This window comes from Pedobacter sp. GSP4 (assembly GCF_051857575.1).
Classification (GTDB): Bacteria; Bacteroidota; Bacteroidia; order Sphingobacteriales; family Sphingobacteriaceae; genus Pedobacter.
The window spans coordinates 1-461,373 of the sequence record NZ_JBPZIR010000004.1 but is presented as its reverse complement, the minus strand read 5'-3'; the positions used below and the strand labels follow the sequence as shown (position 1 = coordinate 461,373).

At 40.9% G+C, this 461,373-nt stretch carries 397 protein-coding genes, 3 tRNA genes, 1 rRNA gene, 2 pseudogenes and 1 riboswitch (1 of these 404 only partly in view); of the genes and pseudogenes, 158 read left to right on the top strand and 245 right to left on the bottom strand.

What is annotated here, in order from left to right:
• Window positions 1-156, bottom strand: the 5' portion of a protein-coding gene (rsmH, locus tag ACS5PU_RS12850; RefSeq protein ID WP_439459574.1) for a 16S rRNA (cytosine(1402)-N(4))-methyltransferase RsmH. It extends 747 nt beyond the left edge of the window; only the first 156 of its 903 coding nucleotides appear in the window; its start codon is at window positions 154-156; its stop codon lies off the left edge, out of view.
• The gene (gene mraZ / locus ACS5PU_RS12845; RefSeq protein WP_439459573.1) at window positions 149-613 is read right to left on the bottom strand and encodes a division/cell wall cluster transcriptional repressor MraZ; all 465 of its coding nucleotides are present in this window, start codon (window positions 611-613) and stop codon (window positions 149-151) included. Before mraZ ends, rsmH begins: the two co-directional genes overlap by 8 nt.
• Window positions 614-1,155: 542 nt before the next feature.
• Here mraZ and ACS5PU_RS12840 point away from each other — a divergent pair.
• Complete coding sequence (locus ACS5PU_RS12840; RefSeq protein ID WP_439459572.1) at window positions 1,156-1,962, top strand: PKD domain-containing protein; 807 nt, start codon at window positions 1,156-1,158, stop codon at window positions 1,960-1,962.
• A gap of 198 nt (window positions 1,963-2,160) precedes the next feature.
• A complete protein-coding gene (locus tag ACS5PU_RS12835; RefSeq protein WP_439459571.1) occupies window positions 2,161-3,732 on the top strand; it encodes a PepSY-associated TM helix domain-containing protein in 1,572 nt (523 codons plus the stop codon).
• Between the two features lie 55 nt (window positions 3,733-3,787).
• Here ACS5PU_RS12835 and ACS5PU_RS12830 read toward each other — a convergent pair whose 3' ends face one another.
• The 7 genes from ACS5PU_RS12830 to ACS5PU_RS12800 form a co-directional block, all read right to left on the bottom strand.
• Complete coding sequence (locus ACS5PU_RS12830; RefSeq protein WP_439459570.1) at window positions 3,788-5,584, bottom strand: M61 family metallopeptidase; 1,797 nt, start codon at window positions 5,582-5,584, stop codon at window positions 3,788-3,790.
• 251 nt (window positions 5,585-5,835) lie between these two features.
• A complete protein-coding gene (locus tag ACS5PU_RS12825) occupies window positions 5,836-6,813 on the bottom strand; it encodes a 3-keto-disaccharide hydrolase (RefSeq protein WP_439459569.1) in 978 nt (325 codons plus the stop codon).
• 176 nt (window positions 6,814-6,989) lie between these two features.
• Window positions 6,990-8,183, bottom strand: a complete 1,194-nt coding sequence (locus ACS5PU_RS12820) for a phosphoglycerate kinase (protein WP_439459568.1) — start codon at window positions 8,181-8,183, stop codon at window positions 6,990-6,992.
• 2 nt (window positions 8,184-8,185) lie between these two features.
• Window positions 8,186-8,626 carry a GNAT family N-acetyltransferase gene (locus tag ACS5PU_RS12815; RefSeq protein WP_439459567.1) on the bottom strand — a complete coding sequence of 147 codons (441 nt, stop codon included), beginning with the start codon at window positions 8,624-8,626 and terminating at the stop codon, window positions 8,186-8,188.
• Window positions 8,627-8,827: 201 nt separating this feature from the next.
• The gene (locus ACS5PU_RS12810; RefSeq protein WP_439459566.1) at window positions 8,828-10,162 is read right to left on the bottom strand and encodes a paraquat-inducible protein A; all 1,335 of its coding nucleotides are present in this window, start codon (window positions 10,160-10,162) and stop codon (window positions 8,828-8,830) included.
• Between the two features lie 28 nt (window positions 10,163-10,190).
• The gene (locus tag ACS5PU_RS12805) at window positions 10,191-11,516 is read right to left on the bottom strand and encodes a paraquat-inducible protein A (protein WP_439459565.1); all 1,326 of its coding nucleotides are present in this window, start codon (window positions 11,514-11,516) and stop codon (window positions 10,191-10,193) included.
• A gap of 196 nt (window positions 11,517-11,712) precedes the next feature.
• Window positions 11,713-13,116 (bottom strand): sulfatase-like hydrolase/transferase, encoded by a 1,404-nt coding sequence (locus ACS5PU_RS12800; protein WP_439459564.1) that lies wholly within the window; start codon window positions 13,114-13,116, stop codon window positions 11,713-11,715.
• Window positions 13,117-13,305: 189 nt separating this feature from the next.
• On the opposite strand from ACS5PU_RS12800, the gene ACS5PU_RS12795 reads away from it, so the two are divergent.
• On the top strand, window positions 13,306-13,692 hold the full coding sequence (locus ACS5PU_RS12795; RefSeq protein ID WP_439459563.1) for a DoxX family protein: 387 nt from the start codon (window positions 13,306-13,308) through the stop codon (window positions 13,690-13,692).
• A gap of 151 nt (window positions 13,693-13,843) precedes the next feature.
• On the opposite strand, the gene gap is transcribed toward ACS5PU_RS12795, so the two are convergent.
• The 7 genes from gap to ACS5PU_RS12760 all read right to left on the bottom strand — a co-directional run bounded on the left by gap (window position 13,844) and on the right by ACS5PU_RS12760 (window position 19,820).
• A complete protein-coding gene (gap, locus tag ACS5PU_RS12790) occupies window positions 13,844-14,839 on the bottom strand; it encodes a type I glyceraldehyde-3-phosphate dehydrogenase (RefSeq protein WP_439459562.1) in 996 nt (331 codons plus the stop codon).
• Window positions 14,840-14,976: 137 nt separating this feature from the next.
• Window positions 14,977-16,059, bottom strand: a complete 1,083-nt coding sequence (locus ACS5PU_RS12785) for an MraY family glycosyltransferase (RefSeq protein WP_439459561.1) — start codon at window positions 16,057-16,059, stop codon at window positions 14,977-14,979.
• Between the two features lie 120 nt (window positions 16,060-16,179).
• Window positions 16,180-16,920, bottom strand: coding sequence for a glycosyltransferase family 2 protein (locus tag ACS5PU_RS12780; protein ID WP_439459560.1), 741 nt, complete (start codon window positions 16,918-16,920; stop codon window positions 16,180-16,182).
• 640 nt (window positions 16,921-17,560) lie between these two features.
• A complete protein-coding gene (locus tag ACS5PU_RS12775; RefSeq protein ID WP_439459559.1) occupies window positions 17,561-17,932 on the bottom strand; it encodes a hypothetical protein in 372 nt (123 codons plus the stop codon).
• Window positions 17,933-18,368: 436 nt separating this feature from the next.
• Window positions 18,369-18,758 carry a hypothetical protein gene (locus tag ACS5PU_RS12770; RefSeq protein WP_439459558.1) on the bottom strand — a complete coding sequence of 130 codons (390 nt, stop codon included), beginning with the start codon at window positions 18,756-18,758 and terminating at the stop codon, window positions 18,369-18,371.
• 266 nt (window positions 18,759-19,024) lie between these two features.
• Entirely contained in the window at window positions 19,025-19,408 is a 384-nt protein-coding gene (locus ACS5PU_RS12765) for a hypothetical protein (protein ID WP_439459557.1), read from the bottom strand.
• A 97-nt stretch (window positions 19,409-19,505) separates the two neighbouring features.
• Window positions 19,506-19,820: a hypothetical protein gene (locus ACS5PU_RS12760; RefSeq protein ID WP_439459556.1), complete on the bottom strand. Its 315-nt coding sequence runs from the start codon at window positions 19,818-19,820 to the stop codon at window positions 19,506-19,508.
• A 380-nt stretch (window positions 19,821-20,200) separates the two neighbouring features.
• Here ACS5PU_RS12760 and ACS5PU_RS12755 point away from each other — a divergent pair, with 380 nt between their 5' ends.
• The 36 genes from ACS5PU_RS12755 to ACS5PU_RS12580 all read left to right on the top strand — a co-directional run bounded on the left by ACS5PU_RS12755 (window position 20,201) and on the right by ACS5PU_RS12580 (window position 57,778).
• On the top strand, window positions 20,201-21,019 hold the full coding sequence (locus tag ACS5PU_RS12755) for a polysaccharide biosynthesis/export family protein (protein WP_439459555.1): 819 nt from the start codon (window positions 20,201-20,203) through the stop codon (window positions 21,017-21,019).
• Complete coding sequence (locus ACS5PU_RS12750; RefSeq protein WP_439459554.1) at window positions 21,019-23,424, top strand: GumC family protein; 2,406 nt, start codon at window positions 21,019-21,021, stop codon at window positions 23,422-23,424. The genes ACS5PU_RS12755 and ACS5PU_RS12750 overlap by 1 nt, the downstream gene beginning before the upstream one ends.
• 119 nt (window positions 23,425-23,543) lie before the next feature.
• Entirely contained in the window at window positions 23,544-24,047 is a 504-nt protein-coding gene (locus tag ACS5PU_RS12745; protein WP_439459553.1) for a UpxY family transcription antiterminator, read from the top strand.
• 192 nt (window positions 24,048-24,239) lie between these two features.
• Entirely contained in the window at window positions 24,240-26,027 is a 1,788-nt protein-coding gene (gene asnB / locus ACS5PU_RS12740; protein WP_439459552.1) for an asparagine synthase (glutamine-hydrolyzing), read from the top strand.
• Window positions 26,017-27,168: a glycosyltransferase family 4 protein gene (locus tag ACS5PU_RS12735; RefSeq protein WP_439459551.1), complete on the top strand. Its 1,152-nt coding sequence runs from the start codon at window positions 26,017-26,019 to the stop codon at window positions 27,166-27,168. The genes asnB and ACS5PU_RS12735 overlap by 11 nt, the downstream gene beginning before the upstream one ends.
• Window positions 27,158-28,015, top strand: coding sequence for an ABC transporter permease (locus ACS5PU_RS12730; protein ID WP_439459550.1), 858 nt, complete (start codon window positions 27,158-27,160; stop codon window positions 28,013-28,015). Before ACS5PU_RS12735 ends, ACS5PU_RS12730 begins: the two co-directional genes overlap by 11 nt.
• Window positions 28,016-28,042: 27 nt before the next feature.
• The gene (locus ACS5PU_RS12725; protein WP_439459549.1) at window positions 28,043-29,293 is read left to right on the top strand and encodes an ABC transporter ATP-binding protein; all 1,251 of its coding nucleotides are present in this window, start codon (window positions 28,043-28,045) and stop codon (window positions 29,291-29,293) included.
• Entirely contained in the window at window positions 29,247-30,320 is a 1,074-nt protein-coding gene (locus ACS5PU_RS12720; RefSeq protein WP_439459548.1) for a glycosyltransferase family 2 protein, read from the top strand. The genes ACS5PU_RS12725 and ACS5PU_RS12720 overlap by 47 nt, the downstream gene beginning before the upstream one ends.
• Window positions 30,293-31,270 carry a hypothetical protein gene (locus ACS5PU_RS12715; protein ID WP_439459547.1) on the top strand — a complete coding sequence of 326 codons (978 nt, stop codon included), beginning with the start codon at window positions 30,293-30,295 and terminating at the stop codon, window positions 31,268-31,270. The genes ACS5PU_RS12720 and ACS5PU_RS12715 overlap by 28 nt, the downstream gene beginning before the upstream one ends.
• A 9-nt stretch (window positions 31,271-31,279) precedes the next feature.
• Window positions 31,280-31,945 (top strand): class I SAM-dependent methyltransferase, encoded by a 666-nt coding sequence (locus ACS5PU_RS12710; protein WP_439459546.1) that lies wholly within the window; start codon window positions 31,280-31,282, stop codon window positions 31,943-31,945.
• 10 nt (window positions 31,946-31,955) lie between these two features.
• On the top strand, window positions 31,956-32,384 hold the full coding sequence (locus ACS5PU_RS12705) for a cupin domain-containing protein (RefSeq protein WP_439459545.1): 429 nt from the start codon (window positions 31,956-31,958) through the stop codon (window positions 32,382-32,384).
• A 4-nt stretch (window positions 32,385-32,388) separates the two neighbouring features.
• Complete coding sequence (locus ACS5PU_RS12700; RefSeq protein ID WP_439459544.1) at window positions 32,389-33,141, top strand: class I SAM-dependent DNA methyltransferase; 753 nt, start codon at window positions 32,389-32,391, stop codon at window positions 33,139-33,141.
• A 3-nt stretch (window positions 33,142-33,144) separates the two neighbouring features.
• Window positions 33,145-34,263 carry a DegT/DnrJ/EryC1/StrS family aminotransferase gene (locus ACS5PU_RS12695; protein ID WP_439459543.1) on the top strand — a complete coding sequence of 373 codons (1,119 nt, stop codon included), beginning with the start codon at window positions 33,145-33,147 and terminating at the stop codon, window positions 34,261-34,263.
• A 91-nt stretch (window positions 34,264-34,354) separates the two neighbouring features.
• Complete coding sequence (locus tag ACS5PU_RS12690; RefSeq protein WP_439459542.1) at window positions 34,355-35,680, top strand: MBOAT family O-acyltransferase; 1,326 nt, start codon at window positions 34,355-34,357, stop codon at window positions 35,678-35,680.
• Between the two features lie 26 nt (window positions 35,681-35,706).
• Window positions 35,707-36,534 carry a hypothetical protein gene (locus tag ACS5PU_RS12685; RefSeq protein WP_439459541.1) on the top strand — a complete coding sequence of 276 codons (828 nt, stop codon included), beginning with the start codon at window positions 35,707-35,709 and terminating at the stop codon, window positions 36,532-36,534.
• Window positions 36,512-37,675, top strand: coding sequence for a hypothetical protein (locus ACS5PU_RS12680; protein WP_439459540.1), 1,164 nt, complete (start codon window positions 36,512-36,514; stop codon window positions 37,673-37,675). Before ACS5PU_RS12685 ends, ACS5PU_RS12680 begins: the two co-directional genes overlap by 23 nt.
• The gene (locus tag ACS5PU_RS12675; RefSeq protein ID WP_439459539.1) at window positions 37,676-38,692 is read left to right on the top strand and encodes a glycosyltransferase family 2 protein; all 1,017 of its coding nucleotides are present in this window, start codon (window positions 37,676-37,678) and stop codon (window positions 38,690-38,692) included.
• Between the two features lie 101 nt (window positions 38,693-38,793).
• Window positions 38,794-39,630, top strand: a complete 837-nt coding sequence (locus tag ACS5PU_RS12670; RefSeq protein ID WP_439459538.1) for a hypothetical protein — start codon at window positions 38,794-38,796, stop codon at window positions 39,628-39,630.
• The gene (locus ACS5PU_RS12665) at window positions 39,627-40,607 is read left to right on the top strand and encodes a glycosyltransferase family 2 protein (RefSeq protein ID WP_439459537.1); all 981 of its coding nucleotides are present in this window, start codon (window positions 39,627-39,629) and stop codon (window positions 40,605-40,607) included. The genes ACS5PU_RS12670 and ACS5PU_RS12665 overlap by 4 nt, the downstream gene beginning before the upstream one ends.
• Window positions 40,604-41,308 carry a hypothetical protein gene (locus tag ACS5PU_RS12660; RefSeq protein ID WP_439459536.1) on the top strand — a complete coding sequence of 235 codons (705 nt, stop codon included), beginning with the start codon at window positions 40,604-40,606 and terminating at the stop codon, window positions 41,306-41,308. Before ACS5PU_RS12665 ends, ACS5PU_RS12660 begins: the two co-directional genes overlap by 4 nt.
• Entirely contained in the window at window positions 41,305-42,447 is a 1,143-nt protein-coding gene (locus ACS5PU_RS12655) for a glycosyltransferase family protein (protein WP_439459535.1), read from the top strand. The genes ACS5PU_RS12660 and ACS5PU_RS12655 overlap by 4 nt, the downstream gene beginning before the upstream one ends.
• The gene (locus ACS5PU_RS12650; protein WP_439459534.1) at window positions 42,444-43,436 is read left to right on the top strand and encodes a glycosyltransferase; all 993 of its coding nucleotides are present in this window, start codon (window positions 42,444-42,446) and stop codon (window positions 43,434-43,436) included. Before ACS5PU_RS12655 ends, ACS5PU_RS12650 begins: the two co-directional genes overlap by 4 nt.
• Window positions 43,437-43,470: 34 nt before the next feature.
• Window positions 43,471-44,205, top strand: coding sequence for an FkbM family methyltransferase (locus ACS5PU_RS12645; protein ID WP_439459533.1), 735 nt, complete (start codon window positions 43,471-43,473; stop codon window positions 44,203-44,205).
• Complete coding sequence (locus tag ACS5PU_RS12640) at window positions 44,202-45,209, top strand: glycosyltransferase (protein WP_439459532.1); 1,008 nt, start codon at window positions 44,202-44,204, stop codon at window positions 45,207-45,209. Before ACS5PU_RS12645 ends, ACS5PU_RS12640 begins: the two co-directional genes overlap by 4 nt.
• Window positions 45,210-45,262: 53 nt before the next feature.
• A complete protein-coding gene (locus tag ACS5PU_RS12635; protein WP_439459531.1) occupies window positions 45,263-46,471 on the top strand; it encodes a glycosyltransferase family 4 protein in 1,209 nt (402 codons plus the stop codon).
• Window positions 46,438-47,652 carry a hypothetical protein gene (locus tag ACS5PU_RS12630; protein WP_439459530.1) on the top strand — a complete coding sequence of 405 codons (1,215 nt, stop codon included), beginning with the start codon at window positions 46,438-46,440 and terminating at the stop codon, window positions 47,650-47,652. The genes ACS5PU_RS12635 and ACS5PU_RS12630 overlap by 34 nt, the downstream gene beginning before the upstream one ends.
• Window positions 47,645-48,661 (top strand): acyltransferase family protein, encoded by a 1,017-nt coding sequence (locus ACS5PU_RS12625; protein ID WP_439459529.1) that lies wholly within the window; start codon window positions 47,645-47,647, stop codon window positions 48,659-48,661. Before ACS5PU_RS12630 ends, ACS5PU_RS12625 begins: the two co-directional genes overlap by 8 nt.
• 52 nt (window positions 48,662-48,713) lie before the next feature.
• On the top strand, window positions 48,714-49,787 hold the full coding sequence (locus ACS5PU_RS12620; RefSeq protein WP_439459528.1) for an acyltransferase family protein: 1,074 nt from the start codon (window positions 48,714-48,716) through the stop codon (window positions 49,785-49,787).
• Window positions 49,788-49,791: 4 nt separating this feature from the next.
• Complete coding sequence (locus ACS5PU_RS12615) at window positions 49,792-51,099, top strand: glycosyltransferase (RefSeq protein WP_439459527.1); 1,308 nt, start codon at window positions 49,792-49,794, stop codon at window positions 51,097-51,099.
• The gene (locus tag ACS5PU_RS12610) at window positions 51,096-52,340 is read left to right on the top strand and encodes a glycosyltransferase family 4 protein (protein WP_439459526.1); all 1,245 of its coding nucleotides are present in this window, start codon (window positions 51,096-51,098) and stop codon (window positions 52,338-52,340) included. The genes ACS5PU_RS12615 and ACS5PU_RS12610 overlap by 4 nt, the downstream gene beginning before the upstream one ends.
• On the top strand, window positions 52,330-53,742 hold the full coding sequence (locus ACS5PU_RS12605) for an exosortase Y-associated Wzy-like protein (protein ID WP_439459525.1): 1,413 nt from the start codon (window positions 52,330-52,332) through the stop codon (window positions 53,740-53,742). Before ACS5PU_RS12610 ends, ACS5PU_RS12605 begins: the two co-directional genes overlap by 11 nt.
• A 13-nt stretch (window positions 53,743-53,755) precedes the next feature.
• A complete protein-coding gene (locus tag ACS5PU_RS12600) occupies window positions 53,756-55,159 on the top strand; it encodes an XrtY-associated glycosyltransferase XYAG1 (RefSeq protein ID WP_439459524.1) in 1,404 nt (467 codons plus the stop codon).
• Complete coding sequence (locus ACS5PU_RS12595) at window positions 55,156-56,016, top strand: glycosyltransferase family 2 protein (protein ID WP_439459523.1); 861 nt, start codon at window positions 55,156-55,158, stop codon at window positions 56,014-56,016. The genes ACS5PU_RS12600 and ACS5PU_RS12595 overlap by 4 nt, the downstream gene beginning before the upstream one ends.
• Window positions 56,017-56,034: 18 nt before the next feature.
• Window positions 56,035-56,610 (top strand): exosortase Y, encoded by a 576-nt coding sequence (gene xrtY / locus ACS5PU_RS12590; protein ID WP_439459522.1) that lies wholly within the window; start codon window positions 56,035-56,037, stop codon window positions 56,608-56,610.
• A gap of 31 nt (window positions 56,611-56,641) precedes the next feature.
• Complete coding sequence (locus ACS5PU_RS12585) at window positions 56,642-57,196, top strand: WcaF family extracellular polysaccharide biosynthesis acetyltransferase (protein WP_439459521.1); 555 nt, start codon at window positions 56,642-56,644, stop codon at window positions 57,194-57,196.
• A gap of 168 nt (window positions 57,197-57,364) precedes the next feature.
• On the top strand, window positions 57,365-57,778 hold the full coding sequence (locus tag ACS5PU_RS12580; protein ID WP_439459520.1) for a hypothetical protein: 414 nt from the start codon (window positions 57,365-57,367) through the stop codon (window positions 57,776-57,778).
• A gap of 25 nt (window positions 57,779-57,803) precedes the next feature.
• Here the strand turns inward: ACS5PU_RS12580 and ACS5PU_RS12575 are convergent, their stop codons facing one another.
• Window positions 57,804-58,703: a glycerophosphodiester phosphodiesterase family protein gene (locus ACS5PU_RS12575; RefSeq protein WP_439459519.1), complete on the bottom strand. Its 900-nt coding sequence runs from the start codon at window positions 58,701-58,703 to the stop codon at window positions 57,804-57,806.
• 265 nt (window positions 58,704-58,968) lie between these two features.
• Here ACS5PU_RS12575 and ACS5PU_RS12570 point away from each other — a divergent pair, with 265 nt between their 5' ends.
• Window positions 58,969-59,565, top strand: coding sequence for a GIN domain-containing protein (locus ACS5PU_RS12570; RefSeq protein ID WP_439459518.1), 597 nt, complete (start codon window positions 58,969-58,971; stop codon window positions 59,563-59,565).
• A 70-nt stretch (window positions 59,566-59,635) separates the two neighbouring features.
• Here the strand turns inward: ACS5PU_RS12570 and ACS5PU_RS12565 are convergent, their stop codons facing one another.
• From ACS5PU_RS12565 to ACS5PU_RS12510, 12 genes are all read right to left on the bottom strand, one after another.
• Complete coding sequence (locus ACS5PU_RS12565) at window positions 59,636-60,712, bottom strand: phytase (protein ID WP_439459517.1); 1,077 nt, start codon at window positions 60,710-60,712, stop codon at window positions 59,636-59,638.
• 1 nt (window position 60,713) lies between these two features.
• Window positions 60,714-61,973: a right-handed parallel beta-helix repeat-containing protein gene (locus tag ACS5PU_RS12560; RefSeq protein WP_439459516.1), complete on the bottom strand. Its 1,260-nt coding sequence runs from the start codon at window positions 61,971-61,973 to the stop codon at window positions 60,714-60,716.
• Window positions 61,974-61,996: 23 nt separating this feature from the next.
• On the bottom strand, window positions 61,997-64,774 hold the full coding sequence (locus ACS5PU_RS12555; protein ID WP_439459515.1) for a TonB-dependent receptor domain-containing protein: 2,778 nt from the start codon (window positions 64,772-64,774) through the stop codon (window positions 61,997-61,999).
• Window positions 64,775-65,036: 262 nt separating this feature from the next.
• The gene (locus tag ACS5PU_RS12550) at window positions 65,037-66,641 is read right to left on the bottom strand and encodes a tetratricopeptide repeat protein (protein ID WP_439459514.1); all 1,605 of its coding nucleotides are present in this window, start codon (window positions 66,639-66,641) and stop codon (window positions 65,037-65,039) included.
• A gap of 199 nt (window positions 66,642-66,840) precedes the next feature.
• A complete protein-coding gene (locus ACS5PU_RS12545; RefSeq protein ID WP_439459513.1) occupies window positions 66,841-67,446 on the bottom strand; it encodes a zeta toxin family protein in 606 nt (201 codons plus the stop codon).
• Window positions 67,446-67,691: a hypothetical protein gene (locus ACS5PU_RS12540; RefSeq protein WP_439459512.1), complete on the bottom strand. Its 246-nt coding sequence runs from the start codon at window positions 67,689-67,691 to the stop codon at window positions 67,446-67,448. The genes ACS5PU_RS12545 and ACS5PU_RS12540 overlap by 1 nt, the downstream gene beginning before the upstream one ends.
• Before the next feature lie 73 nt (window positions 67,692-67,764).
• Window positions 67,765-69,072, bottom strand: a complete 1,308-nt coding sequence (locus ACS5PU_RS12535) for an HlyD family secretion protein (protein WP_439459511.1) — start codon at window positions 69,070-69,072, stop codon at window positions 67,765-67,767.
• On the bottom strand, window positions 69,062-71,254 hold the full coding sequence (locus tag ACS5PU_RS12530; protein WP_439459510.1) for a peptidase domain-containing ABC transporter: 2,193 nt from the start codon (window positions 71,252-71,254) through the stop codon (window positions 69,062-69,064). The genes ACS5PU_RS12535 and ACS5PU_RS12530 overlap by 11 nt, the downstream gene beginning before the upstream one ends.
• Before the next feature lies 1 nt (window position 71,255).
• A complete protein-coding gene (locus ACS5PU_RS12525; protein WP_439459509.1) occupies window positions 71,256-72,341 on the bottom strand; it encodes a hypothetical protein in 1,086 nt (361 codons plus the stop codon).
• A gap of 159 nt (window positions 72,342-72,500) precedes the next feature.
• Complete coding sequence (gwsG, locus tag ACS5PU_RS12520) at window positions 72,501-73,433, bottom strand: grasp-with-spasm system ATP-grasp peptide maturase (protein WP_439459508.1); 933 nt, start codon at window positions 73,431-73,433, stop codon at window positions 72,501-72,503.
• Window positions 73,434-73,526: 93 nt separating this feature from the next.
• On the bottom strand, window positions 73,527-73,715 hold the full coding sequence (locus ACS5PU_RS12515; protein WP_439459507.1) for a hypothetical protein: 189 nt from the start codon (window positions 73,713-73,715) through the stop codon (window positions 73,527-73,529).
• Window positions 73,716-73,748: 33 nt separating this feature from the next.
• Window positions 73,749-73,940, bottom strand: coding sequence for a hypothetical protein (locus tag ACS5PU_RS12510; RefSeq protein WP_439459506.1), 192 nt, complete (start codon window positions 73,938-73,940; stop codon window positions 73,749-73,751).
• 376 nt (window positions 73,941-74,316) lie between these two features.
• Between ACS5PU_RS12510 and ACS5PU_RS12505 the strand changes: the two genes are divergently transcribed.
• From ACS5PU_RS12505 to ACS5PU_RS12480, 6 genes are all read left to right on the top strand, one after another.
• Window positions 74,317-76,257 (top strand): histidine kinase, encoded by a 1,941-nt coding sequence (locus tag ACS5PU_RS12505; protein ID WP_439459505.1) that lies wholly within the window; start codon window positions 74,317-74,319, stop codon window positions 76,255-76,257.
• Between the two features lie 11 nt (window positions 76,258-76,268).
• Entirely contained in the window at window positions 76,269-77,015 is a 747-nt protein-coding gene (locus tag ACS5PU_RS12500; protein WP_439459504.1) for a LytR/AlgR family response regulator transcription factor, read from the top strand.
• Window positions 77,016-77,237: 222 nt separating this feature from the next.
• A complete protein-coding gene (locus ACS5PU_RS12495) occupies window positions 77,238-78,488 on the top strand; it encodes a 6-bladed beta-propeller (RefSeq protein ID WP_439459503.1) in 1,251 nt (416 codons plus the stop codon).
• Window positions 78,489-78,492: 4 nt separating this feature from the next.
• Window positions 78,493-81,315 carry a carboxypeptidase regulatory-like domain-containing protein gene (locus tag ACS5PU_RS12490; protein WP_439459502.1) on the top strand — a complete coding sequence of 941 codons (2,823 nt, stop codon included), beginning with the start codon at window positions 78,493-78,495 and terminating at the stop codon, window positions 81,313-81,315.
• A 192-nt stretch (window positions 81,316-81,507) separates the two neighbouring features.
• Window positions 81,508-83,868 carry a mechanosensitive ion channel family protein gene (locus ACS5PU_RS12485; RefSeq protein WP_439459501.1) on the top strand — a complete coding sequence of 787 codons (2,361 nt, stop codon included), beginning with the start codon at window positions 81,508-81,510 and terminating at the stop codon, window positions 83,866-83,868.
• A gap of 16 nt (window positions 83,869-83,884) precedes the next feature.
• Window positions 83,885-84,706, top strand: a complete 822-nt coding sequence (locus ACS5PU_RS12480; protein ID WP_439459500.1) for an MOSC domain-containing protein — start codon at window positions 83,885-83,887, stop codon at window positions 84,704-84,706.
• 52 nt (window positions 84,707-84,758) lie between these two features.
• On the opposite strand, the gene ACS5PU_RS12475 is transcribed toward ACS5PU_RS12480, so the two are convergent.
• The 5 genes from ACS5PU_RS12475 to ACS5PU_RS12455 form a co-directional block, all read right to left on the bottom strand.
• On the bottom strand, window positions 84,759-86,222 hold the full coding sequence (locus ACS5PU_RS12475; RefSeq protein WP_439459499.1) for a WG repeat-containing protein: 1,464 nt from the start codon (window positions 86,220-86,222) through the stop codon (window positions 84,759-84,761).
• Window positions 86,223-86,416: 194 nt separating this feature from the next.
• A complete protein-coding gene (locus ACS5PU_RS12470) occupies window positions 86,417-88,267 on the bottom strand; it encodes a glycoside hydrolase family 2 protein (protein WP_439459498.1) in 1,851 nt (616 codons plus the stop codon).
• A gap of 296 nt (window positions 88,268-88,563) precedes the next feature.
• Window positions 88,564-89,643, bottom strand: a complete 1,080-nt coding sequence (locus ACS5PU_RS12465) for a 1,4-beta-xylanase (RefSeq protein ID WP_439459497.1) — start codon at window positions 89,641-89,643, stop codon at window positions 88,564-88,566.
• A gap of 13 nt (window positions 89,644-89,656) precedes the next feature.
• Window positions 89,657-90,688, bottom strand: coding sequence for a glycoside hydrolase family 43 protein (locus tag ACS5PU_RS12460; protein ID WP_439459496.1), 1,032 nt, complete (start codon window positions 90,686-90,688; stop codon window positions 89,657-89,659).
• A gap of 13 nt (window positions 90,689-90,701) precedes the next feature.
• Window positions 90,702-91,667 (bottom strand): glycoside hydrolase family 43 protein, encoded by a 966-nt coding sequence (locus tag ACS5PU_RS12455; RefSeq protein ID WP_439459495.1) that lies wholly within the window; start codon window positions 91,665-91,667, stop codon window positions 90,702-90,704.
• A 398-nt stretch (window positions 91,668-92,065) separates the two neighbouring features.
• On the opposite strand from ACS5PU_RS12455, the gene ACS5PU_RS12450 reads away from it, so the two are divergent.
• From ACS5PU_RS12450 to ACS5PU_RS12425, 6 genes are all read left to right on the top strand, one after another.
• A complete protein-coding gene (locus tag ACS5PU_RS12450) occupies window positions 92,066-95,239 on the top strand; it encodes a ligand-binding sensor domain-containing protein (protein ID WP_439459494.1) in 3,174 nt (1,057 codons plus the stop codon).
• Entirely contained in the window at window positions 95,224-96,048 is an 825-nt protein-coding gene (locus tag ACS5PU_RS12445; RefSeq protein WP_439459493.1) for a response regulator transcription factor, read from the top strand. The genes ACS5PU_RS12450 and ACS5PU_RS12445 overlap by 16 nt, the downstream gene beginning before the upstream one ends.
• Window positions 96,049-96,344: 296 nt before the next feature.
• Complete coding sequence (locus tag ACS5PU_RS12440; RefSeq protein ID WP_439459492.1) at window positions 96,345-96,791, top strand: DoxX family protein; 447 nt, start codon at window positions 96,345-96,347, stop codon at window positions 96,789-96,791.
• A 172-nt stretch (window positions 96,792-96,963) separates the two neighbouring features.
• Window positions 96,964-97,051 (top strand) — tRNA-Ser (locus ACS5PU_RS12435).
• A gap of 275 nt (window positions 97,052-97,326) precedes the next feature.
• Window positions 97,327-98,571 (top strand): site-specific integrase, encoded by a 1,245-nt coding sequence (locus ACS5PU_RS12430; RefSeq protein ID WP_439459491.1) that lies wholly within the window; start codon window positions 97,327-97,329, stop codon window positions 98,569-98,571.
• A complete protein-coding gene (locus ACS5PU_RS12425) occupies window positions 98,558-99,100 on the top strand; it encodes an ORF6N domain-containing protein (protein WP_439459490.1) in 543 nt (180 codons plus the stop codon). The genes ACS5PU_RS12430 and ACS5PU_RS12425 overlap by 14 nt, the downstream gene beginning before the upstream one ends.
• Window positions 99,101-99,551: 451 nt before the next feature.
• Here the strand turns inward: ACS5PU_RS12425 and ACS5PU_RS12420 are convergent, their stop codons facing one another.
• From ACS5PU_RS12420 to ACS5PU_RS12290, 27 genes are all read right to left on the bottom strand, one after another.
• Complete coding sequence (locus ACS5PU_RS12420) at window positions 99,552-100,265, bottom strand: zeta toxin family protein (protein WP_439459489.1); 714 nt, start codon at window positions 100,263-100,265, stop codon at window positions 99,552-99,554.
• Window positions 100,266-100,664 (bottom strand): hypothetical protein, encoded by a 399-nt coding sequence (locus ACS5PU_RS12415; RefSeq protein WP_439459488.1) that lies wholly within the window; start codon window positions 100,662-100,664, stop codon window positions 100,266-100,268.
• Window positions 100,665-100,689: 25 nt separating this feature from the next.
• Window positions 100,690-101,052, bottom strand: a complete 363-nt coding sequence (locus ACS5PU_RS12410) for a hypothetical protein (RefSeq protein ID WP_439459487.1) — start codon at window positions 101,050-101,052, stop codon at window positions 100,690-100,692.
• A gap of 23 nt (window positions 101,053-101,075) precedes the next feature.
• The gene (locus ACS5PU_RS12405; RefSeq protein WP_439459486.1) at window positions 101,076-102,053 is read right to left on the bottom strand and encodes a DUF5712 family protein; all 978 of its coding nucleotides are present in this window, start codon (window positions 102,051-102,053) and stop codon (window positions 101,076-101,078) included.
• A 3-nt stretch (window positions 102,054-102,056) separates the two neighbouring features.
• Complete coding sequence (locus tag ACS5PU_RS12400; RefSeq protein WP_439459485.1) at window positions 102,057-102,638, bottom strand: BfmA/BtgA family mobilization protein; 582 nt, start codon at window positions 102,636-102,638, stop codon at window positions 102,057-102,059.
• Between the two features lie 665 nt (window positions 102,639-103,303).
• On the bottom strand, window positions 103,304-103,576 hold the full coding sequence (locus tag ACS5PU_RS12395) for a helix-turn-helix domain-containing protein (RefSeq protein ID WP_439459484.1): 273 nt from the start codon (window positions 103,574-103,576) through the stop codon (window positions 103,304-103,306).
• Between the two features lie 112 nt (window positions 103,577-103,688).
• Complete coding sequence (locus tag ACS5PU_RS12390; RefSeq protein WP_439459483.1) at window positions 103,689-104,435, bottom strand: hypothetical protein; 747 nt, start codon at window positions 104,433-104,435, stop codon at window positions 103,689-103,691.
• 949 nt (window positions 104,436-105,384) lie between these two features.
• Window positions 105,385-105,912 (bottom strand): sigma-70 family RNA polymerase sigma factor, encoded by a 528-nt coding sequence (locus ACS5PU_RS12385; protein WP_439459482.1) that lies wholly within the window; start codon window positions 105,910-105,912, stop codon window positions 105,385-105,387.
• Window positions 105,913-106,121: 209 nt separating this feature from the next.
• A complete protein-coding gene (locus ACS5PU_RS12380; RefSeq protein WP_439459481.1) occupies window positions 106,122-107,576 on the bottom strand; it encodes a L,D-transpeptidase family protein in 1,455 nt (484 codons plus the stop codon).
• A 277-nt stretch (window positions 107,577-107,853) separates the two neighbouring features.
• Window positions 107,854-108,261 (bottom strand): Hsp20/alpha crystallin family protein, encoded by a 408-nt coding sequence (locus tag ACS5PU_RS12375; RefSeq protein ID WP_439459480.1) that lies wholly within the window; start codon window positions 108,259-108,261, stop codon window positions 107,854-107,856.
• A gap of 303 nt (window positions 108,262-108,564) precedes the next feature.
• Window positions 108,565-109,266, bottom strand: coding sequence for a sulfite exporter TauE/SafE family protein (locus tag ACS5PU_RS12370; protein WP_439459479.1), 702 nt, complete (start codon window positions 109,264-109,266; stop codon window positions 108,565-108,567).
• Window positions 109,263-109,691, bottom strand: a complete 429-nt coding sequence (locus ACS5PU_RS12365; protein WP_439459478.1) for a FixH family protein — start codon at window positions 109,689-109,691, stop codon at window positions 109,263-109,265. Before ACS5PU_RS12365 ends, ACS5PU_RS12370 begins: the two co-directional genes overlap by 4 nt.
• Window positions 109,692-109,792: 101 nt before the next feature.
• Window positions 109,793-111,166, bottom strand: coding sequence for a cytochrome c oxidase accessory protein CcoG (ccoG, locus tag ACS5PU_RS12360; RefSeq protein WP_439459477.1), 1,374 nt, complete (start codon window positions 111,164-111,166; stop codon window positions 109,793-109,795).
• Entirely contained in the window at window positions 111,150-112,118 is a 969-nt protein-coding gene (locus ACS5PU_RS12355) for a cbb3-type cytochrome c oxidase N-terminal domain-containing protein (RefSeq protein ID WP_439459476.1), read from the bottom strand. The genes ccoG and ACS5PU_RS12355 overlap by 17 nt, the downstream gene beginning before the upstream one ends.
• Window positions 112,105-112,287 (bottom strand): hypothetical protein, encoded by a 183-nt coding sequence (locus ACS5PU_RS12350; protein ID WP_439459475.1) that lies wholly within the window; start codon window positions 112,285-112,287, stop codon window positions 112,105-112,107. The genes ACS5PU_RS12355 and ACS5PU_RS12350 overlap by 14 nt, the downstream gene beginning before the upstream one ends.
• Window positions 112,288-112,290: 3 nt before the next feature.
• The gene (gene ccoN / locus ACS5PU_RS12345) at window positions 112,291-114,432 is read right to left on the bottom strand and encodes a cytochrome-c oxidase, cbb3-type subunit I (protein WP_439459474.1); all 2,142 of its coding nucleotides are present in this window, start codon (window positions 114,430-114,432) and stop codon (window positions 112,291-112,293) included.
• A 71-nt stretch (window positions 114,433-114,503) separates the two neighbouring features.
• On the bottom strand, window positions 114,504-114,683 hold the full coding sequence (ccoS, locus tag ACS5PU_RS12340; protein ID WP_439459473.1) for a cbb3-type cytochrome oxidase assembly protein CcoS: 180 nt from the start codon (window positions 114,681-114,683) through the stop codon (window positions 114,504-114,506).
• Window positions 114,680-117,064 (bottom strand): heavy metal translocating P-type ATPase, encoded by a 2,385-nt coding sequence (locus ACS5PU_RS12335; RefSeq protein WP_439459472.1) that lies wholly within the window; start codon window positions 117,062-117,064, stop codon window positions 114,680-114,682. The genes ccoS and ACS5PU_RS12335 overlap by 4 nt, the downstream gene beginning before the upstream one ends.
• Window positions 117,065-117,076: 12 nt before the next feature.
• Window positions 117,077-118,423, bottom strand: a complete 1,347-nt coding sequence (gene hemN / locus ACS5PU_RS12330; protein WP_439459471.1) for an oxygen-independent coproporphyrinogen III oxidase — start codon at window positions 118,421-118,423, stop codon at window positions 117,077-117,079.
• Window positions 118,423-118,851, bottom strand: coding sequence for a lactate dehydrogenase (locus ACS5PU_RS12325; protein WP_439459470.1), 429 nt, complete (start codon window positions 118,849-118,851; stop codon window positions 118,423-118,425). The genes hemN and ACS5PU_RS12325 overlap by 1 nt, the downstream gene beginning before the upstream one ends.
• A 293-nt stretch (window positions 118,852-119,144) precedes the next feature.
• Window positions 119,145-120,176 carry a response regulator gene (locus tag ACS5PU_RS12320; protein WP_439459469.1) on the bottom strand — a complete coding sequence of 344 codons (1,032 nt, stop codon included), beginning with the start codon at window positions 120,174-120,176 and terminating at the stop codon, window positions 119,145-119,147.
• A 23-nt stretch (window positions 120,177-120,199) separates the two neighbouring features.
• Window positions 120,200-121,390 (bottom strand): PAS domain-containing sensor histidine kinase, encoded by a 1,191-nt coding sequence (locus tag ACS5PU_RS12315; protein WP_439459468.1) that lies wholly within the window; start codon window positions 121,388-121,390, stop codon window positions 120,200-120,202.
• Window positions 121,391-121,445: 55 nt separating this feature from the next.
• Entirely contained in the window at window positions 121,446-123,227 is a 1,782-nt protein-coding gene (locus ACS5PU_RS12310; RefSeq protein ID WP_439459467.1) for a hypothetical protein, read from the bottom strand.
• Between the two features lie 175 nt (window positions 123,228-123,402).
• Window positions 123,403-123,546 carry a hypothetical protein gene (locus ACS5PU_RS12305; protein ID WP_439459466.1) on the bottom strand — a complete coding sequence of 48 codons (144 nt, stop codon included), beginning with the start codon at window positions 123,544-123,546 and terminating at the stop codon, window positions 123,403-123,405.
• Complete coding sequence (locus tag ACS5PU_RS12300) at window positions 123,543-123,857, bottom strand: pyridoxamine 5'-phosphate oxidase family protein (RefSeq protein WP_439459465.1); 315 nt, start codon at window positions 123,855-123,857, stop codon at window positions 123,543-123,545. The genes ACS5PU_RS12305 and ACS5PU_RS12300 overlap by 4 nt, the downstream gene beginning before the upstream one ends.
• Window positions 123,858-123,888: 31 nt before the next feature.
• On the bottom strand, window positions 123,889-124,908 hold the full coding sequence (adhP, locus tag ACS5PU_RS12295; protein WP_439459464.1) for an alcohol dehydrogenase AdhP: 1,020 nt from the start codon (window positions 124,906-124,908) through the stop codon (window positions 123,889-123,891).
• Window positions 124,909-124,965: 57 nt separating this feature from the next.
• On the bottom strand, window positions 124,966-125,829 hold the full coding sequence (locus ACS5PU_RS12290; RefSeq protein WP_439459463.1) for a universal stress protein: 864 nt from the start codon (window positions 125,827-125,829) through the stop codon (window positions 124,966-124,968).
• A 225-nt stretch (window positions 125,830-126,054) separates the two neighbouring features.
• Here ACS5PU_RS12290 and ACS5PU_RS12285 point away from each other — a divergent pair, with 225 nt between their 5' ends.
• Window positions 126,055-126,420: a helix-turn-helix domain-containing protein gene (locus tag ACS5PU_RS12285; protein WP_439459462.1), complete on the top strand. Its 366-nt coding sequence runs from the start codon at window positions 126,055-126,057 to the stop codon at window positions 126,418-126,420.
• 63 nt (window positions 126,421-126,483) lie between these two features.
• On the opposite strand, the gene ACS5PU_RS12280 is transcribed toward ACS5PU_RS12285, so the two are convergent.
• From ACS5PU_RS12280 to ACS5PU_RS12240, 9 genes are all read right to left on the bottom strand, one after another.
• Window positions 126,484-127,695 (bottom strand): DUF3570 domain-containing protein, encoded by a 1,212-nt coding sequence (locus ACS5PU_RS12280; RefSeq protein WP_439459461.1) that lies wholly within the window; start codon window positions 127,693-127,695, stop codon window positions 126,484-126,486.
• Between the two features lie 13 nt (window positions 127,696-127,708).
• Window positions 127,709-127,939, bottom strand: a complete 231-nt coding sequence (locus ACS5PU_RS12275) for a DUF4266 domain-containing protein (protein ID WP_439459460.1) — start codon at window positions 127,937-127,939, stop codon at window positions 127,709-127,711.
• A 2-nt stretch (window positions 127,940-127,941) separates the two neighbouring features.
• Window positions 127,942-128,874, bottom strand: coding sequence for an FAD:protein FMN transferase (locus ACS5PU_RS12270; protein ID WP_439459459.1), 933 nt, complete (start codon window positions 128,872-128,874; stop codon window positions 127,942-127,944).
• A 7-nt stretch (window positions 128,875-128,881) separates the two neighbouring features.
• Window positions 128,882-129,307, bottom strand: a complete 426-nt coding sequence (locus ACS5PU_RS12265; protein ID WP_439459458.1) for a thioredoxin family protein — start codon at window positions 129,305-129,307, stop codon at window positions 128,882-128,884.
• Window positions 129,308-129,313: 6 nt separating this feature from the next.
• Window positions 129,314-129,739, bottom strand: coding sequence for a ubiquinol-cytochrome c reductase iron-sulfur subunit (locus tag ACS5PU_RS12260; protein ID WP_439459457.1), 426 nt, complete (start codon window positions 129,737-129,739; stop codon window positions 129,314-129,316).
• A 288-nt stretch (window positions 129,740-130,027) separates the two neighbouring features.
• The gene (locus ACS5PU_RS12255; protein WP_439459456.1) at window positions 130,028-130,720 is read right to left on the bottom strand and encodes a VIT1/CCC1 transporter family protein; all 693 of its coding nucleotides are present in this window, start codon (window positions 130,718-130,720) and stop codon (window positions 130,028-130,030) included.
• 32 nt (window positions 130,721-130,752) lie between these two features.
• Window positions 130,753-131,421, bottom strand: a complete 669-nt coding sequence (locus ACS5PU_RS12250; RefSeq protein ID WP_439459455.1) for a cytochrome b/b6 domain-containing protein — start codon at window positions 131,419-131,421, stop codon at window positions 130,753-130,755.
• 8 nt (window positions 131,422-131,429) lie between these two features.
• Window positions 131,430-132,686 (bottom strand): sensor histidine kinase, encoded by a 1,257-nt coding sequence (locus ACS5PU_RS12245; protein WP_439459454.1) that lies wholly within the window; start codon window positions 132,684-132,686, stop codon window positions 131,430-131,432.
• Window positions 132,683-133,360 (bottom strand): response regulator transcription factor, encoded by a 678-nt coding sequence (locus ACS5PU_RS12240; RefSeq protein WP_439459453.1) that lies wholly within the window; start codon window positions 133,358-133,360, stop codon window positions 132,683-132,685. The genes ACS5PU_RS12245 and ACS5PU_RS12240 overlap by 4 nt, the downstream gene beginning before the upstream one ends.
• Window positions 133,361-133,895: 535 nt before the next feature.
• On the opposite strand from ACS5PU_RS12240, the gene ACS5PU_RS12235 reads away from it, so the two are divergent.
• The 5 genes from ACS5PU_RS12235 (at window position 133,896) to ACS5PU_RS12215 (ending at window position 141,023) form a co-directional block, all read left to right on the top strand.
• A complete protein-coding gene (locus ACS5PU_RS12235; RefSeq protein WP_439459452.1) occupies window positions 133,896-135,359 on the top strand; it encodes a hypothetical protein in 1,464 nt (487 codons plus the stop codon).
• Complete coding sequence (locus ACS5PU_RS12230; protein ID WP_439459451.1) at window positions 135,346-136,941, top strand: hypothetical protein; 1,596 nt, start codon at window positions 135,346-135,348, stop codon at window positions 136,939-136,941. Before ACS5PU_RS12235 ends, ACS5PU_RS12230 begins: the two co-directional genes overlap by 14 nt.
• Entirely contained in the window at window positions 136,913-137,323 is a 411-nt protein-coding gene (locus tag ACS5PU_RS12225) for a hypothetical protein (protein WP_439459450.1), read from the top strand. Before ACS5PU_RS12230 ends, ACS5PU_RS12225 begins: the two co-directional genes overlap by 29 nt.
• A 9-nt stretch (window positions 137,324-137,332) precedes the next feature.
• Window positions 137,333-139,294, top strand: a complete 1,962-nt coding sequence (locus ACS5PU_RS12220; RefSeq protein WP_439459449.1) for a leucine-rich repeat domain-containing protein — start codon at window positions 137,333-137,335, stop codon at window positions 139,292-139,294.
• 229 nt (window positions 139,295-139,523) lie between these two features.
• The gene (locus ACS5PU_RS12215) at window positions 139,524-141,023 is read left to right on the top strand and encodes a PAS domain-containing sensor histidine kinase (protein WP_439459448.1); all 1,500 of its coding nucleotides are present in this window, start codon (window positions 139,524-139,526) and stop codon (window positions 141,021-141,023) included.
• Here the strand turns inward: ACS5PU_RS12215 and ACS5PU_RS12210 are convergent.
• Entirely contained in the window at window positions 141,012-141,926 is a 915-nt protein-coding gene (locus ACS5PU_RS12210) for a DsbA family protein (protein ID WP_439459447.1), read from the bottom strand. The two genes, ACS5PU_RS12215 and ACS5PU_RS12210, sit on opposite strands and share 12 nt — an antisense overlap.
• A gap of 94 nt (window positions 141,927-142,020) precedes the next feature.
• Here ACS5PU_RS12210 and ACS5PU_RS12205 point away from each other — a divergent pair, with 94 nt between their 5' ends.
• Window positions 142,021-142,338: a winged helix-turn-helix transcriptional regulator gene (locus tag ACS5PU_RS12205; RefSeq protein WP_439459446.1), complete on the top strand. Its 318-nt coding sequence runs from the start codon at window positions 142,021-142,023 to the stop codon at window positions 142,336-142,338.
• Window positions 142,339-142,386: 48 nt separating this feature from the next.
• Here the strand turns inward: ACS5PU_RS12205 and ACS5PU_RS12200 are convergent, their stop codons facing one another.
• From ACS5PU_RS12200 to ACS5PU_RS12180, 5 genes are all read right to left on the bottom strand, one after another.
• Window positions 142,387-142,866: a cupin domain-containing protein gene (locus ACS5PU_RS12200; RefSeq protein WP_439459445.1), complete on the bottom strand. Its 480-nt coding sequence runs from the start codon at window positions 142,864-142,866 to the stop codon at window positions 142,387-142,389.
• 10 nt (window positions 142,867-142,876) lie between these two features.
• Window positions 142,877-143,938 carry an alpha/beta hydrolase gene (locus ACS5PU_RS12195; protein WP_439459444.1) on the bottom strand — a complete coding sequence of 354 codons (1,062 nt, stop codon included), beginning with the start codon at window positions 143,936-143,938 and terminating at the stop codon, window positions 142,877-142,879.
• A gap of 1 nt (window position 143,939) precedes the next feature.
• On the bottom strand, window positions 143,940-144,677 hold the full coding sequence (locus ACS5PU_RS12190; RefSeq protein WP_439459443.1) for a carboxymuconolactone decarboxylase family protein: 738 nt from the start codon (window positions 144,675-144,677) through the stop codon (window positions 143,940-143,942).
• Window positions 144,678-144,790: 113 nt separating this feature from the next.
• On the bottom strand, window positions 144,791-145,663 hold the full coding sequence (locus tag ACS5PU_RS12185) for an alpha/beta hydrolase (RefSeq protein WP_439459442.1): 873 nt from the start codon (window positions 145,661-145,663) through the stop codon (window positions 144,791-144,793).
• Between the two features lie 252 nt (window positions 145,664-145,915).
• Complete coding sequence (locus tag ACS5PU_RS12180) at window positions 145,916-146,377, bottom strand: nuclear transport factor 2 family protein (protein WP_439459441.1); 462 nt, start codon at window positions 146,375-146,377, stop codon at window positions 145,916-145,918.
• Window positions 146,378-146,530: 153 nt separating this feature from the next.
• On the opposite strand from ACS5PU_RS12180, the gene ACS5PU_RS12175 reads away from it, so the two are divergent.
• Window positions 146,531-147,427, top strand: a complete 897-nt coding sequence (locus ACS5PU_RS12175; protein ID WP_439459440.1) for a helix-turn-helix domain-containing protein — start codon at window positions 146,531-146,533, stop codon at window positions 147,425-147,427.
• 432 nt (window positions 147,428-147,859) lie between these two features.
• Here ACS5PU_RS12175 and ACS5PU_RS12170 read toward each other — a convergent pair whose 3' ends face one another.
• Window positions 147,860-148,498, bottom strand: coding sequence for an NAD(P)H-binding protein (locus ACS5PU_RS12170; protein WP_439459439.1), 639 nt, complete (start codon window positions 148,496-148,498; stop codon window positions 147,860-147,862).
• Between the two features lie 288 nt (window positions 148,499-148,786).
• Here ACS5PU_RS12170 and ACS5PU_RS12165 point away from each other — a divergent pair, with 288 nt between their 5' ends.
• On the top strand, window positions 148,787-151,852 hold the full coding sequence (locus ACS5PU_RS12165) for a beta-L-arabinofuranosidase domain-containing protein (RefSeq protein ID WP_439459438.1): 3,066 nt from the start codon (window positions 148,787-148,789) through the stop codon (window positions 151,850-151,852).
• A gap of 463 nt (window positions 151,853-152,315) precedes the next feature.
• On the opposite strand, the gene ACS5PU_RS12160 is transcribed toward ACS5PU_RS12165, so the two are convergent.
• The 4 genes from ACS5PU_RS12160 to ACS5PU_RS12145 all read right to left on the bottom strand — a co-directional run bounded on the left by ACS5PU_RS12160 (window position 152,316) and on the right by ACS5PU_RS12145 (window position 155,396).
• Window positions 152,316-152,714, bottom strand: a complete 399-nt coding sequence (locus ACS5PU_RS12160; protein ID WP_439459437.1) for a hypothetical protein — start codon at window positions 152,712-152,714, stop codon at window positions 152,316-152,318.
• A gap of 181 nt (window positions 152,715-152,895) precedes the next feature.
• The gene (locus ACS5PU_RS12155) at window positions 152,896-154,116 is read right to left on the bottom strand and encodes a hypothetical protein (protein WP_439459436.1); all 1,221 of its coding nucleotides are present in this window, start codon (window positions 154,114-154,116) and stop codon (window positions 152,896-152,898) included.
• 370 nt (window positions 154,117-154,486) lie between these two features.
• Window positions 154,487-155,137 carry a response regulator gene (locus ACS5PU_RS12150; RefSeq protein WP_439459435.1) on the bottom strand — a complete coding sequence of 217 codons (651 nt, stop codon included), beginning with the start codon at window positions 155,135-155,137 and terminating at the stop codon, window positions 154,487-154,489.
• 118 nt (window positions 155,138-155,255) lie between these two features.
• Window positions 155,256-155,396, bottom strand: coding sequence for a hypothetical protein (locus ACS5PU_RS12145; RefSeq protein WP_439459434.1), 141 nt, complete (start codon window positions 155,394-155,396; stop codon window positions 155,256-155,258).
• A gap of 406 nt (window positions 155,397-155,802) precedes the next feature.
• Here ACS5PU_RS12145 and ACS5PU_RS12140 point away from each other — a divergent pair, with 406 nt between their 5' ends.
• The 3 genes from ACS5PU_RS12140 (at window position 155,803) to ACS5PU_RS12130 (ending at window position 159,446) form a co-directional block, all read left to right on the top strand.
• Entirely contained in the window at window positions 155,803-155,949 is a 147-nt protein-coding gene (locus ACS5PU_RS12140; protein WP_439459433.1) for a hypothetical protein, read from the top strand.
• A 136-nt stretch (window positions 155,950-156,085) separates the two neighbouring features.
• A complete protein-coding gene (locus tag ACS5PU_RS12135) occupies window positions 156,086-157,576 on the top strand; it encodes a hypothetical protein (protein WP_439459432.1) in 1,491 nt (496 codons plus the stop codon).
• Window positions 157,577-157,652: 76 nt separating this feature from the next.
• Window positions 157,653-159,446 (top strand): cytochrome-c peroxidase, encoded by a 1,794-nt coding sequence (locus ACS5PU_RS12130; RefSeq protein ID WP_439459431.1) that lies wholly within the window; start codon window positions 157,653-157,655, stop codon window positions 159,444-159,446.
• A 206-nt stretch (window positions 159,447-159,652) separates the two neighbouring features.
• On the opposite strand, the gene ACS5PU_RS12125 is transcribed toward ACS5PU_RS12130, so the two are convergent.
• Entirely contained in the window at window positions 159,653-160,336 is a 684-nt protein-coding gene (locus ACS5PU_RS12125; protein ID WP_439459430.1) for an arylesterase, read from the bottom strand.
• 101 nt (window positions 160,337-160,437) lie between these two features.
• Between ACS5PU_RS12125 and ACS5PU_RS12120 the strand changes: the two genes are divergently transcribed.
• The 4 genes from ACS5PU_RS12120 to ACS5PU_RS12105 all read left to right on the top strand — a co-directional run bounded on the left by ACS5PU_RS12120 (window position 160,438) and on the right by ACS5PU_RS12105 (window position 165,378).
• Window positions 160,438-161,127 (top strand): ABC transporter ATP-binding protein, encoded by a 690-nt coding sequence (locus tag ACS5PU_RS12120; RefSeq protein ID WP_439459429.1) that lies wholly within the window; start codon window positions 160,438-160,440, stop codon window positions 161,125-161,127.
• Window positions 161,120-163,654 carry an ABC transporter permease gene (locus tag ACS5PU_RS12115; protein ID WP_439459428.1) on the top strand — a complete coding sequence of 845 codons (2,535 nt, stop codon included), beginning with the start codon at window positions 161,120-161,122 and terminating at the stop codon, window positions 163,652-163,654. Before ACS5PU_RS12120 ends, ACS5PU_RS12115 begins: the two co-directional genes overlap by 8 nt.
• Window positions 163,655-163,885: 231 nt before the next feature.
• The gene (locus ACS5PU_RS12110; protein WP_439459427.1) at window positions 163,886-164,068 is read left to right on the top strand and encodes a hypothetical protein; all 183 of its coding nucleotides are present in this window, start codon (window positions 163,886-163,888) and stop codon (window positions 164,066-164,068) included.
• A 20-nt stretch (window positions 164,069-164,088) separates the two neighbouring features.
• Window positions 164,089-165,378: a GntT/GntP/DsdX family permease gene (locus ACS5PU_RS12105; RefSeq protein WP_439459426.1), complete on the top strand. Its 1,290-nt coding sequence runs from the start codon at window positions 164,089-164,091 to the stop codon at window positions 165,376-165,378.
• A 62-nt stretch (window positions 165,379-165,440) separates the two neighbouring features.
• Here the strand turns inward: ACS5PU_RS12105 and ACS5PU_RS12100 are convergent, their stop codons facing one another.
• Genes ACS5PU_RS12100 through ACS5PU_RS12090 form a run of 3 tightly spaced genes read right to left on the bottom strand, consistent with a single transcriptional unit; the run spans window position 165,441 to window position 170,296 of the window.
• The gene (locus ACS5PU_RS12100) at window positions 165,441-167,888 is read right to left on the bottom strand and encodes an outer membrane beta-barrel protein (protein ID WP_439459425.1); all 2,448 of its coding nucleotides are present in this window, start codon (window positions 167,886-167,888) and stop codon (window positions 165,441-165,443) included.
• Between the two features lie 23 nt (window positions 167,889-167,911).
• Window positions 167,912-169,873 carry a M56 family metallopeptidase gene (locus ACS5PU_RS12095; protein ID WP_439459424.1) on the bottom strand — a complete coding sequence of 654 codons (1,962 nt, stop codon included), beginning with the start codon at window positions 169,871-169,873 and terminating at the stop codon, window positions 167,912-167,914.
• Window positions 169,874-169,906: 33 nt separating this feature from the next.
• Window positions 169,907-170,296 carry a BlaI/MecI/CopY family transcriptional regulator gene (locus ACS5PU_RS12090; protein WP_439459423.1) on the bottom strand — a complete coding sequence of 130 codons (390 nt, stop codon included), beginning with the start codon at window positions 170,294-170,296 and terminating at the stop codon, window positions 169,907-169,909.
• 207 nt (window positions 170,297-170,503) lie between these two features.
• Here ACS5PU_RS12090 and ACS5PU_RS12085 point away from each other — a divergent pair, with 207 nt between their 5' ends.
• Window positions 170,504-171,871, top strand: coding sequence for a hypothetical protein (locus tag ACS5PU_RS12085; protein WP_439459422.1), 1,368 nt, complete (start codon window positions 170,504-170,506; stop codon window positions 171,869-171,871).
• Between the two features lie 76 nt (window positions 171,872-171,947).
• On the opposite strand, the gene ACS5PU_RS12080 is transcribed toward ACS5PU_RS12085, so the two are convergent.
• Window positions 171,948-172,802, bottom strand: coding sequence for an NAD(P)-dependent oxidoreductase (locus ACS5PU_RS12080; protein ID WP_439459421.1), 855 nt, complete (start codon window positions 172,800-172,802; stop codon window positions 171,948-171,950).
• A gap of 133 nt (window positions 172,803-172,935) precedes the next feature.
• Here ACS5PU_RS12080 and ACS5PU_RS12075 point away from each other — a divergent pair, with 133 nt between their 5' ends.
• Window positions 172,936-174,039, top strand: coding sequence for a DNA alkylation repair protein (locus ACS5PU_RS12075; RefSeq protein WP_439459420.1), 1,104 nt, complete (start codon window positions 172,936-172,938; stop codon window positions 174,037-174,039).
• On the opposite strand, the gene ACS5PU_RS12070 is transcribed toward ACS5PU_RS12075, so the two are convergent.
• From ACS5PU_RS12070 to ACS5PU_RS12035, 8 genes are all read right to left on the bottom strand, one after another.
• Window positions 174,028-174,486, bottom strand: coding sequence for an NUDIX domain-containing protein (locus ACS5PU_RS12070; protein ID WP_439459419.1), 459 nt, complete (start codon window positions 174,484-174,486; stop codon window positions 174,028-174,030). The two genes, ACS5PU_RS12075 and ACS5PU_RS12070, sit on opposite strands and share 12 nt — an antisense overlap.
• Before the next feature lie 143 nt (window positions 174,487-174,629).
• A complete protein-coding gene (locus tag ACS5PU_RS12065) occupies window positions 174,630-174,824 on the bottom strand; it encodes a hypothetical protein (RefSeq protein WP_439459418.1) in 195 nt (64 codons plus the stop codon).
• Between the two features lie 71 nt (window positions 174,825-174,895).
• Complete coding sequence (locus ACS5PU_RS12060; RefSeq protein ID WP_439459417.1) at window positions 174,896-176,980, bottom strand: glycoside hydrolase domain-containing protein; 2,085 nt, start codon at window positions 176,978-176,980, stop codon at window positions 174,896-174,898.
• Between the two features lie 149 nt (window positions 176,981-177,129).
• Window positions 177,130-177,639 carry a DUF2911 domain-containing protein gene (locus ACS5PU_RS12055; protein ID WP_439459416.1) on the bottom strand — a complete coding sequence of 170 codons (510 nt, stop codon included), beginning with the start codon at window positions 177,637-177,639 and terminating at the stop codon, window positions 177,130-177,132.
• A gap of 293 nt (window positions 177,640-177,932) precedes the next feature.
• A complete protein-coding gene (locus ACS5PU_RS12050; protein ID WP_439459415.1) occupies window positions 177,933-179,630 on the bottom strand; it encodes a sodium:solute symporter in 1,698 nt (565 codons plus the stop codon).
• 101 nt (window positions 179,631-179,731) lie between these two features.
• Window positions 179,732-182,203, bottom strand: a complete 2,472-nt coding sequence (locus ACS5PU_RS12045) for a PIG-L family deacetylase (protein ID WP_439459414.1) — start codon at window positions 182,201-182,203, stop codon at window positions 179,732-179,734.
• 78 nt (window positions 182,204-182,281) lie between these two features.
• On the bottom strand, window positions 182,282-183,394 hold the full coding sequence (locus tag ACS5PU_RS12040; RefSeq protein ID WP_439459413.1) for a M20/M25/M40 family metallo-hydrolase: 1,113 nt from the start codon (window positions 183,392-183,394) through the stop codon (window positions 182,282-182,284).
• A 9-nt stretch (window positions 183,395-183,403) separates the two neighbouring features.
• Window positions 183,404-184,015: an N-acetyltransferase gene (locus ACS5PU_RS12035; RefSeq protein WP_439459412.1), complete on the bottom strand. Its 612-nt coding sequence runs from the start codon at window positions 184,013-184,015 to the stop codon at window positions 183,404-183,406.
• 284 nt (window positions 184,016-184,299) lie between these two features.
• On the opposite strand from ACS5PU_RS12035, the gene ACS5PU_RS12030 reads away from it, so the two are divergent.
• Window positions 184,300-185,637 carry a sigma-54-dependent transcriptional regulator gene (locus ACS5PU_RS12030; RefSeq protein ID WP_439459411.1) on the top strand — a complete coding sequence of 446 codons (1,338 nt, stop codon included), beginning with the start codon at window positions 184,300-184,302 and terminating at the stop codon, window positions 185,635-185,637.
• A gap of 168 nt (window positions 185,638-185,805) precedes the next feature.
• Here the strand turns inward: ACS5PU_RS12030 and ACS5PU_RS12025 are convergent, their stop codons facing one another.
• Window positions 185,806-186,258, bottom strand: a complete 453-nt coding sequence (locus ACS5PU_RS12025; RefSeq protein ID WP_439459410.1) for a hypothetical protein — start codon at window positions 186,256-186,258, stop codon at window positions 185,806-185,808.
• Window positions 186,259-186,277: 19 nt separating this feature from the next.
• Here ACS5PU_RS12025 and ACS5PU_RS12020 point away from each other — a divergent pair, with 19 nt between their 5' ends.
• Window positions 186,278-187,939, top strand: coding sequence for an ABC transporter substrate-binding protein (locus ACS5PU_RS12020; RefSeq protein WP_439459409.1), 1,662 nt, complete (start codon window positions 186,278-186,280; stop codon window positions 187,937-187,939).
• A 90-nt stretch (window positions 187,940-188,029) separates the two neighbouring features.
• Here the strand turns inward: ACS5PU_RS12020 and ACS5PU_RS12015 are convergent, their stop codons facing one another.
• The 10 genes from ACS5PU_RS12015 to ACS5PU_RS11970 all read right to left on the bottom strand — a co-directional run bounded on the left by ACS5PU_RS12015 (window position 188,030) and on the right by ACS5PU_RS11970 (window position 199,725).
• Complete coding sequence (locus tag ACS5PU_RS12015; protein ID WP_439459408.1) at window positions 188,030-190,492, bottom strand: TonB-dependent receptor domain-containing protein; 2,463 nt, start codon at window positions 190,490-190,492, stop codon at window positions 188,030-188,032.
• Window positions 190,493-190,892: 400 nt separating this feature from the next.
• Window positions 190,893-192,131: a class I SAM-dependent methyltransferase gene (locus ACS5PU_RS12010; protein WP_439459407.1), complete on the bottom strand. Its 1,239-nt coding sequence runs from the start codon at window positions 192,129-192,131 to the stop codon at window positions 190,893-190,895.
• Window positions 192,132-192,142: 11 nt separating this feature from the next.
• On the bottom strand, window positions 192,143-192,976 hold the full coding sequence (locus ACS5PU_RS12005; RefSeq protein WP_439459406.1) for a DUF1365 domain-containing protein: 834 nt from the start codon (window positions 192,974-192,976) through the stop codon (window positions 192,143-192,145).
• Between the two features lie 52 nt (window positions 192,977-193,028).
• Window positions 193,029-193,595, bottom strand: coding sequence for a four helix bundle protein (locus ACS5PU_RS12000; RefSeq protein WP_439459405.1), 567 nt, complete (start codon window positions 193,593-193,595; stop codon window positions 193,029-193,031).
• 42 nt (window positions 193,596-193,637) lie between these two features.
• Complete coding sequence (locus tag ACS5PU_RS11995) at window positions 193,638-194,882, bottom strand: NAD(P)/FAD-dependent oxidoreductase (RefSeq protein WP_439459404.1); 1,245 nt, start codon at window positions 194,880-194,882, stop codon at window positions 193,638-193,640.
• A 106-nt stretch (window positions 194,883-194,988) separates the two neighbouring features.
• Window positions 194,989-196,017, bottom strand: a complete 1,029-nt coding sequence (locus tag ACS5PU_RS11990; protein ID WP_439459403.1) for an SAM-dependent methyltransferase — start codon at window positions 196,015-196,017, stop codon at window positions 194,989-194,991.
• Window positions 196,018-196,130: 113 nt separating this feature from the next.
• A complete protein-coding gene (locus ACS5PU_RS11985; RefSeq protein WP_439459402.1) occupies window positions 196,131-196,865 on the bottom strand; it encodes a DUF1295 domain-containing protein in 735 nt (244 codons plus the stop codon).
• Between the two features lie 160 nt (window positions 196,866-197,025).
• Window positions 197,026-197,355 carry a DUF1475 family protein gene (locus ACS5PU_RS11980; protein ID WP_439459401.1) on the bottom strand — a complete coding sequence of 110 codons (330 nt, stop codon included), beginning with the start codon at window positions 197,353-197,355 and terminating at the stop codon, window positions 197,026-197,028.
• Window positions 197,356-198,372: 1,017 nt separating this feature from the next.
• Window positions 198,373-199,101, bottom strand: coding sequence for an acyl-CoA desaturase (locus ACS5PU_RS11975; RefSeq protein WP_439459400.1), 729 nt, complete (start codon window positions 199,099-199,101; stop codon window positions 198,373-198,375).
• Between the two features lie 126 nt (window positions 199,102-199,227).
• Window positions 199,228-199,725: a phosphoheptose isomerase gene (locus tag ACS5PU_RS11970; RefSeq protein WP_025142534.1), complete on the bottom strand. Its 498-nt coding sequence runs from the start codon at window positions 199,723-199,725 to the stop codon at window positions 199,228-199,230.
• A 267-nt stretch (window positions 199,726-199,992) separates the two neighbouring features.
• Between ACS5PU_RS11970 and ACS5PU_RS11965 the strand changes: the two genes are divergently transcribed.
• On the top strand, window positions 199,993-201,180 hold the full coding sequence (locus ACS5PU_RS11965; protein WP_439459399.1) for a chondroitinase-B domain-containing protein: 1,188 nt from the start codon (window positions 199,993-199,995) through the stop codon (window positions 201,178-201,180).
• Between the two features lie 388 nt (window positions 201,181-201,568).
• Here ACS5PU_RS11965 and ACS5PU_RS11960 read toward each other — a convergent pair whose 3' ends face one another.
• The 6 genes from ACS5PU_RS11960 to ACS5PU_RS11935 all read right to left on the bottom strand — a co-directional run bounded on the left by ACS5PU_RS11960 (window position 201,569) and on the right by ACS5PU_RS11935 (window position 214,220).
• Window positions 201,569-202,429 (bottom strand): polysaccharide lyase, encoded by an 861-nt coding sequence (locus tag ACS5PU_RS11960; RefSeq protein ID WP_439459398.1) that lies wholly within the window; start codon window positions 202,427-202,429, stop codon window positions 201,569-201,571.
• A gap of 246 nt (window positions 202,430-202,675) precedes the next feature.
• Entirely contained in the window at window positions 202,676-203,725 is a 1,050-nt protein-coding gene (locus tag ACS5PU_RS11955; protein WP_439459397.1) for a LacI family DNA-binding transcriptional regulator, read from the bottom strand.
• A gap of 292 nt (window positions 203,726-204,017) precedes the next feature.
• Window positions 204,018-205,901, bottom strand: a complete 1,884-nt coding sequence (locus ACS5PU_RS11950; RefSeq protein WP_439459396.1) for a RagB/SusD family nutrient uptake outer membrane protein — start codon at window positions 205,899-205,901, stop codon at window positions 204,018-204,020.
• An 11-nt stretch (window positions 205,902-205,912) separates the two neighbouring features.
• Window positions 205,913-209,056: a SusC/RagA family TonB-linked outer membrane protein gene (locus ACS5PU_RS11945; RefSeq protein ID WP_439459395.1), complete on the bottom strand. Its 3,144-nt coding sequence runs from the start codon at window positions 209,054-209,056 to the stop codon at window positions 205,913-205,915.
• Window positions 209,057-209,436: 380 nt separating this feature from the next.
• Window positions 209,437-210,993, bottom strand: a complete 1,557-nt coding sequence (locus tag ACS5PU_RS11940; RefSeq protein ID WP_439459394.1) for a RagB/SusD family nutrient uptake outer membrane protein — start codon at window positions 210,991-210,993, stop codon at window positions 209,437-209,439.
• Between the two features lie 26 nt (window positions 210,994-211,019).
• Window positions 211,020-214,220 (bottom strand): SusC/RagA family TonB-linked outer membrane protein, encoded by a 3,201-nt coding sequence (locus ACS5PU_RS11935; RefSeq protein ID WP_439459393.1) that lies wholly within the window; start codon window positions 214,218-214,220, stop codon window positions 211,020-211,022.
• A 545-nt stretch (window positions 214,221-214,765) separates the two neighbouring features.
• Between ACS5PU_RS11935 and ACS5PU_RS11930 the strand changes: the two genes are divergently transcribed.
• Complete coding sequence (locus ACS5PU_RS11930; RefSeq protein ID WP_439459392.1) at window positions 214,766-215,095, top strand: hypothetical protein; 330 nt, start codon at window positions 214,766-214,768, stop codon at window positions 215,093-215,095.
• A 91-nt stretch (window positions 215,096-215,186) separates the two neighbouring features.
• Here the strand turns inward: ACS5PU_RS11930 and ACS5PU_RS11925 are convergent, their stop codons facing one another.
• Complete coding sequence (locus tag ACS5PU_RS11925) at window positions 215,187-215,567, bottom strand: winged helix-turn-helix transcriptional regulator (RefSeq protein WP_439459391.1); 381 nt, start codon at window positions 215,565-215,567, stop codon at window positions 215,187-215,189.
• Window positions 215,568-215,646: 79 nt separating this feature from the next.
• Between ACS5PU_RS11925 and ACS5PU_RS11920 the strand changes: the two genes are divergently transcribed.
• The 3 genes from ACS5PU_RS11920 to ACS5PU_RS11910 all read left to right on the top strand — a co-directional run bounded on the left by ACS5PU_RS11920 (window position 215,647) and on the right by ACS5PU_RS11910 (window position 218,019).
• Window positions 215,647-216,384 carry an SDR family oxidoreductase gene (locus tag ACS5PU_RS11920; RefSeq protein ID WP_439459390.1) on the top strand — a complete coding sequence of 246 codons (738 nt, stop codon included), beginning with the start codon at window positions 215,647-215,649 and terminating at the stop codon, window positions 216,382-216,384.
• Between the two features lie 622 nt (window positions 216,385-217,006).
• Window positions 217,007-217,558 (top strand): hypothetical protein, encoded by a 552-nt coding sequence (locus tag ACS5PU_RS11915; protein WP_439459389.1) that lies wholly within the window; start codon window positions 217,007-217,009, stop codon window positions 217,556-217,558.
• Between the two features lie 65 nt (window positions 217,559-217,623).
• The gene (locus tag ACS5PU_RS11910) at window positions 217,624-218,019 is read left to right on the top strand and encodes a VOC family protein (RefSeq protein ID WP_439459388.1); all 396 of its coding nucleotides are present in this window, start codon (window positions 217,624-217,626) and stop codon (window positions 218,017-218,019) included.
• 30 nt (window positions 218,020-218,049) lie between these two features.
• Here the strand turns inward: ACS5PU_RS11910 and ACS5PU_RS11905 are convergent, their stop codons facing one another.
• Together ACS5PU_RS11905 and katG are read right to left on the bottom strand one after the other, a co-directional pair.
• Window positions 218,050-218,919 carry a sugar phosphate isomerase/epimerase family protein gene (locus ACS5PU_RS11905; protein ID WP_439459387.1) on the bottom strand — a complete coding sequence of 290 codons (870 nt, stop codon included), beginning with the start codon at window positions 218,917-218,919 and terminating at the stop codon, window positions 218,050-218,052.
• 430 nt (window positions 218,920-219,349) lie between these two features.
• Window positions 219,350-221,626 carry a catalase/peroxidase HPI gene (gene katG, locus ACS5PU_RS11900; RefSeq protein WP_439459386.1) on the bottom strand — a complete coding sequence of 759 codons (2,277 nt, stop codon included), beginning with the start codon at window positions 221,624-221,626 and terminating at the stop codon, window positions 219,350-219,352.
• A 406-nt stretch (window positions 221,627-222,032) separates the two neighbouring features.
• Here katG and ACS5PU_RS11895 point away from each other — a divergent pair, with 406 nt between their 5' ends.
• Window positions 222,033-223,169: a helix-turn-helix domain-containing protein gene (locus ACS5PU_RS11895; protein ID WP_439459385.1), complete on the top strand. Its 1,137-nt coding sequence runs from the start codon at window positions 222,033-222,035 to the stop codon at window positions 223,167-223,169.
• Window positions 223,170-223,355: 186 nt separating this feature from the next.
• Entirely contained in the window at window positions 223,356-223,991 is a 636-nt protein-coding gene (locus tag ACS5PU_RS11890) for a Crp/Fnr family transcriptional regulator (protein WP_439459384.1), read from the top strand.
• Window positions 223,992-224,051: 60 nt separating this feature from the next.
• On the opposite strand, the gene ACS5PU_RS11885 is transcribed toward ACS5PU_RS11890, so the two are convergent.
• The 4 genes from ACS5PU_RS11885 to ACS5PU_RS11870 form a co-directional block, all read right to left on the bottom strand.
• Window positions 224,052-224,128: transfer RNA gene (locus tag ACS5PU_RS11885), tRNA-Ala, on the bottom strand.
• 59 nt (window positions 224,129-224,187) lie between these two features.
• Window positions 224,188-224,394: a hypothetical protein gene (locus ACS5PU_RS11880; protein ID WP_439459383.1), complete on the bottom strand. Its 207-nt coding sequence runs from the start codon at window positions 224,392-224,394 to the stop codon at window positions 224,188-224,190.
• A gap of 64 nt (window positions 224,395-224,458) precedes the next feature.
• Window positions 224,459-225,109, bottom strand: a complete 651-nt coding sequence (locus ACS5PU_RS11875; protein WP_439459382.1) for a CatA-like O-acetyltransferase — start codon at window positions 225,107-225,109, stop codon at window positions 224,459-224,461.
• 149 nt (window positions 225,110-225,258) lie between these two features.
• Window positions 225,259-225,801, bottom strand: coding sequence for an HAD family hydrolase (locus ACS5PU_RS11870; protein ID WP_439459381.1), 543 nt, complete (start codon window positions 225,799-225,801; stop codon window positions 225,259-225,261).
• 79 nt (window positions 225,802-225,880) lie between these two features.
• On the opposite strand from ACS5PU_RS11870, the gene ACS5PU_RS11865 reads away from it, so the two are divergent.
• The 3 genes from ACS5PU_RS11865 to ACS5PU_RS11855 all read left to right on the top strand — a co-directional run bounded on the left by ACS5PU_RS11865 (window position 225,881) and on the right by ACS5PU_RS11855 (window position 228,308).
• Window positions 225,881-226,513 carry a Crp/Fnr family transcriptional regulator gene (locus ACS5PU_RS11865; RefSeq protein ID WP_439459380.1) on the top strand — a complete coding sequence of 211 codons (633 nt, stop codon included), beginning with the start codon at window positions 225,881-225,883 and terminating at the stop codon, window positions 226,511-226,513.
• 317 nt (window positions 226,514-226,830) lie between these two features.
• Window positions 226,831-227,439, top strand: a complete 609-nt coding sequence (locus ACS5PU_RS11860) for a hypothetical protein (protein WP_439459379.1) — start codon at window positions 226,831-226,833, stop codon at window positions 227,437-227,439.
• Window positions 227,440-227,681: 242 nt separating this feature from the next.
• Window positions 227,682-228,308 carry a carbonic anhydrase gene (locus ACS5PU_RS11855; protein WP_439459378.1) on the top strand — a complete coding sequence of 209 codons (627 nt, stop codon included), beginning with the start codon at window positions 227,682-227,684 and terminating at the stop codon, window positions 228,306-228,308.
• A gap of 134 nt (window positions 228,309-228,442) precedes the next feature.
• Here ACS5PU_RS11855 and ACS5PU_RS11850 read toward each other — a convergent pair whose 3' ends face one another.
• The 10 genes from ACS5PU_RS11850 to ACS5PU_RS11805 form a co-directional block, all read right to left on the bottom strand.
• On the bottom strand, window positions 228,443-229,207 hold the full coding sequence (locus ACS5PU_RS11850) for an SDR family NAD(P)-dependent oxidoreductase (RefSeq protein ID WP_439459377.1): 765 nt from the start codon (window positions 229,205-229,207) through the stop codon (window positions 228,443-228,445).
• Window positions 229,208-229,277: 70 nt separating this feature from the next.
• Window positions 229,278-230,117: a 5-dehydro-4-deoxy-D-glucuronate isomerase gene (kduI, locus tag ACS5PU_RS11845; protein ID WP_439459376.1), complete on the bottom strand. Its 840-nt coding sequence runs from the start codon at window positions 230,115-230,117 to the stop codon at window positions 229,278-229,280.
• An 86-nt stretch (window positions 230,118-230,203) separates the two neighbouring features.
• Entirely contained in the window at window positions 230,204-231,427 is a 1,224-nt protein-coding gene (locus ACS5PU_RS11840; RefSeq protein WP_439459375.1) for a DUF2264 domain-containing protein, read from the bottom strand.
• Between the two features lie 432 nt (window positions 231,428-231,859).
• Complete coding sequence (locus ACS5PU_RS11835; protein WP_439459374.1) at window positions 231,860-233,044, bottom strand: glycoside hydrolase family 88 protein; 1,185 nt, start codon at window positions 233,042-233,044, stop codon at window positions 231,860-231,862.
• A gap of 85 nt (window positions 233,045-233,129) precedes the next feature.
• A complete protein-coding gene (locus ACS5PU_RS11830; protein WP_439459373.1) occupies window positions 233,130-235,157 on the bottom strand; it encodes a polysaccharide lyase family 8 super-sandwich domain-containing protein in 2,028 nt (675 codons plus the stop codon).
• Window positions 235,158-235,244: 87 nt separating this feature from the next.
• Complete coding sequence (locus ACS5PU_RS11825) at window positions 235,245-237,542, bottom strand: glycosyl hydrolase family 95 catalytic domain-containing protein (RefSeq protein ID WP_439459372.1); 2,298 nt, start codon at window positions 237,540-237,542, stop codon at window positions 235,245-235,247.
• 251 nt (window positions 237,543-237,793) lie between these two features.
• Entirely contained in the window at window positions 237,794-239,524 is a 1,731-nt protein-coding gene (locus ACS5PU_RS11820) for a RagB/SusD family nutrient uptake outer membrane protein (RefSeq protein ID WP_439459371.1), read from the bottom strand.
• An 11-nt stretch (window positions 239,525-239,535) separates the two neighbouring features.
• On the bottom strand, window positions 239,536-242,646 hold the full coding sequence (locus ACS5PU_RS11815; protein ID WP_439459370.1) for a SusC/RagA family TonB-linked outer membrane protein: 3,111 nt from the start codon (window positions 242,644-242,646) through the stop codon (window positions 239,536-239,538).
• Between the two features lie 41 nt (window positions 242,647-242,687).
• Window positions 242,688-244,391, bottom strand: coding sequence for a RagB/SusD family nutrient uptake outer membrane protein (locus ACS5PU_RS11810; protein ID WP_439459369.1), 1,704 nt, complete (start codon window positions 244,389-244,391; stop codon window positions 242,688-242,690).
• 11 nt (window positions 244,392-244,402) lie between these two features.
• Window positions 244,403-247,462: a SusC/RagA family TonB-linked outer membrane protein gene (locus ACS5PU_RS11805; protein WP_439459368.1), complete on the bottom strand. Its 3,060-nt coding sequence runs from the start codon at window positions 247,460-247,462 to the stop codon at window positions 244,403-244,405.
• A gap of 343 nt (window positions 247,463-247,805) precedes the next feature.
• Here ACS5PU_RS11805 and ACS5PU_RS11800 point away from each other — a divergent pair, with 343 nt between their 5' ends.
• Window positions 247,806-251,843: a two-component regulator propeller domain-containing protein gene (locus tag ACS5PU_RS11800; protein WP_439459367.1), complete on the top strand. Its 4,038-nt coding sequence runs from the start codon at window positions 247,806-247,808 to the stop codon at window positions 251,841-251,843.
• Here the strand turns inward: ACS5PU_RS11800 and ACS5PU_RS11795 are convergent.
• Complete coding sequence (locus ACS5PU_RS11795; RefSeq protein ID WP_439459366.1) at window positions 251,840-252,673, bottom strand: hypothetical protein; 834 nt, start codon at window positions 252,671-252,673, stop codon at window positions 251,840-251,842. The two genes, ACS5PU_RS11800 and ACS5PU_RS11795, sit on opposite strands and share 4 nt — an antisense overlap.
• Window positions 252,666-253,853, bottom strand: a complete 1,188-nt coding sequence (locus ACS5PU_RS11790; protein ID WP_439459365.1) for a hypothetical protein — start codon at window positions 253,851-253,853, stop codon at window positions 252,666-252,668. The genes ACS5PU_RS11795 and ACS5PU_RS11790 overlap by 8 nt, the downstream gene beginning before the upstream one ends.
• A gap of 130 nt (window positions 253,854-253,983) precedes the next feature.
• Here ACS5PU_RS11790 and ACS5PU_RS11785 point away from each other — a divergent pair, with 130 nt between their 5' ends.
• A complete protein-coding gene (locus ACS5PU_RS11785; RefSeq protein ID WP_439459364.1) occupies window positions 253,984-254,601 on the top strand; it encodes a LexA family transcriptional regulator in 618 nt (205 codons plus the stop codon).
• Window positions 254,602-254,935: 334 nt separating this feature from the next.
• Here the strand turns inward: ACS5PU_RS11785 and ACS5PU_RS11780 are convergent, their stop codons facing one another.
• Entirely contained in the window at window positions 254,936-256,465 is a 1,530-nt protein-coding gene (locus ACS5PU_RS11780; RefSeq protein WP_439459363.1) for a RagB/SusD family nutrient uptake outer membrane protein, read from the bottom strand.
• Window positions 256,466-256,475: 10 nt separating this feature from the next.
• Window positions 256,476-259,718 (bottom strand): SusC/RagA family TonB-linked outer membrane protein, encoded by a 3,243-nt coding sequence (locus tag ACS5PU_RS11775; RefSeq protein ID WP_439459362.1) that lies wholly within the window; start codon window positions 259,716-259,718, stop codon window positions 256,476-256,478.
• A 349-nt stretch (window positions 259,719-260,067) separates the two neighbouring features.
• Between ACS5PU_RS11775 and ACS5PU_RS11770 the strand changes: the two genes are divergently transcribed.
• Both ACS5PU_RS11770 and msrA read left to right on the top strand, forming a co-directional pair.
• Entirely contained in the window at window positions 260,068-260,943 is an 876-nt protein-coding gene (locus ACS5PU_RS11770; protein ID WP_439459361.1) for a hypothetical protein, read from the top strand.
• Window positions 260,944-261,062: 119 nt separating this feature from the next.
• Window positions 261,063-261,554 carry a peptide-methionine (S)-S-oxide reductase MsrA gene (msrA, locus tag ACS5PU_RS11765; protein WP_439459360.1) on the top strand — a complete coding sequence of 164 codons (492 nt, stop codon included), beginning with the start codon at window positions 261,063-261,065 and terminating at the stop codon, window positions 261,552-261,554.
• A 163-nt stretch (window positions 261,555-261,717) separates the two neighbouring features.
• On the opposite strand, the gene ACS5PU_RS11760 is transcribed toward msrA, so the two are convergent.
• From ACS5PU_RS11760 to uvrA, 5 genes are all read right to left on the bottom strand, one after another.
• The gene (locus tag ACS5PU_RS11760; RefSeq protein WP_439459359.1) at window positions 261,718-264,159 is read right to left on the bottom strand and encodes a bifunctional YncE family protein/alkaline phosphatase family protein; all 2,442 of its coding nucleotides are present in this window, start codon (window positions 264,157-264,159) and stop codon (window positions 261,718-261,720) included.
• Between the two features lie 23 nt (window positions 264,160-264,182).
• Window positions 264,183-265,022 (bottom strand): hypothetical protein, encoded by an 840-nt coding sequence (locus tag ACS5PU_RS11755; protein ID WP_439459358.1) that lies wholly within the window; start codon window positions 265,020-265,022, stop codon window positions 264,183-264,185.
• A 3-nt stretch (window positions 265,023-265,025) separates the two neighbouring features.
• Window positions 265,026-265,868 (bottom strand): metallophosphoesterase family protein, encoded by an 843-nt coding sequence (locus ACS5PU_RS11750; RefSeq protein WP_439459357.1) that lies wholly within the window; start codon window positions 265,866-265,868, stop codon window positions 265,026-265,028.
• Between the two features lie 616 nt (window positions 265,869-266,484).
• Window positions 266,485-267,096, bottom strand: coding sequence for a LysE family transporter (locus ACS5PU_RS11745; RefSeq protein WP_439459356.1), 612 nt, complete (start codon window positions 267,094-267,096; stop codon window positions 266,485-266,487).
• A 50-nt stretch (window positions 267,097-267,146) separates the two neighbouring features.
• Window positions 267,147-269,960, bottom strand: a complete 2,814-nt coding sequence (gene uvrA, locus ACS5PU_RS11740; RefSeq protein ID WP_439459355.1) for an excinuclease ABC subunit UvrA — start codon at window positions 269,958-269,960, stop codon at window positions 267,147-267,149.
• Window positions 269,961-270,219: 259 nt separating this feature from the next.
• Here uvrA and ACS5PU_RS11735 point away from each other — a divergent pair, with 259 nt between their 5' ends.
• The 5 genes from ACS5PU_RS11735 (at window position 270,220) to recA (ending at window position 275,374) form a co-directional block, all read left to right on the top strand.
• Window positions 270,220-270,804: an RNA polymerase sigma factor gene (locus ACS5PU_RS11735; protein ID WP_439459354.1), complete on the top strand. Its 585-nt coding sequence runs from the start codon at window positions 270,220-270,222 to the stop codon at window positions 270,802-270,804.
• A gap of 88 nt (window positions 270,805-270,892) precedes the next feature.
• Complete coding sequence (locus tag ACS5PU_RS11730; protein ID WP_439459353.1) at window positions 270,893-271,087, top strand: hypothetical protein; 195 nt, start codon at window positions 270,893-270,895, stop codon at window positions 271,085-271,087.
• Between the two features lie 884 nt (window positions 271,088-271,971).
• Window positions 271,972-273,156 (top strand): MFS transporter, encoded by a 1,185-nt coding sequence (locus ACS5PU_RS11725; protein WP_439459352.1) that lies wholly within the window; start codon window positions 271,972-271,974, stop codon window positions 273,154-273,156.
• Window positions 273,157-273,560: 404 nt separating this feature from the next.
• The gene (nth, locus tag ACS5PU_RS11720) at window positions 273,561-274,226 is read left to right on the top strand and encodes an endonuclease III (RefSeq protein WP_439459351.1); all 666 of its coding nucleotides are present in this window, start codon (window positions 273,561-273,563) and stop codon (window positions 274,224-274,226) included.
• A gap of 134 nt (window positions 274,227-274,360) precedes the next feature.
• Window positions 274,361-275,374, top strand: coding sequence for a recombinase RecA (recA, locus tag ACS5PU_RS11715; protein ID WP_439459798.1), 1,014 nt, complete (start codon window positions 274,361-274,363; stop codon window positions 275,372-275,374).
• An 87-nt stretch (window positions 275,375-275,461) separates the two neighbouring features.
• On the opposite strand, the gene ACS5PU_RS11710 is transcribed toward recA, so the two are convergent.
• The gene (locus ACS5PU_RS11710; protein WP_439459350.1) at window positions 275,462-275,659 is read right to left on the bottom strand and encodes a hypothetical protein; all 198 of its coding nucleotides are present in this window, start codon (window positions 275,657-275,659) and stop codon (window positions 275,462-275,464) included.
• Window positions 275,660-275,831: 172 nt separating this feature from the next.
• Complete coding sequence (gene tsaD, locus ACS5PU_RS11705; protein ID WP_439459349.1) at window positions 275,832-276,833, bottom strand: tRNA (adenosine(37)-N6)-threonylcarbamoyltransferase complex transferase subunit TsaD; 1,002 nt, start codon at window positions 276,831-276,833, stop codon at window positions 275,832-275,834.
• Between the two features lie 74 nt (window positions 276,834-276,907).
• Here tsaD and ACS5PU_RS11700 point away from each other — a divergent pair, with 74 nt between their 5' ends.
• Complete coding sequence (locus ACS5PU_RS11700; protein ID WP_439459348.1) at window positions 276,908-281,338, top strand: translocation/assembly module TamB domain-containing protein; 4,431 nt, start codon at window positions 276,908-276,910, stop codon at window positions 281,336-281,338.
• A gap of 369 nt (window positions 281,339-281,707) precedes the next feature.
• Here the strand turns inward: ACS5PU_RS11700 and ACS5PU_RS11695 are convergent, their stop codons facing one another.
• From ACS5PU_RS11695 to ACS5PU_RS11685, 3 genes are all read right to left on the bottom strand, one after another.
• A complete protein-coding gene (locus ACS5PU_RS11695; protein ID WP_439459347.1) occupies window positions 281,708-282,919 on the bottom strand; it encodes a bifunctional 3,4-dihydroxy-2-butanone-4-phosphate synthase/GTP cyclohydrolase II in 1,212 nt (403 codons plus the stop codon).
• A gap of 140 nt (window positions 282,920-283,059) precedes the next feature.
• Window positions 283,060-284,484 carry an LptF/LptG family permease gene (locus ACS5PU_RS11690; RefSeq protein WP_439459346.1) on the bottom strand — a complete coding sequence of 475 codons (1,425 nt, stop codon included), beginning with the start codon at window positions 284,482-284,484 and terminating at the stop codon, window positions 283,060-283,062.
• Window positions 284,485-284,514: 30 nt separating this feature from the next.
• On the bottom strand, window positions 284,515-284,895 hold the full coding sequence (locus ACS5PU_RS11685; protein ID WP_147226470.1) for an START-like domain-containing protein: 381 nt from the start codon (window positions 284,893-284,895) through the stop codon (window positions 284,515-284,517).
• An 852-nt stretch (window positions 284,896-285,747) separates the two neighbouring features.
• Between ACS5PU_RS11685 and ACS5PU_RS11680 the strand changes: the two genes are divergently transcribed.
• Window positions 285,748-285,821 (top strand) — tRNA-Met (locus tag ACS5PU_RS11680).
• Here the strand turns inward: ACS5PU_RS11680 and ACS5PU_RS11675 are convergent.
• From ACS5PU_RS11675 to ACS5PU_RS11535, 29 genes are all read right to left on the bottom strand, one after another.
• Window positions 285,781-287,394 carry a recombinase family protein gene (locus ACS5PU_RS11675; protein WP_369817107.1) on the bottom strand — a complete coding sequence of 538 codons (1,614 nt, stop codon included), beginning with the start codon at window positions 287,392-287,394 and terminating at the stop codon, window positions 285,781-285,783. The genes ACS5PU_RS11680 and ACS5PU_RS11675 overlap by 41 nt on opposite strands.
• 52 nt (window positions 287,395-287,446) lie before the next feature.
• Window positions 287,447-287,629 carry a hypothetical protein gene (locus ACS5PU_RS11670; protein WP_147273612.1) on the bottom strand — a complete coding sequence of 61 codons (183 nt, stop codon included), beginning with the start codon at window positions 287,627-287,629 and terminating at the stop codon, window positions 287,447-287,449.
• Window positions 287,630-287,813: 184 nt separating this feature from the next.
• A complete protein-coding gene (locus ACS5PU_RS11665) occupies window positions 287,814-288,488 on the bottom strand; it encodes a hypothetical protein (protein WP_056095002.1) in 675 nt (224 codons plus the stop codon).
• On the bottom strand, window positions 288,485-289,309 hold the full coding sequence (locus tag ACS5PU_RS11660) for a DNA adenine methylase (RefSeq protein WP_056095006.1): 825 nt from the start codon (window positions 289,307-289,309) through the stop codon (window positions 288,485-288,487). The genes ACS5PU_RS11665 and ACS5PU_RS11660 overlap by 4 nt, the downstream gene beginning before the upstream one ends.
• Before the next feature lie 5 nt (window positions 289,310-289,314).
• A complete protein-coding gene (locus ACS5PU_RS11655) occupies window positions 289,315-289,515 on the bottom strand; it encodes a hypothetical protein (protein ID WP_056095008.1) in 201 nt (66 codons plus the stop codon).
• Window positions 289,516-289,538: 23 nt separating this feature from the next.
• Entirely contained in the window at window positions 289,539-290,402 is an 864-nt protein-coding gene (locus ACS5PU_RS11650) for a hypothetical protein (RefSeq protein WP_056095011.1), read from the bottom strand.
• A gap of 20 nt (window positions 290,403-290,422) precedes the next feature.
• Window positions 290,423-290,740, bottom strand: a complete 318-nt coding sequence (locus tag ACS5PU_RS11645) for a hypothetical protein (protein WP_056095014.1) — start codon at window positions 290,738-290,740, stop codon at window positions 290,423-290,425.
• A gap of 463 nt (window positions 290,741-291,203) precedes the next feature.
• Complete coding sequence (locus ACS5PU_RS11640) at window positions 291,204-292,004, bottom strand: DUF4099 domain-containing protein (protein ID WP_056095020.1); 801 nt, start codon at window positions 292,002-292,004, stop codon at window positions 291,204-291,206.
• 9 nt (window positions 292,005-292,013) lie between these two features.
• The gene (locus tag ACS5PU_RS11635; protein WP_439459345.1) at window positions 292,014-293,228 is read right to left on the bottom strand and encodes an ArdC family protein; all 1,215 of its coding nucleotides are present in this window, start codon (window positions 293,226-293,228) and stop codon (window positions 292,014-292,016) included.
• Window positions 293,221-293,757 (bottom strand): M23 family metallopeptidase, encoded by a 537-nt coding sequence (locus ACS5PU_RS11630; protein WP_197413307.1) that lies wholly within the window; start codon window positions 293,755-293,757, stop codon window positions 293,221-293,223. The genes ACS5PU_RS11635 and ACS5PU_RS11630 overlap by 8 nt, the downstream gene beginning before the upstream one ends.
• Before the next feature lie 70 nt (window positions 293,758-293,827).
• Window positions 293,828-294,250, bottom strand: coding sequence for a hypothetical protein (locus ACS5PU_RS11625; protein ID WP_056095029.1), 423 nt, complete (start codon window positions 294,248-294,250; stop codon window positions 293,828-293,830).
• A gap of 36 nt (window positions 294,251-294,286) precedes the next feature.
• Window positions 294,287-296,329 (bottom strand): type IV secretion system DNA-binding domain-containing protein, encoded by a 2,043-nt coding sequence (locus ACS5PU_RS11620; RefSeq protein ID WP_056095033.1) that lies wholly within the window; start codon window positions 296,327-296,329, stop codon window positions 294,287-294,289.
• Window positions 296,330-296,338: 9 nt separating this feature from the next.
• Window positions 296,339-297,178 carry a DUF4138 domain-containing protein gene (locus ACS5PU_RS11615; RefSeq protein WP_056095036.1) on the bottom strand — a complete coding sequence of 280 codons (840 nt, stop codon included), beginning with the start codon at window positions 297,176-297,178 and terminating at the stop codon, window positions 296,339-296,341.
• Between the two features lie 6 nt (window positions 297,179-297,184).
• Window positions 297,185-298,411, bottom strand: a complete 1,227-nt coding sequence (traM, locus tag ACS5PU_RS11610) for a conjugative transposon protein TraM (RefSeq protein WP_056095039.1) — start codon at window positions 298,409-298,411, stop codon at window positions 297,185-297,187.
• A gap of 9 nt (window positions 298,412-298,420) precedes the next feature.
• Window positions 298,421-298,807, bottom strand: coding sequence for a hypothetical protein (locus ACS5PU_RS11605; protein ID WP_056095041.1), 387 nt, complete (start codon window positions 298,805-298,807; stop codon window positions 298,421-298,423).
• Complete coding sequence (gene traK, locus ACS5PU_RS11600) at window positions 298,804-299,427, bottom strand: conjugative transposon protein TraK (RefSeq protein ID WP_056095045.1); 624 nt, start codon at window positions 299,425-299,427, stop codon at window positions 298,804-298,806. The genes ACS5PU_RS11605 and traK overlap by 4 nt, the downstream gene beginning before the upstream one ends.
• Window positions 299,428-299,431: 4 nt before the next feature.
• Window positions 299,432-300,559 carry a hypothetical protein gene (locus tag ACS5PU_RS11595; RefSeq protein ID WP_056095048.1) on the bottom strand — a complete coding sequence of 376 codons (1,128 nt, stop codon included), beginning with the start codon at window positions 300,557-300,559 and terminating at the stop codon, window positions 299,432-299,434.
• A gap of 3 nt (window positions 300,560-300,562) precedes the next feature.
• Window positions 300,563-301,336, bottom strand: a complete 774-nt coding sequence (locus tag ACS5PU_RS11590) for a hypothetical protein (RefSeq protein WP_056095051.1) — start codon at window positions 301,334-301,336, stop codon at window positions 300,563-300,565.
• Window positions 301,333-301,998 (bottom strand): hypothetical protein, encoded by a 666-nt coding sequence (locus ACS5PU_RS11585; protein WP_056095054.1) that lies wholly within the window; start codon window positions 301,996-301,998, stop codon window positions 301,333-301,335. The genes ACS5PU_RS11590 and ACS5PU_RS11585 overlap by 4 nt, the downstream gene beginning before the upstream one ends.
• A gap of 4 nt (window positions 301,999-302,002) precedes the next feature.
• The gene (locus ACS5PU_RS11580) at window positions 302,003-302,632 is read right to left on the bottom strand and encodes a hypothetical protein (protein WP_439459344.1); all 630 of its coding nucleotides are present in this window, start codon (window positions 302,630-302,632) and stop codon (window positions 302,003-302,005) included.
• Window positions 302,633-302,655: 23 nt separating this feature from the next.
• On the bottom strand, window positions 302,656-303,318 hold the full coding sequence (locus ACS5PU_RS11575) for a hypothetical protein (protein ID WP_056095060.1): 663 nt from the start codon (window positions 303,316-303,318) through the stop codon (window positions 302,656-302,658).
• Window positions 303,319-303,329: 11 nt separating this feature from the next.
• A complete protein-coding gene (locus ACS5PU_RS11570; protein WP_056095063.1) occupies window positions 303,330-305,768 on the bottom strand; it encodes a TraG family conjugative transposon ATPase in 2,439 nt (812 codons plus the stop codon).
• 278 nt (window positions 305,769-306,046) lie between these two features.
• A complete protein-coding gene (locus ACS5PU_RS11565; protein WP_056095071.1) occupies window positions 306,047-306,358 on the bottom strand; it encodes a DUF4134 domain-containing protein in 312 nt (103 codons plus the stop codon).
• A gap of 33 nt (window positions 306,359-306,391) precedes the next feature.
• Window positions 306,392-306,703: a DUF4134 family protein gene (locus tag ACS5PU_RS11560; RefSeq protein ID WP_056095073.1), complete on the bottom strand. Its 312-nt coding sequence runs from the start codon at window positions 306,701-306,703 to the stop codon at window positions 306,392-306,394.
• A 5-nt stretch (window positions 306,704-306,708) separates the two neighbouring features.
• Window positions 306,709-307,041 carry a hypothetical protein gene (locus ACS5PU_RS11555; protein ID WP_147273667.1) on the bottom strand — a complete coding sequence of 111 codons (333 nt, stop codon included), beginning with the start codon at window positions 307,039-307,041 and terminating at the stop codon, window positions 306,709-306,711.
• Window positions 307,028-307,408, bottom strand: coding sequence for a hypothetical protein (locus tag ACS5PU_RS11550; RefSeq protein WP_056095077.1), 381 nt, complete (start codon window positions 307,406-307,408; stop codon window positions 307,028-307,030). The genes ACS5PU_RS11555 and ACS5PU_RS11550 overlap by 14 nt, the downstream gene beginning before the upstream one ends.
• Complete coding sequence (locus ACS5PU_RS11545) at window positions 307,405-308,040, bottom strand: ParA family protein (RefSeq protein WP_115404612.1); 636 nt, start codon at window positions 308,038-308,040, stop codon at window positions 307,405-307,407. Before ACS5PU_RS11545 ends, ACS5PU_RS11550 begins: the two co-directional genes overlap by 4 nt.
• Before the next feature lie 12 nt (window positions 308,041-308,052).
• Window positions 308,053-309,243, bottom strand: a complete 1,191-nt coding sequence (locus ACS5PU_RS11540) for a relaxase/mobilization nuclease domain-containing protein (protein WP_056095080.1) — start codon at window positions 309,241-309,243, stop codon at window positions 308,053-308,055.
• Window positions 309,244-309,246: 3 nt separating this feature from the next.
• Window positions 309,247-309,654 carry a plasmid mobilization protein gene (locus tag ACS5PU_RS11535; protein WP_056095082.1) on the bottom strand — a complete coding sequence of 136 codons (408 nt, stop codon included), beginning with the start codon at window positions 309,652-309,654 and terminating at the stop codon, window positions 309,247-309,249.
• Between the two features lie 258 nt (window positions 309,655-309,912).
• On the opposite strand from ACS5PU_RS11535, the gene ACS5PU_RS11530 reads away from it, so the two are divergent.
• Entirely contained in the window at window positions 309,913-310,119 is a 207-nt protein-coding gene (locus ACS5PU_RS11530) for a DUF6965 family protein (protein WP_056095085.1), read from the top strand.
• Between the two features lie 129 nt (window positions 310,120-310,248).
• On the opposite strand, the gene ACS5PU_RS11525 is transcribed toward ACS5PU_RS11530, so the two are convergent.
• Together ACS5PU_RS11525 and ACS5PU_RS11520 are read right to left on the bottom strand one after the other, a co-directional pair.
• Entirely contained in the window at window positions 310,249-311,220 is a 972-nt protein-coding gene (locus ACS5PU_RS11525; protein WP_082489583.1) for a toprim domain-containing protein, read from the bottom strand.
• Window positions 311,221-311,787: 567 nt separating this feature from the next.
• Complete coding sequence (locus ACS5PU_RS11520) at window positions 311,788-312,630, bottom strand: RteC domain-containing protein (protein ID WP_056095091.1); 843 nt, start codon at window positions 312,628-312,630, stop codon at window positions 311,788-311,790.
• 295 nt (window positions 312,631-312,925) lie between these two features.
• Between ACS5PU_RS11520 and ACS5PU_RS11515 the strand changes: the two genes are divergently transcribed.
• The 5 genes from ACS5PU_RS11515 (at window position 312,926) to ACS5PU_RS11495 (ending at window position 316,357) form a co-directional block, all read left to right on the top strand.
• Entirely contained in the window at window positions 312,926-314,065 is a 1,140-nt protein-coding gene (locus ACS5PU_RS11515) for a hypothetical protein (RefSeq protein WP_056095094.1), read from the top strand.
• Between the two features lie 109 nt (window positions 314,066-314,174).
• Window positions 314,175-314,642, top strand: coding sequence for a hypothetical protein (locus ACS5PU_RS11510; RefSeq protein WP_056095096.1), 468 nt, complete (start codon window positions 314,175-314,177; stop codon window positions 314,640-314,642).
• A gap of 33 nt (window positions 314,643-314,675) precedes the next feature.
• Window positions 314,676-315,242: a Crp/Fnr family transcriptional regulator gene (locus ACS5PU_RS11505; RefSeq protein WP_056095098.1), complete on the top strand. Its 567-nt coding sequence runs from the start codon at window positions 314,676-314,678 to the stop codon at window positions 315,240-315,242.
• Window positions 315,243-315,400: 158 nt separating this feature from the next.
• Window positions 315,401-315,877: a MauE/DoxX family redox-associated membrane protein gene (locus ACS5PU_RS11500; protein ID WP_056095101.1), complete on the top strand. Its 477-nt coding sequence runs from the start codon at window positions 315,401-315,403 to the stop codon at window positions 315,875-315,877.
• Between the two features lie 102 nt (window positions 315,878-315,979).
• Window positions 315,980-316,357 carry a hypothetical protein gene (locus ACS5PU_RS11495; RefSeq protein ID WP_056095103.1) on the top strand — a complete coding sequence of 126 codons (378 nt, stop codon included), beginning with the start codon at window positions 315,980-315,982 and terminating at the stop codon, window positions 316,355-316,357.
• A gap of 44 nt (window positions 316,358-316,401) precedes the next feature.
• Here the strand turns inward: ACS5PU_RS11495 and ACS5PU_RS11490 are convergent, their stop codons facing one another.
• The 3 genes from ACS5PU_RS11490 to ACS5PU_RS11480 are packed head-to-tail and all read right to left on the bottom strand — an operon-like array spanning window position 316,402 to window position 321,773.
• Entirely contained in the window at window positions 316,402-317,790 is a 1,389-nt protein-coding gene (locus ACS5PU_RS11490) for a RagB/SusD family nutrient uptake outer membrane protein (protein ID WP_115404613.1), read from the bottom strand.
• Window positions 317,791-317,794: 4 nt separating this feature from the next.
• Window positions 317,795-321,025 (bottom strand): SusC/RagA family TonB-linked outer membrane protein, encoded by a 3,231-nt coding sequence (locus ACS5PU_RS11485; protein WP_082489584.1) that lies wholly within the window; start codon window positions 321,023-321,025, stop codon window positions 317,795-317,797.
• Between the two features lies 1 nt (window position 321,026).
• Window positions 321,027-321,773 carry a TlpA family protein disulfide reductase gene (locus ACS5PU_RS11480; protein WP_056095111.1) on the bottom strand — a complete coding sequence of 249 codons (747 nt, stop codon included), beginning with the start codon at window positions 321,771-321,773 and terminating at the stop codon, window positions 321,027-321,029.
• A 643-nt stretch (window positions 321,774-322,416) separates the two neighbouring features.
• On the opposite strand from ACS5PU_RS11480, the gene ACS5PU_RS11475 reads away from it, so the two are divergent.
• The 3 genes from ACS5PU_RS11475 (at window position 322,417) to ACS5PU_RS11465 (ending at window position 324,928) form a co-directional block, all read left to right on the top strand.
• A complete protein-coding gene (locus tag ACS5PU_RS11475) occupies window positions 322,417-322,791 on the top strand; it encodes a helix-turn-helix domain-containing protein (RefSeq protein WP_115404615.1) in 375 nt (124 codons plus the stop codon).
• Window positions 322,792-322,848: 57 nt separating this feature from the next.
• Entirely contained in the window at window positions 322,849-323,586 is a 738-nt protein-coding gene (locus ACS5PU_RS11470) for a LytR/AlgR family response regulator transcription factor (protein ID WP_056095117.1), read from the top strand.
• A gap of 253 nt (window positions 323,587-323,839) precedes the next feature.
• Window positions 323,840-324,928: a sensor histidine kinase gene (locus ACS5PU_RS11465; RefSeq protein ID WP_056095120.1), complete on the top strand. Its 1,089-nt coding sequence runs from the start codon at window positions 323,840-323,842 to the stop codon at window positions 324,926-324,928.
• A gap of 17 nt (window positions 324,929-324,945) precedes the next feature.
• Here the strand turns inward: ACS5PU_RS11465 and xth are convergent, their stop codons facing one another.
• The 8 genes from xth to ACS5PU_RS11425 form a co-directional block, all read right to left on the bottom strand.
• Window positions 324,946-325,722 carry an exodeoxyribonuclease III gene (gene xth, locus ACS5PU_RS11460; protein WP_056095123.1) on the bottom strand — a complete coding sequence of 259 codons (777 nt, stop codon included), beginning with the start codon at window positions 325,720-325,722 and terminating at the stop codon, window positions 324,946-324,948.
• Window positions 325,719-326,492, bottom strand: coding sequence for a DNA-formamidopyrimidine glycosylase family protein (locus ACS5PU_RS11455; protein WP_056095127.1), 774 nt, complete (start codon window positions 326,490-326,492; stop codon window positions 325,719-325,721). The genes xth and ACS5PU_RS11455 overlap by 4 nt, the downstream gene beginning before the upstream one ends.
• Before the next feature lie 4 nt (window positions 326,493-326,496).
• The gene (locus tag ACS5PU_RS11450; protein ID WP_056095131.1) at window positions 326,497-326,790 is read right to left on the bottom strand and encodes a DUF3606 domain-containing protein; all 294 of its coding nucleotides are present in this window, start codon (window positions 326,788-326,790) and stop codon (window positions 326,497-326,499) included.
• A 13-nt stretch (window positions 326,791-326,803) separates the two neighbouring features.
• Window positions 326,804-327,112, bottom strand: coding sequence for a hypothetical protein (locus ACS5PU_RS11445; protein ID WP_056095133.1), 309 nt, complete (start codon window positions 327,110-327,112; stop codon window positions 326,804-326,806).
• Window positions 327,099-327,290, bottom strand: a complete 192-nt coding sequence (locus ACS5PU_RS11440) for a DUF3606 domain-containing protein (RefSeq protein ID WP_056095135.1) — start codon at window positions 327,288-327,290, stop codon at window positions 327,099-327,101. The genes ACS5PU_RS11445 and ACS5PU_RS11440 overlap by 14 nt, the downstream gene beginning before the upstream one ends.
• Window positions 327,291-327,388: 98 nt before the next feature.
• On the bottom strand, window positions 327,389-328,210 hold the full coding sequence (locus ACS5PU_RS11435; protein ID WP_056095137.1) for an SOS response-associated peptidase: 822 nt from the start codon (window positions 328,208-328,210) through the stop codon (window positions 327,389-327,391).
• 2 nt (window positions 328,211-328,212) lie between these two features.
• Complete coding sequence (locus ACS5PU_RS11430) at window positions 328,213-328,449, bottom strand: hypothetical protein (protein WP_147273668.1); 237 nt, start codon at window positions 328,447-328,449, stop codon at window positions 328,213-328,215.
• 37 nt (window positions 328,450-328,486) lie between these two features.
• Window positions 328,487-329,119 (bottom strand): hypothetical protein, encoded by a 633-nt coding sequence (locus ACS5PU_RS11425; RefSeq protein ID WP_056095141.1) that lies wholly within the window; start codon window positions 329,117-329,119, stop codon window positions 328,487-328,489.
• Between the two features lie 252 nt (window positions 329,120-329,371).
• Here ACS5PU_RS11425 and ACS5PU_RS11420 point away from each other — a divergent pair, with 252 nt between their 5' ends.
• The 7 genes from ACS5PU_RS11420 (at window position 329,372) to ACS5PU_RS11390 (ending at window position 340,581) form a co-directional block, all read left to right on the top strand.
• Complete coding sequence (locus tag ACS5PU_RS11420; RefSeq protein WP_056095144.1) at window positions 329,372-330,109, top strand: ImuA family protein; 738 nt, start codon at window positions 329,372-329,374, stop codon at window positions 330,107-330,109.
• 5 nt (window positions 330,110-330,114) lie between these two features.
• Complete coding sequence (locus tag ACS5PU_RS11415) at window positions 330,115-331,623, top strand: Y-family DNA polymerase (RefSeq protein WP_056095147.1); 1,509 nt, start codon at window positions 330,115-330,117, stop codon at window positions 331,621-331,623.
• A gap of 12 nt (window positions 331,624-331,635) precedes the next feature.
• Window positions 331,636-334,866: an error-prone DNA polymerase gene (locus ACS5PU_RS11410; protein ID WP_056095149.1), complete on the top strand. Its 3,231-nt coding sequence runs from the start codon at window positions 331,636-331,638 to the stop codon at window positions 334,864-334,866.
• A 148-nt stretch (window positions 334,867-335,014) separates the two neighbouring features.
• Window positions 335,015-335,980 carry a restriction endonuclease gene (locus ACS5PU_RS11405; RefSeq protein WP_115404617.1) on the top strand — a complete coding sequence of 322 codons (966 nt, stop codon included), beginning with the start codon at window positions 335,015-335,017 and terminating at the stop codon, window positions 335,978-335,980.
• Window positions 335,967-336,572, top strand: a complete 606-nt coding sequence (locus ACS5PU_RS11400; protein WP_056095155.1) for a hypothetical protein — start codon at window positions 335,967-335,969, stop codon at window positions 336,570-336,572. Before ACS5PU_RS11405 ends, ACS5PU_RS11400 begins: the two co-directional genes overlap by 14 nt.
• Window positions 336,550-338,550 (top strand): AAA family ATPase, encoded by a 2,001-nt coding sequence (locus ACS5PU_RS11395; RefSeq protein ID WP_056095160.1) that lies wholly within the window; start codon window positions 336,550-336,552, stop codon window positions 338,548-338,550. The genes ACS5PU_RS11400 and ACS5PU_RS11395 overlap by 23 nt, the downstream gene beginning before the upstream one ends.
• Before the next feature lie 345 nt (window positions 338,551-338,895).
• The gene (locus ACS5PU_RS11390; RefSeq protein WP_056095163.1) at window positions 338,896-340,581 is read left to right on the top strand and encodes a hypothetical protein; all 1,686 of its coding nucleotides are present in this window, start codon (window positions 338,896-338,898) and stop codon (window positions 340,579-340,581) included.
• Between the two features lie 125 nt (window positions 340,582-340,706).
• On the opposite strand, the gene ACS5PU_RS11385 is transcribed toward ACS5PU_RS11390, so the two are convergent.
• The gene (locus ACS5PU_RS11385) at window positions 340,707-342,767 is read right to left on the bottom strand and encodes a DUF262 domain-containing protein (protein ID WP_056095166.1); all 2,061 of its coding nucleotides are present in this window, start codon (window positions 342,765-342,767) and stop codon (window positions 340,707-340,709) included.
• Between the two features lie 938 nt (window positions 342,768-343,705).
• Window positions 343,706-344,512, bottom strand: coding sequence for a phospholipase D-like domain-containing protein (locus ACS5PU_RS11380; RefSeq protein WP_056095173.1), 807 nt, complete (start codon window positions 344,510-344,512; stop codon window positions 343,706-343,708).
• A 532-nt stretch (window positions 344,513-345,044) separates the two neighbouring features.
• On the opposite strand from ACS5PU_RS11380, the gene ACS5PU_RS11375 reads away from it, so the two are divergent.
• From ACS5PU_RS11375 to ACS5PU_RS11355, 5 genes are all read left to right on the top strand, one after another.
• Window positions 345,045-346,136, top strand: coding sequence for a hypothetical protein (locus tag ACS5PU_RS11375; RefSeq protein WP_056095176.1), 1,092 nt, complete (start codon window positions 345,045-345,047; stop codon window positions 346,134-346,136).
• A 33-nt stretch (window positions 346,137-346,169) separates the two neighbouring features.
• Entirely contained in the window at window positions 346,170-346,889 is a 720-nt protein-coding gene (locus ACS5PU_RS11370) for an FRG domain-containing protein (RefSeq protein WP_056095179.1), read from the top strand.
• A 65-nt stretch (window positions 346,890-346,954) separates the two neighbouring features.
• Window positions 346,955-347,419, top strand: a complete 465-nt coding sequence (locus ACS5PU_RS11365; RefSeq protein WP_056095182.1) for a hypothetical protein — start codon at window positions 346,955-346,957, stop codon at window positions 347,417-347,419.
• Between the two features lie 5 nt (window positions 347,420-347,424).
• Entirely contained in the window at window positions 347,425-347,613 is a 189-nt protein-coding gene (locus tag ACS5PU_RS11360) for a hypothetical protein (RefSeq protein ID WP_056095184.1), read from the top strand.
• The gene (locus tag ACS5PU_RS11355) at window positions 347,597-350,023 is read left to right on the top strand and encodes an AAA family ATPase (RefSeq protein ID WP_439459343.1); all 2,427 of its coding nucleotides are present in this window, start codon (window positions 347,597-347,599) and stop codon (window positions 350,021-350,023) included. Before ACS5PU_RS11360 ends, ACS5PU_RS11355 begins: the two co-directional genes overlap by 17 nt.
• A gap of 57 nt (window positions 350,024-350,080) precedes the next feature.
• On the opposite strand, the gene ACS5PU_RS11350 is transcribed toward ACS5PU_RS11355, so the two are convergent.
• Together ACS5PU_RS11350 and ACS5PU_RS11345 are read right to left on the bottom strand one after the other, a co-directional pair.
• Window positions 350,081-353,059: a type ISP restriction/modification enzyme gene (locus ACS5PU_RS11350; RefSeq protein ID WP_056095192.1), complete on the bottom strand. Its 2,979-nt coding sequence runs from the start codon at window positions 353,057-353,059 to the stop codon at window positions 350,081-350,083.
• A gap of 438 nt (window positions 353,060-353,497) precedes the next feature.
• Window positions 353,498-353,908 (bottom strand): response regulator, encoded by a 411-nt coding sequence (locus tag ACS5PU_RS11345; RefSeq protein WP_056095195.1) that lies wholly within the window; start codon window positions 353,906-353,908, stop codon window positions 353,498-353,500.
• A gap of 1,036 nt (window positions 353,909-354,944) precedes the next feature.
• Between ACS5PU_RS11345 and ACS5PU_RS11340 the strand changes: the two genes are divergently transcribed.
• The 3 genes from ACS5PU_RS11340 to ACS5PU_RS11330 are packed head-to-tail and all read left to right on the top strand — an operon-like array spanning window position 354,945 to window position 357,819.
• Window positions 354,945-356,147, top strand: coding sequence for a di-heme oxidoredictase family protein (locus ACS5PU_RS11340; RefSeq protein WP_056095197.1), 1,203 nt, complete (start codon window positions 354,945-354,947; stop codon window positions 356,145-356,147).
• A gap of 2 nt (window positions 356,148-356,149) precedes the next feature.
• Window positions 356,150-356,596, top strand: coding sequence for a ubiquinol-cytochrome c reductase iron-sulfur subunit (locus ACS5PU_RS11335; protein ID WP_056095200.1), 447 nt, complete (start codon window positions 356,150-356,152; stop codon window positions 356,594-356,596).
• Window positions 356,593-357,819: a hypothetical protein gene (locus ACS5PU_RS11330; RefSeq protein ID WP_056095202.1), complete on the top strand. Its 1,227-nt coding sequence runs from the start codon at window positions 356,593-356,595 to the stop codon at window positions 357,817-357,819. Before ACS5PU_RS11335 ends, ACS5PU_RS11330 begins: the two co-directional genes overlap by 4 nt.
• A 66-nt stretch (window positions 357,820-357,885) precedes the next feature.
• Here the strand turns inward: ACS5PU_RS11330 and ACS5PU_RS11325 are convergent, their stop codons facing one another.
• From ACS5PU_RS11325 to ACS5PU_RS11220, 22 genes and pseudogenes are all read right to left on the bottom strand, one after another.
• Window positions 357,886-358,587: an HD domain-containing protein gene (locus ACS5PU_RS11325; protein WP_146202961.1), complete on the bottom strand. Its 702-nt coding sequence runs from the start codon at window positions 358,585-358,587 to the stop codon at window positions 357,886-357,888.
• A gap of 7 nt (window positions 358,588-358,594) precedes the next feature.
• Window positions 358,595-360,544 carry an LTA synthase family protein gene (locus ACS5PU_RS11320; RefSeq protein WP_056095210.1) on the bottom strand — a complete coding sequence of 650 codons (1,950 nt, stop codon included), beginning with the start codon at window positions 360,542-360,544 and terminating at the stop codon, window positions 358,595-358,597.
• A gap of 3 nt (window positions 360,545-360,547) precedes the next feature.
• Window positions 360,548-360,796, bottom strand: a complete 249-nt coding sequence (locus tag ACS5PU_RS11315; RefSeq protein WP_147273669.1) for a hypothetical protein — start codon at window positions 360,794-360,796, stop codon at window positions 360,548-360,550.
• Window positions 360,797-360,894: 98 nt separating this feature from the next.
• Window positions 360,895-361,071 (bottom strand): hypothetical protein, encoded by a 177-nt coding sequence (locus ACS5PU_RS11310; RefSeq protein ID WP_167398035.1) that lies wholly within the window; start codon window positions 361,069-361,071, stop codon window positions 360,895-360,897.
• Between the two features lie 22 nt (window positions 361,072-361,093).
• Entirely contained in the window at window positions 361,094-361,780 is a 687-nt protein-coding gene (locus ACS5PU_RS11305; protein ID WP_056095215.1) for a DUF1345 domain-containing protein, read from the bottom strand.
• A 9-nt stretch (window positions 361,781-361,789) separates the two neighbouring features.
• Window positions 361,790-362,533 carry a ZIP family metal transporter gene (locus ACS5PU_RS11300; protein WP_056095217.1) on the bottom strand — a complete coding sequence of 248 codons (744 nt, stop codon included), beginning with the start codon at window positions 362,531-362,533 and terminating at the stop codon, window positions 361,790-361,792.
• A complete protein-coding gene (locus ACS5PU_RS11295; RefSeq protein WP_197413309.1) occupies window positions 362,523-363,056 on the bottom strand; it encodes a divalent metal cation transporter in 534 nt (177 codons plus the stop codon). The genes ACS5PU_RS11300 and ACS5PU_RS11295 overlap by 11 nt, the downstream gene beginning before the upstream one ends.
• A gap of 3 nt (window positions 363,057-363,059) precedes the next feature.
• Window positions 363,060-365,252, bottom strand: coding sequence for a heavy metal translocating P-type ATPase (locus ACS5PU_RS11290; RefSeq protein WP_056095221.1), 2,193 nt, complete (start codon window positions 365,250-365,252; stop codon window positions 363,060-363,062).
• A gap of 148 nt (window positions 365,253-365,400) precedes the next feature.
• Window positions 365,401-366,633 (bottom strand): efflux RND transporter periplasmic adaptor subunit, encoded by a 1,233-nt coding sequence (locus ACS5PU_RS11285; RefSeq protein ID WP_056095224.1) that lies wholly within the window; start codon window positions 366,631-366,633, stop codon window positions 365,401-365,403.
• Window positions 366,634-366,643: 10 nt separating this feature from the next.
• Entirely contained in the window at window positions 366,644-371,026 is a 4,383-nt protein-coding gene (locus tag ACS5PU_RS11280) for a CusA/CzcA family heavy metal efflux RND transporter (protein ID WP_109932806.1), read from the bottom strand.
• 104 nt (window positions 371,027-371,130) lie between these two features.
• The gene (locus ACS5PU_RS11275) at window positions 371,131-371,451 is read right to left on the bottom strand and encodes a DUF6660 family protein (RefSeq protein WP_146202963.1); all 321 of its coding nucleotides are present in this window, start codon (window positions 371,449-371,451) and stop codon (window positions 371,131-371,133) included.
• A 419-nt stretch (window positions 371,452-371,870) separates the two neighbouring features.
• A complete protein-coding gene (locus ACS5PU_RS11270) occupies window positions 371,871-374,051 on the bottom strand; it encodes a TonB-dependent receptor (protein ID WP_056095233.1) in 2,181 nt (726 codons plus the stop codon).
• Window positions 374,052-374,767: 716 nt separating this feature from the next.
• Entirely contained in the window at window positions 374,768-375,004 is a 237-nt protein-coding gene (locus ACS5PU_RS11265) for a hypothetical protein (RefSeq protein ID WP_139222307.1), read from the bottom strand.
• A gap of 70 nt (window positions 375,005-375,074) precedes the next feature.
• Entirely contained in the window at window positions 375,075-377,612 is a 2,538-nt protein-coding gene (locus ACS5PU_RS11260) for a heavy metal translocating P-type ATPase (RefSeq protein WP_090985884.1), read from the bottom strand.
• A 12-nt stretch (window positions 377,613-377,624) separates the two neighbouring features.
• Entirely contained in the window at window positions 377,625-380,018 is a 2,394-nt protein-coding gene (locus ACS5PU_RS11255; protein WP_439459797.1) for a multicopper oxidase domain-containing protein, read from the bottom strand.
• A 21-nt stretch (window positions 380,019-380,039) separates the two neighbouring features.
• Window positions 380,040-380,282, bottom strand: a pseudogene (locus tag ACS5PU_RS11250) (heavy metal-binding domain-containing protein); the annotation flags it as partial.
• A 138-nt stretch (window positions 380,283-380,420) separates the two neighbouring features.
• A complete protein-coding gene (locus tag ACS5PU_RS11245; RefSeq protein ID WP_056095245.1) occupies window positions 380,421-380,897 on the bottom strand; it encodes a heme-binding domain-containing protein in 477 nt (158 codons plus the stop codon).
• Window positions 380,898-380,904: 7 nt separating this feature from the next.
• Complete coding sequence (locus tag ACS5PU_RS11240; RefSeq protein WP_056095249.1) at window positions 380,905-381,477, bottom strand: DUF3347 domain-containing protein; 573 nt, start codon at window positions 381,475-381,477, stop codon at window positions 380,905-380,907.
• 117 nt (window positions 381,478-381,594) lie between these two features.
• A complete protein-coding gene (locus ACS5PU_RS11235; RefSeq protein WP_056095252.1) occupies window positions 381,595-382,083 on the bottom strand; it encodes a DUF3347 domain-containing protein in 489 nt (162 codons plus the stop codon).
• 108 nt (window positions 382,084-382,191) lie between these two features.
• Window positions 382,192-382,629, bottom strand: coding sequence for a hypothetical protein (locus ACS5PU_RS11230; RefSeq protein ID WP_056095255.1), 438 nt, complete (start codon window positions 382,627-382,629; stop codon window positions 382,192-382,194).
• Window positions 382,630-382,914: 285 nt separating this feature from the next.
• Window positions 382,915-384,129, bottom strand: a complete 1,215-nt coding sequence (locus ACS5PU_RS11225; protein WP_056095258.1) for an efflux RND transporter periplasmic adaptor subunit — start codon at window positions 384,127-384,129, stop codon at window positions 382,915-382,917.
• Complete coding sequence (locus ACS5PU_RS11220; RefSeq protein WP_056095261.1) at window positions 384,122-385,102, bottom strand: efflux RND transporter periplasmic adaptor subunit; 981 nt, start codon at window positions 385,100-385,102, stop codon at window positions 384,122-384,124. The genes ACS5PU_RS11225 and ACS5PU_RS11220 overlap by 8 nt, the downstream gene beginning before the upstream one ends.
• Before the next feature lie 505 nt (window positions 385,103-385,607).
• Here ACS5PU_RS11220 and ACS5PU_RS11215 point away from each other — a divergent pair.
• The 12 genes from ACS5PU_RS11215 (at window position 385,608) to ACS5PU_RS11160 (ending at window position 394,941) form a co-directional block, all read left to right on the top strand.
• Window positions 385,608-386,249: a Crp/Fnr family transcriptional regulator gene (locus ACS5PU_RS11215; protein ID WP_090985886.1), complete on the top strand. Its 642-nt coding sequence runs from the start codon at window positions 385,608-385,610 to the stop codon at window positions 386,247-386,249.
• Between the two features lie 124 nt (window positions 386,250-386,373).
• Complete coding sequence (locus ACS5PU_RS11210; protein ID WP_056095265.1) at window positions 386,374-387,171, top strand: sulfite exporter TauE/SafE family protein; 798 nt, start codon at window positions 386,374-386,376, stop codon at window positions 387,169-387,171.
• An 85-nt stretch (window positions 387,172-387,256) separates the two neighbouring features.
• On the top strand, window positions 387,257-388,675 hold the full coding sequence (locus ACS5PU_RS11205) for an MBL fold metallo-hydrolase (RefSeq protein ID WP_439459342.1): 1,419 nt from the start codon (window positions 387,257-387,259) through the stop codon (window positions 388,673-388,675).
• Window positions 388,676-388,682: 7 nt separating this feature from the next.
• Window positions 388,683-389,303, top strand: a complete 621-nt coding sequence (locus ACS5PU_RS11200; RefSeq protein WP_056095270.1) for a class I SAM-dependent methyltransferase — start codon at window positions 388,683-388,685, stop codon at window positions 389,301-389,303.
• Window positions 389,304-389,319: 16 nt separating this feature from the next.
• Window positions 389,320-389,658, top strand: a complete 339-nt coding sequence (locus tag ACS5PU_RS11195) for a rhodanese-like domain-containing protein (protein WP_197413310.1) — start codon at window positions 389,320-389,322, stop codon at window positions 389,656-389,658.
• Between the two features lie 163 nt (window positions 389,659-389,821).
• Window positions 389,822-390,379 carry a YeeE/YedE family protein gene (locus tag ACS5PU_RS11190; protein WP_056095272.1) on the top strand — a complete coding sequence of 186 codons (558 nt, stop codon included), beginning with the start codon at window positions 389,822-389,824 and terminating at the stop codon, window positions 390,377-390,379.
• 11 nt (window positions 390,380-390,390) lie between these two features.
• Window positions 390,391-390,804, top strand: coding sequence for a DUF6691 family protein (locus tag ACS5PU_RS11185; protein WP_056095276.1), 414 nt, complete (start codon window positions 390,391-390,393; stop codon window positions 390,802-390,804).
• A gap of 110 nt (window positions 390,805-390,914) precedes the next feature.
• Window positions 390,915-391,196 (top strand): hypothetical protein, encoded by a 282-nt coding sequence (locus ACS5PU_RS11180; RefSeq protein ID WP_146202964.1) that lies wholly within the window; start codon window positions 390,915-390,917, stop codon window positions 391,194-391,196.
• A gap of 122 nt (window positions 391,197-391,318) precedes the next feature.
• Window positions 391,319-392,659 (top strand): MBL fold metallo-hydrolase, encoded by a 1,341-nt coding sequence (locus ACS5PU_RS11175; protein WP_056095282.1) that lies wholly within the window; start codon window positions 391,319-391,321, stop codon window positions 392,657-392,659.
• Between the two features lie 12 nt (window positions 392,660-392,671).
• Window positions 392,672-393,751 carry a c-type cytochrome gene (locus tag ACS5PU_RS11170; RefSeq protein ID WP_199562757.1) on the top strand — a complete coding sequence of 360 codons (1,080 nt, stop codon included), beginning with the start codon at window positions 392,672-392,674 and terminating at the stop codon, window positions 393,749-393,751.
• 4 nt (window positions 393,752-393,755) lie between these two features.
• Complete coding sequence (locus tag ACS5PU_RS11165; RefSeq protein WP_056095285.1) at window positions 393,756-394,211, top strand: DsrE family protein; 456 nt, start codon at window positions 393,756-393,758, stop codon at window positions 394,209-394,211.
• Window positions 394,212-394,551: 340 nt separating this feature from the next.
• Entirely contained in the window at window positions 394,552-394,941 is a 390-nt protein-coding gene (locus tag ACS5PU_RS11160; RefSeq protein ID WP_056095288.1) for a YidH family protein, read from the top strand.
• A 73-nt stretch (window positions 394,942-395,014) separates the two neighbouring features.
• Here ACS5PU_RS11160 and ACS5PU_RS11155 read toward each other — a convergent pair whose 3' ends face one another.
• From ACS5PU_RS11155 to ACS5PU_RS11120, 8 genes are all read right to left on the bottom strand, one after another.
• Complete coding sequence (locus ACS5PU_RS11155) at window positions 395,015-395,371, bottom strand: response regulator (RefSeq protein ID WP_439459341.1); 357 nt, start codon at window positions 395,369-395,371, stop codon at window positions 395,015-395,017.
• Window positions 395,372-395,458: 87 nt separating this feature from the next.
• Complete coding sequence (locus ACS5PU_RS11150; protein ID WP_056095295.1) at window positions 395,459-395,641, bottom strand: hypothetical protein; 183 nt, start codon at window positions 395,639-395,641, stop codon at window positions 395,459-395,461.
• Window positions 395,642-395,672: 31 nt separating this feature from the next.
• On the bottom strand, window positions 395,673-396,239 hold the full coding sequence (locus tag ACS5PU_RS11145) for a hypothetical protein (protein ID WP_056095298.1): 567 nt from the start codon (window positions 396,237-396,239) through the stop codon (window positions 395,673-395,675).
• The gene (locus tag ACS5PU_RS11140; RefSeq protein ID WP_056095301.1) at window positions 396,236-396,466 is read right to left on the bottom strand and encodes a hypothetical protein; all 231 of its coding nucleotides are present in this window, start codon (window positions 396,464-396,466) and stop codon (window positions 396,236-396,238) included. The genes ACS5PU_RS11145 and ACS5PU_RS11140 overlap by 4 nt, the downstream gene beginning before the upstream one ends.
• Window positions 396,467-396,534: 68 nt before the next feature.
• On the bottom strand, window positions 396,535-397,614 hold the full coding sequence (locus ACS5PU_RS11135; protein ID WP_056095304.1) for an efflux RND transporter periplasmic adaptor subunit: 1,080 nt from the start codon (window positions 397,612-397,614) through the stop codon (window positions 396,535-396,537).
• Window positions 397,615-397,626: 12 nt separating this feature from the next.
• A complete protein-coding gene (locus ACS5PU_RS11130; protein WP_056095306.1) occupies window positions 397,627-400,848 on the bottom strand; it encodes an efflux RND transporter permease subunit in 3,222 nt (1,073 codons plus the stop codon).
• A gap of 7 nt (window positions 400,849-400,855) precedes the next feature.
• Window positions 400,856-402,247, bottom strand: coding sequence for a TolC family protein (locus ACS5PU_RS11125; protein WP_056095310.1), 1,392 nt, complete (start codon window positions 402,245-402,247; stop codon window positions 400,856-400,858).
• Window positions 402,248-403,791: 1,544 nt separating this feature from the next.
• Complete coding sequence (locus tag ACS5PU_RS11120) at window positions 403,792-403,956, bottom strand: four-helix bundle copper-binding protein (RefSeq protein ID WP_235526111.1); 165 nt, start codon at window positions 403,954-403,956, stop codon at window positions 403,792-403,794.
• Window positions 403,957-404,357: 401 nt separating this feature from the next.
• Window positions 404,358-404,426: riboswitch (Fluoride riboswitch) on the top strand.
• 42 nt (window positions 404,427-404,468) lie between these two features.
• Between ACS5PU_RS11120 and ACS5PU_RS11115 the strand changes: the two genes are divergently transcribed.
• Genes ACS5PU_RS11115 through ACS5PU_RS11100 form a run of 4 tightly spaced genes read left to right on the top strand, consistent with a single transcriptional unit; the run spans window position 404,469 to window position 408,091 of the window.
• On the top strand, window positions 404,469-405,023 hold the full coding sequence (locus ACS5PU_RS11115; protein ID WP_124910972.1) for a hypothetical protein: 555 nt from the start codon (window positions 404,469-404,471) through the stop codon (window positions 405,021-405,023).
• A 4-nt stretch (window positions 405,024-405,027) separates the two neighbouring features.
• A complete protein-coding gene (locus ACS5PU_RS11110) occupies window positions 405,028-405,441 on the top strand; it encodes an EamA family transporter (RefSeq protein WP_008245453.1) in 414 nt (137 codons plus the stop codon).
• A 58-nt stretch (window positions 405,442-405,499) separates the two neighbouring features.
• Window positions 405,500-406,780, top strand: a complete 1,281-nt coding sequence (gene eno / locus ACS5PU_RS11105) for a phosphopyruvate hydratase (protein WP_008245454.1) — start codon at window positions 405,500-405,502, stop codon at window positions 406,778-406,780.
• 18 nt (window positions 406,781-406,798) lie between these two features.
• A complete protein-coding gene (locus ACS5PU_RS11100) occupies window positions 406,799-408,091 on the top strand; it encodes a voltage-gated chloride channel family protein (RefSeq protein WP_008245455.1) in 1,293 nt (430 codons plus the stop codon).
• 160 nt (window positions 408,092-408,251) lie between these two features.
• Here the strand turns inward: ACS5PU_RS11100 and ACS5PU_RS11095 are convergent, their stop codons facing one another.
• From ACS5PU_RS11095 to ACS5PU_RS11085, 3 genes are all read right to left on the bottom strand, one after another.
• Window positions 408,252-408,641 (bottom strand): YidH family protein, encoded by a 390-nt coding sequence (locus tag ACS5PU_RS11095; protein WP_439459340.1) that lies wholly within the window; start codon window positions 408,639-408,641, stop codon window positions 408,252-408,254.
• 40 nt (window positions 408,642-408,681) lie between these two features.
• A complete protein-coding gene (locus ACS5PU_RS11090) occupies window positions 408,682-408,849 on the bottom strand; it encodes a hypothetical protein (RefSeq protein WP_246101505.1) in 168 nt (55 codons plus the stop codon).
• A 331-nt stretch (window positions 408,850-409,180) separates the two neighbouring features.
• Window positions 409,181-410,080 (bottom strand): LysR family transcriptional regulator, encoded by a 900-nt coding sequence (locus ACS5PU_RS11085; protein ID WP_056095397.1) that lies wholly within the window; start codon window positions 410,078-410,080, stop codon window positions 409,181-409,183.
• 144 nt (window positions 410,081-410,224) lie between these two features.
• On the opposite strand from ACS5PU_RS11085, the gene ACS5PU_RS11080 reads away from it, so the two are divergent.
• The 5 genes from ACS5PU_RS11080 to ACS5PU_RS11060 all read left to right on the top strand — a co-directional run bounded on the left by ACS5PU_RS11080 (window position 410,225) and on the right by ACS5PU_RS11060 (window position 414,590).
• Window positions 410,225-411,310, top strand: coding sequence for a c-type cytochrome (locus ACS5PU_RS11080; protein WP_082491480.1), 1,086 nt, complete (start codon window positions 410,225-410,227; stop codon window positions 411,308-411,310).
• 19 nt (window positions 411,311-411,329) lie between these two features.
• Window positions 411,330-411,785, top strand: coding sequence for a DsrE family protein (locus tag ACS5PU_RS11075; protein ID WP_008245470.1), 456 nt, complete (start codon window positions 411,330-411,332; stop codon window positions 411,783-411,785).
• 19 nt (window positions 411,786-411,804) lie between these two features.
• Entirely contained in the window at window positions 411,805-412,725 is a 921-nt protein-coding gene (locus ACS5PU_RS11070) for a molybdate ABC transporter substrate-binding protein (protein WP_439459339.1), read from the top strand.
• Window positions 412,726-412,736: 11 nt separating this feature from the next.
• Window positions 412,737-413,486, top strand: a complete 750-nt coding sequence (locus ACS5PU_RS11065) for a substrate-binding domain-containing protein (protein ID WP_008245473.1) — start codon at window positions 412,737-412,739, stop codon at window positions 413,484-413,486.
• A gap of 117 nt (window positions 413,487-413,603) precedes the next feature.
• Entirely contained in the window at window positions 413,604-414,590 is a 987-nt protein-coding gene (locus tag ACS5PU_RS11060; protein ID WP_008245480.1) for a YeiH family protein, read from the top strand.
• Window positions 414,591-414,596: 6 nt separating this feature from the next.
• Here ACS5PU_RS11060 and ACS5PU_RS11055 read toward each other — a convergent pair whose 3' ends face one another.
• The 4 genes from ACS5PU_RS11055 to ACS5PU_RS11040 form a co-directional block, all read right to left on the bottom strand.
• Complete coding sequence (locus ACS5PU_RS11055) at window positions 414,597-415,988, bottom strand: beta-propeller fold lactonase family protein (protein ID WP_056095402.1); 1,392 nt, start codon at window positions 415,986-415,988, stop codon at window positions 414,597-414,599.
• Between the two features lie 3 nt (window positions 415,989-415,991).
• Window positions 415,992-416,522: a DUF305 domain-containing protein gene (locus ACS5PU_RS11050; protein ID WP_056095405.1), complete on the bottom strand. Its 531-nt coding sequence runs from the start codon at window positions 416,520-416,522 to the stop codon at window positions 415,992-415,994.
• Window positions 416,523-416,680: 158 nt separating this feature from the next.
• Entirely contained in the window at window positions 416,681-417,877 is a 1,197-nt protein-coding gene (locus ACS5PU_RS11045) for a sulfite oxidase (RefSeq protein WP_008245487.1), read from the bottom strand.
• A gap of 295 nt (window positions 417,878-418,172) precedes the next feature.
• Window positions 418,173-419,711 (bottom strand): SulP family inorganic anion transporter, encoded by a 1,539-nt coding sequence (locus ACS5PU_RS11040; RefSeq protein ID WP_088300340.1) that lies wholly within the window; start codon window positions 419,709-419,711, stop codon window positions 418,173-418,175.
• 240 nt (window positions 419,712-419,951) lie between these two features.
• Here ACS5PU_RS11040 and nhaA point away from each other — a divergent pair.
• From nhaA to ACS5PU_RS11005, 7 genes and pseudogenes are all read left to right on the top strand, one after another.
• Window positions 419,952-421,155, top strand: a pseudogene (nhaA, locus tag ACS5PU_RS11035) (Na+/H+ antiporter NhaA).
• A gap of 58 nt (window positions 421,156-421,213) precedes the next feature.
• A complete protein-coding gene (locus tag ACS5PU_RS11030; RefSeq protein ID WP_088300341.1) occupies window positions 421,214-421,543 on the top strand; it encodes an ArsR/SmtB family transcription factor in 330 nt (109 codons plus the stop codon).
• A 58-nt stretch (window positions 421,544-421,601) separates the two neighbouring features.
• Window positions 421,602-422,072 (top strand): DUF6428 family protein, encoded by a 471-nt coding sequence (locus ACS5PU_RS11025; RefSeq protein WP_088300342.1) that lies wholly within the window; start codon window positions 421,602-421,604, stop codon window positions 422,070-422,072.
• A gap of 17 nt (window positions 422,073-422,089) precedes the next feature.
• Complete coding sequence (gene arsB, locus ACS5PU_RS11020) at window positions 422,090-423,175, top strand: ACR3 family arsenite efflux transporter (RefSeq protein ID WP_088300343.1); 1,086 nt, start codon at window positions 422,090-422,092, stop codon at window positions 423,173-423,175.
• Window positions 423,175-423,945: a metallophosphoesterase family protein gene (locus ACS5PU_RS11015; protein WP_088300344.1), complete on the top strand. Its 771-nt coding sequence runs from the start codon at window positions 423,175-423,177 to the stop codon at window positions 423,943-423,945. The genes arsB and ACS5PU_RS11015 overlap by 1 nt, the downstream gene beginning before the upstream one ends.
• Before the next feature lie 3 nt (window positions 423,946-423,948).
• The gene (locus ACS5PU_RS11010; RefSeq protein WP_088300345.1) at window positions 423,949-424,686 is read left to right on the top strand and encodes a metallophosphoesterase family protein; all 738 of its coding nucleotides are present in this window, start codon (window positions 423,949-423,951) and stop codon (window positions 424,684-424,686) included.
• 10 nt (window positions 424,687-424,696) lie between these two features.
• Window positions 424,697-424,999: an ArsR/SmtB family transcription factor gene (locus ACS5PU_RS11005; RefSeq protein WP_088300346.1), complete on the top strand. Its 303-nt coding sequence runs from the start codon at window positions 424,697-424,699 to the stop codon at window positions 424,997-424,999.
• Between the two features lie 545 nt (window positions 425,000-425,544).
• Here ACS5PU_RS11005 and hxlA read toward each other — a convergent pair.
• The gene (hxlA, locus tag ACS5PU_RS11000) at window positions 425,545-426,177 is read right to left on the bottom strand and encodes a 3-hexulose-6-phosphate synthase (RefSeq protein ID WP_439459338.1); all 633 of its coding nucleotides are present in this window, start codon (window positions 426,175-426,177) and stop codon (window positions 425,545-425,547) included.
• Between the two features lie 36 nt (window positions 426,178-426,213).
• Entirely contained in the window at window positions 426,214-426,819 is a 606-nt protein-coding gene (gene hxlB, locus ACS5PU_RS10995; protein ID WP_439459337.1) for a 6-phospho-3-hexuloisomerase, read from the bottom strand.
• Between the two features lie 200 nt (window positions 426,820-427,019).
• Between hxlB and ACS5PU_RS10990 the strand changes: the two genes are divergently transcribed.
• On the top strand, window positions 427,020-427,877 hold the full coding sequence (locus ACS5PU_RS10990) for a helix-turn-helix domain-containing protein (protein WP_439459336.1): 858 nt from the start codon (window positions 427,020-427,022) through the stop codon (window positions 427,875-427,877).
• Window positions 427,878-427,974: 97 nt separating this feature from the next.
• Window positions 427,975-428,775: a hypothetical protein gene (locus ACS5PU_RS10985; RefSeq protein ID WP_439459335.1), complete on the top strand. Its 801-nt coding sequence runs from the start codon at window positions 427,975-427,977 to the stop codon at window positions 428,773-428,775.
• Window positions 428,776-428,797: 22 nt separating this feature from the next.
• On the opposite strand, the gene ACS5PU_RS10980 is transcribed toward ACS5PU_RS10985, so the two are convergent.
• The 6 genes from ACS5PU_RS10980 to ACS5PU_RS10955 all read right to left on the bottom strand — a co-directional run bounded on the left by ACS5PU_RS10980 (window position 428,798) and on the right by ACS5PU_RS10955 (window position 433,813).
• Window positions 428,798-429,205, bottom strand: a complete 408-nt coding sequence (locus tag ACS5PU_RS10980; protein ID WP_439459334.1) for a hypothetical protein — start codon at window positions 429,203-429,205, stop codon at window positions 428,798-428,800.
• 17 nt (window positions 429,206-429,222) lie between these two features.
• The gene (locus ACS5PU_RS10975; RefSeq protein WP_439459333.1) at window positions 429,223-430,095 is read right to left on the bottom strand and encodes a hypothetical protein; all 873 of its coding nucleotides are present in this window, start codon (window positions 430,093-430,095) and stop codon (window positions 429,223-429,225) included.
• A gap of 6 nt (window positions 430,096-430,101) precedes the next feature.
• On the bottom strand, window positions 430,102-430,914 hold the full coding sequence (locus tag ACS5PU_RS10970; protein WP_439459332.1) for a hypothetical protein: 813 nt from the start codon (window positions 430,912-430,914) through the stop codon (window positions 430,102-430,104).
• Window positions 430,915-431,354: 440 nt separating this feature from the next.
• Window positions 431,355-432,197 carry a helix-turn-helix transcriptional regulator gene (locus tag ACS5PU_RS10965; RefSeq protein ID WP_439459331.1) on the bottom strand — a complete coding sequence of 281 codons (843 nt, stop codon included), beginning with the start codon at window positions 432,195-432,197 and terminating at the stop codon, window positions 431,355-431,357.
• Window positions 432,198-432,315: 118 nt separating this feature from the next.
• The gene (locus ACS5PU_RS10960; RefSeq protein WP_439459330.1) at window positions 432,316-432,804 is read right to left on the bottom strand and encodes a hypothetical protein; all 489 of its coding nucleotides are present in this window, start codon (window positions 432,802-432,804) and stop codon (window positions 432,316-432,318) included.
• A 427-nt stretch (window positions 432,805-433,231) separates the two neighbouring features.
• Window positions 433,232-433,813 (bottom strand): Crp/Fnr family transcriptional regulator, encoded by a 582-nt coding sequence (locus tag ACS5PU_RS10955; RefSeq protein WP_439459329.1) that lies wholly within the window; start codon window positions 433,811-433,813, stop codon window positions 433,232-433,234.
• Window positions 433,814-433,996: 183 nt separating this feature from the next.
• On the opposite strand from ACS5PU_RS10955, the gene ACS5PU_RS10950 reads away from it, so the two are divergent.
• Window positions 433,997-434,854 (top strand): SDR family oxidoreductase, encoded by an 858-nt coding sequence (locus ACS5PU_RS10950; protein WP_439459328.1) that lies wholly within the window; start codon window positions 433,997-433,999, stop codon window positions 434,852-434,854.
• A 454-nt stretch (window positions 434,855-435,308) separates the two neighbouring features.
• Here ACS5PU_RS10950 and ACS5PU_RS10945 read toward each other — a convergent pair whose 3' ends face one another.
• Entirely contained in the window at window positions 435,309-435,989 is a 681-nt protein-coding gene (locus ACS5PU_RS10945) for a phosphonatase-like hydrolase (protein WP_439459327.1), read from the bottom strand.
• Between the two features lie 334 nt (window positions 435,990-436,323).
• On the opposite strand from ACS5PU_RS10945, the gene ACS5PU_RS10940 reads away from it, so the two are divergent.
• Window positions 436,324-436,809: a GNAT family N-acetyltransferase gene (locus ACS5PU_RS10940; protein ID WP_439459326.1), complete on the top strand. Its 486-nt coding sequence runs from the start codon at window positions 436,324-436,326 to the stop codon at window positions 436,807-436,809.
• 47 nt (window positions 436,810-436,856) lie between these two features.
• Window positions 436,857-437,672 carry a helix-turn-helix domain-containing protein gene (locus ACS5PU_RS10935; protein ID WP_439459325.1) on the top strand — a complete coding sequence of 272 codons (816 nt, stop codon included), beginning with the start codon at window positions 436,857-436,859 and terminating at the stop codon, window positions 437,670-437,672.
• Between the two features lie 30 nt (window positions 437,673-437,702).
• Here the strand turns inward: ACS5PU_RS10935 and ACS5PU_RS10930 are convergent, their stop codons facing one another.
• Window positions 437,703-438,086, bottom strand: coding sequence for a VOC family protein (locus tag ACS5PU_RS10930; protein WP_439459324.1), 384 nt, complete (start codon window positions 438,084-438,086; stop codon window positions 437,703-437,705).
• 201 nt (window positions 438,087-438,287) lie between these two features.
• Between ACS5PU_RS10930 and ACS5PU_RS10925 the strand changes: the two genes are divergently transcribed.
• Window positions 438,288-439,844 (top strand): FAD-dependent monooxygenase, encoded by a 1,557-nt coding sequence (locus ACS5PU_RS10925; RefSeq protein WP_439459323.1) that lies wholly within the window; start codon window positions 438,288-438,290, stop codon window positions 439,842-439,844.
• 80 nt (window positions 439,845-439,924) lie between these two features.
• Here ACS5PU_RS10925 and ACS5PU_RS10920 read toward each other — a convergent pair whose 3' ends face one another.
• Entirely contained in the window at window positions 439,925-440,653 is a 729-nt protein-coding gene (locus ACS5PU_RS10920; protein ID WP_439459322.1) for a DUF3667 domain-containing protein, read from the bottom strand.
• A complete protein-coding gene (locus ACS5PU_RS10915; protein ID WP_439459321.1) occupies window positions 440,653-440,898 on the bottom strand; it encodes a hypothetical protein in 246 nt (81 codons plus the stop codon). Before ACS5PU_RS10915 ends, ACS5PU_RS10920 begins: the two co-directional genes overlap by 1 nt.
• Window positions 440,899-440,989: 91 nt before the next feature.
• Between ACS5PU_RS10915 and ACS5PU_RS10910 the strand changes: the two genes are divergently transcribed.
• Both ACS5PU_RS10910 and ACS5PU_RS10905 read left to right on the top strand, forming a co-directional pair.
• Window positions 440,990-441,748, top strand: coding sequence for a response regulator transcription factor (locus ACS5PU_RS10910; RefSeq protein ID WP_439459320.1), 759 nt, complete (start codon window positions 440,990-440,992; stop codon window positions 441,746-441,748).
• 187 nt (window positions 441,749-441,935) lie between these two features.
• On the top strand, window positions 441,936-442,274 hold the full coding sequence (locus tag ACS5PU_RS10905) for a hypothetical protein (RefSeq protein WP_439459319.1): 339 nt from the start codon (window positions 441,936-441,938) through the stop codon (window positions 442,272-442,274).
• Between the two features lie 55 nt (window positions 442,275-442,329).
• Here the strand turns inward: ACS5PU_RS10905 and ACS5PU_RS10900 are convergent, their stop codons facing one another.
• The 4 genes from ACS5PU_RS10900 to ACS5PU_RS10885 are packed head-to-tail and all read right to left on the bottom strand — an operon-like array spanning window position 442,330 to window position 449,619.
• Window positions 442,330-443,409 carry a Gfo/Idh/MocA family protein gene (locus ACS5PU_RS10900; protein ID WP_439459318.1) on the bottom strand — a complete coding sequence of 360 codons (1,080 nt, stop codon included), beginning with the start codon at window positions 443,407-443,409 and terminating at the stop codon, window positions 442,330-442,332.
• Window positions 443,410-443,419: 10 nt separating this feature from the next.
• Entirely contained in the window at window positions 443,420-444,874 is a 1,455-nt protein-coding gene (locus ACS5PU_RS10895; protein ID WP_439459317.1) for a Gfo/Idh/MocA family protein, read from the bottom strand.
• A 14-nt stretch (window positions 444,875-444,888) separates the two neighbouring features.
• Complete coding sequence (locus ACS5PU_RS10890; RefSeq protein WP_439459316.1) at window positions 444,889-448,290, bottom strand: family 16 glycoside hydrolase; 3,402 nt, start codon at window positions 448,288-448,290, stop codon at window positions 444,889-444,891.
• Between the two features lie 42 nt (window positions 448,291-448,332).
• Window positions 448,333-449,619: a Gfo/Idh/MocA family oxidoreductase gene (locus ACS5PU_RS10885; protein WP_439459315.1), complete on the bottom strand. Its 1,287-nt coding sequence runs from the start codon at window positions 449,617-449,619 to the stop codon at window positions 448,333-448,335.
• Between the two features lie 225 nt (window positions 449,620-449,844).
• Between ACS5PU_RS10885 and ACS5PU_RS10880 the strand changes: the two genes are divergently transcribed.
• Window positions 449,845-451,110: an ROK family protein gene (locus tag ACS5PU_RS10880; protein WP_439459314.1), complete on the top strand. Its 1,266-nt coding sequence runs from the start codon at window positions 449,845-449,847 to the stop codon at window positions 451,108-451,110.
• Between the two features lie 174 nt (window positions 451,111-451,284).
• Window positions 451,285-451,923, top strand: coding sequence for a Crp/Fnr family transcriptional regulator (locus ACS5PU_RS10875; RefSeq protein ID WP_439459313.1), 639 nt, complete (start codon window positions 451,285-451,287; stop codon window positions 451,921-451,923).
• Window positions 451,924-451,987: 64 nt separating this feature from the next.
• Here ACS5PU_RS10875 and ACS5PU_RS10870 read toward each other — a convergent pair whose 3' ends face one another.
• Window positions 451,988-453,907, bottom strand: a complete 1,920-nt coding sequence (locus ACS5PU_RS10870) for an FG-GAP-like repeat-containing protein (protein ID WP_439459312.1) — start codon at window positions 453,905-453,907, stop codon at window positions 451,988-451,990.
• A gap of 276 nt (window positions 453,908-454,183) precedes the next feature.
• The gene (locus tag ACS5PU_RS10865) at window positions 454,184-455,152 is read right to left on the bottom strand and encodes a phosphatidylinositol-specific phospholipase C (protein ID WP_439459311.1); all 969 of its coding nucleotides are present in this window, start codon (window positions 455,150-455,152) and stop codon (window positions 454,184-454,186) included.
• Between the two features lie 737 nt (window positions 455,153-455,889).
• Between ACS5PU_RS10865 and ACS5PU_RS10860 the strand changes: the two genes are divergently transcribed.
• The 3 genes from ACS5PU_RS10860 to ACS5PU_RS10850 are packed head-to-tail and all read left to right on the top strand — an operon-like array spanning window position 455,890 to window position 458,788.
• The gene (locus tag ACS5PU_RS10860) at window positions 455,890-457,077 is read left to right on the top strand and encodes a glycosyltransferase family 87 protein (RefSeq protein WP_439459310.1); all 1,188 of its coding nucleotides are present in this window, start codon (window positions 455,890-455,892) and stop codon (window positions 457,075-457,077) included.
• Window positions 457,070-458,002: a glycosyltransferase family 2 protein gene (locus ACS5PU_RS10855; protein WP_439459309.1), complete on the top strand. Its 933-nt coding sequence runs from the start codon at window positions 457,070-457,072 to the stop codon at window positions 458,000-458,002. The genes ACS5PU_RS10860 and ACS5PU_RS10855 overlap by 8 nt, the downstream gene beginning before the upstream one ends.
• On the top strand, window positions 458,003-458,788 hold the full coding sequence (locus ACS5PU_RS10850) for a polysaccharide deacetylase family protein (protein WP_439459308.1): 786 nt from the start codon (window positions 458,003-458,005) through the stop codon (window positions 458,786-458,788). It abuts the gene before it with no gap.
• Window positions 458,789-458,802: 14 nt separating this feature from the next.
• On the opposite strand, the gene ACS5PU_RS10845 is transcribed toward ACS5PU_RS10850, so the two are convergent.
• Window positions 458,803-460,569 carry a S8 family peptidase gene (locus tag ACS5PU_RS10845; RefSeq protein ID WP_439459796.1) on the bottom strand — a complete coding sequence of 589 codons (1,767 nt, stop codon included), beginning with the start codon at window positions 460,567-460,569 and terminating at the stop codon, window positions 458,803-458,805.
• A gap of 728 nt (window positions 460,570-461,297) precedes the next feature.
• Window positions 461,298-461,373 (bottom strand): 5S ribosomal RNA (gene rrf, locus ACS5PU_RS10840); the annotation flags it as partial.

The following is a 461,373-nucleotide window of genomic DNA, read 5'->3' as shown; positions in this document are numbered from 1 at the left end:
AAAAGCAACCAAAACCCCTTTCGGACCCAAATGCTTTAAAATCTCGCGCGAATGCCCGCCACCACCAAAAGTAACATCAACATAAACGCCATCAGGTTTGATATTCAAACCATCAATGCAAGGCTGCAACATTACAGGAACATGATAATTACTCATCAGCACCTCCTTTCTTATCGCCCATTACTTTTTGCGCCAGACTTGCAAAATTGGCCGGCACATCATCAAAAATATCTTCGTATGATTTTTTATCCCACACTTCGATACGATCCAATTGACAGGCCAGTACAAGATCGCTACCGATACCGGCATACTCTACCAAAGATTTAGGCAAAAGCACACGGCCAGCAGCATCAAGCGAAAGCTCTGTTGCCCCGCGGGTAAAGGCCCTAACGAAAGCACGGTTTTCCTGATCGTAGATATTAAGCTTGGCCAGATCGGCCACCACCGCATCCCAAACATTTTTGGGATAGATTACCAGATTTTTCTCAAAACCACGGTTAATAATGAGTCCATCGCTCTCAGCAGCAGGCAATTGTTTCTTAAGCGCAGCAGGAACCATAAGGCGGCCCTTTGCGTCAAGTTTACAATCAAATTCTCCTAAAAGTTGGGTCATAGTGGTATCTACACTTTTTATCTAGTGTAAAAGTAAATAGTTCTACCACTTTTTACCACTTTTTACCACAAAAAAGTTTTCCACATCCTTTTTGTTACAATTTGGGTGCTGCAATATACCTACAATAAGGCTATTGGCACAACTAAAAAACCATTAACAACTGATAATAAGAAGGTTAAAAACAAAACCCAAAGAAGTGTCACATCCGCCCAGTTTTTCCCAAAAAACTATAATCCGGCTAAAAATGAGCGTCTTAATAACTTATAAAAGTCTGTTATCGCATACATTTTGAATGATCATAAACCCTATTTATCCCAGAAAAATTGAGCTGTCCTGGAATGCCCCAAAATATACGCGTTCAGCTTAAAATCATCCAAAGCTTGAGGGTTGTTTGGATTTTCTTAGTCACTCGTTAATGAATATGGCTGAGCCTGTAAATAAGTGCTGTAACACATCCATTTAAATTAACAATTACATAATATACAATACTTGAGGGGCCTACCTGTTTTTCATAATTTAGCACTACACCTTATGAAACACAAATGAAAGTAAATTACGTTGCGGCAGTTTTATTAGCTGCCCTAAGCCTCAGTGCCTGTAAAAAGGATAAGATAACACCTGTATTGCCATCCGTTAACTTTGGGATCTATCATATAGTAGACATTTATAATAGAGCGGCGGTAGACAGTGCAGACGTAATCAAGATATCGACTTATGAAAAGCTGGCGTTATCCAGTCTCGCCAAAAACAGCAGCAGTTTAAAATGGGACCTTGGAGATGGCACTGTTACTTCAAAAGATTCTCCAGAGCTGTATTTCACCAAATCGGGAACATATACGGTTAGTTTAACCGCCACCTCAAGCACCGGAGCGACATTAACCAAATCAAAAAAAATTTTGGTGCTAGACCGGGTGCTGAAACTAGTAAGGATCACAAATCTTTATTTTAATGGCAATTTCGTTACTTCTCCGAACTGGCCTTTAAACCAGGTTGCCAATGTGCAAGCGGTTATAAAAAAGATAGGCATAAACGATTATCCTATATTTAGCAATGGCGATTACCAAGGAGAAAATGTGTATCAATCTGCCCCGGTACAAACCACTGCCAATATGAGCACGCCTATTGAAATACCGGTAAAAGAGAAAGTAATTTTAGACATGGAAGCGTTACAAAAAGGCAAATATGGTTTTCATATTTACGCTTCTGCGAATGAGGAAAGATACCTGCTTACCTCCAACTGGGGCTCGGGTGTGGGGATTTCTTATACTGGAAATATGATATCCAATTATTTTAACATTAGCTCTGGATTTAACGGCAATGGAATAGAACTTATTTTTGCCTTTGAATAATGGAATAGCTTGTTGCCAGCTTTAGCTAGTTACCGGCCTGAATAATTTGCCCAATTTTTCTGTCTGCATAAGCACTATCCATCAGTGCTTAACTATCTTATTTAGACTCATTAAAAATAATTTGGACAAACGCTGATAAAAGTATTTCTTTGTACTGTTAATATCCACAGCATTATACAGATCAAGAAATACGCTCAAATGAAATCAAAAGGCAATTCAAAAAGTTTAAAGTGGGCAAAACACCAGAAACGGTGGTTTGGCAAATGGCACCTTTATTTGGGTATTATTGCTGGGGCAATTGTGGCTTTTGTAGGTGTTACGGGCAGTATTTTAGTTTTTCAGGATGAGATAGACCATGCACTAAATCCTAATCTTTTTGAGGTAATTGCGCAAAAGCAAAAAATGCCGGTTGAAGAGATTGTGCCTTTAATCAAGAAGAATTATCCCAGCCTCAAGGTGGATTACCTGATGCTGAATAACTTCAAAAACCCGAATGAAGCGTATAGTGTTCTGAATTTAAAGAGTGGCGAAGAAACTTTCATTAATCCATATACCGGGAAAACAAGTGGCAAAAGGATACACACGGGTTCTTTTATACATGTGGTTACCGAGCTACACCGAACCTTGCTGATCCCGGTTGCAGGCCGTTATATTTGCGGTTTGGCTTCGCTCTGTCTTTTGATATTAACTATTTCGGGATTGCGGTTATGGATACCAAAAAAATGGAAACAACTAAAATCGGTACTTACGGTTAGGTTTAGCGCTTCGTTTAAGCGCCAAAATTACGACTGGCACAATTCACTGGGCTTTTACTCCTCGCCGATTGTGGCCATACTGAGTTTAACCGGTTTCTGCATTACTTTTTCTACCCTGGTTATCCCATTCCTTTTTTTATTAAGTGGGAAATCGCCGCAGGGTGCTGCGCAATTATTGGGAGCTAAATCGGCCTGGCATGTACAGGCTGTGCCGCTTCCGCTCAAGGAGATTACTGCCGCAGCGAAAGCAAAAATGCCGAATGCTTACATCGGGGGCATTGCTTTCCCTGCTGATAAAACCGGCACTTACCGCCTTGATATGCTAAGCGGAAACCTGCCCAAGGTTGGAAAAAGAGAAATGTTGATTGTTGATCAGTACACTGCCAAAATTTTATTGAACAGCCGGAAAGATTTCCCTAATGTTGGCAACGCTTATTTAAGCTGGTTAACGCCGATCCATTATGGCAGTTTTGGTGGCAGGCCTACCCAGGTAATCGCTATTATAGCCGGCCTTATTCCGCTGGCCCTTTTCATTACTGGTTTTATCATTTGGTGGCCACGTTATCAAAAACAGAAGAAAGGCAAAAAACATAAAATAAAAGGAGCTGTATTAAATGAACAGGCCAATGCCCAGGTAATTGAAAAAGAGGCAAAACCTAAAGCAGTACCGGTAGCTCTACCCAAATTAGGGAAATACTTTCTGATCAATTTTAAATCGGGATTAAAATATGCCCTGATTATTTTGCCGATTAGTTTTTTAATGGGCGCGCTTTATGGTTTACCTTCGGGCATTGTTATCCAGCCGGCCGCATTTGTTGTTGCCTTTAGCTGCGTAATGGTGTGCCTAAATTTTATCTGTGCCCTGTTATCCGAAATCTTCAACATTTTATTTCTATGGCCTTTTAAGAAAGGAAGCCATAAAATAACACGTTATTTTGCCTTATCAACGGCATTTCTGGTTTGCTATGTTGTGGTTTATATGGCCCTGTTTAACACCGGATTTGAAATTTTTTAAGCCAAATATGGCAAAATGCCTAGGAGAAAACTTAATGAAGTGATTGTGCATTTTACTATTGGCGCAACCAGTCTTTCAAAATCGATTTCTGAAGGGTATCCATTTGTTGCATTTGGCTAATTTTGAACGATGCTTCTTTTTTTGTACCCAAAATTACCGGACAATCTAATTCGCTACCTTCTTTAAGTATAGTGAGCCTCAAAATTGCCCCGGGTTGGTAAGCAGGGCCGATGGCATTAAAAGCAGCTATGGTAGCTGTTTCTCCATTAATTTTTGTGATGATCTGTTTTCTTCTCATGCGTTCTTTCCATGCCGGAGATTCCCAGTCTACATCGGTAATTTCCAAACCATTGTTTACCTTTCTAACTTTCGCCCCAAGCCAGGCTCCGGCTACAGCGTTTGGAGAAAGATTAATTTCCAATCCGGCATAGGCAAGATACTTGCTGTAATCGGGTGTATGTAGTGTATAAACGTAGTTAAAAAACTCATCCAGTTTTCCGCCGGCTATCTTTTCACAAACCGCCTGGAATTCTTCATCGGTATATCCCCTTCCCAGTTTTTTATAATAACTGTAATAAAGTGCACGCATCACATCATCGAGAGATTTTTTGTTTCCGGTTTCATGCCTGATTTTGAAATCGAGCATCATGGCAAGCACCGGCCCTTTTTGATAGTAGGAGATGGTTTTGTTCAGCTCATCGCCCACTCTTCCAAAGGGACCATCAGACCAGGTATCGTAACTCGCCTGGCTTACGGTTTGAAAATACCTACCTGGACTGTTCTCATAAGCCCGGATTGAACTTTCAAAATCATTCAATATGCCTTCAACGCTTTCTAAGCCTGCCCTGCGCAACAACATTTTGTCGTAATAACTGGTTACGCCTTCAGCCACCCAGAGCATATTTGTGCGGCTCCCGTTATCGTAATCGAAAGGCCCCAGGGCTATTGGACGGATGCGTTTGGCATTGTAATGATGAAAGTATTCGTGCCCCAAAAAGCTGAGCATTCCTTTTCTTCCTTCGGGGGTATTGAGTTCACTCCCACCCGAAAATGCCACGGCTGTTGAGTTGAGGTGTTCAATTCCGCCTCCTCCCTGGCCAATACCGATAAAAGTATAATCTTTAAAGGGAACCTCTCCTATCACTTCTACTGCTGCTGTTATCACTTTTTGCAGGTCGTTTATAAAATCCTGTTTTTTAAATTCGCCCAATTGGTAGCCAATAAAGTAATGCGGAATTCCTTTAACCTCAAAAGTGGGCAATTCATCCAGCATCCCAATCAAAATCGGACTATCATAAAGTGTATCAAAATCTGGTGCAGTGTAAGTAAATGCCTTTCCTTTTATTGGCGTTAAGCCTGTAGCTACTTTTGTCCATTGTTTAGGTGGCTTAAGTGAAAGGGTAATGGGTGTATTGAGCTGAGCATCGATATGCAGGAAAAGACCTGTTGGTGCTATAAAACCGCGATCTGCCGCGAGGTAATTGGTAGCTACGAACGACCTTTTGGTTTTGACTTTGTAATTCAGGATCAGCTCAGTTACTTTCCCATTGTAAACCCGCCAGGTATTGTGGTTGGCTTTTTCCCACTTGATTAATGTGCCCTTGGCATCGGAAACGGATAAACCGGTGATGTCATCTGCATAATCCATGATCTGATAATAACCTGGCATCCATACTGGAATCTTGAAATCGTTATAGCCGGGCTTTACACTTGAACAGCTGAGTAACACCTGGTAAGTGCCAAGCGATGGATTGTCCATTGCAACCTGGAAGTCCATTTTTAGGCCATCTGCTGCATAAAGTGTGAATGGCGCCGTTAAAAAGAATATTAGGGTGATTATTGAGAAACGCATATCGGCTTTATTTTGGTTATAAAATGATGTTCGCCGGCCAGTGATCAAGTTAAGCACAAAATGTATATGCGCAAGCAGCAAACATGGCCTTAAAATAAAGCTAATATCCCAAATTCAATATTGCGGGAGGGCAAAGATCCTTCTTTGGTTCAGAATAAGTAAACATCAGTTAAGATATGGCCAAAACAAAGGCCCCATTAACCATTTCCGATCATTGGGGCCTTTAATGTATGCGTACATTTAATTATTGATTATTTTGCTGGTGTAATCACGATTTTCCTATACTCGATAGGGGTATGATCGCCCTGCAGATAAATGGGACCTGGCTCGCCCTCATTACTGTCTAATGCGCCTCCGGTAATGCCCGGAATTTCTTGGTTAGCAATAATCGTTTTGCCATTGGCTACCACAGTAACCAAGCGGCCTACCAGGGTAATATCATAAGTTTGCCATTGATCGGGGCCCAGGGTAGCCATTTCGTTGGCTGTTAAAAAGCCATAAACACCACCAAAAAGTACGCTGTTAGGGTGTGCGTCTTTCTTGCTGTCTTCTATCTGTACTTCATAACGGCCTCTAAGGTAAACGCCGCTGTTTCCTTCTGTTTTGTACCTAAACTCAACATGAAGTTTGAAATCGTTGTATTTTTGTTCTGTAATTAAGTTTGAACCTGCTTTCGGGCTGGTTAATATGCCATTTTGCACCATCCATTGGTTGTTTTGACCGCTAGGTTTCCAGCCAGTAAGATCCTTACCGTTAAACAGGTTGATGGGCTTTCCCCAAGCTGGTGCAGCAGTTCTTTTAAGATAAGGTGCCTTTACACCTTTCCAGTTGTACTGTTTACCATTACAGTTGATCAGTGTGCCTTCCATTCCGTTGGCCGTAAGTTGTCCGTCTATTTTTAAATTGGCGTTACCACTTTCCCACTGTGGCGGAATTTCAAAACTGAACTTACCATCTGCAAACTTTACTTCGGCTACAGGGCGTGCGCTACCTGCAGTAGATACAAAGTAGCCCACAAGCGTTTTAAGACCTGATAGTTTTACTTCTAACCAGGCTGGTGCTGGTTTCCCGTTCATGTCAACAGTAATATCCCACCTACCGATCAGCTCTTTAGGCTCGGCCATTGGCTTCATTTCAGCAGCAGTAGAAATTGCCGCAGCAGCTGTTTTTTCGGATAAACCGGCCAGTAGCATACAACTGATACTGAACAATAAGATCTTTTTTCTCATGGATAAGTTTAATTTATAGTTATAGTGTTTATAGTAAAGTGCCAAGGCCATAGCGGCTAAGCCAATTGCCCGGTAGGGTAAAAATATTTTTATTGGGTGCAATATGCAAATTGTTACTGCCAAACAAAAGCCCCTGTAAGTGTTTACAAGGGCTCCGTTGGTATTAAAATCAGGTTCTATCCATTAATGGCTTTAACACCTGGCAATTCTTTGCCTTCCATATATTCTAACAAAGCACCGCCACCTGTAGATACGTAACTCACTTCGTCTTCTAAACCGAATTTAGCAATCGCAGCGGCCGAATCGCCACCACCGATTAGTGAAAATGCGCCGTTATCTTTTGTAGCTGCCACTACTGCATCTGCTACAGCTTTTGTTCCTACCTGGAAGCTTTCCATTTCGAAAACACCCATTGGGCCATTCCATAATAAAGTTTTAGAATTCTTGATTACTTCTTGAAATAATGCAGCAGATTTAGGGCCGATATCCAATCCCATCCAATCAGCTGGTATTTCGCCTGATGTTACATCTTTTTTATCGGCGTCGTTAGCAAAGCGATCAGCAATTACGGTATCAACCGGTAAAATCAGGTTTACGCCTTTGGCTTTTGCTTTTTCAATTAGTTCTAAAGAAAGTTCTTGTTTATCGGCCTCTAATAATGAGGTACCAATTTCGCCTCCCTGTGCTTTTGCAAAGGTATAAGCCATACCTCCGCCAATAATCAGGTTATCTACTTTCTCCAATAATTTTTCGATCAGCAAAATCTTATCAGATACTTTAGCTCCACCCATAATGGCGGTGAAAGGTCTTTCTGCATGGTTTAAAATTTTCTCTGCATTTTCAACTTCTGATGCCATTAAATACCCAAAGTATTTGGCATCGGGAAAAAACTGGGCAATAATTGATGTTGAAGCGTGTGCACGGTGCGCCGTACCAAAAGCATCGTTAACGTATACATCGCCTAATTTTGATAATTTTTCGGCAAATGCTACATCACCTTTTTCTTCTTCTTTGTAAAAACGAAGGTTTTCTAGCAATAAAATTTCGCCTGGTTTTAATGCAGCTGCTTGTGTGGCAGCGCTTTCGCCAATACAATCATCAGCAAACTTTACTTCAACACCTGTTAGTGCTGAAAGATCTGCAAGAATATGTTTTAAAGAATATTTATCAGTTGGGCCATCTTTAGGGCGGCCTAAGTGAGACATTAAAATAACAGCGCCACCATCTTTTAATATTTTGGAAATGGTTGGCAATGCCGCCCTGATCCTTTTATCATCTGTAATTTTAAATTCATCATCTAAAGGCACATTAAAATCTACCCTGATTAAAGCTTTTTTATCTTTAAAGTTAAGCTGGTCAATTGTATTCATTTTTAATTATTTTGATTTAAGTTTAATTTCATTTCGTAATGGAAACCGATACCGGGAATATCGAATTCGGGCGATTCGGTGGTGAAACCGATCTTTTTGTAAAATGCGGCTGCCGTTGAACGGGCATTGCACCATAAATAATCTGTGTTATATTCTTTGAGGTATTCGATGGCAAATTTTACGAGTGCTGCACCGTATCCATTTCCACCGGCATCGGGATGGGTAGCCATGCCGCGCAGCTGATAGCCCTCCCCCTCTTCGGGGAAAAAGTCGTTGCGCATAAAGGTTGCTATGGATTTTATCTGGCCATCCTGTAAGAAACCAAGATGAAAGGTATCGTAGGCCAGATCTCCTTCAAAAACACATTCTTCGAAGGGCTTGCCGTTACGCAAAACCAGACTTCTTAAAGGCAGAACTTCTTCTGGAAGAATAAATTTGACCATAATTTTAATATCAAGTAGCTTGTATCGAATATCAAAACCGCTATAGGATGCACCGCAAACGTTTGCAAAGTTAATAAAGCAATTGAAACTCGATCATAATATTGGCCATAAAGTTTTAACATTTTAACTACGTTGCCGGGAGTTGGCTGTAGCGAAAGTCACCCCGTAGTTAGCGATTATCAATTAAGCCTAAAGATACAGCTATTGGCATGGGCCGTTTTTCTCGTCAATCCTTTTAAGTATTAGGGAAAGTGCCATGGCATAAATAACATAGGCCACAAATACAAAAAAGCCGAGCTGAAGGGCTGAGTTATTGGCCGTTACTGTACGCAAAGTTCCGCTCTCGATATTGAGGCCGGAAAGCTGGCTCTTTAATATGCCATTTAAACCGATATAGGTCATGGCGATACCAATCACCATCACATCTGCCATGTCCCATTTGCCTAAATCGAAGGCAAGAAAACGCAGTACCTTTTGTCCGCCGAAAATATGCCCGCAGGAAACATGGATACCTCTGGCTATAATACGCAGCAAAGGCAAAACCACTACAAAAACCAGGAGCAGGATGCCTATTAATACCGCATCGGGCTTAGGCTGCTCTACCAGTGTGCCTATAATGCCCAATATGCTTTTGCTCTGAAAAAACAAAACCTGATTGGTAAAGGCAATTTTATCGCCTAGCAGACCAAATTCTAATGATTGGAGACGCGCATCTACTTCAATAATTGGAGCAGTAACGCCTACAACCAGCAATACAAAGGCAAACAACAGCGACATAACAAAGAACGGCACATAAAGCTGGGCCCTTTTTCTTAAAAACAGCCACATCAACAGTGCAATTGCTACACAGGCCAACATACCAAGGGCGTTTTGCTGGCTGTCTTTTTTAATCTGTGCAAGTTTGGCATTTACTAAACGATCTAATGCTGGTGCGCTGTTAACATGGTACTTACGGTATATATTCCGCTCTACGGTAGTAATGGTGGTATCGGTACGGTCGTAAGTTTGCTCTTCGAGCTCGTCCATTTTACTGGTAGCCACATTTTTTAGCCGCTTTAAGCTGGTAGGACTGGTGAGTTTCAGCACAATGGTACGGGCAAAAGAGGGTACCTGAGCGTGGAGTTCATCTACATCTACGAAACTGTTAAAGGCGAGTTTTTTAAGCTTTCCACCCAAACTTTTTTGTGGCTTGGTTACTTCGGATACGGCTTTGTTTACCAAACCATGCAACTCTTTTTCGACCTCTTTCCGCATTTCTGTTTTTTGCTGGGCCGTGAGGTTGAAGCCTTTTACCCTCCGATCTACAACAGCTGAAATTTTCTCGCCCCACCTATCAACCGAAAATATGCCAAAGGTAATGTTGTTGGATAGGCTATAATCTTCTTTGATTGCTTTCTGTTGTACGGCAAGCTGCCTAAAGTGATAGCCAAACCAAGCTGCAGCCATTAACAGGATGCTGAGGCCAACAATAAGGGCTACCGAACCGATCCAGTTCTTTTCTCCTTGAATATTTTGTGGTGTTTGTGTAGTTGCCATAAAAGTTAATCAGATCAGCGGTAAAAATTTAGTGCGCATCGTGTGGGGTAATAAATTTCAATATTGTGGAAAGAATGAGTCCGTAAAGCACAAAACTGATAAATATGATGTACCCGGGCTGAAGCGCCGTGTTGTTGGTGGTTAAAATGGTTAGCGAATCATTCTTGATATTGAGTGCCTGAAGCTGTCCTTCCAATAGTCCATTTAGGCCAATGTAGGCCATCAAAATTGCAATTACAATTACATCGGCCATGCTCCATTTGCCGGATTGGAAAGCAAAATATTTGATGATGCCATTTTCGGCCAAACGTTTGCCGCCCAGCAAGTGTATTCCGGTTGAACTGAGCTTAACTACCGGAAAAAGGATACTGAAGGCCAGTATTAGCACACCTACCAGAATTGAATCGATACCAGGCTGACTGATAAGCACTTTTACTACATCCATGATACTTTTACTCTGGAAAAACAACACCTGATCTTTGAACACCACATGTTCTCCAAGCAATACGAAATCGAGTGAGCGGATGCGGGCATCTACTTCTATCATGGAAGCCGTGAGGCCAACGCCCAAAAGTATAAAAGCAAATAGCAGCGACATTACAAAAAGTACCACATGCAGGTCGGTACGTTTCCGGAGTGCCCACCAAAAGCCTAATACGATGGCCACACAGGCAAGCATGGCATAAGAGTAGCCATAGGTTTTTGTGCGGATATCGGCAAGTGACTGGTTTAGCTTTTTATTGAGCAGTGGTGTTGAAGTGACCTTGTATTTTTGATACATGGCCCTTACTGATGCGCCATTGGCCACAAAGGCACTATCCAGCTTTTCTTCGTTGGCCAGCTCATTAAATTCGCCCATGGCCATTTTGCTCAGTTGCCGTTTATTTTTAGGATTATCGACCTCGGCAATAATTTTACGTGCAAAACCGGGTACCTGGGCACGGATACTATCGCTGTTTACAAAATTGCGTATGGCAAATTTCTGAATTTTGCCACTTATGGTTTTTTTCGGTTTGTTAACCAATGCTTCGGCCTTGTTGATGAGCGCAAGCAATACCTGCTCCACCTCGGTTTGCAATATTTTTTTCTGATTTTTGGTCATTTTCAGGTTGCGTACCTGATGATGTACAATCCTGGAAACGTTATCTTTCCACTGCTGCACAGAAAACAGTCCGTAGGTAATGTTGTTGATGTTGGAATAATCTTCTTTAATCTGCTCCTGTTGATCGGAAAGTTGGTGAAGCCTTAAACCAAAATAACCTTCGGCACCAAGCAACAGCGCAAGTGCCAGGATAAGTAGAAATTTGGGAAGAAACGACTTCCGCCCTGCGATATGTTCCTTTTTTGTTTCCAAGCCGATCAGTTTACGTTAATTGTGCCTTTATAACCAGTTCAGAAGAATAAAATATCCGAGTGGTATTGGCAAATTAAACCAACAACTTAAAAAAAGGTTTTTGGCGATAATCAGAAATATATTCGCCTAGGCTATAAAATTAAATGGTGCTTTTTATAAAACGTACGATAAAGACATCGGATCAGCCTCGGAATATTTATTTTGTCCCCAATTTTGGAAGCGATTTCCACCAGACCATAAGCTTATCTTTCAAACTATTGGTAATCTGTGGCTGATCTGTTGCCAGATTTATGCTTTCCTTTTGATCTTTAATAATGTTGTACAGCTGGATGTCGGTGCCATCGCTGTTCATCAACAACTTCCATTCGCCTGAGCGGACTGCGAGATTTGGACTCTTATCTATTGCCCTTGGATATTTGAAAGCAATATCATTACGGCCATACTCCCAAAACATCTCTTTTTTCCTTGCCGAAGGATGTCCGGCGAAAACAGTGCTTCTATCCAGTCCATCTCCATGGTAATTGGCTGGTAAGGCCACACCTGCCATTTTAGCCAATGTAGGTAGCAGGTCTGTTGAGTTCACTTCTGAATACCCGTCTGTTTTGCCTTTTGGAATGCGGCCCGGCCAACTGATGATAAAGGGCATGCGCGTACCACCTTCGTAAAGGGAGAGTTTTGAACCCCTTAAACCTGCTGCCCTGCTGCCCTTAAAACTTGGCAAGGGGCCATTATCGCTGGTAAAAATAATGATGGTGTTCTCCTCTTCGCCAATCTGTTTTAGGCCATCCAATAACCGGCCGATCTGTAGGTCGTATTCTTTGAGTACGAGTTTAAATGCAGCTTCTTCCTGCGGGTTCATGGGGTATTGGCCTGTATTTTCGGTTTCTTTGCGCGGCACCCAAGGGGTGTGCACATCATCAGGCCATAGGTTTACAAAACAAGGCTGATCTTTGTGCTCAGCGATAAAACTGAGTGTTTTATCGACAAAATATTTGGTCCTGTCCCAGCGTTTAATGCTATCCTTGTCAGACCATATCCAGTCGGTTGCGGTAATGGCTGGATCTGGATCGGGGCTTTCGTAGGTACTGGCATGTGCATCAAAACCATATTCTTCAAAACCGGGAGCATCTTTAACATCACGGCCTCCACCCATATGCCATTTACCAAAATGCCCGGTAGCATAGCCGGCCGTTTTAAAAACCTTTGCTATCGTAGGTGCTTTTGGATCGAGAAAATCGGCCTGCTGAGCCTGTTGGTTGTGTTTTTTATTATCTAGGTAGGTACTAAAGTTCCATTTTCCGGGATACATGCCTGTGAGCAGGCTTACTCTGGATGGGGAGCAGATTGGGGCCGCACTGTAGTATTGGTTAAGCTTTAGGCCATTTTTGGCCAAGCGGTCTATATTGGGTGTGGCCACAAATTTACCACCAAATGTTCCCACATCGCTAAAGCCCATGTCGTCGGTTAAGATTACGATGATGTTGGGCCGTTTTGCATTCTTCTGCCCTTTTTGCTGGGCATGTGCAGTTAAAGCTGAGGCCAGCCATACAAAACTTAAAGTAATGGTGCATATCAAAAATCTATTCAGGTATGGTATCATGGATCAAGAATTATTGGCAGCAATATTTAACAAATGTCTTTAAACTACCAAATCTATAGATTTAACCTGAAGAGAACTGTAATTAATTGGATATAAAGATTGAAGCTAAAGTCGATCCTACTATTTAAATCAAACAGATTGCCTTTGCTATTGTTGGTTATATATCAAGTTTAATTAATCTATTGCGTGGTGAAAGAAGAACAGATCAAAAAAGCGGCAAGACTATTATTGGGTGCTGGTTTACTAACGGCCGGCATTGGCCATTTAACCTTCGCGCGGAAAGCCTTCCAAGCGCAGGTACCAGATTGGGTACCTTTAAAAAAAGATGATACTGTAGTTTACTCAGGCCTGGCTGAAATTGGATTGGGCGCTGCACTGTTGCTGGCACCAAAAAAGTACCAAAACAATATTGGCAAAATCGCAGCGGGTTTGTTTACAGCCGTTTTTCCGGGAAATATTTCGCAGTTTACGCATGGCCGAAGTGCCTTTGGACTGAATACTGACGCGAAAAGATTTTCGCGGCTATTTTTTCAGCCTGTTTTGGTATACTGGGCATTAAAATCGACGGCCAAGTAATTTCAGCTGAAAAATTGTAAAATACCGTTTGTGTTTTCAAGCGGTATTTGCGGGATATTGATTATGCTTTATAACGCTATTACTACGCTTTATCTACGCTTCATATACGCTTCATCTATACTTGAAGCTGCCTTTACTGCACTGTAAACCATCAGGCTTTTGGCAATAGGCTTATTTTCTTTACTACATCAATCAAACGGCTGCTGTAGCCATATTCATTATCGTACCAGCCTACTACTTTTACCAGATCGCCAACTATAGAGGTGAGTAAGGCATCAAAAATACATGAATGCGGGTTATCGATAATATCAATCGAAACAATTGGGTCTTCTGTGTATTCGATCAGTGCTTTCATCTCATTTTCTGCAGCATGTTTAAAAGCGGCATTAATTTCTTCGATGGTTGTTTTTTTCTTCAGCAGGCAGGTAAAATCGGTAAGCGAACCGTTTAATACCGGCACTCTTATACCTGCACCGCCCAAACGGCCATCTAGCTCGGGAAAAATATGGGTAATGGCCTTGGCCGCTCCTGTAGTGGTTGGAATAATTGATGATGATGCAGCCCTTGCCCTACGCAGATCTTTATGGTTGGCATCGTGCAGGTTCTGATCGCCCGTCATGGAGTGAATGGTAGTGATATATCCTTCTTCTACCCCCCAGTTATCGTTCAGGATTTTGATCATCGGGGCAATATTATTGGTGGTGCAGCTTGCATTTGATAGTATTGGGCTAGTCAGATCGATCTGATCGTCGTTTACCCCGAGCACCACCATCGGAATATCATCGGCAGCTGGTGCCGAAATCAACACCTGTTTAGCTCCTGAGGCAATGTGTTTTTCTGCCAGTGCCCTGGTGAGGTTTTTACCGGTACAATCAATCACCAGATCGACCCTAAGCGCCGACCATGGCAGCTCATCGGCCTCTTTGATGGCAAAAACTGGAATTAAGAGCTGATCGATTACTAGGGCATCGGGCTTGGCGGCTACATTGCCGGCAAAAACACCATGTACGGTATCGTACTTAAACAGGTGTGCCATTGTTTTGGCCTCTGCCAAATCGTTTATTGCCACCACTTCAAACCCCTCAGCCAATGCTAAGCGTAAAAATGTTCTTCCTATTCTACCAAAACCATTTATTGCCAGCCTCATTATATCAAAAAAATTAGAGCGCAAAATTAGTATTTAATTTATGGAAACGAAAGGCCTGTTGTGCTAAGATGGAAATGAGATGATGAAAGCTGCGCTGAGCCCAAATAGCTTGGGCAAATTGGATAATATGAACGGGATTATCCTTTTTTCTCCTTTTTATAAAGGGCCAAGGTAAGCAAACTGTTAAATACCACGCATATGCTGATGATGAGGATGATCAGCATAAAATTCCCCAGCCGCTGTAATAAAATTGTGGCTATCATGATGGTGATGTTTAGGCCCAAGCTTGCCAATACAATTGAGTTTGGCTTAAGGCCGAGCCTTTCTAAGCGGTGGTGAATGTGGTTGCGGTCTCCTTTAAAAGGCGAACTTCTTTTTAAGATCCGGATACAGAATACCCGTAGCGAATCGAAAATTGGCACAACGAGCACCGCCACGGCAATAGCTGGCGCGGAATAAAAATCGGGTTTATTTACACCGGTAAATTTATTAAGTTCAATAAACTTAATGGCCAGCGCTGCAGAAATTAATCCAATAATGAGTGCACCGGTATCGCCCATAAATATTTTAGCCGGAAACCAGTTGTATTTTAAAAATCCGCCTATGCCCCCTGCCAGTGCGAAGGCGATAAAGGCATAAGGTATCTGGTTCATCACGGCGAACAGCACACCAAATGTTAGGCTGGTTAATATGCCTATGCCGGCAGCAAGCCCATCTATCCCATCTATAAGGTTAAATGCATTATTTAAAAATATAATCAGTGCGATTGAAAATAGGCTTCCCCATATCAGCGGCATATCTCCAATATTGAGCACACCATATAAACTGCTCAACCGAAATGCCCCAAAAAATACGAGGATAAATGCCACAACTATCTGCAAAATAAATTTAGTGCTGGTATTGGTTCCGTATACATCGTCTTTTAAACCGAGTGCGGAAAGGATAATACAGGAAGCAATTAAAAAGTTGGCTTCTTTGAAATTGATAACCGATGAAAACAGTAAGATGCTCACGGTAAAGCTGCCAACAATTGCCAGTCCGCCCAAGCGTGAAATGTTGCGTTTATGGTTTTTGCGGTACAGGTCGTTTTTATCAAACAGTCCGTATTTTAATGAAGTATAAATAATGCTGGGGATACTTAGTATCACAACAGAAAAGGCCAATAGGAAAATGGCCACATAGAAATAGCTGGGATGTGAATACAGTAAATCGTTAAACAAAATCGGGATGATTGATTAGCAAATATAACTATACGTACATTAAATTATACAAACAGCACAATGTTTAACATGATATAAATCAACTGCTTTCTCTTTAACTCAACAGCGAGGTGCTAAACCCTAAAACTGACCGAGCTTGCTCATCTTTTTCCTGAGTAACGCTATAAGCGGGTTCGGTACTTTGTTCCGTTTTAGTGATTTATAATCGTTTAACAGCGCGGAGTATCTTGCTGCTATTGATCTGTTGCTTAAGCCACCCATGCGCATGTTTACCATTAAAATGGGCAGATAAAGGGCGTTGATTTTATGGGCGTATAAATACCTGAGCATTAAATCGTAATCGGCTGTTGTGCCCAGATCCAAGGCATAAGTACCCAATTTTCCGAATAATCCTTTTCTCAAATAAAGCGTTGGGTGAGCGGGCATCCATCCGCATTCAAGATCTTCAGCATTGGCCTGTTTTGATTTCCACTTCCTGATAATTTTACCTGTTTGTGGATCGATGTAATTTAAATCGCCATATAGTCCTTCTATTTCAGGCCGCATTATAAAAGCTTGAGCTATGGCATCAAGCACATTGGGGTTATCAAATAAATCGTCGGCATTTAAGATCCCGATAACATCGCCCGTTGCCTGCTCAATCCCTTTATTGATGGCATCGTATAAACCTCGGTCTGCTTCGGAAACGAAGTAATCAATATTAGACCTGTATTTTTGGATAATGCTTAGTGTTTTATCTGTTGAACCGCCATCTATTACCAAATATTCGATATCGGGATAGGTTTGTGCGATGACCGAATCGAAACATTGCTGTAAAAATTTTTCACCGTTGTACACAACTGTGATGAGGGATATTTTCATTTTAAAACAGGGATGTGGGTTTTTCTGGTCATGGCGCAGAAAACGAGGTAAATATAGAAATAACCGAAGGATAATGGGGATGGGTTATTTATTTTTCCGCTTGCGGATTACCAGTAAGCCAAATAGGCCGGCCGCTGCACCAAAAAGCCAGGAATGATCGTCCAAATCACATTGTACCATCGTAAATGTTCCTTCTGAACCATACCTAAATGTACCAAATAGACATATCTTAATACCAACTAAATCTACTCCCAAGGTTCCGTCGCAAACTACACATGAAGCAGCTGTACTACTAGGGGTCCAGCTACAATAATCAGTGGATAGCGGCGTATAAGGAGAATTATTATATAATTGTGATGTACCTAATATTTCGAGAGCATTTGAAGTATAAACTCTGTTATTGAATGGGATTAGACATCCTGTTGCGGTTCCCTGGCCGTAGCAAGAGATTATGGATAGAAATATCAAAAGAAAAAAACAAAAAACCCTCATGTCCAGTTAAACTGTACACGAAGTTAGTTGCTCTATGAACTATAAACTACGTTCGTTTTGTTCAATATTCTCGTGGCATTTAGGGCTTCTTGTATTTGGAAGGCTGGGTTTCCGATTACCCGAAGATTTTTAGGGTAAAAATAAAGCACTACTTAATGACTAATAATGAAGTTCTTTTTAATAAGCCAACTGCTGCTGCCGCAGTTATCACCATCAAGTAAGGTATATAATCATCAATCGGCAGACTGCATGTATCTGAGCTAATGCGACGGGCTAAACCTCCTGAGTTTACACCATCCACTGTACAACCACCCCCATACGGGGTATTATAGTCTACTAAGATCCCACAATTTGGATCCAGCGATCCATAACGAACATAATATGTTTGTGCAGGATTATTATTGTAATGCCTAGAAGAGTTTCCATCAGTGCTTGTGTAATCGGTAAACAAACGGCTAGCACCGTTGTAAAATACTATACACCCATAAGGATCCTGAGCAGCTGCTGGATAATTAATCATTACTATGGATAATAGTATGACAAACCTAAAAAACTTCATAAAATAGACAACTTCAATTTTATCCTGTAATATATATAATACAGAATATGCAAATATTGCAAAGTAAAAGTTATTAATTACGAGAAGAAACAGAATCTGGTTTTTCTATGACGATAATCTTTTTGAATAATAGAATAACAAATGAACTATTTTAACAATAAATATTGATCAACTATTAAATGAAATATGCTTCTAAATGCTTAAAAAGCTAACAATTAGATTATGAAATATCATTAGGAGCTCCTTTTTATCCTAAGAAACAGGAAACGAAAGCATTGACAAATATCATGAACAAAATGAACAATATATTTAATTAAATAATATTCAACCTATCTAAAACATACAACGTATTTCCAAATAGTTTAACATTACACTTAATTAACTTTAATATTGGAAACTAAGTGATAACCGAGAGTTGCCTTTTTATTAAGCAATACCCTACCAATGAAGAAATTACAAATAATAAAACAACATAATCATCTAGCGGTATACCGCAGGGTGCAGTAAATGTCCCAGAGATAGCATAAATCTGCCCAGTTTTTGGCGAACCGTTCAGGGTACAGGCCCCTAAGGGTGGGCCAGCGGTTGCAATGTAAGTGTGTGGCCCGCACACCCCTTCCCACCAAACAAAGTTGTTTCCATTACCAGTGTAAAACTGTGTTGCTGTTTCATGGTTATTAAAAACTTTATTATAGGCGTCGAAATTTAGCACCAAACAACCCGTTTGCGCAAAAGCAATACCTGACATAAAGAGCGTAATAAAAAGGGAGAACAATACCTTAGCCATCTTAACCACCTATCTTTAATAACACTAAAAAAAAGACATTGTTAAATTACTTGCACATAAACATACCGTTACATAAAAGATATTCTTATCCTCAGATCTGAGTATTGGCAATACATTAACAACACTAAAACAACAACAATAAAAGGCTAATAATGTTTACAAAAACGTAGTATTACAATTATTTCAAAATGAAAATGAAGCTTGGTTCGGAAAAGTAAGCACTCTTTCAGAATATGTTTAGATTAACGAAAGATAAACTGAGCAGGTTACGAATGCGAAAACCGCAACTTTCTGTTGATTTGATAAAACCCTATAATACCTGCAGCAATTAACATTAATGGGATATAATCATCAATAGGGCAAGGCAGCCCTGAATAGGTTACCGAAGTACCATATGATGACGAATAATTAGTGGTGTAACTATTTACATAACAACTATTAGCAGCTCCGTAAGAAACACAATATGAAGCGGTTAACACTCCATAGCTCGTAATCGGATCATTAACCCTATAGGCTGGCACACCTGAGAAAGTACCGTCGGGAACATTATAGATGTATGTACCTCCAACCACACAACCTGTTTGCGCTTTAACTGCGCCAAAGAAAAATAAGCTACAAATTAATATACAGAAAGAAAGTACTTTTTTCATATAAAAAGGGAAATGGGATAGATATTCAAATATAAAAAAATATGCTTAAAGCCGTGCTGTAGTGCCAATCATTTAACATAAAGATGATACCGTATTATTAAACATACCAACTCACCCTGCTTCTCAGCATAAAACAGCCCAGAATACCCGAACATACCAAAAGCACTAAACTTCCATTATCAATCGGACAGTTAAGCGTACTGTAATCACTTTTTACACCTGAATAATAATCATTAACTCCGAACCAATAATAAACCCTACAGGGAATTTGGGTAGCAGACGGGCATTTGGTACCTAAGGGTGTATCGCCAGAATAATAGCCATAATTATCTACCCCCGGATTAGAGGTACTTGCTCCTGTGTAAATATCTCCGTTATACAAACAACCCGTTTGTGCCAAGGATTTGCTCATTGCAAAGAAAAAAAACCATAATAATATAAAACAGAACTTTGCCATACAGATTTGAATATGAACAAAATTAACTTATACACGTAGCTCTACGAATACAAAAAACAATTTTATGTTGATTTTTATCAATGTAAAAACAATCCTTTTAACTTGTTCAACACGAGGAATCTCAAGTTTCTCTAAACTATAAGTTAAGTAAAACCGTTGTTTATGAGGTAGGTTAAACAGCAGTTACCAGACGCTGATTAAAAAGACAAAAAGTTTTTGCAAATGCATTATAGAGAAATAAGCCTAGTTGACTTTCCAATTTAATTTTTTTTTAAGCATCTTTAACCCATATTTGTTAATCACCATGGTGATATTCAGATTACATCCCGACAATCATGATCCCGACAAAAGCAATTTTAAAATTTCTGTGTATTTTTCTAATTAGTATCACTTTTATAGGGTGTGCTGCCCGAAAGGAACATAGTTTATTCAATGCGCCAAGCGATATTGTTACCGATACAATTAAGCAAGTGTATGTTGTAAATGACCAAGGGATCAGTGATGCCTATTACAAAATTAGGGTAAATGACCAGTTGGCGGTCCGAAATGTGCAGAACAAGGAGTTTGGAGCATTACCAAGCGCAGGCAATACTTCCAGTAATGTCCAAAATACAGTTAGTGGGAATATCAACAATGTTCTTTCTTATCCTGTAGATATTGATGGAAAAGTAAATCTGCCTGCCATTGGTAAAGTAGAGGTATTGGGTTTAAGCAGACGTGAAGCTGCCTTAAAAATACAGGATTTGTATGCTAAACAATTGCTCCGCGACCCCATTATTGAGTTAAGTGTAGTAAACCTAAAAGTTACCTTACTGGGTGAATTTAGCAAACAGGGCAACTTTTTATTAGAGCGCGAAAACACCACCCTTATTGACATTATTGGCGAAGCAGGTGGCATCAATAAAACAGCTGATCCGAAAACGCTCAAAATTATCCGCGGCGACAGAAGCCATCCAGAGATCATTTACGTTAATTTAAATGATATCAACAGTTTGGCCAGCAAAAAATTAACTCTTCAGAACAACGACCTGATTGTACTTCAACAGACCAAAAGCTCGGCCATTACCGAAAAGTTAGCCAGTGTTAACAATATTGTACAGCCAATTCTTGTTGTGGTCAACTTGGCTGTCTTAATCCTTTCATTTACGCGCTAATGGATAATACAGCATCAACCGAAAATAGAAAGTTAGCCAGCCAATCCATTAATTACTGGAAAATTGCGCTGATTTTTCTCAGCAGGTGGTACTGGGTGGCTGCAACCGTACTGATCAGCTTTGTAATGGCCTGGCTATATGTTAGGAGCATCACCCCTATTTATATTACTTCTGCTTCGTTAAAATTAGATAGCGATCAACAGCAGCAGTTCAACTCCCTGCCTGGTTCGCCTGTAAATTATCGGCCATTTAATCAAAATCAAATCCAGACCGAAGGCATTATCATGCGATCGGAAGATGTCATCCTGAATGCGTTGAAGAATCTTGATTATAAAATCAGTTATTATTTGGAAGGAAGGGTGAGGGTAACAGAGCTTTATCCTAAGCAACCTTTTCAGATAGATATCTTAACCCAGGATTCGGTTAACTTCAGTAGAGCCACTTACTCGGTTAAACCCATTGATAACCGGACATTTGAACTGTCTTCTAGCGATGATAGTAAAAGCACTAAAAAATATCAATATGGCCAGGCCATAAGTGCCGGCAATATGGTATTTACAGTCAAAACAGAAATCCCGGCAACTGGGAACTATAGCTTTAAATTTAACGGTATTAGAGATCTTTACGGAAGGGCTGCGGGTGGTTTGAATGTATTTGAACAGGAGAAGAACACCAACATTATGGGCGTAACCCATACCGATAGTAATCCTGTTTTCTCGGCCAATATACTGAATGAAATTATTAAACAGTATGTCAAAAATGATGCACAGCTTAAAAAACGATCAGCCAAGCAAACAATTGATTACTTAGATAGCCAGATTGCATTTCTTGATGAACAGGTTAACAAATCAGGCAACAAGCTTTCCAGTTTTCAAAGTAGCAATAAATTAATTGATCCAACTACCGACAGGCAGCTTGGGAATTCGAGATTAGGCAATCTTCAAAATCAAATTGCAGAGCTACAATTGCAGGAATTGGCTATCCAGCAATTAGAAAATCAAGTAAAAAACAATAAAGAAAAGATTCAGCTTAACCTTAACCTAGAAGGCACCAATAGCACGCTTTTGGCCGGCCTAATTACCCAACTTAATGGGTTAATTATTACCCGGGAAAATAAATTACAAAATTTCAATGCTGATGCACAACCAATCCAAGAAATTAACAAACAAATTAATGAAGTAAAACAGGCTATTGTAACCAATATCCGCTTACTACACGAGCGTAATCAAAAAACGATTGATTACATTAATGGGCAAATCGGTCAGGCGAACCAAGCGCTTGGTAATATACCCGCTAAACAAAATGATTTTGCCAAGCTACAGAGTAATTTCGATATTAACCAGCGGATGTTTTCGATGCTGTTTGAACGTAAACTTTCTGCACAGATCAGCTCGGCAGCAGTGATTTCGGGCGCCAACATCATCAGTGTTGCCCAGCCCTCATTTTCTCCGATTTCGCCAGTGCCGAACAAAATTTATTCTTCTTATTTATTTATGGGCTTGTTTTCAGGACTTGGCTTAATCCTACTGGTTAGAATACTTAACCCATATCTATATGATATTGAAACGATTGAAGGCTTAACCGCTACCCCAATTATTGGCGTAATTTTGAAGTATCCTAAAAAAGTAGAGCTTGGAGAAAGTGTGTTATCCATAGAAAGACCAAAATCCATATTTGCTGAATCAGTCCGATCGGTGAGAACCAACTTGAGTTTTATGGCCAGCGATAAAGATACTAAGGTAATCTGTATCACTTCGGAAGTGTCTGGAGAGGGCAAATCATTTGTGAGTTTAAACCTTGCCGGAACTTTGTCCATTATTGAAAAAAAAGTAATCCTCATTGCAGCGGATTTACGTAAATCGAAACTGCACCATGCTTTTGGTTCAGAAAACCGTATTGGTTTGAGTAATTACTTATCTAATCAGGCTGCTTTATCCGATATCATTTTTACAGATGAAAGACACCATATCGATTATATTACTTCGGGGCCCGTACCTCCAAACCCATCAGAACTGTTGCACAATAAAGCGATGGCCACATTGATTGAAAAACTTAGGGAAAGCTACGAATATATCATTATCGATACTGCTCCTGTAGGATTGGTTTCTGATTCGGTTCCATTAATCAGAAACGCAGATATCAATCTGTTTATCATCCGTTCTGGCGTATCTAAATTCAGGGCCGCTACCATTCCTGATCGGTTATCAAAAGAGTACGGACTGAACAACATTGCCATCATTTTAAATTCGTTTGGCGATGAGAAACTACATGCCAACATTTACACTACCAATTATGCCCATAGCAATACCGGAACTTATTATTATTCTAATTACACGGGCTATGGCAAAAGTGGTTACTATGATGATGAGAAAAATTGGTGGGAGTTTTGGAAGAAAAAGGGCTAGAGGGTTAACTATTTAATTGTTTAAACTGGTTAACTGTAAAGAGGATGAAAATGGAAGAGGTAAAATGGATGATGGTACTTGATGGTTTTCACAGTTTTGGTAATAATGGCTAAGGGTAAATGATAGATCAAAATTACAGGTGGTATCCGGTTTATACGCGTTCGAGGGCAGAGAAAAAAGCTGACGATGAACTGAACAGAAAAGGGATTTCAACTTATCTACCTCTTAAAAAGACGGTTAAGCAGTGGAGCGACCGCAAAAAAATCGTTGAGGAGCCTTTGATTAAATCTTATCTATTTGTGTATATTTCGGCTAAAGAATATGCAGAAGTTTTAATGACAAACGGCATTGCAAGGTTTGTTTACTTCTCCGGAAAAGTAGCCTCCATACCCGACCAGCAAATCCATGATCTTAAACTCCTGCTTGCCACAGATGCCGATTTAGCGGTAATTGATTACGACATTAAAACTGGTGAAAGGGTATTGATTAAAGCTGGTCCTTTTAAGGGGATGATTGCAGAGCTGGTATCGGTACAAAATAAACAGCGTATTATTTTACGTTTACAAAATATGGGTTATTCCATTAACATTAACACATCGATAGCGTTTATAGAACCGATTTAGATATGGGAGACGTATAATGAAAGATGTGAGATGGGGAACAAACAATATTTAGCAAAAAAGCGCTGAGGCTTTATCTTCAGCATTATTCATAAAATCAAATAAACAGTCATTTTTTAAATAAAAATGTGACTGAGGGGGCGAAGCTGTATCCGGTGCAGAGTAAACAGGCCAGCAACAATCTAAAAAAACCTGATGTGTAGAATAGCAGGCATTATAAATAGTCGAGATTCTTTATCGGAAGTTCATCAGCAAGTAAAGGCGATGTGCGATAGTATGCAGCATGGCGGCCCTGATGATCAAGGCATTTACCTTGCAGATCAAGATCCTGTATGCCTCGGCAACCGCAGGTTAGCGATATTAGATCTTAGCTCGAGCGGTCATCAACCTATGATTAGCCATAAAGAAGACCTGATCATTACCTATAATGGCGAAGTATATAATTACAGGCAATTAAGAACTGAACTCATTAACTTCGGTTATATATTTAAAACACAAACCGATACTGAAGTAATACTTTATGCCTACCAACATTGGGGAGAAAAGGCCTTTGAAAAGCTTGACGGGATTTTTGCCTTCTGTATTTTTGATAAGCGGCAACAATGTATATATCTTGTTCGGGACCAAAATGGCATTAAACCGCTCTATTTCCATTTTGATCGCGAAACCTTAACCTTCTCTTCGGAAGTAAAAGCTTTTAAATATGCAGGCCCCACACAGGAAGATGAAAATTGGCGGATTTATTACCTCGCATTTGGCCATATACCTGAGCCTTATACTACCTTAAAAAATGTTTATAGCCTAGGTAAAGGCTGCTTTCTCAAATATCATATCAGGAATGGATCGCATTCCGTACACTCTTACCATGAGTTTGAGAGCAGCGCGCAGATATATGACGAGCACTACGCCATACAGCTTATCCGCGAGCAGCTTGGCAGCTCCATTAAACAACAGATGGTTTCTGATGTGGCTATCGGTGTGTTATTTAGCGGCGGCCTTGATTCGAGTATTATTACCATATTGGCCAATCAGCATAATGGCAAGCAGCTTTCCAGCATTTCTGCCAATTTTAACGAAATAGATTTTTCTGAACAGAAGCAGCGCAACAGCCTTTTGCAAAAAATAGATATCCAAAAAATTGAACACCTGATTACCTATCGCGATTTTGTGCGGAATTTTGAAAGCGTTTTAGCAGATATGGATCAGCCCACAAACGATGGTATCAATACCTGGTTTGTATGTAAAACCGCTAAAGAACAGGGCATAAAAGTGGTACTATCGGGATTAGGGGCCGACGAGCTTTTTGGTGGCTATCCATCGTTTGACCGGATACACAAAATACAAAACCTGAGCTGGTTAAGTAAAAGCGCGATCAGAAGCATGCGTTTCTCCAACAACACCAAATTTAAGCGTTTATACTACTTAAGTTTAAATTCGCCTATTGGCGAGTATCTTTGCTTAAGGGGGGTATATTCTCCAGATGTTATTGCCGAACTGTTAGACATAGATATGAAAACCGTAATTGATTGTTTGGAAGAAATACCGCTACACCCCAGCATACAAAAAACGAGTAACGAAACCCGTGCGAGCTGGTTTGAATTTAACATGTACATGCAAAATCAGTTGCTTAAAGATACCGATTTTATGAGCATGAGCCACGGCGTTGAAGTTAGGGTCCCTTTCTTGGACCGTAATTTTGTTAACCTGGTACTTTCGATCTCCAATGAAATCAAATTCAGTTACGAACAGAAAAAGAAACTGCTGGTAGAAGCTTACAAAGAAGACTTACCGGTAGAAACCTGGAAGAGATCCAAAATGGGCTTTACTTTCCCTTTCCAAGAATGGATGAGAAAGAACAACGATATTACCGATCCTTCTAGATACAATAACAAAAGGGCTAAATCGCTCATACAGAACTTTACGGCCAATAAGCTCCATTGGAGTTCGGCCTTAGCCTTATACCGGATTTATCATGCCAGTTAAAGTACTTTTTTTAACGCTTAAAACCTTTAGTTTTACTGGAGGGATAGAAAAAGTTTGCAGGAGTTTATGCCGCGTACTATACGATTTAAGTGAAGAAGACCTTATTCAATCTACCGTGTTTTCTATGTATGATAAAAACACAGACCGCGATTCGAGGTATTTGAGCAAACAACAGTTTCATGGTTATGGAGGCAGGAAAGAGCTTTTTGTTGTTCAATCTTTTTTACATGGCCTTAAAGCAGATGTAATTTTACTGAGCCATATCCACTTAATCAACATTGTCTATTTCATCAAAAAAATACATCCCCATAAAAAAATATACCTGTTGGCACATGGCATTGAGATATGGAAAAAATTATCTGATCCAAAGCTAAAAATGTTGAACCAGCTGGATAAGATTATCTGTGTTAGCGAATTTACGGCACAGAAAATCAGGAAAATGCACCGTATCCCGGCAGAGCGGCTACAGGTGTTGAACAATTGCCTCGATCCTTTTTATCACCTTTCTACAGCTTTTGAAAAACCTAAAGTTTTATTGGATAGGTACTGTTTAAATAAAGAAAATTTAATTCTCTTCTCTCTTTCCCGCTTATCCTCTTCTGAAAAATATAAGGGCTACGACCATACGATTGAATTGTTACCCAGTTTACTTAAAATCTATCCAAACCTAGTTTATCTATTAGGTGGCAAGTGGGACGCAGTGGAAAAAAAACGGCTGGATGATTTAATCGAAAAAAACAATCTTCAAAACCACATCCGGATGGTTGGCTTTATTGATGAGACAGAGCTTACGGAACATTTTCTGCTATCTGATCTTTTTATTTTACCTAGCAAAAAGGAAGGCTTCGGCATAGTGTTTATCGAAGCGCTTGCCAGTGGCCTTAGGGTAATTGCTGGCAACAAAGATGGTAGTGTAGATGCCCTGCGCAACGGATCACTGGGTGTACTGGTAGATCCTGATGATCCACAGGGTATTCTAACCAACATTTGCAGTCTTTTAAAGCATAGCCAAACGGAAGCAGAGAAAAAGAACCTACAGGAGAAATGTTTACAGGCTTTTGGATACCACAGTTACCTTAAATCAGTAAGGAATCTGCTTTTAGGTGAGCAACAATACAACCAACTTCAGTATGAACCATAAAGAAGAACAGCGATGGATTATTGAGTCGAAATCATCTTTGTTTGACCTTAAACTAAACGAGGTTTGGGACTATAGGGATCTGCTTGTCTTATTGGTTAGAAGAGATTTTGTTTCTTTTTATAAGCAGACGATCTTAGGACCACTCTGGTTTTTTATTCAACCGTTGTTTACCACTATCATATTTACCTTCGTTTTTGGAAATCTGGCGGGTATCTCTACAGATGGGTTACCAAAGCCTCTTTTTTATATGGCAGGTATAACAGCATGGAACTATTTTGCTGATTGTTTGACCAAAACCTCGTCTGTATTTAAAGATAATGCCTCTATTTTTGGTAAGGTTTACTTTCCTAGGCTGGTTATGCCATTGAGCATAGTAGTAAGTAGTTTGGTGCGCTTTGGTGTACAACTGATCCTGTTTTTTTTATTCATGGGTTACTATGCCATTAACGGAGCCCATTTTGAACCGAATTGGGCCATATTGCTGTTCCCTTTGGTAGTAGTTTTAATGGCGTTATTGGGTTTGGGCTTAGGCATGATCATTTCGGCTATGACCACCAAATACCGCGACCTTTCGTTTCTGATCGGTTTTGGCGTGCAGCTATTGATGTATGCCACCACGGTAATCTACCCCCTCTCCACTGCGATTGAAAAATACCCAAAATACAGTTGGATCATCGAGTTTAACCCTATGACATGCCTAATCGAAACATTTCGATATGGTTTTTTGGGAAATGGCTCTTTTAGCTGGAGCTATCTCGGCTACACTTCGGCGTTAACTTTTATCATCCTTCTTTTCGGGATCGTTATCTTCAACCGGGTGGAAAAGAATTTTGTAGACACGGTTTAGCAGTTAAAATGGATTACGGACAATAATATGTCGAACATTGCAATTAAAGTAGAAAATTTAAGTAAAGCCTATCAACTTGGCCAAATCGGTACAGGTACCATTAGTCGCGATTTAGCGCGGTGGTATGCACGTATACGGGACAGAGAAGATCCCTTTCTACGCATAGGGGAATCGAATAATCAAAATACCAAAAGTGAAAGTGATGTGGTATGGAGTTTAAAAGACATTAACTTCGAAATTGAACAGGGCGATGCAGTTGGCATTATTGGGCGGAACGGTGCAGGTAAGAGCACTTTACTTAAAATTTTAAGCAAGGTTACAGCCCCAACAACCGGAAAAATATCAGGCAAAGGAAGGATTGCAAGTTTATTAGAAGTAGGCACCGGATTTCATCCGGAGCTTAGCGGTCGTGAAAATATTTTTTTAAACGGTGCCATTTTGGGTATGCGTAAAAAAGAAATCCAACGTAAACTCGAAGAAATTGTTGACTTCGCGGGAATTGAACGATATTTAGATACACCAGTAAAACGCTATAGTTCTGGCATGTATGTTAGATTAGCTTTTGCTGTTGCCGCCCATTTAGAAAGTGAAATCTTAATTATTGATGAAGTATTGGCCGTAGGTGACGCAGAATTCCAGAAAAAATGCCTGGGCAAAATGGGTGAAGTAAGTAAGGGAGAAGGACGAACAGTATTGTTTGTTAGCCACAATATGGATGCGGTTTCCGCTCTCTGCCAAAAAGGAATTGTACTGCAAAATGGCAGAAAACAAATCAGCTCGGGTGTAGAAGAAGCCATTAATATTTATCAAGAATTTAACCAATATGAGGTTTTGCTTTGGGAAAACGTCAACGAAAACCATTCGCCAAGATTTGAATCCGTTGCTATTGATATTACCGGAGATCAACCATATTTAACACTTAATATTAATGCATGCCTTTTTTCAGATCAAAAATATGCCCCTGCATTTATTACTTTCGACATTAAGGATGACCGTGGCAAGACCATTATTCAATCGATGCCATCAGCTGCTCCTTTTATACAAATAAACCAAGGCACAGCTAATCTCAACTTAAAAGTTGAACTCACTGGCCTTGTTCCGGGGTTTTACAGTGTAAGTCCTTGGATAGGTCCACAAAATACCGTTACATATAACAGACAAGAAGATATTTTAGTATTTGAAATCGCCCAAAATCCAACCAAAAACCGCGTGTTCCCGTACCACAAAAGCGATGGTTTTATTTCGGCGCCCACTTCTGTCCAGATCAGCTATAGCTAAATCAGTGCAATTGATCATCTCCATCATTATCCCTACATTTAATAGGGGAAACCAATTAACAGCAACATTGGCCAGCTTGGCTAAGCAAGACTGGAATATACCTGCTGAAGTAATTGTTGTAGACAATGGTTCGACCGATGATACAAAAACAGTTGTTGAACGATTTGAGACGCAAATTCCAAACCTGATTTATCGATACGATGCAATGCCTGGTTTACTTACAGGCCGGCACCATGGAGCCGCTGTAGCAAGAGGCGAAATATTGTGTTTTTTAGATGATGATGTAATACTCAATCAGGAATACCTAAAAAATCTTGCCGAAACTTTTTTGAACGACAAGAATCTGCATCTGGCAACTGGTCCTTGCTTACCAAATTACGAAGTTGAACCGCCACAATGGCTTGCTCATTTTTGGCAGCATAGCCATACAGGGCAATATTGTGGTTGGCTAAGCCTGCTCGATTTTGGCCATAGTGAAATAGAGATAGATCCAAACTTTGTTTGGGGGCTTAATTTCTGTATCCGTAAAAAGACCCTTATCGATTTAGGTGGCTTTCATCCAGATTGTATACCCGATCGGCTTCAGCAATATCAAGGCGATGGAGAAACTGGGCTAACCTTAAAGGCCATTGAAAAAGGGTTAAAAGCAAAATACATCCCTGGCCTAATGCTTTACCACTATGTTTCTAAGCAAAGGTTAACTATCGAATATTTTAAAAAAAGAGCCTTTTACCAAGGTGTATGTAATTCTTATACCGATTTAAGAAAGCAACCTTCAAAAACTTCAACAAAACCGACAGGCTTTAAAAACCGCATTCATCCATACTACCGATGGATAAAACGTTTATTTGTTGCCCAGCCTACGAAAAAAAATATTTCTCCAGAAATAGAAGCTCTTATAAATAATTTAGCAACAGCAGAAAAATCAGGCTATCATTTTCATCAGACTCATTTTAGCCGGGAAGCTGAAGTAAGAGATTGGGTATTAAAAAACGATTATTGGAATTATCAATTGCCATCTACATGATGAAATCGCCACAGATAACTTTTTTTATGCTTGTTACCGATAGAGACTGTATCATTGCAGATTTTGCGATCAAAAGTTACAACAAAATTTACCATCGGAACCAAGACTTTGGAGGAGAAGATTTCGTTTTATACATTTATTTGAATAACCTCTCTGAAGAAAATAAAGGCTATTATTTAGAAAAATGGGCAAGTTATCCTTACACAACCTTATACGATAACACAGAAAAGCTGAATAGTTTGGCTGAAAAACCTTATCCCGGACAGATCGTTACTTCTCCAGAGGGTGTTAGCCGGCAGGTTGAAGGTTATAACGAGCTTTATGATGAACTTTGGACCACAGAACTAAAAAAAATAGACACACCATATATTGCCACTGTAGATGCTGATTTTGAAATATTGAATGCAGACTTTTACTTCTATCTTATCAGCGAGTTATCTAAAAACCCATCATTAATTGGAGCTAGCACTTGCTACAGTGCAACAAGCCCACAGCCTATTTATGATAGTTACAGTAACAGAAATATAATATTACAAGAGCGGAATCATACTTGGTTCTGTATTTACAAACGGGAAGCATTTAACCGCTGTAATATTTCTCATTATTATTATGAAGAAATAGACAGCAGTAATCAAATAGTAGCCTACGATTCTGCATCCTATTTTCAGCAACACTTGCGACAAAAGGGCTTCAATTTTATCCACTGCCCTATATCATATTACAACTCATACGTACATTATGGGGCGGCATCGAAGAACAAAACGCTTAATAGAACCAATATAAATTATTACAGAAATGCATTTCTTTTAACTTCCAGGGGCATACTCAGAGGGAAAAACGCCTTATTTTCAAAAGCGATAAACAAGTTGGTCAGAACGATAGCAAAGCCTTTTTTCAAAAACTATCTGAACAGGAAAAAACACGAAAGAAGTACTTACATTACAGCTTAAAAACAGCCCATGTTCGGTATCAAAAAAGTATTAAAAAGATTCAAAAAAGTTAGGGCATTACCTCGTTTAACCCAGTGCAAGAGCTTAAATGATGTAGCTTTTTATCTTGTTAACAAATACAAAATAGATAGCTTCAGCTTTTTAGAGATAGGCGTATTTAAGGGAGATAATGCCATTGCACTAATTAGCTGGCTTAAATCCTTTTTTAGCCTGAACATCAATTATGTAGGTTTTGATCTATTTGATGAAATAACATACTTGGAAGAAAACTATCCTGAAGATTATAAAGCATACAATCTGGCTGATTTTCCTTACTGGGAATTTGAATCGGGTGGGCATACCTTTGCCAAGGTAAATGAGAAACTAAGCCAGGTTATTCCACAACAAACCTATGAGCTTGTTAAAGGTGATACGACCATTACACTTCCTGCTTATATTAAAATAAATTCAAAAAAAATAGACTTGATTTATGTTGATGGCTGTCACGATTACTTAGTTGTAAAAGAAGATTGGAAAAATTGCGAAACCTTCTTCGCGGCCAACCCAAAACTCGTAATTGCTTTTGATGATTTTAGCTATCCTGGTGTAAAAACCGTTTATGAAACAATTATTTCATCTGGTCAATACAATGTGCACGTATTAAACGAAAATCAGTTTATTGTATATATAAAATGAAAATTTAGAAATGATAGACCAAGTATACCACCAATCTAAACTACTAGCTGTCATTGTGAGGGCACAATTTAAAAAAGACGGTATCGAATTTTTTACCCCTGGAGATTTTTCCCAGCAATTAGGTTATATGAATAGGCCTAAAGGATATATTATCGACCCACATGTTCATAATTTGGTAGAACGGAAAGTTACCTTAACGCAAGAGGTACTCTATATCAAATCGGGTAAAGTCCGCGTTGATTTTTATGATGATGAACGCAATTATCTCGAAAGCAGAATAGTGAACACCGGAGACGTAATTTTATTGGCTGCTGGAGGGCATGGTTTTGAAATGCTGGAAAGCTCAGAAATGATCGAAATTAAACAGGGTCCGTATTGTGGCGATGAAGACAAGGTAAGGTTTGACCATAAACCCAATAACATTAATATTACCCCTTAAAATAATGGCACAAAATTTTAAGCTCTACAGTCAGTATTACGATCTTTTATATCAAGATAAAGATTATGCTCTTGAAACCGATTACATAGATCAGCTCATCAAACAATATAAGCCGCAAAGCCAAAATGTAATTGAACTGGGTTCCGGAACCGGAAAGCATGCTAATCTCTTTTTCCAAAAAGGGTATCACATTTACGGAATCGAACGCAGCGCCGAAATGGTTAATATTGCCAATCAAAATAAGCGCGAAAATATTGAATTTCAGGTTGCAGACATCAGCACTTTTGAAGTGGATAAGCAATTCGATATCGCATTGTCATTATTTCATGTAATCAGTTATTTAAATCGTAACCAAGATCTAATTCATACCTTTCAAAATGTGCATAGGCACTTAAATCAGGGCGGTTTATTTATTTTTGATGTTTGGCACAGTGCCGCTGTACACGCTTTAGTTCCTGAAAAACGGACAAAACAGCTTAGCAATGAGAAGATCAGTGTAATTAGAAATGCAAAGCCAAAAATTTATCCAGAGCAGAATGTTGTAGAGGTAAATTACGATATAGAAGTTACTGACTTAGAATCAGGAGCCAAAACCGTCTTTTCCGAAAAACACCCCATGCGCCATTTTAGCAAACCAGAAATAGAACTTCTGGCTTTCGCTACACAGTTCGAAATTTTACATTCGGAAGAATTTTTAACGCAAGCGGCTCCTTCAGGAGATACTTGGGGCGTATGCTACATTTTTAAAAAAATTTAATACATGAATCCAATTCCCGTTAACACTCCCCTACTTAATGGCAACGAGTTAAAATATTTGACTGAATGTATCGAGACCGGATGGATTAGTAGTGAAGGACCATTCATCGCTAAGTTTGAAAAGGAATTTAGCCAGTATATTGGGCCAAAATATGGTGTAGCTGTGAGCAATGGATCTGCTGCATTGGATATTGCTGTAAAGGCTTTAAACATTGGCGTTGGAGATGAAGTAATTATGCCAACTTTTACAATTATTTCACCAGCTCAATCAGTTGTTACTGCCGGTGCAGTACCTGTTTTAGTGGATAGCGATCCCGTTACCTGGAATATGGATGCATTGCAGATTGAAGCTAAAATTACCCCGAGAACAAAAGCCATTTTAGTTGTACACATATATGGGCTTCCGGTTGATATGGACCCCATACTCCAACTGGCTAAAAAATACCAGCTAAAAATTATTGAGGATGCGGCAGAAATGCATGGGCAAACCTACAACGGGAAAAAATGCGGCAGTTTTGGCGATCTGAGTATTTTTAGTTTTTATCCGAATAAACACATTACCACCGGAGAAGGTGGCATGATTATGACCAATGATTTGGCACTGGCTGAAAGATGCAGAAAACTGAGGAATCTTTGCTTTGAACCCAACGGACCTAGATTTGTTCACCACGAACTGGGATGGAACTACAGAATGACCAATTTGCAGGCCGCACTTGGTTTAGCACAATTAGAACAGATTGAGCACTTTTTAACAATAAAAAAAGATATTAGCAACACCTATCAAACCCAGCTTTCTTTTTTAACCGAGTTAGGTTTTCGTCTACCAAAACCAAGCACAGCATTTGCACACAACATTAATTGGGTTTTCGGTATTGTGGCTCCAGGTATTAAAATTAAAGAAAAAATTGTTGAGGGGCTGGCCAAAGAAAAAATTGGTACTAGGCCATTCTTTTGGTGCATGCACCAACAACCTGTTTTTCAGAACATGGGCTTATTTAAAAATGAATCGTACCCTATTGCCGAAGAATTGGCCAATAACGGATTTTATTTACCAAGTGGACTTGGCCTGAAGCAAGAAGAATTAATTAGGGTAACAGAAATATTAAAAGCAATAATTTCATAAACTAGTTTTGCTCTTCAACTCGCTCTCTTTCGTTTTTTTCTTTGTTGCGGTATTTACAATCTATTATTTGCCATTTGTTAAAAAATGGCAAATGCCATTCCTGGTTATTGTAAGTACCTATTTCTATGGAACAGCTTATTGGAAAGCTACCGCAATACTGTTAATTTCTATTTTGTTCAATACCATTATCAGTTATAAAGTAAGTACCGATAAAAAGCAAAATGTAAAGGCCTGGCTTTTTATGGGTATTGCTTTTAATTTAGCTACCCTATTCTTTTTCAAATATATCAAGCTATTTACCTTAACTTTTGTCGATAGTAGCTTACACGCACAACCTTTTTTCCATTTTTTAGTATTAGTCCCACTGCCAATCGGCGTTTCATTCTTCACCTTTGAAGGGATTAGCTTATTGGTCGATTCTTATAAGCAAAAAGAAGTACAAGGCATTATCAAAAACCAAAGCTTTTATAGCCATTTTATACGCTCCAGCTTATTTATTTCTTTTTTTCCACATTTAATAGCCGGCCCTATCTTAAAGGCGGATCAGTTTATTCCCCAAATCGGGATTAAATACTTTAAAAATATCAACTGGGAAAAAGTATTTAAACAACTCATATTGGGGTATTTTCTAAAAATGGTTGTTGCCGACAATTTAAAGGATATTACAGCAGACCTGATTTATCCTTTCGAAATTTATCATCCCATAACTTTAATTACCCTGCTATTTGGTTATTCATTTCAAATCTTTGCCGATTTTGCTGGCTATTCGTTAATAGCCCTAGGTTTGGCCAGCCTACTAGGTTACGATCTCATTAACAATTTTAACTTCCCCTATATCTCGAAAAGTTTTTCCGAATTTTGGACAAGGTGGCATATTTCGCTTTCCAGATGGTTAAAAGAATATTTATATATTCCACTGGGAGGCAATAGAAAAGGTGTACTCAGAACCTATTTTAACTTATTTATTGTTATGTTTTTAGGTGGCCTGTGGCATGGTGCAACGTGGAATTTTGCTTTATGGGGCACAGTTCATGGATTAGCGCTTGCTATAGAAAGGCTCATCAGCAACTATTTTAAACCAAATAATACCACTTGGTATAAGACTTTAAAGGTAATTTTGGTTTTTACGGTTGTATCGTTTGCCTGGCTGTTTTTTAAACTCTTAACCATTCATGAAGTCGTTAATTTTTATAAAGCCTTGGCCCCTGCTTATTGGCATGGTTTTACCCTGAGCAATAGAGAGTGGTACGTTTTATTTTATTGTTTGCCTGTTTTATTTTATTACATTCTTTACTTATTAAGAAACAGGTACACATTAACAATAAATAAGTTAGAGCCATTTTTATACGCCGTATTGTTATTTTTGATCCTATCAAATGCAGGCTTTAGTGGCAACTTTATCTATTTCAGGTTTTAATGCGCTTTATTTTAAAGGTTACTATCTTGTTTATTATCATTGTTCTGGCTTATACCCTATTTTTAAAGGTATATCCAGTTAAAGCCAGTTATTACAGCTATTTACAGGAAAACCAGATCCGCGCTGAAGATTTTCATTTCGGTAGCCAAGCTTATGATGTAATAATAGTCGGCAGTTCAATGTCTGAGGGTTTAACCCTTCCGGGCTTAAATGAACGTAGCACTACTTTAAATTTTATTGGTGGTGGAAGTCTTACCGGCTTAGCTTTGATACAGCAGAAAAAAAAATTACCGAAAGCCATTATACTGGAAACAAATTGGTTAGAACGCCCCCTTGACGAAAACCTGATTAGACCAGCATTAAACCCACTTTACAGCAGTTTGTTAAACTATTTACCTTTTTTACAGGAAAAAAATCATCCAATAAATGTGTTAACAGGGCAAGTATCATCAACAACACATGCAATTAACTTTAACGAGGCCATGCAGTATGTTTCATATAACATGGGCAGGAACATGGAGTTTGAAAACAAATATGTAGATACTTTACAGATTAAAGAATCGGCTAAAAAAATTAAAAAGTATGTTGATTATTTTGAACAACATGGGGTTAAAATCTATATGATGGAATTGCCTGCCCATCCCAAAATGTGGAGTACGAAACGTAATATCGAAACCAAACGTTTTGTTGAGCTGTATTTTAAAAAGGCATCAAGAATTCCTCCTTACCCAAATTTAAATGCACTGCAAACTTACGATGGGAACCACCTGGTAGAAAGCAGCCGAGAAAAATACAGTACCTTTTTGGCCAATTTTTTAATAAAGAATAAAAATGATTGGGATCGTAACCTTTAATCGCGATACTTTTACCAATCCCACTTTGTATGGAATAATTGAAGCACTCGGTAAAAAAGGTGTACAGGTAATGTTGTTCAACAACAATAGAGATAGTAAAATCCCTGCTGAATTTAAGCATGTCTCTTATGCTGATGCGCCCAAAGGCCTAATCTTTCCCAGAAGGCCCAACAAACTCTTGCATTACCTCAGGGTTTTTTGGAACATGTTCTTTGTTATCAAAAAAAACAAAATCAAACATCTAATCGCAGTTGATCCTGCTGGTTTGGTACTCACCGGCCGGATTAGGATGTTCAATAAAAATTTAAATATCCACTACTGCTCTTTTGAAATCTTTTTTCAAAGTGAAATTGCAGCAGATGCAGCCTTGGTTAAATTAAAAAAGGAAGAATCGAAATACAATAAAATAATCTCTTCAATTATCATACAAGACGAGATCAGGAAAGAGCTTTTAATAAAAGAAAACGGAATTAAACACTTTAACAATTGGTTCCTTATTCCCGTATATCCCATCATCAATAAAAATTATCAGGGCAAAAAGTATAAAAAAACCGACTTTGGCCTTCAACAGAGCGATACCGTTTATGTACACACGGGTAGTGTGGCAGAATGGTCGGGCATTAATCAGATTATCGATACTATTGAAAACGGGCTGCCCCCAAATCAATATATACTTATTCACAGCAAAACAAAATTCCCTTCCGAAAACCCAGTTTTCATCAAATTAAATGCGCTTAAAGCCCAAGGGAAAAACGTAATTGTACATGATGATGTTTTTGAAGATTATAACGATTATTTAAGCTTTTTAAGCTGTTTTGATTATGGAATTGTAATGTATGTTCCGGATAATGGTATTTTTACAGGGATGAACATTAAAGAAATAGGTTTATCATCGGGTAAATTCTCCGCTTTTTTATCTCAAAACATGCCTGTTTTATTATCCCCATGCCGCAGTTATCAATCTATATTAGCGGATTACAAAATTGGCGAATTAATTACGCCAGAAAAAAACCTGGCCTTTCATATTTTAAACGGAAGCCTAAAAAAGATTGATGCTGCTAACTGCACTAAGTTTTTCGAGGAGCGCCTAATGGCAAGCCATATTGTTGATCAATTTTTATCTCAACTGTTAAACCATTAGATGGAAAATCTTATTACCGAAAATAATGGTTTGTTAAGCAAATTACCACAAAATAAAAATTTGAAGGCTTGGCCATGGGATCTAGAGGTAGATCCTAAAATTTACAGCATTAAAAAAAACTGGCCAAAAATATCGATTATTACACCAAGCTATAATCAGGGTGTATATTTGGAGCAGACCATCAGATCAATTCTCCTTCAAAACTATCCTAACCTCGAATACATCGTTATAGATGGAGGAAGTACTGATAATAGTAAAGAAATTATTGAAAAATACAGTCAGTTTATCAACTATTGGGTATCAGAAAAAGATAATGGACAGGCAAACGCCATTAACAAGGGTTTGCATTTGGTTAGCGGCGATTTATTTAATTGGATAAATAGCGACGATTTTCTTGAACATGGGGCCTTATTTGAGCTGGGAGTATGCTTTAAGGACACTGATCAGATTATTGCAGGATCGGTAAATAATTTTAAAGAAGATGAGGATAGTAAGAATGTTGACGATAGTTACTATGGCTTGATCAAAAACACGGGACTGAATATAGATAATTATTTTGCACAGAACGGAAGTTTTAACTTTCATCAGCCTGGGGTATGGCTAGGAACAGCACTGATCCAAAACCAAACGATAGATGAAGATTTACATTTTGGATTTGATGCTAAATTCATCTTAACCATACTGGAAAATTATCCAATGGTTAATTATACTGCCGGTACCTTAGTTAATTTTAGGCTACATGAGTTGTCTAAGACTTTAAAAGATCAGGATAAATTTGGAGAAGAAATCTATAAGATTTATCAATACTATATTGAACATGGAAGTTTAAAAATTTCGCGGTTAGCAAAAACTGGCCTCGACCGAATGAGGTGGATGGCCCATATAAATACCATTGCCTCAAGTTTGTATCCAAAACAGCAAAAACTTGGCTTAATACTTAAGGGAATTTGGGAAAAGCCAACAAAAAGACTTAACAGATTTAGTTTAGGGTGTATCAAAAATATTTTAATTTCCTGAAGCAAAAGCAAATACAGCTGATTATTGATGAGCTGTACAGAAAGCCAAAATCGTATTTACGGTTAGTGAAACGATTTGGTGGGCATATACAATACAGGAAAATGATTAATGGATCTAAACAGATGAAAGCCGAAGCGTACAGATTACCCCCTGTTTACTCTTACCCCGATGGCCTTCCTGTTTATTTCCTTACCGGAAAGCAGTTCTTATTTCAAACCCTTTTCTGTATCAGGTCCTTAACCCAGCACACCAACGAAAAATTTAAGTTTGTTTTGATGGATGATGGTACTTTTGATGCAGAACTTAATGAAATAGCGGCAAAACTTTTGCCAGGGGCAGAATTAGTTACCCTACAGCAAATTAACCAAAACCTCGATGCCATTCTTCCGCTAAATAAGTATCCCATAATCAGGCAGAAAAGAAAAATTTACAACCATTTAAAAAAACTAACCGATATCCACACCTATCATCCTAACAGTAACAAATTGGTACTGGATTCGGATATGTTATTCTGGAAAGAACCCTTAGCCGTAATAGATTGGCTTAAAAAGCCGAAAAATATCATCAATATTGAAGATAGTACGCAATCTTATGGTTATTCTATTTCATTAATGGAGCAACTTTGTGCTTCGCCAATCACCAAAAAACTCAATGTTGGCCTTATCGGGTTTAATTCTTCAATAATCGATTGGGATAAAATAGAACATTGGATACACGCATTAGAAAATGAAGAAGGAACCTCTTATTTTTTAGAACAGGCCTTAACAGCTATGATTGTTTCATCTGAAGGGAACGAAAAACGTTTGCCAAAGGAAGAATATATTGTAAACCCGAGCAACCAACAGACCGAAAAACAAGAAGGAACTCTTCATCACTACGTGGATTTATCAAAAAAACCGTATTTCATTTCGGCCTGGAAAAGTTTAAAAACTAAATGATTAAACAAGATCTGGTTACTGTAGTTATTCCATTTTATAATGCATCTATTTACTTAAATAAATGCATTGAATCTGTTATTGCACAAAGCTGGCCAAGAATAGAAATTATTTTAGTAGATGATGCCTCTACAGATGGTTCTTTAGCGTTGGCCAGTGCCTACAGCGCAGAAAACATCAGGCTATTCTCGTTAAAAAAAGGTGGAGCAGCAAGGGCAAGAAATAAAGGTGTGTTGGAAGCAAAGGGCAGCTATATTCAGTTCTTGGATGCAGATGATTTTATTTCAGTAGATAAAATTGAGCAACAGATGCTAGTTGCCGCTCAAAACCCTGATAAACTAATGGTTTGCAGCACCATTCATTTTCAAAAAGAAGATCAGCTTTCGATATTGTTGCCTTCTGCATATGAAGAAAGGTTTATCAAAAGTACGGATGATCCTGTTTATTTTTTAACCCGGCTATGGGGCGGTTTAGATAATAAAGGGGCTATGGTACAGCCCAATGCCTGGCTTACCCCAAAAAAGATTATTGATAAAGCTGGTTTTTGGAACGAAAACCTGACACTGGATGACGATGGCGAATTTTTCTCAAGAGTTATTCTCCAATCAAAAGGAATAGTAAAAACTGGAGGATATAATTATTATAGAAAATCTACAGGCGCTAAAAACCTTTCTGCCAGTCAAACTAAATCCGCCTATCAAAGCCTACTTGAGTCTGCATTATCTAAAAAAGAACAGTTATTAAGTAGAACAGGTTCGCACGATGCAAACTTTGCCATTTACAGGCTTTTGCACAATGTAGCGGTTTTAAGTTACCCCAATTACCCCACAATTTCGGCCAAAGCATTAGCAGAATTACCCCCCATAGATCGTAAGTTTAGCGTAGATGTAGGAGCTGGTAAACTCGCCAAAATACTTAATTACCTACTGGGTTGGAAGGTTACAAGAAAATTAATGGCGTTTAAAACTAAACTTGCATGATAGCAATTGTATCCTCATGCTTATATCCGGAGGAAAAAAAGGGGGAATCAAAACGGAGCCATTTTACCCACGAAGAGCGGGAAAGGCAAACCATTTCGACCTTAAAGGCGCTTGAAAACTTTAATTTTAGCCAGATTATCTTGGTTGATAATTCTGTCTCTGCTAATCTGGATGTAATTAAATCAGCCTGCAAAGCTGTTCAGGTGATACACATTAAACAGTATCAATTTATCAATAAAGGCATAAACGAATTTTTGATGCTTTTGGCCACATTGGATATTTTACCTGAGAACGAACCCATTTTTAAAATCAGTGCACGCTATTTACCCAACGAAAATTTCAATACCAATTTTGATGAAGCATATGATTTTAAAGTTAGGGCATACCACTTAGGCACTAAAAGGTCATCCATTTCTACAAGGGGTTATTTTGTAAGAAATAAGCAAATTTATGAAGCCTTTTTACTTAAAACCCTGAATGAAACTTTCGCCTATGAACGAAGGGTGGTTGGTATACGGAGCTTAATCCACTTTGTAAAACAGTTTATAAATCCGGTTTTTAATATCCCCCGCGGTGCTGCTGTCGAATTTGCAGGCGCTAGAATATTGAAATATGCTGGCTACCACACCGAGTATGTTGACAAAATAGGTATTAGTGGCTCTATTGCCGGATTCGAAAACAAGAGCATCATTAAAGAATGAAAATTTTTCTTTCCTTCTTACAATCAAAAATCCAACATCCCATACCTGCATACAACTTTTGGGAATACTATATTAAAAACGGTATTACTGAAACCGGATTCCAATATATTGAATGTGATGATGTTGATTGGGCGCAGGGCCTCGTTCAGCAATCTGATCAGGAATTTCAGGATTGGAAAAGTTTTACCTGGAGTAGGGTACTGAAACAGATTAAAGAGCAGGGTGCTGATTTATTTTTAAGCTATTTATACCCGCAACAAATAGACGAAAGTGCTGTTCGCGAACTAAAAAAAATGGGTGTGTTTTGTGTCAATTTTTTTTGTGACCATGTTCGGCTTTACCGCTCGGTGCCTAAAGCATTTCATGTTTTCGATCTGAACTGGGTACCAGAATATAAAGCCATAAAATTTTATCAAAAAGCCCGGTTAAACTACCTTAACCTGCCCATGCCCATGTGGGTTGAGCCAAAATATAGGTCATTTAACAACATTGAAAATAATCAGGTTTCTTTTATCGGATCAAAAGACATTCAACGGCATTTATTATTCTACACCTTAATTAAGCATAATCCTGAACGGATAATTAACATTTACGGAAAGGATTGGCTAAATAACGATCGGCTTTCAAGTATACCTGCAAGTTCAGCCAGGCAAAAAATTTTAAATCAGTTAGCTTTTATAGGGCAAAATGGGTTTTATGCTTTTGCCAATAAAATCAGATCCCGTTCTTACAAAGCGCCATCATCATTGGCACTGAACAGTTTTTTTAAAGGTAAACCAGATTTTGAAAACTATATCAAAATCACCAAAGAAAGCAATATTACCATCGGGGTTAACCGGTATCCCAGCTTTAATTATCCTTTGCAAAAACCAAATACTTACTCGCGCTTAAGGGATATTGAAGCACCAATGCTCGGGGCCTGTTATTTAACCGAATGGACCGAAGGCATTGATGAACTATACGAAACCGGAAAAGAGATTGTAACGTATACCAGTGCCGAAGAACTGGACGAACAATGCAGCAGGCTCTTGGCTGATGAAAAAATGAGGATGCAATTAAGAGAAGCTGGGCAGAAAAGAGCACTATCCGATCATTCGATCAGCGCTTCAATCCAAAAAATTATTGAGCATATAACTTGAGTAGCACACGTTTAATTATTTATTTTGTAAAACCACCAATAAAAGACCGTTTCTTTTGGGGAGACCGGTATATTTTGCCCACGATTAGAAAACTAATAAGAGGCGAAAGAATAAGTAGTTTAGAACTGGTTTTTAAAAACCTTTGCAAAGCTTTCGATCTTGTAAAACAACCTTATTTAACCAATATCCCTTTCGATCAAATTACCGAGCGTGACCACATTATTGTACTTGGTTTGGGATTACAGGCTTTGAATGGATACCACCAAACAAATAAGCTCGTTGCTGGCATTGGCTTAATGACACACCCATCAAACTGGCCAACCTTATTTGTGGATTACCCTGTTGCTACTTACTTACAGCATTCTAAATGGACTGCCGACATCTATAATAAATGGTTTGGTAAAAATAAATGCAGCATATGGCCTGCCGGAATTGATACAGAATTTTGGAAGCCGAAACCGAGTGGACCAAAAACAGATATTTTGATATATGTTAAGTTTTTATGGGATCAGGAACAAAACCGTTTAAATCTACTTAAGCCGATTATAGCTTTTTTGGAAAAAGAACAGATCTCCCATCAGCTAATCGTTTATGGAGCATACGATGTAAAAACCTATAAGGGATTATTGGCCAGCAGTAAAGGAATGATTTTTTTGTGCGAACACGAAAGCCAAGGTTTAGCTTATCAAGAAGCATTATCCATGAACGTGCCAATACTGGCCTGGGACCAAGGTTTATGGCTGGATCCTAGTCGGTTTGAATGGGGCGAAACAGCGCCGGTAAAAGCAACATCAGTACCCTATTTTGATGAACGTTGTGGCGATAAATTTAAAAACCTCAACGAGTTTTACCACAAATTTCCGATGTACTACGCGGCCTTGAACCATTCTAAATTCTCGCCACGGGATTACATACTTGAAAACCTATCTCTAGAAAAAAGTGCAGAAAAAATGAGCTCAATCCTGAATAAAGTATATAGTTTAACCTAAACCTGATTATTTAAATGAATAACCCACAAAATTTATGAACTGGAAATACTTAACAGGCAAAACATTTTCAAGTTTGGAAAAAGGTTTATTAAAACTACAGCTTAATTTCATCTCCAAAAATTACCCTTATGGTAGAAATTGGATATTCGATGCAAAAAGAATTTTAGTCAGGGAACCTTCAGTTATTATTGATGCAGGCGCAAATATCGGATCCATCAGTAGAGAGTTGAGCTATTGGTTTCCTACGGCCAAAATAATGGCTTTTGAGCCGGTTAAGCATACTTTCGATCAATTGTTGAAACATTTGAGAAATTATCCCAATATCATTTTTTTCCAAAAAGCACTTGGCGCTGCCCCAGGTAAAATTACCATTGATATCAATAGAGAAAATACAATTAATTCTATCAAAGCTACCTATAACAGCGAAAACATAATCGGTAAAGAGGAAATTGAGGTGGTAAGGTTGGAAGAGGTATTGCTTGAACAGCACATTGATCAGATCGATATCATCAAAATTGATGTAGAAGGTTTTGAATTTGAAGTTTTGGAAGGCCAGGGCAGCTTGATTAACCAAACAAAAATGATATTATTGGAGGTTGGCTATGAAAGGGAGATTACAAAAGTTCATTTTTCAGATGTGGAAGCATTTATGGAGCAAAAAGGTTTTATGTTATGCGGCATATACGAAACGCGGAGAAATTTACTGGATAAACGTAAACTGTGGTATTCCAATAACCTTTACGTTAAAAAGGAACTCTTAAACACATGAAAATAGGTATTACCGCAGATCCAGAAATTGCTGTTCCGCCACTGCTTTACGGCGGTATTGAACGCATTATTGATATGATAGTGGTTGAACTGTTAAGCCTAGGACATGAGGTTACTTTATTCGCCAATAGCGAATCTAGTGTAAACAGCCAACTCATCTCCTACCAAAGTAGCGGCAATTCGATAAAGGATGTGTTCGACAATAGTTTATTAATAAAAAAAACCATTAACAGCCAAAAGTTCGATATGGTGCACAGTTTTGGCAGGTTGGCTTATTTGCTGCCAATTATGCCAACAAAAATACCAAAACTGATGAGTTATCAACGGGAACCCACCATTAAACAAATTAAAAGGGGCCACTTACTTTCGCGCAAAAACTCATTGCATTTTACCGGCTGCAGCAATTACATTACCAACCAAATTAAGCCACATGCCAGTGCCGAAACCGTTTATAATGGCGTTAATTTTGACAAATATGCTTTTTCTGAAGCGGTGGAGGGAGACGCACCCCTTGTTTTTTTAGGACGTATAGAGCCTATCAAGGGCGTTCACCTGGCGGTTGAAATGGCCATAAAAACTGGTAAAAAACTGGTTATTGCCGGTAATATACCTGAGTTTTATACACCTTATTTCAATGAAAAAATCAAACCATTTTTAAGCGACCAGATCCAATATGTGGGTGCTGTTAACGATATTCAAAAAAGCGAAATCTTAAGCAAGGCCGCAGCTTTGCTCATGCCGATATTATGGGATGAGCCGTTTGGGATCGTGATGGTAGAAGCAATGGCCTGTGGCACTCCGGTATTGGGTTTAAACAGGGGCGCTGTACCTGAGGTAGTAGTTAATGGGGTTACCGGATTTTTCTGTAATACTGTTAACGAGTTAACAGAAAGGGTGGCCGAAATTAAATCCATAAATAGGTTTTCAGTTTTGGAAATGGCCAAATCGAAGTTTTCGGCACAGGTAATTACCCAACAATATTTACAGCAGTACCAACAGTTTTAATGAAAGTTATCGTTTCACATCCATCCATTGCACCGCATGTTAAACAAACAGTAATGGCCTACCAAGAAGCGGCTTACCTTAAATATTTTTACACCTCATTTTTTGAACATCCAGAAAACAGCTTATCAAACAAACTTTCGGCTTTCAGCTATCTCAAAAACTTAATCAAAAGAAGACAGTTTAATGAGCTTCCTATTCATAAATTTATTAGCAGACCTTTGCCTGAATTAATGCGGACTTTTTTTTCGAGGCTAGGTTATCCCCTAATTACTGACAGGATTTGGGAATGGAGCGAGCTCAGTTTTGATAATTGGGTAGCTAAAGCCTTAACACACGACCAAACTGATGTAGTGCATACTTATGAGCACTGCGCATTAAAAACTTTGGTTAAGGCGAAAGCCATGAATATATTGTCTGTTTATGAGCAGCCCAGTCAGCACCATCTCTTTTTTACAAAAGTAGTTCAGAAACAGTTTGAGCTTTATCCTGAATTAATAACAGAAGATACAGATCTATTAGTTAATTCTAAAGCCGTTAGAAGAAACAAAAGACGTGATGAGGAACTTAAAATAGCTGATTTGATTATATGCAACTCTTCATTTACGAAAAAAACACTTATTGAAGGCGGTATTGATGCTGCAAAAATTGAAGTTATTCCATTGGCATTTCCTGTGGACCAGCCCCCTATTATTCAAGAAAAAACTTCAACCGGTCCAGTTAAATTTTTGTATGCGGGCAACCAATCTATAAGAAAAGGTTCACACCTTCTTTATGAAGCCTGGAATCAATGCAATTTTAACGAACAAGATGCAGAACTTTATCTGATCGGTAAAATGACCCTGCCCGAAAAGATCAGAAGAAACCTGCCGGGCAAAGTAATCATTAAAGAAAATATTCCTCATGAGGAACTGATGGATCTATATAGGGAGGTTGATGTATTTGTACTCCCAACATTGGCTGATGGTTTTGGGATGGTTGTTACTGAAGCCATGGCAAATGGAATTCCGGTTATTGCAACCGATGCATGCTGTGGGCCAGATTTGATATCGCCCATGGAGAATGGCTGGATTATTCCGGCCGGCGATTTGGAAGCGCTCATAAACCAACTAAAATGGTGTACAGCAAATAAAATTGAATTGCCAAAATTTGGTGCCGCAGCATTAAGAAAGGCACAAACCTGGACATGGCATCAATACCGGGAAAAATTAAGCGAAATTATTTTCAATAAATGGACGGAGCGCAAAACAAAACCATCTGCTTAATTACGCCTGGGCACATCTCATCAAACCCCAGATTGGTTAAAGAAGCCACATCATTATCCAAAGCAGGCTATAACGTGCACCTAATATTTACACAATACGTTGGTTCGCTGGTTAAGTATGATCAAGAAATCCTTGAAGCTAATCCATCATGGACTTTTGATGCACTCAACTGGACACCGCAAAATTTATTAACCACATTTTCTAAAATTAAATCAGGTTTAAGATTAAAGACACTTAACCTATTTCCAAACAACAACTTACACTACACTTTAAATAGAAATTACGGCTGGCAATTGGCCAAAGCTATTAAAGTTAAAGCAGCATTATATATTGGCCATAATCTTGGGGCACTGCCTGTAGCAGTAAATGCAGCAACAGCCAACCAGGTTAAGAGCGGTTTTGATGCCGAAGATTTTCACCGGCAGGAATTAACCGACGATCAGCACAGTAGCGACTACAAACTTAAAGAGGAAACTGAGAATCACTATATACCTAAATTAGATTACTTTACCACTGCCAGCCCATTAATCGCTAATCTTTACAAATCGTTATATAATATTAAGGTACAGAACATTAACAATGTTTTTCCTAAAATAGCGGATGCTTCTGTCATCAATACCCAAAAGCCTATTAAACTTTTTTGGTTTTCGCAAACCGTTGGCCCAAACCGGGGCATTGAAACCATAATTAACGCCATAAATAGCATAAGCACACCCCTTGAATTACATTTATTGGGGAAGTTTGATCCTAACTATCAAGAACAATTAAATCAACTGGCTGCAATAGAAAGGCGAAAAGATTTATTCTTTCACCATACGGTAAGTCCAGAACAATTATTAAAAATGGCGGGCAGTTATGATATTGGCATAGCATCTGAAAAAACTACCCCCCTTAACCGTAATATATGCTTAACCAATAAGCTCTTCACCTATATCCAAAGCGGATTGGCGGTTGTAGCCAGTAATACTATAGCCCAAAGTGCCTTTATGAGTAGTTATAACTATACCGGCAAAATTTACCATGATGCTTCAGGTCTGGCCACTATAATTAATCATTACCATGAAAACAGAAGATTGTTAAACGCTACCAAAAAGGCCTGCTATGAACTTGGACAAAAAAGTTTAAACTGGGAAAATGAAAGTCAAAAGTTTTTAATTTTAGTTAAAGAAACAATTGGATAAAAAAGTACAATCCATTCAATGGCTTAAGGGGTTAGACAGTTTACGGTTTATATTAGCTCTTGTAGTATTGTTATCTCATATTTTTACGCATCCTGATTTTCAGCTTGTCCCTAATACAGAAATCAGCAGCATAATTTACACGTTCATAAGATTAATCTCTAACGGTACTGCTGCAGTTATAGGTTTCTTTATCTTATCTGGTTTTATTATCCATTATACCTCAAAACTTCAGGTAACCCAGTTAAAAAAATTCTATGCCCGGAGGTTTATCCGCATTTTAGGACCATTAGCTGTGGTTTTCTTATTGGGATATAGATTTGGACATCCTGAAAAAGGTGTAGTTTGGAGCCTGCTCTGTGAGCTTATTTTTTATGCACTATATCCATTTACACAGAAAATTAAATTAAACTGGAACAGCAAACTATTAATTAGCTTCTTGGGATCATTAATTGCCATTTACTTTTTCGCTTATCACGATATTTTGGCAATGGTTAATCAATCCGCAAATCATTATCATGGTTATTATTGGCAAGCTGGCCCATTATACACTTGGATTATTGGCTTGCCGTGTTGGCTTTTTGGGGTAAAAATTGCAGAAGATATCCATAGTGATAACCAAACATCATTTAAAGTGGTTTACCTTTACAGAATAAGCGTTTTGATATGTTCGGTTTTACTTCATTTTCTGAAAGAAGAATATTTCGTTAGTTATATCCTCTCGATGAATTTTTTTGCCATACTAAGTTATTATTGGTTAAAAAATGAAATCATCTATTCAAAGTATAATAAAACAATGCGCTTTATGGAGCAATTGGGGAAATCGTCTTACTCATTATATATTTTTCACCCCTTAATTATTCTACTAATTCACAAGCTTATACAAATCAACAATTTAACAAGCATGTTAATGGTTATTACTGCAATAATACTATCCTACATTTTCTATCTTTTAATAGAAAAGCCATTCCATCATTTTGCCAGGTTTATAGGCAATAAGTTTAACCAGTAGCTGTGAAAGTTGAAAGCTTTTATCAAAAATACGTTATCAAGATTTGAACCGGTTGAAAAATAATTTAAAAGTACTAGATGGCCTAAGGGGCTTATCGGCTATATATGTACTCATCCATCATGCACGTTTAACCCTGACCCAACCTTATTTTAACGGTTTATCCAAACATCCCGAACAATATCAATGGTACGATAAGTTAATGGTCTATTTCTTTTCTTTGTTCAAATTTGGGCACGAAGCGGTTATCATTTTCTTTGTACTCTCCGGTTTTTTAATCCATTTTAGATATGCCGGTGCACAGTATAGTTTTTCAGAATTTAAATTAAAACAATACCTAAAAAAACGGATAATCAGGATTTACCCAACGTTAATCTTTTCATTTATAGTTTGTTTTTTAACAGATTATATCATTCGCATAACCACTGGCGATTCTTATCCGCTCAGTCAATATTCGCTGAGCAGATTTTTGTATAATTTCTTTTTAGTACCCGAAAGTCCGCTTTGGGGTTCCAACTATCCTGTTTGGTCTTTAAAGTATGAATGGTTCTTTTATCTCATGTACCCATTGCTATTGTGGAGCTATCATCAACAAAGAATTGTGCCATTACTGTTAAGTATAGCTCTTTTTGCTGCATACCTATTCGGCTACAAAATCGATTATATTGGTGCGGCTGCTTATACCCTATCTATCTGGCTTTTGGGTGCCGTAATGGCAACTGTTTATCAGCAAAATGAAAGACTTTTCAACTACATACCAATATTGATTGTTTTTTGTGTGGCATACCCTTTCATTGCCAGGATAAACAGTAATTACCCTTGGCTAGACCTTTGTTTTGGATTAATTACCACTGGCTTTATTGCTTTAATGATCAAAAGAAATAAATCACTATTGGCCAAAGCATTATCTTCTTTAGCCTGGCTTGGTACTTTTTCCTATTCGCTTTATTTATTGCACTTCCCAATACTCCTGTTGTTTAAGGCCTTGGCTATTCACTATGCCGAGAATAAGGAACTGCCTTACCACTTGTGGTATGTAACAGGATCAATAATGATCATAATCCCAATAGCATATTTAATTTATTATTACACGGAGCGTATTGCCCTTAATTATAAAAAAAGAATTTAGTTCTTTGAAAAAAGTATTAATTATTTCTCCTTATTTTCCTCCGGCTAATACTGCAGATTCGCAGCGTGTACGCATGAGCTTGCCTTACTTCGAAAAATTTGGTTGGGAAGCAGAAGTTGTGGCAGTTGGTGAAGAATACATTGATGCGGTAAAAGATCCACTCCTTTTGCAATCCATCCCTGCTTCAACTAAAATCCACCGCATACAGGCTTTTTCGAAAAAATTGACATCCAAATTTGGACTGGGAAGTGTGGCACTCCGCTCGCTTTGGTATTACCGAAAGAAAGTAAACCAACTGCTTAAAACAGCACATTTTGATTTAATATATTTTTCCACTACCCAATTTCCTGTTTGCATTTTGGGCGCCTATTGGAAAAGAAAATTCAATATACCTTATGTTATTGATATGCAAGACCCCTGGCATACCGATTATTATCAGGATAAACCAAAATCGCAAAGGCCAAAAAAATATTGGTTTTCTTATCGGCTAAACAAACATCTAGAACCTATAGCTCTAAAAAGCGCAGACGGCCTGATCAGCGTTTCGAAAGCCTATATTGATACACTTCATCAACGTTATCCACAATTAATCGACAAACCTCATCAAGTGATCACTTTTGGGGCCTTTGAACTAGATTTCGCCATTGCCCAAAAAACATATGCAGAATCGAAACTAGTTTTTCCACAGACAGAAAACAAGCTCAACCTGGTATATATTGGACGTGGCGGTGAAGATATGAGAAGCAGCCTTCAACTTCTTTTTGGCGCATTAAAACAGGGAATAGGTAGCTTGCCACAGTTGTTTGAAAATATTAAATTATATTTTATTGGCACCAGTTATGCCCCAGCCGGACAGGGTACGCCAACGATAGCTCCAGTTGCAGAAGAATTTGGCATTTCTGCCTACGTTACCGAATATACAGATCGAATAGGTTTCTATGAGAGTATAAATAACCTTCAGCATGCAGATGGTTTAATTATTATTGGATCAGACCAGGCTGCTTATACAGCCTCTAAGGCATACCCATATATGCTTTCGCAAAAAAACCTACTTGGTATCTTTAATTCCCAAAGTAGTGCGGGCAAAGTGATCCAACAGTGCAATGCAGGCCACTTAATTACCTTAAACCAAAGCCCAACAGAAGCCTTTGAAGTGCTTAAAAACTTTATTAAAGATATTTTGTCGCATAGGACACCTCAAACCAATTGGAGCGCATTTGCACAATATACTGCTAATTATTTGACCCAAAAACAGGTTGATGTGTTTGAACAGGTAACCCAACAATTTGGCAAAGCCGTAAATCAAAAATGAAGAAGCTAGCCATTATTACCACACACCCTATTCAATATTATGCTCCAGTGTTTCAATTATTGGCTAAACATTTGGAGCTAAAAGTTTTTTATACGCGGGGCGAGCAATCAAGGGCTAAATATGATCAGGGTTTTCGTCAACAAATTGAATGGGACATACCACTTTTGAATGGTTATGCCTATCAGTTTTTAGAAAACTCATCAAAAGATCCCGGAACACATCATTTTAATGGCATTATTAATCCGGGGCTACTAAAAGCAGTACAAGATTTTAAGCCGGATGCGGTTTTAATTTATGGTTGGGCCTGGAACAGCCACTTAAAAGCACTCCGCTTTTTTAAAAATAAAACACCAATTTATTTTAGGGGAGATTCTACCTTAATTGATCAACAAGGCGGCTATAAAAGATTGTTCAGAAAAATTTTCCTCAAATGGGTTTATAAACATGTTGATACTGCATTTTATGTTGGTAAAGCGAATAGAGCTTACTATAAATATTTTGGACTTAAGGGTAAGCAGTTAGTTTTTGCTCCACATGCTATAGATAATAACAGATTTGAGATTAAAAAAAATGAAGAAGCAACCGCAATAAGACAAAAATTTGGAATTGGAGCAGCAGACATCTTAATATTATTTGCGGGAAAATTTGAGCCGAAAAAAAATCCTGAACTTTTGTTGGATGCTTTTATCAATCTTGAATTGAAAAGCACACATGTACTTTTTGTTGGAAATGGAATGTTAGAGGAGAATTTAAAGCAGAAAGTTAAAGGTTTAGCGGAGTTAAGATCCTTCAACTACGCCCAGGATGACAACGAAGGGAGTTGGGAGTTGGGAGTTGGCAGTTGGGCGGAGATGATAAAAAGCCGAATCCATTTTATGGATTTTCAGAATCAGAGCAAAATGCCACTTGTATATCAGGCATGCGATTTATTCTGTCTACCTTCGCAGGGACCTGGCGAAACTTGGGGGCTTGCGGTTAATGAAGCCATGGCTGCAGGAAAGGCTATACTGGCTTCTACAAGAGTTGGCTGTGCGGAAGATCTTATACAACCAAACAAAAATGGAGAAATATTTAAATCAGGTGATTTAGCTGATCTTAAAAAAAAACTTAATGCACTCACTGAAAATAAAGATAAATTAGTGCAAATGGGATTGGCATCGCAAGGAATTATCCAAGATTGGTCGTTCGAAAAACAGGTAAAAGTGATTGTTGATACTATCCAGAATAACCATGCAGAATAATAATCCTACTAAACTGATATTAACTTTATATCTCCCGGTTCTAATCTGCTATGTGTTGGTCAATAGTCCAATTGTATCATATTTTGTAGCTTGGTTCGGTTCGCTTTTTATCTTTTATACCACCATACTATCTCCTGCGGCAATCATAAAGCAGGATTTACCCATCCATAAACAGATTATGCGCCCCATATTTCTTACGCAGCTTATTTTTGCTGGGTTTATGTGCGTTACCTCTTTATTTTATTTTTTAGATCATTTAGGCTATCGGTATTTAACAGAAGTTAACTATGGTGCACAGTTTAAAGAAAGCGAGCAAACTGCCTTAATCGCCAGCTGTCAACGCATGAGCTTATTGGCACATGCCGCATTGGTTACAGGTATCCTACTGGTTCAAAAAAATAAACTAAGCATTAAAACTGAAAAAACTTTTGATAACGATGACTTTTTAATCTGGCTCAGTATCATCGTGTTTGGCATCGGCTCATTGGCCCAAAGGGTATCGGGGCTAAGCCAGATTTCCCTTCCGCTTACCCTTATCGGGATATCATGTGCGGCAGTATTGTTTGTTAAAGGATTTAATTCAAAAAACATCAAATACCTAGGTATTGGTGCCACCATTTTTATCATAAACTTTTTGCATGCCTCGTTATCGGGCTATAAAGAGCCCATCATTATTAATATTATTGTAATTGCCTGTGTGTTTTTTCCCTATTATAAAAAACTGATACTTTATTTAGCTATCCCAGTTGCTTATGTGCTTCTTTATTTTCTGCCTACGTACAACAATACCGTAAGGCAGAGCTGGAGCGGTGAAGTAAGTGCTGAGGAAGCACAAACTCAGGCCTTTGAAAACTTGAATTCGAAGAATGAAGAACAAATTGAAGAAACAAATTGGGGCTTTTTAACCAGAAGACTGAGTGAAATAGAAATGTTTACCCAATTTGTAGACTATGTGCCCAGCCATCACCCTTTTTATGAATGGGAAATAATAGGAAATTCTCTTGATGGACTTATTCCAAGGGTATTATGGCCAAGTAAACCTAACATGGAAACCCTTTCTATGGAACGTGTTTATGATGCGGGTGTTGCTAGCAAAATGTCTGCAGTTTCGGCTAAAACGCGCCCTATTGTAGATGCGTATTTGAGTTTTGGTATTACCGGTGTTTTCTTTTTTATGCTGCTTTATGGTATGTTGGTCCAGCACCTATCTGATAAGGCTGAGGAAATATTTGGCGGCTACGAACTTGGTTGTGTGATTATGTTCAACAGTATTTTTCAGGGCATGTGGCGGGGTAATAATTTTGAATTTATGTTCAATAATATTTTTTGGGGATATGTAATTATGTGGATCCTTTTTTCCCTGCTCAGAACCATAAAGGTATTAAAACCCACTTTTGATTAACCTTAAAGTCAAATTGAAAGTCATTCACATCACTGCTTCTTATAAACCAGCTTATATTTATGGTGGACCTATACAAAGTGTGGCGAAACTATGCGAAGTGCTGTCGGGCGATAAGCGTGTGGCGGTTTTAAAGGAAGAGATCCTTCGTTACACTCAGGATGACAAGCCCGGTAATCAGGATGACAAAACAAGTGAACTGGATAACAAATGCCTCGAAGTAGAGGTATTGACTACAACTGCAAATGGTAAAACTGAACTGAAGATACCAATTGGTGTTCCGGTTTTAGTTGAAGGAGTGCCTGTTACGTATTTTAAAAGGTGGACTAAAGATCATAGTCATTTTTCGCCGGGGTTGTTGTGGGGATTGAGAAAGACCCTTCGACAGGCTCAGGGTGACAAGCTTAGCATTCAAGGTGACCAATTAAGCACAGCTAACCAAATACTTAAAGGACCACCCCGCCTTAAAGGTACCCCGCGGAAGGAGGAGAATGTGATCCATATCCATGCCTGGTGGAATTTGGTTTCGGTACTGAGTTGCCTGGTTGCAAAATGGTATAAGATTCCGGTGGTGCTATCTCCCCGTGGAATGCTTACCTCTTACACGCTTGGTAGCCGCAATTCTTTATCAAAGAAACTGATCCATACGTTGCTAGGTAAAAACCTGCTACAATACTGCCACATCCATGCTACCAGTGAACAAGAGCAAGCTGATATTTTAAAAATTGTTAAGCCGAAAAGTATCAGGGTGATTCCGAATCTGGTGAGTTTGCCGGCACAAGTATCAAGTAGTGGGTATGAAGTATTTGGTAGCAATTATCGGGTAGCGAATGAGGAGGATCAAGCTGAAGGTCGTTTTAAACTCATTTTCCTATCACGTGTTGAAGAAAAAAAGGGACTGGAGCTTTTATTTAATGCCCTTGCACTTGTAGATATCTGCTGGCATTTAACGCTTGCGGGCTCTGGTGAGGAGGTGTATGTACAAAGCCTAAAACTTTTGGCTAAGGAACTGAAAATTAACGACAAAATTGATTGGGTTGGGCAGGTTAGCAACCAAGATAAGTATAGCATGATAGCTGCACATGATTTGCTTCTGCTTACTTCTTATAATGAAAACTTTGCCAATGTTGTGGTAGAAAGCCTTAGTGTTGGTACTCCAGTACTGATTAGCGAAAAAGTAGGCCTGGCCGATTATGTTAAAGATAAAGGGCTGGGCTGGGTAACGGGGCTGGAAACTGATGAGATTAGCCGCAACATTACCTCGGCCTGTTTAAATACCGAAAAAAGACAGCTTATCAGAGATACTGCCCCACTAGCTATCCGCGCAGATTTTAGCGATAATACCTTAATTAAACAGTATCTCGAATACTATAAAAGCATATATACCATTTTAATCGTGATTGAAATCGCTCGTATATGAACAACAACTTTAGTTTTATAATACTCACCTTTAATGAGGAAATTCATCTTCCGAGGTTATTGGAATCTATCCAAAAACTGAATGCCAAAATCTTTATCCTGGATAGTGGAAGTACCGATAAGACTTTGGAAATTGCCAAGGTTTATGGGGCCGAGGTAAAACAAAACCTTTTTGAAAACCACCCCAAACAATGGGATTATGCTTTAAAAAACTTTAATGTAACAACTCCTTGGACTATAGGCTTGGATGCCGACCAGATGGTTACCCCAGCGCTTTTGGATAGACTTGAAAAATTTAATGATAGGGATTTCGAAGGTGTAAATGGAGTTTATTTTAACCGTAAAAACTTCTTTCAAGGCCATTGGATCAGGTTTGGGACCTACTACCCTTTCTATCTTTTAAAGATGTTTAGAACAGGAGTTGGTTATTCGGACCTGAATGAGAATATGGATCATCGGTTTATTGTGCGGGGCAAAACAGTAATCTGGAAAAAAGGCTGGATTTTAGAAGAAAACCTAAAAGAAAACGACATTGATTTTTGGAAAGCTAAACATGAACGCTATAGTGACCTTGTTGCGCAGGAAGAAATAGAAAGAATGCAAAAATTAAGGTTACAGCACCTTAAACCCAATTTGTGGGGCAGCCCCGATGAAAAGCGGGCATGGCTAAAGCAACTGTGGTGGAAACTGCCCCTAGGCATTCGCCCCTACCTTTATTTTGGTTACCGAATGTTTTTTAAACTGGGTATATTTGAAGGGACAACAGGCATTAAATTTCATTATCTTCAGGGTTTGTGGTTTAGGAAACTGGTTGACAAGAAAATTAAGGCTTTACAAAGGATAAATAGATCATCGTAATTATAAATGCCGATAAATATGACACAAGAAGAAGCAAAAAAACAGGCCAATAAAAAAGCATTAAAATTTGTAGTGGCGTTATTTCTACTTTATATATTTTTTAGTCAGGGAAACCTGTTTATGAACAGCGTAATGAGCCCCGATTCCAGGTTTTACAATGCTTATATTGCCAATCACCTCAACTACATACAGGGACTAAAAACTGCATTGATTGTACCAGCCGTTTGGCTTATTAAACTTTTTGGCTTTTATGCCATTTATAATGCTTCGGATGTAATGGTGGTGGCAGGTCCGTACCTTCGGGTAAACTACTCGTGCCTTGGCTTAGGTGTAATGAGTTTTTTAGCGGCATTTGTACTTGCCTTTCCAGCTTCATGGAAATCTACCATCAAAATGTTGATCATAGGCTTTGTTGCAATCTATGTATTAAACGTATGTCGTATTGCTGGATTGGGTATCTTATTGGGCTTCTTTAAATCGCAACGCAATAACTTTACCTACCACCACGAGGTTTTTAACATTATTGTTTACGTGTGCATTTTCACCATTTTGTACATCTGGATTAAAAAAAGCAATAAATTAGTGGCTGTTTAACCTAATTGCCACCATTAACTAAAGATAAATTTTGCTAAAAACGCAGTTACGTAAAGATTTTGACACTGGTAGTTTCAGTGTTGGTGCGGGTATTGTTAAACAGTTTCTGTGGTACTTTACGGATGTATTCTTTTTTAAAAGCCGCATTATGCCTATAAGCGCTGTGCTGGTTTTTCTGTTAAGATTATTCGGTGCGAAAATTGGCCGCGAAGTGCGTTTAAAACCTGGCATCCATGTTAAATATCCATGGAAGCTGGAAATAGGTAATTATAGTTGGTTAGCGGAATGTTATATTGATAACCTAGATTGGGTAAAAGTTGGTGAGCACTGTTGTATTTCGCAACAGGCCATCCTCATTACCGGTAACCACAATTATAAACTTTCGGGTTTCGACCTGATAACAGCACCAATTGTTCTCGAAGATGGCGCTTGGGTAGGCGCAGGTGCCCAAGTTGGGCCGGGCGTAACTTTGCATAGTCATAGCGTATTAACCATAGGCAGCGTTGCCACCAAAAATCTATTGGCTTATGGCATTTATCAGGGCCATCCGGCAGCAAAGATTAAAGAACGGGTATTGGACGCCTGATACAGTCAGTAATTTTTAGTGATATTTCAAAAACGAGCGGTTAATAGCCTCTCGTTTTTAATTTATGTTGATTATTGTCAAAATATTTACTATTCTGTTAAATAATAAATCACCTCATTTTAAAAAATATCAGGATATTTGTATGTCTATCGAGTAAAGCTATTTAAGTTGGTAAATTTTAAATTTGGGAAGAATAAGTATTCACTTTCTTCCAACCTTATTTTCATTACTTTTTTAATCGGGATAATCAATCTGTTTTTCTACGATTACGAGAGCGTGCAAGAATTTGTAGTACTCTTGTTTATCCTGTTGTTGCGCTATCTACTCTTTGTTATGATTAAGCGTAGGTTTTCGTGGAGCAAATATTTATTGATTTTGATTATTGCCAGAAGTGCTTACCGCCTTTATGAAGTTGCAGGCCAGGCAGATGCCAGTGCGGTAACCAAAGTAAACCTGGTTTTACAGCTCATCATTTCTATACTCGCGTTTGCCATTCTTTTTATCTTCCCAAAACTGAAAGAATGGATGAGTGAAAAACGTAAATACATTTCGGCAAATGGTATTCCAAACTCCTCTACTTAATTTAAGAAGGACTACATGTTAGTTGTTATGGATGTAGCTTCCTTTTTTTAAGATAACCGGTTAGTTCGACAGGCCTATCGGTTTGCAATATTACCGGGTTAAAGCCGATCAGCCAGCCCCAACTCTCTTCTTTTTGACCCATTTCTACTGCCCTATCATCATCGTGCCCTCCATTTAATGATGGCCATAGGCTATTTAACCACAGTAGCGATTTCTGCTTATTAACTTTTAACAATTTTAGGGACGACAAGGTATCGGTATCGAAAATAGGCTGGATTATCGTTTTGTGATGGACAGCATAAGAGCTGATGATTTCATCTACATTATTGTTTTTCATATTTACCACAACCATTAAATAAGCATCACGTGGTAAGGTGTTTTCGGCTGTAAGTTTTCCGTAAAGCATATTGTCGCCAACATTTACAATGGCCTGATCGGTGGTGGCGGTTTCTTTCAACACCTTAAAAACCAGATCAAGGTGATCATTTCCTTTATCTACATTGATGAGTATTCTGCCTTTTGCTGCTAACATCATTTCGCGCAATGTGGGAATCGGATGTGGGGTTAACCTGCCCAATCCATTTTTTAACCTGAACCTGCTGAGCTCCTCCAAGGTATAATCGCCTACTTTGCCTTTGCCATTTGTTGTACGGTCGATCGTATTATCGTGCATGATGACCATTTGGCTGTCTTTGCTCATTTTTACATCGAGCTCCATCAGGTCGAATTTCTTTTCAATACAGTTTTTAAGTGCCTGCAATGAATTTTCGGGTGCATTTCTCCAATCGCCACGATGTGCAGCCACCAATATTCCCTTGCTCCTGCCTTTTACAACTGCATCAAGTTTTTCTGCCGGACTTTGCGCCAAAGCACCGAAAGCAGTAACAACAAGTAAAATTACACTGGTCAGCAAATCACGTTTCATACTTTTTTGGGTTAAAATTTTAGCGCAAAGCTATTAACAAGTGGTTAAGGGCATATTTAGCCAAGGTTAACTTTAATATCAAGGCGGCCAAATGATTTAAACCGATAAAAAATGAACTGGTTTTCGCCCGATTTAAATCGGTGTTCGTCGAGAACTTACAGCCGTTGGTATAATACAGACCAAACCCGTGAAACGTTTGTGGTGGATCGTCGTCTTATTATTAAACAATCACAAAATATTATATAAAACTATAAATAAAAACATTATGAAAACTTCAATCTCAACCCTAACAAAATCATTAGTAGCAGCTATCGTTTTAAGCACAACTTTATTTACTGCTCAGGTATCAGCCAACGAAAAAACTCCGGTAAAAGTTTCGGCACCAAAAAATTTCACTAAAGTGATGGTAAGTGGCAATGTAGAGGTTACGCTTATCCAACGCGAAACAGAAGGCATTAGCTATGCAGACGACAATACCGGAAAGGTAAAAGTGATGCAGGATGGTTACGATCTAAAAATCACCGCTGAAGATAACGCACCAGCTAAAATTGTTGTGTACGTTAACCATATTACCAGGGTTCAGGCATCGGGCGATGCTGTAGTAAAAACAGCCGGACAGTTAGATACCCAATATCTTCAGGTATTTTTAAAAGGAAACGCAGCTGCCGAAATCAACTCGGACACAGAGAGTTTATACACTGTTATTGAAGGCAATGCAGATTTAAAATTAACTGGAGCAACTAAAAAACACACTTTGGTAATGGGCAATACCCAAAAACTTAACCTCGATAAATTTGCTTCATTGCAAACAGAAATGAGCAGCCCTGAAACAACAGTGCAAACTGCAGCGCTTGCAAAATAAACACCAGCATTTTAACAAAAAAAAGCGGCCCAATGAGCCGCTTTTTTTTGTGATGTATCTTCAAAACAAATTAGGGATTGATAGTCAGGTTTTTCCCTGCGATATCTTCCCAACGGTAGAAATGGAAAGTTTTATCATCGCTCATGGCTACGAGTAAGCCATGTTTAAAATCGGCATTTAAAGGTACTGATACCACATCAATTCCATCGGTTTGGTTAGCCGAGTATTTGATTGTAGCCAATAGCGGGTGCTGATTAGGCGCCCCTGTTTTACCTTCCCTAGCATAAACCTTTAACTGTCTGGCGCCTTGGTCGGATACCAGAACATAACCTTTGTTGCCTGCCGTTTTATAAATGGCAATGCCTTCGTTATCTACAGCAAAATCTCCCTGGCCAAATAGCGAAAGTTCTTTATTGCCTTTGGCCGGATCTGCATAATATTTGCGTACGCCAAACTGTTCATCGCAATAGTAAACGAAACCCAGTTCATTATCAACGGCAATGGCTTCGATTTCTTTTTTACCGCTATAATTGCCAAATTTCCGCACTAAATCGGCTTTAACATGGCCGTTTCCATCGTCACTTAACAGGTATTGCCACAGGTAACCACCTTCTTTTGGGCCGGTTTTACGGCCAACAATAGCGTAAATTTTCCCTTGAGGATCGGTATACATCGAAATGCCCATTAAATCGCGATATTCATTAGCTGTTTCGCCTACAAATACCGGAATCCCGCCATTATCTACCGGTTTCATGTCTGGCAGGGAATAAATCCTGAGTTTATGGCTCAATCTTTCGGTTGTTATGGCGATATCTGTTTTTTTCCCTCCCAGGTCTAATCCATAAGCAATATCAACATTATCGGGCCTTTGCAAACCTTTAACTGTTTTGGATTTAATGATTTTTCCTTTCAGGTCGAAAACATACAGACCTCCTTTTGCATCTTTATCGGTACCGATTACCAACGATTGTGATGGATCAACCGGGTTAACCCAAATGGCAGGATCATCGGTATCAAAATCAACGGGTTCTGAAACATAAAGCGGCTTTACGGCAGTACTATCTGCTTTTTGTGCAATTCCATTACAGGAAAAGCACAGTGTTAAAATTGCAATTGCTGCAATGGGGATAATAATTCTATTCTTCATTTTAAATTTTAGTACCGTAAGCACCTACAAAAGTAGATGGCGCCGGTGAAATATAAGTAATACCATTTTTCATTACGATGCCAGCGGCATGGTGGCGGGTAAAATTGGTGATCCCCTTGCCCAAGGCAGGAGAATTTCCCTGTAAATGAAAATCCCAGGCGGTGTTAAAATCGGCATTGCCAACAGCTGTATTTACCGGATAATTAACAAATTTTGGGTCGTTAGCACCTGCAGCGGTACCAATTACATCATTTTTGCCGCCAATAATATCGCCTACCGGTTGAAACTGGTTAACTGTAGCCTGGTCGTATCCGTAGTACCAGTTGTTGCTGTAGGCAGAACGGGCATCTTCTGGTTTCTTTGGATCTCTTTTTATACCGAAACGGGTATTGGCGAACAGGTTATTGAACAGATCGGCACGGACCGTACTTTCCAACCAAACTGAACCTCCTTTAGCCGTTGGTCTTCTCCAGCCGGTATTTACCATGGTATTGTTATAGGCTATAATATAAGTTTGTGGTGTTTTATCGCCACTGTTTGATAATTTTAGCGCATTGGTATTGGTGCTGTAAACCAAGTTGTAGGCTATATCTGCCAAACATCCCGACTTAAAATTCATGGCCTCTCCACCTGTTACCCCTGTGGTGTAAAATACATTATTGGCAAAAATTATTCTTCCACCCTCAATGTAGGTGCAGTCTTCCTGCAGGTTTCTGAATATGCTGTTTTGCACTACCAATCTGCCTTTTGCATTGGAGAACCAAAGTGCCGGAAGATTTTCGCCAGCTACAGCTTTGTAAAGGCCCATTTTAACCGAAGTTGAAGCATCGGAAGTGGTAGCGCCGCCATATTCGATAATGGCATGATCCAAAACCAGCTCTTCGCAGGTTGGCCCAGCTAAAATACCGCCCCAAAGTTTACCAAATTTCTTTTGGGCTGTTTTGTAAAATTCGTTAACGGTAAATTTAATCGGGTTCTCTGCCGTTCCTAAGGCATATAGATTTCCTTTTACAATAATTTCGGGCTTGGCCACCGTATCCATTAATACGGTAACGCCTTCTTCGATGGTTAGCGATTTGCCCTCGGGAATAATGATATCCCCTTTGATGACCTGGGTACTCCCTCTTGCCCAAACGCCAGAAACTTCTCCAATAGCCGAGCCATCTACCGCGGTGGTATCTACATCAATGTTGGCTTTTTCGCACCCTGCCAGCGCCAGCAAGGCCAATATAAGCAGTTTAAAAATCTGATTTGATTTCATGTCTTTATCTTTTTAAAATTCAATTAATTAAACTTATATCTGAAGCCAACTAAATAGTTCTGGCCATAATAATCGCTTCTGATCAGGGTATTTCCATCCTTTACCAAATCTTCGTTGATTTTGTTGTTCTCAGGGTTGGTACCTTTGATGAATAATTTTGCAGGTGTATTTAAAATGTTATTGGCTTTAACAAAAACGCTTATTCCACCTTTAAATCTTTTCTCTGCTGATGCATCCATCTGGATGAAACCTTTCTGCCATAAATCGTTATTTAGGAACTGAGAAACCGTGTTGATACGCGAGCCGGTGTAGGCAGCAGCAAGCTGTGCATCCCAGCCTTTTTTCGTATCCTTAAACAATAGGGATACGTTGGCAATATGCTCAGACTGACCGTAAAGCGGGCGTTCCTGCTCAACCGAAAGTGCCTGGATATCGCCAGTTGTAGGGTTAATGGTGCGGGTTGTTTTAGGTGTTACAATACGGGAGTGGGTATAGGTATAATTTGCCTTGATACCGATTTTGTTGAAATATTTGATATAATCTACTTCTGCGCCATAGTTATTGGCTGTACCAAAATTGCCAGGCGTGTAGTATATATCCTGTCCGCGAACGGCATCGGCCTGGAAAGTATATTCGATCGGGTTTTTGATTCGCTTGTAGAACGTACCAATCAACAACTGTTCTGATGCACCTGGAAAAAGCTCGTAACGTAAATCGAAGTTATCGGCCAGGGCGCGTTGCAGGTTTGGATTGCCACGCTCCTGAAATTCCTCGTTAACCACTTTACCGGGAACAATTTCGTAAAATCCAGGGCGGTTTAGCGCTTTGTAGTAAGAGGCATGCAATTGTGCTTTTTCTGTTAAGAAATACTTGGCTGTTAGGCTTGGCAGAACGTCGGTATATACCTGATTTCCTTTCGGATAAGTTTCTCCTGCCGGGAAAAGCAGGTTGTAGCCCTGATTGGTATGTTCTACACGGGCACCTCCAATCAGTTCGAGTTTAGCCGAGCTGTATTTAAACATACCATAACCTGCAGCAATTTTTTCTGATGCATCATAAGTAAGCGAATTGGCCACGGCCCCTGTTGGATTGCTCACTACCAGGTTTAAATCGGTATAATTCTGAAAATCTACACCATATAATTTCTTGGCATCGTTAGCGCTTGGTGCCAGGTTATAATTGTTAAAAAAACTGCTTCTCTGTTTATCGCGATATAAACCACCGGCCATGATATCGAGTTTATTTTCGCCCAAGGTAAAGCGATAAGTAAGATCCAAGTAACCCGCCAAATCCTCGTCAGTGTTACGTTCCCACCTACGGGTAACGGGATTGGTGTTTACCAAACTGGTACGCCTGCTTTGGAAATTTTGTTCCACGCCATTTAAGCTGATACTGGTGTTTTCGGGTACATCGTTTTTAGCTGAAGAATAAACCGCCGACCACTGCAGCTTGAATTTATCGTCAAAGAATTTATGGTCGCCGTGCAAAGTACTGTTGTAAATCTGCTGCTCAGTTAAACGGCTACGGGTATCGTAAACCAGTTCTGCATTGCCTGCTGTTGGGTTATAAACGCCATTGTAGGTGGTACTTACAGCATCTCTCAACTGTTGGTTTTTTAAATTAACATATACGTTGTAAAGGCTTAACTGGTGGTTTTTGTTAAACGAATAATCAACCTTACCATGCAAACCGGTACGCTGTTGCTGCTCTGAAAATTCGCGGTAGCTTTTGCTGGTAATTACGGCATAGGCATCGGTACCCGCAACTGCATTATTGTAGAAAGTACTGTTGCTGCCGCGGTAAGTATTTTGATAGCTTCCGGCCAACACAACACCGAGTTTATTGTTTAAAAACCTTTGGCTGATGGATAAACTACCGATTAAATTAGGTGCTGGGCTTTTATATTTATAATCAAGCGTTCCTTTAGTGAAATCGTTTTGCGTGGCATTATAATTTTTGCCGTTTAGCTCGTAAGGCGATTTATACTGAATATCAGCCGAATTGAAACTGGCAAATTTACGGTCGATAAACAATTGGCTGTAACCAGATGAAAGGTTGGCGTTTACCTGAAACTTACCGGGTGCGTTTTTCATTACCATGTTAATGGCCCCACCAATGGCATCGCCCTCTAGGTTTGGCGTAAGCGTTTTATATACTTCTAAACGTTCCAGTAAGTCGGCTGGGAATAAATCGAGTGGTACGTAACGGTATTTGTTATCGGGACTTGGAATCTTTACCCCATTAACGAGGGTGTAATTGTACCTTTTATCCATGCCCCGTAGTATGGCGTACTGACCATCGCCGTTGCTGTTGCGCTCAATAGAAACGCCAGAAACACGCTGGGTGATATTGGCCACGGTTAAATCGGGAGAAATTTCGATTGCCCTGCCTGATACGATGTTCATGATCTGTGTTGCATTTTTCTCCAAACGGCGCGCACCCTGATCTGTAGCGGCTACGGCATTGGTTTTAATGGTAACATCATCCAGGCTTTTTGAATCACTTTCCATATAAAACTTTAAGTGTTCATTGTCTTCTTTTTCAACTGTAAAAGTTTTGGTAATGGTTTTATACGTAATGTAACTTACGCTGATTTTGGCAGAACCTGTTGATACTCCTTTGAACTCAAAAGTACCATCGAGGCCGGTGTTGGTTACCCGTTTAGGGTTTTCGAGCACCACTGTGGCCCCAACTATGGCCTCACCGGTTTGCTTATCGTAAACGTGCCCTTTTATTTTTGTAGCGTTGGCTGTGCCCGCACAAAAAACAAGAAAAAACAGAATTTGTAAAAGTTTGTTCATTTTGTTTGGTAATGTCTTTTTATTTATTGACGGGGCAAAGATGTATACGCCAGTTTATACCCCAAAATTATGAGGGTTACATAAAGGCAACAGCGTTACAACTGGCATATATGAAAAAGCAACAATAAAACATAACAAACTAATAATGAATAGATTAAACATTAACAGAAACGCCGTTATGCTTTTATTACCGTTACATTAACAAATTGTTAAGCAGATCAATACAGGCTAAAATTTGATTTTTTGCTTTGAAATGTAACGCTTAAAGGGCCTGTATAAATGCGGATAAATTATCGCCCTGGGCTAAGTTCAACTTCTTTCTTAACCGGTACCTGGAAACCCTAAGGCTATCGGTAGAAATTCCAAGCAAGGTGGCAATATCGGCGGAGTCGAGATTCATTTTAAGCAAAGCGATTAAGCGCATATCTGCCGAAGTTAGCTCGTTGCTGAATTTTTTAAGCTGCTCAAGAAACTGATGGTGCACCTGCTCAAAAGCCTGCGTAAATTCTTTCCAGTTGCGCTCGTGGTTAAAGCTTTGGTTAATTTCGGTCAGGATCTGGTTCATCTGCCTTTTCTGATCGCGTTTATCGTCTTTTACCATCGCCTGCAAGGTATTGCGCAGGTTTTCGAGGAACTGGTTGTGTTTAATCAGGTTTAAGGTATGTGTAGAAAGCTCGCGGCTTTTCACTTCGAGCTGCTGCTTCAGCTGTTGTTCTTCGAGCTGCAGGTTTTTAAGTTCCAAACTGGTTAAATCGTGCTGGATATCTTTTTGTTTGGTCAGCATTTGCTGATCTTTTAATTTTAAACGCTGCCTGCTAAATATAACAAAACCTAAAACAACGGTTAAAAGTACCACAATGGTGGCCGAAAATGCAATAATCCGGTTGATCTTTTTATCATTCTGTAGCCTGGTAATTTCATCCGATTTTTTATTGATATCGTACAACACCTGTAAAAAAGCAACCTGACGCGCACCATCTTCTGAATATAAATCGATGGTATATTTATAACCCAGTTTAACATAATAGTAGGCACTGTCCATTTGGTGCATTAATTCGTAGGCCTTGCCCAAATCCCTGCAACACGATGCCAGCTGATAGATATTGCCCAGTTTATCGGCGAGTTTCATTGCCTTTTGTGTTTCTGCAACGCTTTCCTGATATTTGCCTGTTTTACGTAAAATATCGCCCAGGTTATTAATTACCTCTATGCTGCCCAGTTCGTTATGGTCTTTTTGGTATAAATCGAGCGATTTTTTAAAATGCTGGTAAGCCAGGTCATATTTCTCTAAGTCTTCATATATACTGCCCAGGTTTTCGTAAATCTTTGCCGCACCACTGACATCGCTCGTCTGCTCATTGGCCTTTAAAGCCAGGTTCTGATAATAAAAGGCACTATCGTAACGGGTACGTTTTTCGTAAAGCTGGCCAATCTGACCAAAAATAGCCGCCTGCCCTTTTACATTGTGCTCCTTTTTATAAATGTTCAAAGCCATCAAATAATTCTTCATGGCTTTATCTGGCTGCTTAAGGTAGTAATATAAGATACCAATATCGCTTAGGTTTGCGGCCAGCAATAAAGGCTTATCGTTACTGTTAAATATTTTTTCGGCCTTTAAAAAAAAGTCGAGCGCCTGCCTAAAATGCCCCTGACGGTAACATACCTTGCCCATTTGCTGTAAGCATTTGCCTTCTAAAATCGCATCGTTGTTCTCGATAGATTGGGCATATATCCTTTTCAGTTCAATAAGCGATTCGATTGGCTTTTTCGATTGATGGTCGAAAAAAAGCTCCAGTTCTTTTTCCTGCGCAGAGGCAGTAAAACACAATTGGAAGAATATCAGGAATGCGCAAACGTATTTCATCATGCTGAAAGATAATTTTCAACAAAGAAAGAACGCAGAGGTTAAGTTAATGTTAAGGAAGGAGCTTGTAGGGAAAAAATCACAGCATTTAAGTTTTTCTTGCTCTTTTCTGTTGAAGAAACATTTTAGCTGTTTTTCAACAGATGCATATTGCATTGTATATTTTTATTAAATATTAAATCAACTTTTAAAACCGCACGGATTATTTTATTTCTGAGACAAGTTTTTGCGCCCATTCAGGCAAATTTTCTTGAGAAATGTATACGTCTCCTTCACTAATAAATAATAATTCTCTTGGAGCTTGAGAATGCCCTTTTTCTACAATTGAATTGTCGAATAGTGTAACCGAATCAAATTGAAAATAATGCTTGTATAAATTTTTAAAGCCGTGTTCGAAATTATACTTTATAGATTCTTCACTCACTTTATGTCCTCCTGTTCTAACCCGATGGGCAACCCTTTCAATTGATTCTTCAAGAGAATTTAAGCCCATAAAGATCAAGTGTAGTTCATAACCGTTTTTTTGAAATTCCAATGCGGTTGACATAGGGTTCTCCGAGCGAAAATTTGTCTCGTAAGCATAATTCAATTTTTTCATCATTGCTTCAGCCTTTTCACGCGAAAAAATTTCTTCATCAATATAGTTCCACAGTGCATCACTTCCTATATCTGAAAATTTCGTGGAAAGTTGAGCCATATGCTTATCTCCATCGAAAACTTCGTAATCAGATTGACTAAGGGCTTTAGAGAATAGACTCTTTCCAGATCCATTAGGACCTGCAATAATAAAAAGCCTTGGTTTACTCATTAAACAAGTACTTTTATGGCTTTCTCTTCAGAGTTTTCTGTGTTAATTTCAATCAATACCTGGCGACCATTAGGATAACTGTGAATAAATAATGCTGGTTCGGCATATTCACGGCTTCTAAAAACCTGAGGCTGTCCTAAGCTGGCATTACGTTCTAAGACTTCTGCAAGAATTGAGTTAAACCGGCGTTGCTTGGTAGCCTTGCTTAGCTGGAAAATCATTTTTTTTTGCTTTGATGCTGGCATATTCTTATAAACTACTATCTACAAAGATAATCATTTCAATTTAAAATAATTCCAGCTCAAACTGCTGTTTGCTTTAATCCCCTTGGTATCTTAAAAGCTTTCGCATTTGGTAAAAAACCCTTTCTATCAACCTTAAATCCTGCGTTACAATTTCGGCATTGCCTTTAAGTTCTTTATCAAAAACAAGGTTCTGGTGGTAAGAAGTTTTTAAACCATTGGGCAGCGTCACATCTACATAATAATTGCCCTTGTCATCGGGTGCGAAAGCTATATTTTGCACCCTTCCTTCTACAATTCCATATTCTTGGTAACGGTAATTATCCAGTTTGATCAAAACCTTTTCGCCGGGACTAATTTTTCCGGAATTGCCAGCCGGGACCGACATCCGGCCAACCAGTGCCTGCTTGTTATCGGGCAAAATGGATAAAACCGCATCACCTTTTTTGATAAACTGGTTTTCGCCCCAGAACTGTTGAAAGCTAACCATGCCATCGGTAGCAGAAATAATGAGGTAATCTTGCTCCCATTGCCGCAGCGATTTTCTTAACTGCTCAAATAACTGTAAGGTTTGCGAAGCAAAATTAATTTTGTCTTTTTCGGCATTAATTGTGGCTCCGCTTTTTGTTTTGTTAAGGTTTGCAATGCCCTCCTGGGTTTGAGAAAGTGTAATGTTTATGGTTTCTAAGCTTTGCTGTGCCTGTAAGAATTTTATTTTTTCGGTTTCGAGCTCAGTTGCTGAAATTACGCTCAGGCTAAAAAGTTTCTGTGCGCGCTGATGGCTTTTCTTTACCAGCTCGTATTTGGCCAGCTCGAGCTCTTTTTGTTGCTTTAAGTTGGTTATCCTACTCTTGTAGGCCGAAATATTCTGATCGGTAGCGATGTTTTCGGGCGCGTAGGGCTGCAACCGGCTAAATAATTGTTCGTCTTGAAAGGCTTTGGCAAAAGCATTATAATCGGCCTGGAGTTCGCCCAATTTCAATTTTGAGATTTTATGGATCGGGAAAGATGACAATTCATCCTGCGAAATGGAATCGGCTATTTTTTTAAGTTCGAGCAAATCGAGGTAGTTTGCAGTAGACTGCAAAACCAGCAGCACTTCGCCTTTCTTTACCTTTTGATGGTTGCCAACAAATACTTTCTCGATTTTAGCATCGGTTCTGGCCTGCAGTTTTTCGGGCGGGTTTTGCGAAGTGACCACAATGGGCGCCGGTACAAATTCGGGATACTTAATAAAATAGCTCATCAATACTCCCATTAAAATTGCCGCCAAAATAATGGCGTTCCCCCAACGGAACATCCAATGGGGCGGCTGCGATAGAACATCCTGCACACTTTCTGAGCGCAGCTCTATGTTATCCAATATATCTTTCTTAGTTTCCAAGTTCGAGCTGGTTTTTAATTAGCCTGTAATATTCTCCTTTTTGGGCCACCAGCTGGGCATGGTTACCTTCTTCAACAACCCTTCCTTTATCCAGCACCACAATTTTATCGGCATGTTTTACCGTCGATAAACGGTGTGCAATAACGATTGCTGTTTTCCCCGTAAAAAACTGTTCCAGGTTTTCGATAATGATTTTTTCATTGTTGGCATCGAGTGCGCTGGTTGCTTCATCGAAGAAAATAAATTCGGGCGATTTATAAACGGCCCTTGCAATAAACAGCCTTTGTTTCTGTCCACCACTAATGCCCAGGCCCTCATTACCGATTTTGGTATTGTAGCTCAATGGAAGGCTTTCAATAAAATCTTTAATGTTGGCAATTTCGATGGCCTTCCTTAGTTTTTGCTTATCAACCATTTCTTCACCAATAGCAATGTTATTGGCAATTGTATCGTTAAATACATAACCCTCTTGCATTACTACGCCGCAGTGGTTGCGCCAAAGCCTTGATGAGATATTTTTCATGTCGGTATTGCCGATTTTCACCTCCCCGGCATTTGGATCATAAAACTTCATCAATAATTTTAGGAGCGTAGTTTTTCCACTCCCACTGGCGCCTACTATGGCCGTTGTTTTCTGATACGGAATGGTGAGGTTCAGGTTTTCGAACACGAAAGCATCAGAACCGGTGTACCGGAATGATACATCGCTGAGCGCAATATCGTTCTGCGGAATTTCAGCCACGTATTGTTCTTCATGGCTATCCTCATCTTCTTTATCGTGGATTTCGCCCAATCTTTCTAAAGAAATTTTGGCATCCTGGCTCTGTTTAATAAAATCAATGAGCTGCATGAGCGGACTGTTCAGCTGTCCGATAATGTATTGAACCGAAAGCATCATCCCCAGGGTGAGGTTGCCGCTTAACACCAGTTTTGCGGCCAGAAAGCTCACCAGGATATCTTTCATCTGGTTGATGAAATTTCCGCCTACCGATTGCCATTGTTCTAAGGAAAGCGATTTAATCTGCACTTTGAACAGCTTTACCTGCAAAAATTCCCAGCCCCAGCGTTTTTGCCTCTCGGCATTGTGCATTTTAATTTCCTGCATGCCGTTAATGAGCTCAATTACCTTGCTCTGCTCCTGCGATATCTGCGAAAACCTTTTGTAATCGAGTTCTTTTCTTTTCTTCAGGAAAAAACTGATCCACACTACATACACAATTGCGCCAATTAAGTAAACCAAAAACAAACGGTAATCGTAGCACAACAATACAATGCTAAAAATGATTAAATTAACCAGCGAGAAGAGGGTATTGAGCGATGAATTGGTTAGCAGTTGCTCTATCCGGTGGTGGTCGTTAATGCGCTGCATAATATCACCGGTCATTCTGGTATCAAAGAAACTGATCGGCAGTTTCATCAGCTTGATAAAAAAATCGGAGATAATTGAAATGTTTATCCGGGTAGAAAGATGCAATAAAATCCAACTGCGGATAACTTCAATGCCGGTTTTGCCAATAAAGAGCATTACCTGCGCCAGTAAAATCAGGTAAATAAAATTGAGGTCCTGGTTTTGGATACCCACATCTACAATGCTCTGGGTAAGAAAGGGGAAAACGAGCGACAATAAACTGCCAGCCAGCAAGCCTATGGCGAGTTGAAAAACCAGCGATTTATACTTAATCAGGTATTTTGAAAGGAAAGAAAAACTGGTTTTCTTTTCTGTTTCGTTAAATTCGTCTTTAAAAAAAGTAGGGCTGGTTTCTAAAATCAAAGCAATGCCTTCTTCTGTGTCTTCACGTGCATTTTCGCCTATCCAGCTTTTAATAAATTCTGATTTGCTGTAAGTAATCAGCCCATGGCCAGGGTCGGATACATAAACCTTTCCTGATTTATCGATTTTATATACGACAACATAATGGTTTTTGTTCCAGTGTACCAGGCAGGGCAAAGGAACTTCGGCGGCCAAGGTGTTAAAATCGATCTGTACCCCTAATGTTCGGAAGCCTAAATTTTCTGCAGCATTGCTTAAGCCCAGCAAGCCACTTCCTTCCCGCGTGGTTTCAGCAAGATCGCGAATCTGCTGCAATGGAATATTCTGTCCGTAGTATTTAGAAATAATACGCAGACAGGTTGGCCCACAGTCTTTAGAATCGGGTTGTTTATAAAAGGGGAAAGATTTCATGTTAAATAGACCAGGCTTTTTTGAATTCCCTTGTTAATTTCTTTTTGTTGATCACGCTTCCGGAAGCTGAAATTGTAATCCCCGAATCGCTTAAACTAAGATAGCCCGGTTCATCATCCCACTTAGACATGAATGGATTATAGCGGCATTCGGTTTCATGATACCACTTTTCCTTTCCTTTTATGGGTACGCGGCTATCTACGCACATGTACCTGAATTCGCAATCCTGACATACCAGCGTATCCGTTTTTTTGATATTTCCCAGCTCCAGAAATGCATTTGAAGAGATGGTATTCAAAAATTGAGCTTTGGTAATGGACTGTATATTGCCAAAACCTGCCAGATTGTTTAAGCCGTTTTTAATCTGGCCAGCCACATCAATGTATATTTTTCCTAAATAATAGGAGTGGTAATTGTAAGCTTCAAAAAAATGCTCCCCATTAATATCTAATTTATCAACGGTTAGTTTGCTCTTGTAATCAGTAAAGCTCTCTTCAAAAAAATTATAGTAAATGTTGCTGATCAACTTTGTTTTCTCGGCGGTAATGGTGCTGAAAAAATTAACTGAAAAAACCAATTGTTGGGTGCTAAAAGCCTCGCAATATTCTTCAAAAAGTTCGGCGTTAAAATTTTCAATGTATAAATAGATGCCATCTATCTCCAAGGTATTTATTTGTTCGACAAGCATTAGCAGATTAGCATCTAATTCGGGCGCTATGATCGAGATATTCATCAAATATTGTTCTGCAATAAAACCGAAGAAACTGTGATCGATATTAGCATGAACAACCAGGTTGCTAAACTGGTTAGGCGTGTGTAAATTTCTATCTAAGGGGATAAACCTTTTGCGTTGATCAGGATCTGAAAGTTCGAATATGATTTCCTCCTGCATCAAAAAATCTACCAGTTCCTGCCTTTCCTCTGCATTCTTAATTTTAAAAAAGGGAATAAAACCGTTGGTGTTTAAAACCGCGTAGTACTCGTTCGGGATAAAAAAATAATCTTTTCTGAGTATATCGTAAATAATGGCCCTATTGTAACCTTTAACGGGCACACACAGCTGGTTTCTTAAAAATAATTGCTTCATATTGGTGATTTATAGAAAAGATCTAACTGTAAATTACTGGTGTTAAATATTTTTGAGCCCCGGGTTTTAACCAAATATTTAGGCTTATCTTTTTTTAGCAAAGATTTTAGGTGCACAGGTGCGGTTCCTTCTTGAATTTCGAGTTTTATCTTGTCCATGTTATAGCGCTAATGCAAGCTCCTTTTCAAGGTTATAATTGCAGGGGTTAGATACCATTCCAAATTGACCAATGGGGTTGAGATCTAAAAAATAGTATTGCTGATCTTCTTTCGCATAGATAACATCAAACGAAGCGCAGTTGAGTCCAATCCCATCTAATAATTTTTTTATTTTACGCTCGTAAGCTTTAGGCAACTGATATGGATTTAACCGGTTGGGTTTCACCTGGTCGTAGTTTCTAAAATCTACGTTAGTATTTTTGTTGTTCTGAGAAAAAATAGCCATCGCGTAAAAATTTCCGTTCAGGTAAAAAACCCTGATCTCGTAGGCTTTAATGATATTTTTCTGGAAAAATGTAGGGACAAATTTGTCAGGTAAATGATTGATGTCATCCAAAGTAATTTCAGCAGTGTAGGATAAATGCGCGAAATCATCAGCATCAACGATATTAAACGGAATGCTTAAGGGTTTTGAGATTAGCTTTTTCTCCTGATGATAGAAACTCAATAAAGTATTTTTACAACTTGTGACGAGAAAATTGGGTGCCAGAACATCAAATTTCTTGCACAAATCCATCAGATAAAGCTTGTTGATATCCCTTGTCCTAAAATTATTTATACCCGGTTTCTGATCCAGCACATAGTAGAAATACTGCACTAAAGTTGCAATTTCGGTAGGCAGATAATCTTTTAACAGCTCACTGCTGAGGTTTTTTAACAAGTATACTCCTCCCCTGCGGTACCATATTTTTGTGATTTGAGCACTGTTAACTGTTTTACCATCGATTTTTATCGTAAAATCATCTTTCGTAAGCGCTATGATTTCTACATCAGAATTTTCATTCAGCCGAATAAATGGCTTTTTCATGTTTATTAACCAGTTAATTACCTTACTGGTCGAATAATCATCATGGATGGAGAAAATTAATATCATAATTACGGCTGATTATTGGCTAATGTTTTCAGTTTAATTTTTACTAAAATGGAGGATACTGATCCTCCATTTTAGGTTGAGAAACCTGAATTTTTACCAGGTACTTGTAGTCTGGCTTATTACCGTACCTTCATCGTTGGTCATTGTAGTTACACTATCACGACAACCAGAGCTTCCGGTATAAGTAGAACATGAACTAAAAGTCCTTGCTAACTTTCCACCATTGATTTGAGCATTTTTTAAATCAATTTTTTTTGCAAATAATCCTTTGTTGATTTTCATAAGTCTAATTATTAGTTTTCTTTTAATTTTCTATTACTTACAAACGTAATCTGTGCAGGCCGTGATAGGTTCTCCGCAATCGTTTTTGGTTACATACTGCGTATCGGTACAACCACCGCCACTAGTCGCAGTTGCTGTTGTAGTGCTACATTCGGCAAGTCTGCCACCATTGATTTGACATTTTTTTAAGTCAATTCTTTTTTCGAATAAACTTGTGTTTTTCATAATAAATGAAGTTTTAAAATTTGATAAATATTTCGCCATCTCACCCTGACGATTTGGGGTTTATAGTTGGTCGTTGTTAAACCCGAAGAAACCATTAGGCTTACTCCTGTCAAATAAAATTAGGGGGAAGCGATAATTCTCACAAGCGAGAGTTTATATTTGAGGTATGATTCCAAATATTCGTTGCGTTTGCGCTGATATCTGTTAAAAACGCTTATTTACAGGCTCAATTTCAAATATGAAGCTAAATGCTACGGATATAGAACGGAAACAGGTGAATATGCATTAGCTGTTTTTGGCAAGAAAGCTTTGGCTATATTTAAAAAAACCAGACCAGGGTAACGCAAAAAACGACTAAATAATTGTCCCCATACTTATGCTTTTTCAATTGGTGCAAACATTTAAATCCATAAAGATCAAATCCATTCTGCCTGTTTTTATCAGTTTATCCCTCTTGTGTACCAGTGCCTGCAAACAGGAAAAAAAACTGCAAAACCAGGATAATGCACAGGCTCAAAACAGGAGCAATACCGATTACCGTGAGCAAATTATTGCGATGGATACACTGCCTCCAAACGAGTATAAAAAAGCTGTTTACAGGGCAGACAGCCTTCTAAATCTTTCAGCAAATAAAACAGATGCTCCATTCGGGTATTATTTCAGGGCGAGAAGATTGGCCTTGGAAAAGCAGTCTGACACCGCCAGGGCTATTTATAAATTAATGGACAGCAAGGGCAAAAACACTGAAACTGACCTGTTAATGGATTATAGCATTTTAAGCAGCCAAACCAACGGCGGCGCAGCAGTAGGTGCCACGTTAATGAAGCAAACCTTGGCCAAAATAGAAAAGGCAGAACAGTTAAAAAGCAAAACCACTTACCTGTTTTACGATCTGCTGGCCAAAGTTTATTATCAAAACGATAATCCAAAAGATGCCTTGAGCTATGCCACCCGTTATTACAATAGCCATCCTTATCAAAAGCACAGGGTAATTAAGCAAAGGTATTTCGACATTTCATTTTTGCTGGCCACTAAGATGGGCGATTTTAACAAGATGATATTTTATAACAACAAGGCGCGTACACTGGCAACAAGCATTAACGATAGCCTTGCACTGGCCCGCACTTACGATAACGAAGCACAGATTTACGACCGCCAGGGCCAATTTGGTAAATCGCTTGCCTGCAGCAAAATATATTTTGAATACCTCAAAAAAACGAACAACCTGAATGATATTGCTTATAATAACCTGGCTACCAGTTTTGAGCATAACCAGATGCCCGATTCGGCCATTTACTATTACCGACAGGGAATTGCGTTCGAAAAAAAGAACCCTACGGGAAGAAGAAAGAACATGTTTTATAATGGGCTTATTAGTGCCTATAAAAGCAAAAGAGCCTATGCCGAAGCATTGGAAGCAGCAGATTCTGCCTATAGCATGGAAATCCGCGATATTGCGGCCATTGATGCCGTAAAAATTGCCGAGCTGCATGAGAAATATCAGGCTGAAAAAAAGGACCGGAACATTACCGAACTGAACAGCCGGAACGACTTGTACCAAAAAATCATCACCCAGCAGCGGTGGACCTTAGCTTTGGCCTTTTTTGTTTTTTTAGGTGTACTTTCTTTTCTGTTTATTATTTACCGTCAACAAAGGTTAAAAGGAAGAAATATTCTGCTGGCCTCAGAAAACAAGCGGTTAAATATTGAACAGAAATTATTGCAGGTACAGCTTAACCCACATTTTATTTTTAATGCCATTGCCAACCTGCAGGGGCTCATATCTTCCGGCGATTCGAAAGAAGCGGTGCGCTACCTCAGTACTTTTTCTAAATTATTACGGAATGTGCTAGAGCAGAATACAAAAGAGTTTATTGAATTGGATGAAGAAATCGCTTCCCTGCACAATTACCTACAACTGCAACAAATGCGCTTTGCGGGCCTGTTCGATTACCAGATTACGGCCAACCACCTTCAGCTGGAAAACGTGCTGATTCCGCCTATGCTGATACAGCCTTTTGTAGAAAACGCAATTGAACATGGTTTCAGGAATATTGCTTATCATGGTAGTTTGGCCATTACTTTTGCTACGGCACACAATCAGTTACTGATTACCGTAGATGACAACGGATGTGGGGTAAGCGCCAAGGCAGCAGTACAAACCAAAAAATCGCTGGCACAGGTTATTTTAAAAGAAAGGCTGGATGTACTTTTCAATTCGGCAAGCCAACAGGCAGGTTTCGAACTGGAAGATAAAAGTGATCAGGGCGGCCGTGGTGTAAGGATAATAATTAACATCCCATTGGTTAAAGATTAGATCAAGAACATATGAAAATCTATATACTTGAAGATGAGGCGCACATTATGCAGCACATTTTACAGATTGTGAACAAGCTCAGTGCTTTTCAGGTTGTTGGCCATTCGGGCGAAGTAGCCAGGGCAGCCACAGAAATACCTTTACTTAAGCCAGAGCTGATTTTGGCCGATATCAGGCTGAAAGATGGCGATAGTTTCAGTTTGTTTAACGACATCGGAATGGAAGATTTCCAGGTTATTTTTCTTACTGCTTACGATCAGTACGCCATACAGGCACTGAACCTGGGCGCTTTTGCCTACCTTTTAAAACCAGTTGATGAAGTATCGCTTGGCGAAGTATTGGGCAAATACCTGCGCCACCGCGAGCAGGAACAGTTTGACAAACAACAGCTGGAAATTGCCCGCGATCATTACTTGACCCAAGGCATTAAGGGCATTAAACGGATTGCGCTAAAAAGCCTCGAATATATTGAGATTGTAGACCTGGATGATATTATTTACTGCAAAAGCGACAAAGGCTATACTACATTTTGCTTAAAAAATAAGCGCGAAGTACTGGTTTCGAAAGGACTGAAAGAATATGAAAATATGCTGGCCTTTTCGGGTTTTCTGCGCTGCCACCAATCTTACCTGATTAACTTCAAATATGTAAAAAAATATTACCGGGAAGGATTGCTGCTCATGGAGAACGGCGAAAAAATACCGGTTTCGAGCCGGAAAAAAGAAGAAGTATACCGTTACCTGCAAAACATTGCCTAGCAGATCAGCTTTTTATCTTTTAGCTAATGTTTGCACCTTGATAATCAGTCAATAAAATAAGTGCCATTCCATAATTTCAAAGCAATTGGTTTCATCAGTTAATTCCAAACCTTAAAAAATGTTAAATCGACAATTAAAGTTTTCATATTAACTTATTTTATAGTTATTATTGTTATCTGTTTCAATAACAGCACATAAATTAACCGATCAACCTATAAACCTATGAAACGCTTAAAGCATAACTTATGCTTGCTGGCATGTATATGCCTCTCTCACCTCTCCGCCTTTTCGCAAGAAGGAAAAATAGACAGTTCGCATGTTGTAACCTTAAGAATCGACCCGCAGAGTGCACGCGGTGCCGCAGTTTCGCAGATTTTTGATGAGGTTAAATTTGTTCCTTTGGAAACGACCAAAGAAAGTTTGTTCGGAAATATTGCTGAACTCAGGATTGCAAAAAACAACTTTCTGATCTACGATTATGATACGAAAGCTGTACTGCTTTTTGACGCCTCTGGAAAGTACATTACAAAAATTGATGCCACCAAACTCGAAACGGATAAGGCCGATAAACAGAAAGCGGTAAGCCGTGGCTTCACACTGACCAAAGAAGGCGATACCGATTATATTGTGGTATATACGCCCAATAATGCCCAATACTTTACTTTTGAAGGCAAATTTGTAAAAAAGGTTAAAAAGTTCGATTACTTCTCGAAACTCTCATTCGGTAATGGCGACGTTGAAATAAAGCCCTACCTGAATGTTAAAAAAGGGAAAGACAGTACACTATACTCGATAGCCACCATTAACAAAAAAACCAAGGATACACTGGCCTATTTTAAGCTGGGCGATAAGTTTTTTGAAAAAGACGATTGGTATGGTGATAACCCGATAACGAAATACGCAGATAATGAAGCTTTTTATACCAATTTCTACGATTACCGGCTTTATAAGCTTACCGACAATAAATTGGAAATGGCTTACAAATTTATATTCCCGGCACTCAATTCACTTCCCAAAGATTTTATCAGCAACCCGCTGTACATTAAAAAGAGGTTTGAGTATTTCGAGAAAAACAAAAAAGTTTTCCACGGTATTGGCAGCAGTTACTTAATTGGCGATAACCTTTACCTCAAACTATCGAACATTTTTTGGGATAAGGACCAGAAAAAAAGCCTGATTTACAATACCAAAACTACCGAGCTCCTATCTTTTCAGGATTTGGAACCTGATAGCCTGTCGAGCTTTTTGCCGATAACCGATTCGGGCTTTGGCTATGATTTCGAAAACCGTGGCTTTCTGGCCTACGAAGACAAGAAATTTTACACCAGTTATTCGGCTTTGGCCATGTTTACCTTTAAAGAGCGCAGTGCGGGCAAAACTACCACCTACCCAGCTTTGCTTGAAAACTATTTTAAAACCGGCAACAGAAAAAGCAATCCCGTAATCGTTATCCTAAAACCAAAGCAAAACTAAAATTATGCGCGCTCATTTTTTACTCCTACTCAGCATTTTTTGCTTGGGAATAGGGCATTCTATTGCCCAAACTGCAACTGCTCCCCCACCTTCTGGTACCGTAAAAGGTATTGTTAGGGATACGGTCCATAATTATGTGCTTAAAGCAGCTACCGTTTCTATCTACAAAGCCGATAATACGGTAATCAACTATCAGCTGAGCAACAATTACGGCGAATTTAAATTCAGCAACCTGCCCATTGGACAGCCATTACGTCTGGATATCAGCAATGTAGGTTATCAAACCATTCAAAAAAACATTACCATCCCAAAAGGCCAAACCCTGCTCGACCTCAAAACGGTTATCATCAATCCGCAGGATGTGAACCTGAAAGAGGTTACCATTACGGTTCCGCCCATTAGCTACAATAACGATACCTTAGAAATTAATGCTATTGCGTTTAAGCTCGATACGAATGCAACTGTTGAAGACCTGTTAAAAAAAGTACCGAACATTACCGTATGGGGCGATGGCATTATAACCGTAAACGGCAGGGAGGTAAAACAGCTTACGGTTAATGGCAAGCAGTTTTTTGGGGGCGATAATAAAGTGGCCCTGCAAAACATACCTAAAAATGCCTTAGAGAAAATCCAGATATTTAACACTGCCGACCGCAATAAACCTTTAGATAGCAACCTGGTAGCCAATTTAAAATTGAAAAAAGGCAAAGACCGATCTTATTTTGGTAAAATAAGTGCAGGTTATGGTACCGATAAGCATTACCAATTTGATGGCAACCTGAATTTTAGCACACCCAAGCTCCAGCTTTCGGTTATCGGCGCTTCTAACGATGTAAACAAAATACCCAACGATATTAATACGCTGATCCGCAACAGTACCTATAAGGGCGTTGGAACATCGGTTGAGTACCAATCAGATTTCAGGCAACCGGGGCTGAACAAGGGAAATGTGGCGGGAGCACAGATGATCTATAATTTTACGCCCGACAGTAAGGAATGGAACAATAAAAGTTCGCTTACGGCCGATTATTATTTTAAGAACCTCGAATCTTCCAATATTGGCGATCAGCAGACCATTACCACCATTAACGATCAGAACCAGCTATACTCCAACAGCAGCACCACTTCTTTTAACACCAGCGATAGGCACCGCTTTAATTCGATTTACAACTATTATAAAAAAAGCCATAGACTTGATCTGAGCGAATCGTTTAATACAGAAAAGGGCGAAAACACCAGTGCGAGTATCAGAAGTGCCGAAAATAATGCACGCCAGCTTACCAGTACCAACAATGGCATGAGCCAGAACAACTTTACCAGCAACGATTTCTCGCTGAGGGCAAATTATAGTTATAACAATTACAACAACTGGAAACAGCGCTTTAAAAACTTTAATGTAAGCTACGACCTGACCACAGCTAACCGCGATAATTACAAAACAGAAATAACCGCTTTTAGGGATATATTAAACAGTGCGAATAACCAGGATTTTAACAGAAGGTACCAAACCAAAAACAAAAATTTATCGCAGAACATCAATGTAGGGATCCCGAATTTAAAATCCGTGTTTTTCGGAACGAAAAACCTGAGCGGTTTTGATGCTGAAATTAACGGAAAACTTAACCTTGCCACTAACCAGGAACGCAATTTTATTGAAGATTTTGTAAACAACCGCTATCAACAGAACGCTTATCTATCTAACGACTTAAAAACCAATGTAACCGATTTTACCCCGGGAATTACTTTAAGCAAATCGTTCTACAAAAACTTAAGCAACCGTTATTATAAGAACCTTACAATCAATATTACTGCTGCGCAACAGTACATTAACCAAAACAACAAATCAGACCGTTCTTTTCAGAACCTAAAACGCAGTTATACCAATTTTGTTCCGAGCGTATCTATTAATGCTTTGAACATGCAAACGGGCAGTTATCAGGAAAGCGTAAATTTAAATTACCGCACTACGGTGCGCATCCCTACCATTTACCAACTTGCCCCATTAACTGACAGCACTAACCTGTATAACCTGCAAAGGGGTAATATTAACCTAAAAGAAGAACTGGACCGCTCTATCAACATCAGCTTTAACCATTACGACCAGAAAAGTAAGAACACTTTAAATTTTGGTTTTTATGGCTCTGCCGGTATTGTAGACAATGATATTGTGGACAGTACTTTTATCGATCAGCAAAACAGAAGAACGGTATACTTAACCAATGCAAACGGTAATAAATATGCCAACATTAGTGGAAACATCCGTAAATCGATAAAATTCAAAACCAGCGAGCTGCAACTGTCTTACTCTACTGCTTTTAACTTTAACAAAAACCCAACTTTTACCAATACGCTGTTTAATTTTTCGAACAACTTTTCTACCAACAACACCATATCTACCAATTTTACGTATAAAGATAAATTGGGCATTGAGGCTTCGCAGGGCATTAATACCAGCCAATCTAAACAAACTGCTTTAGGTACAAAATATAAAAACCTTAACCTAACCACTGCCATCAGCAGCAACTATAATTTTACCAAAAAGTTGTCGTTGAGCAGCAACGTCAACTTCAACAACAACAATCCTTCGGTAGGCGAAAGCATTAATTTCATTATCTGGAATGCGAACGCAACCTACCGTTTTACGAAAGGCAACAATGCCGAGGTTAAATTTTCGGCTCTGGATTTATTGCGCCAAAACCAGAGCATACTTAATTTTGCCGGTGTAAACAGCTTTACCACAAGCTCCAAAAATGTACTACAGCAATATTTTATGGTTACCCTCTCTTACTACCCCCGTAAGTTTGGCAATAATGCAGCAAAGAAATAAGCATTTTAGAAATGAGGTAAGCTAAATTCTACCTCATTTTTTTTGCTAATAAAATTCATTCCATCGTATTCGGAAAAGCGCTGTTTCTTCATTTATCCATAAATTGCTTTATCACAATTCTATTACTTATTTTTGGGCAGCCCGAAAGCGCCGATGCTTTAGGTACGAAACGATATCTTCCGATTACAGAAAATGACAACAAAAAGTTTTTGCCGCATAAGTGCCCGTCTTACCATCATTGCATGCTTAACCTTTTACTGTTTAGCGCCCACTTTTGCACAAAGCCAGAAACCTGCCGGCAATGGCCAGGACGTAGCCATCCTGAGCGATTCTGCAACCCTCACCAAGGGCGATTATCTGGCACATTTAGAAAAAGTATTTGAAACAGTCAATAAAGTTCCGGTAACGGTATCTTCTTTTAAAAAGCTTAAACCCATAGCCGGGCATTTAACCCAGGATGAGGCCGCACTTGCGCTGCTAAAGAGCCGGTTAACACGAGCCGACCGCAGCACCAACCTGCAAAACCTGCAGATGGACCAAACCCTTTTGGAAGAATTACAGAGCAATAACAAAGATTGCTTATTGGACCTGGAGGCCTATGAAAAAGAATTAAGGGCACTCAAAACAGAGCTGCTTAACCTGCGGAAAGATACCGTATTGGTTAAAATGTTTACCCAACCTGCCCTGCGCATGGTTTTTAAAGATCAGTTTGCCGAACTGAAGAAAAAGCGTGTGGTGATGGATAGTTTACTCAAAACAACTACTTTATCCATTAATAACCTACAGGCGAGAACTTCTACAAACCTGATCAATATTAAAGAATTGATGTACCTCACCGATAATCAGTTGGATGCGGTGAGCATCAAGGCCTTTGGCAAAGAACGCCGCTATCTTTGGGAATCGGTAAACCGCTCGGCAAACAAAAGCATGGGCTTTAGAAGGTTTATCAACGGCGAACGCGAAATTTCGGGTTACTATTTTGTGTATACCAGGAGCAGCCGTTTGTTATTGCTCTTTACCTGCGCCTTATTTTTCTTTTGGGTATTTTTTAATTTCAGAAGTGTTAAACAGCGCGGCCGGTTAGAAACCCTGGATGGCTTTTCGCTGATCAGTCCACAGCCCTACCTCATTGCCTTTATTACGCTTTTTACACTGGCCCCTATTTTTGACCTCAGGGCGCCGGCACTTTACATAGAATCGGTGCAGATTATCCTGGCCATTTTACTTACGGCATTTTTCCGCAAAAAATTAAGTAAGCAGTTGTTTTTTTACTGGTGCATATTTGTTGTACTGCTACTTGCGCCTGTTTTTCTGCGGTTATTGGGTATGCCACCAAGGTACCAGCGCTGGCTTCTGCTTTTTTTAACGGTAAGTTCGGTAGTGTATGGCCTAATGGTTTGGAAAATGCTTGATGAAAAGACAAAACGCTACCGGATGATTGTGGCTACAGGTTTTATTTATACCGCATTTGCCATTATTGCTACGTTTTGTAACTTGTTTGGCCGTTTTACACTGACACAGATTTTCTACTCAACAGGGGTAAGTTCACTTTTAAATGCCATATCGTTAACCATTTTGGCCAAGGTACTGGTAGAGGCTTTCTTGTTGCAGATGAAAAGCAGCAGGATACGCAAGGGTTTTCCTGAGTATTTTGACTGGCAACCCGTTATTACCGGACTTAAAAGGCTAACCGGAATTGGCGCCACCATAATCTGGTTTGTGATATTTACCACCAACCTGAATATTTTTAATGGCCTTTACGAATCGGTTATGGAAATCCTTACCGAAAAAAGGATCATTGGCAGTTTCTCTTTTACTTTTGGCGGCATTGTACTCTTTCTGGGCATTATCTGGATTGCCAACTTTTTACAGAAATACATTGCTTACTTTTTTGGCGATACAGGCGATGATAGTTTTGACGATAACAAAGGCGAACGCTCTAAACTATTGGTAACCAGATTAATTTTATTGATCGGCGGTTTTTTACTGGCGGTTGCCGCATCTGGTCTTCCGATTGATAAGATTACCGTTATTTTAGGTGCACTTGGGGTTGGAATTGGATTGGGGCTTCAGAACATTGTGAGCAACTTTGTTTCTGGTATTATCCTGATTTTTGATAAGACAATCAGAATAGGTGATATAGTGGAGCTGAGCAATAAAAAAGGCCGTGTAAAAGAAATCGGTGTGCGTTCGAGCACTTTGTTAAGCGATGAGGGCGCAGAAATTATTATCCCAAATGGCTCTATTTTATCGAACAACATCATCAACTGGACACTGAGCAATAACCAGATGCGTGTGGATATTACTTTATCTATTGCCAAACCTTTCAATTCTACAGAAGTTGTGAGCCTCATCCACGAGATTATTGTAGCCAATACCAATGTGTTTACCAGTAAAGATCCAATCATTATGATTAGTCCGGTAAGCAAGCTGAACAGCACCATTAACATTTACTTTTGGTGTAAAGATATTTCGAAGGCCGAGCTTACCCGAAGTTTGGTTAATGCGCAGATATTTGAGGCATTTGAGCAAAAGAATATTGAAATTTTATAATAGAACGAGTTATAACATGGATCAGTTTTTTCTTTCAGAGATCAACATCTACCCCATCAAATCACTTGGTGGCTTTAGTGTTAAACAGGCACAGTTAGAAGAACGGGGCCTGCAATACGATAGAAGATGGATGCTTGTAGATGAAACGGGCATTTTTATTACCCAACGAAAACATTTTGAACTGGCACTCTTGCAGGTAGCCGTTGTGGATGAACGATTGGTGGTTTCACATAAAAAACAGCCAGAGAAGCAGATATCTTTTGGATTGGAAGAAAATACCGGCACAACTTTTCCTGTTGTAATCTGGAATGATAGCGCCACTGGCCTCGAAGTAAGTGAAACGGTGAGCGCATGGTTTTCTGATTTTTTAAAGTTTAAGGTCAGGTTGGTCAAAATGCCGCAGAGCGAAAAACGGATGGTTGATCAGGAATATGCTTCGGCGGGCGAAATTGTAAGTTTTGCCGATGGTTACCCTTGCCTGCTTATCGGGCAGTCATCACTTAACGGCCTGAATGAAAAATTAGCAGAAGAGATACGTATGGACCGTTTTCGGCCAAACCTGGTGTTTACTGGAGGTACAGCACACATAGAAGACCGCTTTAAACAGTTTTACATTGGCCACACCTTGTTTTCGGCCGTAAAACCCTGTGCCCGGTGCGTACTGATTACCATTGACCAGCAAAGCGGCGAGAAAGGGCAAGAACCATTGCGCACATTGGCTGCCTACCGCACCATTGGAAAGAAAATTATGTTTGGGCAAAACCTGCTGCACCACCAGTTAGGTATACTCCGAGTTGGCGACGAATTAAGGGTTGAAACCTGGAAAGATAGCCCATAAGGCTTTTTCCCAAAATGGCTATTTGTGATTTTTGGGTTTAAATATGATTGGCTTAGTTTTCTACTTTCTTCCCGTTTTTATCAATTTTGATTTTTTTACCATCGAGTATTACCATAGCTGTTCCCTCGTCAAAATCCTCGACTTCGGCATAGAGGTTTTGAACCACCAATTTCCCCGTCTCGTCTAAAAAGCCCCATTTCCCATCTATTTTAACCTTTACCCTTCCTGCTGAAAAGAAACCGAGATCGCTGTAAATCGGTTCGATAACCACTTTGCCCTTATCGTTTATCATTCCCCACTTTTCACCTACCCTGATTTTCGCATGGTACAGGATAAATCCGGTAACAAAGGTATATTGGAGAGGAATTACCACCTTTTCGCTCTTATCGATAAAACCCCACAGGTTATTTAATTTAACCCTCGCCATTCCGTAATAAAAATCGCCCACAAATTGATATTTTGGCGCAATGGCTTCCTTCCCTTCCCCATTGAGAAAACCATATTTGCCATTGCTTACCATCTGATAGAGCCCTTCGTAATCATAACCAATTTTTTCGTAGCTGTTCGGCGAAACCTGGTTTCCAAGTGTATCCAGAATTATGCTTTTACCATCTAAAGTAGCCTGATAGCTAGCCTTTCCGAAAGAAAAAAGTTCATCGTAGGCCGCAGGGATTAATATTTTACCGTTAGAATCAATCAGCCCTTTCTTTTTGTTGGCTGTAAAAGTAGCCTGTCCTTTAAAATTAAACCTTCCAATCCCATCGTACACAGTCGGAATAATTTCTTTCCCCCAGGCATTCAATCTTCCGGTTTTTCCATTTAATTTAACATTTACAAAACTGTGGTTGCTAAAGCCCAATTTATCGTAAGGTAGGTTTTTAACGGTATTGCCTTTAACATCTATCATATAGATTTTGCCTTCTTTCTCCACAAATGCATTTGGGCCCAAAAAATTGGTTGCATCATCATAAACTGCCGGGATAACGACCTTACCCGATTTATCCATAAAACCTATCTTTTTATCTTTAATGATCATGGCAAGGCCATTTGCGAAGCCATAAATACGATCATATGAACTTATAAACAGTTCTTTACCGTTTTTATCCATTAAGCCAAACTTTTTATTCAGCTCAAAAACCCTTACACCATCAAAAAGCTCACCTATCTGATCGTATTTTATAGAAACAATTTCATTTCCCTTTGTATCGATAACGCCAAATTTAAGCGGGGAAATATAAACTACGGCCTGTCCATCCTGAAAATTATATGCTCCTGAATATTTACGTTTGATTACTTCCTGGCCCTTGCCGTTAATGTATCCCCGAAGGTTATTTAGCTCTACAGCGGCCAGGCCTTCGCTAAAATCGGAAACGCTATCGTATTTAGGTGCAACAACTACACGGCCGCTTATATCTTTAAAGCCGATTAAACCTTTATCGCTAAAAGCTGTAAGTTGTGCCTGCGCAGAAAAGGAAGTAACCATAATAAAAAGGAAAGCATAAATTATATTTTTCATAAAAGAGCGCAATATATCGCGGGATGGGTTTAGTTATTTTAAAATTACCCAAAAATACTGCGGTATTTTTAAATCGCATATCCCCTTTAACGGGTATTTGTAAAGTTTTTTACTATTAAAAAATACTTTAAACAAAATGAGCCCGATAAAAATACCGGGCTCATCAAATTTATTATTTAAGCTAAAAAGGCGGGTTATTTTACCGGCACCTTAATCTGGTACAATTTATCGTGCAGCGCTTTCATCTGTGCTTCCGAAAACTTAACATCTTTCCTGTCGTAAGTCATCAATCCGTTGGTTTCTACTTCCACATCGGTTGTTTGTGTGTACACACCGGCCGAAAGCCCTAGCGGGATTAGCTGCTCTAAACGTTTGGTAAACTCGGCATACTTGTTAAACAGATCGGTTTTGTTTTTAAAGCTCTGGTAACCCCAGTTGTTTTTCTGTTGCCACACATGGCCATCAATAGGCAGACCAAGTCCACCAAACTCGCCCAAAACCAGTGCGTATTCTTTTCCAAAATAATCGGGACTAGGCATGGCCGGGTGTGGATAATTATGCAGATCGATAATATCGCCTACGGGATGAAAATTACCTCCACTGGCTGTGTTCACCAATCGTGATGGATCTTTTTCTTTGGTCCATTTGGCAATTTCAACTGTTTTAAACTGGCCCCAAGCTTCGTTAAAAGGTGTCCAAACTATGATAGAAGGTACATTGTAAAGGGCTTCGATAATGGCATTCCATTCTTTTTTGTAATAACCTTCTGATGCTGCACTTCTGTTTTTATCTGATCCGTGATCTAAAATACCCGGACGGTTTTCCCAACCGTTGCCCAGATCGCCACTCGGCATATCCTGCCAAACCAGCATACCTGCTTTATCGCAATAGTAATACCAACGTGCAGGCTCTACCTTAATGTGCTTTCTGATCATATTGAAGCCCATTTCTTTGGTTTTATCCACATCGAACTTCAAAGCAGCATCAGTTGGTGCGGTATATAATCCATCAGGCCACCAACCCTGATCTAAAGGACCGTACTGAAAAACAAACTCATTGTTGAGCAGCATGCGCTGAATACCGTTCTGATCTTTGCCGATGGAAGTTTTGCGCATTGCAAAATAACTTTTAACCTCATCTACCTTTTTGTTTTTGGCAATCAGCTCTACTTTAAGATCGTACAGAAATGGATTTTTTGGGCTCCAAAGTTTAGGGTTTGCAATTTTTAAACTGATGGTACCATTGGCTTCGGCAGTTTGCTCGGCAACTTTTGTAGTTCCATCCCATGCCGAAACTTTAACCTGATCGCCTGCCGCAGCACCTGTTAAAAACGGGGTAACGGCTAAAGTCTGCTGGTCGATATCGGGTGTTACTTTGATGTGGTCGATATGCGATTTGTTTACCGCTTCAATCCACACGGTTTGCCAGATACCGGTTACGGGGGTGTACCAGATCCCTTCGGGTCTTTTTACCTGCTTTCCTCTTGGTTGAGGGCCTTCATCTGTCGGGTCCCAAACTTCTACAGTTAAGGTCTGGCTACCGCCTTTGCCCAAAAATGGGGTAATGTTAAAACTAAAAGGATCGAAACCGCCCTCGTGTGTACCAACCGCCTTACCGTTAAGGCTTACGGTTGCACGCCAATCTACCGCACCGAAATGCAATAAAATGTCTTTCCCCTTCATGTTAGCAGGAACGGTAAAAGTAGTTTTGTACCAAAGCAAACTATCTTTACCAACGGTTTTACCTACACCCGAAAGTGAGGCTTCGACCGCAAAAGGCACCAATATTTTACCTTGGTTAATGGCCGGGCGCTGCGATTTTTCGGCAATGGAATAATCCCATAGGCCGTTAAGGTTTTTCCAGTTTCCGGTACGCTCAAACTGCGGACGAGGATATTCGGGAAGAACGGCTTTCGGGTTTACCTCATCGGCCCAGGTGGATGATATTTTGCCTTTTACAGCCGACCAGGGTTTACCGGTCTGCTGTTGCGCAGAAAGCGAGAGCGAAAGCCCCAGCAATGCGAATAAAATAGACGTTTTTTTCATTATCAGTTCAATTTGTGTTTCATTCCGATCAATAGATTCTCAGCCCTGGATGATCGGTTTTATTGGTTATTTAATCAGGTTTTTATTTGTGTTTTTTTAGACTGATGGTGGTGTTGGCCTAAGGTTAATTAGTGGCAAAAAATCACTATAAATGACAGCCCTTAAGCGGTCGTCATTTCGAGCGAGGTGTAACTTAGTCGAGGAATCTGTTCAAATAGATTTCTCCATTTCGCAACCGCTAAAAACCGGCAGACTCCATCCGATAGCTATCGGATCGAAATGACGACTATCTCGGCTTACTTATTGTTTAATTTTTTAATCAGGTTTACTTCATCCAAACGGTATGGTGTACCATCTGGCTGGAAAATTTCGTGGAACCACTCAATCGGGTCAGAACCATCGGCAAGTGGGGTATCCCAGGCATATTTTGTATTGGTTTTACCTGCTGCAAAACCCCAGTTAATGGCGCCAACATTTTCATTTTTAAGCATCGGCAGGATGTTCGAAAAACGGCTATTGCGCGAGCGTGCCATGTATTCGGTACAGATTAACGGTCTGCCGCTTGCTTTGAGCAGATCGATAGTGCGTTGGTGCCAGTCTGGCGCTTCGTAATTGTGGTAGGTAACAATATCCGAATTGGCCAATTGTATTTCGTTCAGTTTTTCGAAACCCCAGCTCCACAGGCCGATAGAAATTGGCTGATCGGGATTTACGGCCCTTGCCCAGCTGATGGTTTTGGTTAACAATGGTATGGTGGCATCCAATTTACCACTGTTTCCGGGTTCATTGTATAAATCCCAAAGTAAAATCCTTTTGTCGTGCGCAAAAGTGGTAAGTACATCTTTTACGTATTTCTCCAGCTCTGCAAAATTGGCTTCTTCTTTAAAAGCGGGGTCGCCCGGATCTTGTAACCAGCCCGAATTGTGTATGCCTGTTTTGGGCTCGGGCTGCTTGCCAATAGCCGATGTTTTATTCCAGCAATCGTCGAAAAACACGAACATTGGCTTAATGCCATGCTTTGCCGAGATGGTTAAAAACTGATCCATCCGTTTTTTAAAGCCTGCTTGATCTTGGCTCCAGGCCTTACTGAACAAAAATACGCGCAGGGTGTTAAAGCCTATCCCCTCGGCCCAGCCCAGTTCTTTATCAATCAGATCGGGCGAAAAGGTATCGGCCTGCCACATTTCGAGTTGGTTAATGGCATTAGATGGGATGTAGTTGGCGCCGGTTAACCATTTATGCTCCTTATACCAGGCATTTGCTTTTTCTACCGACCATACTTTTGCCGGTTGGGCTGCCTTTTTGTTTTTCTGCGCAAAGCCTGGCACTAAGCCAAAGGCGAAAGCAAAAAGTAGAAGATAGTTTTTAAAGTTCATCTGTATTATCTGTTTATTTTTTCTTTTGATTTGAAGGTGCTGCCAGCAATGAGCCTGTTTTTAGCGGCGGGCCAAAGTTTGGTGTACCATCGGCATTCCAGGTAAACTGTTGTGCCCTTGGCGAGCGGAAACCACCACAGCCCTGGCCCGGTTTATCGTTGGCATGGTACAATATCCAATCTTGTGTACCATCTGGCGATTTAAAAAAGGAATTATGTCCGGGCGCGTAAACCCCATTCTCTACCGATTTTTGAAATACAGCCTGGTCTGATTTTTTCCAGGATGCGGGATTGAGCAAATTACTTTTGGCACCAGCAGTAAGCAGGCCCAATGCATAAAAATCTGTCCAGCAACCACTGGCCGAGTAGGTAATAAATAGTTTATCGCCATGGGGTAGAAACTGTGGCCCTTCGTTAACATCTACATGTTGACCGCCGCCTAGATCGCCGTTTTTTTCCCAATCGAATTTTGGTGTCGAAATCTTTACGCGTTCGCCATCTACTGTCAAGGGGTTTTTAAGTTTGGCGATAAATATTTCCTGCTTGCCATTGCTATCGCCTTCCCAGCCCGACCACACCATGTACAATTGGCCTTTGTAGTCGATCACATCTCCATCAATCGCCCATTTATCGGTCGGATCGGAAATTTTACCTTTAAATACCCACTCTCCCTGCATCGGATCGGCTGAAGCATTTTCGAGCACATACATGCGGTGGTTTTCGTTCTTTCCATCATCAGCTGCAAAGTAAGCATACCACTTGCCCCTTAAAAACATCACCTCTGGTGCCCATATTTCTTTGCTGTACATCTTTGCTGCAGGGGCTTTCCAAATGGTTTTGTGCTCGGCATCTTTCAATCCGGCCAGGGAGCTTGTTTTCCAAAGCTCAATGCGGTTTCCACTGGTATGGGTATAGTAATAGTAGCCATCTTTAAAATAGCTGTAGGGATCGGCTCCAGCGGGCAGCAAGGGGTTGGAAAAATCTTGTGCCTTCAATGCCAGCGAAAACAACATGCACATGTAAATTACCCAGAATCTTTTTTTCATTGTACGCATTGGTTTATTTACTTTTTAAAATGCTAAATGTTGCAGGCTCAACCTCCATGCGGTAACTACCGCTGTCATTTTTCACAAATTTAGCTGCGATAATAGCCGTTGCCCTGGGCGAAACTTTTTTATCGGAGTAATGGGTATGGAACACATACTGCAGCTGCCCCTTTTTATCTGTAAAAAAATCGCCATGCCCAGTACCGTTCTGTTTTATAAGCGCTTTGCTGATAATGGGATTGACCTTGTATTTTACCCATGGCCCAAAGGGAGATGATGAAGTGGCATAGCCAACAGCATAATCGGGATTCCTAAAATCGTTTACCGAATAAAACAGGTAATATAAATTGTCCTTTTTTAGCACCGTTGGCCCTTCGGTAACAGGCCAATCTGTTTTAGCCGTATTTTCCCAGTTCTCCTTACCCGATAGGCATTCTTTTTCGGTTTGTGGGATAATATCGGAAAGATCGCTATTCATTTGGGCCACAAAAATACGGTTACCTTTTTCCAGCCGTACATGATAAAGATAGTTTTTCCCATCGCTATCGGTGAACACAAAAGGATCGATCTGCTTTGTACTGCCCGAAATTGCTTTTAGAACATCCTGTTTAAAGGGACCCAAAGGGTTATCGCTTTTGGCAATTGCAATCTGCTCGTTGGCGGTATAAGCCATAAAGTAAGTTTTTCCGCGTTTAAATACCTGCGGAGCCCAAAAACCTGTACTGCCAAAGGAATCTCCTTTTTTTAATGCGAAGCCATCTTTTTTACCCACCGGCGCCGACCAATTTTTAAGATTGGTTGATGAATAGACCAAAAAGCCCTCATTACTACTGGTTCCATACAGGTAATAGGTGCCATTATCTAAAATGATGGTTGGATCGGCCAGGTAAATGGTGCTATCGTCCTCTGTTTTCATTTGGGCTGTTGCTGCGGTTGGATATACAATGGTGCATATGAGCAGGCAGAGTAAAAGTTTCAAATGATGTACAATTTGGTTGGGTTAATGTTCATGAAGGTTATAGATTTGGTTAGTTCTATTTATTTCTTATCCAAAGATTCGGTTTTTAGCTTCTCGGAGGGTTATGGATTTGTATCAATCTTTCCTCATTTTGTATCAATTTGTATGGAGATAAGGAATTATTGTCATCGTTTAAACAGCGGACATAAGAGGCCTATTTTGCAATATGAAACTATAATAAATCAATTATGGCGATACAATCGCCCTGCTCTAACATCCTCCTTGCAACATGCAAATACGATTTAGCTGAGGAGTGCAAAACCAGTCTGGCTCGATCTTTCTACTGATCTTCTCAAATTCAATTTTGGATAAAAGCAAAGCATATCTTTAATATATTTGAAACCGCTGACCAAAATCCATTGAAAAAACTCTTTATCCTTTTCATCCTCGTGTTTTCGGCTAATCTGCTTTTGGCCCAGCCCTATTATTTCAGGCGCTACCAGGTAGAGAACGGCCTATCAAACAATACTGCTTTTTGCAGTGTGCAGGATCAGAATGGCTTTATGTGGTTTGGAACCAAAGATGGTTTAAACCGGTTCGATGGCTATGCTTTTAAAACCTACCGCCACGATGCCGATCAGCCGGGCAGCCTGGGCAACGACCTGATTTATGCCCTGCACCATGATGGAAACCAAACCTTGTGGGTAGGTACCAACGATGGTGTTTATCAATATCATCCGGCTACAGAGCATTTTACTCCCATTGCCTCTACCAAGGGGATGCGTATTATCGACCTAGGAAGTGATGACAAAGGGAATTTATGGATTCTCTCTTCGTTTAAAATATACCTGTACCATAAAAGCACAAAAAAGACCTATGCTTTTACCAGTAACGCTCCTTTTGATGCCTCATCCGTTGCAAAATTGAAAAACGGAAGTATCTGGATCAGCACAGGAAGGGGAACGGTAGAAAAATATAATGCCAAATACCATAATTTTCAGAGTTTCAACATCAATGGGAAGGATAAAAAAGCCCAATATGGCTGGGTAGCTAAAATTGCCGAAACCAGCAAAGGTGAGCTACTGATCGGGACAACCAACCAAGGGGTTAAACTTTTTAATCCGGCTACCTTGCAGTCAAAAAACATTGTAACCCTAAATAGCGACCAAACGCCCATTTTTGTAAGGGACATAAAACAAACAGCTGCCCACGAATTCTGGATAGGGACCGAATCTGGCATTTACGTGTACAACGATGAAACAGAACAGGTTACTCATATCACAAAACAGTATAACAACGATTATTCTTTAAGCGATAATGCCATTTATACGATTTGTACCGACCGTGAAGGCGGTGTATGGACGGGCTCGTATTTTGGCGGCCTGAACTATTATTCGAGCCACACCTCGCTGTTTACCAAATATTTCCCTCAAAAAGGCAGCAATGCCATTAGTGGAAATGATGTTAGGGAAATTACGAGGGATAATGCCGGAAATTTCTGGATTGGAACGGAAGATGCCGGCTTAAACAAACTGGATATAAATACCGGACTTTTTAAGCATTTCCTTCCCGATGGGAAAAAAGGAAGCATTTCTTATTCCAACATACACGGGCTTTTGGTTGATGGCGATAAACTTTGGATCGGTACTTTTGAGCATGGACTGGATCTTTTTGATCTTAAAAGCGAAAAAGTGATCAGGCATTACCAGGCAGGGATAGGCAATTCGCTGCGCACCAATTTTATTGTTACTTTTTGCAAAACGCGAGCGGGCGAAATCATTGTAGCCACCATAAACGGCATTTACCGCTATAACAGACAGCGCGATGATTTTGATGCGATTGCAGGCCTGCCCTTTATTTTTTACGATTCGGTAACCGAAGATAGTGAGGGCAACATCTGGGCAGGGAGTTTTAACGATGGCCTGTTCCGTTTTAGTTTATCAAAACCGGGCTTCAAAAATTACCGCAATAACCCTGTCCATACCAAAAGCCTGGGCCATAATACGGTAAACAGCATTTTTGAAGACAGTGGAAAAAACATCTGGATTACAACCGATGGCGGCGGACTTTGCAGGTACAATAAAAAAACGGATGATTTTACCAGGTTTGGGGTAAAAAATGGTTTCCCCAGCAATTACCTGTTTAGGGTTGAAGAAGATGCTGCACATAAATTCTGGATCAGCAGTACCAGAGGGCTTATCCATTTCGATCCTTCAACCGGTTCTAGCAAAACCTATACCCGGGCAAATGGCCTGCTTACCGATCAGTTTAATTACAGTTCGGCCTATAAGGATAAAGACGGGCGCATGTATTTTGGCAGTGTAAAAGGACTTATCAGCTTTAATCCGAAAAGTTTTAAAACCAGCAGTTACGAAACGCGTGTTTTTTTAACCGGCTTTCAGCTCAACAGTTCGGAAACGGGTGGAAAAAGCGCAGGTTTTAAGCTAGATAAATCTATTGCTTACATCGACACTATCGATCTTAACTACAATCAGTCATCTTTCAGTATTGATTTTGCCGCTTTGAGCTACCTCTCTCCCGAAATGACAGAGTATGCTTATAAAATGACCGGCTTATACAAAAACTGGGAGTATTTAAAAACAAACCGGAAGATTTACTTTACCAAACTTGCACCGGGCAAATATACTTTCGAGGTTAAAGCACTGGTTGAGGGAAGCAATGCCTGGAGCACTAAAAATGCCAAGCTGTTGATTAGGATTAGTCCGCCATTTTATCTTAGCTCATATGCCTATCTCCTTTATCTGCTTGCCGCAGGAAGTTTGATTTTCTTTCTGGTACAGCGCTACCACCGTAAAACTGCACTGAAAAACAGCAGGCGGATGGAAGTTTTTGAACACGAAAAGCAAAAAGAGGTATACCAGGCCAAAATAGAATTCTTTACCAATGTAGCACACGAAATCAGAACACCCCTTACCCTGATTATCGGCCCCATGGAAAAACTGCTCAAACAGGCTAACGCAGTGCCCGCTATTGAAAAAAGTCTGCGGATAATGGGCCGCAATACAGATAGGTTGTTGAAACTGACCAATCAGCTGCTTGATTTTAGAAAAACAGAAACCAGCGATTTCTCCCTCAACTTTGTAAAAGCAGATATATCAGAAATTTTGAAAGATGTGTATCTGCAGTTTCAGCCTGCTGCCGAGGAGAAAAATATCGAATACAGGATTGAACTGCCCGAAGAACAACTGCACGCTTATATTGATGTAGAGGCATTTTATAAAATAATCAGTAACCTTACCGATAATGCGATTAAATACGGAAAAACAACGGTGGTATTGCGCTTAGAAAATGTTGCTGCTGAAGGTAAGTTTAAGATATTGGTTAAAAACGACGGCAACCGGATTCCGGCAGAACTTAAAGACAAAATTTTTGAGCCCTTTTTTAGGGCGAAAGAAACTGAAATACAAACAGGTACCGGTATTGGCCTATCAATCTCAAAATCGTTAGCACAGCTGCACAGTGGTGAACTTTATGTAGATTTTAATCACCATGATTTTAATATATTTGTATTGGAACTGCCAGTCCATCAACTCATTGAATTTAACCTGAACGGAAAATGGAAGAAACTGTAAGTACGCTCGCGATAAAAGGCAGCAAGGAAGTAGAACGATCTGTGGTATTGCTCGTAGATGATAATGAAGATATACTTGATTTCATATCTGATGACCTGGAAGAAAAATACCATGTTCTACAGGCCAGAAACGGGATAGAAGCTTTAGCAATTTTACACCGGGAAATTGTCCAGCTCGTCATCAGTGATGTAATGATGCCAGAAATGGATGGTTTTGAACTTTGCGCAAAAATAAAATCTACGCTGGAGTTTAGCCATATCCCGGTAATTCTGCTTACGGCCAAAAACTCTTTACAATCCAAGATAGAAGGCTTGGAACTTGGCGCCGATGCCTATGTAGAAAAACCCTTTTCGCCGGAGTTTTTACAGGTACAGATTTCGAGTTTGATCAAAAACAGGAACAAGATTAAAGAATATTTTTCGAGCTCGCCATTGCTCCACATTAAAAGCATGGCCTATTCAAAAGCGGATGAGCATTTTCTGGAAAAACTTCAGGATACCATTAATAAAAACATCAGTAACCCCGATCTGGATGTAGAACAGGTGGCAGAAAAAATGAACATGAGCCGTCCCACCCTTTACCGGAAAATTAAATCCATCTCCAACCTCAGTCCGAATGAGCTGATTAACCTGGCCCGGTTAAAAAAGGCTGCTGAATTTTTAAGTGAGGGGATGTTAAAGATTTATGAAATTTCGGAAATGGTTGGCTACAGCTCGCAATCGCATTTTGGCCGCAATTTCGCCAAGCAGTTCGGCATGTCGCCCAGCGATTACCTAAACAGTAAGGCCGCAGAGAAAATGAAAGGCTAATATTACTCAGTTGGGCATTGAAACACAAAGAAAACGGGAGGTAATTTACCATGCTCAAGGGCAACATTCATTTTACCATATAAGGCACATAAGCGCATTTAAGCTTATATCTAGATTCGTTTAGCATATAAATATAAGGGCATATAGGCATACGTTCAACTTACATTACTTGTATGGTTAATTGTGCTAAACCTGAATAAAAAATTTAATAAATCTCCCTCAAATTCAACACTTTATGTAAGCATTGTTATTATCCTTTATTATATGTAAATTGTTCTAACCAAAATATAGAAGTTATGAACTTGCTAAAGAAAATCCAAAACTGGGGTGATCATCATCATCCAAAATGGTTAGACTATTTTAGAATCTTATTGGGCCTCATTTTAATCTGGAAGGGGATTGATTTTTACGTTAACATGCAGGCTTTTAGCAACCTGATGAGGGGTGCCTTTTTAGGTACTGCTGTAAGCATTAGTATACTGGCCCATTTAATTATAGTAATGCACATAATTGGCGGTTTTTGCATTGCACTGGGCACACATACCCGTTTATTCTGCATCATTAATTTGCCCATACTTATAGGCGCTGTATTTTTCATCAATAGTTCCGCCGGCATTTTTAAACCTTATGCAGAATTTTGGTTTTCGGTTTCGGTACTGATCGGATTGGTTTGTTTTGCAATAGAAGGAAATGGAATTTTATCGGTAGAGCGGGAGAAAATTTACCCTAAACAAGCGGTTTAGCTGATTATACACCTATTGAAAAGCATCAAAATAGGGCTATCTTGAGCTAAATATTGATGCTTTTTGTTTTTTTAGCTCGGCTAACTAAATGATTAGCAAGGCATAAAATATTAATTAAAATATTTGATTGGAAAAGGTTTGCAGATATGCTTCAAGTTCGTACTTTTGCAGCGGAGAGCTGGCAGAGTGGTCGAATGCGGCAGTCTTGAAAACTGTTGACTGTAACAGGTCCGGGGGTTCGAATCCCTCGCTCTCCGCCAAAAATGGTTCAAAACCTTACAAAAGCCCGCAAATCGTATGATAGCGGGCTTTTTTAATTTTCGGAAGCACCAAAATATGCATAAAATAGCATACTTGAGGTGAGCAATTCGGTGAGTAAATTCAATTTTGAAAAGTGCGCACTCGAAACGACATAAAACGCTAATCATCAGCATGTTCCGAAGATATACATCTTGATTTTTAATGACTGCAAAGCTAGATTTGTTACACTTTAAGGTGAGTCATTATGAAAATTAATTTGAGTTTACTCTTTTACTTGAAGAAGAGAAAAAGTTACAAAAACGGCCCTGTAGACATCTACATGCGGATTACGGTGGACGGAAGGCGTTCTGAAATTACTACAGGACGCTCCTGCGAACCGGAGAAATGGAGTATTTCGGCAGGTAGATCGTCCGGAAAAACGGAAGAGTCCCGAACCCTAAACGCATATCTGACCGATCTAAAATCCAAGGTTTACGAAATCCATCGTCAGCTTGTCCAGAAAGATGAAATTATCACAGCCGATATCATCCGCGACAGGTTTTTGGGAAAAGAAGAAACACCAATTACACTGGTTAGTGTTTTTGAGGAACACAACCGCAAAGTTGAAATTCTGGTAGGTAGTGAATATACCCCTGGAACAGCTGAAAGATACCGCACATCCCTCAAGCACACAATTAATTTTCTACAATGGAAATATAAAGTGAGTGATGTACCCTTAAAGAAAATCAACCATCAATTTATAAGTGAGTATGATTTTTATTTGAGAGCAGTACGCAAATGCAACAATAACTCAGCTGTAAAGTATTTAAAAAATTTTGGAAAAATTATCAGGATTTGCCTTGCCAACGAATGGATGTCTGTTAATCCGTTTTTAAATTATAAATATAAAGTTAAACCAGTTGAAAGGGAATATCTTACCGAAAACGAGATCAGTATTATAGCCAGCAAAGCAATGGTCAGTGATCGACTGGAACAGATACGGGATATTTTCCTCTTCTCCTGCTTTACAGGGCTTGCCTATATTGACGTGAAACAGCTCAAGCATGATGATATTATCCAGGGGATTGATGGAGAAAAATGGATTTCGATAAAAAGACAAAAAACAAATATTCCCTCACGCATCCCACTTCTACCTACGGCGATCACGTTGATTGAGCGGTACAGGAACAATCAAATTTGCGAAATAACGGGAGTAATTTTTCCAGTCTGCAGTAATCAGAAGATGAATAGCTATCTCAAGGAAATAGCCGATATCTGCGGTATCAAGAAGCAAATCACCTTCCATATCGCCAGGCATACTTTCGCAACAACGGTGACAATGCTGAATGGGGTACCAATAGAAAGTATATCGAAAATGTTGGGGCATACCAATATCAAAACTACACAGCACTATGCAAAAATGCTGGATATTAAAGTAAGTGCAGATATGGCCAAATTGAAAGCAAAGTCCAGCTATGAGCCTATTAACTTCAACCAAAAGGTTTTATGTACTAAATTAACTGAGCATGGGAGAAAGTAATAAAATGGCCAACGTAGCTGATGAACTAATTATCAACCGGATCTACATAATCAGGGGACAGAAGGTGATGCTGGATGAAGACCTTGCAGAACTTTACATGGTAACAACAGGAAATTTAAATAAGGCAGTGTCCAGAAACATAAAAAGGTTCCCGGAGGATTTTATGTTTAGGTTAAATGATGATGAATTCAAGAACTTGCTCTTCCAAAATGGAACAGCAAGCTGGGGAGGAAGGCGCCAGGCACCCAATGTATTTACCGAAGCGGGCGTAGCGATGCTTTCCGGCATCCTTTCCAGCGATCGGGCAATTAGTGTGAACATTCAGATCATGCGAATTTTCACCAAAATGCGACTTTTGCTTTCTGACAATATGGAGTTCCGAATAGAGCTCGAAAAAATCAAGAAAAAATTGACCAACCAAGATAAAAACATGGAAATCGTATTCCGTTACCTCGACGAATTGTTGGAGAGCAAAGAAAAACCCAATCCCCCGAGAAAGCGTATTGGATTTAAGCCAGACGATCTTTAAGATGTTTCTTTGAAAAATTCAAGGGGCCGTTATGGCACCTTGAATTCTTAAGTAAACAGGATATTCAATCTCTGCAAACAAACTCAAGGTTATTACAACGTACAGTTGCTGTATATTGACAATATGGTATCAGGAAAATTTCTCCGTATATGCGAAAAAGCGGGAACAGCGGGGGATTGAGCTTAAGGGTTCCGCAGGCCGCAATGTGCGGTGGGCTTATACTCAAACAAAAGATTTTGGGTAGAAAGGATGAACAGTGAAAACAGACAGAGGAACCAAGCTTTAAAGATCAAAAAGCAAAGGATAAATTAACGATCTCAAAAAAAGAATTAGAAATTCGATCGGAAAATTGGTAAAAACTGCCAACCTTCAGATCTGGTAACGACTATCACATTTGATGCCTTTCAAATCGTTATTTGAAAGACGCTATAGCAGATTGCATTCTGCATGACTACATACCCCTGCCAGGCCCCAAATTATTTCCTCGTTCCTGAGCCTTCCTTAATTCTTCCTGTTTTTCCCGTTGTAAATTAAGCTCGGCCTGTATCTTCTGCTGGTGTTTGAGCTCTATTGTTTCCGGAATCTTATTCACCCAGTCAGGTAAATCCTGTGCCCTTGCGGTAATAATACCCTGTTTTATCGTCATTAAAGAAGATATTTTAAAGGATTCATTTTCACCGATATTACTTTGCATGATATCCACGGTATCAAACCTGTCGTAGAATTTGATCAGGTTTTCCAGTCCCCTGGCATAATTTTTATTGACGTTTTCTGCATCCACAAAGTGTCCACCAGCCTTAACCCTCATATCAACCCTGTTTATTGATGCCTGTACCGATGGCAACCCAATAAAAATTAGGTTGATCTGATATCCCCTCTCTTTAAACTGGGCAACAGTTTTCATTACTCCTTCGGTCCTGAAATTGGTTTCAAATGCAAAATCCGTTCCGGCAGTGATCGCCCTGTTTTTTCTTGCCTGAAACACATATTCATTTGCCGACTCATACAATGTTCCGCTATCTGTCATTGGATATTTGTGTTTCAAAATAGCAAGTTCCTTATCCCCATCAAATATATCTGTACCCGGTGGTACAAAAGTTTCAGACAGGGTTGATTTGCCGGCTCCATTGGGGCCGCTCAAAACATACAACTGTAAAGGCTTCATTTAGTCCAGTTTAGCAATCACCTTTATAATGCCTGTTTTGGCATCCACACTGACAAGCTCTCTGCGATCCGAATATTCATTTACGAACAGATCAGGACTTGTACACAGTTCATTTTGATAGGTGATGAAAGAACCCTTTTCCAGATTGGCCTTCTCCACTTCACGTATACGGGCATCGAGGAATTCTGATTTTTCCTGCAATGTGCGCTCGTGAAAGGGTACAAATGTTAATTTGGCCATAAGTTTATAAAAAGGACTGTTGGGGTCTATTGCAGATTTGAGCTTTGGCCAGTCACTGAGTAATACAAGTACACCCTGTGGGGTTTCCATTGCATCAACATAGATGCTTAACGCTAACGGCTGAAAATCTGGGACATTCAAATTTACGGAATTTCTCATATTTTATCAAGTTTAGAATAATGGGTCAGTGTTTATAAAAATAATAAGCCAACCAAATTGTAAATGCAAGGCAGGTAACAAGAACCAGAAAAGCTATCACAACCCGTTTAGTCGCTTTAGCGAAATGATGGTGGTTCTTTACGTTTATCGTATTTGGAATGCGTGATACTATCCCTCTGATCTGCAACACGATGTCATCCATATTTTTCTGATGGTTACTTGCCAGAAAGCGGTCAATACTTTCCCTGACCATTTGCAGGTCATGTGTATAATCCGGCACCCTTAATGTCGGGTACTCCGGTACTCTAGATTCAAGAAGTTTTATTCTTTCTGCCTGTATCTCTTGCGTCTTAAAGATCTTTTCGATCTGCTGCTGTTCTGTGCTCATATTGTCTGATTAAAGGTTAATTATTACATGCTTTGGCCATGGGATTGATCCTGGGTCTGGCCTTTCTTTTTCTTCCTTTTTTTGCGCATACTCCCAACGGGATTAGATTCGGCAGGCACAAATGTGGGTTCAAGCAATATTTCCAGAAAATTACCTACGGTTTTGCCAACAGTGCCGAGCATATCGGTAGTAGTTTGAAACATACCTTCAACCACATCTTTGATCAGTTCCCTGGCAATGGACCGGGACTGGTAATTTGTGGCTGATCCTTGCCGGAGCATATCCAGTTGTTCGCGCTGGTTCAGGTTCCCGTTCTTTTCTGCCACCGCGTAGGCCATTGTTTCGTTCAGGTTCCTTTCATATTTAAAAAACTGATCAAACAGGCGCTCACCGGATTGGATAAACGCAGTACGTTTAAATTGTCCTACTTTTTTGGAATGCTGCTCATTCTTGCCCTGTGAGTTGTTCATCGGACTGAGTTTAATCTTATTGGTCAGGTCTTTTCGGCTTACAATCACTTGCACGTGAACCTGATTGCCCGTTTTGAGTTCGCCCCGACGCTTGGTTCCGTCTTTTATTTCCTTATCCTTATGCCCGTAATATCTATGGTTTTCCAGTTTAGCAAACCATACCAGGTCTTTGCTACTATTAATCCCATGACGTTTAAAGTTACGGGCATATTCATCCATCACCTTAACTGCATAGTCTTTTAACTTGTCCCTGAAATTATTTTCCCCATGTCTGTCTATCAGGTGTTTGATTTCCTTCTGGCTTGGACTAATATTGATCAGGAAAAATTTGGGATCTTTTTTACTAAGTTTGGCAACATTACCGTCAATGGTTCGCCTGACCTCGAAAGGTTCAAAATCTTTTCCATGGTGGTTAAACCAGCGTTCTTCCTGTTTATTATATATCCTGTTTTCCTTTTCCAGATAATTGACCAAGGCTCCACTACTTCCCCTATTATCGGCTGTTATGGTATCTGTAATATTAATAAACATATTCTACAGCTTTCTAATCTGTGCTTTACAGGTGTCCACAAGCTCCTGCCTCTTGATTCCCGGCGTAGTGATTCCGAAGGTATCCCTGATCTGAATGTAGTTATCCAGTATATGAAGGAATTTGGCTTTCAGTTCATCCTTTGTATCCAGTTTGAGCTCAACAGTCTTCATTAGAGAATCAATCTTTACAAACTTCTGTACCTGTAAGTCCTGTTTGTTCTCAATAAGCTTTAGACCCTGGATCTGCAACTCATTATGCCTGAGCACTTCGGTATTGAATGCGTCAAGCACCTTACCTAAAGCGGTGACCACGCGTCCAATTTCTCTTTTTGTAGGGATTAAGAGGTCAGCTTCCTGGCTCTTGATAAAACTGATATAACTATTATGATTTTTCAGGAGAGTATTTTTTAAAAGCTCATCATTCAGGTCTAAAGGGTCTTTTTTACTCTTGTAGAAATAATCTACCATCTGTTCAAACACAGTTCGTTTATCCCGGCCTAATTTTAAAGCTAGCGTGTTGAATTTAGTATTTGTAGTTTCGGTGAACCTGACCGTTTTGGTAAAGGTTTTGGTCTGCGCTGTCATCGTTATTATTCTTTATATCCTAAAATATAGCCTGTTATTCGTGAAACCCATCTGCTTACTCGGAGACTACTTTCCTTTATCCTTACAGGAGATCTGCTATTCTCCCATAATCCTGTCTTAAATAGCCCTCAATGGGGCAAGTTCTCCCCGGAGGAGAACCAAAACCCTATTTGCGACGCAAATGGGCAAGGAAAGTAGGGCTTTGCCCCACTTCGGCTTGCTCCTTTTTCTGAAAATGAAAAAGGACTTTTCAGCGTAATGTATAACCTTTCTATAGCTATACAGAAAACAAAACTATAGGTATGCGAGAGAAATGATTCTCCCAATCCCAGTATTGCATATTCACATGAAAGGCTATGCACCTAACACCTATTTCGGCACAACACTGTTAAAGCTGATTTGGCTAGCTGTAATCGTATTGTAGCTTGGATTATAGTCTATCCATCCCTGGTTGACCAGTTCCCTGAGACATTTATGATAGGTATTAAATGAGCGGATAGCAGAAAGTGACATCAACTCTCTACGCGTAATTCTAAATGGACTCTTCTGCCCCTGTTTTTGGCAGCAAATCACCATTGCAGTGAAGAGACTGATATGGCTCGGCAGGATACTTCTCTTAGCTTCCGACTGTTTTATAAAGTCAAGATGAATTTTTGAGGTATCAATCATATTTCCCCTCCCTTTCCCATAAGTTTTTCGATATCTGCGTAAGCATAATAACAGATACTGCCAACTTTTTTAAATGGCAGTGTACGGTTGATACGTAGGTTTTGTAGCGTACCTGCGGAGATTTTTAATAATTGCCGAACCTCTGCACTCCGTAGCCATTTCCTTTGATCAGATGCTACGTAAATACCCGCATTCATTTTTTTTAGCTCATCAAAAAGTTCAATTTTAAACTTTTGGAGATCAGCTTCTGTTAAGATTTCTAATTGCATAAATTACCTCCTTACTAATTAATTCTTTAGCAAAGATCTGATGGTAATAGGCAGATACCATGACCAGTGCATTGTGCTGGTCATGTCTAAAATGTATACTGGATACTGTTTTCTATTTGATGCTTACAATTTTAAACAATTGCTGGTCCGGATAAATAAAAGTTCCTTTAGATGGAATATCTCCCGCCTTTTCAACAAAGTAATTCCTGGCGGTTTCTACCGGAATGTCTTTTTCGCCATGGCTGAAGTATTTGGCAATGATTTTGGCGTAAGTTATCTTGTGATCGCATCTAAGCAATAGTCTATCCGACGGTAACTTTAAATTACGCATCTGTTGCAGGAGATCGATCAAAGTTGGCAGATGTTCATCTTCAATACTGATTTTTTGTTTTACTTCGTATTGGGTCAACTCGGCAACCTGTTGTTTTAATTTACCTATCTCATTAAGATGTTTTTGGATAATCAGGTCTTTCTCTTCAATCACAAGCGCCGCCGGCCTGGCGTTCCATTTATCGATTCCATTTAGAAATCCTTGAAATTGTTTTAATTTCCCTATTCTAATTAAATTTTGCTCGTGGTCACTGCCATGAGGATTCTTACTCTGCAAATAGTTGATTCTGGTTTCTGTTAGGTGCCATAACTGCCTGAAAAACTCTTCCTCCCCGGCAACGCGGTTTTTTATGGTATGATTAAGGTGATATGCATAATATTCGGCATACTTGCCCGCGTCTAACTTATAAAGCTTTAACAGAAAATGACTATCAGCATTTCGCTTCCAGGGACCGAACAGATTGCCAATATCATAGGGATGAGGAAAAAAATCAAAGCGTTCACGTGTTTTAAAAAAATCAACTCTCATCAGCATATTATTAAATGAATCTTCAGGACTTTAGATAAATTTAACTTAAAAAAATTACAAGCGATGGTTTATTTTTCACGGATTAATAGTCTCTACTAAATTGATTATCCATCAACTGTAAATAGTCAACGCGGAGACAACAAACACATAGTGTCGATTCATCATTGCAGGATAAACATCTTAAGTATTTCAATAAAATACTTACTCCTGTTTCATATCAAGACCTTCTAGTTGTCTAGCTTGCATTATTTAGTGTTGCCTAAATCGAATATCAGCTTTTTTAGACCTTTTTTATTCAATTCCTTTACAAGATCTAAGTAAGAAACCGAAAGCAACTATATTTCGCTACAAATTTACCTCGCCTACTTAATAATAAACAGCTGAATTCATTACTATATATGATATATAACAAATCCATTTCCTTACGGCTCTTCGATTTAATCCATTTCATTGTAGGATTTAGATCACTTGAAGCCAACGAAGACGTTATCCATCTTGAACTTAGTTGTGTTTTTGAAAGTTACATCCGTAGTGTAGAAGTTCAAAGATTTACTGCTCGAAGCTGCCAAAAAAAAATCTAAAAATGGAATACACGAAGATGGTTAAGTTTCGCTTCCCAAGCCAAAACCTTAAAATTGCTTTCAGAAGGCTACATTTTTATTCGGCTGCACTCGTGTGCATCATAAACGATTTCTCATTTACATGCGTGCTTAAGGCATCTTTAAGATTTCTAGTTTACAATATTTGCCTTTTTCTTTGTTGCTTTTTTTAACTTTTATTACCAACGGATAAGAAACTCTAATATTTTCACTCAAACGCCAACAAATAGATGGATAGACTTTAAAATTTGAATCTACCGACCTTATATGATTGTATTTTAAATCCAGCTATCAGGAAATATTTGAAATCATTTTATTTTAGTTACCCCAACCAAAAAGACGCATCAATATCAATCTGATGAGGCCAAGAATATTCGTTCTAGGAAAATCCTAGCTGTCCTAATCCTTGTTTTTACCGTGCCAATGGGCAAAGCTCTTGCCTCCGCAATCTCCCGGTATTTATATCCAGCATTGAACATCCTTATTGGCTCTCGAACTGCTGGTGCCAGTCTCCTTATAGCGTCTTCGATATCATTCTCGGTGAGGTTAAAAAAAACCATATTTTCAGCATATTTTCCCTTCATTTCACTCTGTAACGCGAGATCAATGTTCCGCCCCCTTGAAGCCCTGTTTACCAAATTAATAAATATATTTCTCATGATGGTAAACAGCCATTTGCGGATGCAGGTATCCATATCAAATTTTTCGTAAAAACGTAGTGCCTTGAGCAGTGTATCCTGGCAAAGATCTTCGATTTCCTGCTGATCCCGGACAAAATGCACTGCCATTTCTTTCAGTACTTCCAATTGGGACACGAGTAGCTCTTCGAAAGCTAGGCGTTGAAGATTTCCATTGGTTGGGCTTTGCAAAATTTCCATTTTTTATCTAAATATTACTTTTTGTCCTGCTAGCCAGCATCAGTCAGCGTTAGAATCTATCCTCTATACCCCAAGCATAATCAACATTCACTATCCCCATTTAGGAAAGCATGGACAAACAATAATAGGCTGAAAGGGCAGAAAATGGCAACAGATGTGAATTTTCAGGTCAGGTTAAAAACTTAAATTAGCATCCGGGTGTAATGCCTTCACTGGCGCGGCATCAGTGGAGAATCGTGCGGAAACATCTGCCTTTCCAGCGCGGGATCCAGGTTATAAATGTCGGGGTAAACCTTGAGCAGGCCATCCAGGATTTCTGTGGTAAAATAGGTAATCTTAATGGGTATGGCCTTCCGGAGAAAAAAGTCTTCCGTTTGGAGGCCAAGAAGAGCTTTTTCCATTTCGGCAGACCTGATATAACCACCATCATGGACCAAAAGCATCGATGCAAGTCTTTCTGCTCTCTCTACCCTTATGCACCCGTGGCTCAAGGCCCGGTCGTCTATACTGAAGAGCTTTTGCTCAGGCGTATCGTGCAGATAAATATCAAAACGATTGGAAAACCGAAAGACAATCTTACCCATAGCATTGCCGCATCCAGCTGCTTGCCTCATGGAGTAGCCAGCAGGTTTCGCCCTGATAGACTTTAGGTTTACCGGGCTTGGAACGATATAGTTTCCTTTCTGATCATAAATGTAATACCGATTCGCCTCCAAAAAACCCGGATCACTAACTGCTTTGGGCAAAAGCTCTTTTACAAAAATTTTTGGCGGAACCTTCCAGCCAGGGGTCGTAGTGAGATATTCTATTTTACTTTCAAGTTGTGGGGATGGTGTCTTTGGCTGGCCAACAATAACCTTAAAAAACTTCGTGGAATCACCATTATGAACCGTCAGCTGAAAAGAAGGGATGTTAATCATCAGGTAATAACTGCTATCAATACCAGTCCAACGCATCCTCTCCAGGTTGATTGCCATTTTTCGGGCCTCTCCCTCGGGAAATTCATAACAGTCATCAATGTACTGCCCCTTTACAAGATGGAGGTAACTCTGGAGATCCTTATAACTTTTTAGATCAGGCTGTGCTGTGCCTATACACACCATAAAATCAGGTGCCGTAAGCGAGGCGGTCAACAGGCTCAGGGCATAATTCTCCCCGGCCCTGTTTAGGATATATTTTGTTTTTACCGGGTTAAACTTTCCATAATGCATGTGATTGATCAGGGTTAGCACCGCATCGGTCATATAAACATCGAAAACCTCCCTATCCATACTGTAGCTCACCCAAGTACCGGACACTAGCGGTTTAAGTTTGTTGTAGGTCAGTTCACTGGGATGAAAATCCTGACGGTTAAGCCCGAACTGTAACACACAGTCCAAGAGGAGCATGGCTTGATACACTGGTGTACGCACTGTATCAGAATAAACCCACACTCGTTGAAAGCTCTTTTGTTTATAAAACCTAGCCACTGTTTCGGGATAGTTCAAACGCTGCTCGAGCGCGATAAGCTGCTTTTTGATCAGCATGGAATCTGACTGTTGGACCATATGACCAGGAACCGATGCATATACGTTGAGAGATATGGACGGCAGAGATGCAAAAACCATGCATATCAGCGAAATAAATAGAATGTTTCGTAAAGAAGATTTCTGATTTGTTTTCATGATCGGAATATTAATTATCATAAATTTGTTAATACCACCGGAAACATTGATGGTCACGATAATTTTGGGAAAGGGTATCGGTCAGAAATGCGATGTGATTTACAGGAACAAATAATTTCCAATAAGCAATGTCCCTTTTTGATAATTTAACAGGCATTTAATAATCTTAAAGAAGTACAAAAAGATCCGTAACCGGATAATATTTACTCGGTTTAAAATGGAGAAATCCTGCCATCATCGCTTTTTGTCATGATTGCCAAAAGACTATAATCACCGGTTAAGCTACTTTAACTTTCTTTTTAATTACTCTTGATCTTGCTAACTTTCGTAAGGTAAGTATCAGAACTCCTCCATGATAATTTGCAGTTATATGATCAGGCGACACATTTTCGGGCAATGTGAAGGTTCCAGAAAAAGACGACCGAGAAAATTCTTTGCGGAGATAGCCTTCATCCTTTTCAGATTCATGCTCTGCCAGAATATTAAGTTGGCCGTTATCCACGCTGATGCTAAAATCCCTTTTTTTAAAACCTGGTGCGGAAACTTCAAGTTTAAACTTATTTTCCTTTTCCTTGATGTTTACGGGCATTTTTGGCTGGCTAGGGTGGTCAGAGAATTCGGGATCCCAAAAATCTTCAGTCATTTTGCATCCTTTTTCGGTAATTGTGTTTTCTAAAAGTGACATATTGTTTAGTTTAGAGTGGTAAAATTAGTTTGTTGAAATGTATCATTACATGATCGGGGTTATTGAATTAAATGATTGCAATCACAATGAATCTAGCTGTTTATCAACACTTTTCCACAACCACACATAATAGTTTCGACCTTTTGAAACGAGCGTTTAAGAAATGACCAAAGCTTTTTACCAAAGGATCAACAAACCATGTCACAAGTAATTTTCCCAGCACGATTGAGAATAAAGTCAGGCATTCGAAAAAAGGAATAATCGGTCACCAAACACTGACTTTCGCCTGTTTAAGGAATATTTTTATCTGCAGTCTATTACATGACCATAGGTGCCCGTATTTTTTGGAGATATAAAAGGTATACCTAAGTCTGCTGAACGCAATATGAGCAATGTACCCATAAAAAACATAAACCAGGGGAAAAGTTTGTTAGTATTAAAGTGGATGTATTTCTTCAGATAAATACCTCCTAGCGAAATGATAAGCATAAGCGGTATTGTGCCCAAACCAAAAAGAAACATAAATGTGGCACCAGATTTAGCGCCACCAGTGTTTAAAGCAGTTGCAAGCGCCAGATAAACCATTCCACAGGGAATAATACCATTAAGCATACCGGCAAAGAATCCCCAAAATGGCAAATTGAATACTTTTCCCATCAACCTGCTTAAGGGATTAAGTATCCGTGACTGAAGCGCGGAAAACCGATTTCTATAAGCGGTATTAAACTGTAGTACAGTAAATAAAACCAAAACAAAACCGATTAACATGCTCAGCGTTTTCTGATCGCTAAATACGCGGATACTGCTACCCAAAGTACCCACCAAGCATCCTAAAAAAGTATATATCAAAATCCTGCCCAATTGGTAGAGCAAAAGTTGAATTCCGCTTTGCAGAAAATCCTGTTTTCTGAATGGCATACCTAACATTATCGGACCGCACATTACAGCGCAGTGAAGACTCCCGAAAAGGCCCATTAAAAATGCCAGTGGCAATAAGGTGATCATAGGACGACGGTATTTTTAAACAAATAATCTTTGCCTGAAGCGCGCCATTGCAAATTAAAAAACCACATTCCCCTGGCCAATTTTGTTTTATCTACCAGAATAAGATTTGAAGTTCCTGAAGTGTTCCCTTTTAATTTAACATCATCATCACTATTCGCAGCACGCATTAAAATGAGACTGTAAGCAGCACTATCTTTAATTTCGATAATAATCTGAGTTTCTGTAACAGTAATCCTGGGTCTGGCATTATCATCTAAAACATTCTGTTTGGCATCATATTCTGTATTATAATTGATCCCCTTTTCATAATAATTTTCTTCTATCAGAGCATCACGACCATGTACATAGAACATATAAGCCACCATACACACAATAAATATCATGAATGTAAGCATACCCAACACTATCTTTGTTCCCCAATTCATATCTTTAGTTTTTAATTGTGAATAAGTGAATTTTGAAAGACTTAATGTTAACAACAATTCCGGGGTTCACTCATCTCTCATTCAATTATTCACAGTTCCAATCATTCAATCCCTTCCGGTTGAGCAAAAAAACTTGTTGTCGCGGTACTTAAAATTTCGCCATTTACCACGATTTCGAAAACCGCAGCAGTTTTGTATTTTGTGATAGATTTATTCTTCCTGATCAAAAAGAATGTCAGATGTACTGAGCCTTCTTTTGGCAAAACATCAGCTTTTTGGATAAAATTAACTTCGTCTCCTCTATCTTTCGATCTGAAAGTAAATTTTATCGTCTTATTGGTTTTATTGATCAGTTCCGCATTATAAAGATTGCTCGTTTTGTCTGCGCCCCTGCTTTGGTACAATGTACCGCTTGCCCTAAGAACTGTGGTTTGAATATCTTCTCTTTTGTAGATCAGTGAAGAAAAAACCAGCATTATCATTACCAGCACCGCCGCATAACCGTAAGATTTTAAGCCGATTTTATAGGCCTTGCGATCATTGATAAAATCCTGATTAAAAAAACCAATCAGATTTTTGGGTTTATTAATTTTAAACATCACTTCATTGCACGAATCGATACATGCGGTACAATTTACGCACTCTAGCTGTGTACCTTCGCGGATATCGATATTGGTAGGACAAACCTGCACGCAAAGGCCACAATCGATGCAGTCGCCGGTGTTTAATGTTGCTGCGCTTTTCTGAATACGCCCCCGTGGTTCCCCCCGTGTAAAATCATAAGCTACCACCAAGCTTTGGTTATCCAATAATACACCCTGAAGCCGACCGTAAGGACAGATCACCGTGCATACCACTTCGCGTGCATAGGCAAATACCCCATAGAAAATAAATGTAAACAGCCAAATGGCTATAAAACCAGATATATGGCCAGCAATTGGTTCTGTGATAATTTTATAAAGTACTGCCGACCCAATCATATAAGCCAGGAAGGTATTCGCAATTGCAAAAGAAATTGCCAGAAAAATGAAATGTTTGCTGGTTTTTTTGAAGATTTTCTCTGTATTCCAGCCGCCCTGATCCAATTTTTTTTGTTTACTGGCATCGCCTTCAACCCAGTATTCAATCCTGCGGAAAACCATTTCCATAAAGATCGTTTGCGGGCAAGCCCATCCGCACCATAACCTGCCCAACACTACGGTAAAACACACAATAAACATGATAAAAATGAGCATCGCAAGGGCAAACAGGTAAAAATCCTGTGGAGTAAAAATCAGTCCAAAAAAGACAAATTTCCTTTCTATAAAATTGAGCAACACCAATTGCTCGTCATTAAGTTTTAAAAACGGACAGGAGAATAAAAACAATAGCAGCACATAGCTTACCCATTTCCGGTAATTATATAGCCTGCCTGATGGCTGTTTAGGATAGATAAAGTTTCTACCCTTAATTCCTGTTTTACTTTTTTGTAACATTGGCTTTGCTCGCACTGTCTTTAGGCGCCTTCATTTCACTGTCTTTTACATCTTTCGCTTCGTATTTTTCACCCTGGGGCGCTTTAGCACCTGCAGGATTTGTCCCTTTTAACGACATGATAAAATTAGCAACCGCACTGAGTTGTTTGGGATTCAGGTTTTTCTCCCAACTGATCATCCCTTTTTCCTGAACACCATATTTAATGGTTTTGAATACATTGTTGATGCCTCCGCCATGTAGCCAGTATTCATCAGTTAAATTTGGTCCGATAATCCCCTGGCCTTTATCGCCGTGGCATACCACACAGTTAGCCGTAAAAATAGTCTTCCCGTCTGCCAGCAGTGCGGGTGTATTATCGAACTTCACCGAGTTTTCATCAATGGTATTGGCCGATTTTTCGAGATAGGCTGCTTTTTCAACCTTGGCTTTTGCCATCTCTTTTTCGTATTCAGTATCCTGCAGATCGCCGTAGCCACCGATGTGGTAATAAAAAAGATAAGTAGCCGCAAAAATCATCGTCCCGAAAAAGAGGAAATTGAACCATGCAGGAACAGGATTATTCAGTTCTTTAATACCATCGTACGCATGATCGATGACCAGGTTTTTCTCTTCTTCAATTGGCCTTAAACTTAAAAGTTTAATCCAGATGGATCGTTTAACAGGTTGCTGTTTTAACCAGTCATCATAATCTAAAACAGGCTCCTTTACCGGTTCGGTATATGGAGTTGGATTTAACTGCTCCTGATACATTACCTTAAATGCTTTAAGCAACGTTAAGGAAGCAAAAAGGAGTATAGTTACAAAAAGTAACAGCAGCACAATAAGCAGTTCCGACTGGCTAAGGCCCAACCCTGGCTGGGAAGGTGATACTGCAGTTGGGGGTTTCTCATCCACAGCATATGCTGTAATTGATAAAAGCAAAGACAATAGCAATAGTTTAATCTTCTTCATAAACATTAGGTTGATTTTCTTGTAATGGAATTTCGCCCATCGCTTCAATATGCTTTTTACTTAATTTGAACAGGTAAATACCCACAATTACGAAAAATGCCATAAACATGAGCAGAGAGGTGATGAGGTATAATTCACCCCCGGCTAAATCTTTAATCTGGTTGAACATATATTATTGATTTGAAGGAACGGTTTCTTTATTTGCTTTTATATCGCTACCCAAACGTTGCAGGTAAGCAATGATGGCAACTATTTCTCTGTCGCTCCTAACCCTGATGTTGTTCTGTTTCAGCTCGAAGACAATCTTTTCTGCCTGGATCTTCAAGTCTTCATATGCCCGTTTATCATAACCTTCGGGATAAGGAACGCCCAGGGTTTGCATGGCCCTGATCTTGCTGGCTGTAGTTGTAATATCCAGTTTCTGCCCAATAAGCCATGGGTATGGGGGCATAATGCTCCCGGGCGACATAGAAGTCGGATCAACCAGGTGATTATAGTGCCAGGCATCAGAATATTTTCCGCCTATGCGGTGAAGATCGGGTCCAGTACGTTTGCTCCCCCATAAAAACGGGTGATCGTATACAAATTCTCCGGCTTTACTGTATTCTCCGTAACGCTCCGTTTCTGAACGGAAAGGCCGTACTGTTTGCGAATGGCAGTTTACACAACCCTCTCTGATGTATAGGTCTCTCCCCTGAAGTTCTAGTGCCGAATAAGGTTTTACACTGGCAATGGTTGGCACATTAGATTGTATGGTAAAGGTTGGCATCATTTCTACCATACCGCCAATAAGGATAATGATGAGTGACAGCACCATAAATTTCATTGGTTTGCGTTCCAGAACCCTGTGCCAGGCTTTATCCGCAGGAGATGTTTCTACAATAATTTTAGCTAAAGGCATAGCCTCGGCTGGTTCGTTGGCGACCAGTTTAGCCCCCACCATTGTTTTAGCCAGGTTATAAGTCATGGCAATAACCCCTGTTAAATAAAGTGCCCCACCGATTGAACGTAAAATGTGCATCGGGATAATCTGTAGCGTGGTGGCCAAAAAATTTGGGTATTTCAATAATCCTTCAGGCGTAAATTCTTTCCACATCAGTCCCTGGGTAAAACCTGCCCAATACATAGGTACAGCATAAAAGAGTATTCCTAAAGTACCTACCCAAAAATGGAAACCAGCCAGTTTTTTAGAATATAATTCTGTTTTGTAAATGCGGGGAATTAACCAGTACAGTATCCCAAAAGTTAAAAATCCGTTCCAGCCCAAAGCACCAACATGTACGTGTGCAACAATCCAATCGGTAAAGTGGGCTACACCGTTAATCTGTTTTAGCGATAATAACGGTCCTTCGAAAGTGGCCATACCATAAGCGGTAAGGGCAACCACCATAAATTTCAGGGTTACATCTTCTCTTACTTTATCCCAGACGCCACGCAAGGTTAACAAACCGTTGATCATACCGCCCCAGCTTGGTGCGATCAGCATGATCGAAAAGGCAACGCCTAATGATTGGGCCCAGCCTGGTAGCGAAGTGTACAATAAATGGTGAGGGCCTGCCCAGATGTAAATAAAAATAAGCGACCAAAAATGAAGGATACTTAGTTTATAGGAGTAAACAGGCCTTCCGGCCATTTTGGGCAAGAAATAATACATCATGCCCAGGTAAGGTGTGGTGAGGAAAAATGCCACCGCATTATGCCCATACCACCATTGTACAAGCGCATCCTGAACACCAGCATACACATAGTAACTTTTCATGAAAGAAATAGGAAGTTCGAAAGAGTTTACGATGTGCAATACGGCAATGGTAACAAAAGTTGCAATGTAAAACCAGATGGCTACATATAAATGGCGTTCTCTTCTTTTAAATATGGTACCGAACATATTTACGCCAAAAACCATCCAGATAACGGTGATGGCAATATCAATCGGCCATTCGAGCTCAGCATACTCATGTGAGGTAGTAAAACCCAGCGGAAGCGTGATTACGGCCGATAAAATAATCAGCTGCCAGCCCCAGAAGTGTATTTTGCTCAGCACATCGCTAAACATCCGTGCTTTTAGCAAACGCTGAAGCGAATAATATACGCCCATAAAAATGGCATTGCCCACAAATGCAAAGATTACGGCATTGGTATGCAATGGTCTGATCCTGCCAAATGTGGTATACTGACTGCCCATGTTCATAGCCGGCTTGAACAATTGCATGGCTGCGAGCAAGCCAACCGTCATACCGATAATTCCCCAAACCAGGGTGGCAATCCCAAAGTTTCTGACAATCTTGTTATCGTAAGTAAATTTTTCTAACTGCATAATAGAAGTTGAATTTTGTTTGTTTGTGCACCAAAGATATTCTGCACGACACTGGCAAAGGATGATGGCCGTTAGGTGGAAAAGTGATCTTCTTCACTTCTTTCGTTAATAACCTCATCATCGAAAAGTATGCGGATGCCTGGAGTATATACATCATCGTTCTGACCGGTTTTATATGCCCAGAAAAATGCAGCCAGAAAAATGAGGGCCATTAAAACACTGCAGCCAACCAGGAAGTAAAGGATGTTCATATCAGTTTATTTTTACGGGCAAACCATTTGGTAGCCAGGGTAGTAAAGGAAATAATGGTAATGGTGCTGATTGGCATCAGTACGGCCGCCACCAAAGGATAAAGTGTACCCTGCACGGCAAAATAAATACCAATGCAATTATAGGCAATAGCTATAGCGAAACTTGTTTTAACGATCTTCAGCCCGTCCTTACTTAATTTGATAAAATCAGGCAGAAAATTCAGGGCATCTCCTTTCAGGATGGCATCGCAGCCCGGCGTAAAATTATTGATGTTATCGGTTATTGCGATTCCAAAATTACTTTGTTTTAATGCACCAGCATCGTTTAAACCATCCCCCAGCATCATTACCTTATTTCCTTGCTGTTGAAGTTGTAGAACAGCATCCAGTTTTTGATGCGGACTCTGGCGGAACCTGATGCTTGTATTCTTGGCAAAAATGGTATCCAGCATCCACCGGTCTTTATCAATATCGCCAGATAAAACCAGCAGCTTGAATTTCAAAATTTTTAAAATCAACTGTGCCAATCCTTTACGCCACTGCTGTTTGATTTCGAAATATCCTTTATAAACATGGTCGATTACAATATGTACTCCCGTTTCGCCGGCAGCGTTTATGGCAGTAGGTAGCATAGATAAATGCCCGGCATAAATGCTTTTGCTATTTACTGTAGCCGTTAAACCTTTACCTACTACTTCTTTATAACCGCAGATTGTACAAAACCGATCAACATTTAAGGCCTTCAAGATATGACGGCTTAAGGGATGGATAGAATTTCTCAGCAATGATGCAATCATAACCTTCTCCTCGTCGGTTAGAACTCCGCTAAAGCTAATCGTTGCATTTTCATTGCTGGTTAGCGTACCTGTCTTATCGAAAATCAGCGTATCGCATTTGGCAAGCTCTTCAACAGCATCGGTATTTTTCACATAAAACCCCTTCTTATCAAAAACCGATAAAATTGCAGATAGGGTAAATGGTGTACTTAAAGCCAGTACGCACGGACAGGCCACAATAATCACAGCAGTAAATGCAGACCATGCTTTGTGGCTGTCATTTTGGAGCAACCAATACCCGGTTGCAAAAAAAGCAATCAGGAAAACACCAAGGCTGAAATATTTGGCTACAGTATCGTTAAAATTCTGTTTTTCGGTATCATTTTTATAATGATCATGGTTCCATAAACCTGTTAAATAACTCTGCGAAACAGGTTTGATTACTTCGAGCTCAATGGCCTCACTGGTTTGTCTGCCACCTGCATAAATAATCTCACCTAAAACTTTGTGTACGGGTTCCGATTCACCGGTAACAAAACTCATGTCCACCCAGGCCTCACCTTTCATCAGAATGGCATCAGCTGGAACCAGCTCTCCGTTCCTGATCCATAGCCTGTCACCAATCTTGATTTCGTTTATCGGTACTGGCTTTTCTTTTCCGTTTGACAACCTAGTTACTGCAATCGGGAAGTAAGAACGGTAATCACGATCGAAAGAAATGTGATGGTAAGTACGTTGTTTGAGCCATCTTCCCATCAAGAGTAAAAATACCAATCCGGTTAAGGTATCGGCAAAACCCGGTCCAAAGCTGAAAATGACCTCAAAAGCAGTCCGTAAAAACAATACCGCAATAATCAGTGCCAATGGGGTATCCAGATTGATGTGTTTGTGTTTGATGCTCGTGATGGCTGAGATAAAATAATCGCGGCCACAATAAAAGGCGGCAGGAATGGAAAAAGCTAAGTTTAGCCAGCCAAAAAGGGATTGAAACTGTTTCTCAAAGCCTGAAAGACCAAAATACTCGGGAAAACTAAAGAGCATGACATTACCCATTAGAAATCCGGCGACAGCAATTTTCAACACTAAAGCCTTATCTACCGAGCTGCTATGTGCTTTTACTACATCCTGCAAACTGATCAGGGGTTCGTAGCCAATATGGTTTAAAGTTTCTACCAGATGCCTCAGAGAAATTTCAGTGTGGTTAAAACTAATGGTCACCTGTTTCTTAAGGAAATCGATCCTCGAACTGAATATGGCTGCATTGATTTTGTATAAATGCTCTAACAGCCAGATACAGGAACTACAGTGGATTGCGGGAACGTAAAAGGTAATAATGCTCGAATGCTCATGCCGGTAATCCAGCAGCTGATCAATAATCTTCGGTTCGTCGAGGTATTCTAAATGATCATCATTTTTAAAGCGTTGGCCCGGGTTATTGTTGTACACATAATAGTTGCAAAGGTTGTTTTCAGATAAGATCTTGAAAACCGCCATACAACCCAGGCAACAAAAATCTTTATCATCGAGCTGGTATTTTACCTTGGGCAGATCTTCGCCACAGTGGTAGCACACCGCCTGGGTGAGAGTTTTCTTTTGATCTTCCATTGTAATCCTTTTTTAGATTGATGAACTAAATAATTGAGTTTTGGGCTGTTTAAGCCACAGTTTCTCGTCAAAGGCCATACATACATTCCGGAGAAAAGATTTACCTTTAGTGGTGATCCTGATTTCCTTTTCCGTTACCCAAATAAGTTTATCACGTAATAAAGGCAAGAGTCTGCCATATACCCCTTCAGGAATCCCTTCGTCGTAAAAGGTATTTTCCCTGCACATAATGTTGAGGATATGTTTTCTAACTTCAATATCTTCACCGCTAAGGAAATGTCCTTTTTCTACCGGCAAGATTCCCTGTTTTATCTTATCCAGATAAGCCTCTACTGTTTTTGGGTTTTGTGCAAAAGCTGTCCAGCTATCGCTGATGGAGGACACCCCTAAACCTATAAGTAAATGGGTATGTTGCCTGGTATAGCCCATAAAATTGCGATGCAGCTTCTGTTCGGTCATTGCCTTATATAAAGAATCACTTTTTAGCGCAAAATGATCCATACCAACGTCGCTATACCCAGCTCTGTCAAGCAATTGCCTGCCAAGCTCGTAAAGAATAAACTTTTCATCACCATTGGGTATATCTTTTTCGGAGTAATGCCTCTGTCCGGGCTTTGACCATGGCACATGCGCATAGCTGTAAAAGGCAATGCGGTCTGGCTGCATTGCGATCACTTCATTCATAGTTTCTGTTAGTCCGGCGATAGTTTGTCCCGGCAGGCCATAAATTAGATCAAAATTAACAGAAGTATAGCCGATTTGTCTTGCCGTTGCGGTAATTTCAGCTACCTGCCCGGGCGTTTGATAACGGTTGATCAGAAACTGTACTTCAGGATCAAAATCCTGGATACCTAAACTTAACCTCCTAAAACCAAGATTATATAGTGTAGTTAAGTGTATACTGGTTGTATTGGCGGGGTGAGCCTCAAAAGAAAGTTCTGTTGCGGGTGTTATGGTTACACTTTCCATAATGCCATTCAAGAGCAATTCGAGATTTTCTGCACTAAAAAAAGTAGGTGTTCCTCCGCCAAGGTGCAATTCTTTTAATCTGGGTTTATCCCTTAAAATTTCTACATACATTTTCCATTCCGCAAGTACAGCGTTAATATAGGGCAGCTCTATGTCATGATTTTTAGTAATCCTAGTATTGCAAGCACAATAGGTGCACAGGCTTTCGCAAAATGGAAGATGGATATATAAACTAATTCCTTCATCCTTATGGTTTGCATAGATATTGGCAACATTGGCCAACCAGCCATTTACATTAAAACTTTCAATATCCCAGTAAGGTACGGTTGGATAACTGGTGTATCTTGGTGTGGCTACATTGTATTTTTGCAGGAGTGCAGAAGTTTCCATTATTTAAGCGCTTTTACTGTCGAACATTCATTTTGACAGCAGCATGCACTACCAACGCATTTACCCGCAGCCCACTGGTCGAGGTTTTTGATCACCTGTTCCATCCGTTCTCTAGCACCTGAATCGCCGGATGCCAAAGGAACATTTGCAACTTTAATTCCGGCAGAACCGGCAGCTTTTAAATCAAGATGGTCTGTTTGGAATGATGCAGTAGCGATATATTTTATACCGAGGGCTTTCAGGCCCGAGATCATTATTTCGCTAAGCTCATCATTATTAAAAACCAATAGTGCTTCCTTTCCTGTTGCAAATGAAAGTGTATCGGCTGTTAAACTATTTGCAATTATGGTAATGTCATGTTTTTTATAATTGGCCAGTACCAACCATTCCTTTTCATCGGGCTTGATGTTATAAGCTATAGCTTTCATATATAGAGTTTATATATGCAAAACTATGGCGCACGGCAGATGTAAAAGGTGAGAATTCTTAGTAAAAAAAGTGATTTTTTTTACTTTTGGTAGTTTTTCACTCAGAGAAAGGCGTATGTCATCGATTAACCGGTTAGCTGTCCACAGTCTAGTTCTTCAGTTTGAAATCGATTGATCTTGATTTTGAAATTTGGGGCCTTTAATCTTTCAGTCTGAAAATTGAAGTTATGCGTCCGGAGTTATTTAGCAGATTTAAACAATTAACCTTCTAATTTACAGGCAATCAAGCAAAATTATTGTTTAATATTCCGTAGTTTTTCTAAAGAAAGAATGTTAATGGCATTACCTGTTTTATCAATGAGCTTTTCATCTTTAAAATCAGCCAGCATTCTGCTTACGGTTTCGCTGGCAGTACCTACTAATGCAGCAAGGTCATCACGAGAAATCCTGATAGTACAGCTATCTTCCTTACCGTCACCAAATTTGGCAGCCACTTGCAGCAAGGCTTCTGCTACACGTTTTCTTACTGATGAATAAGCCAGTTGAAGCATTTGCCTTCCTTTATCACTTATATTGCCCGATAACAAACCGATAAAAGTTTTTGAAACGGTTTGGTGATTGAGAAGATACTCCATAAAATCTACTTTTGGGATGTGGATAATATCCGACTCAATCAATGTTGCCGCATTGTCAGTATAAACCCCGCCATTGCAGAGACTTTCGTATCCAAAAAAATCGCCATCCCTATAAAGATTGGATGAAAGTTCCCTCCCGTCTTTAAAACGCTTGTAGGTTTTAACCTGGCCCTTAACCAAATAATAAAGGTGAGTTGGCTCATCCCCTTCTACATAAATAATCTGTTTATTCACTATTGGTTTAGATTTTCCCTTCTTACGAAGTTCTTCTATCACCGTTTCGCTATTGCCTGATGTAGCGTTAAAACCTGCCGATTGCTGCTTTTTCTTAAACCTGCTTTCTATCGCCCTGAAAAGTTCGATATCATCAAATGGCTTAGTCAGATAATCATCAGCTCCCATTTCCATACCTTTTCGCATATCTGCACGCTCGGTTTTGGCGGTGATAAAAATGAATGGAATATTGGCCGTTTTTTGGTTTTTGTTCAACAGGTACAGTACACCATAACCATCCAGTTCCGGCATCATGATATCGCAGAGGATCACATCAGGCAAATTGTTTAATGCTATTTCTACCCCGAGTTTACCGTGCTTAGCAGTAAAGGTTTCATAACCAGCCAGATCGAGTACTTCGGCCGTACTTTCCCTGATGTCGTCATTATCTTCAATAATCAAAACTTTCTTGTTCATGGGAATGTGTATTAAACTGTAAATTATTTATGGAAATTAAAGCTCAGTGTAAAGACCGTACCTGAATTTTGTTCACTCTGGCAGCTTACCGTGCCATCCATCAGGCCAACATATCTTTTTACAATGTTGAGGCCTAAACCTGTTCCCGGGATATCGCCGGTATTGTGCGCCCTGAAAAACGGCTCGAAAAGATTACTTTGGTCAACCAGCGGAATTCCAATACCGTTATCTTTCACCTCCAGGATAAGTTTATCGTTTTTTAAAATGGAATTGAACTGGATCAGCGTATCTTCGCCAGAGTATTTTATTGAATTGGAAATCAGATTAATCACGCAGTTTTTCAACAGATTCTGATCGAGATGAACTTGGGCGGTTGTACCGGTATGTTCGTAAATAATGTGCTGGTTCTGTTTGGTCATCATCTGCATTTCTTCAGCTATTTCCTCAGCGAAGCTAATGATGTTGAAAGATTGGGCAGATACTTCTACTTTTCCTGCTTCAAGTTTTTCCAATGACAGGAAATCGTTCAGGATGGTGGTAAGGTTATTGATTGAATTTTTGATTTTCAGCGTATGTTTCTCTACACTGGCTACATCCTGTTTGATAGTATATTTATCGATTAAAGAAGCCGATAACTGAATGGAGCTTAATGGTGTCCTAAACTCGTGTGAGGCCATAGAAACAAACCTGGTTTTGAGCTGATTGAGTTCCTTTTCCTTATGAAAGAGTGCCTGCATATTCTCTTTGGCCATCTCCAGTTCCGACACAAGTTTCACCAGATCCTGCGTGCGTTCCTTGATTTTGACCTCCAGTTTTTCGGTATAACTTTTAATCTGCTCTTCATTGGCTTTTTCTTTACTCAGATCATGGATAAAACCGGTATAAATTTTACGGTCGCTAAATTTGATTTCACTAACGCCCAGTCTAAAGGGGAAAACCGAGCCGTCTTTACGTTTCCCCGAAACTTCTCTTCCAACACCTATAATGTGTTTCTGTCCGGTATGTTCATATCTGGACAAGTAGCCATCATGGCGCGAATGATCGGGTTCCGGCATTAACACCGAAACATTTTTTCCTACAAGTTCTGCTCTGTCATAACCAAAAAGTTCGAGCGCGGCCGGGTTTAAATGTTCAATAATTCCTTTATCATCTATGGTAATAATCCCATCAATGGCATTTTCAATTATTGCATCTAAAAATTTTGATCTATCCATTTCGCATCCAGTATATCATTGTAAATATAGAAAAGTTATTCCCGATCTTTTTTCCTTATTCAACAATCAATCCATCGAGTTTGTCTTTCGACTTCGCTAGTTGCTCACATAATCCTTTTAATTCACCGGATGCCTGATCTGCAACCTCGGCAAAAAGTTTTTTATAATAATTAATCCCTTCAGTTAGCTGAAGTTTGAACGCATTTAACTGCTTTTTTTTCTTACCGCTAAAATTTTGAAACTGCTGTTTAATATCTTCCTGGAGATAGTCAATATAGAGATTAAGCTCTTTAATAAAAACATGTGGCCTTTCTACTCTCGCCAACAGGTTAATTTTTCCATAAATATGCCCAACCATCTCATCAAATGAATAGACATCATAAAAATAAGCGAGATTTGGCCCCGGGCAAATGGCTACCGCCAAACTTTCTTTTGGTTTGGAGATGTTATATTTTAAATAGGTGGAGGCACATAATCCCTCGCATAGACAAACCTTTTCGGTTATCAATTTAAACTGCTTTTGGTATTCATCGGCAGGTAAGCCTGCTATTTTTAAACTTTTAATCTTTAAGTGCTGGTACTCGCGGGATGCAGTACAGATGGCCTGCTCAGTAAATTCGGTATTGTTGCAGAGGTATTTCTTGGTACACGGGCTTCCCGGACGGCCCTTTTCTATCCGCTCTGTACGCTGGATATCTATGGTACTGTTTTTAAAATTATTAAACCGGATACCCAGCGGAGATGCTCCGCTCAGATAAAAATCACTCTCCCTCGAACCGGCCAATTGTTCCAATGTTCGGGCATCTACATTGGTTACTTCGGGTACGAGCAGAAAAGGGCTTCCCCATCCTGTGGCATCCAAATTATAGTATTGAAGTAGGAAGTTATGTTCTGCCGCAGTACCTATACCGCCCTGAACACTGATCCGTTGTTTGGGCTGTTTTTCTGCTTGCATTCCCTTTTGTGTCAAAGCAGACTCGAATATTTTAAAAAGCTCCAGAAGCATGTCATTTTTCTTTTGCTTAAATTCTTCCAAAATCGGCCCCAATAAATATCCTTCTGTAGCAAACGCATGGCCACCGCAATTCAGCCCGGATTCTATCCTGAATTCTGAAACCCACAAACCCTTTTTTGCCAAAAATTTAGCCTGGATCAGTGCCGACCTGAAATCGCTTACTTTTAATATGATTTTCTTTTTAAGCTTTCCATTTTCATCCGGAAAAAAGTCTTCAAAATTTTCTATATAGCTGTATAATTTCGGATTCATCCCTGCAGACAGCACAACTGAAGCGCTCAGTTTACTTTCGGCAAAACCGCGTAGTGCTGTTAATGCATCGGAATGAGTATCGCCGGAATATTCGCCATCTACATCATTCATTTTATCTACCTTGGCCATAATGTTCACATCAATTGCTCCCATCCTCATCGCATTTTTTAAAAGTGACTGAAAAGTCTTTTTGGTTTCACCTTCCGGATATTCCAGCATCAGATCGTAACCATGTTTTAATTTAGCAGAATCAGATAAAAGCTCAAAATAACGGCAAATATCATTTCCAACGGCGAAATCCTGTTGTTTTAAGGCTTTAAAATCGTCAGTTATAGTATCCGACAAAAAGTTGAGGTATGCGGTGATACGTTTGCTCCGGCTGTCAGTTACTCCTTTTGGAATCGCTTCGAAAGAATTGAAACGGTTTTTTGAATGATAGGCACGCATACGCTCGATGAGTTCGTCATCAACTATAGATAGCACGGAAGAGATGCCGTATTTGGCAACTTTTAAAGGGGTATCGATAGAATAGCCTAAGCCCAATACGGGAATATGGAATGAATGTGGCATCGTATTTCGTTATATATGGGTATGACCCTTCTTAACGAAAGGCCGGATGATTTCGAAAGCAAAACTATCGAAGCTGAGGGAACCGGTGGATGATACCTGTCAACTCAAAAAATGATCAAGCTCATTTTTTTGAGTAGAAATTGCGGATTGGAATATTAGAAGCAAGATAAAATTATCAGTTATTGTTATCATTTATTTCAAATCTTCCGGTTTTAAGGTGCAGGATAATTTTAAATACAATAATTTCTTTATCGTAAGCATCGGATTTTCCTGTGCCATGTGAGGGCTGCTCTGAAGGTGTATTGGTTAAGGGCATCATCCGGTGGATAATGCCCTGGAGTGCCCTTTGTTTTCGCCAGCATTGGTAATTTCCTCAAATTTGCCCCAGCATACCGCACTTCTCCAGTTGTAAGTATCGCGGATCTGATCAGTCTGGAAGCACACCTGTGGATTACTTTTCATCATCCTGATTTTTTGCCCGGGAGCGGAATGGGCGTAAACGGTGCCGCTGTTGTACACATAATTAATGGGTACAATGTAACTTATGCCGTGGGCATGGCAGGCCAAACGGCCAATATATTGTTCTTTAAGGAGGTTTTCGATCTCCACTTCTTCTAATTTCCCTAACATTTTTTTATCCTTAGATATCTGTTTATAAATACTAACTGCCCGAAATTTCCAGCACAATCCTTGCCTCTATTTCCCCCTTTGTCATCTTTCCGAATAATTCGTTAATATCTTCCAGTTTTGCCGGTGTAACCTGTGCCCTTACCTTTCCTTCTACAGCAAATTCGATGGCTTCCTGCATATCCTTTCTTGTGCCTACAATAGAGCCTCTAACTGTTATCCGGTTTAAGACGGTATCGAATATGGGAAGGTCAAAACTACCGGGAGGCAATCCGTTTAGCGATAATGTTCCTTTTCTGCGTAATGCCGAAAGCCCCTGACTGAAAGCCACCGGTGTTACCGCAGTAACCAAAACACCGTGCATACCACCAGTCTGTTTTTTAAGAAAATCACCAGGATCGTGTTCAAGCGCGTTCACTATAATGTCGGCACCAAGTTTTCTGGCCATCTCCAGTTTTTCGTTCGATATATCAATTGCCGCTACCTGAAAGCCCATGGCCTTTGCATACTGAACACCAAGATGCCCAAGTCCGCCTATGCCCGATATGGCCACCCATTCTCCTGCGCTAACCTCGGTTTCTTTTAAGCCTTTATAAACGGTAACGCCGGCACAGATAATCGGAGCCATTTCTGAGAAGTTAACATGTGAAGGAAAGTGGGCAACATATCTCGAATCGGCAATTACATATTCTGCGAAGCCTCCGTTAACACTATAACCGCCATTTTGTTGTTCGTAGCACAATGTTTCCCAGCCTGTTAAACAGAATTCGCAACAGCCACAGGCACTGTATAGCCAGGGCACACCAACCACATCCCCTTCCTTAACACTTTTAACATCATCCCCCATTGCGGCAACCAGCCCGATGGCTTCGTGACCAGGTATCAGAGGCATTTTCGATTTTACGGGCCAGTCGCCATTGCAGGCATGTAAATCGGTATGGCATACACCACATGAAATTACTTTTACCAGGATCTCATATTGATCGAGCGGTCTAACCGGAAGTTCTTCTATGGCCAGGGGTCCTCCATATTCATGGATAACTGCAGCTTTCATTGTTTTAGGATACATCTTTTTGTGTTTGGGATTTGAATTTTGCTTATTTACTGACTACTACATCGGAACCTTATGTTCGGGCGGTAAAGCCAAAAGCGGAATCGGAATGTGATCAGACATGTTCATTGTATAGCTGCCATTAAACAGACGATAAAAAAAATCGTGTTTGCGGTGAACCATGGCCAGGATATCAATTTGCCCGTTCTCTACGATCCAGTCCAAACCTTCTTTAATTCCCTGGCTATTTACATACCTGTGATAGATATGCCTATAGTTAACCCTGTCTGCAATCCTGTTTAAAAAATCTGCGCTTTGGTTTAAATCCGATGCTGAATGACCAGTATGCATGATCAGTATATCAGCACTAAAGGGTTTTGCAAATTCGGCAAGTGCACATAGAACGGGGACATCGCTATGGCTAAAATCTGTGGCAAAAGCTATTTTTTTAGGCTTCTTAAACCGATAACCCGCAGGCACAAGCAAAACGGGTATTTCCTGTCCGATGATCTTCCTGGCCGCACTGCCCATGAACATTTTAGTTAAATTATCCGCATGGTTTAAACCGGTTACAACGAGGTTCATTTTACCCTCAGTAAAATATTTACCTACCTCTTCGCCTACTTCACCACGAATCAATCGTCCGAATACTTCCGCTTTAAAACCAGGCTCATGATGGGCCTTTTTATATTTTTCTTCAACCCTTTCTACCATCTTGCCGAGGGCTTTTTTAGCATTATCCTCTATAAGCTTATATTCTTCGATTGGCCATACCAGTGAGGCAGCAACAGGAGAAAACTCGGGAACCTGAAAAATATTTAGCAGTTCTACCCTGGCACCAATACCATGGGCAAGATCGGTAGCATAATCGGCTGCATTTTCAGCTGTTGCAGAGAAATCAACAGGTACCAATATTTTTTTCATATTGAGCTCTTTTTTGTTATGCATAAAGTTTGGAAAAACCTCATGATAAAAATATGAGCCGCATCAGTTATTAAAATGATCGTCATCTGGTATAACACAAATAAGGGAAATCTATCTAAAACCTTATCCAAGGGATATTTAGACTAATTATCATTACCACAAAAAAGATTAAATTTATTATCCTTTGTGTAATTTCAGTATTTTAACATTACCCCCCAATAGAAAATGAGTGTTCATATAGGCTTAATGATCTGGAAAGAAATGAAACAGAGAGATATCTCTGTTTCAGACATTGCCGCAGCGCTTGAGATTAGTAAAACAAAAGCACAGGAAATACTGAATACCGCAACCATCGATATCCTTACACTAGTGCGCGTCAGCGAAATCCTGAATTATAATTTTTTCAGCTATTACGAGAGCGGAAAGGTATTCTCAAAGATTGAGTTGCAAGAGAAACATAAGCTCACGGCAGAAGTAAACCGTTTGAAGGCTTTGCTCACTGAGAAGAACAAAGCATTGGAACTTCAGGAAAGGTTAAACAAGATTCAGCTCAATACCATTTCGTTATTGGAAAAAGGACAATTTAGATAAACCGGCCCGATCAATTATTGATCATCACCGATTTATCTATCTGCAATCACTATTTACAAAGTTTTATTTAAACTTGAGGTTTAACGATACAATGTTCGAAACTAAACTTGTTGAGCGCGAATAGTGCCCGTAACGCAGCTCCAGCATATTCAGCCTTTGCCAGCCAAAAACACCCTTCGGCGGAGCAAACCGGATGCCCGCGCCATAAAAATCACTGCTGAGTGTCGATAGGTCATAATCGCTGGTAAAATACTGTTCCGATGGCGAATGCTGGCCATAAGGCGCGAAATATTTGGTTCCAACCTGATTGTTATAACGGTAGAAAGGGCTTATAGAGAAGAACGAATTGATCTTCACCGGTATTTCAAGCTCTGCAGTATGTGCCCTAATGCCCCAGTTATCCATGTAATAACGGTAGAAAGTGCGAATTACAAAGTGGTCGTCCAAAAAGTAGTTCATGCGTAATCCGATAGGAAGTTTGTAACGCTTATCGGGCAGGGTTTCTGAACGAAGCGAACCATCGGTAAAATAATCGCGCTGGTATTTGGTTGCAAGCAAGCCCTTCTGATATGATGGTTCCAGGATCAATGAGGCCTGAAATTTCTGCGAAATTACCTGCGAGAGCGAAAATGATGCACTGAATGAATTCCTCGGTGCGGTATCGTACTGCTCACCACCCCTGCCGGTATTGCCCGTTCGCAGTTCAATGGGCAGGATAACGGTCCATTGGTCCAAAAATGCCTGGAGCTTGAAGTCAAACTGGGTATTTTTATCTTTTGATAAACGGGTTAAGTTAAAGGCTGCTCCCAGTGACTGATAATCGAATTCTGTTGAATATGATCCGGTGAATCCAAAAGAATTACCGGTTTCTTCATTGGAGTGTGTCCAGTTTAAAGATGGATAAATCCGGGTATCAGCAGAAGAGGCTGAAGAAATGGTACTTGGATCGATCTTATCAGAAGAAGCCGAAGTATAATGATCAACACCAAGTTCGAAAAGGAAAGTATTTTTCCTGCCCCTTTTATTGAACCTGGACATTTGGAGGTCGATGGTATTGGCAAAATCACTCAGTTTCTCGGTACCTATACCTCCTGTAACGGCAGAATTATTTCCATTTTGGTGGTAATATGCTGAAACCAGGTTAATCTCATCGATTTTGAGTTTGCGCGATTGGTATTTACTGCTGTCTGCTTTTGCAGGCTCAGGCCTGGTTTGGGCATAAGTGCCCAATATACCGAAGTACATAAAAAGCACATGAAGATATATTTTTTTCATTTTTTGATCCTATTTAGTTACAGCCACAACCACCACCGCTCTTGCCTCCATTGGCACCTGAGGCGCCTTCTCGGTAAAGCTGAAAACTCTGTTCAAATTTCTGGGCCTTTCGGGCCGAAAGGATCATGTCGGCATCGTTGAGTTTACTTTTCTGATAAGGCTTTACGCTGCTACAGGCACTAAGCATGCTGCCCAGCGAAATTGCGGTAACCATCGAAAGGAAAAATGTTCTTGAAATTTTCATATTTATATCACATTAATATTGTTTGAGGTAAAAACCCTGTCATTGTCATCGATAACAATACAGGCCACTTGTTTAATCTGGTTGATCAGCTCCAGCCCTATTTTTACCCCCATTACCACAACCGGTGTAGCAAGTGCATCAGCAAGCTCTGCACTTGGGCAGATAATACTCACACTTTTTACACCGCTTACCGGTAGCCCGGTTTTAGGATCGATGGTATGGGAATAGCGTTTGCCATTAATCGTCACAAATTTTTCGTAACTGCCCGAAGTGGCAATCGCCATATCGCTGATTTTGAGTGCAGAAAACGGCCTGTTGGTTTGTTCAGGATCTGCAATACCTACCGTCCATGGATGGCCGCTGGCTTGAGTACCCCAGGTAATCAGGTCTCCTGCCGCATTTACAATTCCACTTTTAATACCCAGCTTTTGCAGTACTAACTTTGCCCTATCGGCTGCGTAACCCTTTCCTATTCCGCCAAAACCGATACGCATGCCCTTACTTTTTAGAAACACAGTCGATTTATCCCTGTTCAGGACCACATTTCGGTAATCGATGAGCCCAACAGATTTTAGGGCGGTAGCTTCATCAGGAAGACTGGTCATATTCTGATCAAAATTCCAGAGCCTCTTATCGATCGATCCGTAGGTAATATCGAAAGCACCATCGGTAATTTCTGATATCCTGATAGACCGCTCTAAAAGATTGATTACTTCCTCGTCTACTTTTACCGGGCTTAAACCGGCATGCTCATTTATCAGGCTGGTTTGGCTGAGATCGCTGAAAGTGGTGAGGAGGTATTCTATCCTTCGCACTTCATCTATTGCGGCATCTATGGCCACATTGCCCTCCTGCTCGTGCTCAGCGATCACAGTAAACTCAAACCGGTTTCCCATGAGTTTTAGCATCCGGTTTACAGAAACAGGTTTAGCCATGATGAAATTATTTTAGTTTATCAATTTCGGAAACAAAAGCCTGCGGACTTTCATCAGGAAATCCGTCCCAGGTTTTGAGCACCTTTCCATTTTCATCTACCAGAACCGTGTAGGGAAACTTACCGTCCTTATTGTACAACTCGGCCAGTGATTCGTTTAACTTAACCTGCTCTTTTGGAAGCTGATTTTTCTTTTGTCTTGGAAAATCTGCTCTCACAAGCAGCAGATTGGCAGCCGCATATTGTTCAAAGCTTTCGGATTCCAAAATCTCTTTGCGCAGGCGGATACATGGACCGCACCAATCGGATCCAGAAAAATTAATCAGGATCTGTTTATGTGTGGCCTTAGCCTGTTTCTGAGCTTCTGTAAAGTTTACCATCCATGATGCTGGAATAGTAAATAGCCCCAATAGGGCAACAAAAAGTAGTTTCATAAAATTTTAAGAATAAACTTTTAAAGTAGTACCCGTAAGCAGGGTATTATAAACGGTTAAGGAGCGTGAAGCCGGGCCATTGGTTACAGCTCCGTTTTCAGAAAAGGTTGCGCCATGGTTAGGACAGTAAAAACGGCTGTTTGCCGATTGATAGGTAAGCGTATAACTTTCGTGGGTGCACGATCGCTGTACGGCAATATAAGCCCCTGCTTTTGTTTTGGCCACGATAACCCCGTTTGACACCAATGCCCCACCGTTGCTTAGCAATGCTGCATTGGCAGCCAGGCTCAAATCGAGCGTAAAGTTTACGCCGGTAGGACCTGTAGTATCCGTAGAACTGCTGCCATCCGTTTTTTTGCAACCGATACAGCCCATCAGGGCGAAAGCCGCGGCGCTCATCCCAATGCTGTTAAGAAAATCTTTCCTGTCCATATTCTTTTTATAGTTAAAATGAGCAATGCAATGAAATATTCGGACAATGTCCCGATGGATAACCATTTAGTATCGATGGGAATATGCTGAATAAAATCTGTGTAGAATTCTATCTATAAAAAGGCTTTAGGTTCCGTTGGCTTTAGCGATCCTTTTATCCTGGAATAGGGATAAAAACGATTGCTTGTAACAAAACTATAGACAAAGTCTGAAGACATTCTGAAGTTTAGATTAAAATCTATTAATATTTGTTAATAATGAATTTAAGGTTTCAAAACATGGAACGTTTTAAGTAATCAGTCTTGCGATCAGAAATGCCGCCCCGGCAGCTATCAGACCGATTGCAGTAACTTTTAAAGCACCCTTTATTGGCGGCTGGCCGGTTACACGGCTTTTGAAATAGCCAAACACAAACAGACAAATGGTGGTGAGCACGGCAGAAAGTATGAGCCCATCCTGCGGTTTTGAGGTAAAAAAATAGGCTGATAAAGGTAACATGCCACCAACACAGTATGAAAATCCTATCGTAAGAGCACTATTTCGTGCCCTGTTGACGTCTGGTTTTTCCAGGCCCAGCTCAAACTTCATCATAAAATCTACCCAATGGTCTTTATTCTTAATCAATTGATCCACAATCAAATCCTGTGCCTTTTCGTCCAGCCCATATTCAGCAAAGATTTCCTTCACCTCTTCTTTTTCCTTTCCGGGCACATTTTCTACTTCGAGGTATTCCCTTTTTAGCTCACTTTCATAATGCTCCTGCTCTGTTTTACCGGCCAGGTAGCCGCCCAGCCCCATAGCGATGCAACCGGCAATGATCTCGGCAATACCGGCGGTTATGATAATTGAATTGCTGCTTACTGCAGCGCTCAGACCAGCGGCAAGTGCAAATGGAACGGTAAGCCCGTCGCTCATCCCAATAACAATATCAGATATAAATGCTGAGCTTTTTAGGTGCTCTTCCTTATGAAGCTTGCTCATACGCTTTCATGTTAGAATGATTAACCGTTACCTTAATTTTCTCCCCCGTTTATCATATCAGAAACAATTCCCTTTCCATTCGCTCTTTCAGCCAGAAAAACCCCTGCCAGGTGAAGGACAATAAAAGCCAGTATCAGGTACATGCAGAAGCCATGGAATTCTTTTATGCTGTGGTTGATATTTTCCCGGATGCCGGTATAGTCTTCGAAAGCCAGCAGCAGGCCGGTAATAACCATAATCAGAAGCAAGAGATAAAAAATGAGATAAAGTCCCTTTACCACCAGTTCGTGTTTCGCCGCTTCACGTTCTTTTTTTAAGATAAAATAAGCTTGGTAAGCTTTTTTGAGCTTGGGCAGGAGCCTTTGCGCGGAAGGCAGAAAAAACTCGGCAATTAATCTTAAAAGAAAAAGCGCAGCGAGGGCATAACCAAAATTGATGTGTATGCCCCATACCTGATCTTCAAGGCCATGTGTTACTGCACCGGCCTGCTTGTCACTTACTGATGCGCCGGCATTGATCAATTCATTTTTCACCAAGCTGCGCTCAGCACGGTCAAAAAGTGTAGAGTTGATTAGCACAGTGAGCAGTGACCCGGAGATGATGATAAAATTTATCCAATGCCAGAAACGTATGGAAGAAGCATATTTCTTTCCTTTTCTGTTCTCTCCGATTTCTTTATTAGCAGGTTCGATAATAGCCATATATGATCTTATTGAGGGTTAAATATTATTGTGAATGAATGCAAATCGTGATGATAAGTATAGTTCAGCAGGTAGTGCTGACGGTTACAGATTTGTTTGAGTATGGCAAGCCCTAAACCGGTACCCTCAGAAGCGTTATCCTTATAAAAACGATCAAATATTTTTTCATCATCGAGCGCTTTGTTGTGTCCGGTGTTGGCAAATACTATTTTATCTTTATCAAGACTGATCTCAATTTTTCCATCATCATAATTATGCCTGATCACGTTGCTGAAAAGATTATTAATCAATATTTCAAGCAGGCTTCGGCTTGCAGAAATCGTTACATCGGTCAATATGGTTTCAACAATAATATTCCGCTCGGTGATAAGTTCCTGGAAGTATACCTGCTTTTCTTCGATAAGTGATTTCAAGTTAACCTTTTCCTCATCCTGCAATAAATTATTATCAATCTTAACTAAAAGAAGTAGCGATTGGTTTAGCTTGGTTAGACGCGAAGTTGCTTTATACAGTTCAAAGAGCGTTTCGCCATCTTCTTTACCCAGAACATTTGACTGGAGCATATTATCAAGCTTTGAGTTGATCACCGCGAGGGGCGTCATCATTTCGTGTGATGCATTTTCTGTAAATAGTTTGATTTCATTGTAATCCGACTTCACCTTGCCAGAAAGTTCGACCAATACCTTATTTAATTGCCTGAATTCTTCCACCGGCATCTCTACAGGCTCATATGGCTGATCGCGGTTGATATTGAATGCAGTAATATTTTTTAAAAGTTGCTCAAACGGTCCCCATATTTTTTTTAGTAAAATCCGGTTAATTAATAGCACCAAAGCAAAAAGCAGCATTACCGGAACCAGGATAATCATGCAGATGTTCCTAATCTGCTCCTGCCGTTCAAATTTAGAAGCGATAACCAAAATCTGGTAAGGCTGCCCGATGAGTTCGAGTTCAGTCTTAAGGTATCTTGCAGTCTCGTTGCGGTGCTTTACCGGATTGTAAAAGACCGTATCGGCATAGCTGCTTGAAGGATTGGCTTTTGGTATTTTTTTGTATTGGACAACGAGATCCTCAAATTCATGCGGTTGATAAAAATTTCCTTTTTCTGAATACTCCTTTACCTCCATAATCTCTTCTACCAGGTCATGGTCAATCTGTTCATCGAGATAATAGGTCAGCATCCGGTAGAAAAGAAAACCGATCAGTAGCAGTCCGAAAAGACTGATGATCACAAGTATCCTGTTATATCTGGTAAATAGCTTCATAGCTCGGTGAATTTATATCCAATGCCATATACGGATTGAAAGTAATCACTGCTTCCTCCATCTGTTAGCTTTTTCCTGATGTTCTTGATGTGGGTATAAATGAAATCAAAACTGTCGGCCATATCCGAATCATCTCCCCAGATGTGCTCTACGGCAGCAGATTTAGAGATTACTTTACCTTTATTGGAAATAAAATAAAGCAGAAGATCAAATTCTTTTTTGGTCATGTAAACCACTTTTCCACTTACAAGCACCTCTTTCGCGTCAAGATCTATCCTGATTTCGTTAAATTCAATATGACGTTCCCCATGAGCGCTTTTGCGGCGAACAACTGCCAATATTCTAGCATTGAGTTCTGAGAGATGAAAGGGCTTGATCAGGTAATCATCGGCACCAAGGCTTAAACCTTCTATCTTTTGGTCTATAGAATTTCTCGCCGATATAATAATCACCCCTTCTGTCCGGTTCATTCGTTTAAGGTAGTTCAGTATCTGAAGTCCCTCTCCATCTGGAAGTGTGAGATCCAGCAAAATGCAGTCATATTCATATGCCGCGAGTCTATCCTGTGCCTGGGCATAGGTTGAGGCCATACTGCACAGATTACCTTCCGACATGAGGTATTGTGCTATACTGCGCTGCAGGGAAAGTTCGTCTTCAACAATTAGAATCTTCATGGTATGCAAATATGGTATAAGATACTGAAGACAAATTGAAGTTTATTTAAAAGGAATCGAGGTTTAGGATATAATATAGATTTTTTTTCTCAATTAGGAATATTGAGGATATCGTGTGATCACAACTCAAATATTATTCCGATAGAGACCTCTTGGCATGAATGAATAATATACCTATCTTTGGATATTAGCATTTGCAGTAAAAAATCAAGGTGAGCAATTCGGTGAGTCACTTATCGAATATATCTTTTAAACCATATTAAAGCAGGATTTCAGCCCCGGGTTCGGGAGCCTCGCTCTCCGCAGAAAAAATTAAAGCCTGAAATTTAGATTTCAGGCTTTTTTCGTTTTAGTGGTCTAGCGTAAGTATACCTTCTACGGGCTTTGCAAACACGGCACGCTTGCGCCAATAGGCGTTTTAATAATATTTCTTTAAATATTTTCTTGTATATAGATATTTCATTGCTATTTTTTTGTTTTGTCTTAATTTTATCTAATTTTATAGTTGTTAACAATCTAAAAATTAATGCTCTATATGCCTCTTCTTTGCAGAAAAGCCTTGTTTGGCTTTTTTCTATTGTTTTTATTTGCCTGCAAAAAGGATAATCTAGCTCAGATAACAGATAATCTTATCGAACAGCCTGAGCAGTTATCGGAATTAAAAGCTGAAGTTTCAGCAGCTGGATATAAATTTATAGAAATACAGTGGAATGCTGTCAACAATACACATTTCAAAGCTGTTACTTACTCCGTATACCTTAACGACCAAAAAGTTATTGATGGTTTAACCACAACAAAATACAGTTTAATTAACCTTACTCAATCACAAAAATATACCATTAAGGTTATTGCTTCAACTAAGGAAGGTAAACAGGTTGAACAATCTATAGCAGCTACTACGTTAGGAAATACAACTGAAAATGAGCAGATTTTCTATCAAGAATACAGAATACATAGTTACTCTCGGTTAACAGGAACCACAGGTTTACAAAAACTGCCAGATGGTGGACATCTTTTTGTGAGGTTATTACAGCATGATGGCTTTTTTGACAATGAAACCTTTAAAATCATTTTCTTCAAAATCGATAGGTTTGGAAAAATGTTATGGTACCGATTATTATCCACCAAAAGTTTTAACCTTTCGGTATATGGGGAGGTACTTTTAACTTCACACAAAGCAGGCGAAGAAGGTATATTGTTTATGCAAAATTCTGCAGTAAAATTCGCATCAGGTAATGGTGAAATATTGGCTATCAAAAATTATGGCGACCGAATAGGTTCACAAATTTTCCAATCGAGTTTTTACTCTTCTCCACAACAGATAATCTTGGGTACTCAACAAGGAAATCTTCTGGCAATTAATCCCGATGATCTGAGTATTATCTGGCACAAAACAAATACCGACCGTTTAGGTTGGATCGTCGCCATTAACGCTGATTCCAAAAAAAACATCTACTATATATTTAGGGATCAAAGTGATAGTTATACCAAGATCAGGGTGCATAAGTGTAGCCCTAATGGAGACTTTATAAAAGATTTTCTTTTTGATGGCACATTACCAAACGAATACAACTTGGGATTTTGGATGACCTCATTATTGGTAGATGAACAGGATAACCTGTATTTATTTGGTCGCAATTCCTCCTACAGTTACTTAAGATACTTTAAATTTAGTACAGATGGTACCCTGATCAAAAAAAATCAAACTTCGGATTACTTAAATGCTGATAAGGCTTTTTTTAATGCCAAAGGTGAGATTATTGTAGTAGGACAGGTTGATGGCGGTGGGCTCAATACTTATGCCGGGCTTTACACTTTCGACAAGGATATGAATATTAAATCGAAACGTTATTACCAAGATATTAAGCCGCATATATTAAAGGGTATTACCGGAAATGCAGATGGTTCGTATAATATCTTTTTAAACTACATGCAAACTTATACCTATGACAATCCAAATTTCGTATATATTAAAACAGATACAGATGGAAAAATGTAAATGGTTCTTTCTTCTGCTGTTTTTCTGTGGTATCTGTTCGTGTAAAAAAGGAATGGATCTTCAGAACGTCATCTCTGTTGAAAATGTTTATATAGAGTTTGTAACGTCAAACCAGGTTAATATTAATTATAAGCTTTCGCAACTTGGCTATGAGGAAACTGGAGTTGTATTTTATAAAAAAAATGATCCAGTAGCCACCAACACTGTAAAAGCCATCAGAGAGAATGGCCTGTTAAAGTTATCTCTTCAAAAACTGGAACCTGGTACCGAATACGCTTTTAAAGTTTTTTACAAACTTAATGGAGAGCAGAAAGTGGCTGCCAAAGAATATACGGTTAAAACATTATCGGAGGAATTGTCCAAATTTGCCTTACAAATCAAAAGCACCAGTATTGATTACGATGATCAGGGAAATTTTACCATTGATATAGAGGGAGAAAATCTGCAAAACCTTAATCTGTCTCAACTGGAAATCAAAGTAAACCTTAACCCTGTAACCATAGCTTATCCAGTACTTATCGCAGGCAGCAGATATAAATTGACCATTAAAGGAATTGTAAGGACTGTAAATGCAAACTATGCGGTACAGGGGCTTTATCAAGGGAAGGAAATCTTTTTCCAATCAATTCCATTTGCATTTCATGGCGACCGATATTGGATCAGTTTTCAGCCTACCAATTTACGTGGTTATTTTGCTTCTGTTTTCGAAAATGAACTTTACTACTTTTTCGACAAACAGGTTTCTAAGTGGAACGATGCGGCACAACGTTTTACTGTTTTAGGTGCTATACCAGATAATACCATCAATACCTTAAACAGCAACGCCACTGGCACTTCGTTTGATGGACAGTTGTTTTTCCCTCCTACAGATAAAACCTACTTTCCCAATCCAGCTGATTTTTCAGTTGCCTATAAATACCCTGAGGCTTATTCTTATAATCCTGGAACTTCCAAGTGGACAAGCTATTCGTTTAAAGCACAAAATTCTTCCGGAAGCAGCCGTATAGTAAAAAACAGCCATTATCTGATCCATAATGGAGATCTTTATATGGCCTTCAGTTTGGTCGACGAACAGACTTCCAATCCTAATCTGGTGATTAAGACCGACAATTTTATCTACCGGTACAACAGGCAGAGCAAACAATTTGAATCTGCCACGAACCTGGATATCAAAATTTTATATTTTAATTTTATTTCCGTTAACAATAAAATGTATTTAACTGGTTTGGTACCTGTAAGCGATAATGGTTTTAATCTGAGTGCAACTTTTGCTGTATTTAAAGTTGAAGACAATTTCGCACTCAAAGAAATTTACTGGGGTGGTACAGTTGCACAACCACTTACATTTATCCCCAAAAATGTAGTAGTTTATGATCAGAAAATCTTAGTTACAGCTTCTCTTGATGATTTTAAACTATTCGATCCTATAGATCAGAAACTTTATCAGGTGTATTTGAAAAGCAATTTGCCGAATGTTTACCTCAACGGCTTTTTTAATTACAATAATAAACTACATATCAACACCGATCTGGGTTTTACAAGCAGCAAGATTTATGAAGTATCAATTGCCAAAGGCCGTTAAAAGTTTATCGGTTTTATTACTAACCATCTTTATCATCCTAACAGGAGCCTGTAAAAAGCAGATTATAGAAGTACCTGTTGATGCTTTTGACCAGGTTAATCCCGAATTGAAATATGTACAAGGTGCATATAAGATAGAGTTTTCGCTGCACCAATATCCTTATAAAGAAGTGGGTATAAAATTAACCACGAATAAAAGCTCCTTATACCAAAATAAAGATATAGTGCGATATACTGCCAATGAGGTTAGTTTAAACAGATATGGTGTGTTTTTAAATAACATGGCTGCATCTAAAACCTATTATTACCAGATATATGTAAAAGACGCTGCATCATCAAAAGAGGTATACTCCGATGTTTACTCATTTATTACCACGCCTTAACTGCTCTTTATGCTTAAAAACTACCGTTACTTATTGCTTATTGCGATACTATTTAGCCTAAATTCCTGTAAGAAAAAAGAATATGTTGATATACTTCAGGATAAATACGAACCTAAAATCAATGAAGCAGAATCGGCGAGCGAAGATTTTACGGTTAGTTTAAATGCAAGCACTTTACAAAGTGGGGAGCGTGGAGAATGGCGGATATTGGCAGGGAATATTGTTGACAACTATGTTTCCCTGGAGGATAAAAATAACCCGTTTAGTAAATTTAAAGGGTTACCGGGTGAAGAATATACCCTTGAATGGAAGCGTATAGATAAAGATGGAAGTATAGGCACTGTGCAGGTTAAGATAAAAATCCCCTTACCAGCAATAGAGATCACGGATATTTCTTCATCAAAATTTGAAACCATCCGTACCTTATCGGTAAACCCTAAATATAGGGGAAGCTGGAGCATTGATGGCGCATACGGACAGCTTTCTTCTAAATATTTTGATGGTAATGCCGAAAGTCCTGACAAAAAACCCAGCATAGAGCTACATGGCTATGCAAACACCAATTATACGGCCACTTACAATTATACATATGCGGGTAAGGTTTTTCAATATAAGAAAACCTTTAAAACCGGAAATTACACCCAAGATGAGGGACTGTATGAGCTACAGTTATCGCGTGGTGATGGCCGAATCATTGAAGATAACCAAGGAAATATATTAGAGCTTAACCTACAAGCCTCGGGGATTGCCTGGATATTTGGAGAACCTAAAACCTATCCAGCACTATCGGCATTTAAATACCTGCGTCGGCTTATTTTAGGGGGCTCAAGCTTGAGGGAAATATCGCCTATATTTGGCGATCATTACCTCAATTTGGAAGAATTGAATATTGATGGAGCAGGTTATAATACCAATATACCAGACAATATTGGAAACCTTACCAAATTAAAGATTTTCCTTTTTGCTCCTAGAAATTCTGCACCTTCATCTAACGAAGTACTGCTCCCGAAATCTTTTGCCAACTTAAAGGCTTTGGAATTGTTTAGCGTAAGATATTCGGGCTATGTAAACTTTAATGGGACTTTAGGCGGCCTTACCAATTTAAAAAAGATCACCACCACTATTTTTAGTTTAACTGATGATATTGGAGAGTTAAAAGAGCTGGAACATGTAGAGCTTAACTGCAAATATGCCTATTTCCCTCAAAGGTTTAGCGAGTGTAAATCTTTAAAATTCCTCCGTTTAATTTTTGATGACAATGCAAATGGTGAAATGACGCTTTCATCAAAAATGGGAGACCTTAGAAATCTCGAAACCCTTGAAATTACCAGTAATAAACTTAGGGCGTTACCTGAATCTTTCTCGGCATTACCAACATTAAAATCACTAAAAATCAGCGGACTGAACTTGCAATCTATTCCCGAAAATTTTGGAAACCTTCAAAGTCTCGAGTCGTTAACTCTTTATGGAAGCTTTACCAAGCTTCCCAACAGCTTTGGAAACCTCAGTAAACTATCAACTTTATTTTTAGGGGGCAAGGCAGAAACATTGCCTGAAAGTTTTGGTGATCTTACATCCTTAACTTATTTTAATGGAGAATCATCTGGCATAAAGTCATTGCCAAACAGCTTTGGAAAGCTTAAAAAGCTAAAAGAGATTAATTTACAATTCAGTAAAGTAGAGAGCCTACCAACTTCATTTGGTGAGCTTGATGCCTTAGAACGGCTCAACCTGAATTCGACACAGTTGAAAACTTTTCCAAAAGCAATAATTCCATTAAAAAGCATTAATAACATTTCATTTAATAATACGGATATAGACGATATACCAGATGATGTAGCCAAAATGAAACAAGGTATTATTTTTAACCTGTACTCGATACCAAATCTTACCTTAGAACGCTTAAAATATATTATAAGCATTAGTAAAGGAAAAGTTTATGCCAGCAATTTTGGGTACTTTTCTACGTAATCCCATTCTGGCGCAAGTCTTAGCGCCCCTGCCCTAAGCAGCGGCCCGACTTGTGCCGTGGTTAAACCAATAGATCAATTCCAATCAATCCTTTCCCTCCTTCGTAATCTATAGCACTACAGTATAAATAGTCTGAGGCATTTGCCACCAACCCAGCCTCAACTGGATTATTAGGCAGATAATTAATCCGTTCTTCGAACATATTCGAATAAGCATCTAATTCGATGGGATGATTATCCTGCCTATTGAGCGTAAAAGAGTAGACCGGGCCAACGAAATACTGGAAATAGAGCGCAATAAGCTTAACGAGTTTTTTATGAAAGCGCCTGCTGGCATATGTCTTTGGACAGGACCTGAGCTTACCTACGAAATGGTTAACCCCGCTTACCAAAAAATCCTTGCCGGAAGAAACCTGCTCGGGCGTCCGATACTAGAGGCTGTACCCGAGCTGAAGGGTGCTCCGTTAATAGATTCGATGCTGGAAACCTATCACCATGGTACCCCATTCGAAGTACACGAACTGCACGTGCCCATTTCTGATTATGAGGGCGGACCAACCACCGACCGTTATTTTACCTTTAACTATGTACCAAGGCGAAATATACATAACCAAATTGATGGTGTGTTTAATTTTGTGTTTGAGGTAACCGAACAGGTTGTGGCCAGAAAAAAGATTGAAGAGAGCGAGCTGCATTTCCGCCATTTGGCCGATTTGGTACCTGCCAAAATCTCTTACGCGCTCCCATCAGGAGAGGTTACCTTTTTTAACCAGCATTGGCTGGATTTTGCCGGAATGGGTTTTGAAGACCTCAGAGATTTCGGCTACCACCAGATGATGCACCCTGATGAAATTGCCGCTTTCCAGTTAGGGCTTGCTCAAGCGGCCCATACAGGTTTGCCACATGTATCGGAAATGCGTTTCAAAAACACCTCAGGCCAATACATATGGCATTTAAATATTGCCTCGCCCATCCTGGATGAAAATGGACAGATTAAAATGTGGGTCGGATCGACCACCGACATACAGAAATTTAAGGAAGAAGAGCAGCGGAAAGCAGATTTTGTAAGTATGCTCTCGCACGAGCTTAAAACACCGGTAACTTCTATCAAAGGTTACATCCAATTGATGCAGCGGGAAATTAAAAAGAACGATATTGAAAAAGAAAAGATTGCAGGAGGCCTTGACCGTGTTGGCCGCCTGGTAATGCAGCTCACCAGTGTAGTATCGGATATGCTTGATTTATCGCGCATTGAAAGCGGCCGGCTGGACCTGAACAAGAGGCCAATAAACCTGAATGCCCTGATAGCCGAAATGGTTGAGGATTTCCGGATGACCAACCCTGATAGGGACATTACCTTAAAACAGAATGGTGAGTTTACTGCAGAATTAGACCGCGATAAAATTGCACAGGTAATTATCAACCTGATTGCCAATGCCATCAAATATTCGCCAGCAAAAACTCCGGTAAACATTTCAATAACTCAAGAAGAAGATCAGGTGAGTGTTAGCATCACCGATCATGGTATTGGCATCAGTGAAAAAGACCACCTAAAAATCTTTGAGCGTTTTTACCGGGTAGAAGGCAAAGATGAGCAGCATTTCTCGGGATTTGGCATAGGCCTCTACCTTGCCCACTCCATTATTGAGCGCCACAACGGCACGCTCACTGTTAAAAGCGAACCCAAAAAGGGCTCCACTTTTACGTTTAGCCTGCCTTTAAATTCTTGACCAGATATTCCCGTTTTTAGTAACCAGCACCGAGAGCTTTTTTTCTGCCACCAATTTACTTAGCAGTAACTGTGCATCTGCTGTAGAAATATGGGCAAGTTCTGAAAACTCCCGGGCCATGAGCGATGGAAATTGACCAAACAACGCCTCCCATGTTTTGGGATAATCTTTTTTAACGATGCCCGGTGCAATTTTATTAAGCGCCTCTTTGTATACCTGATAAGGTTTGAAACCGTACACTTTTTCGGTAACGCCGCTGCTATTGATGAAATACATGGTCGGAAAGCCCCTTACGCCCATCTCCCTGGCAAGTTCGAGATCTTTGCGGAACAAAATCCTCGCCTGTCCATCAAAGTTTATTTTCAGCCGGTTGCCGTCCAAACCTGCTGCAACAGCTGCAGATTCGATATTCTCCCACTTTGCAATGTTCTTTTTCTTTAAAAACACCATTTCCCTCAAAATCCGCAGAAAGGCCTGTGCCTTCTCTGACCCCTGTAATTCGGCCGCCTTGTAGGCTATTGAAGGTGGGTAAGAAGAATCGAGCGGATCGCTTAACCATACATCGCCATCAATAGGTACCTGATAATACGCACTTACTTCATCCCAATGCGCTGCCACATCTGATGGTTTACTTATCCCACCGCTGTTATAGCTCCAATCCGGAAGCAATCCGCCCATGCGGTAATCGATATCCAGCGCATCGCCATATTCCAGCTTCAATCTCCTTAACTGCGGTTCAATTCCCCAGCAGGTAGAGCATATCGGATCGGTGAAATAAATAATGCTGAGTTTTTTATGGTTAACTGCTGCTGGTTTTTCTCCTTCCAATACTGATTCATGGGGCAGTTCGCATATCCCCAATTCGGGATCGCACAGCAGGGGATTATTATTTTTTCCGTTCATTGTTTTTTAACGATTGGCCTGTTTTCTGTATCTTATCTTTACTTTTGTGCAAATCTCCAAAAGATTAATATCACCGTCAATAAGTCAAAAAAACATGACTACAAAAGCCAATGATGAACATGCAGAACCCTGCAAAGCGCAGGCACTGTTAAAACTGCTTTCAGGAAAGTTTAGGCCCGCAATTTTTCGGCTTTCCTTAGATGCACCTTTACGCTTCAGTAGCCTGTTACGTGATATTCCTGGGGCAAACAAACAATCGCTCAGCACTGCCCTACGCGAACTGGAAGAGGTTGGGCTTTTGGAAAGAAAAGTTGTGCGGCTAAAACCATTGCATGTTGAATATTACCTAACCACAAAAGGAAGATCGCTAGTGCCTTTTTTTGAGCAACTGGAATTGCTTGGAGAAAACTAAGCGCCGGAGCCCGATTAAACAAAGTGGCCTTAAATCAATGCTGAGTGTTTAATTGCCCTTGTATTGTGCATCTGTAACGGGCTCTAGCCAAAGCGTAGGTCCTTTTTCGCGGCTGGTTATCGCAATTTGCACAAAGGCTGTATCAATGCTTGCACCGTGCCAGTGGGCCACATTGGGCGGGCATTTAATTACATCGCCTTTACGGAGGATAAGCTTTGGTTTCCCTTGTTCCTGATAATAACCTACACCATCGGTTGCCAGCAAAATCTGACCTGCAGGATGCACATGCCACTTGCTCCGGGCCTTTGCTTCGAAGGTTACATTGCCTACGCTGTTCTGGTTTAGGCTATCGCCTTCAATCATATTATGCAGGTAAACTGTGCCTGTAAAGTTATTATTGGTCACTTTTTTACCCTGCGGAAAAACAAGCGCCGTTTTTGGTTTCCCTACCGCTGCTTTTTGATTATTGGAACAGGCCATAAGCACACAAAGCAGTGCGGGTATTATGATGTTAAAATGGTATTTCATAATCTTTTTATTATAGGTTGACCTGATAAAAATTAACCAGTTTATTTACGGCCTGGGCTACATACACCGGTTTCCAATAGGTTTGTATATGCGTTGCCCCATCAAGCAGGAACAATTCTTTATTTCTGGTATTTGTTGCTTTTTCAAAGGCTTCATCAGTCATGTATTTGGTATCGGCTTTGCTGCCTGCAATCATCAACAAAGGCTGATTGATCAGATCCATGTTGGTATTGGCATCAAAAGTCATCAGATCCATCAAACTGCTCATGGTATACTTAAAAGTCGAATTCGGATGCGCATAAGACCGGTAATAATATATGTATCCTTCCCGGTATAAATCGGTTGGTATTTTGGCAATTTCTTCATCGGTTGGACTGGCTGTTCCCACGTAAACAATTTCTCCACCCGCTGCTTCCTGCGCCCTTGCATCCGAGGCCTGTTTTAAACGCTGCTGGATGGTTGCAACCTGGCTATTCAAAAATCCGTTACGCCTTACCTCACCCGAATTGAACATACTTAATGTTGCAACAGCCTTAAAGCGTTTATCAGCCTGGGCAGCCTTTAAGGCATAACCGCCACCGCCACAAATTCCAAGCAAGGCAAGTTTTGCAGTATCTGTACCTTTAAAACCCGAAATATAATCGGCCATGGCATGTATATCGGCTATGCGGTTGGCCGGTTTATCTGTATTCCTTGGTGTTCCACCGCTGGCGCCCTGATAGGCCGCATCGGCAACAATGGTAATGTAGCCTTCTTCGGCCAAGCGCTGTGCATATAAGCCGGCAACCTGTTCTTTTACCCCTCCATTGGGGTGGGCAACTGCAACTGTTGGATATTTTTTCGCCGGATTGAAACCAGCTGGTGTATAAATATTTGCGGCAATTTTGACGCCCCCAATATCGTAACTAACAGGATGGATGTTTACTTTTCCCTTTTCATTTTTGATAATGGCCCCATCATATACCAAAGTAAATGGATTTTTACCCTGTTCTTTTAAGGCCGATTGTGCCTGTGTATTTTCGGTAGCGCCTATTGATATGGCCAGGGCAATTATTGATGTCAATTTTTTCATGTTATTTTCTGTTTTTTAACAGTTCATCTAAAACTGTTTGTGCGCTGTTTGCTTCTTTTGCGCCCAGGGTAGATCTGATAATTTCTACAAACTCCTTCAATTGTATTGGCGATAGGCCAAGGTTGAGGCAAATGGTTAGGTGCGACCGCAGCATGGGTTCTACTCCTCCAATACTGCTCAGTACCGATATGGTAACCAGTTCCCTTTCAGTATAGGTAAGCACATCACGCTCAAATAGATCGGCGAAAAGATGCTCTTTTAAAAAGACTTCTATTTCTGGTGCAAATGCGGCATAGCCCGTTTTTGCCCCCGCCTCTTTTACCCCTGTTAATTCTTCTAAAGTAGCCTTACCCCTTTCGTACCTGCTGCGCTGATCTTTAATGGGCGTTGCGGTTTTACCGATCCGATCGTGGATGCCTTTTGCTTTACGTTCATCTAAAACGGTCATAAAGGTCTGCAGGGCCCGTAAGCTCCTCGGAAACCCACAATAGGCATACAGGTGAACCAACGATTCTTTGATCTGGTTAACGGTTAATCCGGCATCAAGGCCTTTGTTTAAGTTTTCTTTTAAACCACTTAAATCGCCTTTACCCGCAGCGGCCGAAATGGCAATAATACTTTGCTGTTGGGTACTTAACCTGTTTGCTGTTGCTGGTTTAGTTTGTGCCGTCAGTTTATTGAACATACCGCCCGCAAGGGATAGCAAAACCGCTACCGATAGGATATTTAGTAATTTCATTTATTTTAAATTTTATTTCCTGTCGTTTTTTTTAACTGCTTTCTTATTTCGATACAAAGATCAGTTTAGCTGGCAGTATTAGAGTAGATGTATTACAGGGATTACAACCTTAATTACTTATCCAAGCCCTTTTGCCTGAGCCATGCAGATAGCTGATCTGCCACCTGGAGGTTATTTAGATCGGAAAAGGGGAAATGCGTATTGCCTGTAATTCCAACTTCGGGCAGGTGGATTACGGTGGCATCGCCTCCGTGTTTATTGATGGTAGCCGCCCAGTGCCTGGCCATTTCGAGGCCCGAGCGCCAATGGTCTTTGTTCCAGATCTTGGTTGGCTCCTTGGCTATATTATCGCCGTAATAAATAACAATCGGGATTTTAAGCAGCTTGTTAAAATCTGAAACCGGTATTTCCAGGCCTTTCAATTCACCGAATAATCCGTTGGATGGAATGGGTGCAGGCAGCTCGCCTTTTGGAAAAACAAAACCGCTGTAAGGCTCGTAAGCAACAATGGCGTTCACTTTTTCATTCTTAATGGCAGCAAGCCATCCGGGTCCGCCGCCCTGCGAATGGGTAACCAATATGCCACCTCCTATTTTATCCACCAGGGCAGAAATGGCATCGGCAACCAAATGGCCATCAAAAGCTCCGGTATTGGGTGTCATCTGCCGGTAGAACTGTTCGAGCGATGCCGCATCTTTTGGAAACTGTACACCCGGAAAATAATCGGGATAATTGCCGATACGGAACTGTGTAAACCAGAACTGCTCATCGGCAGTTGGGTTAATGGTTGCGGCAACAGTGCTTTTTCCAGCTTCTCCGCGCCGTGGTTGATCGACAAGGTAAACCGGAAAATTCCGTCTTAAAAAAATATTCTGAAAGCCTTCTCTCCCATCAGGGGTAGTTTCCCATGTTTTTTTTGACTGCCCTGCACCATGTAGAAAAACAAGGGGCAGCCTGTGCGCTTTCTGCGGAACCTGATAAAACACATAAGCATGGTCGCCATGAAAACTTTGCCCCTGCGGCTTCAGTGCATTTTCCAGATCGAACTGCCCCGGCGCGGCACTAGCCGTACCGCCTATGGCAAAACTGCCCTGGGCTACGATACTTAAAGGTTTTTTGGGACCTTAAATTTTGAGCCTTTACCTGCATGGCAGCCGAAAGGATTAAACCCATGAGTAAAAATGGCCGGAGCATTTTAGTGTTCTTCATCATTTTTCGGTTTTACTGATTGGGGACTGCTAACGTTGCGCCCCGGGTGTGTTTACTTTGGTAAAAGAAAGCGATCCGAGGTTCCATTTGTTTTTTTCCTTAACATAAACCTCTGTTACAATAAAAGGGTTGGTCACTTCATTTCCACCAACAACTGCCAGTAAGGTAATGTTGCTTAACAGAATAGCGGTATTGCCAATGAGGTTAACCGATACGGAATGGATATCCGCCTTTTTGTAATGGATCCCGCCACTTTTGATCACATTGATTTCCTGCGTTTTACCCCAGCTTCCGCCCATATGTACGAATACTGATTTTTCATCAAAAAGCAAACTTAAAGAATCTACCTGCTTTTCAGCCATCCAATCCCATTTAAGCTTAGATAGGTTAATTACTTCCTGCTGTGCAGGGCTTGGTTGATTGGCCGTTTGCGCTTTGGTTTGCAAACCAGCAAGGAGTACGGATACGCCTATAAGAAAAGTTTTCATCATGAGGTTATTTTTATCTGATTACAAATATCCACTCAATTACTAAGAACGCAGTAGATAGATTCCTGCTTTTACTACCAATATTACTGATGGCCTACTGGATAAGATGATAACCGTAGCGAATTGATTAAGTTTGTGTAAGCAAAGCACAGCGCTATGGAAAAGGAATTTAATTTTGAGACAGTTAATGCATACAATGAGTTTAATAACCACGAAACCCATCACCCCTTGGTGAGCGTTATCGATTTCTCAAAAGCGAAAGAAAGAACTGGTACCAAAATGAATTTTGAGTTATACTGTATCTTTTTGAAAGATGTAAAATGTGGCGATCTGAAATACGGCCGTCATTATTACGACTACCAGGCCGGAACATTGGTTTTTATTTCGCCCGGGCAGACTATAGATGTTGAAAATAAAGTGGATTATTACCAGCCTGCAGGGCATGGCCTGGTTTTCCACCCCGATCTGATCAGGGGAACCTCGCTTGGCAAAACCTTAAGTGAATACAATTTCTTTAGTTACCACACCAGCGAAGCACTGCATTTATCGGGCAAAGAAAGGCAACTGGTATTGGATCTTTTCGAAAAAATTGATACTGAATTACAGCAATCAATTGATAAACACAGCAAAAAACTCATTGCTTCTAATATTGAACTGCTGTTGAATTACTGCGACCGGTTTTACGACCGTCAGTTTATTACCCGCGATACGGTTAACAAAGGGGTACTCGAAAATTTTGAAGAACTGCTAAATGGTTATTTCAAATCTGAAAAGCCTTATTCAATCGGTTTGCCCGCTGTGGCCTATTGTGCGGAGGAACTGCATTTCTCGCCCAATTATTTTGGCGATTTAATTAAAAAGGAAACCGGTAAATCTGCCCAGGAATTTATTCAGGCAAAAATTATTGATGTGGCCAAAAACAAGATATTTGACAGCAGCAAAACCGTAAACGAGATTGCTTACGAGCTGGGCTTTAAGTACCCACAGCATTTTATTAGGCTATTTAAAAAACGCGTTGGGGCTACACCTAACGAATACCGCAGCATGAGTTAAAAGGCAATCGTTATTTGCGTGCAGGCGTGAATCGCAATGCAATTCGCTGTGAGATTAAGGTCAATAAGACCTATTTGTTATGGAAAACAATAACACCGCTTTTCGGTCTCTGCAGTCCCGCCCTGCGCTTCAAATCCTCGCCCTGGTACCTCGGGCTTTGGGTTTTACGCTATGGTTTTGGTGGCAAGCCCTGTGATACTATTTAAGCCTTTTTAGCACTTACCAAAACAAACCTTTGTTCATAAACCCGACAAAGCGGTTAGCCCACAGTGGAGCGCAGCGAAACGAGGACTATAAGCGATGGCGGGACGGCAGCAGCCATGAAACACAGAACCGTACATTTCCAAATAAAAGGCATCACATCTATTCGATGCCATTAAAAGTCCCCATAGAGTAGATCGTTATTGCAATGACGATTTTTATTCAACGAAGCTAAAAATCAAAGATTTTATTCAATTCTACAATATGCTTTCCTGCGGGTAAACTGCTTGGGGCTTTAGCTAGCTTTTCGGCAAGTACCTCGGTTGGCATGGGTTTGAATTTTCTCATCAGCCCCAAACCATTTAGAAACGACAGCAGGCCTGCACTTATCTTTTCGCCCAGCCTGTCGGTTTCCTTGCGGAGCAGTAATCCAGGTCTAAATATGATGTACTGGCTAAAGGCCAAACTGGCGATCTTATCTTCTAGCTTACCTTTTACCTGCGAATAAAATACATTACTTGTTGCTGAAGCACCATAAGCCGATAACAAAACTACGCTGCCCAGGCCATTCGCTTTGGCCAGCCCGGCAAATTTTACCGGAATTTCGTAGTCAATATGCCATTGTCTTTCTTTAGATCCTGCTGCTTTTAAGGTGGTACCAAGGCATAAAAACGCTACATCTCCCTTAATAGCAGATGATACAGTCTCCAATTGATCAAAATCTGTGTGTACCTCTGTAAGCTTAGCATGGGCAAGCCCACTTGGCCTACGCACAAAGGTAACAACAGCTGTATATCGGGCATCGGCTAATAGCAATTCTACTAGGTCTTTTCCGGTAGCCCCTGTTGCTCCAATTACCAGTGCTTTCATATCCGTATAATTTATATGTTAAATATCGCAATTGATCTTGACAAATAGACGAAAGATAGGACAACGCCCCTTGTTAATGTATTTATGGCACATACCTATTATTTTTATTAAAGATAAAATATAGCCAATATTTGCCAAATATGGCACTTTATTACCAATTCCATTTGCCTAATTTTAGGCTGATTTTTTCAAAGCCTGAATGCTTGGCACAATATAATTGATAAAGCCCGTTGAAATGTATTCCGCTTGCGTTGAATAGATATGCTTATAGATGATAATGTTTAAAATATGAAATTATACAAAGTATGCTTACGTAGCATTTTGATGGTTACGCTTTTTACCCATGTTTTTGGTACGGTGCAGGCACAAAATGGCGATCAGATATTGGATGGGATCGGTGAAACCGGAATGAGTGCACGCTATATTTTTAATGGGGATGCTAAAGATTGGTCTAGAAATAATTTCCATGCCAAATTGGAAGGTATGGGGGCCAAGTTTACTACTGAAAACCGATTTGGCAAGGTTTTATCGCTTTCTGGAGATAACGGTTCGTTTGTTGCCATTCCTGCAGAAGTACTAACCGATGTGGAATCAATCAGTATTTCAAGCTGGATATTATTGCGCTCAAAACAGCCAGGACAACGGTTTTTTGATTTTGGAAAGGATGCCACCAAGCATTTTTTTGCAGCCCCAGTGGGTACCAGCAGGCAGGCAGGCTTTCAGGCACTGATTACAACCAAAGAAGCAGATAAAAACGGAGCCGTTTCTGCAGCTATCGAAATAAATAAATGGGTGTATTTAACAGTTGTGATAGATATCCCATCAAAAGCCATGGTTACTTATGTAGATGGCAAACCTGTAGGCCAAACCAAAGATATACCGCTAGAATTAACGGCTGTATTTAACCAACAGCCGGGAGAAAAAAACCTGCTATACATCGGAAAATCGTTAACTCCAAGCGATCCGTACCTTAACGCTTTGGTGCACGATTTCCGCATTTACCGTGTACCGCTAAGCGCAAGGCAGGTTGCCGGAATTTACCGCAACGCCATGAGGGGCAGCCAAGAAAGTGCTGTGAATGTGGGTAAGCGTGAAGATGATCTTCCAAAATTTGCTACCGGCACAGCACAGCTTTACAATGCCTACTTAACACAGGTAGCCGATGTAACGGTAGAAACAGCTGTTGGCAACTTACCAAGATTACCCAGCTACGTAACGGGTACCTATCAAAATAACATGAACGGTCCGAAAGTGCGGGTGTTATGGCCTGCGCCAACCGATAACGTTACGGTTTTGAAACCTGGAACATACACAGTTACCGGGCGGGTTGCCGGAACAAATTTTGAGCCTAAAGCCGTTGTAACGGTAACAGCACCTAAAAAATCGACTCCTCCGGCATTAAAATTAGCCACTTTCCCTTTAAATCAGGTTACACTACATGCCGATGCGCATGGCCAGGCCAGCAAGTTCATCGAAAACCGTGATAAATTTATCAGCACTTTGGCCAAAACCGATCCGAATTCGTTCCTCTATATGTTCCGCAATGCTTTTGGGCAAAAACAACCTGAGGGTGCAAAAGCATTAGGGGTGTGGGACAGTGAAGATACCAAGTTAAGGGGGCATGCTACCGGCCATTACCTTTCGGCCATTGCACAGGCCTATGCCGGAACCGCCTACGATAAACAGCTGCAGGCCAACTTCTCCAAAAAAATGGAGTATATGATCAATACGCTGTACGGGTTATCACAACTATCAGGCAAGGCAAAAACTGCCGGTGGTGATTATGTTGCTGATCCGAGAGCTGTGCCACATGGTCCGGGCAAATCAGATTACGATTCGGACCTGAGTGAAAAGGGTATCCGCACCGATTACTGGAACTGGGGAAAAGGCTTTATCAGCGCATATCCGCCCGATCAGTTTATCATGTTAGAAAATGGAGCCAAATACGGCGGACAGAAAAACCAGGTTTGGGCACCATATTATACGCTGCACAAAATTTTAGCGGGTTTAATTGATGTGTATGAAGTGAGCGGAAACAAAAAAGCCCTCGAAATTGCGAGCAATATGGGCGATTGGGTTTACGCCCGGTTAAGCCAACTGCCTCAGGAAACGCTTATTAAAATGTGGAACACTTACATTGCCGGCGAATTTGGCGGCATGAACGAATCGATGGCCAGGCTGTACCACATTACCGGCAAACCTAACTATTTAAAAACAGCACAGTTATTCGATAACATCAAGGTATTTTACGGCGATACCGAGCATTCAAACGGGCTGGCCAAAAACGTAGATCTTTTCAGGGGATTACATGCCAACCAGCATATTCCGCAAATTGTGGGCAGCATAGAAATGTACCGGGTATCGCATAATCCCGAATATTACAGCATAGCCGATAATTTCTGGAACAAAATGGTAAACGATTATATGTACAGTATCGGTGGCGTGGCAGGAGCAAGAAATCCGGCCAATGCAGAGTGTTTTGTTGCACAGCCGGCAACCCTGTACGAGAATGGTTTCTCTGAAGGCGGGCAAAATGAAACCTGTGCCACCTACAACATGCTAAAATTAACTGGCGATCTGTTTCTTTTCGATCAGCGCGGCGAACTGATGGATTATTACGAACGTGGTTTGTATAACCATATCCTGGCCTCAGTTGCCGAAAACAGCCCTGCCAATACCTATCATGTACCGCTTAGACCCGGCTCTATTAAACAATTTGGCAATGCAGATATGACCGGTTTTACCTGCTGCAACGGTACCGCCATTGAAAGCAGTACCAAGCTGCAAAATTCAATTTATTTTAAAAGTAAAGATAACCAGGCACTTTATGTCAATTTATATGTTCCATCAACACTAAACTGGAAAGAACGTGGGATTACCATAGAGCAGACCACCAATTTCCCTAAAGAAGACCATACCCGCCTGACCATTAAGGGCAGCGGAAAATTTGATGTACATGTACGTGTACCCGGCTGGGCAACCAATGGCTTTTTAGTTAAAATAAATGGCAAAGCCGAAAAGGTTCAGGCTACTCCTGGCAGTTACCTTAAAATAAGCCGCAGCTGGAAAAATGGCGATGTGATTGAATTAAAAATGCCTTTCCAATTTCACTTAGATCCGGTAATGGACCAGCAGAATATAGCCAGTTTGTTTTATGGCCCATTACTCCTGGCGGCCCAAGAACCTGAAGCCAGAAAAGATTGGCGCAAGGTAACTTTGGATGCAAACGATATCAGCAAATCGATTAAAGGCGACCCGGAACAGCTAAAGTTTACCATCGACAATGTGGTTTTTAAACCATTTTACGATACCTACGGCCGCCATTCGGTGTATCTGGATGTAACGCTGAAATAAACCTTTAATTTACAGCAAAAAGGGGCTACTTAACACACAAGGAGCCCCTTTTTAGCTTATTTCAAATTCAAGTTCTTAAATTTTTTTTAACTGGATCATTACCTTTTTGTTTTTCCGGTCTATCTCCAGCTTCAGGTTATTTTTAGCCAGTCTCCTTAACTGCTGTGTAAATCTGATCAACCGAGGCTGGATTAATCTCATTGCTTGCAATCAATGCATCTCCTGCCCTCAGGCCCGATTGATAAGCAAGGCTTTTTGATCTAATTAACCACAAAGGCGCGAAAGCACAAAGTATTTTTGAAAGTTATATGATGCCTTTGCCGTATTGTTATTTATATTAGTAATTGAAGGGTTATAAATCCTTAATTCATCAAATGTGATTACAAATCCCGACTAATTGAAGCGTCATTTGGACCGTAGTGGAGAAATCTAAAAAACAATTCTAAATCCTGACCAACTGGAGTTATTTACTGTTTTCGGTAGAAAGATAAATCAATTTGGTTTCCTTATCAGTATCTCTTAAAAGCAAATCTCTTTTAACAATACCATATTTTGGCACACGCTGAAACTTGCTGCCCGAAAAATTATCTATAAGGAAAGGTTGTTTGGAAAAGGATTTATCATATTGATAGGCATAATTACTGCTGTCGCGCAGAAGCAGATCTGTTTTTAAAGTAACCGTTGGTTTAATCAGCTGAAACTTCGTTATAGCACCATGTTGATGAAACAAAGAATCAGTAAAGGTTGGCTTATTATAAAAACCGCTCACCAAAGGATCTGTTGTTTTAGGCTGAACAGAAATTTGTGCTTTACTGTTTAACACACAAATTGCAAATAGTGTAATGAAGCAGGCTGTTTTCATCTTTTCATCCGTTTGATGTAAATATAGCATTTATGGCTTTCGAAAACAAGCTAAGTTGATTGCTTCCCAAGCACTGAAAGGATTATAAATGCCAAGAAACGGGCTATAACAAATCCCGGCTAACTAAATAATCCAGACATGGTTTTACTCAACCACATCCGTATAATCAAAATCTATTGAACTAAAATGTTTCGCCGGTCTTTAAATCACGTAACGAAAAGGCGTGGACCTCGCCCAAGCCAGAAAAAAGTATTTTAACACCCGAAACCTTACCAAGTTTATTATTGTATTTAGTAACATAAGCCAGCTTACCATTGATGTAAAACCGCACCTTCTTATTTTCGACACGAAGTTTAACATTCCCACCATTGCTAAAATCTGTACCTAAAGATCTAAGGTCTTTCCAAAGACCTGTAACTACCTGTTCCGAAAATTTGGCATCTGCCCAAGCTACACACTCAGGGTTGGCTACACCAACGTAATCGCTTTCAACATCACCATAAATATTAAAATGAATATCACTACATCGGCCTCTTTTTACATTATCAGACATTTTCACAGTGGCAAGCATCTCAAAATTATCGCCATCGATATTTGTTTTCTTGATGTTTACAAAGTTTAAGAAAAAAGGTTTAATCGTATCCCGGCCTGCCTTGGCTGCATCCGCCCAACTAAAACCTTTCATTCCCGCTATGGTGCCATCAAATTGCTTCAGCACATTCCTTCCATAAACATTATAGGGACCGTTAAGATATGATTTCCATCCTTTTGATTTTATGTAAACGATGCTGGTATCTATGGCCACTCCCTTGTGCCTCAAAATAGTCCGGTACCAGCCTGGCCCTTCAAAATGATGTATAACATTTGGTTCTTTTAAAGTTATCGGCATTTTGAACCTGTCGTCAAAATCAAGCATCAATGTACTGGTATCCTGATTTTCTTTATTGCCTTCCAATTTAAAAATTGCAGAATGCGCATTTGCTCCTTCCGGATTAACACATACTAAATTAAAATCGGATGGACTTGGTTTACTACTTTTAAAAAAGAACATAAACACCATAAAAATGATCATGATGGTTGCCAATACAGAAAATATAAAGCCCTCGCTCATGATAAACCTTTTTTTCCCGAACGCTTCATCAGCTGGAGTGTAAGCTTCCTTTTCTGGGTTATTGGCCTGCTCTTTTGATGATCTGAAGTGGTCCCAATCCTGATAACCAATAAAAATGGCAAGTGCATCTAAAGTGGCCCGTTGGGGATAATAAGAATCTTCAGTTTTCAGCTTGCCAAAAATTCTTTTTAAGGTATTCTTACTGATATAAACTTTAGTTTCCCTCGCTATGGCAGCAGATAACTTGATATAATTTGCATTGGGCCACTCGCATATTTGCGGGAGGCTCATTTTTTGACTGATTAAATTGCTACAAATGTTTAGATATGGATTTAAATTATTCGCTTGCCTATACATGCACAGGGATGTTGTAATTAGTTTATTTAGCAAATGAGGCGAACAATAAAGCCTCATTTAATTTAAACATACAAATACAATAACTGAACCAACATCCAAATAGCAACATTTACCACCAAACACAAACAGCTGTATACCAATATTTTACCTAAAATAAACCTAGATTTACAGCCCTATTTTAAAGCTTGGAATAGGTTTTTAAACAACGTAGACTGGGGAATAAACCAAAAACCGGGGAAATTTTTCCCCAAATTTCCACACCAAATTTAAAATTTCCCCTGTTTTAATAAAGCATATTATACAGTTAATAACTATTATTTATTTTTTCGGCCAGTTCGATTACATTTTTAATATTCAGTTTATTAAAAATCCTAATCTTATAAGTGCTAATGGTTCCCATCTGAAGATTTAAACGCCTGGATATTTCCAATACCCCTAAACCCTGCTTAAGGAAACCTGCTATCTCCAATTCACGGTTTGAGAGTACAACATGGGGATTATCTGGTTTATTGTCTAATACCTTGTTGATTACATTTTCCTTTACCAGCCGGCTTAAGTATTTACCCCCAGCTAAAATTGCTGAAACTGCGGTTACAATTTCCGATTCTTCTGCCTTTTTGGGCAGGAACCCATGGGCACCACACTTTATAAGCGGAAGCGCATAAATCTCTTCATTTAAAGAAGAGAATATGAGTATTTTAACATCTGGATGCACAATTTTAATCTGATTGATTAATTTTTGGTTACTCTCACCCTCCAGGCAAAGATCGAAGATGATCAAATTTATAGTTTGCTTGTTTTTAACCAAGGCTTCACTTAAATTGTGTGCCACAAATACCTTTGCATTTGGCCAGCAGCTTAACATCAGATCCCGTAAACCACGTCGTAAAATTTCCTGCCCATCGGCTATAAGCACATTAAAGCTGTCGGAACTGTATTTTTTTTTCTTTTTCATTTTCTGTAGTTATCAACCCCAACAGCTTGCTGCATTAACAGAAATTACTTCCGAATAGCAGTTTGGCCAAAACTACATATTGCGGTATTTTATTACACATTCTGACTTGTCCATTTGCTTACCCAAAAACCACACCTCTTATGTACAACACTTTATCGGGTGCATCAATAAGGTAAATCCAAAAACTAAAAGACACAGGCCCATCGGGCTGAGGACTATCGTGAACGCTTGCCGAAATATTGTCCAAATTTCTGGGCATTTAATGGGTAAGGCATTAAAAAACTGGAAGTTGATTTTATAATATTTTTGTTCCAGTAAATACCATAAGCCATTTAATGTACCTAATCGGTTCTTTAAAAAAACAGCTTAAATGTGGTAAATGAATTGAAATTAAATGTTTAACGTGCTTTCATTTAGCGGTGGCATTCATTAAATAAAGAGTCTTCATGCGGAAGACGCTTACTTAGGGATGGGTAAGCGCTGGGGTAACGGATGTTATACCCAATAAAGCTTCTAATAGCTATGGGTGCAGCTCAACGCTGCACCCTTTCTTTTTAACCCTCGCAAATGGATAAAAATATAGGATGATTACCAATAGTTCTATAAAAACGGAACATTCGGCTGGCAATCAATTTCCTCGGCATCTTTTTTGTTACATGAGGGATATGAAAAATAAAGATATAATCAGTGCGCTCTTAGGGATATTGATTATGGCCTTAACTTATTGGCTGCTGTTTTACCAATTTTCTCCCATAGAACATAAACAGGTTAAAACATTGTCTTCGCTGCCCCATACCAAGAGCATGGAATAAAACATTTTTTTTCTGTAGAAGGATGCAGCTGTACATAGAAGAATTCTAAATAACAGCTGGTACTTTAGCTTAACATATATTTAAATTTTCCGCAACATGGTTCATTTAATTTTGCGCCAAACGGAAAACAAAACTTATGAACAAAGCGCTATTAAAGCAAAAGGCATTAGCCCTTGCAATCGCCGCATTCGTTACTTCTGCAGCTGTTATCAGTGCCTGCAAAAAGAACAATGAAGCAGAAAATCCAGAAACCACCTCACCGGTTACTTTAAAAGACTATTCAGTAAACCCTTCGCTCTTAAAAGCAATGCCCGGTTTTGAAAGCCTGAATATTACGACCTTAATTAGCTCGGATGATGTGCTGCCACAATCACCTGATTTTGTTTTTGGTGCACAGCCGGATGGTGCAGGCATCATCAAAAATCCTACGGGCGAAGGCTTTATCATGATCAATAACCATGAAATTCTTCAGTCGGTATCGAGGGTATATTTGGATAAAAATTTCAAACCGGTAAAGGGAGAGTATATCGTAGATTCTGATGGCGGAATGACACGTCTTTGTTCTGCTACACTAGCAACTCCAGAAGAACACGGCTTTTCTAAACCTGTGTTTTTAACTGCCGGAGAAAGTGGTGCTGAATCTATGATCCATGCTATTGATCCACTTGCAGCTGCAGATAAGAAAAATAAACAAAGAACAGTTAGTGCGTTGGGCAGATGGAGCGCCGAAAATGCTGTTCCGCTACCTAAAGCCTCATATGCCGGCAAAACGGTTATCATGATCGGTGAAGATGAAACCGATGGACAGTTGGCCATGTACGTATCTAATACACAAGGAGATTTAGAAAACGGAAAGTTGTATGTGATGAAACGCAGTAACAACGATCCGGTAGAAACCAACATGGATAAAGGCCAAACTTATGATGTTGAATTTGTAGAGCTCGATAATGTGAAAAGCAGCACCGGTGCGCAGTTACAACAACAAACTATTGATAAAAAAGCCTTAATGCTAGCCCGTGTTGAAGACATCGATTACAGAAAAGGCAGCGCTGCAAATGGCCGCGAAGTATATTTTACCGCAACTGGTGTTAGCCAGGGAGATAAAGTTACACCCGTAAGCGGAAAAACCATGTGGGGCCGTGTATATAAATTGGTATTGGATGCAACAAATCCATTAAAGGGTAAATTGGAAGTGGCCGTTGATGGAAATGACAACCCTGGAAAAAGCATTGTAAACCCAGATAACCTGTGCGTAACCGAAAACTACGTATACATCCAAGAAGATGGTGATTCTTTTTACAAAAATAATGATCATGATGGAACCATATGGCAATTTGCAATGGCTTCAAAATCGTTAAAGCCGATGTTACAGATGAATCACAGAAGAACCGATGCAACTTTTAATGCCAAATATAACCCATCAAACAGTACCCAGTTAAGCAGTTGGGAATATGGTGCAATGTACGATGTATCTGCACTTACAGGCATTCCCGATACATTTGTGGTTAATTTACACCCACATACCTGGACAAATGATAAGTACAAAAATGCTGATGGCGGTACAATAAGATTGGTAAATAACAACGAAGGTGGACAGATTGTAATTGTTCGCGGCGTTTCAAAATAACATTAAACATGTTTATATCCCTTTCGGCAAAACCGGAAGGGATTTTTCTATTTTATTTCTTCATTACCCACTGAGCATGCCCAGATTAAAAAAGACAGTATTCTTCGCTGCGTTAATTACCTTTGCTACGTTACTTTCCATTTTCTGCAAAATGGAAAACAGATCAAATGCAGAATTGGTAAAAACAGATTTCGACCAACAGCTGGCATCCTTCCAAGATGCCATCGAAAAGAAATTACTGAAAGCTGTACTGCAACGGAATGAGAAGGAAATTAAACAATCTTTTTTACAGACAAGAGCAAAATATAAGCGATTAGAATATTATATCGAATATTTTTTCCCTTCTACTTCTGCCCTGCTTAATGGTGCACCGATTGATGAAATTGAGCTAGGCGAAAACCTGATTGAGCAACCAACAGGTTTTCAGGTGATGGAAGGAATTATTTATGAGCAACCTACAAAAGAAAACCGTGCAGAGTTATTGAATGAAGTAAAAAAAATGCAGCTCAACCTGCAACGCATGAGCCGTTTTAATGAGCAGTATCAAATTACCGACGCTCAATTATTTGATGCCATGCGGCTGGAAATTTTTAGGATTACCAGCTTGGGCATTACAGGTTTTGATACACCTGATGCTTTACAATCTATACCGGAAACTGCCTCGGCTTTGCGTGGAATAGCCGATGTAATTGCCATATACGAACCAGCTTCGACCGATAAAACGGTTTCTTCGGCGATAGCTTATTTAGATAAACAGCCTAATTTTAACAACTTCGACCGTTTAACTTTTATAACAGATTATCTTGATCCAATCAGCAAATACATCAGTTCATTGCGTTTAGCAAGAAAAATACCGACTGTGGCCAGTGGATCTGCTTTGCATGATGATGCCATAAGTATGTTTCAAACAAATGCCTTCAACGTAGATAAATTTGTAGGCAATAGTACCCAGTTTATCAATAATGACAAGGTAGCTCTTGGTAAGGCACTGTTCAATGATGCTGTACTTTCTAACGGCGCCAACCGCAGCTGTACCAGTTGCCATCATCAATCGCTGGCCTTTACAGATGGTTTAAGTAAAGCAACAGGAATATCGAAAGGAGAACCGCTATTGAGAAATACCCCAACATTAACTTATGCTGGTTTGCAACGCGGTTTCTTTTATGACTTGAAAGCAGGAACGCTCGAAGATCAGGCGCTTGATGTTGTACACCAGAAACAGGAAATGAATGGTTCGCTCACACAGGCGGCAGCTAAAATCAACTCTTCAAAAACTTATTTCAGCCTTTTTCAAAAAGCCTATGAAGATAAATCGGGGAAAGCAGATGCGTGGAAAATTCAACACGCCCTAGCCTCTTACATCCGTTCTTTAGCTCCATTTAATTCCCGTTTCGACCGCTACATGCGCGGAGATAAAAAACAGCTCAATGCCGACGAAAAAAAAGGATTTAATCTTTTTATGGGAAAAGCCAAATGTGGCAGCTGTCATTTTGCGCCATTGTTTAATGGTACTCAGGCACCATTATTCAGTAAAAGCGAGGCTGAAGTTTTGGGCGTACCTTCAACCACCGATACGATTAAGCCCAAAATAGATCAAGATCTTGGCCGCTATGCACTTTATGCCTACCCACAATATAAGTACTCTTTTAAAACTTCAACTTTAAGGAATATCAAAAAAACAGCTCCGTATATGCACAACGGGGTTTATAAAAACCTAACACAGGTAATGGACTTTTACAACCGGGGCGGCGGTATTGGTTTGGGTATCCCTGTTGAAAATCAAACCTTATCTGCCGACAGATTAAATTTGAGCAAATTGGAAATTGAACAGATTATTGCATTTTTGGGTACCCTTGATGATTTGCCATAGCAGATTTCTCCGCTCCACTTTGTTCCATCCAATTGCTATCGGATCGTAATGACGATGGTTTTAAAATCCAACGATGGTTTGTTAAAATTTCATTTCTTAAAGCAGGATACACGGATTTCACAGTTAAGCCAAGTGCTCCTTTTACGCCCAGCTTTGTGTTCTTTGTGCCTTCACTCTGCGTTGTTTGTGGTTAAAAGGAACCAAAACTACAACAGACCTTTCAGCACCACCCAAACATTCTCGGCCAAAATCTTATCTCCTTCTGCGGTTGGATGTATTCCATCGGCTTGATTTAATTTTGGCACGCCACCAACTTTATCCAATAAAAAAGGGATCAGGGCCATTTGGTTTTTCTTGGCCAGATCAGGAAATATTTGCTTAAAATCGGCTGCGTATTTCGCCCCCATGTTGGGTGGAACCTGCATACCAGCCATGACCAATTTCGCATCGGGGTATTTTGCCTTTACTCGATCGATAATATCCTGCAGGTTTTTAACCGTTTGTGCAACTGGTAAACCACGTAAACCATCATTGGCACCAAGCTCCAACACAAAAACAGCAACAGGCTGCTTAAGCAACCAATCAATCCTACCCTTTCCACCGGCAGAAGTTTCGCCACTTAAACCACCATTAATTACATTGTAGGGCATTTTTAACGAATCAATCCTGTTCTGGATCAAGGCTGGGTAAGCTTCAGTAGGGTCAAGGCCATAACCTGCTGTTAAACTCGTTCCAAAAAAGAGAATATTCTTCTTTTCGGTAATTACCGCAGCCGTTTTTTGGTCAGCCGAATCTAAAGTTTTACCGTTATTGCTTTTACCCTCCTGATTACTGCAGCTTAACAGTGCAAGGCTTAAAACAAATAAGCCCATTATGCGTTTTCGTAACATATTTAACAGTTCTATATCTAAATTTAAATATCCATTATCTTAACAAGGTCCAGCCAGTTATGTTTGGCCCCAATTATACGCAAACCCTAAAAATCAAACCATTGGAAAGCATATTGAACATCCGAAATGTAAGCAAAATTTACCAGAGTGCCGGACGCGAATTAACTGTTTTAGATCAGATTAATTTTGCCATCGAAGCAGGTTCAAGCGTAGCCATAACGGGACCGTCTGGAAGTGGGAAAACCACCCTACTCGGCTTATGTGCCGGCCTGGATAGGGCAAGCAGCGGAACTGTTGAACTTAATGGAATAGCCCTAGAGCAGTTAAATGAAGATGAACGCGCAGCGGTAAGAAACCAGCATGTTGGTTTTATTTTTCAGAATTTCCAACTTTTGCCTACCCTAACAGCGCTTGAAAATGTAATGGTACCTCTCGAACTTAGAGGGGCAAAAAACATTAGGGCACATGCTTTGGAACTATTGGATAAGGTGGGCCTTGCCGACCGTTCTCATCACTATCCTGTTCAGTTATCGGGCGGCGAACAGCAAAGGGTTTCGCTGGCGAGGGCTTTTTCCAACCAACCGGCCATTCTTTTTGCCGATGAACCTACGGGCAACCTCGATGCAGAAACGAGCGAAAAGGTAATTAAACTGCTTTTTGATTTAAATAAAGATGCTGGAACCACACTGGTAATTGTAACACACGATCTCGAATTGGCCGCACGCACAGGCAGAAGTATCAAAATTAAAGGTGGCGTAATCATTTCAGACGAAAACCCTACTTATGCCTAATACTTTGCCAAAGCAAAAAATTAAACTTTCGTGGCTATTTAAAATGGCGTGGCGCGATAGCCGGAAAAACCGTGCACGTTTACTTCTTTTTATATCATCTATCGTTTTGGGTATTGCGGCACTGGTTGCTGTTTATTCGTTTAAAGATAACCTGCAAAAAGACATTGATGCGCAGGCCAAAGAATTAACAGGTGCCGATCTGGTATTGGATAGCCGTAAAGGGGTTAGCAAAGAGATGCAAAAAATGCTCGATACGCTTGGCGATGAACGTTCGCAGGAGAAAACTTTTGCCTCCATGATCTATTTTAAGCAGGGCGGTGGAAGCAGGTTAGTGCAAATGAAAGCACTGGAAGGGAAATACCCTTACTATGGCACTATAGAAACCATTCCAATTGCTGCTGCTAAAAACTTTCAGTCGGACAGAAATGCGCTGGTAGATAAAACGCTGATGTTCCAGTTTAATGCCAAACTTGGCGATTCGGTAAAAGTTGGCGACCTAAATTTCAAGATCCTCGGCACATTAACCAAAGCGCCCGGTCAAACCGGCATCGGCGCAAGTATTGCACCAACAGTATACATTCCACTTCAATACCTCGAAAAAACAAACCTGATCAAAACCGGGAGCAGGATCAACAATAAATTCTATTTCAGGTATAATGATCCATCTGGTGTTGATGCCTGGGTAAAAAAGCAGGACAGCAAATTAGAGAAAGAGGGTTTCGATGCCGATACTGTCGAATCAAGAAAGGAGCAGACCGGCCGATCATTTAAAGATGTAAACCGCTTTTTGGCCCTCTCGGGCTTTATTGCCCTACTTTTGGGCTGCGTGGGTGTGGGCAGTGCCATTCATGTGTACATACAAGAAAAATTAACGGCTATTGCTACTCTAAGGTGCCTGGGGCTTAAAGCACGGCATGCCTTTTTAATTTATTTGATCCAGGTATTTTTTATTGGTTTAACCGCTGCGGTTTTGGGTGCGGCATTGGGTACAGGCATCCAGTTTATGCTGCCCTGGGTATTAAAAGATTTTCTGCCCATCACCATTACCATGCAGGTTTCGTGGCCTGCGGTTGGTCAGGGAATATTACTCGGGCTGATCATTTCCATCCTTTTTGCCCTGCCTTCTCTGTTATCGGTTAGGAAAATTTCGCCACTAAATGCCATCCGCATTTCTTTTGAAAAAGCTAGTGGCAAAACAGATCCACTTTTGTGGTTGGTTTACCTGCTTATGGCAGCTTTTATTAACGGTTTTACCCATCTACAGATGAAAACCTGGGTGCAAACGCTTGCTTTTACATTGAGTATTGCTACCGCCTTTTTGCTACTGATTTTGCTTTCTAAAATACTGATGTTCCTGGTGAAAAAGCTTTTACCCGCATCATCAAGTTATCTGTGGAGGCAGGGGTTTGCAAATCTTTACCGCCCGAATAACCAAACGTTAATGCTTACGGTATCTATCGGGCTATCAACTGCTTTTATCTGCACTTTATTTTTTGTGCAGGGCATTTTAATGAGCCGCGTTACCATCTCATCAGGTGCCAACCAGCCCAACATGGTGATGTTCGATATCCAGAACACGCAAAAAGAAGGGCTTGATAGTTTAACCAAAGCCTTCAAATTACCCTTAATGAACCAAGTGCCAGTAATTACGATGCGCATTGAAGAAATTAACGGTAAAAAGGCAAGCGCAGATACCAACAACCGAAGAGCCTACCGAAATGAGATCAGGGCTACCTATCAGGATACTTTAACCGCGGCAGAAAAAATTACTTCGGGCAAATGGACCGGCCGCATCAGGCCCAACCAAACTGTCTACATTTCGCTCGATCAGCGTTACGCCCAACAGATTAGGGTGGGCTTGAATGACAAAATCCTCTTTAACGTACAGGGTATGATGATCCCGACCGTGGTTGGAAGCTTGCGCGAGGTAAATTGGAGCAGGATGCAGACCAACTTCAGGGTGGTTTTTCCGGCAGGTGTGCTGGAAGAAGCTCCACAGTTCCATGTGTTAATGACACGGGTTCCGTCAAGTGAAATTTCGGCACGTTTCCAAGGTGAGGTGGTGCAAAAATTCCCCAATGTTTCGGTTATTGATTTAGATCTTGTACTGAAATTACTGGATGAGCTGCTGAGCAAAATTGGCTTCGTTATCCAGTTTATGGCAGGTTTTAGTATGGTTACAGGATGGATTGTTTTAATATCATCGGTATTAACCAGTAAAAACCAACGCATAAAAGAAAGTATCCTGTTGCGTACCATAGGCGCCAGCAGAAAAAAGATTTTAATCATCAATGCGATTGAATATTTCTTTTTAGGGGCATTTGCGGCAGGCGCTGGATTAATTTTAGCCCTGAGTGGAAGCTGGGCCCTTGCTAAGTTTAGTTTCGATGCCAGCTTTGTTCCACCTTTTTTACCAACGCTATTTTTGTTCGGATCGGTTATTTTGTTGGTGGTAATTACAGGGGTATTAAGCACAAGGAGCATCCTTAACCAACCTCCATTAAAGATATTGAGAACTGAGGGGTAATTTATTCTATAAAAGGCAATATTAGTTATAGTTTTTTATGCAGTTTACCGTAGAAGATTTCACTCGTTAGGAGATTCTTCAACTACGCTTAGGCTATGTATCGAATGCATTGCCTATCTGTGTTGATCTGTGTGTATCTGTGGTTAAATAGGCTACTCTCCGAATTTCCGTGGCTGATTAATCTAATCAGAGCAATCCTGAATGACATAAAATTTCAATACTTTTACTTTTATGATCAGATTAAACAATGATACGCCGAGCGATATTCTTCAAGATGTAAAAATTGGCGATATGGTAACCGATACTTTCAGTAAAACAGGACTTGTGGAAACGATAGAAATCAGTGATGATGGCCTGTACCGGATTTACAAATTTAACCTGGTTACCGGAAGAACCATCATTGTTAAAAAGTAATTACGATTTAACCCAAAACCATGTCATTACTCATTTTACTTTTCGGCATACTGCTCCTTTTTATCCTGATTTTAAAAAAAATCAACCCGATGATTGCGCTTCTTGCTGTAGCGATTATTACTGGGCTGTTTTTGGGCATGCCTGCCACAAAGGTTATGGCTTCTATTGGCAATGGAATTGGTAGTACGCTGGGCAGTATGGTAATGGTGCTGGCACTCGGTGCCATGATGGGTAAACTGATAGAAGATAGTGGTTCGGCAAAAAAAATTGTCTTTATCCTGATCAAGGCTTTTGGCAAGAATAATATACAGTGGGCCGTATTGCTTACCGGCTTGTTGGTAGGTATTCCGCTGTTTTACAATGCTGGTTTTGTGGTGCTAATCCCTTTGGTATTTGCCATTTCTGCAGCTACCGGGCTCTCCAAGTTATATATTGGTTTACCGATGGCAACAGCGCTTTCGGTAACGCATGGCTTTTTGCCTCCGCACCCTGGTCCGGTTGCACTTGCTGGTATTTTCCATGCAGACATTGGCAAAACCCTTATTTATGGTTTGGGGTTAAGTGTACCCATTGCAGTAATTGCCGGTATTTATTTTCCACGGCTGGTTGTTAGCCGAAACCAGACTACTGCGGCAGCTGGTTTTGTAATTAACGAAGAAGAAAACCTGCCTTCTACAGCAAGAAGTTTTATCACCGCGTTGCTGCCTGTGTTTTTAATTATCGCGGGCACCTTGGGCAACAGCATTAAAATGGATTATCCCGGAAAATCGATATTGAGCTTTCTGGCCGATCCTACTGCGGCGCTTTTAATTTCGGTAATGATTACCCTATTGGTGCAAAAAGCTTCTATAGCGAAAGCAATGGAATCGTGCACTGAAGGTGTTAAAAGCATCGCGATGATTGTATTGATCATTGCGGCAGGAGGTGCATTTAAACAAATTTTGATTGATAGCGGCATGGGCGAAACAGTTAAGCAGCTTACCGGGGGCCTAAATTTATCGCCTCTACTTTTAGCCTGGTTAATTACCGCATCACTCCGCGTAACCCTGGGCTCTGCAACGGTTGCGGCACTAACCGCCTCAGGTATGGTACTGCCCTTAATTGGTCCGGGAGCTTCTCCAGAGTTAATGGTTTTGTCTGTGGGTGCAGGCAGTTTGATGTTTTCGCATGTAAACGATACCGGTTTCTGGATGTTTAAAGAATACTTTAACCTCAGCCTTAAAGAAACCTTCCGCACTTGGACCATGATGGAAAGTTTAGTATCTATATTGGGGCTTGTTGGTGTGCTGGTACTGAACCAGTTTATATAGGAAGCTTAGTTTAAAATTAAACAACAAGCTAAAAACTTCTAGCTTGTTGTAGTCCAATTATACTAATTCTTCACCCTGTTCTTTTCTGCATCGGCACCAGAAGATTCGTGCTTAGCAGGTGTAGAAAAGGCTTTGCCAAAGCGATAGCTGTAACTCAGCACAACACTTCTCGAATCCTGCCTGTTTACCCAGTTTGCCTCTGTAGCAGCCAGGTTATTAATTACCCCATTAAATACGCGGGTTCTGAAAATATCATTGGCGGTCAATTTTAAGGTACTCTTTGGCGAAAGTTTTTTCTGTACGGCAGCACCAAATTCGTGCACTTCGCCCAATAAAAACTGTACGCTGGATAATTTGCTCTGGTACCGTGCATTCAGCTCAGCATTCCATGTTCCACTAAGCTTAAACTGCAGATTAGGGCTCGTTCTGAAGAAACTGCCATTGGTTACCAAAAAACCTGTATAGAAATCTGTTTTAGAAACTATTTTTCCAAATTCAGCATAGGCATTAAGTTTAAGCCATTTTGTAAGGTCAATTTCCGCATTTACCGAAACACTGGCCACCCTGGTTTTACCAACATTGGCCGGACGGCTGTAATAGGTTCCATTTAATATTTCGATGGTTTCATTTACCTCATCCTTTACCCAACTGTAACTAAAGGTTGTGGTTATTTTGCTCTTAAAAGTATGCGAAAGCTCAATACTTTGTGTAAAAGAAGGCTTTAAAAATGGATTGCCTACATAATAGGTAAATTTATCAAGTGGCGAGAAAAAAGGGTTAAGGTCCTGATAATACGGCCGGTCGATTCTCCGTCCATAATTTAAACCCAACTGGTTATTCCCTGCCGTATCCAGTTTATAAGAAAAATAAACCGTAGGAAATAAACTGTTGTAAGTGCGCCTAAAACTGGAATCGCTTTTGACCAGGTTTCCAAGCTGATTCCCTTTTGAAACTGTGTTTTCATACCTTAAGCCAGCCTGTAAGGAGAATCTTTTTCCTTCCCTACTGATATTCAGGTAAGCTGCATTGATATTTTCCTCATATAAAAAGTGATTACTCTTTTCATAATCGGCGCTGGTTTTACCATTTGCCGTATTAAAGTAAGCCGCCGCATTATCTGTTTTGGTATAAGCTAGCTTTGCTCCGGCATCCAATTTCCATTGTTTGCCCAACGGATTGCTATAATCTGCCTTTGCGGTATAAATGTCAATATCAGAAGGTAGGCTACCGCTCAAAATATCTTCATATTTTAGTGCCATATTGGGCAGATAGCTATAATTGTAATAGGTTTGGGTAGTTTGGTTACGGTACAGCAGATAATCTGCATCCAAGGTAATCTCCTTTCCTGCATTGTTAAATTTATGCCTGTAATTTATGTTCACGCCCGCATTCTGATACTTGATCTGATCGATATTTTCGGCCCTGATTACCGAATCGAGCTGCATACCCGCATTGGATAAATTACTGGTATTGTTGTTTACCTGCTTAGAAATCCTGTTCATCCCCGTAAATACCATTCCCCATGTGGTTTTGTCCGATGCATAATAATCCAAGCCCGTTTTGAGGTTAAAAGTATTGCCATGCCTGCGGAAATAAGAATTTTGATTAAAGTAGGATTTGGCACTACCATCATCATTTTTATATTTCCGGTTGAGGTCGAGATCAGTAAAACTGTTGTTTAGGTTGTAGCTCAGGTTGCCAAAAACATTCAACTTATCTTTACGGTAATTGAAATTAAAACTGTTGTTGGAACGGCTTAGTTCACCCTGATTTAAGCTGAGGTTAATGCCACCATTAAAGCCCGATATTTTGGTTTTCTTGGTTTTAATGTTTATAACGCCACCGTTTCCTGCAGCATCATATTTAGCTGGTGGGTTGGTCATCAGTTCAATCTGATCAAGCGACGAAGAAGGCAGCGAGCGCAGGTAACTTTCAAGATCAGCGCCTGAAAGGTATGTGGGTTTATCATCGATGAAAATAGCCACTCCATTTTTTCCCTTGAGCGAAATTGCCCCATTCTGATCTACATTTACCCCAGGCGATTTACTCAGCACATCAAGTGCGGTTGTACCGGCGTTCGAAATCAATGCATCTACATTTACCACCGTGCGGTCTATCTTGCGCTCTACAAAGGCTTTTTGACCAGAAACCGTAACCTCTTTTAAATTTGTGGCCCCCGTTTCCATTTTAATATCGGGCAAGGTTATGATTGGATGGGCCGCATCAACTACCAATGGCCCGCTTTGGTATGTTGGTGCGCCCACCGTTGATATTTTAATCAAATATTTGCCATAGGCCAGTTGATCGAAGCTGAACAGGCCATCGTCTTCGGTAAAGGCAGTTTTCAGCAAAACCGAATCTTTCAGGATAGCTACTGTGGCAAATGCTAGGTTTTTACCCGATGCATCTAATATCCGGCCATGAATTTTGGATGCAGGAAGCTGAGCTTGAACGAAAGTTAGGGCAATAAACATCCATATGGCTATAAAAGCCATTATTTTTATTTTCATGATAGCGGGATGGGTTGCGTTTTTTAGAAATCGGTTTTATGGTTCTCTACCAAAAAATTGTACATCAGGGAATGACCTTCATTTTTAAGGAACTTTTGTTTGTACTTTTTCTGCACATCAGCACTTTGTTTAACACCATTAACAATTAAATCATCTTTATTTAACTTGTAAGATAATTTATTGGTGCTAGTGATTATGCCATCTTTGATCAGCTCCTTATTAATTTCATTGGTATAATCGTGTCCATCTCCGTTGGTTACACTTTTTGAGGTAACTGTTCTTTCCGTTCCGGTTCTGGTAGTGGTTTTACCGTATTTTGGTGGCGTTGGCGGCGTAGGTGGGGTTACTGGCGTAGCAGGGCTTAATGGTGTTGGGGGTGTAGGGGGAGTTGGTGGGGCAACATACAAACGAGGCGCCCCTGCCGGGCGTGGTGCTCTTGGTGGCCGTGGGGCCCTAGGTGCTCTTGGAACTCTTGAATCAGCTGATTGCTTATAATCTTGCGCCCGGTCTTTATATTCCTTTGCTTCATCAGCGGCACGTTTAGCCTCAGCAACGGCTTGTTTGGCATCGTCATCAGCTAACTTTGCATCGGCTGCTGCCTGCTTAGCATCTAATTCGGCTATTTTAGCATCTTCTTTAGCACGTTTGGCATCTTCTCTGGCTGCACGCTCGTCTGCTCTTCTTGCTTTTTCATCTTCGCTGCTCAGTTTTGCCTGGTTGCTTTCGTGCAGGCTTTTTTCGGTTTTAGCCATTTTGGCTTCTATCTCTTTTTCCAACTGCTCAGCAGATTTTGTGTTGTTAACAGTTGGATTGGCATCATCTGCAGTAGCTTTTATCTTTCTGGATGGTGCAACTTTCTTTGTTGCAGCTTTCTTTTTGGCCGTATCCTGAACGGCCTGTATTGCTGATGATATTTCTTTGTTGCCGGTATTTTTTGCGTTGCCTATACTCTTAAAAGCAGCACTACAAAGCACTACCGAAACCAATGCGATGGTTAATATTGTCTTTTCCATTTTGTTTAAAGTTGAATTGGTGTTAAATAACATCCTGCTTGCACGGTGAAGCAGGCTACCTTTCTTACCTGTAACTGCCATTGCATAAGCAGGTGCACGCTGCTTAAATTCCTGACAGAATACCAGGGCCTGAACATAGTTTTTACGGTCGTTTACACAGGCGATGGCCAAATCATCGCAGCAGTGCTCGCGCTCGGTTTTAATTAATTGCGATACCCAAAGTACCGCTGGGTTAAAGAAGAAGAAGATCTCGATAAAGCTTTGCAGCAGGTTTACCAGATAATCTTTACGTTTAATGTGGGCAAGTTCGTGCGAGAGAATTGCTTCTACCTCTGCATTGGATAAGCCATTTAACAATCCCAGTGGAATAAGGACCAAGGGTTTAAAATGGCCTACAACCATAGGCATTTGGGCAATACCAGATTGCAAAAGCTTAATATTTTGGTTTAAACCCAATTTTCCGGCCAGTTCAATCAGTTTTTCATCCCACTTTTTACCCGCAGCATATGTTTTGTTGTGGCGCAAATGGTGTACTGTATTTAAGCCCACAATAAGTTGAATACTTTTTCCGCAGATAATCAAAAACCAGATCAATACAATCTGATAGGCATAACTATTCCACAAAGCGAGTACTTTATTCATCCCGAAGCTCATTTTATCCTGCACACCGGTAATGGCCTGCTCAGATCCATTAGCCAGTTGGATAACATTTTGGTTAACATTGAGCAATTGTGCGGTACCAACAGGCTCTTGAAGGGCTGTATAAAAGGTAAAACCTATGGCTATTACAAATAAGCCCAAGCAGGCAACAAGTAGTTTATAACGGATGGCTGCACTCGTTTTGCGGGTGGTAAACATCACCATACCGCTCATTAAGGCTAAAATTACACCAAGCCAAAGCGAATGGAAAAGCGTAGCGCCCAAGGCATGCAGCCAATTTTCGGGCAATAGGTTAATTAATCTGAATTCCATAATGTGGTTCTTTTAAGGATCTGTTGCAATCAATTATTCCATGCTATCCAATAGCCGCTTAATCTCTTCGATTTCTTGTTTAGATGTTTTTTCGTTACCCAAAAGCTGCATCATTAACTGCGAGGCAGATCCTTTGTAAAGGGTATTCACAAAACGGTCTAACAACTGAACTTTAGTTTTTTCTTCTGCCTCAACCGGAATATAAATGTGCTTCATTTGGCTCTCATCACGTTTTAAAATTCCTTTTTCGGTCAAGATCTGCATCTGCTTCAATGTTGAGGTATAATTTACCTCCCGCTGTACATTTAACTGATCGTTTACAAACCGAACGGTAGACGGACCAAATTCCCACAAAACCTGAAGAATTTCTAATTCAGCTTTAGTTGGTTCGGGCAGGTTATTTTCAGTTTGATTATTTTTCATAAACCAAAGGTACGATAGTTTTCGTACGATACAAATATTAGCTTAATTATTTTTATATAATCTTAAAAAACAAGCAACAAATAACTCAAAATCAACACATTAAAATACATTACCACTTATAATTATATAAAGTATTACCAGAATAATATAAAGTTTTAGGTCATAATTGAAATACTTTTGCATTACACAATGAACTCCTGAAATAAGATGATGAACTTAAAAACCCTCTTCTCAACCGCACTGGTTTTAATTTTGGCAACAGCCGCCAAAGCACAGCACCACATGCACATGCCTGCAAAAAAAGATACCACTGCTAAAGATTCTACCCGTATGGATCATAGCATGCACAATATGAAAAATATGCGCATGGAGGTGCCGATGGGCCACGCTTATTCATTAAACCTGCCCATGCAACGAAATGGTTCGGGTACATCATGGCTGCCAGATGCTTCGCCCATGTATGGGCTGATGATCCACTCCAAAAAATGGATGTACATGCTGCATGGCAATGTTGCCTTACGTTATATCAATCAAGATATTAGTACCAAAGGAAGCCGTGGAGGCGACAAATTTGATGCACCCAACTGGTTTATGTTTATGGGACAGCGCAAAGTTGGTAAAAAAGGACTTTTCCATTTCAGTTCTATGCTTTCGTTTGACCGTTTTACTGAAGGCGGTGCGGGTTACCCACTTCTGTTCCAAACAGGCGAAAGCTGGAAAGGCCAGCCACTGGTAGATAGGCAGCATCCTCACGATCTTTTTTCTGAACTATCGGTTGCTTACACCTATGCTTTCTCCAAAAATTCAGACCTTACCTTTTATCTTGGATACCCTGGAGAGCCGGCATTGGGTTCGGTTGCTTTTATGCACCGTCCATCGGCTTTGAACAATCCGGACGCACCCATTTCGCACCATTGGAACGATGGTACACACATTACCTTTGGTGTAGCCACTATCGGTTACCGCTACGATAAATTCAAGATTGAAGCTTCTTCTTTTACAGGCAGGGAGCCTGACGAAAACCGCTTTGATTTTGATAAACCCCGGTTTGATTCTTACAGCGCCCGCTTGTCTTTTAACCCCAATAAAAACTGGGCCTTACAGGTTTCGCATGGCTGGATTAAAAGCCCGGAAGCGCTACATACCGGTGAGGATGTAAATAGAACTATTGCCTCGGCCATTTACGCTTTGCCCATCGGCGAGGATAAAAGCCTTAATGCAACAGCACTTTGGGGTATAAATAAAACTAAGGGGCACGATGGAGAAAATGCGACCTTGCTCGAAGCAGCTTACCGGGTTAAAAAATTAGCCGTATATGGCCGGTATGAATGGGTACAAAAATCGGTCGAAGAACTTAATCTTGCTGAAAGTGTTTACGGACATGAACTTTTTGGCGTAAACGCTTTAAGCTTAGGTTTAAACTATGATGTGCTGAACTTAAATAAATTCAGGACAGCCATTGGCGCCCAGGTATCACTTTATAAAACAAATGCAGCTCTAGATCAGCTTTATGGCAAAAACCCAGTTGGTGCGCAAGTTTTTATTAGGTTATATCCTGCACTAATGAAAATGTAAAAGCTTAAAATACTCAAAATTAATCCAGAACCATTACAGCAGTTCTGGATTAATTTGCTTTCTGGGAACAAAAGCTTTAGGCCTTCAGTTGCTTAATCACGGCAATAATATCCTCTTCGCCATAGGCTGAAGCTGCCGATTGAAAGGTTGATAAGGCTGTTTGCGCCAAGGGCGAGTCAAGGCCTTCGGCTTTGGCCAGGCCCAAATCTTTTACAATATGCTTTAATGCAAAAGCAGCTTTATAATTGTCGCCAGTTATGGCATCTCCCTTAATTTTGGTAAAAATATTGCCAACGGCAGCGTTATTGATCAGATTGAGCAGATCTTCAGTTTTAATGCCCTGCGCATTGGCAAACAGCACGGTTTCGGCCAATCCCTGGGCGTAAAGAGCAAGCAATGAATTTATGGCCAGTTTGGCGCTATTGCCCGAGCCACTGTCTCCTACACGCAGCGCAAGTTTTCCCATGGTTTCCAAAATCGGTTTCACTTCATCAAAAGCAGTTTTTTCTCCACCAACCATAATCACCAATTGCCCTGTTTCTGCCTGTTTTACACTTCCCGAAACGGGTGCATCTAAATAACGGTTTCCTTTTTCGAGGCATTTTTGGGCCATGGCTTTCGAAATGGCAGGTGAAACGGTACTCATATTGATTACAATTTTACCTGAAACTGTTTCAGCGAATAGGCCATTTTCTCCGTTAAAAATCTGTTCAATGGCCGCATCGTCAGAAACCATGATAATCAGTACATCAGTTTCGGCTATTAGCGTTTTTGGTGTAGCAGCAACCGTTGCTCCAATTTGTTTTAATGCCGTTTCCTTTGCTTTACTACGGTTGTAAACCTTAACTCCATAGCCTGCTTTTATTAATTGTTCTGCCATCGGGATACCCATGTTGCCAAGCCCGATCCAGCCTATTGTTGTCGTATTCATTTTACTGTTTTTTGATGTTAAACAAATGTGCCAAACAAAAAGTTGAAATCCTTTACATGCAAGGTAAAAATGATGTTGGCCAAACAAAATAAAATTTTATTGGCTTAACTTTGATTACTCATTTCATCTCACTATGGCCAACCCACTTAAAGATTTGTATTCGCCTGCTTTTTACGATAGGTTAAGCAATGCCTTATCCATTACCGTACCCGGATTTGATCAACCAAGGTTTCTGAAAAATATTTTCAGTCCTGCATTTCCATCCATGGAGCTAAAAGAAAGGATGAAACATACTTCGAAGGTTTTGCATGGTTTTTTACCGTCAGCTTATCCTCAAACGATCTTACTCATCAAAAAAACAATTGGACAGTTACGTTTACAGGGTATTGGTGAAGATGGACTGGCCTACATGTTCCTGCCGGATTATATTGAAACTTATGGCATAAACGATTTTGAGAATTCGGTGGAGGCATTAGAATTTGTTACCCAGTTTGTAAGCTGCGAGTTTGCCGTACGGCCTTTTATCCTGAAATACGAAAACGAAATGATCAAGAAGATGCACGATTGGTCGTTACACAGCAGCCATAAAGTACGCAGGCTGGCCAGCGAGGGCAGCAGGCCACGTTTACCATGGGCTATGGCTATCCCTTACTTGAAAAAAGATCCTTCCAGCATTTTACCCATTCTGGAAAACCTGAAAAACGACTCGTCCGAATATGTACGCAGAAGTGTAGCCAACAGCTTGAACGATATTGCAAAAGATCATCCCCTGCTGGTGGTTAACATAGCAAAAAACTGGTCGGGTTTAAGCCCAGAAACCGATGCCGTTGTTAAACACGGTAGTCGAACCCTCTTAAAACAGGGGCACGCAGATATTTTGAGGCACTATGGTTTAAATGATGAAGGGATTGTGCTGAAAGATTTCAAAGTATTGACTTCAGCAATAAAAATTGGTGAGAGCCTGGCCTTTTCATTCTCCATACACAATCAGAACCAAACGGAACAAAAAGTAAGGCTGGAATATGCTGTTTATTATAAAAAGCAGAATGGGAAGAACACTAAGAAAGTGTATAAAATTTCGGAAAGGATTTACCCTGCAGGTGCAGAAGTAACTATTGTGCGTAAACAGAAATTTGTGCTGATTACCACGCGTAAATTCCATTTGGGCGCCCATCAGGTTTCGATGATCATTAACGGTGCGGAACAGGAATTATCACATTTCGAATTAACTGCTTAGTTTGGCCATAAGCTCATCAAGCAAAGCAATCTGTTTTTCATTAATGTATTTGGTGGCTTCGGTATAATTAAACCATGCAGCTTTGTCTATTTCGGCAAAACTTTGTTTTTTACCCGAACGGGGCGGCCATTCTATTTCGAAAGTATTACTTATTACTGCAGTAGGATCAAGCTCTCCTGCCACGGCCCAGCACAATACTTTTTTACCACCTTTTTGTACAATTGGTTGCAGGGGGATAAAATCTCCAGCCAACAGCTTACCGGTTTCTTCTTCAAATTCTCTTATTGCTGCCTTTAAATAATCCTCGCCTTCGTTCGGTTCGCCTTTGGGTATGGTCCAAAAACCCATATCTTTTTTGGCAAAAAACGGTCCGCCTGGATGCACCAGAAAAAATTCGATCTGTTGTGCCTTTTTTCTGAAAAGCAAAATGCCTGCGCTTAATTTCATTATAGAAAGGTAGGGATTTATACCCAGAGAAGTCAAGTTTTAAAAACTTGACTTCTTTATACTTATCCATAAAAAAACAAAAGCAGTTAGATTTTTCGTCTAACTGCTTTTGCAATCTAGTATGTTGAGAATTTTAATGAGGATTAAAGTAATCCGTACAAACCGTGGGCATAATTCCTCAAAGAAGAAGATACGGTCTTCATCTTATCGGGAGATGGCCCCTTAACTTTATAGGCCTCTGGATGAAGCGCTAAAGGTTGTTCTTCAGTGGTCTGTTCTGTTACGTTTCTGTTGCTTAATGTAGCATGCTGTTCTTCGCTTAATTTTAAAGGTGCCATGTTATCGAATTTATACTACAATAACAGGCATCGTAAAAATAAGTTTGCCGAATGGTACAATTTTTTAAAAATTATTTTTCGATGCTGGAAATCCAGTTCTCGGTATCAGAAACTTTTATCGGTACAGCTGATGCCACAATCTTCAATACTCCGCCAGCATTAATATCTTCTTGGGTAATGTAATTCTTTTTAAAAGGCTTTCCGTTCAAAAAAACAGCTTTAATATATTTGTTTTTTAAGCTAAAATTTTCCGTCTCTACCGTAAAAACCTTTCCTTTTGGCAAATTATAGCTTACTGATGGAAATAGGGGCACATTTAAATAATATACCGGCCAGCCAACACAAGCCGGAGAAAAACCACTTGCAGCAAATACATACCAGGCGCTCATGGCACCAGCATCATCATCCATGGTGCGCAGGTAAGCATGAGGTTGGTTTCTGTAAATTTTACCGATATAACTTCCAATTCCCCTGCTATTATCATTAAAGTAATTCTGAATGACGGTATCAGCGGCCAGCTGGTGCATCCAATATTGTGATTTATAGCCCGATTTGGTTACATTGTACATCAGCGGCACCTGCAGATCGGGCTCATTGGCATGGTTATATAAATCTTTTGCAAAAAACTCATCCAGTTTTGCCAGATAGGCTTCTTCGCCTCCATCAAGCTCTACCAGGCCTTTAAAATCGTAAGGTACAAACCACCTGTACTGCCAAATGGTTCCTTGGTAAAGTCCTCTGGCCTGCATCCGGTCTACATCATTCTTGGTCAGATCCTTAAAATCTTTGTTCCAGTATTTTTTATATTCTAATGCCTTATTGAGGTAAAAGGCCGATTTTTCCTTATCCTTTAAAATCTCAAAGATCTGCGCCAATGCCCAATTGTCGTAACTCGATTCCAATGCTTTGTCTGGCGATTTATAATCCAGGCCATTTACTTCTTTAACCAGCGAATCGGCAATTTTATTAAAATCAACAGGATATCCTTTTCTGTAAGCATCCAATAAAACTACAATGGCATGCTCCGAGCGTACGGTATTGGATGGTTCGTTCTGCCCCGCATAATCTTTTTTACCCGAATGATAAAGGTCGGCTATTGAAGTAACCATACCCTTATAACGGTCTTGGGCGATTAAAGAAAGTAGCGGCAGCTGGGTACGGTAGTTATCCCAAATGGCCCAGCCATTGTAACGGATTTCTTTATCCTGCTGCGTTTCGCCTTTAGTATTGCGGTAGCTGCCATCGGTTTCAGAAATAACATAAGGCGATTGCATGGTGCGGTATAGCAAAGAGTAGAAAAGTTTGGCACTTTCCAAATCGCCGTTTACAGAAATTTTTGATAAATTGGTATTCCAATCGGCCTTGCTCTGCTCTTTTACGGTATTAAACGGATTTTTATTGATAGCCGATTTTGCCGCTTCGGCACTTACAGAAGAGAGTGCGATATTGATGCCAACCGATGATACACCATTGCCAAGCAGAGCGATCATTTTATGTTCATCAACCGTTTTCCACGATACATTGTTGTCGAATTCCAGGTAATAAAACAATTTATACTTGCCTGCCCCGCAGGTTGTTTTTGAGGTAATCCATCCGCTTACTGCATTGCCATTTACCTGGTGCGCCTCGGCAACAAAAGCACCGTTAAAGGCGTAACCTAAATCGAGGTAAAAGCCCTTGGCCCCTTGCGGAAACTGATAGGCGTGCTTCCCGGCTTTACCCAAAACGGTAAAACTCGCCTTAATTTTATTTTCAAAACCCACTTCATAGTAGCCCGGACTGGCTTTTTCGGCAACTTTGATCAGTTCTGACTGTGCTGGATCAATACCTAAAAACGGTTTGATAAAAATATTCCCGCCCGAACCCTGGCAACCAACTCCTTCAAAACGGTTGTGTGTAAAGCCTTCGAACTTTTTGGCCAGATACTCATAACCGGTATGCGTTTTAGGATAGGTTTGTGGTCCGATGCTAAGCATGCTAAAAGGGGCCGAAGCTGCTGGAGACATCTGGCCGTGATCGGCAGAAGAACCTAAAAAAACATTTACCTGATCTACAGGTTTTGCAGTCTTGATCGAAAAATCAGTAGATTTCCGCTGAGCTAAAACGTTTAACGAAACCAACATTAAACATGTTGATATTTTTAAGAAAAACTTCATTTATGGTGTTATTGTTAAATTGCGCCAAAATAACATTTTAACATGAAGTAGCTATTATGTTTTAGGTTCTTTACAAAAATGGGCTTAAGCACAAAAAAAAAGCCATTCCGAAAATCCGAAATGGCCCTAATATTCTTTTTATGTATTAACTATTTAATAGCAACCGGAACTGAGATTTTATCCCAATCTAAAGAAAAACCGCTTTTGGTAATTTTATATACCAAACGTTCTTGGGTTGCTTTTAAAGCTTTGGTTTTAACATCAACACGTAAAGCATCTTTAGCTTCTTCGTATTTGTAAGCGCCCCATTGTTTTGGTTCTTTGTTAAAAATTGCTGTCCAGGTTCCGCTTTCTTTAGGGATCAGGAAGAAACTGTATTTACCTGCTGGCAAAGCCTTTCCTTCTACCATAAGATCTTTATCTGTTTCGAAAGTAGTTGCTTCGTTTGCGCCCGCACGCCAAACTTTATCCCAAGCTTCTAAACCGCCCCAAATTTTACGCCCTTTCACTGCAGGGCTACTGTAGTTAATGGTAATTGTTGCGCCTTTAACCTTTCCTGTTGCGGTTGCTGCTGGACTTGGTTTTGGTTGAGCATCTTGTGCCATTGCACTTACAGAAATGGTAATTGCTGTAAATAGCAAGGCGATTGATTTAATCATCGTTCTCATAGTATTGTATTTATCTGTTTTTGTTGTTTTTTGATTTTACGAATTTATGGCTTTAGCTCGATAAAACAATAATCCTATTGTCGAAAAAAGTAAGTTACGGTTTTACAATTTTATTGCTTGCCCGCTACCGCCCGCTCGCTAAGCTAAAGGTACGCAACAGTTTATCTTTTCTGCTCCCAAATCTTATTATAGCGCCCAGGCCATTATGAAAAATTCCTTCATTCAGTACGATTTCTTTTTCAACCAATTCGATACTGTTCTAATTGGCAGATCTAACCAGTTGACTATAATTTCTCCAGCTGCTTTTCTGGTTGATAAAATAATCGCCCCAGTAAAGAAAAAATAATTACGGCAGCAGCTCCAATTACATTTAACCAGAGAAAGGAAACAATATCGAACTCATAAACGGCAATAACTGCAATTTCTGATAAGATTGCAGCAATAAACACCAGTGGGCCGTTTATCTTTTTAAAATAAAAAGCAACCAAAAAGATACCCAGAATCGGGCCATAAAACAATGAGCCCAGTATGTTTACGGCTTCAATTAGCGAGCCCATCTGCGTAGCAAACATGGCAACTGCTATAGAAAAAATCCCCCAGGCTAAGGTATGTAGTCGGCTGTAACGCAGTTCGGTCAGCTCATCTACCTCTTTTTTACCGAAAATGAGGTGTATATCTTTTAATGAGCAGGCAGCAAGCGAGTTCAGTGCGGCAGAAATAGAACCCCAACTGGCCAGGAAAATTACCGCGAAGAGCAAACCAACCATGCCTACCGGAAGCGTGTTTTTTACAAAATATAAAAAGATGTAATTGGTATCTGTTTTCTCGGCATTATAGTTCGATTGGTTAATAGCCTCTTCTACCCTTGTGTGCAGCGCCTTAACTTGGCTTTGAGTGGTTTTAAAATCTGCTATCGAAGCATTTAATAAACTCGATTGCTTTTCTTTTTCGGAAAGTATATTTTTTGAAAGCTGATTAAACTTTTTCTCTAAAGCATTGTGTTCTTTTTCAAAAACTGCAGCCTGTTGGGGGTTGGTATCTTTTAAATATTGATAGGAACGCTCGTTGAAATAAATGGGCGCAGGTTTTAAAGAAAAGAAAGCGAACAATAAAGCACCGATTAACAGAATGGCAAACTGCATGGGTATTTTAACCAATCCGTTTAACAATAGACCCATTTTTGCATTGGCATTGTCTTTAGCGGTAATATATCTACCAACCTGACTCTGATCTGTACCAAAATAAGAAAGTGCCAGGAAAAATCCCCCAATTAAGCCGCTCCATATGTTGTACTTATCTTTCCAATCGAATTCGGTAGTGATTACATTTAATTTACCCGATTTTCCGGCAAGGTAAAGCGCATCTTTAAAGCCTATTCCGTTTGGCATGTGCTGCACCAATAAATAGCCTGCGAAGGCCATGGTGCCCAGTATAATTAAAAACTGTAGCTTTTGCGTGTGGGCAATGGCCTTTGCACCGCCAATGTAGGTGTAAATTAAAAGGATGCCACCGGTTAGCAGATTGGTTAAATAAATATTCCAGTTTAAAACGCTTGATAAGATAATACTCGGTGCATAAATACTGATCCCTGTTGATAGGCCACGCGAAAACAGGAACAATAGCGAGGTGAGTACCCTTGTTTTTTTATCAAAGCGGTTTTCTAAATATTCGTATGCGGTATATACATTAAGTTTCTGAAAAATAGGGATAAAGGTGATGCAGATGACAATCATGGCCAATGGCAGACCAAAATAGTATTGAACGAAACGCATACCATCGGTATAAGCCTGCCCAGGGGCCGATAAAAAAGTAATGGCACTGGCCTGTGTGGCCATTATACCCAATAGTACAATATACCAGGGCATTTTATTATCGGCCTTTAGGTAAGAAGCATTGCTCTTCTGCCCACGGCCAATAAAAACACCATAGGCCACAACAGCAAACAAAGTAAATATCAATACCAGCCAATCGATATTACTCATGCCCAAAATTTAGTAAAGAGGTAATAAAATATAATCTGAAACAAAAGTGCCAATGCCAAAAGCATGTACCAGGTGTTCCAGTTTTTAAATTGGTTTTTCATTTACTTCCCTGCCGATAAAAAATTAAAGAATAACCTGGCTGCGCCAACATTTCCGGCCGGCAGCTGTCTAAAAAATGCTAAAGGCGTATAGATAAAATTTCCTTTTCCGTATTTAGCATATAAGGTAGCTCCCTGGAGCGGTTCTTCATCCGTATCGTGCATTTCGAAAAGTGGCTCGTATTTAGCATCCCATTTATCAGGAAAATAAGCCCCGCGTTCCTGAACCCAGCCTTTAAAGTCATCGGCTGTTATTTTATTTGGATAAGTTAAGAGTTTGTGGTTTGGATTTAAAAGCTTCACCTCGGCATTTTCTTCGGTTACCCTTTTACCACTGATGCTAAATGGATAAATACCAAAATCCTGAAGGGCCATATCCTGCGTGGTATTGTACTGCATTACAATGGTTCCTCCATTTTCTACATAGCCGCGCAGGGCCGCCTGCCAGTTTTTGATTCTTTTTTCGGTATTGATTACCCTAACACCGGTAACCACGGCATCGTAAGTGGCCAGTTTTGCCGCGTTTAAAATATCAGCTTCGGTAAGTACATCAACCTGAAGGCCTGCCTGTCTTAAAAATTCAGGGATCAGGTCGCCGGCGCCTTCAATATAGCCTACTTTTTTTGCCATTACTTTTACATCGCCTTTTATTAACCAGGTTGTTGCCGGCACAAAATACTGTAATGATGGTAAATGCGGGTATTGGATAAGCACTTGTCCTTTTGAATATTCGTTGCTCTCTGATGAAAAGATGGCCTCAACCTTATTCTGGCTGGTTTTAATTTTGGCCAGGTCTTCAACCGGAATTAAAAAGTTCATGGTATTGAGTGTATTCTCTGCCAGATTAATGCCCTGAAAAGTTTTAATTACCTGCCCCCCAATCCTGAAACTGACCTTGCCATAGTTGATATTTTTGTTCGCTTTTAACCGCAGGCTGATATTGAGCGGCTCTTTTTCTTTTGCGAAGTAAACCGGTTCGGTAAAACTTAAATCAAGTGCCGGGATAATCCGCAATGCTTCTACCACATCGCCTTTAACCGGATCGAGTTTTTTGTAAGATAGCGGCAGTTGAACATCAAACTTTTCATTCTCTATTTTTAAGCTGAGCTGTACATTAATTGGCGATTCCATCTCTGCAAGTCCGATCAGGGTATCGTTGGCTACGCTAAACGTGGCTGCATTTTTTGCTGGTGCGGCCAGCCAATAAGGCTCAGTGGCTGAAGCATTTGCCGGAATCTGGATTTTTCGTTCGATTGTTATCAACGAATCGCCTGTTAATTTACGGCTTAGGTTATCGGTTTGGTTCAGCCAGTTTACCTGCTCTACTGTTACCGGGGTAGACGACCTCGAAATTAAGTTTAACCTGAAATTATAACTGTTTCCGGCAATGGCTTCGGGCTGATTGGTTACCACTTCGCCCATAAAACCTATGCAGCTCAAAATAATGTGGTCAATTGTGGCAAGTTTATCTTTTCTAAGGCCTGCATCCTGCAGTTCACTTATTTTTTTCCGCAGCATTAATAGTCCATGCAAACTTTTATCCGGCTGGTTATAGTTGAAAGATAAAAGCGTAATATCAATCAGTTCATCAATATCAGCTATCCCTTTATCCGACCAGTTCATGCTCAATCCATCAAAAAGCGATCGCTTTGCAGCATCGCCCAGAACGGGTGTAAAATATTCGGAACGTACGCCTGCTACCGATTGTGTACCTGCACCCTGACTTTTATGTAAACTCCGGCTCAAGCCTGCCAGCTCGCCATAGCCCATCCCCAACTGGGCATCGTATTGGCCTACGGTAAGTTTTAACTGATTTTCGGCCGTGGTATTTACGGCACCGAACCTGAAAGTATTCCACAATAATCTTTTTGGCTGCCATACCGAAACATATTTCAACTGGTTAGGGAACATATTTTTATCGGCCGCCGCCTTAAATGCTTTTTCTGCAACTACAGCAGAAGCCGCGTGCTGGCCATGCCCAGCTGCTGCTGTAGGCGGAAAACGGCAGATAATCACATCCGGTCTGAATTTACGGATCACCCATACCACATCTGCGGTAATGCTATCAGCATCCCATTGTTTAAAGGTATCGTTTGTATTTTTAGAAAAACCAAAATCAATGGCACGGGTAAAAAACTGCTGGGCTCCATCCAGTTTGCGGGCTTCCAACAGTTCGTGTGTTCTGATCAGGCCCAGGGCTGCACCCTGTTCGGTACCCAAAAGATTTTGGCCACCATCGCCCCTGGTTAGCGATAGGTAGGCCGTTTCTACATTTTCTTCATTTATTAACCAGGATAGTAAACCTGTATTTTCATCATCTGGGTGAGCGGCTAAATATAAAACCTTGGGCAGGTGCTTTAACGTTTTCAGTTCCCTGTAAATCTCTGCAGATTTTGCGGGCCGTACCTGTTGGGCGGCACAAAAAAATACCGGAAAGCATAAGGTGAATATAGCAGTTATTCTTTTGAACATCATATTTGTTTTGCGAAATTCAAATATGCTCAAAAAGCTTTTACTTTAATGCCTCGGAAACGAAAAAGGTACAAAAAATGCCTAGTTCTTTTTATAGGCTGCAAAAATAGATTCGAGTAAATGGATGTATATCGTTATCCCCTCCTCTATCTCTTCGATCAGCACAAACTCGTCGGCAGTATGCGATCTGGCCGATTCGCCCGGACCCATTTTTACCGAAGGCATAGCCAGCCAGCCCTGATCGGAACTTGTAGGGGAAATATAGGTTTTTCTGCCAAGGGCCAAACCAGCAACAACCAAAGGATGGAGCAGGTCGATGTTGGATGGATTAAGCACATTGGCACGTACGTTGAAACTGCAAACCGTATGGTTAATAATTACATTTAGTATTTCGCGTGGTGTATAATTGTGGTCAAAGCGGATATCGACCGTAAAAGTGCATTCGCCCGGAACGATATTATGCTGCAGTCCGGCATTGATCTGGGTAACGGTCATTTTAACCGGTGGAGGCATATGGTCTTCAATTGGGAACTGGTAGTGCGAAAACCATTCGATATCCTTTATGGCTTTGTAAATGGCATTATCGCCCTCCTCTCTGGCCGCATGACCCGAACGGCCCCGCGCAATGCAATCGATCACCATCGATCCTTTTTCGGCAATGGCCATGTGCATACCCGTTGGTTCGCCCACAATGGCAAACGAAATAGGTTTAAGATCGGCCAAAATGCTTCTGATCCCATTTTCTCCGGAAGTTTCTTCCTCCCCGGTTGCAGCAAGGCACAAATTAAATGGAAGGCGCTGCGTGTGGTAAAAATAAATAAAGGTAGAAATGAGCGATACCAGCGAAGCTCCTGCATCATTGCTGCCTAAGCCATGCATTTTTTCGTCGTAAACGCATGGGTTAAAAGGATCGAGCGTATATTGTTCGTTGGGTTTAACCGTATCGTGGTGAGAGTTGAGCAGAATTGTTGGTTTTGCACCATCAAAGTATTTGTTGTAACACCAAACGTTGTTGTTTTTCCTGATGGTATTGATGCCGTGCTTCGCTAAATGTGATTCAATTTCATCGGCTGTACGGTTTTCGGCACCACTGAAAGACGGAATAGATATGAGTGTTGCCAGAAGTGATAAAGCTTCGTTATACAACTGGTTTAAATCTTGATGTGTGCTAATTTGTTTTTCGGTAATGTTCATGGCTAGGTATTAAATGCTTTTTAGGTTTAGGTTTTGTTGTAACCGGAGCGTATTTTCTGCTTTCGCAATTAAATTATCTATATGCTCAGGACTGAATAGCATGGCTGTACAAAGGCAGTTGCACCTATTTTTACGTTCGAGGATATCGTAGTTGACACAACTTTTGCAGCTATCCCAAAAAGTCTCATCCTGTGTAATTTCAGAAAAAGGTACAGGTTCAAAACCAAGCTGGGTATTCATTTTCATAATGGCCGCACCTGTGGTAATACTGAATATTTTTGCATTGGGATAAGTGCGGCGCGACAGACTGAAAATCCGGTTTTTAATGCCCTTAGCTACGCCTGAGTTTCTAAATTTTGGGGCTACAATAAGTCCCGAATTAGAGATAAAATCTGCATTCTGCCAGGTTTCGAAATACGAAAAGCCTACCCATTCGCCCTTATCGGTAACGGCTATTACTGCTTTCCCTTCGTTCATTTTTTGGATAATGGATGCAGGGCTCCTTTTGGAAATCCCCGATCCTCTTACCAGTGCAGAACTTAGTGTTTCCGACACAATTTCATCTGCATATCTGGCATCTTCTTTTGTTGCAGCGCGAACAAAAATTATTGGATTTTTCATTTTAAAAAAATTTCATACCAGCACATCATCAAAAGAAGTGCCCGCCACCAAAACCAAACACAAAACACTGATAATCAACGTTAAAATTTTAAACCGATTAATCAAAATGAATGATTAAACTAAAAAGCCTTCCATTTTGAAAGCCTTTTTATCATATTGAAAAGCTTTTAGTCATTTGTAGTAAAAAAGCTGTTTGGGTTTAGCAGCAATTTGGCCCCCGATTTATCTTAAACATTAAATATTTAGATATTTTTATCCTTAATATTGCACCATAAATTTAAGTTATGAATGGGATAGTCCTCATCATTGATGATGAAAAGAAAATCTGCAGTTTGCTTTCCAGGATAATAGAACTAGAGGGTTTTAAGACCTTACAGGCCAATACCGGAAAAGAAGGCTTAAAGCTCCTTAAAAACAACGATGTGAGCATTGTAATCAGCGATGTAAAACTTCCCGATGTTAACGGTGTGGCCTTGGTTAAAGATATTAAAGCCTTGAAACCATACGTAGAAATTATAAACCTTACCGCCTACGGAACCATTGCAGATGGCGTTTTGGCCATTAAAAACGGAGCATTTGATTATTTGGTGAAAGGTGATGACAACGATAAGATTATACCGCTTTTGTACCGCGCCATGGATAAATCCAATCTGCAGCGCAGGGTGGCCGAACTGGAAAACAAAATTGCAAAAAAACACAGTTTCGAAACCATTATTGGCCAATCTAAAGCCTTAAAAGAAGCCATAGAACTGGCCAGAAAAGTAAGTGCCACAGATACCACCGTTCTACTCCTTGGCGAAACGGGAACGGGGAAAGAGGTTTTTGCCCAATCTATCCACTATGCAAGCCCCAGGGCCGATAAACCATTTGTAGCATTAAACTGTAGCGGGTTTAGTCCTGATTTACTTGAAAGTGAACTGTTCGGGTATAAAGCCGGTGCTTTTACCGGTGCCAATAAAGACAAAAAAGGCTTGCTTGAAGAAGCCAATGGCGGTACGCTGTTATTGGATGAAATTGGCGAAATGAACCTCGATCTACAGGCCAAGTTATTGCGTGTTTTAGAAAGCCAAACCTTTATAAAAGTGGGCGATACCCATACCCAACAGGTAAATGTTAGGATTTTGGCCGCAACCAATAAAGATTTAAAAGGTGATGCGGCAACAGGAAAATTCCGTTCAGATTTATACTACAGGTTATCGGTTTTTACCATTACGCTGCCACCGCTCCGCGAGCGCAAAGCGGATATCCCGGCACTGGCAAAACACTACCTTAAAGAGTTTGCCAATAAGGTAACCAGAGCTGCTCCCAAAATGGATGATAAGCTGTTAGCTATTTTGGCCGATCACAGTTGGAAAGGCAATATCCGCGAGCTTAAAAATGTAATCGAGCGATTGGTAATCCTTTCAGACGGCGATACGCTAAGCACTGCGGCGCTGCCACCAGAGTTTTTCGAATTTATACCGGCAGAAAACGACTACAATTTACAGCAGATAGAAAAACAGCATATTCAAAAGGTACTCATACACACCAAAGGCAACAAAACTGAAACCTCACGTTTATTGGGAATTGGTTTAACTACACTTTACCGTAAAATAGAGGAATATCAGATTAAGGAGGTTTAGAGGGGAGCTGAAAGACCAGAGGTTAAAGCTGAAAGCTAAAAGTCCAGGGTTAGCGGTCCGAAAGTTGAAAAACTTGATGCTTCGGGAAAAGACTTAATGGCGATACTCCTTGTACACCTCTTCCATTTCCCCCCTATACATTTTCCATTTTACATCACCCATCCCCACCTACGCACCAAACCTGATCCATTTATCGCCTTCATGGCCAAAAATAAAAGAACCTGGATGCAGCATTTCGGCAATATCTTCTATCAGCGACACGGCATGTTCAGCAGTTCTCTCGCGGTTTACATCATCATTCAACAAAATAATGCGGTTATGCTGTACAGCCTGCCATTCGGTATTTAGCACCGCTGGTACTTCGCGCATTAAATCGGTAAGGGTTTTACCAGGCTGATAGTAAATAATAAAAACAGCATTAAGCACATCCGTTTCAACCATACCACCTGCCAAAGCCATTTCTTCGGTTAACAGGTAAGATGGATTATTCGCGGTATCCAAGCAGCTTACAGGCATTTTATCCATAAATTTAATCTTGTGTTCCACTAAATCCAAACGTTCCTGTAATTCTTCCTGTTTAGCAGCATCAAGGCCAATAAATAAATCGTTTAAAAAAGACATCTGCATTAAATTTATTAATTTGTGCAAAAATAACATTCCTTACCGCATGCGAGGCTCATTTAAATATATATTTTGGATTTTTTGCATTACCCTATTTTTTTCTTGTAAGGAAAATACCGAGCATAAAGACAAAAAGGTTTTTAATATCAACCTCGATCAGGGTTTAACCTCTATCGATCCGGCATTTGCCCGCAACCAGAACGCCATTTGGATCACCAATCAAATATTCAACGGATTGGTTCAGGTCGATTCTTCCCTACAAACCATGCCCTGCATTGCCAAAAGCTGGCAGGTTTCTAAAGATGCCCTAACCTATACCTTTAACCTGCGCAACGATGTTTATTTCCATGATGATCCGATTTTTAAAAACGGAAAAGGCAGAAAAGTTGTAGCCAGCGATTTTGTGTACAGCTTTTACCGTTTAATCGATCCAAAGGTTGCCTCATCTGGCGGTTGGATTTTTAGCGATAAAGTGAAGGACCAAAGTAATTTCATTGCCATAAACGACTCTACTTTTCAAATCAAGCTGGTACGCCCCTTTCCTCCCTTTATGAGTTTACTTACCACCCAGTACTGCTCGGTTGTACCGCACGAAATTGTTGCACATTACGGTAAGGATTTTAGAAGTCACCCCATCGGTACGGGGCCCTTTAAATTTAAATATTGGAAAGAGGGCGAAATTTTAGTGCTGTTGAAGAACGGGCATTATTTTGAAAAAGACACTAACGGAACAGCTTTGCCCTATATTGATGCAGTAAAAGCCTCCTTTATTACCGATAAACAAAGTGGTTTTATGAGTTTCCTGAAAAAAGATCTCGACTTTTATTATAACGTAGACGGGAGTTACCGGGATGACATTCTAACCAAAAGCGGCAAAATGGCTTCCAAATACAAAGGAAAGTTTACCTTAACCAAAAGTCCTTACCTGTGTACCGAATATGTGGGGATACTGGTTGATACAGGCTTGGCCATTGTTAAAAAATCGCCTTTGCGTTTTAAGAAAATCAGGCAGGCCATAAATTACGCCATTGATAGAGACAAACTGATTAAATACCTTCGGAATGGCATTGGCGTAGCTGCTACATCGGGTTTTATCCCCAAAGGCATGCCCGGTTTCGATAGCCTGGCTGTTCGTGGTTATGCCTATAATCCAAAACTTGCGGCAAAACTTTTGGCCGAGGCAGGTTATCCGGAAGGCAAAGGATTAACCGAAATTACCCTGAATACCACCACCACCTATAAAGATCTTATCGAGTTTATACAGGGCGAGCTGAATGCTGTTGGCATTAAAACTAAAATCGATGTTAGCCCAAGTGCCAGTTTAAGGGATCTGATGTCGAAAAACCACGTAAACTTTTTCCGCGGCTCCTGGCTTGCAGATTATGGCGACGGCGAAAATTTCCTGTCGATGTTCTATTCTAAAAACAAGGTGCCTTATGGACCCAATTACACTGCATTTTATAACCAGGAATTCGACCGTTTATTTGAGCAAAGTTATTACGAACCCAACAATGAAAAACGTTATGTACTGTACCGTAAAATGGATCAGATTGTGATGGATTATTCGCCGGTTGTACCGCTTTTCTATGATCAATCGGTGGTGATGCTGCAGAACAATATTTCTGGTTATTCCTTTAACCCCCAAAGCCTGATGATTTTGAAAAGAATCAAAAAAGGTTAGTTTGGAATATTATTTTTAGGACTGCACATTAAACAAAAAAGCCTTCCCGAAAATTACGGAAAGGCTTAGCATTTATATTAGATTGGGTTTTTACTGTTGAACGCCACCGCCCATTCCGCCGCCGCCTTGCTGCTGATCTTGTTTAATATCGTCGTTTTTGATTTTATTTTTTTCAGTAAATTTAAGTTTACCGAAAGAGTAACTAAAATTAACACCAAAAGAGCGTAGAGGATAATAAATATTGCTGCTTTGATAAACCGTACCCAGCCCACTTACCGAATTATTTTCCGTTTTAATGTGCAGGTTTTTCGTAAATGGATTTAAGGTATTGATACCGATGCTACCTTTTTTGTTCAGGATATCCTTTTTAATAGATGCGCCATAAAAGTAAAACGGATCGGTTTTACCCTGATAGGTTCTACGTGCCGAGGTAGCTACACCAAATAATTCGAAATTATAACCTTTGCCAAAACCATACGCAGAGCGGGCGAATAAGCTATAATTTAAAAAAGTACCCGTACTAATGTTGGTCAAAGTATTTGTCACCTCATAAGTGTTGGCAGAAAGATTACTCATTAAAGTCCATTTTGGTTTTGGATTGTAAGATCCAAAAAGATTGACACCATAAGTCTGCGCAGTACCCACGTTGATAAAAGAGGTTAACGATTTGGTTACTTCTGTATTCCTTATCGGGTCGAATTCTTTTGTGGTTGAAAGCGAACTTTCGATTACGCCATTGGTACGGCGGTAATAAACAGAAGCATTAATAACAGAGCCTTTGATAAAGGTTGAATAACCAAATTCAAAATTCTGGCTTAACTCCGGACTTAACTGCGGATTTCCGGTCTGAATATTAAACTGATCGCTTGTATTTGTAAATGGATTTAAGAAAGTTTCGCTTGGTCTCTGAACCCTGCGGTTATAACTCAGCTTAAGCGTTGCGCCTTTTTTCAAAGTTTTAGAAATAATTAAGCTTGGAAATAAGTTGAAGTAATCATTTTTTTCTATCCCACTTTTCTCGGTGTTAAAATCTATCTTGGTATATTCGGCCCTTACACCTCCTTTAAATTTAATTTTCTTGGTAATATCGAAACTGATTACACCATATGCAGCAGCAACATCCTGGTTATAGTCAAAATCCTGACCTGAACTTCCGTATTGGCTTTTCACATTCCGGAAGATACCTTTAGCCCCAACTTCCAAAATGGTCGATTTTGTGAAAGGGTAAGTGTAATCTGTTTGACCTGTATATTCGTTATTTTTTGCTGTATTATTGGTTTCCGTTAAATTACCTTTTGGATACTGTTCTGAAGTAAGTAAATTACTAAAGCTTGTAGGGGTACGGCCAGTAGAAAGCTGTCCAGAAATTGAAAATTCTTCGCCTTCCTTTTTACTGGTTTTTTTATAATCTACATTCCAATCCATGTTGCTCCGCGTCATATCCATATTGCTGATATTGGTTGCAGGCAAATTGTTGATGAGGTAAGTAGCCGAACCCGGGCCGCCATTAGAGAAGCGGTTAAGCTTAACGTTTGTACTTATATTGTTATAGGCATTAAAATCATAATCTAATCCTAAACTTCCATTCAGTCCATTTCTGCTCCATTTCGAAGTTCCATCTTGCGATATATTATTAACGCCACCTGCGTATAAGTGTGTGTTGTTTACAATCACCACCCTCGAATCCTGGGCATAGGCAAAGTTAGAACCCAAGCTGGTGTTTACACTCAAACGCCCGGTTTTTGCGGTCAGGTTAAATGCACCATTGTTTTGACGTGTACCCGCCGAAGCATTGATACTTCCACTTACTCCCTGTGCATTCGATTTTTTGGTGATAATATTGATGATACCTCCAGACCCTTCTGCATCATATTTAGCCGATGGACTGGTAATTACCTCCACACTTTTGATCTGCTCGGCAGGGATCATTTTTAAGGCATCAGAAACGCTTGCAGCCATAGTACCAGAAGGTTTTCCATTAATTAAAACCCGTACAGCTGCGCCGCGAAGCTGCACATCACCATTGGCATCAACAGATAGCATAGGCACCTTACGCATTACATCAGTAGCATCGCCACCAGCATTGGTACCATCGGCCTCTGCATTATAAACCATACGGTCTACCTTGTTTTCAATTATTGCTTTAGTGCCCTGTACCTGTACATCGGCCAAGGTGTTTTCGGTTGATGAGATATAAATGGTACCGATGTTGTTATCGGGCTTTGAAGGCGTAGTGGTAACCGCAATCGTTTTGGTTTTATAGCCCATAAACCCAATCTTGAGTTTGTATGAATCGGGAGCTACATTTTGTAAGCTTAATTTACCTTTTTCATCTGTAACACCTCCATTAACCGATTTATTATCTTTTGCACTAACCAACGATACAGTAGCATAATCAATTGGTTTTTTTGTCAATGAATCAAGTATGGTTGCGGTGATACGACCGGTAACAGTAGTTTTTTTTGCTCCCCCTCCAAAGCCGCCAGTAGGAAACTGAGCCTGCGCATTAAAAAATATGCCAAGGATAAAGGTTAATAGTAGAAGTTTTTTCATGTTAAAAAGTTAGTCTTTTTTGTAATTAGTCTGCGCAAGTTGCATTTTGTTACAGCTTTGCCCAATACTTTTTATGTCAGTTGTAAGGTTTGACCGGCAAAGATCACACTTTTATCGGTGAAATTCCCATACCATTTTTGAAACAGGCAATCTTACCCTTAAGCTTATCGGGTTTTAATACAGCGCTTAAGAAGATTAACTACATACAGAACAAGAAAGCGTCAACTTATCTTTTCTTCGGTTGAAGAAACAAATAAAGCCTGATTACAGCCTTGCACAGCAATTCTCATGAGGCAAGAGCTTACAAAAAAAGTCTTAGCGGGGTGCCAAGACTTTCAACAATCTAAAAATTTTATAGGTAGTGCAAAATTACATATCATCTATCTCACCATACACAAGCCTACCTAGAAGTATTATTAGGCCTCGAATAAACCATTTGCATCACATTAATATTGCGCATGGCAAAAGCTGCCTCGCAATAATTTAAATAATAGTTCCACTTGCGGATAAAAGTTTCATCGAAACCTAAAGCCTTAACCCTATCAAGGTTTTTATTAAATTCTAAGAACCATAAATGAAGGGTGCGTGCATAATCCAGTCCCATATCTTTCAAATCAACCATGGTTAAGTCACCAGTCCGGTTTATGGCTTTATTTATTGCGGCTACTGAAGGAAGCAATGAACCCGGAAAAATATGTTTCTGGATCCAATCTACCCCATTGCGCAGTTTATCGTAACGGCAATCAGGCGAAGTAATTACCTGAAAAGCAAAGATACCATCTGGCTTTAAAAGCTCCTGGCACTTTTCGAAATAGGTTTCGAGGTATTGGTGACCCACAGCCTCTAGCATTTCTATTGAAACAATTTTATCGTATGTACCTTCAATATTGCGGTAATCCTGTATGATGATTGAAACCTTATCTTCCAATCTTTCGGCATAAACACGCTCAATGGCCAGTTTCTGCTGCTCTTTGGATATAGTTACCGAAGTAACTTTACACCCATACTTTTTGGCCAGAAAAATTGCATTTCCACCCCATCCACTTCCAATTTCCAGTACATGATCAGTCGATTTTATTTTCAACTGCTTTGCTAAGCGGTCGTACTTGGCGTATTGTGAATCTTCGAGGTTAACATTTTCATTTAAAAAATAGCCGCTCGAGTAAGTCATGGTTTTATCCAAAAACGTAGCGAAAAAATCGTTGTTCAGGTCGTAATGCTCAGCAATATTCTTTTGCGATCCGGCCAGGGTATTTGCCCTTTTTACATGGTAAATTTTGTTTACCCACTTAAAAATGTTCAGGGCAACAGATTTAACTTTGCTTCCGGTTACCGATGGTGCGTTTTCGATATTGAGGATTACCCATTTAATTACATTGGTAATATTTGTGGTATCCCAAAGGCCCGAAGTATAGCCCTCGCCAAAACCAACATCTCCGTATAAGGCAATTGATTTAAAAAAATCGGGGTGATTTACCTGGATATTGGCTTCAATTTTACCGTCACCGTTTCCAAAAATCAGTGTTTCTCCACTTGGCATTGAAAGTTCTAATTTTCCCAAATTCATTTTAGCGAGTGCATTAAGCACCACTTTTTCGAAAAAACCCCTTGATGTTTTGGTAGCGGCAAGCGTATTCATAATTTTAGTATCTATTTAATTTGCGGTTTATATGGCTTATATACGTTACGTTGCAGTTCAGGGTTTTCGGCTTTTGGGTGAAAAGGTATTTTTTTTACCCACAGCTTAAAAGCCTGCCAGTGTATCATCCCCATAATCTGCAACGGAATTAACGGAATAGCGAAAAAATATTTCAGCATATTCCGGGTGGTAAGTGGTTTCGACTCTCCTTTTAAAGTACTGATAAAAAACAGATTGCCGTTCTTATCCAGGTCATCAATTTTAATTTCCAGCGTATCAGTAGGTACTTTCAGTTTAAAATCGAATGAATCATCATGATCGATAAAGGGCGAAACATAAAAATATTTAGTGGTAATTTTTTTAAAGGTATCTCCCTGCAATTCGTCTTTTCCGAAGAAAAAAAGTTTCATTTCGCGGTAAGTGTTACTGATTTCGGCAACGCAACATACCGACGCGCCCGTTTGATCGAAGCAGTAATAAAAAGAAACTGGATTAAAATTATAACCTAAAACATTGAGGTTAGTGAGCAGTTTTATTTTCAATGGAGCAGCATCAACGCCATTTTCCTTTAAATAATCTGTTAGGTGCTGCCGTGTGTTTTTGGTCTTATCTGGATTTTCTTTGGGCAATTGAAGGTGTTCACTGTCCCTAAATGAAAAGAGGTTAAATTTGTTATAGCCAAACCAGCGAAGTTTTTTGTCTAACAGCTCCAACTCATCCAAATCAATGTAAAACATATATACCCTATACCAAAAAGAATGCTTTTTGGGAGCCAGGCGATGGTGCATCACCTTTGCGGTGTATATATTTGATGTAATATGTAAAATGGATGATGTATTTTTCATTTACGGACTAAAATGGCAGATGGAATAAATGGATCATAATGTTAAATACGGATTATTTACTTGATGAAATTTTAATGGAGCCAAATATTTTTTTTAGTTCTGCAGCTTCCGTTTTAAATTTTTCGAAATCTGTTTGATATTTATCATCCAGATAAAGCTCATCCAATATTCGCAACCAATAAACACTCTCTCTGGCTTCTCGATAGGATATTCCTATTTTATGGCTAAAATCCCTCTTACTTACTGCGCCTTGTGCCTCTTCATAATTTGCTCCAATGGATGTTGCGCTCCTGCTCAGTTGCAACATTGGAACTTTGTAGATAAAATGATAGGGAAGTGTGCTTAAAAATTTAAGAACATCCACACCAAAGCGGAATGTTCTTTCTAGTAATTGAATTGTTTTTTCGTTCATCTTAAAAAGTTTAATCTGTAAAGTTTCTAAGGATGATTTAACTAAAGATAATAAAAATATGGAAAACGGAGGATGAAATATGGAAAACAGATAGCGTAAAATGGATGATGTCTGACCTAAAACGGTTAATGTAAAATCGCGGACGGGGGAATTAATCACTCTTGTTATTTTCATCTCAACTTTTATATTAAATTTCCCATCTTTCATTTCACATTATTTTTCTCCCTCTTCCATCTTCCCTATTACATCCTACATCCCCTCACACAACTCAACCGCACTTTTATAAGCATCTTCATGGAATCCATATTTAAAATAACTTCCGCAGTAATAAATAGGCCCATTTTCATTTAATTTATGGAGCTGCTCTTGTGCCTGCATTGCCGGAACATCAAATAAAGGATGATGATAATCGATTTCCCTAATTACCTTTTCAGGATTTAGTGTATCGGTAGGGTTAATGGAAACAAAGTAATTGGTCTTTTTAGAAACACCCTGTAAACTGTTCATCCAGTAAATGGTGCTTGGCCATAATTTGTCGCCCTTTTTCTCTACCCGATAATTCCAGCTGCTCCAGGCTAGTTTCGCCTTTGGCATCTGTTCTTCATCGGTATGTACCACAGCCTTATTTAACTGATATTTGAATTTAGAAAGCAATTCGGTTTCAAGGGCTGTTTTATCTTTTACGATTTCGAAAGTCTGATCGGCATGACTGGCCATAATTACCTTGTCGAACTCAAACTTTTCTCCTTTTGCGTTTTCTACTTCCACTTTTCCGTTTGTTAAACGCCGCACCGAAACGATTTTGTTGTTGATTTTTATCCTGTCCCTAAACGGAGCGATCAGTTTTTCACGGTAGGCCTGACTTCCATTTTTTAAAGTATACCATTGGTGCTGGGTGTTTAAGCCGAGAAAACCGTGGTTTTTAAAAAACCTGATCAGTGTTACCGCCGGGAAGTCTAAAATCTGCTCCATGGGGGCACTCCAAACCGCAGCGCTCATCGGGATCAGGTATTGCCAGAGCATATCATCGCTGTATCCAAATTCTTTAAAAAACCTACCTATCGAGTAATCCTGGTATTCAGGTTTATCCAAAATTTCGATACTCTGTTTATTGAACCTATTAATCTGCATCAACATTTTTAAATAAGGGATGTTGAACAGGTTTTTCCGTTGCGCAAAAAGATGCTTTAAACTCGAGCCACTATATTCCAGTTTTTTAGGCAGAAACTGAACACTGAAAGACATATCCGTTTTCATTACGGGTGCATCAATCTCTGCAAACATTGCTGTCAGGTTGGGATAGGTTTCATAATTAAAAACCATAAAGCCGCTATCCAGGTAAATGGGCTGTCCATCTTCTTCTAAGGTAATGGTATTGGTATGGCCACCAATATAGTCCAGTTCTTCGAAAAGGGTAATATCATATTGGTGCTGCAGTTTATGGGCGCAGCCCATGCCCGCTATTCCGGAGCCAATTATGGCGAGTTTTTGCATTGTAATAGAGTTGAGATATTAGATGTGTGATAGGAGATTTTAGATGTGAGACACAAGATATAAGACAGATATTAAGCCTTATACCCTACACCTTAAACCATATGCCTTAAACCTTTTGAAACAAATAATGGCATACCATCCATTCGTTCCCTTTGTTATAATTAAACAGTTCGGCGCACGACATGTAAAACAACCTCCAATACACCCACCACTTTACCGCCTGATCTTTACCATAAGTACGTTCTAAAATAGGCATGATTTCATTTTTGTGCTTATCCATATTGCTCAACCATGCTTCTGATGTTTTACCGTAGTTGGTTCCGTTTACCACCCAATGTTTATCAATTTTCAGATCATCGTTGAAGTAAAAGAACAAATGGTTAGAAGGCATAATGCCACCGGTAAAAAAGTATTTGCTCATCCAATCGGTTTCATCAATCACTTCAAACTTATAAGCCAAGGTTTTGTGCGTAAAAATGTGCACAAACAATTTGCCATCAGGTTTCATAAACGAAGCTACCTTATTCAGCAAAAATTTATAATTGCGCATGTGTTCAAACATCTCTACCGAAACTACCCGATCAAATTTATCGGCAATGGTAAAGGTGTTCATATCGGCTGTTAGCACCGTTAAATTCTGAATGCCTCGCTGTTTTGCGGTTTCATCTATAAAAACCTTTTGTGTGGCCGAATTGGATACAACGGTAAATGTACTTTTCGGAAATTTTGCCGACATGTAAAGCGAAAGCGACCCCCAACCGCAGCCCAGTTCTAAAACATTCTGCCCCTCCTGCAGGTCGGCCCTTTTGCAGGTCAGCGCCAGCATATCTTCTTCTGAGGTATCAATATCTTTCACGCCAGGTTTCCAATAACCGCTGCTGTATTTGAGGTGCTTACCCAAGCAATATTGAAAAAATTCGGTCGGAAGCTCATAATGCTGCTCATTCGCATCTGCCGTGTGTACAGCAATGGGCGATTGTTTCAGTTCGGCAACCAGATCCATAAATTTCTCCTGCTGTAACTCTTCATTGCCCAGAGTTTCATCAGCCAAGCGCTGCTTGCATAATTTTCTAATGCCGATACGCAATGCCGTATCAGGAAGTTTGTCGTTTTCTAAAAGTTTATCGTACCACATATGTTGGAATGTAAAATGGAATTATGTAAGATGGAAAATGGTTGATTTACGGTGTAAAACGTATGATGGATTTGCGAGTTTTGCGGTCTATCATCCGCCTTACATTTTCCATTTTACCTCTTTTTCTTCCATGGAAAAAAGGCGCTTGTTGTTTGTTGATATTTTTGATAAGCTACGGGTTTGCTCCGCAGGTTCTGTTCTTCGTTGTTGGGAACCCCAGTAACCTTGGTTAATAAATAGAGTATAATGGCCGGACTGATGATGGCCAATATGCCCCAAGGTGATGCAAGGGCAAAAATAAAATAGCCCATCCAGGTTAACCATTCAAAAAAATAATTTGGGTGGCGGCTATAGTACCATAGGCCTGTATCGCAAACCTTACCTTTATTGCTTGGGTCTTTTTTAAACGCAGCAAGCTGTCGGTCGGCAATCATCTCTCCGAAGAAAGCAATTACCCACACCACTGCACCAATAAATTCTAAGATGGAAATTGCCTGCGATTGGTTTGCCGTTATAATAAAAAACGGAACAGCCAGTATTACATTTGATATGGCCTGAAACTGAAAAAACACGAAGAAATTACGGTCGGCCTTATCGCCCCATTCTTTACGGAGCTGCTCATATCTTCCTTCTTCTTCATCTAAATGCCCGATAACACGTTGCCAAAGATGGATACCCAAACGCAGCTCGGCCACTAAAAACATTCCGCAGATTAAGATTTTACGTGGCTCATAGCCATCTGACAGCAGAAAGGTAATCAATGTAATTACCGGAAAGTTTAATGCCCAAAAAACATCAACAACGCCAGCGTTTTTTATTTTCTTGGCCCAAAGCCAAACGATAGCCATTATTAGGCAACAGGCAATTAATGAGATGAGAGCAATGAATAGTAGATGTCCGATTTGGAGAGGCATAAGGTTTAAGGTAAAAAGTTTAAGGCCCAAAAGCCAAAATAAGCCAGCGTTAATAAACGCTCAGTAAAGCCACCTACACATTAAACCCTACGCCTTATACCTTACTAAGCAATTCTTTAACACCTTCGCCATCTTTTAGTTTGAATAAATGCACTAAAACATAGGCCAAGGTTGCTATGCTACCTAAACATACGAACAAAATTGTAATAGAGATTTTAAGAATAATGCTTTTTTCCTTATAAAACATCCAGAGGGTGATAATGAAGATGTTAGCATAAAAATCCCAAAGTGTGGCCCGCATCCAGGGGATGCTGCCCAGAAAATCCCATTGTTCGAAAAGGTTGCTCTCTAAAGAAGTAGAAATTACCTTATAGCACATAAAAACAAGTAAAGCGGAGAAAACAATTTTGAGGAAATTAATCATCGGATGGATTTTAATTTAAAAAAGGTTGTGGTATATACGGTAAGTTAGGTAAAAAGGATTTTATTTTAAGGTTTCGTGATCAGCGAAATGATTGCAGAACTTTTGAGTAATAACCAACTAATGGTCTGTGGGGACACAGACCATGGTGTCGGGTTTATCCGTGTTTTCCGTGCTTCCGTGGCAAAAAAGATGTTTTGGCAGTATACTTGGAAAAGATTTGAAAGGTATGGCGTTAAGACACAAGCTTGATGGTCTGTCGGGACACAGACCATGGTGTCGGGTTTATCCGTGTTTTCCGTGCTTCCGTGGCAAAAAAATGTTTTGGCAGTATACCTGGAAAAGATTTGAAAGGTATGGCGTTAAGACACAAGCTTGATGGTCTGTGGGTGCACAGGCCATGGTGTCAGTGTCGGGTTTATCCGTGTTTTCCGTGCTTACGTGGCAAAAAAATGTTTTGGCAGTATACCGGGAAAAGATTTGAAAGGTATGGCGTTAAGACACAAGCTTGATGGTCTGTGTGGACACAGACCATGGTGTCGGGTTTATCCGTGTTTTCCGTGCTTCCGTGGCAAAAAAATGTTTTGGCAGTATATCTGGAAAAGATTTGAAAGGTTTGGCGTTAAGACACAAGCTTGATGGTCTGCGGGGACACAGACCATGGATGAGCTATTTCACGCAGAGGCCGCAGAAAAAGGAACGCTGGCTTACGCTGATACATGCGAGTGTTTTATTTCTGCTTAGGTACACACGGAATAATAATATAAGCTTTGAATATGGATTAATTTAATGGTCTGTGGGGACAAAGACCATGGTGTCGGGTTTATCCGTGTTTTCCGTGCTTCCGTGGCAAAAAAATGTTTTGGCAGTATACCGGGAAAAGATTTGAAAGGTATGGCGTTAAGATATAAGCTTGATGGTCTGTGGGGACACAGACCATGGATGAGTCAGCGAGGACACAGCCTATGACGTTGTAATTCCATGCAATATGTACCTTTAACCTTCAGCCTTTAACCTTACCTAAACTTTCCTGATTTTAATGATGCGCATCCAGTGCAATACTTTCATTACCGGATAAGTTGGGTCAAATTCCCACCATTTGGTAGCAAAGTTGGGACTATTTGGTTTTTTATGGTGGTTGTTCTGAAAAAGTTCGCCCATCAATAAGAAATCCCACGGTAAAGAGTTTTTACTGTGATCTTCATTATCATGGTTAGCATAACCATATTTATGTCCGCACCAGTTAACAATTGCGCCATGTAGAGGGCCCATCAAAAAGTGTATAGGCAATAAAATAAACATCCACCAGTGGTTGGCAAAAGCAACATAAAAACCGATATAAAATAAACCACAGCCAATTCTCCAAAACCACGAATCGCCAATTCTATCAATTAATGGCCACTCTGGATAGTTACCCCGGAAAGCAGGTTCGGGCTCTATTTTGTATTTAAGGTAGTTCAGATACATGTTCTTTGTTGCAATCATCATCCCGAAAACATCCTTGAAAAAATGAGGTGAGTGCGGATCTTTCTCTGTATCACTGTAAGCATGGTGCATTCTATGTAAAATGGCATAAGCCCTCGGATTCAAGAACGATGAACCCTGCGAGATTAAAAGTACCAGATAGAAAAACCGTTCCCAAAAAAGCTCCATTTTAAACATCTTGTGCGATGAGTAACGGTGAAGGAAAAAGGTTTGGCTAAACAGGGACAAAAACCAATGACAAAGAAAAAATATGAGGATAATCATGTATGATAGGTATACTTAATAAACGAAGAATGAGCGCGTTTAGTTTTTAAGCAGATATTTCACTGCCTATTAAAGGAAAGGATTTAGCTGTATCAACCCATTACCAGTTAATACAGCTAAAAAATATTATCTACCGAAATCGTCCTGAACACGAACAATATCGCTTTCATCTGATGGATTTGAAGCATCAGTATGCTGCCAGATTTCAGCTACTACACCCCAGTCTTCTAAACCGATTAAACGGTGGCGTTCGCCTTGTTGTAATTTGATCTGATCTTTAGGTGCGTATTTTTTAACTTCACCTTCTTCATCTGTTTGGCTGGTTTTAATACCTACGGTACCGGTAACTACCTGCCAAATTTCGGCTCTGCGGTGGTGATATTGCCAAGAAAGACGGGTATTTGGCGCTACAATTAAGATTTTCGGGCTTAATTTACCACCAATTTTAAGGTCTTCAACATTTAATCCATCAAAATAAGTATCGGCAAACTGTTGCGCCTGTGCTTCGTCTATTACAAAAAAACCACCCCACGGACGGGTTTCATCGCGGTTAACTACATTAAAACCTTCAATTTTTAAACGTTGTGCTACGCTTTCGAATATTTCTTTTTTGTCGTTTGTCATTGATAAAATATTTGTTTTCTAATGATTATCTCGGTTAATATGCTTCGCTTTTTTTTGATGTGGCGCTGCAATTGCGGCAAAAATAAGCCTAATAAATTAAAAAAGGTCATTCGGGCTTTTTATTTTTTAAAAACCTAAAAACCAGCGTAAATAAATTTCAGGTTAATACAACGCAATTCTGTAAAGAGTTTATGTAAAACACACATTTAAACCTTTTTAAACTCCATATCTGGCAGGGCTTTAGTATGTTTGGTAAACATTCTTTTTATGGCCAAAATGATCCAAAAACTAACCATTTATATTTTCTTATTTCTGGCTTTCAGTCAAAAAATATCGGCTAAAGTTTATACTGTAAGTACCGAAAATGAATTTAAAACCATCCAAGCCTCGTTGCTGCCGGGTGATGAGGTAAGTATTAAAAATGGAAATTATACCAACTGGTCGTTACAGATCGGCAACAGTGGTACTGCTGAAAAACCGATTGTAATACGGGCAGAAAAGCCGGGCAAAGTAATTTTTTCGGGACGGGTGGTCAAAGCAATATTTATGGTTTCGGGAAATTATATCCTGATTAAAGGTATACATTTTAAAAATTGCATACTGGAGAAAGAGGCTGGGAACACGGGCACCCTGATTGAGCTTAACCAAACCTTCAACTGCCGTATTGAGGATTGTAATTTTTCAGATAACCAGGCTAAAGTACAGTTTTCACCTTTGGTAATTATTGCTGGGAAGGGCAGTTCGAACAGCATATCATATTGCAGTTTTATATCGAACATCGATAATCAGGACGTGCAGGTAAAGGTTACCAAAGAATCGTTCCCGAAGTTTACGCTGATCCAAAACAACCGGTTTAGCAATAAGGCAAGGGTAAGCTGGAAAAACGGCAATGGGGGCGAATGTGTGCAGGTGGGCCAAGACCCGGTGTTATTGGGAAACCAGCGCCCGGAAACTACCGTGCAGCAAAATACTTTTATCCACTGCAATGGAGAAAATGAAGTAATCAGCAATAAAAGCAGCGGCAACAAATACATCAACAACTATTTTGAAAACAATGACGGTGAACTGGTAATGCGTGGAGGCCACGATTGTATCATTTCCAACAATACTTTTAAAGGCGGCACAGGCGGTATCCGTATCAATGGCACTGGGCATCAGCTTATCAACAATAAAATAGATGGCATTGCCACCGCCATAAGGTTAATGTACGGCATGGCAAAGGGCAAGGATGAGATAGGTTTTTATATCGCGGCCAGTAATTGTATCCTCAAAAACAACAGGATATCGAACGCTACCACAGGCATATTGGTAGGCGATAGCAAAAATGCGGATTGGACAGGGAAATTTGATACGAAGCGGTATCCTTCGCCGGTAATGCAGAATGTTGCTCCTTTCGATAACAGCATCACGGCCAATATCTTTAAAAACGTTAAAACTGAGGTTTTGAATCAGTAAACTGAGTTGGGGCATCTGCTGGAGAAATAGCATGATATGTTTGGCTTATCTAGACCTATGCTTTAAGTTCAGTATCCATTTCCAGCTTGCCAATATCGATTGCAGGGTTGTAAATATCGATTGCGGAGTGGCGAGCATCGGCTGTGAGCCTTCCACTACCAATTGCGAGGCGTACAGCACGATAGATTTGCTTCCACTGTCAATTGGTCAGCGTACAGTGCGCTATGTTTAGCTACAATTGACGATTGGTCAAGGATACTGGAACAAATGTTTGTGTTTTGATGAGCAGCGTAACAAAGAGATAGGAACCTTAAAGCATGTTATACATTAAGGTTCCCAATCCATTTTGAGCTGTTTCAGCCTTCAATTAGGGTTTGGCACATATGCCTTACTGAACTTTATTTACCACAAGGTCATCAAAGTAAATGTAACTGGTTTGGCTTGAACCCCAAACCGCCACATCTTTTCCACCCCTAAAATTGTGGAAAGATAACCTGTTGATTAATCTTTGCGCGTCGTTGGTTGTCCAGCGGATAGATTGATCGAGTACGGTCGTGCCGTTAATAAGCACCTGTACCCATCCATTTTTATTCGATCCGGTGTTGCTTTTTACATATAAATGAACGGTATAGGTATCGCCTTTAACCAAGCTGCCCGATGAAGGGTAAGATTTTCCAAACGTATCGCCACATGGGCCGGCCATATCCCTATGGTACACATATGGTTGAAAAAACACGCGGCTTCCGGTATTGTACCACATTAAGCGCAAGCTTCCGCCATTACCATCGCTGGCAATATCGCAACCTGTATTTCCTTCGCCGATCAGAAAGCCAAAACCCACCTTGCCGCCCCTGCTCCAATCGAACTGGCTGTGGAAACGGACTTTAAAAGTAGCTTCGTAAGCAGAACCGTCAGAGATATCGGCACCGGCAATCAATCCGTTAGAAACCGAATTTGGTGCCAGGGTGGCGCGGGCCCAGTTGCCCGAAATATAAGCCCGATCTTCGTTCCAGCCGGTTAAATTTGCACTGCCGAAATCGGCACTGGCCTCGCTGTAAGAATAAGGTCCATCGGCATGGTTAAAACCGGTATTGATGTTACTGGGATAAGCTTCGGTTACTGCACCTGCTTTTGCGGGAATATTTTCGGGCTGAACATCTTCTTTTGATTCGGTTCCGTTCTTTTTACAGCCCGATAAGCTTACCGAAAGTATAAGCACTAGGGATGCAATAAAATGTGTTAAATTCATTTTTTGGCTCATGTTATTTTTTTTTGGTTTTTAATTTGGTTAGTTTTTCTGTTGAGGGGCAACACCCTATCCTGGATAGTTTATTGCCAGATGTTAATGAGGTTGTTTTTCTTTTTTTGGTTAGCAATTATCTGATAACTAACCTAATCATAATTGTAAACACAAACAGACGGTAAGTGTATCAAAAATCCGAAAAACCCATTAACCTGCAGTTACAACGATTGAAATATTTACCTTACACTCACGTTACTCAGCCAATTTGGTGCCTGCTAGCGAAGGGCTTTCATGTACTTTTAAATTGCAGTTCACAATTACCTTTTTATAATCGTTGGTACTGATATCGCCATTAATGAGCTTCACCAACAGGATAACGGCCTGCTCGCCCAACGACTCCGGATTTTCTTCAATAGAGGCAATTGGGGGCGAACTGAGGTAAGCAATTATTGGATCGTTGCCAAAGCCTATGCACTCTAGTTTTTTATGGGCGGGGTGCTCAATCGACCTTAAAAATTTGATGGTATCGAAAAGCAGTTTTTCTTTGAAAGCAACCAAAGCAGTAGGACCATTTTCAGGATCGCTGAACAGGTTTTTAATGGCCAAAAGGGTATTTTCATCATCAAAGTCGGTGTAGGCCACATGCTCCGCATTAAACGGAATACCATTATCTTTCAGGGCATTGATGTAACCCGAAAAACGATCGTGGCTAAAGTTGACCATTTTGGGCCCGCCAAGGTAAGCTACCCTTTTATGCCCCCTGTTAATAAGGTATTCGGTAGCCATATAACAGCCCTGATGGGTATTGCCCAGCACTTTGTGGCAATTGAGGTTAAAACTGGGATTGCGCGTGTAGTACACTACCGGAATTCCGATTTTCTCAAATTGATCGAGATGGGTAAAATCTGATGTTTGTTTAGAAATGGCTACAATTAATCCATCAACCCTCGAGCCCAGTAAAGTGGCGGCCGCCGTAACTTCCAGTTCAAATTTATCGTGCGATTGACTGATGATGATATTGTAACCGTTTGTGGTTGCCAACCGCTCCATGCCGTAAATACTACGGGTAAAAAAATGGTCGGAAAGATTGGGCAAAATAATACCGATGATCCTTGATTTGCGGTCTCTTAACCTTAAAGCCGAAATATCGGGGGTAAAGTTTAACCTTGCGGCCAGTTCCTTTACGCGCAGTTTGGTACTTTCTTTAATCCGAGGATAATCTTTTAAAGATTTAGAAACCGTTGAAATAGAAAGCTTTAATTCTTTTGCAATCAGTTTTAATGTAACTGGTTTATTTTCCATAAGCAGCGGATGTTTAAATGCGTTACAACTTTTTAGTGCGGAAAATTTGATCAAAAAATGGCCAGAGCGGCGAACAACCACTCCGGCACATTATCAAACCAACAATTTATTAAGCATTTCCGTCATGTTTTTAACGTGATTTCGATTAAGTAATCTTGTCCATTATTCATTTTTTTGCCCTTTAGCTTAAAGCCTTCGTCATGCTATTGAGTCTAAACACCAATAGAAGACATGTTATTAATCGAACTTATTTTCTACATAGTGCTTCCTTTTATCAACGGGACGATATGATTTAAAAAGGAATTTTATCGAGCGGGGGAACATTGGTTTCATATCCGGTATATCCCTTGTTCTGATTAATATGGCCTTCGGTATTAAACCGCTGCGCAGTTGCAGGCACCGGCCAAAGTACATGGTATGGCGAAATTTTAAAATTCACACCCGATATTGTGGGCACTTTATTCCGGTAAAAATCATTTTTTTCGATAATCCGGTCGTAAAAGAAATTGTTATCCGAAAATGCTGCGAGCGTATAGGTTTTACCATTATAGGCCGGTTTTCCGGTCATGGCAAAAATATAGGCAATACGGGTAAGTTCTGTTTTACGCGGTTCTTCGTAATAAAGCTCCCTTGCTCTTTCATCCAATATGGTTCCGATGGTTATGGCAGAGGCATCAGTAAGCAAGGCTGCATTAGCCCGCGAGCGTACCTGATTTAAATCGGCCATAGCCAAGGCCAGGTTACCTTTCCAGTAATAGGCTTCTGCCCTTAACAGGTAAGTTTCTGCCAGTCGGAAAATATACCAATCTGTATTGGTTCCCCTTGGTGGCGACCAATATTTATCAACAGCAAGTGCGTTGGTAGAATTGATAAAGGTTTTATAATGTGGCCAGCCAAAAAAATGGCGGATGGTATCCAAACCTTTGTTCAAGAACATGTTGTTCATATTGGCCGGGGTCATATCAACCAAAGGTTTACCATACAGCGCCCTTTCGGACACATTGCTTGCCGTTTTAATTGCAGGGTTGTTGTATACCAGATCGGTCATGTTCATCCACATGCCCGGGGCGTGGCGGTAATCGGTATTATCTGTCCATATGTTTTTGGTACTGTAAGCGGTACCCCGGTAACGGCCAATTCCCCTTCCATACATCAGGGTTAAAGGAATTTCGGCATTCACGCCATCTACAATGGCCTGGGTTGTGCCCGATGGGGTTTTTAAGTTGGCAAAGTGCCATGCAGGTACACAGTTACGCATTACCTGCGAGCCCAGTTCGGTAAAACCGGCTAGGGTTTCCCTATCAATGGTTAAGAAAAGTGCTTCGCGGTTGGCCGCAATGGCTTTATTATCCATTCTATGCAGGTCCCAGACCACATTTTTAGTGACATCGCCAGCTGTACTGCCAAAACGGGTTCTCATTAGTGCATATTTGCCACTGTTAATTACGTTGTTTGCAGCAGTAATGGCGGCATCAAAATCGCCCAGGGCCAGGTTTACCTTGGTTAATAAATGACTGCATGCGCCTTTGGTTACTTCTCCACGATCTACGTTATCGCTTACCCATTGCTCGGCAAAAAGGAGGTCTTCCTGCATCTTTTTTAAGATTACTTCGCGTTTGGTAGAGTAATAATCGAGTTTAGGTGCGGTAATATCTTTTAAGTTTAAGGGCACATCGCCAAACTGGTGTACCAAACGGTAATAATAATAGGCACGGTAAAAATAGGCCGAACCCAATATGGCATTCTTTTCGGCAGCATCTTTAAAGGTTACATTATCGATATAGGTAATAATGGTATTGGCATAGCGGATGCCCTTAAAACCTTCCGTCCAGTAAAAACCTATCCTGTTAAAATCCGGATTATCCAGATTGGCATCGGGCGTTACGCGGGTGTCCATATCCTGTGCCTGCGTACTTTTATCAGTTGTGCCATCAACCGCCACTTCCGAAAATATAGATTCGGTTACAATGGGCGCCATATCGCCCGTAAATTCGCGGCGTACATTGGAGCCAATGGCGGCGAGGGCGGCCTTCATAGAAGCCAGATTGGTTAAAGCGGTGCCTGGTTCGAGCTTAGACAATAATTCTGAATCGAGATTTGATTTTTTACATCCATTTGCCGAAACCATTACAGCCAAGGCCACAAATGGAATTATTTTTTTATATAGGTTATTCATCTGCTTCATTTTTAAAAGGTAACATTCAGCCCGAAGGTGTAAATTCTTGGTGTTGGAACCGGGTTTCCATTTGCATCTGCCGTTTGAGGGTCCCACTGGTTCCAGTTAGGCGCATAAACCCCGGCATTGCTTACATTGGCATATATTTTTGCTCCCTGCACCTTAAATTTGGCCAGTATATCCTTCGGCACGCTGTAGGCCAGTGCAATGGTATTTAACCTGATGTACGAACTTTTGCGGTATACGTTAAAACTGGTACCACTAAGGCCTGAGCTTAAGCGTGCATAATCGTTAATCGGGTTGGCCGATGTCCAGTAAGGCACAACATAAGAGCTCGATCGGCCAAAGCCTACACTTCCGGGTTGGTTTTTGGCCTGGTTATCGGTTCGTTGCTGGCCCCAGCTGGATACCAACTGGAAAGAAAAATCGAAGTTTTTATAGATATTGAAATCATTGCGCAGCGACCAGTTAAAGCGTGGGCTCCTGTAGCCGATAAACTGTTTATCCAGATCGTTGTAAGCATAGTTTCCATCTACATCCAACAGTTTAAAATCGCCGGGCTTTATCCCTTTGTTAAATTTATTGGCTTCTGCCACTTCATTTTCCTGCCATATGCCCAATATTTTATACTCCCAAATTACATCAATATCTTTTCCGATAAACCATCCATTTCCGAGATCGTCATTCGGGCCAGCCAGCGTGACGATTTTATTGCGGTTGAGCGAAAAATTAACTGAAGTATTCCAGGTAATGTTACCGCCGGTAATATTCTTGCTGGTTAAACCAAGCTCGATACCCCTATTGTTTACACGGCCCAAATTGGCAATAACGTTGGCATAACCCGATACGTTTGGCAAAGATTGACCGATTAAAAGATCGGATGTTTTTTTATCGTACACATCAATTGATCCGTTAATCCTGTTACCCAGAAAGCCAAAATCCAAACCTAAGTTCAATGATTTGGTTTTTTCCCATTCCAAATTGGTATTTCCAAGCCTCGAGTTGTTTACAACGGTATTCACCTCGCCGGGTGTACCGCTGCCATTAACCGTTTGGTATTTACCACCATCCAAGGTCTGTATGGCTACATAAGGATCAATTACGTTGTTGTTATCCCTTATTTCGCGGTTACCGTTAATACCATAAGATAAACGCAGTTTGATAAAATCGATCCATTTAACCGATTTCATAAAATTTTCTTCACTAAGTGTCCATGCAATGGCGGCAGCAGGGAAATTAGCCCGTTTTTTTGAGGCACCAAAAGCCGAATAGCCATCGCGGCGGATAGAGCCGGTAAAGGCGTACCTGCCTTTATAAGAATAATTTAACCTGGCCAACAGGGCGTCGCCGGTGTAAACCTTATCATCGCTGCTTACCGTAGGTTTGTTACCGCTCTGCAGGTTATGGTAGCCCAGTACATCGGTTGGTGCAAAACCTTCGTTGCCAGAAATGGTATACCAGGTAGAATATTTCTCTGAATTGGCCAATAGGGTTACATCCACACTATGATCGTTAGCAAAGGTTTTATTCCACTTTAAGAGATTATCGAGTTGCCAGTTGTAACGGGTTTCTTGAGCCCGTTGGGCAGAGCCGCCCGGAATGGTAACATTGGGGTTTTTAGAAGATTGATGGTTAAAGGTACGGTACTGATCTAAACCAGGGCTAAAATTTACCTGATAGCTAATGCCAAAAGGCAACTGTACCTTGCTGTAAATACTGCCAAAGAGTGTACTCTGTTTCTGTAGCCTTGCATTATAGGTCCGATCAAGAAAAGGGTTACGGGCGTTAAGGCCATTGTCGTCTGTAGGGATTCTTCTCAATGAGCCATCCGCATTATAAAAATCGCCGTATGGGGATAAATCTGGTAGCTGGCTCCATTGTGCTTCTATTGCGCCCTCATCGCGGTCGGCAAACTGTATGTTAATGCCCAGCGTTAAAAATTTGGCTGCTTTTCCTTCCAGGTTCAGCCTGGTTCTAAATGTACTGAATCCGCCACCTGCAATAATGCTTTCGTTTTTAAGGTAACCTAAAGACATGTAGTAGGTAAGTTCTTCTTTTTTACCGCTGAGGCTCAAGGTATGATCTTGCCGCTGGCCGGTAACAAAAAGCATATCGTACCAGTCTGTTGTTTTGCCGGCATAATAGTTAGCCTTTTCGTTGGCCAAAAGCCCAAGCCGGGTTAACCACAAATCGGTAGGGTTGGTAGTGGTTTGGCCATTTAGCCATTGTGTAAGCGTTATGCCTTCGGGCAGGTTGTTAGGGTCGTTGTAAATGTAAGGTGGATTAACCCCACCGCTCCGCTGTACATCTGCACGCCAGTTTAAAAAGCCCGGTCCATCGTAAACCGGCTGATCTTTGGCCAGGGTAGCCATTCCGAAGTTTGTGTTTACGGTAATGGTAGGCGAACCACTTTTTCCTTTTTTAGTGGTAATGGCCACTACGCCGGTGGCTGCCTTTGCACCATAAACCGCCAGCGAGCTTGCATCTTTCAGTACGTCAACAGATTCGATATCGTTGGGATTGATATCCGACAGCTGACCAATAAAAATAACACCGTCCAATACAATCAGGGGCGTGGTAGTACCGGTTAAGGTTGTTTTTCCACGTACCAACAAATCGCCACCACCTTTGGCACTGTTATTAAAACCCACACTTAAGCCTGGTATGTTGCCCCTTAAAATATCGGTAACACTGTTCGGATTTTCGTTTTCCAGTTGCGTAGCCTTAATACTCGAAACGGCTCCGGTAACATCTTTTTTCTGGACGGTACCGTAACCGATTACCACCACATCATTAAGTCCCTGGGTACCATCCTCCATTGTAATGTTGATGGTGCTGCGCCCGTTTATGGAGGCTTCCTGTGTGGTAAAACCAATAAACGTGAATACTAATGTTTGGCTGCCATCAGGCACTTTTATGCTGTATTTACCGGCTGCATCGGTTAGCGTTCCTACCTGACTGTTTTTGATCCTTACACTTACACCGGGCAGTGTTGTGCCTTTATTATCTTTAATGGTACCCACGACGGTAGTTTGGGCAAAAGCATTGATACTCCAGAACAAAGCGAGGAGCGAAACAGCTAAAATTTTTGCCCTACCTGCACAGGCACGCCCGAGGTACAGCAATACTGCTCTTTTATTGTAAATTTTACTCATAAGTTATTTTGGTTAATTGATTAGTTAGGATTGAAATTGGTTGAGAAAGACCAACTTAAATGGAGCACTTTAGCCAGAAAGCAATTGAATGGCGCAAAAATACGGGCATGTAGATTTACTCATAAACTTGGATGATTTGGTTAGATTTATTTTATCTAATATAAAAGGTATCACGGCCTGAAATAAAAAACTATGATCCGAATAAGTTCAAAACAGGCCTTGAATTGAATTTCCAACGATGTAATAAATTGGTGCCTGGCAGTACCCTACCAAAATTTACTGGCTTAAATTTGCAGGGGTACATCAAAACCAAGTACCATCAGACAAAAAAAGGGTGCCCAAAAAATTGGGACACCCTCACTAAACTAACCAACAAAGCGTTAATAACCCGTATTTTGGGTAAGTTTTGGGTTGTTCTTTATTTCTGATGTAGGAATAGGGAAAAGCAGGTTTTTGGTTTGCAGAGCCTGGTTTACGCTTTTGTTAACGTGCCCTACAAAATTATCGAAGCCATTGGTGCCCTCATTGTATACTTTACGCAAGCGTACCATATCAAACCAGATAATGCCTTCGTAACATAGCTCGTGCCAACGCTCTCTCCAAACGGCTTCTTCAAACTGCACCTGGCTTAACCCGGCTAAATCGGCAAGCTGTGCTCTTTTTCTAATGGCATTAACCGCAGTATAGGCCGCAGCATTTGGCGATCCATCGGCCCTGTTCTGTGCTTCTGCATAAATCAGCAGGGTTTCTGCATAGCGGATCTGCGGAATGTTCAGGTCGCTACGGCTGGTTCCTTCTGTTCCCAGTGTACCGTTGGCAATTAAATCGAAATGCTTAAAAATATAAGGCTTGCCACGGTTAATCAAAGGCATTTTAAAACCGTCGGTATAGTAATCGGTAAAGAAATAACCATCCCTGTTTTTTGCCCTCAAATCTCCGGCTTCGTACGATGCATAAAAATCTGCTGTAGGAATTGATGTACCGATCCCATCGATTTTAGAAACCAAAGGTTGGTGCAAAGGCAGATAGGAAGATTGCAATGGATTGCCTGCTCCAGCGGCATCGTTATACTGAATACCAAACAAATGCTCTACCTTATTGTCGTTCTTGGCATCGTGTATGGCGCCGTATGTTGCAAACAAACCAAGTGAAGCCGGATTTGCAGTGGCATAATCAATTACCTCTTTCGCCTTATCGGCAGCCAGTTTATAATAAGCAGTACCTTTATTAAGCGGCTGCCCGGCCATGGTAAGGTATACTTTGGCCAGTTCCGATTTAATTGCAGCTGTTGAAACCCTTCCACTGGCATCCATAAAAGGAAGGCCTGCCGCTTCAGCAGAAACAAGATCATCAACAATCTGCTTGTAAACCTGCTCCTGTGGTGTTCTGGAAGGGGCAAAATTAGGGTCGTTAGGACTGCTGATCGGTTTGGTGATCAAAGGCACATCGCCCCACAAACGCACCAGGTAAAAATAGGCCCAGGCACGCAAAAAGGATGCTTCGCCCAAAATCCGTTTTTTCTGTGCATTATCCATCGGGCTAATACCGGGAACTTTATCCAGTACCAGATTGGTCTGAGCAATTACCTTATAAAAACCATTCCAGTTCTGGTTAACATGCAGGTTGGTTCCATCGTAAATAAGTGAGTACAGGTTGTTCAGATCAGAATTCTGCGCCGTTTCGGTTGATTGTATACCGGTTGGCGCATCGAGCATCTGCCAGTTGTTGGAAAAAATACCTGCTCCACCGCCTATAAACCTAATTTCTGCATAAACTGCCGCAATACCTGCCTCAGCATGTTCGGGCAGGGTATAAAAACTGTTGGGAGATAGATTGGTTGGATCTGTCTCATCTAAAAACTTCTTACACCCCGAGTTGCCGATTATGGCTCCGCTTAACAATAGCAAAGCAGTGATGTTTTTTATGTTGATTTTCATTTTGATATCCTTTCTTAAATTAATATTTATAATCCAACGTTTAGCCCTACCGTAAATGTGGTCGATTTTGGATAGTCGAAAAACGTTTGGCCCTGTGCAAATGCATTGCTGTAGGTGGTAACCTCCGGATCGTTACCGGTATATTTTGTTGCCAGGAAGAAATTCTGAACCGATGCATAAACACGCAGTTTGTTTAAACGCAGTCTTTCTACCAGCGTTTTGTTAAAGTTGTAACCAAGCAACAGGTTTTTACCGCGGATGAAAGAACCATCTTCTACCCAACGTGTATCAACATTGGTTACGTAACCGGCCGATTGATCTCTGATGGCCGCAACTGGTGTATTTTGATTTTGGGGAGTCCAGGCATCTAACACGCTGGCAAAACTGTTGGCCTGTACCTGTCTGTCCTCACCCGAGTGGTGTGTCATGTTCAGTACATCGTTACCATACGAATATTGAAGTTCAACAATCAGATCTAAATTTTTATAACGGAAAGCGTTAGAGAATGAACCCCATCCTTTTGGCGTTCCGTTACCGATAATCTGACGGTCGGCATCGGTAATGGCACGGTCGCCGTTTACATCTAAATATTTAATATCGCCCGGAAGCAGGGTTTTACCACCACGGTAACTTACATACTTAGCCGCCTCTGCCCTTTCGGCCTCGCTCCAGGTGCCTAAGCGTACCAGCCCCCAGAATGAACCTACGGGCTGCCCAACCCTGATAATACCGGTTTGGTTGGTAAAATTCGGGTTACCTACACCAAAAATATCATCTGGTGTGGCCAAAGCAAGTACCTTATTGCGGTTAAGCGAAATGTTGAAGCTGGTTTTCCAGGTAAAGTTATCTGTTTGGATGTTTACGGTATTGATGCCCAGATCCAAACCCTTGTTGCGCATAGATCCAACATTTTTTCTGATTACGGCATAACCGGTACTGCGCGGTACAGGTGCATCCAGCAGCATATCGGTAGTTTTTCTATAATACACATCGGCCTCAAGGTTAATGCGGTTATTGAGTAATCCAAGTTCTATACCGGCATCATACTGTGCGGTTTTCTCCCAAACCAGATCCGGATTTGCCAACCTGCCGATACCGATACCAGTAACCCTGCTATCGTTGATAATGGCCGAGTTATTAACCAATGTGGCCAGCGATTGATAAGCCGGAAGCTCTGAATTACCGCTCAAACCATAACTGGTTCTTAATTTTAAGTTAGAGATGGTTTTGTTTCCCTTTAAAAATTCCTCGTCAGAAGCTTTCCAGGCCAATGCCGCCGATGGGAAAAAGGCAAACTTGTGGTTCTCTCCAAATTTAGACGATCCATCTACCCTTCCGGTAAAGGTTACCAGGTACTTATCCTTAAATGCATAGTTTAACCTTCCAAAGTAAGAGTTAAAGGCCGAGCGGTTTCTGCTCGAGCCAACAGTAATGGATTTACTGCCCGACCCCATATTGTTGTTTCCGTAGAAATCGGTTACAAAATTCTCTGCATGACTGGTGTTGCTAAAGAAATTGGTGGCCTGCCACGAGATACCGAGCAGAGCATTAATGGCATGCGATTCGGCAAAACGCTTGTTATAGGTTAAATAATTTTCCAGCGACCAGAAAGTTTCCCGATCATCGGTTACGTTGGCTGTTCCGTTCTGCCCATCCGATATGCCATATAACTGTTTGGCATTGTACTCATTAATGTTGCGGCTTACAATGTTTGCACCCAGCTGCGTGCGGAACTCCAGATCTTTGCTAAAGCTGATCGATGAATAAATACTTCCGAGGGCTGTTTGTGTAATTATACCATATTTTTGATCGGTTAGGATGTGTACAGGGTTCGATCCGCCCTCTGCCCATGGGATAAGTTTGTTATCGCCCCATTTGCCATCGGCCAGCTTAATCGGGAGAAAAGGAAAGGCTTCGGTAATCATCCGAACGGAGTTTAATCCACCTGTTCCCTGATCTACGATGTTTTCATCCTGATTGTTGTAGCTCAGGTTACCGCCAACTTTTAACCAGGGCTTAATTTTACTGTCAAAATTGAAACGGCCAGAGTAACGTTTTAAATAAGAGTTCAGCAATAAGCCCTGATCATCACGATAACCTGCAAAAACACCATAAGTGCTGTTTTCGTTACCGCCGGTAAAACCAAGCTGATGGTTTTGTGAAAGTTTGTGCTGCGTAGATTCTTTTAACCAATCAGTATTGTACAAAGGATTTCCGTTACTGTCGAAAAATTGCGGCAAAGCAATCCTGGCCGCTTTAGGCACTGGTGTAGAGGCATAATTTCCGGCCGCCCAGCCTACCGGATCGTAAACTTTGATGTTCTCATAAGCCAGATCCTGAACCTTAACATATTCATAGGCATCGAGCATTTCTACATGGTGTGCGGCCAGCGTGTTCATGCCAAACTCTGCATCATAGGTAATGCGCTGCGAATTGGCCGTACCTTTTTTTGTGGTGATGAGGATTACCCCGTTTGCTCCCCTTGCACCGTAAATTGCAGTTGAAGAAGCATCTTTTAAAACCTCTACCGAGGCAATATCGCTTGGGTTGATGTAATCGATGGCGTTACTGTTCTGTGTTTGAGAACCCACAGGCAATGCCACACCATCAACCACATAAAGCGGGTTGTTACTGGTGTTGATAGAACTAAATCCCCTGATTTTGATGTTGGTCTGTCCGCCTGGTCTGCCTGAGTTGGTGTTTACCTGCACACCCGAAATCCGGCCGGCCAGCGCCTGGTTTAATGACGAAGCTGGGCGTTCCTGAAGTTCGGTCGCCTTTACCACACCAACAGATCCGGTAAGATCTGTTTTTTTAACGCTACCATAACCGATTACCACTACTTCATCCAGTTTATTGGCTTCGGAAGGGGCTAATTTAACGTTGATGTTGTTATCACTGCCAACCGTTACATCTTTGCTCTGGTAACCGATGTAGGTAAAACGGATCACATCGTTCGGACTGGCCTCGATGCTGAATTTACCCGTTTCGTTGGTAACCGATGTTTTGCCAGAAGTGATGTTCTTGACGCCTACACCCGGGATGGGCATGTTTTTTTCGTCTGATACCGTTCCGGTAATGACTTTTCGGCTCTGCACCTGCGCCAGTGGGAGCTTATTGGCAGAAAATCCAGCAGGTTCTTCGCCCCCCGGACTCATCGAAAAAGCAGGGTTATTGAGCAAAAAAAGCACAGAAAGCCCTGAAATCTTTAGTAGATTAATTTTCATTAGGTTTTAGGTTTAGTAAATGGTTAGTTATTAATTGTTTCTTCAAACAAATAAAACGTTTTAGTTTACTGCCAAAACAAGAAAATGTAGTGTAGGGAAATGGCAGATAGTGCAATTGGGTAATGATTATTACTGCAGAACAGCGATAGCGACTACACATACACCACTGACTATCTAAAAGACAGCACGCCCAGACTCACGATCATATTTGGTTGTTGATAAAACGATTTATCAATTCAATATTAAGTATTTTATTACAAATTCAAGAATACAATTTCGGTCCAATAAATTACTTAAACGTATCAATCCGATTACAGTATGATTTCTTTTACAGCCGCAATTACTTTTGAATAAACGCACGGTATAAAGAGATAAAAAAATAAAGCAAAACACTTTAAAAATCAGCAACTTAAATAAAGTCCTACTATTTTTTTGAAAAAATATCGATTTTTTTTAATCTTTTTTTCGAGCAGAGGAGGCGTTTAAAATAGGCTCAATTTTTGAGGCTTGGCGCATCGATAGCTAAGAAATAGATGCGTAGTTTAATGGCTTATCAAATCGTTTTTGTAGGTGTTTGGGATATTAGCTTACAGCTTGGTTACCCAGCTTATTTTATTTATGTGCTTGGGGTAGCCAAAATATTGGATATAGCAGTGCTCTTAACCCCGAACAGGTTTTTGAGGTCAAAAGAATGGGTATTTGCGGGTGTATTTTTTGATATTGCCTTTGTATTCTGCTCCAAACTAAGTGCTATTGGCGGTGCCGCTACAGTAGATGCAGTTATCGCTTTTATTATGGTAGCGGTAACGTATATCATGTTCCGCAAGGTTTATCCGGCAAGTTATAAAACTGTTGCTCCAGAAACAGTATCATAATCGACATCCCCATAAAAACAAAAAACCTGCACCGGATTTTCTGATGCCGGTTTTTTGGTATCTGATAATTGATCGGTTTGAAATAAAACCTTTAAGTTTTTTCCTTTAGTCTTTGCCGGTGCGCTTTGCCCCATTTAATCATTTCGAGAATAATGCTGCCAAAAGAGTGACAATAATCAGTAGGCGAATATTCAATCACCACAGGCGTATCATCAATAACGGTCCGTTTAATAAGCTGGTTGGCACTCATTTCTTTCAATTCTTTAGAAAGCATGCGGGTAGTGATACCCGGAATACTTCTTTCAATGTCACGGAACCGTCGATTTCCGTTGCAGATTGAATTAATGATCGGGATCTTCCATTTACCGCTCAAAACGTACAGGGTATCCTGTAAAGCCTGTATTTCTTCATCCTGGTTACGTGGTTCGGAGAGGATTTCTTTCGATTTTGCTAACAACTGTTCATCGCTCATACTGGTATACTTCGTTATACTACTTACAAAAGTATACCAATATCGCTTTAATTTTGCTGAAACAAAAAAATATTTTTTTATGGATTATTTAAAGGGGAAAAAAGCACTGGTTACAGGAGGAAACAGTGGAATTGGTTTTGCTGCTGCAATAGAATTGAAAGCACAAGGGGCTGATGTGATCATCACCGGAAGAAGAAAAGACGCCGTTGAAGAGGCGGCCTCGGCACTTGGTGTTACAGGCATGATAGCCGATCAAGGAAAGGTTGCTGAAATTGAAAAGCTGGCCTTACAGGTGGAGCAGGATTATGGCAAAATTGATATTTTGTTTATCAATGCCGGTGTATTGGAACATACCAGTGTAGAAAATGCCACCGAGGAAGCTTTTGACCATGTAATCGGTGTAAATTTTAAGGGTGCCTATTTTACGCTCAGCCGGTTTATCCCGCTCTTGAACGATGGGGCCTCTGTTGTGTTCTTATCATCGAACACCGCCAGCATGAATTTGGCCAACAGTTCTATTTATTCTTCGGGCAAGGCAGCCTTAAACGCGGTAATGCGCATTGCCGCCAGCGAGCTAGCGCCACGGAAAATCCGTGTTAACAGTGTAAGCCCAGGACCAACTGCAACAGCCATTATGAGCAAAAGTTATACTGAAGAACAGTTGGTAGAAGTAAACAACTGGATCATTGAAAGGGTACCTTTGAAAAAAATTGGAACAGCAGAAGATGTAGGCAAAATGGTTGCTTATTTCTGTGGTGATGCAGCCAGTTTTATTACAGGTGCCGAAATTATAATGGATGGTGGCATGAGCCTGTAAGCGAAAGGGCGATAAGAGTTGTTAACTTTCTGGCAAATAGCGATAAAAAGTTAACAGCTCTACACCTGCCCAGCAACGCAAGCTAAATAATACTTTGTCCCCACCACTAAAGAAAATCTTTTATAGGTTTGCCCGCAAACTTCAGGGATAAATTACAATTTATTAGAAAGAACAGACCTAAAATCAATCGCTTCGAAATTACCAGAACAACAGAAATTTAGTTGTGCTGCTGTAAATCGGTTATTTACAAACGGGGCATGGTTAGCCATATGCTGTTTGTAGGCGGCAAACGATGTTTTTGTAAAAGCAATCCATCTCTCCTACTTAAGGTAACCGACTCCCAAATACCTCAAAACGGCAATTCAATTAAACCGTAGCTAACATCAGACTAAAAATCAGCACGATACCAATTGTTCAACATTGATATATGTCAATATAAAAATAACAAAAAATGTTTTAAACTGTAATATTAAACATACAAATACTTTTATTTCAGCAAAAAAGAGACTACTTTCGCAGAAACAAACCGAACATGAAAAGTACTGTATCCCTTACGTTATTATGCTGCTTAAGCACTTTGTTTACCAACGCTCAAGTAAATTACCAAGCAGCGTACATACAAATGGCAAAATTTAATACTATCATGTTCGAAATGCCCAAAAAACTATACGCCAACGAGCTGATTGAAAAACTAACCGATCAACGGCGTGAGTTTAACAACAACCGTGGCGCTGGGCAGGTAAATAACCTTCCAACACCTGAGTACATTTTCAATAGGGAAAAATTAACCACCATTACTTTTGAGGGACTCGATTTTATCATAAAAGACAGGCGTGTTATCGGCATTAAAGGTTTGACACTTTCTGAAAAGGCCTTGCAGCAGATTACGGATAAACTATTGTTTCTGGATAAAGTACAGTTCGATTACTGTGAAAAATCGAACAGGGAATATTTGAGTGGAAATGCAGACCTGCAAAACATCAGGAATATCGACAGATGGTTTTTTACCTCGCTAAAAATATTAACCACTACACTGAATGATATTGCTGCTTTTACCAAAAAAGCCAATACCACGGTAATGGTAGAAGCTAACTTGGCAAATATGCGCAAGCCAAATATCGATACCTTTGGCGAAAAACCGGTTGACCAAGCCATTGTTCAGTTGGCCAAATAATAAGCCTTATGGATTTCATTTAAGTTTTAAGCTAATTTCGCTAAATTGGTTTAAAATTAAGCAGTATGAGATCGAAAAAAATATGGGCTAATTTTAGTGTAAAAGATGTTGACCGCACCCGTCAATTTTATACCCAATTGGGTTTTAAGCCTCAAAATCAGAATAGCAACCTTAGGTTGGCCAGCTTTCTTTTTGGCGATGATGATTTTGTTATCCATTTTTTTGAGCAGGGCTCGCAAATAGATGAATATTTAACTCCCGGACAAAACGCCAACGAAATTATATTCACACTTGCAGCAGAAACGGAGGCAGAAGTAAACGAATGGCTCAATGCTGTAAAAGAAGCCGGCGGCCAAATTTTTAACGAACCCAGCCGGGATAAAACCAATTACTACGGTTTCGCCTTTGCCGACCCCGACGGCCATAAATTTAATATCCTATTGATGGAAAGGGGCATGTAGCCGGGAAACTAGAGGATAATTACGGCTCCTTTATTTTTCCGAATACACTTCAGCAATCTGGCCAGATAGGTATTTAAATGCAACAGGTACATCTACTGCAGCATTGCTGGTACTGCCTTCGATAAAGATATAACCTTTATAGTCGATCTGTTTCAGTGCACGCAGATAAGGTTTAAAGTCATCGCCCATTACGCCAGGCAGTGTACGTTTCTCTTTTTCGGCAATTTCGGCAAAACCAACCACTTTTGCGGCTGCAATAATCTCTTTGGGCGATTCTCCTTCACGCATCATGTGAAAAATATCTACATTAAGCCTAAAATTGGGGTGATTAACCAGCTCAACAATTTCGGCTGCCGATTTTAATGAGGTAATAAAATTGGTTTCTGTTGTTTCGAGATTTTCGAGCAGAATAACCACCTGATTTTTTTTGGCAAGCCGGGCCAATTTTTTGGCTAGCACCACGAAATCTGATTTAGCTTTGTTTACATCGTAGCCGGCAGGGATACTGCGCGCGCCCGAACTTCCAAGTACAATATATTTTACACCCGCATACTTCGCCCGTGAAAGCACTACCTCGGTATAGGCTAAAACCTTGGCTTCATCTACCTCTGGTCCAGCTATTTTTAAGGTACCCGGATAAAAAAGGTTACAGGTAAGCACTTTACACTTTGCCGCCTTAATTTTTTTCAGGTTATCTTGAAACTCCTCTTCCGTTAGTTTGGGAGAAAGCATTTTAGGCACCGATTCTCCGATCAGTTTAAAACCAGCCGCATAAGCTAAACTATCCTGTGTTAAACCGGTTACCAGGCCTACGCGCGGATATTCAGGCGAATCGATAATAAAACCAGAAATAGCCAGTGTAAGCAGGCAGGCTAAAAAAGTTAGATGCTTATTTTTCATCGGGATGATCTTTTTAATGGTTAGTTTAAATAGACAAAAGCAATTTAAGCATTTTTAACTTAATGTCATGAATTGGTTAACTGTAAACTGGCCACTTGTTAAATCTGCGTGATTAGCGTAATCTGTGGGCACACTGCATAGGGCTTCCTGCTGATCGAGCAGATTACCGCAGAACTGCCTGTGCGTACTTCGCGCCTTTTTCTTGTTGCTCCATGCGGTTAAAACGCTAAACGCCCACCGCTCTTTCAGTTAAAGCAGCACCTTTTTGGGTTAAAAGGGCTAAGATTACTTGGAAACCTTCCTGCAGTGTGCAGCGATAAATTAAAGTAAAATCCTAAGGATAGAGGGCATTATTTCGGCAACCAATATCAAAAAATAAAAAAGGCACCGTGATTTACAGTGCCTTGCTAAAAATTTATTTACCTCAAATTTAATTCAGATCGAAGCGGTCTAAATTCATCACCTTAGTCCAAGCCGCTACAAAATCTTTCACAAATTTTTGCTGTGCATCCGTGCTTGCATACACTTCGGCAATGGCCCTTAACTCTGCATTCGAACCAAATACCAGATCGGCACGGCTTGCTGTCCACTTCGGCTGACCGCTGGAACGGCTGCTACCGATATACAATTCTTTTTCTTCCGAAACAGCCTTCCAAGCGGTTTCCATATCAAGTAGGTTAACAAAGAAATCGTTGGTAAGCTGACCAGGTCGTTGTGTTAGCACACCATTTTTTGAACCATCAAAATTTGTATCCAAAGCACGTAAACCACCTACCAATACCGTCAATTCAGGAGCAGTTAGGGTAAGCAACTGTGCTTTATCGATCAGAAACTCTTCGGTAGAAACCGGCGCTTTAGATTTACGGTAATTCCGGAAACCATCGGCCACAGGCTCTAGGTAACCGAAAGATTCTACATCAGTTTGTGCCTGCGAGGCATCCATACGCCCAGGTGTAAACGGAACAGTTACCGGTGCTCCGGCAACATGAGCAGCCTTTTCTACCGCGGCTGTTCCGGCCAAAACAATTAAATCGGCCAGCGATACTTTTTTACCAGCTGCCTGTGCCCCATTAAATTCTGCCTGAACGCTTTCCAATGCAGTCAAAACTTTTTGTAACCTGGCAGGATTGTTTGCTTCCCAATCTTTTTGAGGTACTAAACGGATACGTGCCCCGTTTGCACCGCCACGCTTATCTGAACCGCGGAAGGTGGAAGCCGATGCCCAAGCGGTAGAAACAAGTTCGGCGGTGCTTAAGCCCGATGCCAGTATTTTCGCTTTTAAAGAAGCAATATCATTGTCATCAATCAATATGTGGTTTACCGCAGGAATGGGATCTTGCCACAGCAATTCTTCCTGAGGTACATCTGGCCCTAAGTAACGCGCTATCGGCCCCATATCGCGGTGCGTAAGTTTAAACCAGGCCCTCGCAAAGGCATCAGCAAACTGATCTGGGTTTTCTAAAAAACGTCTTGATATCTTCTCGTAAGCTGGGTCAAGCCTTAAAGAAAGATCGGTGGTAAGCATGCTTGGCAGGTGTTTTTTCGATCCATCGAAAGCATCAGGGATAATGGCTTCGGCATTTTTAGCTACCCATTGGTGGGCACCAGCCGGGCTTTTTGTTAATTCCCACTCAAATGCAAACAGGTTTTCGAAAAAGTTATTGCTCCATTGCGTAGGTGTAGTGGTCCAGGTTACTTCGAGCCCGCTGGTAATGGCATCAGCACCCTTTCCCGATGCGTATCCACTGTTCCAGCCCAAGCCCTGGCTTTCTATACCTGCAGCTTCGGGTTCTTTGCCCACATGATCTGCCGAGGCTGCACCATGGGTTTTACCAAAGGTATGTCCGCCAGCAATCAAGGCAACGGTTTCTTCGTCGTCCATCGCCATGCGGCCAAAAGTATCACGGATATCTTTAGCGGCAGCAATTGGATCAGGGTTGCCATCGGGCCCCTCAGGGTTGACATAAATTAATCCCATCTGTACTGCGGCGAGTGGTTTTTCCAAATTACGCGAATGGATATTTCCATCTGCATCATCATCACTTACCAATACGCCATGGTTTTCATCTACCCCGTGCGAACCGTGCGCATAGCGGAGATCGCCCCCCAGCCAGGTTCTTTCCGATCCCCAATAAACCGATTCGTCTGCCTCCCATACATCCTCACGCCCACCTGCAAAACCAAAAGTTTTAAAACCCATCGATTCTAAAGCGATATTTCCGGTTAAGATGAGCAGATCGGCCCACGAAATTTTACGGCCATATTTTTGTTTAATTGGCCAAAGCAGACGTCTGGCCTTATCTAAGCTCACATTATCTGGCCAGCTGTTAAGCGGTGCAAAACGTTGCAAACCGGCTCCAGCCCCGCCCCGGCCATCGCCAACACGGTAGGTACCTGCACTATGCCAGGCCATACGGATAAATAAACCGCCGTAATGGCCAAAATCTGCAGGCCACCAATCTTGCGAATCAGTCATCAGGGCATGGAGATCTCTTTTTACGGCTTCCAGGTCGAGGCTGTTAAACGCTTCGGCATAATTAAAATCCCCTTCCATTGGGTTCGATAAGGTAGAATGCTGGCGCAAAATACTCAGCTTTAACTGATTTGGCCACCAATCGTGGTTTCTGGTGCCGCTGCCGCCTACATTGCTTTTCATGCTGCCATTGTGAAACGGGCATTTGCTAATATCGTTTGATTCTTTTTCCATATGTATAATATTTTGTTAGTAATGCCCTGACCGGTTATCATTGGCTGAGCAGGAATATTATAAATTTAGAAAATTGGACCAACTAATCACAATCATTTAATTCTATAACAGAATAGTTAGAATCTATTATTGCTTTATATCAACACGTTACTAATGAACGATACCAAACTACAGCCTCAGAACCTTTCAAATATTTTAAGCGCCAAAGTTCATCATAGCCATTACCTTAACCTTGTTCATAAAATGTGATCATCCGCTTACAGAGTTTATATTAGGATAATCCAGTTTGACTATAAAGTTTTATCTTGCAGAAAATATGCAGTTTCTGAATCTATTAGTTAGCTCTAGTTGTCTCTTTTTGCTTTTATTCTCCATGCACCTGTTCTTTGCAAAAAGAGGGAATAAAATGCTTAATATTTTGCTATCTCTTTTATTTTTTGCCCGTTTCGGCCAGATCCTGATTTCTACCTTAATTGCCTCCGAAAAACCAATTGCGCTGGCCATCGTTTTTCAGGCCTTTACCCCGCTTTATTTTGCAGCACCGGCCTGTTTTTACTTATACATTTCGGGCTTTATCCACAATAGAGATCATTTATTAAAACGCCAGTGGTTACATTTTTTACCGGCTTTGTTAGCACTTATCCATATTATTCCGTGGCAGGGGCAGTTTAATCTAGATTGGAACACTATGTTTAAACAACTGGCCGAAAATGGTTATTTCTCGCTAAAAATACGTACCGGTGTTTTTCAGCCTGCTTTTCATTATGCATTGAGGCCCATTTTAATTCTGGGCTATCTGTGCATGGCCTGGATCAGTTTAATCCGGAAAAAAACCGATCAGACATCTACTACAGATAAAACCGGTAGGCAGTGGATTGTTTTCTTTTTGCGGATAGCTACCTTTTTTCAGCTACTAAGCCTGTTGCCAGTAATTTTAAGGGGACTCCACATTCCATATACACAAACCTCGTTTGTTGTGCTGAACTGCCTGGCGCTTTTGGGCATTGTACTGTACGCCCTGCATAAACCTTATATGTTTTATGGTTATTTATTGGTAGCGGTTGATTGGAATAAAAAAACGGAGCCTTCACCTTCCCATATCAATATCCCGATAGTTGAAAGTGAATTGCACCATTTGGTACAGGTTGAGCAGGCACCTCAACTGGCAAAACCCGTAAAAAAACTTAACCTATCCGCCGGACAGTTAGATGAATTTCTGTTATCGATGAAAACGGTAATGGAACAGGAAAGGCTTTACCTCACGCATGATTTTCAGATTGTAGATCTCGCCGGCAAGATCAATATTCCAGTTCACCACTGCTCTTATATCATCAACAATTTAATCGGTAAAAATTTCCGCGATTGGATTAATGGTTATCGGGTAGATTACTTCCTGAACCAATACCCCATCAAAAGCGATAAATTAACCATCGAAGCCATTGCATACGAATCGGGCTTTAAAAACCTGGCTACTTTTTACAATGCATTTAAAAAAGAAAAAGGAGCAATGCCTACCCATTATTTCAACAAAGAACTAAGCTAACGGCCCGAAAAAGGCATATTTGGTCTAACGGTTGAATAGTTATAGGAGTATACTGCCCCGTTAACACACCTTTGCGCGCATAAATAATAGTTTTGCATCAGTATCATCGAACTGATTCTGTATTTCGCAGATCGGCCAATTGATCTAAAAAGTCTACCTCTTTATTTCGCTATAAAAGACTTAAAAATGCAAGCCCATCCCACCATGCTCCCACTATTTAAATACCTTGAACAGTTCCACCCACTTTCAAATGGTTTTAAGGCCGACTACGAAAAAAACTGCACTTTGATACAGGTGAGAAAATACAAGCATATTGTATCCCCTATTGATAACAATACATCTGTTTATTTTTTGGTCAGCGGATTGGTAAGGGGTTTTATCAAAGATGGCAAAAAGGATATCAGTACCTGGTTTAGTTTTGGAAACGAAATTATCGGGGCGATACGCCACCCCGACGGACAGTCGGCCCATTCTATTGAGTATCTTCAGGCCCTTGAACATTGTTACCTGATCCGTATCCCCTATAATTTAATGGAAGATGCCTACAGCAGGTATGCCGAGGCTAATGTAATTGGCAGAAAACTTTTGGCCCTACATTACCATGCCGCATCAGACAGGGCTATACTGGCTCGGATTCCCAATGCATCTAAAAGATACCGCAAATTGGAAAGCAGTAATTCGGATTTTGAAAAGGTTCCAAAACGTTATCTGGCCAGTTACCTTGGTATACGCTTGGAAACCATGAGCCGCATCGGCAGCAAACTTTTAATTCCCGATCACGGCGCTACCGCTACGCAAAGGAAATTAGCAGATAGTGCTTAGTTTTTGAAAGAAATATACTATAAAACAAAAAAAGCCACCTTTATGGTAGCTTTTTTTTTGTGGTGGAGAATATCGGATTCGAACCGATCACCTCTTCACTGCCAGCGAAGCGCTCTAGCCAAATGAGCTAATCCCCCGTGTTTATGATTTTAATAAGCGCAAAAATAGCAATTTGTTTGTTTAATGCAAATGTTAATTAATCTTTAAACTTAAAAGCGAACATCGCCATGAAAGAAATCACCGCCATAGCCGATTGGAGGGGATAATTGATAAATAAAAAAAGTACAAACGTGCCAATTAAAAGCATTACAAAAAACATAATTGCCTTGTAAACCGAATCCATGTAGCACATGGCTATAACCGATAAAATATAAAAGGGGATAATTACTGCAGTAATAAACATTGCGGAAATTAAAACCTTAATATTAACCGAACATTAAATAAGCTTTAGCTTTAAACTGTTCGGCTTAAAACGAAGCCAGGCTAAGCGTTTCTTTTTTATTTAATAGCTCCTGATAGGTCTCTACAAACTGTGCCACATGGTATCCATCCATTAAGGCATGGTTAACATGAACCGAAATGGGCATGATCTTTTTGCCGTTTTCATCCCTCACTTTTCCAAATGATATTTTAGGGCAGCTATCCTGATAGGCATAATTTCGGGCATGGGATAAGGAAGTAAAATTTAACCAGGGCAGTGCCGAATAGTGGATCACATTTTCGCCCGATGCAGAAGGGATTAAACCTGTGTTAGCCTGTACTTTTTCAATTTCTTTATTGGCTTCAGTCCTGAAATCCTCAAAATCCTCATAAAAATCCATGTAACCAAAACCAAATGTTCCGTTAGCCCTGTTAATGGTTGCCGCAGCATTAACGGTGCTGTATTTCCAAACTTCGCCAGCTATTATGCGGTAGCTAAAAGGTTCTATCCGGTTTACTGCTGCCAGCGATTTATGCAGGTAAAGCAAGAAGAATGATACCTTCTTCTCTTTTGCTTCTTGGTAGGTAGCCGTACAGTCTACATCTACAGTAACGCCGAAGAATGGCTCCTCAAAAGCGCTAAAAAATTTAAAATGATCTTTTCTGATCCAGGTGTCTATATCTATTTTTTCTTTCATTCAATTAATTTTAACAGTACATCAGATAGTTTTTCCATCTGATAAAAGTTGGGATGCTCTATGGTATGATCAATACTTTCGTGCACCCACGTAGTATGGTAGGGAATATGAACGGCATGACCGCCAATATTCAACACCGGTAAAACATCCTATTTGAGCGAATTGCCCAACATCAAAAAAGCTTCGGGCTTACAGTCGAGGTGTTTGATCAGTTTTTGATAGTCCTTTTCCTGCTTATCGCTCATGATTTCGATATGATGAAAATAATGATCAAGGCCAGATTTGGTCAATTTCCTTTGCTGATCGAGCAGATCGCCTTTGGTGGCCACTACCAAGCGGTACTTTCCCTTCAAAGCTTTAAGTACCTCTTCCACCCCATCAAGCAGCTCTACAGGTTTATTGAGCATTTCTTTCCCCAAATCGAGTAATTTTTCTACAATTATGGGGTCTATTTTCCCCATTGTTATTCTGAGCGATGTTTCTATCATGCTCAGCAAAAAACCTTTTATGCCATAGCCATAAAGCGGCAAATTGGCCATTTCAGTTTTATAGAGTTCGGCTAGTATGCTATGTCGTGGTAAAAAATCTTCTAAAAGACTGGCAAATTGCTCTTCTGTTTCCCTAAAATAGGGCTCGTTTACCCAAAGGGTATCATCGGCATCAAAAGCAATTACAGTAATTTGATTTTTCATGGTTATGTTTAATTTAGCTGCCACAAAAGTAACGCGGCAAAAACTGTTAAAAAAGGACATTTGTCTCGACCTAAAAAATATGCTACGCACCAACCTTGCTTTCTTATCCTTTATTGAACGTTTTTGTACTGAAAATACAGCCGTAAATATTAGCCTGAAAACCTTCAAAGCGGGTTTTAGGTTTATTGAACAGGGCGAAAAAATAAGCAACATTTATATCATTAAAGATGGCATAAGCAAGTGCTTTATTTCGGAAGAAAACGGCAAAGATTTTATTATCGAGTTTTTGGGTAAAGGAGAAGTGGTTGGCGAACTGGAAGCCATTAAAAAAATAGCTTGCCTATGCAATGTAGCTACAATCAGCGAGGTTACGGCCTACGTTATCCCGGATTATGTATTTCTCAGTCTGATAGAGAAGAGTAGCGATTTTACTACAATCTTACTCCAGGAGCTGTCAACCCGGATAATACACACCAGTACCCGCGCAGCTTTCCAACAGCTATACACACTTGAATATGCGCTTTTAAAGCTGCTTAAGTTACAGGCAGAAGAAGATATCGTAATCTCAAAAGATGATATGGCTGCCTACCTGGGCATTTCGGTAAGAAGCTTTAACAGAAGCTTAAAGCAAATTATAGATAAGAGTGGTTTTGATACCCCAGAATTTAAAAACTTACTGCAGCAGCATAGCTTGAAAAGGCTTTTGGAGTAAAATATTGTAAGGTATAGGTTTGTGGTATAGTTATTGCTAAACAGATTTTAATTTTGACAACTGTAACGTTTCCGCAGACAAATCCGTTTAGGAGAAAAAGCAGTGCTTACAGTTAAAGAAAGACTAAACAGACACACACAAAACCTACAAACATGAAAAGAAACAAACATCTGCCCTATTTAAGATTCCCGAGTTGATATATACAGCTTGTTAAACTACAGGCTGCATATAATGATATCCTTAATTATCATTGAACAAGTGCATCAGGTGCTTTCACAGGATGCTGTTTTATCGATTTCAGTTAATCTTATTTAAACATGAGTGCTTATATAAACATCTACACCAACTCACTAACAGACGAACTTATTCCAACAATTTTAAAGCGTTTAAATGAACATGAAAATGTTCTCGATATCAGTTCATCTTTTTCTTTTAGAAATCCAAACGGAAATTTGCCTATTGTATTTAAATGGGACAAACCCAGTTTAGAAATCTTTAATGAAAATAACTTAAAATTAAACTTTAGCACTTCGCTCAAAGCCTTCGATTTAAAAGAATACAAGAAAAAGCTTTTTAAAGATAAAATTATTAAACAAAGTTTCATCCAGAAGATATTCGGGATGTTCAAAAAGAAAAAAAGAAAAGCAGTAAAAGTAATCAAACTAAGTGCGGAGGTTGAGGCACAGCTTCAAAACTATAGCAAGGTATTTTCTATCAAATACCATGCAGGTGATGTTTTTGAAAATCATTTTGCCACCCTGATCGGGGCGATTATAACCGAACTTACCAATGGGGTTTGCCACTTCAGCCAGGAGAATGTTTGGTACAACGCTAAAAACGTATTAAGAGAATCGTTGGTAAGCCTGTACACGCTTGAAGAACTGCCTAACCACATCAACAAAAATGCGGTAGCTGTTGCGAGCTAAAAATATAAGTTTAATGGCCTAGTTTATGGCCAACAGAAATGGCTGGTACTTGCACCGGCCATTTTTGTTTTAAAAGGCTTTTTATTGCGCCAATAGATAAACAATTTTAGGAGATACTTGTTCAATTTGGTAAAAAATACCATTTGAGAATTTGCCGGAATCAGCAAATCTTTCTTTAGTTTTATACTAATTTAGCTGCTCATTATAATTTATATATCCTAAATTCTATTTAAAGCAAAAGCATGAACGTAGAAGAAGTTTTTAAGAACAATGAAAAATGGATTGCCGACAAACTGGCCATTGATCCAAATTATTTTACTGAATTATCAAAAGGACAGAGTCCCGAGTTTTTATACATCGGATGTTCGGATAGCCGTGTTACCGCAGAAGATTTAATGGGCATACAGCCCGGACAGGCTTTTGTACACCGTAATGTAGCCAACTTGGTAAACAACGTAGATTTAAACGTAATGACGGTTTTAAATTACGCTGTGCGCCATTTAAAGGTAAACCATATTGTGGTTTGTGGGCATTACAACTGCGGCGGCGTTAAAGCAGCCATGCAACCTGCAGACATGGGCATATTGAATCCATGGTTAAGGAACATCCGCGATGTTTACCGTATCCATAAAGATGAGTTAAATGCAATTGAGGATGAAGGTGCACGTTACAACAGATTGGTAGAACTGAATGTACAGGAGCAATGTGTAAACCTGTTAAAAACCGCAGCGGTGCAAGAGGCCATTACCAAACGTGGAATAACGGTTCATGGTTGGGTTTTTGATATCCATACAGGCCGCCTAATAGACCTTAAAATCGATTTTGAAAAGATTTTGAAAGATATTAAGGAGATTTATGATCTGTATTAAGTCAGAGGTTCACTGTTCCAAGTAGTAAGATCAAATGTGAAAAAAAACCTCGCAGGTTTTTAAAACCTGCGAGGTTTGAATATGAATGCTGAGTTATCGACTCAGCACTAACTACTTAAGACGCTAGACTTTCCTTAACGTCCCATCCAACCGCCATCAACGGTTAAAATTGTTCCGTGTACGTAATCACTGGCCGGTGACGCCAAAAATAAGGTTGGCCCTTTAAAATCTTCGGGGGTACCCCATCTTCCGGCAGGGATACGCGATAAGATAGAGGTGCTTCTATCCTGATCTTCGCGTAGAGCCGAAGTATTATCGGTAGCAATATAACCGGGTGCAATGGCATTTACATTTACGCCTTTAGCAGCCCATTCGTTCGCAAAAGCTTTGGTTAACGAGGCTATCGCGCCTTTGCTGGCAGCATAGCCTGGCACAGTTATACCGCCCTGAAACGACAGTAAAGATGCAGTAAAAATTACTTTCCCACTCCCCCTTTCAATCATTTCCCTACCAATTTCACGTGTTAAAATAAACGGAGCGGTTTGGTTTACGGCAATTACTTCATCCCAATATTCATCCGGATGTTCGGCAATAGGCTTACGTAAAATGGTACCGGCATTGTTTACCAATATATCGATAACGGGGTGATCTGCCTTAACCTGAGCGGCAAAGGCAAGCGTGTTTTCGCGTTTACCAAAATCGCACTGGTAGGCATAAAATTTTCTGCCCAGCGCTACAACTTCTTTCTCGATGGCGCTGCCCTGAAGTTCTAAACTTGCTGATACACCGATTACATCGGCACCTGCTTCGGCCAAAGCCAAGGCCATAGCTTTACCGATACCTCTTTTACAACCGGTAACCAATGCAGTTTTACCTGCTAAATTAAATATGTTCGACATGATTTTTAAAGTTCAGTTTTTAGATCTCTCCATTCCGCTACGCTTCAGTCGAGATGACGGTAAGAGATTATTATTTCAGTTCGGTAATGGCACAGTGATCCATATCGCCGTAATCTAGGTTTTCGCCTGCCATACCCCAGATAAAAGTATAGTTGCTGGTACCTGCACCTGAGTGGATAGACCAGTTTGGTGAAATTACAGCCTGATCGTTCTGCATCCAGATGTGGCGGGTTTCTTGCGGCTGCCCCATAAAGTGGCAAACGCTCTGTCCTTTAGGAACTTCAAAATAAAAATAAGCTTCCATCCTTCTATCGTGCGTGTGCGCTGGCATGGTATTCCATACACTGCCCGATTTTAACTCGGTCATTCCCATCTGCAATTGACAGGTAGGTAAAACACTGTTCACCAATAATTTATTGATAATCCTGTGGTTTGCTGTTTCCGGAGTACCCAATTCTACAATTTCTGCTTCTGCTTTGCTTACCTTTTTAGTTGGGTAACTATGGTGTGCAGGTGCTGAGTTGATGTATAATTTTGCCGCTTCGCCTGCAGTTGCAGACTCGAAAAATACTTCTTTTGTACCTTTGCCGATATACAGGGCCTCTTTATAATCCAATTCGTACTTTTCGCCATCAGCGGTAACAATGGCCTTACCACCAACATTGATGATCCCCAGCTCCCTACGTTCTAAAAAGTAGTTTGCTTTTAAATCATCAGGATTTGGAAGTGCTATTTTCTGGTCAACTGGCATTGCGCCTCCAACAATGTACCTATCAAAATGAGATAAGGTTAGGTTTACCTGGTTTGCCTCAAATACGTTTTCAATCAAGAAATTATCCCTTAAAGATGCGGTATCCATCTGTTTAACTTCTTTAGGGCTTTGAGCGTAACGGCTTTCGAATTTGTTCATTGGTTAAAATTTGATTGGTAAATAGGATTTGAACTTATATCAAAATCTTATTCGCAAATATATTTATACGGTGCTTATTATTTGTATTAATACTCAACTTTATAATCCTTTTTTATTGTTTCACCGCTCCAGGCTTTTAAACTGGTCCAGGGTGCTGGTGCATCGGTCCAAAATTTATTATCGGCAGGTAGGCCAAGGGTTAAAAAGCCAAGGCTGGCCATATATAAGCTCCCGGTTGAGGTATAGGTATCTGCCACTTCGGGCTGGTGACCATTAAAGCCCAATACCAGCCAGCCATTATCATCAAAATTCTGTTTTCCATCGTAAAGGTTGTGCATTACCTTGGTTAATCCGCCACGAACCTGGGCAGGTTTCACATATTCAGGCAGTTTTTCCATTAAGGCCGTTTGTGCTAAAGCCTGGAAAGCAGCTGTACGGTATGTAATTGAGCGACCGTAAGCTGGATAAGTACCTTCTGGCGAGATAATTCTTTCTAGATATTCTGAATAACGGATCATTCTTTTCAATGCGATATCATAATCGGCCTGTTGCGCTCTTTTTTTATCTACCAGTACTTTCAAAAGGTCAACCAGCATCGGATGGATTACATATGAATTGTAATAATCCATACTAAATTTTTCGCCATCACTGTACCAGCTATCGCCAACGTACCATTCTTTCATTTTATTGATGGAGAACTGAACCCGTGCAGGGTCATATTGTTCGCCAATGCTCAATAAAAAACCTTCTGTTAGGCCAGAAAACAATAACCAGTTATTATAGGCACCGCTTCTTGTGCGCAAGGATTTAAATTCTTCGATAAACCTTTTTTTGGTCACATCATCAAGTGGTTCCCAAAGTGCTTTTGGTGCACGGAGAAAAGCGTGTGCTACGTAGGCCGCATCAACAATGGGCTGGCTTTCTGAACGGTAACTGATATAATCGGGACTTGCCGGATTTACCGAATTGGCCAAACCTTTTAAAAGTTCGGTACGCATGGTTTTTCTGAGCTTGCCTTCTGCGCTTTCATCATCGGGCAGCGCCAACCAAGGGGCTACACCGGCAATAGTACGGCCCAGCGCTTCCAAATAGGTTACTTTGGTTACATTTAAGCCATAGCCAGGTGCCTTTTCTAAGGGCATGTTCTTTTTTAAGGTTTCGTTGGCCAGGTTATGGATAACCGGATACGCAATCCGGTTTAAGGTTTTAACCCAAAATGCACGGTCTTCGGCACCGGTTGTGGCTTTCTTTTGTGCAACTGCGAACTGCGAACAGATGAGCAGTGCAGAAAAAATTAGTTTATGTTTCATTTCCTTTAATATGTGGCTTTAGTATTAAAAACCAAGTTGTTATATTATTATTTGGAGAGCAGATTTTCACGCAATTATTTTAGTTTCTTCCCGCTTTCCGTTTTACTTCTCCCGATGAAACCTGTGAAACAAGCAAGCACACGATAGCACAACTAAAATCGGTGCTTAAATCGGGCTCGTGCTCACTTCAATCGGGTCTAGGTGGCATGGCAAACATTACTATCGAAGGTAGGATACCCAATCAACTGGGATCATTTTTGATGTTGTTGGCACAAACCCATATTTAATAAACCCGGTAGCAGCGGGCATCCCGATTTTTCTATCGGGATAAAGCGAATAACGGGGCTGCTGTTTCCGAAGCATTACTGAACCTTCATTTTCATATTAAACCATAATTTAGTTTAGGTTCTGGCCATTTGCATTCTTACCACCCTACAAATACCATTTTTTATACCTGGCCAAAGCCTCTAAATAGTAGTAATCAGCATATATCAGGGGCACATCAATTTCGCTGTTCAATGGATAGGCGCCTGTGCTGTGCATCAATAAAAAGCCACCGTTTTCTCCTAATTTTGCATGGTAAGCTTCGCTGGAAAGTGAGTAGATCATGGTTTCGGCAGCAGATTTAAAGGTTGTTTTTTCGCTACCTGCAGTGTACTGGCCAAGCTCTAGCAAAGCTGAGGCAATAAGTGCACCAGCTGAGGCATCTCGTTTGGCGAAAGGAATTCCCTGTGCATCAAAATCCCAGAACGGAATTTTATCGGCCGGAAGGTTAGGATGGTTCAAAATAAAGTGCGCAATGCCCTTCGCCTGTTTTAAATATTCAGGATCTTTGGTAAAACGGTACATCATGGTATAGCCGTACAATGCCCATCCCTGCCCACGCGACCACGCTGAACAGTTTGCTGCCCCCTGCCAGGTTGCTTTTTTGAGCACTTCGCCGGTTTGCGGGTTGTAATCAATCACATGGTAAGAACTAAAATCAGGGCGGAAATGATTTTTCAATGTAGTGTTGGCGTGTGTTACCGAAATTTCTTTATACTTTTTGTCACCGCCATTATCACTTACCCAGTTTAGCATTTCCAGGTTCATCATATTATCGATAATTACAGGACATTCCCAATATTTGCTTTTGTTCCAAGATTGGATAGATTTTACAACCGGACGGTAACGGGTAGCCAAAGAGGCCGCCGACTGTTGAATAACCGCTTTATACTCAGGTTTGCCGGTTAAGCGGTAGGCATTGCCGAAACTGCAGTACATCATAAAACCCAGATCGTGGTTACCGGTATAGGTTTGGTTCGGTTCCAATATTTTTAAGGCTGCCTCTGCATCCTTTTTTACGTTTTCATTTTTGGTCTGCTCATAAATATTCCACAAACTGCCTGCATAAAAACCACTGCACCACCATTTAACATCATAGTTTATAGATTTACCTTTATCGAAAGACTGTGGTGTTTTTCCGGGGGTTATATTTTTACCCAATACTTTATATTGCTCAGCAGCAAATTTAAATTCATCGTTAATTAACTGGGCCATTGGTTTTTTTTCAGTTTGGGCAAGCGAAACTGACCCACTGAGCATAAGTAATGTGGCAATAAAATTGATTTTTTTCATGTGTGATTTTTGTTTTTTCAACGGAGATGAAGCCATCGTGACATGATGTAACTGCAACGATTTTTTCATGGTTTAATAGTGTATGTTATTCTTTTATTTTAAAACTTGCTGTGGCACCTGCAAAGGCACCAGTTGGTAGATTACAATTTAAACTTTTCGGTTTTGACAGTCCCGGCAGTTTTAGCTCAACATGCACTGCGGTCTGCTCTTGGGCAGGATCGGCAATGTAAAGCAGCGGGCTTTTGCTGTTCAGGCCTTTAATGTAAACCGTACAGGCCTGATCTACCTGAACCGATATGCCATCAACAGCTAAAATACCCGGCTGATAAAAAACTGCCTGCAACATGTTTAAACCCAAATGCTTTACGGCCTGCACCTGATCGGTATTTTTTAAAATGTGTATCATGCTCTGATCGTATTTTTTTAAGCCTGCAGCACTTGTTCCCGGCACTACAATGTATTGATAGCTGGCATCAGTTGGTTTTGTACCGTGGTTTATCCACAGTTTAAATACCTTATGCTGAAGTTCGGTTTTGCTTTGAAAATGATTAATCCGGTACCAGTTGCCGTTTTGTGCTTCATTACTGATGGTCACATTTGCACCCTGCGGAAAAATATAGCCAATACTATCGTGAACAACCCAGAAGGGTGCCCTACTTAATTCTTTGGGGGCTGTATCAACTGCACCCCTCATCCAGGCCTGATTAACCGTTGTCGTTATACTTTCGCCCGCTTCACTTTTGATACCTGCGCCAAGGCAAACCACCTCCCTATCAAAAAAGAACCAAGCCTTTTTTGCCTGTACACTATCGTAAGCTAAGCTATAACACGATGTGCCATACACCCCATCAGCAACACCGCCCACAAATTTACTGGTGCCCAAAATTCCCCATTCGCTTTTGATGGTCGCACCTGCATCATCGTGATAATCCCGACTGGTTGTTCCGGGAATTTTATCCCACTCCCAAACGGGCATGAGGTTGGCATATTCCGAACCCTCGCGCTGAATATTGGTAGCGCCATCTGGAAGAAATTTACCAAGAATATTTTCATTATTACCCCGCTCTGTTCTTAAAGTCCTGTTTGACGAAGCCTGTACGCTAAAAGTATAGCCCGGCCTTACGTGCAAGGTATAATTGCTTTTCCAATACTGTTTATGCGCCGGAATAACGCCATAAGCCGCCGCTTTTTTTGCTGAAGTGCGGAGGGCCGAAGCATTCCAGTAAGCGGTATTGTCGGGATCAAAGAACCTGATTTTTTCAATCAGCCCACCTATACCACTACTTAGCGAATCTTTGCGGCTTATCCCCCGGCCACGCACGTTAAAATCGTAAAATGCGCCCCTTATGGTCTGTAGAAAAGTATTTTTAAGGTAATCGACCAATATAGCCAGCTGCGCTTTAGGTAAGGCATAGGCTGTTCCACGCAGATAAAATGCAGCATTAACCGAGTTGGCGCCAAACACCCTGCCGTAGCTGGCAATGGCCTGCTGCTTACCATGCTGATAATAACTGCCATCTACCTGTACGCCTTCTTTTCCTTCGTTTACAGCAATTGGTTCGAAAAGATATTTTGCGGCCGAATCAAGCGTTGCTTTATTTTTGGTTAAACAGGCACGGTACAAAAAATGCAGGGCTTCGTCTGAAGTATTGGCGCCATCGCCTGTTTTTAAGCGCCTGATCATCCTTTTAATCAAAGCTTCTTCTAAATCTGCCGGAAGTTTTGTTTTGGCACTCCGCATCAATATCAAACTCTGCCCAATGGCCTGCGGATAAAAAATATCATTGTACCACCAGTTTTTGTTTTTTGGGTTCTTTTCTAACCAGTTCTGCAAAGCTTTAACTATGGCTTGGTGCAGTGCAGCATTGTTGTAAAGTTTATTGGTTGGACGGATGTAAGCCGTAGCCATGTTCTTGATCCGCTTTAAGGGATCGTATTGTGCATCGGCATAATTAATATCGGCCCAGCTGCCATCGGCATTAAGCTGTTTCAGGTTTTCCGAAACTTCATCGGTCAGCACTTTATCTGTAACAAAAAGCTGAAGATCTGCATTGATGCGCTGAAGAATACTATCAAAAGGCTCATTTTGTGCCTTTACCAAGCTGCACATCATGGTGAGGCACGCTGTAAGCACAAGTGATTTAACTGTACAAAAAGCCAAAACTTTATTTTTTATTGCTGTGTGGTTTACCAACATCTGTTATTTTTTATTTAAGCCCCAAAACCAGTTTTGACGTATACTGTAAGGAAAAAGTGTTTTTAGTTTTCCGTCAAAGCTAGCCGAAACCAGCTGTACCGTTTCTCCAATTTTGGTTTTTTTAATTTCAATTTTGACTTTGCTATCTTCTTTACTGAGCTGGTAATTCACTTTTCCGCCTTTGTCCGATGTTACCGTAAATTTATCCATATCGCACACCAGCGTAAGCGCACCGCCTTTTAAACTTTGTATTTTAATATTTTTGGTCTGCCCGTTTTGCCTATCGGCGCTCACTAAAAAGGCTCCTTCTGTTCTCAGTTGTTTAAAGGATGCCGTTTTCCAACTGGATGGAACGGAAGGAAAAACCCTGATTTTATTTCCCCAGCTCTGGATCAGCATTTCCTGTATGGCGGTAGCTGCTGCTAAAGGTGTTTCTATTACCGGGCCCGATTCGCGGTAAAGTGTATTGGCCTGCATAAACCGATCGAAGAGTTCATTTAACCATTTATAGGCCATATCTCCATTGCCCATGCTTGCATAAATAGAGGCCGCACCAGTAAAAGAAAAGCCCGCCAGTGCATTTTTATACGAAAGCCAATTGCTTAAGGAACGGTTAATGAGCTCCCTGTTTTCGGACTGTTCCCAATTAACTAGGGCGTAGGGATAAATCATCAGTAGGTGCGAATAGTGCCTGTGCGAACTGTTCAATGGTACATCTTTTCCAATCAAGAACCCACTATCGCCTACCGGAAAGGCTGCTAAGTTTTTCAATATTAAATCCCATTTATCGGCATCAGGATCTTTTAACTGTTGCTCCTGGTTAATCTTGATCAAAGTTTGCAGCGCCCAGCTTAAACTTGCCAAGGTGTAATTGGCATCTTCTGCACTTTTATATTCGGGAGAATAAGACAGGGGAAGATGATAAATCCCTTTTTCATCTTGTTTAAGCAGGTAGATTAAAAAGTTGGCTGATTTTTTAAGCAGTGGATAAATTTTAGCACGAAGGGTTTGGGCATCTTTGCTGTAAGTATAATACTGATAATAGTAATATAGCATCCATGTTAGGTTTGCCGGTTCGGCTGTGCCTTTGGCTATTTCGGCTTCCGTAATGGGGCTTACCAGATCGTAAGAAGAGCTTCTTCCAATTGCGGCAGCATTACTCCGCCACTTAACCGGCACATTATCAATTAAATGCTGTTGCTGTTCGTTTAGCGATTTAAATAGGGGTTCGCCCAGTTCGAGATGATTGGCTGTAAAAATTGGCGAATAGGTGAGCTGCGTATTTAAATTCCACCAAATGGCTGGCCAGGGCGTAGCGGTAGTCCAAGGCCCCATTAAATCTGCAATTGGCTTATCTGCCCGGGTTACCGAGGCCAGTTTATACAGCTGTATCCAGTAAAAATTTTCCATCCGTTTATCGGGGAGGGCTATAAAACTCTGTTGATAGTAATGGTGCCACCAATTGCGGTGTGCAGCCAAACTTTTGCCATCGGCTTCGAACTTTTTAAGGCTGTTTAAAGCTTCGGCCGATTCATCTTTCGTACCATCGCCATCATAGCCAACACTTACCATTAACCTGGCTATATCTTTTACATCGGTAACTTTATATACTGTAGTGTAACCGCCACCATTGAAAAGGGCTTGGTTAGCTAAAGTATATTCTTTTTCTGTTCTGATTTTTACGGGTGGGTTTTCTGGATAATTTACAGGTTTATCGGTTGGGTAACTTTGCAAGTACCGCGGACTGATGCTCTTACCGGGGTTCCATTTCCATTGTGAAGCGGGTTCTTGTTTTCCCTTTTTGACCGAAACACTGATTACATTTTGATCTGCCTGAACAAATGCTGTAAAGGCAATTTCTCCTTTGGTTGTAAATATGGTGCCCTTTGCTTCTGCATTATAAATATCCAGTTCTATTTTTGCTCCGGTTATCTTACCACTGGTTTTTAGCGTAAAATAGCCAATGGGCAAACGCGATTGGGTGTATAATTTACCTGCACTGGGCATTAGTTTTTCACGATGATCAACCACATCACTCCTACCAATATCGAAACGGATCAGGCTGTCGTTTTCTTTGTAGATATTTGTACCCAATAATCCGTTGCCCAGTATAACCCCACTGTAATAATCATTTCCAATATTATCCCATTTTAAATTTTGGCGCGCCATAAAAGCTGGCCAGTTTACTTCACCAACAGGAATCTGGGCTGCACACCACGAAACAGGTAGAAGGAAAACAAGTACAATAAAGCACCATTTAAGTGTTTTGGCTATATGTTTTGTTAAATGGTTAAATTGCATTTTAGCGAAACTTGATTTTTAACTGTTTTGTATGGCATGGGTTATAGCTGTATAGTAATTGCTGAATACAAAAATTCAAATCTATTCAGAAAAGAAAAAAAGAAGGGGGTAATATTATAACAAAATAGGGGTAAAATCATAACAATATCGAGGTAAATAAAACCAAAAAAAGCCACCAAGCTAGGCTTGGTGACCCCAAACTAACGCTGTACTAACCAACTTTACCGGCACTTAAGCCGATATATCTATTATCACCAGCCTGCATTTTGTATCAGGGCGGTGTTTTTTGCTATTTCTGAGGCCAGGATCGGGAACAGGCCGTAATGGGCGGGAAAATGGTGTTCGCGCACATCTACATATTCGTAGCTGAATACATTGCCTGTTTTGGTTATTTTAACCCCTCTAATCGGTTTCTCGAAATCTACAGCAGCGGTTTTCCACCTTCTGGCATCCCACATGCGGTGTTCTTCCATAAATAATTCTACACCGCGTTCAGTTTGGATAAGCAAGCGCATTTCATCTTGTGTTGCACCAGCTTTAATGCCGTAATTCCCATCCGCTCCTGCTGTTATGCCTGCACGCTCCCTTATCTTTTTTAAGGCATCATAAACCTCGGGCACAGGGCCGCTATATTCATTAAGCGCTTCGGCATAGTTCAATAAAATTTCGCCATATCTGATCAGTCCCCAACATCTTTCACCGTTACCTGTTGAATTCTCTAAGAGATATTTGCGCGGAAAATACCCGGCATTAAAGGCCAAAGGCCCACTTACTGCATCTGTTGTGCCCGAACCAACATAAGTATTTACCGGGGCATTGTTGTTCCCACTCAATATCCATGGTGCACCATTGTATATTACTGAATTGGCAAAGCGTGGATCGCGGTTGAGATATGGATTAGCCGGATCGTAACCTGAACCTGCTTCGGTTATCGCTTTACCATTATTCATCGGAAATTTATCAACCATTTGCTGGCTCACGGTAAAGGCATAGCCTCCCGATCTACTTTGTGGCAGTAAAAAGCTTTCAAATTCGCGCTGTGCACCCCTCATGGCCGCAAATAGGTATTCGCTGTTTACACGCAGCTGAAAAACCTTGTAAAAGCCATAACCTGGTCTGTTTGTTGGACCATTATCTACATAAAGTGAGTAGTTTCCGGTGTTCATAATATCCAGGGCAGCATCGGCAGCTTTTTTCCAACGCTCTTTATCGTAAGTGGCATAGCCTGTTAAATCATGTACTTCGCCCGATGTAGCATATTGGCCTCCGTTAAATAAAGGACTGGCAGCATACAACAGTACCCGCGATTTTAAGCCCATACAGGCTCCTTGGGTTATACGCCCGTAGTTTTGTGGCAAAATGGTTAAGCTGGTCGGCAGATCGGCCTTGGCAGCATCGCATTCGGCAACAATATAGTTTACGCATTCCTGGTAGCTTGATCTTTTTAGGGTAAAATCTTCCGTAATATCATACACTTTATCGCCCAACAGCGGTACACCACCAAAAGCCCTGATCAATAAAAAATAATACCAGGCCCTTAAAAAACGGGCTTCGGCAATCATCCCTTTTTTGGTTGCCGCACTTAGGGGTGCGGAACCAATGTTTTTCAACAGCACGTTTACCCTCCTGATGTTTTGATAGGGAACAGACCACATGCCTGTAAAATCGGTATTGGTTGAGCTTTTGGATATCAGACCAAAGGCTATAACCACACCCGAGTTTTGTGTACCGTTGTAACGGCCGGTAACGCCTTCATCGGCCGCACCGGCATGGCCGCCTGCATCAAGGTATTGGATATCGTATTGAAACCCTACCTGTTGATAGATACGGGTTAAGAATGCCTGCGTATTTATGCTATCGGCAAAGGTTGTTTCTTCGTTTAAAGTAGTTAAGGTGCTTTCATCCAATAGGCCACCCTTTTTGCAGGAAGCAGCCAAAAATAAAACAGCACACATGGCGAATATTGAAATTTTCGTTTTCATTATCATTTTAATTAAAATGTAACATTTAAACCCAGGTTATAAATGCGCTGCGTAGGGTAAACACTAATTACAGTGGTGGTACTGTTCCCGTTTTCAGGATCTACCTGATACAGATCGGTTACGTTTGTCCACGTTAAGAGGTTATTACCGTTTGCATAAACCCGTATGCCCGATACGCGCAGTTTCTTGGCAACTGAATTGGGGAACAGGTAACTGATTTCGGCCGTTTTTAGGCGGAGATAGTAATTGTCCCTTGTCCAAAAATCAGAGAAATTGTTGGTAGCGTTAGGGAAATTGGTTACCGCATTGCCGCCCAACCGTGGAAAAGTGGCTGTGGCAGCTGTTTCCGGGGTCCAGCGTTGCAAATGTATTGGCTGATAGTTGGAGTTTCCGGGGGTAATGGTTTCGGAGTGGAAACGGGTGCTGTAACCGTAAGAACCCTGAAAAAATACATTCAGATAAAAGTTCTTATACCCAAAATTGAAGTTTGCTCCGTAAGTAGTATTGGGTAAATTGGGTTTACCGATTACGCCTTTATCGCTATCATCTATAATTCCATCCTTGTTTAAATCTTCGTATTTCATATCACCAGGGCCAACTGCCGTAGTAGGTTTGGCCACTGTTGGGTCGGCAATTTCGGCTGCTGAATAAAAGCCCAAAAAGTGCCATCCAAAATACTGGCCTATCGGATTTCCGGTTGCCGCAAGCCATGGATAGGCAGGCTGCGCCTCATCCTGATAGATGATTTTATTTTTCGCATAAGAAAATGTAAGACGAACACCTGCCGAAAAATCGTTTATTTTTTCGTTATAGCTCACCTCCCCATCAAAACCCCTGTTATTTACCTTACCCAAGTTAACCGGTGGCAAACCTACCCCGATGGTAAATGGAACACTTTGCCTGGTGGTTAAAATATCGAAACGGTTGTTGTTGAAGTAATCGGCCGTAATTTTTAATTTACCGTTAAACATGTTCAGATCGACCCCAACATCCAGTTTCTTTTCTTTCTCCCAGGTTACATCCAAGTTGCCCAAGCTGCCTTCGGTAATGCCACTGTAGGCGGTGCTGGTAGTACCAAAGTTATAAGAACCGGTACCAAGGGTGTAGAGCTGTAAATATTTTTTGGCACCGCCGATATCATCCGATCCAACCATACCATAAGATGCCCTGATTTTAAACAGATCGACAAACTTGATATGCTCCGAGAAAAATTTTTCTTCTGAGATGTTCCAGCCTATTGAGGCCGCGGGGAACCAGCCACGGGTTTTCTTACCGGTAAAGCGGTCGGTACCGTTATAGGCAGCGTTAAACTCTACCAGGTACTTGTTCTTATAATCGTAACCGCCCCTTAAGGTTGTTCCTGTAACCACCGTTGGTACGCCGGGACCTTGGTTGGCATCGGCAGTGGTGGTTGAGTTAATTACCCTGTTATCGTTGTATAAGGCTAAACCGTACACATGGTGATTGCCAAAATTACGGTCGTAATTTAATGATGATTGGGTATTGATTGTTCTAAAAATACTGGTGTTGCTATACCCGGCAGAGAATAAGGGCGTACGGTATTGCGTTGCATTTAGGGGCAGATAAACACCCGTTGCCGAATTATACAGGTAATAAGGCAAAGCGGTTCTACTGGCACTTACGGTATAACTCTGTGCACTTGCATAAGATAATAATACCTTAGCTCCTAAACCGGGGGTAATAAAATCTAATTTCTGGCTGGCACTCGAAACAATATTCAAATCATTATCAAAGGTTCTCGAGTAGCCTGATTCTGCCAAACGGCCGATAATACTGGTGTTGGCATTGGTTAAGAGCGGGTTATAGGGATAAGAACCATTCGGATTGGTAACCGGAAAGGCCCAGGGAGGTAAATAACCGCCACTGTAAATCTCTCCAACTATACCGTTTCCGTTTGCATAATAAGCATTGCCCTGCTGCGAATTGAAAGGCTGATTGGTTTCGCCAAAACGTCCTGTCAAATCTAAGCGGATACTTAATGTTTTGGTAGCCTGTATATCTAAGTTAGATCTGAAGTTATACCTTTTGTAATAATAATTGCTGTTTACACCATTGTCCGAACTGAAATCGCGTACGTTACCGTTCTGCCATAAATAGCCTGCAGAAACAAAGTATTTTACACTCTCGGTACCACCCTGAAAATCTAAATTCTGCCTGGTTATTAAGGCCCCGGGCTTAAAAATAGTCTTCCACCAGTCAATATCAGGATGTCCATATGGGTCGGTATGATCGCGGTAAGCGGCAAGGTCTGCATCTGTGGCAAATGCCTTATTGGTTAAATCGCCCGAATTGCGGAGTGCTTCATTATTCAACAGTTTTGCCTCATACGAATTTAGGAACTCAGGTGTATTTACATCCATCTGATAACCCGCCTCCGATTTTAAATTAATACGCGGTTTACCGGCCAATCCCCGTTTTGTGGTAATAACCAATACACCATTGGCGCCTTTAATACCATAAACGGCCGTGGTAGAAGCATCTTTTAAAATGGTAACTGTTTCTACTTCGTTCGGGTCGATATCCGAAACCTGGTTGTAATCGTACTCTACATCATCAACAATAATTAATGGAGAGGCACTACCGGCATAAGTACTTACCCCACGGATAAAGAATGCGGCACCATCTGCACCCGGTTGACCGCTTCGCTGCTGTGAAGTAAAACCAGGCAACCTACCGGCAAGGGTATTTTGGATGCTGGCACTGGGATTCTGCTTAATTTCGGTAGCAGAAATGGAACTGATTGCCCCTGTATTGGTAATTTTTTTCTGCTTACCAAAACCCACTACCAGTACGGCATCTAAATCTTTCGCATCTGTTTTTAAGGTAACTGTAATTACGGTTTTGCCTGCTACACTCACTTCTTGGGTTAAATACCCAACAGATTTTACGATAACCGTTTTACTGCTGCCTTTTAAGGTAAACTGGAATTTACCCTCGGCATCGCTTACCGCGCCGTTATTGGTTAATCCTTTTTCTACGATGGTAGCTCCAGGTATAGGCCCCGAATTATCTACAATGGTACCTTTTATAACCGTTTGCGCCCAAGAAATTCCGGGCAAGAGGATAAAAAGGGTTAATAATTTATATAATATTTTCTGCATAACATGTCTGGTTACGATTTAACAATTTTTAAAATCTCCAATTACCAGCCTGGGTTCTGTGTTAAGTTCCTGTTCTTATTTACTTCGGCCGCAGCGATAGGGTAACGGTACATTTTTGTGGCATCGAAGCTTACATTAAGGGCATTGTACCTGGTGTAAGAAAATGTGCCGTTTGCATTTTTGATAATCTGCATGCCATGTAAGGTGCCGTTCAAAACGGTTTCTGCAATTTTCCACCTGCGGATGTCCCAAAAACGCTGCTCTTCAAAAGCCATTTCTACCCGGCGTTCGTGCCTAATAGCCTCTCTCATTTCGGCCTGGGTCATGGTGGTTTTTAAACCATGCTGATAACCCGAAGTACTTCCAATAGGGATACCGGCCCTAAGCCTTAGAGCTTTCAGCTGATTTAAAGCCTCGGTCCTGTTTACAGCATTATCCGCAGCCTCATTAATGGCCTCTGCATAGTTCAGTATGATTTCTGCATACCTAAAAATTGGGAAATTATGGGTTTGGTTGCTATATGTTGTTGCTGTGGCAAAGGTTTCATTCAAAAATTTACGCATGTAGTAACCGGTACGGGTTTGTACGTTTACGGTACTGCCCGGCTTATCCAACCCGCCATCGTAAGTTTGAACCAGCCTGGTTGGTGTAGCAGACGTTCCACTTAACCACTTTGCATTGTTATGGAAAATGGTGTTATAAAACCTCGGATCTCTGCCTGTATACGGATCGGCTGCATTATAACCCGAGGCCGGATCGGTAATGGCCCTTCCGTTGCTCATATCAAAAGCATCTACCAACTCTTGTGTTGGACTGGTGTAACCCGAGCCCGAAGCATTGGTGGCGGTATAGCCAACGGGTGCATTTCTGGTTTCCAGATCGAAAGTTACCGCGCGCTGGTAAGCCAAAATTACCTCTGTATTTTTTCTGGTATTAAAAACAGTGGTATAAGCACTTGTTAACGAGAAGATGTTCAGGTTCATTACATCTTTGGCGGCCTGCGCCGCTGCTGCCCATTTGGCTAAATCGTTGTTCGGATTATTTAATGGACTGGCATCGTATAATAAGGCCCTTGCCTTTAAAGCAAGCGCTACACCTTGGGTTACCCTACCGTATTCTTCGTCGGCGGCCAAAGTATTATCTGGCCTGGCAATGGTTTTTAGCGCATCACATTCATCAACAATATATTTAAGGCAATCGGCATAGGTGTTTCTTGGCAACTGGATATCATCATTTACCCCTAAAACACGGTCGCCCATTAAAGGCACCCCACCAAAGCGCTTAAGCAGTTCGAAATAGGCAATAGCCCTTAAAATCCTTGCTTCAGCTTTCCAATACACCTTTAAACCTTTCTGATTTAATGGAACCACATCAATATTGGCCAAAAATATATTGGCTTTTCTGATGGTTTTGTAATTGTTGTCCCACGAGTTATCTACAGTTGAAACTGCCGAAATACGGCCGTTTACAAAATACTCGATGGTGCTCGATGGCGATGAACTGATGGCATCATCTGATGCGGCATCTAAAACATCATTACCGATCCTATTGTAACCGTTGGGCAGCAGAAAATAAATATCGGCCAAGAATGCCTTGGCCTGTACACCCAACGAATCTGTTTTATCAAAAATATAACTGATATTCTGACTGATCGGTTCTGTTTCGTACAATGGTTTTTTACATGCCGAAAAACCAACAATAACGATTGTCAATACAGCAACTATTTCTTTTATCTTAATTTTCATATCTCCCCACATTAAAATTTAACATTCAAACCTGCGTTTACCACCTTTTGCAGTGGATAACCATTTCCGTACACTTCTGGATCTACCCTATCGTAAGCCGAAAGCGTAAAGGCATTTACCGCATTTACAAAAAAGCGGATTGAAGCCAGCTTTAACCTATTGGTCAATCCTTTGGGTACCGTATAGCCCAGTTCTACATTTTTTAACCTTACGTAGCTTCCATCATGCAGCCAGTACGATGAGGTGGCCTCGTTATTTGGGTTTGCACCAATGGTTAAACGGGGCTGTGTAGCCGTAGCCGCGGTGGATGGCGTCCATCGGCCCAGGTTCTGTTCAAATGCCTGTCCCAATCCTCCGTTTTGGAAAGCCCATTCAGTTGATCCCGAAACATATACATAGCGGTTTTGAACGCCTTGCAGCAAGGCAGAAAAATCGAAGCCTTTATAACTGAAACCAACATTAAGACCATAAAACCAGATGGGGTTGTTATTTTTGAGCGCCTTAATATCCAGTTCGTTAATTAGGCCATCATTGTTCAGGTCTTTATATTTAATATCTCCCGGCACCGGGTTATAACCCTGAATTTTTGCACTCGAGTTAATTTCGGCCTGGTTCAGAAATAAACCATCGGCGATGTAACCAAAAGTTTGGTCTTCCCTTTGTCCGGTCCGTTCCATCCATGGGTATGGCCTGTTGATTTCGTCCTGATATTGGATAATTTTCTGAAGCGAGAAAACATTCGGTGCAACATAATAATTAAAGTTGCCGATGTTGTTGTTGTATTTCAGCTCGAACTCTAATCCCGAATACCTGCTAATGCCAATATTTTCGGCGGGGTAATTTGTGCCCAATAATGCAGCACTTCTGCCCCTGGTTTGAACCAGATCAAAATTTTCGTTGTTAAAATAATCTGCCGCAAGCGCAAGTTTGTTGTTAAATAAACTGGCATCAATGCCCACATTGTACTGGTTGGCCTTTTCCCAAGTTATATTTGGGTTGGCCAGTGTACCTTCGGTAATGCCGGCTATAGAGGTTGGTGTAGTACCATAGTTGTAAGCATTTCCACTTACATAATATTGGTTATAGGCAAAATACCCTGCATTTGCATTACCCGTATAGGCATAGTTGGCCCTTAATTTTAAGGCGTTTAGCCATGGGGTATCTTTTAAAAAATCTTCTTTTGCCAGGTTCCAGCCTAAACCGAAGCCGTAAAACAATCCATAACGGCTACCTTCTTGATATCTATTTAAACCGCTGTAGCTCAGTGCAACCTCGGCCAGGTACTTTTCTTTATAATTGTAATCTACCCTGGCCGATAGGTTATTAAAAATCATCGGAATCTGGTTGGCCGTTTGTGCACTCTGCGAATTAAACTTTAATAAAGTGCTGAAAGCGTGGTTGCCATATTTTTTATCCAACCCGGTAGAAAAATCGACAAACAGGTTGCGGCTTTGCCCATTATTGGTTGATAGGTTAATCTGTTGCCCATCTACCCCAAATTTTTGGTACACATCTGGGTTGGTACTGGCCAACTTGTAAACGGCATACTGTTTGGTACGGATAATGTTTTCGGATACACTGGTATTAAAACTGGCCAATCCCCTTACCCATAAACCTTTGGTTACATTATCCAGAATTTTCTTTAACGAAATATCTGCAGAAACATCGCGTGTACTATTGTAAAAATAGCCCGACTGTGTGGTTGCAGCCCATAAATTGGTCTGATAATCAGACGAACCTGCCAAAGAACCATTAGGGTTAAATACAGGATAGGCATTATTTGGAATAGCAGCCAGTTGTGCAAAAACATTGTTCCCACCAAAGTTTGATAAAGTAGTTCCTGTGGTAAAAATTGCACTATTGGCACCTGCACCTCCTGGCTGGTTGCCATTTTGTATGCGGCCAAACAGGTTTAAGTTCAGTAAGGTTGTGGGTGTAATATCAATATCGATATTGGTGCGTACCAGGTAGCGCTTATAATCGGTATTGGTACTGTAAGTATTTTTATCATCCTGTTTCAGTATACCGTTTTGATCAAGGTAATCTATATCAAGAAAATACCGCGTAGCATTGCCACCGCCATAGGTATTGAGGTTGTAGCGGCTAAAGGTGGTATTCGGTTTCAGAATGGTGCTGTACCAATCTACATCCGGATGAAATATAGGGTCTGATCCCGTTTGAAATGCATTTAAATCTGCTGCAGTATACCTGGGGGCCCTACCATCATTGGCCAGTGCCTCATTATACAGCGTGGCATAGTTATAGGCATTTAAGGGCTTGGGCAGTTTAATGGCCGATTGCAGACCAGCCTGGGCCGTTAGCGAAATGCGCTGTTTACCTACCTCACCTTTGCGCGTGGTAATCATAATTACCCCGTTAGATGCCTGTTGCCCCAACATTACGGTTGATAAACCATCTTTTAGAATGGTAACCGATTCAATTTCTTCAGGATCAATAGATGGATAATCTCTTGGTACACCATTTACCAAAACCAACGGAGCATTTCCCCTTACGGTAATGCTTGTTCCATCGGCACCTGGCCTGCCACTGCTCTGTAAAGTATATAAACCGGCTAACCTTCCTGATAAGGCATTGTTGATTCCTGCTACCGGAACTTTGATTAAATCACTGTTATACACCGTTGAGGTAGATTGCAGGTTTGTAGCCCTGGGCTTTTCACCATATAATATCGGTGTACTGGCCTGGCGTTTATCGTTCTCTACCAAACTGATATTTAACAAAGCTTGGTTTACCTCGGTTTCCTTTACCAGATAACCGTTAAGTTCAAATATCAGAACATCGCCAGCTACAGCGCTGATCTGATACTTACCGTTTTTATCGGTAGTTACAGCATTACCGGTTTCTTTGATGGATACCTTTACACCAAATAGTGGATTGCCAAAGTTATCGGTTACTGTTCCGCCTACATCTAACCGGTGGTTTTTACTGAACCCAATTTTGTCTGCCGCATGGCTTTTGACTCGTGTTGTAGCAGCATTGGCCATACCTGGGCATACAGCATACATACTTAACGAAAAAAGCATTAATTGCTTAAAGTAAGTTTTCCTCATACAGTTCTAGTTTGTTGTGGTTTGTTGCGCACATTCTTCTAAAAGGACGGCGTGGCATCCCGCTTAAAAGAATCAATTGTTTGGTTATAAATATTTGGTTATTGCTCGGCATCTACTGCTAAATGCATAGGGTCAAATCTATTTAGAAGAGCAAAAAGCGAGGGGGTAAAATCCTAAGCAAATAGGTATAAAATTCTAAATGCAGCCAAAAAAACCGTTTAAAAAGCACGAATGAGCAGATAAAGTGTTAAAATTGCCTGTGCTAACCGAGTTCATTTTATAACAGAAACATTTTGTACTTTTAAACCAGTTAAGCCTAACCATCCCTCATTTTTGTTTCGACATGAAAACCCTGCTAACCTATACATTAGTATTTTTTACCATCGTAAGTAATGCACAGAACAAATATGTTTTTAAACACTTAAATGTAGAAAATGGGCTATCGCAGAGTTCTGTACTATCCATTGCCCAAGATGCCAGGGGCTTTATGTGGTTTGGTACCCGCTTTGGCTTAAACAAATACGATTCGCAATCTTTTAAAGCATACTACAATGAAAAGGCAAATAAAAAAAGCCTTAGTTTTGCAGCATACCTCTCTTCTATTTTAGCCTTAAAAGATGGTTCATTACTCATCGGTACACAACAGGGGCTTAACAAGTATAATGAAGCCGATGATAATTTTGACCGCTATGAGCACGATAGCAACGATCCTACCAGCATTAGCAACCAAAAGGTAAACTGCATTTTTCAGGACAATAAGAACCGGATCTGGATCGGTACCGCCAATGGCTTAAATCTGCTTAACACGAAAGGAAAATATAGCTTTAAACGTTTCCTTTACCAGCCGAAACAGCCTCAGCAGATATACGCCATTGCCGAAGACCACAACGGCACCCTATGGCTGAGCACCACCACTGGCCTAATGAGCATGAGCATTACAGCAGGCAGAACAACCTTTAGGTATTTTAAAAATTTTAGCGACGAACTTGCCAGTGCCACCGATAACCATATTACCAGTATGGTAGAAGACCGCGAAAATAATTTATGGATAGGAACCAAGCAAACTGGTGTAAGCAGGCTTAACCTCAGCACCGAAAAAATTACCACCTTCAAATACTCCAGTTTTAATACACAGGGCATCAGCAGCAATAACGTGCGTAAAATCATGCTCGATCAGGAAGGCAAATTGTGGATCGGCACCCTGCACGGCATCAACATTTATAATCCTGCAAGCAAAAATTTCAGCACCGTGCAAAACGAGCCAGAAAACCCGACAAGCTTGAGCCAAAACTCGGTATACGATATTTTTCAGGATCGGCAGGGAATTATCTGGGTGGGCACCTACTACGGGGCCATTAACATGGTATATCCAAACTACACACCATTTAAGGTGTACAGAAGCGCTACAGCATCCAACGGCCTAAGCAGTAATGTAATCAGCTCCATTATGGAAGATCAGCATCAAAACCTTTGGATTGGTACCGAAGGGGAAGGGCTAAATTATTACGACAGGAAAAACAACACTTTTACCCGCTATAAAAACAACCCGAACAATAGCTCGAGCCTGAGCGCAAACCTGGTAAAATCGGTTATAAGGGATAAAAAAAACAGGATCTGGATTGGTACACATTACGGCGGACTGAACCTTTTTCAGCCAGAAAGCAAGCGTTTTATCAGGTACACCAGCCGCAAAAACGATCCAACATCGCTCAGCAATGATGAAATTACTGCGGTTTTTGAGGATAGCTATGGTAGGTTTTGGGTGGGCACCAATAGCGGACTGAACAGTCTTGATACCGAAACCGGGAAATTTACGCGCAACAGGGTAAATGGCCTGAGCGACGCCGTGCTCTATATTTTTGAAGATGCCGCCCATAACCTTTGGGTAGCCACCAATTCGGGGCTCTACCAGTTAAAAAAAGATGCCATTAAATTTACCAGCCGAGTTGCGGCCAGCCCCGAAATACTAAAATACAACGAAGTTAGCTGTTTAACAGCCGATAAAGACGGTTACCTCTTAATTGGCACCGCCCGCAATGGTTTATTTAAGCTTAACCCCAGCCGCCACAGCTACCTCCGTATTACTGCCCTTGATGGTTTGCCCAGTAACAACATTATGGGCATTTTAGAAGATGATGCCCGCAACTTGTGGATTACCACCGACAAGGGCCTTTGCAGATACAACCCCAAATTAAAAACCTTTAAAACCTATAACGTTAAAGATGGACTGCCCGGTAATGAGTTTAATTACAAATCATTTTTGAAAGATAGCAAGGGCGAGTTTTTTTTCGGTGGGTTAAGTGGCATGGTTAGCTTTTTCCCAAACCAAATTAGGGAAAACAAAAATACCCCTTCGGTTATTTTTACCGGCTTAAAGTTATTTAACAAGCCCGTAAACCTCCATACCGGAGATGGCGTGCTCAAACAGAACATCAGCACCATCAAGTCGATTACATTCAAATCAGACCAGAATATATTTTCTATCGATTTTACGCTACTAAACTTTATCAAATCAGATAAAAACCGCTATGCCTACAAACTGGATGGACTGGAAAAAAACTGGAACTATGTAGATATACCTTCCGCAAACTACACCAACCTTTCGCCCGGAAACTATACTTTAATGGTTAAAGGAAGTAATAACGATGGCCTTTGGACGCAGCATACCAGCACCATGCAGATTGAAATACTACCGCCATTTTACCGTACATGGTGGGCTTACCTGTTTTATTTCTGTGCTTTTGCAGCCATTTCATTTGTATTTGTACGCTATTTGTTAATTAAGGCCGTACTCAAAAAAGAAAAAGAAATTAACGAGCATAAACTCGAATTTTTCACCAACATATCGCACGAAATACGTACCCCTTTAACCCTTATTGTAGGGCCTTTGGATAAGCTGATCGAAGACGCAAAAGATGATCCAGCACTGAACCGGGAGCTACAGCCAATTAAGAACAATGCCCACCGTTTAATGAACCTGGTTACCGAGCTGCTCGATTTTAGAAAGGCTGAAAGCGGAAAAATGACGCTTCAGGTTAGTCCGGGCGATGTGATAAAGTTCTGCCGCGAAATTTTCTTGGCCTTTCAGAACATGGCTATTTCCAAAAATATCGATTACCGTTTCGAAACCACCAATGCAGAAATGGAGCTTTATTTTGATAAGGTGCAAATGGAAAAGGTTTTGTTTAACCTGCTCTCAAACGCTTTTAAATTTACCCCTGCAAACGGAAAAATCAGCTTAAAAATTCACGAAACCGGCCAAACCGTTCATATCCAGGTCTGCGACAATGGCAAAGGCATCCCGATAGAAAACCAGGCCAATTTATTCACCAACTTTTACCAGGCCAATGCCTCAACAACAATAGGCACCGGCCTTGGCCTATCATTATCCAAGAGTATTGTAACGCTGCACCATGGGCACATTGATTTGGAGAGCACACCCAAAAATGATAAACCTTTTGGTTTAACCATCTTTACCGTAAGTTTAAAAAAAGGCAAAGCGCACTTTAAGGCTGCAGATTTTATTTCCGATTACATTTATTACGATAATGCTGCAAATTATAATATTGAAGCCCCTACAAATGCACTAAATCCGGTCGATACTGATGCCTCAGCCACTGACCACAAAAAATACAGCATTTTATTGGTAGAGGATAATGAAGATGTAAGAACCTTTATTAAGCAGGCTTTAAATCCAGCTTATCACATTTACGAATGCGAAAATGGCGCCACAGGCTTAGATCAGGCTTTAACCATTATCCCCGATCTAATTATCAGCGACGTAATGATGCCTGTAATGGATGGACTGGAGTTATGCCGTAAAATCAAAACCGACGAAAGAACAAGCCATATTCCAGTGGTGTTATTAACAGCCCGTTCGGCTTATGTGCACCAGGTAAATGGTTTCGAAAATGGGGCCGATGCTTACATCATGAAGCCATTTAACCTAAAAATACTCGAATTGAATATACAGAACCTGTTAAATGCCCGCGAAACCATTAAACAAAAATTTGCACAGGTAATTACCCTTGAGCCCAAAAACATGGTGATTAATACCACCGAGCAAAATTTTCTGCGTAAAATTATAGAGGTTATAGAAGAGCGCATTGCCGATCCCGATTTTGATGTACCTACCCTTTCTTCTGAAATAGGTATGAGCCAACCAGTGCTGTACAAAAAAATCAGGGCTTTAACCGATCTTTCAGTAAACGACTTTATCAAATCGCTAAGGATAAAAAGAGCTGCCCAGTTATTAAAACAAGGCTCAGGGAATATTGCTGAAATTGCTTATGCAGTAGGCTTTAACGATCGGAAGTACTTTAGTTCCGAGTTTAAAAAACATTTTGGCAAAACACCGAGTGAGTTTATCCATACGGATTAAACAGCACTTTCTATTTCTAATTGCTGTTTACTAAAATGCAAATCCATTACACCTTGATAAACCTGCGTTGCACTGTGCTGCAATAAAGCAGCTTTTGCAAAAAGGTTGGCCAGTGCATAGCGGTTTACCTTGTAATTGTTCTCATACCTTACTGCCAGATAGGCTTCATCCAATACGTGCAGCAAAGCCGCTTCTTCTTCATTATGCAGGTTAAACAGTTCTGCCAGCTCAGGCAAATAGGGCTTTATATAAAGTTGGTGGGTACCAATGCGGTGTGTTTTTTTACTGGCACCAATTACCAAAACCTCAATACTCCGGTATAAAAGATCGAAAAACTGGTGCAGCATAAAAGTACCATGCTCAAAATGCTGTTGCCTTCGGTAAAACTTTGCGCCCGATAAAAATTGTTCTGCACGGGCGGTTTCATAACCATAAGCAAGCTTAACCCGCTGCGCCAAATTATCTGCCGAGCCCAAACTGTGCCGGTTTAAAAAACTTCCGGTTTTGCTAAAGAGGCAGTTCTGTGCTTTACAGGCATCATAAAAAAACAAACTTCCGTTCTGTAAGGCCTGCAAAACCTCGTGGGTATGAAATATCCGGTAGCCATATACCCCTTGGCCATTAAATACAATATTCAGCACGGGTATCAATTCGTTTAAAATGCGGAAATGCTTATTTGAAACCATAATCAGCATTTCTTTTACCTGCCCAGAAAAAAAAGGACTACATACATAAATATATTCAACAGGCACCGCAGCGGTAATCTGCTTTACCAATAACATGGCGGTTTCAGTTTCTGTGCAGTTAGGGTTTAAGTTTTTTTTACGCATAATTACCCCTTTCCTCTTTTGCTATTTCGCCGGCCAGCGGGTTGTTGATAATTAAAAAGAAAGCCTCTATAACCATTAACATATTTTCATATTGTTCGAAAAGAAATTCCTTATCCAAAATTTTAATGCTGCTTTTCATACTAAAGGCTGCATATAACCATTCTAATAGCCCTACCCGCAGCTGTTTAATTTTTGCAGGCACAAAAAAGTATTCGATAAATTGATAAGGGTTAATGGCAAAACGTTCAGGAAGGGCGTTAACGCCATAGGGCAATACCATCTCTGCGGTTTTAAAATGTGGGTTACCGAGCCAATCGCTTTCTGTGGCCACGGCTGTTTCTTTATCGCCGCATGTTTCGTAAATAAGCTTTTTTTCTGCAATTAAATAGCCCGCATTTAGCAGTTGGGTAAACTGGTTGTACAGATAAAAATAATCGGTAGCGCTGCTTACGCAACTCCCTTCAGCAAGTGCGGTGCGGTACCAGTTTTTGAGGTAGGTTTTATGGCCTTCAAGGTTATCCAAATTAAAAAAAGCTTCAATAACACTAAAAGGATTGGCAAACAAAAGCTGATCTACCAGTGGCGATGTACTTTCGAAAACTGCCATATAATGTTGCCTATCAATACTTTTAAAACTGTTACGGCTAATTATCCTTTCGTGGATAAGCCAACAGGCCTCAAGCATTTTTTTAGTGTTTTCGTATATCTGATAAATTTGCGGGTCCCATTCCTGATCGAGCTTGGCCGCTAAGCCTGCAAACAACCAATCTTTGTAAATAATTTTATAACTGGCCAATTGATGGAAGCAAAACACATCCAAAAAAACAAGTTTTGGCTGTTGCATTTCTTCGTTGCTCAGCAGTTTAGGCCAATAATCAAGCAAGATAAGTTCTTTCTCCAAATGGCATTCAGCTGCTTCAATTGCTTTTACAAAGGCAGGATCTGCCAAACCCTGATTAAAAAGCAGATCGGTATATTCGAAAAGTGGCAGCAGCTTTTCATAAAAACCGAACAACTGCGCCGGATGCTGCTGTGGCGAATAATCGGTCTCATTTTGTGGAGGATTTAGCCAGTTTTTTAAAAACATTAAATGATGCTCTACTCTATCAGCAGCAAAAAAGCATTCAATAGCCGCGATAAATTGCACAGTTTCTTTTCTAAAATGATATACTCCTTCCATAAGCTTATATTTTAAATGTTTATATTAGCTAACGAATTTAGCAAAATCAATTAAGTTTAACTACATATTTTACAATAAACTTATTAACATATTTACCACAATGAATGAAAATCAGCGCTTAAAAAGTTTAATGGATTTATTACGGTTTAAAACCCAGAAAGATTTTGCACTAGCACTAAATATTAAGCAAGGTTCTTTATCTGATATTATAAGAGAAAGAATTAATGTTTCCAATGCGATTAAAGATAAGCTGGCACTTAAATTCAATGTAAACGTAGAGTGGATTGAAAAAGGCATCGGCGAGCCGATATTGAAAAAGAAACCTGCGGTATCAGAACCCAAAAAGGGTGTTCCTTATTTTAATTTGAGTTTAGCTGATAAAAAGGATTTTGTAATGAACGACGACCAGGCAGAGTATTTGGTAAATTACCGGCCTTTTAACGATTGTTCTGCCTATTTGCCTGTGTATGGCGATAGCATGTACCCCAAATATGCCTCGGGAGAAATTATAGCCGTTAAAGAAATTACCAATTTTGAAATACTGCAATGGGGCGAAGCTTATGTAGTAATGACAGATGAGGAAAGTAATAGCCTACGCACCATTAAACTGCTTTTTGAGCACAGCGACCCTACTAAACTTATTTTACGCTCATCAAACCCTAATTTTAAAGGCGATACCGTTATCGATAAAAAGAATATTCAGGCATTGTACATCATAAAAGGGAAAATTACCCGCAATACCATTTAACAGCTGCATCGGATATTAAAAACGCAGTCAATTTTTTTAACCAAACTGTATTATTTCTTCACTGGCAACCCGCAGGTCTAAAACTGCCGCCCGCACAAAAATATGCGTTTCATTTCTGCGAAAAAACAGAATTATCAATCTTCCTGCAGATATAAAGGATAAATGGTGCAGATTTAACGCAGATTTTAACTGCAAATATACTCCTCGTTGGTAACGAGGGTTACTCAGATCCGCATTTTTAATGCGTTTAAAAATTGCACCTTAACACGTTGAATCCCAATGTACATAAAAAAGGGAAGTCAAGCTTTAGAAACTTGACTTCCCTGAACAAAAATTAATAGCCTGGGTTTTGGTACATTTTAACCGGATCTAATTTCACTTCATCAAAAGGGATCGGATAATATCTATCTTTTGTAGTTACGTTCGCCAGTTTGGCAATTCCATAAGATGACTGCGGTTTGGCTTTTAAATAGGTAACCAGCTCTGCAGCGGTAAAGTTCCTGATTAAATCGAACCATCTTTGGTGTTCGAAAGCAAATTCGGCCCTACGTTCGTGCAAAATGGCAAGTTTTAAAGTAGGGAATTTTGCGGCATAAGTAGCATCTGTTTTAGCTACCGAATAAACCGGCATGCCTGCCCTTGTTCTTACCATATCTAAATACTGAATGGCTACTGCATCATTGCCCTGCAACATATTTACCTCAGCAAGCATTAAAATTACATCAGCATAACGCATCAATATCCAATCGTTGCCACCATAGCCTGCATTCGTAGCTGCCTGGCTTGCATCGCGGAATTTAGTAATAAACCAATCTTTAACGATTGGATCATTGGCAAATTTCACAGAAAAATCTTTCCTTAAATCGCTTGTTTCGTACTCATTTATCAGATCGAGCTTTACATTGCCACCAATCCCCGTTGATGGTTTTAGCGAATTGATGGTTTCGCCTTTGGCCTGGTTGTTTGCGGCAATGCTCGAACTAAAATTAATATCTCCCTGACGGTAAGAAATCTGGAAAATTAATTCTTTACAGGTTCCTTTTTTAGCTACATCAAATACATCGGCATATGGAATCTCAGCCAAATTTCCAAAAGCCTTCATATTGTAGGCCGCCATCAGGTAAGTATTTGCATTGTTTAAGTTTTCGGTTTTATTTGCTGGCAACGTTGCTGCCATCGTTAAATAAACCTTACCCAAATAGGCATTAATTGCCGCTTTAGAAGTCCTTCCAACATTTGCACCCGTTTGGAAATTAGGCAATGTGCTGTTAAGGGCTTCTTTCAAGTCGCTTACAATCTGGTTATAAACATCGGCTTCAGGCACCCTAAAAGTATTCTCTTTTACTTCGTCGGCGGTGCTAAGCTGTTTGGTTACCACGGGTACAGGACCCCATTTTCTAACCAGTTCGAAATACATAATAGCCCTGATAAACTTAGCCTCTGCCTTGTAGTTTTCTTTGGTTGCAGCGTTGGCAAAAGATACTTTATCAATATAGCTAAGCACAACATTGGCTCTACCAATGGCCTCGTAAAGTGCCAGCCAGTGGCTCTTTAAATAAGAATTGCTTGGTAAAAGCGAAAAGTCGTTAAATTGGAACGGCTCACCAGCATTACTTTGATTATCATTTCTACCTGCATCATCCGAGCGCTCGTCGGTAAACAGTCCGCTGTTCTCGCCCAGGGTATTACTGCTTCTAAGCGATTGATAAACACCATTTACAGCCAGTAGCACATCATTTTCTGTTTTAAAATAATTTTCTACAGCAATGGCATTGGGGTTGCTTTGATTTAGAAAATCTTTTTTACAGGCACCTAAGCTTAAAACTGTACTTAGGGCCAATACTTTATAAATATGTTTTTTCATTTCTTTAATTCTAAAAAGTCAATTTAATACCTAGGTTGTAGGTTCTTGCCAATGGGTAATTTCCATAATCTACACCCGGGGCAAGGTTATTACCTGCACTATAATCTACTTCCGGGTTATAACCTTTATAATCGGTAATGGTAAAGGCATTATCTACACTGGCGTAAATACGCACATTGTTTACTTTTATCGCATTGCTCAGTGTTTTTGGCAGAGTATATCCCAATGTAATATTGGTACATCTGAAATAAGATCCATCCTGAATGTAGAATGATGATAAACGGGTACTGTTGCTTTGCGTACCTGCACGCGATGCACGGTAGTTCAAACCACTGCCTGGGTTCGCTTCATTTCTGTAGCGGTCGGCCACATCAACATATTGGTTTCCGGAACCTTCAAAGTTGTACAGGTAATAATCCTGACCATCTAAAACCTGGTTTCCATACGATCCGTTAAACGACGCTCTTAAATCAAACGTTTTGTAAGAGGTGTTTAAGGCAAAGCCATAGGTAAATTTTGCATATGGTGTGCCAATTACGGTTTTATCTGCATCATTTACTATGCCGTTACCATCGGTATCCTGAAAATATAAATCGCCTATTTTTGCCGGGTTTGTAGACGACGCTGAGCGTGCAACTTTGCCCAAGTTATCGGCCGTAATCCGTCCTAAAACCTTAAACCCATAAAACATCCCAACAGGTTCGCCTTCTTGGGTTACGTGTGTAATATACGAGCGTTCTGCACCAGCTGTAAAAATTGTACTGTTACCACCCAGATCTAAAACCTTGTTCCGGTTGGCGGCAATGTTTCCGCTCAGGCCGAAAGTGAAGTTTTCATTTTGGATAATCTTACCATCAATCTGCAAATCGAAGCCTTTGTTACGCACTTTGCTATCAGCAAGATTGGTTAAAATTGATGATGCTCCGGAAATTGCCGAAAGTAGCTGGTTAAACAATAAGTTATAAGAATAACTTAAATAATAATTTGCCATGATGGAAACACGGTTTTTGAACAGACTGATATCTGTACCAAAGTTAAACTGGGAAGTAGATTCCCAACCCAATCCCTTATCCTGAACGCTGCTTGGCCAAATGGCTGTAGAAATTGCGCTTCCAAATACCGCCCCACCCGGTGCATTTAACTCCTGTTGGATACGGTAATCCGGAATATTGTTGTTTCCGCTTAAGCCCCAGCTAGCCCTTAATTTAACCCTTGATTGCTCGCCCAAAAAGTTATTGTAAAAACTTTCGTCAGATAAATTCCAACCGGCAGCTATTGAAGGGAAGTTACCATACTTGTTTAACGGACCAAACCTCGAAGATCCATCACGGCGGAAAGAACCGGTTAAAAAGTATTTTCCAGCATAATTATAACTAAAACGGCCAAAATAAGAGAGTAAAGTGGTTACTACCTTTCCAGTTCTTTTGTCGAGACTAAAAAAACCTGCTTCAGCACCTTTATCTGTAATTTCTCCGATATAATCATTCTGGAACCCGCTTGCCCCTACACGGATCAGATCGCTTGATGTTTTTTGGGCAGAATAACCTCCTAAAACATCGATACTGTGTTTACCAAACGTTTTATTATAGTTTAATGTAAATTCTGCCAGTTGATCTACCTGATTAAGCGTTTGCGCTATTGCATTGGCAGCCCTAATCGATTCGGGAGAATAAGGCGGGGTATTTCCACTACTTAAGCTGGTTGGCAAATAGTATTCATACTTTTCATTATAGGTCTGCGTTCCTAAATTAGCCTTAAAATTAAGTCCATCTATAATTTTGTAGGTTGCATTTGCATTATAGTTACTTCTTGTGCTCTTTCTGGTAATTTTTAGCTGTTCAACTGTTGCCAAAGGGTTTTCAGGGTTTTGAATACCAAATTCAGATGCAATAGCACCCATTCCAAAATGTACGGGATTGCCATTTGCATCTCTTGCAGGCAAGTAAGGCAGATAAATCAAAGCCGACATCATCGGACTTAAGTTATAACGTCCTTCCTGCACCTCTCTGTTATTATTCTGTGTATAAGAAATATTTGCACCTACATGTAAGCGTTCATTCACCTTACCATCAATGTTGCCCCTAAAGTTGGTTACCTTTTGGTTGGTGTTGGTTACAATACCATCGTTATTCTGATAACCGCCGCTTAAAAAGTATTTAACATCTTTAGTTCCGCCAGAAAAAGAAAGGTTATGGCGTTGGAAAGCTGCATTGCGGTACAGTTCATCCTGCCAATCGGTATTATAAGTAGCAGGAATAGCCTGTTGTGTACTAAAGTTGTACAAATTGGTTGGGATGCGCACACTGCTTCCATTACCTACATTACTTACGCGGGTATCGTTATTATCACTAAACATCGCATCATTCCATACCTTACCCGAGTTCACCCATAAATCTTTATAGGCATTGTTACGGCCATCAATTAGAAGCTGGATAAATTGGTTGGCATCCAATAATTTTACTTTTTTTGCCAATTGTGAAATGCCTCCCTGTACATCGTATTCAAACTTTCCTTTACCATCAGCACCTCTTTTGGTGGTAATCAATACTACACCGCCCGATGCTCTCGAACCATAAATGGCAGCAGAAGCGGCATCTTTTAGAATGTCAATGGTTTCAATATCCTCTGGATTGATGGATACATTGTTACCGGCCGGATAACCATCAATAACATATAAAGGATCAGAACTGGCATTAATTGAACCAATACCCCTCACCCTTATTTTAGTGCCCGAGTAAGGCGCGCCGCTGGTTTGCGATACCTGCACCCCGGCTACTTTACCAACCAGTGCCTGACCAACAGTTGGAGAGGTTAAATTCATTTCACCTGCTTTAACACTACTGATTGCTCCGGTCAAATCAGACTTCCTGATTTTCTGGTAACCAATAGCTACAACCTCGTTTAAGGTGTTGCTGCTTTCTTTTAAGGTAATGTTTATATTTTGGCGGTTGTTTACCATCACCTCTTGGTTATCGTAACCGATATAAGAGAATACCAGAACAGCACCTTCATCTACATTAATGCTATACTTACCATTGGTATCGGTAACGGTTGTTTTTTTTGTTTTCTTTTCAAAAACACTCACGCCCGGTAAAGGCTGGTTGTTTTGGTCGGTAACTGTTCCACTTACCTGTGCAAATGATTGGTGTTTTAACTTTGATGTTATTACATCGCGGTTTAAGGCTATTGCATCCGAATTGCAGATGGCCAGCAATCCTAAAGGCAAAAGCAGTTTCCTGCAAGCACTTTTCATACTTGCGGTTAAAAAAAATGATGTCATCTTTTTGTTGTTTGTATGGTTTTGAAATATAAATCGGGGGTTGTGTTTTTTTGGGCTGAGCTGTAGATTTCACATTTACATAGGCTTATCCTTAATGGTTAACAAGTAATTTCTGAGCGTTCTACAGCCGCAAAAGTAGAAGTGTACTTTTAACACCATGTATCCATTATGTTAAGTCTTCTTACCCAGAAATGCTGCATTTTTAAATTAATATTAAGTCCTATTGGGCATAAAATAAATCGATTTACCAATCGATAAAGAATAACATCAGTTTAATGTTCCTTTAATAACAGAATCCGTTATTTGAACTCAAAAGTTGCTGATGAAAACATTGAATCCGATATTAATGGTTGTGGTGATGTTCTTCGTGGCCTGGTACCAGGAAACCACCGGAAAAATCACAAAAAATACTACAGTTGATGCTTTAGGTGCCTGCCAGGGTATTACTTACCAAAACGGTCGCTATTATCTTTATGGCGACAGGGAAGTTGGGGTAATGCGCGAATATCAACTGCAAAAAGACTCGTTAATTTACCAGAACAGGGAATTTAAGTTTACCGTTAAGGATGAAAATATCATTAAACATCCTACAGGAATTGCCTACCATAAAGGCCTACCCACTTTTGTGGGCAATTCGGTACGCCAAAATGCAGAGGGTACCTTTTGGAAAGCCGTAATTAACTGCATTAACTGGGAAGGTTTTATAAAAACAGGCACCTTAGATGGAAACTTAATCAAAACCATCGAAGATGATGCCTGCATACAGGGAACGAGGCCAGAATACATCAACTACAAAGGAAAATGGTTTGTAGCCACTGCAGATTATGGAAACAAAACAAACCAGGTTCGGCTATACGATCCAACAGCTTTGGCCAAGGCCGATAAAACCAGCGAAAAAGGAATTTTATTCAAGAAATTTAACTGCTCGCCATGGGTACAAAACCTACATTTTATTGCAGATAAAGGGATATTGGTGCTGATACAGAACCAGGTTGAGGGGCGTAAATGGAGATTGACTTTTTTAGATCTGGATAAATCAATCGAGAGTGGACAAGAGGCGGTTTTAAGTGTAATTGATACCGACAAAGCCGACGAACTGGAAGGTTTTACCTTTACCACCAACAAGGAAAAAGGTATAGCGGTAAGTTCATCACGCACAAACAATGTAAGTTTTATGGATTTTAGCTGGAATAAATAACGTTCCACCGGTCGGTGTCCTTACCGATCGCCGCAGAACAGACAGCCCGCATTGCTTCTTCTTTACTTTCCTTTTACACATCTTCGCCGTATCTTTAATCAAAATAAAAGGAAAGAAATATGAATACTGAAAAAGCCATTCTTGCAGGCGGTTGCTTTTGGGGAGTAGAAGAACTGATACGTCATTATCACGGTGTTGTTTCTACAGTGGTAGGCTATACCGGCGGTGATGTTCCAAATGCCACTTACCGCAACCATGGCACACATGCCGAAGCTATCGAAATAACCTTTGATCCAACTATATTATCTTATCGTAAATTGTTAGAATATTTCTTTCAGATACACGATCCAAGTACGCGCAACAGGCAGGGAAATGATGTAGGTACCTCTTACCGCTCAGCCATTTTTTTTAACAGTAAAGAACAGGAAGAAACGGCAAAGGCACTGATAACAGAATTAGATGCTTCGGGTAAATGGCCGGGAAAGATTGTAACTGAGGTAGTACCTGAAACCGATTTCTGGAATGCGGAAGAAGAACACCAGGATTATTTACAGAAAAACCCTTATGGTTATACCTGCCACTTCGAAAGACCAGATTGGAAATTGAATTAACACCCACAAAATCGTCATTTCGACCGTAGTGGAGAAATCTTTTGATGAGGTATGGAAATAAACAAAATGGTCTGTGAGGACACAGACCATGGTGCAAATAACAAAAAAGCAATTTTCGGTTAGAAAATTGCCTTTTTGTTTGAAGTAGAATTTTGATTAACCACTAATCATCATCGTCTTTTTTCTTTTTCTCCAGAATGACAAAGGCACTCCGTTTTGGTGCCGGCATTACCGATTGTTCGCCCTTAACCGATTTCCACACCACCTCATTTAAGTCTAAATCGGGTGCCGAATCTTCTTTTGCAAAGTTGAAAAGTTCAGACCGCCTGCTGCTTTCATTAACGGCTACATTTCTGGTATCTAAATCAATTAGCGGCTGAATTACGGTGTAAGGAGTAAAATCAGGGGTAGCTGTAAAACATTCATATAGTGGCATGGCAGCAGCATCGTACTGGCTCATTGGCGGTAAACCCAAAATCAGCTCCATTGTGCGTAAAAAACCAGAAGTAGAGTACATGGTATGAACAGGCGTATTTCTTTTTACGTAAGGGCCAACCACATAAGCCGGCGAACGGTGTGCATCAACATGATCAGGACCATTCTGCGCATCATCTTCCAATATAAAAACAACCGATTCTTTCCATATTTTACTGTGGGATAAATGTTCCAATATACGGCCAACGGCTAAATCGTTATCGGCAACTGCCGCCTGAGGCGAATATTTCCCTTTCTTTTGTCCGCTGGTATGATCGTTTGAGATCCTTAGAGTATTAAACTGGGGTACCACACCTGCAACCAACAGAGAATCGAAATCGTGCTGCCAGGCATCTACCCTTACCTGATCTTTAATATCCATATCAAAACCTGGCGATGCCGCACACATATGGCCCTGCAACGATTTGATATTCGCTTTGCCATAATCGCCAAATTCGCCATAACTGCGATAACTTATCCCTGCGCGTTGGCAATAATCCCAGATAAAACCTCCTTTTGGATAAGTAACTGGTCTGCCACCCTCAAAGGTTGTGCTGCCACCACGTGCACCATAACTGGTTGGCCAGGTTTTTTCAACTACATCAGTGGCATAGGCAGCCATACTCCAATTGTGTCCATCGGCACTCACCTCTGCATCAACATAAAAATTATCAAGCAGTACGTAATTATCGGCAAAAGCATGCTGGTTAGGCGTAATTTTTCTACCAAAAAGGGTTAAGGTAGAATCGCCATTGCCCTTTGGCATATCGCCAAGCACCTGATCGTAGGTCCTGTTTTCTTTAATGATATAAAAAACATGCTTAATCGGCGATTTTTCTCCCTGTTTACGCGGTATCGGATTTCCAGCCTCACCATCAGCAGTAATGGTGCGCTTATCGGTAAAAGGGGTGTTGGCATAAACCTGTTTGGTGTATACCTTTAACTGCTCGGGTTTTGGCGCATCAATAAAAGATAAGGTGCCCTTAAACAAACCTGCAATATACTGTAATCGGCTATTGGCTGTACTGCCCATATGGTAGCCACTATTATCTACTTTCGAAATTGGTTGAGGTCCCTGTGGGTTGGCCATAGAAGTATTCCCCTTACCGTTGGTAACCAAAATTTTCGAGCCCAGCACCTTAACACTTGTTGGGTACCAGCCTACCGGGATAAACCCTTGACTTTGGCTCACGCCAGGCTTGCTTACATCGAATACAGCAAGGCAATTGTTATCCGCATTGGCAATGTACAATGTTTTTTCGTTGCCACTCAAGGCTAAACCATTCGTGGTAGATCCTGTTAATTGCGTAGCATAAAGCGTTGTGGCAATGGTTTCGATTACCTTATTGTTCAACGTATTAATAACTGAAACCGTGTTATCGTTTGCATTGGCCACAAACAACATATTGCCTTTTTTATTTAGCAACAACTCGTTCGGATGATCGCCTACGGGAATAAGCCCTTTAATACTTTCTGAAGCCAGATCAATAACGGCGACAGATTTTCCGCCCCATAGTGAAACATACAGCTTGCTTTCATCTGCTGCCAAAACACAACTGTAAGCAATGGCAGGAAGCTGAATCTTCTTTAAGATCTGCTTCTCAACAGGGTTGATAATGTATAAACTGCTATCCTCTTTGGTTACGGTATACAATTTACTGTTGCTCTTGTTTACGGCAATACCTGCCGGACAGATTTTCCCCTTGGGCCAGACTGGTCCGAGTTTAATTGTATCGCTTTTGCCCAGTTTATCGTTCTGGATATTGAAATCCAAAATCCAGTTGTCGTTACCACCAGAGGCATAAAGGTGTTTTTCATCTCGGCTAAAAGCAATTCCATACCACGATTTGCTCAATACCTTTTCATCTATAATCTTTTCTGTTTTGGCATCAAGCAGTTGTAACGACTGTGTACTTTGCCCGTTGTTGGTAATGGCGAGGTATTTACCAGAAGCGCTCAGCTGCATATTTAAGGGCAGATCGCCCAATTGCACCGAATGCCCAGCGGGGCTCAGTTTCCATCCATTCGGCAATAAAATCTGCTGAGTGGTTTCGTTTTTGCCAGGCCACTGTGCAAATCCCCTTTGGATAAACACAAAACCCAACAATATAAACAAGTACGATTTTTTCATCTTTATTAATTGAATATGCAATACTAACGGTGTAAATTAAAATTAACCAAGGCCCTAATGGTATAGCCATTGCCCGATGCTACCGAACCAATTTCGCGGATGGCCTCTGATGGGATAACCTGGCTACGGGTAGCATAAAAAACCGGTCCTCCAGAAATAGAGAACGACAGTTTCGAATGGTTTGGCTCCAGGTTGATCGATGGACCGATCATTACTTTTGCGCCACCTTCGGCTTCATCTTTTTCCCAAAAACCTTCTAAATCTTGGCCCAAAGCCTCAATTCCGAGGTATAAAACATTCGAAACACGGTGCTGATACCCGAAACTGGTAATAAAATCCAGTTTATCTCTCGATTGATCGAAGGCCTTTTCAAAACGCAAGTTGCCCGCCATCCTCCAGTTTGTACGGTCGAATGAAGCAGTAATCCGGCTTATTGCCGAACCTGTATTCGACCAATCTCTACTTAAACCTAAACCGGCGCCCAACCTAAAACCAGTTATCCCTTTACCACCAATCAAATCCCTGATTACTTCAGCTTGTTCAGCAGAGGTAACACCTCCCGAATTGGCAAAACCAATTGCTGCTGTTGCATAAAGGGTAAACCGGCTGCCCAGATAACCTTTAACACCAAACTGTTGCCCTAAACCGTCGTACCCAAACTGTCCGTTGGTTCTTTCTCCGTAACTTCCCGAATAGTGGATATTCCAGCGTGGGTTTTCTGCCGTAAGGGTGTTTAAAGAGAATAGAAAGGGTTGAGCTGCATCGGTACCACTCTTCATTTGCGGTGTCATTTCATTTATTTTCTGCGCTGCACAATTTAAAATAGTAGCTGCAAAAACAAACATCAAAAATATCTTTCTCATGGCTTAAAATTTGGTTTCGTTTAACAATGGCGATTGGCTTGCATTTACCTGATACGTATTGATCTTGTCATGCTCATCAACCTCTACAATACGGTAACCTTTGTAAGCGGTGCCCCAATTGCCTCCAATGTGTGCATCGAAAAAATGAGGCAGCTTATCGGTATAAAAAACCGCATCAAGACTGTGGTCGTGCCCATGGAATACAGCCTTAACATTGGCATAACTGTGCAATAGCTTAACCGTATCGGGGCATTCTACAAAAGGGCTTTCAGGCACCCAAAAATGTGGTGGGATATGGAGTACAACAAAAACTGTTTTAAGGTTTTTAAACTTATCGAGTTCCTGTTTTAGAAAATCATTATTGGGGCACAGGTAGGTTCCTTTGGTATCGGAAGTATTGGCCAAAACAAATCCCACACCGTTTTTTTCAAAAGAAAAATTATCCTCATAACCAAAAACCGATTTCCAGATCTTGGCGTCGGCATGGTCGTGGTTACCTGGAATGGCATAAAAAGGTACTTTAAGCCTATCGTAATATTCTTTTTTAACTTCTGATAAAAGCTCTGGCCTATCGTGCACCAGATCACCGTTAATGATCACGAAATTCAATGGGTTTTTATCGTGCGCTTCGTTAAGCCATTTCACAATATTCTCGTGGTGCAACTTATATTCAGTTCCGGGCTGCCCATAATGCCCATCAGAAGCAATAGCGAAACGCAATTTGGGTGCTTTGCCAGGTTTAGCGGGCACGGGATGCGCCTCAGCGTAGGAAGAAAAAACCGGTGAAATACTGGCCACCACAGCAGCGGCCAAACTATTTTTCAGAAAAAAACGTCTGTTAGGCATAAGGATAAGATATGTTTTGTATCAAAGCCCAATATTAGGATCACCAGACTTCTTAAACATAAATTTAATGTTATGATTAAGTTAACAGAACACTAATTATGTATCAATTTTATAACAGAAAAAGGTTATTCTCCAAAGCCTTTCGAAGAAGTTTGAGCAGTTATTGTTTCAAATGATAAGATAAGAAGCCTATGGTTAAAAATCAATTCTGCGTTTATCTTCTTAAATCTGCGGGACACAATTACGGAGTTCCCGCTGATTGCGCAGATCTCGCAGATACAGGCTTGAACTATGCTAAGCATCCGTGTATATCTGTGCTTCCGTGACTAAACAATAAAAATGGTCTGTGGGGACACAGACCATGGCTTATCCATGGCTTATCTTATCCTATCCCTCGGTCTGTGTCCTCACAGAACGAAAACAATAACGCTATAATGAGAAAACCGACAAAAAAGATAAAAATAAATGGTCTGTAGGCCAAAGACCATGGCTTATTCTAAAAAATAATTATCCCTCGGTGTGTGTCCTCACAGAACGAAAACAATAGCACTATAATGAGAAAACCGACAAAAAAGATAAAAATAAATGGTCTGTGGGCCACAAACCATGGCTTATTCTAAAAAATAACGATTGCTTGCTTTACGATCAGGTATACCGCAAGTGCGAATAAAAATATCGCAATAGATTTATTGATGATTAAACTGCTCAATGCAAACTTCTCTTGAATATAAGTTGCAAAGTGCGCATAAAGATAAAGTGCCAAAGCAGAACCAACTCCCGAGCCTAAACTAAAAATAACAAGCGAAAGATAATCGGTTTCAATCCATTGGTGTAAAATAACGTAGTTGCCAAAAAACAGCCAGAAAGGGATCTGAACAGGGTTTAATACGCCCAAAATCAATCCATATAAAACACTGCCACTGCGTTTATCTTCTTTTTTACTGCTGGTTTTAGGTACTTTTTTCCTGTTTTTCCAGGTAATGGTTCCCATCACCAAAAACATAACAATCATAAAGCAGTCTACCAATGTACCCAGCCGCACTTCGCTTACAGCCTCGTTCGGATTAATATCGCTCATGGCCCAACGGGCAAAACGCATCATACCGAAGGTAAAGAAAACCTCTACACAAGAGAACGACAGGATAAAGTACCAAACCTGGCGCATGCCCTTGTTTATGGCAAGCTGTGCAACGGTAAGGTTAATGTTGCCTGGGGGAATGTACCCCATAGCGTTGAGGATAATGCCTATGAAAAACGTTAGAAAAAGCATTGCCGAAATTATGGATTTAAATTTAAATGCGATGCTAAATATTTTCCGGTATACGATTTTTCTACCTTAACCAGATCTTCGGGTACACCTTCAAATACCACTTCTCCACCGCCATCGCCACCTTCAGGACCAATATCGATTACCCAATCAGCACATTTGATCATATCCATATTATGTTCAATCACCAAAATGGTATTGCCCTGCTCAATTAAAGTGTTAAGTGCTTTCAACAGTTTTTTAATATCGTGAAAATGCAGACCAGTGGTTGGCTCATCAAAAATAAACAGTGTTTTGTTGGCATTGTTACCTTTAATTAAAAACGAAGCCAGCTTGATACGCTGCGCCTCTCCACCCGATAAGGTATTGGAAGACTGCCCTAAATGCACATAGCCCAAACCTACATCAACCAATGGATTCAGCTTATTGAGGATCTTCTGCTCATCTTTAAAAAACTCAACAGCTTCATCAATGGTCATATCCAAAATTTCGGATACATTTTTTTCTTTATAGGTTATATCTAAAACCTGCTGTTTAAAGCGTTTACCGTTACAAGCTTCGCAAGGCAGGTAAATATCGGCCATAAACTGCATTTCTATCTTTACCTCACCTTCACCCTGGCAAACATCGCAACGGCCACCCTCTACATTAAAAGAGAAAGCAGCCGGTTTCAATCCCGCAGCTTTTGCAGCGGCCAATCCCGAAAACAGCGCGCGGATATCATCCCATGCCTTAACATAGGTAACCGGGTTTGAACGGCTAGAGCGGCCAATAGGGTTCTGATCTACCAGTTCTACTGCACTTACCAGATCATAATTGCCAAAAATACCATCATAGGCTCCGGTTTGCTCACCGGCGTAGTTTCCGATAGCTTTTTGTAGTGCCGGATACAGGATTTTTTTAACTAAACTCGTTTTACCCGATCCGGAAACCCCGCTAACAGCAGTAAATACGCCCAGTGGAAATTTTACATCAATATTCTGAAGGTTGTTTTCCCTTGCGCCTTTAATCAGCACATGATCTTTCCATTTACGGCGTTTCTCAGGGATAGCAATTTTTTCTATACCAGCCAGATACCGGCCTGTTAAACTGTTTTTATCTTTTAATATTTCTTCGTAATTGCCGCTAAAAACAAGGTTACCACCATGTGTACCAGCTTCTGGACCTATATCAATAATAAAATCGGCAGCGCGCATCATTTCTTCCTCGTGTTCTACCACCAAAACGGTATTGCCAACGTTGCGCAGTGAAATCAATACCTCTATCAGTTTATTGGTATCGCGCGGGTGCAAACCAATACTCGGCTCATCAAGCACATAAATAGATCCAACCAAGCTGCTGCCCAATGAAGTGGCCAGGTTAATCCTTTGCGATTCTCCCCCCGATAAGGTATTGGATAAACGGTTCAAGGTCAAATAACCCAAACCAACATTATTTAAATATAGAAAACGGTTATCAATCTCGGCCAGCAGGCGTTTGGCAATTTTGGTATCGTTTGCATTTAATTTAAGTTCGTTAAAGAAAACGAGGGCTTTGGCCAATGGCATCAAAACCACATCGATAATCGATTTATCGGCAATTTTAACATACGATGCATCTTTGCGCAAACGCGAACCTTTACAATCAGGGCAGGTGGTTTTACCGCGGTAGCGCGATAACATTACCCGGTACTGGATTTTATAGGTCTGCTCTTCCAGCTCCTTAAAAAAAGCATCTAAACCAGCAAAATACTGGTTGCCGGTCCAAAGCAGTTGTTGTTCCTTTTCCGTTAGTGCACTGTAGGGGCGGTGGATCGGGAATTCGAATTTCGGTGCAGCTTTGATAAAATTCTGCAGCCACACGTTCATTTTCTCCCCACGCCAGGGTGCAATGGCATTATCGTACACACTTTTACTTTTATCAGGTACAACCAGATCTTCATCTATACCGATTACATTTCCATAACCTTCGCAACGTTTACAGGCGCCGTAAGGGTTATTGAAAGAGAAAAAGTTAGGTGTTGGTTCTTCAAAACGGATACCATCCAGTTCAAAGCGATCGCTGAAATGTTTGGTGTTGCCATCGGCCTCAAGATAACAATCGCCCTTGCCTTCAAAAAAAGCAGTCTGCGCCGAATCGGCCAAACGGCTTAAGGTTTCTTCTTCCTGGTTGGTTACAATACGGTCAATCAGGATCTGAACGGTTTTATCATCTGTTAAGGCTGCATCTTTAAAATCTGCATCATCCAGTACACTTTCTATCTTTTCTATTTTATCGTTTATCCTAACCCTTAAAAATCCTTTTTGTAATAGGATGGCCAGTTCTTCTTTAATTGTACGGTTATTGTGCGGGTACAGCGGACAAAAAATGGTTACGGTTGTACCTTCGGGCATTTCATTTACATAATCAACCACCGTACTTACCGAATCCTTTTTCACTTCCTTTCCCGAAACCGGAGAAATGGTTTTTCCGATACGCGAAAAAAGCAGTTTAAGGTAATCGTAAATTTCGGTAGAAGTTCCAACCGTTGAGCGTGGGTTAGAGGTAATTACCTTTTGTTCGATGGCAATTGCCGGGGCTATACCTTTAATATAATCAACATCCGGTTTATTCATCCGGCCCATAAACTGGCGGGCATAAGAAGATAAACTTTCTACATACCTGCGTTGTCCTTCTGCATATAAAGTATCAAATGCAAGCGAAGATTTCCCCGAACCAGACATACCCGTTACCACCACAAGCTTATTTTTTGGAATGGCAACATCTATGTTTTTTAGGTTGTGCACACGGGCACCTTTTATGATAATATTTTTGTGCGGATCTTTTTCGGCCTCTTTTTTGCTCATGTATTGTAAAGAATATATTTATTAAACCCCATAAAGTAATTAGGGTTTTAAGAACATACAAAAATAGGGTACTGAGACGGTTAATTTATTTTTTAACATTTTATTTTTTGCTTTTTGATAAAAAAATAACTTTCTTTGGATATTAACAACCTCAGAACCAAACTAACACATCAAAAAAACATAGGAGAGAAGCTATAGAAATTAAACATCTACAAATTAATTTTTAGCAAATAGTACGGGATTTAGTGTAGGTAAACCTATGAATTTACAATCATATAATGATCAGGACCTGGTAAAGGTATATATTGCCGGGAACGAGAATGGATTGCAGGAACTTTTAAGAAGACATAAAAGTAAAATTTATACCTCTATCTACTTATTGGTTAAGGACCAATATCTGGCGGAGGATATTTTTCAGGATGCTTTTATAAAGGTAATCAATACCCTGCGGTCGGGAAGATATAACGAAGAAGGTAAGTTTTTACCATGGGTAATGCGTATTGCGCATAACCTGGTTATAGATTATTTCAGAAAGGAAAAAAGAACGCCCATCATCACCAGTGCGGATGGAATGGATGTATTCAATATGCTACACTTTTATGATGAGAGTGCAGAAGACAGAATGCTCCGCGACCAAACCCACAAAGATTTGAAAGCAATGATCCATTTATTGCCAGATGAGCAGAAAGAAGTGCTTTTAATGCGCCATTACGCCGATTTAAGCTTTAAAGAAATAGCCGATTTAACCGATGTAAGCATCAATACCGCACTTGGCCGTATGCGCTATGCACTGAGCAATCTGCGTAAAATGCTCAAAACAAAAGAGATGACCTATAAAGGGTAGTGAAATTGTTACATAAAATAATTTGGGGCTTGAAATAAAGCATCTGAACTATCGTTAAGTTTATAAAACTTATCACATTCAGTTGCTTATGACAAAAACCTCTACATCAAAAACAAATGTAAATTTAGCTACACCCAACATGTTTCAGCCAAAAACTGATATGGAATCTGACGCAGAAATCGACTTATTTTATGATCAAATCAAAGGTAAGTTAGATAGACTGGCTAAAAATCCTCAAGATGAAACCATCAACAAGATTTTAGCTTATAGCAGATCGAAGTAACAAATTTACACGAGCCAAAAAAGCTTGTTCCACAGGGTGGGGCAAGCTTTTTTTTTGTTTATTGTTTATTCGTCATTGGTTCATTGGTCATTGGTCATGCAAAATGCTTAGTATGGTTAATCGGTTAATTGTTTAACTGGTTAACTGTTCATGTCCATTGCTAAATTGTTTGATTGCTAACAGCAAACTGCCAAGCAGGGTTAATTGATTAACTGTTTAAATTGGTTAACTGAAGCGCCATGAACAACTTAATGTTCTTAATTCCTTAATGATAAAATCTAACTCCAACCTAGTTATTGAATATTGTAAAATAGTTAATTGATTAACTGAATCGCCCTGAGCAACTTAATGTTCTTAATTACTTAATGGTAAAATCTAACTCCAACCTAGTTATTGAAAATCATATAATAGTTAATTGGTTAATTGGATCGCCGTGAGCAACTTAATTTTCTTAATTCCTTAATGGAAAATTCTAACTTCAACCTAGTCATTGAAAATCATATAATAGTTAATTGGTTAACTGAATCGCCGTGAGCAACTTAATGCTCTTAATTACTTAATGGTAAAACCTAACTCCAACCTAGTCATTGAAAATCATATAATAGTTAATTGGTTAACTGAATCGCCGTGAGCAACTTAATGTTCTTAATTCCTTAATGAAGTTAATTGGTCAACTGTACCATATTGACAATTGTTTAATTGTAGGATTGTTAAATCGCCAACTGCACCTATATTTAAAATCCCACCAACAATAATGCATTGCTTCTTCCATCTCACATCTTCCATCTTATATCTTCCACCTCCTATAAATGTCCTAATTTTTACAATCTCCTAAAAGAAAAAGCCCTACCTTTACATAGTGTAAATTTAACACTAACTCCACTATGAACAAGAACTTGCTTCCACTCACTTTAGGCGGTTTGGGCATCGGTATAACAGAGTTTGTTATGATGGGCCTCTTACCCGATATATCAAAAGATTTGGCGGTTACCATTCCACAGGCTGGACATTTAATTTCTGCTTATGCCCTAGGTGTGGTTATCGGAGCGCCCCTGCTGATTATGATTGCAGGTAAGTACCCACCCAAATCGATCCTCATTGCTTTGATGGTCATGTTCACCGTATTTAATGCCTTCTCTGCCTTTGCCCCAACTTTTGATACGTTATTTATGGCCAGGCTGCTTTCGGGTTTACCTCATGGTGCTTTTTTCGGTGTAGGCTCGGTAGTAGCAAGCAGAATAGCCGAAAAAGGAAAGGCAGCACAGGCCGTATCGTTAATGTTTATGGGCTTAACCATTGCCAATATTGTTGGTGTGCCGCTGGGTACTTTTATTGGTCACAATTTTTCTTGGCGCATATCTTTTGCTGTAGTTGTATTCGTTGGCTTGGTTACTTTATTGAGCTTAAAATTGTGGTTACCGGCATTGGAAGCTACTAAAAATCGTGATTTAAAGGCAGAATTAAGCTTTTTCAAAAAAAGAGAGGCCTGGATCATTATCTTCATGATTTCAATCGGAACCGGTGGTTTATTTACCTGGTACAGTTACATTGCCCCTTTAATGACCGAGGTTGCAGGTTTTTCGTCAAATGCAGTTACCTATATATTAATGTTAGCAGGACTTGGTATGATGTGCGGAAACTACATCGGCGGTTTACTGGCCGATAAATTTTCGCCGGCAAAAGCATCTGTAGCCTTACTGTTAACCATGGTTGTAACCTTGACCATTGTACATTTTGTATCATCGAGCCAGCCTTTGGCTTTGGTTATGACTTTTATTACCGGAGCAGTATCATTTGCCTTGGCTGCACCTATCCAAATGCTGATGATCCAGAGCGCAAAAGGATCAGAAATGCTGGCTGCATCTGCAAGTCAGGCAAGTTTTAATATCGGCAATGCCTTAGGCGCGTTCTTCGGTGGACTTCCGCTGGTTTATGGCTTCGATTACACCTCACCCGCATATGTTGGTGCAGCAATGGCCTTAGTTGGTGCTTTCTTTGCTTTCTGGTTAATCAAAAGTAATCAGGGAGCAGCAGAGCCGATTAAAGTGCCTGCCACTTCTTTTCATTAATTTTGAACAAAAGCGTGATTGAATTAATCACTCCCGGTGTAATTAATTCAATCACCAATCTTCCAGTAATCAATTCCTTTCCCTTATACGCCCAAATGTGGCTCCAATAGCAAGTCCGCAAAAACTTTTATTCTGGTTTATATTGGCATGGAGCCCCAACGAGAGGATGTAATGCATTTGCCGAATGCGATAGGTTATTGAAAGAAATGGATTAGCTTTCAGCTGGCGGTTCAAAATTTGCAGTTTCAAGTTGGCATTTTCCACTTGGCACCTGTAATTTTAAACTTTGCTTACCAATGAACCAATGGCCAATGAACTATTGAACAATCCATCTTCCATTATACCTCCTACATCTTCCCTCCTACACACATTTCCTCACTTCCTTTTTTACCCTATATTTGCCAATGCTTAAAAAAGAACGTTATAAACTTTTTGTAGAACATTTTTCGGCCAAGCAGCCAGATGCAGAAACCGAATTGCATTACAATAACCCTTATCAGCTTTTAGTTGCCGTAATTCTCTCTGCCCAATGCACCGATAAAAGGGTTAATATAGTTACCCCTGCCCTGTTTCAGCGTTTTCCAAATGCCAAAGCGCTGGCAGAAGCTACACCCGATATTGTTTTCGATTACATCAGGAGCATCAGCTACCCTAATAACAAAGCCAAGCACCTGGTAGGTATGGCTAATATATTGCTTAATGAATTTAACGACGTGGTACCTTCGGGCATTGATGACTTACAGAAGATGCCCGGTGTTGGCCGTAAAACAGCCAATGTAATTGCATCGGTAATTTATAATGCACCTGCAATGGCTGTAGATACCCATGTTTTCCGTGTGGCCAACCGTTTGGGTTTAACCAATGGCAAAACGCCTTTAGCAGTAGAAAAAGACCTGGTTAAAAACCTGCCAGAACACGACATCCACATTGCCCACCATTGGCTCATTTTACACGGACGTTATGTTTGCGTGGCGAGGAGCCCAAAATGCGACATCTGCGAAATTACCTACATGTGCCGGTATTTTGAGCGCTTAACGGCACAGCAGGAAAGAGATAAATTAAAGGCTTAAAAATTATTTTCAATTTACTATTGACATTAGCCAAAAAACATTTAACTTAGCTAAATATTTTAGCATTATAAATATCAACATTTGATCATATTAGCCGATAATCGATTATATTTACGCCATCAATGAAAAAAGAAATGAGCACTGCAAATCCAGATAAATTAAAAGCCCTACAACTTACTTTAGATAAATTAGAGAAATCTTACGGTAAAGGCACCATCATGAAACTTGGCGATTCTGCCATTGAGCCGATAGATTTTATTTCTACAGGATCAATCAGTTTAGATATTGCCTTAGGCATTGGCGGTATTCCAAAAGGCCGCGTAATCGAAATTTACGGTCCAGAATCTTCTGGTAAAACTACATTGGCTACACACATTATTGCCGAAGCACAGAAAAAAGGCGGTATTGCTGCTTTCATCGATGCGGAACATGCCTTTGATCAGTTCTACGCCAAGAAATTGGGTGTAGATACCGATAACCTTTTAATCTCTCAGCCAGATAATGGTGAGCAGGCATTAGAAATTGCAGATAACCTGATCCGTTCAGGCGCTATAGATGTAATCGTTATTGACTCTGTGGCAGCCTTGGTTCCTAAAAGCGAAATTGAAGGCGAAATGGGCGATAGTAAAATGGGCTTACATGCCCGTTTAATGAGCCAGGCCTTACGTAAATTAACCGGAACAATTGCCAAAACTGGATGCTGCTGTATCTTTATCAACCAGTTGCGCGATAAGATCGGTGTAATGTTTGGCAACCCTGAAACCACTACGGGTGGTAATGCCTTGAAGTTTTATGCATCAGTACGTTTAGATATTCGTCGTATTTCGCAGATTAAAGATTCTGATGAAGTTTCGGGTAACCGCGTTAAAGTCAAAATCGTTAAAAATAAAGTTGCCCCTCCTTTCCGTATTGCAGAGTTTGATGTTATGTTCGGTGAGGGTATTTCTAAAAATGGTGAGATCATCGATTTAGGTGTCGATTTTGGCATCATTAAAAAAGCGGGTTCTTGGTTCTCTTACGGAGATACCAAACTTGGTCAAGGTAGAGACGCCGTAAAACAATTGTTAAGCGATAATCCTGAACTGGCCGAAGAATTAGAAATTAAAATTAAAGCCGAAGTAACCGGCGAGAAGTTAGCAGAGAAATAAGCCAATTTTAAATTTAAAAATATCATAAAAAATGCCTTGTTAAAAATTTAACAAGGCATTTTTTATGGTTTTGAAACTTAACCAAGTTTAGTTCTGGCTAAAAATAGCATTAAAATCTTTCGTTACATATACAATAACCAATAAGGCTGCAACCACCAAAGCACCCAGAATAATTACGCCCCAACTCCCCTTTAGTTTATTCTTATCATTTCTAATCAGCCAATACAGTAATCCAATTAGCGGTATTGCACAAACAATCCAAAATATTAACGATGCTCCAGTCATATAGTTTTATTAGTCCGAAGTCAGAGGTCCGAAGTCGGAAGATTTAATTGGCAATTTAAATTACCCTTCTTAATTATGCTATTCTTATTTAACCATAAAGATACAAAGTCAGTTGGCAGTCTGCAGTTCCTATTGAACAAATGGCTAATGAACGAATGAACTAACACTCCCCTTAAAACTCCATCCGCGCCATCGGCGAAACATCCTGCCCAACAAAATCCTGTTTCAAATATTTTTGATAGCCTGCAATCGCAATCATACCTGCATTATCGGTACAATACTGAAAAGCAGGTATATAAACATTCCAGCCTAATTCTTCAGCAGTTTGCTGTAGGCTATTTCTTAAACCTGAGTTTGCCGAAACGCCACCCGCAATGGCAATCTCTTTAATGTTATACTGTTTAGCTGCCTTTTTTACCTTATTCAACAAAATCTGAATAATGCTGTGCTGAACAGAGGCGCAAATATCATCAAGATGATCGGCGATAAAATTAGGGTTTTCCTTCTCCTGCTTCCTGATAAAGTATAAAATCGAAGTTTTAAAACCGCTGAAACTAAAATTCAGGTCGGCAATCTGCGGTTCAGCAAATTTAAAAGCAAGCGGGTTGCCAAGTTTCGCATGTTTATCAATCAAGGGGCCTCCCGGATATGGCAATGCCAACAGCTTGGCCGTTTTATCAAAGGCTTCGCCGGCTGCATCATCCAAGGTTTCGCCCACAATTTCCATATCGAAATAATCTTTAACCAGTACAATCTGCGTATGTCCGCCAGAAACCGTTAAGCACAAGAAAGGAAAACTCGGCTTAGGATCATCAATAAAGTGCGCCAATATATGCGCATGCATGTGATTTACAGAAATTAACGGTACATTTAAGGCTAATGCAAAAGACTTTGCAAAAGAAACACCAACCAGCAGCGAGCCCAAAAGGCCTGGGCCACGGGTAAAAGCAACGGCATTAATGTCCTGTTTTGTAACCTTGGCATCAATTAAAGCCTGTTGTACGGCAGGCACAATATTTTGTTGATGTACCCTTGAAGCCAATTCAGGAATTACACCACCATAATTTTGATGAATTGTTTGGTTTGCAATAACATTGGCAGTAATTTTGCCGTTGTTACAAATAGCAACAGACGTATCATCGCAAGAGGACTCGATAGCAAGTATAACAGACAAATTATTAATATTTAAGCTGCAAAATTATTAAAAAACTATTTAAAATACTCCTTTGGGTAATCGCATCAATAATTTTGCTGCTGGCGCTTGTTATTTTTTCTCTGCAATTTAAGTCTGTTCAAACTTATTTTGCTCAGAAAGCCGCCGCATACCTATCAAAAGAGCTTAAAACTACCGTATCCATTAAAAGTCTTTACATCAAACCTTTTAAATCTATCGTTCTCGAAGATTTACTGGTTATCGATCTTCAAAAAGATACTTTACTCAGTACGCCCCAGTTTATGGTCGATATTAACCAATTATCGATTGATAAAAGGATTATTGATATCAGCACCGTTCAAATTAACAATGGCCGTTTTTTCCTAAAGGATTTCAAAGATAAGTCTTCTAACCTCGATTTCATCATCAACTATTTTGATTCTGGTAAACCTACTGTAAAGAAAAAGAAAAGCAAGCCTTATGATATTAAACTGGGCCGCATTATATTGAACAAATTTGCTTTCAGGTACAAAAATTTCGGAGCAAAGGATACCATCCAGGGCAAAAGCGTAAATTTTGAGAATGTTGACGTAAAACAGCTGAGCGGAATTTTTGAAGGCTTTGACACTAAAGGCCACTTGATTAAAACCAATATCAAAAATTTAACCTTTAAAGAAAGAAGCGGCTTTTACCTTAAAAACCTAACAGCTGAGACCACAATCGACAGCAATGCGATTGAGCTTAAAAACCTTTTGCTCGAAACCAACCAGAGCCGTTTAACCGATTACTACCAGATGCGGTTTAAAAGTTATAAAGACTTTAACCACTATGTTGATAATGTGCGGATGAAGGCAGTTTTTAAGGATAGCCATATTACTTCACGAGATGTAGCCTTTTTTGCACCCGAACTCAGTACCATGAAACTCGATCTGGATGTAGACGGGCAGATTACAGGTCTGGTTAACAACCTTAAAGCTAAAAAGCTGGCCATTAGAACCGGAAAAGCTACACACATTAAGGGCGATTTCATTATCAAAGGCCTGCCTAAATGGAAAGAAACCTTTATGGACCTGAATATCGAAATGGCCGGAACGAACAAAACCGACCTGGATGAGGTACTGGGAGGCATTACCAACAGTAAAAAGAAAATTGTTCCGGCAATTGTAAATAAATTCGGCAATATTAACTTCAATGGCAGCTTTACCGGATTCCAGAACGACTTTATTGCCTATGGGGAATTTAAAACCAAACTGGGCCGCATTGTTTCTGATGTGAACATGAAAATCGATAAAAACGATATTCCATCTTATACCGGAAACGTAAAATCGTACGATTTTAACCTCGGCAACCTGATCGATGAAAAAAGCCTCGGCCGCATCAGCTCATCGCTGTATGTAAAAGGCCGCGGCACTGAACTGAAGCAGTTAACTGAAAAAATTAACGGCGATGTGGATTATATCGACTTTAACAATTACCGCTACCGCAATGTTAAAATTGATGGAACCTTTGATAAAAAGTATTTTGATGGCAAGTTGAGCATCAATGACAGAAATGTTAAACTTGTTTTTGATGGCGGTGTTAACCTTAATCCCAAGCTGCCTGTATTTAACTTTAACGCAACCATTTCTAAAGCACGTTTAAAAGCCCTAAAACTTTTAAAAGATTCGCTGATGGTGGATGCAAAGTTTACCACTAATTTTTCGGGCACCAACCTCAATAACATTTCGGGGAAATGGCTGATCCAAGAAATTAAGCTGCAAAATCCTAAGGGCACCTACAGTGTAGATTCGGTACAGTTAATGGCCAACGGAACCGGCGCTAACCGCGTGCTCGATATCCGGTCGGATATATTAGACGCCAGCATTAAGGGCGAGTACGATCTAAACTCGATTGTATCGTATTACAAAGCCATTGCCAAAACTTATATCCCATCGTTAAAGGCCGATATTATTAAATACAAGAACCAGATTTTCAAGTTTAACCTGGCCATTAAAAGGTTTGAGCCCATAGCGAAGATTTTTATACCTGGACTGGAACTGGAAGAAGGAGCCACTATAAACGGCGATTTCGATTCGCGGAACAATACCGCTGCCCTTACCGGCTTCGTAAAAAAACTAACCTACAACGGCATTGTGGTAAACAACATTATCTTGGATGAGAATACCACGCCGCAGCAGCTCCAACTAATTGTTACTTCCGACCGGGTGCAGTTAAACGACAGTTTGTTTATTAAGGATGTAAACGTTTCGAACATCCTGCGCAACGACAGTTTGGCCTTCAACGTTAAAATGTCGAACTCGGACGAAGCCAACCAGCTCGATCTGAACGGCTTGGTAGAGTTTACAAAAAACCAGGATACTACGGCCCGCTTAAGTGTACTCCCATCTATACTAAAGATTAACAGTGAAGAATGGCGCATACAGGAGAAAGTGCGTATTGTGCTTAACAACGGCAAAACACAGATCAGCAATTTCGATTTAACAAATGGCGCACAGCAACTTACCATTGATGGACTAATTTCTGAAGATCCCAAAGATCTGATTACTGTCGGCTTTAAAGATTTTAACCTTAAAACGCTCAATCCTTTTACCAAAGGGATGGGCATTAAACTGGGTGGAAATGCCAATGGCAAAACCAATTTATTTGGGGTGTTAAAAGCGCCGAGGGTTAATGATGATATTAAAATAGATTCGCTCAACTTTAACGATATCTACATCGGAACCTTAAGCGATACTTCATCGTTTAACAATGCTACCAACAAAATAAATGTATTTACCCGCATTGTTGCCCAAGATGCAGAAACCTTTAAGCTTACCGGAAACCTTGATCTTAAAGAGAAGGAAATAGACCTTGCGGTTAAGATGGATGAAAGCAAGCTGACCATTTTAGAGCCTTTTGTAAAACAGCTGGTTTCGAATTTAAAAGGGAATATCTCGGCTGATTTAACAGTGAAGGGAAAATTTAATAAACCTCAGATCAACGGCACCTTGGCTTTGGATAAAGGCCAGCTGATGGTGAACTACCTTAAAACCACTTATATAATAACCGATGAAGTAACGGTAACCAATAGTGTGATTGATTTGGAAGACTTTAAACTGAGCGACCTTGAAGGCCACGAAGCCACCGCTACCGGCACGGTTGATTTGAATGACATTAACTACCCTACGTTGAATGTAAAGGTAAACGCGAACAGTTTAATGGCCTTAAACACTACCGCGAAAGACAATTCGATATATTATGGCCGCGCTTATGGTACTGGGGTATTTAGTTTTACCGGACCAACCAACAAAATGAAGATTGATATTAAGGCCAAAACCGAGAAAGGTACGGTGTTTAATCTTCCATTAAATAGCTCAGAAACCATATCTGATAAGGATTTTATCAATTTTGTAAGCAGAGATTCTACTGTACTGGTAAAGAAAACCACCAATTTTGATGGATTGACACTTAGCTTCAAATTAACCATTGATCCGAACACCACGGCCAATATTTATACTACCCTGGGCAATTTAAGTGGCAAAGGTAATGCAGAACTGAACCTCAACATCAATAGTTTTGGCGATTTCGAAATGTCGGGCGATTACATTATTGAGACCGGAAGTTTTGATTTTACGGCCCAAGAGGTGATTAACAAAAAATTTGAGATCAGGCAGGGCGGTACCATCCGCTGGACAGGCAATCCTACTGCTGCGCAGATAAATTTAAAAGCGGTATATGCTTTAAGGGCGAGTTTAAACGACCTTTACAAAGCCGCCAACCGCGATGCCAGTAGCAATGCCAACCAAAGGGTAAATACGGAAGTAGAAATGGGCTTAACTGGCTTACTTTTAAAACCGGATATTAAGCTCGATATTAATTTCCCGGCACAGCCATCTATTAAAGAAGAGTTGCAAACCTATTTTAGTGACCAGAATAACCTAAATTTACAGGCCTTCAGTTTAATTATCAGAAGAAGTTTTGCACCTGGGAATGGTGGCGAATCGATTGGTAACCAATTGAGTTCTACAGCAACCAGTACGGCCACAGAGCTGGTATTTAACCAATTTAACAATGTACTTTCTTCGCTGAATCTAAACTTTGTCGATTTGAACGTACGCTCGTTAAGCGAAGCGAATGCCTCATTTAAATTCTTTAACGACCGTTTGGTGATTAACGCCGGTATTGTAGACCGTAATAGTGTGAATGATTTCACCATCATCGATTTTTCTAAAGATAATGTAGGACGTGAGGTTGAGGCCGTTTTCTTGATTAAGAAAGACGGTAGCTTAACGGTTAAGGCGGCCAATAAACCACCAACCCAGCAAAGTATATTCTTAAACAGTGGGATCAGTCCTACGGCTAATGTAACTTCTTTTGGTTTGGTTTATACCCAGCAGTTTGATACGTTTAAAGAGTTTATTCAAAAAATATCGGGTTCTTACCGCCGTAACCTAAAAAGAAAACAGGCTGAAAAACCCTTTAAAAACAATAAATCGATTAGTAAAGAAGCCATTATTAACCAGAGCAAAGGAAACCAAAGAAGGTAAGGTTTTGGTTTATTGGTCATTGGTTCATTGGTCATTGGTAATTGGTATTGGTTATTGGTAATGCAAAGCCTACTGGTGTCTGCGCTTGTTGTAACGGTTGCGCTTGCGAACGTTTCTAACGAGTGCATTAATAGCCATACGATTCTATCGTAAATTGGCAAACAGTATTTCGAATAAGTCGTGTCTATTAGATCCTGAAACAAGTTCAGGATGACGAGCGCGGAGAGGGATGACAGTCCACAAGAGCCAAAACAAAAAAGCCAGTGATTGAACATCAATTCAATCACTGGCTTTTATTTATTATTTATTAGCCGTTCGCATTTGGCTTGGTAAATTCCCCACACCTAATGCCCAACTTCAAACTAAATACTATCCTTTCATAATGGAGTGTCCCATTTTATCCCTTTTGGTTGTTAAATAACGTTCGTTGTGTACGTTACTCGCAATCTCTATCGGAATATTTTCAATTACCTCTAAACCGTAACCGATTAAACCTGCCCTTTTGGTCGGATTGTTACTCATTAAACGCATTTTGGTTACACCTTCCGATCTTAAAATCTGGGCACCTACACCATAATCGCGTTCATCGCCTTTAAAACCCAATTTAATATTGGCCTCTACGGTATCAAAACCAGCATCCTGTAAATTGTACGAACGTAGTTTGTTGATCAGTCCGATGCCTCTGCCCTCTTGGTTCATGTACACTACAATTCCCTTGCCTTCTTTTTCAATCATCTCCAGGGCCTTATGTAACTGTGGACCGCAATCGCAACGGCACGAACCAAAAATATCTCCGGTTACGCACGAGCTGTGCACACGGGCCAGAATTGGCTCATCAGCACCCCAGGTACCTTTAGAAATGGCCAAGTGGGTAGCATTGTTATCTAACTGCGTATAGGCTGTCATTTTAAAATCGCCCCAAGCCGTAGGTAAATCAATGCTTACTTCCTGTTTAATCAGGCTATCGAGCGTTAAGCGGTAAGCAATTAAATCTTCTATCGAAATAATTTTCAACTGGTGCTGCTCAGCAATTTTGAATAAATCCGGAAGTCGGGCCATTTCGCCATCTTCCTTCAAGATCTCTACCAATAAACCAGCAGGTTTCATACCAGCCAAACGCGCTAAATCTACCGCAGCTTCTGTATGACCTGCACGTCGGATTACACCACCATCTTTAGCAATTAAGGGAAAAATGTGTCCCGGTCTGCCCAACTCTTCAGGGTCAGTTTTAGGATCAACCAGTGCAAGCATGGTTTTAGAACGGTCGCTTGCCGAGATACCGGTGGTACAGCCGTGGCCAACCAAATCAACCGAAACGGTGAAATTGGTTTCGTAAGCTGCCGTATTTTTACCTACCATCAAGTTTAGGTTCAGTTCTTTGCAGCGCTCTTCTGTTAGCGGAGCACAGATTAAACCACGGCCATAAGTAGCCATAAAATTAATTACCTCTGGTGTTGCGTTTTCGGCAGCAGTTAAAAAATCGCCTTCGTTTTCTCTATTCTCATCGTCTACAACAATAATCACTTTACCAGCTTTTATATCGGCGATAGCTTCTTCTATTGTGTTTAATTTCGTTTGCATTTTATCTAGCATTATGGGGAAAACCCTGCGGAGTGTATTCAAAACCACCTTATTTGCCGCAGCAATAACCCGTACAAATGTACAACCTTATTGAGCAATATTTGGATTAAAATATCATCTGTAAGTAAAGGAAACAGGGCCTATTTTTCCTTCTTTTTAAACAGTTTAACCACGAACTGCTTGTAATAATTTAAATCGAACAGGGCCGAATCAACCGTAGCTTTATAGGTTAAAAAGGCAGCCAATGGCGACAAAACAATTACGGCAATCCACATGCCAAATATAGGGTTAAGGTTACCTTCCCTGGCCGATTTCTCGGCAACAGTGGTAATGATGTGGTATACAAGGAAAAAGGAAATAGCTACTACCACAGGTAAGCCCATACCACCCTTGCGGATAATGGCACCTAGAGGGGCGCCGATAAAGAACAGCAGAATACAGGATGCTGCCAGGGTAAACTTGCGTTGGTACTCGATGGTGGTAAAAATAATTTCACCTTTTAAATCGGTTTGCCTTGGCGCCCAGGTAGGCACATGCTGCATAATATTGGCCACTACATTGGTAGCATTTTCTAAGGCCAGTTTGCGCGATCCGTTAGGGATGCTCTTCAATATTACATCATCTATTTCGGAAGGAACAGCTTTAACCTTAGTATAACCTTTTGTTACATTAAACTGCCTGAAATTATTGGTGAGGTTGGCAATGGTGCGCATTTGAAGCGTATCCATCTGTTTGTTCAGCGAATCGCGCTTGCGTACAATCCCCTTTAAATTGAGCATTGGCGTACTGTTACCAAAAGCATTCGGATCGGTAGAATTGGTTTCGAACGATGACATGTCGAAACGCGGAGAGGTTTCTTTAAACCTTCTGCGCGAGAACACCTGACGCGGGTTGTACATGCCATTGCTACTAGCCTGTTCTTCGTACTGCACACCGTTTTTAAGGTTGAGCACCAAAAATTTACCGTCGGATGTTTTGCTCATTTTCCCTTCTTTGGCCAAGATTACCTTCGGTATGCCGTTGCTTTCTTTATGATCGTAAATCATGATATTGTGCAGCGTGCCGTCTTCTTCTTTTGAATCGACACGGATGGCATAACCCGGTATGGCATTGTTAAAAACACCAGGCTTGATTAAAAAGGAAAGTTTTTTATTGCGGATATCGTACAACAAAGAACCAAATTTCAAATTGGCCTTGGGCAGCATGTAATTCGAAAACAGAAAGGAAGCTACGGTAAGTATCAGGATCACCACAAAGAGCGGACGCATGGCTTTCTGCAGCGAAATACCGGCCGATTTAATGGCCACCAGCTCGTAATTTTCGCCCAGCGTACCAAAAGTCATGATGGAAGATAGCAGCACCGATAAGGGCAGTGCCATAGAAACATTGGCCGCAGAGGCATAGTACATCAACTCCAAAATGGTATACCATTCGAAGCCTTTACCGATGAGATCATCAATCCATTTAAATAGAAAAAACATCAACAGGATAAACATCATAACAAAAAAAGTTGCTATGAATGGCTTCACAAATGCTTTTACTAATAGAAGATGTAGTTTTTTCACCTTACAAAGGTAAACAATGCGGAGATAATATTATGCACCCAAAACACTTATCAGATAATCGATCTGGTTATCCCAGATTAATTTTTTCTCTGCAAGTAGCTCATCGGTGGTAAAATCGGTAATCGAGAGCGCTACATCATTGGTTAGTTCATCCTGTACGATTTCCATCTCAAAATAACATTGAGGTTCATCATCCAGCCATTTAAATTTAACCAGTTTATTTTCTTTAACGGAAACAAGTTTCGCCTTTTGCTGCTCATCGTCCCAGGTAAAAGTATACACCTGGTCGCGGAAATTCACATCATCAGCAAACCATTGAGATAAGCCGTTAGGCTCACTAATAAAACTATACAATATTCTTGGCGACGATCTAACTTCGTACTCTAGTGTAAATTTTTTCTTTTCTGCCATGTTAGTACACTACCAGGATAATTTCCGGACTATTTTTTAATATTATTTTTCTAAAGAAAGGTAATTTATTCTATATCTGCAACACTTATCATTTTTATTGGTTCGGTAGGTTGTTGCATTGGTTCAATAGCCATTCGTTCACTGGTAACTACCTGCCTTTTTGGTTAGTTGGTTAACTGTTTCCAAACTCCCAGCTTGGTCATTGGTTCATTGGTCATTCGTTCATTCGTAACTACAAACTGCCCATTACAAACTGGTTAATTGGTTAACTGTTTCCATGCTCCAAACTCTAAACTCCAAGCTCCAAACTGGCTAATCGGTTAACTGTTTCCAAGCTCCCAACTCTAAACTCCAAGCTCCAAGCTGGTTAAGCGGTTAACTGTTTAAATTGGTTAACTGTTTCCAAACTCCAAGCTGGCTAATCGGTTAAGTGAAGGCTCAGAATTATTTACAAGCAGGAGACCTTTGTCATTCTGAGCGCAGCGAAGAATCTAATCAAGATAAATACCTTTGGATAACTGCCTCCAATTCGCTCGCCAAATGCGATCTGCCAAACACCCTACACACATCTTATAAATGTTCTTTCGCATCAACTGCACCTTCGGGAGACTAGATGGGAATTGGTTATTGACTGAATTGGCCTGCTCCATAGCCCCATTTTAACACCAACACAGCCCCTATTCTACCGCCAAAACCCTTTTTACCAGTCACCAAAAACAATCAAATTCCCTGATGGTTAATGCCTTAAAGTATTTTTTACATTTATTTTTATTAGATTGTATATTTATCCTATATTTGCAGCTCTTAAAAATAACCACAACGGTATTTACGTTATTTAGTAAATATTAACCCGGCGGGGTAGCTCAGATGGTTAGAGCGCAGGATTCATAACCCTGAGGTCGGCAGTTCGATCCTGCTCCCCGCTACCGAATCGGCAAAAGAGGCATAATCCAGAGATAATTCTGGTATGCCTCTTTTCTTTTTACTGATAAGTTGCTGAAAATAAGCTATATACAAAAACACTAAATTTATTTCAGTGGTTCGAACTTTATCATTTTTCTTATCATAACTCATACCACTAGGGAACAGTAATGTTTGGAGTTGTTGCTTAGTATGGTAATCACCAGAAAGCCAGTTTAAAGGTAGCTGAGTGGCATATTCTATAGCCAACCTAACGCATTTTAAAAGGTTCGAACTTTTATTAGACAGGATGAGCAAATTCCGCTCAATTTCTCTTTTTTCGTCCGAATATTTCTCATGGTACTTTGTGTAAAGTTCCTGACTTATATCTTCTTCAATATATCTTTCCTCTAATCGCTCCACCTTCTTCTTCACTTCTCTGTGGCTGTTCTCCAACTCTAAAAGATCCGCTTGCTTATTTTGAGTCAACTGGTTAAATGTTGCAGCAACCTGCTCAACCAATAGTTCTATATATTCCTTGGCAATGTCAATTTTAAAGAAATCAAGTATGTCTGCAAATCTGGAATTAAGAGAATCAGCATTTTTGTTATTACAGCAAGCTTTGGTTTTGCATTTATAATAATGTATATTCTTTTTGCGTGCGAGGTAGCCACTCAACGGCTTCCCGCATTCGGCACATACCATAAAGCGCTTCAAAGGAATGTGCACATTTTCTTCATTTAGTGAAAAACCATGGGGAATCTTATCTAGCATACCGTTAACCTTTAAGAAAAGTTCCCTGCTAATTAATTTCTCGTGATTGCCCACAACCACTTGTCCCTCCAACATATTGTGCACCATCAAGCCACAATAGAATGGATTTCTAAAGATTTCTGAGATACGCTGATGAATCAATTTTAGTCCTTTAGCCGCCAACCTATCGCGAATTACCTCATTTGACACATTTTCATAAGCTTTCCATTCAAAGGCCTGACGAATGAGCCTTCCCTTCCCATTTATAACAATCTGCCTTTTGTTCTTCGATCTGTCAATCTCAAATCCTAAAGGAGGATTAGTCGGCCAATCACCACGCAGTAACATCTCTTTTATACCAGCACTACATTTTTGCTTTCTCAATTGATTGTCAAACTCGCCAAACAGGAACAACAACTTTTGTTGCATCTGACCCGAAGCACTCGAGGTATCAATAGGTTGTGTTACGGAAATTATTTCTATACCTAAGCGCCTCAATTCTCCGCTAAGCCAGATTGAGTTGTCATTTCTTGAAAACCTCTCCAGACTATACACTAAGATAGAAGATATTTTTCCTTTGAATTTTTTCACGAAAGAAAGCATGGCGGTAAATTGCTTTCTCTCATCGTTCTCAGCGCTTTCGTAGGTTCCCCCAAACTGAGCGGCAATATTAAACCCAAATTTCTCTGCGTATAGCATACATGCCTTCAATTGGGTTCCCAGGCTTAAATTATCAGCCTGTTCTTTACTACTAACCCTTGTATAGATAACGCATTCCAAGCTTTTGGAAACTTTTTTATTTTGTTTCCCTTTTGCAAATGAGTCGAAAAAAAAGATGTCTGACATAAATAATACTTCTTTTTATTACACTATAAGATACTAATAATCAATTAATTTATCAAGTTTTTTGATCCTTTTTTTCACTTGCATTAAAAATGATTATAGACATTTTTTTGATAGTAAGGATCACATCCTTAGCCTGCTGCTCGGTAAAATGTGAAAACATTTGCTTTGAAAGCACCTCTTCGATCGTTAGATCATGCTGGCGCACAATAGTTTCTATATTTAAATCAAACTCCATATCCATGACGTTTATTTTGAGTAACAAATATTTTTCGAACGGTATTCTGAAGAATAACAGGATTGGATAATCACATTTAATTACGCTCCTGTTAGAAATAGATGCAAATAGGCATAACCTGGGGTGCATCTATCATTAATGTACTCGCATTTTGAGATGAGCACATGAGTCTCCTGTTAATAATTTATCTTTGCAAATCTGAATGATCTATTGCCAAAGATTCAATTACGCCATCGCGGATTACCTCAAATCCCGCTACACTATCTGTATTGTATATCGCGACTGTTTTTGGTGGCCAAAGTTTCGGGTCGTTTGTTTTATCCCAGTCAATCCCAATGCCTGATGGATAATAATCCCAGTTTTCCCAGGCTCTCTCTTTAATTAAAAGTCCGTCGTAACCCAGTACCCTTGTAAGATATTCATTACGGTTACCTTCCCAGTCCATCCCATAGCAGAGCAGATCAGCAACCTTGTAAAAATCAGAGAGCTGGTCATCGTGCCGGTGATTTAGGTATCGCTCGGAAACTCCTGCGCACAGCAAAATACTCCGGACGCGAGATGCGTCCAGAGCTTTGTCAGCATCCAAAATGCTGGCATCCTTGCTGAGTGTTATCTTATAGATTTTGGCATATCCAAGATTATCAAACCCCGATTCACCTTTCAATCTTGACTTCTGGAGTACGAGATGGCTAAAAAGGCAGGCGGCGTCCTCACTTATTGAAGTATAAAATGCATTTCCGAGAGTGAGAGCGTTCCAGCCAACTCCTTTACCGGACTGGATGTTTATTTTCCCACCGTCCAGTCCAAGCGAACCATGATAAAGTGCCAGCAATTCTGGGTTTATTTCCTTTACTTTCAAACTCCAAATTCCGTCTTTAGGTCTATCGGGTAGTTAGCTGTTAGCACCTCCGTCTTGCTTTTCTGCTTTCCTCCTTTTGCATTAACGGAAACCTGTTGCTTTACCGACCATTGATGCCAGCCATGTTCTTTGGCATATTTTTCCAATATTGGAGATGGGTAGGAAGAGAGCAAAAACTTGCCTTTTATTCCGGCCAGTAAAAAAAGAAGGGCTTCAAAATCCCCTTCAGAATAACCGTCATAGTGACCACAGTCAGAGTTGTAGTAGGGCGGATCACAGTAAAAGAAACTATCTGCGGTATCGCGGCTTGCGATGATGTAAAGCGCATCTGCGCATTCTATCTGGCAGTTCTGGAGCCTGATAGCCATTTCTTCAACAAATCCTTCTTTCTTGGAATTTATTTTTTTTGTTGTGGTATTACCTGATTTATCATATCCCCAACTGCTGTCAAGCTGCGAAGAAAAGCTCTGTGATGAAGTCAACCAGACTGCCCATGCCCTTTTTACCTCCGAAAACATATCCGGATTGTTATAGATCACCGAAGCCTTTCTGTGCAGATCCCTGGAATGAAGAGAGATCCTGATCTCCTTTTCTAGTGAAGTAAAATCCTCCTTCGCTACCCTATAAAAATTCATCAGTTCTTTATTGGTATCATTAATTACCTCAACCTTTGATTGTTCTTTAGCAAAGAATACCGCCGCGCCACCAATAAAAGGCTCACAATAAAGCACATGCGGCGGAATTACCGAAACAATGCGCCTGGCTAATTTTTGCTTACCCCCATAATAGCTTATGGGGGTTCTTAATTTTAGTTTGGTCATAAATTCTAATACAAGTCGTCAATGCTTAAATCAACTTTTTCACCCTCAATCATTACCGACACCCTGCACTTGATATCGGGCGTAGCCATACTTTCTACCTGAAAGCGCTTGCCGTTTAAGTTATATAGCAGGTGATCTTCCTTAAGATCAAGGGTAACCCATCCGCTTGCGCGGATGCGGTCTATCTTAGCTAAAAGCTTTCTCATTTTTTCTTTGCTGTTACAAAAGATTATCTTCCTATTTCCTCGCTTTGGGAGGTATCACCATCCCGCTGGTTTTCCCATGGAAACCGCTCTTCTGTATTGCTGGCATCGATTTCGCTTTTTTGGGAAGTTCTTTGCTCAGCCGAGGCCGTGCTTTCTTTTTGCTCTTCTTTTTTAGGAAAGATTTCATCCTGGCGGATAATGGCCATGTTCTTATCATAAACATCAAGTCCCTTAAACTGGGGATTCGCGGTTACCATTACAGCAACGGCTTTCTTACCCACCATCATCTCGGCCGGTGCCAGATGGCCACTTCTCAGCATTTTCATCATACCATCCTTTCCAAGTTCAGTAAGACCCTTGAACGGATATTTGTCTATGGCATCAGATAGCTCAAACTTGAATTCGGGGTAGAATTTTTTCAGGGGATGATTCCCGTAGGCATCCTGAACATCAAGGTTGAGCTTAAACCAAACCTTTTTCTTTTCCGAACCCTCACTGTTTTCCAATTTGGTGTAAACATCCCGTTCAAGTGAGTTCCCAGAGAGTAGTTTATAGGCCTGTAGCACCGTAATCCGGTTGTCCCTTTCCAGATCAAAGATTTGTCTGATAGGCAAGGCACTTCCGGCCTTATTCAGAGTTACCTCATAATCGTTCAGAAAATACATATCGCTCTGCTTGGAGCGGTTGAAATTCAGCATGAACCTGACCTGATCGGAACCAATTGCAGGATTCTTTTTGGCGTTGGCAGATGTGTAGCTTTGCGTAACTCCGAGGGTAAAAGCAGGGAGTTCCCTGGAAATTGCTGATTCAAGAACATCGTTAAGTTTTGTTCCAAAGCCCAGATAATCCAGGCTCTTTTTTAGATAATCCAAATTTTGTTCATTCATAAGAATATATTATTAATTAATCAAAATAGGCTAAGCTGTCGCTCAGGCTGGGGAGGGCTATAGCCATTTTCCCGGGCGAGGTGTTCGCCAAGGGAGATTGCCAGTTCCTCGATGGACGCATATCCGCAATCCTTTAAAAAAGCAGAAAAGAGAAAATGTGACCGGTAGCCGGTACCGGATATAATATTGGAATCTGAGCGAAACTCCAGGTGTACAACGGTTGGCTCTTTTTCATCATTTCTTTTGCTGGGCCAGTTGTACACATAATTGACATTGACATCGAATCCAAATACCCGGATATCGAGACTTATATCCTGTTTGAAAATTTCTGGAATCATGGGAATGGATTTTACCGGATTTGCAAAGGCCTTAGATTAGTCCTAAATCCGGTGATCTTACAAAACCTATTAAGTGAAAAGAGTGATTCCGCACATGAAAATTCGCATGACTTAAAAGTGAAAATCACATGATGGGATAAAACCAGAAAAGTTGCGTCAAATCCTTTCAGCCATAGCGAAATCTTACAGGTTAATACGATTGCAGGCAGATCATCTCCGAATACAGTCACGAATTTCGCATTGGGGAATACCAAGCTGATGCGTATTATACCTTCCGGAAGAGCAAGAAAACCAAACGTTGCCAGCGCGGCATCCCGAAATTTGACTGAGGTAGCATCCGACAGAACTTTTAGACAATCCCTTTTTTCATAAAAAAGATAAACGGTACGGATACATATCTCTGGCAGCCCGTAAGGAATCAGGTATGCGAAACCATCGCACATAACCCATTCTCTGTCCATATTTATCTAGATATGCCATGACTATAGCCGCGGCTATACTCGTTTTTGAACTCATCGAGTTCTCTCTGCTGCAACATCTCGTCTGAAATTGCGCCATCGTTTTTTTTCAATTCCAGGAATGCTGATTCAAAGCCTAGTGAAAAGGGAGTCTGATGAATACTTGAATCCATTATGGGAGCGAGATCTTTTAATAAAAAACCCGCGGCTTTACCGTCTTTCAAAAAAGTTAAGATAAGTGCTGTACGGCTGGCTACGATCCCCTTGGGCTCACTGGCCCTATGTTGAATCATCGTCCCATCGATTAGCTGCACAATGCGTCCTAGGGCAAAATCCTTACTTTTCTTTACATCTAGTTTCTCTCCGTTGATCTGAAATGGAACCTCTACCCCTTTTGGATCATAGGAAATGAACTCCCTGGTTTCACTATCATATTCAAATACGATAGTCCTATTCGTGCCATCAGGAAAATTAATGGGTTTTGCAATATTCTTAACCTCTCCTGCGACCAGCGCATCAGCTTCAACATCCAATAAATCCGGAGACAGTTTCGGCTCCTTGTAAATAGGATGCAATTTTATCTCGTGGAGACTATCTTCATCCAGGTTTAAGGATAGCTTAGCATCCAGGCTATCAATAGCAAAAGCCTCGCTGACCAGATTCTTTAGGTTCACTAAAGAAGTTCTCCTGCCCGAAAGAAGTGCAGCAATGTCTGTGTCGTCCAATAAGTACCTGGTCCCGTCGTATAGCCCTAGCCTGGATAGCTCTGCAACGGGCAGGGCCTCCTCGATAATTATATTTTTCATAAATTCGTTTTATCTGTTTAAATCAAGATGTGATTGGTTCACAGCTTCGCCAATCTGGTTAGTGTGCTTATCATTTTGAAACTCAGCACCCATTTCGCGTTTGAGATATAAAAGCGCTGCGTAGAGTTTATCTTCCCGGCCCAATGTAAATGCATTGCCGTTCAGGCTTTCATGCATCTTCAGCCTTCCCTGTTTTAAATGGCCTAGAACCTCATAGACCGATCCGTTATATGGAATCTTATCTCCCGTGGTGAGATACCCAGAAGCTTTTCCGGGAGCAGGCTGCATCGCATTCAGGGAAACCTTTTCATTGGTAATCTCCTGCTTTCTTTCTATATCCATGATATAGCCAAGAATACGCTCGGCATCCATGGAAGCAGAAAAGATCTCAAAAGGATTGTTCTCCAGAATCGATATCCAGCTTTCCACATAGGCATAATGCTGTCCCGGGTCATGGCCTATACCAAGTTCCTGTCCAATAAGCATCGAAGCGATTTCTGCCCTGAGCTCCTCCCTGGCATAGCTCGCATCCCCAAAGCCTTTACCCATGTCTCGGTTCAACTGGTCTGGATGCCCCGTCCAGTGTCCCAGTTCGTGGAGCAGTGTAGCATAATATTTGTGGCTTTCAGAAAACCAGTCCTTGTAGGGAAGCGTAATAGCATCCCTTTTTGGGTCATAAAAGGCATTTGCGGAATATTGGTGAAAAATTACTGCGCCTGAGGAGGCAATGAGATTCTCTGCCCGCTCAACCGGTGCCCACTTGGTGCCTGGCTTTTCTCTTTCCAGTTTGGGCATGCCCTCGATCTGCGCGGCATTAAACACGTAAGCATTGCGAACAATGGCATGGGGAAGTTCCCTTGTTTCCTTTATGGGCTTTCCGAGCTCATCATGCATAACCTTTCCTGAAGCGTCGCGCCTGGTTCGCTCATCACTTGTTTTAACGAACTGGATGAGCATGGATTTCTCTCCCTTTCTCACCTGCATTCCGCTTTCCTCTGCCTGCCTGTAGGTCATCCATCTTGGATCTTCCCTACCTGCCATCAAAAGTGATAGGGCATTGATTCCCTTATATCTATTGCCGCTCTGAAAATTGTAAGGCATTAGAAGAGGCATGCCCGCTGAATCCCATGGAATCTGCCAGGGTGCGGTTCCGGCGCGGAGTGCCTCAATTACTTTCTCGGCAACCTGAACGTGCAGGGGTTTATGAACATCTTTTTTATCCATCTTGCTCTTCCTCCGTATCCGCAAAACCAATTCCGTAAACCCAGGCCTCGTCCTGATTCAGTTCCACTTCCTCTACCATGGCGAGTAGTTCCAGTTTTTGCCTTAGGGTCAAATAGGCTGAATTTTCCATAAAATTTATTTGATTAATTTTGGCTACTTTATAGTAGCGAAGAATAAAGTTTACAGGATCGATGTAGACTCCCCCGATGCGCAAACTAAAGTGCAGGTGTTCGCCAGTCACCCTACCGGTAGATCCCGTAACCGCTATAACTTCCCCAGAACGGACTTCCTCGCCCTTTCGAACCAGAATAATGGAGAGGTGGCCATATATGCTTTCAAGGCCTGAATGATCAATCCTTATAAATTTTCCCAGAATTGGATTAAAGCCTACGCCGGATACCTTTCCGGTAAGAAAAGAAAATACAGGCTCATTTCTTGCGTGAAGATCAATGCCACGATGGAAATCCGCAAAATGGGTAATAGGATGTATCCTTTTACCAAAAGCGCTATTTACCTTTATTGAATTCAAAGGCAAGGAGATTTGGGAGTAGCAGGATAGAGAAGAGCAAACAAAAATGAGAAGTACGCCTGCCAAAAGCCTAACGCTCAAAAGAAACCGCTTCGCTGACATTTATATTGTGATTTCGTGAAATATAGTCCTCCAGGGAAATCATGCTCCTTTTCATCACCTCTGGATTTTCGACAGCAATCTTCATCGCAGCAGAGATGTGACCATAATCTGAATACTCCTGTTTCATATTAATATCGAGCAAGTCTTTAAAAGTACCGGCATCCATATCCTTTACCCCAGTCATAATATCCTGATAAAGCTCCCTTTTATCCTTTAGCACAAGGAGGGCATCTGAGGAATACCTGCCAAGTGGGCCACCACCAAAGCCGACGCTAATGTTATCTTTTTGAAGATCCGCTATTGCAATTACACCTATCTGACCCTGTCTGGAAACAGGATCTGTTGTCAGCTGGGGATGTACCACCACAAGCCGGCCGGTTAATTCTTCCATAAAAATTGATTTTAAGATTGAAAAAAAATAGTTTGTTTATCTCTTCATTCCGCCTGCCATGGAGGCTTTGGGACTTTCCCCATTTTTTGGGACGGCAGCCTCGGTTCTGAATTTTTTAACCAATACCTGTATTTCATCATTTATGCGCATGAAGTTTTTACGGAGAATCTCATCCTTTTTTCCTGCGAAATCATAATACAACGGCATATCAGGGTAAGCTTTTTCCTCTGTAGCTAATGCCTCCATATCAAGATTCACCCTGCAGTTGATCGCCGAGGTATCAAATTTTCCGGTATATTCTTCTACCGCATCCGCTGCAAGCATACCAACGAGCTCTCCGGCCTTCAATGATGCGATCTTACCTGCAGGAATCAGCGATTCTAGTTTTTCCGAGAGCGACACCGATGTCTTGGTTCTATCAATGGACAAGCTCTCTGACTGTTGCTTAACTTTCCCAAAAAGCCGCTCCAGCCATTCGAGCGTTTCCTTGTTCCTTACCGAGCCAGAAAGTACATTCCCTACTACCGAGGTAATGGTGGTTGCGGTATCCTTTCCATATTGCTGCTGAAACTGTGGAAGCTCCTGGAGTCCCATGAGAACCGCTACCTTATTTGATCTGGCAGTGGCAATTAGATTTTCAATGCGGTGCACAAATAAGGTTGGCAGCTCATCGATAATCAAGGCCGAGGGCCGGTTTCCTTTAGAGTTGATAAGCCTGGTCAGCCTGTTGAGCACCACAGAATAGCAGGCGGAATTGATATTCTGTGTATTGGGGTCATTGGCAAGGACTAATATAGAGGGCTCCGCCCGGGATGAAATCTTTAAGTTGAAATCATCCGCGGAAAAAACCCAGAACGTCTCTTTAGTAGCTAAGCGGGAGATGAATACCTTTAGCGTTCCTATCTGCCCCTCTAGCTGGTTGAAAGCTTTAGCCTGCCATGCAGTGGCAAATGGAGAAAGTAAGCTCCCAAGCTCAGGATTGGAAAATAGCACCGAAAAAATCTGCTCATAACTGCAGTTCAAAAATGAAAGTACGTGCGGAAAAGTAGAATACTTCCCTCCCTGGTACTGAGAAAAGAAATAAATGCAGGAAGAAAGAAAATTTACCGCACTCTGGGTAAAGAACTGATCGCTACCACCGGATTTATCCCCTTTTTTCAAGGCTTCAACCAGGGCTTCCGCTGTTTCGCCAGCATCGGCGAGCGTTACTATGTAATCTGGTCTTAATACATTTATCCTCCTGCTTCGCTCTACCTGGGTTAAGTTGATGACATGAAAATCAAAGCCTGAGAGCCTGCCCTGCTTTTTACCCAGCAGATAATGGTAATAGGCGATCTGACCCAGGTCGGGAAACTTAAAGTCATAACAGCAGATACAGAATTCCTTAAAGATAAGCTGCCGGATAAAGGGCATAACAATGCCAAAACTCTTGCCCGAGCCCGGGGTCCCGATCAAAAGCGTTCCGCGAAAGATGTTCTCTATGTTAATGAAGCCCGAATGTACTTTCTTGCGGTAATAAAAAAGTGAGGGGATGGTAACTGCAAATGGTCCGTTTACAGGCTTTCTTGCCTGCATAAAGGATTCTTCTTCGGTATTCCACTTATCCTTACCTAAAGAAGAGCTGATAATCTTGGAAACATTATCCATCGCTAGGTGCACCAGGATCGTACCTATCAACAATAAAAAGATATACCCGATATCCTGCCAGCTGGTCAGATAAAAAACCGCAGTCCCCTTTTCACCAAAAAAAAAGATACTGGCCGCCATTAAGACTAATCCCAACACGAGCGGATAAATGATCGCTGTTTTAGCATCAAGATCTTTTTCTTTTTTGCTCAGTGTCCCGATTGAAACCAGCGAGATAAGCAACAACGAGAAAAACCGGCTATAGAGCGGGTGCTGGTAAATAATAATCCGTGACATGCGCACTAGAAACCTGGCGAGCCCGATTTTCTCTGCACCTAAATCAGTTAACAGCTTAGTTGCATAGACAAACATGAGCACATCTAGCAAAAGGGCTAGATAAATGGCAAACTGAAGGAAGCGGTGCAGGCTCTGTTGTTCCTTGCTTTCTTCCATAATGAAACATTAAAAGGTGTCGGCGTTTAGGATATCGGAGTAACTTAATGAAGCGCGAAGATTTCTTCCGGAAATCTGCTTTTCCGATAATTCAATACTGAATTCCTTGTCACCGGGAAAGGTGGTTTTTTTAATGAAATAAATATTACGATAGGATTTCGAAAATCTTTCAAAGGGATAAAGCTGAAAAACCGGCTTTAATTCTATGGACTGGACATTGGTAGATTTATTGATCTTTCTGTCCGCTATCTTAAACCTGAGCTCGTCGACATCAAAGGTGAGATTTGTCGAGTTATGGAAGCTCAGGTCAAGAAGGATGCAATCGCCAAGGGTATAAACCCGGTTTACCACCAGTGATATCCCGAAAGCTGATTCTTTTTTAATTCGGGAATCCCCTCTGCGCTTTAGCAGGGAAAGCGCATTGCTCTTCATTTCGTTCTGTGATAATCCTATCCCCGAAATATCAATGGATCTCATATAGGTTGGCAGGATATCGATTTGTGTGGAAACCAGCTCGGGACTAGCAGGCGATAAAAAGGAGAGTCTGTATTGTGCAATAAAGGTTTCTCCGACAATGGTAACCAGGCCAGCATCGCCGCTGGAGAAAAGAGCGGCAACAGAGTCTGGAATCGCCTTGATCCTGAGAATGTTCTTTTCCGGAAGGTCACCAATCAGCGAACTGCTGGATAGGTCTACATAGGAAATTTTCTCTGGCGAGATGAAGTGGATAGAAACTGAACCCGATATTCCGATTACCGGAATATCGGCAACGGTAACTGAGTGTGGCACTTGCGCATAAAGGGCCAGTGAGCTCAGGAAAATTTGAGCTAGGAACAATATTTTTTTCATGAAATTCTAATAAGATTGTTGTTTTCTTTTAAGCTCATTGGGATCAATGAGATAAACCTGGGTATTGTATCTGACCTTGACCTTATTGGACCGGATCAACTTGTTTACCGCTGTTGTTGTAGACTGGAACATCTTGGAAAGCACCCCCATAACGAGTTGATTGTTGTTTTCTGCCATCTGCTGTATGGTAATCCCTTGCGTGCTTGAACTGCTCATGTCCCTGGTAAATTCGCGAAAGGCGGAAGATGGAACATAAATACCGGCCATTCCGTCGTTGTCATAAACCTGAAGATTTACCGGCAGAATTTCCCCGCCATGGAATACCGATGAGATCACCAAGGAAACCCTTTGGGCAGAGAAGCCTGAAATAGTTGCATAGAGGTAGGTGCCTTTAGGGATCATAAACTTGCCGGCCATGATATCATCAGTCAGCCTTATACGCAGGCGCGATCCGGAAAAGCCTGTAACATCCTGATCAATGATCGCAGAAATAGGGCGTTCGACATCTCCGGAAAGTATGGTATTGAAGCCAGCCGAAAATCCATGCGATCTTTTGACCGGAATGATCTTCTTGCTTTTGGCTTCTGCTTCGGCCAGTTTCAGAGCCCGTTCTTTTTCAATATTCTCCTTTACAGCGGGATCATTAGCTTTCCCCATACTGTCGACAAGAGCCATCTGTGCCCGAAAAAGCTGCATGGGATCGGATGGGTTTTTAGAGTTATCAACCTCCTTAGTTACCCTGTTCTCCTGCATTTTTATCTTCGACAGTGCCGAGGCGAGTGCGATGTCCTGCTCAGTTCTGGAAGGGTTCCGCGACTTTACAAAGCTCTGTCCTGCCGCAGAATATCCATGGTTTACATTTTCCGGTCTGCCTGGCAGACCATATTTTGCCTTCATTACCTGGTCAATGGAATCTAGCATATGCTTTTCCCTCAAATTGTAGGATGAGCTTATCTCTGCCAGCTGTTGGTTTTCTTCACCAATACTACCAACAGCAGTGTATCCATCGGCCTGCTTGAATTTATTTCTAAAGGCATCCAGCTTTCCCGAAAGCTCCTGGTTCCTCACCTGCTCGGAAACATTTGCCACGTTGGTCTGTAGCGAATCTCTTCCCAGGACTATTTTACCTTCTTTTCCAAAACTGCTTTTATAGACATAAAAGAAGAGAAAAAGAAAAGGCAGACAGATTATGGGAAGAGCGTACCTGGGCTTTTTTAAATCTATTTTTTTCATATAATTTAATTAATTCTTCGTGTGGCCGGCACGCTCAAGCTCGGCTACCATACTGACCATGAGCAGGCTGTCCTGGCTATTTAGCGTTTCCTTGGCCAATAAAACTTTCAGCGCTTCCCTAATTTCCAGAGTTCTTTTAAGCTTACTTACAGTTGTTCCTATTTCGCTAAGCCCACTCTCAACTTTTAGCAGTGCTTTTTTTTCTAAAGGGGCTTTTTTTGAATCCATTCTCAGCAGCGTAAAGCACAAGAGAAAGGAACTGCCTAGTAGCAGCACCATAGATGAGAAGATAACCTTCGGATATTTTTTGAAAAAACCTGATATGGAGGCCAGGAGGCGTTCGATCAGATCAGAGAACTCATTTCTGAGTTCTGAAAACACAGTTGTCTTTTTCATTGGAATGCATTTTTATCTATAGTTGAAATATCCCTGTTCTCTAATGTCTTCCATCTGGTAATTAACACCGCGTGGGGATTATTATCAGATCTTGTTTCAAGATCGACCAGGCTTCCCTCCGTGATAAGCGAGCGGGTGACGCTTGAACTTCTCCTGTCTATTTTCTGTGTACCATAATACCGGAAATACATTCTTTTTTCATCTAAAAAAATAGAATCGGTTCGGAGCGTGAGTACAGCAGAGGAGGAGAGAATAGAGGTGAAAAAACCTTTTTCCTTCAGATTATTATACTGAAGGGCACCACTTTCATCAATAAGGTACATGGCCTGTTTCATCTGATATTCTATGAACTTATCATCTGGTACCAGCGAAAAGAAAAGAGAATGGAATTTTGCAATATGTGCGCGATATTCTGCTGCTCTGTTTAGCTGCACATCGGTCTGTTTTGCCAGGATTGGTGTTCCCGAGGGGTCAAGAATATAAATACTTTTACGAGAATCCCTAACATATCCATAGGCAAAAAAAGAAACAACAGCGACTACCGATAGACAGAGCAAAAAACTTCCCAGCGAAAGGAATGTGGCTAGACGGATTTTGGATTCGATACTTTTTATCATCATCTCTCTATCCTCCCATTATCTGTCCAGCAACCCTGGTCATGCTTGATGCACCTCTTCCCATAGAACTTGCGGCAGAAGATACACCCGATGTGGATACTATCCATGTTGAAATGCTCGGCACGGTAAGCATGGTTAGTGCACCGATGATAAAGGTTACGATTACCATTCCAAAGGAGAGAACTCCATTGCTGGCAAACCAGCCGAGCTTTTCAAGGCTTGCCCCGCCAGTCCCAACAAGCTCCTGATAACGGGTAATTTCCGCCTCAAGTGCATAATGCTGGAAAAGGGACGCTACATACATCACCAGATATGCAATCCCTGAATAAAGGTTTACCGAGATGAACCTGGCGACCCATGTCGAAAAGGAATCCCTGAAAGCTGGCAGAATAGAGACGGCTACTGAAAAGGGGCCTAAAATAATCAGTATCGTGGAAAAGATGATCTGAATGATAAAAATAATGTAGGTGCAGACCCTGAGTATCCATATAGCGAGTGTTTCCAAAAGAGAGGTAGCCAAAAGTTGCAGACCAACCTCCAGCCGGTTTCTCATTTCCACTATCGGGTTCCAGACTTCGGAAAACCCTTCCTTTACCGAAGACTTAACAGATTCCCATGCATTTTCATACCAGGTATCCGCTTCTGTTTTTGCTGTCTGCGTCTCGGCCTGAATTTTATAGAGCTGATCAGAAACCTCTACCATGAGCTTCGCCCGCTGTAGCCTGAGATCATTGATCTCTGCCTGGCTGCCATCGAACATTGCTGAGGTCTTCTGTTCTACAACATCGGTTGGATACGCAAGGACCCGGGTAAAGATGCTCCACCATAGAATCACCATGGTCAGACCGAAAGGACGGAGCAGCGGCATAATTTCAAGCTGTTTATCCCCGGAGATCATTTCATAGCTTTTGATAGCAAAAAAGATGAGCATAAAAATTGCCGCCAGTGCCTGCGCATCTGCAATAAAGGCATCATAATGAGTCCAGATCGTACTTTTCATCTCATGCAGAAAATGCATCATCCCCTCTTCATACACGCCGTTGCCCTGAAGAAAATTAAAAGTGTCCTTGAACGAATCGGGCACTGCCTGCACAAAAAAACCGGCTGTGCCGGTTATAACATTTAAAATATCCATTGCTTATAGTTTTGATTTTTTAAGAATATCATTGGCAATCTGGATATCGCTCTTTGGGGATGCTGGTCTTTGAACTTCACCGGCCCGTAACTTCTGGACAGACGAGCGGATAGAGAGATAGGTTTTTGCCCTGGATTTCTTGGTTTCCCAGCTTGCCGAGAGTTTTCTGAATTCAGATAGCATCCTGTGGTAGGCCATTATCCTTGATCCCCGGTCTAAGGTAGTCGACCTCGCGATTTCCAGCCTTTCAAGAAGTGCACTGCTTTCCTCCCTGTACCAGTCAAACAGACCCACAGATATTATGTATTTCTGTTCTGCAAGCGAAAGGCCTGCAAGCATATCGGCATCTGCCTGATTTAATAATCCTTCAAACTCGTTGCGATAGTACATTAGCCAAAGGGGATCGGCAAAAGAAAGTGCCGAAGAATAATTGGAGGCCTCGCTCAGCGCAGTATTGCGAAGGGTATCCGCATGCAGTTTGTAGAGATTATCTGTGTTCTGCATGGCTGCTGCCAACATCAGCCGTTGCGTTTGTGGACCGAGCGGGCCAAGGGGTCTTAGATCCGTTTTGGGATAATTGGGGTGAAGCGCCCAAGTAATCCAGTAATCAGGGTTGAGCCCTAAAAATCCTGGTTTGGGCGTAAACTTATCCGCATCCCATTGCTTGAAGACCATTCGTTCCTGCTGGTAGGTAATGTGTTTGTCGGTAATTTTCTTCTGTGACCAGAGGAGCGTTGAGAGCAAACAGAGGAAAAGAAGCAAAAAAGGTTTTTTCATGGTTTTAAAAGTTTTGATTTGAATAAAATATCACTCCCGAGACGCAGATCCTGATTGATAAAGCCCTGATAGGGATTAAGCGAACGGAAGACTCCATTCATTTTTGTCCAGTACATGGATTTTTTCATGCTGAATACCAGGGCACGGATGACGCGGAGCTCTAGGGCAATTTTCTTAAGCAGCGCATCGCGCTTTTCGAAATCCATGAGGACGTTTTCGCCTTCCTTCAATACAAAAGCAGAGACTTCTGAAAATAGGTTTATCCCCCTATCTTTTACCTGGCGGGAAACGTCTTCTGCAAAAAGCAGCAGATGGGGATCTGATTTGGCGATATCAATCATCCCGGCACTTTCCGATGAAATCTCGGCAACCAGTGAGCCGATCTGTCTGACCGCGATTGCTGTTTTGAGCCCCTGATCAACTTCTCTTAAGGAAGACAGGATTAATGACTGAACCATAACGACCGCGCCCAGATTGAGATTAATATCCGAAAGGCGGTTGTTGATCGTATTTAAATAACTGTTATACGTATTTTCAGCTGCCAGACGTACTGCTCCATTTTCATTTACGATATTAAAATGCCCGCGGTCAAAAACTAGCCTTTGAGCTTTACTACAATAATGACCAATCAGCATTAAAAAAATTAAAATAAGCAATTTCATAACATCAGTTTTTTAGGATATCTTTTTTTCGCAGGATTTCATCTACCAATTTTTTATCGGTATTGATAAATTCTGAGAAAGGGTTTAGCTGATTGAAGACCTTTTTTCTTGAAGAATATTGAAGGGTTACCGCCAGTCCTCTGGATGCCCCGGCTATCAGGCGGAGTTCAGTGAGCACATGGGAAAAAAGCATTTTGCGGTCGCTCTGCTTCATCTGGTTGATGTCCTGCATAGAAAGAGCAAGTCCGTACAAAAAATTCAGCAGTGCATGTGCCCGATCCCCCATATCCAGCTCTGCCTGTATGGCCAGAACGGAAAGTATAGAATCGTCCTTGCATAAATCAAAAATCATCCCCTGGCTTTCGGTAATATCAGCAATCAATGGATAGGCTTCGATTCCGATCTGCACCGCATCAATGGCAAGTCCCAAAGTCTTGAACCGGGACTGGATATCCCTGTATTTATTCTTTAATCTTACCATCAGGGTTTTGTTTGCCTCCTCATTTGCAGTGGATCCCGCCTGCCTGTCCCTCGCATCAGACTGTTTTCCGTGTTCTGTTTTGCTATTACCCACAAGCTGGTGCAAAAGCCCGACATTCAACTGCGCATGAGCAGCTATTGATATGAAAATCATAGCCGTGAAAAATGCTGCGCTTTTCATTGCTTGAGCATCTTGGCATTCCTGATAATATCGTCCGCTATGCGTTTATCAATATTGATATATCCTGCATAAGGGTTTAGGGAATTTAAGATTCCGCGCTGCTTTGCCCAGTACATCGTACGGTACATGCCATAGGCCACTCCGCGGAGGATGGTAAGTTCTGTGACGATCCTATTGAGAAGCTTTGCCCGTTCACCGGAATCCATCAGCGCGTCCCTCCCGTCTTTTAATACAAAAGAGCTAACCTCGGTAGCAAGGTTGATCGAACGGGTTTTGAACTCCCTAGCACCTCCTTCGGCAAACAGCAATAATACCGGGTCACCAGAGGCTAGATTAATCGCCTTATTCACATCAATGACAATATCCTGAGAAATCGCATAAATATCCTTAACAGAAAGCAGAGACCTCATTACTCCTGAAACCTCAGATAAGCCTCTGTAAATAGTGGATTGAAGGTCATTTACAATTCCAAGCTGACCAGTTACCGCGAGCTGTGCCCTTTGCACAAGAGTAAGGTTGTCGCTGGTTCGGGACAGACCGCTGTTCATCACCCCTGCATGGGCAGCCGTGGCCGCAGCGGTTGTTGGGTCAACGTATATTTGTGCGGAGGCCGATTGCACGAAGATTCCAAATAAAAAATAGATGAATATTTTTCGCATAAAAATAGAATTTAACTTGTGATGGATGAATTGACTTTCTTGACAAATTCGGGAAGAGAGATTGCGCTCATTTTCATATCGGCAACGAAATGTTCCAGTCCCAGAGGATAAGAACCGTAACGCTTGACATAAGATTCGACAGCAGTCTTTTCGGGTTTTTCGGTTGTGAAGGTTAAATACTGAAAAAGCGACACTTCAACGCCATAGACCTCCCCTATACTTCCGCGCTTAATGTAAACCTCCTTGAATTTCCCGCGTCCGGCCTTATTTTCAAGCGCATTGATGGTAAATATCTTTCGCTGCTCTACCTCACTGAGCGCCAGGAGCTTTGCTACCTCTGCATAATTCCCCCTGAACTTGGATTGATCGAGCAGGCAGATGGTGTCGGAACTGGCCAGAATGGAATCCTTTATTACAGCATTTCCGATAATATCGCCCAGTTCCTGCGTCACCACAATTGGCTCTCCCCAGAATTTCCTCATCGTTTTATAGAGGTAAAGAATGTAGTTAGCCATTAGCGGAGATGCGATTGCCTTCCACGCTTCTTCCAAAATCATCGCTTTTCGCTGGCCTGTACGGTGCCTCATTTTCTGCAGTACCAAATCCATAATCACCAGCGTCACGATTGGAAAAAGAACCCTATTTTCCTTGATTGAATCAATTTCGTAGACAATAAAACGCTCTGTAAAATCTGAGAGATCAGCGCTTTCGTTGAGCAGCCTACCGTACTCTCCGCCAAGACAGAATTTTTTAAGTACATAACGGTACTCATCAAGATCGAAACTGATCTTCTCATTTTCCTTGATCTCCGAAATCTTAACGATCGAATAATGGTAGAAAGAATCAAAACACAGCGCATAATCAGCCTCTCCTAAAAAGAAGTCTGAATAGTAGGCCGAGAGTACATTTGAGAAAACCGTATCCTCAATCTGCGATACGCTTCCCTCTGCACCCTTTAAAAGAAGTCCGATAAGTGTTTTGAGGAAATCCTTCTTTTCGATGTTATATTCTGCTTCAGAAATAAGAAAGGGATTCATCGTGATCGGATTCTCCTCGGTATAGGTGTAATACTTTCCTCCAAAATAATTGCATAGCCCGGAATAGGAATGTCCTACATCAACGATCACGATGTCGTAATTATAAAGCATATACTGTTCAAGCAGGCTGTTCATAAAAAAGGATTTACCAGTACCAGAGCTGCCCAGAACAAATTTTGAACGGTTGGTAATCCTGCCAGATTCCATAGGAAGATCTGCTGGATCTATGCCTACAGGGATTCCTCTCCTATCGGTAAAGCGCATGAGAAACTTGGAGGGCTCATCCCGCATCAGCCGTTCCTTGTAGAACAGGCAAAGGGCCGCATCCGAAGTGGTGAGGAACCAGTCGTATTTTTTCAGTTCCACTGCATTTCCAGGCAAGGCACTCCTAAAGAGTTCCATCTGGTTATAGGCATTCTTGGAGGGGATAATCCCCTGCTGAAATAGGGAAGCTTCAATAAAGTTACAGCTGGTATCCAGAAGTGGAAGTTCGCAGCAGACCAATAAAGAATAGTGCGCATTGACGAGCAACTGGTTTTCCCTTGCCACATCTATGAGCAACTTATCAATATCCTCCACACACATCTGATTGGCTGGATCAGGAACTCCGGAATGCCGCTTGCGTTTCAGCTGCAGTTTGTTCAGGGTAATGCCCTGGGAAGGAATTTCAATTAATTGGTTATAAACAAGACTTTCAATACCCGGAACTGATGACAGGAAAGAAAGGTTGTCCATCGGAAATTCCTGTAGTCCTTTCCCGTCGTTCGCCATTAAATATGGCCCAATGGATTCAGGCATGTCAATGGAATCGATATTGACCAGGCTCATGCAGCGGATCACCTTTTTCCCAATACCTATTTCAGTATCCCCGGCCCTTAAGTTATTGAGCGAAAAATGGTCTGAGGAGAAATCCATGGCAAGCATCCGCGAAATATAGCGTTCTATCTCACCCTGGGGCAGTACTTTTGGTGATACCGATGCTCCTTTCAATAGTTCACAGACCTTGGCAATATTGGATACAAAATCCAAAAGGGCTTTCCTGTCATAAACGTACATTGCCCTTCGTTTGACCTGACGGGTTATAACCAGATAACTAGAGTGCTCAATATATTCCCTCCCTGAAAAATGCTCATCGTATTTTTGCTGAAGGGGTTCACTTTGCACTTTCGCCTGATAAGTTCTTTTAGAGAACACATCCTGTTTCTGAATGATATACCCTTCACTCAATATCTTGATCACATTGAGAAGCAGAAGATGAAAGGCCTGGTAGCCTGCCGGATCAGCGGAATAAATAAGCACCGGATTTTCGATAGAAAGAATTACTGAAAAATCGCCTGACTCACCATAAAGAACGGAAAGTCCGCCTATCTCTTCTATTCCGGCATATGGCAGTTTAAATTCCTGTTTTCCCATAACCTCGCCTTAAATAAATACGATGAATGAATATCTCCCTGGATCTGGTCTTATCATGAAGACCGAATGCCTGCTTGGAATATGTGTAGAGGAGCCCACCGGCTATTGAAAGAATGGTTAAGAGGCCACCGATATACATATTGAGGAGCGCACCGGCTAGGCCTCCTGTGACCAGCCCAAGACCTAAGGAAGAAATTCCATAAGCAATAAACTTCCCTTTGAAACCGCGATAAACAAGGGGCTTTTGAAGCCCCTTGTAAACTGGATACATCCTCATGCTATACGCCAAAGAAAGCCTTGATCACTACCGATACCAGAACCAGAAAAAGGCAGGAACCTCCCCAGCCCATAATTTCTTTGTTGATGTCCTGATCTCCGGAATTCCATTTGATGTAGACACGTACCCCGCCGATAATACCTACCACGGCACCAATCGCAAGGGTGAGTGTAGAAACCGGATCTACATAAGAGGTCAGCGAGGAAGTCGCCGCATTGATTCCTGTTGTTCCTCCCCCAGTCTGGGCGGAAACTGCCTGCACTAAACCCAATAGCGCGGCCAATGACAAAAGTCTTTTGCTTTTTCTTGTCATAAAAAAATTGATTTAAATTGAATAAAATTGTATTTACAGTCCGAAAAGACCGCGGAGGAATACACCGATGAGAGATAAAAAGAGGCATGAAAAGAACCATCCCATAACCTGCGCATCAATGTGGTGCTTGCCCATCTGCCAATTGGCATAAACCCTAAGTCCACCTAGGATTCCTGCGATTGCGCCAATAACCAGTACCAGATCCGAGAGCGAAAAATACCAGCCTTTCACCTCTGCCGAGGCGGAATAAAACTCTGAGATTCCTGGTTGAGCATTAGCGGAAAAAGTAGAGAGCAAAAAAAAAGAAGCTGACGCTGCCCTTAAAAAGAATAAAGAAAACCTCATGGAGTTTAGTAAGGTATTGCCCGCGTATGTTCGATGAGGTTGTCTTTCGCAAGGGAAAAAAGCTGTTTTAGTCCAATGCCTCCACTTGAGCTAATTGGACCTGTTGGCAAATAAGGGGCTGGTTTCTCCTTTTTTTCTGAATCCGTAGGCACAGCCTCCTCAGCTTTCTCTTCCAGGGTAATCAGCTCAGGGGTAAATGTTTGTGCAAAGAAAAGCTCGTCTTCCGGAGTTTCATTCACACCAACTCTTTGAGATAGAAAAAGATCAAAAAATAAGTTCAGTAAATAATAAACCATATATACAATAAAGATTATGGTCAAGAAATTAGTCCAGCTCATGGGTCATATTTTTTAAAGTTTGAGAAATATATTCGTTTAACCAGGGATGGCCTTTTAAAAACTGGTGGAGGGAAAAAACGATTACCCTGGTCATATCAATATTCGAAGTAATCTTTAGTTGCCTAAGCTTATTCATTGTGCGCTTATCAATGCGGATAAGGATTTTCTCCTGCCCATCCATATTAAAGTCCCGCAGGGATGAGAGAAAGCTAGCTAGCCGCTTGGTATTCACGACCGTTTCTTTGGATTCAGTTTTTTTTACACCAATCTTTTCAGCCCCATGACTGGCCTGGGATTTTTCCGGCAATCCCTTTTCCTCTTGGATCCTTGATTTCAATTGATCGGCAAGGGACTTGATTTCGCTCATGATGATATACCTCTCTTCATAAAGCTGCCATAGATAAAGTCCATTGCCGGCATAAAAACTTGAATTAAAGAGGCCGGGACATGGATGGTTCCTACCCGCTGAAAATCGATGCGGTCAGAAATACCGGGAGAAATCTTTCCAAATCTGGATAGTACCTTGTCTACCTCTTCCCTGGTTTCATACTTTACGGTTGTTTTAATCCTATTTGGCACATACACCATGGGTGATAAATTATTGATCTCCCGACATACAAGCGAAAAGAGCACTGTACTGTCTACAGAAAATTCATCATAATTAAACGGGCAGATAATGAGTTCCGCGGAACTGATAATGGGAATCAATAGATCATCGTCCATTTTACCCGGAAGATCAATGAGCACAAACTCATCCCTATTTTGGTTAAGCAGTTCCAGCAGAGCCGGGAAGTACTTAAGATCAGAGGGAATAACCTCGTAGAGGGGATCGTTCTCAAGAATTTTTGCCTTTTCAAACTTGCCTGAAATCGAAGCCTGGTAGTCCATATCCAGAACGGTAACCTTCTTTTTTTTAAGCATTGAGAGGAAATAGGCCAGTAACAGGCAGAGTGTACTTTTACCTGCTCCCCCTTTCTGATTTCCAATTAATATAACCATAAGCATAAAAATTTAACGTGTATTGGTTCTTGCTTTTTTTTGCCTGCGCCTATTCCGTCCGAGGATCTGCTCATCATCAATATCATCAGAGATATCTATATCCAAAGAGAATTCGCCAATGGATATACAATCATGCATTTCAACCTCGTCAGCAGGAAATATTGACTCTGATGGATTTTCAAGGAGCATCTCTTCCTTTGGAGAAAACTGATTTTCATAAATACCCTCCGAAATGGGTATTGACGTTTTTACTTCTTCGGTTTGGCGTAAAGTCTCCATAAATTTAGTTATGGACATAATATCGCCACCTTTAAAAACTTCCTTGGTGGAATGGTCTAAAATGGTATAGCCATATGGCGGCTTGTCACCTTTAAAATGAAATACAAACTGAAGGCCGAATGAAGAAGATAATTTTTCGCTTAACTCAGAGTTATAGAATATTACTTTTCCTTTCTCGCCACCTGGAAGATCTTCCCTGATCGCTTGAATTCTGGAATCGGTAATTGGCCTATACTTTGCAAAAATCTGTTTTAACTGTTCCTTTCTTTTCTGATCAGGTGAAAACCGGGCAATTTTTTGTTCTATTCTGGTTAAGTTTATACTGCCTACTTTTTCACCATACTTTGACAGATCAAGCGTATCCTCCAGAACTTTTAATGCATATCCCTGTCTTTCAAGCAACATCATAAACTGCGCCTTATTGGAGAAGCTGTATTGAAGTGCCCTCGTCAAAGCTTTTTCAGCAGCATGTTTCTCATCATTACCGATAAGTTTATTCAGTACCTTATAAGCCCTGATCTTCTCAAAGCTGTCGGAAATCTTTTTCCCTTCCAGGTCTATTCTTGAAGATACCATATGGATGTGATTATTCTGCGTGTCCTTGTGGAAAATGAGAAGATACGGCTGATTTCCATAACCCATGCCCTCTAGCCAGCCTTCGGCCAGTGTAACTAGTTCCCCCTTGTCCAAGCTTCTGCCCTTTGAAGATATCATTGCATGAAATTGCGGATATACAACCCTGCGGTTTCTGCTCGCTAGGGATGAGAGGTAGTTTATATAATCTCCAGGCCTGATCTCAGATAGCCCTTGCAGCGCCCCAAAACCGGATACCTTTACCAGTTCTCCCTTATTTTTTTCAACTTTATTGGTATTGTACCTAACTGCCCTAAAAGTCTTTGATTTCCAAAGAATTTTCACAATCATAAACTAAGCCTTTAATAATCTGAGTAATTCCCTGGTTGCTCTCTCCATTCCTCTAAATATTGAAATGTAATCAGTAAAAATCGTGTTGAACTGAAGTACAATTTCAGCAGAGAGCATTCCTCGTTTATTTAAAAAGTTCGCATGCCGGGCAAGCTGGTTAATGTTGTTTCCTGACCTACCGATCTCTGCACCGATCTGGTTCAGGTGTTTTAAAACTTCGACAGCATTGATTTTATTTGAAACCGCAGAGGAGATTAAAAGCCTTTGCCGCAAGAAATCACTTTCTTTCAATCCAAGGGAAAGCCAAAGGTTTCGGAGTAAAGCATATTCTTCCTCGGTAAATCTGGCCTTAATGAACCTGGTTCTTTTACCATCTAATTTTAAAGGCCTCCCATTCTTTTTCTTGGTCATATTCAACAATTAAGGGACATCCTCCGAAGAAGAAAAAACTAGTTGCGACGTTTTTTCCATCCCGCTACGCCCCCAAGGCGAAAAAAAGCGGGCAAGTTATAGGGTTTTTGAGCAACAAAAACACAACTTGCAGGCTAAAAAACCAAAATACACCAACTATAACGAAAGGATAAAAACCAAAAAACTTAAGCTTGGTTTATTAGGATTTTGTTAAAAAGTATTCCGGCAAAACAGAAAGCCTAAAGCTATCTTTGCCAGATGGAGCTGCAGGAATTAGAAGAGTTTTTCAAGAATTGCCGGAGACCGGAAATGCCGGTGTTTTTAAATGAGGCAACAAAAGTAACTGACTTTGATTTATTTCTAGAGAGCCATTTCGGGCCACTTAGAGCTAATCCGGAAAGTAAAATCAATAAGCCACTATTAGTAAGACTAAAAATGATGAAACTTATCATTGAGTTTAACTAGCTAAACATATATCCACATATTTCTATATAAGAATATCCACATATACCGATAGAGACATATTGATATTTAAGCATATATAGATAATTATATCTATATAGCTCAATATTTACATAGTTATATATTCATATATCAACGTGTTATACCAAAACCATTCTCTACACTAAAAGGCATAGGCTTAACAATAGATTTTTCAATTTGCCTTAGATCAGCCACAAGCTTTTCATTATAATCCTTAAACCCTGCATATTTGAACGAACAGTCTATACTTCCATGTACATCTCGGATAAATTCCTGCGCAGCAGATTTTCCTGCTTTATCATGGTCAAAATAAAGTTCAATAGAACCAAACTGGTTTGACCTACCCTTGGCAGCCTGTAGAAACGAAAGGGAATTTAACACCAATATGGATGCAGGATCCTGTGGATGTTCGACTTTCCAGCTCAGAAAATCAAAGTAACCTTCAAAGACACCTAGCCTGTCAACAGCCCCCTGCAAAAAACTCATTCCCTTGTGCCCCAGGCAACCCTTAAAATATTTGTTGCGTACCTCCCAGCCACCATTCTCATTTGGCCATGCAGAAGCAAAGTAATTCCTGCGCTTATTGCTGCTGTCCATGACCGAATAATAAAGTTCATATAAATAACCACCTGCAACGCTTTGCACTCCCCTGCCTTTAAGATATGAGCTGATGACATCGTTGCCGATTGATTCATTTACTACTTCTACTTCATATCTTGGAACTTTGAAGGGCAAGGGCCTTCGGGAATTATCAACAGGCACATCCGCGGTTCTCTCAAGGTTTATTTTTGCATACTCTACGATTTTTTTAAGAACCTCAGGAAAGCTTGAGGGATACCAATATGCAAGGCCAAAATCGATTATGCTTCCGCTTTTTATTCCCGATACTCCTGCACCGCCATGGTCAAACCAGACCCCCAGATTATCATTTACACAAAGTGAGGCCGTATATTCTTCACGCAACATACTTAGAAAAAAATACTCTCCCCCCGATACTTTCTGGGGACTAAACCCCAAGTTCTTCAAAAGATCGAGGAGCGACACTTTCTCCTTGATCTCATTAACGTTTAAAAAAGCTGACATACCGATTTAGTTTTAGAATTTTCAGAAACAAAAAAGGGGCTTATCGCCCCTATAAAATAGAACCCAAAAAGAAGGGCCTCTATATATTGTAATTTCGGAACTACTCGCGTCGATTTCTACAAACCGGACTTATCGTCTGCCAATGCGCTTTCACCTTTTTGACGTCATCTCAAAGCTTCGCAAAATTCCCTTCAATTTAAAGGGTAATGTTTCATTCCTGAATGTCAAAGACCAACTCTTTTGTTGGCTCAAAATTCAGTATGTGCAAGACGTGTTATTGACACTATGAAAATAGTGTGAACGATTTTTATAAGGCTATTTTTGCCTTGATCTGAAAGTTATTTATTGGAGATCAGATTTGTTATAAATTTTACATTCATCAGTTTAGTTGATTACTGATCCATTTTTATTAAACAGAAGAGAATTTCATTAAATCACTAGCATTTTATTTACAAAAACTATAACACTTTTATTTAGGTGTGTAATTTTTTTAATCTGGATTATTTTGAGGATATCCTGCGATATGAGAAAAATTATACAAAGTGAAATTGGCAATTTGGTTGATTATCAATTAAACTTAAGTTTTCTGGCAATGTGATCGTTTATGGCATTTCTCATACTGTCTAAATAAACAGTATATCCCTTGCTTTTCCTTCTAGAGATATCAATGAACTTGCGATAAGCGACACCCAGATCTACATTTAAGCTCTTTTCAAGAATATCAACGACCTGAGAAATATCTGCTTTTCCATTATTCAATGACCCCATAAAATATATGCCATAGGCAAGTTCTACAAGCTTCACTTTATCGTCTGTCCATCTCAGGTTTGAGTTTTTTGACAACAATTGAAATATTGAGGATTCTGGGTCGCTGTATAAAAGTCTGATGCGTGTCAATAAAAACTCCCGCAAATGTTCATACGCACGGAATTTAGCAAAGGTATAATCTCCCTTTGTCTCGAATTCACTAAAATTCACTGCGGGAAGTATGTTCTGCCTATTACGCCTTAAAAAGTATTCTTCATCTAGTGCGCTCTGGTCATTGAGATAATATTGGTAAAGAAATTGATTTTGTTCGAAATATCTTCTTAAGAAATCTATTTCCCTTATGTAATAATTTCGGATTGCCTCGTCTGTATCTACTGGAATATTCGAGACAATATTGAACTGTTCTACAATAAAAATTTTCCAACTGTAAAACTTGGGCTTGATCTGTTTAAAGAAAAATATCTCTTCTGCTTCCGAGGAAAAACCTAATCGGTTTGCTAGGGAATTTAAACGGATTGTGCCGCTTTCTATCATTTCAAGGGAGGAGGATAACCTAAGCAGATCACTTATAAGTTCATTTTTTCCAGCATGAAGCTTAGAGGTCATTTCCAGGTACAGCTGTTCAGATTGGGGGATTAACATACACAAAGGATTTAGATGAAAAATAGGTTTATTTTAGGCAGCTAAAATTCAGCCTGCGTTGCTGCAAATTGAATTATTGCAGGCATAGAATCAAGTTAACTATCAGTTGCATAATTGATCAACCCCCTTTGAATTCATTATTTGCAGATAAATTCTAAAGACAATATACGTCGGTTTTTACTTTTGAGAATATGTTTGTCAGCCTAATCAAACTATTCGTGTAACCACCCAAGGCCTCGGTGTAAAAATCTTTTTGACAGGTAAATTCAGTCATAAATTGTGCTAAAAATCAGCTATGAATTACCAATTTATTTTTTTTGAGGAACATCTCACAAGCCTGCAAACGAAAAAAAGTTTTGCAAAAAATTTTGCAGTGGAGTCAAAAAAAAATCTTGAACGAGAACATTCCAGACTGACCAGAGCCTTCAGGGATATGGCCGTTGAACTAAATAATCATAAAAAGTCAAAAGCATATTTAAATTTTCACCAACAGAACTTAACCCTTTTAATGGATAAGACCAGTAGAGAAAAAACGCAAAGGGAAAAAGATCCGGACCACACGATTATCATAAGCACTCTGAAAGCACTGCTGGACATAATGGAAGAATTACTAATCTGGATGAAACAAATCTTTCCGGAAATATTCAATTATAAAGGCAGGATACCTATAAAAATGATTGAGTCAGAAATTTCCGAAATTGAGAATGATTTGAACTTAATCGTTGGAGAATTTGAAAAGAAGAAATTGGATCCTAAACTGATGCAGGTCACAAGATCGGTTTTGGATATAAGTCAGATAGTCAGTTTTAAAGATCTTAATTTTTGGAAAGAATCCTGCGATAAAATCCATCAAGATCTTATGTTGCTTGATTTGATTGATGAGTTTAGCATTATAAAAATTTTCATGGGGCTTGGAATAAATCATCCTGACTTATTTTTTTATGCCAAATGGCATATTTCAAAAGAGATTGAGCATAAGACAACTTTAGGGGAAAAAATTTCTGCAGTCTGTTCCTATCGGAAAGAGATAAGAGTGTTATACAGAGAAACCCAAATGCTCCAGTTTACAAGGAAACCCGATATTCAGCGCACTATAAAAAAATTCCTTCGAGAAGAACTCCTTTTACTCCGGGCTATGGAATTCGTGAATCATGAAGTTGAGGAAGCGGGAATCATGAACGCCAACTATAAAGTTTCCTTTTCCGTTAAACAGCTGGCCTTTTTTGTCCATCTTCAGATGGAGACCGGGATAATAATATGGCAAAGGGCAAAATTCGCGCACCAGTATATTGCAAGGCACTTTAGCACGGTGGAACGCGATTCAATATCTGAAAAAAGTGCTAGAAATGCCCACTATAATCATGCTAGTGAAGATATTAAGAAAGTGATCGCAAAGCTCAGTGAAATGCTAGCATTAGCTCAGGAAAGATATTGAAATTGTGAGAATACTGCGAATCTTGCAATTTGATGAGGGGTTGCAAGACCATAAAATTTCTGCAACTTGACAAAGTTTTCAAATAGCCGTTCTTTATCCCTAAAAAGATATGGACGTAGAAAACTATTCACAGAAACTAAACGCATTTCACTCACTCTCGCCTGGACTCAAAGCATACATCTCAACCATAGCAAAAAAAACTGCATACAAGGCTGGCCAGACAGTGTTCTTGACTAGAGAAGATTATAATTTTTATCCCTTGATTGAAAGCGGGTCATTACGGCTAATGGCAATCGATAAGGATAATGACGAAGAAATTGTTATCCGAACCTACAATGCTGAGGAATTCCTTTATCATTTCCCAAACGTTATGCCAAGGTCGAGATTTGAACTTTATGTAGAGTTTTTAGAGGATTCTTATTTGATAGCGTTTAGCGAAAAGCATTATTCGAACCTTCTGAAATTATTCCCTGATGCGTACCTCTTGAATCTATCCTATACAGCCTGGCATTTAAACATACAGTTGGAACTTCTATTCGGCAACAATAAAATTCCTGATAGGCAAGAACATATATGACACACCTTAAAGTTTACCCTAAATCATATTTAAATGAAACGACTCATCGAAAAACTGCAAAGTCTTCAAAATGCAAGCGAACCTTTTGTAAGCCAACTGGCGGAAATCTCTGTTCAGAAAACTTTCAACAAGGGCTTACTTATTAGCACACCAGATCATTCATACCCAGAACTGTATTTTATCGAAGAGGGCCTTGCAAGAGGGTATTTTATTTTCGAGGGGCAGGAAAATACTTCCTGGATATTACAGAGTGGGTTTATTTTTCCGACTACGTCGTTTTTTTCCTTCACTCACACAAATGAGTACGTAAATTTTTTAAAAGACAGTTCCGGCTATTCAATAAGTCTATCCCAATGGAGTGAACTTGCCAAAGCAAATCCCCAATTTCTAATGATTCTTCTGGAAATCTATGAGGAACATTACCGTGAAATTACGCAAAGAGAACAAATGCTGAGGATCAGACATGCGGAAACAAGATTTCTCTATTTTCAAGACAGGTATCCAGAATTAATTAATCTTCCCATTCATAAGATTCTGGCTTCCCTTCTCGCAATTGAATCAAAATACCTCTTCAAAATAAAAAGGAAATACCGCAGATGACACGGTAGGGAATCGCATTATTACACAAATAGGTGTACGATTATTTCTTTTCCCAAGGGGTGCAAAAAGAGTAAAAATTGCCGAATTCGGGTAGTTAATATTATTTCTGTTGTTTCGAACTTTAATCCACAATCAGATGGGTTTTTAATAAACAAAACATGGAAAATATTTATTCACATAAACGGACGCATATAAGCTATAAAAGCTTGGTATCAAATCTAAATACCGTTGGAATATTCCTGCTGACATTGCTATGGTGTTATGCAGTTTTTGCAAAGCTCGCAGATCTAAAACTTTATCAGCTCCAGATGAAGGATCAACCCTTTTCTGAAGAAATACAACGCGTACTGACATATCTGGTCCCGGTTCTTGAGCTGACCGCTGCTACGCTGCTGATTTTTAATAAACACAAATGGGGACTGTGGCTTTCCTTGTCCCTGATATTGGGATTTACCATATATATCACATTGATCCTAACCCATGTTTTTCCTAATGCCCCATGCAGCTGCGGTGGCTTCATTTCTAAGATGAGCTGGAAAAGCCATCTCTACTTCAACATGCTTTTGTTTTTTATAAATATGGGTTGTCTTATTAGAGTTACCAAAAAGGAAAGGAGGTTAAGCGGCAAAGAGTGAAAAATATAATTCCAAAATTTAATGCATTCAACAGGGCATGGTGCCCAAATCTTAAACTAACTTTTTCGCTTGTTTTTTCGAAGTAAAAAGCATCCTTAAATTATGTATACAGCAATAAAAAATGTAAGCAAAGGCCTAATGGCCGCCGCTTTAGGATTAGTATTAGTATTTGGTGGTTCTGCATTCAAGGCAGATAGCAAAAGGGTACAATATACGTTTCAGTATACCGGTAGCGATAAGTCCCGAACTGAGGTTGAAAAAGAATCTAACTGGACTTATAGTCCTAACGCAGCGGGCTGTGATGAAATTCAACAAGAAGCCTGTCTTATACGAGTAGATGCAAGCTTTGTGAATACAAGTGGCACCCCTACGCTAGACCCTTCACTTAACTTAATCGCAAGTCCCCACACATCAACACGTGCTTATGTAGTATCCAGTGATGATGGAGACATGGACATCGAAAACAAAACTGCCCAATAACCTAAGGGTAAAATATGAGGGGGAAATGAACTCCCCCTTATAGTTTAGTTTTGTGGCATGCCTGAAGATTCAATAATATCAGTGGGCAACGGCAAAGCATAATATCGTGAATCTGGCGCAAGGGTGAAGACTTGACTTCCGAGAACCCGTCTTAGAATTATATTTGCTCCTTCTTTGTTGTACCTTTTAAGGTCAGCAAAACGAAGACCTCTCATCAACAACTCCTTCCTTCTTTCTTCACGGATTTTTCTAATAGCATCAGACTTATCGGTTGCAGTTACAGGCGAAAAGGGCACTGTATTTCTCCAACGGGACTTTAATAAAATATTCAATGTTTCCATAGCCCCAGACAGGTCATTGAGCCAGGCTTTACATTCGGCGCTGTTAAGATAAAGTTCATCTGTTGCAAGGCCTGAAAAGTAAATCGTTCCACTTGCGGTGTAATTCCCCTTGAACTGCTGGTATGGCGCAGAAGCCCGGAAAAATGCAGTTCTTCTTAAATCGTTAATGTTATAACTGGCATACAAGGCAGTATCGACTCTAGAATTTGTAGTATTATTGACTCCAAAATTACTGGAAAGTTCTGCATACCAAATCGTCTCCTTATTAAACTTTTTGATTGGTACTGTGCTACTTAGCGCCAGGAGATCACTATCGCCATTGTAATCCATTAGCTTGCTGTTGAATTTGAGTGCTTCCAGTGTATATTTCAATGACGTTTCATATTCATGACGGTACAGAAAACATCTTGACAACAGCGCTGCTGCGGCTCCTTTTGAGGGTCGCATCACATGCTGAGGGTAGTCGGGCAGTAAGGTTAATGCTAAAGTTGCATCTTCAATTATTTTTTGGTAACAATCGCTTACCGAAGAACGTACCGAGGGGACATTAAAGTTAGATGATGTTCTAAGTGCAATACCTAAATCATTGCCAGAATTTTTTTCATCAAAGGCAAGTCCATGTTGATTGGTCAACATCAAAAAATAAAAGGACCTGTAGAATAAGGCGCTTCCCTTGGCATTGTCCCATTGAGAACTGTTCGCTGGCGTTCTGTCTATGCTTTCTAATAACTCCAGGCAAAGATTACTATTAAAAACAGACGTATACGCCAGACTCCAATCATTGGCATGTCGATAAGGAGTAGGCTTCCAGGTATAAGCTTCTTGAGCCCTTACACTTAGCGCATTGTAACTGTTGACTGTCAGGAAAAAATCATCACTTGATGCTTCGCCAAATGACGGAGTTAACCTCAGGTTCATAAGATTGGCATCGTCCAAAAGTCCTTGTACGTCAGATAAAGTATGTGGAATTACCAATTTGGCATTTGATTTAACCTCAAGGTACTTTTTACAACTCAAGGTAAGTAGCATTGCAGTACAAAGTACAATACTTATTGCAATATTATTTTTCTTCATAATTACTATTTCTATCATGGTTTTAGAATGCCCCCTTTATACCAAATGATAACTGGCGGGAAGGAGGTAATATGTTTGAATAATCCGGATCATAACCGAAATGATTCGCTTTCCAGAGTAATCCGACATTTTGTAAACCTGCGTATACTTCAAGATTCCGAAATGGAAATTTCCACTGAACTGTATTTAATGTGTAACCAAATCGAATATAATCAAGGCGAATGTGGTCTCCCGACATCACATTAATTTCAGATTTACTGTAAAATGCATCCCGAACACTTGGTGCAGGGTAGATGAACGAGGGAACATTAGTTACGTTTTCATCACCAGGCTTCTGCCAGCGAGACTCATATTCATAATTTCCCTGCCCAGTTTCTATTAGCGTTGAATATGCCAGTGCCGGTTTTCTGACCTTATAACCTAATTTGTAATTGATATTAACCGACAAACTGAAACCCCTAAATGACAAAGTATTGATCAAAGAACCGAAATACGTCGGACTGGCAGAACCCAGAAAGGTGACATTATTCCCCGTATTAAAAGATTCATCTGCGATAGACTCGTAATCAGTACTGAGTTTACCATTCAAATATCCCTGTGGATTCCCCTTGCTGTCCAGCCCTCCCCATTTATAAGCTGCAACCGCATATAGTGGATAGCCTTCGATTGGAGTAATAGCATTCCCTGCGGTAAGTAAATTGTAAAAAGCTGATGAATTGTCTCTGCTTTTATATTTTGTGGTTTTACTGGTGTTATAACTAAAATACAGGTCAGTTCCCCAACTAAAATTGCCAGTTTTAAGATTTTTGCTGTGAAGATCGAGATCAATACCCTCTCCCCTCATATTAGCAACATTCTTTGTGATTACATCACGTGCACCCCAACTGGTATAGTCATAGCCCGTTATACCATACAAATCCGTTCCTGTTTTGACGTAATAAGAAAATGATCCGGTCAGAATTTGCTTGGGAAGTTCAAAATCCAGTTTCATATCAACCTGCGAAAGCTGTTCCCATTTCAAATCGGGGTTATTTATTGCATTTATCCTCGTGATTGGAAATCCCGTCAAAGCATTCGTGCCATAAGTGGCAATTGGGGACGCAGTTTTCGTTAGGTCTACATTACCACTGTAGCCAAATGTAGTGGTTAACCGCAGAACGGGCAGCCATCTTAAATTATAAAAGGATTCATCTGAAATCTTCCATCCAATACCTGACGACCATAAGGGCTTCCATTTATCATTTATATCAGCGCCAAAAATATTTGATCCGTCACGTCGTATGCTTCCTGACAACAGGTAACGTCCTTTGAAGGAATATGCGAAATTGGCATACATGCTTATAAAACGGTATGCAGTCTGAGTTAAAGTATTGACACTTCCGATCTGGCTGCTAAATCCAGTTAAGTATTGGCGGTAAAGCCCTACCTCGTCAACTGGAGTAAAATATAGTGGGTCGGATTGATAGCCTAATCTTCTGCTTCCACGAGAAGAAGTATTCGCACTCCTTGCCTCAGCACCGAAAATTGCATTGATGCTATGCAAGCCAAAAACGTTGTTGTAGTTGAATTGCGCTCTTCCTGTTTGTGAGTTGACTACCGAAGAAGAAGAATTCAGTATCCCTCCTCTTGGAACCGGATAAGTAACTATTCCCGTAGAGGCATTTACCTGACTAAACGAATTGATCAGATTTCTGGCCGCATAACTTTGTTCATCGGATGTTCGTTCAATATCTGAGCTCTGCCGTTGATATTGGTAATTTACCTGCAGGTTTAACCCTTTGACGATTTGATACCTAAATCCGACGTTAGCAAATAAGTCCTGAGAACGGGAATCGGTATAGTCATGTTTATAATCTTCTGTGGGATAAAATTTCCAGTCTAAAAGTCTACCTTTTGCCAGTGTATCAGTATATGCTGACCGAAATTCTGTAGCAAGTCCTCCAGCCTGTGCAAAATCCAGGTATGGCGGATACCTTCCCCCAGCGCTCAGATAACCATTCGCAGGACGGCCGGTCTTTCCAGTAAAATTTGTATAATAAACATTAGTACTTAGATTTAATTTTTCAAGCACCTTAAAATCATTGGCAAAATGCAGGTTTAATTTACCTGAGGTATTGTAAACTTCCCCTCTATTCTGATCGTATGCTGCAGAAAGTAAATAGGTATTCCGCTCACTCCCCCCTTTAAGATTTAAACTATACTGTTGGAGAATCCCACGAGTGTAGAAATTGTCCAGATAGGATTGTTGTGTATTATTTCCCGCTAATAAATTTATTCTAGCATCAGCCGTTGACTGAGAGATCTGCCCGTTTCTTCTTGCTAGAAGAACTTCTACAACAGGGGTTAATGCCAACCATGGTGTGGTAGATATCCGATCATTAAAGTAGCCCGATTCGAAAAGTTGTTTTTCAAAAGCGATATAATCGCTACTATTCATCTGCCTGATAGAATTAAATCTTGGTAAATCCTGTACCAATACATTTGCACCAAAGGCAATTTGCATAGGTTGGTTTTGTCTGCCTCTCTTGGTTGTAATCACAATTACGCCATTACCAGCCCTTGCACCCCAAATCGATGCAGCTGCTGCATCTTTTAATACAGATACATTTTCTACATCATTGGGATTAATGTTAGATATATCTCCCTCATATATAAAACCATCTAACACGATTAGCGGATCTAACGGACCATTGATTGTTCCAAGACCACGTATAGAAATGTTGGTCTTATTTTGCGGATTGTTATTACTCTTTCCTACCTGGAGCATTAATCCGCTACTTTGACCAATTATCCTTTCTAAAATATTCGACCCTGTACGTTCTCCTAGAGCTTTCTCACTAATAGAGGATATTGTTCCATTAACTTCATTGGGTTTCAATGTTTGGTAACCTGTCTGAACGGTGACCTCCTCTAACTGCTGGGAATCATCGGTCATTTTAACTGAAATGAATTTTTCATTTATTGAATAAATCCTGAAAATTGTTTTATATCCAGTTGCAGTAATACGAATTGTATCTCCAGGGTTTACTTTTCCTAAAGTAAAATTTCCAGCCTCATCAACTATTGTCATATTCTTTCTGGAGCGAACGCTGGCCGGGATTACATTTCCATCAAAGTCAGTAACCTTCCCTTTTAACACATTTGCTTCCTGAGCAAAAGCTGTTATTGCAGAGAGGATAATGATTATCAGAGCCATACAAAACAGTAGAAAATTCCACTTCATTTTTCTAGTGTTGAAATGATTTGCCATCATATTAATCTTTTTTAGTTTTAAGGTTAAGACTTAAGCCTGCGATAAGCCGCGAGACGTTTTCTTCTGTAAGTTGATCCGCGCGCGTAATCGCTTTAATACGTCCATCGGCACCAATCCAGATATAGTGCGGCATTGTATTGACTGGAAAAACGTTCTTTATTTCAGCGCTATTGAGAATTATGGGTAATGCGAAATCTTTAATTTTTGCCTTTTGCGCTGCCAAAAATTTTTCTAGAACTTCTACAGTATCACTTGCATAAGTATTCATCAGTAAAAACTGGATATTTTTACCATATTTTTTTTGCATAGCATCCATTTTCGGAAATTCGGCTATGCACGGCGAGCAGTATGTCGCCCAAAAATCGAGGACGAGTGCTTTATTTCTAAAGCTCGAAAATTCAGCGCTTTTTTGGTTAAAATTTAGGATTTGCGAAAGGGTAAGATTAGGTACTTTATCGTTGATTGCGAGTTGGCGGCTCGTTGCCTTTGCCTGTGCGAATAGAGTAGTTGAGAAGAAAAATAAAACCGTAGTTAACCGAATGATTTTCTTTCTAAGTAGTCTTTCTAGATTTATCTCTCTATTAGCCAATTTAGCAACATTCCTTGTTGTCTGGCCATCCAATTGAAAACAGCTTAAGCTTAAATTCCCATAAGAAGGTGGAACACATCTCTTGGGTTTCTTTATAAGGTCGATTCCAAAAAAAAGGCATGGCAGTGCCCTAGCGATAGAGAATATCGTTTTTTTCATTGTTTGTTGGTTTAAGTTAGTTGATCGGAAAATTAAATGAGGAATCTCAAATATTGAAGAGAACTAAGGCAGGCGCATTATTAAAGAACCTATTTTCTATCATTAACCGTAGGGTTGACCTGCCTTAGCCTGGCATCTTATTCAGGAGAACAGATAACCAGGCTAATTAGGATGATAAATGTCCATCCGAGAGTATAAAAAACAGAGATTTGAGGACCTAAAAAGTAGGCCAGAAAATAGCATGTTCTGCTGAAATTTGAAGAAATGATGATTTCAAATGCTTTCATGGCTAATCTGTGTTAACCGAAAGTCAAACGGAAAAGGGCCGCCTTTACGCTTTATTTGAAGTGAAGGTGTAGGACCACCACCGCCTCGCAGCGGCCGAACTCAAATAAAGCAGGCGACCCAAATCCGTATGCTATACAAAGATAGCATAGGAATTGAGTTTTACCTACCTCTCGTGTTCGAACGTCCTACTTTTCACCACAAGTTCTTTCAGTAATTACTCAATCCAAATTAATGGAAGTTATATTCTATCGTTTTTCTATATCGTTAATTTTATTAAAGCTAAGATACAAAATATTAACCAAATCCACAAGTGGAGTTGACTTAAATCATCAAAATCAGTCACTTGCACATGTAAATGGTAGCACCTGAAGACGAGTTAATTTTTGTTGAAATCTCTCAATTAGATTTTATGTTGATTGAAAGAGTTAAGGCCTTGAGAATTGCCAGTAAAATGACTCAACTTCAGTTAACTCAGAAGATGAAATTAGCTGATGGGTTTATTTCAAAAGTAGAAACTTTTACAGAACGTGCCAAATATAGCATTAGACATATAAACTTGTTAGCAAGCGCTCTCAATTGCACTATACAAGATATCCTCCCCTTGGAGCAGCCAAAATATGACATGGTCATAGTAACTTTAAGGAGAACAAACAAAATTAACAAAGATGGTTCTTTGTCTCAAAAGAAAACCACTGAGGTGATTAAAATCGAACCAAAAGAAAAAAGTTAATTTGGATATGCAAAGTAATTGAGGGATCATTTTTGAGATTACCCTAAACTTTGACATATGGAACAACTTCGTTGCGTCGTAATCGACGATGAAAAACATTCAATCTCGATTCTCTCAGATTACATTGAGACGAATCCCAACCTAAAATTAGTCAAGACTTTTTTTGATCCTCTTATTGCACTATCAGGAATCAGTATCAGAGACAAAATAGACTTTATTTTTTTGGATATAGACATGCCAGAAATTACCGGCATTGAGCTCGCAAAAAAATTAGTCAATCGAGCTCGATTTATTGTATTTACCACTGCATTTACAAAATATGCCATAGAAGCTTTCGAAGTAAATGCATCTCGGTATCTGGTTAAGCCGATCTCAAAACCGAAATTCATTAAAACCGTTTGGGACATTTTAGATGCAGAAAGAAAAAGAATTGAAGGGATACGGATTGCCCAAAAAAAATATTTCTATGTCAGCATCGGCGAAAGGGGACAGAAATTGAAGATAAGGAAATCCAAAATATTATTTTTCGAAAGCTTGAAAAACTACATGAAAATTGTCACTGAAGATGAAGATTATACAGTCTATTTGACAATGAAGGAAGTTGAAAAGGAGTTTTGGGGCACATTGTTCTACAGAGTCCACCGCAGTTACTTCGTAAATGAAGAAAGGGTTGAAAAAATAGCTGGGAACACATTAAAGCTTGGAGCACACATCATTCCGATGGGCAACAACTACAAGCAAGGTTTTATTGAATTTTCTGAAAATAAAACATTAAGATCCGGCCGGAAGTCTTAAGGATTCAAATGTTGAACCAACATTCAACGATGGCTAATCAACGTTTCATTGGAAATAATGATGATACTGGAAGTAGTCGGATCAGTTTCGGACTTTCGAATTGTTTGCTGCGATCTAAAAACAAATACTGTTTTTTTGACCAGTTTTTTAGGGTTCTGTTTCATGTTTTTATTTTGAAACTAGAGCCATTATTTAGCGTAAAAAAAGTTTTTACACCGCGATAAAATGAGGTTACACCAAGAGCAATTATAGCATGACTAAGAAAATTTTCGAATGGGGAAAAGTGCAGCGCTTGCACCTAATTGGATGGGCAATATTCATAACATTAGAGATCGGACTAATCGGACTTTCAATGGGCTTTTTTGGAAAAGCTTTTAATTATGCCCTCCATTATATTCTTAATATTATTCTATTTTATACGAATGCGCATTTTGTGCTTAAGAAGAGTTTTACGAAGCCTAAACCCTGGACAAGGGTAATTATCTTCATGATAATTCAAATCGGCTTATATATTTTTTTCAGGTCTTATCTTAATTACGTACTGGAAGGAACCCATAAAGGATTTAACATCCCAACAATTATTACTAACCATAAAAGTTTTTTTCAATCGCTCTGGAGAGGTTTGTTTTTTATCGTTCTTTCCTGCTTTTACTTTTTATTTTTGCGTTTCAAAGAGGAACGTTTAAAAAGAGAACATTCAGAAAGAATGGAATATTTAAACGATTTGAAAAATAAAGAGATGCAAAATGAATTGCATGTTGCGAAGTATGAATATTTGCGAGCCCAAATCAATCCACATCTGTTATTCAACACATTGAGCTTTTTGTATGATAGCGTTCGAAAATTTAACGAGGACGCCGGAGAAGCAGTTCTTAATCTGGCTGAATTGATGCGGTTTAGTCTTGAGACGAAGGAATCCCCCGAAGAATTTCCCAAGCTGGAGGAGGAACTGCATCAGATTGATAACCTCATATCCCTTAATAAAATAAGGAAAGACAAAGAACAGTATATCAATCTTTCTTTTCCTGAAGAGGTTAAAAATTTTCGCTTTATACCATTGGTCGTAATCACATTGTTAGAAAACATGCTTAAGCATGGAAATTTACAAAAGCCAAACCAACCTGGATTATTAGATATTAAATTGAGTAAAAACGAATTGTCAATAAGTACTTCTAATTTGATCAACACCAGGATCCACCATTCAGGCTTCAATAAAGGAATGGAGAATATTGAAAAGCGATTAGGTTTGGCTTATGGCGATAAATTTTCATTGTCTTACGGAAAAAGGGATAGTAACTATTTTGATGTCAATTTAATTTTAAAAATTTATCCAGCTCTGTAAGTCATTGATATAATGTATTATTTTGTTGGTTGAATTTCGATCCAAACAGGGCAATGGTCACTGGCTCCCTGCCAGCCCCGCACATGTTTGTCGACTCCACCGTCAATCAGCTTGTCTGACAAATCCGGAGACAGCAGGAAATGGTCCAATCTCAAACCGGCATTCCTTCCAAATGCATTCCGAAGATAATCATAAAAGGTATATATAATTTCATCGGGATACAGGGTTCTTATTGCATCTGTCCAGCCCAGAGCCAAAAGCTTCTTGTATGCTTTTTTGGATTCGGGAAAGAAAAGCGCATTATCCCTAAATCTATCGGGATTATAAAGGTCAAGGTCAGTCGGTATAACATTATAGTCACCGATCAAAATTGTTGGGATGCCAAACGAAAGCAGCTTTTTCGAATGGGCGGTAAGCCTTTTGAGCCATTTAAGTTTATATTCAAATTTTGGACCTGGTGCCGGATTTCCGTTTGGAAGATAAATGCAGCCTATGATCAGTCCACCAATAAATGCTTCGATGTATCTGCTATGGTCGTCGGCAGGATCGCCAGGAAGTCCGCGTTTCGTTTCTTTGATTTCCGTCTTAGATAAGATTGCAACACCGTTCCAGCTTTTCTGACCTTGCCAGATGGCGAAATAACCTGCTTCCTTTAATTTCTTCGCCGGAAAATCTTTGTCCTGACATTTTATTTCCTGCAGACATACAACGTCCGGTGACCGCTCTTTCAACCATTTAAGCAAAATTTCGATCCTTCCATTGACCCCGTTAATGTTGTAGGTTGATAGAATCATTCAAAAAGTTCCTGAGATTGCGTAAAGTAAGCTTTGCGCCCACCGATTTTCTCAGACAAAATCTCCTCGCCCTTTGGTGTCTTTTTTAATTCGGCACCATGTACCATCATAAAATCGCGCAGCTCACCTTTGAGTTCGTCACCGTTTGCTTCTGCGATTTTTAAAATCGCCTCAGCTAACACAGATTTTATGCTTTTGTATAATCTCTTTGCCGCTTTATCCGGGATAGCTTTGGCGACTGAAAAGGGAGAAATCCCGGCATGATAAAGTATCTCATCCGAATAGGAATTGCCAATACCGCGAACAAGATGCTGATCCATGAGCAAAGTTTTTATCGATGTTCTCTTTTTAGCCAGCAAATCAAAAAAATATTCCTCCTCCATTTCCAGCGCATCCGGGACGTCGATAGGTTCAGGATTCAATGTGGGCGTTGCTTGCTTTTGAAGATCGATCAATGCAAATGCATCGCCCCCTTCAAAATGAAACCCTAAAATCTGGAAGCGTGGCGGCTCATCCTGATCAATAGAGATCAGTTCTCCCCTGAGCATTAAGTGAAGACCAAGAACCTGGCAACCCGAAAAAATAAGTTGAAGCGTCTTTCCGGAACGCCGGACATCCAAAAGTTCTCTTCCTTCCAAAGCTTTTTTCATTTCCTTGGCCGAGACATTAATTTTTTTGGATTCCGTAATTTCCAGCGTTTCCAAAATCTGCCCTTTGAACTTTCGGGTTAGTATCTGAGCAAATACGGTTAAATCTGGTAATTCTGCCATAGATTTAAGCGGATATGTATTTTTTTATTTCGAGGATAGAATTTCCCCGCAACAGTGCTGCGGATTTTAGCTCACCCGTACTAATCTGAAACTGTTCAGCCCAATAGCGGAGTTCCCTAGGATCATCTACATTTAGCTCGCCGTCATTTGTCCCAAACTCCTGTGGTTCCAGGGAATCAAGATCGCTTTCAGTTTCATGTCTGTCGAGGCAATCATCAGAAGTGACGAATTGTTGGGAATTGATGTCCTTTTCCACTTCATTTCCAAACTTTGGCTGACTGTTTTGCTGATTATCCATAACTATATTTAGATTACTGTTTTTTTCTAACCGGGTAAAATTGATCATAAAAGGACTGAACATGATCAGGCGTTGTACTGCTCAGAATTTTTTGAACATAATCCACTACAGGATCCCCGGTGGTACTGTTGCGGAGATGAGCCTTGAGTTTTTCATCCCAGTTGTTTACAGCTTCAGCAACAGAATTCCCTCTTCCAAGTATCGATTCATGGATATCCTGAGGGAGCACACAGAGAAAACCCGGAGATTCACTAAAAATCACTGCTCCAAGTTTTCCGGCAAGCCCATCAAGTGAGACATCTACCGACTTACGCCTTGGCATTTGACTTAATATATTCGGCAATTTTCGCCCTGGAAGAACTTCCCGACGCTTTAGCCAGTTCCTTGTATTGAGCAGAAGTTACCCCAGCCTGTTTTGCTGCATAAGCAACTTCGCTTGCATCGTTCAGATCAACTTTTGAATCTTCTCTGCCATCCTGTTTCTGTTTGTTATCGCTCATAATATTAGTTTTTATGATATAACTGATCTCAACTGAAAATGGTTTTAAAATCTAAACAATCACCCCTAAAAAGTGCTTTATGGAAGCATCCAGCCGTGTTAAATCGAGTACTCGATAGCGGGCAGGTCTTCATAAATAAAGGGCGTTGATGGTTCAAGTGTCGACAAGAACTCTTTCGCAATCGTGCAGGCATCCATTTGTTTGGCAGGAAACTGACTGGATGCAATCTCGGTGATTCGCTCATCGCTTAAATCCCCGAACATCCATTCATAGGCCAGCTCATCATTTAAAATTGTAGGCATACGTTTTTTGGAATTATGGACCTGTTCCATAAGCGGATTGGCCGGCGCGGTAGTGACAGCGACTGTCTCAACAATTTCCCCGGTTTCCTGATCGGTCCACTCCTGATAAATTGCCGCCATGTAGAAGTATTCCTCGTCCTTAACAGAAATGTAGTAAGGATACTTAACGGCAGTTTTCAAAGGCTCTCCTGTTTTTTTGTTCTTCGGAAATACATGGCGCCACTCGTAAAATCCCGTTGACAGCACCAGGCATCTTCGCTCGCGGGCTGCCTTTGCATAAATCGAGGGACCGCCCTTTTCATTTGAAAAAAGATTTTCGGCCTTTGCATTGAGTGTTGTATATCCGATATGCCATTTACCGGCAGCATCTTTATATCCGTTGCGAAAATTCTTTGCAGCCTCGCGGTTTTTAAGGTAGGGAGGCAAAAAACCCCATTCCATCTGCACGATATCAAAGTTTGTCTGCTCTGCATCTCTTTTTAATACCGCAACGGGTGAATAGGCAAAACCGTTATGAACAGCCCTGTCGAGAAACTGATAATTTTTTACCGCCTTTTCAAGTTGAAGGAGTGAAATAAACTCTGCTCTTGAAACGCGTTGACCATTGTAGTAACACATAATTATTTATTTTTCAAATGTTCAGCAATCTTTTTACCAAAAAATTCTGCCTCTATCTGTCTTCCCTGCGGAACAGATGTCCAGAATGGCCTGTAACCATTCGCTTCGGTTACGTTTAGTGGTGGTCTTCCATCCGAGAACTCGATCCTATATATTTCACTGCCTCCGATCAGATGTGAGGTAACGATCATCTTAATATCGGGCAGGACAATCTCAAAAGCCTCTTCTATTTTCATCATCTTAAAAATACAAAATCTTGAACCAAATAGGAAATAGTTAGTTGATGCCTATAATTACAAAATACGGATCATCTGCTTTCTTGACAATCAAGTCCAGGTGCTCCTCGAAATCAACCAGGTTTAAGACCTCATCTTTTAAGAACGTAGTGAAGACTTCCATATCTGTTTCCTTTGAAATAACCACCTCAAGGGTTTCACTGCTCTTCCACTGGGTAGACTCAATTTCGGGATAGGCTCCCTTTAATAGTGAGGGATATCCTTGTCTGGAAAAAGCCTCTGAGAGCTTGGATGCGATATCCCAGATATGAGGCGCTAGTTCTTCATCAAGTGTGTCCCATTGAAGACCAAGGTTTTCATCACGCCACATGCTTCCGATGTATTTGCCATCAAGCGTCACCCCGTAGCATTCGCCTGAAGTTTCTACGACAGCCTCTTTTATCCCGCTGTCGGTGGGGATTTCAAAAATATATCTTTCCATATTCAGTCCGGGCTCCAATGGTTTTAACGGCTTAGCCAATTTAAAATGTTTTTTTGAGAAAATTAGATAAGCCGTAGTTAAGGAAAATCCGAAAATACCGCCAATGATCAGTTCACTGCGGTGTGCTTTTGCCCAGCTAATGACACTTTTTTCTACCTCGCTAAATAGGCTGGTTACTTCTTTTCTTTCCATTTTGTAACAACAGTTATTTGAGCAGATAGGTTTTGAAAATCAGGAAGATGGGATAAAATCGATTAAGAATTATTATCCATAAATAAGATTTTAAGATCTATTTTATCAAGGATAGTCATCACAGTAAGGAATGCAAACTTTCCACCAAAACGGGAATGTTTTCCACAATTCATTTTTTACTAACATTTTTAGCTTTATGTTTGTTGTATAATTTTATAATACTAAATATAATAGTATTTAATTCAGTAAGTCATGAATGCCAAAAAAGAATTACTTCAGAAATTGCAACAGGATATCCTGTTATGGCAGGGGTTTAAACCCCATTGCACAGGCAATGCCGAACGCATCGGACTGGGAGAGATTGAAAATTCATTTCCTGGTGGTGTTTTTCCCAAAAAGGCAATTCATGAATTTATCACAATTCAGCCGGAGCATTCGGCGGCCAGTGACGGCTTTATCGCCGGGCTACTTTCCGTCCTTATGGAAAATGGTGCGGCCTGTGTGTGGGTAAGCACGACCCGGAATCTCTTCCCCGCTTCTTTGAGCTTATTTAACGTAGAGCCTGAGCGCATTATTTTTATGGATGTTCAGAGCGAAAAGGATGTGCTATGGATTACAGAGGAGGCCATCAAATGTGAGGGGCTTGCGGCGGTTGTGGCAGAACTTAACAATGTGAGTCTTATAGAATCCCGCAGGCTGCAGCTGGCGGTTGAGACCAGTGGTGTTACGGGATTTATCCTGCGCAAGGACGGAAATAAAAAGGCGAGCACCGTGGCAACAGCAAGATGGAAAGTCAGCCCACTTCCTTCAGTTACGCAGGACGGCTTGCCCGGGATCGGATTCCCGCGCTGGCAGGTTGAGCTGCTAAAAGTCCGTAATGGAAATCCGGGAAGCTTTATACTGGAATGGGCAGGCGAAAAATTTGAAGAAATTAAGAAAACAGGTAATCAACCGATTTGGTCTGATCTGGAGGGCAGACAAATTGGATAGCTATTATGCAAAGGCGTTTTGTTTCGATATGGTTCCGCCAATTACTGGCTGACTGGCAGCTTATCCGCCGCCCTGAACTAGCCGAGGTGCCTTTTGTTTTCGCTGCGCCCGACCATGGGCGGATGATGATAACCGCAGTAAATCCATTGGCATTTAGCTTTGGAGTTGAGGTCGGCATGCGTGCAGCGGATGCGAAGGCCATATGTCCCGGGCTCGAGGTTCTGGACGACAAGCCAGGCCGCCCGAAAAACCTGCTAAGGGGACTAGGCGAATGGTGTGTGCGCTATTCGCCCTCTGTATCCATTGACGAATTCGGAATGGACGGACTGTTACTTGACGTTTCAGGCTGTCCGCATCTTTGGGGTGGAGAGCGAGAATACCTGAAAGAAATTGTAAACAGGCTTAAAAGTAAGGGATATACCGTACGCTTAGCGATTGCCGATACACCCGGCGCTGCATGGGCGGTGTCCCGGTTTGGTAAAGTTACGCCATTGATTCCTTCCGGCGAACATGTAGATGCTCTGCTCAGTCTGTCTCCTGAGGCGTTAAGACTGGAAGATACAGTTCTTGCGAAACTTCGTAAACTGGGATTCTATCAGATAAAAAGCTTTATAGGGATGCCCAGATCGGTGCTCCGAAGGCGATTCGGGGAAGATTTTTTATTGCGGCTGGCTCAGGCTATTGGAACTGAAGCAGAAGCGCTTATTCCATTAAAGGTTCCCGTAGCATTTAGCGAAAGGCTAGCCTGCATGGAACCGATCAAAACCAAAACTGCAATTGAGATCGCGATTCAAAAGATGCTTGAAAATCTGTGTAACAGGATGCAATCTGAAGGTAAGGGATTGCGAACAGGAATGTTGACAGGATACCGTATCGATGGAAAAATTGTGCAGGTTTCCATTGGAACCAGTGGCGCTTCGCATAGTGTGAGTCATTTATTCAAACTTTTTCAGTTAAAGATCGATCAGATCCGACCAGCCCTGGGAATTGAACTATTTGTTCTTGATGCGCCAAAGGTGGAGGATGTCGATGTGCCCCAGGAAGAAATGTGGTCATCCAAGCCCGGCCTGAATGATAATAGTGTGATCAGGTTTCTGGACCGTGTTGCCGGAAAGGTTGGTGCGCAAGCAATCCATCGTTTTTTGCCTGCAACCAGATACTGGCCGGAACGTGCAATATCAAAGGCAGCTTCGGTAACAGAAAAGGCCTCAAATCCATGGCGAACGGATAAGCCCCGGCCGACCGAAATGCTTAAGGTTCCCGCCCCTATTGAGGTAATGGCGCTTATTCCGGATCATCCGCCAAAGTTTTTTATTTATAAAGGCGTCCGCCACCTGGTTTCAAAGGCAGACGGTCCCGAGCGGATTGAGCGCGAATGGTGGATGGATAAGGGAGAGCATAGGGATTATTATCAGGTGGAAGATGAAGAAGGATGCCGCTACTGGCTTTTCCGTTCCGGACACTATGGTGGGGAACAACAACACAAGTGGTTTATTCATGGATTTTTTGCTTAAAGGAGATGGGTTATGGCTTACAGTGAATTACAGATTACCTCAAACTTCAGCTTTTTGCGTGGCGCTTCGCATGCGCACGAACTGGTTGAACAGGCCGAAATCTTCGGTTATAAAAAAATAGCCATAACCGACAGGAATACCCTTGCCGGAATTGTACGTGCGCATGCTGCCTGCCGTGAGAAAAACATAAAACTAATTCCCGCCTGCAGGCTGGATCTGCTGGATGGAGGGAGCCTGCTCGCCTATCCGACGGATAGGGAAGCTTATGGCAGGTTGTCCGCACTATTGACATTGGGCAATATGAGAGCAGAAAAGGGCAGCTGCCATATTTCCCGTGCCGATGTTTACGCCCATAGCAAAGGGATTCTTTTTGCCCTTGTAATGCCTGGCGCTTTGAACCGTCGCTTTGAATATGAGGCTAGCTTTATCGCCTCAGTTGCAGAATATCGCGACGCTCTAGGTGGTCAGCTTTACCTTGCTGCAACAAGATCTTATTTGGGAAACGACGATAAGCTGATATTTAGAACTTCACAGCTTTCCAAATTTTACGAAATACCGGTCGTTGCAACAGGCGACATCCATTATCACAATCCTTCACGAAGAGAACTTCAGGATGTACTGACCTGTGTAAGAGAGAAATGCACCATTCAGGAAGCAGGGTTTCGTTTGCATCAAAATGCTGAGCGGTACATGAAAGAGGTGGCTGAGATGGACAGACTTTTCAGAAAATATCCAAGCGCAATTCAAAACACGATGGTCATTTCCGAAGCCTGCAATTTTTCTCTTGATGAGCTCAAATATGTCTACCCCGAAGAAATCAATCCAAGCGGACGCAGTCCGATGGAGGAGCTCGAATTTTTAACCTGGAAAGGTGCTCATGAATTTTATGGCGAGAAGATCCCGGAAAAGGTTGTTAACATGATCCATCATGAGATGGCTTTTGTGAGGCAGATGGATTATGCCAATTACTTCCTTTTTGTTGAGGATATTGTTCGTGAGGCCAGATCCCGCGGGATTCTCTGCCAGGGTCGGGGCTCGGCAGCTAATTCTGCAATTTGCTTCGTGCTGGGTATTACCTCTGTTAATCCGATGAAGTTTGATTTGCTATTTGAGCGCTTCATCTCACCCGCCAGAAACGAGCCTCCCGATATTGATGTCGACTTCGAGCATGAGCGCAGGGAAGAAATCATCCAGTATATCTATACCAAGTATGGACGTGACCGTGCGGCAATCGTTGCAACCGTCACACAGCAACACCAGAAAGGAGCCATCCGGGATGTAGGCAAGGCAATGGGGCTATCTGTTGATACAATCAATCGCCTGTCAACTTCAATATGGGAGTTTACAGATGAATGGTTCGAGGGCAAGCGCGTTACCGAGCAAGGTCTAAATCCAAATGATCCGCACCTTAAGAAAACACTTGAGCTTACTTCCCAAATGATGGGCTTTCCGCGGCAGCTCGGTCAGCATACAGGAGGATTTGTAGTTACGCAAGGGAAGCTTACAGACCTCTGCCCTATCCTAAATGCCCGGATGGAAGACCGCACCAATATCGAATGGAATAAAGATGATATCGATGCGCTGGGTTTTTTAAAGGTGGATGTGCTGGCGCTTGGGATGCTTACCTGCATCAGAAAGGCTTTTGATCTCTGCCGGGATCATTACGGCGTGCAATATACACTGGCCAACATTCCCCAAGATGATCCAGAGGTTTATGATATGATCTGCCTCGCCGATACCCTGGGCGTATTCCAGATCGAAAGCCGGGCGCAGATGTCCATGCTCCCTAGGCTTAAGCCAAGAGAATTTTATGATCTGGTGATAGAGGTCGCGATCGTTCGCCCGGGACCCATTCAGGGAGATATGGTTCATCCATATTTGCGCAGGCGCAGCGGCGAAGAACCTGTTGTCTACCCCTCGCCGGAACTGAAAAAAATTCTTGGACGCACGTTAGGCGTTCCGCTGTTTCAGGAACAGGCGATGAAAATTGCTATAGTAGCGGCAGGCTTTACCCCTGCTGAAGCTGATGGCCTTCGTCGCAGCATGGCAACATTCAAGTTTAAAGGAATGGTGAACCAGTATGAGCAAAAACTCATCGACGGAATGATGAACAAGGGATATACAGAGGAATTTGCAAAAAGGATATTCAGGCAGCTGGAAGGGTTTGGGAGCTATGGATTTCCCGAAAGCCATGCTGCCAGTTTTGCCCTCCTCGTTTATGTATCCTGTTGGCTTAAACACTACTATCCTGACGTTTTCGCTGCCGCATTGCTAAATAGTATGCCGATGGGCTTTTACCAGCCGGCACAAATTGTTATTGATGCGCGGAAGCATTCGGTTCAAGTTCGCGAAGTTGACGTCAACCATTCCTTTTGGGACAATAAACTTGAGGAAAAATCAGGTAAGTATTTTACGCTTCGGTTAGGGTTCAGGCAGATCAATGGCATTAGAGGAGATGACATGGACATTTTGGTCAATGGTCGCGGAAGTGGTTATCAAAGTATTACCGCAATCAGGGATTCGGGAATATCGATTGCCACCTTGGAGCGATTGGCCGATGCAGATGCATTTCATTCGATGGGAATAGATAGGCGAAAAGCACTTTGGGAAGTTTCTGCCCTAAAAGATATGCCGGAGGAACTATTCAAGGGGCAACCGTCTGAAAGCATATTGGAAACACAGGTTGAACTTCCGTTAATGGGCAAGGGAGAGCATGTCGTTCAAGATTATGCCACTACAGGACTTTCTCTAAAAGCACATCCGGTGAGTTTTGTGCGGACTCAGCTCGAAATGCTCAACATCAGAACATGCCATCGCATTAATAATGGTTCGACAGATGGTCAGCTGGTGAAAGTAGCAGGACTGGTATTGGTACGCCAGCGTCCCGGAACGGCAGGCGGGGTATGTTTTATTACTATTGAAGATGAAACAGGCTATTCCAATCTGGTTGTTTTTGAAAAGCTTTTTGAAACCTATAGAAAAGAAATTCTGCATTCGAGGCTTCTCATGGTGGAAGGCAGGTTGCAGCGCGAGGGACAGGTGGTGCACGTGATCGTGAGTAAATGTTTTGATTTTACAAAGATGCTCGGCAAGTTGGTGCAACGGGAGGTTGATGAGCTTCCAGTGTTGACCTTAGCCGGTGGAGATGAAAAAAAATCGTCCTATCCTTCACAGAATAAACGTGCCCAGGTTCGCGAGGATGCCACGAAAAAAGTGTTCCATGAGGGCAGGAATTTTAAATAATTGTTTATTGTCAAAAGAAAACAGTAGGTAAAAGCAGGGTTAAAATGCAATCTGTAAGTTTTAATGAGATAATTTGTTAATATTGAGAATTCTAAGGAAAGGAACTTTTGCTTGGACACGCAACTTAATTAACGACTAACTCAAAAAAATGCCAATTACTGGTGAAGATTTCGAAAAACTTGTGGCGCCTTTCTTCAAAAAGTTGTTTCAAGATATGGGCTTTTTAGTCATTCAGGTAAGAAAACAGACAGCCGGCACTCAAAATGGTTTTGATATCAGTGTTTTGTTTTTAGATGAGAATGAATTGGAGCGAGAATTTTTTATCGAATGTAAATACTATGCTTCCGCCAAGCTGGAATGGTCAGAGATTTTCAGTAAACAGGTACAGCTTGACTCTTCAAACCACGATGCAACAGCATTTATTGCACTTTCTCCGTTGAAAAACCTAAGCAATATTGATCATAACATACAAGCAAAACAAACAAAAGCATTTAAATTCCCTGTTGACTTTTGGACACCCGATAAGGATGTTGAAAAGATGTTTGCATTGGATAAAAAACTATATCAAAAAATATACGACGAGCCCTGTTTACTTGTTTTGGACGAGGAAAAGGAGCTTCAGCGGCTCAAAGTACTTGTCAATTTGTTGATTAGCAAAAAAGATCTGCTTAGACATGCAAATCTAATAAAGATCCCTGATGCCACTTCACCCATTAACGGTGATGAAGAAATGGTGACATCACTTGATATCAAATTAAACGCAATATGCAAGTCAGATGATCAGTATCGGATTATCTATCACAAAGCAAGAGCTGACTATAAAGTATATCTCGAAAGTTTAGTTGATGTACATTCGGAGCTTAGAACCAATATTTTAAATTGGGAGGAAAATATGAGACTAAAGGCATCGCGACTTACGCATAACTTTAAGATGGACGATTCCTACACTCCCCAAAAGTTCTTCAGTGACTTTTTTAATGAAGCGGAAAAGGAAATATTAACCTTTTATGGAGAAAATGAACTAAAGGGAGATAAAGAAAAATTATTATGCGGAATTGTATTTGAGTTAGCAGCACAATGCCCATTAGATTGGAGGAAAAATGGAACTGATTAATCACTTAATACAAAATATTACCGAGAAAGGCTTAACACCAAGCATCAACCTGGATAGACCGCTCTTTGTCCAACCAGAAGACCGTATGGAGTTCCGGGCCGCAAGAATTGCGGTAATTCTTGGTATACTTAACACGAAAAATGGATTAAGTAAAAACGTTATTGCATGTGTTGATTTTCTTCTAAGAAATGAAGCCTTCCAGTCTAAATTCATTTTGGAATACTTCAACGGCAAAAAAAATATTGTTGATAAGATTAAGAAATTCGAGACAACACAACAAGTGGAAATTGACTTCAATATTGTCCAATATAAAAGTGTGCCATGGGACATCAGGTTCAATGATATGTTTATGTATTTATATACCAGAAATCTTTTGGCCTATAAATCTGATAAGGATCAAAAAAATATCAGATTATTTCTAACCGATACTGGTAAAACATATTTTGAAAAAATAAAGGATGCATTTCCTCGTGAACATAATTTTCTTGATCTTTTTGGTACAAGCATAGTTGAAGAAAAACTAATTAAAATAATAACTGAAGTAATACCTAATTCCTATTGGAAACAGAATGCCACGTTTGATAATAAATAAACTAATCTACCATATCCAAACTGATGATGGTAAAAAATATGGTGCTGAAATTCCTTTTCGGGATGGTCTAAATATTATTTTTGGACCTAACTCAGTCGGGAAGACAAGTATTGTAACAGGTATAGTCTATGGGTTGGGAGCCGAAAAAGGTTTAGGTGTTTTTAAATCGATACAAAACCCTTTCAAACCGGAATTCTATAAAGAAATAGATAATAAAAGGGTTGCGAGATCTTATTTGTTATTGGAAATCTCCAATGGTGAGGATGTAGTAACGATTTTTCGATACATAGCTGGCGGAGATAATACAATAGCTGCAATAAAATCTTGTCCTGCTGACCAATTCTATACCAACCCAGAATCGGAAAGGCTAATAGTTGTCGGTGAAGGTGTTTTTTCTGAGAACGGCTTTCAAACATTTCTTTTTAGTTTTTTGGGTCTGCGCCAAGTTGAATTACCAACCTATGATCGTAAACTATCCAAATTATATTTCGAGAATATCTTGCCTTTATTTTTTGTTGAACAAAGGGCGGGATGGTCTCAGATTCAAGCCCGTCAGGTCTTAAGGTATAATATCAAAGACATCAAAAAGGTAGCATTTGAATTTCTTTTTGGAATGGATCGTTTTAAAATTCACATCAGTGAGATACGTTTGAAGGAACTTGATTTAGAGCTTAAAAAAATAATTGAAGAGTTATCTGGAAAAGAGGAAAACCTGTTTGTTATATCTGATGGTGAGAAGTCGGAAGATGTACTTATAGTCAATACCGACTCTATTGGTAAAGCCAGTATAAGCGACTACATTAACTACCTTGACGAGCGTTATAAAGTCGAGGCAAATTTGGTAGAAAGTGCGGCAAATCCAGTTACAGACTTTGAAGATTCCAAAATAAATCTTCGCGAGAAAATAAAGGTTGCGAACTATCAGTTGAGGAAAGCTAACGAGAGGCTAGAAAAAATAAGTCTAGAAATAAATGAATATGAGAAATATTTGGAGCGGATACAGCTGAATAAATATAAAAATAAACAGCTTAAAAAGATTAAGGAGGCTGAAACGGAAATAAATATAACCACATGTCCGGTTTGCGAAGCTAAATTGTTGTCTACTGAGGATGACGAATGCAAATTATGTCATAGTGATTTGAGAAAGAAATTGTCAACCCCTGATCAAAATCTGAAGTTTTTGGAAGATGAGGAAGCTACGTTTAAAAAAGTCATTGAAAAGCGATTGTTGGATAGACGCAAGGTTTTTGAACAAAGGAATAATCTAAAAGATGAAATTTCTGGTTTGGAGAAAGAATTAGATCATCAAATTACGACTTTTGCTGGTAGTGACTTTGCGATTTTAAGGCAAAGAATATTGAATGCCGATTCATTATATAAAGACCTCGAACGTTTCAAACGCGTAAGTGAGCGATGGAATGGACTTACATCATTGCGACAGAAAATCAAAACCGATCAGGCTGCTTTAGATAAACTAAAAGCGGAAGTGGACGCTTATAAGCAAACCGCGGATGACCAGAAAACCATCGATACAATAAAAACATTTCTGCAGGAAAACGTAAAAAGCTTAGGCCTTTTTAAGAAGAATCGTGAACTAATAGCTGCGATTAGACTTGATGCATCGGATAACTATACACCATATCTAGACAATTACGACATTTATAACATCAGTAGTTCAAGTGATAACATTAGAATCATCCTAAGTTATTACTTAGCACTATTACAAACATCTATTGAATTGAAAACTAAAGGGAAGATTATTTTTCCAGACATATTAGTACTTGATGAGCCCAAACAGCAAAACTTAGATAACGATTCCCTGATAGATTGTATAAAAGTTATGGCCGATCTGCCGGTTAATTCTGGTCAGATAATTTTAACGACATATAGTGAATTACCTGAAGATAAACTGAAATTGAGTGAATACATAGTGTACGAGATGCATTCTAAAACAGATTACCTATTAAAACCGATTTAAAAATACCTTGAATTTTTATGGAAGTAAACTTTTAAGTAGCTTAATTTCACCAACGATGACAAATTGATGATTTCGCTTAGTCTGATTAGGTTGTTACGAAAATTTGAGTCAATAAGTTCCGCTCAAATTGACCACCAAAACATATTCATTGATGAGAGATTAAGGCCCCAAATTCTTGGATGTTTAATTCGCTGCGGAATCGCCTGGTTAGTGGCTGATTTCGAATCAATGATACCGAAGTTTCCATCCTCTTCACAAATTATAAGAAGCGTTATCAAATTTCGGAGATTTTTAATATCCACATCGAAAATGGAAATTTGAGACACCAGTAAAAAAACCAACTGTATGCAATTTCTCCATGTAACAGGTTACACCGAGGTGTATCTTGAGCCAATCCCAAAAGACACACTTACTTTTGTATCGGGCTATCCTACGGATACGTTGTTGATAAGGCTCTCGAAGATTAATGCCATGCTATTTCAGCAAATGGACAACCAGATGATCGATCCAGAGATACTCAGAGAAGCAGTCTTTTGCGACGTCCCTGGTTTTGAGCGAGTGACGGAATTCCGCCCCCTATTTACCGATGAAAAAAGATGGTTTGCCGAAGGTCCGATTGGTTTGCTGATTATGGACCTACTCAAGAATTTTAAGATGATCGAGACACTGACTCCTATCGAACCTTTGGAGTTTGCTCGAAACCTTTTCAAGACTATGTTAATCTATAATGATCTTTATTATGGCAGGCCGAAGGGAATTGTTTTTGAATCGCTTGAAGGTTTATTCACCATGGAAACAATGCAGCAGGGGTATCTGAGGGCAAAAGGGGTGATGAAAATTGATACCTTTACCAAGTTTCTCTTCATGAGCAAATTTCTTGATAGCGATGAACTGCTTAAAGAAGAAGCGGACATGTATTGCGAGAAGATGAAGATTGAAAACCCCGGGACTTTTGCTAAGTTTTTCCTTGCCGTACTTGGCTCGGCTATCCATCCTCAAAACTGGGGCAACCACATGTTAGACCTTTCTCATTTTTGGCCGGAAAAATTGATGAGGGAATTTGGGGCAGAACCTATGGAATTAGCTGGTAAGGAAAAGGTTTCACTTAATATGGATGTAGTCACCAAGCCATTTTTATTCCTAAGTCCGAAAAAAATTCTCGTCCTCGACTACAATTTTTTCCAGTATGCACTAGAAAATGGTTTCCTGTACTCTTTGTATCACCATAGCTCTGAGAAACTGAAGAGCAAGTTTAAAACCTACGCAAATTTTAAAGCCTATATCGCGCTGGAATTCTTTGAAAAATACCTTGTCGGTAGTCTGCTCGGTGAAATATTTCATAAAAGGAGTCAACAGCTTATCTCCACTGAGAAGTATCAAGATTTTATCGTCCGTGCTTCGAGCTGTGATGTTTTCGTGTTTGAGGTGAAGATGAACGATCTACATCCCAACACCTTCGAAAATTTGGACTATAAGGAATTTACCAAAGAATTTTTGGACAAGCGTTTCCTTTCAGATAAGATAAATGGCAATAAGGATAAAGGGGTAGGTCAGATTATTAGACAGCTTGGACATCTTTCAGAACCGAATAGCGACCTTCGGAACAAGCTTGGCATCACGCGTTCGGAAAAAATGAACATATATCCTGTAATCATCTGCTCAGAGCACCATATGAATATCGCGGGGGTGAATCACTATCTTAATGAAGGTTTTCAACAAAAGAGCAAGAATCTGAAGGGTAATTTCCAGACCATCAAGCCGCTAACAGTCGTCCATATTGATTTTCTGATCAAGTACTTTGGGCCGCTCAGGCGTAAACCTGCGCTTTTTGCCGAATGGTTGAGCGGTTATCATCGCAGCAGAAAGGGGCTTGAAAAACTCTATGATGAGAAAGGAGGCCCAATAACCTATCTTCTATCCAAAAGGTCACTGTTTGGCTACATGGAAATGAAAAAGAATTTCCCAAGCCCATATAAGGCGACTGTAGACGAGATAGAAAAGTGCTTTGATTTGGAGACACAGGGTGTTTAAAATGCACTGGGCATTCGAGGTCAAACGGTATAAAAACGTTAGCTGCCAATGGTTATGCTCAAATCTATACTTTGCAAATAACGCTTATAGCCGCCATTAACTTAATGAAGCGGTTTGGCATAGGCTTAATCTTGGTTGATGGCATCTTCTCTTCTAACTGGCGGCTCATACTTTTTGCCATCCCTGATTGCGCTGCAGATTGAAGGGTTCGAGAATAGGATGTTTTCGATATCGGAGCTTTGAAGGATAAGGCCCTTGATCTTTGTGGTCATAAATGTTAACATATCCTTTCCCCTTTTACTAATAGTTTCCCTATCCCAGCCTTCACTTATGGCTACATCGATTTCATTATATGATCCGGTTTTGAAACGTTCCCTTTTATCTGACCAGCTCCTGTTACCAAGAGATGAGTTTTTCCCGTTTTTAAGAATAGTAAGATTACCTAGGGTATGCAGCAATACCTTTGTTCCATGATAGGCATGCTCTTCGGTCAGGTTTTCAAAAACCGAACTTACCTGCTGTTGCCAGTTGGCTTCATATTCCTGGGGAATAATATGTTCAATGGTTGTTGAATCAAAATCCGAAAGATCTACCTTGTCATTAGTCTCTTTATAATGATATTTAAGGTGTTCCTCATATTCGAACAGAAAATATTTAAGTGCACCCCAGCGGTGGAAACCCTTCGGTCCGCGCTCGTAGCCATATAACCCATTAAAGTAGTTCACCATATTCGCCGTTAAAACTGGAATGTCCAATTGCTCATTCAAACGGGCCATGACAAGCACTGCTGATAGGTTGCCATTATAGATATCCCTTGCCCAGGTAGCAAAGGAACGCTCATCAATTACCCCAAGCCCCTGAATCCGATTACGGAACATGATGCGCTCGAGCTTGTCCAATGCCTGATCCAGTTTCCCTGGTTCCCATTCAAATGATTTTAGTTGAGTGAGAAAAATCTTCATTTCCTTTCCACCATTTAAAAGTAGTACCTTATTTATCATCGGATGACTAGAGTTATGGATTTCGTACCATTTTGGGGCAAATGCAGAAAGCTTCAAGATATAGTCTTGAATTTTTTCATAACTGACTGGACTTTCCTTGGTATTTTCCTCTCCCGAGTCATATTGTTCGGCACGGTTGGAGAATATTTCAAAGACTTTTTCCTCGGCAAGTTTTTCAGAAAAAACAGCATCCTTAGGTGTCCGGACCAATGATAGATGTGCAGATAGAAAGATGTCCTCATCGAGAATCTGTTCTGGATTTTTAGCCAGCCAGTTGTATATGATGCCCCAGGATCTGTTCACGTCATTCCTTAGCGACTTGCGGTCTTCATCCGCCAATCCCAGTTTTTCGGTCAGGTGCATTAGGCGGTTCTTTAGTTTTTCGAGCGTGGATAAAGGCTTCCCCCTGTTGTTCATCGTTTCGAAAACGGCCTGAACGTCAAGATCCTGCTCAATTTCACGAAAATCAAATTTTAAGGCTGTAGTTACCTTCAAAAAGATAATTTCCCGATCTTGACTGGTAAGCGGTTTGATTCTTTGCTCAAAAAAATCCTTGGCCTGGGATAGATTTTTGCTGTACAAGTTAAATTGACTTTCATCAAACACAGTACCGGAATGCTCGAATATTTTATTCAGAAGATAGGCATAGTTCTTGTCTGATTGGAAATAACAGAAACGGTAAATCCTACTGGCACCACTTCTGTTTGATCTGAATATGTATGCTTTTTCTAGGTCTTCCCTTGTTTCATTACAATATCCTTCCCCTGCATATTTTAAAAGTACTTGAAGCAAAATGCTAATGGTGGTCAACCGTTGCTGTCCATCTACTACGTTATAGAAAGTGAAGCCCGTAAGCCATCTTTCGATTTCCTCTGGTTGAGCAGCCTCTACGTAAATGGTTCCAGTATAATGCGGTCGCAAGCATCCATTAATTTCAGAAATCTCCAGTATATCCTCCCAAAGCTCCCGAAGCTGTTTATGTCCCCAGGCATAACCGCGCTGGTAGTCGGGAATCCTATAAATTTTTTGACCGAATAGATCTGAGAGGTTAATAGCTTTCATCGTGCTTTTAAATTGAAATTTAGAGGCCACAAGGTAACCTTTTCTAGTCTTGCAGTCAATGGCAAACAAGCGTTTTTTGCACAAAAAATGAGACTGATAGCCATTGAATATTTTAGTTTCCATGGCCGTAAATCATTTGGTGTTTTTTTCTCTCGGTGCTTTGGAAGGGTGTAAAACGGCAAAGCTTCGGCTAAAGTACAGATGATATCACACCTATTTTTGCATAGAGGAAAAGTCGAAAATCACTTGTCGTTTATCGATTGGAATGGGTGTTTTACCTTTAACAATTGGCACTGCAATAGTCGCTGGCCCAATTTGTTTTTTATGAATATCAGAATAGAAATTTTAATCAGAAAAGGCATGATGTGCAAAACTTGCGAAGCAGAAACTCAACCGCTTCAAAAGTTTGGTGTATGCAGATATGGCGATTTCAAAGCCCAGATTTGCCTGTCCTTTGGAATATCAAAGATTATTTGTATAATAGGGCGGTCCAACGCCCCTAAAAGGGGGCGCAATAAAAAATTGCGATAGCTATGGACTATAACCAAATCATCAAATTAGTTGCCGTCATCGGCGGGTCTGCAAATGTCGGTATTGCGCTCACACTTATCTATAAGTTTATATTAAGGAAGAGGCCTTTGGAGGAAACAGAAGAATTTGACAGCAAGGGAAGGGTATTGAAACGCCATAAAAAATTCAGGTAACAGGATGCAATCTAATGGACGAAAATTTATTCGTGTCACTTTGCTATGCTAGATTTGGCCTTCGGGGTATTGGTTACCTTCCAAAGCTTGTAATTTATATTGTACATAATCTTGAAGGCCGCGCTTGCTTTTCAATCAATTCCTCCCAGTCGATGCTATGGGCATCCCACTTCAGGCAGAACTGTCCAAGATCTAATGATGGAGGCAGCTGATAATTACTTCCGTTCCATCTTTTCGGTCTTATACTAAAATTTATAAAAAAGCGGGGATGTCTAAAGCAGATAAATATTTGGCGCAATCGTATTTGGATGGCATCAAATATAAATATTACTGAGAATGCAATACCCTTAAATAGTGTCAAGCAAGTTTAAGTTTGATAAAAGTCTCAGCAAAACCTGCTGCAAATTCGTGACTATGGTTCACAGTGACCGTTTCTTTGTTATACTGGGCCTTTACAGTCCAATTGTAAGAGCCATGAACAACAGTCTTCAAATCAATGATACAGAATTTATGATGCATCAGGTTTTTGTATGTGCCTTGAGGTAATTTGTAATAAGCTTCAAAGTGCTGTAGAACTTTTGACTTTAGCTTTGCATTAATATCATCGTCCATTGCTACAATCTGGATATTGACACCAGCAATTTTCTTTGCGTGTAATTCCCTTAATAAATCCAAATCTGTTAGCCACGCGACGGCTACCCAGATCAAAAACTTGGCTTTCCTGATCTCATCTATAATAATTCCTCTGTTTTCCTCAAAATATGCTTCAATTTTTATAGGATCTTGTATAAGCGCACCGCTTATCTTATAGCCACCATTTCCAGCATCTACAAACTCATATCCATCTTCTTTGATAACAACATTTATTGTCTTTACTGCCGCATTAAGGTCTAGACCAGATTCAAGAAAATGGACTTTAGACACAACTGTTTCGAGCAAGGCTTGCATTTCCTTAGTGCCATTAATCTCTTTAAGCTTTTCTACAACATACGCATTTCTGGAAAGAGCATTTGGCATCCCCCCGTTCCCCCATTCATAAACATCCTTAAAGCCAACACTATGGAAAAGCGTGAGTATTTCCGGCCCTGACAATTTAGGGAACGATTCTTTATCGCCAGAAATATAGGTCTTAAGTCTGTCTAGTGTCAGGGGTGATAATTTCATTGTGGAGTTGTCCAATTGATTACGGCTAATCTAGAAATTATTATCATTATTATTCCATCCAGCTTATGGGTATTTATGCTAACTTATTAATTTTAACCAATTACAATATTTGTGGTTAGATTATATCCCGATTTAAAAAAAATCTAGCCATTTTTCCACTTTTATATAGAAAAACAAATAGCTCCAATAAATCGACAGAACAATACGGAATTAGACTACGTGCATCTGGCGGAATAAATAAAAGACTAATCTAATTAAAGATTTCGCTTGGGGTGACCAAGGTCATTATAGGATTTTTGAGTCAATTTGTATCGTTCAAAATTGACCACCTAAATATATCAATTGCTAAGGCATTTAAGAAGTGAAGGTCATTACTTGGGCTGGTCAACTCACTATGGAATCGCTTTATCAATCTTGCCGAAATCTCTGGTAACGGTGATAACGCTCATACGATTATCTCATTCATTGTCTAAGTGTTATTGTGACTATAAATAACCAAAAAAGGGTATATTCATTGTTTTTAAGTATTAGTATGACGGCGGGACAATTAAAAGGAACATTACTAGAATACATCGTAAGAAATTTGATGATAAACTGCGGTTTTGCATCCGTTATACCAGATGGACATTACATCTACCGGCAAGATGGATCAGGGCTGTTTTTCATAAATGGCAAGGGTGCGGCGCATGACGCTGACGTTTTAATGGAACCTCCCATACAGATGCCATTTTCTTACCCATCTAGGCTCTTGTTTGAATGCAAGAGTTACGATAGGAGGATTGGGCTTGATGTAGTTAGAAACGGCCTTGGTCTTCGGTACGACATAAACGAATTTGAAATCGTAACCGATGAGACGATTCAGCGAAGAAAAAACAACAGGCGTGACACCTATGCCATTTCAAGCAGAAAAAGATACCATTACCAGGTCGGCATTGCTTCAGTGGAGGAGTTTAGCCGGCCAGCTTTTGAATTTGCCGCAAACAATAAAATTCCGCTTTTATCGATGCGTTGGTTTTTAAAAAACTCCACTTGTGACCTATTCCATAGGATAAACGACACCTACCTTCACGACATGTCCGTAGAAACCAGGGGGCTTTTATATAAATTTCTGAAAGATAAAACCCCCGATTCAAAAACTTCCAGTTTATACGATGATTTGTTTGAATATCTTCTTACTGATAATATATCGGGTCAGATTTTAAGGGATTTTGAGGAGGTAATCAATAATTGCGTTGTTGGGCTATTGGAGACCGGGGACCTGCTTTTTTTGTTTGCTAATGAAAGAGGTGTTGGCAATCTCTTTCGGGAGCAAGGCCAGGGGGGTAATATGGAAGCGAGGTTACATTATTATGCTGATGACGTGACCAAATGGACATTGGCAATTAACAATTACCGCAGTCAGGTATCGCGTCCAATCGAACTTGAATTCAATGTCCCGATAGGCTTGCTATACCAATGGCGTGATTTTAACTATGATAAATATGCTGGATATACAATGAAAGGTGCGTTTTTTTCCAGGATCTTTATTTTCTCGCAACGAGCCAGCAGCTATGGCTTGCCTTTTACAGTTGTTAATTTAGATAGCGAATGGCTTGAAGAATTAAGGTCCAGAGGAGAACAATAACTATTCACACTAAAACACTTTATACAAATCTCAATGACAAGCAAAATCGAAAGCCTTGAAGAATATATAAGCTTAATTTCAGGCACCTATTCTTGTGGGCACCACGTTTTTAGAGGGGTAAGCAATGCGCAGCATAAACTTATTCCATCTGTCGGCCGTAATCCGCATTATTCAGACAGAGACGAAATAGAACTTTTTGAGCAGTTTAAGCGTAGGGCACATTCAACGGTTGTAAGTCAGCTCAAAAATGACTGGGACTGGCTGGCGGTTGCACAACACCATGGCTTGCCTACCCGCCTTTTGGATTGGACTTCCAGTCCTCTGGTCGCCTTATATTTTGCAACAAAGCCAAGGATAGTCAATTACGCTATTGAACCCTGTTCTCCGAATGGTGGCTGTGTAAGCGTACTGCATTTTTGCAATTACATTGATACCAAAGGGCATGAAAACCCTTTTCAATATCCAACAGTTGGTGTCTTCCAACCACCACACATTGCCACAAGAATTACAGGACAGGCGGGTTTATTTACTATTCAGCCAAGCCCGAATGAAGAGCTGACTTTTGTGAAAGACAAAACCCTGCCAGATGAAATAGAACGGATAGAATTTGACCAATCTGCGGCAGCGCATATCCAAGGACAACTATTTAAAATGGGCATCAGGGAAGATATGCTGTTCCCTGACCTCGACGGTTACGCCAACGGTATAAGGATTAACGAGATACTTGGTGCACACCATTACAAACAGTGTTAGATTTAAAATTTTAGTACCTTTAGAAACGCTGATGACCTTTTATATTATTAGACCTTTACCCTAAAATGAGCGAGACAACCCCAACCGTCAATATTTATTTTGATAGCCCTAAAACTTTTGACGCGGGTAATATCCTTTCATTGAACGGCATTACAGGCCTGTACTTTATTTTTAGTTCTTCTATTCAGATTCAATATCCCTTTGATCCTTCCAGGCTGCTTTACATTGGCATGAGCGAAAAGAAAACCAACAGTATAGGAAGCAGGCTGAATGGTCACTTTGGCGGTAAATCAAAAAACGTCGGTTTGGTGAGTTACAGAAAAGTTGAACCGCTTTGGTTTACCTACATCAATTTCGAAATGCTTAAAAGTATCTGGGCTTTTCGCGTTGAGGATTTGGAAAGCTATTTCATTTTAAATTTTGTGGAGCATTTTGGCATATATCCGATTTGCAATAATAAGACAGGTCTGGATGTGATGAGTAACAATATCGCAACCCATTTCAAGATCGACTGGAACTATTTTAAATAACAGCTATGAGTAACGACGTAAAATCCGGCAAAGAAATTTTGGACGACTTTTTCAAAGAGATCGAGAACATTCCAAACGTGGACAAAGTGCTTGCACGGTCCCTGGCAACCCTATATGACCAGGGCAAGCTTACCGACACAAACGTGAAAAATGAATTACACACTTTAAGAGAGCAAGATGCCAATCAAAATTAAGCAACTTCATATTTCCGGGTTAAGGGGTGTCCAGGAACAGTTCGCCTTAAATCTTGGTGAAAAATCCATCCTTTTATACGGGGATAATGGCACTGGTAAAAGCAGTATATCGGATGCACTGGAATGGTATTACACTGATGCGGTATCGCACCTGGGTAGCCAGGAAATAGATTTGAAAGATGCGCTTAGAAACGCTTACCTGTCTGGGGAAAAAGAATCGTCGATCAAGATCAACTATAGTAAACCGGTCATTAATGCCGAAAGAAAGCTCTATTATAAAAAAGGAAAATTAGTTACTGAATTTTCAAATGATACAACCGATTTTGCAGAATACCTTGAACGGTCACGAAAGGAAAACTTGTTACTGCGCTACCAGTTCCTGCGCGATTTTGTTGACCAAACAAAGAGCGACAAGCTAAAAAACCTGTCGGATATTATCGGTTTTTCCGAAGTGACAAAAGCAAAAGAAGTACTAAAGAAGTCTTTCAACTTTATCAAAGCTGAAATCAAAAACCAAAACTTTGAGAACCAAATCAATACTCAAAAAACTACCTTAATTGAGAAAATAGGGGCGGCTTTTAGCCAAGAGGCTAATCTTTTTGAGAAAATCAATGAAACCATTGCTCCATTATGTTTGGGCTTCACCGTTGGGTCAATGGCCGATATAGATAATGTCTTGGCTAAATTGAAAACACCTGCATCCTCCAAATTCGTAAACGAGCTGAGGTTTCTGGAAACTTGTCAGGCCTCACTAACAGACCTCGAAAAGGAAGTTGATTTCATCGATACGGAATACACTAAATACCATGTAGAATTTAATAAAATTGCCGATGATGTAGGATCTATCATGCAGACCTATCTTGCCGAACTCTTAAAGGTTGGGAATGATGTCATCGTCAAAAAATTCCATAAGGACGAAAGCTGTCCGCTTTGCTTACAACCAAAAAATCTGACCGACTTACAGGCAGAAATAAATGTGCGTCTTCAGGAAATAGGAGAAGCCGCTAAAAAGAAAGCGGTTTTCGACAGTTCAAAAACAAGCATGGTGGCCATTGCTGCGGAACGTATAAAAAGGCTCGATGCTTTGGCAACCGACCTGTTGTATAAAGATCTGGCCAATTCAAAAATCAGTAAGGCTGTTGCTGGATTGAAAGTCAAGATTGGACTGTATCAGAAAGCTGCATTGGAAAAGGTTACCTCTGGTAATAGGTTAAGTGATGCATCTTCCCTGAAACTTCACGCTGCGGATTTTCTTGAAAACGTCGACATAGCTGCCCGGATCTCAAAGATAAAAACAGCCATTGCAAGTGATAACACGACGGTGCTATATGCTAATATATCAGCTGCCAAAGATGCTTTTATGAAAATCAAAAATTTCGAAGAAGACCGGGAGAAACTTGAAAAACAAAAAAACTCGCTTGAGATCATCTTTAACGAGTTTGTAAAAAAACAAAAAGAAGGTCTACAGAATTTTATTGATACCTTTTCGGGTACCATCAATGATTATTACCAGTACATGAACCCTGGTGAACTTTTTGAGAAAATCCGTATCGTCACCATTGGCGAGGATGACGAGCTTAACGGCATAACCATTGAATATAAATACAAGGGTGAATGGGTATCACCACCTCAAAAATATTTTAGTGAATCTCACCTGAACTGTTTTGGCATTTCATTCTTTTTGGCTTCGGTAGTCGCGTTTAACAAGGAAAACAAGTTTTTGATACTGGATGATATAATTTCCAGCTTTGATACCAATCACCGGAAAAAATTTGCTGACCTTTTATTCGATAAATTTTCGGAATATCAGATTGTCCTGCTTACCCATGAAGAACAATGGTTCCAATATGTCCGTCAGATTGCTAAGAAAAAAGGCTGGCTGATTAACGAAATCAAATGGACAGAGATCAAAGGAACACATTTGAGTGAATTGCCAGATGATCTGAAAGAGATAATTGAATATAACTTAGCTAATGGCAATGTCACATTATTAGGCAATCCTATAAGGAAATATTTAGAGCATATTCTGAAGAAGATCTGTTTGAACTTGGAAGTAAAGCTGAGTTTCAAGTATAACGAGGTGAATGAAAAACGGATGCCGGATGAAATGATCAACGAGCTTAAATCAAAGATTAATAAAGCTAGTGCGGAATTAAAAGTTAACCTTCCGATTATAGATAAGTTGTCCAGTTCTTCTGTGTTCGGTAATCTGCTTTCTCACGATAATCCTTTCGATCCGAAACTCGGGGACCTAAAGGCTTTTTGGGCCGACATCATCGCCTTTGAAAAGCTTTTTCATTGCCAAAACAAAGAATGTAAAAAACCGGATGTGTCGCTACGAAATTACGACACAGTTGCCAAAAACATTCGCTGCGGTTGTGATACCACCAAATATGATTGGAAGAATTAATTCAATTAAATCATTATTTAAATCAATAATATAAAATTAGATAAGACAATCCTACGGTTAAATGCTCATTTTAAATATAATATCCATTGTATCGACACTTGTTGAACAAACTTTTTTTAGTAAAGTTATTACCTCAGTTTTATAAGAGGAAAACTCATACAAATTAAATTTAGCTGTAAGGCTTTCATCTTTAGGACTCTTTGTTTTGTATTGATCTAAGACCCATTCCAGCGCACTACGATTACCAATTTTGTATTCCCAAGCACTATTGGGTATACCACGGAGCTCGGTGTTCTCATCGATTGTTATTATTCCCGATATCTTATCTGCCTTAAGTTTTGTTCTGGGATTAGTTTTATTACCAGTTTGAACCTCCGCTAGCGGATATAATTTGGCATTTTCATAATTTAATTGGATGGATATTAATGTTTTACCCCATGATTGCCACTTATAAAAATCCTCATATAATGGAATCTTAGGAAAGTCACGTTGAAGGTTTAGTTCATATTTAGAGAGATAAATAGGAAAGTGAAGTATCCCATAGATGTATTCAAAGATTTCTTCTTTTGAAATAGATTTCAACTTATAATGAGTAATAAATTTAGTTAATGCCCAATCTGAAATATTATCAATGCGGCCTTTTTCATCATAACGATAAAGCGGAAAACATTTTGTATCTCCAGTGTAGTGAAGATCGGGATAAGTATCAACTATAAGAAATCGAAAGTCAGATCCGTTCCCGTTAATACAAATTGCGATATTATTGTTACTACTAAAGAAATTTTGATTATGGCTTATCACATCATTCAAAACCGAATTTAAAGCCAATATTTTTTTGGTGTAAGGTCTATAGTTACATTTAACAAAAGAAACGGATTTCTCGACAGCAAATATTTTTCGCGTTAATTTATTTTTTAAATCACGACTCCACTTGATTTCTTTTGCATATTTTTCAAAATTGCCTGCGTTAACACAATTGTTATAGATCTTAATAAAATACTTGATTTTAGATTTTAGATTTTTCTCATTGAAATCATAAACCCACTCATCTCTATTAGTAGAAATTCCATTGGAAGCCAAATTAAAAATCGACTTACTACCACCTTTAATGTACATCGGAAGCAATTTATCAAAGTCATTATCTGTGTTGTTCAGCCAGTTGCTATTTTTATCTGGATGAATATGAGTGAATGAGGCCGAGGAAATGGAATTTTCTGTAAACCATTGAAGTTTTTGCTCTTTTTTCCAGTTATCATCGAGTGCGGTATAAAAAATACTGCATTGTGCACCCTTAACTCGGTTTTGTTTTTTGATCAAAAACATAACTGCAACACCAGTCTGAATTCCAAAAACGTTGTGAGTTGTACCAGCGATTTTAGGATTGGCTCTGACATCACTTATGGTATCTATAATATAAGCCTGGTCAAATTCTGTTTGAATAACTTTACGAAAACCATCAAAGGTTTTACTATCAATAAAACTCCGATTTGTAACAAATGCAATAATTCCCTTATCTTGAATTCTATCGAAAGCCCATCTATAAAAGCGGGAATACATATCATAAACTTTTGTTTTTTGAGCTTTACTATATTTTATGAAAGTATCTTTTATCCTTTTATCGATTTCTGGGTATTCCCTATTCTTATTGTTCTCATTCTCATTAACTTGATTTGCATTATATGGAGGATTACCAATTATCACCGAAATCTTTCTAGTATTTTGTTTGATGATACGAAGGCTATTTTCTTGGGAAAATGGAGCAAATAGATTTGTTTGCTTCCCCATAAAAGTAAATCCCAAATTATCAAGAGTATCTACAAAGCATAGATTAGTAAATTCTTCATATTTACCCATTTTTTGGTTATAGGTAAACTCAATATTTAAATTACTAATGTAATAAGGCAATATTGCGACTTCATTTGCGTGTAGCTCATTTTTATATTTAAACTCTAATTTATCTTTAGGAATATAATCTATTATATCGGTAATAAATGTTCCTGTTCCAGTAGCGGGGTCCAGAATTTCAACACCTTGGTCGGATAAAAATTTATTAAAATGCTGATGTAATAAAAAATCTGAACCCTTAATCATAAAATTAACGATTTCGTTTGGAGTATATACTACCCCTAAGCGATCAGCAGCTTTTGGATTATAGCTTTTATAAAAGGTTTCGTAAATTACCTTTAAAAATTTTTGCTTCTCATGATGATCAGCGATTCCAGCCGCGGCAGCATTAATCGCTTGATAATAATGTTGAACGCTTGATAGTGCCGTTTTTCTGACGGTACCGATAAAAAAGGTATGAATTACCTTTTCTAATTCACGGGCAATATTATTTTCTCGATGAAATTGATTCTCATCAAATATTGTATTAAAGACATCCTCAGTTAAAATATGCTGGATAATCATCTCTCGCACATCGTCGGACGTCACATTGGGATTTATACTATCGTGACATATTTTTAAGAATTTTTTGCTGTATTTTTTAAACTCTTTATTAGATTTTTCTGCTTTCTCAATAATTTCTCTAATTGTCGCGGTAACTTTAGGAATATCCAATTTAAAAAGTTCAATTGCTTGACGAAAATGCTTAACCTCTGGCCTTTCATAATTTATAAAATCAGTTAAAAGGTTGTGAAGAGCATTTGCATCTTTCATTGATACGCGACTTGTTTCTAGCCCGTTATGAAAAAGAATTGCCGTCTTGCTATCTTCGAAAAGTATATTTTGAGTAGGGTATCCTTTACTGAACTTTTTCTGTACTTCTTCGTTTATATCGTCACTTTCATCTTTACTTTCCCAATACCCCCAGTCTTGTCGCAACGAGTCTTTTAAAGTACCATCTGGCGTAACCTTTTTATTGCTATTATTCGCCTGAATACTCACTTCCGTTACTACCTTTAGACCCTTTCCTTGTGCGTATTCATTTAATAGATTATGGAAAGCACTCCTTATAGCAGTCTCTTTTTTTGTCCCACCAAAGTGAATGATATCTTCTACTTCTTTTTGATAATTGTGAATAGCGAACAGGCTCATTGAGATTATAAATATGAGTGAAAGATACTTGTTGTCGCTAGCATTTGCAATTTATGTATGTATATTAATTCATTTGCCAGCCCTAAGTTTCACTTTGTATTAAATTAAACTTAAATTGTAATGCGCTATTTTGTTATAGCTTCAAAGCTGATGATAGAATATTTCAATATCCCTATAACATCATCAACATAAACCGTTTTTAATAGACCCTTTCGTGAAAATAGGAATTTCTCTCGAACCCCTTGTAATTAAAACGCTTAAAACTAAGTAAAATTCGTGCAACGGTATCAAATATTAGTTGTGCACATTGGGAACCGAAAAACAACTTGTGCAATTTCTGTGCAAATGTCACCGCAAATTAACCGAATTAGAGTGCATAACTTATTTAGAAAGCCTTCATCCTTAAAACCCTCTGCTTACAGGAAATCGGGCCAGGTATTACAAATTCAGTTTCCCGAAGGTCGTCGCTCCAGTTTGGTGAACCTCCAAGAGGGCGTGTTTGATATTCTTGTAGTCGATAATTTTATGTAAAAAGCATACAGCGCCAGCTTTCTTTGCCTCCTCTATGTAAAAGTTTTCTATCTCTGAAGTTAGGACAATCACTTTCGCGTGGGGCCATTTCTTCAAAATTTCTTTTGTCAACTCAAGACCATTCAATTTGGGCATGCGCAGGTCCGTTAAAAACAAATCAGGCAAAGTCGAGCAATTTTCTGAGAAAGTAAGAAGCTCTCTGCCATCACTAAAAGCGCCAATGACATCAAAGCCACTTTCGACCAACATTTCTACCATTGGTTCCCGAAACCAGCGCTCATCTTCCGCATAGGCGAGAGTTATTTTATTTGCACTCATAACATTATTTTCCTACCACTATATTTCCTCGGAAAGCTTTTCTCAATATACAAAAATAAAATTATAGGGTTGAAAAGAAAGCTTTTATTGGCTCAAGAATATATTTTGGCTAGCGCAAAGCTTCTCTCAGAATATTTTCGTCAAAAGTATTGGTGTTCTCTGCAGTTAAGGAAATACAATTATCGCCTGCGGTCTCTGCGTCTAACCTTTTTACTAAAATCAGGATAAATTATTACCACTTCTGATAAAAATAGCTATTCCAATACCCCCACCTGCCAAGAAAATATTGATGTTACACGCCAATCTTCAACCAGAAGTCTTTAGTTAAGGAAACTTTTAAGAAGCCTGCTTCTAAAGTTTGTAAGTCTCACCTTTTTGATAAGGTTTCGAAGTCGACCAATTAAAAAGTGAGATAACATTGGTGATGAGGATTTTGATTCCATATAATGGAATGCTATCTTAGCCTTGAGAGCGTTAATTTAGATATCGGGGATATGGACACCGTTCAGTCCCCGTGTCTATTTCTAAACTCATTGCACATCTTGCCTTAGTGAACGCTAGTTTCATTTAGTTCAATTACTATTTTTCTGAAAAATGCTAATCCCACGGTATGGCGGCTATCGTGAATTGTTCACAAGAAAATGACTGGAACTTTTTTCCGTTTTGCACCAGTTACCTTTCTCCCAGATTAAATAAAAAGCCCTCGTTTTCGCTTTCAATTACAAATACTATTTTATCTTTTAGAAATGCCTTTCTCGTATAGCGCTTTCACCCAACACGGTCAGATGGAAATCGGTTTCTAATTTCCAAAACGAAACGATTCGAAGCATTCTGCACCAGGCGTAAAAGTACTGCGAAAATATAATGTTCTTTAATCCGGTTCGGTTGAAATGATCATCGCTTAAACACTTAAGCGTGGGACAGTTACAGAACGAAACAAAAAAAAACGGCAGCCCTAAAATATATTTTAGATAAACCTAAATTTATTTTTAGTCTTTTCTGTTTTTATTATTAGATTTACAAAAAATCAGATAACATGCAGAAAAGATTACCCATTGTCCTGCTTTCACTTATGAGCCTAGTTGCTATAATGGTGTCCTGTGAGAAGATAATCCCTTCTTCTCCAAAAGAGGATGAAATTCTTGATGGCCCGGTGGAAGGACTCAGCTATGACCAGCTCAGACGTTTCGCTTTGGGAGATGCGGCCTTTAACAATGAGATATTTACTCCTGCGAATGGCCTTGGTCCTGGCTTTGTTGCAACCAGCTGCGGAAGCTGCCATGCTGGAGACGGCAAAGGCCATCCCTTTACTACGCTGGTCCGTTTCGGGCAGACCGATGAGACAGGCAATAAATTTTTGGACCAGGGAGGCCCACAACTGCAGAACAGGGCTATTCCCGGGTACAAACCTGAGCAAATCCCAGCAGACGCCAGCTTTTCAAAATTTACACCGCCTGCCAATACCGGCCTTGGCTTTCTCGAACTGGTAGCTGATGCAGATATACTAGCTATGGCTGACCCCCAGGATCTGGATAATGACGGCATTTCTGGTGTCCCAAATTACGCAGTGCTTCCGTCATATGTTCAGGCCTTTAACAACGCTATTGCACTGAAGGGAAAATATATCCATCGTTTTGGAAAAAAGGCGGCAGCATATAACCTGCTCCACCAGACTGTTAATGCCTACAACCAGGATATCGGGATAACTTCAAGCTTTGATCCTGTGGATGCCTATACGCGGATGGTGATTGATCCTGAAATTTCCACACTTACAGTGAATAACGTGGTGTTTTATCTACAGACGCTAAAAGCGCCCATACAGCGCGATGCCGGAAATGCCGAAGTTGAAACCGGCAGGAAACTGTTCGAAAAGATCAACTGTTCAGGCTGTCACAAGCCTACCCTAAAAACAGTTTTTTCCCCAGTGGTTGCTCTATCCAACAAAGAATTCCATCCCTATACCGACCTGCTGCTTCACGATATGGGACCTGGGCTGGACGATGGTTATACGGAAGGATCGGCTAAGACCTTCGAATGGAGGACCCCGCCCCTATGGGGACTGGGACTTTCGATGAATTCACAGGGTGGATCTTATCATCTGCTGCATGACGGAAGGGCAAAAAGCATCGAAGAGGCGGTAACCCTTCATGGAGGAGAGGCATCTGCAAGCCGCAACAGGTTCAACCAGCTGTCTGGGGCAGAAAGAAATGCCATGCTGAGATTTTTAGAATCACTATAGAAATGAAAAGAAAAGATTTTATAAAAGGCTGTGGAATGGCCTGCCTTGGAGGCCTTGGGATCACCACGTTGATCAGTGGATGCAGCAGCCTGGTGCCGGCGACGGGCGAGATTGCAGGGGATAACCTGGTCGTAGAAATGAAGGACTTTGAAATCAGACAGGAAAAAAATGTCCAGTTCAAAAGATACATTGTAGTCAGCAATGACCTGCTCCGATATCCCATCTGTATCTACCGGCATGATGAACTGAATTATTCTGCACTATGGATGCAGTGCACCCACCAGGGAACCGAGCTCCAGGCTTTCGGAGACAGGCTTCAATGTCCGGCCCATGGAAGTGAATTTGACAATAAGGGCAGAATGACAAATGGTCCGGCAGAAGCAAACTTAAGAACTTTCCCCATTACCATAGAAAAAACCAGGATCAAAATTTCACTGAAGGCAGTATGAAAAAACTCTTTACGCTTATCATATCTATTGGTATCGGTCAGATGGCTTTTGCCCAGATCGACCCGAAACTTTTAAGGGCCAAACCCAGTGATACAGCAAAAAACTCACTCAACATGGATGCAGTTTATGAACGGCCTTTTATTGCCGTGGGAAAACTTCCGGTATCAGTGGGCGGGTATATGGAAGCCAACTGGCAGTATCAGGGTACAGACGGGATCTCTGAAGGACAGCAGTTCCAGTTCAGAAGGATGACGCTATTTGTAGCCTCAACCATTTCCAAGCGCATCAAGTTCCTTTCCGAGATCGAATTTGAACCTGCTGAAAAAGAAATAGCGGTTGAATTTGCTGCGCTGGATCTGGAACTGCACCCCTTGCTTAATTTAAGGGGTGGAATGATATTAAATCCCATTGGTGCATTCAACCAGAACCATGACGGTCCTAAATGGGAATTCACCGACCGTCCGATCGCCATGACACAGATGCTGCCTGCAACCTGGAGCAGTGCAGGATTCGGGATTTATGGCAAGAACTATAGCGGTGACTGGATGCTGGGCTACGAGTTATATGCCACAAGCAGCTTTGACGATTCCATTATTGCAAACCCTGAAAACAGAACCTCTCTGGCTGCCTCAAAAAGGAATCCGGAAAGGTTTGAAGAAATTGCAAGCGGGCAGCCGCTTCTAACGGGAAAGGTTGCGGTACGCAGGAACAATATAGGCGAACTCGGCGTATCCTATATGGGAGGTGTTTACAATAAATGGCAGTCGGACGGAATTGTTATCGATGACAAACGCAGGTTAAATGTTTTCGCCATAGACTTTAACACTACACTTCCCAAACTTAAGACCTTCATCACCGCTGAGTGGGCATGGATCAGGGTAGATGTTCCCGACACCTATTCCCAGCAGTTCGGGAGCCGTCAGATGGGCGGATATATAGATATTGTTCAACCTGTGATCAAAAAAACGATTCTGGGCTGGCAGCATTCTGTTGTAAGTTTAGCCTGCAGGGTAGAGTATGTGGACTGGAATGTAGGGAAGTTCAGGGAGACCGGCGGGAATATTGGTGATGAACTTTTCAGCGTAATGCCCGGCATCAGTTTCAGGCCAAGGCAACAAACCGTGCTGAGGTTTTCCTACCGAAAACAGTGGCAGAAGGATATCCTTGGAAACCCGCCTGCCAGAACCGGAGCGGTGCAGTTCGGGGTGTCAACCTATTTTTAATGATACCAGCCAGGATAAAAGCGACAAGAAGCCTAAGAGTATATCCCATTCATTGTCCAAATCCATTTAGGGTGTTTGGCCTGATTTATTTTTTATGCGTTCCCGCACCAAATGGATATTATTTTGCTTTCCCTGCGAGAGCATAGACTTGCAATAAGGCGTAAAAAAACGGTGGGCTGATAGAAATGCAAGTGTTTCTTTATCCCAATGGCTTAGGTCCACATCTGCCCTTTTCTGCATTTCGCGCGCAACCTTTGCATCGGTGATGAGAAATTCCTCATTGCCCAGGTTATAGGTATCCGCATCACAGATAATTTCTTCAAGGATATTGCTAGGGCTATGTGGAATGGAGGTGGAGAGTATGCAGCGGCCGATGGCGGAAATGATATCCGGTGCAATCCCTTTATCTGAAAGAAACTCTTCCATCAGCCGCACGCTTCGATGCTCATGGCCGGCAGGAGGCCCAGTTAGCTGCCCGGTGTCATGAAACCATGCGGCAGAGAAAAGTATGAATTCCTGAAGGTCATCCAGGCGAAAATTGGAAGCGATTTCCTGGGTCCTTTTGACCACAAGTCTGGTATGATCCAGATCGTGGTATGCCAGGTCAGCCTGCCAGTGCTCCTCAAAAAGATAGCTTACATAAGCTTGAACATCTCCTATAAGCATACTGAAGATGTTTCTGCGCCTGCGCTTAAAAAAGTATTTACCTGTTAGCAGGATCACAGACCCCGCTAGCACACAGATCAATAATAACTGATAATAATTCATAATATTCTTATTTTTTTAATCCGCCTGTCCTAAAGAGATAATAGGCACTCTGATAATAAGAAATGGCTTCCCTTCCAAGTGTTTCAGAAGATTTCGCCGAGGTCTGTGTATTGGTTTTGAAATCATAATGATAGCTCTGCGGAGGCTTCCTTGGACTGAGTACCACAAGGGTGTCGCTACGGAGATAACCGAGCTTTTGATAGGTTCCTAGCAAGATCCTTGGGCGGTACCCGGCTGATCTAACATCCATACCGAAGTTATTGCTCTCAAAGTCCCATTTCAACAGGCCGAACAAGGTTGGATAGAGATCTATCTGTGAGCAAAGGCTGGGAATTATTGAAGGGGGCTGTCCATTGAGGTTGTATATCATCGCCGGGATATGGTAACGGGAGATATCAATCTCGTTCTTTCCTGCGCTTTCCGCGCAGTGATCGGCAACGAATATAAACACGGTATTGCTGAACCATGGCTTTTTCCGGACCTGTCTTAAAAATTCCCCAATGGCATAATCGGTATATTTTACTGCGCCCTCTCTTCCCGTGCCTGGTGGGATATCTATCTTTCCTTTGGGATAGGTAAAGGGCCGATGGTTGGAAGTGGTCATGACAAAATCGTAGAAAGGTTTCTTTAACGAGTGCCTTTTATCCGCATCACGGATTACCGCAGCGAAAAGATCCCCGTCCGAAACGCCCCAGGCATTTTCAAAGCTCACTTCGCTATCGCTCAGGATGGTCCGCTTTCCCAGATAGGCATCACCCATTGTAAGCTTCCTCCCCCTATCTGTTATGTCATAGCCATTGCTTCCGAAGAACTGGTTCATATTGTCAAAGTAACCGTCCCCGCCATAAAAAAAGCCTGTGGAATACCCACGTTTGGAAAAAATACTGCCTATTGTGCTCAGGTTTGCATTATTGCTCCTCCTTACAATACTATTCCCCGGTGTTGGCGGAACGGCGAGGGAAAGCGCCTCCATCCCTCGCACGGTACGGGTGCCTGTTGCATACATGCGCTCAAATAGGATGCTCTCTTTGGCCAGCGAATCCAGAACAGGTGTCAGTTTTTGTGTATTGCCAAAAGTGCCCATATAATCAGCGCTGAAACTCTCCATGACCACCATGATGACATTGGGTTCCGTCTGGCCATTACCGGCCAGAACCGATCTACGTACCGAAGGACCTTTGAAAATAAACCTGCTAGAGGAAGAGGAGAGTTCTTTTCTTACCAAATTGAAGGCAAGCTGATTTGTGAGCATCGGATAAAACTGATCGTAGCTAAGTTCATTCGCCTTGAAGGCCGCTACGAAAGAATATATCCCTGCTTTGGAAATTTCTGCCGCATAACGGTTACCGCTTTTATCCCCCCAGGAGTTATCTATCTCGATCGTATAGAATATTGCTGTCAGAATGATCAGGGCTGTATTTACCGATCGACGGGCAAAAGGTGTAGCAGACTCGAAGCTCTTCCTGAACGCCCCCTTCATAAGATAGTTCCATAAAAAGGAGATTATGACAACAGCTGAAATCAAAAGCGGCAGCGGATAGGACTCGTTGATGTTGTGCACAACCTCATAAGTATAGACCAGATAATCTACTGCTATAAAGTTAAAACGGCTCTCAAATTCCCGCCAAAAAGTAAATTCTGCGAAAAAAGAAAATACCGAAATCAAGACCATCAGAAAAAGAAGGATATGGGTAAACACCTTGTTAAATCCAGTCCTGTTCCATTTTTGGGGAAGGATGAGCAGATAAAAGGCATAAATTACACTGAAATATGTGGCCACCCCAAGATCGAAGACGAATCCTTTAGCAAAGGCGGTGAGGATTTCTCCAAATCCCAGCCCCGCCTTTCCGAGCGAAATCGCAGTAAAACTGATCCTCAGCATGGTCGAGACACAGATGAAGAAAAAGATAAAGAAATATAGTACACTATATCGGCTTTTCATAAAAATCTGCTTCATGGTTTATTTTTTAGATCCGGGGGTGTTGATAACAGAATCGTTGTTTTTTTCGTTGGTATCCTTGTCCCAATGTGAATTATAGAAATGTTTGGCTTTAAAATAAATGGCGAGTGCCAGCAGCAGCGCCAGTATCCAATAAAATACCATCAGGAAAACCGATTTCTTTGGCCCCTTGGCCTTTTTCTTTTTTGGAGCTGTTCCCCCACCCCTGGCAGCAGCAGGCCTGGGCCTGTTGTTTCTTTTGATCTGCATTTTATTCAATGTTTTAAGATCGGTCAGGAGCCTTGTGGATACCTTTCCGCGGTTTGGATTATATTTTGTGTGATCAGGGGATAGTCTTTGCACTGCCATTATCCCTCCAGGCTGATAAACCATTGCTGGGCCCTGTTGATGGCGACCTCAACAATATTGAGCTCGCTTACCTCTTTGGTAATTCTAAGCTCGTTGGCGATCTCGATCGCTTTTTCCCTTACCCTTGGGTCAAGGTCCTTCATCTCAAGTGGAAAATTTTCTGGTGTCCAGTCCATAGGTTTTTAGTTTTAAATTAAATTATTTTTGGATCATGCCCGAGAGCACATTGATTGTCAGGGCAACTATTACTGTATTAAAGGCAAATGAAAGAACACCGTGCATCCATGCAAGCCTTCGGATCCGTTTGGAGGAGATTTCTACGTCAGATACCTGAAAAGTCATTCCAACCACGAAAGCGAAATAGACAAAATCCATATAATCGGGATCTTCTCCTCCCGGAAAGATCAGTCCTCCGGGTTTTTCTATTTTTCCTTTCTTCTCATGCTCGATGTCACAGTAATAGAAATGTGCATATCGCATGGTAAAGACCGTATGAACCAACCACCATGAGCTAACCACGCAGAGCAACGGAATAACGATAGTCATAAAAAGGCCCTGATCGGTCTTTTCCGAATTTTCACGCAAAAGGATAATAATGGAAAAAAGACTGGCGAATGCAGCAGCTATGGCAAAAAGAAAAATGAGCGTCCTGCTTGAATCCTGCGCATGGGCATCGTGTTTTATCTGACTGGGATGCGAGGAGCTAATGGTTGTCCATGCAAGCGCTATGCTGGTTGTTGCATAGCTTAGCCATACAACCATCAACCTGACAGAGGCTTCCAGTTCCGTAGCATAGCAAATACCAAGGACGGCAAGAGCAACACCCAGGGAGAGGTAAAGTTTATGGTGCGCATCGAACTGACTGATTTTAGCGATAATATTCATCGGTTTAGATTAAATAATGAGCCCCAGAACCATAAACAGAAGAAATCCTAAGAAAAAAGCCGCGGTAAAAAATGGAGAATCCTTTTCTTCATGGGCTTCGACAAGAAGTTCCTCGGTAACTAAAAACAGTAATGCTGCGCTACCAAATGAGAGCACAAGTTCCAGTACTTTTTCTCCTGTAAAATGCAGCATAAAAAAACCTCCCCCTGTTCCCAATAGAAAAACCAGGCCAAATAGCGAGAGCACCCTGATCAGCCTCCTTTTGGAACTTCCAAGCTTGGTCAGCCTGGTACCTACTGCAAGTCCCAGCGAAAGGCATTCCATCGCAAGTGCCAGTGCAAGCAGGGTTCCTTCTTTTGATCCCGCTGCAAATCCTATCCCTAAAAGAAGACCGTCCAAGAGCAGGTCAATGCCTACCGCGATAAGCATTCCCCAAGGCAACAGCTTGCTGTCGTTTGTTCCGCCCATTTTGAGCTCAAGCCTGGCGGTATACCATTTGATCAGAAGCATGGCCGAAATACCCAAGGTAAAACCTATAATTATCGCGGTTGTATCATGGATCCTGATCATATCTGGCAAAAGCTCGACTGCCACGACTGAAAAAACTACCCCTGCAGCAAAGTGGAGGATCGTACTCTGCACAGCAGCCGTGGGCTTTTTCCAGGTTACGATCATTCCACCGACTATAAGTAAGACGACCGGAAACGCTGCAAACAGCAGTATGTTTAATGAAATAAGTTGTTTAGCCTGCATAATTCTTTCTTAAATAAAATCTATAGGCACCAAAGGAAAGGTACCCTAGATTGAGGTCGAGGCATGTGCCGATAAGAATCTCCATGGGGGTCAGGAACAGATATTTCAGCACTGAGCCAAGTGTCGAGTAAGGCAGATAGATGATGAAGAATAGAGGTACTCCGGTAAAGAGCACACTAAAAACAATTGCATGAACGGCAGGAAATATGAGATGCTCCACAGCGTCCATATCAGCGATATCGGCACCAATGTTCAGGACGATTGCCGGCACGCTGAATATGATCAACAGGTACAATACCCATTTTGGATAGTGTTTCCTAAGCGTTTTGGTCAGCCTGATACGGTCGCAATCCTGGATTGCAGCCATCAGGGGGAATGTATTGATCATTGCCCAAAGCGTTGCCAGACCATATTTTGCACCGCCCCGTGAATAGGTGGAAATACCTGATGGGTCATCGTCACTCGCACCGGTAACGATGCCCGGCCCCAGGGCTTTCAGGAATTTTTTAACCTTTTTGAACATGCCTTATTTTTTCCTCTTTTTCGGTGCTTTTTTATTATGTCCGTTGTCGTAAGCAAGTAAGCGCAGCGCATTAAACACTACGACCAACGTCGATCCCTCGTGGGCGATTACTGCCGGTCCGATCGAAGCGACACCCAGTATGGTCAGTGGAATAAGTGCGGCGACAACACCAAGGGAAATCCAGAGGTTCTGTTTAATGATGCCCCGGGCTTTACGGCTAAGCCCGATGGCAAAGGGAAGACTTTCCAGCTTATCGCCCATCAGGGCAATATCTGCTGTTTCCAAAGCAACATCAGATCCCGCAGCGCCCATAGCGATACCTACGGTACTTTTGGCCATGGCCGGGGCATCATTCACGCCGTCTCCCACCATCGCAACCATTTTTTCTGATTTGGCGAGTTTCTGTACTGCCTTGACTTTGTCTTCCGGCATAAGGTTGCCCCATGCCTCGGTTACACCGATCTGTTTAGCTACCGCTTCTGCAACCTGTTGGTTGTCCCCGGTTAGCATAATCATTTTTTTGATCCCCAGCTCTTCGAGTTCTTTAAGCACATGTTTTGCCTCTTCACGGGGAACATCCATAAGGGAAAGAATGCCGATGAAATCTTTATCGACCCTGACAAGCATTGAAGTATGTCCGCCCTTTTCCAGCTCTTCAACCTGTTTGAGAATATCTTCGGGTATTCCATCCTTTTCAAAAAGGGCCTTGTTTCCAATGAATACTTTTTTACCGTTGACCTCAGCCTGAACACCTCTTCCGGTAATGCCTTTCACGTTATGTGCCTCAGGAACGGATTTTTTCTTCATCTTTTCGAGTGCGCCTTTTACAATTGCTTCGGCCAGCGGGTGGTCGCTGAGTTTTTCAACTGCAACAGCAATACCCATTAGTTCCTCTTCTGACATGTCGTTCAGTGGAATCACGTTTGTGAGCTGGGGCTTGCCTTCGGTAAGTGTTCCGGTCTTGTCGAACGCGATGGCGTTGAGTTCGCCCAGATCTTCCAGTGGCCGCCCTCCCTTTATAAGGACTCCGCCACGTGCAGCCCTTGCAATACCGCTAAGTACTGCGCTTGGGGTAGAAATCGCCAAAGCGCACGGGCTGGCAGCAACCAGTACGGACATCGCGCGGTAGAAACTTTTGCTAAAAGGCTCATCGATAACCAGGAATGCAAAACATAGTGCGGTCACAAGAACCAGTACAACTGGAACGAAATACTTTTCGAACCTGTCGGTAAATAGCTGCGTTGGGGATTTTTGTTTTTCCGCCTCATTTACCATTTTGATCAGGCGTGAGATGGTAGAATCCTTGGCTTCCCTGATTACCTTAACCTCCAGAACCGATGCTCCGTTGATTGTTCCGGCAAATACACGGAACTGGGGCTTGATGGTTTTTTCGGCAGAATAGTCCTTTGATGCGTCCGGTACGGGTGATTTGTCCACTGGCACACTCTCTCCTGTTATAGGGGCCTGATTGACACTGCCCTCACCCTTTACAACCACTCCGTCTGCCGGAATCTTGCTGTTGGGCTTGATGATAATGACATCTCCAAGCTGAAGCTCTTCGATGCGCACTTCAGATTCCTTGCCATCCCGGACAACCAGGGCTGTCGGGGGAGCCAGACTGGTAAGGGCAGCTATGGATTTTCTTGCCTTGCCCATCGCATAGTGTTCCATCGCATGTCCCAGACTGAACAGGAAGAGCAATAATGCGCCTTCGGCCCAGGAGCCCAGGATCGCTGCGCCGATTGCGGCGACCAGCATCAGAAAGTCGATCTCAAAGCCACCTTTCAATATAGTTTCAACTGCTTCCTTGGCCGTAAAGAAACCGCCAAAGAAATAGGCTGTTATGTAGAGTGCAAGGCTTGCCCATTCGGGAACACCGTCTATGAAAGAAATTCCAAATCCTATCCCCAGCGCCGCGCCACAGATAAAGGCGAAGATCATTTCCGTGTTCTTCCCGAAAATCCCGCCATGTTCATGATCATGGCCTTCCTCTTCAGCATGGTCAAGATGAGCCTCTTTCTCCTTTTCAGCTTCTTTTCCCTTCCTGGATGGTTTTTCAGAAATAGGCTGTGAAGAAGTTTTGGTTTCTTCCTTTACCGGCTTCGCTTTTGTTTCTTTGGAATCTGAGCCTTCCTTCCGGACTACAGGCTTTTTGGCAGATGATTTGGTGTCGGATTTTTTCTTCTTGTTTTCCATATCGGGGTAAATTGATTTTTGTTGAATATTCAGGGCAACCGCTTTATCTGTATTCTCTGCCCGTGTGGGTTCACTTTTTTTAAAAAGATGCCTCCCTAACGAGGCACCTTTTATTCAATGTGTGTACTAAAAATTCTTTGTGGGGACTTTACTCTTCTTCGCTGTTCTTCATTTTTGACAGCAGATCATATGTACCTTTAAGTACAACCTTGCCTGTAAAATCCCGTCCCGAAGGCATAGTTACCTCTATATAACCGCCATCGGATATACCCGTTGTAACCTCTACCATTTCGAAATGATGGCCGGCCTCAGTGGCGCTTTCTTTGTTTCCCGACTCGTTTTTTGCTGGTTCCTTTGCCTTTTTTTCCGCCGAGTTCTGGACGAAAATGTATTTTTTGCCCTCAAAGTCTACAACCGCTGCAGAAGGCAAAGCCATTACCTGCACGGCACCTGTTTCGATGAAAGCCTTAAGGTAAGTACCAGGGATAAACCCGGCGCTTCCCTGGGCAATAGCATGAACGGTCACGGTCTTATCGGCATTGATCTCACCGCCTACCAGCTGTACGACAGCAGTACGCTGGGTTGAATCATTGGTGAGTGAAAAAAGCACCTTCTGTCCTTTTTTTACCTTTTGTGCATCTTTCTCGAAAACGTTGAGCTCAACGTGGAGATTCGAACTGTTTACGATTTCGAACATTGCATCATTGGGGGCCACAAATTTGCCCGTATTTACGTTAACCTTGGTTACATAGCCATTGATCGGCGAGTAGATATTTATCTGGCTACGGATATTGCCGGCGTTTAGCGAGGACGGATTGATATTGATCAGTTGAAGACGTTGCTTTAATGCATTTTCCCTTGCAAGATTTCCCAGATAAGCTGCTTTGGCCTGTTGGAGTGTTTTTTGAGCATTAACGTTTTGCTGGGCAAGGGTCTGTTGTCTTTTGTATTCAGAATCCGAAAGTTCAAGCTGGCTTTTGCTCTCCAGGTAATCCTGTTGCATCTGCACATATTCCTGATTCTGGAGTATGGCAATAACCTGACCTTTGCTCACCTTTGTCCCCTGTAAAAGCGGAGTGGATTTTACAATACCGCCCATCTGAGTGGTAATGCTCACCAGGTTCTGTGGTGGCACGTCAATAAAGCCATTTACTTTCAGCATACCGCTGAGTGCACGGAGCTCGGGACTTCCCAGCTCTATCCCTACAGACTTGAACTGTGACTGGCTGAGCTCTACTGAGTTGCTTTCCTCGGTGGCCGTGCTGTCTGCAGAGGCTTCTGTTCCAGCGCCATCTTTTTCCTTGCTGCCGCAGGAAGAAAGCACTACTGCCAGTGCCCCAATGTAAGATAATCGGCTGAGGGCTTTTAATATTTTTTTCATTTTTATATTGTTATTGACCTTTTAGGTACTGTAATGTGTATACTGATTGATTGTATTGGTTGATGGCCTCCAGATAGCTGAAGCGGATATCAGAGTAGGTACGCAGGGCCTGCAGATACTCTACATAGCCGATCTCCCCTGCCTGAAATGCAATCTGGGACTGCTTTAGGATCAGGTTGGCATTCGGCAGGGCACTGTTCTTATAATAGGCGATACTTCTGGAATTTTTCTGAAGGTCCTGGAAGGCCTGCTCATACCTTCCACGAAGATCTGTCTGGGAAAGGATAAAATCGCTTTCGGCTACCTGCTTATCTATCTTTGCGGCTTTTATCCTTGAGGAGAAAGGCTTAAAGAAAAGCGGTATGGAGATCCCGGCGGAAACTCCCTGAAAACGTTTGCCTCCATTAAAATAAAGATCCTGACCGCCAACATTCTGTGCTCCGATAATGGACTGGTTGAAATAGCCGATACTGAAATCGGGGCCGGAGCGTGAGCGCTCGAGCCTTACCGTCTTGTCGGCAATATCTATCTGCTGGGCCTGCAGCGCAAGAATTGGATTTTCTGATGTAATGGTATCAGCCTGGCTAACATTCCAGACTACCTGGCCAAAGTCCGCGTTCATGATACTGATCTGTTCCCTGGTATTGAGCAAACGCTTAAGTTCGGCGGTATAGGCAAGGATATCAGCTTCGTTCTTGCTCATCTGGTTGCGAACCTCATTATACTGAGTTTCGGCGGTAGTTTTTTCAAGCAGATTGGTCTCTCCTGCCTGGTACCTCAATGAGGCGGCCTTCAGAAAGTTACTGTAAACACTGTCCTGGCTTTTGTAAAGCTTTTGAAGGGCAATGAAATAGCCCAACTGGGCGTAAACGCTTTTCACCTGATAGGAAAGTTCTCTTTGTGTTACCTGAAGGCCGATTTCGGCTCCCCTGATCTGCGCATCATACAAGTTGCGCTGACTTTTGAACAGCCCCGGATAGGGTATGTTCTGAGAGGCCGAAAAGTTATTGTCGCGTTTGATGGTATTCATCTGTCCGTACTGCACCTCAAAGCTGGTCTTTCCAAGATCTGTTGAGGATCCCCTTAGCGCCTGTTGCCTGCCAATCTGCAGGGTTGAGGATTTCAAAGCCTGGTTATTACTCAATGCTGTGCTCAAAGCCTGCTCAAGGCTCATACCCTTGGTGGGAACCGTCTGCGCCTGCGCCTGTCCCGATAAAATGAAAAGTCCAAAAAACACCGCTAGGGTAACTACAGTTGTTGGAAGGGCAGTTTTTTTGCTTTTCCAACCTTCAAAATAAGTATATAGCACTGGAAGTACGATTAAGGTTAATATGGTGGAAGTAATCAGTCCCCCGATTACTACGGTTGCTAACGGTTTCTGCACCTCAGCGCCTGCTGCACTGGATATTGCCATTGGAAGGAACCCAAGAGAGGCTACAGTTGCGGTCATCAGTACAGGTCTCAGACGGATAGCAGTTCCCTTGAGGACAATGTCCCTTATACTATATTTATCCATTTTTTTCAATCTGTTGAATTCGGTAATCAGTACGATTCCGTTGAGCACGGCTACCCCGAATAATGCAATAAATCCAACACCGGCGGAAATGCTGAAAGGCATTCCCCTCAGGATTAATGCAAATATTCCCCCGATTGCGGCCATCGGAATAGCAGAAAAAATCAGTATCGACTGTTTTACAGATCCAAATGAGAAATACAGTAATAGCAATATCAGTAAAAGTGCAACCGGAACGGCAATAGAAAGCCTTTGTGTCGCCTCTTTTAAGTTTTCGAACTGCCCTCCATAGGTAATGTAATATCCTGCGGGCATTTTGATCTGTTCGTTTATTTTCTGCTCAATCTCTGTTACCACACTCTGGATATCACGGCCACGGACATTCAGCCCCACTATGATGCGCCGTTTGGTATCCTCACGTTGAATCTGGTTAGGGCCGATCTTAAACTCTATGTCAGCAAGTTGGTCAAGGGGAACCTGATTGCCGTTCGGGGCAGTCACATAGACATTTTTAACATCATCAATACCCTGGCGGTTCTGTTGGGAAAGGCGAACAATGATATCGTAACGCTGCTCTCCCTCGTATACCAGCCCCGCAGACTGTCCTGCAAAAGCAGTATTGAGTGCCTGGTTAACCGTTCCTATGCTCAATCCATATTGTGCAATCCTATCACGGTTGATCTTTACCACTATCTGCGGCAGACCGGTTGCCTGTTCCAGATAGAGATCTTTTGCGCCCTCTACACCCGAAACAATTTTCCCGATCTTTTGGGATATACTGGTGAGGGATTCGAGGTCATCTCCGAAAACTTTGATCCCAATATCCTGTCTAACTCCCGAGATAAGTTCATTTGAGCGTAATTGGATTGGTTGTGAAAAACCGAAGCTCACGCCGGGAACTTCTTCAAGTGCCTTACTCATCATCTCTGCCAGTTCTTCCCTGTCATGGGTAGTGGTCCAGTCTTTTTTATCTTTGAGTATTATGGTCAGATCACATGCTTCCATTGGCATGGGATCGGTAGGAATCTCGGCAGCACCAACCTTACCAATTACTTCTTTCACCTCTGGAAATTTTTCTACAAGGATTTTTGAAGCCTGATTTACTTTATCAATAGTCTGGGAAAGGGAACTGCCGGTAAGTAGCCTGGTTTCTACCGCAAAATCACCTTCCTCCAACGTGGGAATGAATTCTCCCCCCATCCGGGTAAAGATAAAAATACTGATGACCAGAAGAACAACCGATGATGCCACAACAATTATTCTTTTATTGAGTGCAGCCTTGATCATTGGAGTGTAACGGCGCTGAAAAAAATCCATCATCCGATCTGAAAAATTCTTTTTGTGGGCAACTTTTTTGCTTAAGAACAGCGAGGAAACCATAGGAACATAGGTAAGGGACAAAATAAAGGCTCCCAATATGGCAAAGGAAACGGTTTGTGCCATAGGACCGAACATCTTGCCTTCAATACCTACAAGGGCAAGGATGGGAAGATAAACGATCAGAATAATGATCTGTCCAAATGCCGCAGCGCTCATCATCCGCACGGCAGATTTTTCAACCTGCTCATCCATTTCGGCCTGTGTATAAGCGCGGCCAAGCTTATTCCCAGAGAGGATGTGCATTGTGGCTTCCACAATAATTACGGCCCCATCGACGATAAGTCCGAAATCTATCGCGCCAAGACTCATCAGGTTTCCCGATACGCCAAAAAGGTTCATCAGGGAAATCGCAAATAGCATGGCAAGCGGAATCACTGAGGCAACAACCAGCCCGGCCCTAAAATTTCCAAGAAAAAGAACCAGGACAAAAATAACAATCAGGGCGCCCTCGATGAGGTTTTTGGCTACTGTGCCCATGGCACGATCAACAAGCGCACTTCTATCTAAGAACGGCTCAATGGTTACCCCCTTCGGTAGAGTTTTACTGATTCTGTCTATCTTAGCCTTCACCTGTTTTACCACGTTATTGGCATTTGCGCCTTTCAGCATCATTACTATACCGCCAACAGCCTCACCTTCACCATCCTTTGTTGCACGGGTAAGTGCGCCATAACGGATGGAACTACCGATCTGTACGGTGGCGATATCGTGGATAAGCACCGGGATTCCGTTCGCATTGTTTTTGACAACGATCTTATTGATGTCATCAAGATTGCCGACCAGGCCTTCGCTCCTAATAAAATAGGCATTTGGCTTTTTGTCTATATAGGCGCCCCCCGTGTTCTGGTTGTTCTGTTCAAGGGCTGCGAAAACATCGCTGATGCTCAGGTTAAGGCTCCGCAGCTTATCGGGATCAAGCGCAATCTCATACTGTTTCAAAAGGCCACCGAAACTGTTGACCTCTGCAATGCCCGGCGTACCAAGGAGCTGTCTCCTTACAATCCAGTCCTGGATGGTGCGCAGCTCGCGCGCGTTGAATTTCTTTTCGAATCCAGGCTTTGCATGGATCACGTATTGGTATATCTCCCCAAGACCTGTTGATATGGGTGATATTTCTGGATTACCAAGTCCTGATGGGATGTTATTCTTGGCCTCGGCAAGCTTTTCGTTTACCTGTTGCCGGGCCCAGTAGATGTCAACATCATCATGGAATACGATAGTTACAACCGAAAGTCCGAACCTTGAAATGGAGCGTACCTGCTCTATTTCAGGTATGGTGGACATGGTCTGTTCTACGGGATAGGAAATAAGCCTTTCTACCTCCTGGGTAGCAAGGGATGGGCTAAGGGTTATGACCTGAACCTGATTATTGGTGATATCAGGAACGGCATCAATGGGAAGTTGTCTCAGGGAATATACGCCCCATGCGATCAGCCCCAAAGTGAACAGGGCTATTACAAGCTTATTCGCTATTGAAAACTGAATAATTTTTTTCAGCATTATTTGTTTAATTAAGTAAAAAATAAAAAAACCAGATCAATGCACAGCGTAGCCTCGTATGGATTATACGGGCAAAAACATAGCATCGAAATGAAGATCGATTTTTAACTTAATTTAGGCGGCTGCCAAACAGATAATGGTAAAGAGATAACCTCACCCATGTAAGCTTCATTATATTCTGAGCTTATTGGTTTTGAGATTACCACAAGAGGTGTTGAAGAAATAACTTCAGAAGTGGTATTACAGCAGGAACAAACGCAGAACGGTGAACAGAAATCACTGCGTTCTTTTTCTGTAGAATGGGTTGTTATGCTTTTTTCAGTTAATGGTCCACCATGCAACTTACCCATAGCCAATACGTCAGCGCATGGAATGCAGCTGAGTATTACGATAATGAAGCAGAGAAACAAACTGGATATTTTCACTTTCAAAATTTTACCAAATATATAAATTTATTTAGGAACATTTTTTTTTAGTCCTGGTTTGAAAAAATTTAATACTTTTTTATTAAAATAATCATAGCCTATAGGTTTTCACCCATCATTCAAAAGTTCCACCACTTGAACAACCAAACGGAAACCTTCTTTGCCCAAATCAAAAAACTTCATATAATCTGGGTAAAAAGGGAAGGAAGTTTTCATTTATTGATGAGATAAGTCCAGAGGTAAGCCTGAATCTTCCACTAACAGACCTTATCGGCCAGCATAGACTCTTCTGATGGGAAATGTCTTTTAACCGCACCGAAAGCTTCAATTATTCAGCCAGCCAGGGATTTTTTGGCCATCAAATCCCTGGCCCGGCTAAAATGTGAATCCACTACCCAGAAAAGTCGATTACTACAGGTTTAAAGTTTGAATTTTATCCCTCCGTTTACTACAAACCCATCTACAGGCGCATAGATGTCCCTGAAAACAGGGCTAGTAATGCTACCTGTATAGATCGAATCAAAGCTGGTCTGCCTGGTGTCCGTTAAATTCTCAAAATTCACAAAAATTGAAAACCGTTCCCAAAGCTTTTCTGCCATCAGACCAGCTGTCCAATAGCTTTTACCAGTGGCACCATCGTTTAACTTCTGTTTGCTGAAATAGTATGCTTCGGCACCGATCTTCCATTTATCTTCAAGCTCATACATCAATACATTATTTACCCTGTGCTTTGAAACCAGCGGATAATTTGTGCTGGTGCCTCCTGTATGCTGGTTCACATCCGCTAATGTATAACCGATGAAAAGTTTAAAATCACCGTAGGTTACTTTGGCATTTGTTTCCATTCCCCTGGTATCTAAATTACCTTTAGGCTGAACATAGGTCAGGTTGGCTCCATTAGCAGCAGTCAGCAATATCGGGTTATTGATACGGGTATAAAAAAACATCTGATTGATGCTGAATCCAACCGCTCCGTCAAACAATGAGGTGCGATAGTTAACATCATAGTTGGCGCCATAAGAGCGTTCCGCCTTTGTATTGGCCACATCTAAAGGCGCTACATTTCTGAACTGGATCCGCTCAGCATCTTCGGTAAATACAGTTGGTGCCTTATAACCCAGACCACCGCCTAATCGGGTAGAAAAATGTTCATTGATCTTCCACAATCCGGAAATTCTTGGTAAGAAGAAAAATCCGTATTCATTGTGGTAATCTCCCCTTACTCCTGATTCAAGACTAATTTTTTTAGATATGTTCCAGGTGTTCTGTGCAAATGCCCCAATGGTATTATAATTGTAACTTCTGAGTGCATTGTCACTGTTCTGGTCTTCCTTAAAATTGTCGGTCAAAAAGTTCACCCCCAACACCCAGTCTGCTTTTTCTCCGTTACGGCTATAATTGGCCTCACTGTAGGTTGACACTTGAACGCCTGAAAAAAGGTAATTTGGCAACCCAATACTCCGGTCGTAATAGCTCACCGAATTGCGGATAACAAGCTTTTCCTTTTCGCTCAGTCTATGATCCAACTCAACCTGAGAGCTGTAACGCCCGGTTTTATTCTCCTCAAAATAAGAATGGGCAGCACTGCCATTTCCCTTCACATATTCCAGGTCGCCGCCAATCCGTTTTTCAGTTGTGGCGTTGATTCCGGCCAAAAGCGTAGTCGCATCATTGAAATAAAAATATAGTTTGGGGTTCAGGGTGAAACGGTCAAACTTGGGGATAGCGGTTAAGCCAATATCAGAAGGATCATAGGCAGTCCCTTTGTTGTATGCACCATAAACCGTGATACCTATTTTATCAAATTTCTGTCCATAAAAACCACTGGCATCCAGTCCCAAAGCAGAAGTACCGTTTAAAAGGAAATTAAGCTGACGCGCTTCAGTCGGTTTTTTAGAAACCAGGTTCACCAGTCCAGCAATTGCTCCACCTCCGTAAAGGGTGGACGATGAACCTTTGATCACCTCTACCTGCTGCAAATCCAATGGGGCAATCTGAAGCAGGCCCAATCCACCCGAGAAACCAGAGTATAATGGAAAACCGTCCCTAATGATCTGGGTATATTTTCCGTCCAGTCCCTGTATGCGGATACTGGAATTTCCGCTGGTCGCAGAAGTCTGCTGGGTCTGGATGCCTGTGCTTTCTGCCAGCATCATGCGGATGTCGCCAGGTTTCATATTACCTTTTTCGTCCAGTTCTTCCCCGGCGATGACCTCAACCCGTGTAGGAATATTATCAATGGTACGGCTGCTCCTTGTAGCTGAGATCACTACATCCTCTAGTTCCTGGTCTTCTTCAGCTGCAGTAAGTAAAATAGTCAAAACGTTAGTTTCAGCAAGGGGAAAGGTCAGCGTATCAGTTTTGGTCTGATAGCCTACATAACTAAACTGAATGATCTGTTTACCTGAGGGTATACCATTAATACTTGCATTACCTGCACTATCTGATTTAGCGCCAATGGTCGTTCCAAGAACTTTTAACGTAGCTCCTGGAAGTACTTGGTTTGTCTTTGCGTCTTTGATGACGGCTTTATATCTATTTTGGGCAAAGGCGGTAACTGTAAACAACAGTATAGCCAAAACCACAATCGTTCTTTTCATAATGATCTTTAAATAATGATTTCGATAAATATGTCCGGTTAGGACGAGGGAAAAATAAACTACGAAAGTTTGGGCGGCTGCCAGATAGAAATTGAAATGGCCTGTAGCTGAAGTGGGATGTAAGCCGTATTATGCTGTACAGGTAAAAGCTGGGCCGCAAAAACGATCGTTGTCCGTGTAGTGATGGTAAAGCCGATACAGGTACCACAGACATAAAACGGTGAACAGCCTTTGCAACAATTATCGTTATGTTCACTGCAAGCATGTTTTTCCGCTTTATCGGTTTTCAGTACATGGCTATCTTCTCGCGCTAAAGCGCAGCATGGTACCGCGGTTAGCGTATATACGATGAGAGATAAAACCAGGGCAATGAATTTCACGGTGTAAAAGTATAAAATTTACTAATACTCTGTGTTGTTGTTATGTGATATAATAGATTGCAAGATCTGTAAATGAAGAATAAGAGCCTGGCACCCTCAAATTTGACTGTCCAATTGATTGGGGTTATTTCGCAAGCTTCAAGGCATCAGCAAACTCACCGGACAGGGGGACTGTTTATGATAGCTGTGGGGGATGCTTCCACGTCGTGCTCGACACGCTTGAATTCAATTTCAATACTATTTGCATCGGTTGTAGAACAGCCTGCATTTAAGTGAACATAAGGTAACAACCCCTTGGGTCACCGTCGTTAGGCTTTCCGAGGGATCCCAGGTTGATCACATGTTTGAACTTTCAATATGGGGTTTCCAAATTCTGTGATACGGCTTGTGGAAGTGCACCACAAAAAGCAGATCTGCATCAGCTTCTTTAAGCATTTCCAAAACATAGTCTGCATCTGTGTCTATCAGTATGTATTCATCTATACTACTGGTACTGCCGTGCGCGAAAACAAGATTTAGTTTTTCACCGCTCAGTTTATATTCTAACCTGATATGCGCCGGAAGCGTTTTCAAATATCCCCTGTTATCCTCACGCAACGGCCATCGGTAACAGCATCTGCCTTTTTCCTCTACTAAAAAAATATCAGTCGATTTTGGCATTTCTCAATCTCAGGGAATTCAAAATAACGGAAACCGAGCTAAAACTCATCGCGAGTGCAGCTATCATGGGAGAAAGTAAAACTCCAAAAAACGGATATAAAATACCAGCCGCTATCGGAATCCCCAATACATTGTATCCCAGGGCAAAAAACAGGTTTCCTTTGATATTGCCCATTACTTTATGGCTCAACAACCTTGCTTTTGCGATCCCGTTTAAATCCCCCTTCACCAATGTAATCGAGGCACTCTGGATAGCAACGTCTGTTCCCGTGCCCATGGCAATCCCGATATCAGCCTGGGAAAGTGCAGGGGCATCATTGATGCCGTCACCTGCCATGGCTACCTTTTTGCCTTCGGCCTGTAGTTTTTTTATTTCATTCAGCTTATCTTCAGGCAACATCTGAGCTTTGAACCCATCCAGATTTAAAGTTGCGCTTACTGCCCTCGCTGTATCCTCATTGTCTCCGGTAAACATGATTACCTTGATGCCTTCCTGCTGGAGCTTTAGAATAGCAGCTGTGCTGGAATGCTTGATCTTATCCGAAATCACAACAAACCCCACTGCTTTATTTCCAACGGCCAAATAAGAAACCGTCTTGCCCTGCCTTTGAGCGGCACTAACCTGCTCGGACAGACTAGGATCAATCGCCGCTTTAACATGCTCCATCAGTTTTTGGTTCCCCAAAGCCAGTCTTTCCCCATTCAGACTGCCTGTTACGCCCTTCCCGGTAACGGCCTCAAAGTCGGATATAGCCTTAACGGATATTTCGTTTTCCTCCCCATAACGCAAAGTTGCCTGTGCCAATGGATGTTCGCTGCTGCTGTTCAAAGCCACAATTTTCTCCAGGATCTGTTTTTCGGTAAAGCCCTTATCTACGCTAACCACACTTTCAACCGAGGGCTTTCCCTCTGTAACCGTACCAGTTTTATCGATGACCACTACATCAATAGCATTCATTTTCTCAAGAGATTCCGCATTTTTGATCAGTATACCAGACTGAGCGCCCTTCCCTACTCCCACCATTACCGACATTGGGGTAGCCAGGCCTAGCGCACATGGGCATGCAATAATCAATACCGCGATTGCATTTACAAAAGCATAAACATAGGCCGGATCGGGGCCGTATACTGCCCATACCACGAACGTTACAATAGAAATCAATACCACAACAGGCACGAAATAACCTGAAATTTTATCGGCCATCTTTTGGATGGGCGCTTTTGAGCGGCTGGCGGAATTGACCATTTCGATGATCTGGGAAAGCAGTGTTTCTGAGCCTACCTTTTCGGCAAGCATGACAAAGGTCTTTTTACCATTGATGGTTCCTGAACTGATTTTATCCCCTATCTTTTTCTCAACAGGAAGGGGTTCTCCTGTGATCATGGATTCATCAATTACAGCTTCCCCGTTCTTAATACTACCATCCACCGGAATTTTTTCACCAGGCTTTACCCTCAGCAGATCTCCTTTCTGAATATCATCAATAGATACTGATATTTCCTTATCCCCGACCACTTTTGTTGCTGAATTAGGTGCCAGCTTCAACAGCTCCTTAATGGCGCTGTTGGTTTTGCCATGCGCCCGGGCTTCCAAAAGCTGACCGAGCAGTACCAGCGTAAGAATCACGGTTGCCGCCTCAAAATAAACGAAAACGGTGCCGTGATGTGTTTTAAACTGATCAGGAAAAACTCCGGGGAATAGAAGGGCGACAATACTGAAGCCCCAGGATACCCCGGCACCAATCCCAATCAGTGTAAACATGTTCAGTTTCCAGGTAATGATGGATTGCCATGCACGCTGAAAGAACATCCAGGTTGCATAAAAGACCACCGGAATAGAAAGAAAAAACTGAACCCAGTTCCAGTATTTAAGTTCCATTAGATCAAACAAAGGATTGCTGGGAATCATTTCCGTCATGGCAATAACAAAAATGGGTATGGTAAAACCTGCTGCAATCTTGAACTTTTTGAGCAGGGTTTCATAAGTTTTATCTTCTTCTTCAAGGTTTGTCCCTGTAGGTACCAGGTCCATTCCGCAGAGCGGACATGATCCTGGTTTGTCCCTGATAATCTCGGGATGCATGGGGCAGGTAAATTGAGATGCCTGTTTCTTGGCAGGCTGTTTTACCAGGTCCATCCCGCATACAGGGCAATGACTTGGCTTATCATAAGTCTTCTGACCTTGACAGTGCATAGGACAATAAAACAGGCCTCCCGCTTCATTTTTATCATCATTTTCAACCTTGGGACTTTGCTCATGGGTTGAATGATCATGATTAGGATGTTCTGAAGATTTTAGAACATGTTTTCCCTGAACTGCCATTTCAATACCGTAATGTCCGGCGGCAGAAAGAGCCTCCTGCAGCTTTTCCGTCGGGATATGTTCTTGCATAGTTATGACGGCTTCAGCAGGTTCAAGGGTCACCTGTGCAGAAACGCCATCAATCGCATTCAGCACATTTTCGACTTTGCTCCGGCAGCCCTGACAGCTCATTCCGGTTATTTTATAGGTGTGTTCCATGTTTTTGATTTGTTAATAGCTTAATGTCAATCCGGCGCCATAGCCCATATCACTGTCATAATGTGTTGAAAGCCCAAAATACTTAGTAACGATGTACCTGAATCCGGCCATATATTCCTTATCGGTATTGACCATAAACTGGAAGCGCAGTCTTTTGGAAACGGGGATATCTTCCCTCATCAGCTGAAACCTGACATTCCCCTTGTGATCGAGGGAAGCATCTGCAACGATCAGCAGTGGTAGGGTATATTGAACTCCCAAATGAAATACCTGCCTGAAATTTTTGGTATTTCCCTGCCCGAAAAGGTTGTTTCCCGGCGAAAGTGATTGCCCGAAAACATTCTTGTCCAAGGGATCAACCGTTCTTTTTCTAAAATCCCATCCGATATAGGGCAATAGCCATTGGTTTCTCCCGATATATCTTCCAAAATGACTTTCACTTTCATAGCCCATTTCCTTGTCAAACCCAATCCGCCATTCAGTGGTAAAGCGGTAACGGGTATTGGCGAGCATAATCTCTCCGTCGCTGCCATTGGTTTCGATTCCGATGCGTGCCATTGGATGAAATGCCCTGTCATCACTGAAAAGTTTTCGCTGTGCCAGCTTGGGGTCCGGGATTTCGGGATTAGGCGGAGAATTCTCATAACTGAATACCCTTCCCATACCGCTCATCATGTGATAGAGAATATGGCAGTGGAAGAACCAGTCGCCTCCTGGCTCTGTTGCTGCAAATTCAAGGGTATCCCGCTCCATGGGCATGATGTCGATAATGTTCTTCATCGGGGCATATTCTCCCTGCCGGTTAATTACCCTGAAGTCATGGCCATGAAGGTGCATAGGATGGCGCATCATACTGTTGTTGTAAAGGATTATCCTAACATTTTCGCCCTTTTTTATCAGTATCTTATCGCTTTCAGAAACGGTTTTGTTATCCAGCGTCCAGACGTAACGGTTCATATTTCCTGTAAGGTCAAACTTAAGTTCCTTCCATGGGCCTTTTGGCAGGGTTGTTTTCTTTGGATCTCGAAGCATATTATAGTTCAGAGTAACGATATCGGCGGTTTCTGCCTCCATATTCATCCCTGCCATGCTCTTGTCACCAGACATCTGCATACCAGGCATCCCCTTCATTTTTTTCTCTGTTTTTGAATTTTCTTCACCGGTTACCTCCGGGTACATCACCGTATTCATATCCATGATCTGGTTCTGCATCTTCATGCCTTCCATCTGTACCATATTGCCGCTCATATCCATCATATCGTTCATCATTTTCATTCCGGCAAAATACTTCAGTTTGGGCATTTTCTCTGCATGGACCTTTTCTCCCTTGCCCAGCCATAGTGATGCTGATCCAGTACGGTCTTCAGGAGTGACCAAAAATTCATAGCTCTTATTTTCCGGAATCGTGACCACTACATCATAGGTTTCGGAAACCGCTATAATCAGCCTGTCGACCTCTACAGGCTCCACATCATTTCCATCGGTAGCGACAACGGTAATCTTGCCCCCTGCATATTTAAGCCAGAAATAATCTGAGGCTCCACCGTTTGCAATACGCAGCCTTACCTTGTCCCCAGCCTTGAACTGCGGCTGTTCGTTCTGATTTTTCCCATTGATGAGAAAGGCTTCATAATAAACATCGCTCACATCCATGGCATTCATGCGCTTCCATTCATTGGCTACCTTTGTTTTAAAATGTCCGGTCCTGATCGCTTCTGCATAACTCTGGGTAGTCCCTTTTTTGATGGCAAACCAGTCGTTGGCATTTTTCAGGCTTCTATGAACCTCCTCGGGCTTCATATCTGTCCATTCGCTAATGACTACTGGAAGGGTTGGAATATCCCACTCCGTACGTTTGTTCATGATAAATGCCCCATACATACCTATCTGTTCCTGAAGGCCGCTGTGGCTGTGGTACCAGTGCGTTCCATGTTGGACGATGGGAAACTTATAGATGTAGGTAGTGTGCGGTTTGATCGGCATTTGGGTCAGAAAAGGAACACCATCCATCTTGTTCGGAAGAAAAAGTCCGTGCCAGTGCAGCGCGGTTTCCTCGTCGAGATTATTGTGCACGTAGATCAGGGCGGTATCGCCCTGCGTAAAGGTCAGTGTGGGCATGGGGATCTGACCGTTTACCGCAATTGCCCGCTTTGATTTTCTCCCATAATTTACCGTTGTATCGGCTATGTAAAGATCATAACGCACGGTACGTGGTGGAAATTTATTCGCAACGGTCTTAATCGGGCCCAAATTGGCCTTTGCAGTTTTGATATTTTCCATGTCAGAACTGTTATCATCCATTGCCATGCCCGCCATATCCCCCATATCCTCACTCTTTTTGGAACTTTCCTTTGTTCCCCCATTCTGTTCAGGCGCTGACCTGGGCTTTTCCCTGATTAGCTTCATCCCGCATTTGGGACAGTTGCCAGGTTTGGAGTCATGGATCTCAGGGTGCATTGGGCAGGTATAGGTTACTGATTCCTCTTTTGGCTTACTTTCCAATTTTTCTGCCAGCATTTTCATGCCTTCCATAGCTCCCTTTTTTGTACCTTGCTTCTTTTTGCCCGGATCAGCTGTCTTTGCCTTATCCACTTTACCTTTCTGCAGGATAAGCTTCATTCCGCACTTTGGACAGTTACCGGGTTTTTCCGATTGTATTTCCGGGTGCATCACACAGGTATAGATTACCCTGGACTGACCAGCACTGCCGTTCTTGTCCGTTTTCATTCCCTTCATATCCTGGGCGGAAACCACAGAATAAATTATCAATAAAAAGACTGTTAATATATTTTTCATTTCTTTGTTAATTTAAAGAGCAGTGAGATTCTTTCTGTTCAAACTATCCCTTGAATTCTGTACCCACTTTATGAGTATCGACTTTTCCCTTGGATCTAATATTGCATTTCTGTGGATCAGGCTATAAGAGGAAAGCGGCATTGTACCATCTTTTAAGCTATTTTCTATGGCCCGCAGTTTGTTCTGACGCCTCCGCAAGGTATAGCCGGCAAATTCATTAAAGTTCAGCTCCTCTTTTCCCGATCGTATGTGACTGTTAAGGTACCAGTGAAGCGGCTGAACATAGGCATACCATGGATATTCCGTGTTGTTGCTGTGACAGTCATAACATGATTTTTTAAGTATCCCCTGCACATCATCAGGCATAGGAACAAGTGTGGATATATCCTGAGGCATAGCCTGCGCGCTTTTATTGCGTGCAGGCTGTAAGATCTGCATAAGCATGAAGATAACTAATAGCCCAAGAAAGGTTTTTTTTATGCCCGTCATTTTTGTGCTATTTCAGTTCTTCTTTGACAGTGCCACAGGTGGGCATCGTTTTTCCAAGGTAAGGGTTTTTGATCTCCTTTATCTCACTCACCCAGATTGCACCCTTGTTATTGTTGTACATGGGACAACGGTCCACATACAGGGGCTTGTCAGTGCCAAGGAGCTTGATCATATCGTACATGTCTTTGCTCAGCATATCGAAATGCTCACGTTGATGGGCAATATTGCCTGCATTGGAACCGATATGCTCTGCGTGCTCTTTGGCATCATCCCGAATATCGCTATATGCCCTGGCCTGCTCCGAAGTCAATGATTTTTCATCAAAACTGGCGAACGCTGCGACCATTTCACTGCCTGCGGCGGCAGCTTGTTTATCATCGTCCGTGGTCAGGGCATTTTTCAGTTTCAGATAGCCGGATAAAAGCGCAGCCGTTTGGGATTTTTTTACATTATTGGTTTCCCTAGAAACATTTTTGGTCGTGGAATCCGCAACAGCGGAATCTTGCTTTTCATTTTTGCCATTTGTACAGGCGGCAAGGAAAAATAGTGGGCCCAGAAGGCTATATATTAATGTTTTCATTGTTTTTGATATATCTTGAATAAATTATTTCGAGCTGTATGTAGAATATATGCATACAGCTATATTGAACGGACCAAAACATCACAATGCTAAATGTCCGCTCAATAACAATATGAATTATTTGATAGTCTCCTTTACTGCACCACAGGTCAGCATCTGCTTACCGAAATAAGGGTTTTTGATACCAGCGTTATCAGAAAGCCAATAGCTCTTTTTCAATGGACAATAGGTATAATAAACAGGCGCTTTGGTGAGTTTAACGGCTTTTGCCAGTTTAAAAAGATTGGCAGAAAAAGTTGCGAAATATTCTCTCTGATGGGCAATATCCTTACTCTCCGATATGTGCTTGGCATCAAAGGCAAGCTTATCCTGTAAACCTATAAATATATTCATATCGGCTTCTGGCATTGACTTCATGTCCATGCTGCCCAGCGCTCTGGAAAACTCAGTGGCTTTTGAGGCGGCGACTGTCGCATCTGCATTTATCAATGCATTTTTGATATCGTAATAAGAAGTTAAAAGTGACTGTGTCTGGCTATTTTGCGCAAGGACGCGGCCAGTGAAAACGATTGCCAATAGGGCAACCAGAAAAAATATTTTTTTCATGATTTTAAGATTAAATGTTTACACTCTTTCCGCAGGAGTTTTGGCCGCGCGAAAGCCAGGCACCATGTCAATGTAACACGGGCTCTATTGGTAATTCTTGGTGAAATCTTATATCTGAAAGCTATTGATGGAAATCCGGATGTCCCTGTTGGGTGGCCGCTCCCGCTGTCCGGCGTAAACGCTCTTTTTGAGAGCCAGTTTGACAGAAGGAATTAAAAAGTTGTAATTATAATCTGGAAGCAATAGAACAGGTAGGATAACCTGGTTTTTAACGCTTTGGGGAACAAGCTTCCCCTGAACCACAAGGTCGTTGACCAGAGTCTTGCAACAGGGATCTTCTTTTGAAAGATTCGGTCCATTTGAAGCACTGTGTTTATGCACATGTGCACCTTTATGCTGATGATCATGTTTGTGATTATTCTTTTTAGAGGAAACATGTACATCACTTTCTCCATGATTATCTCTTTCCATTCCAACTGCACAGGCAAGGCCAACAACAGTGTTGAGCAGAAAAATCACTAAAAGAAAGATGGCTTTGGTTTTCATCAGACTACAAATCTATATAAAGATGCAAAATTAAATTTATATAATTTCCCATATCTTTTATATAATTATATTAGAAAATCACCTCAAATTTCTGACATTGAACTTGTTTCAATATTTTTCGGCCCCTCGAAAAGTAATTTCGTTTCGCAGACTCCGACCTGTCAAATGCTGGATTTGCTTTTCACCAAGGTCCAGACAGTATTAGCGCAATCAAGCTACATACTATGCCAAATTTTACTTACCATGGGTATTTATCCATAAGATATGACGCACCAAATCATAACCTTACCCTCCATTTTTGAATATCGATTCACTCTCCAAGAGGTAGGCTCTACTGGTGACCACTATTTCACCTAGTGAAATGCCAGACAATACCTGCACATAGCCCCCGTTCCCTGCTCCGGTATTGACCTTTCTTCCAGAAAAACTTCCATCACGATTTTTGATCCATACCTTATTGCCTTTACCTCCTGCTAGTATTGAAGATGTGGGCACAGCAACAGCATTCTGTTTTCCATTACCAATGGAAATGTATGCCAACATCCCCGGCCTGATCAGCCCCTGCGTATTTGGAACTGCGATCCGGATGAGCACAACCTTAGATTCATCTGATAGTTCAGGATTTACAAATTCCACCTTGCCTTTAACAACCTGTCCGTTCAGATCTGGAAAAGAGACATTCACCATGTCATTTTCCTTATAGTTTCCGCTTTCGCCGGCATATAACTGCGCCTCTATCCATAGATTGGCTAACCCTTGCGTTTTTAATATAGCCATCCCTTCAGTTACGTAATCACCCTCGTGGATGGCTATGTCGCTTACCGTTCCGTTAACCTTGCTGTATATGGTAACAGTGGCCGAAGTTTTGGACAAAGAAGAAAGATTTATGATCTGGGCGGAGTTCAGGCCCCATAACAATAACTTGTGCTCTACTGTCTTGATCATGGCCTCATAATCGACGTCAGGATTATTTAATACCTTCTGCTGCTGCCTGGCCAAAAGGTATTCTTTTTCGGCTGATAACAGGTCTTCGCTATAAATGGAATACACTGCCTGACCTATTGTTATTTTTTCTCCAACGGACCTAACAAATAAACGCTGTATGCGTCCGGCCACTCTTGCACTGATCTCTTCCGCCTTACTTTCGTCCGTGGCAACTGTTCCGGTCAGAAGTTTTTCGCCCCCTGTATTTTCTTCCCTTACCGTATCAACTGTTATGCCTGCCAACTGAATCTGGCTTGCTGTCAATGTTATTTTTTCCGTGGCAGAATTTCCTGATCCAGTAAGTTCGACCTTGATCAGTTTCATGCCACAGATCGGACAGTTGCCGGGATGGTCTTCATGTATCTGTGGATGCATGGAACAGGTATAGTAAAATTTGCTTTTTGCTTTTGCCGCCGGCTCTGCTTTTTGTTTGCAGCTGTTAAATATACTTACTGAAAGCACAATAATCAGTAAGGCACAGATCCTTTTCAGGTTAATTCTTTTTATGTTATTCATGACCCTTTGTTTTGATGAAACTCTCACTGTCTGTTAAATACCCTGCATCTACTGCCAGGGTATCGGTTGCGGAAAGGCCTCTTGTTATCTGTATTTCGTTCCCTTTGAAAGTCCCAATATTTACACTATGTGCATAGTATAAGCTGCCTTTTTTTAGCCAGATTATTTTTGTCTGCCCAAGATCCTGCAGAGCAGACCTCGGTATCCAAAGCCCTTTGGATTTTCCCGTCTCTATTGAGGCATTGATTAGACTGTTTACCTTCAGCTGATGTTCCATATTGTCCAGATAAACCCTTGCGCTAACCGTTTTGTCACCTTGCTGAAGGGTAGGTTCAATAAAATCTACTTTCCCATATAACGTTTTACCTGGCAGATCCGGCAGGGTAATCTTAACCGGTTGATTTAACTCTAAGCTGGCCAGTGAATTTCTGTCGATCTTGATAATGGCCTGGAACAGGGCAGCCCAGGTGATCAGCTCAGGCATAATCTGGTAAGGGTGCCTTAAAATATGAACCGGCCTATGGTCCGACAGAGAAAGCCTGCGTTTTTTAAGGTAGACGGTAAAAAGAAGAATTGCGCAAAGCAGCAACCCTCCCGGTAAGCTTCCCCTTGGAGAGAGGATGATTTGTCCGGGTTCAGCAGCAAAAGCAGCATAGTTCCCTGCAGCATAAACCAGTTTATACCCGATAAGAAAACCTAAAAATCCATTGGTTATCCATTCCCATAACAAAATCTCCTTCTTAGGCTGTATAATAATCTCAACAGGTGCTATATGTCCTGCAGCCTCCTTTCTTTTAAGCTCAGCAGAAAACAGCAGGTAACCAGAAATAAATGCCAGGGCCACAAAGAAACCGAAAGTCTGAACGGGAAGCGGAATATATATTCCAAATAGGTATTCAATAAGATGGGTCAGGGTTGGGAACATAGGCAGAAACTGAAAAACCGCAACGTAAAAAAATATATTAGCCGCCATCAGGAAATTGCCCCAAGTAGTCCATAAAGTGGGGACCCTTTAAAAAGCAGATCCCCACTGATCCTATTTGGATAACAATAAGTCTTAAGCCAGCAAGCGTTTGAGCCACTTTAATTCAATATATAAAATTAAATGCCCAAAGACTAGTAAGCCACGCCTCAGAAGCTAATTATGACCTCATTGTTACGATTCATAGTTATGGTGGTACCTTTAAAAAGTCGCACTGATCGGGCTATTTCTTTCCGGGTCGATCAAAAAACATAAAGATTAACAAGGGATAAAAAATAAAAAACAATATGTGATTTTTGTCAGCTTTATCCCTGGACGAAGTGTTAGGTTTACTTTGGAAAAAACGCGCTGCATGTTTTAATTAGGGAACCATAGAGAGTTTCTTTGTAAATTTATTATACCCTTTATTCTATATCCAAAAAATGTATTCCAATATTTTAAAGAATTTTGGCGCAGGCCTGCAGTATAGTTATCTTTAAAATCCAAAACAGCTAAAATGAAAGATATGACCATTGCGGAATACATCGAAAGACTTTTTCCCCAGTTTGAACCTGCCCTTAAGACCATCCTTATCGAGAATGCGACGCTTAGGGATTTTCAGGGAGGTGATATGCTCATGCAAACTGGGCAGAATATGCGCTCCACGGTGCTTATCGTAGAAGGCATGGTAAAGCTCTACAGGGAGGGAGAAGATGGACAGGAATTCTTTATGTATTATCTCCAGCCAGGAAATGCGTGTGCACTTTCCATGATATGCGCAACCAAACAGGAAACCAGTCAGGTAATGGCAAAGGCCATTGAACAGACCAAGGTACTCATGATTCCGATTGCCCTGATGGATAAGCTGATGCGGGATTACAGAACATGGTATTACTTTGTCATTGAAACATACCGTATGCGCTTTGAAGAACTCCTCTTTGTCATCGATAATATCGCCTTTAAGGCAATGGATGAGCGGCTGGCCTTTTACCTGAAAAAGCAAGCTGGAGATTTAAACACAAAAGAACTGCACCTTACCCACAGTGAAATTGCATCTGATTTGAACACCTCCCGGGAAGTAATTTCAAGGCTGCTTAAGAAAATGGAGCAGGCAGGAGAAATTAAGATGTACCGTAATTACATCGAATATTTAGCCTAAGCCCATAAAAAGAATAAAGTTATTTTTACTGCGAAAGGCATCACTTCTTGAAAATATAATGAGTGTGACAAAAGTCACCAACATTGGTAGATGATAACTCGATTTTTGTTAAAAAATAACAGAAATGGAAATCATTGCATACGTTGCATCTGCCTTAATTGGAATTTCGCTTGGATTGATCGGCGGTGGCGGTTCTATCCTCACCATGCCGGTACTGGTTTACCTATTTGGGGTTAATCCGCTATTGGCTACTTCTTATTCATTGTTCATCGTTGGCTCTACAAGTTTAGCAGGTACAGTCGGGAATTTTAAGCGTGGGCTGGTGAATATTAAAACAGCTTTGCTGTTTGGTAGTGCATCCATCTCAACTGTATTCTTAACCCGCAAATTCATTATCCCCCTTATACCCAAGATAATAATAAAAATCGGCGATTTTGAGTTAACAGAAAACATGCTCATGATGGTACTCTTTGCAGTTTTGATGGTAGCGGCTGCAACAGCGATGATTAAAGGTGCAAGAGCAGAAAGCAGCACCCGAATAGAAAAACCCCCACTTCACATCGGTAAACTGTTTTTATACGGCATTGCCATCGGCCTCGCTACTGGTTTTTTGGGTGCTGGTGGTGGCTTTCTACTTATTCCTACACTTGTTATTTTAGTGGGCTTACCCATGAAAGAGGCCGTAGGTACTTCACTTTTCATCATAGCGCTTAATTCGCTCATCGGTTTCACCGGCGATCTTGGACATTTCCATATCGACTGGATCTTTCTCGCCAAAATTACTACCGTTGCCATTGCCGGTATCGTGGTAGGTGGAATGATAAACAAAAAAATAGATGGAGGAAAACTGAAGAAAGGTTTCGGGTGGTTTGTACTGGTTATGGGTTGCTACATCATTCTAAAAGAGGTAATATTTAAGTAACCTTCAGAAACAAACTCCTTGTGTGACAAAAGTCACCAACGACCATATCGTTAAGGATTAATTTTGACATACTAATTTAATCATCATGATTATAGAACAAATTTACACCGGATGTCTGGCACAAGGTGCCTATTATATAGAAAGCAACGGAGAGGCGGCCATTATCGATCCGCTTCGAGAGGTTAGTCCGTATATGGAACGTGCACGGAAGAACAACGCAAAAATAAAATACGTGCTCGAAACACATTTCCATGCCGATTTTGTATCCGGACACATTGATCTGGCTAAAGAAAGCGGCGCAGAAATCGTTTACGGGCCGAATGCAAAACCCGACTTTGATTTTTACGGTGCGAAAGACGGAGAAGTGTTGCGACTTGGTGGGGCAAAGATTAAAGTGTTGCACACCCCAGGACATACCATGGAAAGCACCTGTTTCCTGGTTAGCGATGAGCAAGGAAAGGAAATAGCACTGTTCTCCGGCGATACGCTTTTTATAGGCGATGTGGGAAGACCCGATCTGGCACAGAAACCGGTCAGTGAGCTTACAAGTGAGATGCTAGCAGGTTATCTCTTTGATTCTTTACGCAATAAGATCATGCCTTTAAGCGATGATATTATGGTTTATCCTGCACATGGTGCGGGTAGCGCATGCGGAAAAAATATGAGCAAAGAGACCACCGATCTTTTGGGAAATCAAAAGAAGACCAATTATGCGCTAAGGGCAGGCATGTCCAAAGACGAATTCATTAAAGAGGTTACTGATGGTCTTTTACCGCCTCCTGCATATTTTCCTGAAAACGTCATGATGAACATCCATGGATATGATAGTTTTAACAAAGTGATAGAACGAGGCATGCAAGCCCTTAACCCCGATGCTTTTGAGCGGGTTGCAAATGAAACAGGAGCGGTAATTCTCGACACAAGAGCTCCAGAGGATTTTATAAAAGGCTTTCTCCCAAACTCGGTAAATATTGGCATCGATGGAAATTTCGCCCCCTGGGTAGGAACTTTAATCCCGGACATTAAACATCCTATTTTACTTATTACAGATGAGGGTAGAATTGAAGAAGTGCTCACCCGTTTATCAAGAGTAGGATTTGATGGTGCAGTAGGTTACCTAGATGGCGGCGTCGTTGCCTGGAAAAAAGCTGGTCAGGAAACCGACGAGATAAAATCGGTTTGTGTAGCCCGGCTGGCCGAAATCGGCAAAAAAGCGCAGGTAAATATTCTGGACGTCAGAAAAACAAAGGAATACTTAAGCGAGCATGTCGAGGGTGCTGTCAACCTTCCACTGGATTATATCAACGAAAACCTCGGCACCGTCGATAAAACCAAGACCTACTTTGTTCACTGTGCAGTTGGTTACCGTTCTGTTATTTTCAATTCCATCATGCGCTCACGCGGGTACCACAACCTCATCGATGTGGCTGGTGGTTTTAAGGCCATACAGGAAAACGGATGTATTCCGACTACAGCATTTGTATGTCCAAGTACCTTAATATAAAAGGGATATGAAAAATGAGAAAAAATCGCACTGGGAAAAGGTGTATTTAGAAAAAAGTCCTGACCAGGTCAGCTGGACGCAGGTCTACCCCACAGTTTCAATGGAGATGATAACGGGGTTCAATCTGGATAAATCTGCTCCGATAATCGATATTGGCGGGGGAGACAGTCTGCTTGTGGATTTTTTGCTTCAGGAAGGCTACAGCGATATTACCGTAGTGGATATATCTTCCCGGGCATTGGAAAAGGCAAAGGCAAGGCTTGGAGAACTGTCTGGCAGGATACACTGGATCGAGACAGACATCAGGGATTTTGTGCCGCAAAGAAGTTATGCAGTCTGGCATGACCGGGCCACTTTTCATTTCCTTCATTCATCAGAGGAAATCCATAGTTATGCAAACACGGCAGGTCAGTTTACCGGAGAATACTTGGTCATGGCGACTTTTTCGCTCACCGGACCAGAAAAATGCAGTGGCCTGCCCGTTTCAAGATACAGTGAAAGAACGCTGCGCGAGATATTTAGAGAAGGGTTTACCGAAATAGAGTGCAGGCCGCAAGAGCACACTACCCCAATGCAAAGCACGCAGGATTTTCTGTTCTGCAGCTTTAAAAAAAATACAGAGCAATAAGAAACGAATAAATACAATGAATAAACTACTTCAAATGATCAGCAGTTTTTTTTCAAAAGGTGCGTACAACCTCGATGGCTACCACTTCAAAAACGAATTTACAAAAAGCAGTGACGCAGTCCTCTTAGATGTAAGGACAAAGCCTGAATATGCCCCAGGCGCGCTTCCTTCAGCCATATATATCGATTTCCTGGGTTCTGCCTTTTCTTTAGAACTTGCAAAGCTGGATAAGGCCAAGCGGTATTTCCTCTATTGCAGAAGTGGAAAGCGTTCCTCCTCAGCGGTATCGGAGATGAGAAAACTTGGGGTGGAAGCATTCAACCTGGTTGGAGGTATCGGTACCTGGCCAAAATGAAGAAATATATTCAAGAAATATTGATCTATTCAACGCTGCCGGCCGGATTTCTTCGGGATGGCAGTTTGCTAAAATGATTCAGCACTTACTTGCTCAAACCGCCACAGGCATTACCTTTTAACAACAACAAAAACACCCATATTAACATTTCATTTAAAAAAACATGATTGATTTTATTAAACAACCCTGGCCTTGGTATTTCTCGGGCAGCATGATCGTACTCATTATGCTCATCCTACTTTTTTTCGGAAAGTCCTTTGGCTTTTCATCAAACCTGCGAACGATGTGCAGCATAGCCGGAGCAGGCAGGAAAGTAAAATTTTTTGATTTTAAATGGAAAGACCAGACCTGGAACCTCATGTTCCTTATCGGCTCGGTAATAGGTGGATTTGTTGCTACAAATTACCTTAGCAGTCCATCTCCCGTAAAATTATCATCCGCCACAATCTCCGATTTAAATCAATTGGGCATTAAGTTCGATGGTGGGTTAAATCCAACCGGCCTGTTTTCACTGGAAGCAATGAAAGATTTAAAAACGCTGGCTATTTTACTCATCGGTGGTTTATTAGTCGGTTTTGGATCTCGTTATGCAGGCGGTTGTACTTCTGGTCACGCCATATCCGGGCTTTCGAATCTGCAAGTACCATCACTAGTAGCCGTAATCGGTTTCTTTGTTGGTGGCCTGATCATGACTTTCCTCATCATGCCTTTTATCTTTTAAATCTAAAAAAAATGAAATTCATAAAATATATTCTTGCAGGAACACTTTTCGGAATCATCATGACCAAGTCTGAGGCTGTTTCCTGGTACAGGATCCAGGAAATGTTCCGTTTCCAGTCTTTCCATATGTATGGAATTATTGGTACGGCCGTTGTACTTGGCGTAATTGCAGTATGGCTGATCAAAAAATTCAAAGCCAAGGATCTGGCCGGAAATCCGATTGTCTTCCACGATAAGGACAAGGCCTATATAAAATACCTACTAGGCGGCACCATTTTCGGCCTGGGCTGGGCACTCACCGGCGCCTGTCCCGGCCCCATGTTCGTCAACCTTGGGAGCGGATATGCCGGTATGGCGGTGGTCATCCTTGGTGCGCTCCTGGGCACCTATCTATACGGAGCGATGAAAAGCAAGCTCCCTCATTAATAAAATAGAATCTGATGAGCAAACTAAGGGCTATAATAGACCATAGATGTCCCAGGTGCCGAAAGGGAAAATTATATACCCATTCCATGTTCCATTGGAAATATGATCAGATGAATAAAAAATTTGCCTGCTGCAACCTGAACTATGAGATAGAGCCGGGCTTCTTTATCGGAGCGATGTATGTGAGCTATGTTTTCATTGTCGCAGAACTTGTCAATGCGGGCATTCCGGCATTCATGATCTTTGGCGAAGAAGAGCAGTGGGCAATCATCGCAACCACTATTTCGCCGGTCATCCTACTGTTCACCTTCAACTACCGCTATGCCAGAACCCTTTTGCTCCATGTCCTCTCTCCGATCAAATATGATGAAAGTGCAGGCAGAAACTGCTGAGAAGATTTTGGGGCGCTGTGACAAAAGTTACAGTGCGAAGAACCGCTAAAGGGTAAATTTGATGTAAACCTGGCAAAGGCAGGAATCATACCGTTAAACACATTAATCAAAAATAAAAACACATGAAAATAGAACAATTTGAAGACAAGCACCTCTCCCATTACAGCTATGCGGTACTGAGCGAATGCCGGAATGAAATCATATTGATCGATCCCTCCAGGGATCCGTCTGCATATTACCATTTTGCCGAAAAACACCAGGCCAAAATAGTTGGTGTTATCGAGACGCACCCGCATGCGGATTTTGTGAGTGCTCATCTTGAAATCCATCATAAGACCGGCGCAACAATATATTGCAGCAAACTCAATACGCCGTCCTACCTGTTTTCCCCATTTGATGAAGACCAGACGATAACCCTGGGAAAGATCACCTTAAGGGCAATCAACACCCCGGGGCACTCTCCGGATAGTATCAGTATTTTGCTCGAACACGATGGGAAACAAAAAGCGCTATTTTCCGGAGATACCCTTTTTATCGGTGACTGCGGAAGGCCGGATTTAAGGGAAAGCGGAGGTGATTCAATGGCGGAACGCAATTTCCTTGCCGCCCAAATGTACCATTCATTAAGGGACAAACTGATGAAACTCTCAGATGAAGTGATTCTGTATCCGGCACACGGGGCAGGTACGCTCTGCGGAAAAGCGTTGAGCGAGGCCAATAGCAGTACCATTGGTGCTGAAAAAAGAAGTAACTGGTCACTGCAGGAAATGACTGAGGCCGATTTTGTGAGCGCATTAAATGAAAACCAGCCATTCATTCCATTTTACTTCCCTTTTGATGTGGCCTTGAACAAGAAAGGCGCAGCACCGTTTGAAGATTCGGTAAGTGCGGTTCAGATCATGGAATCCGGTGAAAACTTAAAACCAAATGCCCTAATTATCGATACGCGAAGGGAAGATGTTTTTAAGAAGGGACATATAGAAGGCGCTGTAAATATCATGGATGGAAACAAATTTGAAACCTGGCTGGGCAGCATTGTGAAGCCTGAAGAGCCTTATTATCTTATGGCAGAAAATCTTGCTACATTGCATAGTCTTATCGCGAGGACCGCATCCATCGGGTATGAAACGCAGCTTGCCGGCGGTTTTATAAACGCAGTAGAAACTGTCCCGGATGAGATTATCGATATCCAAAATTTTAAAGAGAACCAAAATGGATATACCATTGTGGATGTGAGGAACAAGACAGAGCGTATGGAAAACAGTATTTTTGAGAACAGCATAAATATTCCACTGGGAAATTTAAGGGAAAGGGTAAACGAAATTCCGCTGGAGCAACCCGTAGCAGTACACTGCGCCGGTGGATACAGAAGTGCGGCTGCAAGCTCACTGATTGCATCCGTTATTGATGGCAAGCAAAAGGTGCTTGATATTGGTGAGGCCATTAAGGATTTTCAGAATTAATATTTTAAAAGTGTGAAAACAGAAAGAAACAACGAGGATAAACTGCAGGTATTTGCCCGGTTTGGAAAATATCTCGTATGGACGTCATTTCTATTCGTTGTGATCATGTTTTCTCTTGTTTTAGCACTCAGCGGATTTCATCTTCCAAAAAGTTTCTATGCGGATAAGCCTAATCCATCCATTCAAAAGAATCAAATAAAACCTTTAGAGCGCCGTGTTGCTAAACCCGAATATTGGAAGGCGCCTGATACGATGCAGCTTCAGGGCAAAGCTGATGCGGATCTGATCAGGTATGGCCGGGATTTGATTGTCCGTACGGCATACTATTTAGGGCCGCAGGGTATCGTAGGAAAGCTGACTAATGGTATGAATTGTCAGAACTGCCACTTGGATGCAGGAACCAGGCCCTTTGCGAATAATTTCTCCATCTTTTATGCAGGTTTTCCAAAAATGAGCGCAAGAAGCGGTAGAAAGGAAGAAGCCTTTGAACGGATTAATGAGTGCTTCGAGCGAAGCATGAACGGCAAAGCTCCGGGAAGAAATTCCAGGGAAATGGTCGCCATGTTGGCCTATTTAAAATGGGTTGGAAAAAAACAGGATGCCGCACATTCCATTGCGGATAATTCGGTAAAAAAAATCCCATATCTGGATGTGCCTGCAGATCCCCTGAAGGGGAAAATGGTATATGCCTCCAAATGCAGCAGCTGTCATGGAGAAACGGGCAAAGGCGTTGCCTCACCTGATGGAAAAGGATATATGTACCCTCCCCTTTGGGGCAGGGACAGCTATAACGATGGTGCAGGAATGTTCAGGCTTGGAAATTTTGCAGGATTTGTCAAAAACAACATGCCTTATGGCGCCACCTACAAAGATCCGAACTTAACGGATGCGGAAGCCTGGGACGTAGCTGCATTTGTGAATGCGCAGCCCAGACCGCACCTGGATTCCAAAAACGACTATAAAAACCTGTACACAAAGCCAATAGATTATCCCTTCGGGCCATATGCAGATCACTTTAGCGAAAAGCAGCATAAATATGGTCCCTTTATTGACATGGCTGAACAGCACGCACCTATAAAACAGAAAAAATAGAAACATGAAAAAATTACTGATCTTACTCCAGCTTGTCATCATGATGGTCATCACCACCAATGTATCTGCACAGGAGACAAAAAAACCGTTTACGGGTGCTGTTGCAAAAAAGAAATCATATAAAGCGCTATATGTACTTAACAGTGCCGAGGAAAAACATATTTCGGGAACACTCAGGAACATCAACAATGCTTTGGAGGATCCAAGATTGAAGGGAAAACTGGAGGTTGAGCTTATCGCCTTCGGGGATGGCGTGGCGGTTTATCGCAAGGATGGAAAGTTCCTTGAGCAGCTTAATTTGCTAAAGTCAAAGGGCGTAATTCTTGCGCAGTGCGAGAATACCGTTCGCGAGCGGAAAATCGATAAGTCAGATCTCTTCGATTTCATCAGCTATGTGCCAAGCGGCAACGGAGAGATCATCATCCGTTCGGCGGAAGGATGGGTAATCGTTCATCCCTAATGTAAAAACCAAAACGGCAGTGAATCTTTAAAAGGTGCAAATTGGTATTTCGATACGATGCAAAGATTAGGATCAGTTGTGCCGGATCCATTTCACCCGGGGCCGCAAACGCCGAAAATTATTGTCATGTTTAAATATCAATGGCTTATGCCGGCAACACTAAAATTCAAAAGGTTCGACAAAATTGTCTATCATCGTATGTGCTGTGCGGAGTAACGCATTTAAAAATGCTAGGGAATTTATCGAAAAGCTACATAATTAAAACAGTACTCGCCCAAACAGCATTGATAAAATTTTGTTAATCAGGCATGCGGTGATCCGTCAACCAATATTATCAATAATGGAAAAAGAAGAACAAGCCATTCCTAAATCAAACACTGGTGACCATCTGGCCAACGAACGGACTTTTCTTGCCTGGATAAGAACTAGCATAGGAATTATGGGCTTTGGTTTTGTGGTGGTAAAGTTTTCACTTTTTATCAAGCAGATCACTCTCGCTCTTGGGGCCAAAGCCGTCGTACACCAAACCGGCAACTCACAGAGGATAGGAATACTTCTTGTCGGGGTAGGCGCACTGACCATCATCCTGGCATTTATGCGCTATCAAAAAACTCATACACTTATTAATCAAGGCAGTTATTACCATTCCTCTACACTCATCAAAGTCCTTACCGTGGTTATTTTCATTTCAAGCATGCTTTTGTTGATATATCTTGTAAGAACGACTTAGCGGATCTCTGACATGGAAACACTGATTGTGAGCACGAATACCAAACTTGAGAGAACCCGTACTTTATCACCGGTCAAATATGTTTCGCTACCAAACGCAGCAGGTCGTGAATATCGAAAGGCTTTTTAATAAAATTCTCTGCAGCGCAGCCCCTTCTAATGTCATAACGGTCCGCATGAGCACTCATCATGATAATCGGAACATTCCGGGTTTTCTCTAAGGACTTCAGGTAACTGCAGACTTCAATGCCGTTTCCATCGGGGAGCATAACATCCAGCAGAAAAAGATCTGCAGCATGATCACTTAGCCCTGCCATAAACGAGCTTACCGAAGAAAACGCGGAAACCCCGTACCCCTCACTGTTAAAAAGAAGCTGTAATACTTCGGTTATACCCTCATCATTTTCCAAAAGATATATCATCTTTTCCATTTGTCATGCATATTGTGGGTTGCCCCTGGTTATAATAAATCTGATTTGCCATTCCTACGAATGTTTTTTAAAGGTCTAAAAAGGCCCCTACTTCCTCAATTTTCGCTTCTCATTGAGATGGCCGGTTTCCAGGTTCAACCGCTCCAGCAGGTAACGCAATAAAACCTCTCTATCTTGGTTTGCGGGGTGATATGCGTTATCTCCACCCTTTGCTGAGGATTTATTATGGTCAAAAGTTTCAAATGGTTGTGAAATATTTTTCTCTGTCATAATTTAAATTTTAGGTTAAATATTTTGCCTATTATTTTTTAGTTCCTGAAATTGCCAGAGCCAAACGAAGTCCAAAAAAGGAAACCTGCCCTCCGCTGCTTTTCCAACCCTCATAACGAAGGCCGAGATCTGCACTATAATGCTTCGAAATTGGAATGCTGGCACCCAAAGTCGGTCCGTAGGCAAAAGAGGTATTCAGCCGGTCTCCAAGAGTATTTGCTGCACCAAGCTCAAGGGCAGCGTAATAGATACCTTCAAAGTAATATTTTGCTCCGACTTTAATTGGAACAACACCATTCATGCTTGTTGGCTCTCCTAAATAATCGAGACGTTTTTTTACCTCATCCCTGTAGCGGAAAGTCATATAGCCCGCAGATCCGGTTAGGTTGAGGTGCTCCGAAACCTTGAATTCCACCTTTGTTGATGCCCCATATCCGTTGACATAAGTTTTAGCCGTCTTACCGGTCGGAAAGCCCATGACAAAGCCTACCGATATCTTGGGGACGGCAGTTTGATCTTGCGCCTTTACCTTTACAGTCATTAATAACAGGAAACAGATCAGAAAAGGTTGAAATGTCCATCCGGCATAGGCACTCATAGGGAGGTCCTGTAAAAAATGTTTAACTCGGCCGCAATGCTTTCCAGGTAAGGGGCAAGCTTAAAATCTCTTGATACAAAGGATATTACCCCTTGTTTTTTACATTCCCAAACCGTCCCAACCAGCTCTCCCTCGATGTAGACCTGGTTGCATCTTTTCTTTGGGACATCTATGCAAATGTGTTTTCCCCCGATTTCAAACTCATGGTTAAATTCTAAATCTTTCATATTTTCCTTTTTTCTTATCTGACTAATAAAAAGATTTGCCGGGCGGCTAATATCCGCCCGGCAATGTTTTATAGCGTCTGACCGCTTTTGATCTCATCGTTCGCGGGCGAAATAATCTCTGTCCCGGCTTTGATGGAACCAAAAATCTCGGTCATCTCTGTTCCCTTCATCCCTTCCTTAATGTCAACGAGCTTGGCTTTACCATTTGCAATTTCCACTACGTACTTCCGTTCTGTAGAACGCACGATAGCAGAATTAGGCACAAGAAGCGAAGTCGCACCGGATTTAAGCGGGATTTCAACCTCGGCATACATGCCGGCCTTCAACCTGTTATCTTTATTGGCCACGTCAACCTCGACGATTTCCTGGCGCATGTTGCCCAGTGAATTTGCAGACCGGCTGATCTTGGCCTGGCGCTGTTCCCCCGGCAGCGCATTGAAGCGGAACTTGACCATCTGGCTTAGGTCCACTTTGTCTACATAATCCTCAGGTATAGAAACTTCAAGCCTCATGTGGGTCAGGTCCTGCAATACCAGCATGGGTAGGTCCGAAGATTTGCCCGCCGACACCAGTGCTCCCGGTGATACATTCCTGTCAACGATCACCCCGTCAAAAGGCGCATATACTTTCAAGTAGTCCTGCATGGTACGTACGGAGGATACATTTGACCGCTCAGCCTCAGCTATGGCCTTATCTCCTTTCATCCTGGAAAGCGCATTATCAAGTTCTAGCGGAGATACCGAACCTTCCTCTTTTGCTGCTTCTTTCAGACGTCTGTATTTCTCACTGCTCGCCGATGCGGTCTCCCGTGCCTGCAGGTAACGGGAATTTGCCGATTGCAATTGTGATTCGAGTTCCGGTGCTTCCAGGGTCATCAGCAGCTGGCCTTTGGTCACCTTAGAACCCAAATCGACCAGTATTGCTTTCACAAAACCATTGGCCTTGGGAAAAATGTTCACCTGGTTGAAAGGCTTGAGCACCCCGGGAATGCGGGTAAAACTGGAAAGGGCCTCTTCTTCGACCTTTGTGGTTTCATATTTGGCTTCCTTGCCGTTTTTTTCGGGACTGATGTTCACGGGCTTCTGGTTTCCGCCACACGCGGCCAGAGTACTTATAATTATTATGATGGGAATGAATCTGGTTTTCATGTTGTTTATCTTTTAAATTCTTGTTTTTCTAGGCATTAGGTTTGGTTCTTTTAAGCTGCTTTTTTTCTGTACCCAAGCGAAAACCTGCGGAAGGATGAAGAGCGCGGCAAGGGTTGAAAAGAATAGCCCACCAATAACAGCCCTGCCGAGCGGCGCGGTCTGTTCACCGGATTCGCCCAACCCAGAGGCCATCGGGATCATCCCGGCTATCATCGCAAAACTGGTCATCAGGATCGGCCTTAAACGAATCCCGGCACTCACCACTGCCGCCCGGGTAGAATCCTTGTAATCCAGCCTGAGTTTTTCGGCGTTGGTCACGATAAGTATCGCATTGGCCACTGACACCCCGGTGGACATGATCATCCCCATGTAGCTCTGCAGGTTAAGCGTAGAACCTGTAAGCAATAATGCGGTAAGCGACCCAAGGATTACAGCAGGAACGGTCGAAAGAACCGTCAGCGAAAGCTTGAAAGACTGGTAATTGGCCGCAAGCAGCAGGAAGATCACCAATATCGCAAAAGCAAGTCCGCCCTGAAGAGAAGATAGTGTTTCAGTCAACAGGCTCGACATACCTTTCACTTCAGCAGTTAGTCCCTTAGGAGGCGTGCCTACGGACTTTAGTGCCTTTTCTACATCAGCAGTTGCCGTTCCAAGATCCTTTTTATAAATGTTTGCGCTCACGGTCAGAAAGCGTCTTGGCCCGGAGCGGTCATATTCTCCTGGAAGGTAACTGGTATTGAAAGTAGCGATGTCGCCCAGTACCGGACTGCTCTGCCCTTTAACCAAAGGAATTTCTTTGAGCTCATCCATTGTATTCATGACATACTCTGGAACCTGTACCTGTACCTGGTAGGTATAGGCGGTTTTTTCATCGAGCCATTGGTTCTTCTCAGTAAATCGGCTGGATGAGGTACTTGCAGTAACTGACCTTGCGATATCAACCACGTTCAGCCCAAACTGCGCCGCCTTTAATCTATCAAGGGTAATAGAAACCACGGGAATGTGCAGGGGTTGAGCAATCTGGATATCACGGAGGTAATCTATTTTTTTAAGTTTAGAGAGCACCTTATTAGCGTAAGACTCGATCTGGTCCATATCTTTTCCTGCTACTCTGATCTCAATAGGAGTTGCAGCGCCTTGGCTCATAATCTTTTCGGTCATGTCAATCGGCTCAAAGGTGATACGTAGGTCAGGAAGTTTATAAGCGATGTTCTTTCTCAGCGCATCTTTCAGCTCATCCATATTTACCTTATAATCTTCATCAAGGTTCACCTGAAGCACAGCCTCATGGGTACCGGTATTGAAGATATATAAGTTACTTGTTCCGTAACTACTCGGAATAAGCCCAACGTATCCCGAACTAACTGCGATATGGTTATCTACTGTCTGATTGATAATGGAAAGTACCTGCTTAAATTTCTCCTCGGTGCGCTCTAATCTGGTACCGTCCGGCGCTTTGATGCGTATCTGGAACTGTCCGTTGTTGAGCTTTGGCATCATATCCTTTCCAATAAAAACAAATCCCAGTCCTGCAAGAGAAATGACCAGAACTAAATAAATCCCGACAATACCTTTTTTCATCGGCATCCACCGCTGGATGATTGCCATAAACCGCACCTTCACCCTTTCAAAGAAATCATTTTTTTCCGGTTCATCCTTTTCATTTTGCAGATGCTTTTCTACCTGCTCTCCTTGCCTCTCGTCCAGGGCCTCTCCTGCATGAGCATGGATCTTACCATGGTCATAGTGCTGGTAACGTTCTTCGTTTATCATCCAGTTGGATAGAATGGGAACTAAGGTCTGGGCCACGATGAAAGAGACAACCATGGTGAAGCCAATCGAAAGGGATAGTGGCAAAAACATCGCCTTTGGTATACCGTTCATCATAAAAGATGGTGCAAATACGGCCAGAATACACAGCAGGATGAGCAGCAGCGGGAATGCGATTTCTTCACAGGCATCGTAAATGGCTTCGCGTTTGGGCTTGCCCATTTCCAGGTGCTGATGGATATTTTCGATCGTCACCGTTGCCTGATCGACCAGGATCCCTATTGCAAGTGCCAGACCGCTCAAGGTCATGATATTTATGGTCTGACCGAACATGCCTAGTAAAAGCACCCCAATTAAAATCGATACCGGAATGGTGATCACCACGATAAGACTGCTTCGCAGATCACGCAGGAATAGCAACACCATTAGGCCCGTTAATAGTGCACCAAGACCACCTTCAGTGATCAGGCTTTTTACCGAGTTGATAACGGCAACAGACTGGTCAAATTCATAAGAGATGTGGACATCGTCCGGCAAGAGGCTCTGCATTTCGGGGATTTTGGCCTTTAAGGACTTTACCACTGACCAAGTCGAGGCGTCTGCTGTTTTGACCACAGGAATATACACAGACCGTTTCCCGTTGATCAATGCATAATCCACGGTAACATCCGCTGCATCGGCAACCCTTGCCACATCCCTTACCAATATTGAAACGCCGTTTTTTGTAGCTATTGGAATGTTGTTGAATTCATCGACCGTTTTAACCAGGGAGTTCATAGAGGTCACCATCATGGTATTGTCCAACCTTAGATTTCCCGAAGGAGACATGACATTGAACTTGGATAAAGCCCCTACCACCTCGTCCGGAGTCAGATTATAACTCCTTAATTTGCTCGGATCTACACTAATGGTAATCGAGCGGGAATTGGCACCGAATGGCGGTGGCGCTGAAAGCCCTGCGACAGAGGAAAACATGGGCCTGATACGCGTTGCCGCCATATCATAGATTTCTTTCAGACTGCGGGATTTGGCCGAGAGTACAAGCTGGCCTACTGGCAGTGAAGAGGCATCAAAGCGGACCACCTGCGGAGGCAAAGCGCCTGGAGGGAAGAACTTCATGGCCCGGTTAACCTGCAAGGCAACTTGGGCAGAAGCCTCTGCCATATTGGTGCTTTCATAAAAACTCAGCTTTAGCATCGTCAAACCCTGAATGTTTTTGGCGGTAATATTCTTAACGCCATTAACATAAAGAAACTGATCCTGTAGACGAGTGGAGAAGAAGCCCTCCATCTGTTGTGGAGACATACCTCCGTAGGATTCAATAACATATATTGTCGGCGAATTAAGCTGGGGGAAAATATCTATTGGGATCTTCAGCGCACTGAGAACTGCAAAGAGCAGTAAACTCGCGGTGATCACCACTGTTGTAATCGGCTTTTTCAGGGCCGAGGTAACCATTGACATATCTTTATTATTTTAATGTGTTTAACAGTGAATCTACTTGGTTGGTGGCGATAGCCTTTTGAAAAAGCGCCCGGATGTACAGATATTTTGCGTTGACAAAATCGGTTTCTGCACGGTAAAGGATGGTCAGGGCTGCATTGAGCTCAATGATGTCGGTCAGCCCGTTCTTATAAAGCGAGAGCTTCTGGCGATACCCTGCGGCCGCTGCCTTTAGCTGGTTTGGTATTTCATCGAGTCTTTTATGCGCGGTACTGATCTCAAGTCCTGCTTGAAGGGCGGCATTTGATAACATTAACCTTTCCTGCTGTAGTTCCTTTAAGTAAAAATTGCTACTGGCCTTTTGGGTCCTAAGCTTCAACTGACGCCTGCGCAGATCAAATAAGTTATAACTGATCCCTACGCCCACGAGGTAATTTTCCCGTTGCCATTCCAAGCCATTCGAGAGACTGTTGAAATTATCATTGGCATCAATGCTTGATCCCCTTGACCAGGCAGCAGCTTGCAGGCTTACCTTTGGATTATAGGCTTTTTTGACCAGGTTTTCCTTCTCAACGCTGCTTAGATAATTGCTTTTGTAGAAATCAAGCAGCGGATGGCTTGAACTGTCGGTCAACTTTACCGATAGGTTTACCTCAAGCGATTTTAGCCGATCCAGGATCGTACTGTCAGCGACAATACTTTCCGGATTTAGCCCGCTGATTGCTGCAATGTCGAGCTGAACCTGTCTGTAGGTATTGTCCATTTCAATATAGTTCAATCTTGATTTGGAGAGTTCGGCCCCTGCGATACTGGTATCCACACCCGGACGCACACCGCTTCTGGCAAGGGATAAAATCGAACGGTTGATCTGCTCATTGCGACTGATATTGCTTGCTTGAATGGATAGCATGTCCTGAAGCTTTAGTAGACTCAGGTAATCATCAATAGCGATGGCCCTTGTCTGGTATCGGCGCTGGGCAAACTTGGATCGTTCAACGACAAGTTCTGATTTGGCGACTGCATTCTGAGCTTTATAGGCACCAAAATTATAGACCTCCCAATCAAGGGAGACAATACCAAGATTAGTAAGTGTAGCCTTGGTAGTGCTTTCAGTCCTAACACCTCTGGAATTGGAGGGAACTATACCAAAGGCCATATAAGGTCCTGCCACGTTATTGTTTGAGCCCAGATCTGCCTGATAATTAAGCTTCAGATTTGGAAGGGCATTCGCCGCGGTCTCTCTTAACTGGGCGGCACGTATATCAACTGTTGCTGAATCAGCGGCCAGTGAAGGTGAAAAAGCGGTCACGTGATCGATCAGATCAACGATCCCGATGGGCTTTGGGGAGGTTTGGGCATGGCTTTCCAGCCCCATATATAAAAGTGGGAACAAACAGAAAATCTGTTTAATACGGATCATGTCTTTAAATTAAAATTTAAGGAAAAAGATTTGACGGACGTCTTGGACAGGAAACACGGTGATTAACCGGCCGTCGTCACTTCATCATTTGAAGGACCTGTCAATAAAAGAAAATTGAGATAAATCTCAGATCCGAAAGACCTGGTTGGAAATATAAATTGGGACTGATCCGGCAATCCTGTATCTGATCTCAAGAAAATACCTGTTTAGGTTAGAGGCTAAAAGCGAAAGCCCCAAAAATAAGATGACGCCGATAAGAAAAGCTTCCAAAACAGGAAGCACGGTTTTCTTGCGTTCATCAAGGATACACTTAAATTGTCTGGTAATTTTTGAATCCTTTCCAAGCGGAGAAAAGCTACCTTTGTACTGCGCAGCTGATTTTATTCCCCGGGCGGACTCTAAAAGGGAGAGGTTGGATAAAAAAAAGATATTGCCCAAAGAGATAATCAGGTACAGCAAGACGACTCCAATTATAGAGCAATTTGGTACCTGCTTAACTTTCAAACCCTTCAAATTTAACAACCTAAATATATAGGCGCTAAAATCTGCATTAATCTAAAAAGATGAGAGGATAAACCGCAACAAAACCGTTACAAAATATCAACAAATATTAGGTTACGATATTTCTCACCCTACTTTCGATTGTCATCGAATAATTTCTTTTTCCTATACTGTCCCTCCATCTTGTTGTTCAAAACTTTATCAAAATTAACCACAGCTTCACAATGCTCAAAAAGGGTCGAACTTCCGCGGGTTGACCCTACTAAGTGGCAATATGAGGCATCTAAAAAGTATGCCTCTTATTTTTTAAACATTAAGAACTTGAAAATAAGTCACTTACAATAGATTAAATTGAATTTTTCGGTTCGAACTTTTTAGAATTTTCCCTAAAATTAAGATATACCGCAACTATTTATAAAACACCAATTGTCTAGACATCAGTGTTGAACTCCATAAACTGCTATCTAATTAGCCAAATAAGCATGTGGATTAGTTTCAATTGCGAACATCGATCAGCTTGAATATTATTCAATTATAGGATAAACGGGGGGAAATCCGTTTGGTCTAAATTTTTTTACAATTATGCGCAAATGCCATGTAGCTTGCATTTAATTTAGAAGGTACATACCCTCGGTTTAACAACGTGATTGATTTAACACCGCCATTGAAATGAAATTTGTATTTTTTGTTTTTTGAAATAATTTGATGAAGCGGGAATTGAAAGTTCATGCATTATTTAATGCATTCCTCAACTCGCATCTAGCCTTCATTTTCATAGAATTCGAATTATCAAGTACTCATCATCAAAAACTGAAATTCTTATTTGAATAATGGAATGAGTTTATGAGAATCATATCCTAAAAAACCCATTTTTTTAAGGCTAGAGAAAGGACATACCAAGAACAACCTCAAACCTTGGTAAATATCAAATAATGAGGGAATAATGAAAATAAAATGAATGGAATAAATTTGCCTATTTATAAAAATGAAAGGGCAACTAGAATGCTGCCCTTAATCAATTAATGCTCACGGTGATTGGCATCTTAAGCAGCTACTCCTGTCATTCTTCTGCATTCTTCCGCACAAGCCTTACAAGCATCTGCACATTCCTGACAATGCTGGGTATGATGATTACTACACTCATCTCCGCATTGCTGGCAAATATCTGCGCAAATACGGCAAATGTCTTGAGCAAAAGAGCTACCCATACTCATCAATTGAGCGGCAGAGTAGCAGATGGCTGCACATTGCATATCAAGCTCAATACACCGCGCCATCATTTTCACGTCTTCTTCCTGAGTGCATGAACTTGCACAATGATTGCAAATTGAAGCACACTTTAAGCATGCATCAATACAGTTTTTCCATTCATGGTATCCCATAACTTTAATTTTTTAGGGTTATAAAAAAAATTCCTATATAGATAACATGGTTATTTCCAGGCGGTTTCATTTTGTTTAAGAAAAGCTTTAATCCCGTGATATGATGCTTGTTTAAACGGTAGAAGAATAAGAAACTGGTTCTCGTATTCAAATAAGGAGGAATAGTGATAAATTAAATTCTCAACACCTACTTTAAGATTTTGCACATCATTTTATTAGTATTATATTTGCAATACGGAAATGGTGTCCTTCCGATTCAACCGCTTTTTTCAAAAGCTGATGGCACCTACAATAGAAATTCCAGCAGGTAATAAAATCTGCCGGTCAAAGTATTGTAGGTGAAAAAATTAAAAATAAATTCTCAACTCTTATTGCTGGCAGCTATCTTAATTGCGCTTGTCTTACTTTGTCTGTCTGCCAAAGTGAGATCAGTGTTAGCAATGGTCCTGCCGGTTGAAACTGAATGGTTCTTGTGGATAAATCAGCACCATAATGCATTCTGGGATACGATCATGTACTGGGCCAGTGATAAGCGTTTTTGGCTTCCTTTTTATGCCTTCATTATTTATTGCCTCTTCCAGAATTTCTGCAAAAAAATTTGGCAGGTTCTTATTACCATTGCGCTACTAGTTGCTAGTGCAGATCAGATTGCTTCAGGACTGATTAAAAACACCGTTAAGCGTCTACGCCCTTCCCATGAACCGAATCTAACTACGATCATTCATTTAAGTAAAGCAGGTGCGGGTGGGATGTATGGATGGCCATCCGCTCTTTCATCACCTATCTTCAAAAGCATTCTTTCCGCTGGTTCGGCATTTACCGGATCATTGCCGGAGCAACGGTTCTTGTACTCATTTACTTTGGAATTATTCAATAACGGAAAATTAACATAAAACTATGTGGTGGATCTACGCGCTATTATCAGCTTTCTTTGCTTCCCTTACGGCCATCTTTGCAAAAGTCGGCGTAACCAATGTCAATTCTGATTTGGCTACTGCCATACGAACGGTGGTAATACTGATTGTAGCCTGGGGGATCGTAATGGCCAGAGGCGAACTTAAAGGAATTACGGAACTGTCAAAGCATAACCTGCTATTTCTTTTTTTATCTGGCCTTGCCACCGGCTTGTCCTGGATATTCTACTACAAGGCTTTGCAGATCGGGAAAGTGTCCCAGGTCGCCCCTGTTGATAAGTTGAGTGTTGCCCTAACTATTATACTTGCAATGGTGTTCCTGAAAGAAGCTCTTACCCTGAAAGTATTCTTTGGTGCCCTGCTGATCATTGGGGGAACACTGGTTTTGATCTTTTGAGAAACTCAATTATTTGTAAGCAACCGAAATACTAAAAATCAATATAAAACAAAAAACTATGAAATTAACTAAAATTCATGCCCGTGAAATTTTGGATTCCAGGGGCAATCCGACAGTAGAAGTAGAAGTCACTCTTAACGGAACAACAGCAAGGGGTATTTCTCCATCCGGGGCAAGTACGGGTGAAAAAGAAGCCGTAGAGCTTAGAGATGGTGATCCAGAGCGCTATAATGGTAAAGGCGTGGAAAAAGCAGTAAAAGGGATTAACGTCGAAGTCGGCAAATCAGTCACCGGCTTATCCTTTGAGGGTCAGCAGGCCTTCGATGATCATATAATTGGTCTGGATGGAACCGAGAATAAATCAAGGCTCGGCGCAAATGCGATGCTTGCGGCCTCAATCGCCTTCGCCCGGGCTTCGGCCGTTGCAAAAGGGATTCCCTTGTATAGGCAGCTAGTGGAAAGGGAAGGTTACGTAATGCCCGTACCGTGCATGAATGTCATTAATGGGGGAAGGCATTCTGATAACAACATCGATTTTCAGGAATTTATGATTGCCCCTCATAACGCCCCCTCGTTTAAGGAAAGTATCCGTATGGGCGAAGCTGTTTTTCATTCCCTGAGAAGTCTGCTAAAAGCGAAAGGCTATTATACCGGAGTTGGTGACGAAGGTGGGTTTGCGCCAAATCTGAGTTCTAATGAGGAAGCCGTCCAAATCATCATGGAAGCGATACATATTGCCGGTTTTGCTCCAGGCAAGGATATTTCCCTTTGTCTTGACCCAGCGACCAGCGAAATGTGGAATAATGGAAAATATGAATTTTATAAAAGTTCTAAAGAACGGATCACAACAGATGAAATGATTGGCTTTTGGGAAGGATGGTTAAAAGAGTACCCAATTATCCTGTTGGAAGACGGGTTGGGCGAAAACGATTGGGAGGGATGGAAAAAGCTGACCAGCCTTTTGGGAGACAAAGTGGAATTGGTTGGAGATGATATATTCTGCACCAACCCGAGTATTATCCAGCAGGGAATCGACCAGGGCATTGCAAACAGCGTACTGATTAAATTGAACCAGATCGGTACAGTTTCCGAAACGCTAAAGGCCGTAGAACTAGCCCAAAAAAACGGTTACAATTGCTTTATTTCTCACCGCAGTGGTGAAACTGAAGACACGACAATTGCGGATCTGGTTGTCGCTACCGGTGCGGGGCACATCAAAACAGGAAGTGGCTGCCGCTCTGAAAGGGTATCTAAATTTAACCAGTTGCTTCGGATAGAAGAAGAACTTGGTGATAGGGCATCATTTGCAGGAATCAATACTTTTTATAAAAAATTATAAATCAGCCGCTAACCTACAATGAAACATAATAAATTTTTATTTGAACACCTTTCGGTTTTTAAATATGCGGTTCGATGGACGCTGCTTATACTTCCTGTTGCCATTGCAATAGGAAGTATGGTTGCCTTGTTCCTTTGGCTGCTAGGCTGGGCCATTCACTTTCGCTTTCAGCATACCTGTCTCATTTTTCTGCTACCTTTAGCAGGTATTGTGATCCACCTGATTTATCAGTCAGTTGGTAGGTCCTCAGAAAAAGGAAATAACCTGATCATGGATGAAATCCATAGGCCGGGTGGTGGAGTGCCCAGGCAGATGGCGCCAGTAATCTTAATAACTACAGTGATTACCCATTTGTTTGGCGGATCGGCTGGAAGAGAGGGAACCGCGGTACAAATCGGAGGAAGCATCGCAGGAATGTTTAGCCGCTGGTTTAAGCTAAATGAGGTAGACACCAAGATGCTCCTTACCGCGGGAATTGCAGCCGGGTTTGGGGCGGTGTTCGGAACACCGCTCACCGGTGCCATATTTGCAATGGAAGTTCTGGCCATTGGAAGAATAGAGTACAAGGCTTTACTTCCCGCATTAATTGCCAGCGTGCTTGGTGATCTTACTGTCTCTGCCTGGGGCATCCATCATACCGCTTATCACATCGATCTCATAGAGAAAAGTGCCTACTTTCTATCTGAATACCTGCCGGTAAACCTACTCCTGCTTAGTAAGGTTATTCTAGCATCCACATTGTTTGGTCTGGCCAGCTACCTGTTTGCTGTAATGGTGCATGAGATCAAGGCCTTTTTTTCTAAAGTATGTAAGATCCAGTGGCTTATTCCTGTTATCGGTGGTCTGATTATTATAGGCTTGACTTACGCCATCGGGAAACCGGATTACTTAAGTTTGGGCGTGGATAGCGAATACCAAGGAGCCGTTACAATTCCCTCTGCTTTTCAGCCTGGTGGAGCAGATACTTGGAGCTGGTTATGGAAGACCATTTACACAACTTTAACATTAGGAACTGGATTTAAAGGTGGTGAGGTAACGCCTTTGTTTTATATTGGCGCAACATTAGGCAATGCACTTTCGACCTTATTAAATGCTCCAGTTAGTTTGTTTGCTGCCCTTGGATTTATTGCTGTTTTTGCTGGTGCAACGAATACACCCCTTGCCTGTACGATTATGGGTATAGAACTTTTTGGTAGTGAATACACCATGTTTTTTGCGGTAGCCTGTTTTACAGCCTATTTTTTCAGTGGCCATTCAGGTATATATTCTTCACAGCGTATTGCGGTACCCAAAATATTTACGGGAACATAAAATATTGACTTATCCTGTTCCTGTGGATTATCATAAAGAGGTGAAATTTTTATAAGATCCTTGACCAATGCAATCAGCAATTTATATCAAAAAACAACGCTATATCGACCGCTTTCCTTCCTCTCTTTTCTAAAGCATCAAGTACAGATGATTTAACTGCCTATGTTGTTTTAATAAGGTAGAGCAGTAAAAGTATACTGGCTATGAAAACTAAAGCGGTTAAAACTTTAACAAAAAGTGTTGAATGGTAATACACCCCCTGATTCAGTTGTTCTTTCGTTGAATTATATCTTAAGTAAGAACAAATGATAGTAATTGCTCCCAGGGCAACTAGAAAAATCCCGATAATGCGGGAATCTCCGGTTTGGTGCAGGGGCACTTTACTCCCCAGTGCGGCACTGATCTGCTTGATAAATAGCGAGAATTTCATCACCACGAAGCCAAATCCCATGATACCAATACTGGTTCTGATCCAGGCCAAAAATGTTCTTTCATTAGCCAAATGGTCTCCTGTATGCTGTTTGGTGTTTTCCTGATCTTGAATTTTCATCTTGTTCTGTATCGGTATATTACAGCAATATATTTGCATGTTATGTCAATATCGATGCCAGTTTGGAGATGATAACCCTGGTATCCCGGATGCAAGTAAGCCTGTTTGATTCAGTGCCGGCAGGATAGCAGGTAACTGCAATTTCTTCGATAAACGATAAGCCTGATAGGTCAATAGATTCTTTAACCTCTTGTTCAATGCTTTTCATTAGGATCATGATTAATCGGGGTTGATATGTTCTGATTTTATGAGCTAATTGCTCTATTCCCCCCTGCCTCTGGTTTTTTCTGATTTTAACTGACGATTTATCAATAGGTGTACAAGTTAGATGTTCCAAAAAGCATCCCGTGCCTTTAAAGAACTGCAAAAAATCTTCTACAGATTTAAAATCGCCAAATACCTCACTAAATGCAAGATAAATTGTTCGAAACAGATTAGTATTTCCCAGGTAAAAATGTTTATCGTCACCTCCAGGAGCTTCAGAAACAAAGAGCAGCAGCACTTTAGCTGGCTGATATTGCCTCGAAATTTCGGTAACACTATACATTATAGTTGTAGCTTTTAGCGAAGCGCATAAATAGTTCCGCCAGAGCGTCCTGCTGACCATGAAGCTGAATGAAATGAAACGGCCTTTCGATAACCATATCCTTGATATCTATGATGCGGCATTCATTATTCTTGAGCTCTTTCAATATGGAGTGGATAGATAAAAAAGCCAGGCATTTGCTGTGAATCAAATAGGATTTAATGCTTTCGGTACTACCTAACTGCATTTCTATATTTAAGTCCCCTACCTTTATCTGGTGTGCTTTTAAAGCATATGCAATAACATCTAGTGTACCAGAACCAGGTTCACGAAGTAATAAATCATAATCCTTCAACTCATTCGGTTTGATCATTTCCTTTTTCATGGCATAATTGTGACCAGAACACACCAGCACCAGCTCGTCTTTTAGATATTGTTCGTATTTAATCTGTGGGTTCCGGGAGATGCCTTCAATGATTCCAAAATCTATTTCCTTAGCAATCAAACGCTGCTCTACATCTTCTGTGTTTCCGGTAACCAGTTGAATTTGTATATCCTTAAACTTATTGTGAAACTGTGCCAATACAGGTGGAATGATATATTGTGCCACAGTACTGCTGGCACCAATCCTCAATATTCCTTTATGCTGTTTAGTAAGTAGATTCATATCATATTCCAGTTCCCGGTAAGTTCCAAAAATCTGTTCTGCGTAATGCAACAATAATTCGCCGGCTGGGGTGAGGCTGATTTTTTTGTTTCCACTGCGTTCAAATAATGACATTTTGAACTCCTGCTCTAATTCTTTAATGTGTTTGGTTACAGCAGGCTGACTGATAAATAACTCTGCCGAGGCCTTTGTAAAATTCAGCCTTTTAGCGACAGCATAAAATACTTGCAAACGGAAATCTATCATACACGGTTTTAGTAGATAACCTAAGATACAAACAATTTGTTTCAACGGGTACTGACATCATAACCTTACGTTATCATCAATAACTTTTTATGCTTTTTCTGATGAGTAGAATAAATGCACATTTGTAACAGAAAAATATTGGTTATGAATAAGGAATCAACAGAAAAAGAAATCAGACAAGCACTTATATATACAGCCAGGACAACGGCTATCATTGCGTTTCTATTTGTTGCTTGTGGAACCATTTTCATCTGCACTTTATTTTTTAATGGGCAGCCAGATGTAGTGACAGCAAAAACCAAACAGGATGTGGAAACCGGTATAGCTGCTGTTAACGTCAAAAGCCAGGTTGTACCTGCTGATGCCTGGAAAGCGCCTGATGAAAATACGATTCCGGCGGACACCAAGTACGGCCAGATGATCAGGTATGGCAAAGAATTAATAGCACATACGAGCAAATATTTTGGGCCAAATGGATCCATAGCCCGTATTACAAATGGTATGAATTGTCAGAATTGTCACCTCGAGGGTGGAACCAAACTGTTCGGAAATAATTATGCTGGTTTTATTTCCAGTTTTCCTAAAATGAGTGGCAGATCAGGAAAGGTTGAACCTGCATCGGCACGTATTGCAGAGTGCTTCAATCGAAGTCTTGCAGGCAAAGTACCAGACGAATCTAGTAAAGAGATACAGGCAATGCTGGCTTATATGAAATGGCTTGGAACAGGTGTAAAAAAAGGGGAGAAAGTGTTTGGAACGGGAACCGAAAAATTAAAATTCCTGGATAGGGCAGCGAATGTCAAACATGGAGCGATTTTATATACCAGTAAATGTCAAAGTTGTCATGGTGCAAATGGTGAGGGAATACTCGATGAAGACAAACTAACTTATGTTTATCCGCCATTATGGGGCAAACACAGCTACAATGATGGCGCAGGGATGTATAGACTCAGTAACTTTGCGGGGTTCGTAAAGAACAATATGCCATATGGTGCCAGATATGGAGATGCGCAGTTAAGTGATGAGGAGGCCTGGGATCTCGCTGCTTTTGTGAACTCACAGCCAAGACCACATAAAGATCAGGGAAAAGATTACCCTGATTTGTTAAAAAAACCTTTTGATGCGCCATACGGACCATATGCCGACAAATTTTCTGAAAATCAACATAAGTATGGTCCATTTGCACCAATTGTAACCTCCGAAAAACAAGTAAAACTAACAACTAAATAAATCATCAAAATCTAAAATCATGAAAAAAATAACCTTAATCTGTACATTATTTTTGCTGATCGCAGCAACCTCGGCCACTTTTGCCCAAGCTACACCTGCTAATTTTACAGGGGCAAAAGCCACCCTGAAAAATTATAAGGCACTGTATGTAATCAATAACGGTGATGAGAAAAAGATTGCAGGAACACTTCGAAACCTAAAAAATGCACTCGACGATCCCAGGTTAAAAGGGAAAATCAATGCAGAACTTATTGCCTTTGGAGATGGCGTAGCTGTTTACCAGAAGAACGGATCTTTTGAAAAAACATTGTTAGAACTGCAATCCAGAGGAGTAATTCTTGCACAATGTGAAAATACCGTCAGAGAAAGGAAAATCGAAAAAAATACCTTATTTGATTTTATCAGTTATGTACCCAGCGGCAATGGTGAAATCATCATCCGTCAATATCAGGGATGGGCAGTTGTACATCCTTAAACCAAATAATTAGAAAATCATGAAATATATAAATCACACCTTTTTAGCCACAGTTGCATTTTTATTGCTTTGTGGAAATGTTAAGGCCCAGGATCATCGCTTTGATCCGCCCTGGAATACTCCACCTGAAAGTAAAGTTCAGTTCACAGTACCTGGAGTAGACAATGTGCCTGATCTTTTTGGAGACATTAATGATCCCCAACTGGTGGTTTTCTTTGCCGGTAACCAGTTTATGTGCATTGACGAATTAATTGCAGCCTTTAAAAAGTCATATCCACAGTATCAGCGGGTATTTGCCGAAACGCTTCCCCCAGGCATTTTAGCCCAACAAATAAAAACCGGTAGCATTGTGGTGGGCAACATGAGAATTACCTTAAAGCCGGATGTTTATACAGCTGGTAAGAACCGGATAGACATGACCCCTGAATGGTTTAGCAAAACGACTTTATATGCTAGAAACAGGTTGGCAATCATGGTCCAAAAGGGAAATCCGAAGGCATTGAAGTCACTCAAAGATTTAGCAAATAAAGAGCTGAGGATCAGTATGCCCAATCCAGAGAATGAAGGGATCGGTAAACGTATTGAAGAAGCCTATGTGAAAGCTGGAGGGGAAACATTAAAATCTACCATCATGGAAGATAAAGTTAAAGATAAGACTACTTATCTTACCATGATCCATCATCGCCAATCACCAATGAGGATCCTATACAACGAAAGTGACGCCGCTCCAGTATGGTATACTGAGGCCTACTATCAGAAAATGATTGGCCATCCTGTTGAGCTCATTGAAATTCCTGAAAAAGAGAATATCCATGCGCAATATATAGCGGGACAGTTAAAAGATGCGCCACATCCGGCCGCTGCAAAAGATTTTATGGATTTTTTGATCAGTCCGCAGGCTGCTGCCATCTACAAAAAGTTTGGTTTTGATTTACCTTAAACATAAACACAATGAAAAATATATTTTTAACCATATTGTCAGTCGTTGCTGTAGTGACCATTGGGAATGCACAAATCCCAAACGATACTTTATATGTCTATGGTCCCGGTGGGCCGCTCGGACCGATCAATGAATGTGCGAAGGTTTTTGGAAAGCAGCATGATATCGTAATTAAAGTCACTGCCGGGCCAGATAATGAATGGATGCCGGATGCAATGAAACATGCAGATCTGTTCTTTGGAGGAGCAGAATACATGCTTTCAAAATTCATGTCTGACCACCCAAACATGATAGTGGCGAACTCTCGGACAGAGTTATATAAACGTGCGGCAGCGATCCTGGTACGGCCCGGCAATCCTAAAAACATCAAAAATCTGGGCGATCTCTGTAAACCAGGTGTGAAAATTCTTGATGTGAATGGGGCTGGGCAAATGGGGCTTTGGGAAGATTTGGCAGGTCGACAAGATCTGATTGCAAACATACAGCAGCGTATAGCAGGTACATTTGCAAATTCGGCATTGGGTATTGCTGCATGGAAAAATGATCCTCAATATGATGCCTGGATAACATTTGGCTCCTGGCATAACCGTTTACCAGACCTCACCTCAATGGTTAGGATTCCTGTTACACAAACAGTCTATAGAGGTACACCTGTAGTGAGGGGTAGCACTGGTACGCATAAGTCGGAAACTGAGGATTTTATCAAGTTTATGCAATCCGATAAAGGACATCTCATTTTCAAAAAATGGGGTTGGGAATAAATAATGTCTAAAAACTTATCTTCTATAACATGAAGTTATGGAAGATAAGTTTTAATGATTTGATCGGGGTTTATTAGTTATGGATCTTTGAATTAGAAAATAAAGACAATCAAAATTATGACACAAATCAAAGACAATTCAAATTCTTCTAAAATAAAGGCGGGTAACCTGCTAAACTTAAATTTAAACACCCGTAAAATTATCTTCATCCTGGCAGTTTTGCTGTGCCTCTTTCCATTTATGTCGCCTCCTTTAGCCTTATTGCTAGGATTAGTATTGGCGCAACTAATGGAACATCCCTATCTGCATTTAAATCACAAGGCCACAAACCTGCTGCTAAAAATTTCTGTTGTCGGGCTAGGATTTGGAATGAATGTATTCAGTGCAATGAAAGCAGGAAAAGAAGGCGTACTGTTTACCGTAGTTTCTATTTTCGGAGTGCTTATCATTGGTTTTATCCTGGGAAAAGTATTTAAAATAGAACGTAAAACATCTTTTTTGATATCAGCTGGAACGGCGATCTGTGGTGGAAGTGCTATTGCTGCATTGTCGCCTGTAATGAACGCAGAAGAAAAACAGATCTCCGTTGCAATGGGTACTGTTTTTATACTCAACTCGGTGGCCTTATTTCTTTTCCCCGCTATCGGACATGCGCTTAACTTGTCACAGTCACAATTTGGTATGTGGTGTGCCATTGCTATTCACGATACCAGTTCTGTTGTTGGGGCAGCCAGTAAATATGGTGAACAAGCACTACAGATAGCCACAACTGTTAAGTTAGCCAGAGCACTATGGATTGTTCCCGTAGCGTTTGGTACATCTTTCCTGTTCAAAAGCAACAATAGCAAAGTTAGTATACCCTATTTTATAGGGCTATTTATCCTGGCAATGATCGCCAACACCTACTTACCTTTTATTAAGCCTTTTGCGCCCTACTTTGTAGCATTAGCAAAAGCAGGCTTAACTTTAACCTTGTTCCTGATAGGAAGCGGACTCTCATTTACTATCTTGAAAGCAGTGGGGATAATGCCACTGTTACAAGGCGTAATTTTATGGATAGTAATTTCAAGTGCTGCATTATGGGCAGTTATATCTTTGGTTTAAAATACATTAGTTACTGATCATCACCAGCTTTTTTGAAAGATCATCAATAAGAACCACATGTTTATAATCGGCGCCACCTGTTCCTACACTCTTAATTATCCCCGAGGATTGACCGCTAAAAGCTCCTTTTTCATCGGTCTTAAAAGAATTGATGACATAATCTGCGTTAAACGTATCATTTGAGGAGTTGGTTAACGCTAAAGTATACGAAGTATTTGGCTCGAGTTTTTTAAAGTCCTGTTGGACAAGATCAGTCAAGCCTACGCTTCTTACGTTTAGCATGCCTGATGACATTGAATTATCCTTATTCATCAATTTAATCACCTGACTTTTGTCTGCAAGATTAAGCGGGGTTAAATTTTCTTTTGAGGCATTTGCAGGGCTGGCATTAGCGGCGTACAACAATGCTTGCGGACATTGTCCAATAGCAATGGTTTTTACAACGGCCATTTTTACCAGATCAACCACTTGTACCTGGTCATCATTTTCTAATCCGACATATGCAAATTTACCATCTGCCGAAGTCCAGACGCCATGTGGCAATGATCCTGTCGCAACGCTATCAGTAAGCTTGAAATCTTGTGAAACACTAAATACTTTTAAGCTGTTTTCTCCGCCAATGGTTGCCAGCATCACAGGTGAATCATTAACTAAAGTAAAAGTGACATGGTTGGTAATTGGACCTGTATTTAGTACTGTATGTATCGTATTTGTCTCCGTGCTGATGACAGTGATCTTCCCTACATCCTTATGTGTCAATGCAATCCATTTCCCATCAGGACTACAGAATATATTTGGAGAAAATGGACTAACTACTGGAATACGCTTTACAATAGCATAAGAAGTTGCATTCACTACATCCACTTCTGCAGTAAAGCTGGAACAAATATAAGCCCATTTTCCATCTGGAGTAAAAGCAACCATTCCCGGGCCGTCGGCTACTGGAATTTGCTTGATTTCAATCAGTTTATTTGCATCAATTACGCTGATATACGATTCTCCTCTTACCGATATCCATGCCTGTGATCCTGAAGGGTTAAAGGTTGCCTCATGCGGTGAACGTCCGATATAAACAGTTTTTAAAACTTTATTTTTTGCTGTTGAAATAAAGGTTACTGAATTTGATCCAATGGAAACCGCTGCTAGTAATTGCCTTTTAGGGGAATAACCCAGGCCATGAACCAGGGCCTGTCCCTTATATAGAGGACTTAAGATATCAGGTTGGGGTTTACCAAGAACAATATTTCCTAATAGCGTTTGTGTTGAGGGATCTAAGACAGAAACCGTATTAGATATCTGATTGCCTGTATAAACCCTGTCTTGGGCATAGATTGATTGTGCTTTTGATTGTAGGGCAAAACTGAATATTAATAGCGTAAACAAGGATATCTTTTTCATATGTTAATGGGAGTTTGTAAATGTCTTCATTTGTTGGATTTCTATCTGTTCATCTGAGATAATATTCTCGGCCAGTCTTTTTACATTTTTATTTTTTCCATACCGCAACTCAACTTTAGCCATGTCGATGGCAGCCTGATGGTGAGGAAGCATTATCCTTGCAAAGGACAGATCAGTATCAGACAATTGTTTTTCTTCAGGCATTTGTTCCATCATCACTTTCATCATCTTCTGGTTGGCGTTTTGATGTTGGTTGCCTGTAGCGATAAATCCTTCAGGATGGCTGAGCAGGAGTCGCATTTGCTGAATCTGGGTTTGTTGCTCAGCTTTGATACTTTTAGCTAGCTGAATCATTTCTTTATTTTTTCCGGTCTTAATCTCTTCTTCTGCCATATCAATAGCACCCTGGTGATGTGGGATCATCATTTGTATGAAATCTCTGTCTGCAGATGTGGTAGCTGATATTTCATCCATCTTCATCATCATATGAGCCATTTGCCCAAGGAAGACATTTTTTTTAGTTGCCATTTGCATGTGTTCATGTTGTGCTCGTGCAGAGAAACTAGCAAATAGTAGAAGTATAGACGTGAATCTGATCATGGTTTGATGTAGAATATTAATTGTGATAAACTGTTTATGCCAAACAAGCCTTATGCGATAACCGCAAGATCCTGAAATTTGTTCTTATTGAGCTATATTACATCTACATCAATTGGCGAGATAAAATTAACCATGTAAGTTCTTCTGTCTAAATCATGCTCCATGGGTTGCGTTTTGCCATTTTGATCTGTCGCTCTAGCCATTAAACTATATCTTCCAGTCTTAGCAGGAACCACCCATTCAAATTCAAATAGCTGCCAGGCGAAAGGGATAGCAGGACCAATTAATTTTGCTGGTTGCCATGAATTTCCTTTATCCGTGCTTATTTCTACTTTCGATAGGTTACTATCACCTGACCATCCTGCACCCCTTACTTGATAAGGTTTTCCAGCCGGCACCGCTTCAAACAATACCGGCCTTGATATTTCAGACTTAACCAATGTAGTGGTTACGGGCGTCAAGGTAGGTAGTCCTTCAACACGCTTCCAGTAAGCATATTCAATCGTCTGCCAATAGCCATCAAACGGCTTTTCAGATGCAGTAATTTTCATCAGCCATTTCACAGATGCCATACCATACCATCCTGGAATAATTGCCCTTGCCGGGAAACCATGTTCAGCACTCAATGGTTTTCCATTCATTTCATAGGCGATGATGATGTGATCCTGCATTGCTATATTTAACGGAATGCTTCGGGCGAATTTGATTTTTCCTGGTGATTTCGGCTCTTCTGTAATCATCCCCTCATCATTCCCTTCCAAAATAATGTCTACCGTACCCACCTTTATGCCAGCCTTCTTTAACAATACGGATAAAGGTACTCCTGTCCATTCAGCATTGCTGATCCCACCTTGTTCCCATCCTAAACCCTTCACTTTTGGGGCGAGGTTAGCACGTCCGTTTCCGGCACATTCTATAGTAGCCATTACCTTTTTTGCAGGAAGCTTTTTAAGTTCGCTCAGATTGATCTTTATGACATGATTGGTGTTGCCGCCAATCTCTAATTCCCAATTTGTAGCATCAATATTGGGAATATTAAAATGACTCCTGATGAAGAACTGGTTATTTGGAGTAATCCTGTTTTTTAACGTAGGAAATGGAAACTCCATATTTAATGGCTTTTTCTCTCGCGTAATAAGTCCTGGAAAGTCATTGTCTTCTCTGGTTTGTTGAATCTCCTTCGCCGAAGCCCAGGATGGTATTGTTGCGCCAGCTATCACCGGGATAATTCCAGTAACAAAATTACGTCTGTTTAACGTGTAGTTTTGTGATGTTTTGTCGTTTTTCATTTCAATAAATGTAGGTGATTACAATATAGCCAAAAATCTCTCATAGGATAACTTGTATTCTTCCTTTTTCTTGATGGTTGAAAGGAAACAACTGTAGACTTTACTTCATCGCTGGCCTGCTAGAAAAGACACAATAGTTCTATAACTGTTTATCAAATACTCATCTCAATTTCTATCAAAAAACGGTGGAATAGTGATAGGACTAGCAGTCATCTTTCAAAAAACGAGGGAATAATGATAACGGAAATACTGGAGGAGCTATATAAAAAGCTCCATCCAAATTTCTAATTTATACTTAAGATTTGTCAATAGCGACACGATATGTCGGATCTTCATATATATTAACATCAATAACACTTTCAGCGTTTTTAAGTAGTAGCCTACAATCTTCGCTTAAATGTTTTAAATGAAGTTTTTTACCCGCGAGATGGTATCGTTCTGTTAACTTGTTTAATGCTTCAATAGCAGACATATCCGACACTCGACTGTCCTTAAAATCAACAATTACTTCAGATGGGTCTTCATTAACATCGAACTTTTCAGTGAACGCTGTAACTGAACCAAAAAACAATGGCCCATAAATTTCGTAGTGCTTGGTGCCACTTCCATCCACGAATTTTCTTGCACGAATCCTTTTTGCACTCTCCCAGGCAAAAACAAGTGCCGATATAATTACACCAATTAAAACTGCAAGGGCGAGGTTATGAAGCCAAATGGTGATCGCAGCCACCAGTATGCCAATAAATATATCTTGTTTTGGCATTTTATTGATGATCCGTAAACTGATCCACTCAAAGGTTCCTACGGCCACCATGATCATCACGCCTGTAAGGGCAGCCATTGGAACTAAACCAATTATCGGTGCGCCAAACAGAATGATAAGCAAAATAGTGAGTGCTGCCACTATGCCCGACAGGCGGGCTCTCGCCCCTGCTGAAAGATTTACCAAAGTCTGAGCAATCATTGGACATCCTCCCATACCATAGAAAAAGCCATTCAGAATATTGGCAATACCCTGAGCTATTGATTCACGGTTACCATTCCCCCTGGTTGCAGTAATTTCGTCTACTAGGTTAAGTGTTAACAGCCCCTCGGTAAGCCCAACTCCTGCCATGATCGCGGCATAGGGCAATATAATTTGAAAGGTTTCAAATGTCAATGGAATCTGAGGAATGTGAAATGGTGGAAACCCTCCGCTGACAGAGGCAATATCGCTTACTGTTTTAGTATCGATACCGAACCCGAGGACGACAAGAAAAACAACAATAATAGCAACCAGGGATGGTGGTACCGCCTTTGTTATCTTTGGAAAGAATAGTACGATAGCAATGGTAAGCGCAACCAACCCGGCCATGATTAAAAGTGGGCTACCGGTCAACCAGGCCTCTTTTCCATTGATGATGGTTTTGAACTGTTCAATCTGGGCCATGAATATAATAACTGCCAGTCCATTAACAAAGCCATACATTACCGGTTGGGGAACAAGTCTGATAAATTTCCCAAGCTTGAAAAGACCTACCAGGATCTGAAAGGCGCCGGCGAGGGCTACAGCGGCGAATACATATTCAATTCCATGCGCCTGCATCAAAGCAATCAGCACAACTACGACTGCTCCTGCACCGCCTGAGATCAGACCTGGACGACCGCCCAGAACTGAGGTTACAAGCCCCATAATAAAAGCTGCATAAAGACCGACCAAGGGGGGGAAACCCGCAAGGATAGCGAAGGAGAGCGATTCAGGCATCATGGTCATGGCCACAGTGATGCCAGCCAAAATTTCGGTTTTGTAGTTGACTTTTTGAGATAAGTCAAAAAAACGTGTACGTAAGAACATACCAATAAAATTAAAGGTCAAAAATTATAAAATAAGGGGCATTGCCCTAGCAAGGGATTATGCTAAGGGAGAAAAGAGTCACTGAAAGAATTCAGGGCTTTGTCACAGGGTTATATGAAACTTGTTTAACTTTTCTCATTTCGATTGATGCAAAAATAGAAAAATATTTTTAAAATCTGTCATTACCTATGGTTTTGCTCTGGTGTCTGAATTAACAGGAGGCAGATTTAGACCGTAAAAATGAAAATGTTATATTTGAAAAATATGCCAATGTCGATCAACAAAAAGGTTTTTAAAGACTTTTTCAACTCTACAACATCAAGTGGGATTATCTTATTTTCCTGTTTAATTTTGTCTTTAATAATAGCAAACTCGCCACTGGGTGAAGGCTTTGATAACTTTTTAGCGAATCAAATTGGATATGAAACCACCAGTTTACATTTAAAGTATTCTGTTGCGCTATGGATCAATGATGGCCTGATGGCCATTTTCTTTCTTTTGGTGGGACTTGAAATTAAAAGGGAAATTGTGGAAGGTGAACTTTCCTCACCTAAAAAGGCAATACTTCCGATTATATGTGCGATTGGTGGTGCCATTGTGCCGGCAATAATCTATACCATATTTAACCGTGATACGCCAACTGCTAGCGGATGGGGTATACCAATGGCTACAGACATTGCTTTTGCACTAGCCATTCTATCGCTCCTGAGTAAAGGTTCCACTTTCCCTAAAGATCTTTCTAGCTGCCCTGGCTATTGTTGATGATCTGCTTGCAATATTAGTAATCGCGGTATTTTACTCTTCGGATCTCCACTATATGAATATGGTTTATTCCGGGGCTATATTGATACTACTGTTCCTCTTTAATCGCTTCGGGTTAAAGAACCTTGCCTTTTACCTAATTCCAGGTATTTTTATCTGGTACTTTGTTCATCACTCAGGCATTCATGCAACTATTGCAGGAGTTTTGATAGCGCTTACACTACCCACAACAGCAGATCATAAAGAGTCTCCACTGGAAAAACTAGAGCATGCACTTACTAAACCCGTTAATTTTCTGATCATTCCAATATTTGCACTGGCCAACACCAACATCCGTTTTGAAAACGGCATGGTAGAAGGGCTTTTTACAGGTCTGGGAATGGGCATTGTGCTAGGTCTGGTTATTGGTAAATCTTTGGGTATATTATTTATATCATGGCTCAGCGTAAAGCTTAAGCTAAGTGAGCTACCTGAAAATGCAAAATGGGTTCATATCCTTGGTGTTGGCCTACTTGCAGGTATCGGGTTTACCATGTCCATATTTATATCAATCTTATCCTTCGCTGACCCGCTGCTTGTTCAGGAAGCAAAGTTTTCAATTCTTGTCGGCTCCGTAATATCAGGACTATTAGGTTATTTGATTTTAAACCTTAGCAGCAAAAAGAGAGATCAGAAGAATTAAAATTAATATTCTGATAAATTTGTTGTTTCATTAATAAATCGTAATATTGCAATATTATATGGGACTTACAAAAACCGAAATGTTTACCTCCGAGCAGAACCAGCTTGCTCAGCTATTAAAAGCAATGGCTCACCCTGCACGTATTGCTATTCTGCAAAGAATACTAGTTTTCAATACTTGTATTTGTGGAGATCTTGTAGAGGAGCTGGGTCTTGCCCAAGCTACAATCTCCCAGCATTTAAGGGAATTAAAGTCTGTCGGGATTATCCAGGGTACCATCGAAGGGGTTAGCGTTTGCTATTGCATAAACCCTGAAACATGGAAATTACTGGAAGCCCAAATCGGTGCCTTCCTTGGATCATATAAGCTAGAAGCTAGCTGCTGCTAGCTTTTTTTAATCAAATCAATCGTTTAATTGCAATATAAAAATACTTAAATCTTTAATTATGAAACTATCAGAAATAAAAGCCCACTTGGCGCAGGCTGAAAGCGTAAACTTTCAATTAGAAAACGGTACACCAGTTCCTGAACATTTCCATGTGACCGAAGTTGGTGTTGTTACTAAAGATTTTATTGATTGTGGCGGTACGGTACGTCATGAAAAAGTAGCCAACTTCCAACTTTGGGATGCCAACGATTTTGAGCATCGTTTGAAAGCAGGCAAGTTGCTAAACATCATATCTCTTTCTGAAGAAGTATTGGCGATGGAAGATCTGGAAATTGAGGTAGAATACCAGGCTCAAACTATTGGTAAATACGACCTTGGTTACGATGGTAAAAACTTCCTGCTTATTGCTAAGACAACAGCGTGCCTTGCTCCGGAACTATGTGGTGTTCCTGAAGTAAAACAAAAAGTACAATTTCAGAATCTTGCTGCTTCAGGATCAGCGTGTACACCAGGTGGCGGTTGCTGCTAAATAATCAATCATAAACTATGTCTGCAAACAACTGTGCACCTGCTGCCGAAAGAAGAAAATTAAGCTTTTTAGACCGGTACCTTACACTATGGATTTTTCTAGCGATGGGTATCGGTGTAGCTACCGGCTATTTTCTACCATCTTCCTCCGGATTTATAAACTCGTTTTCCAGTGGAACCACAAACATCCCATTAGCTATCGGACTGATCTTAATGATGTATCCGCCACTTGCTAAGGTGAAATATGAAAAGATGGGAGAAGTTTTTAAAGACACTAAAGTCTTAAGCGTATCCCTGGTTCTGAATTGGGTAATTGGTCCACTTCTAATGTTTTTTTTAGCAATCACTTTTTTAAGAGATTATCCGGAATATATGGTTGGGCTGATCCTTATTGGCCTGGCAAGGTGTATTGCTATGGTGGTGGTCTGGAACGAGCTTGCAGAGGGTAACAGGGAATATGCAGCAGGCTTGATTGCACTGAACAGCATTTTTCAGGTATTGCTCTACAGTGTGTTTGCTTATATCTTTATTACCGTTTTGCCACCTTTTTTTGGTCTGGAGAGCCTTGAAGTAAACATCACCATTTCCGAGATTGCTAAAAGCGTAGGAATCTACCTGGGGCTTCCCTTTGCAATGGGTATAATCAGTCGGTACGGCCTTATTAAACTGAAAGGTGAAGACTGGTTTCAAAACAAGTTTATCCCGCTGATTTCCCCAATTACTTTGATAGCGCTACTTTTTACTATCGTAATTATGTTTAGCCTGAAGGGCGAACTGATTGTACAAATTCCTATGGATGTAGTAAGAATTGCTATACCCCTTGTTATTTATTTTTCTATCATGTTTGTGATCAGCTTTTTTGCTGGCCGTTACTTCGGTGCAGACTATTCAAGAAGTACATCAATTGCTTTTACGGCCACAGGAAATAATTTCGAACTGGCCATAGCAGTTGCTATTGGTGTTTTTGGAATCAATTCGGGACAAGCATTTGCGGGCGTTATTGGCCCTTTGGTTGAAGTCCCGGCACTGATTGCCCTGGTCAACCTTGCTTTTTACTTCCGCAAGAAATACTATCCGTCAAAAAAATTAAACACCATACATTAATGAGAATTGCACTTTTTTCAGATATCCATGCTAATCTTCCTGCCCTGGAAGCCTTTTTTAAACACGTTGAAACCAGAAACACTGATGCAATTTATTGCCTTGGAGATTTAGTTGGATATAACATCTGGCCAAACGAAGTAATAGATGAAATTCGCAAACGAGGCATACCAACTATCGCAGGAAATTATGACTGGGGCATTGGCAGGTCTAGTGATGATTGCGGTTGTGCCTATAAAACAGAAGAAGAAAAAGCATTAGGTAAGGTTTCTATCTCCTACACAAACGAAGTGGTAAGGGACGAACAGCGTGCTTATCTAAGAACCCTTCCTGCTCACATTAGACTAGAATACCAGTTGAACCACGATAAACGCAATATTCTGTTTGTACATGGTAGCCCCCGTAAGGTCAATGAATACCTTTTTGAAGACCGTGATGAAAAAAGCATGCTTCGGATCATGGAACAGGCAGATGCAGATATTATGTGTTTTGGCCATACCCACAAGCCTTATCATAGAATTTTAAACTCAGGGAATGAAGGTGCGGATCATTTCAGGCATGCCATTAATATTGGCTCAGTAGGTAAACCAAAAGACAGCGACCCAAGGGGTGGTTATGTTATTTTAACCATCAACCCTGATAGTACAGTAAACAATAAGGACAGTGTTAAAGTCGAATTTATTCGCTTTGAGTATGATATAGAAAAGGCAGCTAAAGCCGTAGAGGATAGTCCTCTTCCGAATGAATATGCAGACATGTTGCGTAGAGGATAAGGTATGAGAATAGCACTATTTTCAGATATTCATGCCAATCTACCTGCATTTAAATCAATGTTAGACGATATGGATGACCAAAAACCCGATGCCGTTTATTGTCTCGGTGATCTGGTGGGATACCACATCTATCCAAACGAAATTATCCAGGAGATCCGTAAGCGTGGAATCGGAACTTTGAAAGGTAATCATGACCAGAAGGTTGAAAAATTAATTACAACCCCGAATAGTCTCCAGGAGCCAGGGAAGAATTATGCGTATCATTTAATCAGCCAGGATAATAGAGATTACCTGAAGACACTGCCTGCGCACATTAAATTGGAATACAAACTACAATCCGAAACACTCAATCTTGTTTTTGCCCACGGCAGCACCAGAAGTATAGATGAATATATTTTAATAGATACGGATGAAAAGTATGTTTTAGATATGATGCAGGAAGCAGGTGCAGACATGCTCTTTGTTGGTCATTCTCACAAGCCTTACCATCGTATTTTAGAGGATAATGATAATAAGTTTAAGCACGTAGTTAACCTCGGGTCGGTAGGAAAGCCTAAAGACGGAGATCCCAGGGGCTGCTATGTGATACTTACCATTGCTGCAGACAGCTCCCTATCAGATAAAAACAGCATACAGGTAGAGTTTATAAGGTTTGAATATGACGTAGAAGCCTCAGCAAGAGCTATTGAAAATAGTTTGTTGCAAAGTGAATTTGCAGATGCATTGCGACTAGCCAAATAACACTAACCAAATGGAGGTCAACACCAGAGACTATGCGCCAATAGAAAAGCAGCTTGCAAAGTTCATGCGGGTCTTGGCACACCCAGCCCGGATGGCTATAATGATCCGGCTTGCAAGGAAAGAAAGTTGTACTGAAGGAGTAATAAACGATCTGCCAATTGAAGAATCTTCAGTTGCAAAGCATCTTAAAGCCTTAGAAGTTGCTGGACTTATAAAAGGGAATACCTCAAATTTACGATCACGTTATTGCATTAACTGGTACGCCTTTTGGATTTCTCTGAACAATTTAATTTGCTATTTAACAGTTTTTTAGAGCAAGCACCAATTCAAAGCTGCAAGACCAAGGTTTAAGCTATCTATGATAGTTCAGCTAGGGGTTCTAATACACGGCAGAGCAAGAGAAATATTGCGATCATTATTTCTCTTCTTCCAATTATCAAAAAACGGTCGTTTCTTGATAATACAAAAATGGGCGAAACAATTCATTGAAGAGGCTATTGGAATAGATTTCAAAATGATAAATTCCTTGGTAAAACTTATAGTAATTTCTTTTTACGATACTGCCTTTCCACCTTATTGTTTAACAAATTCTCAAAATCAACTATCGCTTCGCAATGCTCATAAAAGTTCGAACTTCCGCGGATTGACTCTACTGATTAAAAGCTCATCGAAAGATGGGCTTTTTTTGTTTGAAGCTATTTCATTTTACTAACCGAGGCTAAGACTCTTTTCTATTCTCTAGTACGTAGAACTCTTGCGGAACAATAGGAACAGCGGGCACTACTTTCTCCTTAACGAAAATAAAGATCCAAAAAAAGAGCGCTCTGGAGCGCTCTTTTTTACTTATAGTTCAACACCTTAGGCAGCATCGATTGCTTCACGAAGTGCTTTTGCTGCTGCTGCCGGATTTTCGGCACCGTAAATAGCTGCTCCGGCAACGGCAACCTGGGCTCCAGCTTTGATTACTGCCGCTACGTTGTCGATATTTACCCCACCAGCAATAGAAACAGGTACGCCTGCTCTTGCGGCCTCATCAATTAATACATGAATAGAGTAACCTTCCGTCCATTGCTCATCCAGTCCTGCATGAAGTTCAACAAACTCAACGCCTAATGCAGTCACCTCTTGCGCTCTTTTAACCCGGTCGGGGTAACCGATGGTATCCACAACCACACCTTTTCCATGCGCTTTTGCGGCTTTAATTGCACCAATTATTGTTGCATTTCCTGCTGCGCCCATTACCGTTACCAAATCTGCACCCGCTTTAAAAGCAATATCTGCTTCAAGCTCACCTGCATCAGCAGTTTTAAGGTCTGCAAATACCAATTTATCGGGGTGTGCATGCTTCATTGCGGTGATTACCCCAGATCCCATGTTTTTGATCAATGGGGTGCCCAGTTCAATAATATCGACATAAGGTGCAACCTTTGCGGCCAATGCCAATGCTTCTTCTGTTGTTAATAAATCTATTGCTACTTGTAATTTTGCCATGATTTGTATGTATTTAAGTTTATTTAATTCATCATATTATTCGAGGTTTGCGTGGCGCTTCCACAGTTCCTCTGCGGGTGTTCCGTCCATTTTCCATAACGATTGAAAAACAACGTCCATTAATAGCAGCAAAAATTGCTCGAAGAGGCTACCGGCATATTGCCTGGATTTTGTGCCCTCCAGCTCCTGCTTTCCGGCAGCCGGTATGATAACGGTGTGAAAAGCTAATTTTGCCAGGTCAGATGCTGGTGCGGTTGTAATGGCGATAACTTTTGCCCCTACCGCAACTGCTTTTTCGCCAGCCCTGACCATTGAAGGGGTTGTGCCTGAGCCTGAGGCCACCAGCAGCAGGTCTCCTTGCCGGATTGCAGGGGTTGTAGTATCGCCCACAAAAAATACCTCGAGGCCCAGGTGCATCAAACGCATTGCAGCACCGCGTAACGAAAAGCCCGAACGCCCTGTGGCTACAAGAAACACACGGGGCGCCTGCTGTATTGCCCCTATTAAAGGAATCAGGTTTTCGGTATTTATTTTCTTGGCCAACCGTATGTTTTCATCCAGTACCAGATCGAGGTTTAATTGCAGTTCCCAGTTCAACTGCTGAAAATCCAACTCCTCATTATCCATTGTCGTATTGTTCATTTGCTTTACTTGAATGGGTTCAAAGGTATAGGGATGAACAGAGAGTGCTTTTACACAAACAGCACATTTAATGGGACAATCTGGAAATTTTATAGATAGAAAGTCATAAAAGACACCCTGATAATTTGTCATTTCCGAATTGTCCTCTAAAATTACCCTTTTGTCCAACGTGGATTATGCTAAGTGCCTATCTTTGCATCATGTATACCGAAAATGCAACTGGCCTGGGAAAGGCGGTACTCTACATCCGCAATCTAAATAACTGTCCTCCAAGTTATCTGAACGATCCGGATAGAAAGGATTTCTTTGAGATTGTATGGTTAAAGAACGAAGATCCACTACACGGCATATCTGATCCGGCTTACCGTATTAAAGGCGACTGGGTATATTTAATCCCACCCTACCGGGTGCACCAGCTGAACAAGGCGGGCAAAAATGGTGAACTGATCTCCTTTAAAAGGTCTATGCTGGAAGAAGAAGATAAAGATTTCCTGTTGGATTTATTCAGGATCTTCAACGTACAGGGAGAGTTCTCGTGTATTAGGCTGGAAGAGGGTGCCGCGAAGGAACTGGGCAGTATCTACAGCATCATGGAAAGTGAATACCAGAAAGGGAATAATTTTGAGATGATGAAGGCCCTCCTCAAAGTATTACTGCTGAAACTGATATCGGTGAAAGAGCTGGAATTTACCGGTCACGATATCCATCAAAAGCGGGTGTACGAGTTTTTGATGTTATTGGAAAGCAATTTTCAAACCGTTACTAATATTGATTTTTATGCAGGAAAATTGGGAATCAGTTCAAAAAGGCTTAACCAGATTTTGCGCGAAAAACTGGATAAAACAGGTACGCAGATCATCCACGACAGGATTATCCTCGAGGCGAAGCGAAAGATTATCCATAGCGAGGTAACCATTAAGGAAATTGCCTACGACCTGGGTTTCAGTGATCGGCCGTATTTTAGCCGCTTTTTCAAGAAACAGACCGGCCAAACTCCCGAGGAATTCCAGAAAACGGCCCGTGCACATATCGAATCAAATAAAAATACGCTGGTTTAAATTAAATTGTCTAGTATAGGCTAATCATCAAAAACGCATTGTATGGTTTTTCATATCTTCGCTTAAACAGAAAACCAAGGAAAGTACCAAACCACCGATGAAAACAACGCTCATTTCCCTATTGCTTACCTTCCTGCTCACGCTGCAGGCACAAAAAAAAGAAAACGACCTCTCTACTGAACTGTTAAGGGGAAAGGTAAAAACCCGGACTGAGACCTGGTATTCTGTTAGCAGAAACGGCGACCGTTTGTTTGTCAAAAAAACCAAAACAGCCTACAATCCGGATGGTTTTAAGACCAAAGTTACCACCATCGACGAATGGAACCATGACATCAAAAGCTGGGATTATAGGTACGACGCCAAAGGAAATCCCATCAGCGAGAGTCCTGAAAGGGGCATCACTATGAAGACTGCAAAGGATGGCAGTAGGACAGAAACCAGTAGAGACTATTCAAGCCTGATCACAATCAAAAAATATGGCAAGAACGGGATTCTACAGGAAAGGCTGACCACAGATCAGCAGGGCAAAACACTATCCTGGGCAAAAATGACCAACGATAAACTTGGCCAGCTCATCAAAGAAGAAGATTTCAGGGCAGACAGCACGCTCAGCCAAACCATACTCAGAACTTACGATGCTTATGGTAACCTCACCGAAATATCCTACCTCGATGCTAAAGGCAAACAAACGGCTAAATCAACCTACACCTATGGCCCACAAAATGGGGCCCTTATCGAATACGCTTCCTACTACATCCAAATGGGATACTTTCAGCGTTTTAAAACAATCAAGTTCTCCAAAGCAGATCATAAAAACAACTGGCTACAGTCTGTCGAAACGCGCGCCGGCGAACCCGACTTCCTAAAAATCAGGGAACTTGAATATTATCCAGACTAACATAATTTCGAAGTAAATCTTATTAGTCTATATGGACTTCTTGGTTAACTTCAATCTGCTGCTGCTGTTTATTTTCAAAGTATAGGCTGATGTCTTTTGAAGTAAGCAAACAGACAATAAAAAATAAATTATAAATTTGAATTACAAGAATGGTCCACGCAAACCAGTTATCCAAGCCAATCGAAAGGAAATTCTTTGCAAATTCTAAAATGGAATATACGAACGTAAAGATCAATATCCATTTAGCAGTCCTATTTGCATCAATGGTGAGCAGCATAAGGAAAGCACTAAATAATATACGCCCAATTTGCCAGCCTAATCTATCATGACCCAAATTGTAATTGTACACGCTTACAATAAATAAACTTGTCAGTAATGCAACTGCGCAAAGTACAATCAGTTTACGTTTACCTATTTTGACCTTAGCCATAATATTGCTTTTATACCTCAACCACCTAAATAGTCAACACCTGCCTTATTTTCCACTTTCTTAAAGGGCATAAAACGACAGTCGGGGTTCCATTTATTACCCACGTATTCAAAGCCCGCTGTTTGCATGATTTCCATCACTATGGCTGTTTGCCAGCTACGGGCAATAAAAGGTTTTTCATGGTAGGCAACTTGTGCATAAGTACTATCTCTATTTAATTCATCATCATAGCTTAGTGCCACCAGATCGTGGTAATGGTGCAATTGCTTTTCTACATCGAATTTCACGGCACTAAACCAATGGGCATACAAACCATTAAAAGCGGGTTCTGAGTGGCTGTTGATAGCCTTTACCGAATAATCGATAATGAAATTTGAAACCGCATCATGCTCTTCGAAATAAGAAAGTACGGCCAATCCAGCCAAGCGAACATTATTTTGAAGAAAAATACCAAGCCGCATAATTTCTTTTAAGCCGGTAAGCATGCACATAGAGGCATTGCCGCTGCCTATAAAAATAAGGTCCTGCTGCTGTGCGTGCCGATAATGGATGTCGGTACAATCAGCATTTAAATAATTTAACCCGGGGAAAGGAGTAAAATAAGTATCTTTGTCCAAACAACTGTAATGATTATCCGGAAAACTTTTGGCTAATTCACGACTTTCGTAACCATTGCCCGCCATGATTTCCATAATGTGATGCCCCTTTCCCAAACCATACTCCTCCAATAGCTCAATCAGATCTTCTGTTTTTGGATCGGCTTGGTTATAAGTTAGGCTGTACACTAAATCGTAATGTGGTTTCGGGACTGCTTGGCGGCAGATCTGGTCGACAATTTCCGGCGCTATTTTCACCTCAGCTAAGATCAGCTGTCGGATGAGTTCGATCATAAAGGGTTAATATTTTTCAGATTTTTCTTGCGCTAAACGGTTGGTTAGCCTAATTTTCGCCTGAGTGAGTTCCATTAAATCCCGCTCCATGGCCTCAAGATTAAAGCCCAAAGGATTTTTATCGCCTTCCATAAAATCCTGGGTTATGATGGCATAAGCCTCATCATTATAGGTTTCCCAGAAATCCCAGGTCATTTTTTGTTCCTTCCCCAAATGAATGCAGGTCAAGTGTTGTTTATCATAGGCGAGTATGGCCACCGCATGCCCACCCCACGACCAAGGTTCGTTATCACCCGTAAGTTCACCAGGATTGACTTCCCATATTTTCTGTTTCAGAATGCTATTGGGGAGCTGAAGCCCAACATAGATTCCGCCAAAAAGGTAAATGGAGGCTTTTACAATTTCGCGGCGATCATGCGGCACCGTAGCAAACACCCGGATGCGGTGCTGCTCTATGCCATTTTTACGCCAGTATTTTAAGGCGTCGAGCATATACACGCCATCGTCGTTTTGCTTGGTAATGGGATCGTAATTAGAGAGGGTAATGTATGTGTTTACAATGGCTTCTTCCGTAATTTCAAACGCTGAACTTGCATTGGCTGTCCAGCATTCAATCATATGCCCTGCAGCGGCGCAGGTACAATTGTAAAGCCTGTTGTTCCCAAATACGTCCCATTTATTTTTCTTCGCGGCTGTCCAGTCATGTGCGTCTGGAATCTGCAGTTGATGAATGGCCAGGTAATCGCTTATCTTAAAACTTCTCGGATCTTTAATGGCCTTAGGTTTTCCACCCTTAACCTGCCCAGTGATATTTTCCATATCCAATGCTTGCTATCCGCCAGTTTTACCGCTCTTACCCATTTTTTTCTTTTTACGTGGCAAACGTTTAGGTGCAACTTTAGGTTTTTCTTCTGCTGTGGTTTCTATTTTTTTAGCCATATTGTGGTTGTTTAGATTGACAAATAATTAAACGGAAGCATAGATTAGCCAGATTTGCCGCCACTGTTGCCCATTTTTTTCTTTTTGCGGGGTAACCGCTTTTGAGCCGGTTTTGAGGCCGCAGCTACTTCTTCAGCACTGTCTTTTTTCTTTTCCATATTTAAAAATGTCCATTTAGCAGGATATGACATCGCATCCTACCAAATGATTTTACAATGTAGACATTTTTTAGGTTTTCTGCTACGCCCAATTTTACGGGCCAATGCCCTTGGTGTTAAGTGGTACAGCTTTACCGATCACAAGATTTGAGTATTGGTAAGCTAACCCAAGCGAAACTCGCTCGGCGTACGCTGATATTTCTCGCGAAAGCTTTTGGTAAAGTTGGCCAGATCGTTAAAACCGGAGTTAAAAGCGATATCTTTAATTCTTTCGTTCGAAATTAACAGCAGCTCAGCAGCCTTTTCGAGCCTTTTTGTCTTGATGTAATTGGCAGGTGTATCGTTGTAATGCCTAGCAAATTCGCGTTTAAAGGAAGAAACACTTAAATTATTCAATTGAGCCAGGGCTTCGATATTTAGCTGAGCAAAGAGGTTGGCTTCTATAATCTGCTTAAAAGTATAGGTAGTGGGCGAAAAAAGCTGGGCAAATATGGTCTGTACGGCCCGGGCGTTAGGGGTTTGGGCCAATAGCAGGATAATTTCTTTCAACTTTAGAACAAGTATATCTTCATTAACCAATGCAGGGTGCTGAAAATAAAACAACAGGCCTTCGATGTATTTTTCGATCAAAAAATTGTTGTTTAAAACCTCTACACTCTTGTTCGAAACCAGCTGACCGGCTGCCTGCAAAATAACCGGCATCTCGCGATCGTAAATCCGTTTTAAAATATCGGGATGAAAATTAACCACCATAATTTCGTTAACGCCACCATTATTTAAATTACTGATGGTTTTGCTGGCCTGCACACAATTTAGAAACAAGGCGTGTTTATGGGGAATGTTTACCCGCTCTTCGTTGCGGTGGTATTGCATTTCACCTTGCAGCATGTACAAAAAGCAGGCATTATCGGTAATAGGAAAATCGAAAGTAAAAGGAGCCTTTATCCTGATGTTCTGCACAATGGCTTTACCAAACAAGTCGTATTTTTTATGGTCAATGATCATCTTAAAAAACCTTCAGCTATAAAAATAGAAAAACTAATGCATGGTTTGGCTTTTCTAGCCCATACATTAGCTTATTAGGTGTAAAAAATTGCTTTACCCGAAAAACATCAGCTTTTACTTACTGCATTTCTACCGCCCTGCGCTGTTTAACATACTGGTAAGTGGCACCGGCAATAAAGGCGATTAAAAGCACCAGCAATGTTTGGCCAATAATAGGATCGGTTGGGCTTTTAGCCAATGGGTGCCCCAGCGGAACGCGGGTAAAAGTTTCGTTCACCGTAGGGATGAGCGACAAAAAGAAACTGAAAGAAAGCAAAAAATTCTCAATGTTGCGGGCCTTATTATTGTTCCTCCGTTTTACCGAAAGCCAAAAAGCCACCACTACTAAAATAAAAATGAATAGTGAAAAAATATGCCCTGGATTAAAGCCTCCATGTTTGGAAATGCCCAAAGCGGTTAAAGCGGTTACACTGGTAGTATAAAAATATATTTTCCCGCTTAGCTGTGTTAAATCAATTTTGCCAAAGCGTACAAATGAAATAATTGCCGCTACAATGGCAGCGACACCAATAATGGTATGAAAAATACCTAAACCTGTTAGTCCCATAGTCTTTTTGTTTTATGTATAATTGTTGTTTACAAAAATGGCTATAGTAAGGTTAAGGGCTTTTGTTTATCCGTTCAATTGATTGGTAATCTGGTTCAAATTAGGTTTTAAGTGATGCGACAGGTTCATAAGGACAAGCTGAATCTCAGAGTTGTCAACTTTCTAGTAAACTGGCTATTAAACATGACAACTCTTTTAGTTTACCGCTTAAATAATGGCCTAGAAAACCTTACCATACTCATCATTACCAGGAGGAACGACAGTCTGTCACGATTTTCGGGAAAACAATTTTTACATTGGCAACCTTGCTAGAAAGATTGCTTCGTCGGCTGAAAAAGCCTCCTCGCAATAACGATTTTTGGATTAGATTGATCAAAAGATCTTCGACAGGCTCATCTGACAAGCTTTCCCAAACCAACATTCTACTTTATTTCTTCTTTAACGTCTGCGTTCTGATCCTGCTGAGCGTTTCAGGCGTCATCCCCAGAAAAGAAGCAATCATAGCCTGCGGAATACGTGTAGCAAAACCGGGGTATTTTTGAAGGAAGTTGAGGTATTTCTCTTCAGCCGTAAAACTAAGTGAGGCATTGATACGGTTTTGTGAGGCAATAAAACTGCGCTGCAATATCGCATTCACCATGGCATTAAAAGCTGGGATTTCGTTGGTAAGCAGATCGAAGTTGGTTTTGGTAAAGAGTACCAGTTCACTGTCTTCTATGGCATCGATGTTATAGCTCGAAGGCGCTCCCGATAGCAGGCTTTCGCGGTCGCCCATCCACCAGTTTTCTGTTCCAAATCCAATTACATGTTCGTTGCCCCTTTCATCAACCGAGTAGGTGCGTAGGCAGCCTTTGGTAATAAAGGCATTATATTTCCATACATCGCCTTCCTGCAGGAGGTATTGTTTTTTCCTGAGTTTTTTGATCACGGCAAGTGAACGGATGCGGTCTGATTCGGAAGGGCTGAGCGCTGCTTTTTGCTCAACATAGTGCTGAAAAACTTCGTACATAACTGCTGTTAAAGTTAATACAAAATCCCCTCATCGGCATTAAAATTTCAAAATGATTGGTGCAGTATCCATGCGCTTGATCTAGATCAATTTCTTTCTTATTTGAGATCAATGTACAGCTTCGCGCCTTGTGGCACCTTTGTAATGTTCAAAACGGACAATCATCAATTAAAAAACAAGGAAATGTCAAAAACTATTTTTATTACAGGAACAAGCACAGGATTCGGCAAACTTACTGCCATTACTTTGGCCAATGCCGGCCATTCGGTTATTGCCGGAATGCGCAACATTAACGGACATAATGCCCAAGCAGCTGCTGAACTTTCGGCAATTGCCAATATAGAAGTTGTAGAAATCGATATCACCAGCGATAGCTCGGTAAATGATGCCATTGTTCAGGTAATTGCAAAATACGGAAAGATCGATGTATTGGTTAACAATGCTGCAGTAAGCGGTTTTGGTTTACTGGAGGGTTACTCGCTCGATCAGGTTCGCAAAATGTTTGAGGTGAACGTGTATGGCGTGCTCCGCACCTATCAAGCAGTTCTGCCTGCTATGCGCAAAGAAAAATCGGGACTGATCATCAACATTACCACAGGGGCAAGTGGCCACACGCTTCCTTTTATGATTCCATACATCTCTTCGAAACTGGTTGTAGAGAGCATTACCGAGGGCCTTCAGGATGAGCTAGCTGCCTACAACATCGAAAATGTGAGCATACAGCCGGGCGTTTACCCTACCGAAATGACCAATGGAAGCAAAACAGGTGTAAATGCCGATAAAGCTGAAATTGTGGCCGAATATGGCGATGCGGCTACCGAAAAATTCAACGCTTTGGGTACAGCACTGTTTGGCAAAATGGCTAAATTCGATATGAATCCTCAGACTATTGCCGATGGGGTATTGGAACTCGTAAACATGAAAAAAGGCGAACGCCCATTACGTTTCCCAATGGATGCCATTGCCCAGGGAACTGACAAAGAGTTTATCGATGCCAGGGCCGCTATAAAAGCAAAATGGTTGGCAGCTTATAACGACTAGGCGAACCGCCCTATTACAGTTGCTTTCTTTTTACAGTTAAAACATCTCTCCTATGTGTTGAGATGTTTTAACATTTGTGGCTTTATAAAAAGCTTGCGGAGCACTAAGGATAATGGATGTTATTTGAAAATCTCTTTCGGAAGGATGGCCGTCCATGATTTGGGAATTGCGCGGAGTCCGAACAGCTTAGTAACCACTACAGCAGTGTTTTTATTGCTACTGAAAAAGGACTGCGTTACTCAAGATTTTTAATTTGCTTACCTGTAATGGCCCAAGGGGTTTGCATTTCACTCATGCTCACTCCCCCATGCCCTTTCTACAAATGCCCCTATGGCCATGCCCATGAAAAACCATTGTTGTTGCTTTTTTCATCTTTTTATTTCTTTTGTGGAGAAATTTAGCGTCGATTGCTTATCAAAATTTAACCAAACGATCTGTAAAGAATTTTACCGTTTCATTTAATCAGGCCCATTAGTTCACCTAAGTTATTGATGATGTGATCGGGATTGGCCGAAGAAAGCTGCTGCGAGGTATGTGCGCCGGTAGTAATACCAATGCTTAAACCACAACCTGCATTTTGCCCCTCTTGTATATCTATGGCCGAATCTCCTACTTTAACTACGCTTTTGGCATCATTAATGGCAAAAAACGCCATGGCATACTCAATCATATCAGGAAAAGGCCTGTTTCTCGATACATCAGAGGCGGTTACCAAAAGATCGAAATCTTTTCCCTGCAGCCAGCCTAGTTTAGTCAATATCTGGCTTGCTGTAGTACGGTCGTAACCGGTATCCAGTGTAACTTTGATATTTTCTGCTTTAAGCGCGTTAAATACCTCAACAGCATTCGGCTGAGGCAATATTTCCTCCACGGCATAAGCTTCGGCTAAGCTAACAATGAAATCGTTATAGATTTTATTTTCCAATGCTTCATCTATTACGTTTTCTAATGCTAAAATAGATGCAATGGCCTGTTTCTTTTCTTTACCAGCACCTTCTGCCAACACATCATCTAAACTAAAGCTATAACCTGCTTCATTAATCGCATTCTGTAAAGTTTTATATACCAAGTTGTTTTCATCTACTGTAGTCCCGGCCATATCAAAGACTACCATTGTTGTTTTTTGCTTACTCATTGTAAATTCAATTTTTTATTTGCCAAAATGCCAGTTCAAATATAATAAAAGGGCTTTAAAATGTTTAGCAAAACTAAACAGTGTTCATAAAAAATAAACATCAACAAGATTAAATTTGTGTTAAGTTTTATCAGGCGATACCTATCTGAAGTGTTAAACGCAACATCACAACAGATGAGATTAGGTTTCACTTAAAGAAAACAGCATTTTTAAAACAGATGAAAAGCATTTGATTTAGTTTTTGCCTAACTTACCGCAGCGAAATGCAAAACGGAGAACATTTCGTTTTCCAATTAGCATGCAGTGCAAAACCAATTAGCACAAAGATTAAAAAATGGATAAAACCTTTGATTTAAAACTTAGAAATACAGAAGTAACCGATCTGGAAAGCCTTTTTGAATTCCAACTTGATAAAGAAGGCGGATACCTGGCGGCATTTATGCCAAAAGACCCGACCGATAAGCTGGCATACCTAAGTAAATATACCAAGCTGTTGGCAGATCCTACCGTAAATAACCAAACCATTCTTGTAAACGGTACTATTGTTGGCCATGTTGCCAAGTTCGTTATGCATGGCGATACCGAAATTACCTATTGGATTGACAGAAGTTTTTGGCGGCAGGGCATCGCTACCCTGGCGTTACAGCAGTTTCTTTTAACTGAGCCCAGCAGACCGATTTTCGGCCGTGTGGCTTTTGATAATTTTGGTTCGCAAAGGGTTTTGGAAAAATGTGGTTTTGTAAAAATTGGAACGGATAGGGGTTTTGCAAGTGCCCGGCAGGCCGAAATTGAAGAGTTTATTTATAAGCTCGATAGCTGATCATAAACCGAGTTTCGCTATGTAATAGAGATGAACATCACAATAATATGCAGCACCAAGAATTTACACCTCCGGAAGCCTTACAGGATGCCATAAAATGCTTTTGGTACAACCGTAGAGATAGTGGCGCAGTGCAGGCTGATTTTGAAGTACTGCCCGATGGCTATGCTGAAATTATTTTCCACTTCGGGAACAACTGCAGCATCTTTTACAATGGCGCCCTACAACAATTACCATCGCCTTTTATGATGGAACTGCTTAACCAGCCCATTCACTTTTATACCCAGAACCGTTTAGAAATTATTGGTATTAGGTGTTACCCATGGGCCGTATTTGATTTATTGGGACTAGTACCTGGTAAACAGGGTGTACGCATATTCGAGCATCCCATTGCACAGCTTCAGCCGGTACTGGACAAACTAATTCGCACCAATCAAATTGATGCAGCGATGGCCACAATAGAACAGTATTTTTTGGATACGCAGTTGGGCATTGCCACAAATAGTGTATTGTTTAAAGCCGGCGCAGCCATGAGGAAAGCCAAAGGCAATTTACAGGTAACTGATGTTGCCGCAGCAGCGCATGCCACTGTACGCACGCTCGAAAGGAATTTTAAACAATCATCTGGCCACACCGTTAAAGATGTAACAACCGTAATGCGCTTTGAAGAAGTAAGGAACAGGCTATGGCTACAGCCTGATACCAGCCTGAGCAGCCTGGCAAACGAGCTGGGCTATAGCGATCAATCACACCTGAGCAGGGAATTTAAACGCTACAGCGGTACCACGCCTGCAGCATTTGCACGCAAAGCAAAGAAGCAGGCCATCAGCCATCACTTTATCACCTTTCACAGGCCTGATTAAAGCCTCCGCAAAATAACCTTAACAAGGTATCTAATCGTTTTCTATCGGCTCCCAAAGCTCTATGGCATTCCCTTCCGGATCGATAATATGGATAAACTTACCATAATCGTAAACGGCCAGTTCATCCACAATCTGCACACCGTCGTTTTTTAGCTGTACAACCAGTTCTTCCAGGTTTTCTACCCTGTAATTGATCATAAAATCTTTATTGGATGGATTAAAATATTTGGTATCCTTCGGGAAAGTGCTCCAAGTGGTAGAACCTTTTTTCTCTGGATCTTCAAGTTCCCGCCATTGGAAAGTTGTTCCATAAGGGCTGGTTTCTATGCCGAGGTTTTTAGCATACCAATCGTTCATTTTTCCGGCATCTTCACATTTAAAAAATATGCCACCGAGCCCAGTTACTTTTTTCATAATCGTTGTTGTTTATATTTTGTTGGAGAGCTATAGTCCTAAAGCTAAGCTTATCGCTTTAAATTTAATAAAAGGCACGCAAGATATTGCGAAAGGCAAGAAAAAAAACCGGTTATCTGTCGTTTTTCCTTTCAATGCAGATTGTCGTGTTTATACAAGCCTAAAACAGGAGCATTTGAGAATTTTGTGTTTTAATACTTGATGATGAACACAATATTCCAAAATAAAAAAACAGTTCAAAACCCATCCGTTTATGATGTAATTATTGCAGGTGCTGGCCCAGTAGGCCTGTTTCTGGCCTGCGAACTGGCCCTGGCCAAATGTTCGGTATTCATACTCGAAAAGGCAGAAGAACTATTCAATCCCTTAAAGCAGGTCCCTTTTGGCATCCGCGGATTATCTGCCCCCTCTATTGATGCTTTTTACCGCAGGGGACTATTACAGGAACTCGAACTGCATAAACGGTTAAAAAATCCGCACGCCCATGCAGGCAAAGAAACACGCCGCCAGGTAGGCCACTTTGCAGGCATTCCATTTTACGAAGATGATATTGATACCACGCAATGGGCATACCGTTTACCAACTGCAAATCCAAACAGTTTAATTTCAGAAATGGCCGAAATTGAAACCGTGCTTTCGCAACGTGCAACAAGCCTGGGTGTAGACATTAAACGCGGATTCGCCATTAGCAACTTTAACCAAAGCGAAGATGCGGTAACAGTTGAATCTGTTAGCCAAACTTTTAAAGGTAAATGGCTTGTGGGCTGCGATGGGAGCCGGAGCACGGTACGCAAAATGGGCGGCTTTGAATTTGATGGCACCGAGCCCGAATTTACCGGCTACTCCGTACAGGTTGATATAGCCGACCCGGAACAGCTTAAACCGGGCCGAAATGCAACTGCTGCAGGCATGTATCTACAGTCGCAACCGGGTTATTTGGTGATACAGGAATTTGATGGCGGGACTGCCCACCATAGCAAAGAACCGATTACCTTAGCACAGGTACAGGCCGTGCTGCGCCGTGTTTCAGCAACTGATGTTACTTTAAAAGCGCTGCACACTGTAACCACTTGGACCGATAGGGCTAGGCAGGCCACCACTTACCGCAATGGCCGCGTATTTTTGGCCGGCGATGCCGCACATATCCATTCGCCACTGGGCGGGCAGGGACTTAACCTTGGCTTAGGTGATGCCATGAACCTGGGCTGGAAACTGGCGGCAACCATCCATCAAAAAGCACCTAACGGTTTACTAGACAGTTACTACACCGAACGATACCCCATTGGTGCGCAGGTATTAGATTGGTCGCGGGCGCAAGTGGCCATTATGAAACCCGAACCACAGGCCCGTGCGCTTAATGCGATTTTTCGCGATCTGATTAGCACGCGCGATGGTGCTACGTATATTGCCAACCGCGTATGGGGTATTTCTACAGGTTATAACCTAGGCGACAATCATCCCCTATTGGGTCAAAGCACACCCGACTTTGAACTTAATATTGGCCAAAAAATAGGCGCATTAATGGACGATGGCAAAGGGATATTACTGGATTTTACGATGAATGCTCAACTTAAAGCATTGGCCGCCGAGTACAGCGAACAGCTTAACTATATTTCTGGACACGCAGCAAACCAGCTTGGCCTTAGCACCTTGTTGATACGGCCTGACGGGATTATTGCCTGGCTTGCAGAAAATGAAGTAGACTACAATGAACTCGAAAAGAGCCTTGGTCTGTGGTTTGTCCGCAATTCGGAGTAGCTGATACATAAAATTAAATGGCAGGGAAATTATCCTTGCCATTAATTTTAGAGAATATGTGTTTTAGGTAGTATTTCAAGCTACGGTTTAAGGATAAGATCGGCCAATATGCCTATTAAGACGGCAATAACGGTAAAGCAAATCATCCCCAGAATATATGCGACCAATGCTTTTAGATAGCTCGATGCCTTTTTAGGGTTAAAAAACTGTCCTATTCCCCAGCAACAATACAAAACACCCGCCATTCCCGAAAAAGCCAAAACTTTTATTTTGGTTATGCCTTCAAAGATCGAAAATACGGAAAAGATGAGCATACCCATACCGAGTAAAAAGCACAACAGGATCAGGATTTCAAAAAAATTATAGCCGTGCTTTTTAAAAAACAGTTTTAGCCAAAATGCAATAAATACACTCATGATGATATTGGCATAACCATAATGGTTTTGTAACCAGGTATAAATTCGTGCAACGTTAGTTTTCTTTACGCTGCTAAAATTGATGTAACCATCCTCAATGTGGAAGGAATGATCGATAATGGTATAAATCAGCGAAGTAACAATAATAAAAATGATGGGTTTTACGAGCCTGTTCCTGTTGTCGGCAATGAATTCGCGCACGCTTTGCCCGGGCCTAACCAATAATTCTTTTACGGTATATAAAATTCCTTTTTCGAAATGTAAAACATGTTGAATTTCGTGCAGAACGTAATGCCAATCTACCCGCTTAAGCTGTAACTGCTGACCGCATTGCGCGCAGAAATTACCGTTAACCGTAGTGCTACAGTTTTTACAGTTCACCAAATTATCCATTAGCCTCTAGTATTTTCTGTATTCCGCTTTTTAATCTCATCATTTACCGATTTTAAGGAAATGAGCAATGGTACCCAGGTAATTGGCAGTACCAGTACCGGTAAATACAAAATAGGTTCGGCTTTGAGCACGTATAAGGTTACAGCGCCAATAACACCCAATACGGCGAAGCCTATTAATACCCCATTTAAAGTTGATTTGCTTTTGGTTAACTCAGTTAAAGTTAACGATGATGATTTTTTCATAACTTGAAGGATGGTTTTTATCAAAAGTGAATACTAAAATCCTTTTAAAGACTACACTTTAGTGTAAATTTGTTTTTTATCATTTGAGTAAATGGGCAACAATAATTCGGGTTTACTTACCAAAAATAGGGTCAGAGAAATAACGGCCGAAGATGAGCTTCAGCAGAAAGATTACTTAGAGCCTGTTAAAGCCTTTGCGCGCTTAACCTACGAAAGTATTTATGTTATCGATTATGAAAAGATGGCCTTTGAGTACGTTTCGGAAAATCCTTTGTTTTTATGCGGAAAATCTGCCGATGAAGTGCTGGCCCTGGGCTATGAATTCTATTTCAAAAATGTACCTGAAAACGACCTCAAACTGTTGGAACAGATTAACGAAGCAGGCTTCGATTTTTTCAAAAAAGTGCCAAGCACTGAAAAAAAACAATACAGTATTACTTATGATTTCCACCTGATTAACAAAGATGGCAAGCCCTTTTTGATCAACCATAAACTTACCCCCTTGTTTTTAACCAATGCCGAGCAGATTTGGAAATCCATGTGTATTGTATCCATTTCGCACCATAAACAGCCAGGCAATGTTTACATCACTAAACAGGGAACTGATGAAATGTGGACACTAGATACAGCCAATAATTTTTGGCGCAAACTGGAAAAACCTAAACTTACCGAAAGGGAAATTGAGATTTTGCGCTTTCATGCCCAGGGCTTAACCATTAGCCAGATAGCCGATAAAATATTTGTTGCCCCAGATACGGTTAAGTATTACCGGCGCCGCATTTTTGAACGTTTAAATGTAAACAACATGGTCGAAGCACTTTCTTACGCGGTAAACAGTAAAATTATATAGGCTTTAGCTAAACCCCTCATCAAACAAAACACTCAATAACAACATCTTACCCACAATATATATTTTTTAACCAAACACTTTGTATTTCAAAGTACTTTATTTAACTTTGAAATACAAAGCACTTTACATCATACTATATTTACGCATTAAACTGAAAATTTAACTAACTTCTAATAACCAAATAATTATGACACTGACAAACAATTTCTCAACAGCAGCAATTTTCCGTGCCCCATTGGGCAAAAGAATGTTAATCGGTGCGGCAATCGGGCTGGTATTGATTATAATTTTCCTATCGGGTACAGGTGGTGGAAAGCCAGAGTTTGGAAAATTCTGGATGGCAAGACCGCTTATTTTTGTACCGGTAGCAGGTGCACTGGGCGCCCTATTTTTTCACATCGTGAATAGCTTTGGCTTTCAACAGCCAGCCATAAAAGCATTAATGGTGATACTTGGCAGCATTGGTTTTATTGTAGCACTTTGGATGGGCACCGTTTTAGGCTTGGTTGGTACTTATTGGCACTAAATAAATTGGCTGTCTCTTTCATTGAGGAGACAGCCGATTTAAATGTATAATTAAGCTAAAGCTTAACCATTTCCCCTGTTTTGACCGATTCATCGCAGGCAAATGCAATTTTCAAGCTGTTTATTGCATCTTCTGTTGGTCTGCTCAAGTCAATATTTTCGCGTATAGCCTTTAAAAAATAACGCTGTTCGCGGTTGCACAGCTCCTGATGGTCGGGTTCATCGCTCAGATCAATCCATTCATCTGCCCTGGTAAATTCATCACTGGCATCCAGCTCGGCATAATGTACTTTTATCGATTCTGTTTTGGTATGTGCATCAATATTATCCGAATTACCGGCCGCTGCCGCAGCTTTGGCCACTATAGATACTGCTCCTTTTGGCCCGAAAACATCCTTGATAAAAAAGGCGTTATCGCTCACCATTGGCCCCCAAGCGGCCTCATACCACCCGATGGAACCATCATCGAACCGGATCTGCAACTGACCGTAATTATAGTTCCATTCTGGCACTTCATCGGTAAGTCTTGCCCCAATGGCACTTACCTGCACAGGCTTGGCCTCGGTCATTTGGCACATAATATCAATATAATGAACCGCGCAATCTACAATGGGGCTTAAGCTTTTCATTAGGTTGCGGTGAACTGTCCATTTAGGGCCATGGCTCTGCTGGTTTAAATTCATGCGCATCACTAAGGGCTTGCCCATTTCTTTAGCCAGTTCGGTAAACTTCTCCCACGATGGGTGGTATCGGAGTATATAACCCACCAACAATTTCTTCCCAGCTTTTTTCGCCGCATCGGCCACCCGTTGCGCACCTTCTACGGTATCGGCAAGGGGTTTTTCTATAAATACATGGCAGCCGCTTTCGAACGATTTTACCGCGTATTCTTCGTGCGTATCAGGGTAGGTAGAAATGCACACGGCATCGGGCCTGGTTGCCGATAGGGCTTCGTAAAAATCACTGAATAACGGGTAACCGCCTCCAAGTTTCTCATTCAATACATTTTTACTGTTACCGGTCGAAACCAGTCCACAGATTTCGAAGCCTGCCAAGTTATGGTAAGCCTTAGCATGAGATGCCCCCATGTTGCCACAGCCTACCACCAGTACTTTTAAATTATGTTCTATACTCATCAGCCTTACATTACACACCGAGACTCCAACCCTGGCGGTACTCGCGTTTTACAAACTGGTTTACTTCATCAAAATTGGTTACACGCATATTCTGCTTATCCCAAAGCATTTTAATATCCCTGCCCGGATAGGTAAAGCCTTTACCATCGGCCTTTGGTTTCTGTACATCTATCCCTCTAATGGCCAGGTTGGCAATTAAAAGCGTTTCGGTAAGTGGGCCGGCTATTTCGAAAGGAGAACTCAGTTCCATTTTACCGTAACCGGCAATAGCAGCCTCAGCCCATTGCGTGTAATGGCCTTCTACATCACCCGGAACACGTGTGGCTTTAGGTTTGGTACGATCTGATTCATTTTTGGTTAATGGCAGCAAGCGTGGATTGGCACCGTACGTATCGCAGATCATTTTACCGCGCGTACCAATAAACAGCGTACCGTTATCTCCGAAGGATTCGTTTGGCAGCATTTCTTCGGGGCGCTCTGGTTTTATGCCACCATCCATCCAGTGCATCTGTAAATTGCCTTTGGTTTTCTTGGTTTTCTCAAAGGTCATAATTACATGGCTCGATGGCGGGCAGCTTTCAGGGAAATAACCGCGTTTAAATTCATCTACATATACACTTCCAACGCTGCACTCTACGCTTATCGGGGTGTCGAGATCGAGGATCCTGAATGGAGGTTCAACCAGGTGGCAGCCCATATCGCCTATGGCGCCGGTACCGTAATCCCACCAACCGCGCCAGTTAAAGGGCACCAGTTTATCTACATAAGGCTTAAACGGCGCACTTCCCAACCACAGATCCCAATCCAGTTCGGCAGGGATATTGCCACCTGTAGCAGGCCATGAAATGCCCTGTGGCCATACCGGACGGTTTGTCCAGCAGTATACCGTATGTACCTTACCTATTAGCCCGGCATCCAACCAATCCTGCAGTTTACGTACCCCTTCTCCTGATGCACCCTGGTTACCCATCTGCGTTACCACCTGATATTTCTTAGCTGCTTGGGTAAGCATTCTCGCTTCGTAAATATCGTGTGTTAAGGGCTTTTGTACATATACATGTTTGCCCAATTGCATAGCTGCCATGGCTTGCATGGCATGGTTATGATCGGGTGTTGAAATAACAACGCCATCAATATTTTTAGCTTCTTTATCCAGCATCTGGCGGTAATCTTTGTAGTATTTAGCCTTAGGGAAACGTTTTACCGAGTTTGCAGCGCGCCTATCATCTACATCACATAAAAATGCGATATCAGATTTGCCACCTTTAAATACCCCGGTTAAATCGCTTTCTCCTTTACCCCCTACCCCGATTCCGGCAACCTGCAGCCTATCACTGGGTGCTAAAAAGCCCTTGCCCAGTACATGGCGCGGTACAATCATAAAACCGGCTGCCGCAAGGGCAGTGGTTCTGATAAAATTTCTTCTTGAATGATCAGCAGCTGAATCTTTTATTTCTTCAGTCATAAATCCTTATTTGGTTACTTTTTCTTGTTTAATTCTTTTACCCTGATGTTTCTGAACTGCACCGGCGATCCATGACCAAGGAAACCGATGTGGCCACTGTCGCGTAATAATCCTGGGTGTGGTTTATGGTCGGCGGCACCGTTTTTCCTTGCATCGGTAATATCGCCATCCAGAATTACAGTTCCGTTTAAAATTACTTTTATTTTCGGACCATTTACTACAACTTCTTCATAATTCCAGTCGCCAACAGGCTTTAAAAAACCTCTTTTAGCTGGGATGGTACCGTAAACAGAACCGTGGTACTGATACACATGCAGATCTTTGTAAATGGGTGCCTCGTTATCCAAAATCTGAAGTTCCATACCTTCGTAGGCCGCATCACCCTCAAAAGGTGCCCTGATACCCAATCCATTATTGGCCCCAGGCGTTAACTGAAACTCAAAACGGAATATAAAATCGCTGAATTCATCTTTGGTAAATAAATTACCTCCAGAACCTTTACCCGGTTTAGGCCTAATGGCTATATTTCCATCCTCAATTACATAATCGGTTGTATTACCGGTCCAGCTGTGCATATTTGTACCATCAAACAGCACTTTGTAGCCTTCTTTTTTCTCCTGTGCACTTAATTCAAAAGGTTTTGGTCTTGGTATTTCCCTGATGTAGATATCGCGGTAAGCCACCGGCGATCCATGTGCCTGTAATTCGATCTGCTCTTCGGCAAAAATCGGCAGGTTTTTATCCCAGTAATTTTCAAGTATCACATTATCGGTAACCAACTGTCCGTTTAAATATACCGTTACCCTATCTCCGTGCATCAAAATCCTAAAGGTATTCCATTCATCCAGTTTATTATCGGCTACTACCAGTGGTTTGCTCGGATTTACTTTGTTGTTATATAAACCGCCAGATCCAACCTGTGCGCCAACATTTACACGTGCATTATCCCAAATCTGTACCTGTGGTGTACCGCGCAGATAAATACCGGCATCGCCCTCTCCTTTTTTATCATCGATGATTTTCCAGTCTACCAGCATTTCAAAATCTCCGTACTTTTTCACGGTAGCCAGATTATTGCCATGGCTCTGAAACTGAAGCTCGCCATTTACGACTTTCCAGCTTTCTTTCATTTCGGCATCAGCCTTTTCCTGTGCAGCGGCAAGTGTGGCGGCATCCATTTTTGCCCTTTTAATCGGATCGGCAACCAGGCCTTTCCATCCGGTTAAATCAGTTCCATTAAAAGCCTCTACAAAACCTTCGCCTTCTTTCATCTCGGCCAAGTATTTGCGCAGGCCTTCTTTCTGATATTCGCTATCTGCACCTTTAATTACCTGGATGGTTTTATTCAGCAGGTTCTTAACAATTGTTCCATTGTATTTACCTGCCATGGCAATGTTCATTACCGCAGTGGCTGCTGCCTGTTGCAATTCGGCCTGATCGAGGTACCGGCCTACAAAAACCAGGGTATTGAAGGTTTTAGCCTGCTCGGCCGATTTTAAGATCTGTTGTTTTTGTGAAGTAGTTTTGGCTACATCCATGGCGTTGCGGAGCATTAACAGTTTTTGCTCGGCTGTATTTTCGCTGGTATTGATCAACCTTAAATAACCTGCTAACGCCTGGTTTAAATAATCTGCATTAGTGGTTTGTCTGGCAATTTTGATCAGCTCATCTGCCGATCCACTATCTACCCATGAAGATAGGGCCTGTAAAGCAGCTTTTTTATCTGAATCGTTACCATTGTTATAAGCTACAGAAACTGCTTCGAGTGCTTTTTTACCACCCAAACTGGCCAATATTTTATAGTATAATGGCTTTTTCTCAGGTGTTGCTGAAGCCATTTGCTTTAAAATTAGGGCTACCTGCTCTTCTTTTCCGCCTTTAATGGCGGCAATAATGGCGTTTTGTACACTTATTAATTCGGATGGATCGGTTGTTTCATTCATTAACGTAAACAGCTGTGGTAAATCCTGATTGTTAACAGTTGAAGACAACGCTTTAAAAGCGGCATTTTTAACTTCTGGATCTTTATTTTTAAGCGAAGCATAAATGGTAGCCAATTGCGCATGCGCCGCACGCGAGGCCAGCACATTAATTAAAGCAACCTGAACTGCCGGTTTAGCCTTAGGAATAAAAGCAGCTACCTTGGCTGTTAATCCATCTCCCTTTATCCTCAATATGGTATTGCTGTACGCAGATAACTCGGTGCTATCAGCTTTTGCCATCGATTTAAGCAGTACATCTAAAGCTGCTTCCTGTCCAATATTACCAGCAGCAGCTATTGCCGCCAGTTTAACATTTTCATCTTTGCTGCTTATTAATTTGGTAACTGCAGGCAAGGCCGATTGAACTTTTGCCTGGGACAGCATCTGGATAATGGCCACCTGGGTTTCGGCATCAGTTTTGGCTAATTTCTTGATCCATGCATCAGCAGTTCCCTTACCCGCAAGCAAATTGGCTGTTGCAAACTTTAACGCAGCAGCACGGTATTCAAAATTGGCATCGTTTAAAGCCTCCAATAAATAATCTGGTTCTGCAGCTGCCACAATTTTTAATGCAGCGGTACGGGTGTGTACCAGATCGTCGCCTTTGGCTTTTTCCAATATTTCTTTAGCAATAGTGGTAGCCAGTGCTTTATCTGTTAAGTGATTTGCGTATACTACATAATCAGCAACCGCATTGGTTGCTTCTGCCTTAAACGAAACCGCATTGGCACTGTTGGCCAATATTTCTTTCGAAGCCGGATCGGCAATGTTGGCCAAGGCAAACAGGCTTACCTTAGCTAAATCGCCATTCGGTTTACCTACAAGTATATTTTTGATGGCCTCGGCTGCTTTTGCCGATTGGGTATGCCCCAAAGCATCAATAATAGATAACTGTGCTTTGGCACTGGCCGAAGGAAGTGCATTTAACAAAGCAGCTTTTGAACTGCTGGTATTTATTTTTACCAAAGCCCTCGAAGCTGGATCGGCCAATACTTCGTCTTTTAAATAAGGGGCAATACAAGCCACAGATTCATCATTGCCAACCAGCTCAAACTGGCTGATGATAAAAGCTTTATTTGTATTATCGTTTAATTGTGCAAGCGCTTTGCAATAGGCTGTAGCACTCATTTTTCGGAAGTTTTCTTGCCCCGCCTGACTTACATATGCCGAAAAACCGCTTACGGCATACTCAATTACGGCGTTACCCTTACTGTTTGGAGCCAGTCCGGTAATTAGTTTTACATAACCATCTTCTCCCAGTTCGGTAATTTCCTGCATGTTTCTTTTCAGTTGCTTGGCATCTTTTGCAGGCAGCTGGGCCAATAAATCAGCAATGCGGGTGGTGGCGGTACGCTGATCGGTTTTATCTTGTGCAGTTACAGCATTTTGCAAGAGTACAATAGCCAACAGCACAAATATTAATCTCTTTATCATTGTTGTAAATTAAAATCGTTTGTAAAATTTAGTTTAGCTGAACTACATAGTAAATGGTGCACGCATTACCGGATTGATCAGCTTATTGGCTGCTTCATCATCAATAAATTCCTGTTTAACGGGGTCGAACTTTAAAGAACGGCCCAGCCTTAGGGCAGCTAAGCCAATATTTACAATATTACAAGAGCGGTGTCCGTTTTCTTCGTTCAGGGCAAACTGCTGTCGGGTTTTTACCGAGGTTACAAAATCTGTCATTTGCGGCGCAGGATCAGGAAAGGCAGCGAGCTTACGTTCTAAATCGGGAATATCAGATTTAAAGCCCGGATAAAGTTTGCCTTTGGGTCCTTCTATATAAGGTACATTGGCATCTTTACCCTCTCCATCCAAAATAATCTGGCAGCCATCTGCATAGGTGTAGGTAATTCTTCTCCAGGTACCTACGGCATCACTGTGCTGCTGTGGGGCGTCTACTTCAACAGAAATTGGATTGGTATCATCCTTACCTAAAAAATATTGGATGGGATCGATATAGTGCTGGCCCATATCGCTCAAGCCGCCGCCATCGTAATCCCAATAACCCCGAAAAGTACCATGTACCCGGTGTGTGCTGTAAGGTTTAAACGGTGCGGGGCCTAACCACGAATTGTAATCAAGCTCTGCCGGAACAGGTTCAACAGGCAGATTTTCTTTACCCACCCAATAAAATTTCCAGTCGTAACCAGTATGCTTGCTAACGGTAACTTTTAAAGGCCATCCCAATAAACCACTATCTACCAGTTTTTTTATGGGCTTAACAGTGGTTCCCATCCCGTAAAAAGTATCTTTAAACCTAAACCAGGTATTTAAACGGAACATACGGCCATGCTGCTGCACCGCTTCCATAACCCTTTTGCCCTCTCCAATGGTGTGGGTCATTGGTTTTTCGCACCAGATATCTTTGCCGGCATTTGCGGCATCAACAGCCATGGTGCCATGCCAGTGCGGGGGTGTTGCAATGTGTACAATGTCTACTTCAGGTAATTTCAGTAATTCGCGGTAATCGGTAAAGGTTTTTACCCCCTTATCCAGCATGGGCAACGATTGGGCAATATGCCTGCTATCCACATCACAAATGGCCACCACCTGGGTACCATCATAAACAAAATGATTACGCCCCATGCCGCCAACGCCGATTACAGCTTTGGTTAATTTATCGCTCGGGGCAATAAAGCCCTCTCCACCCAGTACATACCTGGGCACTATGGTAAATGCAGCAAGCCCTACTGCCGTTTTTTTAATAAAGTCTCTTCTGGGATTTGATTGTTTTTGTGGTTCTTCTTTAGTTTTCATTTGCTGTTGATGTATAGAAAATAAACTGACAATGATAGTGGTTAGCTTAACCGTTTTAGTTTAATTAATAGCAGGCATGATTAAAATAGGATAATTTGGTTAGTTAATGTTAGGAAGAAATAATTGAAAAGACAAAACATCACTAATTTCTTTACGCATTAAAAAAACTTTACTAAATTTTTAACATAAGTTATCTATATTTAGCGAAATAGCGTAATTAAATCCATGAATCTTCATCTATTAAATAACATATTAAAACCGGCAGCCGGAAAACAGCTGACACAAAAATATCAGCTTATTAAACACCTTTTTAACATGGGACCATCATCGGTATCTACCCTTTGCGATACCATGAACATGAGCGCTCCCAGTATTTTGAAACTGATAAGCAGCTTAATGGATGAGAACTGGCTGGAGAAAAAGGGCTTCGGTGTGTCTATGGGCGGAAGAAAACCAGATCTGTATGGTTTAAAGGATAAAAAAACACTCATTATCTGCATCGATATAGAATTGTTCAACACCAAAATAGCCATTATTGATAACAATTATAATTTTGTATTTGAAGTCAAAAACATTCCGCTTCCCATCTCTAAAAGCCGGGCAGATTTCTTTAAGATTTTAAATACGCATATCCAGGATATCCTGACTGCACAAAACATTACAACCGACCAGTTAATTGGCTGCAGTGTGGGCATGCCGGGCCTTATTGATGCCGAAAAAGGAGAAAACTACAGTTATTTTCTAAGTGATGTGGAAAACATTTCGTTAACGGCTGCATTTGAAAACATGCTAAAACTGCCTGTTGTAATTCAAAATGATGTAAATGGATCATCAATGGCAGAATTTACGCACGGAATGGCTAAAGGCAAAAAAAATGCGCTCATTTTACTTATGGACTGGGGCGTTGGGCTCGGCATTATAATGGATGGAAAATTAAGACAGGGAACATGTGGTTTTTCGGGAGAACTTGGGCACATCCCCTTTGTTGAAAACGGTGCCCTGTGTTATTGTGGCAAACATGGTTGCCTCGAAACCATCGCCTCAGGTAACGCTTTATCAGAAATGGCCAAAGAAGGGATTTTATCCGGCAAAAATTCGATGCTGAATAAGCTGAGCAGGGAAGAGCTGGAAAGGATTGAACCTGCGGTAATTATCAGGGCAGCAAATAAAGGCGATCAATATGCCATACAGCTGTTATCCAATATCGGTACTTATATGGGCAAAGGAATCGCTGTACTCATCCAGTTATTTAATCCCGAACTGATTATTTTGAGCGGAAAAATAGCTGAGGCCAAGCAATATATTACCTTACCCATGCAACAGGCCATCAATACTTATTGCATGACCCAGATTAGGGAAAAAACCGCCATTGTATCTTCCGAACTTGGTGAAAATTCGAGATTGCTAGGCTATGCTACTACCGGAATTGATCATTTCCTGCAGGCCTATATCAACAAAGCCAAAAAAATAAAAAATAATTTGTATCTATAATTCTATTTAGAAAAACCTTATAGCTATATTATACGTAAATAGATGCAAACCAAACAGGCAGATTTTTAAAACAGCAGGGTAAGCCATTGCCAATAGGCAGGCAAAAACACTGATTACCATGCAATAAACTGCACTTGGTCGTATTTTTCTTATGATTAACTAAAAAATACAACTATGCTTCATCCTAAATCATCTTCGTTTGTAGCTCCTTTAATCCGCTTCTTTGAGCAATATCATACTGTTTCCGATCAGCTGATTGCCGAATATGAAAAGCATTGCACTTTAATCAGGGTGAAGAAAAACAAACATATCGTTTCGCCGATTGATAGTAACGCAGCCTTATACTTTGTAAACAGCGGAATAGTTCGGGGATTTATTAAAGATGGAACTAAAGATATCACCACCTGGTTCAGTTTCGGGAACAATATTGTTGGCGCCATCCGCCATCCCGATCACCGTGCTTTTCATTCAGTAGAATACCTACAGGCATTAGAAGATTGCGAACTGATCCGGATTCCTTACACTTTAATCGATTTTGTATATGCCAATTATGAAGAAGCCAATATTATTGGCAGAAAACTATTGGCACTGCATTATTACGCTGCATCAGAACGGTCGATACTGGCGAGGATACCCAATGCGCTGCGGCGTTACCGACGCCTTGAAGAAAGCAAAAAAATAGATCTGAATAAAATACCGCTGCGTTATCTTGCAAGTTATTTGGGCATGCGCTTAGAAACATTGAGCCGCATCAGGAGTAAAGAACTGCACAAAGATACGCATGAAGAAATGGTTCTTTCGGCAGAAAAATAGTATTCCTCTAATAAAAATTTAAACAGTCTTGAAAATTAATCCAAGACTGTTCAAAGCTAAAATATTATTGAGCGAAGTAATTTCTAAGTTCGCCGCTGTTTTCACTGTAGTTCCAACGGATCTGATCAGCTTTGCCATCGCCATTAATATCGGCATAATAAAAATTGGTATCTGTGCTCTGCGATGTTCCGCGCAAAGAATATACCGGGCCATCGAAGGTATTGGCAGTGGTGGCGTAATAAGCCTTAATCTTACCTAAGTAATTATTAGGGTTCCAATATATCTTATCGGCCCTGCCATCACCGTTAATATCGGCAAAGTAGAAAACCGTTGTGGTAGAAACACTGGTTGCACCCGAATTACTGAAAGCAGTTGAAGCCGTAAATGTTCCATCGCCATCTGACAGGTATACCATGGTTTTACCATTGTTTAAACTTGGATGCCATAAAATTTTATCTGCTTTTCCATCGCCATTTACATCGGCATAATAAAAGGTTGTGCCTGCAGTTGTACTTGCTCCTTCTGCGCCAGATACTACACTTGCACTAAAATTACCGTTAGTTGTAGCCAAATAAACCCTCGTGTGCCCAGAATCGTAACTACCGTTCCAGTAAATTTTATCCGCTTTCCCGTCGCCGTTTACATCAGCAAAATTGTATACAGTTGTTGTTCCAGCACTTGTTCCTTCCGGATTATCTACTGCAGTAGCGCTAAAGTTCCCGTTGGTAGTAGCCAGATAAACCAAAGTATGGCCCGAATTGGTGGTTGGGTCCCAAACAATTTCATCATCTTTTCCATCGCCGTTAACATCGGCATAATGATAGCGTGTTGTAGCCAAAGCCGATGCACCTGCGGTATGCTTTACTGCCGGCGAAATAAAAGTGCCGTTGCCGTTTGAAAGGTATACCTGTGGTTTACCTCCGTCATAGCTATACCGCTGATAAATTTTATCTTTTTTACCGTCGCCGTTTACATCTGCAAAATAATAGCTGGTGCTCGCGCTGGCACTTAGCCCGTTCGAATCGGTATGTGGGCCGCCAAATATTGCAGGAACATAATCAGCCATTACCGGCCAATGGTCTGATGGCCAATATCCGCCGTAACTTGTAGTGATTACCTTTGAGCTGGTATAGGCCATCGCCCTATCGCTCATCATCCAGTCTAATTTTTTAGTCCCTGTTGCTGTCCAACCATGAAAGGTTAAATCGCCTTCACTATCACCTAGTGCATCTACCACATCCAAACCATCTTTCAAAATACCGATTTCTGTAGTACCTGGAACTGCGTTGAAATCGCCAAAAACAATTTCAGGAAGATTTTGGGTATTTTTCTGCTGCACGGCACTTACCAAAGCATTCGCATTCTGGATCCTAACCGTTTGCGAATCGAACTGCCAGTGACTGTTGCACACAAAATATTTTTTAGCCGTTACCTTATCCAACAATACCACCCAAGTACCGGTATTGGTTGGGCCGATACTTGCCGTACCACTTTCTTGTAGGGTGAAACGGCTGTTTTTGAAGAAAATGGCTTTTGGTGTGCCGGTTATTGAAGTATCGTAGTACTCCCCATAACCCAAAGTTGTCATTTGCCCCCGAAACCAGGTTTCGAAACTATTATCAGAAAATTCCTGCAAACCGAAAACATCAGGGTTATTATCAACAATAATCTGACGGATGTTTCCCTGTCTTTCGGTAATGGTCTGTGGGTCTCCAGCATCATTGTGCCTCACATTGAAAGATAATACCCTGATTTCTGTCTGTCCACCTACCAATTGGGCATTGGCAACTGCCAGTTGATTGCGGTGTAAAGCTGTACTTTCGGTTAATGCTTCTACAGGCGCTTCCTTACAGCCCGAAAATGATGCAACAAGTGCGGCAAATAATAATGTGGTCCAGATACCTTTAACACCTTTGTTTTTTGTTGTTTGAGATGAACATGATTGATCATCAGGCATAAAAATGTTTTTTTTGTTTCTTTTCATTGGTTTAGCGTTTTTATTTTATTAGAACCGATACAGCGTTTAGCCAACAGTGCATCAAAATCTGAAAAGGACTATCCGCTGATGGTCGCAATTCCCTGATCTTAAACAAATTTGCAAAAAAGAACCTAACAGAAACAAAAGGAAATATTATGAAATAATTAAATTAACATTATTAAATGTTTTAAAACAGATTATAAACCCTCTTCAATAAAAAATGCGCCATCGAAAAGCATGGCGCACCTATATTTACTGAACCTATAAACCGTTAGGTTGGATTTAAAAATTGGTATTGATAATTAACTGGCTTCTGCTCGAATCGATAAAATCGAGGGGGATAATGCCGAATCTACCATGGGTGTTATTGGTAAAAAAAGTACTGATTTTTGGGTTGATAAAATTAGCCACGGTATTGATATTCGGAATACCGAAAATACCTGCTTTGTAACCACTGCCATAATTTAGATAAAGCCTGTTCGAGGTATCGTTCTTTGCTGCATTAAGCTGGGTTTCAACACTGGTCCATTTGTTATTTACGTCGTTAACATTGTAAAAATCCTGCACCTTTAAGTTGGCAGCTGCATTATTGATATCGAATGTTGTATTATCGGCCCATGCTGTTGCATCTATTCCTTTTGGCGATGCGGCAGAGAACCGTCTCAATAACCTGATTTTGCCCCTGATGCTGCCCAATGTTGGAATGTTATTGCCCAAATCCCATTTTGATGGATTTTGCTGCACATAGGTATCAAAAGTCTGTTCAAATGTACGGGTGTTATTAGAAGGAGTATGCTCTTCTTTAACACTCATAATAATGGTTTCTGTAGAATTGCTGTTCAAGAAATTAATACAGGCATTTAAAACATCTGTAAAATTAAGATTTTGATAAATAGCGCCGTGATGAATGGCAAAACCATTATCAATGTGCCTGCAGCGTACATCTAAATACCTTACACCAGCATTTAACTGATCGGCAATACTCAGGTTCTGGCATTTTGCTGTGCCCGAAATAGGTTCTTGTGTAGCGCCCGAATCGTGTGTACCAGGAATAGAAATGGCAGCAATACTGGTCTGATCTGCTATGTTACCCATCCAGTTGTTTAACGATGCACTTAAAAGCTGCGCGGTTGATAATGCAGCTTGCTTTGAACTGGAAAGGGAAACACTTTCTTTTAGCTGTTCTTCTTTCTTGCAGGCACCGAAGGTTAATACCAGTGCCACCAAAAGTGGTAATTTTAATTTTCTCATAGTTTTTAGGAAGATTTATGGTCTATTTGGTTCAGTACATTAAATATAGTAAAAGGTTTTACTAAATCGATTATCTAAATTACGTGAAGCACTAATTAAACAGTCAGGGATATTAAGGACAATTGGTAAATCGGGCGTAAAATAGGCCATAATTTATTACATCATGGCCTAAACTAATCAACTAACTAAACCTTATAAATACTAACCAAATATTTATGGTTCAAAAATAAGCCAGCCTTATTAATTGCAAATTAAATCGGTGTTAAATGGGAAACAGGGAAGTGGGTTTGGAGTGATGGAGGAAATGAAGAACGTTAGCCATAAAAAAAGCACATGCCAAATCCATGGCATGTGCTCAATAAAAGCGTCTATCATCCCGGATTGAGCTTTTTGTTGATCCTATTTTTAACCCCAGCATATGAGTACAAGAGGTTAAAGCCTTTTACAGAAAACCTGTCTATCATGTCTAAAAATAAATCAAGTACAAGAGCCAGAGATGGCTCCTGCATTGATTGCGTTAATCATCCCAAAAAAACGCTTAGATAGCCCGCCTATCTAATGGTACAATTATACTTACAAAATAGATTCTATCATTAATTTGAGGTTGTTCAGTATTTGCCAAAAATAATGGACAAGCTAAAGCGCTTTATAACAGATACATAGAAAATTGAAATCCACAACAAGAATAGTTACTTTGGTAACTGTTAAAATAGTTATATTGCACAGCCAAAAAACAAATGACTCTTTCTAAAAACGTAAAGCTTCAAAAACTAGCCGCATTTCTTTTAAAAAAGCAGTGCATCATTGCCATTTATGTGCTATTGGCAGTTATTGCTGGTTACAAGCAGTACCATCACCATTCCTACAATAACTACCTCATCTTTAAATATGTGTACTGGCATACAGTTGATCTGCAAAACCTGTATCTCAACTATCCAGAATACCAAGATAGCAATCATTATGGTCCTGTTTTTTCGATATTGATTGCACCTTTTGCATTATTGCCAGATGGTTTTGCCTGCATACTCTGGAATATTGCCAATATTTCGGTTCTGTTGTGGGGAATTTACAGTTTGCCACTAAGCTGGAATAAAAGGGCCATCATTGCTTGGATATGTGCACACGAAACATTAACTGCCCTATTTAGCTTTCAGTTTAATATTGCCCTAACGGGGATTATTCTGCTCAGTTTTTCGTACCTAGTAAAAAAGAAAGAAATACAATCTGCTTTTTTTATTGCTCTGGGTACTTTGGTTAAGCTATACGGAATTGTCGGCTTGGCATTTTTCTTCTTCTCCAAAAACAAGTTAAAATTTATCTTATCTGGCATAATTGCCTTTGTCTTGCTGCTTGTATTACCAATGGCCATCTCTTCACCGGCCTATATCATACAGTCGTATGGAGATTGGTACAGTTCTCTTGCGCATAAAAATGCGATAAATGCTTCGTTAACCTCATTTCAGGATATTTCTATAATGGGAATGGCCAGAAGAATAAGCGGCGACGTAACGATTCCCAATACCCCCTTTTTACTTGCCGGCTTACTATTGTTTGGCCTGCCCTATTTACGCGTTAATCAATTTAAATATGTGGGTTTTAGGCTCATGTTATTGGCGTCCACCTTAATTTTTACTGTAATATTTAGCAGTGGTTCAGAATCGCCAACTTATGTTATCGCTTTTACAGGGGTAGCCATTTGGTTCACCACTCAGCAAAAGCCCAAAAAAGGTTGGATAATTGCACTATTTGTATTTGCCTTTATCCTCACCAGCCTATCGCCAACCGATATTTTCCCTAAACCTGTTAAAGAATTTATTCGTCTATATTCGCTCAAAGCCTTACCTTGCATTATCATTTGGCTAACCATAATCTATCAAATGATGAAAGAGGATTTTGAATCTTATCTGATTGCTGATAATGAATAAATTAGTTTCTATAGTCATCCCTGCCTACAACGAAGCCGATAATATTTTTGTAATAGCCGAAAGCATTAAAAAGGTATTTTCCACGCTCAATTACGATTACGAAATTATCCTCGTTGATGATGGAAGTGCCGACCATACGTTAGAAAAAATAAAGGATTACGCTGCCACCGCCGAAAATATATTCTTTTTGGAGTTTTCCAGGAATTTTGGCCATCAACTGGCAGTTAAGGCCGGCATGGACCATGCCTTTGGCGACTGCGTAATTTCTATGGATTGCGATATGCAGCACCCACCTGAGCTGATCCCGGATATGCTTCAGAAATGGCAGGAAGGTTTTGAAGTGGTTTATACCATCCGCGAAGAGGATAAAAGTTTATCGAAGGGCAAAAGAAGCTCTTCCAATCTGTTCTATAAAACCTTAAATTGGTTATCCGATATCGATCTTGAGCCTGGTGCAGCAGATTTTCGACTTCTCGATCAAAAAGTGGTAAATGTATTCCGCAATTTCCACGAAAACGAGCCTTTTCTTAGGGGCTTGGTAAAATGGTTGGGCTTTAAACAATTTGCAATCCGGTACAACCCCGCGGCGCGTTTTTCGGGCAAAAGTAAGTATACGTTAAAAAAAATGCTTCGCCTGGCCTTGCACGGCGTAACCTCTTTTAGCATAAAACCATTATATTCTGCAGTTTACCTTGGTTTCATTCTTTCGTTCGCATCAGTACTTTACGTTCCTTATATCATTTATGCCTTTGTAAACCATGTTGAAGTTTCGGGCTGGGCCTCAGTAATTATGACCATCGTTTTTTTCGGTGGCTTACAGCTTATTATTTTGGGCATTATAGGTATTTATGTAGGTAAAATGTTTATGCAGTCTAAAAACCGTCCAAATTATATTATCCGTTCAACTAATATCCAACATAAATAAATGGTTCTTTTAAGTTTTGATATTGAAGAGTTTGATATGCCCTTTGAGTATGGAAAAACGATTTCTTTTGAAGATCAGATTTCCATTTCAAGGGCAGGTACAATTGCGATATTGGATATTTTAGATAAATACGAAGTGAAGGCAACTTTTTTCTGTACTGTTACCTTTGCAGAAAACATTCCTGATCTGATTAAAAGAATTACAGATACTGGCCACGAGCTGGCTTCGCACGGTTATTACCATTCCGATTTTAAACCAGAGCACTTGCTTCAATCGAAACAAAAACTGGAAGAACTATCGGGCAAGGAAATTATAGGTTACCGCATGGCGAGGATGATGCCGGTTGACGAAAAGGAAATTGAAAAGGCTGGTTATACTTACAATTCGTCCATCAACCCAACTTACCTACCTAGCAGGTACAATAATTTTGGCATTTCGAGGACATATTTTATAAAAGATAATGTGCTGCAGTTACCAGCCTCAGTAAGTCCATTATTTAGGTTTCCATTATTCTGGTTATCTTTTCATAACCTGCCCTTGGCTATGTATAAAACACTTGCCAACTGGACCTATAAAAAAGATAATTACCTAAATATCTATTTTCATCCCTGGGAGTTTACCGATCTGGATGATTTTGAGCGCTTTGGTTTCCCTGGTTATGTAAGAAAAAATACAGGTGCAAAAATGATCCAGCGAATGGAAAACCTTATCGTATGGCTAAAAGCAAAAAAAAAATATCCATTCGGAACCATACAGCAGTTCATCTCTACAATACCCAAAAAATAAGGCGTTGTGCTAATCTACTTGTATGTTTCTGCCAATTTTAAGGCATTATAGGCATTAACAATTCCTCCGCTTACGCATATCTCGCTAAAAGGAACACGGACGTTTTCGCCTCTATCGTTTTTATACTTTATTTTGTGTGCCACTTTCGAAACGGATTTCATAATGATTTCCCTTACCTGAGCAGGTTTCAATTCAGGATAGTAACTTAAAATAAGGCCAGCTAAACCAGCTACTACCGGTGAGGCCATACTTGTTCCGTCTGCTTCATCATATTTATTATCAGGCACGGTTGATTTGATTAAAAACCCCGGGGCAAAAACATCTACATTATATTTGCCATAATTCGAAAAATCGGCCTTAAGGTTATCATCATCCTTGTATGCACTTGCACCAACTTCTATCCAATTACTGGCATGCGGAAGATTAAATTTGGCCGAATCAATTGGTATTGGTTTAACCATTGGCACTCTGTCGTATCCAGGGCGCATGCCCATTCCATTGTTCTGGGACATTGGCTTTGGAGGCGTAAAATCAGCCTTAAGCGGCTTTTTATGCGCATCTTTGTAAGCTTCAGACTCTTTACCATCGAAAAACTTATTGGGATAGTTCTCCTCTACATCGTTATTCTGGTTATCGTTACCAGCGGCATGTACAAGTAATACACCTTTACTTTCGGCATATTTTACTGCCTCATCTACCGCTTTCTTATCCCACTTGTAACTTTTACCAAAGCTCATGTTTATAACCCTCGCCCCATTATCAACTGCGTAGCGGATTCCGTTGGCCACATCTTTATCCCTTTCATCACCCGTAGGTACTACTCTAATCGCCATAATACTTACCCCATTAGCCACCCCCATAATTCCTAAAGTGTTACTGCGGTCGGCACCGATAATGCCCGAAACATGCGTACCGTGGAAAGCATCTGGCCCCTTAACATCATTGTTTCCATAATCTCTTTGATTAGCGTTGCTGTAATCGTCGCCAACAAGTTCTGCACGCATGTCATATTTCGGATTAAGGTTATATTTAAGCATGGCATCATATTGTTTATAGCCATCCTTTATGTTTTTGTAAAATTTTTCAAAGCCACCATCCTCTTTCGCCCCTTTTCTGATAATCGTTTTAACCTGTTCTTCTGTTTCATCATCAGCCCTGTATCTATCAATGTCTTCTAAAGTCGGGATTTCCTTTTTATTGATTTTCGCTACAGAATCTAAAACCTTGTTAATTGCAATAAGCACAGAAAAGGTATTGCTGGCATCTTCATATTTCTTGCCAAAATCGCTAACCATTTTTTTATAAAGCCTGAATTCCTCTTTTTGAGTGCTGTCCAAAGGGGTTAAATTGGTTGTAGATTGGTATTTAGGTGTATATATCCTTAACAACCTAACCAATTCCAGATTATCAAATTCCAGATTTCCCTTTTTTGAACCGATAAAATTCCAACCATGAATATCATCCACATATCCATTGCCATCATCATCTATTCCATTTCCGGGGATCTCCTTTTTATTGGTCCACAAAACTCCCTTCAAATCAGGATGATTAATATCTACACCACCATCAATCACGGCAACAATGATATTTTGTTTTGGCTTTTTATCTTTCAATAACTCGCGGTAAGCCTTTTCAGTGCTGATACCGAAATATCCATTTTCCAATAAGTCGAGGTTAAACCAATTTGCAGGAAGCTGTACATTCTTATTTTGCGCAAAAACAGCAAAGTTAATACACGATAGAAAAGCAATAAAAACGAGTTTCTTTAGGTTCAGATTCATCATAGCATTATGTACGTAATACTACAATAATACGGTTTTATTGCCTTGAGAATGAAAGATTTTACATTTTTTAACAAGCAGGATATAAGCGTATAAAAGCATAAAAATCAGTACAATTAGATCTTCATTTGAGCTACAGGCCAAAATCATCATTGCGGGTTTATGATTTCTCTTTTTTGAAGCGCAAAACCTGTGCCCATGGTAAAGGTCCTGTCCTGCTGTGCGTTTCAATCCTTTTGGAGATTTTCGGTGTAAACGGGTTATTGCCAACCAAAAGGGATTTCCACTACCATCAGCGCTATTTAACTTCTGATGGGGTGAATATTTACGGAACATTGTTCCCCGGTGATCAGCGTAATCTGAGGGAAAACAACGGTAAAAGCTATTCACTGCTCCCGTTGACCATTAAGGAATTAAGAACATTAAGAAAGCCTGCTGTATCAGCCTAACCTGTGGGGAAACCAATAAATATTATCGGATTGCTATTCTGACAATTAAAGGGATCAAGGACATTGAGGATCTTTCATCACCTGCGCTGTCAAAGCTGAAAACCAACTTAATCTTCTTAACTACTTAATGGTTTAAAAGCTTAAAGGAAAAGACCAGGGCCTAAAGCTGTTGTATTCCATTTTTTGCTTTAGTCTATGCTTTAGTCTTTAAGCTTTCCCCTCAAATGCCATAAAACAAGAAAACCCTCCAATATTTCTATTGAAGGGTTTCTCTTTAAGATCTGGCACCGACCTACTCTCCCACGTGTTACCGCAGTACCATCGGCTCTGGTGGGCTTAACTTCTCTGTTCGGAA

What these genes read in the sequence shown, in the direction of transcription:
- mraZ (WP_439459573.1), bottom strand. Translation starts at nt 613, where the DNA reads ATGACCCAACTTTTAGGAGAATTTGATTGTAAACTTGACGCAAAGGGC.
- ACS5PU_RS12840 (WP_439459572.1), top strand. Translation starts at nt 1,156, where the DNA reads ATGAAAGTAAATTACGTTGCGGCAGTTTTATTAGCTGCCCTAAGCCTC.
- ACS5PU_RS12835 (WP_439459571.1), top strand. Translation starts at nt 2,161, where the DNA reads ATGAAATCAAAAGGCAATTCAAAAAGTTTAAAGTGGGCAAAACACCAG.
- ACS5PU_RS12830 (WP_439459570.1), bottom strand. Translation starts at nt 5,584, where the DNA reads ATGCGTTTCTCAATAATCACCCTAATATTCTTTTTAACGGCGCCATTC.
- ACS5PU_RS12825 (WP_439459569.1), bottom strand. Translation starts at nt 6,813, where the DNA reads ATGAGAAAAAAGATCTTATTGTTCAGTATCAGTTGTATGCTACTGGCC.
- ACS5PU_RS12820 (WP_439459568.1), bottom strand. Translation starts at nt 8,183, where the DNA reads ATGAATACAATTGACCAGCTTAACTTTAAAGATAAAAAAGCTTTAATC.
- ACS5PU_RS12815 (WP_439459567.1), bottom strand. Translation starts at nt 8,626, where the DNA reads ATGGTCAAATTTATTCTTCCAGAAGAAGTTCTGCCTTTAAGAAGTCTG.
- ACS5PU_RS12810 (WP_439459566.1), bottom strand. Translation starts at nt 10,162, where the DNA reads ATGGCAACTACACAAACACCACAAAATATTCAAGGAGAAAAGAACTGG.
- ACS5PU_RS12800 (WP_439459564.1), bottom strand. Translation starts at nt 13,116, where the DNA reads ATGATACCATACCTGAATAGATTTTTGATATGCACCATTACTTTAAGT.
- gap (WP_439459562.1), bottom strand. Translation starts at nt 14,839, where the DNA reads ATGAGGCTGGCAATAAATGGTTTTGGTAGAATAGGAAGAACATTTTTA.
- ACS5PU_RS12780 (WP_439459560.1), bottom strand. Translation starts at nt 16,920, where the DNA reads ATGAAAATATCCCTCATCACAGTTGTGTACAACGGTGAAAAATTTTTA.
- ACS5PU_RS12775 (WP_439459559.1), bottom strand. Translation starts at nt 17,932, where the DNA reads ATGATTAATTATCCAGCAGCTGCTCAGGATCCTTATGGGTGTATAGTA.
- ACS5PU_RS12770 (WP_439459558.1), bottom strand. Translation starts at nt 18,758, where the DNA reads ATGGCTAAGGTATTGTTCTCCCTTTTTATTACGCTCTTTATGTCAGGT.
- ACS5PU_RS12765 (WP_439459557.1), bottom strand. Translation starts at nt 19,408, where the DNA reads ATGAAAAAAGTACTTTCTTTCTGTATATTAATTTGTAGCTTATTTTTC.
- ACS5PU_RS12760 (WP_439459556.1), bottom strand. Translation starts at nt 19,820, where the DNA reads ATGAGCAAATCCTTGGCACAAACGGGTTGTTTGTATAACGGAGATATT.
- ACS5PU_RS12755 (WP_439459555.1), top strand. Translation starts at nt 20,201, where the DNA reads ATGATCCCGACAAAAGCAATTTTAAAATTTCTGTGTATTTTTCTAATT.
- ACS5PU_RS12750 (WP_439459554.1), top strand. Translation starts at nt 21,019, where the DNA reads ATGGATAATACAGCATCAACCGAAAATAGAAAGTTAGCCAGCCAATCC.
- ACS5PU_RS12745 (WP_439459553.1), top strand. Translation starts at nt 23,544, where the DNA reads ATGATAGATCAAAATTACAGGTGGTATCCGGTTTATACGCGTTCGAGG.
- asnB (WP_439459552.1), top strand. Translation starts at nt 24,240, where the DNA reads ATGTGTAGAATAGCAGGCATTATAAATAGTCGAGATTCTTTATCGGAA.
- ACS5PU_RS12735 (WP_439459551.1), top strand. Translation starts at nt 26,017, where the DNA reads ATGCCAGTTAAAGTACTTTTTTTAACGCTTAAAACCTTTAGTTTTACT.
- ACS5PU_RS12730 (WP_439459550.1), top strand. Translation starts at nt 27,158, where the DNA reads ATGAACCATAAAGAAGAACAGCGATGGATTATTGAGTCGAAATCATCT.
- ACS5PU_RS12725 (WP_439459549.1), top strand. Translation starts at nt 28,043, where the DNA reads ATGTCGAACATTGCAATTAAAGTAGAAAATTTAAGTAAAGCCTATCAA.
- ACS5PU_RS12720 (WP_439459548.1), top strand. Translation starts at nt 29,247, where the DNA reads ATGGTTTTATTTCGGCGCCCACTTCTGTCCAGATCAGCTATAGCTAAA.
- ACS5PU_RS12710 (WP_439459546.1), top strand. Translation starts at nt 31,280, where the DNA reads ATGTTCGGTATCAAAAAAGTATTAAAAAGATTCAAAAAAGTTAGGGCA.
- ACS5PU_RS12705 (WP_439459545.1), top strand. Translation starts at nt 31,956, where the DNA reads ATGATAGACCAAGTATACCACCAATCTAAACTACTAGCTGTCATTGTG.
- ACS5PU_RS12700 (WP_439459544.1), top strand. Translation starts at nt 32,389, where the DNA reads ATGGCACAAAATTTTAAGCTCTACAGTCAGTATTACGATCTTTTATAT.
- ACS5PU_RS12695 (WP_439459543.1), top strand. Translation starts at nt 33,145, where the DNA reads ATGAATCCAATTCCCGTTAACACTCCCCTACTTAATGGCAACGAGTTA.
- ACS5PU_RS12690 (WP_439459542.1), top strand. Translation starts at nt 34,355, where the DNA reads ATGCCATTCCTGGTTATTGTAAGTACCTATTTCTATGGAACAGCTTAT.
- ACS5PU_RS12680 (WP_439459540.1), top strand. Translation starts at nt 36,512, where the DNA reads ATGATTGGGATCGTAACCTTTAATCGCGATACTTTTACCAATCCCACT.
- ACS5PU_RS12675 (WP_439459539.1), top strand. Translation starts at nt 37,676, where the DNA reads ATGGAAAATCTTATTACCGAAAATAATGGTTTGTTAAGCAAATTACCA.
- ACS5PU_RS12670 (WP_439459538.1), top strand. Translation starts at nt 38,794, where the DNA reads ATGATTAATGGATCTAAACAGATGAAAGCCGAAGCGTACAGATTACCC.
- ACS5PU_RS12665 (WP_439459537.1), top strand. Translation starts at nt 39,627, where the DNA reads ATGATTAAACAAGATCTGGTTACTGTAGTTATTCCATTTTATAATGCA.
- ACS5PU_RS12660 (WP_439459536.1), top strand. Translation starts at nt 40,604, where the DNA reads ATGATAGCAATTGTATCCTCATGCTTATATCCGGAGGAAAAAAAGGGG.
- ACS5PU_RS12655 (WP_439459535.1), top strand. Translation starts at nt 41,305, where the DNA reads ATGAAAATTTTTCTTTCCTTCTTACAATCAAAAATCCAACATCCCATA.
- ACS5PU_RS12645 (WP_439459533.1), top strand. Translation starts at nt 43,471, where the DNA reads ATGAACTGGAAATACTTAACAGGCAAAACATTTTCAAGTTTGGAAAAA.
- ACS5PU_RS12640 (WP_439459532.1), top strand. Translation starts at nt 44,202, where the DNA reads ATGAAAATAGGTATTACCGCAGATCCAGAAATTGCTGTTCCGCCACTG.
- ACS5PU_RS12635 (WP_439459531.1), top strand. Translation starts at nt 45,263, where the DNA reads ATGGCCTACCAAGAAGCGGCTTACCTTAAATATTTTTACACCTCATTT.
- ACS5PU_RS12630 (WP_439459530.1), top strand. Translation starts at nt 46,438, where the DNA reads ATGGACGGAGCGCAAAACAAAACCATCTGCTTAATTACGCCTGGGCAC.
- ACS5PU_RS12610 (WP_439459526.1), top strand. Translation starts at nt 51,096, where the DNA reads ATGAAGAAGCTAGCCATTATTACCACACACCCTATTCAATATTATGCT.
- ACS5PU_RS12605 (WP_439459525.1), top strand. Translation starts at nt 52,330, where the DNA reads ATGCAGAATAATAATCCTACTAAACTGATATTAACTTTATATCTCCCG.
- ACS5PU_RS12595 (WP_439459523.1), top strand. Translation starts at nt 55,156, where the DNA reads ATGAACAACAACTTTAGTTTTATAATACTCACCTTTAATGAGGAAATT.
- xrtY (WP_439459522.1), top strand. Translation starts at nt 56,035, where the DNA reads ATGACACAAGAAGAAGCAAAAAAACAGGCCAATAAAAAAGCATTAAAA.
- ACS5PU_RS12575 (WP_439459519.1), bottom strand. Translation starts at nt 58,703, where the DNA reads ATGAAACGTGATTTGCTGACCAGTGTAATTTTACTTGTTGTTACTGCT.
- ACS5PU_RS12570 (WP_439459518.1), top strand. Translation starts at nt 58,969, where the DNA reads ATGAAAACTTCAATCTCAACCCTAACAAAATCATTAGTAGCAGCTATC.
- ACS5PU_RS12565 (WP_439459517.1), bottom strand. Translation starts at nt 60,712, where the DNA reads ATGAAGAATAGAATTATTATCCCCATTGCAGCAATTGCAATTTTAACA.
- ACS5PU_RS12560 (WP_439459516.1), bottom strand. Translation starts at nt 61,973, where the DNA reads ATGAAATCAAATCAGATTTTTAAACTGCTTATATTGGCCTTGCTGGCG.
- ACS5PU_RS12555 (WP_439459515.1), bottom strand. Translation starts at nt 64,774, where the DNA reads ATGAACAAACTTTTACAAATTCTGTTTTTTCTTGTTTTTTGTGCGGGC.
- ACS5PU_RS12550 (WP_439459514.1), bottom strand. Translation starts at nt 66,641, where the DNA reads ATGATGAAATACGTTTGCGCATTCCTGATATTCTTCCAATTGTGTTTT.
- ACS5PU_RS12545 (WP_439459513.1), bottom strand. Translation starts at nt 67,446, where the DNA reads ATGAGTAAACCAAGGCTTTTTATTATTGCAGGTCCTAATGGATCTGGA.
- ACS5PU_RS12540 (WP_439459512.1), bottom strand. Translation starts at nt 67,691, where the DNA reads ATGCCAGCATCAAAGCAAAAAAAAATGATTTTCCAGCTAAGCAAGGCT.
- ACS5PU_RS12530 (WP_439459510.1), bottom strand. Translation starts at nt 71,254, where the DNA reads ATGAAATCTTTCCCCTTTTATAAACAACCCGATTCTAAAGACTGTGGG.
- ACS5PU_RS12525 (WP_439459509.1), bottom strand. Translation starts at nt 72,341, where the DNA reads ATGAAGCAATTATTTTTAAGAAACCAGCTGTGTGTGCCCGTTAAAGGT.
- gwsG (WP_439459508.1), bottom strand. Translation starts at nt 73,433, where the DNA reads ATGATATTAATTTTCTCCATCCATGATGATTATTCGACCAGTAAGGTA.
- ACS5PU_RS12515 (WP_439459507.1), bottom strand. Translation starts at nt 73,715, where the DNA reads ATGAAAATCAACAAAGGATTATTTGCAAAAAAAATTGATTTAAAAAAT.
- ACS5PU_RS12510 (WP_439459506.1), bottom strand. Translation starts at nt 73,940, where the DNA reads ATGAAAAACACAAGTTTATTCGAAAAAAGAATTGACTTAAAAAAATGT.
- ACS5PU_RS12505 (WP_439459505.1), top strand. Translation starts at nt 74,317, where the DNA reads ATGCTTTTTCAATTGGTGCAAACATTTAAATCCATAAAGATCAAATCC.
- ACS5PU_RS12500 (WP_439459504.1), top strand. Translation starts at nt 76,269, where the DNA reads ATGAAAATCTATATACTTGAAGATGAGGCGCACATTATGCAGCACATT.
- ACS5PU_RS12495 (WP_439459503.1), top strand. Translation starts at nt 77,238, where the DNA reads ATGAAACGCTTAAAGCATAACTTATGCTTGCTGGCATGTATATGCCTC.
- ACS5PU_RS12490 (WP_439459502.1), top strand. Translation starts at nt 78,493, where the DNA reads ATGCGCGCTCATTTTTTACTCCTACTCAGCATTTTTTGCTTGGGAATA.
- ACS5PU_RS12485 (WP_439459501.1), top strand. Translation starts at nt 81,508, where the DNA reads ATGACAACAAAAAGTTTTTGCCGCATAAGTGCCCGTCTTACCATCATT.
- ACS5PU_RS12480 (WP_439459500.1), top strand. Translation starts at nt 83,885, where the DNA reads ATGGATCAGTTTTTTCTTTCAGAGATCAACATCTACCCCATCAAATCA.
- ACS5PU_RS12475 (WP_439459499.1), bottom strand. Translation starts at nt 86,222, where the DNA reads ATGAAAAATATAATTTATGCTTTCCTTTTTATTATGGTTACTTCCTTT.
- ACS5PU_RS12470 (WP_439459498.1), bottom strand. Translation starts at nt 88,267, where the DNA reads ATGAAAAAAACGTCTATTTTATTCGCATTGCTGGGGCTTTCGCTCTCG.
- ACS5PU_RS12465 (WP_439459497.1), bottom strand. Translation starts at nt 89,643, where the DNA reads ATGAACTTTAAAAACTATCTTCTACTTTTTGCTTTCGCCTTTGGCTTA.
- ACS5PU_RS12460 (WP_439459496.1), bottom strand. Translation starts at nt 90,688, where the DNA reads ATGAAAAAAAGATTCTGGGTAATTTACATGTGCATGTTGTTTTCGCTG.
- ACS5PU_RS12445 (WP_439459493.1), top strand. Translation starts at nt 95,224, where the DNA reads ATGGAAGAAACTGTAAGTACGCTCGCGATAAAAGGCAGCAAGGAAGTA.
- ACS5PU_RS12440 (WP_439459492.1), top strand. Translation starts at nt 96,345, where the DNA reads ATGAACTTGCTAAAGAAAATCCAAAACTGGGGTGATCATCATCATCCA.
- ACS5PU_RS12425 (WP_439459490.1), top strand. Translation starts at nt 98,558, where the DNA reads ATGGGAGAAAGTAATAAAATGGCCAACGTAGCTGATGAACTAATTATC.
- ACS5PU_RS12420 (WP_439459489.1), bottom strand. Translation starts at nt 100,265, where the DNA reads ATGAAGCCTTTACAGTTGTATGTTTTGAGCGGCCCCAATGGAGCCGGC.
- ACS5PU_RS12415 (WP_439459488.1), bottom strand. Translation starts at nt 100,664, where the DNA reads ATGAGAAATTCCGTAAATTTGAATGTCCCAGATTTTCAGCCGTTAGCG.
- ACS5PU_RS12410 (WP_439459487.1), bottom strand. Translation starts at nt 101,052, where the DNA reads ATGAGCACAGAACAGCAGCAGATCGAAAAGATCTTTAAGACGCAAGAG.
- ACS5PU_RS12405 (WP_439459486.1), bottom strand. Translation starts at nt 102,053, where the DNA reads ATGTTTATTAATATTACAGATACCATAACAGCCGATAATAGGGGAAGT.
- ACS5PU_RS12400 (WP_439459485.1), bottom strand. Translation starts at nt 102,638, where the DNA reads ATGACAGCGCAGACCAAAACCTTTACCAAAACGGTCAGGTTCACCGAA.
- ACS5PU_RS12395 (WP_439459484.1), bottom strand. Translation starts at nt 103,576, where the DNA reads ATGCAATTAGAAATCTTAACAGAAGCTGATCTCCAAAAGTTTAAAATT.
- ACS5PU_RS12390 (WP_439459483.1), bottom strand. Translation starts at nt 104,435, where the DNA reads ATGAGAGTTGATTTTTTTAAAACACGTGAACGCTTTGATTTTTTTCCT.
- ACS5PU_RS12385 (WP_439459482.1), bottom strand. Translation starts at nt 105,912, where the DNA reads ATGGAAATTTTGCAAAGCCCAACCAATGGAAATCTTCAACGCCTAGCT.
- ACS5PU_RS12380 (WP_439459481.1), bottom strand. Translation starts at nt 107,576, where the DNA reads ATGAAAACAAATCAGAAATCTTCTTTACGAAACATTCTATTTATTTCG.
- ACS5PU_RS12375 (WP_439459480.1), bottom strand. Translation starts at nt 108,261, where the DNA reads ATGTCACTTTTAGAAAACACAATTACCGAAAAAGGATGCAAAATGACT.
- ACS5PU_RS12370 (WP_439459479.1), bottom strand. Translation starts at nt 109,266, where the DNA reads ATGATCACCTTATTGCCACTGGCATTTTTAATGGGCCTTTTCGGGAGT.
- ACS5PU_RS12365 (WP_439459478.1), bottom strand. Translation starts at nt 109,691, where the DNA reads ATGAATTGGGGAACAAAGATAGTGTTGGGTATGCTTACATTCATGATA.
- ccoG (WP_439459477.1), bottom strand. Translation starts at nt 111,166, where the DNA reads ATGTTACAAAAAAGTAAAACAGGAATTAAGGGTAGAAACTTTATCTAT.
- ACS5PU_RS12355 (WP_439459476.1), bottom strand. Translation starts at nt 112,118, where the DNA reads ATGAAGAAGATTAAACTATTGCTATTGTCTTTGCTTTTATCAATTACA.
- ACS5PU_RS12350 (WP_439459475.1), bottom strand. Translation starts at nt 112,287, where the DNA reads ATGTTCAACCAGATTAAAGATTTAGCCGGGGGTGAATTATACCTCATC.
- ccoN (WP_439459474.1), bottom strand. Translation starts at nt 114,432, where the DNA reads ATGCAGTTAGAAAAATTTACTTACGATAACAAGATTGTCAGAAACTTT.
- ccoS (WP_439459473.1), bottom strand. Translation starts at nt 114,683, where the DNA reads ATGAACATCCTTTACTTCCTGGTTGGCTGCAGTGTTTTAATGGCCCTC.
- ACS5PU_RS12335 (WP_439459472.1), bottom strand. Translation starts at nt 117,064, where the DNA reads ATGGAAGATCAAAAGAAAACTCTCACCCAGGCGGTGTGCTACCACTGT.
- hemN (WP_439459471.1), bottom strand. Translation starts at nt 118,423, where the DNA reads ATGGAAACTTCTGCACTCCTGCAAAAATACAATGTAGCCACACCAAGA.
- ACS5PU_RS12325 (WP_439459470.1), bottom strand. Translation starts at nt 118,851, where the DNA reads ATGAAAGCTATAGCTTATAACATCAAGCCCGATGAAAAGGAATGGTTG.
- ACS5PU_RS12320 (WP_439459469.1), bottom strand. Translation starts at nt 120,176, where the DNA reads ATGAACAAGAAAGTTTTGATTATTGAAGATAATGACGACATCAGGGAA.
- ACS5PU_RS12315 (WP_439459468.1), bottom strand. Translation starts at nt 121,390, where the DNA reads ATGGATAGATCAAAATTTTTAGATGCAATAATTGAAAATGCCATTGAT.
- ACS5PU_RS12310 (WP_439459467.1), bottom strand. Translation starts at nt 123,227, where the DNA reads ATGCCACATTCATTCCATATTCCCGTATTGGGCTTAGGCTATTCTATC.
- ACS5PU_RS12305 (WP_439459466.1), bottom strand. Translation starts at nt 123,546, where the DNA reads ATGATGCCCTTAACCAATACACCTTCAGAGCAGCCCTCACATGGCACA.
- ACS5PU_RS12300 (WP_439459465.1), bottom strand. Translation starts at nt 123,857, where the DNA reads ATGTTAGGGAAATTAGAAGAAGTGGAGATCGAAAACCTCCTTAAAGAA.
- adhP (WP_439459464.1), bottom strand. Translation starts at nt 124,908, where the DNA reads ATGAAAGCTGCAGTTATCCATGAATATGGAGGACCCCTGGCCATAGAA.
- ACS5PU_RS12290 (WP_439459463.1), bottom strand. Translation starts at nt 125,829, where the DNA reads ATGAAAAAAATATTGGTACCTGTTGATTTCTCTGCAACAGCTGAAAAT.
- ACS5PU_RS12285 (WP_439459462.1), top strand. Translation starts at nt 126,055, where the DNA reads ATGAGTGTTCATATAGGCTTAATGATCTGGAAAGAAATGAAACAGAGA.
- ACS5PU_RS12280 (WP_439459461.1), bottom strand. Translation starts at nt 127,695, where the DNA reads ATGAAAAAAATATATCTTCATGTGCTTTTTATGTACTTCGGTATATTG.
- ACS5PU_RS12275 (WP_439459460.1), bottom strand. Translation starts at nt 127,939, where the DNA reads ATGAAAATTTCAAGAACATTTTTCCTTTCGATGGTTACCGCAATTTCG.
- ACS5PU_RS12270 (WP_439459459.1), bottom strand. Translation starts at nt 128,874, where the DNA reads ATGGCTAAACCTGTTTCTGTAAACCGGATGCTAAAACTCATGGGAAAC.
- ACS5PU_RS12265 (WP_439459458.1), bottom strand. Translation starts at nt 129,307, where the DNA reads ATGAAACTACTTTTTGTTGCCCTATTGGGGCTATTTACTATTCCAGCA.
- ACS5PU_RS12260 (WP_439459457.1), bottom strand. Translation starts at nt 129,739, where the DNA reads ATGGACAGGAAAGATTTTCTTAACAGCATTGGGATGAGCGCCGCGGCT.
- ACS5PU_RS12255 (WP_439459456.1), bottom strand. Translation starts at nt 130,720, where the DNA reads ATGAGCAAGCTTCATAAGGAAGAGCACCTAAAAAGCTCAGCATTTATA.
- ACS5PU_RS12250 (WP_439459455.1), bottom strand. Translation starts at nt 131,421, where the DNA reads ATGGCTATTATCGAACCTGCTAATAAAGAAATCGGAGAGAACAGAAAA.
- ACS5PU_RS12245 (WP_439459454.1), bottom strand. Translation starts at nt 132,686, where the DNA reads ATGAAGCTATTTACCAGATATAACAGGATACTTGTGATCATCAGTCTT.
- ACS5PU_RS12240 (WP_439459453.1), bottom strand. Translation starts at nt 133,360, where the DNA reads ATGAAGATTCTAATTGTTGAAGACGAACTTTCCCTGCAGCGCAGTATA.
- ACS5PU_RS12235 (WP_439459452.1), top strand. Translation starts at nt 133,896, where the DNA reads ATGCCTCTTCTTTGCAGAAAAGCCTTGTTTGGCTTTTTTCTATTGTTT.
- ACS5PU_RS12230 (WP_439459451.1), top strand. Translation starts at nt 135,346, where the DNA reads ATGGAAAAATGTAAATGGTTCTTTCTTCTGCTGTTTTTCTGTGGTATC.
- ACS5PU_RS12225 (WP_439459450.1), top strand. Translation starts at nt 136,913, where the DNA reads ATGAAGTATCAATTGCCAAAGGCCGTTAAAAGTTTATCGGTTTTATTA.
- ACS5PU_RS12220 (WP_439459449.1), top strand. Translation starts at nt 137,333, where the DNA reads ATGCTTAAAAACTACCGTTACTTATTGCTTATTGCGATACTATTTAGC.
- ACS5PU_RS12215 (WP_439459448.1), top strand. Translation starts at nt 139,524, where the DNA reads ATGATTATCCTGCCTATTGAGCGTAAAAGAGTAGACCGGGCCAACGAA.
- ACS5PU_RS12210 (WP_439459447.1), bottom strand. Translation starts at nt 141,926, where the DNA reads ATGAACGGAAAAAATAATAATCCCCTGCTGTGCGATCCCGAATTGGGG.
- ACS5PU_RS12205 (WP_439459446.1), top strand. Translation starts at nt 142,021, where the DNA reads ATGACTACAAAAGCCAATGATGAACATGCAGAACCCTGCAAAGCGCAG.
- ACS5PU_RS12200 (WP_439459445.1), bottom strand. Translation starts at nt 142,866, where the DNA reads ATGAAATACCATTTTAACATCATAATACCCGCACTGCTTTGTGTGCTT.
- ACS5PU_RS12195 (WP_439459444.1), bottom strand. Translation starts at nt 143,938, where the DNA reads ATGAAAAAATTGACATCAATAATTGCCCTGGCCATATCAATAGGCGCT.
- ACS5PU_RS12190 (WP_439459443.1), bottom strand. Translation starts at nt 144,677, where the DNA reads ATGAAATTACTAAATATCCTATCGGTAGCGGTTTTGCTATCCCTTGCG.
- ACS5PU_RS12180 (WP_439459441.1), bottom strand. Translation starts at nt 146,377, where the DNA reads ATGATGAAAACTTTTCTTATAGGCGTATCCGTACTCCTTGCTGGTTTG.
- ACS5PU_RS12175 (WP_439459440.1), top strand. Translation starts at nt 146,531, where the DNA reads ATGGAAAAGGAATTTAATTTTGAGACAGTTAATGCATACAATGAGTTT.
- ACS5PU_RS12170 (WP_439459439.1), bottom strand. Translation starts at nt 148,498, where the DNA reads ATGAAAGCACTGGTAATTGGAGCAACAGGGGCTACCGGAAAAGACCTA.
- ACS5PU_RS12165 (WP_439459438.1), top strand. Translation starts at nt 148,787, where the DNA reads ATGAAATTATACAAAGTATGCTTACGTAGCATTTTGATGGTTACGCTT.
- ACS5PU_RS12160 (WP_439459437.1), bottom strand. Translation starts at nt 152,714, where the DNA reads ATGAAAACAGCCTGCTTCATTACACTATTTGCAATTTGTGTGTTAAAC.
- ACS5PU_RS12155 (WP_439459436.1), bottom strand. Translation starts at nt 154,116, where the DNA reads ATGAGCCTCCCGCAAATATGCGAGTGGCCCAATGCAAATTATATCAAG.
- ACS5PU_RS12150 (WP_439459435.1), bottom strand. Translation starts at nt 155,137, where the DNA reads ATGAAAAAGAAAAAAAAATACAGTTCCGACAGCTTTAATGTGCTTATA.
- ACS5PU_RS12145 (WP_439459434.1), bottom strand. Translation starts at nt 155,396, where the DNA reads ATGCCCAGAAATTTGGACAATATTTCGGCAAGCGTTCACGATAGTCCT.
- ACS5PU_RS12140 (WP_439459433.1), top strand. Translation starts at nt 155,803, where the DNA reads ATGAAAAATAAAGATATAATCAGTGCGCTCTTAGGGATATTGATTATG.
- ACS5PU_RS12135 (WP_439459432.1), top strand. Translation starts at nt 156,086, where the DNA reads ATGAACAAAGCGCTATTAAAGCAAAAGGCATTAGCCCTTGCAATCGCC.
- ACS5PU_RS12130 (WP_439459431.1), top strand. Translation starts at nt 157,653, where the DNA reads ATGCCCAGATTAAAAAAGACAGTATTCTTCGCTGCGTTAATTACCTTT.
- ACS5PU_RS12125 (WP_439459430.1), bottom strand. Translation starts at nt 160,336, where the DNA reads ATGTTACGAAAACGCATAATGGGCTTATTTGTTTTAAGCCTTGCACTG.
- ACS5PU_RS12115 (WP_439459428.1), top strand. Translation starts at nt 161,120, where the DNA reads ATGCCTAATACTTTGCCAAAGCAAAAAATTAAACTTTCGTGGCTATTT.
- ACS5PU_RS12110 (WP_439459427.1), top strand. Translation starts at nt 163,886, where the DNA reads ATGATCAGATTAAACAATGATACGCCGAGCGATATTCTTCAAGATGTA.
- ACS5PU_RS12105 (WP_439459426.1), top strand. Translation starts at nt 164,089, where the DNA reads ATGTCATTACTCATTTTACTTTTCGGCATACTGCTCCTTTTTATCCTG.
- ACS5PU_RS12100 (WP_439459425.1), bottom strand. Translation starts at nt 167,888, where the DNA reads ATGAAAATAAAAATAATGGCTTTTATAGCCATATGGATGTTTATTGCC.
- ACS5PU_RS12095 (WP_439459424.1), bottom strand. Translation starts at nt 169,873, where the DNA reads ATGGAATTCAGATTAATTAACCTATTGCCCGAAAATTGGCTGCATGCC.
- ACS5PU_RS12090 (WP_439459423.1), bottom strand. Translation starts at nt 170,296, where the DNA reads ATGAAAAATAATCAAACTGAAAATAACCTGCCCGAACCAACTAAAGCT.
- ACS5PU_RS12085 (WP_439459422.1), top strand. Translation starts at nt 170,504, where the DNA reads ATGATGAACTTAAAAACCCTCTTCTCAACCGCACTGGTTTTAATTTTG.
- ACS5PU_RS12080 (WP_439459421.1), bottom strand. Translation starts at nt 172,802, where the DNA reads ATGAATACGACAACAATAGGCTGGATCGGGCTTGGCAACATGGGTATC.
- ACS5PU_RS12075 (WP_439459420.1), top strand. Translation starts at nt 172,936, where the DNA reads ATGGCCAACCCACTTAAAGATTTGTATTCGCCTGCTTTTTACGATAGG.
- ACS5PU_RS12070 (WP_439459419.1), bottom strand. Translation starts at nt 174,486, where the DNA reads ATGAAATTAAGCGCAGGCATTTTGCTTTTCAGAAAAAAGGCACAACAG.
- ACS5PU_RS12065 (WP_439459418.1), bottom strand. Translation starts at nt 174,824, where the DNA reads ATGGCACCTTTAAAATTAAGCGAAGAACAGCATGCTACATTAAGCAAC.
- ACS5PU_RS12060 (WP_439459417.1), bottom strand. Translation starts at nt 176,980, where the DNA reads ATGAAGTTTTTCTTAAAAATATCAACATGTTTAATGTTGGTTTCGTTA.
- ACS5PU_RS12055 (WP_439459416.1), bottom strand. Translation starts at nt 177,639, where the DNA reads ATGATTAAATCAATCGCCTTGCTATTTACAGCAATTACCATTTCTGTA.
- ACS5PU_RS12050 (WP_439459415.1), bottom strand. Translation starts at nt 179,630, where the DNA reads ATGAGTAATATCGATTGGCTGGTATTGATATTTACTTTGTTTGCTGTT.
- ACS5PU_RS12045 (WP_439459414.1), bottom strand. Translation starts at nt 182,203, where the DNA reads ATGATGTTCAAAAGAATAACTGCTATATTCACCTTATGCTTTCCGGTA.
- ACS5PU_RS12040 (WP_439459413.1), bottom strand. Translation starts at nt 183,394, where the DNA reads ATGAACATTACCGAAAAACAAATTAGCACACATCAAGATTTAAACCAG.
- ACS5PU_RS12035 (WP_439459412.1), bottom strand. Translation starts at nt 184,015, where the DNA reads ATGAAAAATCCAATAATTTTTGTTCGCGCTGCAACAAAAGAAGATGCC.
- ACS5PU_RS12030 (WP_439459411.1), top strand. Translation starts at nt 184,300, where the DNA reads ATGAATGGGATAGTCCTCATCATTGATGATGAAAAGAAAATCTGCAGT.
- ACS5PU_RS12025 (WP_439459410.1), bottom strand. Translation starts at nt 186,258, where the DNA reads ATGTCTTTTTTAAACGATTTATTTATTGGCCTTGATGCTGCTAAACAG.
- ACS5PU_RS12015 (WP_439459408.1), bottom strand. Translation starts at nt 190,492, where the DNA reads ATGAAAAAACTTCTACTATTAACCTTTATCCTTGGCATATTTTTTAAT.
- ACS5PU_RS12010 (WP_439459407.1), bottom strand. Translation starts at nt 192,131, where the DNA reads ATGAATACGCTTGCCGCTACCAAAACATCAAGGGGTTTTTTCGAAAAA.
- ACS5PU_RS12005 (WP_439459406.1), bottom strand. Translation starts at nt 192,976, where the DNA reads ATGAAAAATACATCATCCATTTTACATATTACATCAAATATATACACC.
- ACS5PU_RS12000 (WP_439459405.1), bottom strand. Translation starts at nt 193,595, where the DNA reads ATGAAAGATGGGAAATTTAATATAAAAGTTGAGATGAAAATAACAAGA.
- ACS5PU_RS11995 (WP_439459404.1), bottom strand. Translation starts at nt 194,882, where the DNA reads ATGCAAAAACTCGCCATAATTGGCTCCGGAATAGCGGGCATGGGCTGC.
- ACS5PU_RS11990 (WP_439459403.1), bottom strand. Translation starts at nt 196,017, where the DNA reads ATGTGGTACGATAAACTTTTAGAAAACGACAAACTTCCTGATACGGCA.
- ACS5PU_RS11985 (WP_439459402.1), bottom strand. Translation starts at nt 196,865, where the DNA reads ATGGCTATCGTTTGGCTTTGGGCCAAGAAAATAAAAAACGCTGGCGTT.
- ACS5PU_RS11980 (WP_439459401.1), bottom strand. Translation starts at nt 197,355, where the DNA reads ATGATTAATTTCCTCAAAATTGTTTTCTCCGCTTTACTTGTTTTTATG.
- ACS5PU_RS11975 (WP_439459400.1), bottom strand. Translation starts at nt 199,101, where the DNA reads ATGATTATCCTCATATTTTTTCTTTGTCATTGGTTTTTGTCCCTGTTT.
- ACS5PU_RS11970 (WP_025142534.1), bottom strand. Translation starts at nt 199,725, where the DNA reads ATGACAAACGACAAAAAAGAAATATTCGAAAGCGTAGCACAACGTTTA.
- ACS5PU_RS11965 (WP_439459399.1), top strand. Translation starts at nt 199,993, where the DNA reads ATGGCCAAAATGATCCAAAAACTAACCATTTATATTTTCTTATTTCTG.
- ACS5PU_RS11960 (WP_439459398.1), bottom strand. Translation starts at nt 202,429, where the DNA reads ATGAATTTAACACATTTTATTGCATCCCTAGTGCTTATACTTTCGGTA.
- ACS5PU_RS11955 (WP_439459397.1), bottom strand. Translation starts at nt 203,725, where the DNA reads ATGGAAAATAAACCAGTTACATTAAAACTGATTGCAAAAGAATTAAAG.
- ACS5PU_RS11950 (WP_439459396.1), bottom strand. Translation starts at nt 205,901, where the DNA reads ATGAATAACCTATATAAAAAAATAATTCCATTTGTGGCCTTGGCTGTA.
- ACS5PU_RS11945 (WP_439459395.1), bottom strand. Translation starts at nt 209,056, where the DNA reads ATGAGTAAAATTTACAATAAAAGAGCAGTATTGCTGTACCTCGGGCGT.
- ACS5PU_RS11940 (WP_439459394.1), bottom strand. Translation starts at nt 210,993, where the DNA reads ATGAAAATCAACATAAAAAACATCACTGCTTTGCTATTGTTAAGCGGA.
- ACS5PU_RS11935 (WP_439459393.1), bottom strand. Translation starts at nt 214,220, where the DNA reads ATGAAAATTAATCTACTAAAGATTTCAGGGCTTTCTGTGCTTTTTTTG.
- ACS5PU_RS11930 (WP_439459392.1), top strand. Translation starts at nt 214,766, where the DNA reads ATGGCTTATCAAATCGTTTTTGTAGGTGTTTGGGATATTAGCTTACAG.
- ACS5PU_RS11925 (WP_439459391.1), bottom strand. Translation starts at nt 215,567, where the DNA reads ATGAGCGATGAACAGTTGTTAGCAAAATCGAAAGAAATCCTCTCCGAA.
- ACS5PU_RS11920 (WP_439459390.1), top strand. Translation starts at nt 215,647, where the DNA reads ATGGATTATTTAAAGGGGAAAAAAGCACTGGTTACAGGAGGAAACAGT.
- ACS5PU_RS11915 (WP_439459389.1), top strand. Translation starts at nt 217,007, where the DNA reads ATGGCAAAATTTAATACTATCATGTTCGAAATGCCCAAAAAACTATAC.
- ACS5PU_RS11910 (WP_439459388.1), top strand. Translation starts at nt 217,624, where the DNA reads ATGAGATCGAAAAAAATATGGGCTAATTTTAGTGTAAAAGATGTTGAC.
- ACS5PU_RS11905 (WP_439459387.1), bottom strand. Translation starts at nt 218,919, where the DNA reads ATGAAAAATAAGCATCTAACTTTTTTAGCCTGCCTGCTTACACTGGCT.
- katG (WP_439459386.1), bottom strand. Translation starts at nt 221,626, where the DNA reads ATGGAAAAAGAATCAAACGATATTAGCAAATGCCCGTTTCACAATGGC.
- ACS5PU_RS11895 (WP_439459385.1), top strand. Translation starts at nt 222,033, where the DNA reads ATGCTTAATATTTTGCTATCTCTTTTATTTTTTGCCCGTTTCGGCCAG.
- ACS5PU_RS11890 (WP_439459384.1), top strand. Translation starts at nt 223,356, where the DNA reads ATGCAAGCCCATCCCACCATGCTCCCACTATTTAAATACCTTGAACAG.
- ACS5PU_RS11880 (WP_439459383.1), bottom strand. Translation starts at nt 224,394, where the DNA reads ATGTTTATTACTGCAGTAATTATCCCCTTTTATATTTTATCGGTTATA.
- ACS5PU_RS11875 (WP_439459382.1), bottom strand. Translation starts at nt 225,109, where the DNA reads ATGAAAGAAAAAATAGATATAGACACCTGGATCAGAAAAGATCATTTT.
- ACS5PU_RS11870 (WP_439459381.1), bottom strand. Translation starts at nt 225,801, where the DNA reads ATGAAAAATCAAATTACTGTAATTGCTTTTGATGCCGATGATACCCTT.
- ACS5PU_RS11865 (WP_439459380.1), top strand. Translation starts at nt 225,881, where the DNA reads ATGCTACGCACCAACCTTGCTTTCTTATCCTTTATTGAACGTTTTTGT.
- ACS5PU_RS11860 (WP_439459379.1), top strand. Translation starts at nt 226,831, where the DNA reads ATGAGTGCTTATATAAACATCTACACCAACTCACTAACAGACGAACTT.
- ACS5PU_RS11855 (WP_439459378.1), top strand. Translation starts at nt 227,682, where the DNA reads ATGAACGTAGAAGAAGTTTTTAAGAACAATGAAAAATGGATTGCCGAC.
- ACS5PU_RS11850 (WP_439459377.1), bottom strand. Translation starts at nt 229,207, where the DNA reads ATGTCGAACATATTTAATTTAGCAGGTAAAACTGCATTGGTTACCGGT.
- kduI (WP_439459376.1), bottom strand. Translation starts at nt 230,117, where the DNA reads ATGAACAAATTCGAAAGCCGTTACGCTCAAAGCCCTAAAGAAGTTAAA.
- ACS5PU_RS11840 (WP_439459375.1), bottom strand. Translation starts at nt 231,427, where the DNA reads ATGAAACATAAACTAATTTTTTCTGCACTGCTCATCTGTTCGCAGTTC.
- ACS5PU_RS11835 (WP_439459374.1), bottom strand. Translation starts at nt 233,044, where the DNA reads ATGAAAAAAATCAATTTTATTGCCACATTACTTATGCTCAGTGGGTCA.
- ACS5PU_RS11830 (WP_439459373.1), bottom strand. Translation starts at nt 235,157, where the DNA reads ATGATGTGCAGCTTGGTAAAGGCACAAAATGAGCCTTTTGATAGTATT.
- ACS5PU_RS11825 (WP_439459372.1), bottom strand. Translation starts at nt 237,542, where the DNA reads ATGCAATTTAACCATTTAACAAAACATATAGCCAAAACACTTAAATGG.
- ACS5PU_RS11820 (WP_439459371.1), bottom strand. Translation starts at nt 239,524, where the DNA reads ATGAAAACGAAAATTTCAATATTCGCCATGTGTGCTGTTTTATTTTTG.
- ACS5PU_RS11815 (WP_439459370.1), bottom strand. Translation starts at nt 242,646, where the DNA reads ATGCAGAAAATATTATATAAATTATTAACCCTTTTTATCCTCTTGCCC.
- ACS5PU_RS11810 (WP_439459369.1), bottom strand. Translation starts at nt 244,391, where the DNA reads ATGAAAATTAAGATAAAAGAAATAGTTGCTGTATTGACAATCGTTATT.
- ACS5PU_RS11805 (WP_439459368.1), bottom strand. Translation starts at nt 247,462, where the DNA reads ATGAGGAAAACTTACTTTAAGCAATTAATGCTTTTTTCGTTAAGTATG.
- ACS5PU_RS11800 (WP_439459367.1), top strand. Translation starts at nt 247,806, where the DNA reads ATGAAAACCCTGCTAACCTATACATTAGTATTTTTTACCATCGTAAGT.
- ACS5PU_RS11795 (WP_439459366.1), bottom strand. Translation starts at nt 252,673, where the DNA reads ATGCGTAAAAAAAACTTAAACCCTAACTGCACAGAAACTGAAACCGCC.
- ACS5PU_RS11790 (WP_439459365.1), bottom strand. Translation starts at nt 253,853, where the DNA reads ATGGAAGGAGTATATCATTTTAGAAAAGAAACTGTGCAATTTATCGCG.
- ACS5PU_RS11785 (WP_439459364.1), top strand. Translation starts at nt 253,984, where the DNA reads ATGGATTTATTACGGTTTAAAACCCAGAAAGATTTTGCACTAGCACTA.
- ACS5PU_RS11780 (WP_439459363.1), bottom strand. Translation starts at nt 256,465, where the DNA reads ATGAAAAAACATATTTATAAAGTATTGGCCCTAAGTACAGTTTTAAGC.
- ACS5PU_RS11775 (WP_439459362.1), bottom strand. Translation starts at nt 259,718, where the DNA reads ATGAAAAGTGCTTGCAGGAAACTGCTTTTGCCTTTAGGATTGCTGGCC.
- ACS5PU_RS11770 (WP_439459361.1), top strand. Translation starts at nt 260,068, where the DNA reads ATGAAAACATTGAATCCGATATTAATGGTTGTGGTGATGTTCTTCGTG.
- msrA (WP_439459360.1), top strand. Translation starts at nt 261,063, where the DNA reads ATGAATACTGAAAAAGCCATTCTTGCAGGCGGTTGCTTTTGGGGAGTA.
- ACS5PU_RS11760 (WP_439459359.1), bottom strand. Translation starts at nt 264,159, where the DNA reads ATGAAAAAATCGTACTTGTTTATATTGTTGGGTTTTGTGTTTATCCAA.
- ACS5PU_RS11755 (WP_439459358.1), bottom strand. Translation starts at nt 265,022, where the DNA reads ATGAGAAAGATATTTTTGATGTTTGTTTTTGCAGCTACTATTTTAAAT.
- ACS5PU_RS11750 (WP_439459357.1), bottom strand. Translation starts at nt 265,868, where the DNA reads ATGCCTAACAGACGTTTTTTTCTGAAAAATAGTTTGGCCGCTGCTGTG.
- ACS5PU_RS11745 (WP_439459356.1), bottom strand. Translation starts at nt 267,096, where the DNA reads ATGGGGTACATTCCCCCAGGCAACATTAACCTTACCGTTGCACAGCTT.
- uvrA (WP_439459355.1), bottom strand. Translation starts at nt 269,960, where the DNA reads ATGAGCAAAAAAGAGGCCGAAAAAGATCCGCACAAAAATATTATCATA.
- ACS5PU_RS11735 (WP_439459354.1), top strand. Translation starts at nt 270,220, where the DNA reads ATGAATTTACAATCATATAATGATCAGGACCTGGTAAAGGTATATATT.
- ACS5PU_RS11730 (WP_439459353.1), top strand. Translation starts at nt 270,893, where the DNA reads ATGACAAAAACCTCTACATCAAAAACAAATGTAAATTTAGCTACACCC.
- ACS5PU_RS11725 (WP_439459352.1), top strand. Translation starts at nt 271,972, where the DNA reads ATGAACAAGAACTTGCTTCCACTCACTTTAGGCGGTTTGGGCATCGGT.
- nth (WP_439459351.1), top strand. Translation starts at nt 273,561, where the DNA reads ATGCTTAAAAAAGAACGTTATAAACTTTTTGTAGAACATTTTTCGGCC.
- recA (WP_439459798.1), top strand. Translation starts at nt 274,361, where the DNA reads ATGAGCACTGCAAATCCAGATAAATTAAAAGCCCTACAACTTACTTTA.
- ACS5PU_RS11710 (WP_439459350.1), bottom strand. Translation starts at nt 275,659, where the DNA reads ATGACTGGAGCATCGTTAATATTTTGGATTGTTTGTGCAATACCGCTA.
- ACS5PU_RS11695 (WP_439459347.1), bottom strand. Translation starts at nt 282,919, where the DNA reads ATGCAAACGAAATTAAACACAATAGAAGAAGCTATCGCCGATATAAAA.
- ACS5PU_RS11685 (WP_147226470.1), bottom strand. Translation starts at nt 284,895, where the DNA reads ATGGCAGAAAAGAAAAAATTTACACTAGAGTACGAAGTTAGATCGTCG.
- ACS5PU_RS11675 (WP_369817107.1), bottom strand. Translation starts at nt 287,394, where the DNA reads ATGTCAGACATCTTTTTTTTCGACTCATTTGCAAAAGGGAAACAAAAT.
- ACS5PU_RS11670 (WP_147273612.1), bottom strand. Translation starts at nt 287,629, where the DNA reads ATGGAGTTTGATTTAAATATAGAAACTATTGTGCGCCAGCATGATCTA.
- ACS5PU_RS11660 (WP_056095006.1), bottom strand. Translation starts at nt 289,309, where the DNA reads ATGACCAAACTAAAATTAAGAACCCCCATAAGCTATTATGGGGGTAAG.
- ACS5PU_RS11655 (WP_056095008.1), bottom strand. Translation starts at nt 289,515, where the DNA reads ATGAGAAAGCTTTTAGCTAAGATAGACCGCATCCGCGCAAGCGGATGG.
- ACS5PU_RS11650 (WP_056095011.1), bottom strand. Translation starts at nt 290,402, where the DNA reads ATGAATGAACAAAATTTGGATTATCTAAAAAAGAGCCTGGATTATCTG.
- ACS5PU_RS11645 (WP_056095014.1), bottom strand. Translation starts at nt 290,740, where the DNA reads ATGATTCCAGAAATTTTCAAACAGGATATAAGTCTCGATATCCGGGTA.
- ACS5PU_RS11640 (WP_056095020.1), bottom strand. Translation starts at nt 292,004, where the DNA reads ATGAAAAATATAATTATCGAGGAGGCCCTGCCCGTTGCAGAGCTATCC.
- ACS5PU_RS11635 (WP_439459345.1), bottom strand. Translation starts at nt 293,228, where the DNA reads ATGGATAAAAAAGATGTTCATAAACCCCTGCACGTTCAGGTTGCCGAG.
- ACS5PU_RS11625 (WP_056095029.1), bottom strand. Translation starts at nt 294,250, where the DNA reads ATGGAAGAATTAACCGGCCGGCTTGTGGTGGTACATCCCCAGCTGACA.
- ACS5PU_RS11620 (WP_056095033.1), bottom strand. Translation starts at nt 296,329, where the DNA reads ATGGAAGAAAGCAAGGAACAACAGAGCCTGCACCGCTTCCTTCAGTTT.
- ACS5PU_RS11615 (WP_056095036.1), bottom strand. Translation starts at nt 297,178, where the DNA reads ATGAAAAAAATATTGTTCCTAGCTCAAATTTTCCTGAGCTCACTGGCC.
- traM (WP_056095039.1), bottom strand. Translation starts at nt 298,411, where the DNA reads ATGAAAAAAATAGATTTAAAAAAGCCCAGGTACGCTCTTCCCATAATC.
- ACS5PU_RS11605 (WP_056095041.1), bottom strand. Translation starts at nt 298,807, where the DNA reads ATGAAAAAGACAACTGTGTTTTCAGAACTCAGAAATGAGTTCTCTGAT.
- traK (WP_056095045.1), bottom strand. Translation starts at nt 299,427, where the DNA reads ATGATGATAAAAAGTATCGAATCCAAAATCCGTCTAGCCACATTCCTT.
- ACS5PU_RS11595 (WP_056095048.1), bottom strand. Translation starts at nt 300,559, where the DNA reads ATGGATATTTTAAATGTTATAACCGGCACAGCCGGTTTTTTTGTGCAG.
- ACS5PU_RS11590 (WP_056095051.1), bottom strand. Translation starts at nt 301,336, where the DNA reads ATGAAAAAACCTTTTTTGCTTCTTTTCCTCTGTTTGCTCTCAACGCTC.
- ACS5PU_RS11585 (WP_056095054.1), bottom strand. Translation starts at nt 301,998, where the DNA reads ATGAAATTGCTTATTTTAATTTTTTTAATGCTGATTGGTCATTATTGT.
- ACS5PU_RS11580 (WP_439459344.1), bottom strand. Translation starts at nt 302,632, where the DNA reads ATGATTTTCATATCAATAGCTGCTCATGCGCAGTTGAATGTCGGGCTT.
- ACS5PU_RS11575 (WP_056095060.1), bottom strand. Translation starts at nt 303,318, where the DNA reads ATGCGAAAAATATTCATCTATTTTTTATTTGGAATCTTCGTGCAATCG.
- ACS5PU_RS11570 (WP_056095063.1), bottom strand. Translation starts at nt 305,768, where the DNA reads ATGGGAAAACAGGAATTTAAACTGCCATATGCCGGAATAGAAGAGATA.
- ACS5PU_RS11565 (WP_056095071.1), bottom strand. Translation starts at nt 306,358, where the DNA reads ATGACAAGAAAAAGCAAAAGACTTTTGTCATTGGCCGCGCTATTGGGT.
- ACS5PU_RS11560 (WP_056095073.1), bottom strand. Translation starts at nt 306,703, where the DNA reads ATGAGGTTTTCTTTATTCTTTTTAAGGGCAGCGTCAGCTTCTTTTTTT.
- ACS5PU_RS11555 (WP_147273667.1), bottom strand. Translation starts at nt 307,041, where the DNA reads ATGAGCTGGACTAATTTCTTGACCATAATCTTTATTGTATATATGGTT.
- ACS5PU_RS11550 (WP_056095077.1), bottom strand. Translation starts at nt 307,408, where the DNA reads ATGAGCGAAATCAAGTCCCTTGCCGATCAATTGAAATCAAGGATCCAA.
- ACS5PU_RS11545 (WP_115404612.1), bottom strand. Translation starts at nt 308,040, where the DNA reads ATGGTTATATTAATTGGAAATCAGAAAGGGGGAGCAGGTAAAAGTACA.
- ACS5PU_RS11540 (WP_056095080.1), bottom strand. Translation starts at nt 309,243, where the DNA reads ATGATTGTGAAAATTCTTTGGAAATCAAAGACTTTTAGGGCAGTTAGG.
- ACS5PU_RS11535 (WP_056095082.1), bottom strand. Translation starts at nt 309,654, where the DNA reads ATGACCAAGAAAAAGAATGGGAGGCCTTTAAAATTAGATGGTAAAAGA.
- ACS5PU_RS11530 (WP_056095085.1), top strand. Translation starts at nt 309,913, where the DNA reads ATGGAGCTGCAGGAATTAGAAGAGTTTTTCAAGAATTGCCGGAGACCG.
- ACS5PU_RS11525 (WP_082489583.1), bottom strand. Translation starts at nt 311,220, where the DNA reads ATGTCAGCTTTTTTAAACGTTAATGAGATCAAGGAGAAAGTGTCGCTC.
- ACS5PU_RS11520 (WP_056095091.1), bottom strand. Translation starts at nt 312,630, where the DNA reads ATGTTAATCCCCCAATCTGAACAGCTGTACCTGGAAATGACCTCTAAG.
- ACS5PU_RS11515 (WP_056095094.1), top strand. Translation starts at nt 312,926, where the DNA reads ATGAATTACCAATTTATTTTTTTTGAGGAACATCTCACAAGCCTGCAA.
- ACS5PU_RS11510 (WP_056095096.1), top strand. Translation starts at nt 314,175, where the DNA reads ATGGACGTAGAAAACTATTCACAGAAACTAAACGCATTTCACTCACTC.
- ACS5PU_RS11505 (WP_056095098.1), top strand. Translation starts at nt 314,676, where the DNA reads ATGAAACGACTCATCGAAAAACTGCAAAGTCTTCAAAATGCAAGCGAA.
- ACS5PU_RS11500 (WP_056095101.1), top strand. Translation starts at nt 315,401, where the DNA reads ATGGAAAATATTTATTCACATAAACGGACGCATATAAGCTATAAAAGC.
- ACS5PU_RS11495 (WP_056095103.1), top strand. Translation starts at nt 315,980, where the DNA reads ATGTATACAGCAATAAAAAATGTAAGCAAAGGCCTAATGGCCGCCGCT.
- ACS5PU_RS11490 (WP_115404613.1), bottom strand. Translation starts at nt 317,790, where the DNA reads ATGATAGAAATAGTAATTATGAAGAAAAATAATATTGCAATAAGTATT.
- ACS5PU_RS11485 (WP_082489584.1), bottom strand. Translation starts at nt 321,025, where the DNA reads ATGATGGCAAATCATTTCAACACTAGAAAAATGAAGTGGAATTTTCTA.
- ACS5PU_RS11480 (WP_056095111.1), bottom strand. Translation starts at nt 321,773, where the DNA reads ATGAAAAAAACGATATTCTCTATCGCTAGGGCACTGCCATGCCTTTTT.
- ACS5PU_RS11475 (WP_115404615.1), top strand. Translation starts at nt 322,417, where the DNA reads ATGGTAGCACCTGAAGACGAGTTAATTTTTGTTGAAATCTCTCAATTA.
- ACS5PU_RS11470 (WP_056095117.1), top strand. Translation starts at nt 322,849, where the DNA reads ATGGAACAACTTCGTTGCGTCGTAATCGACGATGAAAAACATTCAATC.
- ACS5PU_RS11465 (WP_056095120.1), top strand. Translation starts at nt 323,840, where the DNA reads ATGACTAAGAAAATTTTCGAATGGGGAAAAGTGCAGCGCTTGCACCTA.
- xth (WP_056095123.1), bottom strand. Translation starts at nt 325,722, where the DNA reads ATGATTCTATCAACCTACAACATTAACGGGGTCAATGGAAGGATCGAA.
- ACS5PU_RS11455 (WP_056095127.1), bottom strand. Translation starts at nt 326,492, where the DNA reads ATGGCAGAATTACCAGATTTAACCGTATTTGCTCAGATACTAACCCGA.
- ACS5PU_RS11450 (WP_056095131.1), bottom strand. Translation starts at nt 326,790, where the DNA reads ATGGATAATCAGCAAAACAGTCAGCCAAAGTTTGGAAATGAAGTGGAA.
- ACS5PU_RS11445 (WP_056095133.1), bottom strand. Translation starts at nt 327,112, where the DNA reads ATGCCAAGGCGTAAGTCGGTAGATGTCTCACTTGATGGGCTTGCCGGA.
- ACS5PU_RS11440 (WP_056095135.1), bottom strand. Translation starts at nt 327,290, where the DNA reads ATGAGCGATAACAAACAGAAACAGGATGGCAGAGAAGATTCAAAAGTT.
- ACS5PU_RS11435 (WP_056095137.1), bottom strand. Translation starts at nt 328,210, where the DNA reads ATGTGTTACTACAATGGTCAACGCGTTTCAAGAGCAGAGTTTATTTCA.
- ACS5PU_RS11430 (WP_147273668.1), bottom strand. Translation starts at nt 328,449, where the DNA reads ATGATGAAAATAGAAGAGGCTTTTGAGATTGTCCTGCCCGATATTAAG.
- ACS5PU_RS11425 (WP_056095141.1), bottom strand. Translation starts at nt 329,119, where the DNA reads ATGGAAAGAAAAGAAGTAACCAGCCTATTTAGCGAGGTAGAAAAAAGT.
- ACS5PU_RS11420 (WP_056095144.1), top strand. Translation starts at nt 329,372, where the DNA reads ATGAATGCCAAAAAAGAATTACTTCAGAAATTGCAACAGGATATCCTG.
- ACS5PU_RS11415 (WP_056095147.1), top strand. Translation starts at nt 330,115, where the DNA reads ATGCAAAGGCGTTTTGTTTCGATATGGTTCCGCCAATTACTGGCTGAC.
- ACS5PU_RS11410 (WP_056095149.1), top strand. Translation starts at nt 331,636, where the DNA reads ATGGCTTACAGTGAATTACAGATTACCTCAAACTTCAGCTTTTTGCGT.
- ACS5PU_RS11405 (WP_115404617.1), top strand. Translation starts at nt 335,015, where the DNA reads ATGCCAATTACTGGTGAAGATTTCGAAAAACTTGTGGCGCCTTTCTTC.
- ACS5PU_RS11400 (WP_056095155.1), top strand. Translation starts at nt 335,967, where the DNA reads ATGGAACTGATTAATCACTTAATACAAAATATTACCGAGAAAGGCTTA.
- ACS5PU_RS11395 (WP_056095160.1), top strand. Translation starts at nt 336,550, where the DNA reads ATGCCACGTTTGATAATAAATAAACTAATCTACCATATCCAAACTGAT.
- ACS5PU_RS11390 (WP_056095163.1), top strand. Translation starts at nt 338,896, where the DNA reads ATGCAATTTCTCCATGTAACAGGTTACACCGAGGTGTATCTTGAGCCA.
- ACS5PU_RS11385 (WP_056095166.1), bottom strand. Translation starts at nt 342,767, where the DNA reads ATGGAAACTAAAATATTCAATGGCTATCAGTCTCATTTTTTGTGCAAA.
- ACS5PU_RS11380 (WP_056095173.1), bottom strand. Translation starts at nt 344,512, where the DNA reads ATGAAATTATCACCCCTGACACTAGACAGACTTAAGACCTATATTTCT.
- ACS5PU_RS11375 (WP_056095176.1), top strand. Translation starts at nt 345,045, where the DNA reads ATGACGGCGGGACAATTAAAAGGAACATTACTAGAATACATCGTAAGA.
- ACS5PU_RS11370 (WP_056095179.1), top strand. Translation starts at nt 346,170, where the DNA reads ATGACAAGCAAAATCGAAAGCCTTGAAGAATATATAAGCTTAATTTCA.
- ACS5PU_RS11365 (WP_056095182.1), top strand. Translation starts at nt 346,955, where the DNA reads ATGAGCGAGACAACCCCAACCGTCAATATTTATTTTGATAGCCCTAAA.
- ACS5PU_RS11360 (WP_056095184.1), top strand. Translation starts at nt 347,425, where the DNA reads ATGAGTAACGACGTAAAATCCGGCAAAGAAATTTTGGACGACTTTTTC.
- ACS5PU_RS11355 (WP_439459343.1), top strand. Translation starts at nt 347,597, where the DNA reads ATGCCAATCAAAATTAAGCAACTTCATATTTCCGGGTTAAGGGGTGTC.
- ACS5PU_RS11350 (WP_056095192.1), bottom strand. Translation starts at nt 353,059, where the DNA reads ATGAGCCTGTTCGCTATTCACAATTATCAAAAAGAAGTAGAAGATATC.
- ACS5PU_RS11345 (WP_056095195.1), bottom strand. Translation starts at nt 353,908, where the DNA reads ATGAGTGCAAATAAAATAACTCTCGCCTATGCGGAAGATGAGCGCTGG.
- ACS5PU_RS11340 (WP_056095197.1), top strand. Translation starts at nt 354,945, where the DNA reads ATGCAGAAAAGATTACCCATTGTCCTGCTTTCACTTATGAGCCTAGTT.
- ACS5PU_RS11335 (WP_056095200.1), top strand. Translation starts at nt 356,150, where the DNA reads ATGAAAAGAAAAGATTTTATAAAAGGCTGTGGAATGGCCTGCCTTGGA.
- ACS5PU_RS11330 (WP_056095202.1), top strand. Translation starts at nt 356,593, where the DNA reads ATGAAAAAACTCTTTACGCTTATCATATCTATTGGTATCGGTCAGATG.
- ACS5PU_RS11325 (WP_146202961.1), bottom strand. Translation starts at nt 358,587, where the DNA reads ATGAATTATTATCAGTTATTATTGATCTGTGTGCTAGCGGGGTCTGTG.
- ACS5PU_RS11320 (WP_056095210.1), bottom strand. Translation starts at nt 360,544, where the DNA reads ATGAAGCAGATTTTTATGAAAAGCCGATATAGTGTACTATATTTCTTT.
- ACS5PU_RS11315 (WP_147273669.1), bottom strand. Translation starts at nt 360,796, where the DNA reads ATGCAGATCAAAAGAAACAACAGGCCCAGGCCTGCTGCTGCCAGGGGT.
- ACS5PU_RS11310 (WP_167398035.1), bottom strand. Translation starts at nt 361,071, where the DNA reads ATGGACTGGACACCAGAAAATTTTCCACTTGAGATGAAGGACCTTGAC.
- ACS5PU_RS11305 (WP_056095215.1), bottom strand. Translation starts at nt 361,780, where the DNA reads ATGAATATTATCGCTAAAATCAGTCAGTTCGATGCGCACCATAAACTT.
- ACS5PU_RS11300 (WP_056095217.1), bottom strand. Translation starts at nt 362,533, where the DNA reads ATGCAGGCTAAACAACTTATTTCATTAAACATACTGCTGTTTGCAGCG.
- ACS5PU_RS11295 (WP_197413309.1), bottom strand. Translation starts at nt 363,056, where the DNA reads ATGTTCAAAAAGGTTAAAAAATTCCTGAAAGCCCTGGGGCCGGGCATC.
- ACS5PU_RS11290 (WP_056095221.1), bottom strand. Translation starts at nt 365,252, where the DNA reads ATGGAAAACAAGAAGAAAAAATCCGACACCAAATCATCTGCCAAAAAG.
- ACS5PU_RS11285 (WP_056095224.1), bottom strand. Translation starts at nt 366,633, where the DNA reads ATGAAAAAAATATTAAAAGCCCTCAGCCGATTATCTTACATTGGGGCA.
- ACS5PU_RS11280 (WP_109932806.1), bottom strand. Translation starts at nt 371,026, where the DNA reads ATGCTGAAAAAAATTATTCAGTTTTCAATAGCGAATAAGCTTGTAATA.
- ACS5PU_RS11270 (WP_056095233.1), bottom strand. Translation starts at nt 374,051, where the DNA reads ATGAAAAGAACGATTGTGGTTTTGGCTATACTGTTGTTTACAGTTACC.
- ACS5PU_RS11260 (WP_090985884.1), bottom strand. Translation starts at nt 377,612, where the DNA reads ATGGAACACACCTATAAAATAACCGGAATGAGCTGTCAGGGCTGCCGG.
- ACS5PU_RS11255 (WP_439459797.1), bottom strand. Translation starts at nt 380,018, where the DNA reads ATGAAGCTAATCAGGGAAAAGCCCAGGTCAGCGCCTGAACAGAATGGG.
- ACS5PU_RS11245 (WP_056095245.1), bottom strand. Translation starts at nt 380,897, where the DNA reads ATGACGGGCATAAAAAAAACCTTTCTTGGGCTATTAGTTATCTTCATG.
- ACS5PU_RS11240 (WP_056095249.1), bottom strand. Translation starts at nt 381,477, where the DNA reads ATGAAAACATTAATATATAGCCTTCTGGGCCCACTATTTTTCCTTGCC.
- ACS5PU_RS11235 (WP_056095252.1), bottom strand. Translation starts at nt 382,083, where the DNA reads ATGAAAAAAATATTTTTTCTGGTTGCCCTATTGGCAATCGTTTTCACT.
- ACS5PU_RS11230 (WP_056095255.1), bottom strand. Translation starts at nt 382,629, where the DNA reads ATGAAAACCAAAGCCATCTTTCTTTTAGTGATTTTTCTGCTCAACACT.
- ACS5PU_RS11225 (WP_056095258.1), bottom strand. Translation starts at nt 384,129, where the DNA reads ATGAATAACATAAAAAGAATTAACCTGAAAAGGATCTGTGCCTTACTG.
- ACS5PU_RS11220 (WP_056095261.1), bottom strand. Translation starts at nt 385,102, where the DNA reads ATGGCGGCTAATATATTTTTTTACGTTGCGGTTTTTCAGTTTCTGCCT.
- ACS5PU_RS11215 (WP_090985886.1), top strand. Translation starts at nt 385,608, where the DNA reads ATGAAAGATATGACCATTGCGGAATACATCGAAAGACTTTTTCCCCAG.
- ACS5PU_RS11210 (WP_056095265.1), top strand. Translation starts at nt 386,374, where the DNA reads ATGGAAATCATTGCATACGTTGCATCTGCCTTAATTGGAATTTCGCTT.
- ACS5PU_RS11205 (WP_439459342.1), top strand. Translation starts at nt 387,257, where the DNA reads ATGATTATAGAACAAATTTACACCGGATGTCTGGCACAAGGTGCCTAT.
- ACS5PU_RS11200 (WP_056095270.1), top strand. Translation starts at nt 388,683, where the DNA reads ATGAAAAATGAGAAAAAATCGCACTGGGAAAAGGTGTATTTAGAAAAA.
- ACS5PU_RS11195 (WP_197413310.1), top strand. Translation starts at nt 389,320, where the DNA reads ATGAATAAACTACTTCAAATGATCAGCAGTTTTTTTTCAAAAGGTGCG.
- ACS5PU_RS11190 (WP_056095272.1), top strand. Translation starts at nt 389,822, where the DNA reads ATGATTGATTTTATTAAACAACCCTGGCCTTGGTATTTCTCGGGCAGC.
- ACS5PU_RS11185 (WP_056095276.1), top strand. Translation starts at nt 390,391, where the DNA reads ATGAAATTCATAAAATATATTCTTGCAGGAACACTTTTCGGAATCATC.
- ACS5PU_RS11180 (WP_146202964.1), top strand. Translation starts at nt 390,915, where the DNA reads ATGAATAAAAAATTTGCCTGCTGCAACCTGAACTATGAGATAGAGCCG.
- ACS5PU_RS11175 (WP_056095282.1), top strand. Translation starts at nt 391,319, where the DNA reads ATGAAAATAGAACAATTTGAAGACAAGCACCTCTCCCATTACAGCTAT.
- ACS5PU_RS11165 (WP_056095285.1), top strand. Translation starts at nt 393,756, where the DNA reads ATGAAAAAATTACTGATCTTACTCCAGCTTGTCATCATGATGGTCATC.
- ACS5PU_RS11160 (WP_056095288.1), top strand. Translation starts at nt 394,552, where the DNA reads ATGGAAAAAGAAGAACAAGCCATTCCTAAATCAAACACTGGTGACCAT.
- ACS5PU_RS11155 (WP_439459341.1), bottom strand. Translation starts at nt 395,371, where the DNA reads ATGGAAAAGATGATATATCTTTTGGAAAATGATGAGGGTATAACCGAA.
- ACS5PU_RS11150 (WP_056095295.1), bottom strand. Translation starts at nt 395,641, where the DNA reads ATGACAGAGAAAAATATTTCACAACCATTTGAAACTTTTGACCATAAT.
- ACS5PU_RS11145 (WP_056095298.1), bottom strand. Translation starts at nt 396,239, where the DNA reads ATGAGTGCCTATGCCGGATGGACATTTCAACCTTTTCTGATCTGTTTC.
- ACS5PU_RS11140 (WP_056095301.1), bottom strand. Translation starts at nt 396,466, where the DNA reads ATGAAAGATTTAGAATTTAACCATGAGTTTGAAATCGGGGGAAAACAC.
- ACS5PU_RS11135 (WP_056095304.1), bottom strand. Translation starts at nt 397,614, where the DNA reads ATGAAAACCAGATTCATTCCCATCATAATAATTATAAGTACTCTGGCC.
- ACS5PU_RS11130 (WP_056095306.1), bottom strand. Translation starts at nt 400,848, where the DNA reads ATGTCAATGGTTACCTCGGCCCTGAAAAAGCCGATTACAACAGTGGTG.
- ACS5PU_RS11125 (WP_056095310.1), bottom strand. Translation starts at nt 402,247, where the DNA reads ATGATCCGTATTAAACAGATTTTCTGTTTGTTCCCACTTTTATATATG.
- ACS5PU_RS11120 (WP_235526111.1), bottom strand. Translation starts at nt 403,956, where the DNA reads ATGGGTAGCTCTTTTGCTCAAGACATTTGCCGTATTTGCGCAGATATT.
- ACS5PU_RS11110 (WP_008245453.1), top strand. Translation starts at nt 405,028, where the DNA reads ATGTGGTGGATCTACGCGCTATTATCAGCTTTCTTTGCTTCCCTTACG.
- eno (WP_008245454.1), top strand. Translation starts at nt 405,500, where the DNA reads ATGAAATTAACTAAAATTCATGCCCGTGAAATTTTGGATTCCAGGGGC.
- ACS5PU_RS11100 (WP_008245455.1), top strand. Translation starts at nt 406,799, where the DNA reads ATGAAACATAATAAATTTTTATTTGAACACCTTTCGGTTTTTAAATAT.
- ACS5PU_RS11095 (WP_439459340.1), bottom strand. Translation starts at nt 408,641, where the DNA reads ATGAAAATTCAAGATCAGGAAAACACCAAACAGCATACAGGAGACCAT.
- ACS5PU_RS11090 (WP_246101505.1), bottom strand. Translation starts at nt 408,849, where the DNA reads ATGAAAAGCATTGAACAAGAGGTTAAAGAATCTATTGACCTATCAGGC.
- ACS5PU_RS11085 (WP_056095397.1), bottom strand. Translation starts at nt 410,080, where the DNA reads ATGATAGATTTCCGTTTGCAAGTATTTTATGCTGTCGCTAAAAGGCTG.
- ACS5PU_RS11080 (WP_082491480.1), top strand. Translation starts at nt 410,225, where the DNA reads ATGAATAAGGAATCAACAGAAAAAGAAATCAGACAAGCACTTATATAT.
- ACS5PU_RS11075 (WP_008245470.1), top strand. Translation starts at nt 411,330, where the DNA reads ATGAAAAAAATAACCTTAATCTGTACATTATTTTTGCTGATCGCAGCA.
- ACS5PU_RS11070 (WP_439459339.1), top strand. Translation starts at nt 411,805, where the DNA reads ATGAAATATATAAATCACACCTTTTTAGCCACAGTTGCATTTTTATTG.
- ACS5PU_RS11065 (WP_008245473.1), top strand. Translation starts at nt 412,737, where the DNA reads ATGAAAAATATATTTTTAACCATATTGTCAGTCGTTGCTGTAGTGACC.
- ACS5PU_RS11060 (WP_008245480.1), top strand. Translation starts at nt 413,604, where the DNA reads ATGACACAAATCAAAGACAATTCAAATTCTTCTAAAATAAAGGCGGGT.
- ACS5PU_RS11055 (WP_056095402.1), bottom strand. Translation starts at nt 415,988, where the DNA reads ATGAAAAAGATATCCTTGTTTACGCTATTAATATTCAGTTTTGCCCTA.
- ACS5PU_RS11050 (WP_056095405.1), bottom strand. Translation starts at nt 416,522, where the DNA reads ATGCAAATGGCAACTAAAAAAAATGTCTTCCTTGGGCAAATGGCTCAT.
- ACS5PU_RS11045 (WP_008245487.1), bottom strand. Translation starts at nt 417,877, where the DNA reads ATGAAAAACGACAAAACATCACAAAACTACACGTTAAACAGACGTAAT.
- ACS5PU_RS11040 (WP_088300340.1), bottom strand. Translation starts at nt 419,711, where the DNA reads ATGTTCTTACGTACACGTTTTTTTGACTTATCTCAAAAAGTCAACTAC.
- ACS5PU_RS11030 (WP_088300341.1), top strand. Translation starts at nt 421,214, where the DNA reads ATGGGACTTACAAAAACCGAAATGTTTACCTCCGAGCAGAACCAGCTT.
- ACS5PU_RS11025 (WP_088300342.1), top strand. Translation starts at nt 421,602, where the DNA reads ATGAAACTATCAGAAATAAAAGCCCACTTGGCGCAGGCTGAAAGCGTA.
- arsB (WP_088300343.1), top strand. Translation starts at nt 422,090, where the DNA reads ATGTCTGCAAACAACTGTGCACCTGCTGCCGAAAGAAGAAAATTAAGC.
- ACS5PU_RS11015 (WP_088300344.1), top strand. Translation starts at nt 423,175, where the DNA reads ATGAGAATTGCACTTTTTTCAGATATCCATGCTAATCTTCCTGCCCTG.
- ACS5PU_RS11010 (WP_088300345.1), top strand. Translation starts at nt 423,949, where the DNA reads ATGAGAATAGCACTATTTTCAGATATTCATGCCAATCTACCTGCATTT.
- ACS5PU_RS11005 (WP_088300346.1), top strand. Translation starts at nt 424,697, where the DNA reads ATGGAGGTCAACACCAGAGACTATGCGCCAATAGAAAAGCAGCTTGCA.
- hxlA (WP_439459338.1), bottom strand. Translation starts at nt 426,177, where the DNA reads ATGGCAAAATTACAAGTAGCAATAGATTTATTAACAACAGAAGAAGCA.
- hxlB (WP_439459337.1), bottom strand. Translation starts at nt 426,819, where the DNA reads ATGAACAATACGACAATGGATAATGAGGAGTTGGATTTTCAGCAGTTG.
- ACS5PU_RS10990 (WP_439459336.1), top strand. Translation starts at nt 427,020, where the DNA reads ATGTATACCGAAAATGCAACTGGCCTGGGAAAGGCGGTACTCTACATC.
- ACS5PU_RS10985 (WP_439459335.1), top strand. Translation starts at nt 427,975, where the DNA reads ATGAAAACAACGCTCATTTCCCTATTGCTTACCTTCCTGCTCACGCTG.
- ACS5PU_RS10980 (WP_439459334.1), bottom strand. Translation starts at nt 429,205, where the DNA reads ATGGCTAAGGTCAAAATAGGTAAACGTAAACTGATTGTACTTTGCGCA.
- ACS5PU_RS10975 (WP_439459333.1), bottom strand. Translation starts at nt 430,095, where the DNA reads ATGATCGAACTCATCCGACAGCTGATCTTAGCTGAGGTGAAAATAGCG.
- ACS5PU_RS10970 (WP_439459332.1), bottom strand. Translation starts at nt 430,914, where the DNA reads ATGGAAAATATCACTGGGCAGGTTAAGGGTGGAAAACCTAAGGCCATT.
- ACS5PU_RS10965 (WP_439459331.1), bottom strand. Translation starts at nt 432,197, where the DNA reads ATGATCATTGACCATAAAAAATACGACTTGTTTGGTAAAGCCATTGTG.
- ACS5PU_RS10960 (WP_439459330.1), bottom strand. Translation starts at nt 432,804, where the DNA reads ATGGGACTAACAGGTTTAGGTATTTTTCATACCATTATTGGTGTCGCT.
- ACS5PU_RS10955 (WP_439459329.1), bottom strand. Translation starts at nt 433,813, where the DNA reads ATGTACGAAGTTTTTCAGCACTATGTTGAGCAAAAAGCAGCGCTCAGC.
- ACS5PU_RS10950 (WP_439459328.1), top strand. Translation starts at nt 433,997, where the DNA reads ATGTCAAAAACTATTTTTATTACAGGAACAAGCACAGGATTCGGCAAA.
- ACS5PU_RS10945 (WP_439459327.1), bottom strand. Translation starts at nt 435,989, where the DNA reads ATGAGTAAGCAAAAAACAACAATGGTAGTCTTTGATATGGCCGGGACT.
- ACS5PU_RS10940 (WP_439459326.1), top strand. Translation starts at nt 436,324, where the DNA reads ATGGATAAAACCTTTGATTTAAAACTTAGAAATACAGAAGTAACCGAT.
- ACS5PU_RS10935 (WP_439459325.1), top strand. Translation starts at nt 436,857, where the DNA reads ATGCAGCACCAAGAATTTACACCTCCGGAAGCCTTACAGGATGCCATA.
- ACS5PU_RS10930 (WP_439459324.1), bottom strand. Translation starts at nt 438,086, where the DNA reads ATGAAAAAAGTAACTGGGCTCGGTGGCATATTTTTTAAATGTGAAGAT.
- ACS5PU_RS10925 (WP_439459323.1), top strand. Translation starts at nt 438,288, where the DNA reads ATGATGAACACAATATTCCAAAATAAAAAAACAGTTCAAAACCCATCC.
- ACS5PU_RS10920 (WP_439459322.1), bottom strand. Translation starts at nt 440,653, where the DNA reads ATGGATAATTTGGTGAACTGTAAAAACTGTAGCACTACGGTTAACGGT.
- ACS5PU_RS10915 (WP_439459321.1), bottom strand. Translation starts at nt 440,898, where the DNA reads ATGAAAAAATCATCATCGTTAACTTTAACTGAGTTAACCAAAAGCAAA.
- ACS5PU_RS10910 (WP_439459320.1), top strand. Translation starts at nt 440,990, where the DNA reads ATGGGCAACAATAATTCGGGTTTACTTACCAAAAATAGGGTCAGAGAA.
- ACS5PU_RS10905 (WP_439459319.1), top strand. Translation starts at nt 441,936, where the DNA reads ATGACACTGACAAACAATTTCTCAACAGCAGCAATTTTCCGTGCCCCA.
- ACS5PU_RS10900 (WP_439459318.1), bottom strand. Translation starts at nt 443,409, where the DNA reads ATGAGTATAGAACATAATTTAAAAGTACTGGTGGTAGGCTGTGGCAAC.
- ACS5PU_RS10895 (WP_439459317.1), bottom strand. Translation starts at nt 444,874, where the DNA reads ATGACTGAAGAAATAAAAGATTCAGCTGCTGATCATTCAAGAAGAAAT.
- ACS5PU_RS10890 (WP_439459316.1), bottom strand. Translation starts at nt 448,290, where the DNA reads ATGATAAAGAGATTAATATTTGTGCTGTTGGCTATTGTACTCTTGCAA.
- ACS5PU_RS10885 (WP_439459315.1), bottom strand. Translation starts at nt 449,619, where the DNA reads ATGAAAACTAAAGAAGAACCACAAAAACAATCAAATCCCAGAAGAGAC.
- ACS5PU_RS10880 (WP_439459314.1), top strand. Translation starts at nt 449,845, where the DNA reads ATGAATCTTCATCTATTAAATAACATATTAAAACCGGCAGCCGGAAAA.
- ACS5PU_RS10875 (WP_439459313.1), top strand. Translation starts at nt 451,285, where the DNA reads ATGCTTCATCCTAAATCATCTTCGTTTGTAGCTCCTTTAATCCGCTTC.
- ACS5PU_RS10870 (WP_439459312.1), bottom strand. Translation starts at nt 453,907, where the DNA reads ATGAAAAGAAACAAAAAAAACATTTTTATGCCTGATGATCAATCATGT.
- ACS5PU_RS10865 (WP_439459311.1), bottom strand. Translation starts at nt 455,152, where the DNA reads ATGAGAAAATTAAAATTACCACTTTTGGTGGCACTGGTATTAACCTTC.
- ACS5PU_RS10860 (WP_439459310.1), top strand. Translation starts at nt 455,890, where the DNA reads ATGACTCTTTCTAAAAACGTAAAGCTTCAAAAACTAGCCGCATTTCTT.
- ACS5PU_RS10855 (WP_439459309.1), top strand. Translation starts at nt 457,070, where the DNA reads ATGAATAAATTAGTTTCTATAGTCATCCCTGCCTACAACGAAGCCGAT.
- ACS5PU_RS10850 (WP_439459308.1), top strand. Translation starts at nt 458,003, where the DNA reads ATGGTTCTTTTAAGTTTTGATATTGAAGAGTTTGATATGCCCTTTGAG.
- ACS5PU_RS10845 (WP_439459796.1), bottom strand. Translation starts at nt 460,569, where the DNA reads ATGAATCTGAACCTAAAGAAACTCGTTTTTATTGCTTTTCTATCGTGT.